The organism is Actinomadura vinacea, from assembly GCF_039532545.1.
GTDB classification, from domain to species: Bacteria; Actinomycetota; Actinomycetes; order Streptosporangiales; family Streptosporangiaceae; genus Spirillospora; species Spirillospora vinacea.
In genome coordinates this window covers 399,592-791,521 of the sequence record NZ_BAAARW010000011.1, presented here as the reverse complement: position 1 = coordinate 791,521, position 391,930 = coordinate 399,592, and the positions used below count along the sequence as shown (strand labels likewise).

Below are 391,930 nucleotides of genomic sequence, written 5' to 3'. Positions count from 1 at the left end.
CAGCGACCCGCCGGGCAGCCCGGCGACCAGGTCGCGGGCCAGCCGCGGCTCGACGCCGACGCGGGCCAGGGCGCGCCCGCGCTCGGTGACCCGGCCGCCGGCGCCGTCCGGCTCGACCGCGCCGAGGGCCCGCAGGACGGTGCGGGCGGCGCGCAGGGCGGCCTCGGGCGGCGGGTCGAGCAGTGCCAGCCCGCGCCCGTCGGGGTCGCCCCAGCAGGCGATCCGCAACGCGAACGCGGACAGGTCGGCCAGTTCGATCTCGGGCCTGGGACGGGCGGGAAGCCGTTCGTGCTCGGCCTGCGTCCAGCAGCGGTACACCGTCCCGGGCGCCTCCCGTCCGGCCCTCCCTGCCCGCTGGGCGGCGGTCGCGAGCGAGGCCCGCACGGTGGTCAGGGAGCCCAGGCCGCGGGCGTGGTCGGTGCGCGGCTCGCGGGCCAGCCCCGAGTCGACCACGACCCGCACGCCCGGCACGGTCAGGCTGGACTCGGCGACCGAGGTGGCCAGCACGACCCGGCGCCGCTCCCCCGGCGCGAGCACGGCGTCCTGCACGGCGGCGGGCGCCTGCCCGTGCACCTGGAGGACCTCCGCGGCGACCTCGCGCAGCGCCCCGGCGACGCGAGCGATCTCGCCGACTCCGGGCAGGAAGCACAGCACGTCGCCGTCGCGTTCGGCCAGGGCGCGGCGCACCGTCGCGGCGACGTGCGCGAGCATGGCCGGGTCGACGCGCATGCCGTGCGGCGGCGGCAGCGGACGCTCCGGCGGCGCCCAGACGACCTCGACCGGATGCGCGGCCGCCGCGGTCTCGACCACGGGCGCGGGCGCGGCCTCCCCGCCGGCCAGGAGGCGGGCCCACGGCGCGGTGTCGGCGGTCGCGGAGGCGGCGATCAGCCGCAGGTCGGGACGGAGCGCGGCGCGCACGTCGAGCAGGAACGCCAGGGCGGTGTCGGCGTCCAGATGGCGCTCGTGGCACTCGTCCAGGATCACCGTCCCGGCGTCGGCCAGTTCCGGCTCGCGCTGCAGCCGCTGGAGCAGCACGCCGGTGGTGACCACCTCGATCAGCGCGCCGGGACGGTGCTCGCCGCGCACGCTCAGGCCGACCGAGCGGCCGACGCGCTCGTCCAGGAGCCAGGCCATGCGCCGGGCGGCGGCGCGGGCGGCCAGGCGGCGCGGCTCCACCACGATCACCTTGCCGGTCGCGGTGCCCGCGCCCGGTTCGGCGAGCCCGGCGAGCGCCAGCGGGACGAAGGTGGTCTTGCCGGTGCCGGGCGGGGCCGCCAGCACGGCCGTGCCGCGCTCGTCCAGTGCCGCCAGGAGGGCGGGGACGGCGGCGCGCACGGGCAGGCCCGCGCTCCGGCGGGACGGCGCGGCGGACGGCTCGGGGGCGGCCGGCCGGTGCCGCGGGGGGCCGTTCGGCCGGGGCGTCCGGGCGGAGGCGTCCATCCCACCAGTGTGGCCGCCGCGCGGGACCGCCCGGACCGTCCTCACATCCGGTCCGCCGCATGTGAGAAATGCCACGGCCCGATTTCCCCGTGAGCCTTGCGGTGATAGTTGCACCGCGTATTTCGCCATTCTCGCCGAACGTTCTAAAGCGCACTTCAGCATGGTTCGGAGAAGCTCCGGCGAGTCCAGGATGCGGCAATACCTCTTTCTTGGGTGGTTGCCTTTCCGGTGGACTTCCCTCACCCGGGGTCGCGTGCCGGAAAGTGGTATCTACATAATCGGCAGCGTTGGCGGTTTGTTCGGTCCGTGCGCAGGAGGTCGGGATGTTCGGCAGCTCCATCTATCTCAGAGGCAGGGACGCCTTCACGGGCGGCTCCCCGCAGGCGGTCTATGAGGAGCTGTGGCAACGCGGCCGCAAGGGCAGGCTCCGCACCCGGGCAATTCTCGCGGTACTGACGCTGTTGTCGTGCGGTGCCCTGGTCAACCCCGTTTTCGGAGTCGTCATGGCACTGGTCGTGGCGGCAGCCGACGCCTACTTCCACTGGCACGTCTACAACGCAAGCAAGGTGTGGCGGCGCGGGCTGCGCGGCGAGGAGCGGATGGGCCGGTTCCTGCGCCACACGCTGGAGCGCCGCGGCCACCGCGTCCTGCACAACCGGACGGTGCCCGGCCACGGGACCGTCGACCAGCTGATCGTCGGGCCCGGCGGGCTGTGGCTGGTGCACAACGACGCCTGGCATCCCGAGACCGAGATCGGCGAGCACGGCGGGACGCTGTTCATCGACGGCCGCACCAAGTCGCAGATGGTGCGCGGGCTCGCCGAGATCTCCGCCATCGCCGGCGGGCTGATCGCCGAGCGCGCGGAGATCGAGGTGAAGGTGGTGCCGGTGCTGGTGGTGCACGGCGGGAAGGTGAAGAAGGCCCCGTTCCGGGCCGACGCCATCGTCTTCGCCCCGCCGCTGAAGATGATCCGCTGGATCCTGCGCAACCCGGTGGCCGACCTGTCCCCCGAGGACGTGGAGGCCGTCACGCGCGCCGCCGTGCACGCCCTGCCGATCGGCGGCAAGACGATGACCGCGGCCTGAGCCGCACAGACCACCGATCGAACGAGGAGGGCACGACGCCTTGAGAGGAGGGCGCATAAGGAGAGGGAGCTTCCTCCAGCGGGGACGCCCATCAACATTCAGCGCGACCCCTAAGAAAGGGTGTCCCCGCCGGAGGCGGCACACGCGCCCGCCTCGTCCGCTCGCTCCTGGTCAGACCTTCGCGGACGAAGCCGTGCGTTGCAACCAGTACAACCCCACTATCGGCAGCACCAGAGGGATAAACCCGTAGCCGCGCCCGTACACCGACCAGACCGTCGCGTCAGGGAAGGCCCCGGGATCGGCCAGGCTCAGCGTCCCGACGATCAGGACGCCCGCCAGCTCGATCGACAGCGCGGCGAACGCGACCCGCCGCGAGGTCCGCCCGCCCAGCGCCAGCGCGACCGTGGCCAGCACGTACACGACCGCGGCGAACGCCGACAGCGCGTAGGCGAAGGGCGCCTCGGAGAACCGGGTGGCGATCTGCACGCCTGCCCGGGCCCCGGCCGCCAGCGCGAAGATCGCGTACACCGCGACCAGCAGCCGCCCGGGTCCGCTCCGCGTCGCCGCTGCCCCGGCCGCCGTGCCGGAGGGGTCAGGCAACGGTGCCCTCCCAGATCTGGTTCATGCGGACGATCATCACGGCGACCGACAGGCCCGCCACCACGATCACCGCGGGCCCCCAGCGGGTGCGCTCCAGCAGGCCCCAGCCGGCGCCCGCGGCGGGGATCAGCAGCACGCCGAGCAGGTAGCCGACGAACGTGGCCGAGTCGGCCGGGCCGCCGTCGCCCGACAGCTTGGCGAAGCCGGTCACGGCCTGGGCGATCAGCAGCGCTTCCAGGACGCCCAGGACGCCCAGATGCCACCAGTCCATCGGGCGGTCCCGCCACGCGCTGACCAAGGCGTGCAGGGCGGCCAGCAACGACACCACGATGATCACGTTGGCCAGGACGCTCGTCATAGGACCCCGAGACTACTACCGCCTGTAGAGCACGGCGTTCCGGCCCGCGCGGACGGGCATTCTGGACCTACGACCGCCGCGGGCATGGGATCATGGCTCGCGTGAACGCGCTCCAGTGGCTGACCCTCGTCCGGCACGGTGAGAGCACCGGCAACCTGGCCTACCTGGCGGTGCAGGGCACCGACGCGGAGGAGACCGGGATCGTCGAGCGCGACGCCGACATCCCCCTCACCGAGACCGGCCGCGAGCAGGCGGCGGCGCTGGGCCGCTGGCTGGCGGGGCTGCCCGCCGACGAGCGTCCCACCCGCGTGGTGTCCTCCCCCTACACGCGCGCGGTCGACACCGCGCGGATCGCCCTCGCCCAGGCCCCCTACGACGTCGAGATCCGGGTGGACGAGCGGCTGCGCGACCGCGAGATGGGCATGATGGAGGGCCTCACCTGGGTCGGGATCCAGCGGCGCCACCCCGAGGAGGCCGCCCGCATGACCCGCCTCGGCAAGTTCTACTACCGCCCGCCCGGCGGCGAGTCGTGGGCCGATCTGGCGCTGCGGCTGCGCAGCCTGTACCGCGACCTGGAGCAGGAGGCGGCGGGCGAGCGGGTGCTGGTGACGACGCACGACGCGATCGTGGTGACGACCCGGTACCTGGTGGAGGGCCTGTCCGAGCGGGAGGTGATGGAGATCGAGAAGACGCCTATCGCCAACTGTGCGGTGACCCGCTGGCGGCGCGGCGAGGGCCGGCTGCAGGCGGTGTCGTACAACGACTGCACCCACCTGGCCGGCGCGGGCGTCGGCACCGCCTGAGCGCGCGGGCCGTCCGGAAGGTCGGGCCGGTCCTGGCCGACGGGTCCGCCGGGGCCGTCCCGGGAACGCGGGGACGGCGGCGCGGCCGGTTCACCTGAGCCGTCCCGTCACGCAACGCCGCACTTCAGCCGCCATGTGCCTGCCGCCTCGGGCGATCCGCCGAACGGAACGGGCGGCTGACCGGTTCCGGCCGAAGGAGCCCCGGCATCCCGGATGAAAACCGGCGGATGCCCCGGAGCGTCGGTCAGCAGTCCCACCGGCCGGCAGGTATTAGTGGGGGTTGAGCGTAATGGGGGCGTTTCAGGGGGGAGAGCTGGGGCTTGTTGTGCTTGACTTGCCAACGTGTGCGTCCGGCCGAACGTCCGGACGAGTACACCGCACGGCGTGCGCGGCTGATCCTGCACCATGGCCTGTGCGTCTGCACGGGTCAGGGCGCGTCCGCGGGAGAGCGCTGGACGACCGGCCGGGCCCAACCGCAGCCCGACCCGTTCGGGCGTGACGGCACGAACTGAGCCGTCACACGCCGGCACAGGCCGGCCGGTAGGGACATGCGCCGCACGGGCGCGCCGGGACGCCGTCGGAACCGGCGCGAACCGCGCGGCCGACACGCGTCGTGGCCGATATCACGACCACCGCCGGTCGCCACTGCGAGCTCGGCGTTCACCGGAAGAACGCTCCGCCGACATGCGCCGTCCCGCTGCAGTTCGCCTAAAGTTTAAATTGGAGTCCATTTCGTCCCTCTCAGCCCTCGAGGAGCCTTCATGACCGTGTTCTCGGGCCTCGTCCGCCGCGCCGCCCAGGAGGCGGAGCGCCGACTGCGCGCCGGCGTCGACCTGCTCGCCGCGCTCACCGAGGACCCCGGACGCACGGCCGATTCCGAGCACGCGGCCCAAGAGGCGAGGATCCGGCGGCTGGAGGAGGCCCTGGCGGGCCAGGACCGCGAGCTCACCGCGCTGCGCACCGACCTGGACTCGCTGATCACCCAGCTCAACGACCGGCTGCTGCCCCGGATCGACGAGCGGATGGACGACACCGAACGCGACCTCACCGCGCTGGCCACCGGGATGATCAGGGCCGGCCGGGAGTCCGCCGCGACCCGCGGCGGACTGGAGGCGATCGAGAACCGGGTGGCCGACCTGCGCGGCCGCCTGGTCCGGATGGAGCAGCGCGCCGGGCTGTGGCGCGATCTGCAGGCCACCATGGCCCGGCTCGGCGACGACGTCGACGCGCTGCGCACCCGGCTGAGCGTCCGTCCCGCCGCCGCGCCGGTCGGCGACCGGCTCGCCGAGCCCGCCGCCCAGTCGCTCAACGGCACCGACGCCCACCCCCAGGCCTCCTGACCTCCGGGCGGCCCCGAGGCTGCGCGACAATGAGGGCATGACGCAGCAGACTTCGGGCACGCCCGGATCCGACCGCGTGGTCGTCGTCGCCGGCGCCGGCGGACCGACCGGGCAGGCGGTCGTCCGGGCCCTCGCGGCCGGCGGCGCACGGGTCGTCACCGCCGACCGGACGGCCCACGAATGGGACGACGAGAGGGTCACCCCCACCGTCGTCGACCTGCTCGACCGCGCCGGGACTGAGGCGTGGGCCGAACGGGTCGTCGCCGAGCACGGCCGGGTGGACGGGCTGATCCACCTCGTCGGCGGCTGGCGCGGCGGCAAGTCGTTCGGCGACACCGACCTGGCCGACTGGGACTTCCTGCACGACCTCCTCATCCGGACCCTGCAGCACACCACGCTGGCCTTCCACGAGCGGCTGCGCTCCGCCCCCGGCGGCGGCCGCGTCGCCATCGTGTCCCAGCACGCGGCGCGGCACCCCACCCAAGGGGTGGCGGCCTACGCGGCGGCCAAGGCGGCGTCGGAGACCTGGGTCCTGGCACTGGCCGACTCCTTCGCGGGCACCGAGTCCGCCGCGACCGTCCTGGTCGTCCACGCACTGCTGAACGACGCGATGCGCGCGCAGAACCCCGGCGCGGCGTTCGACGGGTTCACGCACGTCGACGATCTCGCCGAAGTCATCGCCGGCCTGTGGGACCGGCCCGCCGCCGAGCTGAACGGAACACGCCTTGACCTCTCCCCCTGACCCCGCGACGTCCTCCGCCGCCCCGGCCTCGGCGCCGTTCCGGGGCTTCGCCAGCGACAACCACGCGGGCGTCCACCCCGAGATCCTCGCCGCGCTCGCCGCCGCCAACGTGGGCCACCAGCCCGCCTACGGCGACGACGTCCACACCGCGCGGCTGCGCGAGGTAATGCGGCGCCACTTCGGCGAGCAGGCTGACACCTACCCGGTGTTCAACGGGACGGGCGCGAACGTGGTCGGCCTCCAGGCGATGGCCGAGCCGTGGAGTTCGGTCCTGTGCACCGAGTCGTCCCACATCCACGTGGACGAGTGCGGCGCCGCCGAGCGCGTCGCCGGGCTCAAGCTGATCCCGATTCCGACGCCCGACGGGCGGCTGACCCCCGAACTGGTCGACCGGCACGCATGGGGCTGGGGCGACCCGCACCACGCCCAGCCCCGGATCGTGTCCATCACCCAGAGCACCGAAATGGGCACCCTCTACACGCCCGAGGAGGTCGCGGCGCTCGCGGCGTTCGCGCACGAGCGCGGAATGCTGCTGCACATGGACGGCGCCCGCGTCTCCAACGCCGCCGCCGCGCTGGACGTCCCGCCGCGGGCGTTCACCACCGACGCCGGGGTGGACGTGCTGTCGTACGGGGGCACCAAGAACGGCCTCATGGTCGGCGAGGCCGTCGTCGTGCTCGACCCGGGCGCGGTGCGCGGCATCGAGTTCCTGCGCAAGATGGGGATGCAGCTGTCGTCCAAGATGCGTTTCCTGTCCGCGCAGTTGGTCGCGCTACTGGAGGGCGACCTGTGGCTGCGCAACGCCGCGCACGCCAACGCGATGGCCCAGCATCTGGCCTCCGCGGTGCGCGCCGTACCAGGCGTGCGCATCACCCAGCCGGTACAGGCGAACGCCGTGTTCGCGGTCATTCCCCGGGAGGTGGCCGACCGGCTGCGCAAGCGCTACGCGTTCTCGACCTGGAACGAGCGGACCGGCGAGGTCCGCTGGATGTGCGCCTTCGACACCACCGAGGACGACATCGCCGTCTTCGCCCGCGCCCTGGCCGAGGAAATGAGCGGCTGACAGCGGTTGGCGGGAAGCCGGCGGGGCACCTTGGTGCCCATGGGAGGTGTCCATGGGAACGGTCAGCGTGCGCTACATCGTGGACGACGTCGGCCTCGCCGCCGAGTTCTACCGTGACCGGCTGGGATTCGAGATGGAGTTCCAGGCGGGATCCGGGTTCGCCATGCTGTCGCGGGGCGATCTGCGGCTGCTGCTGAGCCCGGTGTCGGGGCCGGGCGGCGCGTCCCAGCCCATGCCGGACGGGCGGCGTCCCGAACCGGGCGGCTGGAACCGCTTCCAGATCGAGGTCGCGGACATGGACCGCGCCGCCGCCGAGATGCGCGAGGCAGGCGTGCGGCTCCGCAGCGAGGTGATCGAGGGTGCGGGCGGCAAGCAGCTGCTGATCGAGGACCCGGCGGGCAATCCGGTGGAGCTGTTCGAGCCGGTCCCGCGCGGCTGAGGGCGGTCCGGCGCGCCTGAGGGCGGTCCGAGCGAGCGCTCGTGCGGGCACCGCGTTATCGTGAGACCGAACTCGATTCGGTACGAGGAGGCGGGCCTGATGGCCAATCGCACGTTCGTCGTCGGTGTCGGCATGACCAAGTTCGAGAAGCCGGGCTCCCGCGAATGGGACTACCCCGACATGGCCAAGGAGGCCGTCGGCAAGGCCCTGGAGGACGCGGGAGTCGCCTACGAGCGGGTGGAACAGGCGTACGCGGGCTCGGCCTACGGGGCGATGGGCCAGCGCGCCCTCTACGAGATCGGCATGACCGGCATCCCCGTGATGACCGTCTCCAACGCCTGCGCCACCGGGTCCAGCGCACTGTTCATGGCCCGGCAGGCGATCCGCGGCGGGCTCGCCGACTGCGTGCTGGCCTTCGGTATGGAGAAGATGGAGAAGGGCTCGCTCGGCACGGGCATGGGCAAGTCCAAGGTCTCCATCATCGACCACCACCTCAACTCCATGGTGGCCGGACGGCCGTGGGAGATGGACAAGGCGCCGATGCCGCAGATGTTCGGCAACGCCGGCCGCGAGCACATGGAGAAGTACGGCTCCACCCCCGACCACTACGCGTGGATCGGCTGGAAGAACCACAAGCACTCGGCGCAAAACCCCTACGCCCAGTTCCAGGACGAATACTCACTGGACGACGTCAAGAACGCCAAGATGATCTACGACCCGCTCACCAAGCTGCAGTGCTCCCCGACCTCCGACGGCGCGGGGGCCGCGATCGTGGCGAGCGAGCGGTTCGTGGACGAACACCAGCTGTGGGACCAGGCCGTCGAGATCGCCGGCCACTACATCGCCACCGACACCCCCGACAGCTTCGCCGACCACTCCTCCATCCGGGTCGTGGGCTTCGGCTGCTCGCAGCGCGCCGCCCGCAAGGCGATGGACGAGGCGCAGATCGGGATCGACGACGTCGACGTCATCGAGCTGCACGACTGCTTCTCCGCCAACGAACTGATCACCTACGAGGCGCTCGGCATGGCGGAGGTCGGCGAGGGCCACAAACTCGTCGACGACGAGGCCACCACCTACGGCGGCCGATGGGTCGTCAACCCGTCCGGCGGCCTCATCTCCAAGGGCCACCCGCTCGGCGCCACCGGCCTCGCCCAGTGCGCCGAGCTGACCTGGCAGCTGCGCGGCCAGGCGGGCGGGCGGCAGGTCGACAACGCCCGCGTCGCACTCCAGCACAACATCGGCCTGGGCAGCGCCTGCGCCGTCGCCGTCTACAAGCCCGCCTCCTGACACCGGACCGGTTCCCGGGAGGACACCACGACTCCCGGGGACCGGACATTAGACAAATATTGCCTCTTGTCTCATCATGAAGGCCGCGGCGTTCAGGAGGTGCGATGTCCGGACCCACCACTCCCCTCGGCCCCGGCTCCCTGCTGTGGTCCTACGCCGCCGACATGCGGTCCCTCCTCCCCGGCGCGGCCGCCGGGCTCATGCAGCTCATGCACCCCGGCATCGGCGCGGGCGTCTCCCAGCACTCGGCCTTCTTCGACGCCCCCTTCGATCGCATCTACCGGTCCGTCCCCCAGATCTGGGCCACCATCCTGGCCCCCGACGGCGAGCAGCGCGCCCACGGCATCCGCGACCTGCACCGCGCCATCGGCGGCGTCGACGAGCACCGCCGCCGCTACCACGCCCTCGAACCGGAGACCTACTGGTGGGCGCACGCCACCTTCACCTGGGAGATCTTCAAGGCCGCCGAGCTGTTCCACCCCCGCACCCTCACCGCCGAGGACCGCGAGCGGCTCTACGCCGAGACCGTCACCTGGTATTCCCGCTACGGCGTCAGCATGCGCCCCGTACCGGCCGACCACGCCTCGTTCCAGTCCAAGTTCTGGCACGTCTGCGCCAAGCGCCTCGAACTCACCCCCGCCGCCGCGCGCGCCCTCGACATCGCCAGATACGGCTCCGAGACCGTCTCCCTCATGCCGGTCGGCGGCGCCCGCCTCGAACGCGCCGGCCGCCTCGTGGCCGAACGCCCCCTGCGCCTGCTCACCTTCGGCTGCCTGCCCTCCATCGTCCGCGAGCGCTTCGACATCCCCTGGAGCCCCGCCGACCAGGTCCGCTTCTCCGCCCTCGCCCTTGCCCACCGGCAGGGCTACCGCGTCGTCCCGACCCGTCTCAACCACTGGACGCTGCGCAGCACCCTCCGCTACATCGGATCCCAAACCCGATCCCAGCGCTACCAGCCCGCCGCCTGAGACGAGGCGGGGCGCCCGCCGTTGTTCGCCTCAGATGTATCGGCCGGTCGCATACCCTTCAGACAAGCAACCGACAACTGAAGGTGTGGAGACGATCGCTGCCGGCGCCGAACGCGCGGCACCCGCCGGTGACGCCGCGAACATCACGACCGACACCCCCGCCGCGTCTCCCGACCAGACGCCCCGAACCCGGCTCGCCACCCGCCTGCGAGCCCTCCGCCCAGCCGCCGAACACAAGCGCGCACCGAACACGGCAGCCACCAACCGGCGTTGGGCATTGCATCTCGCGCTGAGCGCGGGCGTGGCGCTCGGGCTCCTCGCGGCCCTGTTCGCGGTCTACGGCGATGACCCGTGGCGCTCCATGGCGACCGCCTTCCACGACGTCCGGTGGGAGTTCGTGCCCGCCCTGGGCGTCCTGTCGATCCTGCACTACGTCCTGGCCGCCATCGCGCTGCGCGGCGCCGCCGGGCACCGGCTTCCGCTGTACGAGACGACGCTGACGCAGTTCACCGCGGCCGCCGCCAACCGCGTAACGCCGAGCGGGCTCGGAGCGGTGGCCGTCAACACGCGCTACCTGATGTGCCGGGGCATGCCTCTCGGCAAGGCCGCCGTGACCGTCGCCTCGCTCCAGGTGGCCGGAGCACCCGCCGATCTCATCCTGCTGATCATCGTGCTCCTGATCGCCCAGGACTCGCGCATGCTGGAGACGGTGGCCGAGCAGGCAGTCAAGATCGTCGACCTCCTGCCGCCCGCCCCGGCCCTGATCGCCGCGGTCCTGCTGCTGCCCGTCGCCGTGCTGCTGATCCGCCGGGCGCTGCGCTCCCCCGCCGTCGGCCAGGCGCTGACCGGCATGACCGACCTGTGCCGCCGCCCCGGCGACCTCGCTCTCACGCTGACCGCCTCCGCCGCCACCACGCTGGTCCTCGGCCTGGCCTTCGCGATCAGCGTCCTGGCCGTCCCCGGCACCGCCACATCGGACGACGTCCTGCCCCTACTGGCCGCCTACCTCGTGGGCGCCGCCGCCGGCGCGGCGCTGCCCGCGCCCGGCGGGCTCGGCTCCACCGAGGCCGCGCTGGTCGGCGCGCTCGCCGCCGTCGGCATCGGCGCCGGTACGGCATTGCAGGCCGTGCTGCTCTTCCGCGCCATCACCTACTGGGCGCCGGTACCGGTCGGGCTGCTCACCTGGCGCACACTGCGCCACCGGGTCAGTCCCGTACCGACCGCTCCAGAAGGGACTGGAACTCCCCGCTGATCGACACGGCGAGGGCGTCGTCCCGCTCCTCGACCGCGCCCGCCAGCCGCAGCTCCCCGTCCCGCCACCAGTAGACGTTCGGGCTGATCGAGCGCGGCCCCTCCCGGTGCCCCGCCCATGCCAGCCGGATCATCAGGTTCATCGCGCCCGGCACATCATCGCCGTGCACCGGCGCGGCATGCACCACCCCCTGCGCCGGCACGGCGATCAGCGCACCGTGCGTTCCGGTGACCGGGTAGTCGCCCGCCCACAGCGCATGCGCCGTGACGTAAGCGGTCTCACCGCCGAGCGAGCACAGCCGCACACCGTCGAAGTCGTCGTCTTCCACCTCCAACGGGCCGTCCGCCCGCACGTTGTCGCGCGCGACGCGGAACAGCTCGTCCCGTCCGGTCTCCCACTCCGCCGCCGTGTCGGTACTCACGATCAACAGCGAAGTGGGCTTGTCGATGACCAGGACCTCCACCAGGCCCGGCGCCACCGACCGCTGGACGACCTCCATCCCGGCCTGGAAGTCGTCGGCGTACAGCCGCATCCGCAACAGCGGCCGCACCAGCGCGAAGTCGTTCAGATCCAGAGAATCGTCGATGTCGACCTCGGTCGTGGTGATCAGCGTGCCCACGAAATCGGAGACGATCGCCGGCCACTGGTCCTCCGGCTCCTGCGCCACCCACTGCCGCAGGTTGGTGAGGTACATCCGGACCGGCTCCGTGAACCCGGGACGCCGCAGTTCGAGCTCGTCGCCGTCGACCACCGTGAACTCGTACCCGTGGTGCTCGACCACAGCGCACACCAGCCCGAGGACCGGATCCTGCGCACCGACGTCCCCGTCACCAGTCCCGCCATCAGCGGAGTCGCGTCCACCAAACCATTTCATGCCGCTCTCCGCCCTCAACGCCCCGTCGAACGCCCTCAGCCTAGGGCAGGCCTCCGACACCGCACGATCACGAAAATGGCGACCACACCCACGCTCTAATGCAGTGAGGCCGAGGATCGGCTCAGGCTCACCGACCGGGCCGCACTGATTCATCCTTGCGCCCAATGCTCCAGGCATTGAGCCAGAGCAGTGCGAGCTTCCGCCACCCGGTACGCGCGGGCCGAAATGGGCCCGCCGCCGGGTGGCCCAACTGCAGTCCGCCACGGTCACCGCGCTAGGCGAGCGGGCACCACGCGCCTAACCACAGCCGCTTCTGGGCAGAGACCGTCCGCGTGCCCCACCCCTTACCCCCCCACCCAGCGCCGCGGCGAGGCCCGGAGCCAGGCCGCAGCACGCCCGCCTGCTCCGCCCAGCTACGGCCGGCGGCGGGGCGCCGCTCGCCCGCCCAGCGCCTTTACAATGTAGATCAATAACAGACGACCGTGCGGGCAATGCCCGCCCGGAACGCCTCGGTCCCCGACGAAGGCGGCCTGCCCGCCGCACCTGACGACAGTGACCATTGACAGCGGGCAAGCAACCTGCCGTCCTGGGGTGCAGCGGCCGTCGTCACGCGAACCCGGCCGCCCGAGGGGCCAGACCGCCTGGGGCTCATTCCTGCACCAGGGCCAAATCTGCATGACCATCGGACGCCACCTCGTCCACCACACCCTCTACGAGGAATACGTCGCCGCCCTTGCAGCTACGGGTGCCCGGGGGCGGCGCGGGCGTCCTGGGGCCGCGCGCGGACACGGGCCCCGCCCGAGACGGGCGACCGCGTCGACCTACGACGCAAGGCGCCCACCTCCGGGCCGGTCTTCTGCCGAACGGGTCTTGTAGTAGGCAATCGTGACGATGGCCAGAAGTGGAGCCCAGGCGAACAGTGGCGCGTAGCAGAGCGCCACCAGGTTCCCCGCAAGCCCGGTCGGCATTTGAGCGCCTTGGTCATCGCCTATGAGGACAAGGCCTCGATCGACCCAGCTGAAGATGCCGTTCAGAACGACGTAGGCGCACAACCCGAAGAGGGCGACGCTCCCTGCCGTGGCGGGAATTACAGCCGCGAGTGTCGGGACTGGCCTTCCCCCAAGGAACGGAACCCATCGTGGGACGACCCGTCCCCACGGCTGGACCAGCCCCAAGGTGAGCAAGGCCAGCCCCATAGAGATGATGCTGAGCGATGGGACGTAAAGCCGTTCACCCCATGTCACCCCGAGTGGCGCGGCTTCGTGCTCGTCGAAAAGCCCGACCACCAGAGCGAGCCGCCACAAGACCGAGGGCAGCACGCACAGCGGCACGGCATATGCCGCCCAGACGATCCAGCGAGGCTGAGACGGAGCAGGGCTGAGAATGTTCATCACGGTTTCCTCCCTCTTGTGCACCGCTAGCCTTCGCCAAACCCAGCCGAGCCGACCTCCCCCCAGAGAGCCGTCCACATCCCCCAATGGGACGAACCCACCGGCGCGGCACGAGAGCGGCACTTTGCGCTCCCCGCACCGCTTGCAGCGCCCGTCGGCGGTCAGCCCCGCTGCCAGTTGAGAGGCGCGCAACATGCCAGGCGGGTCGGCTCTGCGTCAGCGAATCGCGCGACATGCCGCTGCGCCGTCCGACGAGCGCCGGGTTCACCTTTACCGTGATGGCCAGGGACTAACGGGGATGTAGCCGCGCGGTTCGGCCGCCGTGGCCGAGCACGCGTGCTCCGCCTGCTGGCGCCGGCCACGGCGTTCAGCGCCGCGGTCAGCGCGACGGCGTCCCCGGGCGGCCGCTAGGCGCGCGATCGCGGTGGCCTTCCATTCACACGGAGTTGCGATGGAATCGCGTGATGCGGGTGGCTATGCGATCCATGGTCTTGTCGTCCGGATCCCAGCCCCGGTTGAGGAGAGCCGTCAGGAGGGCTTTCAGGTAGGGGGCGGGGCACGGGAGGAAGTCCCGGGTGACGGGTATGATCTCCCAGCCCTTCTCGCGGGCGAGCCAGCGGCGGCGGCCTTCGTCTCTGGCCCGGGCGTGGGGGCCTGTGTAGTGCTGTTCATCGTCGTACTCCATGCCAACGCGGAACTTCTCGTAGCCGAGATCGATATAGAAGAGGTCGCCTCGCGGGCCCATTACGGGGACTTGCGTCCGAGGCTTCGGAAAACCGGTGTCGACGAGAATGAAGCGGGTCCGGCTTTCACCAGGGGATGCCGCGCCCGGGTCGCCTAGACGCAGGGTTTCGCGCAAGCGTGAGCAATTGGGAAGCCCTTTGAGGTCTTGGGCCATGCCCCTGAGGACCGCTGGTTCGACGCCTGCGCGCAGGAATTGGTCGAGTGCCGCCACCGCCTCCATCCGGGGAAGCCAGCGTGCGCAGTCGAGCGCCGTCCGCGGCAGTGACGTCAGCCGTAAGCCCGACTCCTCGACGATGTGGGACGGCGGTAATTCCTCCTCGCCGGTCATGTCGACCTCGTGATGCGACTCGTACGGGTCGGGCGGTAGGACGTCGAGGCCCCAGATCCACGCGGCGGCACGGCGCGCCACGATCCTGGGCGGATGGAGCCGGCCGATCAGGGCGGCGCGGGTGGCCGTGGTCGTCTCCAAGTCGTACGGAAGCGGGCCGGTCGTCGCGCCGGCGAGCCGCCAGCGGATGCTTCTCGTCTTCATGCCGTCGATGCTGGCGAGCGCTGCCGGATGATCGGAAGTGCTTCCGAAAACTGTGGATAACCGGGAGCCCATGAGGATGATCATGGATCACTACCGGTTGTGCCCGAGTCGGCCTACGTGGCGCCATCCGCGGTCCTGTGCGGTGCGGTGGTGTTGGGCGAGCGGGCCTTCCGGCTGCCCGGGCGTGCCTCGACCGACTGCGATTCGCCTCAGCGTTGCACGAGCGCCCATTCCCCTATGCGCCTTATGAGGTCCGGGGTCACGGAGACCTCTGCGTGCCCGAAGCCAGGCTCAATCCATAGTTCGCGAGGATCGCGCGCCGCGTCGTACAGCTGATGGGCGTGTTCCAACGGAAGGAACGGGTCGGCGTCGCCATGCACCACCAGGAGCGGTGTAGGGGCGATCCTGGAGACGACCACATGCGGTGCCTCCGGTTCGGGATTCCAACCGTTCGCGGCAACGCGCGTCCCCCGGGCCAGGCGCACCGCCAGACGACCCACCCGGCGTTCGATGACCCAATGGATGCGTCGCATGGGAACCGTGTCGCGGTAGTACCAACGTGCGGGTGCGCTCACCGATATGACGGCGTCTATACCTCCGTACAGGGCGGCATGACGCACGGCTACCGCACCGCCCAAAGAGAACCCCGCGACGGCGACGCGTCCGTATCCGCGTCGACGGGCCGTGGCCACGGCGGCCTCGATGTCGAGAACCTCCCGATCGCCCACCGTCGAACGGCCCCCGGACCGGCCATGGCCGCGAAGATCGAGGCCGATCACGCCCCCGTGGACGTTCAGGACGGAGGCGATCCGGCGAAGCGGAGGCTGCCGCCATGAACAGGTGAACCCATGCACCAGCACGACGCACAGAGCCCGGTTCCCAGGGCTGTGACCGGCGTCGATGCGAACGGCGTCGCGGGTGAAGAGGGTCAGCGGCTCGGGCTCTCTCACAACCTCATCATGACCAATCTTCTAAAATATCCGGATCGGGGTCTCCCACCTCCACGAACCCAAGCCTTCCTCAGGCCGGCCCGCCCGGCCAGGGATGGTCGCTTGTGTCCAACGAAGACCGTGTCGGCCCCGCCAAGGACACGCCCGAACGCTTATCAGCAGGCCGGCCACCACCGCCGGCATCGCATCTCTCCACGATGGCTGACCCGCCCCCTGGGCGACCGTCGGACACGAAGGGCCATCGCGCTCAAGCAAGGAAAACGTCGGAGATATCCCCAACTCGACGTTGATCGTCACACACACGAAGCGATCGATTACTGTAAGTGATCAAAAGAAACTCCGCTCCCGCCCGTCGGAGAAGCGGGGCGCCGAGCGATGGAGGGATATGGGACAGCCGAGACAGGGCGTGGAACCCGACCCGGGCCCGGCGCTACTCGCTCTCTACGACGAGGCGCTGCCCGAGGTCTATGGGTACCTGCTGTCCCGATGCGGGCGACGGGCTCTGGCGGAGGACCTCACCGCGGAAACGTTCCTCGCCGCGGTCGAGGCCGTCCGCAAGGAGTCCCCACCGGAGTTGTCCGCGTCATGGCTGGTAGGAGTGGCCCGGCACAAGCTGGCCGACCACTGGCGTCGTGCGGCGCGCGAGGAACGCGGCTTGCGGGCCGTCGACGCGGGCCGGACCGACACCGACGACCCCTGGGAGGAACGCCTGGACGCGCTGTTGGCCCGCGACGTGCTCGCCACGCTCGGCCCGCACCATCAGGCGGCGTTGACCCTGCGCTATCTGGACGGGCTCCCGGTGCCGCAGGTCGCCGATCATCTGGGCCGCACCCTGCACGCCACCGAGGCGCTGCTGGTCCGGGCGCGGGCCGCGTTCCGGCGCGCCTACGCAGAACGCTGCCATGGAGAGGAGGGCCGTGATGACTGACCCGCTGAAGGCCCTCCGCACGCCGATCACCCCCGCCGACCCCGATCCGATCTTCGCCGCCCGGCTGCGCGAGCGCCTGCGCCGCGCGCTGCTGGGCCCGACGGGCACCACCACGGGAGACAGCATGTCGTTCACGAGCACGGGCACCTCGTCGGCGCCCACATCAGCGGCCGACCAGACCGAGGCCGAGGCACGGGTGCACTCGCTCACCCCTTATCTCTGCGTCGACGACGGCCCGCGCGCGCTCGAATGGTACGCACGCGTCTTCGACGCCCGACCGCGCCGCGAGCCGGTGATGATGGAGGACGGCCGGGTCGGGCATGCCGAGCTGGCCATCGGCGACTCGGTGCTGATGCTGGCCGACGAATGGCCCGAACTGGAACTGCTGGGCCCCAAGACGCGCGGCGGCCCCAGCCAGTCGATCTATCTCACCGTGCCCGATGTCGACACGGTCGTCGGCCGCGCCGTGGCGGAGGGCGCGGAGCTCACCCGGCCGGTCGCCGACCAGCCCTACGGACGCAACGGCGTGATCATCGACCCGTTCGGCCACCGCTGGATGATCAACTCACCGCCGGCGCCCCCGACCGGTCCCCGGCACGGCGACATCGCCTATGCCTCGCTCCGGCTCCCGGAGGTCGATCAGGCCACCGCCTTCTACGGCTCCGTGCTGGAATGGCACTTCGCCACCGAAAGCACCGACCAGGGCCGCCAGCGCCAGGTCGAAGGCCTCCCCCACCAGCGCATCGGGCTTTGGGGCGGCCAAGACCACCGCACCCTCTTCCTCTGCTTCGCGGTCGACGATGTGCACCAGGCGGTCGAACGCATCCGCTCGGCCGGCGGTGAGGCGGAGGAACCGCACGAGGCACCGTACGGGCAGGTCTCCATGTGCACCGACGACCAGGGGATGATCTTCGCCGTCTACGAAGACCCCGACAAGGCCCCGGCCGCCTCCGCCCGTCCCCCCGTCCCGCCGCTGCGCGCCTCCGCGGGCGAGATCTCCTATGTGACGCTTGAGGTGCCCGACTCCGCCCGCGCCCGCGCTTTCTTCGGCACGGTGCTCGACTGGCGCTTCATCCCGGGGCGGGTCCCGGACGGCTGGTCGGTCCAGATCGACCAGGGCGAAGTGCACCCCATGACAGGCATGCACGGCGGCCACGACCGCCCGACCGTCGTTCCCGTCTACGCCGTCGACGACATCGACGCCGCGGTCTCCCGCGTCCGCGCCGCCGGAGGCACCGCCTCCGACCCGGAACGCCGCCCCTACGGCACCCTCGCTGAATGCGTCGACAACCAGGGGAGCCGCTTCTACCTGGGCGGCGATTAACCCGCCACCCGCCTTGGGTCGACCCCGCCGGTTACCTTCTTCATACGACCGTGGGGGTGCTCCGGCAGGTCCTGACCAGTGTCACGGTACGGCCGACAGAGTCGGTGCAAGCACCGAGCGGTTGCCGTACACGGAGACGGGGTTGCCGGACGCCTACGGGCAGGCGCTGCGGCACATGCACGACGTTGGGGAGCCGCTGCGGTCGTGAGCCGCCGATGCTTGATCGATCATGCCTGAAGGTCACACGATTCACCGTCTGGCAGCCGAACATCAGCTGTGGACGGTCGAAGCCGCCTTCTAAGGCGGACTGCTTGACTTGCAGGTTCCGCCCACCGCGGCCAAAGTCGCCGCGTCGTCAGGCGCGGGCCATCGGCCGTCCGAGCCGCGCCCGTCGCGGTCAAGGACGCCAAGGGCGACCTGTTCGGCGGCCCCCTGGTCATGGCGGGCACCGATCTGGCCCGCCCGCCTTCGCCCTCGCCCTCGCCCTCGCCCTCGCTCAACTGGGACCTGATGCGGGCGGAGGGAATCCGCTTCTTGTACGCGGGGGTGATCCTGCGCAAGTTCAGGCAAAGCCGCCGACTGTACAAACTGTCGGAAGCGTGACGGTCAGGGCGCCGGCAGACCATGATGCTGCCTGTGCCGTGTCCGCGGCCGCGTCCAAAGGGGATCGACATGACCGATGATCTGATCGCGACCCGTCGTGCACTCCATGGAGTCGCCGAGAACGTGCTCGCCGGTGCGCAGTACCGGCAGAGCGGCACCATCCGGCTGGTCATCACTCCCGGAGGCTTCGGCACGATCAGTGACCCGGCCTTGCGCATCGCGGGCACCGAGCTGATCGCGGGCGAACGGGCGATACCCGTGAACGGAACCACGTGCGGAGGACTCGGCACCACCACCGATATCGAAGCGGGCGCACCCCAGGGCCTTTACGAGGAGGGCAGCGGCGTCCAACTCGACGACGTCCTCAGCGTCGACGCAGGAGCGGCCGCCTACCTGGAAGAATGCTTCGAACGAGGCGACGCCGCCCTGCGGCGATTCGCCCCCGACCTCACGCCCGTCCTATGGCCCGAACACTTCGACCTGGGCATCACATTGGATGAGGTCAACTACGGGGTGTCCCCTGGCGATGGCTATCTCGATGAACCTTATGCCTACGCGGGTCCCTGGCGGCAACGCTCCGGCTCGTTCTGGAACACCCCGTTCGGTGCCGCCCGTCCGCTCCGGGATCTTTCCGGGCCGAACTCGATTCATGACTTCCTCACTGAGGCCCGCGTCCGCGCCGCCTCCGCCCCTTTAATCAATCCCTGAATCGTTAGCGATCAGCACCACGGAAAGAAAAACCCTATCAACTGGGTTCGATCAGATGAACATCGGCACTATTCGCAGGGCAGCCGACGAACTACCAGAACGGCGAGCTTGATTATTCGTTGCGGCGGCTCATCCTGGAGGCGCTCGCCGCCCGTTCCGAACAGACGCTCATCGATACAGAACTGCTGTGTGCGCGGCGCGCTTACCCGGCGTGGACGGACAGATACCCCGACGATGCCAGGCCCATGACACTGGTCGAGGAGGCCTTCACAGACGGCGACCGCAGCCAGACCAAGCGTCGGCTGGGAAGTTTTCTCACCACGCTCGACAATTCCTCGTTCCACGAGGGCACGAGACGCGCCCTCGGACACCCGATCCGGCGACGGACGACACCGCCCCCGCACCACCAGAGCGATGGCGCAGGACATCGGACCGTCCAGGCCGACCGTGGTCTCCGAGGATGTGAGGAAACCCGCCGTCCCGTCACGGAGCGTGCACACGATGCACGTGCCCGGACAGGGAACACAAAGAACGCGGGCGACCAGCGCATCCAAAACCGTTCGGGATACGCGCCGTGCCGGGCAGCGGGTCCAACACCCCCTCCTGATGACTGATCAGGAACGGTTTGGCTGATAGCGTGCGGTTCGAGCGTGTCATGGAGCGAAGTCCGGTGTGATTCCGGCGCTGTCCCGCAACTGTGATGGTCCTCCCCCGATGGGCTGAGCCAGGTCGCCTCCGCGTCGCGCCGACGTTCATCGACCTCGCGGAAGGGCGATCCGTCCCCTGTGGCGGCGGCTCCTGCCTTCCCGTAGCCATGGAGGCCCCCTTGAGATCCGTACGTGCCCTGGGCGCGGCCCTGATGATCGTGATCGCGGCGGGCTGCGGCTCCGGCGACAAGGGCTCGCAGGAGGCGGCGGGCGCGGTGACCGTTCAGGCGGCCAACGGGGCCGTGACGATCCCGGCCACGCCCAAGCGGATCGTTTCGCTGTCCCCCACCCACACCGAGACGCTGTTCGCGCTGGGGGCGGGTGAGCAGGTGGTCGCGGTCGACGAGTACTCCAACCATCCGGCGAACGCGCCCAAGACCAAGCTGTCGGGGTTCAAGCCCAACGCCGAGGCGATCATCGCGCACAAGCCCGACCTGGTGGTGCTGTCGGACGACATGAACGGCATCGTCAAGGCGCTGGAGAAGGTGAAGGTGCCGGTGCTGCTGGAGCCGTCGGCCACGAAGCTGGACGAGGCGTACGACGAGATCATGGACCTCGGTGCCGCCACCGGCCGCAGCGAGCAGGCCCGGAGGCTCACCGGCGACATGCGCGCCCGGATCCAGCGGACGGTCGCGGCCTCGTCCAAGGGCAAGGGGCTCTCCTACTACCACGAGCTGGACAACCAGCTGCACACGGTGACGTCCCAGACGTTCATCGGCCAGGTCTACGGGCTGTTCGGGCTGCAGAACATCGCCGACAAGGCGGAGAAGGCCGCGGGCGGATACCCGCAGTTGTCGCGTGAGTACCTCGTCAAGAGCGACCCTGACCTGGTCTTCCTGGGCGACACCAAGTGCTGCGGGCAGAACGCCGCGGCCGTGGCGAAGCGTCCGGGCTGGGAGGACCTCACCGCGGTGAAGAAGGGCGGTGTCATCGAGCTCGACGACGACATCGCGTCCCGCTGGGGGCCGCGGCTCCCCGAGTTCGTGCAGTCGATCGGTGCGGCCGTGCAGAAGGCGCCGGCGGCGCAGTGACCGACCCGGTGCCGGCGCGGTTGCGGCCTGTGCCGTTGGGGGTGGCGGTCGTTCTGCTCCTGGGCACGCTGACGGCCGGGCTGCTGGTCGGCGCGGCCGAGCTGCCGGCGGACGGGGTCCTCAGGGCGGTGCTGGACCGGTTGCCGTTCGTGGCGGTCGACTCCGGGCTCAGCGTCGTGGAGCAGAACGTGCTGTTCGAGCTGCGTCTCCCCCGGGTGCTGATGGCGGCGCTGGTCGGCGGGCTGCTGGCGCTGGCCGGGGCCGGTTACCAGGGTGTCTTCCGCAATCCGCTCGCGGACCCGTACCTGCTCGGCGCGGCCGCGGGGGCCGGGGTGGGCGCGACGCTCGTCATCGTGGTGACGCCCGCGGACCCGGTGTACAGCGTGCCGGTGGCGGCGTTCGCCGGGGCGGTCGGCGGGGTCTTCCTCGCGTACGCGCTGGGCAGCATGGCGGGCTCCGGCGCGGCGACGCTGGTGCTTGCGGGCGTCGCGGTGTCCAGCTTCCTCGCCGCCGTGCAGACCTTCCTGCAGCAGGCGCGGGCGCAGGAGCTGCAGCGCATCTACTCGTGGATCCTGGGCGGTGTGGGAACGGCCGACTGGCGGCAGCTCGCCATGGTCGCGCCGTACGCGCTGGTCTCGGGCGTGGTGCTGCTCCTGCACGGCAGGCTGCTGGACGTGCTGGGCGTGGGCGACGAGGAGGCGTCCTCGCTGGGTTTGTCGGCCTCGCGGGTCCGGCTGGTGGTGCTAATCGCCGCGTCGCTGGCGACGGCGTGCGCGGTGGCGGTCAGCGGCCTGATCGGTTTCGTCGGGATCGTGGTGCCGCACGTCGTGCGGAGGCTGGCGGGCGGCTCGTACCGGATCGTGCTGCCGCTGTCGCTGCTGGGCGGGGCCGCGTTCCTCGGCCTGGCGGACCTGGTCGCGCGGAGCGTGGTGGCGCCGGGCGAGCTGCCGCTCGGCGTGGTGACGGCCTTCGTGGGCGGCCCGTTCTTCGTCGTCGTGCTGCGCGCCACCCGCAGGGAGGTCGGGACGTGACGATCGCGGTACGCGACCTGAGTGTGACGCTGGGCGGGCGGAAGGTTCTGGACGGCGTTTCGCTGGACGCGCGGCCAGGGTCCTGGACGGCGGTGATCGGGCCGAACGGGGCGGGCAAGTCCACGCTGCTGCGCGCCGTCCTGGGTTTGCGTCCGGGCCTCGGACGGATCACGGTCGCGGGGACGGATCCGCGCGCCCTGAGGCCGCGGCGGCGGGCGCGGCTGGTGGCCTACGCCCCGCAGAATCCCGCGCTGCCCGCGGGGATGCGGGTGTTCGACTACACGCTGCTGGGCCGTTCGCCGTACATCCCGCATCTGGGCCGGGAGGGCGCCGGTGACCGGGCGATCGCCCGCGATGTCCTGGAGCGGCTGGATCTGGGCGGGCTGGCGGCGCGGCCGCTGGAGGAGCTGTCGGGCGGGGAGCGGCAGCGGGTGGTGCTGGCCCGCGCGCTCGCCCAGCAGACCTCGGTGCTACTGCTGGACGAGCCCACGACCGCGCTGGACATCGGGCACCAGCAGCAGGTTCTGGAGCTGATCGACCGGTTGCGGCTCGCGGACGGGCTGACGGTGGTGACGACGATTCACGATCTGACCCTGGCCGGGCAGTACGCCGACCGGCTGGTGCTGTTGTCGGCCGGACGGGTGGCGGCGGCCGGTCCGCCCTCGCGGGTGCTCACGCGGGAGATCGTGGCGGCGCATTTCGATGCCCGCGTCCAGGTTTCCGCGGGGGCCGACGGCCGGCCGGTCCTTTCCCCGGAGCGTCCATGAGACTTCGGACGGTGTGGCGTGCGGAGGACGGCGCCAGGCTCGCGTCCACCGTCTGGCATGCGGGGCCGGGCATGCGCATGATCTCCTCCGCGCTGGTCGGCGGTGGGGTCGGGCCGGGCGGCTGGGTCCTGAACGCCCAGGTGCCTGGGGAGTACTCGCGGCTGGACCCGGTGGAGCACCTGCGTGAGCTGGCCGCTTCGCTCGGGCTTCGCGGGCCGGGTGTCGGCATGCTCACGGCGGCGGCGGTGGACCGGACGATGCGCGCGTCCGACAAGGGCGTGAACGCGTGCGCCACCGTCGGTCTCCGCGTTCCCACCTGGGCCGCCGCCCCTGCCGGTGCGAGCGACCCGGAGCTGGCCCCGGTCGACGACGCGGCGCAGGTCTTCCCTCGGCCCGGGACGGTCAACATCCTGGTGGAGGTCCCGGCCGCGTTGTCAGACGCCGCACTGGTCAACGCGGTGATGACGGCCACTGAGGCCAAGACCCAGGCGCTCCTGGAAGCGGGCTACTCCTGTACCGGCACCGCCTCGGACGCCATCTGCGTCGCCGCGCCGATCCCCGTGACCGAAGCCGAGCCGTTCGCGGGTCCTCGTTCGACGTGGGGTGCGCGCATCGCGCGGGCCGTGCACTCCGCCGTGTACGCGGGTGCCGTCGACTACACCGGGTTTCTCCAGGACCGCTAGACGGCGTGGCGCGGCCGCCGCGTCACCCCGGTGCGACGCGGCGGCCGCTAGGGCCAGTGCTGTGGAAGAGAGACCACCTCCTCTACGTCGATTCAGCCGGCATGCGGTAGCCGCACGCCGTTCAGCGGGTGCAGCCCTGTTGGAGGCTCCTGGTCGACCGGCATTCGGGTGCCGTTGCGCGGGGTGTTCATCTGCTGGGTGAGGGCGTCCACGCGACGGCGTGCGCGTTCGGCCTCGGCACGGGCGGCGTCGCGTTCCTCGGTGAGGGCCGAGACGGCGGCGCGCAGTTCTTCGGCGGTGCGGGACAGTTGCCAGTTCTGCTGTTCGACCTCGTAGAGGCGGGCCTGCATCTGGTCGCGTTCGGCGACGGCGTGCCCGCGTTTGGCCTCGGCCTCCCGTATGGTGGCGCGCAGGTCTTCGGACGCGCGGAGCGCGGCGTCGGCCTCGACGCGCTGCCCCTCCACGATGGTCTCCGACTCCGACAGCCGGCCGTGCAGGCTGACCAGTTCGGACCGTGCGTTCTCCAGGGCGGCCAGGAGTTCGCTTTCGCGCGAGCGGACGTGGTCGCGTTCGGCTTCGGCGGCGAGCCGTGCCGCGGCGGCCTCGTTGCCGTCCTCCTTCGCCTGGGCGGCCTCCGCGCGGGCCGCGTCCCGGTCGGTGACGGCCTGTTCCGCTTCGGTGCGCGCCGCCGTCGCCTCGCGTTCGGCGGCGTCGGCGCGGTAGCGGGCCTGGTTCGCTTCGCGCCAGGCCTTCTCGGCTTGGCGTTGTGAGACTTCGCGTTCCTCTTGGGCGTGGGCGATCTGCGTGGCGGCTTCCGCGCGCACGAGGGCGGCCTGGCGTTCGACGCCGGCGACGCTCAGTTCGGAGGCCAGGGAGCCGGCGAGCCGTCCCGCCATGGACTCCATCCGGTCGACCATCTCCCAGACCCAGGCGACCTGGCCGGTGAGCGTGGAGGTGTCGAGGGTGTCGAGGGTGCGTTCGCGGCGGCGCAGCCCCTCTTCGGCGCACGCGCCGTCGTTGTCCTGGCAGTAGCGGAGCGGACGGGCGCCGCCCTCGGGCTGGGGGACGGGGCGCCCGCAGGACAGGCAGGGCCAGAACCCGACGGTTTCCTCTGATCGCGAAGGTGCCAGGTCGGCGATCGCCGGAACGGTCTCGTGGGGGCGTTGGATCGGCAGGTCGGTGGCGGTCACGCGTGGTTTCTCGATCTCCGGGCCCAGGGCGGGCAGGTCGCGGTGGGTCGGGTCCGGGTCCCCGGACGGCCTTGCGTCGCCGGCCGTCGCCGGCGGCGCCGTGGACGGGGACGACGGCGTGGGCGTGGGTCTGGGCAGCGGCAGGGTCGTCGCCGATGCCGAAGCGGGCGATGGAGAAGAGGCGGGTGAGGGCGGGGCGGCGGGTGAGGGACCGGTCCGCGCGGCGGCCGCCGGGCGGCTGGCATGCCGGGCCGATGTCGCCACCTCGCCGCGGGCGGTCCGGCCGGTGAGCGCGTCATCGCCGAGTGGAGCGACCTTCTGGTCCTTCATGTGCCGTTGTACGCAGGCGTGTCGCGAATCGTTCGACGCATCCCGAAGCGAATTTGCCACTCGCTTCCCGACTCGCCGACCAGGGCCGGGCCGTTATCCGCTCCCGCTCTGTTCTCGCAGGTAGGCGCGGGGCTCAAGGAGGCGGTGGGGTTGCGCGTAGGGCGGCTCGTGCCATGGTTCGCAGGAGTCCGGCCATGGCCTCGCGGTCCAGGTCGCTGGCGCTGTGCGGGGTGGAGTTGAGCAGGCCGAAGCAGGCGTGGACGGCCGCGCGCGTGCGCGGCAACGGGTCGCCGGGCCGCAGCCGGCGCAGCACGCCGACCCACTCCTCTACGTATGCCCGCTGCAACCGCCGGACCTGGTGGCGCTGTGTCTCGGGCACGTTGTCCAACTCGCGGCCGTGCACGGTGATCAGGGCCGGGTTGTCGAGCGCGAACGCGATGTGCCATTGGATGAGGGAGTCCAGGGCCTGGTCGGGGTCCGGGGCGGCGGCGCGGCGGACGCCCTCGTCCAGGAGTCTCCGGCTGATGTCCAGGAGCATCTCCGCCAGCACCGCCTCCTTGCCCCGGAAGTGCCGGTAGAGGGCCGGGCCCGTGAGGCCGACGGCGCGTCCGAGATCGCCGATCGACACGCCGTGGAAGCCGCGCCGCGCGAACAGCTCGGCGGCGGCGCCGAGGATCTCCGCCCGCCGCGGATTCGCCGGTGCGGGCGGGTCGCCGGTGGCCTGGGTCATGGCCACAGTCTAGACTGGCGTTGTTAATGATGGTTAACATCTCCTTTGTTAATGAGCATTAACTTGGGTGGGCAAGGGGCGGACGATGAGCGGACCACCGGAGCTGGGCACCCGCGCCGATCCCGGCGGCGAGGCGTTCAAGGGCAACGCCGCGCACAACGAGGCGCTGGCCGCTGAGTTGCGCAAGCACCTCGGCCGGGCCGGCGAGGGCGGGCCGCCGCGGTCCCGTGAGCGGCACGTCGCACGCGGCAAGCTGCTCCCCCGCGACCGCGTGGACGCCCTGCTCGACCCGGGATCGCCGTTCCTGGAACTGGCGCCGCTCGCGGCGCACGGGATGTACGACGACGAGGCCCCGGGCGCCGGGATCATCACCGGGATCGGCCGGATCGCGGGCCGCGAGTGCGTCGTGGTCGCCAACGACGCGACCGTCAAGGGCGGCACCTACTACCCGATGACGGTGAAGAAGCACCTGCGCGCGCAGGAGGTGGCCCTGCACAACCGGCTGCCGTGCGTGTACCTGGTGGATTCCGGCGGCGCGTTCCTGCCCCGCCAGGACGAGGTCTTCCCCGACCGGGAGCACTTCGGGCGCATCTTCTACAACCAGGCCACGATGTCGCGCGCGGGCATCCCCCAGATCGCGGCGGTGCTGGGCTCGTGCACGGCGGGCGGCGCCTACGTCCCGGCGATGAGCGACGAGGCCGTGATCGTCCGCGGCCAGGGCACCATCTTCCTGGGCGGGCCGCCGCTGGTGAAGGCGGCCACCGGCGAGGTCGTCTCGGCCGAGGAGCTCGGCGGCGGCGAGCTGCACTCGCGCACCTCGGGCGTCACCGACCACCTGGCCGAGAACGACGCGCACGCGCTGGCGATCGTCCGCGACATCGTGGGCACGCTCGGGCCGCGCGAGCCGCGCCCCTGGGACGTCGCCGCCCCCGCGGAGCCCGCCCGCGATCCGGGCGAGCTGTACGGCGTCGTCCCGCCCGACCCGCGCACCCCCTACGACGTGCGCGAGGTGATCGCCCGGATCGTGGACGGCAGCCGGTTCCAGGAGTTCAAGAAGGAGTACGGGACGACGCTGGTCACCGGGTTCGCCCGGATCCACGGCCACCCGGTCGGGATCGTCGCCAACAACGGGATCCTGTTCGGCGAGTCGGCGCTGAAGGGCGCGCACTTCATCGAGCTGTGCGACCGGCGCTCGACCCCGCTGGTGTTCCTGCAGAACATCACCGGTTTCATGGTCGGCCGCGAGTACGAGGCGGGCGGGATCGCCAAGAACGGCGCCAAGATGGTCACGGCGGTGTCGTGCGCGCGCGTCCCGAAGTTCACGGTGGTGATCGGCGGGTCGTTCGGCGCGGGGAACTACGCGATGTGCGGCCGGGCGTACGCGCCCCGGTTCCTGTGGATGTGGCCGAACGCGCGGATCTCGGTCATGGGCGGCGAGCAGGCCGCGAGCGTGCTGGCCACGGTCCGCCGCGACCAGCTCGGGGACGAGTGGACCGCGGCCGCCGAGGAGGAGTTCAAGGCCCCGATCCGCGACCGGTACGAGCGGCAGGGCAACCCGTACTACTCCACCGCCCGGCTCTGGGACGACGGCGTCATCGACCCGCGCGACACCCGCCGGGTGCTCGGCCTGGGCCTGTCGGCGGCCGCGAACGCGCCGCTGGAGCCGGTCGGCTACGGCGTCTTCCGGATGTGAGCGGCGGGTCCGACGATGTGGAGATCCTGATGATGTTCGACAGCGTCCTGGTGGCCAACCGGGGGGAGATCGCCGTCCGCGTGTTCCGGACGCTCCGCCGGCTCGGGATCGGCTCGGTGGCCGTGCACACCGCGGCCGACGCCGGGGCCCCGCACGTACGGGACGCCGACGAGGCGGTGCTGGTCCCGTCCTACCTGGACATCGACGCGATCATCGGGGCCGCGCGCGGCGCCGGGGCGCGGGCGATCCACCCGGGGTACGGGTTCCTGGCCGAGAACGCCGCGTTCGCGCGGGCCTGCGCGGACGCCGGGATCGTGTTCGTCGGCCCGCCTGCCGGCGCGATCGAGACGATGGGCGACAAGATCCGGGCCAAGCGGACGGTCGCCGAAGCGGGCGTCCCGGTGGTGCCCGGCCGCGACGAGCCCGGCCTGTCGGACACCGAGCTGGCCGGGGCCGCCGTCGCGATCGGGTTTCCCGTGCTGCTCAAGCCGTCCGCGGGCGGCGGCGGCAAGGGCATGCGGCTGGTGCGCGAGGAGGCCGGGCTGGCCGACGCGATCGCGGCCGCCCGCCGCGAGGCGGTCGCCTCGTTCGGCGACGGCACGCTGCTGGCCGAGCGGTTCGTCGAGAACCCCCGGCACATCGAGATCCAGGTGTTCGCCGACGCGCACGGCGGCGCGGTCCACCTGGGCGAGCGCGAGTGCAGCCTGCAGCGCCGGCACCAGAAGATCGTCGAGGAGGCGCCGTCGCCGCTGCTGGACGCCGCGACCCGGGCGCGCATGGGCGCCGCGGCGGTCGCGGCGGCCCGCGCGGTCGGCTACACCGGCGCCGGGACGGTCGAGTACATCGTCTCCGCCGACCGTCCGGGCGAGTACTTCTTCATGGAGATGAACACCCGGCTCCAGGTCGAGCACCCGGTCACCGAGCTGGTCACGGGCCTGGACCTGGTCGAGCTCCAGCTGCGCGTCGCGGCCGGGGAGCCGCTGCCGTTCGCGCAGGACGACGTCGCGCTGCGCGGGCACGCGGTCGAGGCCCGCGTCTACGCCGAGGAGCCGTCCCGCGGATTCCTGCCGACCGGCGGGCGGGTGCTGGCGCTGGACGAGCCGTCCGGCGAACACGTCCGCGTCGACTCGGGCCTGGCCGCGGGCACCGAGGTCGGCGGCTCGTACGATCCCATGCTGGCCAAGGTGATCGCCTGGGGCGCGGATCGCGCCGAGGCGCTGCACCGGCTCGACCGGGCGCTGGGCTCGTACACGCTGCTGGGCGTCCCGACCAACGTCCCGTTCCTGCGCGAGCTGCTGCGGCACCCCGACGTGGCCGCGGGACGCCTGGACACCGGTCTGGTCGAGCGGTCCCTGGACGGGCTCGCCGCCGCGCCGCCGGTCCCGCCCGAGGCGCTCGCCGCCGCCGCGCTCGAGCGGATGCTCGCGCTGGAGACCGGTGACCCCGACCCCTGGGCCGTCCCGGACGGCTGGCGTCCCGGCGCCCCCGCCTGGACCACGTGGATCATCACGCCGGCCGGCGGCGGCCCCGTCGAGGTCCGGGTCCAGGGCCGCGCGCACGACGCGCTCGTGGCCGTCGGCGGCGCCGGTCCGGTACCCGCGTCGCTGCGCGCCGACGGGCCGTCGTCGCTGGTCCTGACCTACGGCGGGCGGACGGTCGCGTTCGCGGCGGCCCGCGCGGACGCCACCCTGTGGCTGGGACGGGGCGGGCGGGCCTGGGCGCTGGCCGAGCACGTCCGGGCCGAGAGCGGCGCCGCCGACGCCGCCGCCGGGGACGGCGTGCTGCGCAGCCCCATGCCGGGTACGGTCCTGGCGGTCAAGGCGGCCGAGGGCGACCAGGTCGCCGAGGGCCAGGCCCTCGTCGTGGTCGAGGCGATGAAGATGGAGCACACCGTCACCGCGCCGGTCGCGGGCGTGGTCGTACGGTTGCCGGCCCGTCCGGGCGCCCAGGTCGCCCTGGACGCCGTGCTGGCCGTCATCGAGAGCCCTGTGGTCGAGAATAAGGAGGCGTGAGGCGATGCGGGTAACGCTGGACGGGCTCCCGGAGCGGGTGACGATCTACGAGGTCGGGCCGCGCGACGGGCTGCAGAACGAGAAGACGGTCGTCCCGGTCGCCGACAAGGCCGAGTTCGTCGGGCGGCTGGCCGAGGCCGGGCTGGAGACCATCGAGACCACCAGCTTCGTCCACCCCAAGTGGGTCCCGCAGCTCGCCGACGCCGAGGAGCTGCTCGCCGCGCTGCCCGGCCCGGCGGCGTCGCCCCGCCCGGTGCTCGTCCCGAACGAGCGCGGGCTCGACCGGGCGCTCGCCCACGGCGTCACCGAGATCGCGGTCTTCGGCAGCGCCACCGAGTCGTTCGCCCGCCGCAACCTCAACCGGACGATCGAGGAGTCCCTCGCGATGTTCGCGCCGGTCGTCGAGCGGGCGCGGGCGGAGGGGCTGTGGGTGCGCGCGTACGTGTCCATGGCCTGCGGCGACCCGTGGGAGGGCGAGGTCCCGATCGAGCAGGTCGTCTCGGTCGCCGGGCGGATGATGGACATGGGCTGCTCCCAGCTGAGCCTCGGCGACACCATCGGCGTCGGCACCCCCGGCCAGGTCACGGCCCTGATCGAAGCGATGGTCGAGGCCGGGATCGGCGCCGACCGGCTCGCCGTCCACTTCCACGACACCTACGGCCAGGCCCTGGCCAACACCCTGGCCGCGCTGCGCGCCGGGGTCACGGTCGTGGACGCCTCGGCGGGCGGGATCGGCGGCTGCCCGTACGCCGAGAGCGCCACCGGGAACCTCGCCACCGAGGACCTGGTGTGGATGCTGCACGGGCTCGGCATCGAGACGGGCGTCGACCTCGACCGGCTCGCCGAGACCAGCCGCTGGATGGCCGGCCGGCTGGGCCGCCCCAGCCCGTCCCGGGTCGTCCAGGCCCTGAACCCGAAGGAGTCAGAATGATCGACTTCACGCTCACCGACGAGCAGGAGGAACTGCGGCGCACCGTGGAACGGTTCGCCCGCGAGAGCGTCGCCCCGGTCATCGGTGACCTGTACGAGCGGGGCGAGTTCCCCTACGAGATCGTCGCCGCGATGGGGAAGATGGGCCTGTTCGGCCTGCCGTTCCCCGAGGAGCACGGCGGCATGGGCGGCGACTACTTCGCGCTCTGCCTGGCCCTGGAGGAGCTGGCCCGCGTCGACTCCTCCGTCGCGATCACGCTGGAGGCCGGGGTGTCGCTGGGCGCGATGCCGATCCACCGGTTCGGCTCGGAGGCGCAGAAGGCCGAGTGGCTGCCGCGGCTGACCTCGGGCGAGCGGCTGGCGGCGTTCGGGCTGACCGAACCGGGCGGCGGCTCGGACGTGCCCGGCGGCATGCGCACCACCGCGCGGCTGGACGGCGACCACTGGGTCGTCAACGGGACCAAGTCGTTCATCACCAACTCCGGCACCGACATCACCGCGTTCGTCACCGTCACGGCGCTGACCGGCGAGGGCGAGATCTCCACCGTCATCGTCCCGAACGGAACCCCGGGCTTCACCGTCGGGAAGAAGTACTCCAAGGTCGGCTGGTCGGCGTCCGACACCCGCGAGCTGTCGTTCGACGACGTGCGCGTCCCCGCGGGGAACCTCGTGGGCGAGCGCGGCCGCGGCTACGCCCAGTTCCTGCGCATCCTGGACGAGGGCCGCATCGCGATCGCCGCGCTGTCGGTGGGCCTGGCCCAGGGCTGCGTGGACGAGTGCCTGCGCTACGTCCGCGAGCGCGTGGCGTTCGGCAAGGAGATCGGCCGCTACCAGGCCATCCAGTTCAAGATCGCCGACATGGAGCTGCGCACCCACACCGCCCGCCTGGCCTACTACGCGGCCGCGTCCCGGCTCCTGGCCGGGCAGCCGTTCAAGAAGGAGGCGGCCATCGCCAAGCTCGCCGCCTCCAACGCCGCCATGGACAACGCCCGGGAGGCCACGCAGATCTTCGGCGGCTACGGTTTCATGAACGAGTACCCCGTCGGCCGCTTCTACCGGGACGCCAAGATCCTGGAGGTGGGTGAGGGCACCTCGGAGGTCCAGCGCATGCTCATCGCCCGCGCCCTCGGCCTCCCCCCGTCCTGACGCGGCCACGGTTCACCCCGGCGCCCGGTTGCGGCCATACTGGGGGGCCGTTCGGGAATCGGGGGTGCCGTGTCCGACCTCTCCGACGCGGCCCTGCTCGCCGACGACATGGACGCCGTGAAGCCGGCGCGGCGGCTCCGCGCGACCCTGCCCGCGCGCCAGGCCGGGACTCAGCTCGGCGAGGCCGGCTCCCGGCTGTACGAGGTGACGCTGGACGAGTGCTGCGGCTGCCTGGCGCGCATCATCGTGCATCTGCCCGAGTTCGAGCCGCGGGCGGCCGCGGAGACGCTGGGCCGGCTCACCGGGCTCGCCGACCAGGTCGCGGCCGTGCTCGTCCGCCTGCCCGCGCGGTCGCTCACCGCGCCGGAGGGCCGGTCCGACGACGCCGAGTTCACCCGCCGGTACCTGGCCTCCCTCAGCGAGAACCTCGACAGCCTGGAGTTCTTCGGCGTCCGGTTCGAACGGTTCACCCGCCCCCAGACCACGCTCAGCGTCGCCTATATCAACGTGAACGCGTCCGCGGAGGGCGGCCCCCCGGGCCGAGCCGGGGCCCGCGCCGATCGCCGACTGGCGCGGCGAGCGCCGCGCGGGCGGGGCCGTCCGGGTGGAGGCCGCGCTCGGCGGCCACCGGCTGACGCTCGTGCGCGGGGAGGCCGGCGGCGGCAAGAGCACGCTGCTGCGCTGGCTCGCCGTCACGGCCGCGCGGCGCGTTCACCGGCGAGCTGGCGAACTGGAACGGATGCGTCCCGTTCCTGGTCAAGCTGCGCAGCCACGCGGGCGGTGCGCTGCCCCGCCCCGAGGAGTACCTGGACGACACGGCCCCGCACCTCGCCGGGCTGATGCCCCGCGGCTGGGTCCACGGGCGGCTCATGTCCGGGCGGGCGCTGCTCCTGGTCGACGGGGTCGACGAGGTCACCGCGTCGCAGCGGCAGGCCGTGCGGCAGTGGGTGCGCGGACTGGCCGGTGAGTTCCCCGGCATCCGCGTCGTGGTCACCTCGCGGCCCGCGGCGGCGGCCGCCGACTGGCTGCGCGCGGAGGGATTCGCGACCTCGTTCCTGGAGCAGCTCGGCCCCGCCGACCTGAACGATTGTGAGAAGGTGGCCGATCTCGGCCCGCTGGCTGCGGCACCGCAGCTGCGGGAGCTCATGCTCCTGAACATGTCGCGGGAGGTCGACCTGTCACCGCTCGCCGGAAACCGGAGGCTGACCGTCACCGTCTCGCCCGGCCAGGAGGTGATCAACGGCGAGGCGTTCGGACGTCGGCTACGGTCCCCCGGATGGCGAGACGCCGTGGGGTAGCGGTGTTGGGTGGGTCACATCGCAGGGCTCTGCGATGATTTCTGGGGGCATGTGCGGTCTGTCCTCGTGACCCGGCCAGGTGGGCCGGGGGGAGGGTCTCGGATGCGTCACAGCCGCTTGACCTCCATCTAGCTGGAGGTTCGAGGGTGATTGCGGGAACAGGGCCGTTTTGTCGGACCCCGGTGGAATACTCCCTGGGCCCTGCAAGTTAAATGGTTGGCAAAAGTGTCAGTCACTGCAGTATTTTGCTGCGACACCCCCCAGCCCTCTCGACCCCCTCAACGCTGCCCGCACGCCCGCGTGCCTTGAAGATTGGACTGCAAGTTGACCGCTTCCGCGTCTCGCAAGGCGTCGGACGACCCCGGCCCCAAGGCCGGGGACCCAGGCGGAGGGCTTGACCGCGGCGTGTTCGCGGTCGCGATGGTCGTCGTCCTCGGCGCGATCATGGCCATCCTGGACGTCACCGTCGTCAACGTCGCGCTCAAGCACCTCTCCGAGGACTTCGAAGCGCCACTGAGCACCATCCAGTGGGTGGCCACCGGCTACACGCTCGCGCTGGCCACGGTGATCCCGGTGACCGGCTGGGCGTCGGCCCGGTTCGGCACCAAGCGCCTCTACATGATCTCGATCGCGCTGTTCGTGGCGGGCTCGGCACTGGCCGGGCTGGCCTGGAACGCCGAGTCGCTGATCGCCTTCCGGGTCCTGCAGGGCCTGGGCGGCGGCATGATCATGCCGGCCGGCATGACGATCCTGACCCAGGCCGCCGGGCCGCAGCGGGTCGGCCAGGTGATGAGCGTGGTCGGCATCCCGATGCTGCTCGGCCCGATCGCCGGCCCGATCCTGGGCGGCTGGCTGGTCGACGACGTCTCCTGGCGCTGGATCTTCTACATCAACGTGCCGATCGGCGCGCTCGCCCTCGTCCTGTCGGCCCGGATCCTCAAGCGCGACGAGGCCAAGCCGACCGAGCGGCTGGACTTCCTCGGCCTGATACTGCTGTCCCCCGGCCTGGCAGGCCTGCTGTACGGCCTGGCCACGGGCGCCGAGAAGTCCGACTTCGCCCGTACCGACGTGCTGATCACCGCGGTCGGCGGCGCGGTGCTGGTGCTCGCGTTCGGCGTGCACGCGCTGCGCCGCTCCAACACCAACCCGCTGATCGACCTGCGGCTCTTCCGTCGCCGCTCGGTCGCCGCCGCCTCGGGCACCCTGGTGCTGTTCGCGTGCTCGTTCTTCGGCGCGATGCTGATCCTGCCGCTGTACTACCAGACGGTGCGCGGTGAGACCGCGTTCGCCTCCGGCCTGCTGCTGGCGCCGCAGGGCATCGGCGCGATGCTCACGATGCCGATCGGCGGCCGGCTCACCGACAAGCTGGGCCCCGGCAAGGTGGTCCTGGTCGGCCTCGCGGTCGTGGTGGCGGGCGTGGCGGGCTTCGCCACGCAGCTGACCGTGGACGCCTCGTACTGGTACCTGGGCATCGCCCTGTTCGTGATGGGGCTCGGCATGGGCATGACCATGATGCCCACCATGTCTGCGGCCATGCAGACGCTGCAGCACGACGAGGTCCCCCGGGCCAGCACCTCGCTGAACATCATCCAGCAGGTCGCGGCCTCGATCGGCACCGCGTTCATCGCCGTCCTGCTGACCGCCCAGATGCGCGACCGGGGGCTGGAGAGCAGCGGCATGGGCGGTGAGGCGCCGGCGGCCGGGCAGGTCCCGCCGGAGATCCTGCAGCAGATCATGACCAAGATGGCCGACGCGTTCCAGACGACCTACTGGTTCTCGCTGGGGCTGCTGGTGTTCGCCTTCCTCCCGGCCCTGCTGCTGCCGCGCCGCAAGCCGGCGGTGCCCGACGCCGACACCGTGCCGGCCGAAAAGCCCATGGTCATGCACTAGACCCTGGTGCCGCGTCACCCGACGCCCCGTCCTGGAGTGCCCGGGACGGGGCGTTTCCCGTCCCGCGGCCTCAGGCGGTCGGCGTGCTCTGCTGCCCTTTCCAGTAGTCGTCGCGCAGCAGGCGCTTGTAGAGCTTGCCGGTGGGATGCCGGGGCAGCTCGTCCCGGAAGTCGACGGAGCGCGGGCACTTGTAGTGGGCGAGGTGCTCGCGCGTGTAGGCGATCAGCTCGGCCGCCAGCTCCGGACCGGCCCGGTCCGGGTCCTGGGGCTGGACGACGGCCTTGACCGCTTCGCCCATCTCGGCGTCCGGCACCCCGAACACGGCCACGTCGGCGACCTCCGGGTGGACCGCCAGGACGTTCTCGGCCTCCTGCGGGTAGATGTTCACCCCGCCACTGATGATCATGTAGGAGCGGCGGTCGGTGAGGTAGACGAAGCCGTCCTCGTCCACGTAGCCGACGTCGCCCAGCGTGCTCCAGCCGTGCCCCCAGGGGTCGTGGGACGCCTTGGTCTTGGCTTCGTCCCCGTGGTACTCGAAGGCGGGCCCCTCGCTGAAGTAGAGCGTCCCGGGCGTTCCGGGCGGGACCTGGTTCCCGTCCTCGTCGCATACGTGCACCTTGGCGAGCAGGGGGCGTCCCACCGTGCCCTTGTGGGCGAGCCAGTCCTCGGAGTTGGTGTAGACGAAGCAGTTGCCCTCGGTGCCGGCGTAGTACTCGTGCAGGACCGGGCCCCACCAGTCGATCATCTGCTCCTTCACCGGGACGGGGCAGGGCGCGGCGGCGTGCACGGCATAGCGCAGCGTCGACAGGTCGTACTTGGCGCGGGTCTCCTCGGGGAGCTTGAGCATGCGGATGAACATGGTCGGCACCCACTGGCTGTGGGTGACGCCGTACTTCTCGATCGCCGCCAGCGCACCCTCTGGGTCGAACTTCTCCATCACCACGACGGTGGCGCCGAATCGCTGGAACGTCAGGCAGTAGCGCAGCGGAGCCGCGTGGTAGAGCGGCGCGGGTGACAGGTAGACCGAGTCGCCGTCGGCTTGGAAGAGCAGCGATATCAGGTGGAAAAGCGGTCCCGCCTGCCCCATGGGCGCGCGGGAGAGCTCCGGCTTGATGCCCTTGGGGCGGCCCGTGGTGCCCGAGGAGTAGAGCATGTCCACGCCCTCGCACTCGTTCTCGATGGGGGTCGCGGGATGCTTGGCGACCTCGTCCTCGTAGGGGAGGAAGCCGGGCGCGGTGCCGTCCAGCATCAGGCGCAGCCGGACGCCGGGGGTCTCGTCGGTGATGGCGGTGGCGGTGCCGGCGAGCGCGTGGCCGGTGATGAAGGCCTTGGCCTCGCAGTTGTCGACGATGTAGGCGAGTTCGTCGGCCTGGAGGCGGGAGCTGATGGCCGTGTAGTAGAGCCCGGACCGCTGGGCCGCCCACGCGATGGCCAGATACAGCGGATGGTTCTCCAGCATGAAGGCGATGTGGTCGCCGGGGCGCAGCCCCTCCGCGTGCAGGAGTCGGGCGAGCCGGTTGGACTCCTCGTTCAGCTCTCCGTAGGTGATGACCCGCCCGGAGCCCGCCATGATCACGGCGGGCTTGCCGGGGGTCCGTTCAGCGATCTGCCCCAGATGCATGAAACCGCACGCTACTGGGCGGAACGCCGATATGGAACGACATTCGGTTCACTGGTGGTCCGGCGGTTCAGACGAGCATGTGATCGAAATCACCGTCCTTGGCTCCGCCGACGAAAGCCTCGACCTCCTCCCGCGTGTAGATCAGGACCGGCCCGTCCGGGTACCGGGAGTTGCGCACGGCGATCTCCCCGGTGGGGAGCTCCGCCATCTCGACGCAGTTCCCGCTCGGGTTGCTCCGGCGGCTCTTCTGCCAGGCGAGTTGGACCCGCCCGACGTCCGACAGCTCGGCGCCGTCCATCTTCTGCCCCCTTTAGGCGTCCTCGCCTCCCCGAAGGGAGGTCGCGATCTCGCCCCACCCCAACGTCATGGTACGAGATGCACGTGCATTCGTTCTTGCATTCGTTCATGCAGACGGTCTTGCATCTGCACGACATGGGGAGCAAGATAGCGAACGCTCGCCCCTTACCGACCCGCACGCCTCTGGGGTTTGACAATGATCGTTGACCAGGCAGACGACGTGGCGGTCCCGACCGTCCCGAACGGGCACCGGCGCCCGCGCCACCACCAGGCGGACCACCCGGCCCGGCCGGGCGCCCGCATACCGTCGGCGGCGCGTCCGGGACCGTCCGCGCACGCCGCGGCGCCCGGCCTCGCCGGGCTCTGGCCCGCCCCGGCCGACGGCGCGCCGCGCACCGCGCGGCGGGTGCTCCCGGCCGAGAACACAGCGCCGAAGGAGGCCCGCTCGTTCACCCTGGCCACGCTGCGCGAATGGGGCCTGGACGCCCTCGCCGACGACGCGCTCGTCGCCGTCTCCGAGCTGGTGACCAACGCGCTGCAGCACGGCCTGCGCGGGCTGCCCAGGCCGCTTCCCTCGGGCCCGATCCAGCTGGTGCTGCTCGGCCATCCGCGGCGCCTGGTCGTGGCCGTGACCGACCCCGGGACGCGGCCGCCGGAGCTCATCGCGGCCGAGCCGGGCCGGTTCGGCGAGGGAGGCCGCGGTCTGCTGGTCGTGGGCGCCGTCAGCGGCGCCTGGGGCTGGGCGCCGCTGACCACCGGAGGCAAGGCCGTCTGGACGGCCTTCGACCTGCGGGATGCCCCGCACGCCGGCTGAGAACGGCCTCGCGGCCAACCGAGGGGCGCACCGAAAGCACGCTGAAGAGCTTGCCAAGCCACCGAGGATGCCCTCGGGCGCACCAGGAGTGTTGGGCGTAGCGGCGCCAGGCCATCAGGCGGCGTGAGCGAGCGCGCGGGACGGACGAACGCGACCGGGGAGGCGGCTCCGGCGACCCGGGGACCCCTGTCTGGGGCGGCCGCAAATGGCGTCTTTGGGACGATCCGAGACCGCCCTGAACGGCGTGCAGGGCGGTCTCAATACGGTGGCGCCGGGGTTAGCCCATTGCCGCGCCCAGGTGCTCCGGGTGCTGCTCCGGGTGGTGCTGCGACTGCTCCAGGGCGCTGAGGAAGTCGCGGGCCCACCGGTCCACGTCGTGCTCGATGACCCGCTTGCGCATGGCCCGCATCCGGCGCGCCTGCTCGGCGGGCTCGGCGTTCAGCGCGACCCGCAGCGTGTCCTTGAGGCCGTCGATGTCGTACGGGTTCACTTGGTACGCGCGGCGCAGCTCGGACGCCGCCCCGGCGAACTCGCTCAGCACCAGCGTGCCGCGCAGGTCCGAGCGGCAGGCCACGTACTCCTTGGCGACCAGGTTCATGCCGTCCCGCAGCGGCGTCACCACCATGACGTCGGCGGCGAGGTAGAGCGCGACCAGTTCGTCCCGGGCGTAGGAGGTGTGCATGTAGTGCACCACCGGGAAGCCGATCTCGCCGTACTCGCCGTTGATCCGGCCGACCTGCTGCTCGATCTGGTCGCGGAGCAGCTGGTACTGCTCGACGCGCTCCCGGCTCGGCGTGGCGATCTGCACGAACACCGCCTGGCCCGGCTTGAGGTGCCCGTCGCCGAACAGCTCGCCGAAAGCCTCCAGCCGCTGCGTGATGCCCTTGGTGTAGTCGAGCCGGTCCACGCCCAGCAGGATGGTGGCGTCCCCCAGGTCGGTGCGGATCTCTTCGGCCCGCTCACGCACCGAGGGACGCGCGATGAGGTCGTTCAGCTCGCCGACGTCGACTGAGATGGGGAACGCTCGGGCCCGCACGACGCGGTCGTCCCAGTAGACGTCCTGCTTGTTGTAGCGCGCATCGAGGAGCCGGCGGCACAATCGCACGAAGTTGGACGCCGCGCCCGGCAGCTGGAAGCCGACCAGGTCGGCGCCAAGCAGCCCCTCAAGGATCTGCCGCCGCCACGGGAGCTGCCAGAACAGCTCCAGCGGCGGGAACGGAATGTGCAGGAAGAACCCGATCCGCAGGTCGGGGCGGAGCTTGCGCAGCATCGCCGGGACGAGCTGGAGCTGGTAGTCCTGCACCCAGACGATGGCGCCCTCCGCGGCGACCTCGGAGGCCGCCTTCGCGAACCGGTCGTTGACCCGCACGTAGGCGTCCCACATCTCGCGGCTGTACACCGGGGGCGCGACCACGTCGTGGTAGAGCGGCCACAGGGTGGCGTTGGAGAAGCCTTCGTAGTAGTGCTCGACGTCCTCGGCGGACTGCATGACGGGCACCAGCCTCATCCCGTCGGTCTCGAACGGCTCGAGGACCTCGTCGGGCGCCCCGTGCCATCCGACCCAGGTGCCCTCTCTGCGCCGCATCACCGGTGCGATCGCGCTGACCAGGCCGCCGGGGCTGCGCCGCCAGGCGGCACCGGCTCCGGTCCCCGTGCCCGGCACCCGGTCGACCGGCAGCCGGTTGGCCACCACCACGAACTCACTGACGTTCGACACGAGCGACCAGCCTCCCGGAGAGCGTTACGATCACCATGCCCAGAATCAACCTTGTTAGGCCATTGTGTCAGGGTGACGCTAATCCGTCGCGGCCAGGTTGGGGCCGCCGGGCCGCGGCTCGTCTCCCCGCGGCGGGGCGATGCTCCCCCCGCAGGTCGGCGGCGGGTCTCAGGAAGCATGCGGGACGACCAGCGCCCAGGATTTGATCGAACCGTGCCCTTCCCAGGGGAGGTGATCGGCGATGTGCCCGAACGCCTCGCTGCTGTCGCCGTTCAGCAGCGTGACCTCGGTGATGCGGCCGCCGGGCATGTTGGCGCAGTAGACGTAGGCCCACACCGGCCGCTCGGGGATGGCGTGCCCGGTGAACAGTTCCTGGACCAGGGCCGTGACCGGCGGCCGCTCGGCGGCGACGCGCCGCACCCCCTCGGCCAGCCCGCCGAAGTCGCGGATCGCCAGTGGCCCGCAGAAGACGTCCGCGGTGCGATCGCCGCTGGTGATCATGAACGTATGGGCGCGCCGCGCCAGATCGCCGCCGGGCAGCGCCATCGCCGCGAAGACCGGGAACACGTTGTGCAGCCAGCCGTCGAGGGCGTCGGCGACGGGATGGCGCTCGCCGGTCGCGAGGCCGACGGCCTGGTCCCACGCGAACGGCTCGCCCCAGGACGGGTGGCCGACCCCGATCGGGATCCTGACGATCTTCCCGTGCGGCTCGGGGGCGGGCGTGTCCACGGCGACCCGCAGCCCGCTCTCGGGGAGGTGGACCACCGCGCCCTCGACGTGGGCCCGCAGCGCGTGCCCCTCGGTGAACAGGCGGGCGAGGAACGCCGCCACCTCCGCCGCGTCGATGTCCATGCCGGTGTCCTCGTTGACGCCCATACGGTCTCCTTCGCGGGATTCGCTCCATGGGATCCGCCGTTTCGGCGACCGCCCACCGTAGTGGGACGGAACGGGCCGGTCACCTGATTTCGATCACCCGTGGTGAGCCGCGGTGGACGGTCCGGAACGCGGCCGGGACCGGCCCGTCGACCCGAGTCAAGACCTCGGGTAAGGACGGCGCGGCAACGCCGGACGAGGGCTCCAACGCGGGGCGGCGATCCGGCGGGACGGACCGGGCCGATGACAGCGGCCTTGACAGGAGCGGCGACCAGGGGGTCGCTTCCGGCCTCCCGCCGCGGACGCCACGGGCCTCCGTGATTTCGGTCAGGCTCGCGCATCCGAGGCCGACCGCCGATGACGCCACTTGAACGGCGCTGACCTGCACATCCAACAGCTTCTTCGATTCGGTCACCACAAAATAGGGATCAAAGCGTCGAACTTTCGGCCGGCATGTGTGCGTCGAGCATTCGTGGGCAGAGGCCGCTTCCACCTGGACGCGAGCCGCCCGAGGCCGAGGGCGCGAAGATCCACGTCACCGGCTTCCACCAGATGGCAGGACGGGAGGGGGAGGTCCACCGCCCGGCGGGCCGACCGGCGACCGTTCCACACACCCGGGTTTCGGTCATGATCATTGTTGGATTACATCCCGCCCGCACAGCGGAAAAGTGAGAAAAGTGGTGGTGCGGATGGGATTAGGCGGGTCGAACCGGTTTTGGGCGCCTTTCGGTTCCGTTCACGGATGGAGGTGGCGGTGCGCGGGCTCGTCCGCCGGAATCGAGTCGGCGAGGACGCGGGCGAGGGCCTGGACCAAGGCGTTGCGCCGCGCCTCGCGAGAGGTCGCCCCCACCCCAGGGAAGTATGCGCCCGTCGGAAGATGGGTGACACCGACCGAAGACGGCGCATCCGGCGAGCGCGTGCAGTAGAAGTCGATGCGCCAGTCCGCCGCGGCCCCTGGGAGCGTCACCCCCTCATCGGCGTGCGGCCGGACGGTCACCCGCGCGGTGCGAGCCCCCGGCCGCCCCTTCAGGAGAGGGACACCGTCCAGTGAACGGACACCGTCCATGGGACGGACGCCGTTCTCGGACTTGAGGACGGCCCACGCACCGGGCCCTCCCTCCCCGGCGTGGATCGCGAGCGCCGCCCGGCGGCGGGCACCGGGCTCGCCGTCGGCGCCGGGTTCACCGTCCAGGGGCTCGGCCCGCCAGCCCTCCGGACGCCGCGCGGCCACGTCCCGGTAGTGGCACCAGAGCGGGCGGAGATCCGCCGGCTCCGCCTCGATGGTCAGGACGACGTCGTGGGCGTCGTACCGATCCCACTCCACCGGCCCGACCGCCGGCCCGACCGCCGGCCCGGACGTCGGCCCGGACGTCGGCCCGGACTCCAGCGCTGCCTCCAGGAGCTCCTCCAGGACGAGCAGGCTGCGCCGGATGCGGCGCGCGAGCCGGTGGTCGCGGAGCACGGCGGGGTCGGTGAGCCGTTCCTCCAGGCGCGCGTGCTCGGCGAACGCCGCTTCAGCCGCCGCCTCGTCCATCCGTCCATGAAAACACGCGAGCCCCCGGCGCACCGGGGGCTCACGAAGGCGGGAGGCGAGTGGGTCAGGCGTGCGCGTGGTCGCGGCCGGAGCGTTCGCGGGAGGCTTCGCCGCGGCTGAACAGCGCGCCGTCCAGGCCGATCCGGCCGCCGCCGACGCAGAGGAGCAGGAATGCGGTGGCGGCCAGGATCAGCACGAACTCGTAGCCGCCTTTGTCGACGAACAGGCCCTTGTCCATGTGCACGAACCAGAACGCGCCGAGCATGTCGAGCAGCAGCAGCAGCGCGGCGACGGGCACCAGCAGTCCGATCACCAGGGCGATGCCGCCGACCAGTTCCACCCAGATGGCGTAGTGGGCGGCCAGGCCGGGCAGCGGGATGTCCATGGCCTCGAAGCCCTTGGCGACACCGGCGTGCCCGGTCTCGTTCAGCTTCTGCCAGCCGTGCGCGATGAAGATCACGCCGAGCGCGACGCGGCCGACCAGCAGGCCCACGTCGGACAGGTAAGGGATGCGGGGTGCGGGGAGCATGGGTCCTCCAGTGCGGCTTGTCTTCCTCTGTTGTCCGTGTTCATCCGGACATGCAGAGTTGCTTGAGCGTTCAACTCTTTGTCCCGACCGTATCAGCAGTTAGTTCAAATCCAAACCAACTACACTCGACGCATGGATGACGACGGCCCCCTCGGCCCTCGGGAGCTACGCGCCTGGCTCGCCTTCCTGGAGGCCGCCCATCTGGTCGAGCACGAGGTCCAGCGCCAGCTCAAACGCGACGGCGGGCTGTCCCACGCCGACTTCGAGGTGCTGCTCAAGCTGCGCACGGCCGACGGCCGCCGGCTGCGCATGTCCGATCTGGCCCGGCAGGCGATGATCTCCAAGAGCCGGCTCAGCTACCAGATCACCCAGCTGGAACGGGCCGGACTGGTGCGCCGCACCGCCTGCGACGGCGACCGGCGCTCGGTGTGGGCGGAGCTGACCGGCGCGGGCGCCGAGGCGCTCGCCCGGGTGCGGCCCGGCCACCGCAGGGTCGTCCGCGACAACCTCATCACCCAGCTCTCCCCCGAGGAGCTCGACACCCTCGGCGACGCCCTGGGCCGCGTCGCCGAGCGCCTCCGGGACGCGTGACCGCCCCCGGGCCCGTCGTCCCCGCCATGGGCGACTTCGGCGGGACGATGCGGCGGACACCCCGCGAGGTGGTCCGTCCCGCGTCCGCGCGCGAGGTCGCCGCCGTGCTCGCGCGCGCCGGCGGGACGATCCCGGTGGTCCCGCGCGGCTGCGGCCACTCCACCGACGGCCGCTCCCTGACCGGCGGCATCTCGCTCGACATGCGCGCCCTGGCCGCGATCCGCCCCGTGCGCGACGCTCCTGTGCACGGGGGCCGTGTGCTGGTGGAGGCCGGGGCCACCTGGCGCGAGGTCCTGGAGGCCACGCTGCCGCACGGGCTGACGCCGCCCGTCCTCACCGACCACCTCGACATGACCGTCGGCGGCACGCTCGCGGCCGGCGGGGTGGGCGGCACCTCGCACGTCCACGGCCTCCAGACCGCCGCCGTGCTCGAACTGGAGGTCGCCACGGCGGACGGCGCGCTCCTCCGCTGCTCGCCGTCGCGTGACCGGGAGCTGTTCGACGCCGTGCGGGGAGGCGCCGGACGGCACGGGATCATCACCGGGGCCGCGCTGCGGCTCGTCCCGGCGCCGCGCCGCGTCCTGTCGTGCAAGATCCCGTGCCGCGACGCCGCCGAACTGCTGCGCGTGCAGACCGGTACGCGGGCCGACCACGTCTCCGGGCAGGCCAGGCCCTCCGAGGACGGGTGGCGCTACGAGGCGAAGGCCGTCCTGTACGACGCCGACGCCCCGCCCCCGGGGCCGGCCTGCACGGAGGTCGAGGAGCTCGGCTACCTGGACTTCGCCGACCGGATGCGCCCCGACGTCGAGGAGCTGATCGCGCTCGGCGAGTGGGCGCGGCCGCATCCCTGGGCGATGGCGTTCCTCCCCGGCCGCGCGGCCGCCGCCTTCATCGAGCGCACGCTCGCCGCCATGGGCCGCGCCGAGCTGGGGCTGAGCGGGGTCGTGCTGATCAAGGCGCTGACCGGCGTCGACGGCATCGCCGACCCCGTCCTGTTCGGCCTGCTCCGAACCGCCTCACCCGGATGCGCCCCAGTGGGGGCGATGCTCGCCGCCAACCGGGACTTCCACGCCGGGGCCCGAGCGGCGGGCGGCCGCCCGTACCCGCCGGCCGGCGCCCCCGGACGGCCACCGAACACCGGTCAGCCGCTCGCCACCGAGTGCGTCGACTGGTAGGCCAGCCGCCGGTCCGCGCCCTCGGTGATCATGCCGAGCACGTCGTCCAGTGCCAGGAACGCCTGCCAGGGCGCCTCCCCGGAGGCCACCGCGAGCCGGTCGACGACCAGCTGCTCCAAGCCGCGGACGCGTTTGCCCTTCCACACCTGGTCGGCCAGGCTGACCAGCAGGTCGTCGATGCCGATGCCGTCCTCGTTCCAGGCCGCGTGGGTACGGGCGAAGCGGGCGAACCGCTCCTCCACCCCGTAGGAGAGCAGCAACTCGTAACCCGCGGGCTCGTGCTGGGCGCCCGGCCCGGACAGCTCGGCCGGGTGCAGCGCCTTCCCGATGTCGTGGGTGGCGGCGCCGAACGCGACCGCGGCCGCGTCGGCGCCCGCCGCCGGATAGCGCTCGTCGATCCAGGACACCAGGTCGCAGGCCACGTCGTGGACGGCGCGCAGGTGGGCGGCCAGGCGGGGCGGTGCCGCCACGGCCTCCAGCAGCACCGTGACCGGCTCGGGGAGCGCGCGGAAGCCCGGCTCGTCCAGGGCCCGGCGGAGCCCTGCGTCGGCCGTCACCGCGGCCCGCCGAGGGTGAGCGCCAGCACCTCGGCGCCGGGCAGGTCGGCGAGCGCCTTGCCCGGCACGAGCAGCTTGGACCGGCGGACGCCGCTGCCGATCACCACCTCGGGCACCGCGGTGACCGCCTCGTCCACCAGGACCGGCCATTCCGGCGGCAGCCCCAGCGGGGTGATGCCGCCGTACTCCATCGAGGTCAGGGACGTCGCGTCAGCCATCGGCGCGAACGACACCTTGCGCGCGCCCAGATGCCTGCGCACCACGCCGTTCACGTCGGCCCGGTCGGTGGCCAGGACCATGCAGGCGGCGTAGGAGACCTCACCGCCCCGCTTGGCCGCGACCACCACGCAGTTGGCGCTGGTCTCCAGCGGCATCCCGTACCGCTCGCAGAACGCGGCGGTGTCGGCCAGCTCCGGGTCGATCTCGGCGACCCGCGCCTCGGGCCGTGCGCCGATCGCCGCCGCCACCGGCGCGGCCAGCAGACCGGTCCGCTCCGCCGCCGGGCCCCAGATCAGGCTCTCCACCATCGGCACCTCCCCAATCCATGACACTCTGCCATCTTTGCGGCGGCCGTGCGCGCCGCCGCACAGGTCACAGACGGCCGACGGCGGTCTGCATCCCGGCGGTCAGAGTCCTTCGAAAGTGTAAAAGCCCGGCCTCGGGTAGGGGTTGTGACGAACAGGCACGGCCACCAGCGAACGAAAGAGGAGTTGAGAAGGATGCGACGCATCGCCGCCGCCCTTCAAGCCATCATCGGCACCATCATCAACATCATCACCCTGCCCTTCCGCGTGCTGTCCCACTTGATCGGCGGCGGCGCCAGGGCGGGTCGGCGTACCCCCCGCAAGAGGCACCGCACGGCCGCCTGACCGCGCGGCGGGCGCCCTTGATGCAACGTCCCGAGGCCGGACTCAAGCCGGGCCGGCCTCGGGGCGGCCACTTTCGAGACCTCCCGCCGCTACTCGGCGGGGGCCGGGCGGGGCGCCGTGCGGGCCGCCTCGCCCGGCGCGCGGGTGAGCAGCGGCAGCGCCATCGCGGCCAGCGCCAGCACCCCGATCGTGGTGAACGCGGTCGTGTAGTCGTCCCCGGTGATCAGCCAGGCGGTCAGCAGCGGCCCGACGACCCCGCCCGCGCTCCAGGCGACGATCATCAGCCCGTAGATCGCGCCGGCGTTGCGCAGCCCGAAGAAGTCGCCCGCGGTGGCCGGCATGGTGCCGAACCCGCCGCCGTAGCAGAGGTAGATGACCGCGGCGAGCAGCGCGAAGAGCGCGGCCATGGACGCGTGCGGCAGGACCAGGAAGCACAGGCCCTGCAGTCCCAGCATGGCCAGGAACGCCGTCATCCGGCCCGTATGGGTCGACAGCCAGCCCCAGAAGACCCGTCCGCCGCCGTTGAACAGGCCCATGATGCCGGTGAGCGTGGACGCGGCCGCGGCGCTGTAGCCGGCCACGTCCTCGGCGGCCGAGGCCATCACGGAGATCAGCGCGATGCCGGCGGTGACGTTGAGGCACAGGATGCCCGTCAGCAGGTACCACTGGCGGGTGCGCAGGGCCTCGGCCTGGGTGAAGTCGCGTCCGCTCTCGACGACCCGCCCGGTCGTGGCGGGCCGCCAGCCGGGCACGGTGTAGCCAGCCGGCGGATTCCGGAAGAACGAGGCCCCGGCCAGTGCCATCACCAGGTAGGCCAGCCCGAGCCACAGGAACGAGCGGGTCGGGACCTGCTCGTAGCGGTCCACCAGGGCCTGCGCGACGGGTGAGGTCAGCACCGCGCCGAACCCGAAACCGCCGACCGCGATTCCGGTGATGAGGCCGCGCTTGTCTGGGAACCACTTCTGCAGCATCGCGATCGGGACGATGTAGCCCAGCCCGAGCCCGAAGCCGGCGATCACGCCGTAGCCCAGCACCAGGAGCCACAGGTCGCCCGCGTCGGAGGCGGCCCCGGCCAGCAGGATGCCCAGCGAGTACACCACCCCGCCGGTCAGCGCGACCACCCGCGGGCCGCGGGCGTCCTGGACGCGCCCGCCGAGATAGGTGCCCAAGAAGATCATCGCGATGGTGACGGAGAACGGCAGCGCGGCCTCGGCCTTGGACAGGTCGAAGGCGTTCCCATCCTTCTGCAGCGCCTTGGAGAAGACGCTCCAGGCGTACACGGCGCCCAGCGCGAGCTGCAGCAGCACGGCGGCGCCGGCCAGCGCCCAGCGGCCGCGGGTGGGATCGGTGGAGGCGGCGGGGGGCTCGGGGGTTGTCATGGCAGGCTCCTCTCGGGACCCCCCGATGACGGATGGACGCTCGGCGGCGGCGCCGATCAGCCGCGCGCTATCACCACCTCGGCGCCCTTGTAGTCGGGGATGCCGGCCTGCGGGGAGCGGCGGGTGCGGTCCAGCAGGACCTCGCCTTCGGGCCAGTGCACCTGCAGGTTGCCGGGGGCGATGGGGGCGCGCAGCACCCGGCCGCGCATCTCCCCCGCCGGGTTGCTCAGCACGACCGGGTCGCCGTCGGCCAGGCCCTCGCGGTCGGCGTCGGCGGGGTTCATCAGGACGGCGTCGCGCAGGGCGCCGCTGAGGGAGTCCTTGCGCTCGTGGACCATGCTGTTGAACTGCTTGCCGCGCCGCGTCGCCACCGTGTACGAGCCGTCGGAGCGGTGCAGCGGGGGCGGGCTGACCGCGCTGAAGCGGGCCTTCCCGTCCGGAGTGGGGAACGTCCAGCCCGCGCACAGGTGCGGCCCGCCGTACTGGAACTGGTCGCCGAACGCGGCCAGGTGCTGGATGCCGTCGTAGGAGGGCACGGCGCGGGCGATGTCGGCGCGGATCTGCGGCGTCCCCTCGTACCGCACCTTGTCGGCGATCTCGGGACGGGCCCGCGCCGCAAGCTCGGTGAAGATCTGCCATTCCGGCCGGGCGCCCGCGATCCGCGGCCCCTCGATCTCGGGGCTGAAGATGACGCGGCGCTCGGTGGAGGTCTCGGTGACGCCGCCGGCCATCTCGTACCGCGTCTGGGCGGGCAGCAGCAGCACGGTGTCGGCGGGGTCGACGAGCATCTGGCCGGAGAGGCAGATGTCGATGTGCACGCGCAGCCCGACGCGGGACAGCGCGGCGCGGGTGTAGGCGGGGTCGGGCAGCACCTCCAGGAAGTTGCCGCCGGAGCTGACCAGGACGTCCAGGTCGCCGTCGTGCGCCGCGTCGATCATCTCGGGCGCGGTCCGCCCCTTGGCCGTGGGGACCTCGAAGCCCCACAGCTCGGAGAAGTGCGCGGCGTCGCCGAACGGGCGGCCGCCGGGCAGCCTCGTCGCGTACGCGCCCATCTCGGCGCCGCCCTGCACTCCCGAGTGGCCCCGGATCGGCATCAGCCCGCAGCCCTCGCGGCCCACGAAGCCCCTGGACAGGCCGAGGTTCACGATCGCGCGGACGTTGTCCTCGCCGAACTCGTGCTGGGTGATCCCCATGCTCCACACGAACACCGCGCGGCGCGCCTGCCCGATCATCTTGGCCAGCCGCAGCATCTCCGCCGAATTCAGCCCGCAGCCGGTCTCCAGCTCGTCCCACGACAGCTCGGCCAGCAGGTCGCGGGTCTCCTCGAATCCGGTGGTGTGGCCGGCGATGAACGACTCGTCGGCCCAGCCCCGCTCCACCAGGTGCTTGAGCACGCCGGTCAGGAACGCCACGTCGCCGCCCGTGTGGATCTGGAAGAACGCATCGGCGATCTTGGTGCCGAACACGGCGCTCTCCACGTTCGAGGGCACCCAGTACTTCTCCATGCCCGGCTCGCGGTAGGGGTTGACCACCGCGACCCGCGTGCCGGCCTTCTTGGCGTGGTACAGGTACTTCATCGCGACCGGCTGGTTGTTGGCCACGTTCGAGCCGATGAAGACGATCAGGTCGGTGCCGAACCAGTCCGTGTACGAGCAGGTCGTGGCCGCCACCCCGAGCGTCTCCTTCAGCACGACCGTGCTCGGCGAGTGGCAGATCCGGGCCGCGTTGTCGATCGAGTTGGACCCCAGCGCCCGCACCGCCTTCTGCGCGGCGAAGTAGTTCTCGTTGGGCTCGCCGCGGCTGGTCATGTACACGCCGAAGCGGGCGGGCGCCGCCTCGCGCAGCGCGTCCCCGGCCAGGTCGAGCGCCTCGTCCCAGCCGATCCGGCGGAACCCGGCCTCGCCGCGGCGGCGGACCATCGGGTGCGGGATGCGGCCGAGGTCGCGCAGCTCCGCGCTGCTCTTGCGGGACAGCCCGGCCACGTCGGCGAGCAGGGCGGGGTCGAGGGCGGGCATGGTGTTGAGCCGCAGCAGCCGCAGCCGGACGTTGCACAGGTGGACCTCGTCGATCGTCCAGTCGCGCATGCCCTTGGTGCCGAGCGCGCAGCCGTCGCAGGTGCCCTCTTTGAGGATCCGCCACGCGTACCGCAGCTGGTCGCGGTTCTCCTTGAACGCGTGCCATATCTCGGCATAGTTGTTGGGACGGTTCTCGCCGATCCCGAACGGCTTCAGGCTCGCCCAGTTCTTCGGGTCGATGAGCTTCTCACGCCTCGCCATGGTGGCCTCCGCGCTCGCCGGTACGCCCCCGCCGCCAGTCCTCACCGTGACATGAATCACTGATCGCGGCAATCCCGAATTTCCGCCCAGCGAAACGAAACTTACGGAAACGGCACTTACGGAACGGCGACCGCGGTAGCCGGTCTCAGGAGCCGAGGTAGCGGAGCACGGCCAGCACCCTGCGGCTGTAGCCGGTGACGTGCGACAGGTCCAGCTTGTCGAAGATCGCGTTGACGTGCTTCTCGACCGCGCTCTGCGAGATGTGCAGCTGCCCGGCGATCGCCGCGTTGGTACGGCCCTGCGCCATGTGCCCGAGCACGTCCCGCTCCCGGGGCGTCAGGCGGCTCAGCAGATCGGCGTGCGAGCTGCGCATCAGCAGCTGCCGGACCACCTCCGGGTCGAACGCGGCGCCGCCCGCCCCGACCCGGTCCAGCGCGTCCAGGAACTCGTCGACCTGCGCCACCCGGTCCTTCAGCAGGTAGCCCACCCCGGTGGTGTCGGCGGTGATCAGCTCGGTGGCGTAGCGCTTCTCCACGTACTGCGACAGCACCAGCACCCCGATCCCCGGGCGGCGGCGCCGGATCTCCAGCGCCGCGCGCAGCCCCTCGTCGGTGTGCGTGGGCGGCATCCGCACGTCCACGACCACCACGTCCGGCGGCGCGGCGCCGTCGAACACCGCCGCCTGCAGCGCCTCGGCGTCGCCGACCGCCGCCGCGACCTCGTGGCCCTCCTCGGCCAGCAGCCGGATCAGGCCCTCCCGCAGCAGCGTGGAGTCCTCGGCCAGGATCACCCGCACGGCAGCTCCGCCCCGATCACCGTCGGCCCGCCCGGCGGGCTGTCCACCCGGAACGTGCCGTCCAGGGCGGCGACCCGCCGGGCCAGCCCGGCCAGGCCGCCGCCGCCGGGATCGGCGCCGCCGCGGCCGTCGTCCTCGATGCGCACGCCGATCATTCTGCCCGGTTCGGCGCCGGCCCCGGTGGTCCCGGTGGTCCCGGTGGTCTCGGTGACCCGCACCGCGACCCGGGTGGCCCCCGAGTGCTTGGCCGCGTTCGTCACGGCCTCGCAGACCACGAAGTACGCGGCGGTCTCCACCGCGTGCGGGGCCCGCCCGGCCGGCTCGTACTCGATCGCCACGGGCAGCGCCGACCGCTCCGCGACCGTCTCCAGGGCCGCCCGCAGGCCCTCGCCGTCCAGCGCGGCCGGGTAGACCCGCCAGGCGACCTCCCGCAGGTCCTCCAGCGCCCGCCGCGACTCCTCGTGCGCCTGCCGCAGCAGCTCCCGGGACCGCTCCTCGTCGCCGGCGCGCCGCGCCCGGCCGATCAGCATGCCCAGCGCCACCAGGCGCTGCTGGACGCCGTCGTGCAGATCCCGCTCGATGCGGCGGCGCTCGTCGTCCACCGCGACCACGACCTCGGCCCGGGACTCCGCCAGCTGCGCGATCCGGCGCTCGTACTCGGCCAGCGGGCTCGGCCCCAGGCACCGGCGCGCCACCTTCCGCTCCAGCGCCACCACTCCCACCAGTCCCTGCACCGCGACGAAGAGCAGGATCGTGCCGACGACGGCGGTGTAGAGCACGATCCACGACTTGGGCGGGATGCCGTCCATGTACTCGCCGGTGATCCACCAGCCGACCACGAGCCCGGTCCCGGCGGCGGCCCCGTACACGATGAGGAACAGGATCGCGCCGCCGAGCAGCCCCAGCGGCACCCGAAGCACCATGTAGGCCAGCGCGCGCAGCGGACCGGACTCCGCCGCCTCGTGATGGCCGAAGAACACCGCCAGCCTCCTGCGCTCCCACCGCGCGCCCGCCAGCGCGCCCGCCGCGACCACGTCCGGGACGGCCCGGCGGCCCCGCGAGAACGCGAACGCGTAAGCCATGAACAGCGCCGCCAGCGCGAGCAGCACCAGCTCGACGCACGCGGACACCGCGCCCAGGGTCAGCCCCACAGGCGCCCTCAACAGGCGCATGACCAGGCCACGGCGCGCTCCCGGCACCGCGGCCCGCCCGGGGTCGTCAACCGATCCGATCACTTTCGTTGTTTCGCGTCCCGTACTGGCCGTAGCCCTGCTGGTGGGGCTGACCGTACCCCTGCCCGGGCTGCCCGCCATATCCCTGCGGGGGCTGCTGGCCGTATCCCTGCGGGGGCTGCTGGCCGTGTCCCTGCTGCGGCTGCTGCTGCCCGCCGTAGGCCTGCTGGTGACCGTGCTGGTGCGGATTCGCATAGTGCTGGTGGACGTCGGGCAGCGGGTCGACGCGGGTGTCCTGCGTGCCGGCGGAGTCCTGGGCACCGGCCCCGGCCTTCCGGCGCGACTTCACGACGCGCAGGGCGACGAACGCCAGCGCCGCCACCGCCGCCACCGCGAGGACGATCTTGGAGTAGACCCCGACGTACTCCTCGACCTTGTGCCACTGGTCGCCGAGCCCGTACCCGGCCATCACGAACGCGGTGTTCCAGATCGCGCTGCCCAGCGTGGTGAACAGCAGGAAGACGGGCAGCGGCATCCGCTCGACGCCCGCCGGCACCGAGATCAGGCTGCGGAAGATCGGGATCATCCGGCCGAAGAACACCGCCTTGGTGCCGTGCCGGTTGAACCAGGCCTCGGTCTTGTCCAGGTCCTCCAGCTTGACCAGCGGCAGCCGGTCCACGATCCGGCGGATCCGGTCGCGGCCGATGCCCGCGCCGATCCCGTACAGCGCCAGCGCGCCGATCACCGAGCCGAGCGTGGTGCACACCAGCGCGGCGACCAGGTTCATCTTGCCCTGAGCCGCGGTGAACCCGGCCAGCGGCAGGATCACCTCGCTGGGCAGCGGGGGGAAGATGTTCTCCAGGGCGATCGCCAGGCCGGCGCCGAGCGCGCCGAGCTTTTCCATGAGATCGGTCGCCCAGCCCGCGATGCCGCCGGCGGGTGCTTCCCCGCCGGTGGCCGCGGCGGCCGCCGTGATAGTCGTCGAGATCATGCCCATACGCTATGAACGGGCGGGACCGTTCACCATGGAGCCGACCGCCTATGTGACATGAGACACGCCACACCGCGAACCTGCGGAAAACCACACCCTCGCGGCGAAGAGCCTGTATGGGCCGGGCTTCGGCGGGCGGTCAGGTGGCGGCGGGCGCCGTGCGGTCGCGGGCGGCGAGGTAGGCGCCGCGCTCGCGCTCGTCCTCGAACTCCAGGACGGTCACGGTCAGCGGCCCCTCCCCCGGCGCGGCCGGGACGACGAGCAGGCACGGCGTCCCGGCGCGCTCGGCCAGGTAGGTGATGCGGTCCGGGGCGCGCTCGTACGACCGGGCGCCGGGGAAGCGCGCCAGGACGTGGTGGTCGTACGGGAAGGTCTGCTCGCGCATGCGGGCCCTCCGGGGGTGCGGGCGGTCCTCGAGAGGTACGGGAGGCGGGCCCTCATTTCCTCACGGAGGTGTGACGCGCCCGTGTCACCCCGATGACGCGTCGCCGAACGACGGGGCACCACGCCGCGCCATCGGGTCGCCCTCGGGCGGGACCTGCGGGGTGGCGGCGTCGCCGTCGGTCACCGGGAGCCAGAGCACGAACGTGCTGCCGACGTCGGGGGTCGAGAACAGCCGGACGTGGCCGCCGTGCGCCTCCACGATGTGCCGGACGATCGCCAGCCCCAGCCCGGTGCGCCGCTCCCGGGAGCGGCGCGCCTCCGAGCCGCGCCAGAAGCGGTCGAACACCCGGTCCTGCTCGTCCGGGCCGATGCCGGGCCCGGCGTCCTTGACCGCGACCCACTGCCAGCCGCCGGACCGGTCGGCCGCCACGATGATCGTGGAACCGGGCGGGGCCAGCCGCACCGCGTTGGACAGCAGGTTGCCGACGGCGCGGCGCAGCGCGTCGTGGTCGCCGATGAGGGTGAGGCCGCGGCGCAGGTCGCGGTCGACGGCCAGCCGGCGGGAGGCGGCCAGCGAGTCGAACTCCTCGGCCGCCTCGCGCGCCACCACCGCCAGGTCGACGTCGGTGTCGTGGAAGGCGGGCGCCGACCGGCGGGCGGTGGCCAGCAGGTCCTCCACCAGCCTGGTCATCCGGGTGGTGGCGCGGTCGACGACCTGGACGGCGCGGCGCCGGTCGGCGTCCTCGGCGTCCGGCGCGGTCAGCACGGTGTCCAGATTGGCCCGGATGATGGCCAGCGGGCTGCGCAGCTCGTGCGAGGCGTCGTCGATGAGCTGCCGCTGCGCGCCGAACGCCTCGTCGAGCCGGTCCAGCATGGAGTCGATGGTGTCGGCGAGGTAGCGCAGCTCGTCCTTGGGACCGGTCAGCCGGATCCGCCGGGACAGGTCGGTGGCCTGGATCTCCTCGGCGGCGCGGGCGATCGCGCGGACCGGTTTGAGCGCCCGTCCCGACAGCACCCAGCCGATGCCGAGGCTGGCGACGAACAGCCCGCCCAGCATCAGCAGCGAGTAGTGCTGAAGGGCCTGCTGCGTCTCGTAGTTGACCGCCCGCTCCACCTGCTGGACCTTGACGACCTCCACCTCGGCGTACTTGGTGAGGGTGCCCGGGTAGTACTTGCCGGCACGCATCGTGCTGGTGATCGGCTCGGCGTCGGTGCTGGCCGCGACCGCGGCGTAGATGCCGCCCAGCACCAGCGCGGTCAGGACGAACAGCAGGGTGGAGTACATCACCGTCAGCCGGAACCGGATCGAGTGCATGAAGCCGGGCGGACGCAGGCGCAGTCGGGGACGCATGATCAGTCGGTCATCTCTCGTGCTCGCTCGGCGGCGGGTTCGGCGCCCGGGTCGCGGAGCCGGTAGCCCTGCCGCACGACGGTCTCGATCAGCTGCTCCTCGGTCTCCACGGTCAGCTTGCGGCGCAGCGTCCCGATGGTGACCCGGACGGTGTTGGTGAACGGGTCGGCGTGCTCGTCCCAGACGTGCTCCAGCAGGTCCTCCGACGACACCACCTGCCCGGGACGGCTCATCAGGTAGCGCAGCACCGCGAACTCCTTGGGCGTCAGCTGCAGCCGCCGCCCGCCGCGGAACGCCTCGTGCCGCCCGGTGTCCAGGTTCAGCTCGCCGACCTGCCACACCGCCGACGCGGCCGGGCCGGTGTCGCGGCGCAGCAGGGCGCGGACCCGGGCCAGCAGCTCCGGGAACGCGAACGGCTTGACCAGGTAGTCGTCGGCGCCCAGGTCGAGGCCGTGCACCCGGTCGGCCAGCCGGTCCCGGGCGGTGAGCATCAGGACGCGCAGCCCGGGGTCGCTCTCCCCGTCCAGCTCCCCCTGCCGGAGGGAACGGCACAGGTCGAAGCCGTCGCCGTCCGGCAGGTTGAGGTCGAGGATCATCAGGTCGTAGGAGGCCGCGTAGAGCTTCTCCGACGCCTGCGCGACGTCGTAGGCGACGTCGACGGCGTAGTCGGCGCGGACCAGCCCGTACCGGAGCGCCTCGGCGAGGTCCTCCTCGTCCTCGACCACGAGAACCCTCATCTGCCCGAAACCTCCCTTATCGCCCTGGGGCATCCTCTCAGCTCAGCGGATGATGCGCTGGGCTCCGTCCACCGCCCGGTCCACCGGGATCGCGAACCCGATCCCGATCGACCCGCCACCGCCGCCCCGGCTCAGCGTGGCGATCGCGGTGTTGACCCCGATCACCTCGCCGCGCGCGTTCACCAGCGGGCCGCCGGAGTTGCCCGGGTTGATGGAGGCGTCGGTCTGGAGCGCGGTGCGGCGCCCGCCGTCGCCCAGCCGCACCTCCCGGTCCAGCGCGCTGACCATCCCGCCGGTCACCGTCCCGGCCAGGCCGAGCGGCGAGCCCAGCGCCATCACCGGGTCGCCGACCCGCACGTCCGCCGAGCGGCCGAAGACCAGCGGGGACGGGCTGTCGGACGGGCTGATCGACAGCACCGCCAGATCCTGGTCGGGGAGCGCGCCCAGCACCCTGGCCGTGAGCCGGCGCCGGTCCGACAGGACGACGCCGACCTCGGCCGCGCCCTCCACGACGTGCGCGTTGGTGAGGATGTGCCCGGCCCGGTCGATGACGAAGCCGGACCCGCCGCCGCGTCCCGAACCGGTCCGCACCTCGACGGACACCACGCTCGGCTGCACCCGCGCCGCGACGTCGCTGAGGTCTCCCGGGCCGTTGGCGGGGCCCGCGGTCGACTGCGCGAGCGGCGCCGCGGCCCGGTCGCCGGTCGCCCACCCGGCGGCCGCGCCCGCGGCGCCACCGACCAGCGCCGCCGTCAGCACCGCGGCGACCAGGAGACGCGCGCCCCGTCCGCCGCCGGCCGCCGCCGGGAGGACAGGTGCCGCCCACGAGGCCGGCGGCACCTGGCCCGACGACCAGCCCTGGGGCGGCGGCGCGGGCGCGAAGTCCGGCCCGCGCGGCTCCCCCAGGCCATATCTCTCATCGGTGTTCTGACTCATCGGACTCCTTCAACGCCCTAGGGAAGCCGCGAGAACCACAGCAGCGACGCCCCGGCGGTCGCGCAGGCCAGCATCAGCCCGGCCGCGATGAACCACCCCCACACCTCGCGGCGCTCGGTGCGGTACCCGACACTGCTGCCGATGTCCTCGTAGACCTGGCGCAACTCGGTGCCGGACGCCGCCTCGTAGAAGCGCCCGCCGGTCCCCTGGGCGAGCTGCTCCAGCGCGGGCCCGTCCACCGGGACCGGCACCGCGACCCCGTTCTGGTAGAAGACGCCTTCCGCCGTCCCGTAGGCGATGGTCGAAACGGGGATCCGCGCACGGCCGGCCCGCTCGGCCGCCTCCTGAGGGCTGCGGCCCGCCGTGTTGGTGCCGTCCGACAGCAGCACGACCCGTCCCGGCGGGGCGTCCTCGCCGTACTGCGCGCCGAACGCGGAGACGGCCTCCAGCGAGGCGATCACGCCCTCGCCGATCGCGGTCCGCGGGCCCAGCGTCAGCCGGTCGAGCCCGGCCCGCATGGCCGCCCGGTCGGTGGTCGGCGGGACGGTCACGGCGGCCGTCCCGGAGAAGGCGACCAGCCCCACGTTGAACCGGGCCGGCAGCCGGTCCAGGAACGCCGCGGCCGCCCGCTTGGCCGCGGTGAGCCGGTCGGGCCGGACGTCGGTGGCCTCCATCGAATGGGACACGTCCACCGCCACCATGATCGTGGCCTGCTCGCGCGGCACCCGCACATCGGCGGCCGGCCGCGCGAACCCGGTGACGAACAGCCCCATCATCAGCAGGAACGCCGCCGCGGGAACATGCCGCCGCCAGCCAGGCGTGACCGGGGCGACCTTCTCCAGGAGCGCCAGGTTGGTGAACCGGACGGCGTACCGCCCGCGCCGCACCTGCACGGCCACGTACAGGCCGACCAGGACCAGCAGCGCGATCAGCAGCAGCAACCTGCCAGGCGCGAGAAAGTTCATGACGCTCCCCCGCCCGGGCCCGGCGCCGCCGCGGTCGCGCGGCGCCGGGCCAGGACGTGCCGCACGATGTCGCGGATCCAGTCGCGGTCGGTCCGCAGCCGCAGATGGGCCGCGCCCGCCCGGCGCAGCGCGGCCGCGATCTCCGCGCGCTGCTCCGCTGCCGCCTCCGCGTACCGGCTCCGCAGCCTCGGGTTCGCGGTGGAGAGGTCGCGCCGCCGGCCCGACTCCGGATCGACGACCGACAGCAGCCCCACGTCCGGCAGGGTCAGCTCTCGCGGGTCGACGATCTCGACCGCCAGCAGCTGGTGGCGGTGCCCCAGCAGGCCGAGCCGGCGCTGCCACGACTCCACCGGTTCCAGGAAGTCGGAGACGACCACGGCCAGCCCGCGCCGCCGCGACGTGGTGCGCAGCATCAGCTCGGCGGCCGGGCCCAGTGTCGGGCGCCCCGCACCGCCCGGAGCGGACCGCGGCACGCCGAGCAGGGTGCGCAGCAGCGCCAGCAGGTGCGGCCGCCCCGACCGGGCGGGCAGGTGCCGCGGCCCGTCCCCGTGCACGATCTGGGCCCCGATCCGGTTGCCGGTCCGCTCGGTGAGGAACGCGATCGCGGCGACCGCGCACACCGCCAGGTCCCGCTTCTCCACCCGCCCGGTGCCGAAGTCCATGCTCGCGGTCGCGTCGACCAGCGCCCAGGTCTCCAGCTCCCGGTCGGCCGTCCGGTCGCGGACGTGCGGCACCGTCGTGCGGGCGGTGAGGTTCCAGTCCATGGTCCGCACGTCGTCCCCGGCCCGGTACTCGCGCCCCTCGGCCGCCTCGGTGCCCGGGCCCGGCAGCAGGCCGAGATGATCACCTTGCAGCAGCCCGTCCAGGCGCCGCGTGATGACCAGCTCCAACCGCTTGAGCGCCTGCTCCGGCGCGAGCTCCCGCAGGTCGAGAGAGGACTGCGCCAGGTTCATGCCGCCTCTCCCGCGTCCAGGGCGCCGGGGGCGTCCTCGGCCTCGGGGACGTCCTGGCTGGGGGCGATCCGCGGCGCCGGGACGGCCGACACGACCCGGGCGACGATCGTCCGGGCGTCGACGCCGTCGGCCAGCGCGTCGAACGACAGCACCAGCCGGTGCGCCATGACGTCCAGCGCCAGGTCGCGCACGTCCCCGGGCAGCACGTAGTCGCGGCCGCGCAGCAGCGCCAGCGCGCGGGCCGCGGCGACCAGCCCGAGGGTGGCCCGCGGGCCCGCCCCGTAGGAGATCAGCCGCGCGACCTCGTCCACCCCGTGGGAGATCGGGTCGCGGGTGGCCGCCACCAGGCGCACCGCGTACCGCGCGACCTCGTCGTGCACGAACACCAGCTCCGCGGCCCGCCGCAGCCGGGCCAGCGGCTCGGGGTCCAGCACCTGGGCGGGCGCGGGCGGGTCCACGCTCATCCGGTAGAGCACCGCCAGCTCCTGCGCCTCCGTCGGATACCCGACCTCGATCTTCAGCAGGAAGCGGTCGCGCTGCGCCTCCGGGAGCCGGTAGACGCCCTCGGACTCGATCGGGTTCTGCGTGGCCAGCACCAGGAACGGCGCAGGCACCGGGAAGGTGCGGCCGCCGATGCTGACCTGCCGTTCCGCCATCACCTCCAGCAGCGCCGACTGCACCTTGGCGGGCGCCCGGTTGATCTCGTCGGCCAGCACCACGTTGGCCATCACCGGGCCGAGCTCGATGTCGAACGCCTCGGCGGAGGGCCGGTAGACGCGGGTCCCGACGATGTCCGAGGGCACCAGGTCGGGGGTGAACTGCACGCGGCTGAACGTGCCGCCGGCCACGGTGGCCAGCGTCTCGGCGGCGAGGGTCTTGGCGACCCCCGGCACGCCCTCCAGCAGGCAGTGGCCCCCGGCCAGGACCGCGACCAGCATCCGCTCGATCATGTGGTCCTGGCCGACGATGATCCTCTTCATCTCGAAGAGGGCCCGCTCGGCGAGCGCGCTCTCGGCGACCCCGGACACCGTCATCGGCCGTCGGCCGCCTGCGCGGGCTCGGGCGAGGAGGTCTTCTCGGGGCAGTCCTCGCGGGGCGTGCCCGCGTTCCAGGCGGTGCCCGTCGTGCCGGCCGCCTCGTCGTGGCCGCTGACGATCCGCAGCTCGGGCTGGGCACCGGGATCGGCCAGCGCCGCGCCGCCCATGCCGAGCGCCGCCGCCCCGGCGGCCCCCGCCACCAGGATCCCGATCTTGGTACGTCCGCTGAGAGCCATGCTCGTTCCCTCCGTGATCCGTGCCTGCCGTCCCGGCCTTCCGGGGCGGCTGGGCACGATCACAACAGTCGAGGGCGAAAGCGGACTTAAGGACGGGCGCGGATCAGGGCTCGGGGTGAAGGGGCGTCTGGACGAGCCGCGCGCCGCCGTTCCCGTCCAGGAGGTGCCCGCGCCCAGGCGGGAAGGGCCCTTGGGGTGAGTGCCGTGCCAGCCTTTGCGCCAACGGCCCGGCGAGCGTTCCGTTTTCCTTCCCCGGCAGGAGCAGGCAGGGCGTGCCCCTCTTCAGCAGCGGCGCGACGATCTCGTCCCGGAGGCCGCTCGACGGGCTGGACACGCCGCTCAGGGCCCGCGCGACGACGAGGTGCAGGCCGATCTCGCGCCCATGCGGCAGGAGTTCGATCAACGGCCGCATGTCGTCGCGGCGCGCGGCGACCGTCTCGTAGTCGTCCACGACCAGGAACAGCTCGGCGCCCGTCCACTCCTCCGCCCGGCCCGGCCCGGGCAGCCGGCGGCGCATCGCGGTGCGAATGTCGTTCACCAGCGAGGCCGCCGCCGAGGCGGACGCGGCGAAGCCGATCTGGTGCTCGGTGCCGGCGACCTCCACCAGCGAGCGGGCGAAGTCGATGAACACCACGCGGGCCCGCTCGGGCGCGTGCCGGGCGGTGATCCCGGCGATGACGTGGCGGAGCAGGTTCGACTTGCCCGCTCCGGCGGCGCCGAGGACCAGGAGGTGCTGGTGCTCGGCGAAGTCGGCGTGGACGGTCGACAGGAGCCCGTCCTCGACGCCGATGGGGATCCGGTCCGGCCCCGTCTCGGCCGGGCCGGGGAGGGCGGAGGACGGCAGCCGCTCCGGCAGTGCGCGGACCGGGGGCGGGGTCGGGCCCGTCCACGCCTTGGCGATGTCGGCGGCCAGCCGCCCGAGATCGGGCCGGGCGGTGAGGAAGTGGAACCCGTCGCTGGTCAGGCCGCGGCCGGGGGACCCGTGGGGGACGTTCACCGCGCGCTTGGTGCCGAACTGCGACGCCGACGGGTCGGCGAGCCGCAGTTCCAGCTTGGTCCCGAACGCCTCGCGGGCCGCGGCGCCGAAGTCGTTCCAGGCGCCGGCGGCCGCGATCACGTGGACGCGGTACGGCAGGCCGCGCGCGGCGAGCTCGGCGACCGGGTCCTCGACCTCGGGGAATCGCCCGCGGAGCGCGCCCCAGTCGTCCACCACCAGGAAGACGTGCGCGCCGTCCTTGCCCGCCGCGGGCTCGCGTTCCCGGCGTCGGAGGATCGCGGTGACCTGCGCGACCGTGCGCCGGACGCGGTCCGGATCGGGGCCGGTGACGGCTCCGACGTGCGGCAGCCCGTCCAGCGCCGCCAGTCCGGCACCGTCCGCCGCCTCCGCCGCGGCGAGGTCGAGGCAGTAGAACCAGGCTTCTTCGGGGGTGTGGGTGAGCGCCAGGGACGCCACGAGCGTCCGGACGGCCGCGGTCTTGCCGCTGCCGGGCCCGCCGACGACCGCGACGTGCCCCGCCTCGCCCGACAGGTCCAGCCAGTACGGGTCGCGCCCGTGGTAGAAGGGCCTGTCGACGATCCCCGCGACGGCGCGCAGGCCGCCCCGGTGCTCCCACCCGGCCGTGGTGTGCCCGTGCTCCTCGGTGGTCGACAGGGGCGGCAGCAGCTCGTCCAGGCCCGGCGCCTCCTGCAGCGGCGGGCTCCAGATCCGGAACGCGGGCGTGCCGCCGCGCTCGGCCAGCCGCCGCACGGCCGCGTCGCGGACGCCGGAGGCGTAGGCGGCTCTGAACGGGACGGCCGGCTCGGTCCCCCACCTGAAGAAACCGTGGCCGGGGACGTCGGGCAGCTCGTGGGCGTCCGGGACGCCGAGCACCGTGCGCGACTCGGCTTCGGAGAAGGTCCGCAGGACGGCCGCGTAGCCGACGTGCCGGTGCAGGGCGCGCAGCCGCTTGTCCTCGAAGCGCCGCGACGCGACCAGCAGGTGCAGGCCCAGGTCCTTGCCGAGCCGTGCGATCAGCTGGAACAGGTGGCCGAAGTCGGGCTTGAGCGCCAGCAGCCCGGAGATCTCGTCGACGGCGATGAGCAGCGGCGGCAGGGCCGCCAGGCCGGTCCCCTCGGCGCGGTTCCCATCGTACTCGCCGACGGAGGCCAGTTCGCCCGCCGCGCGCAGCGCCTGCTGGCGCCGCACCAGCTCGCCGGACAGCGCCTCGTACACGCGGTCGGCGCGCGCCGGCTCGCCCACCAGGTCCGGCACGTGCGCCGAGACGTGCGGGAGCGGGTCCATCCCGGCGAAGGTCGCGCCGCCCTCGGACTCCAGCAGGACGAGGTTGAGCTCGTCCGGGGTGTGGGTCAGCGCCAGGCCGAGCACGATCGAGCGCAGCAGTTCCGACTTCCCGGACCCGGCGGCGCCGAGGATCAGGCCGTGCGGGCCGTGGCCGCCGTCCTTGATGTCGAGCTCGACCGGACGGTCCTCGGCGTCCAGGCCGATCGGCAGCCGCAGCGGCTCGCGGTCCGCCGCCGCCGGCTCGTCCGGTCGCTCCGGGTCCGGGATGCCCGGCAGGCTGGTCAGCGCGACCGGCCCCTCCGCCAGAGCGCGGGCCCGCCGGGCGGCGCGCAGGTCGGCCCGGAGGTCCTGGTTCTCGGCCTCGAGCCGCTCGATCTCGGCGGCCTGCCGGCGGACCTCCTCCCGCAGCTCCGCGCGCAACTCCTCCCGCAGCTCTTCCCTCAGCTCTTCCCTCAGCTCGGCGCGCAGCCGGTCGCGGTCGCGGGCGCCGTCGCCGGTCGTCTTGAGCCCGGTCCAGGGGGCGTCGAGCAGCACGGCCGTGTCCTCGACGGTGACGCAGAGATCGCCGGCTGCGGGCACGTGCCGGGCTCCGTCCAGGTCCAGGGTCGGCTCCTCCAGGTCCAGGACGGTGCGGGCGGCGATCCAGGGCGCCGTCCGGGCCTGCGCGACCCCGCAGGCCCGAAGGAACGCCAGCAGTCCCGGTTCGGCGGGGAGCCGGCGGCCGGTGAGCATGGCCGTGATCTCCTCTTCGGCCAGCCCGCTGCCCGTGGCCAGCTCGCGCAGCGAGCGTCCGGCGCGATGCCGCAGCTCCAGCAGCAGCGCCCCCAGCTCGGGTCCGGTGGCGACCGACGCCAGGGCCGCCTCCAGGTCGTCGGTGCGCGGCCGCACCGCCTTCTCGTTCATGCCAGGTCCCCCCAGCCTTCGGACTCCGGAGCACCGCCCGGAGCCTCCCGTTCACGCACCGCCAGCGTAGAGGTCGGGGCGATCATGGACATCCCGTTCAGACCGGAAGGAGAGACCAATCCCACATCGACCCCGGACACTCAGGGGCAAATGGGACTATCGAGGTCGAACGGGGCGGATGCGGCGCCCCGCTCGGCGCCGCGGCGGCGGGACGGGGGTTTCGGACACCCGTCGTGTCCGGATCCTGAGGAAGATTCTTTTGTGATCGACTTTTCCGTAAAGAGCCTTTCTTGTAGCGTGCGCAGCGTTTTGTGAAGTGAATTCATGATCGGACACACTCGCAGCAAGATCATGAAAGGACGCCACGATGGCCACGGCGACAGGCTTGGCCGCGTCCGTGCTGTTGGGCCTGCTCATGCTGCTGGCCACGGCACGGCGCGAACCGGGCCGCTCCCCCACGCCGGCGATCACTCCCGCCGCCGCTCCCGCCGATCACCCCGAGTCGCTGACCGCGGTGCTCGAGCCGGACTCCGAGGAGTACCTGGCCTGGCTGGCCGACCACCACTGGCCCGCCGACGAGTACCTCGACCTCGAACTGGAGTGGCGCAACGAGCTCGCCGCGACCGAGCTCCCGGACCCGTTCGAGCTCACCGTGCCGTACGAGACGCCGCAGTGCCCGCAGTGCCGGCTGCACCGCGAGGACGTCTGGCCGTGCCCGCAGTGCGGGCGGCTGCTGCACTCCTCGTGCGGCCACGGCATGCGGCGCCGACGCTTGGCGCACCCGTACCGGACGCAGGCCACCAATCCGGAGGCGGTCATCGCCGAATGGATCTGCACGGGCTGCATGTCGGTCGTGGGGCTCGACGTCGACCACGGCGACGAGGCCGACGACGACCTCCGCCGCTGAGGACCCCGGCCGGGGCCGTCCTACACGTCCAGAAAAGTAAAGAATTCCCCATACACTTGCATATTTCGGCCGTCTCTTGGCAAACTTCACTATGTCCTAAATTAGGACGCTGTGGAGGTAGTACCCGATGTCCGCCCGATCCTCGATCCCCGCCGACCCCCAGAGGTCCGCCCGTTCCCGGCGGCCCTGCCCGCACCGGCAGCCCTGCCCCGCCCCCGACGGCCTCGACCGCGAGGCCGCCCGCATCGTGGCCAGCCACCCCGAGCAGGGCTGGAGCCTCCTGTGCAACGGCGTCGTGCTCTTCGAGGACACCGGCGAACTGCTGCCCGACGGACGGGTCGTCGCTCCGCACCGCCCCCTCCGGCACGCCCTCCCCGCCCCCGTTCCGGCGTAGACCGCCGCCTCGCCTTCGCCCAGCGCGCAGAGACCGCGCGACGAGGCCGCGCCCCGGAACGGCGGCGGGGCAGGGTGCAGACCCCCTCGCCCTGGCACCCCGCTCTTGGACCCGCCGGGCTTCGCGGGCCAAGGCGCCAGCCAGGAAGGCTCTCAACGCCTCGCGAGACCGTTCCAGGCCGTCCGGTCATCGCGTGACGGAGACCGGCAGCCCCTCGGCGATGTTGAGCACGACACGTTCGCCCAAGGGCCGGGCCAGGGTGACCGGCTCGCGCCGGACCGTGCCGGCGGGCGCGCAGGCGACCGCCGCGACCGCGTGGAAGCGGTCGTCCGCGGCCAGGGCCGCGTCGGTGTCATCGGCGGCGACGGCCCGTTCGAAGTCGTCGTTGGCCTTGCGCATGCGCTCGAGGTCCGCCGGCGCCATGAGGGGCACGGCGGGGCCGACCCGCTGCCGGTCGCCAGAGCCGCTCCGCTACCGGGCGGCCTCAGCCAGCGTGCGCTTGGCCAGGCGGCCTTCCTGCATCACCAGCACCACGTTCGCCGGGTCGCCGAGCACATCGATGTCGGCGAGCGGATCGCCGTCGCACACCACGAGGTCGGCGGTCTTGCCCGGTTCGATGGTGCCGAGGGTCTCGTCCAGCCCCATCAGCTGAGCGGCGTTCAGCGTCCCGGTCCGGATCGCTTCCAGCGGCGAGAGACCCAGGTTCACCATATGGCCGAGCTCGCGGAGGTTCTGGGCGTGCGGCACGGCCCCCGCGTCGGTGCCGAGCGCGACCTTCACCCCGCGCCGGACCGCCTCGCCCAGCCGCTCCACCGCGGCTTCGGCCATCCGCATCTTCTTCTCGTAGGCCGCGGCCGTGAAGCGTTCCCGCCCGACGTGGAAGGTCGACAGCGTGGGAACCACGAACGCGCCCTTCTCCAGCATGAGGTCGATGCCCTCATCGTCGATGAGATAGCCGTGTTCGATGCTGGAGACGCCGCCGCGCAGGGCGTTCTTGATGCCCTGCGCACCATGCGCGTGCGCGGCGACCGGCCGGCCGCGATGCCGCCGGGTCTCGTCCACGACCGCCGCGATCTCCTCGACCGTCAGGCCCTCGTCCTCGGGCTGGTCGCTCGGGCTGTTCACGCCGCCCGTCGCGCAGATCTTGATGACGTCGGCGCCGTCGCGCATCAGCCGCCTCGTCGCCAGCCGGACCTGGACGGGGTCGTCCGCCAGTTCGCTGAACGGCTCTGGAAGGGCCGCCGACGGGTCGAAGCCGCTCGGCAGGCTGAAGTCGGCGTGTCCGCCGGTGTGACTCATCAGCCTCACCGCGACGTGCAGCCGGGGCCCTTCGATCAGGCCCTGCGCCACCGCGTCCCGGTAGCCGGCGTCGATGCCGCCGAGGTCGCGCGCCGTGGTGATGCCGGCATGCAATGTTTCGCGCATGCGCCGTGCCCGCTCGAATATGGTGACCGTCGGCCGGTTGGTCAGCAGCCTCCCGGTGAAATCGGCGTTGCTGTCCATGAGGAAATGCACATGGCAGTCGAAGAATCCGGGCAGCAGCGTACGTCCGCCGAGATCGATGACCGTCGCGGCGTCGATCCGCGGCCTCGAGCCCTCCGGCCCCACATAGGTGAACCTGCCGTCCTCCACCGCCACGGCCACCGACTCGACGGGCGCGGCGCCGGTTCCGTCGATCAGACGGGCGCCGGTGAACACGGTCGGGCCCGGCGATCGCCGTGCGCGGTTCTCAGTCATTTCGTGACCGCCGCCCGGTCCGCGGTGTGCGCGTGCATCCCCTGACCTCCCGGTTGGGTTCCGTGCTGTGAGCACGGCCAACTCTGCCCAGCCGGAAGCGGGTGACCAAGCGGCCGGTCTCGCTCAGCGGACTCCGCTCACCCTGAGTTCCGGGCCTCGTGAAGCGGCTCGCGGATGCGGGCAGTAAGTGTACGCTTGCGCCGTGCCCATGGCCCGATCGCGCCCCATGCCCCGGCGACCCCGGCGGTTCAGGTGATGACGTGGCGGTCGTAACCGAGCCGCGCGAGCTCCTCGTACGCCGCCCAGGCCGCCTCCGGCACGGGCATCGGGACCTGGAAGCCGCGCTCGGCGTACACCACCATGCGCTGCAGGTCGCCGACCATGAGTTCGAGGAACCGGTGCGCGTCCGCCTCCAGGTGGGCGTCGTAGGACACCTCGGGCGCGGAGGTGAGCCACTCGGCCTCGGGCCACCGGCGCAGCGCCGCGGCCAGGGAGCGCCTGGTCATGTACGGCTTCGCGACGAGGATCCCGCGCTCGACCGGCACCCCGCGTTCGGCGAGCAGGGTGCGCGTGGCGGTGATGTTCTCGCCCGTGTTGGCCGCCGTCTCCTCCAGCAGCAGCGCGTCGCCGGGCACGCCGTGCTCCCGCGCGACCCGCGCGAACGCCCGCGCCTCGGTCTCCGCCCATCCCGACGTGACCTTGCCCCTGCCGCCGGAGACGACGACCAGCGGCGCCCAGCCCTCGTGCCACAACCGCGCGGCCTGCACCGCGACCCGCAGGTCATGGCAGCCCATGGCCACGATGACCGCGCTCGGCGCCAATGGCGTCACGAACACCAGGTGGTCCCAAATGAGGCGCCCCAGCTCCCGCACCTCCGGCCAAGGCCGAGAAAACTTCACGGCATCACTCTCCCCCACGTGCGGCATGTCGTTGCCCATCCGACACGTCCGGCTAGTAGCTTTCAGCTACTTTGGTCCTTACGAAAGGCTCTTGCGGAAAGGACAGCGTGGTGTGATCGCGGCCCTCGTTCTCGCCTCCCTGGCCGGCCTGCTCGCTCTGAGCATGCCGCGCATGCTCGGTCGCGCCCGCCGGGCGGCCCGGCCGCATCCGGTCGTGCCCGAACCCGCCGCCGCGCCGTCCACGCCGGCGGACCCGGGCACCTACCCGGAGTCACTGACCGCCGAACTGGACCCCTGGGACGAGGAGTACCTCGCCTTCCTCGCCGACATGCTGTGGCCGGACGACGAATACCTCGACATGGAGCACACCATCGACTACGACGGTGACGGCGAGACAGGCCCCGGCAAGTGCCACTGACGCCCCTATCCTCTTCATGTGGATTGGGTGGAACGGGTCCTGCGCATACGCCAGCACACCCGCCGCGGTGAACGCGCACCGCACAAGCCCCTGCTCCTCCTGCTGGCACTGGCCCGCTTCCAGCAGGATGGCGGCCGCCCCATCCCCTTCTCCGCCGCCGAGCAGCCGCTGCGCCGGCTCCTCGATGAGTTCGGACCGCCTCGCAGTACCAGCCCGGCCTACCCGTTCCACCACCTCACCAACGACGACGCGATCTGGGTCGTCGACACCATGGACGGCCCCGGCAGCCCGGGACCCGTCCTCGGCAGGCTGCGCACGCCAGGCGTCCAAGGCCGGTTCCACCCCGAGCTGGCAGAGGCGCTCACCGCCGACCCCTCACTCGTCGCGCAACTGGCCCGCGCACTGCTGGAGGCCAATTTCGAGCCGTCACTCCACGACGACATCTGCCAGGAGATCGGCCTGGAACTCGACGGGATCGGCCTGCCCGCGCGCACGGAACGGCTCCTCCCGCCCCGGGACCCGGCCTTCCGTCTGCAGGTCCTGGAAGCGTACGAATTCTGCTGCGCCTTCTGCGGCTACGAAGGCTGGCTGAACGGGACCGCGGTGGGGCTGGACGCGGCCCATTTGCAATGGAGGTCCTACGGCGGCCCGGACAGCATGGGCAACGGCCTGTGCCTGTGCTCCCTGCACCACCGCCTCCTGGACCGCGGCGTACTGGGAATGGCGCGGGACCACACGATCGCCGTCTCCCGCAAGTTCGTCGGGCGCACTCCCTCTGCCGTCACGCAGGTGAAGGACCTCTCAGGCCGTCCCGTACGGGAACCCCAGTCCGGCCTGCCGACTCCTGAGCCGGACCACGTCGACTGGCACACGGCCCAGGTCTTCCGCTCCCCCGCCCGCGCCGCCGCCTGACACCGGACTCATTCGGCAGGTTCCACCAGCTCGTTCAAGATGAGGAGCAGCTCGGAGGCCGTCACCGCGTCCAGGTCACCGAAACGCGCGTGCGAGGATCCGCTGATCCGGACGGCGGTGAGCTTCTGATGTTCCTCGCTCTGGCCCGGCCCCCAGACGTAGATGCCGGGGCTGATCTCGACGACGACCGTGCGGCCTTCGGGAAGCTCCCGGTTGAGCGCATACTGCACGCCCCCGTCCTCCGCGGCGGCGCGCACCCATCCCCGCCGCTCCAGCCCCAGCACCTTGCCCAGCGAGGAGTCCAGACCCTTGAACCGAGCCAGTTCCGCCTCTGCACGCTCCTGCGCGGTGAACGCCAGGACGGGGCGGCCGAGCTGCGAGAACGGCTGCATGATCTCGTAGTCGGCGAACGTCTCGGCCCAGCCGGCCAGGTCCTCGCCCAGATGGACGGGATGCGCGATGCCCACAAGCCCCGCCTCCGGCAGTGTCAGGACGTCGTCGTTCACGTCGGCCAAGGTGCGGTCTTCAGCGACGCGGAACGCGGTGCGCTTCACTCCGTCCTCGTGCACCCAGACCAGGCGCCGCACGATGTGCCACAGAAGGGGATGCCCGACCAGGAGCTCCCGGAAGTCGGCGGGCTCCCAGCGGCGCCGCTCCGTCATGGCCCGCTCCATGCGCCGGATCTGGTCACCGGCGAGGGCGCGGACGTCCTTCTTCAACCCGCCGAACCTCTGGTGGGCGGCGGGCGCCAGCTCGGCATCGTCCTTCACCCCCGGCTTGGGCAGGCTCTTGCGCGCCTTCCCCTGCTCGTCGATCACCGTCGGGCGGAGCTGCTCGTCGAACCCCACTGTGAAGCGGCGCGGCCCGTAGTCCAGCGTCATGCTGCCCTCGGCGTCCAGGCCGAAGTCGGGCACCAGCCGGTCGGCGAGCTGGTCCGGCGTGAGCCCGCGCTCCTGCGCCACCTGGTCGAGCAGCCTGCGCGCCTTCTTCTTGATGCTCTTCGCCTTGGCCTTCTCCGCGACGGCATGCAGCTGCATCATCGCGACCTCGGAGCCCATCGCGGCGAGCACGTCCAGCGCGTTCAGCGGAAGCTTGGTCCCGTCCGACCAGGTCGCGGACCGGACCATCGCGCCGATCCGCCGCGCCGTCTCGTCGTCACCGGTCCAGCGGAGCTGCGACAGCGGCCAGCCTTTGGCTGCCACTTCGCCGGAGGACCGCCAGCGGTCGAACAGGGCCCAGCCGAAGGCGGCCAGCGACCCCGGATCGCACGCCTCCAGCGCGGTCCTGAAGTTCGCCGCCGGTGCGCGGCGCGGCCCCGTCTTGGCCAGCGCGGCGAACAGGCGCCAGGTCGCCTCCGCCGGGACGGCCCGCGCCCGGCCCCGGAGCAGCAGCTGCGGCAGCATCGCGGGAGCCGCCCAGACCGGCGGCGGCTCCGACCGTCCAGAGACCAGGGCCTTGGGGAGGTCGCCCGCGGCGGCCTCCTCCACCTTCCTCCCTCGCATCTCCTCCAGGGTCGAACGGACATGCGCGGGCAGTTCCTCCGCATCCAACTCGGGCCAGGCCCGCAGATGCTCGTCCAGCAGGGAGAGCACCAGCCGCTTCGAATCGCCGTCCGCCCTCGATGCCAGCATGCGCAGCGCACGCCTCGGGAAGCGCTCCATCATCGCCACCAGGGCAGGCCGGACGTCGCCCCGGTCGAGCCGATCGGCCACCATCCGGAACGCCCCCTCGGTGGGAAGCGCACTGAGCACGTCGAGGAAACTTTTCCGAATCCTGACGTCGGATTCCTCGTCGAGGGCCCTCGCCACCCGAGAGGCGATGGCCGGGCCGACGCCCTCGACCACCGTGGCGAGCATGCCCGGCAGGAAGTCGAACTCCGGCTGGTAGGGCTCGTACACGCCCAGGTAGCCGAGCCGCTTGGCCTGCTCGGTGGACGTGATCGAGCACCAGAGCAGCCTTCGCACGTGCAACGACAGGTCGCACTCGGCAAGGCATTCATCGACCCAGTCCTGCCGCGTCGGCACGAGGTAGGACACCACGGCCTTCTGCGTCGAATTCCGTCGGAACTCGGCGAGCCGTTCCACGGCCTCCGCGTAGTCACTCTCGTCCGCCACGGCCAGCAGGGCCCGCATCCGCCGTCCGGCCGACCCCACGGCCCAGTACGCGTCGCCGTACTCCAAATCGCCGTCCCGTATCACGTAGGACTGGCCGTTTGGCGCGTCCCGGACGAGAACCTGGTCGGCCTCCGCGCAGGCGCACGCGGCGAAGGCGAGGCCATGCTCTGCGATCCAGGCATCGATCCACGGCTGGTGCGACAGCTCTTTCCTAACGCAGACCTCCAGCTTGGCGACCACCGCCGCTCCCAGCGGGTCGGCATCGCCCCGCAGGTACGCCCGCGCGGCCTCGACGAACCTCTGGGCCCACCCCTGCCGGCTCCCCAGCGCCTTCTCGATGGCCGGCAGGGCCGCTTCCAAACGCTCGCGCACCCCCTCCCGCGCGGACGGGTCGAGCACGGCCTCGGGCACCGGAGGCAGCCCGCCGCGGCGGGGATGCATCTCCTCCCGCCATGCCTCGGGGATCAGCAGGGTGCTCTCATCGGGAAGTCGACCGCTCATGCCGGCTCACCGTAGAGGACCCGACCGACAAGCTGTATGAGGCCAGGACGTTGGTTACGCCTGCGCGTAGTCGCCAGGCCGGCGGTTGGCCCCCTGCTGCACCGTGGGGGCGGTGGTAGTTGTAGTGGATGTTCCAGACGCCGAGGGCGTCGCGGCGTTGTTCTTCGGAGAGCCAGCTGCGGGCATAGAGGAACTCTTCGGCGATGATCCGGTTGTAGCGTTCCACCTTCCCGTTGTGGCGAGGCGTGTACGGCGTGATGCGCTGGTGACGCGCGCCGAGTACGGCCCGGGCGAATGCGTCGGCGCGGTAGCAGGCGCCGTTGTCCGTGACGATGCGTTCGATGTGGGAGATGCCGTGGGCCGCGAACCAGGCTCTCGCCCGGTGCAGGAACCCGATGGCGGTGGCAGCCTTCTCGTCGGGCAGTGCTTCGGTGTAGGCAAGTCGGCTGAAGCCGTCGACGGCGGAGTGGAGGTAGACGTAGCCACCGCGTGCGCCCTTGTTCTTGCGCCGCTCGACGGTCTTGGCCTGGTGGCTTCCGCGTCCGTGGACTCGCCAGCCACCGCCGTCTGGGATCCGGCCGACCTTCTTCACGTCGGTGTGGACCATGTGCCCGGGCCGGCGAGCGGTGATCTTCCGCGGTTCCCGGTTCGTGTCGCCGTTGGGATCGATGAACCGGCGCCGGTTCAGGCCGAGGGCGAGCAGATGCCGCGACACGGTACGGCGGCTGAGCGAGATCCCCTCGGCCTGGAACTCGAATGCGATCCGGGACGCTGACCACTTCTCGGCTCGGCGGAGTGCCTCGATCCTGGCCACAACGTCAGAGCCCGTTGCCGTCGGCTGGCGTCGGAGTGTTGAGGAACGGTCCAGCAGACCGAGTTCACCGTGCCGTCGGTAGCGGTTGACCCATTTCGACGCGCACGCGCGGGAGATGCCCATCTCGGCCGCCACGTGGGCGATCGGGCGGTGTTGGCAACGCTGTACGAGTCGCAGCCGTCCTTCAGGGGACAGCGGAGCATTGCGGTGAAGCACGGGCGTTCCTAACGCCAGGGATCGAGGGCGAGCTTGCCCTGGGTCTGGCCCGCTTCGAGTTGCTGCAGCAGCATCGCCCCCTCAGCCAGAGGATGAACCTGGGGGGTGCCGGGCGGGTACACGTCGTTGGCGATGAGGGCCTCGATCTCGACGAGCAACGACTGGTAGATAGAGGGGGCTGCGACCGCCAGCGCACCGATGTGCAGACCCTTGACTTGGACTTGGTGGGTGAAGACCAGGTCGTGTGTGGTCAGGGTGGCGTCGCCGGAAGCGGCGCCGAAGACGACGATGCGTCCGGTGAAGGGTTTGGTGACGGACAGGCTGGTCTTGAACGTGGCCTGTCCCACTGATTCCAGGACCAGGTCGACACCGCCGGTCAGGCGGGTGATCTCCTCAGCCAGATCGGGGCGTCGGCTGTCCAGGACCTCGTCGGCGCCGAGGGCTTTGACGGTGTCGTGCTTTGCTGGTGACGCTGTGGCGATCACGTGCGCACCGTAGTGACGGGCGAGGCGAACGGCAGCCTGCCCCACGCCTCCGGCGGCGGCATGGACGAGCACGACCTCACCCGCCTTGATCTCGCCCAACGGCTTCAGCGCTGCCAGGGCTGTGGCCCAGTTCAACACCATGCCGAGGGCGGCGGCATCGCTCCAGCCGGACGGCACCGGAAGCACACCCGCAGCCGGCATCGTCATGTACTGCGCGAAGGCCCCCGGGCCAGCTCCGACGACGTGAGTGCCGAGCGGCAGCGGACTCTCGACATCCGGGCCGACACCCACGATCTCACCGGCGGCCTCGAAGCCCGCGACAAAAGGGGCCTGAGGGCCTCCCCCGTATGTCCCACGGGTCTGCATGACATCAGCGAAGTTGACCCCGGCAGCGCCCACGCGGACCAGGTAGTCACCGGGCCCCGGGCTGGGGCGACGCTGATCGGTCGTGAGGATCAGTTCCTGCGGTCCCCGGTGCGACCGCTGGACCAGTACTCGTATCGTCTGCTCAGCGGTGTTCTTCTGCTCGTTGAGCTCCATGCAGCGAACGTAGAAGTCTGACACTTACGTCAAGGTCAAGCGGCGGTCAGAGATCAGTACGGCGGGCCTCGCGCAGGTAGGTGTCGAGTGCCGCCTGCTGATCGCTGAGAACGGCGATGCGAGCAGCGAGCCGATCGCGATAGCTCTGCACCTCGTGCAGGAACTCCGCGCACCCCGCGTCGGTGCCGGCATCGGCGCCGCCAGTGAGGCGGGGCAGGAGCTCCTTGATCAACCGGACAGGCAGCCCGGACTCCAGCAATGTGCGGATGACGTGCACCCGGTCGATCGTGGACTGGCAGTAGTCACGGAACCCATTGCTGAAACGGCCGGGGACGATCAAGCCCTCGTCCTCGTAGTGCCGCAACGATCTCGCACTCACACCGCTGACCCTGGAAGCCTCACTGATCTTCATACCCGGAGGCAACGCTGGAGAGCACCGCGATCTTCCGGCGCTCACTTACGCCGAGTTGAATACCTGCTCAGGCGTCAACAACCTCATGTCCCGCAACAACAAGCCGTCCACGGACCTCACCGAAGCGACACAGTCGGCGCCGAGGGCCGCGACGGACGACCCGCGGCCGACCACCTGTGCCCGCAGCCTTTCTCCAGGTCAGGACGGAACGGACCAGAAAGCCATTCTGCCGATTCAGACACTGCGCCGGGCCACTTGAAGCCGCCCCTTATACCAGCGCATCGGCCGCCACCGGAAAAGCAGCACCACCGCACCCCCCATTCCAATTCTTCACACGCGTTCTCACCCATCAGCAAGGCCGAAATCGGCGATCTTCCCCCAGTTCGGCGCCACTTGACGCGCCCCCAACAAAGGCTACCGTCGAAACTCGATGCCATTTTGAATTTCACCCCAACGGCTTGCGGAGGACCTTTGATGAATGGCCCCACAGTCCAACCGTCTCCCTTCCCGCTAGAGCGGGCCAACGCCTTCGACCCGCCGCCCGCGCTCGCCGCCTTGCGGGAAGGACCTCCCTCCCGGGTGTCCCTGCCCGACGGCACCGAGCACTGGCTGGTATCACGCCATGCCGACGTCCGCGCGGCCCTCGCCGATCCGCGCCTCAGCGCCGACGACACCCATCCCGCCTTCCCCAGGCTGTTCCCGCTGCCTCCTGCCAAGGGCGCGCTGTCGTTCCTGCGCATGGACGATCCCGAGCACGGGCGGCTGCGGCGCATGCTGGCCGCCGAGTTCACCGTCCGGCGCACCAACCTGCTCCGCCCCGGCATCACCGCCTCCGTCGCCGCCCTGCTCGACGACATGGCGGCCGGCCCGCCACCGGCGGACCTGGTCCAGCGCTTCGCCCTTCCGCTCCCCTCGCTGGTGATCTGCCGGCTGCTCGGCGTGCCGTACGCCGACCACGGCTTCTTCCAGTCCCGCAGCGTCGCCACGCTCTCGCTCGCCCTCAGCGACGAGGAGACGGCGGCGGCCTTCGGCGAACTGGCCGGCTATCTCGACCGGCTGGTCGCCGACAAGGAGCGCGCACCGTCCGACGACCTGCTGGGACGCGCGGCGGCACGGGTGTGCGACGGTGAACTCGGGCACGACGAGCTGGTCTCGATGGCCCGGCTGCTGCTGATCGCCGGACACGAGACCACCGCGAACATGATCGGTCTCGGGACGCTCGCCCTGCTACGCCATCCCGCCCAGCTCGCTCTGCTGCGCGACGACCCCGCACTGATCCCGCAAGCGGTAGAGGAGCTGCTGCGCTACCTGACCGTCGTGCAGCGCGGCACCGCCAGGGTCACGGCCGCACCCGTCCGGCTCGGCGGCGTGACGATCCCCGCCGACCAGGGCGTCATCATCGCGCTGCACGCGGCCGACCGCGATCCCGGCCACTTCCCCGATCCCGACAGCCTCGCCCTGCACCGTTCCGCCCGGCAGCACGTCGCGTTCGGGTTCGGCATGCACCAGTGCATCGGGCAGACCCTCGCCCGCGTGGAAATGGAGATCGCGTTCGCCAGGCTGCTGGACCGCTTCCCAGGGCTGGCCCTGGCCTGCGACCCCGCCGAACTGCGGTTCCGCGACTCGGTCGTGTTCGGAGTCCAGAGCCTCCCGGTCACATGGTGACCCCGGCGCTGGTGGCCGACCGCGCCGCCTGCCGCGGAGCGGGCCAGTGCGCGTTCAACGCACCCGAACTCTTCGACCAGGACGAAGAGGAAGGGCTGGTGGTCGTCCTTCAGCCCTTCCCCTCCGCCGAGCAGCTCACAACAGCACGGACGGCCGTCGACTCCTGCCCCAACCGCGCCATCGCCCTGACTAGCGCTGCGCCGCCAGCGACCGGCGCGCGGCCGAGTTCACCGCGGGCAGGTAGCCGTTGGCGTGCCCCCTCGCGGTCGGGTGATAGGAGTCCGAGATCGGATAGGTCACCGAGTTGAGCCAGCCGTCTCCAGAGCACAGCTCGTGCCCGGAGAACTCGTCCCGCACGTCGGAGAACACGAACCCGGCCCGCGCGACCGCCTTGTTGATCGAGGTGTTCAGCGTGTCGGCGGCCCGGTTGAGCACGGTCCGCTTGGTCTGGTTGAGGCCGACGCACCCGGCGCTGTTCTGTAGGTAGAGGCGCGGATACCCGAGCACGACCACGCGCGCGGACGGGGCCTTGGAGCGGATCGAGTCATAGAGGGAGTCGAGCCGTCCGGGCAGCATGTTCTCCATGTACGACTCGGCGTTCTTCACCGCGGCCTCGCAGTTGGCCGTGGACTGGAGCACGCACGTCTCCATCACCTTCGCGAACCCGGCGTCGTTGCCGCCCACCGTCATGGTCACGAACGTCGTCGTCGAGCTCAGCGAGCCCAGCTGCCCGCTGGCCACGCTCGCGGTCGTGGCGCCCGAGCAGGCCGCGAACTTGAAGGACTCGGGCGACTTGGCCGCCGCCCACAGCTTCGGATAGGCGTTGGCGCTGCGGTAGCAGGTGCCCGCGCCCGGATCGTAGGCCCCCGCGCCCGTCCCCGAGGAGTAGGAGTCCCCGAGCGCGACGTAGTGGGTGCCGGCCGCGGACGCCGACCCGGCGGCCACAAAGGAACAGACAGTGAACATTGCGGTACCGAGAGTAATTGCGCCGAGGCGGGAGGCATGCATTCGGTGCTCCGTTGGCTGGGGACGGGTAGGGGGTAGCGAGATGTCTCGCACCGCTTATACCCCGCGCTTGTTTTAATGAAGCCTCGACTTGATCACCCATTTTCGTCAAACTTCGCCATTGAAATCCCTTTTCCCAACCCCCATCTGATCAGCTCAGAACCCGTAAGGCAGGACACGTTGAACGGACGACTCATCCACATCGGCCAGGTCATACTCGACCTCGTCATGCGCGTCCCAGCGCTCCCCACCTCTGGGCACGACGTCCTGGCCACCACTACGGACCTGACCCCCGGCGGCGGCATCAACGTGATGGCGGCGGCCGCCCGTTCAGGCGCGGACGTCCTCTACGCGGGCACCCACGGCACAGGCCCGTTCGGCGACCGAGTCCGAGCAGCGCTCCAAGCCGAAGGAATCGCAACAGCCCAACCACCCACTGACGAGTCAGGCACGGGCATATGCGTGGCCCTCATAGAAGAAAACGGCGAACGCACCTTCGTCACCGGCACCGGCGCAGGAGGCCGGCTCCACCTCGACAACGTCCAGGTCAACGAGACCGACCTCATCTACGTCACCGGCTACACCCTCCTGGACCCCGCCAACCAACTCGCCCTGCAAACCTGGCTGGCCGCGCTCCCACCCGTACAAGTCCTTCTGGACCCAGGCCCCTTGGCCGCCGACCTCCCCCTGGACGACCTCCTGAAATACGTCACGATCCTGAGCTGCAATACGACCGAGGCCAAAGCCCTGCACCTTCCCACCACAGCCACGGTCATCATCAGAACTGGCGCCTCAGGCTGCACCATCACCCACGCCGGCCGAACCCGCCACATCCCCGGTTACCCCGTCACCCCGGTGGACACCAACGGCGCCGGGGACACCCACTGCGGAGTCCTGGCCGCCGAACTACTCCGCGGCACCGACCTGGAAACAGCGGCCCGCCGAGCCAACGCCGCAGCCGCCCTCTCCGTCCTCCATCAAGGCCCGGCCACAGCCCCCACCCGCCAGCAGATCACCGACTTCCTGGCGGCCCCCTAACCTGGCGGGATGGAAGACATCGGCGAGTTGGCCGCACAACTCCGGGAGTTCGCGGCCGAAAGGGACTGGGAGCAGTTCCACACCCCCAAGAACCTGGCGATGGCCCTGGCCGGCGAAGTAGGCGAACTCGTCGCCGAGTTCCAGTGGCTGACCCCAGAGCAGTCCCGCACGGTCGCAACCGACCCCGAAGCAAGCCCCCGTATCCGCGGCGAACTAGCCGACGTCTTCCTCTACCTGACCAGACTCGCCGACCTCCTGGACGTAGACCTACTCCAAGCCGCAGACGACAAGCTCCAGGAGAACAGCAAGCGCTACACCCCAGAGACCTACCGAGGCTCCTCCCGCAAGGCCCCACCCCTGGCCTGATTCAAGTAGCCGCCGGGTCACACCATGATCACCGCAAGCCAACGATCTTTGACCTTTCGCCACAAGCCGCACGTCACCGCTTTACAGAGCACCGGGGGCCATCCGCACAACCGGCACTCTCCATGCACTGCCCTTGCCGCCCCCTGCCCCCGATGTAAAGATCTCCGCACAGCCGATGAACGGAAGCGGGTGGCCTCATGACGAGACCGTGGGAAGCCGACCACAACGCCGAGTTCCAGCGCCGCCTCGGCAAGACGGCCGCCGAAGTGGGAGACAGCCGGACCACGCAGGACTGCCCCGAGATCTGGGAGCTCGACAACGGCGATATCGCCGTCATCGGCCGTGACGCCACCACCGCCTACGCGGACCGCCTCCCACCCGGCGTGCGCATCGGCTCCGACGAGCGACTAGTGATCATCTCCGGCCGCATGCTCTCCGCCGCCAAACCAGACATCCGCGACGCTTGACCGCCTCGACCAGGCCGCGTACCACCAGACCTTCGCCCTGCAGGCCGAGGTCCCAAGCGGCATGATCTGAAAGCCCGAACACGCCGAGACCTTGCGCAAGCCCGGCGACACCAGCTGGGAGGCGTTCGCGTCCGGCAACTGGGCGCGGACCCCACACCTGCCGAAGACCGACCGCGACCCGATCCGCAGGGCACTTGGGCGGGACAGATTCCGAGTACGTGACCTTCGCTCACCATGGCCAGAGGCGGGCGCGGCGGGCCAGAGGAATGACCACCACTGCGGCGGCGGTTCCAGCGGCAAGGAGGGGCCTCTGCCAGCGGGGACCCCGGGATCGCGGTTCCGGTCCCTGTCCCGCAGACGGGGCTGGGGCGCGGTTGTACTCCTCTTCGAGGATCAGGTGGAAGCGGCGGGCGCGTCTGGTGTCGGAGGTTCTGATCCGGACGTCGCGGGCGGCCTCCCAGAAGGCGCGCCCGGGACTGCCGCTGAACAGCTCCCGTGAGATCGCGCGCAGGCGGGTCTCGCCCATGGCCTTGGTCTCGAACGACATCTGCCACTCGGAAAGGATCATGTTGATGTACATGAGCTGGCGGCGGGCTTTGCGGTCCTCGTCTTCGGGGACCGGGCCCCATGCCTCGTCCAGAGCGGGGTCGTCCATGGCCATCTTGAGCAGGTCGGCGATCGCCGAGCGCCGGGCCTCTCCGCGGACGATCCGCGTTTCGCGTGCCTGGAAGATGAGGATGCCCGCGATCCCGAGGAGGGCAAGAACGGCCAAGGCGTCCCGCCCGGCGGGGCGGGCGATGAACCCTTCGCCGAACTCTTCCATGATCAGCGGCACAGGACGAGGAATCGCGTACGCCGTGAACGCATCGGAGGCGTCCTTGCCGGGATGGTGGGTCGCTCGCACCGCTGACTGCGCCGCACCGCATGCCATCGCGGCGGTCATCGCCCAGGGCACGCGGGCCTGGGCGTGAGTGATCGCGCGGCTCATTCCGTCCACTCCCCCGCGAAGGTCACGACGACCTTCCGGCCGTGCTCGTTGCCATGCCAGCCCCAGCTCGCGGCGACGAAAGCGATGGTGAGCAGCCCTCGTCCGCACTCGTCCAGATCATGGGTCTCCGGGGTGGCCGGTTCGCTCGGGCCGCCCTGGTCTGCGACCGAGATCACGACGCCGCCGCAGCCACGAAGGATTTCGACGGTGAACACGCCGCCGTCCTGGCCGGATTTGGTATGCCGGAGCGCGTTCCCGACCAGTTCACCCGCCGCCAGCAGGACGTCGTCGAGATAGGGACAGCCGTCCAGCAGGCAGCCGACAAAGCCGCGGGCCGCACGGGCCTGGTCGGCACGGCCGGGAAAGGTCCGCCGCCAGTACAGCGGCACCGCGGGCTCGACCGCGGGAAGGAGCGCCAGGGACATCGGACACCTCGGGTCTTGTTCACCTTGCGGAGCACTCGGGGACGCACTCCGTCACCACCACATCGTCACAAGACGTGGCCACTCGAACACGTTGAATCAGCACACCACCCATTCCAGCCAACAATCAGCACACCCACGCCGCGCACAGCTGCACTTCGGGCGTCCAATCCCACACATGAGGCGTTCGCACACCCGAAATCCGCACGTGCGGATTTCAGGAGGTCATCGCTGAAGTGCGCATACCTCGATAGCGTGACCCGATCCGGCCAATCGATTGCCAGTTCGAATTCGCCGACGCGAACCTGGACCGGCACACACAGTGATGCCACCGTCACAGCTCCACCGAGACGCGAGGAGAACGGTCATGCCGAGCCCCTACGTCCGCCGCCGCCGGCTCGCAGCCGAACTCCGCAAGATCCGCGAGCACCGCAACATGACCACCGACGAGCTGGGCCGGCTCGTCTACCAGTCCCGTACGAAGATCACACGGCTGGAGAACGGCCAGGTCCGGCCCGACCTCGCCGAGATCATGAAGATGCTGGAGATTCTCGGTGTGGAGGGCAGCCAGTACAAGAGGATCGTCCGGCTGGCCCGCGACGCTGCGGAGAAGGGCTGGTGGGATCGCTACGGCAATCCCATGGGCCCTCGCCAGAAGCTCTACGCCGACCTTGAGTCCGGTGCCGACACGATCCGCAGCTTCAACCAGACGGCGATGCCCGCGGTCCTGCAGAGTCCCGAGTTCATCATGGCGCTGGTCGAGCTCGACCGCTGCCAAGGGCCACTCGGCTACCGGCCCGAGCGCATGGCCGAGGCACGTGCGCACCGCCAGCGCTGTCTGCTTCGAGAGAACGGCCCCTCGTACGAGACCGTCCTGGACGAGTGCATCATCCACCGGCTGGCCGTTCCCGCCGAGGCCATGGCAGCCCAGCTCCGCCACCTGATCTCGGTGGTCACGTCCGAGGAGCGGATCACCGTACGGGTGCTGCCCCACAACGCGGCCATTCCCGGGGGCTTCCTCCCAAAATCGTCGTTCTACCTGTTCACATTCCCCGAGCGAGCCGATCCGCCGATGGCGGTGCTCGACACCGTCACCACGGACCTGGTCCTCACCCAGAAAGGCGAGGTGGCACAGTACGTCGAGATGTTCAAACGCCTCCGGAAGGCGGCGCTCAGCCCCAAGGACAGTCTCACCTTTCTCCACCGGGTAGCCGACGGTCTCACCGAAGAGGCAGGATCGGGAGCATGACGAAGCAGTACGCCCGCTGGCGCAAGTCCCGCCATAGCGAACCGAACGGCGAATGCGTCGAGGTCGCCCAGGCCACGAACGGCACTGTGGGCGTGCGTGATTCCACGCTCGACGACCGGAGCCCCATCCTTGCTCTCTCTCCCGCTCAATGGACGACGCTCCTCGACCGCCTTCGCAGCAGCATCTGACAGCTGATCGTCTTGGCGCACGGCCAGGGCCTGGCGTCGACATCGCTGTGGCCGTGAACTGACGCCCGGAGTCTCCCTCCCGCTCTTCCCACCCGCATGAGCGAGACAAGCACGGCCACTGATGCGCCCGGCCTGCTCTCCTCCCCGGTACCGAATCGAGAGCAGGACGGGCGCCGCTCAGCCGCTACAGGCCGTCGGTGTTGGGAACACCGGGGGGCCGGCGCACTGGCCGCCGGCGTCCCTGACGCCGCCGAAGTTCGCCGAACCCTAGGCGGGTGGAAATCGCCGGCACGTTCGCGATCAGGGCGTCACATCGGCGGAGGCCGGTGCGGCATCGTGCTGGCCGTTCCACATGTGCTCGATGAGCAACGCCCCTGGAGAGATGCCGGGCGAGACGCGTAAAGCAAGCACCTTCGTTGACTGATCCAGAATGTCCGGATGACCGATAGCCTTTACCGGAGTGTTGCGGCCCGACGGGCTTCCGCCGACCGGCTCTTCGGTCGGCGCTGGACATGCCCCCATACCGCACGAGGTCTTCGTGCTGCCTGGGGGTAGGTCTGTTGACGGTCTTCCGTCGTACCGCCGCAGGGCGGCTCCCAGTTCCTCCACCAGTTGCAGTGAGTCGCAGAAGACGAGGCGTTTCTCTCCTCGGTGCAATGCCGCGATGACGGTGGCGGCGTTGGGGCCATCTGTACTTGTCGTACGCGTAGCCACCGAGCGAGTTCCTACCACGCCTGCTACTTCAGCGGGTCTGAAGTTGCCTCAAGACTTTAGGCAGGGTGATCGGCGTGTGGCTCGCCGGGTATTCCACGTGTCTCGTCCGGGCAAGGTCGATCTTCATGGCCACAGGTTGCCACGAGCCCTCGTCGATTCGCCCGCTGAGGCGATCCGCTTCAACAACGGCCTGCACCAACTGCTCGCTCGTGAGAGGGATGGCGGCCACATACACCTTGCCCACGTGACGGCAGAGCGCCGAGCAGTCGTTGAAGGTCCCCAGTGGTTCACCGGCCACTGCCGCCAGGTCCTCAAATCGCCATCCCAGCGGGCCTGCCATCGCATTGAGTTGCTGGAGGGTCTGGTAACGCCCCTTCGGCATGCCGTGGATCGTGCCCCTGGACAGCCCGGCGAACGGCATCTCCCGCATGCCGAAGCCGCGGTTGCGCATGAGCCCGTCGAGGATGCCCGCGAATCCGCCCACGGGCGGCGGCGCGGCTTTTGAACCAGAGACCACGCAGCGATCGCAGCAACAAGCCCTGTGAGGGCCGCGGGTCAGGATCCGTATTGCTTTGCTACGCCGTTGAGCAGGTGCTCCAGGGTTACGTAGTTGGGCGGGTCGACCACGTCGATGAGGTTGGACGAGACGCGCACCTTGCTTTCCGTGGCGACCTGGGTGAACTGCTGCGGGTCGCGGGCGCGGAAGCCGTGTCGGGCTGCGAGACGCTGCAGAGTGGGGTCGTCGGACAGCAAGCGGCCGACTCGGTCGCCTGAGGCGTTGAGCGGGACGAGTGTGTGCTTGGAGAGCACGGTGGGCGAGGGGTACATCATCACCATGCCGGGCTTGATCTTCCCGGCCACGGCGGCACCGACGTACTGGGCCTCGTAGATGAGTGCGAGCGGCGTCTTGCCCATGCCCAACGACAGGTAGTCCTGGAAGGGGCCTTCGGTGGTGTTGGCCGTGTAGCCCTGGTCTAGGAAGAGCCGGGACAGGACGGGCAGCACCTTGCGTTCGGCGGCGATGCCCTGGACGACGGAATCGCCGTTGGCGACGTAGCCGGTGATGGCCAGGTACATGGCGGCGGAGTTGGACGTGCGCGGGTCCGTGGTGGAGACCAGGATGTTCTTGCGCACTTTGTAGGCGGTGTTGCCCTCGAGCTCGTCCCACCGGGTGCGGTTGGAGACCAGTTCGAGGTAGCGGCCGACGTCGAAGGTCCAGGTGGCACCGCGTTTGGCGACGCCCTCCTTGGCCAGCAGGTCGGCGATCGGCTGGAACGTGGCGATCGCCATGGGCGAGGAGAACGGGGTGTACTCGGCGTTGATGCCGCGCTGCCGCTGGATCCGGTCGGCCGCCGGGGCGCTGGACGGGAAGGCGAAGTCGTACTTGTCGAGGTCGACGGAGGTGGCGAGCTGCCGGGAGCCGGCCGGTTCGACCTTGACCTCGACGCCCTGCCGCGCGAGCGCGTCGCGTACCTGGGGGTCGTTGAAGAACGTCTGCTTCTCCGAGCCGACCACGCCGCGCACGACGGTGAGCTTGGCCGGGGCGTCCTCCTGCCCGGAGACGTAAACGACCACCGCGGTGGCCGCGACACCGACCGCGGTCAGCGCCGCGATGAGCGTCATGGCCGTCTTCCGCGATATGCGGATCCGCTGCGGCGAGGGCGCATCCGAAAGGTGTTGCGCGTTCGTCTCGGTCGGCGGAGCCGTTTCCGGCTCGGATTTGTTCCCCGAATTTTCCGCCGCGTTCACCTGGCTTTCCTCGGGAGCCACGGGCTGCGGCTCGGCGAGTTCCTGCCGGACGATGCCCTCGACGAAGATGGGAACGAAATCCCGGATGCGATGCCCGTCGAATCTGGCCTGCGCGGTCGCGACGAGGTCCGCGACGTCGGGCCGGGAGTCGGCGTAGTCCGCCGTGAGCCGTTCGATGACCTGCTGAATCGCCTGCTCTTCGCGCAGCGGGCCGACACGCATCAGTGCCTCCTGGTCGGGGTGACCGACAATGCCGTGCCGATCCGGGTTTTACCAACCCTTCACCGGAAGTTCATTATCGGTCATACAACTCGTGCCGAAAGCGCGGAATTTCGCCCGTTCACGATCATCTGCGCGTGCCAACCATACAAGGCATCCCGCAAATCAAGAACCGCTCCGTCATATCTGCGAAGCGGTGCGTGAGCCAAGACGATTCCGCCTCGTACCGCGGCGGCGGTACGAGGCGGAGGGCGGGTCATTCGTATTCGGTGCCGCCCTTGCGGGTGAGGTAGGCGGGCGAGATGAACTTGGCGATCGCGCGGCCGACCGTCACCTGGCTGTAGCGTTCGACGGCGGAACGGACGACCAGGCCCTCGCGCAGGTGCTCGGACGAGCCGGACACCGTCTCCTTGCCGCTGGCCAGGTCCATCAGGGCCGCCTCGTCGTACGGCCCCTCATAAAGCCGGGGAACGGCAGGGAGTTCGACCTTCGCGAGGACGTCCGCCAGCTCGCCGGAGTTCAGCCAGCGCACGGGGCCCTCCGCGGTCGCGATCGCCACGTCGAACACCGCGTAGCCGACCTGCTCGCCCGCGGCGTTGGCGCCGTAGGCCAGGTCCTGGACGCCGCGTCCGAACACCTCGCCGAACACCCCGACGCGCTCGACCTCGAAGATGTCGGCGATCCGGCGAGCGGCTTCCGCGACGCCGTGCGATTCGATCGCGCGCCAGTAGAGGTTCTTCGGGTTGTGCGCCAGCGCGAGCCGCTTGGCGCCGAACCCTTTGGACGACACGAACGCCTCTCCCCCGACCAGCGAGAACAGGCACGCCGAGCCGTGGATCTTCTCCGTGGCGACCACCGGTTCGCCCGCCTCGAACATGGACGGGTACCGCTTGATGTCCTCGATCTCGATCCACGGGAGCAGGTCCGCGGCGGACACGACCTCACCTGCCATGTGCACCGGGATCGGCGGCACCCACTTGGTGACGCCCAACTCCTCGGCGAAGTCGCGGTCCTGCGCGTTCGCCTCCGCGAGATCCACCCCGCTCACGGCCTGGGGCAGGCACACGATCCCCTGGGACAGCTCGCCGCGCAGCCTTACCGCCTTGACGCGGTTCTTCTGGGAACCTGCCAGCTTCCCGGTCAGGCCCAGCTCGGCGATCAGCTCGTCCGGCAAGAGGGAGCCTTCCGGGATGTAGAGGGCCCAATCGCCGGTCTGGAACTGCCCCTTGGCCACCACCGCCCGGTAGAGCCCGACCTGGGCCAGTTCCAGTGCGTCGGCGTTATCGTGCGGGTGGATCGTGAGCCGCTCGGCCGTCACGCGCAGCGTCGACATGACCGTCCTTTCCGTAAGTTTCCGGCAAGCGTCGCAACGCCCCCGCACGTTCGGCAACGCATTATTCGCCGCACGGGGCCGCGGGTAAGCGGGGATCTCGAGCCGCCGGGGGATTCGGTCGAGGTGCTCGATGGCGTCGTCGGCCTGGCGTGTGCGGGAGGACGTGGCGAAGGCGCGACCCGATCAACCCATCACCGTGCTTCGTCAACGTAAGTGGCGGGCGCCGCACAGACGAAGTTCGGGGGCTCGACGGCAGTCCCGCTCCTGTGCCCGACTGGCATCGGAGTCATACCCTCAAGCAATGACCACGTATCGCAATCGGATAATTACTCACAGTGACATCTGCTGCTAGTGTCCGGTCCAACGGAAACGGAGAGATATATGCCCGACCGGACACGACGGGCCCGGTTACCGTCATTGACCGGCCTGCGGTTCGTCTTGGCCGGAATTGTACTGGCGTGCCACACGCTGGGATTTGTCGACGGCAGCCTACGCGATGCCGCAGTAATGACCTTTCCGATAGCCGCCACAGCCGTCAGCGGCTTCTTCATCCTGTCGGGCTTCGTACTCACCTGGACCCATACCGTCGGAGACCGGGCTCGTTCCTTCTGGCGCCGCCGATTCTGGCGTATATTTCCCAACCACGCACTCTCGTGGACGGCCGCCGTCGTGCTCTTCAGCGTCGCCGCGCCGCCCCCGCAACTCAGTTCGTTTGGCGAACCCCCGTTCTACGCCGCGTTCCTGGGTTTGTTCATGGTGCAGGACTGGATTGCCCGCCTTGAGGTGAACACCGCCTACAACGGACCCGCCTGGTCGCTGTCCTGCGAGGCGTTCTTCTACGCGATGTTCCCGCTGCTGATCAGCGCCGTCCGGAGAGTCCCGCGCAGGCGGCTACGGTACCTCTGGGCAGCCCTGGCCATCGCCGCCCTGGGGTTGCCGCTGGTCGCGATGACCATTCCCGGGCCCCCGCCTGCCATCGAGGAATTCCCGGTCAACCAGAACAGCCTGTGGTTCGGCTACGTCTTCCCGCCGGTCCGGCTCGTGGAGTTCGCTCTGGGCATCGTCACTGCGCGCCTGCTCCAGACCGGACGGTGGCCACGGCTGCCCCGCCTGGCAATCATCGCTTCGCTCGCCCTTGCGATAGGCCTGCTGGGCATACTGCCTCTGCAGTACGCCCTGGGAGCGGCCACCGCTGTCCCGATGACCCTGATCGTCGCAGGCCTCGCCCTGGCCGATGTCCAGGGCCGCTCTGGCCAGTTGGCGCGACCTCTTCTGGTGCGGCTGGGAGAAGCATCGTATGCCCTTTACATTTGCCACTTCCCGCTCCTGCTGGCCTTGAGCAGCGTGATCGGACCGCAGCGCTCTGACGCCTTGTGGGTGAACGCCACCCTCGCCGTCGCCTTCACGCTGCTCGCGCAGGCGGTGGCACTGGCGGTCCACCGATATTACGAGCAGCCACTCACAACCGCCTGGTCACGCCGACGGCCACCCTCTCTGACCACGCACCGGGACCAGGGAACAGAGGCCCCCGGCACGTCCACGGCCAGGGAAGCGCCCTAGGCCGCCCCCGAAGGCAACTGGCTGCAACCTGCGCCCGAGACTTGAGCGCGTGTGGGAACCCACTGATCTTGCGAAGCGCGGCGGCCAGCGTGAATGCAATACCTGAAAGCAGCGCAGGACGCCCGCCGGCCCCTGAATCCTGGTCTGGCAGAGGCCGGCAGCGCCTGGTCGGGCTGTCTTCGTCCAACGCCGAGTTGCGGGCCCGGTGCGGGTCAGGCGGCGAGGATCTGGTCGGCGGTTTTCACTACGTGGTCTACGAAGCCGTACGTCCGGGCCTCGTCGGCGGTGTAGTAGCGGTCGCGGTCGGAGTCGGCCTCGATGCGTTCTACCGGCTGGCCGGTGTGGTGGGCGATGCGTGTCTGGATGAGGTGTTTGACCGAGCGCATGTGTTCGGCCTGGATTCGGATGTCCGAGGCGGTTCCGGCGATGCCGCCGGACGGCTGGTGCATGAGGATGCTGGCGTGCGGCAGCGCGTAGCGCTTGCCCTGTGTCCCCGCACACAGCAGGAACTGGCCCATCGACGCGGTGAAGCCCATGGAAAGGGTGGCGACGTCGTTCGGGATGAACTGCATGATGTCGTAGATGGCCAGGCCGGCGGTGACGGAGCCGCCGGGTGAGTTGATGTAGAGGTGGATGTCGCGCTCCCGGTCCTCGGCGGAGAGCAGGAGCATTTCGGCGCAGATCCGGTTGGCGATGTCGTCGTCGACCTGCTGGCCCAGGACGATGACACGGTGCCGCAGGAGCCGCTGGAAAACCTCTTCGCGCAGCTGGGGCGGGGCCTCGGTGGTACCGGACGAGGGTTCGCTGAGCATCTGGAGCGTCATGGCGTCAGATAACCGCTGCTCGCGAGGTGACGTCCAACAACCGATGCGGCGAGATTGACAACAGGGAGTTGTTAATCCAGGGTTGGGGCATGGATCCCGATCTCCAGGGGATGCGCGCGTTCGTCATCGTGGCCGAGGAACTCCATTTCGGACGGGCCGCCGCCCGCCTGCTGCTCACCCAGCAGGCGCTGTCCAAACGTGTTCGCCGACTGGAGAACTCCCTGGCCACGCCCCTGTTCGCACGGACGACCCGCAAGGTGGAGCTGACCGCGGCAGGGCACCGTCTGCTGCCGCTGGCCAGGGACGCGGTCGCCGCGTTCGACACCGCCGTCGCCGCCGTGCGTCCGCAAACCCCCACGGCCTTGCGGGTGGACGTGTTCGCTGAGCGCTTCACGCCGCTGGCGCTGCTGCGCGAGATCGCCGATCGCGAGCCCGATCTGGGGGTGGAGCCGAGCATGCGGCAGGGGCTGGCGAACGCGCTGCCCGCCGTCCTGAACGGCGAGCTGGACGCGGCGTTCGGCCGGGTGAACGATGCCGCGCGGCCGTGGCCGGCCGAGCTGGCCCACCGGCCGGTGTCGGTGGTGGCGTTGTACGCGTTCGCGTTCGAGGGGCATGCGCTCGCCGACCGTCCCGCGTTGCGGATCGCCGATCTGAAAGAGGCGGGGATCGCGATGCCCGATCCGGGCGGGGCCGACGAGTGGCGCGCCTATCTGGCCCGGCTCAGCGAGGGCCTCGGCGTGCCGGTGCGGTACGGGGAGGTCGCGGTGGGCGTCCGGGATTCGGCACGGCAGTTGCAGCGGGAACGCCATGGCGTCGCTGTGGGAGAGAAGGACATCGATCTCCCCCACTACCCGCGGCTGCGGCAGATCCCGATCGTCGAGCCGACGCCGCTGCACGTGTGGTCGATCGTCTGGCATCGGGAGAACCGCGATCCGCGACTGGCCAGGCTCCTCCGGGCGCTTCCTCGGCCAGAGGCGCCGCCGGTGGGGACCTGGCTGCCGGACGAGGACCGCGCCGCCCTCAACCGGCGAGCGGGCGGGCCGGCGTGACCACCTGGCGGTGGACGATCACGTCGAACCACTGGGCGAGGGTGCTGTGGCTGAGCCGGAAGCAGGAATAGCGCCTCCGGGCTGTCCGGGGCCTATCAGCGCAGGTCGGAAGTTAGGGTTCGGGCGTGGTTGAGGGGCTTTATGAGGTGTTCGGGCGTGTGCCGCGGCCGGGGCGGGTTGAGGGGTGTTCGCACTGTGTGGCGCCGGACGAGGATCGGGTGCTGCTCGGACGGCCGGTGCGTGAACTGGAGCCGGAGGTGCTCGCCCGGTACGCGGCCAAGGCGCTGAGCACGTGGGGTGGTGTCGCGGAGTTCCGCTACTTCCTGCCCCGGTTGCTGGAATGCGCGGCGGCCGATGCGTTCGTCTACCCGGATCCGCCGGTGGTGTTCGGCAAGCTTGCGAAGGCCGGTTGGACGGAGTGGGACGCGGAGGAGCGCGGGGCCATCGAAGTGTTCCTGAGCGAGTGGTGGGACAGGACGCTTGAGCGGTTTCCCTCGCGGCCTGCGGTCGGGACGGTGCTGTGCAGCCTGGGGTGCACGGGGATCGGGGTCGGGTCGTTCCTGGAGCGGTGGGAGCGGCTGGCGTCGGATGAGGCGATCCGGCATCTACACGAGTTTGTTCTGCACGAGGTCGGGTGGGGACCCCAACCGCGGTTGGTGGACGCGTACTGGGGGCGGGACGGCCGGGAGGTCGTCGGATGGCTTACCGGAGGGCGTGCCGTGGCGGCTGTGGAGGCGGCCTTCGCGCGGGAGGATCGCGAGTATGTGCTGCGCCTGCTGGACGAGGTGCACACGACGCTTGATCGATAATGCGTCGGGTGGAGAGGAACAACGAGATCTGCTCGATCGAGGTCGGGCGCGGCACGCTGCGGCTGACGTCCATCGAGATGCGGATGACGTACGGCGGGTGGATTGAAGGTCTGCCCACGGCCCGGACCAACGACGCCATGCTCGAGAGGGCGGCGAAGCGGGCGGGCGAGCGGTTCGGGCGGCCCGTGTACGTGGTTCCGCCGGAACGGTCCACCGATGACGACTCCAGTTGGCGGTTCCGTGGACAGCCCGCGGAGTTCGTGCCCGCGGTGGAGTGCATGGGGCTGTTCGAAGGGCCGCCGACGCCTCGGGCGGAGGGCGACTGGTGGACCACCATGCTCGCGGTCGTGTGGTACCAGAGGGCGACCGACAGGGTTATCCACCCGGACGCGGTGGCGCGGATGCACGACCTGCCGTGGGACGAGCTGGCTCAGGACTTCACGTTCGACGACTGGTAGGCATACGGGAGAATCGGGGCCATGCGGTTCGGCGTTCTTGGACCGGTCGAGGTGCGCCTCGACGGTCGGGTCATCGTGGTGGGCGGGCCCCGGGTGCGGGCGCTGCTGGCGATGCTCCTTCTGGACGCGGGCAACATCGTCGGCACGGAACGGCTGATCGACGGCCTGTACGGGGAGGATCCGCCGGCCGGCGCGGCCAACGCGCTCCAATCGCAGGTCTCGCGGCTGCGGCGGGGCCTGGGCGGCGCGGACCTGGTGGAGGGGCACGCGGCCGGTTACCGGCTGGCGGTGCCGCGCGAGGACGTCGACGTCCATAGGTTCGAGCGGCTCGTCCAGAAGGGCGACTTGCGGGAGGCGCTGAGGTTGTGGCGCGGTCCGGCGCTGGCCGATGTCGCGGCGCCCTTCGCGGCGGGCCAGGCGGCGCGGCTGGAGGAGCTGCGGGCGGGGGCCGTCGAGGACTGGGCCGATGCGGAGATCGCCGCGGGCGAGGGCCCGGTGCGGGAGCTGCGCGAGCTCGTCGCGGCGCATCCGCTCAGGGAACGCGCGCGCGGCCTGCTGATGCGGGCGCTGCACGGCGCCGGGCGGCAGGCCGAGGCGCTCGGCGTCTACGAGGAGACGCGCCGGCTGCTGGCCGACGAGCTGGGCGCCGACCCGTCCGCCGAGCTGGCGGAGATCCACCTGGCGATCCTGCGCGGCGACCCCGGTCCGGCGCGGCCCACCGGTGCCCTCCCGGCGCAGCTCACCAGCTTCGTCGGGCGTGAGGACGAGCTGAAGCTGGTCGGCGGGATGCTCGCCGAGGGGCGGCTGGTGACGCTCCTCGGGCCGGGCGGCGCGGGCAAGACGCGGCTGGCGCTGGAGGCGGCGGCGCGCGAGGAGGGCGAGGTCTGCTTCGTCGACCTGTCCCAGGTGGGCGACGCGGCCGAGGTGCCGAAGGCCGTGCTCGGCGCGCTGGGCGTGCGGGAGTCGGCGATGCTGCCGGGCGGGCCTCAGCCGGAGGCCATGGAACGGCTGGTCACCGCGCTGGACGGGCGGCGGGTGCTGATCGTCCTGGACAACTGCGAGCACGTGATCGAGGCGGCGGCACGGCTGGCGCACCGGCTGCTGACGGCGCTGCCGGGGCTGCGCGTGCTGGCGACCAGCCGGGAGGCGCTGGGGATCACCGGTGAGTCGCTGCGCCCGCTGCCGCCGCTCGGGCTGCCGCCCGAGGGCGCCGGGGCGGTGGAGGCGGCCGGCTATCCGGCGGTGCGGCTGTTCGCCGACCGGGCGGCGGCGGTGCGGCCCGGTTTCGCGGTCGTCCCGGGGAACGCCGCCGCGGTCGTGCACATCTGCGCGGCGCTCGACGGCCTGCCGCTGGCGGTCGAGCTGGCCGCGGCGCGGCTGCGGGCGCTGCCGGTGGAGGAGGTGGCGCGGCGCCTGGACGACCGGTTCCGGCTGCTGTCGCGCGGCGACCGGTCGGCGGCGCCCCGGCACCAGACGCTGCGCGCGGTCGTGGAGTGGAGCTGGGACCTCCTGGACGACGCGGAGCGGACGCTGGCGCGGCGGCTGACCGTCTTCGCCGGCGGCGCGACGCTGGAGGCGGCCGAACTGGTCTGCGCCATGGACGCCGACGTGGACGAGCTGCTGGCCGGGCTGGTGGAGAAGTCGCTGCTCCAGACCGACGGCACCCGCTACCGCATGCTCAGCACGGTACGGGCGTTCTGCACCGAGCGGCTGGCCGAGGCGGGCGAGCAGGACCGCTTCACCAGAGCGCACGCCGCGTACTTCCTCAGCCTCGCGCGCAGCGCCGACACCATGCTGCGCGGCGCCGAGCAGCTGGAATGGCTGGCCCGGCTGGCGGCCGAGCACGCCAACCTGCACGCGGCGCTGCGCGCGTCCATGCACACCGACCCGGTGACCGCGCTGCGCCTGGTCGCCGCACTGTCGTGGTACTGGTGGCTGCGCGGCCGCGTCGAGGGCGGGCCGCTGTCGATCGAGCTGCTGGACGTCCTCGGCCTCGAACCGCCGGAAGGCTGCGACGAGGAGTACATCCACTGCGTCACCAACGCCCTGTCCGCCGGGGCGTCGGGGCCTCGCGCGGTGGCCGCGCTGGATCTGGCGACCGAGAAGATGGCCTCGCTGCAATGGCAGGTCGAGTACCCGCCCACCCTGGTCCTGTGGGGCCTCACCGCCGGGCCGACGCGCACCGACATCGACACGCACTTGCTCCAGACCGGCCGGGACGCCTGGTCCAGGGCGCTGCTCAGCATGAGCGACGGCTTCCTGGCGCAGTTCCGCGGCGACATGGACGAGGCCGACGCGTGCAGCAGGCGGGCGCTGGAGGGTTTCCGGGCGGTGGGCGACCGGTGGGGCATGGCCAACGCCCTGGACCCGCTCTCGCAGATCGCCTTCCATCGCGGCGACCGGGGCCGGGCGATGGAACTGCTGGACGAGGCGCTGGAACTCGTCGGCGAGCTGGGCGCGCTGGAGGAGCAGGCCGACCTGCTGTGCCGCCGCGCCGACATCCTCCTCCATGGCCGGGAGCCGGACGCCGCCCGTGCCGATCTGGAGCGCGCCGCCGAGCTGGCCCGCCGCGCCGGCGCCCTGGACAAGGTGGCCGCCGCCAACCACGGCCTCGGCGAACTGGCCCGGCAGGACGGCGACCTGCGGGAGGCACGGCGGCTGTACGACGAGGCGCTGGCCGGATCGCACGCCGAGCGGTTCATCGCGGCGGCGACGCGGGCGGCGGTGTTCGTCGGGCTCGGCTGGATCGCGCACGCCGAGGGGGACGCGGCCGGGGCCGGGGCGTGGATGCGGCGGGCGCTGGGGCTGACGTTCGACCATCCGGTGTTCATGTACCGGGCGAAGGCGGTCGTGGGCTTGGCGGGGGTCGCGCGGCTGGAGGGGGACGCGGAGCGGGCCGCGCTGCTGCTCGGGGCGACGGAGGCGATGCGCGGCGCGTCCGTCGCGGGCGATCCCGATTTCGTCCAGGTGGAGGCCGGGGTGCGGGCGGCGCTGGGGGACGCGGCGTACGAGGCGGCGCGGGCGCGCGGTGTGGCGCTGACGCCTGAGCGGGCGATGGAGACGGCGCTCGCTTCCTGAACTCTCGCTGCTGACCGGCGTCCGCCCGGTTCGTCAGCGGACGGTGCGCGGACGGTCAGCGCGGTCTCCGACAGTGGCGGCATGAACACCCTCACTCCCCCGGCCGGTCCGCCGGCCGTTTACTCCGCGTCGCGGAAATGGGGCACGTTCGGGATCTGCCTGCTGCTGATCCTGGTGCCCAATATCGACCTGACCGCGCTGAACCAGGCCATCCCGCACCTGACCGCCGACCTGCGGCCGTCGGCCACCCAGATCCTGTGGATCGCGGACGCCTACGGTTTCGCCCTCGCCGGGCTGCTGATCACGATGGGCGGGGTCGGCGACCGGATCGGGCACAAGCGGCTGCTGCTGATCGGCACCGCGCTGTTCGGCGCGACGTCGGCGCTGACCGCCTACGCGAGCAGCGCCGAGATGCTCATCGCGGCGCGGTTCCTGCTGGGCCTGGCCGGCGCGACCCTGATGCCGTCGGCGCTGTCGCTGATCCGCCGGGTCTTCACCGACCCCAAGGAGCGGACGATGGCGGTCGGGATGTTCGCCGGGATCGGCGGCCTGGCGGTCGGGCTGGGACCGGTGGTCGGCGGCGCGCTGCTGGACCACTTCTGGTGGGGCTCGGTGTTCCTCATCAACGTGCCGATCATGGCGGCGGTGCTGGTCGCCGGGTCGGCGGTGCTGCCCGAGACCCGGATGCCGAACCCCGGCCGGCTGGACCTGCTCAGCGTCCCGCTGTCGATCGCCGGCGTGCTCGGCGTGGTGTACGCGATCAAGGAGGTCGCGGCCGGCGAGGGCGCGAGCGCCGCGGTACCGGCCGCGGCGCTGGGCGGGCTGCTGGCGCTGGCGGCGTTCGTGCTGCGGCAGGTCCGCCTGGACGACCCCCTGATCGATGTGCGGCTGTTCGGCCGGATCGCGTTCTCCGGCTCGGTGGCCACCAACATGTTCGCGATGTTCGCGCTGGTCGCCCAGTCGCTGATCTTCTCGCTGTACTTCCAGCTGGTGCTGGGCTGGTCGCCGCTGGAGTCCGGGCTGGCCGGGCTGCCCGGCGCGCTGGGCGCGATGGTCGGCGGCGCGGCACTGGCCCCGCCGCTGATCGGCGCGCTGGGCCGGGCCCGCGTGGTGGCCGCCGGGCTGGCCCTGGGCGCGGTGGCGTTCGCGCTTCTCTCGCAGGTCGGAACGGACAGCGGCTACCTGTCGCTGGTGGGGCCGATGGCGATGTCGGGCCTGGGCATCGGCATGGTGATGACCGTCACCGCCGACACGGTGCTGGCGACGGTGCCGCGGGAGCGGTCCGGCGCGGCGTCCGCGATCTCCGAGACCGGCATGGAGCTGGGCGGCTCGCTGGGCATGGCGGTGCTGGGCAGCATCCTGAACGCGGTCTACCGCAACAGCATCGAGCTGCCCCCAGGGCTGCCCCCAGAGGTCGGCCACGCAGCGCGCGACTCGTTGAGCGGTGCGGCCGAAGCCGCCGCCGCGCTGCCGACGCAACTGGGGCGGCAGGTCGTCGCGAGGGCCGGTGAGGCGTTCGTGGACGGCGTGCACGTCGCGCTGCTGTGCAGCGCCGGGCTGGCGGCCTGCGTGGCGGTGTTCGCCCTGGTCGCGCTGCGCCGGGTGCCCAAGGTGATCCCCGAGCATGTGGAGCCGGGGCTGCCCGGGGAGGGGGTCCCCGCCGGTCACGGCCAGGAGCGGCCCTTGTAAAAAGTGATATCACTTTGCTAATTTGGTGCCATACACAAGGAGGATGCGATGAACGATCCCGCCGCCATGGCACCGACCCCCGAAGAGACCCGCGCGGAGTCACCCGCACAGGCCGCCGCGGCCGTGCCCGAGATGCCGCGTCCCGAGGTCGAGGAGCGAGCCGCCCGCGACAGGGGCGGCTGGCCCATGCTCGGGCTGGCCCTGCTGCTGCTCGTGCTCGGCGCGGCGGCCATCCTGGGCGGCATCGCCGCCGGGGGCGCCGGCCTGGCCGCCGGCATCGCGGTCGGCGTGCTGCTGGTCATCGCCGGGCTGGTGATCAGCATCGGGCTCACCCCGGTCGCGCCCGGCGAGGCCCGGGTGCTGCAGCTGCTCGGCCGCTACACCGGCACCGTCCGCACCGACGGGCTGCGCTGGGTCAACCCGATCACCGAGCGGAAGCGGATCTCCACCCGGATCCGCAACCACGAGACCGGCCTGGCCAAGGTCAACGACCTGGACGGCAACCCGATCGAGATCTCCGCCGTCGTCGTCTGGCAGGTCGAGGACACCGCCCGCGCGGAGTTCGCGGTCGACGACTTCGTGGAGTTCGTGGCCTTCCAGACCGAGGCCGCGGTCCGGCACATCGCCGGCAGCTTCCCCTACGACTCGCACGAGCGGCTCTCGCTGCGCGACAACGCCGACGAGATCACCGGCAAGCTGTCGGCGGAGCTGGCGCTGCGGGTCGCCTCCGCGGGGGTGGCGATCATCGAGTCGCGGATCACCCGGCTGGCCTACGCCCCCGAGATCGCCCAGGCCATGCTGCGCCGCCAGCAGGCCGGCGCGGTCGTCGCGGCCCGGCAGCGGATCGTCGAGGGCGCGGTCGGCATGGTCCAGCTGGCCCTGGACCGGCTCGACGAGCAGAACGTCGTCGACCTGGACGAGGAGCGCAAGGCCACCATGGTCAGCAACCTGCTGGTGGTGCTGTGCGCCGACCGGGACGCCCAGCCGGTGGTCAACACCGGATCCCTCTACCAGTGACCAGTGGCTTCCGAGCGTAAGAAGATCCTGCTGCGGCTCGACCCCGCCGTCCACGACGCGCTGGCCCGTTGGGCGGGGGACGAGCTGCGCAGCACCAACGCCCAGATCGAGTTCCTGCTCCGCCAGGCCCTCTCCGACGCCGGGCGGATGCCCCGCTCCGCCGGGCGGATGCGCAGGCCAGGCAGGCCGTCCCGGTCCCGGGACGACACCGGCGACCAGCTCCCCGGAGACCCGGTCTCCGGGGCGGACCAGAATTCCCGGTCCCCGCACCGCGGGGAATCCACGAACGAGGACGATGATTAGGTCATGGTCGATGTACCCGAGTCCCTTCCGGCCAGGATGTTCCTGCTGGCCTACGACCTGAACAAGAAGCGCATGGCGGTGTCGGGCAGCCGCCTGGGCTACGTGCTGCGCGCCGCCGCCCTCACCGAGCTGTACCTGGACGGGCGGCTCATCGAGGAACGGCGCAAGCCCAAGGCCGACACTCCCGGCGACGACCCGTACGGGCTGGTCGCGCAGATCTCCTCGTCCCGGCCGCGCTCCTGGCAGTACTGGGTGCGCAAGGACAGCCGGGCCATGGTGCGGACCGTCCGAGCGGAACTGGCCGACGGCGGGTGGATCCGGGTGCGGCGCCGGCGGGTGCTGGGGGTGTTCCCTTCCCACCAGGTCACGGTGAGGGATCCGCGGGTGGTCAAGACGCTGTGGGGCGGGGCGTCCTCGGCGCTGCGAGGCCGTCCGGTCGCGCACGTCAACAGCTACGACGCGGCCGCGGTCGCGCTGGCGGCGGCGGGCGAGCTGAAGACCGTCCTGCCCCGCGCGGACCGGCGGCGGCACAAGCGGCGCATCGCCGAGCTGACCGCGCGGTCGGGCCCGGCCGCGCCGGCGGTGCGCAAGGTGATCCAGGCCAACAACGAGGCGGCCGCCGCGGCCGGCTGAGCCGCGGCGGCCGTCCTGGCGGTCGCCCCCCTGGACGGCACCGAGTTCCGGGGGATGGTACGGGTCTGGTGGATAATGCCGGATAAGTGGCATTTTCCTGATGCAGTGATCCCGTACGGAGGGGCGCGACCGGTGCGGCGAGGCAGGCGGGGCGGCGAAGCGGAGGCGCCCCGACCGGGCTCCCGCACGGGCGACGGAGAGGCGCGGGCACCGGTCCGGAACCCCTGGCGGGTGCTGTCGGCGGTGAGCTTCGGCACCGTCCTGCTGGTCGTCAACGTCAGCACGCTCAACATCGCGCTCCCGGTGGTGGTCCGGCACTTCGACGCCGGCGCCTCCGCGGCCGGTTGGATGCTCCTGTCGTTCATGCTCGCCCAGACCGCGCTGCTGGTGGTGTTCGGGCGGATGGCCGACGTCTTCGGCCGGCGCGGCACCTACCTCTGCGGACTCGCCGCGTTCACGCTGGCCGGCCTGCTCGCCGGCTTCGCACCGAACGTGCAGGTCCTGATCGCGATGCGGGTACTGCAGGGTGTGAGCGGCGCGGTCCTGCTGGCCAACGGGACGGCGATCATCGCCTGGGCGTTCGGCCCGGCCCGGCTCAGCCAGGGCCTGGGGGTCTACATAGGCGTGCTGGGCGCCGCGCCGCTGCTGGGGCCGTCCATCGGCGGCTACCTCGCCGAGACGGCGGGCTGGCAGTGGGTGTTCTGGTTCAACGTCCCGCTCGGCGCCCTGGCGCTGGCCTGGGGGTTCCGGTCGCTCCCCCGGATACCGCGCGGAGTGCGCGAGCCGATCGACGTGCTCGGCGCGGTACTGCTGGCGGGCTGGCTGGGCGCGCTGGTGATCGCGCTGTCGGAGGCGGGATCGCGCGGCTGGAAAGGCCCGGCGACGTTCGCCGGCATCGCCGTCTGCGCGCTGGTCCTGCCGCTGTTCGCGGTCCGGCAGCGCCGCGTCCGGCACCCGCTGATCGACCTGGCGCTGTTCTCCGACCGCGGCTTCACGGTGGGCTCGCTCGCCGCGCTGTTCAACACCCTCGCCCGGTTCGGGACGCTGCTGCTGCTGGCGCTGTTCCTCCAGGCGGTCAGCGGCATGACGCCCGCGCAGGCGGGCATCGCCGTGCTGCCCGGCCCGCTGGCGGGCATGATCGCCGCCCCGATCGGGGGATTCCTGGGCCGCCGGGTGCCGGACCGCACGCTGGCCGTGGCCGGTTCCCTGATCACCTCCACCGGGCTGGCGGTGACGCTGCCGCTGCTGTCGGGGAACACCCCGTACTGGCTGCTCGCGCTGTGCCTGGCGCTGGTGTCGATCGGCAGCGGCGTGTTCGCCACCGGCAACACCGCCGCGATCCTGTCGGCCGTCCCCGCCGAGCGGCTCGGCATCGCCAACGGCCTGCGGATGACGCTGCAGAACGTCGGGAACGTGCTCAGCGCCGCACTGTGCCTGGGGCTGGCCGCCTCCGCGCTCGCCAGGGACGACCGCCACCTGCTGTACCAGGGCGCGGCGGCCGAACTCTCGCGCGACTCCCTGGGCGACCTGGTCACCGGTTACCAGCGGGCGTTCGCGCTGCTGCTGGCCGCCTCGCTGATCTGCACCCTGGCCTCCCTGTCCAATCGGCTGTCACGCGGACCGGCCCGGGACGGTGACGTCGCGCTCCCCGATTCGCCCGAAGGCGCGGGCAGGGCACCGGGAGGAAAATCGAGTGCCGCCGAGAATGGCGCACTCTAAGGTGTCCGGATGACCACGATCTTCGAACACGTCCGGGCGCATATCCCGGAGAAAGGCATTGGACTTTCCAACGGCGGCGAAACGCTGCCCGATGACGCCGAGACCGACGGCATGTGGGCCCCGGGCGCCCATGACGGCGTGCTGACCCACCATTGGGGCGGCGACGCCGACCCCGACGAGGTTCAGCGGCTGACCGCGGCACTCGTCGAGGCCGCCGCCGACGGCGCGGACGAGGAGGAGCGCTACCAGGCCCTTTACGCGGTCGCCCAGAAGACGACCGTCGTCAGCCTCGTCGACAAGGTGCTGACCGGGGTACGCTCGTCCGGCGTCGATCCGGAGCGCTGCCACCGGCTCGCCCACCGGCTGGCGACGCAGGGGCGGCACCGCGAGCCGGTCAAGCTGGGCATCGCGCTGCTCGGCCTGTTCGACGCCCGGCTCCACCGCGACGAGCTGATGGTCCTCGGCCGGCACGACGAGTTCACGCTGTTCGCGGCCGTGGCACTGAAGTGCCGCGGGGACGACGACGAGCCCGGCGCCGAGTCCGACCTGTGGGAGCTGGGCCGGAAGGTGCACGGGTGGGGACGGGTCCACATCGTCGAGCGCCTCGACGGGACGTCGGATCCGCGGATCCGGGAATGGATCCTGCGCGAGGGGTTCCGCAACGGCGTGATGGATTCCTACCTCGCCGGGATCGCGGCGGAGACCGGAGGCCTGGCCGACGCGCTGTCCGACGCGCCCGATGACGAGCTGCTGAACGCGGCCGGCGACATTCTCAGCGCGCTGTGCGAGGAGGGCGGCCCGGTCGCGGGAATGCCGGCGTACGCCGACGGCGAGCGCGCGACCGCGCTTTTCCTCGACCACATGTCCACCCGGGCGGGCGAGCTGCGGCATTTCCTGGCCGTCGAGGATGTGCGCGCCTACGCGGAGCGGGAATGGCCGCCCCTGGGTGCGCGCTGCGCCGAGATCATGGACCGCCCGCTGTGGGCCGACCTGGCCCGCCGATCGCTGGCCTCGCCGGACAAGGAGGAGTTCCACAGGGCCTCCAGGGTCTGCGGGGCGCTGGGCATCCCGACTTTGCGGGCGCGCCTGGACCGGCTGCGCACCGGTGATCCGCTCGACTCCTCCGCCTGGTTCCGCGCCGCGGGCGAGGCCGGGCCGGACGGCATCGACGAGGTGCTCGCCCTTGCGGTGGAACTGCTGCCGCTGGACGAGATCGCCACCGGCCCGGCCGACGAGATGGGCCTGGGCCCGGGGTTCAGGCCGCACGGCTGCCTCGACATGCTGCTTCAGGATCTCGGGAAGTGGCCCGGCCGGGGCGTGCCGCTGGTGCTGGCCGGTCTGGCGAGCCCCGTCGTCCGCAACCGCAACCTCGCCGTCCGGGTGCTCCACGAGTGGGGCCTGGACGCCTGGCCGGACGGGATCGAGGCCGCGGTGAACGAGGCCATCGACCGCGAGCCCGACGACGCCGTGCGCGAACGCCTCCGCGCCGTCCTGGACGGCCGCCCGGTCGACTGACGCGAGCGGCCGGTCCGGTCGTGGCCGGTCAGGGTCACTCGACGACGAGCTCGACCGGGATGTTGCCGCGGGTCGCGTTGGAGTAGGGGCAGACCTGGTGGGCCTGCTCGACCAGCGTGCGCCCGGTCTCCCCGGCGAGCTCGTCGGGCAGTTCGACCCGCAGCACCACGCTGAGCCCGAATCCGGCCTTCAGGTCGCCGCCGATGCCGACCTCGGCGGTGACCGACACGTCCTTGACGTCCTGCTTGCCGGCGCGGGCGACGGCGGCCAGCGCGCTGGCGAAGCAGGCCGCGTACCCGGCGGCGAACAGCTGCTCGGGGTTGGTGCCCTCGCCGCTGCCGCCCATCTCGCGCGGCGGCGCGAGGGGCAGGTCGAGCCGCCCGTCCGAGCTGACCGCGCGCCCGTCCCTGCCGTTGGCCGTGGCCACCGCCGTGTAGTGCACCGTGCCCTCTGCCGCCGTGCTCGCCATGCCGACCTCCTCGATGACCGGTGGGCCGGTCCCGGCCCACCCAAATCAAGATAGCACAACTTAATTGCGTGCAATCTAAACGCCGTTTTCCTCCTGAGGCAGGCGGTTTGACGCTCGTCTCAAGGGCACGACCACTTACAGGGGGCAGCGTTCTAACGGAGACGATGTGGAGATCAATCTCGACCTTCGGTTCCCGCGGGACGCGGCGAGCGTCCCGGCGATCCGCCGGATGCTGGACGCGTCCCTGGACGTGCTAGGAGTCGAGGAGCCGATCCGCGGCGACATCCGGCTGATGCTGACCGAGGCGTGCGGCAACGTCATCAAGCACGCCCGCGCCGGGGACGCGTACACGGTGCATGTGCTGATCATGGACGAGCACTGCGTCATCAAGGTCATCGACCACGGCCGGGGCTTTGACCCGGCACGCCTCACGGTGACCCACCCGGCGCTCCCCGACCCCGCGGCCGAGCAGGGCCGCGGCATGATGATCATGCAGACGCTGGCCGACCAGGTCCGGCTGCACTCCCACCCCGAGCACGGCGCGCTGGTCGCGTTGGAGAAGAGGCTGCACTACGGAGGGGACACGCTGGGACGGCGCCTGGCCGACGCCGCGCGGGCGAACGGCGCGGCGGACGGCGCGGCGGACGGCTGCGAGCTGCGGCTCACGGCCGCGGCGGCCCCGGAACTCCAGGAGTTCGCCACCCGGCTGTTCGACCTGGCCAGGCGGGGCCGGACCGAGCAGCTCGCCGCCTACGTCGAGACGGGCGTCCCCGCCGACCTCAGCAACGACAGGGGCGACACCCTGCTGATGCTGGCCGCCTACAACGGCCACGCCGAGACCGTGCGCGCCCTGGCGGCGCGCGGCGCCGACCCCGAGCGGGAGAACGACCGCGGCCAGCGCCCGCTGGCCGGCGCCGTCTTCAAGAAGGAGCCCGAGATCGTCCGGGCCCTCCTGGAAGCCGGCGCCGACCCGACGGCCGGGGAGCCGTCCGCCTACGACACCGCCCGGATGGTCGGCCACGCCGGCTTCATCGACTGGTTCGACGAGCGGGCCGCACCGTCGGCCTGAGCTTCAGGTCAGTGATCGAGCGCGGCCAGGTCGGTGGGCTGGCCGTTGTACCCCTTGGGCAGCACGACCCGGCGGGCCGGCAGCGGGATCTCGATGCCCTCGAGCTGGAACCGCCGGTGCAGCCGCTTGACGAACTCGTGCTTGATCCGGAACTGCTCGCCGAACTCGCTGATCCGAAGGATCACGGTGAAGTTGATCGCCGAATCGGCGAAGGTGTGGAACCGGACCAGGGTCTCGTGCTCCTTCACCGCGCCCTCGATCTCGGTCATCACCTCGGTGCCGATCTCGACGACGACCTTCTCCACGTGGTCCAGGTCGCTGCCGTAGGCCACCTTCGCCTGGATCAGCAGCGACATGTCCTGCGCGGGACGGTGGTAATTGGTCAGGATCGTGTCGGAGAAGCGCTGGTTCGGGATCACCTCGACGTTGTCGGACAGCGTGCGGATCGAGGTGTTGCGCCAGTTGATGTCGACGACGTACCCCTCCTGGCCGCTGCTGAGCTTGATGTAGTCCCCCGGCTCGATGGTCTTGGACGCCAGCACGTGCACGCCCGCGAACAGGTTGGCCAGCGTGTCCTGCAGGGCCAGCGCGACCGCCAGGCCGCCGACGCCCAGGGCGCCCAGCAGCGGGGTGATCGACACCCCCAGGCTCTGCAGCATCACCAGGAAGCCGACGCCCAGCACCACCACCCGGGTGATGTTGGCGAAGATCGTCACGTTGGCGGCCACGCCCTGCCGGGCCAGCGCGATCGAGCTGACGATGCCGGCGATCATCCGAGCGCAGGCCAGCGAGACGATGATGATCGTCACAGCGCTCAGCACCTTGCTGGTGCCCGAGAGCGTGCCCGGCTTGAGGTCCAGGACGTTGGCCGCGATCCAGGCGCCGCCGAGCAGGGCCAGCGGCACCGCCAGGTCGTGCAGCAGCCGGGCTGCCAGATCGTCCCAGGCCCAGCGGCTGTCGACCGCCCGCTTGTTCAACCGTCCCGACAGGATGCGCAGGACGATCGCGACGGCAAGCGCCACCACCAGCACCACGGCGGCGGCGATGATGCGGCCCCAGTCCAGCGACTCAGGCATGACGTGAATCTCTCCCTCCGGGCGTTGGCCTGCTCCGGCCAACCACACCGTTTTCCGGCAGTACGCGGCATAAATACGCTCTGCGTTACTGGTCCCGATTTCGCCCGATCGTAGTGAAACTCTGCGGCGCCGGGGGCGTTCTCACAGACCCTGCCCACTGTCGGTAAGGCCACACTGTGAGTGACACAAGCGCAGGTCACAGGATGTGAGTGAAACATCACCGGTACTCTGCGTGCGAAATGTGGCGCGTGCCTCCCTGTTGAGGGCGTGGAACGGCACGGATCGCCGATTACGCTTGATCGAGTGGTAGGTCTGAGTCTCATGCGCCGCCTGGGGACCACGGCGCTCGGGCTTCCGAACGGTCCCCACCGGGTGACGGTGCGGCGCGATCTGGAAGTGCCGGCCGCCGACGGGATCACCCTGCTCGCCGATCACTACGCCCCGGCGGACGTGGAGCGCCCGCCGACCGTGCTGGTCCGCTCCCCCTACGGCAGGCGCGGCCCGTTCGGGCTGATGTGCGGCCAGGCGTTCGCCTCGCACGGCTTCCAGGCCGTGGTGCAGAGCGTGCGCGGCGGCTTCGGCTCCGGCGGCGTGTTCGAGCCGCTGGACGAGAGCGAGGACGGCCTGGCCACGATCGCCTGGCTGAAGGAGCAGCCCTGGTTCGGCGGCACGTTCGCCATGCACGGCCCCAGCTACCTCGGCTACGTGCAGTGGGCCGTCGCCGACCAGGCCGGCCCCGAACTGAAGGCGCTGTCGATGCAGGTGACGGCCTCCCAGTTCCGGGACGCCATCAACGTCGGCGGCACCTTCGCGCTGGAGTCCACGCTGATCTGGGTCGACGTCACCTCCCGGATGAAGCACCCGCTGTCGGGCATCACCACCGGGCTCATGTCGCCGCGCCGGGCCCGCCGGGCGGCGCTGTCGGGCCGCCCGCTGGCCGAACTGGACGTCCTGGCCACCGGCGAGCAGCAGCGGTTCTTCCAGGACCTGCTGGTCAACGGGCCCGACACCACGTTCTGGGACAAGCGCGACTTCAGCCCCACGGTGTCGGAGGTGGCGGCGCCGGTGAACATGACCGGCGGCTGGTACGACATCTTCCTGCCCTGGCAGCTCAAGGACTACGCGGCACTGCGTGCGGGCGGCCACCGCCCGTACCTCACCATCGGCCCCTGGTTCCACGCCGACCAGCGGATGATGCGCGGGTCGATCCGGGAGTCGATGGACTGGTTCCGCGCCCACCTCCTGGACGACCCGAGCGGACTGCGCGAGGAGCCCGTCCGGGTGTTCGTCACCGGGGCCGACCAGTGGCGCGAGTTCCCGGACTGGCCCGTCCCCGGCATGCGGGAGCGGCGCTGGCACCTCCAGCCGGACGGCGGGCTCGGCCACGACCGGGCGCCGGAGTCCGAGCCCGACCGCTACCGGTACGACCCCGACCACCCGACACCGTTCCTGGGCGGGCCGACGCTGCTCGGCGACAACCACCCGGTCACCGACCAGCGCCGGCTGGAACGCCGCCGTGACGTCCTGACCTACACCTCCGACGTCCTGGACGACGACCTGGAGATCATCGGCCCGGTCACCGCCGAGCTGTTCATCCGGTCCGACCGGGAGCACACCGACTTCGTCGTGCGGCTGTGCGACGTCGGCCCGGACGAGGAGTCCCTCAACCTGTGCGAGGGCATGCGGCGGCTGGTCCCCGGCACGCCCGAAGCCGACGACGAGGGCGTGCGGCGCGTCGCCCTGGAACTGTGGCCGGCCGGCCACCGGTTCCAGGCCGGGCACCGGATCCGCGTGCAGGTGTGCAGCGGCGCCTACCCGCGGGTGGCGCGCAACCCCGGCACGGGCGAGCCGATCGGCACCGCGTCCCGGATGCTCACCGCCGACCAGGAGATCTTCCACGAGCCCGGCCGCCCGTCGGCGATCGTGCTCCCTGAGGTGCCCTGTGTTTAATGCAATCCCGGCCCAGGGATACTCGCCTGGCGGCTCGCCCCCCTGACCGTGCTTGGTGCGAGCGCGGCATCGCTTCGCGATCTGGCCGGTAAGGCTTGCCTCCGGCATCGCCACACCGGCCAGGTAGCGCGCTCGCGCGGTGCTTGAGGGCGCTTCGAGACAGACCTGGCTAGGTGTTGTCGCTCTTCGGGGCGCGGGCGCGTAGCGCGGCCAGGGCGCGGTCGGCGTGCACGTTCATCCGGATCTCGCTTTTCACGACCTCCAGGACGCGGCGGTCGGTGTCGATCACGAACGTCTTCCGCTTCGTCGGCGCCAGCGCTACGCCCCGCTTCACACCGAACCGGGCCCGCACCGTGCCGTCGGGGTCCGACAGCAGCGGATAGCCGAACCCGTGCTTGTCGGCGAACTCCTTCTGCTTGGCCACCTCGTCGCCGCTGATCCCGACCGGGTGCGCGCCGGCCTCGGCCAGCTCGGCGGCCAGATCGCGGAAGTGGCAGGCCTCGGCGGTGCAGCCGGGCGTCAGCGCGGCGGGATAGAAGAAGAGGACGACCGGGCCGTCCTCGAGAAGCCCGCCGAGGGTGCGGAGGCGTCCCGTCTCGTCCGGCAGCTCGAAGTCCTCGACCACGTCGCCGATGTTCATGGAACCGAACGTACAGCAGCGCCGCGCGCGGCGGCAGGGGCGATCTCGCGCGGGTCAGCGGAGCAGCGCCGCGATCTGCTCCGCCGACCAGGCGCGGGCCGCGCCGGGGCGGGCGCCGAGATACGCGGCGGCGCGCTCGGCCGTCCAGCCGTGCGCCTCGCGCAGCCCGTTGCCGAGCATGGTGAGGTACGGGGCGGTCGGCGCGTTCAGCTCGGCGCGGTCGGCGCCGTCCGGCGAGGTGAAGGTCAGCATCGGGTGCCCGTCGCGCTCCCCGACCTTGATGACGGTCTCGTACCGTCCCGGGCCGAGCGTCTGGCGGCCGGTCCGCAACGCCTCCGAAAGGTCGGGATCCTCCCCCACGTCGCGGCGCATCTCCTGCGACACCACATCGCAGAACTGCCGGCGCGTGAGGAGATAGGCGCGGGCGGCGGCCCGTCCCGGCAGCTCCGGATCATAGAACGCCATCCCGCCGCCCCAGGTGAGGGAGGTCAGCGCGAAGAAGATGCCCCCGGGCAAGGTGACCGCCCGCGTGTCCCTGGCCGGGCTCGTGTCGCGGCACCCGGTGTAGGTGCGCGCACCGCCCTCGGGACGCCCGCCCGACAGATAACAAGAGAAACGTTCCTGGAAGAGATTGGAGCCGTAAGCCACATACCAGACCGCCGCTTCCCCGCTCATGACGCTCCGGTTTACCGGATCTTCCGAAGGATGCCCCGGCCTTCAGGCAAGGGAGGAATCCGGTCTCCCGCGGAGCCGGGCGGGGAAACAGCGATCGTCGTCAGGCGATCGGTCGTCTGAGATGAGTCCGCCGTGTGCCTGGTCATGGTGATGCCCCTTCTTCATGGTTGTCCGATGTGGTCGTGTGCGGGTCGGGTCACCGATGGATTGCGCGGAGTGACGGACGAATGTCGGTGGTGGACCGAAAGGCCGCCAACCTGGCCCGCTACCAGCGCCGGATGGCCCGCTGCCAGAGAGGCTCCGCCAACCGGCGCAAGGCCAAGAACAAGGTCGCCCGCGCCCACCGCAAGGTCCGCAACGCCAGGCAGGACTTCCTGCACAAGACCACCACCAGCCTGGTCGCCTCCGCCGACCTGATCGCGATCGAAGACCTCAACGTCAAGGGCATGGTCCGCAACCGGCGCCTGGCCAGGAGCATCTCCGACTGCGGGTGGGGCGAGTTCCGCCGACAGTTGGAGTACAAGTGCGAGCGGGCCGGACGCACCCTGGTGGTGATCGACCGCTGGTGCCCTTCGTCCAAGACGTGCTCGGCCTGCGGGCACCTGCTCGAACAGCTGAGTCTGAACATCCGGGTGTGGACGTGCCCGGGCTGCCGCACCCGGCACGACCGGGACCACAACGCGGCCAAGAACATCCTTGCGGCTGGTCGAGCCGCAGCCAGGGGCCACATCCCCGGTGATGCCTGTGGAGCCGGTGTAAGACGGCAAGGGACCCTCCTCCCGCAACTGGCCGTGAAACAGGAAACCCCACCCGCAAGGGCGGGACTCCCCCTCCTTTAGAGAGGGGAGGAAGTCAAGAACCGGGCTGATCGCTCCAAGGACGGTGTGGCGCACTCCCGCGACCGTATGGCGGCGGTCACGTTCCCCCTTGTCACGCCCTTATTTCAAGAGTCGTACGTTTCACCGGCGGTCCGTCGGAAACACTAAAGATCGAGCGGGTGTCTACGACGCAGATACCTCCAGGTTTCACCTGTGCTAAACCCGGAGGTTCTCGTCATGCATCGTTCGTTGAGCATCGCCCTGGTGTCCGCCTCCGACCTCGACGGCGAACACGTCCAGGCCATCCACACCCGCGAGCTCGCCCGCGCGCTCGCCCGCCCGGCCTCCGATGCCGCCCAAGGCCACCGGGTCACCGTGTACGCACGCCGCCACGACGCCGCGGCGCGCACCCGCACCAGGCTCGGCCCCGGCGCCGTCCTGCAGCTGATCGACGCAGGCCCGGCCCGCCCGCTCAACGACGACGAACTGCTGAAACACGTCCGCGACCTCGCCCAGGGGCTGCGCGAGCGCTGGACCGGCCCCGGCCGTCCCGACCTGGTGCACGCGCACGGCTGGATCGGCGGCCTGGCCGCCTGCGCCGTCGCCCGCGAACTGGACATCCCCTTCGTGGCCAGCCCGCACGGGCTGGGCGCCACCGAACGGCAGGCCGGACGCAAGGTGCACCCCGCCCGCGCACGGCTGGAGAAGGCCATCGGCCGGGAGGCCGACACCGTCGTCACCGCCTGCGGCGACGAGGCCGCCACACTCGTCCGGATGGGCGTCCCCCGCAGGAAGATCACGATCGTGCCCTACGGCGTGGACGGCGAGCAGTTCACCCAGGTCGGCCCCGCCATGCCGCACGGCGACCGGCACCGCCTCGTCACCGTCTGCCAGGACCTGGAAGACGGCGGCGTGGCCACCGCCATCCGCGCCCTGCTGCACGTCCCCGGCGCCGAACTCACCGTCGCCGGCGGCCCCGAGCGCGAGGACCTGGAGAACGACGCCGCCGTTCACCGGCTGATGATGCTGGCCAAGGAGCTGCACGTCGCGGACCGGGTGCTCTTCCTGGGCCGGGTGCCGCGCAAGTCGCTGCCCCGGCTGCTGCGCACCGCCAGCCTGGCGCTGTGCCTGGCCCCGCACCAGCCCTCGCCGCTGGTCCCGCTGGAGGCCATGGCCTGCGGCGTCCCGGTCGTCGCCTCCCGCAGCGGCGGGAACGCCGACAGCGTGCTGGACGGCATCACCGGCCTGCACGTCCCCGCCGACCGGCCCGTGCTCATCGGCCGCGCCATCCGGGACCTGCTGGCGGAGGAGACCACCCTGCACGGGTACGCCATCGCCGCCGCCGACCGCGCGCACTCCCGGTTCACCTGGGACCGGATAGCCGCCGAGACCCTCCGCGCCTACTCCCGGGCCCTGCCCCCCGAGCCCGAGCCCGAGCCCGAACCGGCGCCCGTCCCCGAGACGGTCGCCGCGCACAAGGCGGAGCCCGCCCTCGTCCACTGAACCGCCGCGCCGCACGGGCCCCCGGACCCCCCGATCCCCACCCCGGTCCGGGGGCCCGCGCATGCCCGCGCCTCGCTCCCGGGATGGGATACTCCGTGGCATGGGAGGAGGCGAACGAGCCCCCGCGCTGATCGGCCGCACCACCGAACTCACCGCGCTCACCGGGGCGCTGGACCGGGCCGCGGCGGGCACCGCCGGAGCCGTACTGGTCAGCGGCGACGCCGGAGTCGGCAAGTCGCACCTGGTCGGGGCGCTCACCCGCACCGCCCGCGACCGCGGCTGCACCGTCCTGGTCGGCCAGTGCGCCGAACTCGGCGAGAGCATGCCCTACCTGCCGCTGTCGGACGCGCTCTGGGGCGGATCCGACGACCCCGCGCTGCGCGCCGCCCTCGACGCCCGCCCCGCGCTGCGCCGGCTGCTGCCCGACGGCGACGGCGACGGCGTCCCGGCCGGCGACCTCGGCCAGCAACGGCTGTTCGGCGCCGTCCTCGGCCTGCTCGGCGAGCTGGGCCGCGACCGGCCCGTCCTGCTCGTCCTGGAAGACCTGCACTGGGCCGACCGCTCCACCCGGCACCTGCTCACCTTCCTCAGCCGCGTCCTGGAACGCGAACGGGTCTGCCTGATCGGCACCTACCGCTCCGACGACCTCCACCGGCGGCACCCGCTGCGCCCCGTCGTCGCCGAACTCCTGCGGCTGCCCGAGGTCACCGCCGTCGAACTGCCCCCGTTCGGACGCAACGAGACCGCCGCCTACCTCGCCGCGATCGACACCGACGGCGCCCCGCCCACCGCCGAGGAGATCAACCGGGTGCACCTGCGCTCGGAGGGCAACCCGTTCTACGCCGCCGAGCTCTACGCCGCCGCCCGCGACGGCGAGGAACTGCCCGCCGGACTCGCCGACCTCCTCCTCGCCCGCGTCGAACGGCTCTCCGAGGACGCCGCCCGCGTCGTGCGGGCCGCCTCCGTCGCCGGCCACCGCGTCGACGACGAGCTCGTCCGCCGGGTCTCCGGGCTCGACGAGGCCGCCGCCGGCGAGGCGCTGCGCGAGATCGTCTCGCACCGGCTGCTGATCCCCGACGGCGCCCAGGGGTACACCTTCCGGCACGCGCTGCTCCGCGAGGCCGTGTACGCCGACCTGCTCCCCGGCGAACGGACCCGGCTGCACGCCGGCTACGCCGCCCTCCTCCCGGCCGAGCCCGCCGCCGAACTCGCCCACCACAGCCTCGCCGCCCACGACCTGCCCACCGCGTTCGCCGCGTCCGTCCGGGCCGGCCGCGAAGCCGAACGCATGGGCGCCCCCGACGAGGCCCACGAGCACTACGGCCGCGCGCTGTCGCTCTGGCACACCGTCCCCGATCCGGAGCAGGCCGCCGGAACCGACCGCCTCCACATCGAGCTGGCCGCCGTCCGCTCGTCCGGCCGGTCCGGCGAGCCGCGCCGCGCCGTCTCCCGGCTGCGCCGCCTCATCGAGGAGCACGACCCGTCCGATGTGCGGATGGGCGTGCTGCTGCGCGAACACCTCGCCTACTACCTCGGCGACAGCGACCAGCACGAGGAGTCGACGGCCGTCTCCCTCGAGGCCATCGCCATGCTGCCCGCCGACCCGCCCACCCGCGAACGCGCCTCCGCCCTCGCCACCTACGCCCGCACCATGCTGTACTGGGAGCGGGACCCGACTCTGCTCGCCGTCGCCGAGGAGGCCGTCGCCGCGGCCCGCGCCTCCGGCTCGCCCGACGCCGAGGCCAGCGGCCTGGTCAGCCTGGGCATCTACCGCGAATCACGGGAACCCGACCCCGGGGTCCGCGCCCTGTTCACGCGCGCCCGCGACCTCGCCTTCGACGCGGGCAACTACCAGGTGGGGCTGCGCGCCGCCTTCCATCTCGCCCGCTCGATCTTCGACCGCGGCGACCTGGCCGCCGCCACGAACGCCGCCGACGACGCCGTCCGCTTCACCCTCGCCAACGGCCTCGACTGGAGCACCTACGGCGCCACGCTGCGCTGCCTGCAGTTCCTCGTCCACTACACCGCCGGCGACTGGGACGAGGCCGGACGGATCGCCGCCGGCTTCCCGATCCAGGTCGTCCGGCCCGCCGAGGCGCAAGTCTCCGCCTACGCCCTCTTCCTCGAGATCGCGCAGGGTGAGGACATCACCGAACGCCTCCGCTGGCTCGCACCCGTCTGGGCGGACGACGACTTCATCGCCTACGTCGGACGCGGCCTGGCCGCCGAACACGCCGCCTGGCAGGGCGACACCGGCACGGCCCTCGACCACACCGCGGCCATCCTGTCCACCCACCCGCCGTACGAACCCGCCCTCATCAGGATCGCCGCCACAGCCCTGTGGGCCCAGGCCGACCGCGCCGTACGCGCCCGCGCCGCCGGCGACCCCGAAGCCGCCGAGACCGCCGCCGAGACCGCCGACGTGCTCCTCGAACGCGCCCGCGCCGCCGCGTCCATGACCCCCGACGGCCGCCCCCGCGCCTGGCTCGGCCTCGAAGGCCACGCCTGGCTCGCCCGCGCCGAAGCCGAACGGGCCCGCGCGCACGGCGAGAACTCCCCCGACCTGTGGCGCAAGACCGTCGAAGCCTTCTCCTACGGCTTCACCTACGAGGTGGCCCGCTCCCGCTGGCGCCTGGCCGAATCCCTAGCCGAACAGGGCTCCCGCGAGGAAGCCGTGGACGAATGGCGCAAGGCCCTGAAGGAGGCCGAGTCCCTGGGCGCCGCGCCTCTCGTCCAGGCATTGAACGACCTGGGCAGCCGCGCCCGCCTTCTGTCGTCCCAGCAACCCGCGTCCACGACCGGCGGTGGCCTGACCGCCCGCGAACGCGAAGTGCTCGCACTGGTGGCCGAGGGCCGCAACAACAAGGAGATAGCGGCGGCCCTCTTCATCAGCCCGAAGACGGCGAGCGTCCACGTCTCCAACATCCTGGCGAAACTGGACGTGACAAGCCGCACCCAAGCAGCCGCCAAGGCCCACACCGAGGGCCTGCTCAAGGATTGACCCCCGCTCACCACCTGTGCGCTTGGATGACATCTGTGATCGCAGCGTCCAGTTCGTCGCCGAACGCAACAGATCCAGAGCGTCCCTGACCTCGGCGTTTCTAGAGAGCGTCGTTGAAACGTTCGAGCCGAGCGGGTCGGCGCGCCACAGCCCGCCGCCAGGGGCATAACCATCCCAGTACCGGCGCGTCAGGCCCAGCAGCCACATAACGGCGACTTCAAGCCTCGCCCTCAAGACAGCCGCCCTTGCGGACCGCATCTCTGATCTTGGCCTTGAGCCTCTGCCGCTTCAGCTCTTCGTCGAGTACCTCGAAGTAGGCCGCGGCAACAATCGTCGTGTGGGCGGCCGCTAACAGCCGGTGCCGCTCGTAGCCGCCGGTCCCCCGCAAGCGGTCGGACGCGCCGTCCAGCAGCTTGCGGACCAGCGAGGTGGCCTCGTTCTTCTGGTCCACCCACCCCCACAGCGCGGCGACCCCCGCCAGCGGGGCCAGTGCGCTCGCGCCGCTGAGCGCCGCCACTCCGGCGGCCGCGCCGCTGCCGAGGATGATGCCGCCGAGCAACTTGTCGAGCTTTTCGAGCCGAGGCCGGTCATGATGACCGAGGATTTGAAGAGCCCTTGATAGGTAAGGGCGGGATCACGCCGCACGCCACCGTCTCCCCGTAGCCGATTCCCCCTAAAAGACTAGAGATGTTCGATTGGTAGCGAAGGCCGGTTACAGCAGGCCGCGGCCTGGGATCAGGGGGAGGTCTTTGGCGGTCAGCAGGCCCGGCGGGGCCTGCACCACCGCTGGGACGGCGTTGACCAGGCGCATCGCGGTGGCCTTCAGGCCGGCGGTGTTGTGGTCGCCGTCGCTGCCGAGGAGCTGGAGGTCGAGGGTGTAGTCGGGTTCGCCGCGCACCTCTACGCGGTAGCAGCCGGCGCCGGCGGGCTGGGGCCAGGTGGGCGCCAGGTCGTCGCGGAGGCGGGTGACGTGTTCCAGGACGATGACCGGCTTTCCGGCACGGAGGCCGCGGAGCTCGAAGCGGAGCGCGGCGGCGGTGCCCTTCTCGATGGTGCCGGAGGCGACCTCGAAGGTCTCCGGGGCGGGCAGGCGGCGGTGCCATTCGCCGATCTCGTCGAGTTCGACGGCGAGGGCGTCGGCGATCTGGCGGACGACGCTGCCCCAGGCCATGGTGAGGACGCCGGGCTGGAGGAGCATGGGGATCTCGTCCAGGGGGCGGCCGAAGCCCATGATGTCGAACAGCACGGTGCGCTGGTCGTAGGTGGCGTAGTTCAGGATCTCGGCGCAGCGGACCTCGTCGATGCGTTCGCTGATGCCGGTGAGGGCGAGGGGCAGGACGTCGTTGGCGAAGCCGGGGTCGATCCCGTTGACGAAGAGGGACGCGCCGCCTTCCGCGGCGGCCTCGCGGACGGGGCCGGACATCTCCGGGGGTACGACTCCGTCCGGGAACTGGAGGAAGACCGGGCTGCTGGAGACGACGTTGGCGCCGGTGCGGAGGATGCGGCACAGGTCGTCGACGGCCTCCATGACGCGGACGTCGGCCATGGCCGTGTAGACGACGCAGTCGGGGCGCAGGGCGAGGAGCGCGTCCGCGTCGCCGGTGGCGGTCACGTTCAGGGGGCGGTCGAGGCCCGCCAGGTCGCCGGCGTCCCGGCCGGCCTTGGCGGGGTTGGAGACCCAGACGCCGGCGAGTTCGAGGTCGGGGTGGGCGTCGATGCCGATCAGGGCGTTGCGGCCCACGTTGCCCGTGCTCCACTGGACGACGCGATAGGTCACCGAGGTCTCCTACAGGTCGGGCAGGCCGAGGTCGAGGTTGGGGGTGTCGATGCCGCCGTCGACCTGGAGGATCGTGCCGGTGACGTAGGCGGCGGCCGGGGCGGCGAGGAAGAGCGCGGCGGCTGCTATGTCGTCGGGGTCGCCGATGCGGCCGAGGGGCGTGTTGGACTCCATCTCGGTGCGCATCCGGTCGTCGGCCATCACGATGTCGAGCGCGGAGGTGGCGACCGAGCCGACCGCGATGGCGTTGACCCGGATCTTCGGGGCGAGGTCGAGGGCGGCCAGGCGGGTGTAGTGGGCGAGGGCGGCCTTGGCGCTGCCGTAGGCGAGGTAGCCGCGGCCGGCGACGCGTCCCATGACCGAGGAGATGTTGACGACCGAGCCGCCGTGCTCCAGCAGGTGCGGGACGGCGGCGCGGGTCAGCGCGTGCGCGGTGCTCACATTGAACTGGAACGCGTTCTCGAGGTGTCGCGGTTCGGTGTCGGTGAACGCGCGCGGCAGGGCGCCGCCCATGTTGTTGACGACGATGTCGAGCCGGCCGAAGGCGGCCGCGGCGCGGTCGGCGAGCGCCGCGCAGGCGGCGGGGTCGCTGAGGTCGGCGGGGACGGCCAGTGCCCGCCGCCCGGCCGCCTCGATCTCCGCGGCGACCTTGCGTAGCTGGTCCTCGGTGCGGGACGAGACGAGGACGTCGGCGCCCGCCTGGGCGAGCGCGACGGCGCAGGCGGCACCGATGCCGCGGCCCGCCCCGGTCACGATCGCGGTCCTGCCGGGCAGCCGGAAGCGTTCCATGATCACCGGCGCTCACCTCCGGCCGCCAGCGTAACCAGAACTAGAACGTGTTTCAATAATGCCTAGGACAGGAAGTCGAAGGGCTGCCCGGCGCCCGCCTCGCGCGCGGCGCGTCTCACTTCTCCGGCGGCCGGAGCGTCACCACGAAAGCGAACGCGACGATGGCGTTGGCGTACACCATGGCGACCATCGCCGCGCCCCGCCCCTCGTCGGCGACCATCAGCAGTGCGATCAGCGGGAGCGCCAGCACCGAGGGTATGAGCGCGCCCGCGAGGATCGGGTGGCGGGCCAGGACGCGGCCCGTGCGGGGGCGGTCGGCGGCCGCCACGTAGCCGGTCACGCCCACCACGGCCACGATCAGCACGACGATGCCGGACCCCAGGAAGCTCATCGGCCGTCACCCGCCCGGTGCCGGCGGCGCAGCAGCACGATCCCGGTGACGCCGAGCGCCAGGAACAGGATCTCGGCGGCGATCTGGGCTTCCGGGACGTCCAGCCATACCCCCATCATGAGCGCGGTCAGGACGGCGACCACGACCTGCGCGACGGTCGCGGCGAGGAACAGTCCCGCCGACATCGGCTCGGGGGCGGCGTCCCGTCTGGCCCGCGGGGTCCCGGGGTTCCGGCGGGCGCCGGGCGGCATGGGCGCGGTGGAGGCGTTCCCGAACCGCGCGGCGGCGGGCGGCAGCGGTATCTCCGGGCGGGTGGCCGCCGCCCGCGCGGGCGGGCGCGGGGCCGGGGCGCCGCCGTGCAGCTCGGTGAGGGCCTCCGCCATCGTCGGGCGGCGGCCGGGCGCCTTGTCGAGGCACGCGGCCAGCAGGTCGCGCCGGTGCGCCGGCAGCGCCGACAGGTCGGGCTCGACATTGAGGATCCGGTGCAGGACGGCCGGGATGCCGTCGGTGCCGAACACCGGCCCGCCCGTCGCGGCGAAGGTGAGCGTGACCGCCCAGGAGAACACGTCCGAGGCCGCGCCGACCTCGTCCCCCGCCACCTGCTCGGGCGACATGTACGCGGGCGTGCCGAGGATTCCGCTGGTCACCGTGGTGGTCGCGGCCAGCGCCCGGGCGACGCCGAAGTCGATCACCCGGGGGCCGTCGGGGGCCAGCAGCACGTTGGTCGGCTTGAAGTCGCGGTGCACGATCCCGGCGCGGTGGATGCCGTTGAGCGCGGCCGCGGTGCCGATGGCCAGCCGTTCCACGCTGCCCGGATCGCGCGGCCCGGTACGGCGGACCAGGTCGTGCAGCGACTCGCCCTCGATGAACTCGCTGACGATGTAGGGCCGGTCGCCCTCGACGTCGGCGTCGAGAATGCGGGCGGTGCAGTACGGATCGACCTCGCGGGCCAGCGAGCTCTCCCGCAGGAACAGCCGCCGGGCCTTGGCGTCGTCGGACAGCCGGGCGTGCAGGACCTTGACCGCGACCTTCCGTCCGGAGTCGTCCGCGCCGAGGTAGACCGCACCCTGCCCGCCCTCGCCCAGCAGCTCCAGGAGCCGGTACGGGCCCAGTTCCCGAGGGTCGTCGGCGCGCAGGGCCGTGGTCGTCGCCATCCGGCGATGATAGGTGATCATGCGGGGCGGCGCGGGCACTGTCCGTCAAACCGGACACTTCCGGGGACGGTCGCCGCGGACGCCCCTATCGGATCCCGGTGTACGGCGGGTTGACAGGCGGCGGACATCGCACTTTCCCGCGCGGTCAGGCGATCTCTCCCACCCATTTTGCCAACGGATGCCGCAATCTTAGGCACATTTACGGCTTTCGCCGATAAATACGAATCTTCGATCATGTGCGGTGACCTCCGGCGCGTCAACAGGGGCGCGCCCAACCCCCACTGGAGGCTCAGTGAGACACCGTCATGCCCGCATCCGCGGCACCGCGGTCATCGGCGCGGCCTCGGGACTGGTGGCGACCGCGCTGGTCGCAGTCCCGTCCGCGCAGGCCGTGGCCGGCTCCCCGGCCGGGTCAGCGGTACCGCCAACCCCCTCCCCGCAGGCGAGCACCGCCAAGCTCGCCCGCTCCCTCGCGGGGACGCTCGGCGCGCGCAGCGCCGGAGCGTACATCGACAAGGCCACCGGCAAGCTGGTGGTCACCGTGACCGACGCCGGCGCCGCGCAGACCGTGCGCGCCGCCGGCGCACAGCCGCGGACGGTCCAGCGCAGCGACGCGGACCTCAAGAAGGTCATGGCCGCGCTCAAGCGCGACGCGACCGTGCCCGGCACGGCCTGGGCCGTGGACCCCGCCGCCAACCAGGTGGTGCTGTCCATGGACTCGTCCGTCACCGGGAGCAGGCTGCAGAAGGTGCAGGCCGCGGCGCAGGAACACGGCGCCGCGGTCCGCACCAAGAAGGTCGCGGGCACGTTCCGCACCTTCACCGCCGGCGGCGAGGCCATCTACGCCGGGGGCGGGCGCTGCTCGCTCGGGTTCAACGTCAAGAAGGGCGGCGAGTCGTTCTTCCTGACCGCGGGCCACTGCACCGAGATCGGCGGGGCCTGGTTCTCCGACCAGGCCAACACCCAGAAGCTGGGCGACACCGACGGCAGCAGCTTCCCCGGAAACGACTACGGCATCGTCAAGTACACCGGCACGCCGGCCGACTCGCGGGGCACGGTGTCGCTGTACGGCGGCACGCAGGACATCACCGGCGCGGGCGAGGCGACGGTCGGCCAGAACGTCACCCGCAGCGGCAGCACCACCCAGGTCCACGAGGGCGAGGTGACGGCGCTCGACCAGACGGTGAACTACGCCGAGGGCACCGTCAGCGGCCTGATCGAGACCACGGTGTGCGCCGAGCCGGGCGACAGCGGCGGCTCGCTGTTCGCCGGGTCGACCGCGCTGGGGCTGACCTCGGGCGGCAGCGGCAACTGCACCGCCGGAGGGACGACGTTCTTCCAGCCGGTGGGCGAGGCCCTCAGCGCCTACGGGGTCGAGATCTACTGATCCCCGGGTGAGAGAAGAGTGATCTCCGTCGGCCCCTGACAGACCGACCAGCCGTGCCAGCGCTTCGGAGTCAGGGGCCGACGGGCACCTCCAGTGTCCGCAGCACCTCGGCGATCACCTCCGACTGCCGCGGCACCAGGTAGAAGTGGTCACCGGGCAGGACCTCCACCTTGAACGGCTCCGCGCCGGTCACCGCGCGCCACCCGGCCACGTGGTCGGGGTCGACGCGCGAGTCTGCGTCGCCCAGCAGCGCGGTCACCGGCACGTCCAGGCGCGGCTCGGGCCGGTGGACGTAATTCTCGATGAGCGCGAAGTCGTTGCGCACGTACGGCAGCACCAGCTCGCGCAGTTCCTCGTCCTGGAGCACCTTGGCGTCGGTGCCGCCCAGTTCCCCCAGCGCCGCGACCACGCCGTCGTCGTCGCGTTCGGAGATCCGCTCGTCGCCGCGGTCGTGCGGCGGGCGGGCGCCGGAGACGAACAGGTGCACCGGCGGCGTGCCGCGCTCCTGCAGCAGCCGGGCGACCTCGTACGCCAGCACCGCGCCCATGCTGTGCCCGAACAGCGCGGCGGGACGGTCCGTCAGCGGCGCCACCGCCGCCGCGATCAGCCGCGCCAGCTGGTGCGCGTCGGCGACCAGCGGATCGGACATCCGGTCGGCGCGGCCCGGGTACTGCACGGTGTGCACCTCGACGGCCGGTCCGGTCTCCCGTGCCCAGGTGCGGTAGAAGACCGCGGACCCGCCCGCGTGCGGCAGGCAGATCAGCCGCAGCGACGCCCACGGGCGCGGCTCCACGCAGCGCAACCAGGTCACGGAATCAGCCCCTCCTGCTCGGTCCGCCGATCGAGCGTACACGTCTCGTCCCAGCTCAAACGGCACGGCTGATCTCCGCCGAAACGGGCATGTCGCCTATATGGAAGAGAAACGCGGTGACGTGCAGGAACTCAGCGACTTCGAGCTGCAGGTCTACGAGACGGTCGCGGAGATCGACAAGGACGGCGACGCCGCCGACATCGGCACGCTGACCCGCCTGATCGAGCGGCCGGAAGAGGAGATCTGGGCGGCCCTGAGCCACCTGGTCTCCGCCAACCACCTGCACTCCACACCCGCGGGCTTCGTCCTGGGCCCGCACGACTGGGCGCCCTAGCGGTGGTGATCGTCAAGCGAACCCGTCAAGCGAATTCGGAGGTGTCCAGTTCGAACGCGAACGGCTCCGGCAGCTCCAGGGCCTTGCCGAACGGCACCCACACGGCCTGGTGGTAGTCGTCCCCCTCGGGATCGCTGAACAGGGTCACCTGCTTCTCGTCCCGATCCACCAGCAGGAAGTAGGGGACGCGGGCACGCGCGTAGCAGTGCCGCTTGGCCTGCCGGTCCAGCTCGGGCCTGGAGGAGGTCACCTCGACCACCAGCAGCACCCCGTCGGCGGGCATCCACGGCTCGGCCCCCCGATAGAGGTCCAGTTCCCTGGGAGCGAAGGTCGCATCGGGAATCACCCGCGCCTTCGGGCACTTGCCGCCACTGGGAGTGATCAAGCCCTTGTGCCCGGAGAAGGAGAACCGGATGTCGGCCTTGGTGAAGACCTGTTCGGCGATCAGCGAGATCGCGTCCTCATGGTCGCCGCCGGGGGTGGGGTCACGACGATCTCTCCATCGATCAGCTCGGCTCGGAAGCCCTCGGGGGTGCGGAGGTCGAGGAAGCCTTCGAGGAGGATCTCTTCCTGCGTCTTCGGTTCAAGAGCCATCGCGGACATGCTCTGCTCCCTTCCTCGTCGCTGACGAGGATAGCAACAGAGTGCCACCTTTCGAATACTGATCGTGATCGTCGCACATGGCGAATCTGGCCAGTTCCAGCCTAGGGGAGTGGGCGCGGCCCGCGCGGGAGCCGTGCGGCGAGCACTATCTAGCAAGCATCTGCTTGGCTAGGCTGGGGGCATGGAGCTCGGGGTGACGGAGGAGCAGGAGGAGCTGCGGGCCGCGCTGCGGCGGTTCTTCACAGACAGGTCGCCCTCGGCCGAGGTACGGCGGCTGATGGCGACCCCCGAGGGATACGACCCGGCGGTGTGGGCTCAGATGGCCGGGCAGCTCGGCCTCCAGGCGCTGGCGATCCCCGAGGAGTACGGGGGCGCGGGCTTCGGCATGCGCGAGACGGCGATCGTGATGGAGGAGATGGGCCGCGCGCTGGTATGCGCGCCCTTCCTGTCCAGCGCCGTGCTGGCCCCGGCCGCGCTGCTGGCCTGCGGTGCCGAGGAGGTCAAGCGCGAGGCGCTGCCCGGCATCGCGGACGGCTCCACGCCGGCGACGCTCGCCTGGATGGACGGCGACGACTGGGCACCGGAGTCGATCTCCATGGCGGCCCGCCGCGTCGGCGAAGGGTGGGTCCTGGACGGGACCAAGTCCTACGTCCTCGACGGCCATGTCGCGGACCTGGTGCTCGTCGCGGCCCGGGTCGGGGGCGAGACCGCGCTGTTCGCCGTGGACGGAGCCGCGCCCGGCCTCACCAGGACGCCCCTGACCACGCTCGACCAGACCCGGCGGCTGGCCCGGCTCGGATTCGACGGGACGCCCGCCCGCCTGCTCGAACGGGACGCGGGGCCCGTCCTGGAGCGGGCGCTGGACCTGGCCGCGGTCGCCCTGGCCGCCGAGCAGCTCGGCGGCGCGCAGCGGACGCTGGAGATGACCGTCGAGTACGCCAAGGTGCGGCACCAGTTCGGCCGTCCGATCGGCGGCTTCCAGGCGGTCAAGCACCGGTGCGCGGACATGTTCGTGCTGGTCGAGTCGGCGCGTTCGACGGTGCTCCAAGCGGCCGCGGTCGCCGACCTGCGACCGGCCGAGCTGCCCGCCGCCGCCGCGCTCGCCAAGGCGTACTGCTCGGACGCCTTCTTCCACGTCGCCGCCGAGACCATCCAGCTCCACGGCGGCATCGGGTTCACCTGGGAGCATGACGCGCACCTGTACTTCAAGCGCGCCAAGTCGTCCCAGGAGCTCTTCGGCCCGCCCGCCCGGCACCGCGAACGGCTGGCCGGGCTGGTCGGAATCTGATCGACCTGCCCGACAATGGTCGAATGCGGACTTCACTTGCGAGCGGAAGCATGTTCGGGCTGGCCTACGGCGACGCGCTGGGCGCCCCCACCGAGTTCCTCGACATGCGCCGGATCCGGAAGCGCTACGGCGACGCCGGCCCCCGCGAGCTGACCGGCACCCCGGCGCTGGTCACCGACGACACCCAGATGGGCATCGCGGTCGCGCTCGGGCTGCTGGACGCCCTGGAGAACCCCCCGTTCACCCCCGACCTGATCACGCCGATGTGGCGGCGCCGGTTCGTCGACTGGCTGATCAGCCCCGACAACACCCGCGCCCCCGGAGGCACCTGCATCAGGGCGTGCCGGGGCCTCCAGGACGGGCGGCACTGGCTCGACGCCACCCAGCACAACTCCAAGGGATGCGGCGCCAACATGCGCGTCACGCCCGTCGGCCTGGTCCCCGGCTTCACCGACGAGACCCGCGCGGGCGCGGCACAGCTCCAGGCCGCCATGACGCACGGCCACCCCACCGGGCTGGCGGCGAGCGAACTGACCGCGTTCACCGTGTGGTGGCTGCGCCAGGGCATGGCCCCCGCCGACCTGCCCGCCGCGCTGCGCGACCACGCCAACACCCAGCGCGTCACCTACCACGAGCGGTGGCTGTCCGATCTGTGGACGCGTTGGGGCGCCAAAACCCCCGAGGACTTCATCTCCTACGGCTGGGACGAATGCCTGGGCGTCCTCGACCGCCTGGACGCGGCCATGGCCCGTCCCGACCGGAGCGCCGACCCGTGCGAGGCCACCGGCGGCGGCTGGGTCGCGGAGGAGGCGTTCGGGACCGGGCTGCTGTGCTTCCTGCTGTTCCCCGACGACCCCGTCTCGGCGATCTCGCGCGGCGCCGCCAGCTCCGGCGACTCCGACTCGATCGCATGCCTGGCGGGCGCCTTCGCGGGCGCGCACCTGGGCATGGCCGCCTGGCCCGCCGAGTGGGCGAACCGGATCGAGTACGCCGGCACCCTCGCCCGGATCGGCCGTGCCTGGGACTGATCCCTACGGCGCCGGCCCGGACGCCGACGCCGACCAGCCGGTCCATCGATCGATCGTGATCGCGATGACCGGCCCTTCGGGCGGGCGCCGCCGGTACTGCTCGTAACGGCCGGCCAGCAGGGCGATCGGCTCGGCCATCCGCGCGGGATCGTCCAGGACGGCGGCATGGCCGTCGACCCGGACCCACCACAGCCGCTCCCAGTCGTCCTCGTAATGGTCGGCCAGCACCGACACTCGGGGGTTGGCGCGGACGTTGGCCAGCCGTTTGAGGTCCCGGGTGCGCTTCGGCTTGTGGTCCACGGCGGTGTACACCGTGCCCCTGCTCACCGCGAACGTGACCACGACCAGATGCGGGCGGCCGTGCTCGTCGGCGGTCGCGAGCCGCACCACCGGGACCGTCGTCAGCCTGCGCAACGCTTCGTCGGGAGTCAGCCGTGGCACCTCAGCAGCCTGTCACGCCCGCGCCCGTCAGGCGAGGGCCCGCGCCATCCGGCCGCTACCCGCGCGGGTGGTCGGGCGGCGTCAGCCCGCGCTCGACGACCTGCCGCAACTCCTCGTCGGTGAGAACGCGCGGCTCACCGATCATGCGGGCGCGCACGTAAACGCCGCACAGCCACTCCAGGAGCCGGGCGTTCTCGTACGCCTCCTCCAGATCACCGCCGAGGGTGACGCCACCGTGGTTGGCCATCAGCGCCGCGTGCATGGCACCCCACTCGCCGCCCTCCAGTGCCGCGCGCACGTTGGCGGCCAGCTCCGGCGTCCCGTACGTCGCGTACTCGGCCACCTTCACCACACCGCCGAGCGCCAGCGTGTTGTAGTGGATCGGCGGCAACTCCGACATCGTCGTCGCCACCACGGCCCCGTAGGTCGAATGGGTGTGGACGATCGCCGCGGCACCCGACACCTCGTAGATCGCCAGATGCATCGGCGTCTCCGACGAGGGCGCCCGCTCCCCCTCGACCACCTTCCCGTCCAGGTCGAGAACCGGGCAGTCCGCCGGCTCCATCCGATCCAGCATCATGCCGCCGGGCGTGACCGCGACCAGGTCACCGGCCCGCGCGCTGATGTTCCCGCTGGCCCCGGTCACCAGGCCGCTCTCGGCCATCCGCCGCCCGATCCCGCACAGGGCGGCCCGCTCGTCCGCTAGCAACATGAACGGATCAAATCACAGGCGCGGGGCGCGGAATCAGTCCGCGGCCAGGTAGGGCTCCCTCAGCAGGCGCTTGTAGAGCTTGCCGGTGGGGGTTCTCGGCATTTCGGTGACGTAGTCGACGGTGCGCGGGGCCTTGTACCCGGCCAGGGACGCCCGGACGTGGGCGATGAGCTCCTCGGTCAGCCCGCTGGACGGGGTGAAGCCGTCGGACAGTTCCACGGCGGCCTTGACCTGCTCGCCGAACTCCTCGTCGGGGATCCCGAAGACGGCCACGTCGCGGACGGCGGGATGGGTGATGAGGACGCCCTCGATCTCGGCCGGGTAGATGTTGACCCCGCCGCTGATGATCATGTCGATGGCGCGGTCGGAGAGGAAAAGGTAGCCCTCCTCGTCCATGCGGCCGATGTCGCCGGTGGTGAACAGGCCGTCGGGGCGGTGCACCGAGCGGGTCTTCTCCTCGTCGCCCCAGTACTCGACGTCGTCGCCGCTGGTGTAGCGGAACCAGATCTGGCCGTTCTCGCCGGGCGCGGCGGGCTCGCCGTCGCCGGTGAGGACGTGCACCTCGGTGATCGGCAGCGGGCGGCCCACGCTGCCGGGCCGCTCCAGCCATTCGGACGCGGTGATCACGGTGTTGACGGAGGCCTCGGTGGAGCCGTAGTACTCGTGCACGATCGGACCGAACCAGTCGATCATCTGGCGTTTGACGGCGGGCGGGCAGGGCGCGGCGCCGTGCCAGACGACGGCCAGGCTGCCGCCGTCGAAGGCGCCGCGGGCGGCCTCGTCCAGCCGGAGCATCCGCACGAACTGGGTGGGGACGAGGTGGATGTTGGTGATCGCGTGCTCGTCGATGAGCCGGAGCGTCTCGGCGGCGTCGAAGGCCCGGCGCATCACCACCGAGCGGCCGCGGAGCAGGAAGACGTAGGACCACAGCCACTGCGCGGAGTGGTAGACGGGGCCGACCAGGAGCGACCGGCCGGCCTCGGGGATCCGGAGGATCCCGGCGAGCAGGTCGCCGATCAGGATCGCGGTCTCGATGGGCGCGCCGGCGCGCACCAGCTTGCGGCTGACGCCCTTGGGCCTGCCGGTGGTCCCGGAGGTGTAGTTCATCGGGTAGCCCAGGACCTGGTCGGCGGGCTCCCCGTCGGGGCCGGCGGCCAGGAACCTCTCGTACGGGGTGAAGCCTTCGACGTCGCCGCCGATCGCGACGCGGGCCAGCAGGTCGAGCCCGTCGGCGGCCTCGCGGGCGACGCCGCCGAAGGGCTCCTCGGAGAACAGCGCCCGGGCGCCCGCGTCCTGGAGGATGTAGCGCAGCTCGTCGGCCGTCCAGTGCCAGTTGACCAGGACGTAGCGCAGGCCGATGTGCCCGGCGGCGCACATCAGCTCGAAGTGCTCGCAGCGGTTGCCGCAATGGATCGCGATCGCGTCGCCGCTGCCCAGCCCCAGGTCGCGCAGGGCGCCGGCGAGGCGGTCGGTGCGCTCGTTCAGCTCCCGCCAGGTGCGGCTTCCCCGTTCGTCGGTCAGGGCCGGTTCGTCCGGGCGTGCCTGCGCGTACGGGCGGAGCAGCTCGGCCATCGTGACCTCCTGGCGTGCGGAAGTATTAGAACGGGACTCTAAAACTCCCAGGCAGGAAAGGCCAGATGTCGCGGAAAGTCATCCTAGGAGCTCATGAAGGCCCATAGAAGAGCGGAATGGCCCCCGGCGCGACCGCGCCGCCACACCGAGGGCCATGTCCGATAACGTAGACGCTCGCGACGTCTAGCCGGTTTCACCCTCGTTACGAGCTACGTACCAGATCTTCCGTCCTGGGCCCCCCGCCCCGGACGCCCAGCACCGCCTCGGCCGCGCCGACCAGCTGGGCCAGCCGGAAGACCTCGGAGCGGTGGAACGGCGGCGCGCCCGTGCGGGCCACCACCAGCACCGGCCCGGCGCCCCAGGGCGTCGCGATCGGGCAGATCGCGTACTGGGTGCCGTCCGGCGCGGTGAACCCGCGCGCCCGCACCGGCTCCAGATCCGGAAGCTCCACCCCGGCCAGCCCGCCCAGGCTCGCGTGCACCAGCGCCGCCCCCTCGGCCAGCCCCGCCCAGTCGGCGCTCAGCAGCGCGGGAACGGCGTCCGCCAGCGTCACCGCGCCCCGTTCCGGATCGGCGGCGAGCTGGCCGATCAGGGCGGCGTCCGGAAACGCCCCCTGCGGCTCGGCCGTGGGCCAGATCCCGACGATCTCCACCCCGGGGACGGACGCCAGCCCGTCGCAGAGCCGGTCGATCCCCGCACCGGACGGCCAGACGACGGTGAAGTCGTCCAACGCCCGGCCGTTGTCGCGCTCCAGGACCGCCATCTGGGCCACATCCGCCCCAGCCGCGCCCAGAATCCGTGCGACCTTGCCCAGCGAGCCGGGCCTGTCCGGCAATCTGATACGAATCCGCAGCAACATGGGCACCTCCTGTCATTCGACGGTGCCTCCCACGGTGCGGTACCGCCGTTTCCTTCGTGTTACCCCGGCATGTCGGCGTTAAGAAGCCGGACCCCACCGGAACCGGGCCGGACCAAAAGGCGCCGTAATTGTGACGGGACGGCGAGGTCGCGGGACTATCCTCGCCAGGTGCGGGCCGTTAAGGTAACTGCACGTGTCGAGCTCCCTGGATCACCGAGTCAGTGAGGGGTCCGGCCCCGCCGAACCGGCCTCGCGGCCCGCATCGGACGAGGCCGCATCGGACGAGGACGGCAGCATCGCGTCCCGAACCGTCGCCGAGGCCGCCGCCAAGCCCGCCGAAGCCGAACCCGCGGACCCCGACCCCGCGGAGCCCGAGCCCGCGGAGGCCCCGCACGAGAAGATCATCGAGGCCCTGGCCGCGCTGACCGACCAGCTGAGACGGGAGCAGGACCGCGCCGCCCACCGCGAGACGATCATCGACCGGCTGCACGAGGAGAACCAGGGCCTGCGCTACGGCGAGCTGCAGTCGGCGTTCGAGCCCGTCCGGGCCGCCCTCTACCGCCTGCACGACCTGACCCGGCGCGAGGCCGCCCGCTGGGCCGCGCCCGACCCGCCGGGCCCCGCGCAGGCCGCCGCGCTGCTCGCGGCGGTGGCCGACGAGGTCGCCGACGCCCTCGGCCGTACCGGCGTGGAGCGTTTCACCGTCGAGCCGGGCGCGCCCTACGATCCGGCCCGGCACCGCCCCGTGGCGGCCGAGCAGGTCGCCGACCCGGCCGCTGCCGGCACCGTGGTCGCGGTCCGCTCCGACGGGTTCGAACGCGACGGGCGGGTCGTGCGCAAGGCCGAGGTCACCGTCGGCCAGGCGACCGGCACGGCCGAACCGTTCCCCCCGTCCGGGTCAAGTGGCCTGCGCGAGAACGGACGAGGCGAGACCATGTGACCCGGGCCGTACGCCTGAGACCCCGCTGAGCCCATGAGCCGGCGATCGGGAGACGACTCCCCGCCGCCACCGATATCAGGAAGGGAGCGAGCGCGAGCAACCGCCACGGCCGAGCGCCGGGGCGCCGCGCGACTCTGATGGCCGTCTACGGGATCGACCTGGGAACCACGTACTCGTGCATCGCCTCCATCGACGAAGTGGGACGGCCCGCGGTCCTGCGCAACCTGGAGGGCACCGACACCACGCCGTCGGTGGTGTACTTCGAGAGCGGCGACAACGTCGTCGTCGGCGCCACCGCCAAGGACACCGCCGTGCTCGTGCCCGACCAGGTGGTGAGCCTGATCAAGCGGGACATGGGCCGGGACGTGACGCGCAACATCGGCGGGTTCGACTACACGCCCGAGGAGCTGTCGGCGTTCATCCTGCTGAAGCTGGCGACCGACGCGCGCACCACCGACGGCGAGGAGGCCCGCGACGTGGTGGTGACGGTGCCGGCCTACTTCGGCGCGGCCGAGCGCGACGCCACCCGCAAGGCGGGCCGGATCGCCGGGCTGAACGTCATCGACATCGTCTCCGAGCCGATCGCCGCCGCGATCACCTACGGCGTGCTGAACCCCGAGGGCGACCGCACGATCCTGGTGTACGACCTGGGCGGCGGCACGTTCGACACCACCGTGATCACGCTGCGCCGCGGGCACATCGAGGTGGTGTGCACCGACGGCGACCACGAGCTGGGCGGCGCCGACTGGGACGCCCGCCTGGTGGAGCACCTGGCCGAGCGGTTCCGCACCGAGCACCCCGACGCGAGCGACCCGCTCGACGACAAGCAGACCGAGCAGCAGCTGCGCCGGGACGCCGAGGACGCCAAGAAGGCCCTCACCACCCGTACCGCGCACACGGTCCGGGTGATGCACGACGGCCGGGTCGCGGCGGTCGAGGTGACCCGGGAGAAGCTGGAGGAGCTGACCCGGGACCTGCTGGACCGCACCATCGAGATCACCGGCCGGACGCTGACCACGGCCGCCGACAAGGGCGTGCAGGACTACGACGACCTGGTCCTGGTGGGCGGCTCCACGAAGATGCCGGTCGTGGCGGCGCGGCTGGAGACCGAGCTGGGCCTGCGGCCCCGGCTGCAGGACCCCGACCTGGCCGTCGCCAAGGGCGCGGCGCTGTACGCGTTCGAGGAGACCTACCGGCGGCTGCTGGCGTCCGGCGACGAGGACCGGGCCGAGCAGATGGCCGGGCGCGCCGGGTTGACGGCCGACCAGCAGAAGCAGATCGCGGCCCGGCAGATCCGGACGGTCGCCTCGCACGCGTTCGGGATCGTGGTGGTCGACCGCGAGTCGGGCGCCGAGCACGTCGCGCACCTGGTGCACGCCAACGACGAGCTGCCCGCGGCCTGCACCGAGGACTTCTTCACCGTCTACGACGACCAGACCTCGGCCGACATCCGGGTGATGGAGCAGGCGGGCAGCGTGGAGTCGACCGAGCTGATCGACAACACCGAGATCGCCACCGGCGACATCCGCGTCCCGGCGGGCAAGAAGGCCGGCTGGCCGATCGAGGTGACCTTCGCGCTCGACTCGTCCGGGCTGCTCAACGTCACCGCCATGGAGAAGGAGACCGGGGAGCGGCTGGAGCTGAAGGTCGACGTCGGCGGCATGTCGGAGGAGGAGGTCGAGCAGTCCCGCCGCGCCCTGTCCAGGGTCCAGGTCAGCTGACCGGCGGCCGACGAGCCGATGAGCATCGACGACGCGCGGTACCAGCGGGAGGTGCTGGAGCCTGCGCGGGCCGCCGGTGACCAGCCGCCGGAGGATCTGCGGGTTCGGTACGCGCTGCCCGATCCGCTGACCTCGGCCGCGGTGGCGGCGCGGGTGAAGGAGGTCCGGCAGTGCTGGCGGCGGGCCCGGGGGCAGCTGAAGTACCGGAAGCTGATCGACCGGCTGGAGGCCGAGCACCGGGAGCTGGCGCCGCTGTTCGCGGCGGCCGAGCGGGGTGATCTGGGGCCGCTGGCCGGACGGCTGGCGGGCGGCCGGGAGCGGACCCGGGAGCGGCGGGCGCAGGCGCGGGCGCGGCTGGCCGACGCGGCCGGGATGCTGCGCGCGGTGGCCCCGGCCGAGGTGGAGGGGATCGCGCGGACGTCGGGGGTGTCGCGGGCGGAGCTGGAGGAGCTGGCCGCCGCGGACCGGATCGAGGTGCGCGAGCCGGATCCGCTGCCGGCGGCCGCGCCGTACGCGGCGTACCGGAAGGTGCGCGAGTCGCTGGAGGTGCTGGGCCGGCGCCATCTGGCGGACTTCGTGTTCGGCGGGCGGTTGAAGGGCCCGATCCGGGTGCTGCACGGGTTCGCGGCGCCGGGTCCGGGCGGGCGGCCGCTGCGGCTGGACGCGGCGGCGGTGGCGGCGACCGCGGCCGAGTGGGCGCGGCGCGGCCGCGACACCAGCACCACGCACGCCGACACGGTGCTGGCGGCGCTGCGGTCGGGAGCCGACCTGGCCGAGCTGGTCCGGTACGACCTGGTCGACCGGCTGCGGGAGCGGGTGCGGCAGCGGGCGTCGGAGCGTGCGCTGCTGCGGTACGCGCTGGAGGAGCTGGGCGTCGAGCGCGACGACGCGCACCGGCTGGTGTTCGCGGTGCTGCGGGAGACGGGCCCGGGGGGCGGCACGGCGGGGCGGCTGCGGGTGCTGCTGGACGCGGGCGAGGTGTACGCGGCGGCGGAGCTGGCCGAGGCCGCGCGGATCCCGGCGGCGGAGCTGGCCGAGGCCGCGCGGATCCCGGCGCCGGGTCCGGGCGAGGACGCCGACGAGGCGCGCACGCTGGCGGCCGAGGCCCGGCACCGGGTCGACACCGCGGTGCGGTTGCGCGAGCACGCCCAGGCCGAGGCCGATCCCGACCGGGCGTGGCTGCTGCTGGCCGACGCGGTGCGGCTGGTGCCCGACCTGCCCGGCGCGCCGGAGCACCAGCGGCGGCTGCCGCCGCGTCCGGTGCCGTCGCTGCGCGCCGAGGCGGAGGACGGCTCGGGTGTGCCGGTGCGGCTGTCGTGGGAGCCGTCGCCGTCCACGGCGGGCGAGGTGACCTACCGGGTCGTCCGGCGGAAGGGCCGCCCGCCGGGCGGCGTCGCCGACGGCGATCCGGTCGAGGGGCGGCGGGACGACCGGCCGCCGGTGAACGTCCCGCTGTTCTACGCGGTGTTCGCCTGCCGGGGCGACGCGGCGGCGGCGCCCGCGCAGGCCGGTCCGGTGCTCGTCCGGCCGGAGCCGCGCGAGGTGGAGCTGGTGCCCGGCGACGGCGTGGTCACGGGACGGTGGCGGTGCCCGGCCGAGGCGGTGCGGGTGGAGGTGGTCCGCGACGGGCGCGCGATCCCCGCCGGGCGGGAGGGCTTCCAGGACCGCGTCCCGAACGGCACGACGCACCACTACCGGGTCTCGGCGGTCTACGCCGACGGCGACGGCGGCGAGGCCGCCACGCCCGGGGTGCGCGCGGCGGTGACGCCGAGCGCGCCGCCCGAGCCGGTGTTCGAGCTGTCCGCCGAGCCCGACCCGTCCGATCCGGGGCTGCTGCGGGTGCGGTTCGAGCGGCCGCGGCACGGCGTCCCGGAGCTGGTGCTGCTGGACCGGTCGCCGCCGTGGCCGCGCAGCGCGCTCGTCCGCCTGGAGGAGGTACGGGAGGCGAGCCGGCGGCTGGCGGGCGTCCCGTCCGCGGGCGGCCTGACGGTGCGGCCCGGCGCGGGCGGGTGGCTGCTGGCGGTGACGGTGGCCGAGGGCATGGCGGCGGTCGGGGCCTGCCACCGGCACGTCCACCTGCCGCCGCCGCGCCGGCTGGTCGCCGAGCGGCGCGGCGGGTACGTGCACGTGGGGTTCGACTGGCCGCCGGACGTGACCGAGGTGGAGCTGGCCTGGCGGGTCCGCGCGGGGCGGCCGGACAACGGCGCGGCGCACGCCGGTCCGCTGGAGCGGGAGGTCGTCACGCGGGCCGCGTACGACACCCAGGGCGGTATCCGGGTGCGGGCGCCGGAGGAACTGCCGGTGGAGCTGTCGGTGGCGGCGGCGGGCACGGTCGGCGGGGCGCTGGTCACCGGCCCGCCGGTGACGGCCGAGGTGGCCGCGCGCGTCCTGGTCGGCTACGACCTGGAGCGCGGCGGGCCGCCGTGGCGGCGGTCGCTGACGATCCGGCTCACGTGCGCGCGGCCGCTGCGGATCCGGCGGCTGGTGCTGGTACGGCGGGACGGGCGGGTGATGCCGCACCGGGCGTCCGACGGCGAGGTGGTCGCCGACTGGGAGCACGTGCCGGTGCCCGGCGAGCTGTCGGTGACGCTGCCGAAGCCGGGGGATTCCGCCTCCGGGGGGTGTTGGCTGCGGTGCTTCGCCGAGGATGATGTCATCGAACTGCGCGATCCGCCGGTTCGCCGTCTCCAGGTCGCGAGGTGAGGCCGCAGTGTCGCTGGCGTCTCGGGTGCCGCTCCCCGGTGTGCGCGCCCGGCAGGGGCTGACGTGCCCCTACTGTTTCGCGGTGGTGGCGCCGCAACGGATCCCGTACCGGTGCAGGGGGCGCGCCGGCCGGCGCAAGGGCTGCGACCCGGTCCTCGACCAGCCGCTGGCCGACTACCTGGGGTCGACGGCGGGCGCGTCGCTGCCGCCGGTGTTCGCGCCGCCGGGACGTAGAGGCGCCGCCGGAAGGGCGGACTGTCCCGACTGCGGCCAGCCGACCGGCAACCGGGTCTGCCCGGAGTGCCACAATCCGCTGCCGCCCGCCTACGTCGACTCTCCGGGACGGATCGTCGCGCTGGTCGGCGCGAAGAACGCGGGCAAGAGCACCTATATCGCGGTGCTGCTGCACGAGCTGATGAACCGGGTCGGCACCGAGCTGGACGCCTCGCTGGTGGCCTGCGACGACCGGACGATCGAGCGGTACAAGCGCGACTTCGCGCGGCCGCTGCTGGAGGAGCGGCGGCTGCTGGCGACGACCGCGAGCGCCGCGACCGGCCCGCGCGAGCCGCTGGTCTACCTGCTGACCCGCACCCGCCGCCCACGGTTCGCCCAGGGTCGGTTCGGGGGACGGCTGGCGCGGGCGCGCAACGACTCGCTCGCGCTGGTGCTGTTCGACACCGCGGGCGAGGACCTGCGCAGCCGCGAGGTGCGCGACCTGCACCTGCGCTACCTGGAGGCGGCGGACGCGATCATCTTCCTGGTCGATCCGCTGGAGCTGCCGGGCGCCCGGTCCGCGCTGGTGGAGGCGGGGCCGCGTCCCCGGTCGCCGGGGGAGGACCCCGACAGCGAGCCGATCAACATCATCGCCCGGGTCACCGAGGCGCTCCGGCAGCGGCACGGCGCCCGTCCGGGCGACCGGCTGCCGGTGCCGGTCGCGGTGGCGCTGACGAAGATCGACGTGCTGCGCGCGGCGCTGACCCGGCAGTCGGCGCTGCACCGCTCGCGCGGCGGCGCCGGCGTCCTGGACCTGGACGACAGGGAGGCGGTGGACGCGCAGGTCAGGTCGCTGCTGTACGAGTGGGAGGCGGGCCAGCTCGACACGTACCTGGGGCAGCAGTACGACGAGCACGCGCTGTTCGGGATCTCGGCGCTGGGCGGCGTGCCCGAGGACGGCCGGGTGGGGGCGGGCGGCGTGCGGCCCTACCGGGCGGAGGATCCGCTGCTGTGGCTGCTGTACCGGTTCGGGATGCTCGACGGGGTCCGTCCCGGCGACGGGGACAGGCCCGGCGATCCCGGCGGCGAGCCGTCCCCGCTGCAGGGGATGTGAGGGGGCGTGGCCTGGCAGCTCCACTACACCTCGGCGCGGCGGGGTCCGACGGGACGGGCCGGGTTCCAGTTCGTCGCCGAGACGCCGGGGCTCCCTGAGGGGGCCCGAGCGGGGGTGACGCCGTACCTGTCGTACCGTCCGCCGCCGGGGGCGCCGCTGTCCCCCGACGACGCCGAGCTGGACCGTTTCCCCGTGGCGATGCTGTACGACCGGGTGGCGGGACGTCCGCTGCTGTTGCGCTGCCGCTATCTGGGCCGCGATTACAGCGGCCGGTACGGCAACTTCTTCGCGCACGCGGTGGTGGCGGAGGAGGAAGAGCTGGAGGGGCTGCGCCCGGCCGAGCTGTGGCGCGCGCCCTTGTGGACGGACCGTCCGGTCGACGGCGACGCGGCGGGCGTCTCGTTGCCGGCTCTGGACGAACTCTCTCCGGGCGCGGACTCCGATCCCGAGTCGCTCGCCGAGTGGCTGGCGGCACACGGCGCGGCCGGCGGGGACGGGGACGGGGCCTACGCGCTCCTCGCCCGGTTGATGGACGCCGTGGTCGACGTGCTCGCGCAGGGCCACGGACGGGTCGTGCTGGTCGGCGGTGAGGTGGAGCCGATCGCGCGGTGGATCGCGGTGGTGTCGTACTCGCTGCCGGTCGCGGCGGCGGCGCGGATGTCGTTCGTGACCTACAGCGCCGACCCCGACGGCGCGGCGCAGCGGCTCGTCGGCACGACACCGGACGTGTGGGCGTCGGCGCAGCGCAACGCCGGCCACGCCTTCCATGTCGGCGGCGTCCCAGGGGCCCCGCCGGCGCGGCCGGCCGGCGCGGCGAGCCGCTTCGCGCGTACGGTCGCCGCCTGCTGGCGCGATTTCGACTTCGCCGGGCTGGACGCGCTCGGCGAGCTGGGCGAACTCGCCCCGCCCGGCGCGCGCGCCGCTCCCGAGGTGCTCGACCAGGCGGCCGCGCTGCTGTCGCTGTGCCGGGGCGACCGAACGGTGACGCCGGAGGAGGAGGCGGCGGTCGCCGGGCTGCTGGCGCGGCGCGACGGCGAGATCCCCGACTGGGTGTGGCGCGATCTGGCGCGGGGCACTGCCGAGCTGGGGCTCGACCTCGCCCTGACCGTCCACGGCCGGACCGGCTCCGCCGAGCCTGCCGGGGCGCCCGGGGACGCCGAGCACGCCAAGGACGCCGAGGACCCCGCTCCCGGGCCCGCGATCACGACGGCGCTGGCCGGGGCGCTGGCGGAGGCGCCCGATCTGTCCGAGGTCGCGCGGATCGTGGCGGCGGCGTCCAAGGCGGGGGTGGAGGTCGGCGCGGACGAGGCGCGCACGGCGGCGGAGAGGTGCGCGCGGAGCGGGGCCGCCGACCTGCCCGCCGCGCTCCCCCGCGTCCCCGCCGGGCTGCGCGGGCCGCTGCTGGACGGCGTCCTGGCCGGGCTGGCGGGGGGCGGACGGGAGGCGCGGCGCGCGGTGCTGACCGGCGCCGCCTGCGATCTGCTGTACGGGGACCTCGACCGGCTCCGGGACGTCCCGGAGATCGCCATGTCGGTGCTGGTGTCGGTCGGCGGGCGGCGCCCGGAGCTCAGGGTGGCCGTCACCGGCGAACTGCTGGGGCTGGCCGCGGCGTCGCCGGAGGCGGCCGGGAGCACCGACCGCGCGCTCGACCGGGTGTGGCGGACGCCGCCGTCGCCCGACGACTGCCTCGCGCTGCTGGAGGCCCACGCGGACGCGTTCACGGCGTACGAGGTCCTCGCCGGGCTCCCCGCCCGCGCGTTCGCCCGCCTCGCCCACGACGACGGCGGCGCGCCCGGTGACCGCGAGGGAGCCCGCGCAGAGATGCTGTCGGCGCCCGCGACGCTGCGGCTGGCGGCCCGCGTGCGGGCGACGCTCCCGGAGGGCACCGGGCCGGCCCGCGCCGCCGCCGCCATCCAGGCTTACACCGGCGCCGTCACGGCCGAGCGCCCCGAGCCCGCCGCGGACGCGCTGGTCAGCCTTACCGAATCGGGCGCCCCGGCTCGCCTGTCCGAAGACCTGTTCTCCGCCGCCGCGCGCCGGCTCACCAGGCGCGGCCCCGGGTTCCGGGCGGCGCTGCTGGCCGGCCTGGACGGCCCGGGGCGGTCCCGGCTGGGCGCGCTGTGGACCGCCGCCCTGCCCGGGCGCGCCCGCTCCGGCCGCGCCCCCGTGCGCGGCGCGGAGATCGCCGAGCGCAACGAGCTGATCGAGGTGGTGCTGCGGCTGCGGCGGCGCGGCGTCGCCGAGCCCGCGCTGGAGACCTGGGCGCGGTCGGCGGCCGGACGCTGGCTGGCGGCGCGGCAGCTGGACACGCACTTCGCCGGCGACCGCGAACTGCGCACCGCGCTCAAAGAACTCGTCGCCGAGGCGCGCGGGCGGGGGGACTGAACGGTGCACCCGGTTTTCCTGCTGCTGCTCGGCGCCGCCTGGATAGGCACCATGTGGCTCGGCTTCGCGGTGGTGTTCCCCGTGCTGTTCCCCGCCACGCTGGTCGTGGCGGGGGTCGCGACACTGGGTCTGTACTACCTGCACGCCTGCCGCACCCTTGGGCCGTCCACGGTGAAGGGGCCCTCGCCCGTAGCGGAGCCGGAGATCTCCTACCGGCACTACCTCCTGGCCCAGGTCTGGTGGGACTGGTGGGCCATCGCCCGCACCGTCGTCCCCCGCGTTTGGACGACCGCGTCCGGCACTGTCGTGACCCTGACCAAGACCATGATGGGCGGCCCGTGGGGGTTCTTCGCCCTGCCCATATGGCTGGCCCTATGCGCCGGCATCGCGGCCGCCGCGCTGCCCGCCGCCGCCATAGGCGTGGCGCTCACCGTCCTTTACGGGCTGGTCGCCGCCGTAGGACTGGCCGTATGGCTGGTGTGCGTACTCGTCCTGGCCGCAGTGGAACGCCTCTTCATGGCCTACGCGCGGATCCTGCAGACCTGCCCGCACCCCTTCTGCTACGAGAAGATCGCCCTGCCGGTGTACGAGTGCCCCGGATGCGGGGCTCGGCATCCCCGGCTCACCCCCGGCCCGGCAGGGGCGTTCCGGCATGTGTGCCGCTGCGGGGCCCGCCTTCCCACGACGGTGTTCCTGGGGCGTTTCCGGTTGGGCGCGTACTGCCCGCACTGCAACGGACGCCTGCCGGAACGGATCGGCCGTGTACGAGTCGAGCCCCTCCCCTTCGTGGGCGGGCCCGCCGCCGGGAAGACCACGTTCATGGTGCTCGGCATCCGGGCCCTGCACGCGCGCGCGCAGGCGCTCAACGGGCGGCTGGCCTTCGTCGAGCGACGGCACGCCCAGGCGTACGCAGGCGCCATCGAGGAATTCCAGCACGGGGGCCGTCCCGCCAAGACCGGGCCGGAGCTGCCACTGGCCACCATGGTCGACATCGACCTGCCTGGCCGCGCCCGCAGGATCCTCTACCTGTTCGACCCGGCCGGGGAGCACTACACCGGCGCCACCGAGGTCGAGTCGCTGCGCTACCTCGACCACGGCGAGGCCCTGCTGTTCGTCGTCGACCCGTTCGCGCTGCCGCAGGTCCGCCGCGCCCTGACCGCCGATGAGCGGGAGCACGTGGACCGCTCGGCGGCCTCCTCCGACGAGGATCCCGCCGACACGCTGCAGCGCGTCCTGAACGAGCTGCGCTCCCGCCCCGACCGGGGCCGGCAGAAGCGGGTCGCGGTGATCGTCACCAAGGCCGACCTGCTGGCCGCGACCGAGATCGGCCGCGTCCCGGGCCGTCCGGCGGGCGCCCCGGCCGGCGACGCCGCGCTCGCCGGGGACGAGGCGCTGCGCGCCTGGCTCGACCATGCCGGCCTGGGCAACACCGTCCGCGCCCTCGACCAGGTCGCGGGCGAGGTCCGCTACTTCGGCTCGGGCCTGGACACCGACCCGGGCGACGTGGCCGATCTGCTGGGCTGGGTTTCGGGACTGCCCGTCGGCGAGCGGGAGCCTGCCCCCGCCCCGGACGCCGCCCCTCCCGGCGCGGCACTGCCCGGCACGGCCCCGCTGCGCGCGCCCTGGCCGGTGCGGGGCCGCGACGCCACCCGGGTCCCCGCCGGGTACCAGGCGGGCCGCTGGTCCGTCCTGGCCGGGCTGTCGGTGCTCACCGCCGCCACCCTGACCGGCGCGATCGTGGCCGCCGCCGAACGCTTCCCGCCCCCCTACTGGGATCCGTTCCAGATCCCGTTCTGAGGTCGGGCCCTCAGCGGCGTGCGACGCCGGCGAACAGGAACGTCCCGGCCGGGTCCACCGCCCGCGCCGCCTCGTCCGGCCGCCACTCGGGCGCGTAGACCAGGCCCGGCTCCTCCAGCTCGAAGCCTTCGAACAGCGCCTCGATCTCCGGGCGGGAGCGCAGCGCGATCGACGCCGACGACGCGTCGTACACGCTCTTGGCCGTCCCGGCGGCCTCCGGGCGGTTGCCCTCGCTGGTCACATGGCTGATCACCAGCGCGCTGCCGGGCGCCATCGCCGCGCGCAACCGCCGCACGACGCCCGCCGGGTCCTGCGCGTCGGCCACGAAGTGCAGCACCGCCAGCAGCAGCACCGCCACCGGCCGGTCCAGGTCGATCAGGCCGCGCAGCTCAGGGTCGGCCAGGAGCGCCTCAGGCTCGCGCACATCGCCCCGGACGACGGTCACGCCCGGCGCGGAGCCCAGCAGCGCCCGCCCGTGCGCCACCACCACGGGGTCGATGTCGGAGTAGACGACCCGGGCGTCCGGGGCGGCCTCCTGCGCGACCTCGTGAACGTTCGCCTGCGTCGGCAGCCCCGCGCCGATGTCGATGAACTGGCGGATCCCCGACTCCGCCAGCCGCCGCACCGCGCGCCGCAGGAACGCCCGGTTCTCCCGGACCGTCACGGCGGTCTCCGGCGCCGCGGCCAATAACCGCTCGGCGGCGTCGCGGTCGGCGGCGTAGTGGTCCTTGCCGCCGAGCAGGTAGTCGTAGATGCGGGCCACGTTGGCCACGCCGACGTCGATGCCTCCGGGCCCGGCGTATTCGTCCGTCACCGTCGGACCACCACCGGAAGCTCGACCGGGCGGTGGATGACCGCCTCACCGACCCACGGGACGGCCGTGGCAGGGCCCGCCAGGCTCAGCCCCGGCAGCCGGGTCGCCAGCGCGCCGAACGCCTCCTGCAGCTCCATCCGGGCCAGGTTGGCGCCCAGGCAGTAGTGCGGGCCGTGGCCGAAGCTGAGATGGTGGCGGCGCGCGCCCTCCAGGGAACCGTCCGGGGCCCGCTCCCCGGCGAAGCGCGCCACGTCGAACCGCTCGGGCTCGGGGAAGACCTCCGGGTCCAGGTTGCCCGCCGGAAGCATCAGGAAGACCGCCTCGCCCGCCTCGACGGCGCCGCCGCTCAGCTCCACCCGCTCGGTCATCCGGCGCAGCACCCCGTAGCCGCCGGGCCCGTCGTAGCGCAGGATCTCCTCGACCGCCGCCGGGACGAGCTCCGGGTCGGCGGCCAGCGCCGCCCACCGCTCGGGGTGGCTCAGCAGCCGCAGCGCGCCCCTGGAGATCTGGCTGGCGGTGGTCTCGTGCCCGGCCAGGATGAGCCCCAGCACCAGGGCGACGAGCTCGTCCTCGCTCAGCCGGTCGTCCTCGTCGCGGGCCCGCACCAGCACGTCGATCAGGTCCTCGGGGGCGTCGCCGGGACGCCCCCGGTGCGCCGCGACCAGCTCCGCCGCGTACCCGGCGAACTCCATCGCGGCGGCCATCCGGTCCTCGCCCGAGGCGTCCGCGGTGGACAGGAACACCTCCGTCCAGTGCCGGAACCGCGGCTGGTCCTCCACCGGCACGCCCATCAGCTCGCAGATGACCAGGCTGGGCAGCGGGAACGCGAACGCCTCCACCAGGTCGACCGGGCCGGGCGCGGCGGCGACGCCGTCGATCAGCCCCGCGGTGATCTCGTGGACCCGGGGCCGCCAGCCCTCGATCTGCCGGGGCGTGAACGTGCCCGACAGGATCCGGCGCAGCCGGGTGTGCTCGGGCGGGTCCATGTTGAGGATGGAGGTGGGGTTGTCCTCCAGGCTCATCCCCTTGGTCAGCCTCGGGGCGCCCTCGTACCGCAGGTCGCGGCTGGCCGCCGAGTGCGCCAGCACGGTGCGGAGGTCCTCGTGCCGGACGACGGCCCTGATCCGGTCGCCGCTGGGCAGCGTGACCGGGGCCAGCGGCGCCGTCGCGAGCCGCGCGGCGAACCGCGGGGACGGCGGCCCCAGCTCGCCCGGGGGCAGCTCCGGCCACGCCCAGCCGAGCCGGTCCGCGGTCTCTGACTTCGGGGGCATGCGCGTTCCTTCCGCCTTCGATCCGGCAAGATCCTATGGCGATCACCATGCCCATGATCACGTCCCGGGCGGACGGCGCCCGCCCGGAATTGGCCACTTGAGGACGCGTTTCCGGCACGTCCCGCAGCGGACCGAACCCGGTGACGCTCCGCTAATCAGATTCTTGGAGTGACGTACAACACTCTTTGGCAAGGCACATAACGGACCGTAATCCGGTTGCAGCCTTATAGCCCGGAGCGGAGCACGTTCCGGACCGGCCCCGTGAGCGCGACAGAGAGGCGACCTCCCATGGCGACCGGCGAGACCCCGTACCCGGCCCTGGACGAGGCGGCCGGAGACCTCCTGTTCCGGGAGGCCCGCACCGCCAACACCTTCGCCGACCAGCCGGTGAACGAGGAGCAGGTCCGGGCGATCTACGAGCTGGTCAAGTGGGGGCCCACCGCGATGAACAGCCAGCCGCTGCGGCTGGTGCTGGTGCGCTCCGCGCAGGCCCGCGAGCGGCTCGTCCCGCTGATGTCGGAGGGCAACCGGGCCAAGACCGCCACCGCGCCGCTGACGCTGATCGTCACCGCGGACGCCGACTTCCACGAGCACATGCCGACCACGTTCCCGCACAAGCCGGACGCGCGCGAGTCGCTGGCCGGGCATCCGGGGCGGGAGCGGATCGCGCGCTTCAACGCCAGCATCCAGCTCGGCTACCTGATCATCGGCATCCGGGCGATCGGGCTGGCCGCCGGGCCGATGGCCGGATTCGACGCGGATGCCGTCAAGAAGGAGTTCCTCGGCGACACCAACCAGGAGCCGGTGGCCGTGGTCAACATCGGCCGGCCGGGGCCGGACGCGTGGGTCGGGCGCAACCCGCGCCTGGAGTTCGACCAGGTCGTCACCACGGTCTGACCGGCCCGCCACGCCCTCCCGAAAGGTTGCGTCACAGGACTGACCGGCCGTACGGTCGTGAGGTGATCGTCAGAATCGGCTACATGCCCGCTCCCGCCGCACCCGACCGGGACGATCTCACCGCCCTGGTCCTCGGGCTGGAACGCGAGGGGTTCGACTCGCTGTGGGTCTCCGAGCGGCCCACCGGGCCCGCCGGCGACCCCGTCGTCGCGCTCACCTACGCCGCGGCGCTGACCCGCCGGATCAAGCTCGGCCCCGCCGTGATGGCGCTGCCCGGCCGCCCGCCCGCGCTGGTCGCGCAGGAGCTGGCCTCCCTCGACCTGCTCTCGGGCGGCCGGCTGCTGCCCGCCTTCGGGCTCGGCGTCCGCGGCACCGCCGAGCAGCAGGCGTTCGGCGTCCGGCGCGATCAGCGCGCGGCGATGCTGGAGGAGGCGCTGCCGCTGCTGCGCCGGTTCTGGTCCGAGGACGAGGTCACCCACCACGGCGCCTTCTACGACTACGACGGCCTCCGGCTCACCCCCAAGCCCGCCCGGCACGGCTTCGACGTGTGGCTGGGCGGCGCCTCCGACGCCGAGCTGCGCCGCACCGGACGGCTCGCTGACGGCTGGCTGGCCTCCTTCACCACCCCCGCCGAGGCCGAGCGCGGCCGGCTGCTCGTCCAGCGGACCGCCGGCGAGCACGGCCGCGAGATCGAGGAGGAGCACTTCGGCGCGGTCGTCCCGTACCGCCGCGGGCCGGTCACCCCCGACCTGGCCCGGCGGCTTTCGGGCGCCGCCCGCCGCGTGCACGGCCCGGCCGAACCCGACGACGTCGCCCCCGACCTGGACCACCTGGAACGCCACCTCAAGCGGCTCATGTCGGCCGGGCTGTCGAAGTTCGTCGTCTTCCCGCTGGCCCCGGTGGACGACTGGGACGGCGAACTCGCCGACGTCCGCGACACCGTCCTGCACCTGCAGACCCGCAAGCCCTAGGTCTGAGCCGGAGTCCGTTCCCGCCATGTTCCCGTCCACCTTCGTTGACGCCCGCCGCGGCCCGGTCTTGGCTTGCGAGAAACCGACCGGTCGGGATGGCCGGGGATCTTGGAGGAGGCCCACCCGATGCCCTCAGTCGAGACCGCCCGCGGGCCTGTCGACGTCGCCGCCCTCGGCCGGACGCTCATGCACGAGCACGTCTTCGTGCTGTCCCCCGAGCACGTCGACAACTACGGCGCCGGCGCCTGGTGGAACGAGGAGGAGCGGGTCGCCGACGCGGTCGGGAAGCTGGCGGCGCTGGTCGAGCGGGGCGTCACCGCCATCGCCGACCCGACCGTCTGGGGGCTGGGCCGCTACATCCCGCGGATCCGGCGGATCGCCGAGCTGGTCCCCGACCTCCACATCATCGTCGCCACCGGGCTCTACACCTACAACGAGCTGCCGTTCCAGCTGCAGCACCGCGGCCCCGGCACGCTGCTCGGCGGGCCCGACCCGTTGGTGGGCGACTTCGTCCGCGATCTGACCTCGGGGATCGGCGACACCGGCGTGCGGGCCGCCTTCCTCAAGTGCGCCGTGGACGCCCCCGGCCTGGTCCCCGGCGTGGAGCGGGTGCTGCGCGCCGTCGCCGCCGCGCACCGCGAGACCGGCGCGCCGATCACCGTCCACACCGAGGCCACGACCCGGTCGGGACGGCCCGTCGTCGAGCTGCTCGGGAAGGAGGGCGTGGACCTGGGCAAGGTCGTCATCGGCCACGCCGGGGACAGCAACGACCTGGACTACCTCAAGGAGCTGGCCGACACCGGCGCGATCCTGGGCATGGACCGCTTCGGCCTGGACCCCTACAACTCCACCGCCGAGCGCGTCGGCACCGTGGCCGCCCTCTGCGCGCAGGGCTACGCGGACCGAATGGTCCTCAGCCACGATGCCAGCTGCTACATCGACTGGTTCGGCCCCGACCCCGAGAGCCTGCGCGGCATGGCCCCGAACTGGCACTTCCGCCACATCAGCGACGACGTCCTCCCGGCGCTGCGCGCGCTGGGCGTCCCCGAGGCCCAGCTCGACCAGATGCTCGTCGAGAACCCCGGACGCTACTTCTCCTAGCGCGCGGGCCGGCGGGTGGCGGCCTGGCGGATGGCGTGTTCGGGGCGGTGCGCGGTCGTGCCGCCGTCGACGACGATGGTCTGGCCGGTGATGCAGCGGGCCTCCGCGGAGGCCAGGAACGCGACCAGGGCGGCGACGTCCTCGGGCTCGCAGGCGTCGGGGAGGAGCCGCTCGGCGGCCTTCTCGGCCAGGCGGTCCGGGGTCATCGCGCGCCGGGCGGCCGCGGTGAGGACGAGGGCGGGCGCGACGGCGTTGCAGCGGATCCCGCGCGCGCCGTACATCGTGGCGACGTAGCGGGTGAACGAGATGAGCGCCGCCTTGGCCGCCCCGTAGGCGGCGTGGTCGGTGTCGCCGACGAGGGCCGAGACCGAGGTGGTGTTGACGACGGACGCGCCCGCGCCCATGTGCGGGATCGCGTACTTGACGCACAGCATCGCGCCGCGCAGGTCGACGGCCATGGTGCGGTCCCAGACCTCGACGTCCATCTCGGTCAGGTCGAGGTCGCGGCCGTAGACGTCGCGGGACAGGACGGCGGCGTTGTTGTGCAGGACGTCCAGGCGGCCGTGCGCCGAGACGGCCGCGCCGACCATGGCGCGGACCTCGTCCTCGGCGCTGACGTCGACGGTGGCGGCGCGGGCGGTGCCGCCGTCCTTGACGATGAGCGCGGCGGTCTCCGCGGCGGTGTCGGGGTCGATGTCGGTGGCGGTGACGGCGGCGCCCTCGGCGGCCAGGCGGCGGGCGCAGGCGCGGCCGATGCCGGAGCCGGCTCCGGTGACCAGGGCGGCCCGGCCGGCGAACCTCATCGTTCGTCCCATTCGACGGGCAGGGTCTGCAGCCCGCGGCCGACCATGCTCTTGCGGTAGGCGGGCGCGGCGCCGGGCGCCGGCCGGAGGGAGGGCAGGCGGGTGGTGAGCCGCTCGAAGGCGATCTCCATCTTGAGGCGGCTCAGCGCGGCGCCGACGCAGTGGTGGACGCCGTAGCCGAAGACCATGTGGTCGCGGGCGTTGGGACGGCGGATGTCGAAGCGCTCGGGGTCGGCGAAGACGGTCTCGTCGTGCCCGGCGGAGTCGGCGTGCAGGAGGAGCTGGGTCCCGGCCGGGATCGCGGTGCCGTGCAGGGTCACCTCGCGGGTGGTGGTGCGGAAGCTGCCGAGGCTGGCGCCGTCGATGCGCAGGCTCTCCTCGATCATGCCGGGGATCAGCGACCGGTCGGCGACGATCTCCGCCCAGACGTGCCGCTCGCGCAGCAGCCGGTGGACGGCGTTGGACAGCCCGTTGGGGACGGTGTCGTTGCCGCCGAGCAGCAGCGCGCTGATCGTCTCGACCACCTCGCGGTGCGACAGGTCGGTGCCGATCAGCTCGGCCATGAGGGAGGCGAAGTCCTCGCGCGGCTCGGCGCGGCGCTCGGTGACCAGGCGGTCGACGTAGTCGAGGTACTTGAGGAAGTCCTGGGCCAGTTCGCGCTGGCGCTCGGGCGGCTGCGGCGACAGGAACAGCTGGAACCAGGACGTCACCCAGTGCTTGACGCGTTCCTCGTCCTCCGGGGGAACCCCGATGAAGACGGCGGCGAGGCGGGCGGAGGGCAGGTGGGCGATCTCGGCGGTGAAGTCGGCCCGGCCCTCGGGGACGACCGCGTCCAGGACGGCGTCGACCTTGGCGCGGAACTCGTCGCCGAGGCGGGCGACGGCGCGGGGCGTGAACGCGCGGGAGATGGCCCGCCGCATCCGGGTGTGCTTGGGCGGGTCGACGTTGGCGGCGAAGTCGTCCAGGAAGGAGCGGTGCTCGCCCAGGGTCTCCTTGACCTCGTCGGTGAGGGTGCGGGAGATGGTGAGGGAGCCGACGCTGGAGTAGGTCTCGTGGTCCCGGTAGGCGGCGCGGACGTCGTGGTAGCGGGTGAGCACCCACATGCCGAGGTGGTCGCTCCAGAAGACCGGGCGGTCGTGGCGGAGGCGCCGCAGGAACGGGTAGGGGTTCGCGACGTGCCAGTCGGAGGTGACGTCGAAATCCGTAGCTGTTTCGGGGCTGGTCAAGGACGGCCTCCAGAGAGGATCTCGCGGGGGTTGGCGACGAGCATCCGGTGGATCTGCTCCTCGGTCACGCCCGCGGCGCGCAGGGCGGGCAGCACGTCCCGGGAGATGTGCAGCAGGTGGTAGTTCGGGTGCCGCCGCTTGACGACCTCCGGGTCGAAGCGGTCGTTGAAGCAGTACGAGTCGTGCGAGAGGACCATCCGGCCCGCGTGGCCCCGCTCGCACATGGCGGCGACGGTGGCGACGCGGTCCTCGAACGAGGTGAACTCGATGCCGAAGCGGTCCATGCCGATGTAGGAGCCGCCCGCGACGAGCTCCTCGAGGTAGGCCAGGTCGGTGGAGTCGCCGGCGTGCCCGATGACGACGCGGGACAGGTCGACGTCCTCCTCGGCGAGGAGCTTCTGCTGGTCGAGGCCGTTGCGGGTGGCGGACTCGCTGTGCGTGGTGATCGGCACGCCGGTCTCGCGGTGCGCCCGCGCGACGGCGCGGATGACCCGTTCGACGCCCGGGGTGATGCCCTGGCGGCCGGTGGCGCACTTGAGCATGCCCGCCTTGACGCCCGTGCGGCCGATGCCCTCGGTGATGTCGCGGACGAAGAACTCGGCGAGCCGGTCCGGGCCGCCGAACAGCGTTCCGGGGCCGCGGTTGCCGAAGTACGGCGGGAGCGCGTCGTAGGTGTAGAGGCCGGTGGCGGCGACGATGTCGACCGTCGTGAGCTCGGCGACGCGCTGGACGGCCGGGACGTACCGGCCCAGCCCGATCACGGTGAGGTCGACGATGGTGTCGATCCCGGCGGCCTTGAGGTCGTCCAGCTTGGCGGCGGCCTCGCGGGCGCGCTCCTCCGGGTCCCAGCCTTCGGGGATGTCGGGCCAGTTCCACAGGATCTCCGGGCTGAGGCCGAAGACGTGCTCGTGCATGAGCGTGGCGCCGGGGTCGGCGACGGGCCCGCGGAAGGTCTCGATCATGAGGTCGGCACCACCGGGAACATCGGATGGTCGAACGGCTCGTTGACCGTCAGCCCGAGGCCGTCGGTCTGCCCGTAGGGCGCGCCGGTGTAGAGGGCGGCGGCGTCGAAGTAGGTCGCGGTGAACGACAGCCGGGGCCGGTCGCGGCCGTTGGCGGGGGCACCGTGGACGACCAGGCTGCTGTGCACGGTGGCGTCGCCCGCCGCGAGGTCGAGCGGCTCGGACAGTTCCAGGTCCGCCAGCCAGGGGTGCTGGCTGAGCGCGTCGTCGCCCGCGCGGACGAAGCTGCGGCCGAGCGGCCCGTGCAGGTGGGAGCGTTCGTAGAAGCGCAGCGCGCCCATGTCGGCGGGCACCTCGTCGAGGGCGAGCCAGACGGTCAGCATCGCCGACCGGTCCATCGGCATCCAGGGGAAGTCCTGGTGGAAGACGGTGGCGCCGTGCCCGTCCCGGCCCGCGGGTTCCTTGATCAGGAGGTTGGTGACCTGGAGGCGCACCGCCTGGACGCCGCCCAGCAGCCGGGTGACGTTGCGGGCCAGCGCCGGGGCCGTGGCCAGGGCGCCGAAGGACTCCTCGTGCCGGGCGATGTCGCGGTCCTGGCCGAACGCCTGGTCGACGAAGTTGTTGCGGAACGCGCCGTGCCGGGCCGCGAGCCGTTCGAGGGCGCGCTCGCGCAGCCCGGCGACGAAGCCCGCGTCGACCAGCCCGGGGAGCCTGGCCCAGCCGCGTTCGCGGAAGTGGGTTATCTCCGCGCCGGTCACCTCGCGTACGGGAGCCTGCAGAACCGGTACACCCATGGACGGACGGTAACGCCATCCGGGCATGTCGAGCAAGCGCTTGGTATCGCTCGTCGAGGTGCCGGGCACCCGCTCCGGGATGCGACAGTGGGGGACGAACTCGAGCGCGGAGGTTGGGTGAGATGAGCCGGAAGGCCCCACGCGAGGACGTCGACGACAGCGGCCTCGAGGTGACGAAGCCGAAGGACTGGGCGGCCGGAGTCCCCGGCGTCACGGCGGCGCTGCGGCAGTCCTACGACCAGATGGGCGCCGCCCGCACCGCGCTGGCGCTGGCGCGGGTCAACCAGAAGCAGGGCTTCGACTGCCCCGGCTGCGCCTGGCCGGAGGGCGACAAGCGGCACCTCGCCGAGTTCTGCGAGAACGGCGCCAAGGCCGTCGCCGAGGAGGCCACCACCCGGCGGATCACCCGGGAGTTCTTCGCCCGCCACCCGGTCGCCGAGCTGGCGGAGCGCAGCGACCACTGGCTGGGGCAGCAGGGCCGGCTGACCGAGCCGATGATCAAGCGCGCCGGGTCCGGGCACTACGAGCCGGTCTCCTGGGACGAGGCGCTCGGCCTGCTCGCCACCGAGCTGAACGCCCTCGGCTCCCCCGACGAGGCGCTCTTCTACACCTCCGGCCGCACCAGCAACGAGGCCGCGTTCGCCTACCAGCTCTTCGTGCGCTCGTTCGGCACCAACAACCTGCCCGACTGCAGCAACATGTGCCACGAGTCGTCCGGCTCGGCGCTCAACGAGACGATCGGGATCGGCAAGGGCTCGGTGCTCCTGGACGACCTCCCCCAGGCCGACCTGATCTTCGTCGTCGGGCAGAACCCCGGCACCAACCACCCCCGCATGCTGTCGGCGCTGGAGGAGGCCAAGAAGGCCGGGGCGCGGATCGTGGCGGTCAACCCGCTGCCGGAGGCGGGGCTGATGCGGTTCAAGAACCCGCAGCGCCCGTCCGGCGTCGCGGGCCGCGGCACCCCGCTCGCCGACCGGTTCCTGCAGATCCGGCTGAACGGCGACCTGGCCCTCTTCCAGGCCCTCAACCGGCTGCTCGTGGAGAAGGACGCGGTCGACCACGCCTTCCTCGACGAGCACACCGCGGGCTACGAGGCGTTCGAGCGGCACCTGACGGCCCTCGACTGGGAGGACGTCCTGGAGGCCACCGGGCTGACCAGGGCCGACATCGACGCCGTGCTCGGCGACGTGCTGGACGCCGAGCGGATCGTGGTGTGCTGGGCGATGGGCCTCACCCAGCACCGCAACGCCGTCCCGACCATCCGCGAGGTCGTCAACTTCCTGCTGCTGCGCGGCAACATCGGCCGTCCCGGCGCGGGCGTGTGCCCCGTCCGCGGGCACTCCAACGTGCAGGGCGACCGGACGATGGGCATCTTCGAGCGCCCGGCCGCCGCGTTCCTGGACGCCCTGGCCGCCGAGTTCTCCTTCGACCCGCCGCGCGAGCACGGCCTCGACACCGTCGGCGCGATCCGCGCGATGCGCGACGGCGAGGCGAAGGTGTTCCTCGGCATGGGCGGCAACTTCGTCCGGGCCACGCCCGACTCGGCCGTGACCGAGGCGGCGATGCGGAGCTGCCGGCTGACCGCGCACGTGTCGACGAAGCTGAACCGCTCGCACGCGGTGACCGGCGAGCAGGCGCTGATCCTGCCGGCGCTGGGCCGCACCGAACGCGACGAGCAGGCCGCCGGGCCGCAGTTCGTGTCGGTCGAGGACTCGATGGGCATGGTGCACGCCTCGCGCGGACGGCTCGCCCCGGCCTCGCCCGAGCTGCTGTCGGAGGTGTCGATCGTCTGCCGCCTCGCCCGTGCGACGCTGCCCGGCTCGGGCGTCGACTGGGCCGCGATGGAGCGCGACTACGACGTGATCCGCGACCACGTGTCCCGGGTGGTGCCCGGCTTCGAGCGCTACAACGAGCGGATCCGCGAGCCCGCCGGGTTCACGCTGCCGCACGCGCCGCGCGACGAGCGCCGCTTCCCCACCGCGACCGGCAAGGCCAACCTGACCGTGAACGGGCTGGAGGTGCTGCGGGTCCCCGAGGGGCGGCTGCTGCTCCAGACCGTCCGCAGCCACGACCAGTACAACACCACCGTCTACGGCATGGACGACCGGTACCGGGGCGTCAAGGCCGGCCGCCGCGTCGTCTTCGTCAACCCCGGCGACCTCGGCGCGCTGGGCCTGGCCGACGGCGCCACGGTCGACCTGGTGTCGGAGTGGTCCGACGGCGTCGAGCGCCGCGCGCCCGCCTTCCGGGTCGTGGCCTACCCTACGGCGCGGGGCTGCGCCGCGGCCTACTTCCCCGAGACCAACGTGCTGGTCCCCCTCGACAGCACGGCCGACATCAGCAACACCCCGACCTCCAAGTCGATCGTCGTCCGGCTCGAACCGGCCGAGATCGGGATCGGCGCCTGACCGCTCGTCCGCGGGGCGCGCGCTGCTCTAGGCTCGGTCCATGACAGCGTCCCAGCCACCGGATCTGCCCGGCCGCGCGGACTCCTCCCCGAGCCCGCCGGAACTGCGGGCGTCCGACGCCGACCGCGACCGGGTCGCGGACGTGCTGCGCGATGCCGCGGGCGAGGGCAGGCTGACCCTGGAGGAGCTCGACGAGCGGCTGAGCGCGGTGTACTCGGCCAAGACCTACGCCGAGCTGGAGCCGATCACCCGCGACCTGCCGCTGCCCGCGGACCCCGCTCCCGCGCCGGCCCCCGCGTACCGGGCGGCCGGGTCCGCCGCCGAGGCGCCGAGCTGGAAGACCGGCGTGGCGATCATGGCCGAGTTCCAGCGCAAGGGCCTGTGGACGGTCCCGGAGACCTTCACCGCGTTCGCGTTCTGGGGCGGCGGCAAGATCGACCTGCGGGAGGCCCGGTTCGCCTCCGGCGAGGTGCGGATCCGGGTCTTCGCGATCATGGGCGGGATCGAAGTGATCGCGCCCGACGACCTGACCGTGCACGTCACCGGCATCGGCGTCATGGGCGGCTTCAACCACCGTGCCAGCGGCCCCGGCGTGCCCGGGTCGCCCCGCGTCACCGTCTCCGGCCTGTCCTTCTGGGGCGGGGTCAACGTCAAGCGCAAGGCCCGCCGCGAGGAGAAGAGGCTGCGCAAGGAGCAGCGCAGGCGCGGCGAACTCGATCAGGGCGAGTCCGGCTAGGGGGCCGGGGCGAGCTTGCTGCCGGGATAGGGGCTGAGCAGGGTCTCCCGCCACGGCCCGTCCAGGAACCGGCGGGCCTGCTTGCGCCAGCCCACCAGGCGGTGGTCCGGCTCGGCCTCGTCGTCCAGGCCGAGCGCCGCGTCCCGTGCGCGCTGGAGACCCAGGTGCGCGTCGATGTCGGTGCCCCACAGGGTGACGGCCTCGGTGTCGCAGAACTGGACCTCGTACGAGCCGACCAGGCGGTGGCCGTGGTCGGCCAGGATCGGCGCGCGCTCCTCCCGGACGGCGTCCAGGTAGTCCAGCGCCGCCCCCGGGCGCACCTGTGCGCTCTCGAAGAGGTAGAGCGGCGCGGCGTACCCCTCGGCGAGCAGGTCGGCAACGGCGGGCGAGCCCGGCGCGGCGCCGAGCGGGCGGGAGAACGCGCCGTGCCGCAGATCGTCGATGTCGGACAGGAAGAGGTTCTTCTGCACGTCGTCGTAGATCTCCAGCATCTGCCGCCAGCCGCCGTCCCAGCCGCCGTGGCAGTCCCAGAGCGTCACCACCTTGAACTGCGGGTGGCCGGTGATACCGACCGCGTAGAACGCGCCGACCAGGTCGATCTCCCGGGAGCGGATCGACATGCCCGCGGTGAGCCCGTGCGCGCCGGCCTCCAGCCGGTCGTCCTCGCGCTTGTACTCGGTGAGCCAGCGCAGGTACTCCAGAGGCCTGCGCGAGTTCATCGGGTGGAACTCGACCTCTTCGAGCAGGTAGATACCGCGGCGCATGAAGCCTCCCAGACCCGACCCAAGCAGTTGCTTGGTCGGGACCCTAGCCGCCGCGCCCCTCCGTCACAAGAGCGGCGGGCGGCGGTCCCGCCACGGGTGGGCCCGCTCGTACGCCAGGCAGGCGTTCAGCACCAGCGCGTCGGCGTGCCGCGGCCCGACCACCTGCAGCCCGACCGGCAGCCCCTCGGCGGTGAAACCGCAGGGCACGCTGGCCGCCGGCTGCTGGGTCATGTTGAACGGGTAGGTGAACGGCGTCCAGCCCGTCCAGCGGCTCTTCCCGGCGCCGGCCCCGGCGGCCGGCGCCACCCGCTCGGCGTCGAACGCCGCGATCGGCATGGTCGGCGTGAGCAGCAGGTCGTACCGCTCGTGGAAGCGGCCCATGATCCGGCCCAGCTCCATCCGCCGCGCGGTCGCGTCGAGGTAGTCGCTCGCCGAGTAGCCGGCGCCGATGTCGCACACCTCGCGCAGGCCCGGGTCGAGCGCGGCGCGCTCCGCCTCGGTCAGATGCTGGACCACCTTCGCCGCGCCCGCGAACCACAGCACCTCGAACTCCGCGACCGGATCGGCGAAGCCGGGATCGACCCGCTCGACCTTGGCGCCCAGCGCGGCGAACGCCTCGACCGCCGCCTCCACCGGAGCGGCGACCTCGGGATCGACCGACGCGAACCCCAGCGTCGGGCTATAGCCGACGACCAGGCCGTCCAGGCCGCCGGTGAGGGGCGAGAACGGCGCGTGCGGCGGCGCCAGGGCCGACCAGTCGCGGCTGTCGAACCCGCAGATGACGTCCATCAGCAGCGCCGCGTCCTCGACCGTCCGGGTCATCGGGCCGACGTGCGCCAGCGTGCCGAACGGGCTGGCCGGGAAGTGCGGCACCCGGCCGTAGGTGGGCTTGAGCGCGAAGGTCCCGGTGAAGGAGGCCGGGATCCGCACCGACCCGCCGCCGTCGGTGCCCAGCGCCAGCGGCGCCATCCCGGCCGCCACGGCCGCCGCCGCGCCGCCGCTGGAGCCGCCCGGCGTGCGGGACGGGTCCCACGGGTTGCGGGTGATCCCGGTGAGCGGGGAGTCGGTCACGCCCTTCCACGCGAACTCCGGCGTGGTGGTCTTGCCGGCCGGGACCGCGCCGTGCTCGTACAGCCGGGCGACCGAGGGCGCGTCGTCGGGCCACGCCTGCTCGGGACTTATCGAACGGGATCCGCGCAGCGTCGGCCGGTCCCGGGTGAGCAGCACGTCCTTGATCGACACGGGCACCCCGTCGAGCAGCCCGGCCGGCTCGCCGCGCCGCCACCGCTCCGCCGACGCCCGCGCCGCCCCCAGCGTCCATTCGGGGTCGACCAGGCAGAACGCGTTCAGCTCCGGATCGACCCGCGCGATCCGGGCCAGCACGGCCTCGGCGGCCTCGACCGGGGACAGCGCCCCGGTGCGGTAGGCGGCCAGCAGCTCGGTCGCGGTCAGCTCCGCCGGGTCCGCGGACTCGGTGCCGGTCATCGATTCCCCCAGGGGTCGCAGCGGTGGAAAGGTGAGACGGGAGGTCAGGACGACGCGGCCGGGGCGCCCGAGCCGACGTAGCCCAGGCGCTTGTCGACGACGTTGCGCAGCGGCCGGCCGTCGACGCGCCGGTCGAGGTTGTCGGCGAAGAGGCGGACCAGCTCCTCGCGCCAGCCGACGATGTCGCCCGACATGTGCGGGGAGACGATCACGTTGGGCAGGTCCCAGAGCGGGGACGGGGACGGCAGCGGCTCGTCCACGAAGACGTCCAGCGCGGCGCCCGCGATCTCACCCGTGCGCAGCGCCGCGACCAGGTCGTCCTCCACCACCAGCGGGCCCCGGCCGATGTTGATCAACCGGGCGGACGGGCGCATCCGGGCCAGCGCGGCCCGGTCGATCATGCCCCGGGTGCGGTCGGTGAGCGGCGCGGCCAGCACCACGTAGTCGGCCTCGGCCACCGCTTCGTGCAGCCGGTCGTCGGGCAGCACCTCGCCGAGGTCGGGATCGCCCGACCGGGCGGTGCGGCCCACCCCGCTCACCCGCAGGCCCGCCGCCGCCAGCGCGCGGCCGATGGCGCGGCCGATCGGGCCGGTGCCGACCACCACCGCGCGGCGGTCCGCGATCGGCTCGGTCTCGCGGTGCCGCCACTCCCCCTCGGCCTGGAGCCGCAGCGTGGTGTGCAGGTCCTTGGCGAAGCAGAGCACCAGGCCGAGCACGTATTCTGCGATGGGGCGGTCGAACACCCCGCGCGAGTTGGTGACGATGGTGTCACCCTCGACCAGGGCGGGGAACAGCAGCCGATCGACCCCCGCGCTGGCGATGTGGACCCAGGGCGGGGCGTCCGCGGCGGCCGCCGGCCAGGCGTCGGCGACCGCCTCGGTCAGGAAGTCGTAGACGAACAGCACGTCGGCGCCCGGCAGCGCGTCCGCGAGCTCCGCCTCGCGCACGTAGAGGACGTTGGCGGCGCGCTCGACCGGGGCCATGCCCGGCGGCGGGACGTTCCCCTGGAGCACCACGACCCGTGGCGGCCCGGAGGCTAGTGGCTGGGTGGGCTCCATCGGCTCACTCTCTGGGGTCGATCAATTAACCAGAACGCAACAGGTGGAAGGCATTGACACGCTAGGAAGCGTTCGTAGGATTGTCAACAATCAGCGTGGGGCATCAAGACACCGGGTGGACCCACCCGGTCCCGCGCTGATCGTGCTGCAAGACCGTCGCAACCGTTCCACAGGCCAGGGCGGATCCCAAGGCGCTCTAATCAGAAGAGTCCTCTCGGGTGAGCGACGGCGTCGCCCACCCCTGTGCCCGGGGAGGCCGGCATGCCCAAGCTCATGACCATCACGCTCGAGCACCGCGGTGTCTCCTGCGTCGCCGAGTTGCTCGAGAAAGACGCCCCCAGGACGTGCGAGGCGGTCTGGCAGTCGCTCAGCGAGGGCCCCCTCGGGGGCGAGGCCTACCACGCCAAGTACGCCCGCAACGAGGTCTACACGATGGTCGAGCAGTTCGCCGCCGAAGAGGTGGGCCTGGAGAACCCGACCGTGACACCGATCCCGGGCGACGTGGTCTACTTCTCCTTCCCCGGCGGCATGCTCGATCGCGCCTTCAAGGAAGAGAAGGGCATCCACGGCCTGCCCGGCGTGATCGACCTGGCCATCTTCTACGGCCGCAACAACCTGCTGCTCAACGGCGACGTGGGCTGGGTGCCCGGCAACGTCTACGCCACCATCGTCGACGGGCTCGACCGCATGGCCGAGGCCTGCAACGACGTGTGGCGCTCGGGCGGCGTCGGCGAACGCCTGGTATACGCCCGGCACGGTGGCTGAGCGGCGGCGGGGATGACATTCGACCCCCAGCTCATCGTCGGGCCCGAACTGACCGCGCAGACCGGCATCGGCGTGGTGGCCCCGTTCGACTTCGCGCTCGACCGGGAGCTGTGGCGCTGGACGCCCGACGAGGTGTCGCTGTTCATGACCCGGCTGCCGTACGTCCCGGTGCCGGTCACGGTGGAGATGGCCTCCGCCCTGTCGGACCACTCGATCGTCCGCCAGGCCACCCGCGACGTGCTGGCGCCCGAGCCGCTGGCGGTCGCCTACGCCTGCACGTCCGGCAGCTTCATCCGGGGCGCGGAGGGCGAGCGCGAGCTGACCCAGACGATGCTGGGCGCCGGCGCACCGGCCGCCACGACCAGTTCGGGCGCCTTGGTGGAGGCGCTGCAGACGCTGGAGATGAACCGGATCGCGGTGGTGACGCCGTACATCGACAGCGTCACCGACCGGCTGGTGTCCTTCCTGGGCTCGCACGGCGTCGGCGTGGTGTCGTCGGTCGGGATGGGCCTGCTCAACCACATCTGGAAGGTCGGCTACGGCGAGGTCGTCACCGCGGTCTCGGCGGTCGACCGGCCGGAGGCCGAGGCGGTCTTCATCAGCTGCACCAACGTGCCGACCTACGACATCATCGCGCCGCTGGAGCGGATGATCGGCAAGCCGGTGCTCACCGCCAACCAGGTGACGATGTGGTCGGCGCTGCGCGCGATGGGCTGCCAGGCGGCCGGCGACGGGCAGTGGCTGGTGCAGAGCACCCGCGCCACCGCCGCCTGACCCGGCACCTGAGACGGCCCCTGGCACGGTGGCCGGGCCGTCCCCTCAGCGCGTCGCGGGGAGGGGGCGGCGCGGCCGGTGCCCGCACCGTCCAGGCCGGTGGTGGCCACGACCAGGACTCATTCGTGCGGGCAAAAGATCAGAAATGTTAGGATTGTCAACAATCTGAATCCGCACCCGGATTCGGAGCGGAGGACGGATGGCACCGAAGGCGCCCACGATCGGATTCCTCTACCCCGGCTACTCGGCCGAGGACGACTATCCGGTCATCGAACGGATGCTCGGCGACGTGCGCCTGCCGGTCGTGCACACGCTCATGCGCGAGGACGCCCACCGCGTCGACGCCCTGCTGGACGTGGGCGGCGCCGACGTGCTGACCGACGGCGCCCGCGAGCTGGCCGGGCTGGAGGTGCGGGCCGCGGTCTGGGCCTGCACCAGCGGCAGCTTCGTCTTCGGCTGGGACGGCGCCGCCGAGCAGGTCGACGGCGTCCGGGAGGCCGCGGGCGCGCCCGCCTCGAGCACCTCCTTCGCCTTCGTCAACGCGGCCCGCCACCTCGGCCTGCGCCGGGTGGCGGTCGCGGCCACCTACCCGGCCGACGTGGCCGAGCAGTTCGTGGCCTTCCTGGGCCACGCCGGCATCGAGGTGGTCTCGCTGTCGTGCCGCGGCATCATCACCGCCGCCGAGGTCGGCACGCTGGGCCGTGACGAGGTGCTGGAGTTCGTCGCGGCCAACGACCACCCCGAGGCCGAGGCCGTGCTCGTGCCCGACACCGCGCTCCACACCGTCGCCTGGCTGGACGACCTGGAGGAACGCCTGGGCAAGCCCGTCCTCACCGCCAACCAGGTGAGCGTCTGGGAGGGCCTGCGGCTGGCGGCGGCGAGCGGCGACGGCGCCGCGGGCGCGCTGCGGCCCCGTCCGGGCCTGGGCAGGCTGTTCGCCACCGGGCTCGACCCGGCGGCCGCGTCGTCCGCCGAGCCGGCGGTGCCGGGTGCGCACCATCGCACGAGATGAGAGAGGGGCCCTGCGTATGGGCCGGTTGGGTGAGCTTGAACCCGTCCCCCGCAAGTCCACCGTCGAGATCGTCTACGACGAGCTGCGCACTGCGATCCTGTACGGCCACCTGGAGCCGGGCGAGCAGCTCGGCGAGGCGGAGCTGGCCGGCCGGCTGGGCATCAGCCGCGGCCCGCTGCGCGAGGCCATGCAGCGCCTGGTCCAGGAGGGGCTGCTGCACAGCGAGCCACATCGCGGGCTCTTCGTGATCACGTTGGACCAGGGGGATGTCGAGGACGTCTATCTGGCCCGGCTGGCCATCGAGCGCGCCGCGTGCACCCTGGTGATGGACCGCAACCGCGGCGAGGCGGTGGCGCGGCTCACCGAGGCGCTGGAGCACCTGGTGGAGGCCGCCCGGGAGCGCGACCGGGTGAAGATGAGCGACGCCGACCAGGCGTTCCACGAGGTGCTGGTGAGCGCCTCGGGCAGCCCGCGGCTGGAGCGGATGGCGCAGACGCTGCTGGTGGAGACGCGGATGTGCCTGAACGCGCTGCAGGGCACCTACCCCGAGCCGGAGGAGCTGGTCGAGGAGCACCGGCGGCTGGTCGACGCCATCTCCGACGGCGAGGAGGAACGGCTGCTGCGCCTCATCGAGGACCACATGACCGACTCCATCGACCGCCTGCGCTCCTGACCTAGTGGAGGGGCGACCCTCCACTCTTTTCAGTGTGGACCGGCCAACGGAAAAAGCGGTTGTGTGGCTGGACAAGCGCGGGCTTCGCGTGCTGCCATGACATGGATGTAGATTGTCGACAATCCTACTGGGAGGATCGGATGGCTCAGCTGTCTCCCGTGCTCAAGCAGGCCACCCCCGTGCTGGCGGAGCGCGGCGAGGGCGTGTACCTCTACGACGAGGCGGGGCGCCGCCATCTCGACTTCACCGCGGGGATCGGCGTCACCAGCACCGGGCACTGCCACCCGAAGGTCGTCGCGGCCGCCCAGGAGCAGGTCGGCACGCTCATCCACGGCCAGTACACGACCGTGATGCACAAGCCGCTGCTGCGCCTGACCGAACGGCTCGGCGAGGTGCTCCCCGAGGGCGTCGACTCGCTGTTCTACATGAACAGCGGCAGTGAGGCCGTGGAGGCGGCGGTCCGGCTGGCCCGGCATGTCACCGGCCGGCAGAACATCATCGTCTTCCAGGGCGGCTTCCACGGCCGCACCATGGGCGCCGCCGCGCTCACCACCGCGGGCACCAAGTTCCGCGCCGGGCTCGGCCCGCTGATGCCGGGCGTGGTCGTGGCGCCGTTCCCGCAGGCCTACCGGTACGGCTGGGACGAGGAGGAGGCCACCGCGTTCGCGCTGCGCGAGCTCGACTATGTCCTGGCCACCTCGGGCGCGCCGCAGGACACCGCCGCGTTCATGGTCGAGCCGGTGCTCGGCGAGGGCGGCTACATCCCGGCGCCGCCCGCGTTCCTCGAGGGGCTTCGGGAGCGCGCGGACCGGCACGGCATCCTGCTGATCGCGGACGAGGTGCAGACCGGGTTCGGCCGCACCGGCCGATTCTGGGGCCACCAGCACGCCGACGTGCGGCCCGACGTCGTCATCACCGCCAAGGGTCTGGCCAGCGGCTTCCCGCTGTCGGCGATCGCGGCGCCGGCCCGGCTCATGGAGAAGGCCTGGCCGGGCTCGCAGGGCGGCACGTACGGCGGCAACGCGGTGGCCTGCGCCGCCGCCCTGGCCACCCTCGACGTCATCCAGGAGGAGGGCCTGGTGGAGAACGCGGCCGAGATGGGCGCGCGCCTCCAGGACGGTCTCCGCAAGGTCGCCGCCGACCATCCCGGGATCGGCGACGTGCGCGGCCTGGGCCTGATGCAGGCCAGCGAGTTCACCGCGCCCGGCGGCGGGCCCGACACCGCCGCCGCGCAGCGTGCGCACAAGGCCGCCGTCGACCGCGGCCTGCTGCTGCTGACCTGCGGCGCCCACGGCAACGTGGTCCGTTTCATCCCGCCGCTGGTGGTCGACGCCGGCCAGGTGGACGACGCCCTGGCCCTCTGGCGCGAGGCCGTCGCCGCCGGCTGACCGGGCCGGACCGGGGCCCCCTCCGTTCCCCGCGCGGGAGATCAGGACGGGGGTCCCGGGATGCCGTGCCGGGCGGCGAGGGCCTTGAGGCGCGGGCCGAGCAGCGAGGTGGCGGTGGCCGCGGCGGCGGCGCCGAGGACGATCGCCCAGGCCGCCGGGCCGAGCGGGGTGCTGCCGAAGAACTCGCTGACGACCGGTGTCTCGATCACCGCGGCCAGCGCCAGCAGCGAGGCGGCGCAGGTGGCCAGGACGGCCGGGCTGCGCCACCCGGTCTGCAGCGTCTGCGCGAGCTGGGTGATGACCAGCGCGGCCAGGCCCATCGTGCCGGCCCGCCGGGACCGTCCGGTGAAGCGGCCGATCTGCCAGGCCAGCACGGCGCCGAGCGCGGTCACCACGCCGCGCGCCACGATCGCGTCGTGCATGGGGTCGCCCAGGACGCCTCGCCGGGGCGGGCGCGCGGTCGTCTCGGCACCGGCCGGATCGCCGTCGCCGTCGGGCGGGGCGAGCGCGACGGCGAGCGCGGGCATCATGTCGGTGAGCATGTTGACCAGCAGCAGCTGGCGGGTGGTGAGCGGGGCGCGGCCGCCCACCGCGGTGCCGTAGAGGGTGAAGGCCACCTCCCCGGCATTGCCGCCGACCAGGATCGACACGGCGTTGCGCACGCTCTGCCACAGCGCGCGGCCCTCCAGCAGCGCGGCGACGATGCCGGGCAGGTCGCCGCCGCGCAGGATCAGGTCCGCCGCCGACGGCGCGGCCCGCGAGTCGCCGGTGGACAGGCCGATGCCCACGTCCGCCAGCCGGATCGCGGCGGCGTCGTTGGCGCCGTCGCCGGTCATCGCCACCACCCGGCCGGCCCGCCGCAGCGCCTGCACGATGCGGACCTTGTGCTCGGGCGTGACGCGGGCGAACACCGAGGTCGCCGCGATCCGCGCGGTGCGCTCGCGGTCGCTGAGCCGGTCCAGCTCGGCGCCGGTCAGGGTGCGGTCCGGACGCGGCACGCCCAGCCGGGCGGCCACCGCCCGGGCGGTCTCGGGATGGTCGCCGGTGATCATGACCACCCGGATCCCGGCGGCGGTGAGCGTGCCGATCGCCTCGGCGGCGGCCGGACGGGGCGGATCGGCGATCCCGAGGAAGCCGATGAGCAGCAGGTCGGCGGTCTCGGCCGGCTTCTCGACCTCGTGCAGGTCGGCGGGCCTGGCCTCGGCGACCGCCAGCACCCGCAGGCCGCGGCCGGCCAGCCGGCGGACCAGCCGCTCGACCGCGGCGCGGCGCGCGGCGGTGAGCGGCACCGAGCCGACCGCAGCGCCAGGCGCGGCGCCGGCCGCGGCGCCGCGTCCCGTCGCGATCCGGTGGCAGCGCGGCAGCACGACCTCCGGGGCGCCCTTCACCGCCACGTACGGCTCACCGGCTTCGCGGCCGGTGGCGGCCGCGAAGCCGCGGCTGGGTTCGAACGGCGTCTCGTGCAGCAGCTCCCAGTCGCGGTCCCGGTCCTCGCCGAGGCGGGCCGCGGCGGCGTCCAGGACGGCCCGGTCGGTCGCGTGCGGCACGCCCCCCGCGGCCGTGCCGTCCGGGCAGGCGCGGGCGGCCGCGGTGAGGACGCGGCGGCTCACCGCGCCGCCCGCGGCGGCGTCGCGGAGCGGTCCGCTGATCGTGGTGACCCGAAGCCGGCCCTCGGTCAGCGTGCCGGTCTTGTCGAAGCACAGGACGTCGGCGCGGCCGAGCGTGCCGAGCGTCCGGGACGAGCGCACCAGCACCCCGCGGCGGGACAGCCGGCGGGCGGCGGCCAGCTGCGCGACGGTCGCCACCAGCGTGAGCCCCTCCGGCACGGCCGCCACCGCGACCGCGACGCCGGAGGAGATCGCCTGCCGGGCGGAGGCCCCGCGCAGCAGGCCGAGCGCGCTGACCACGCCGCCGCTGAGCGCGGTGACCGGCAGCGAGGTACGGGTCAGCTCGTTGAGCTGGGCCTGCACGCCGGTGGGCGCGGCGGCGCGGCCGGCCAGCGCGGAGGCTCGGCCCGCCTGCGTGGCCTCGCCGGTGGCGACCACGACCGCGTACCCGCGGCCGGTCAGCACGGTGCTCTCCTCGTACAGCATGCAGGAGCGCTCGGCCAAGTCGGCGCCCGGGACGGCGGCGACCGACTTGGACACCGGCAGCGACTCCCCGGTGAGGCTGGCCTCGTCGACCTCCAGGCCCTCGGTCTCCAGCAGGCGGGCGTCGGCGGGCACCACCTCGGAGGGGCCGACCGCGATGACGTCGCCGATCCGCAGCTCGCCGGCCGGGACGCTGTCGTGGGCGGCCCAGCCGTTCAGCCCGAACGTCCAGGCGCGCGGCCCGCCGCGGGTGCGCACCCGCCGGGCCGGGGCGCGCTGGCCGAGCAGCAGGCCGCGCAGCGCGTGCTCGGCGCGGGCCCGCTGCACACCGCTGATCAGCGCGTTCCCGGCCATCACGCCGCCGACCAGCGCGGCGTCGATGCCGGAGCCGACGACGGCGGACGCGGCGGCGCCCAGCACCAGGACGGGCGTCAGCGGGTCGCTCAACTCGTGCCGCACCGCCACCGCGACCTCGACGAGCGCCTTGACGGACCGGGCCGACCGGAGCGGGTGCGGGAGGCGGTCGGCGGGGACGGTCTCCGCGGCCGTGGCCGCGCGCAGGCGCAGCGCCTGCTCGGCGGCGTCGACCGGGTCCAGCGCGTGCCACTGGACGCGCGGCAGCGGCCGCGGCGCGGGCCGGGCCGCCAGCCGCCGGGCGGCGACCAGGCCGCCCAGCGCCGCGATCAGCGCCGCGCTGTGCACGGGGGCCAGGTTGAGCGGCGACCTGGTGCGGCGCTCGGTCAGCACCAGCAGCGCGCCCAGGGTGGAGCCGCCCACCGCGAGCCGGACGGCGCGCCGGCCGGCGTCCCGGGCGGCGCCGATGGCGACCGCGAGCCGCCAGAGCTGTTCCAGGCCGCCCGTGCAGAGCAGGTCGGCGCCCCAGCAGACCGGCGCGCCGCCGGCGGCCGTGACGCCGACGGCCACGTCGGCGGCGAGCGCGGCCTCCTGGTCGGAGGCGGTGACGACCAGCACGCCCTCGCCGTCGCGTTGCAGCGCCCGGACGTGCTCGTACAGCGGCGTGGACGGGTCCAGCGCGTCGTCGGCCAGGGGCAGCAGCTCGGCGGTGGAGACGTTCTCGGTGAGCAGGACGCGGGCGCCGCTGTCGCGCACGGCGGCCAGGACGCTCTCGGCGAGCGGGTCGAGGCGGCGGCCCACGACGACCTCCCCCAGCGCGCGGCCGTCGGGCTCCAGCACGTGCAGCCGGAGCCCCAGCGGATGCCCGGGCGCCCGGTCGGCGGCGAGGGAGGCGCGGCGCAGCCGCCGGCCGTCGGGGTCGGGCACGCCCAGCAGGTCGGGATCGAGGGTCAGCAGCCGGCTCGCGGCCCGCCACGCCTCCGGGCCGGACGCGGAGACGATCTCCGGTTCGGTGCCGCACAGCGCGGCCGAGTCGACGGCCACGGCGGTCACCCGGTCGAGCCTGCGGTAGGCGCCGCCGTCCAGCGGGAGGACCCCGCGGCGGGCCAGCTCGCGGCCGAGCATGGCGGCGAACGCCCCGCGGCCCACCCGGGCCGCCCGCGGCACCATCGCCAGCAGCAGGTCGGCGGCGGAACCGGGGCCCCGTCCCAAGGCGAGCATGCCGGCCGCGCCCGCCAGCGCCGCGATCGCGGCGCGGTCGGCGCCGGTCTCCACGGGGCCGGGCGGCAGGGGGCGGGGCCGTCCGGCGCGGCGCGCGGCTTGGTCGGGCGGCTCGGCCGTGTGCAGGTCGGCCGCCCAGCGGCGCCAGGCCGCCCGCCGGGCGTTCATCTCGGCCAGCTGGACGCCGTGGCGCAGGGCGTCCACGCTGAGCGCGGACGCCTCCTGGGTCAGCCCGTGCAGCACGGCGGTCGAGACGGCGAGCAGCAGGTCGACGGTGTGCCGGCCGAGTCGGGCCTCCAGTTCGTGCCGCAGCCGCGGGTGGTTGTCCACCCACACCAGGACGACCCGGGTCGCGCGCGGCAGCCGGGGCAGTCTGGCGGCGCGGGCGGCGACCGCCACGGCGGCCGCGGCGCAATCGGAGGCCAGCGCGATCGCCTGCGCGGTGACCGGGGCCGTGTCCCCGGGATGCCCGTCGACGGCGAAGGTCTCGTCGGAGACCCGGTGCCGGTCCTCCACTGCGGCGATGGCGGCGACGATCCCGTCCAGGGTGACGGCGTCCTCGTCGAAGGAGCAGAGGATCTCGCCGGTGACCGCGTTGACCTCGGCCCAGTCGACGCCTTCGAGTCTGCGCACCGCCTCCGCCGCCGCCTCGCGCAGGTCGGCGTGGACACGGGTGCGGGCGATGGGGCGGCCGCGCAGCTCGATATAGGCGCGCCCCTCGCGCGACCAGACCCGGCGGTGGGTGCGCGCGCCGATCAGGTCGGTGAGCTCGGTGCGCGCCGCCAGCTCGCCGAGCCGGTCCGGGACGGGCACCCGGGACAGCCCGGCGCCCGCCAGCCCGGCCGCGCGGGACGCGGCGCCGGCGGCCAGTCCGGCCGCCTCGGTGGCGGCACCGAGCGTCAGCCCGGCCACTCCCGCTGCCAGGCCGACGGTACCGGAGGCCGTGCGGGGCACCCAGCGCACCGCCGGTCGGAGCAGTCCCACCATTCGTCGGCCCGTACCCCTGGCGGTGGTGGCGACACCGCCGGTGCGCGGAATTTACCGATGGGCGGGAAAGCCCCCGCCGGGGCCGGGGAGGGTCAGCCCGGGAAAGGTCAGCTCTGCACGACGGCGCCGCTGTCCAGTAGCCCGTCCACGTCGTCGAAGCCGAGGTCGGTGAGCACGTCGCGGCTCTGGCCGCCGGGCAGGGCGGGCACCCCGTCGGTCCGGGCGGCCGTGCGGGAGAACCGCGGCGCCGGGGCGGGCTGGTGCTTGCCGTCGTGCTCCAGGAAGACGTCCCGCTCGGTGTTGTACGGGTGCTCGGCGGCCTCCTTCAGCGACAGCACGGGCGCCACGCAGGCGTCGCTGGGCAGGAAGACCTTGGCCCATTCGTCGCGGGTCCGGGTCTTGAACGCGGCGGCGAACCGCTCCCGCATCTCGGGCCAGCGCTCCCGGTCGTGCTGCCCGGGCAGGGCGGCCTCGCCGTCCCGGTCTTCGAGGCCGAGCAGCCGGACGAACTCGGCGTAGAACTGCGGCTCGATCGCGCCGACCGCCATGTGCCCGCCGTCGGCCGTCTCGTAGACGTCGTACCAGGGCGCGCCGGTGTCGAGCATGTTGACGCCGCGCCGGTCCTGCCAGAGGCCGCCGGCCAGCATCCCGTGGATGAAGGTGGACAGGTGCGCGGTGCCGTCGACGATGGCGGCGTCCACGACCTGGCCCTGCCCGCTGGTCTTGGACTCCAGCAGCGCCGACAGCACGCCGACGACCAGGTACATGCTGCCGCCGGCGAAGTCGCCCAGCAGGTTGAGCGGCACCTGCGGCGGGCCGCCGTCCCGGCCGATGGCGTGCAGCGCGCCGGTGACGGCGATGTAGCCGATGTCGTGCCCGGCGCTGCGCGCCAGCGCGCCCTGCTGGCCCCAGCCGGTCATGCGGCCGTACACGAGCCGGGGGTTTCGGGCCAGGCAGTCGTCGGGGCCGATGCCGAGCCGCTCGGTCACGCCGGGGCGGAAGCCCTCCAGCAGGACGTCGGACTTCTCCGCCAGGCGCAGCACGACCTCCCTGCCGCGCTCGCTCTTGAGGTCGACGGCGATCGAGCGCTTGCCGCGGTTGCTGAAGTCGGCGCCGCCGGACGCGGCGCCGGGCCGCACGGCGGACGGGCGGTCGACCCGGATCACGTCGGCGCCCAGGTCGGCCAGCAGCATCGCGGCGAACGGCCCCGGTCCGATCCCGGCCAGCTCGATCACCCGTACTCCGGACAGCGGTCCCTTGCCCATGCCAGACCCCTTTCACCGAGCCTCAAGCCCCGGCTGAATCCTATTCGGTGGCCCCCTCAGTGTGCACGACCGGCGTAAGCGAACGCTGACCGGCCCGCCGGTCGGGAGCCCGGGGCTCAGGACGGCGGGCGGGCGGTGAGCGTGACGGGTCCGGACGGGCGGCGCTTGGGACCCGATGGGGTGGCGTGCAGGAGCCTCGAATTGACCGCGCTCGTCACGAACGGGCCTTTCGCCTGCGGTTCGAGCCCGCGCGCCGACGCGGCGAGGTAGTGCCATTCGCCCTGGGCGGATCGCCGCCAGGCACCGGCGACCGGCCGCCGCGTGTCGCACGCGCCGGTGCCGTACGCGCCCTTCCTGTCCAGCAGGACGGACTGCCCGGACGCCGGGCCGCCGCCTCCGGCGAGGGTCATGCCGGTGCAGACCCACTGCGCCCGTCCGCCGCCCCGGGGCAGCGTGCCCGACCAGAACTCCCACGCCATCGCCTCGGCGATGGGCCGCGCCTCCTGGGGCGTCAGGCACGCGACCCGCTCCCAGACGCCCAGCGCCGCCCCCTTCAGCCGCGCGGGCGTGGCGGGCTTCGCGGGGGCGCGCTTCTTCCCCGGCTTACCCGGCGCGGGGACGGTGTGCTCGGGCGAACGGTGCACGAGCACGGCAGGACGAGCGCCGCCGAACTCCCCCACGGTCCGGGTGTCGCCGTCGCTCGTCAGGTGGAGGAGCGGGCCTCGTCCACACCGTGAGCGGGGCCGCACGGGCTCGGTCAAGCCCTCGCGCACGGCCATCTCGGCCCCGGTGAGCGTCTCGGCGCCGTCCCACGGGGCGAGCAGGTAGCGGCCGTCGCCGGCGGCGATCGGGGCGGACGGGTCGGTGCCGGCGGTGGAAACGGCGAGGCGGCCGTCGGCGCCGGTGAAGCGCCCGACCCGGTCGCCGTGGCGCAGGAGCGCGACCGGCCGCCCGTCGACGCGGCCCGCGAAGAGCAGCTGGGGGTCGCCGCCCGGGGCGACGCGCCCGGCCTTCGCCGCCGCGGCCCAGGCCCTCGACGCGCGTGCCGTGAACGCCCGGTCTCCGGCGAGGTCGCCGCGCGCGGGCCAGACGTCCAGGCTGCGCGGGGCCCGCCGCCAGGCGTCCGGGGCGGCGGAGACCAGGGGCGGGTTCTGCGCGTCCGCCGAGGACGTGCCGCCCGGGAACCGGCCGGCGCCGCCGGTCTCGCTGACCACCAGCGCACCGGCCAGGACCGCCGTCAGGGCCACCGCGACACCGATCGGGATCGGCGTCCGGCCGCGGGCGGGACGCGGCCGGGGCGGGGCGAACGGGTCGCCGCCGCCCTTGGACGATCCGGCGCGCGGCCCGGCCGCACGGCGCGGGGTACCGGGCGGAAGGGCATTCTGCTCGGGCACCGCGGCCCGCTCGGCCGCCGCGCCCCGTCCACCCGTTCGCCGGGACGCCTTCCGGGCCGCCTCCCGCGCCCTCTCCTCGGCCGCCTCGATCACCAGCCAGGGGTCGCGCACCCGCAGCGCCACGAGCTGGTCGCGCACCGCGAACCGGGGCAGTTCCGCCACGTACAGCAGCACGTAGGCGACCCGGATCCGCGGCTCCAGCGTCGAGAGCATGGCGGTGAGGGACGGGTCGGGCAGCCGGGCCGGCATGGACCGCAGCCAGGGCCGCAGGCCGATCTGCCAGCGGCGGCGCGGGCGCATGGCATGGCGCAGCACGCGGGTGCGGCGCCACGCCCGGCCCCGGTGGCGGCCGAGCCCGAATCCGAGGGCGTGCCCTCCGGCGCGGTCGACGATCCGGCGGGCCAAAGCCAGCCGGTAGGTCCGTTTTCCCTTGCCCGGAAGGATGAAATACGCCAACCGGACGAGTTCCCGGTATTCCGCGTCCATTCTCGCGCCCGGCCTGGTCCCCGGTCTGGTCCCCGGTCTGGTCCCTGGTCTGGTCCCTGGTCTGCCGCCCGGCTTCTTCTTCCCCTCGTGCCGCATCGCGTCCGCTCCCCCGATCGCACCGGCTATGCGGACCAGAGATTAGACATCCTCGCGGCCACCCGACCGCGAATTGCGGGAACGATTAAGCGAGCCGGGCGTTATTTCCCGCTATGGGTGACGCGTTCGATGAACGCGTCATGGAATCCCATGAGAATGCGCTCATTACGGCGTTGCCGAAATGGAATCCGGACGTCGGCGGCCTTGGGCGATTCGCCCGTACTACCCTGGTGCCTTCCAGCCGACCCGGCGCGCCGCCGCCTCACCGCGAAGGATCCCGCCCAGCCATGACCGAGGACGTCCCCGGCTACCGGGTGCTCGAACAGGTCGGCGAGGGCGGCTTCAGCGCCGTCTACCGCGCCCGCCAGGAACGGCTGGACCGGACGGTGGCGCTCAAGGTGCTGTTGATCAGCGCCGTCGACGACGGCGCGATGCGCCGCTTCCAGCGCGAATGCAAGATCACCGGACGGCTGTCGGGGCACCCCCACGTGGTGACCGTGCTGGACACCGGCACCACCCGCTCGGGCCGCCCGTACATCACGATGGAGTACTTCGAGCACGGCGCGCTCAGCGACCGGCTCGCCCGCGAGGGGCCGCTCCCGGTGGGCGAGGTGCTGCGCATCGGCGTCAAACTGGCCGGCGCGCTGGCCGCCACGCACGAGACCGACGTGCTGCACCGCGACGTCAAGCCGCAGAACATCCTGGTCTCCCGGTACGGCGAGCCCGCGCTGGCCGACTTCGGCATCGCCCGGCTGGTCGACTCCTTCGACCCCTCGCACACCCAGGCGTTCACGCCGCACCACGCCGCCCCGGAGGTGCTGGAGGGGAAGGCGCCCGGGGTCGGCTCCGACCTCTACTCCCTCGGCTCGACGCTCTACCAGCTGCTGGCCGGGCGGCCGGCGTTCAAAGGCCCGCGCGGGGAGGGCATCGCACCGCTGATGCTGCGGATCCTGCACGAGCGGCCCCCGCCGATCGAGCGGCCGGACGTCCCGGCGCCGGTGGCGGAGGTCATCGGCCGCGCGATGGCCAAGACGCCCGAGCACCGCTTCTCCGACGCCGTGGAGTTCGCTCAGGCGCTGCAGCGGTTGCAGGGCGAGCTGGGCCTGCCCGTCACCGACCTGGCGTACAGCGGGGTCGGGACGGGCGCCGCGCCGCCGTCCCCGGCCGAGGCGCAGGAGGCGTCCACGCATCCGCGTCCCCCGGCCGTGCCTGACTGGGCGCCGACGATGCCCCGGGAGGCCCCGTCCGCCTTCGAATCAGACGCGCCCGCCACGCCCGGCGCGCCTGAAGCACCGGCCGCGCTGCCCGCGGCCCAAGCCCCGCTCTCGCCGTGGCACCAGGCCGCGGCCGCCCGGCCACAGCAGCCCCTCGCCGTGCAGGAGACCGCTACTCAGGCGCCGAACGGCCGGCCGCCGGTGCCGCCGCAGGACGCGCGAAGCCTGCCGCCTCCACGCCCCGAAACCGGCGGCGGGAGCACCGCCGGAAGCGGCGACGGCCCGCGCCGCGGCCTGGTCGTCGCGGCCGCCGTCGCGCTCGTCGGAGGCGTGACGCTCGGCATCGGCGCCCTCGCCCTCCGCGGCGGCTCCTCCGACGCCGCGCGGAACGGCCGGACGGCGGGCGATCAAGCCCCGCCGTCCGCCGGGACGCCCGCCCAAGGGCAGCAGGGCGGGCAGGACCTGCAGCCGATCCCGGCCGCCCAGTTCCGGGCCACCCGGCCCCGCGACGTAACCGCCAGGGGCATCGGCGGCCGGGCCGTCCTGACCTGGACCGTGCCGCCGGCCGCCCGCCAGTTGCCGATCATCGTGCAGACGCTGCCCGCCGGGAGCACCGCCACCGTGTCCGCCGGGAAGGGCGCGCGGTCGGCCACCGTCACCGGCCTCGATCCCAAGACCGGCTACTGCTTCCGGGTCGGCGCGCTGCTGCGGCTCAACCAGGGCGCGCCGGCGACGATGTCGTGGTCCAAGCCGCCGGCCTGCATCCGCGACGCGCGCGTGCGGAACTGACGGCGCCGGCCCGGGTCACCCGCCCGGCGGCGGGTCGGAGGCCTCGGCGGCCCGCTCGTGCAGGCGTTCCCTGATCTCCTCGGGGGTATAGGCACGGCGGCGCCGCTCCGCCCGGGCGATCACCACCCCGGTCGCGGCGACACCGACGAATCCGGCCACTCCCAGCACCTTCCACCACCGCATCCACCTAGGGTAGCGATCATGCCCGGCACGAGCATCGGCCTCGACGAGGCCGTCGACCTGACCCGCACCGGCGACGTGTGGCTGTTCCGCGGCCGCACCCCGGCCGACCGGGCGATCCAGATGACCACCAACAGCCCGGTCAACCACGTCGGCATGGCGATCGTCGTCGACGACCTGCCCCCGCTGATGTGGCACGCCGAGCTCGGCAGGTCGCTGCGCGACATGTGGACGGGCGGCCACCACCGCGGCGCGCAGCTGCACGACCTGCGCGAGGCCGTGATCGTCTGGGGCAACCGGTACGGCCAGCGGGCCTGGCTGCGGCAGCTTGACCCTCCGCCGACCCGGGAGATGGAGAACGCGGCGCTGAAGTCGGTGGCCCGGCTGGACGGCACCCCGTTCCCGTCCACGTCCCGGCTCGCCTCGCGCTGGCTGCGCGGCCGGGTCCCGTTCCGCCGCCCGGCCGAACGCGACATGAACCTGGAGACGGCGTTCTGCGCGGAGATCGTGGCCGTGGCGTACCAGGCGATGGGCCTGCTGCCGGGCGGGCGCCGGCCCAACTGGTACGACCCGGGCCGGTTCTGGAGCGGCGACGACCTCGACCTGGAGACGGGCGCCCGGCTGGGGGGCGAGATCAGCGTCGTCGTCCCGCCGAACCGGCACTGACTGACCGGCACTGACTCACCGGCACTGACTGACCGGCACTGAGCGCCAAGTTCCGGCCAAGGGGGCTTCGAGGCCGGACAAGCCGCCGGAACGGGCCGGGAACGCGGGTAGGGGCGTGGCATGAGCGACGCACTACCGGCCCTGCCCCTGGAGGCTTGGGAACCGACCAAGAACACCCTGCACCTGTGGACGCAGATCGTCGGGAAGATCCAGCTCGCCTCCGCCCCGCCGTGCAACCACTGGTGGCACGTCACCATGCGGGTGGACGAGCATGGCTACCGCACCGGGCTGATGGCGCACGACGGCGTCGACTTCACGATCTCGTTCGACCTGACCGGGCACCGCCTGGTGGTCCGTACCGAGAACCGCGAGGAGGCGCTGCCACTGCGCGACGGGCTGTCGGTGGCCGTGTTCTACCGGGACCTGTTCGCGCTGCTGCGTGAGCTGGGCGTGCACGTCACGATCAGGGCGCGGCCGTACGGGGTGCCCATGACGACGCCGTTCGCCGACGACACCGAGCACGCCGCCTACGACCGGGCCCGGGCCGAGGACTTCCACCGGATACTGGAGTGGGCGGACGAGGTGTTCCGGGAGTTCCGCGGCTGGTTCGCCGGAAAGGCCTCCGCGCCCCAGTTGTTCTGGCACAGCTTCGACCTGGCCACCGCCCGCTACTCCGGCCGTCCCGCGCCCGAGTTCGAGGGCGACGACCCGGTCGCCCGGGAGGCCTACAGCCGCGAGGTCATCAGCTTCGGCTGGTGGCCCGGCGACGCCTCCGCCCCGGCTCCCGCGTTCTACTCCTACGCCCATCCCGAGCCGGCGGAGCTCACCCGCCGGCCGCTGCGGCCCCGGGCCGCGCGCTGGACCTCGATGGGGCCGGAGGGAGGGACGCACCAGGCGCGGCTCGCCTGGGACGTCGTCAGGGAGTCCGCCGATCCGCGCGGCATGCTGCTGGAGTTCCTGCAGAGCGCGTACGAGGCCGGGGCCGTCACCGCGAACTGGCCCTACGAGGAGCTCGAGTCGAACTGGTGCCCCGAGCAGGGCCGCGTGCGGTCCGTTCACATGGCCTGACGTCAGGGCCGGTCTCGGCGGAGCGTGCGGGGGTGCAGGCGGCGTCGCAGGCGGCGGAGCCTGCCCGCCTTGGCGGTGACGAGCCGTCCCAGCCGGTCGGTGTGCTCCCATGCTTGGTCGGCGGCGTGCGGCCCGGGCGGCGCCGGGGCGAAGCGGGTGTGGTTGACCAGGTCGGCGAGCGGGCGCAGGTGGTCCAGCGCCGTCTCGCCCAGATGGCCCGCGCCGAAATGGGCGACCTCGTGAGCCGTGAGGGTGCGGGCCGTGGCCAGCCCCACGTCGCCGAGGTGCTCCAGGGCCTGGCGCCATGCTCCTGCAATACGCGCGGCGGGCGGGCCGGTGCGACGGCGGCGTCTGCGCAGGACCGGCGCCAGGAGGACGGCGAGCAGGTAGGCGATGGCGAGAGGCCCCGCGATTGACACCGCGTACACCCACCACGGCAGGGGCGGGTCTGCGGCCGCAGGGGGTGCGGGGGGCGGGGTCTGCGGGGTCTTGTCCGGGCCGCCGCCGCGCTGCTGGGAAGCTGCGTTCCGCTGGATCTGCTCGAGTTTCTGCTGGGTCTCCCCTGCCGCGACCGCGTCGGAGTCCTTGGACTGGTCGGAACGCTGCGGAGTGGGGTTGAACGGCACCCAACCGAGCTTGTCGAACTTCACCTCTGGCCAGACCATCACGTCCCCTGCGCGCATGTCCCGCGCGTTGCCGGCGGGCCGCCCACCGCTGAAGCCCACCATGATGCGCGTGGGCAGGCCGAGCGTACGGGCGAGAACGGCATAGGTGGCCGCGAAATGCTCCGGGGTGCCGCGGCGCCCCTCGGACAGGAAGTAGTCGAGCTGCCGGTAGCTGTGCCCTGGCGGGGCGGTCACGTCGTACCGCGCGTAGGACTTCAGGCGGACGGCCAACATCGCCGCCTGCTGGACGGGCGAAACCGCACCGGCCGTCGCGTTCTGTGCGAATCGGCGGAACTCCTCCAGCTGGACGGGCGGCTTCGTCGCCCCCGGCCCCCACGGGAGCCGCATCGCCTCGCGCGCCTCCGCGTCCTGGGCGACGCCCGCGTCGGCCAGGTCGCCGGCCCGCCACTCCCGCACCTCGGACGCGACGCGATAGGACTGCCCGGGACGCAGCAGCGCCGCGGCGGCCAGGGATCCGCTGTCCGGGTCGACGACGACGCCGAGCCCGTCCACCCGGCGGGGCCGGTCGGCGGCGGGCACCCAGACGCCGGGCAGGTCCCGGATCGTGATCCGCTGCGCGGACGTCCGAAGGCTTCCGCCCGCAGCGTCCGGCGCGGCGGGCACCCGGCTGCCGGTCGGGACGAACCGGGCGGTGGACGACCAGGCCACGCCGTCGAACCGGGACAGCACCGCCAGCCGGACGTTCTCCCGCCGGGACGCCTCCACCCTGAACAGCACCTGGTCGGGAGCGAGCAGCCAGCCGCCGACCCGGTCGAGCGGGCTGACCCCGTCGCGCTGCTGCGGCGGAGGCGCCCGCACCTGCTCGCGCGGGTTGTACGGCTCGGCGCCCACCGGCACGTACGGCCCGGCAGCGAACGCCACCGCGCCCAGGACCGCGGCGAGCGGGACGCCTGCCAGCAGCGGACGCCACGCGGCCTCCTCCGAGCGGACCAGGACCAGGACCGCGATCAGCACCACGGTCGCGGCGGCGAGCCCGAGGTTGCCGCCCGGGCCGTCCACGCCCAGCAGCAGCGCGGCACCGAACGCGGCGAGCGGCGGCAGGCACGGCGCGGCGCGCAGCGACGTCCGCAGGGCCAGCTCGGCGGACCCGAACGCGGCCAGCCAGACCAGCACGTGCACCAGCACCAGGAGCTCCGGCTCGGCGGGCGCGGGCAGGAGCGTCGTCAGGATCGACTTCCACGAGCCCAGCACGCCCTCCCGCAGGGCCCGCGGCAGCGTGCCGTCCGACAGCGCGGGCCGCAGCACGGTGACGGCGACCGTACCGGTCCAGGCCACTACGGTCAGCACCAGCGAGATCCACAGCGGCCACGGCCGGCCTGCCCGGCGCGGACCCGACAGCAGGCCGGCCAGGACCGTCGGCGCCACCGCCGCGACCGCGGCGACCGGCAGGACCGGGCGCAGGCCGAACACCCGGTGGAAGGCCAGGCCCGCCACCGCCGCCAGCGACGCGGTCACGACCAGCGACAGGTACCGCCTGATCACCGGCCCGCCCGCCCCTGCCGGTTCCAGGCGGCCGCCAGGCCGTCCAGGTCGCCGAAGTCCAGCAGCCGGACGCCCGGCGGCGCGGACGCGGGCCCGTCCGGGCGCACCCGCAGCACCACGACCCGGTCGAACCTGCCGCGCACCGCCGCGATCCGGTCCAGCTCGGCGGCGCCGGGCGTCACCACGACCAGCGATCCGCCGGCCCGCACCCGGCGCACCACGTCGACCGTCGAATGCGGGCCCGCCGCCGGCGCCACGGCGGTGAGCCCGTCGAGCAGCGCCTCAGTGCCCTCCGGCCCGCCCCGCGTCTCGGCGACCGGGCCGTTCCCGGTGAGGACGCGCACGGGGAAGTTCGCCGCCGCGGCGCCCACCGCGACCGACGCCGCCGCGTCCACCGCCAGCTCGAAATCGTCCGGGTCGGCCCATGCCTCCGGACGGGCCTCCAGCACGACCGTCGTGGTGGGCAGGCTGGCGTCCACGAGCCTGCGGACCATGAGCGTGCCGGTGCGCGCCGACGACTTCCAATGGATATGCCGCATCTCGTCGCCGGCGACGTACTCGCGCAGCGCGTGGAACGTGGCGGTGCCCGCCGGTGACTTCTCGCTGGTCGGGCCTTCCAAGTGGTACGCGCGCCCGGACGGGAGCAGCCCCAAGGGCACCGTCTTGGGACGGACGAGAAGCGTCTGCGTCGAACCGTACTCGCGTACGCGACGGGCCAGTTGGAGCGGGTCGGCCCGTGCGAGTCGCAGCGGCCCCACCGGGATCTCGCCGCGGCGGTCGGTCGGCAGGCGATAGGTGACCGTCCGCTTGCCACGCGGACGGAGCCTCGGCACTTCCACCGCCACGGCGGTCGAACCCGCCGCGTCATGGGCGACCAGGCCGCGCACCGCCGCACGGCCCGCGTTCGTCACGTGCAGCACCCCGACGGCGGGCTCGCCCCGCTCCACCTTCAACGGCGCGATCTCCCGGGCGACCTCCAGCCTGGGACGCGGCAGCGTCCACAGCACCGCGCCCGCCACCGCCGGCAACCCGGCGGAGGCCAGCATCGCCGGCTCCGGATAACCCAGCCACCAGCCCGCCGCGTACAGCAGCACCGACACGGCGCCCGTCCCCCAGCCCAGCGGGGTCAGCATGATCAGGGCACCCCGGCGGCAGGCGCGGCCTGCGGCGTCGGGACGCCCGCCAGCACCTCGCCCACCACGTCCCCGCCCGTCCGGCCGCGCAGCTCCGCCTCCGGCGTGACGATCAGCCGGTGCGCGATGACCGGCACCGCCAGCGCCTTCACGTCCTCGGGCACCAGGAACGACCGGCCCGCAGCCGCGGCCCGCACCCGGGCGGCGCGCAGCAGCGCCAGGCTCGCCCGCGGGCTCGCGCCCAGCCGGAGCTCCGGATGCTCACGGGTCGCCGCGACCAGCCGCACCACGTAGTCGTACAGCGGCGGCGCGACATGCAGCCGCTCGGCGAACTCCACCATCCGCGCCACGTCCTCGCGGGCCGCCACCGGCCCCATCTGGTCCAGCGTCGCCCCGGTCGGCGCCCCCGCCAGCACCGCCACCTCGGAACCGTGGTCGGGGTAGCCCATCGAGATCCGCATCAGGAACCGGTCGAGCTGCGCCTCCGGCAGCGGGTACGTGCCGTCCATGTCCACCGGGTTCTGCGTCGCGATCACCATGAACGGGCGCGGCACCGGATGCGGCGCGCCCTCCACCGTGACCCGGCGCTCCTCCATGACCTCCAGCAGCGCCGACTGCGTCTTCGGCGAGCCCCGGTTGATCTCGTCGGCCACCACCAGGTTCGCGAAGATCGGGCCGGGGTGGAACTCGAACGCGTTGCCGCCCTGGTTGAAGATCGACACCCCGGTGATGTCGCTGGGCAGCAGGTCGGGGGTGAACTGGATCCGGGTCCACTCGGCGTCCACCGACACCGAGATCGCCCGCGCCAGGGTCGTCTTGCCCACGCCGGGCACGTCCTCGACCAGCAGGTGCCCCTCGCTGAGCAGGCAGATCAGCGCCAGCTCCACCTTCTCGCGCTTGCCCCGGACGACCTGCTCGATGGCGCCCGCCAGCGTCCCGAACAGCTGCGCGAACCGCGCCGCCACCGCGTCCGCGTCCGCCGTCCCCGCGTGCGGCCCCGGCTGCGCCGCCGCCTGGTTCTCCGTCATCGCTCAGTTCTCGCACTCGTAGAGGGGCAGGTTCGGGAAGGATCCGGTGCGCGGGGTCTCCATCAGCCCTTCGTGGAGGTAGCCGATGCCGCCGTTCCACTCGATCCGGTTCCAGACGTTGCTGCTGTAGTTCGTCTCGGACTCGGTGTAGTCGCCGCCGCGGACCTGGCAGATGACCGTCAGGGACCGGTACTCGCCCTGGGGGATCCTGCCGATGTTGGTGTTGCCTTCCTGCCGTGGCGCGGGCCGGATCAGGGTGTTGGTCTGGTTGTTGTTGGCGTTCTTGTACTGGCGCCTGGGATAGGCCAGGTCGACCGTGGTGGTCCGGGCGGGGGCGGTGCCGGCGCCGTTCTGCGCGGTGAGGCGGAACTGGTGCTTCTCGTCGTTGCGCAGGCCCACGACCGTGTGCGGGCTCTTCACCGGGACGGGAGCGCCGCCGTCCACGCTCAGCAGGTAGGTGACGCCGGCGCCGGAACCGTCCCAGGTGAGCACGGCGCTCTTGTTGCGCGGCGCACCGGAGAAGTTCGCGGGCGCAACGGGCGTGGTGCAGGGGCGGACCGGAGCGGTCGCCAGGGACGTCTTCTGGGCGTTCCTGCCGTTGCTGTCCTTGTACTGGACGGCGACGGAGAAGCTGTAGGTCTTGCCGCAACCGCCTCCGGTGACGGTGAACTGGTACGGGCCGCCGGCGCCGACGCGGGACGGCCGCACCTGGAGCCCGGCCGTGTCGCCCTTGAGCGCGTACCCGGTGGGCCTGCCGCCCGCGGAGGGCCGGAAGGTCACGCGCATCCCGCCGTTGAAGGGATCGACGCGGACGTTCTGCGGCGCGGAAGGGGTGCCGTCGCGGGGCGGCGGGGCCGGGACGGGGTCGTTCCCGCCGCGTCCGGCGCCATTGTCGGCGCCCCTGCCGCCACCGCCCGCGCCGGCCTGGGTCGGGATGGGGCGGCGCTGCCCGCCGGGCACCTTGTCGTCGTACTTCTGGATCCGCTTGACCAGGCCGCCGGAGTCGACGGCGAAGGCGAGCGCGCCGCCCGGATCGTTCGCCCACAGGAACCCGTCGCGGACGACGACCTCGATACCGCCGCCCGGGCGGGTGACCTGCATGGGGCGCTCCCAATCGCCGGTGCCGGTGTTGAAGACCAGTAGGCGCCCGGTGGAGCGGTCGGGAAGGTAGACGCGCGGGCCGAGCATGTTCGGCGGTTCGAACCGGTGGCCCGGCAGCCGCAGCGCGATCGGGCTGACCTGGCCGACCTGGGTGTTCAGCAGGAACAGCGCGCCGCCGGTGCCGAGCATGGGGACGACGTGGCCGTCGGTGACCGCCGGGACCCGCACCCCGCCCGTCCGGACGGCCTGGGTGACGGTCGGCGGCAGGGCGGCCTTCCGGGTGCCCTCGCTCCGGACGATCGAGGCGGTGGCGGCGCTGCTGTTGATCGCGACCGGTGTCCCGGCGGCGATGGTGAGGGCGAGCCGGTCGCCCGCCTTGCCGACCGCGACCGGCTGCCCCTGGCGCCCGCCCTGGAAGGGGACGAGCTGCCCGGTCTGCGGCACCGGGACCCACAGGTTTCCGGCGGCGTCCATCCCGGCCTGGCCCAGCGGCGGGGTCAGCGCGACCGGCTGCCCGACCGCGGCGAGCCGGACGGGGTCGATCCGCTGGACGGTGCCCTTCGCGGGGTCGACGGAGTACGCGCCGCCCTGCCCGACGAGCACCTGGAGCCCGACGCCGCCGAGCACGCGGCTCTGCTCGACCTTCAGCTGGGAGGGGTCGATGCGGCTGACGACGCCGGTGGTCTCGTCGACGAGCAGGACCGTGGTGCCGTCCTGGACGACCTTGATCCGGTGGCCGCGCATCTGCGGGATCATCGGGGCCTTGCCGTCCACCTTGCCGGCGGGGCCGTTGGCATGCACGACCACGCCCTTGGCGGTCGCGGTGAGCCATGCCCCTACGTCGGCCAGCTTGTACCGGGAGCCGGCGATGCCCACTCCGTACACGAGCGCGCTCACGCAGAGCACGCCCACCAGGCCGACCGCGATCTGCCCGGTGACCCGGTCCCGCCGCAGGAGCCGGCGCAGGACCGGCGGCCGCTGTGAGGATCGATCCCCGCTCAACCCCCGTCACCCTTCCGTCGCACCGGGCGCCTGACCGGCGCGAAAGCACACTAATGTGCTCGAACACCAAAGATAACGGCACCCCCTCCACCCGCACCGCGGAACAGCGAGACCGCCACCCCTCGACGGACCTGGAAAACGGGCCGAAAGTGACGCACTTCACATGATCAGCCACGTACCGTGCGGATCTGAACGCGAACGTTATGCCGGACGTCCTAACCTGAGGCAGCGCGGCGCCGGAACGCGCGGGCTAGGGACGACACGAGGTGGACGTGGACACGGTAAGCATCGCCGACATGTGGGACCGATTGACGGGGACGCAGCCGGATCCGCCGTGGTGGCTGGTCATCCTGGTCGCCCTGGTCGCGCTCGGGGCCGTCCTGCACGGCCCGACCTGGCGGGTGGCGCGCAACGCGGTCACGATCGCGCACGAGGGCGGGCACGCGCTGATCGCCCTGGTCACCGGGCGCAAGCTGGACGGCATCAAGCTGCACTCCGACACCTCGGGCGTCACCGTGTCGCGGGGCAAGCCGCACGGGCCGGGGATGGTCTTCACCGCGCTGGCGGGCTACCTCGCGCCGCCGCTGCTGGGGCTGCTGTTCGCGGCGCTGCTGGCGGGCGGGCGGATCACGCTGATGCTGTGGTTCTCGCTGGCGCTGCTGGCCGTGATGCTGCTGAAGATCCGGAACTTCTACGGGCTGTTCTCCATCGCCGTCACCGCGGCGATCATCTTCGGGGTGTCCTGGTTCGGCGGGGCCAAGACGCAGGCGGGCTTCGCCTACCTGGCCGCGTTCTTCCTGCTGTTCGCGGCGGCGCGGCCGGTGGTGGAGCTGCAGCGGATGCGGGCCCGGCACATGGCGCCGAGCTCGGACGCCGACCAGCTGGCGCATCTCACCGGCGTTCCGGGCCTGGCCTGGGTGAGCCTGTTCGGGGTCGTGGCGCTGGGGGCGCTGCTGACCGGCGGCCTGATGCTCACCCCCGACTCGGGGTCGCTCCCGGACGTCCCGCGCCCGCCCGGCCTCTCGGGATGATCGACGGGCCGGGCATCGACGGGCCGGATGCGGTCAGGGCCCTGCCCTGTTCGCGCGAACCGGCCCACGATGGTTCATGGCCCAGAAGGAGCACAAGAAGCTCGACCGCGCCAAATACCACCGCAAGCGCAAAGCCCGTCTGCGCCGTTCGCGGCACCGCTCCCGGCCCACGGCGGGAAAGGGCACCGGGAAGGGCACCTGACGCGGCCGTTAGCAGGCGAATGTCCGACACCGCCGATAGTTTCGACATGTGAGCGATCGGTGGGATCGGGAGCAGGTGCTCGGGCTGGCGCCCGACGCGGCGGCGGCCAAGGCGGCGGGCGGCGTCTCCAAACCGGCCAAATGGAGCGGCACGGGGTGTGACGACGAGGCCGTCTGGGGCGAGTGCGAGGGCAGCGGCAAGACCGCATACCGGGCGTCGGTCAATCTGACCGAGCCGGCGTTCCGGTGCTCGTGCCCGAGCCGCAAGTTCCCCTGCAAGCACGCCCTGGGGCTGCTGTTGCTGTGGGGCGAGGGCACGGTCGGGGGCGGCGCGCGTCCGGCCTGGGTCGCCGAGTGGCTCGAGGAGCGGGCGGCGCGGGCGGAGAAGGCGCAGGCCCGCAAGGAGAGCGCGGCCGCCAAGGTCAAGGACCCCAAGACGGCCGAGCGGCGCGAGCAGCGGGTCGACGGCGGCGTCGCCGAGCTCGACCAGTGGCTGCGCGACCAGGTGGCGCACGGCCTGGCGCAGGCCGAGAAGGCCCCCTACAGGCTGTGGGACGAGGCCGCCCGGCGGCTCGTCGACGCGCAGGCGGGGGCGCTGGCCGGGCAGGTCAGGGGGCTGGCGGCGATCCCGCGGCAGCCGGGCTGGCCGGACCGGCTGCTGGAGGAGTACGCGCTGCTCCGCCTGCTCGTGCGGGCGCACCAGCGGCGCGCCGAGCTGCCGGAGGCGCTTGGCGAGACGGTCCGTTCCCGCGTCGGGTTCACCGTGCCGCAGGAGGACGTCGCCCGCGACGGCGAGCGGGTCCGCGACCTGTGGTGCGTGACCGGGTCGCGCGACGTCGCCCAGGAGCAGCTCACCACCAGGCGGGTGTGGCTGCGCGGGCGGCGGACGGGGCGGCCGGCGCTGGTGCTGTCGTTCGCGGCGCCCGGACGCCCGCTGGACGCCTCTCTCGTCGTCGGCACGGAGATCGACGCCGAGCTGGCCTTCTACCCCGGGGCGCAGCCGCTTCGGGCGCTGGTGGTCGAACGGCACGGCGCGGCGGCCCCCGCGGTGCCGGAGGGGATGCCCGTCGGTGGTTTCCTGGAGGAGTACGCCGCCGCGCTGGAGCGCGATCCGTGGCTCGACCGCTGGCCCGCCGTGCTGGCCGGCGTCCGGCTCGCCCGCACCGCCGGCGAGCTCCAGGTGGTCGACGGCGCGGGCGACGCGCTGCCGCTGCCGGCGTCCGATCCGTGGCGGCTCCTGGCGGTGTCGGGCGGCCGCCCGGTGACCTTCGCCGGGGAGTGGTCGCAGCGGGGGCTGCGCCCGCTGGCCGCCTGGGACGAGGACGAGGGGGTCGTGATCCTTTGAACGCCTGGAGCGAGCACGTGAGCGCGGCGCTGCTGGGCACCGAGCGCCGCCCGCCGCCGCCCCTCCCCGGAACCACGGAGCCCGGCGCCGGGGGCGGCGCGGCGGGGCGGCTCCTCGACCAGGCGGCCGTCCTGGCCGTCCGGAGGCGGGCCGGGAGAAGGCCGTCGGCTGGCGCCGAGCCGATCGCCCCGGCGCCGCTGGAGGACGCCCCGGTCGTGCCGCCCGCCGCGGCCCGGCGGCTGGCCCGGATCCTGGCCGGCGAGCAGGTCCGGGTGCTGCCCGAATGGCTGGAGGCCGCCGCCGACCACGGCCGCCGGGTCCCGTCCCGGCTGCTGCCCGAGCTGCTGGAGAAGGGCCGCGGCGACCGGGTGCTGCGGCCGGCGATCGCGCGGGCGGCCGGGCGGCGCGGCGTCTGGCTGGCCCTGCAGAACACCGACTGGGCCTACCTGGTCGGCTCGGGCGACGACCCGGGCGGCGACGCCGAGGTGTGGGAGACCGGTACCCGGCAGCAGCGGATCGCCCACCTGACCCGGTTGCGCGGCACCGACCCGGCCGCGGCGCGGGAGGTGCTGCGCGGGACGTGGTCGAGCGAGCCCGCCCCCGACCGGGCCGCCTACCTGGGCACCTTCGAGCACGGGCTGTCGGCGGGCGACGAGGAGTTCCTGGAGGCCGCCCTGGAAGACCGCGGCAAGGACGTCCGGCAGCTGGCGTCGGACCTGCTGTCCCGGCTGCCCGACTCGGCCTACGGGCGGCGGATGGCCGTGCGCGCCCTGCGCTGCCTGCGGCCCGAGACCCGGCCCGGCGGCGGCCGGACCGGCCCGCGGACCTGGATCATGGTCGAGCCGCCCCGCGCCCACGACGAGGAGCTGGCCAGGGACGGCGTGCCGTTCCATCCGACCGGCTCGTTCGCGCCCGGGCGGCCGGCCGGCGGCCCGGTCGGCACCCGCGCGGCCTGGCTCCGCGAGATCCTCGCCCGCACCCCGCTGTCCACCTGGACCGAGCTGCTCGGGCTGCCGCCGATGGAGATCGTCTGCCTGCCGGTGGGCTCCGCCGCCGACCCCGACGGGCGCGGCGCCCGCGACCTGCACATCGGGTGGGCCCGCGCCGCGCTGCGGCAGCGGGACGTCGGGTGGGCCAGGGCGCTGCTCAAGGGCGGCGTGGTCGTCGACGAGCCGCAGGCCCTGGCCGACCTGCTGGCGGTGCTTCCCGAGGAGGAGCGCGACACCGCCACCGCCGACCTGATCCGCTGGGTCGACGGGCAGCCCGACCTGCTGCGCGTGCTGGAACGCGTCCCCGGCCCGTGGACGGGCGCGCTCGCCGACGCCGTCGTCACCACGATCACGGTCGCCGCCGAGCATTCCTCGCGCCGGCACGAGCACACCCTCACCCAGCTGTGCCGGCTGGCCGACCAGCGGCTCACGCCCGGCGCGGCGCCGCGCCTGGAGGCGCTGGCGGCCGGTTCGGCGGCCGGGCCCGAGTCGGCGGCGCTCGCCGAGCTGATCGACACCCTGCGCTTCCGCCACGACATGCTGAAGGAGCTTTCCCCGTGACGACCCCTTCCTCGCCCGGGACGTCCGCGTCCGAGACCGTCCTGCGCCCGCACGCCGAGCAGCAGTACGCCGGCGAGCTGGCCCGCCTGGCCGAGCACGACGACCGGCCGCGCCCGCCCGGCTGGCGGCTGTCCCCGTGGTCCGTCACCACCTACCTCATGGGCGGGGACCTGCCCGACGGCTCGACGATCTCCCCGAAGTACGTGGGCCCGCGCCGCCTGATCGAGGTCGCGGTGGCGACGCTGGCGACCGACCGGGCGCTGCTGCTGCTCGGCGTGCCCGGCACGGCCAAGACCTGGGTGTCGGAGCATCTGGCGGCCGCGGTCAGCGGCGACTCCACGCTGCTGGTGCAGGGCACCGCGGGCACCGCCGAGGAGGCCATCCGGTACGGGTGGAACTACGCCCGCCTGCTGGCCGAGGGCCCGTCCGAGCAGGCGCTGGTGGAGAGCCCCCTGATGCGGGCGATGCGGCTGGGGTCGGTGGCGCGGATCGAGGAGCTGACCCGGATGCCCAGTGATGTGCAGGACACCCTGATCACCGTTCTGTCGGAGAAGACGCTGCCGGTGCCGGAGCTGAACACCGAGGTCCAGGCGGTCAAGGGCTTCACCGTGATCGCCACCGCCAACGACCGCGACCGGGGCGTCAACGAGCTGTCCAGCGCGCTGCGCCGGCGCTTCAACACGGTGGTGCTGCCGCTGCCGGAGTCGGCCGACGACGAGGTGGCGATCGTCTCCCGCCGGGTCGACCAGATCGGCACGGCGCTGGAGCTGCCGGAGACCCCGGCCGGGCTGGAGGAGATCCGCCGGGTGGTCACCGTGTTCCGGGAGCTGCGCGGCGGCGTCACCGGCGACGGCCGCACCAAGCTCAAGTCGCCCAGCGGCACGCTCAGCACCGCCGAGGCGATCTCGGTGATCACCAGCGGGCTGGCGCTGGCGGCGCACTTCGGCGACGGGGTGCTGCGGGCCGCCGACGTGGCCGGCGGCATCGTCGGCGCGGTCGTCCAGGACCCGGTGTCCGACCGGGTGGTGTGGCAGGAGTACCTGGAGACGGTGGTGCGCGAGCGCCCCGAGTGGCGCGACTTCTACCGCGCCTGCCGGGAGGTGTCGTGACGCCGGTCCCCGGGACGGACCGCGGCGAGGGCGCGCGGGTCGAGATCTACGGGATCCGCCACCACGGGCCCGGCTCGGCGCGGGCCGTGCGCGGGGCGCTGGAGGAGTTCAAGCCGGACGCGGTGCTGATCGAGGGCCCGCCCGAGGCCGACGCGATCGTCGATCTGGCCGGGGACGCCGGCATGGTCCCGCCGGTCGCGCTGCTCGCCTACACCTCCGGACGCCCCGCCGCCCCGGCCGGGGCCGGGGCCTCCGGGGAGGAGGCGTCCGCCGAGGGGGCCGTGCCGGCCGGGGCGCGGGAGCGGCAGGCGGCGTTCTGGCCGTTCGCGGAGTTCAGCCCTGAGTGGCAGGCGATCCGCTACGCCCTGGAGGTCGGCGTCCCGGTCCGCTTCTGCGACCTGCCCGCCGCGCACCAGCTCGCCGAGCCGGAGGAGGACGAGCCTCAGGAGGGCGAACCTTCTGAGGACGAGGCGGAGGACGAGGCGGAGGACGAGCCGGCGGACGAGCCGGCGGGACGGCCCCGCGACGGGACCGCCGATGATCATTCCGCGGAGCGGGAGATCCGGATGGATCCGCTCGGCTGGCTGGCCAGGGCCGCCGGGTACGACGACGCCGAACGCTGGTGGGACGACGTCGTCGAGCACCGCCACGACGGGCCGTCGCCGTTCCCCGCGATCGCCGAGGCCATGGCCGAGCTGCGCGACCAGATCGCCGCGCTGCCCGCGGCGGCCCTGTCCGGGCTGCCGCCCGGCTACCTGCGCCGCGAGGAGCGGCGCGAGGCGCACATGCGGCGCACCCTGCGCCGGACGCTCAAGGACGGGCATGAGCGGGTCGCGGTGGTCTGCGGCGCCTGGCACGTCCCGGCGCTCCGGCGGAAGGTCCCCGCGACGCGCGACGACCAGACGCTGCGCGGCCTGCCCAAGGCGAAGATCGAGATCACCTGGGTGCCGTGGACGCACGGGCGGCTGGCCGGCGCCTCGGGCTACGGCGCGGGCGTGCGGTCCCCCGGCTGGTACCACCACCTGTTCACGGCCCCTGACCGTCCCATCGAGCGGTGGCTGACCCAGGCCGCGCGCGTCCTGCGCGAGGAGGACCTGCACGTCTCCTCGGCGCACGTGATCGAGGCGGTCCGGCTCGCCGACGCCCTGGCCGCGCTGCGCGGGCGCCCGCTGGCCGGGCTGGAGGAGACCACCGAGGCCACCCGGGCGGTGCTGTGCGAGGGCGCCGATCTTCCGGTGGAGCTGATCCAGCGGAAGATGGTGGTCGGCGAGCGGCTGGGCTCGGTCCCCGAGAAAACCCCGATGGTGCCGCTGAAGCGCGATCTGCGCGCCCAGCGGAGCCGGCTGCGGCTGGCGGAGTCGGCGCTGGAGAAGAAGCAGGACCTCGACCTGCGCAGGCCGATCGACCTCGACCGCAGCAGGCTGCTGCACCGGCTGCGGCTGCTGGACATCGACTGGGGCGTCCCGCAGGAGGGCGGCGGCCGGTCCAAGGGCACCTTCCGCGAGTCCTGGACGCTCATGTGGCGGCCGGAGTTCGACGTCGAGCTGATCGAGGCGAGCGCGTGGGGCACCACCGTGCTCGGCGCCGCCACCGCCCGGGCCGAGGCCATGGCGGCGAACGCCGCGACGCTGGCCGACCTGACCTCGGTCGCCGAACGGTGCCTGCTCGCCGACCTGGGCGCCGCGCTGCCGGCGGTGATGCGCGCCCTGGCCGACCGGGCCGCCCTCGACTCCGACGTGGCGCACCTGATGGCGGCCCTGCCCGCGCTGGTCCGGGCGCTGCGTTACGGAGACGTGCGCGGCACCCCGGTCGGCCCGCTGCGCACCGTCGTCGACGGCCTGGTCGTGCGCGTGTGCGTCGGTCTGCCGCCCGCCGTCTCGGGTCTGGACGACGACGCCGCCCGCGAGCTGCTCGGCCATGTCGACGCGGTGCACGGCGCGCTGGCGCTGCTCGACGACGCCGGCCACCTGGAGCGGTGGCGGCGGACGCTGGCGGGCGTCATCGACCGCCAGGACCTGCACGGCCTGCTTGAGGGGCGGCTGAGCCGGCTGCTGCTGGACGCCGGGCGGCTGCCCGACGTCGCCGAACGGATGGCCCGCTCGGTGTCGGTCGGCGCCGCCCCCGAGCGGGCCGCCGCCTGGGTCGAGGGGTTCCTGTCGGGCGGCGGGCTGATCCTCGTCCACGACGACGGCCTGCTCCGCCTCGTCGACGAGTGGATCACGGGCCTGCCGGGCGAGTCGTTCACCGACGTGCTGCCGCTGCTGCGCCGTACCTTCGGCGGTTACGCGGCCGCCGAGCGCCGCTCGATCGGCGAGCGGGTCCGCCATCTGGACGCGCCCGCCGCGCCGCGGGCCGGCGCCGGCGGCGACGATCTCGACCCCGCCCGCGCCGGCCGCGCCGCGGCGGCCGCCCTGCGGATCCTCGGCTGGAAGGCGCCGGTATGAGATCTCCCTCAGCTCACGCCCAGCGGTCTCCTAGGAGGAGCAGATGAACGCCCGCACGGACCGCTCGAGCACAGACGGCCCCGCGTACGAGGACGAGCGGCTCAAGCGCTGGCGGCTGGTCCTCGGCGGCGAGGGCGGCGCCGAGGGCACCGGCGTGCGGCTGTCCGGCGATGAGGCGCGGATGGACGGCGCGCTGGAGAAACTTTACGGCGCCGGCGCCGACGGCACGTCCCGGTCGGGGCGGCGCAGCGGCGGCCTGGGCGATTCGGCCCCGACCGTGGCGCGGTGGCTCGGCGACATCCGCGCCTACTTCCCGTCCACGGTCGTCCAGGTGATGCAGAAGGACGCGATCGAGCGGCTCGACCTCACCCGGCTCCTCATGGAGCCGGAGATGCTGGACGCCGTTGAGCCCGACGTCCACCTGGTCGGCACGCTGCTGTCCCTCAACCGGGTGATGCCCGACCGTGCGCGCGAATCGGCCCGCGCGGTGGTCCGCAAGGTCGTCCAGGAGCTGGAGAAGCGGCTGGCCCAGCGCACGCGCTCGGCGATCGGCGGCGCCTTGGACCGGTCGGCCCGCGTCCTGCGCCCCCGCCGCCTGGCCGACGTGGACTGGGACCGGACGATCCGCGCCAACCTGCGCCACTACCTGCCCGAGCACGGCACCCTCGTCCCGGAGCGGCTGATCGGGTACGGGCGCCGGCAGCAGGCGGTCAAGCGGGATGTGGTGCTGTGCATCGACCAGAGCGGATCGATGGCGGCCTCGGTGGTGTACGCCGGCGTGTTCGGCGCCGTGCTGGCCTCGATGCGGTCGCTGCGCACCTCGCTGGTGGTGTTCGACACCGCCGTGGTCGACCTCACCGAACAGCTGCACGACCCGGTGGAGCTGCTGTTCGGCACCCAGCTCGGCGGCGGCACCGACATCAACCGCGCCATCGCCTACGCGCAGGGGCTGATCAGCCGTCCCGACGACACGATCCTCGTGCTGATCAGCGATCTGTTCGAGGGCGGGGTGCGGGCGGAGATGCTGCAGCGCGTCGCCGCGATGACCGCCGCCGGGGTACAGGTGATCGTGCTGCTGGCGCTGTCGGACGAGGGCGCGCCCGCCTACGACCACGACAGCGCCGCGGCCCTGGCGGCGCTGGGCGTCCCGGCGTTCGCGTGCACGCCGGACGCCTTTCCCGACCTGATGGCGGCCGCGGTCGAGCGCCGCGACATCAAGGAATGGTCCGAGCGCAACCTCTGACCGGCCGTATCGGCGGCGGTGATCAGCGCGATCTCAGCCCCTTCATGAGGAAGATCACCACCAGGCCCGTCAGCATGGCGTAGCCGACCAGCACGGACGGCTTGGCGATCACCACGCCGCCCCAGCTCAAGGCGACCCACACCGAGGCCCGCGCGACCCGCATGGCCAGCACCGTCCAGGCCGCCGCGCGGCTGCCCCGGACGGCCAGCACCACGCCCACCAGCGTGACGATCGCCAGCAGCGTGAAGAAGGCTGTGATCAGCGGGAACAGCTCCGTGTTGGGCCGCTGGCTCAGCTGGGGGTAGGCCACCTGGCCGGCCAGGGTGAACACGTCGACCCCCGCCAGCAGCGTGGCCAGCAGGAGCCCGATGACCACCGACGGGCTGCGCGGGAGCCTCCGGAGCGGCCGTTCCCCTCGGGGCTCGCGGCGCTTCCGCTCGGCCTTGCCCCGCTTGCCTTCGGGCCGGACGTCCGGGTATGCGGCGCCAGGGTGTCCGGCGCCTGGACGCCCGGCGAAGGGGGGTGGCGCATCGCGCCCGGTGGGCGCGGGGGGCGGCGGACCGGCGGGCGGCAGCTCAGGGCCGGGCCCGGCGCGTTCCCGGCCGTCCCTCGCGGCGGCGTCCCGATCCGGCGCCCCCGGCGGCGCGGCGGCCTCCCGGGTGTCCTCAGCCTCCCGCTCCTCCGTTTCCGCGGTCTCGTGCCATTCGGTCGACCGCCTGGCGGGCGGCGGGCGCCCCGTCCCGAGGTCCCTGCCCTCCCACGGAGAGGTGGTTCGACCCGACACGCCCGACACGCCCGGCGGGCCGGATATCGGACGGTCTTCTTCAGTTTCGGATGGGTTCGCTCGCTGGCGCGGGGGGACGACCCGGGTGATGGGGTGCGAGCTCGAACGCTCGCCCAGGAGCCGGAGAAGGGCCGACTCGGCCGAGGGACGGGCCGTGGGGTCCTTCTGGAAGCAGTCGGCCGCCACCGCACCGATCTGCTCCGGCAGCATCGAGATATCGGGGGTGTCATGCATGATCCGGTACATCACCGCCGGCAGGGGGCCGCCGGCGAACGGATCGCGTCCGGTCGCCGCGAACAGCAGGGTGGCGGCCCAGGCGAACAGGTCGGCGGCGGGACCGATCTCGGCGCCGGCGAACTGCTCGGGGGCCATGTAGGCCGGGGTGCCCACGATCTGGCTGGTGACCGTGGCGTCGGGGTCAAGGGCGCGCGCGATGCCGAAGTCGATCACGCGCGGCCCGTCCGGGCCCATGAGGACGTTCTGCGGCTTGAAGTCGCGGTGCACGATGCCCGCGCGGTGGATCGCGGTCAGCGCGGTGACCGAGCTGATCGCCAGCCGGTCGAGGTCGGCGCCGGTGCGCGGGCCGCGCTCGTGCACCAGCTCGCGCAGCGACGGGCCGGGGACGTACTCGCTGACGATGTAGGGCTGGTCGCCCGCCATGTCGGCCTCGAGCATCTGCGCGGTGCAGAAGCCGGCCACCCGCTGGAGCAGGGACAGCTCGCGCACGAACCGGGCGCGGGAGCTCGCGTCGGCGAGCACCCGGGCATGGAGCAGTTTGATGGCGACCTGGCCGGTGCCGGACAGGGAGCGGCCGAGATAGACCACCCCCTGGCCGCCGGTGCCGAGCCGGGCGAGGATCTCGTAGTCACCCAGCCGAACCGGATCGGCCGCGGTAAGCGGAAGCGTCATGGCCTGTCACCCCCCGGTTGCGAAAATACGCACATTTGACCAGGCACAAATCGCGCCGCCGTGGCATCAAAGAGTATAGGTTCGGCGGGCCACGGGCGGGAGACGGAGATGCCAGAGATCAATTTTAGAATTCATGCACGGGCGGCGGTTCCCGTGCTGCTGTTGACGACCTTCGTCGCGGGAGGCTGCGCGGAGCAGGCGGAAGCGATCACAAGGCTGACGGTGGGATCACCGGGGCCCGATCCGTACACGCTGGTGTCCAACACGGACCAGCAGAAGATCAAGACCATCCCGCGCAGCGGCGGCGCCAAGAAGGGCGACACGCCCGGCCTGTACGGCGGCACGCGCCGGTCGGCGTCCTGCGATCCGGCGAAACTGGTGGCGTTCCTGCAGGCCAACCCGGATAAGGCGCGGGCGTGGGCGAGCGTGCGCAAGATCGCGGTCGGGGCCATCCCGCAGTATGTGCAGCGGCTGACGCCGGTGCTGCTCCGGGCCGACACGCTGGTGACCAACCACGGTTTCAAGAACGGGAAGTCGACCGGCATGCCGGCGGTGCTCCAGGCCGGAATGGGGGTGCTTGTGGACCAATACGGCCAACCGGTCGTGAAGTGCAATTGCGGCAATCCACTCAGCGCTCCGGAAAAGAAGATCTCCACGGGCAAGGCGAAGTACAAGGGCGCCTCATGGCCGGGTTTCAGCGCGGGCAATGTCACCAAGATCCGCGTCAGCGCGGCGGTGTCGTCCTTCGTGCTGGTGAACCCGGACGGGACCATGGGGTTCGTGCGGCCGGTCGCCACGGTGGGGAACGCCGACGGGCCGCCGGCGGCGGTACCCTCGACGGAGTCGCCGGCGCCGCCATCGGGCGGTCCGGGCACCCCGGGTCCCGGGACCTCGCCGGGCGAGACGCCGGGATCGCCCGGGTCGCCGGGTCCGGGATCTCCGCCGCCGAACGAGGGCGGCACGCCCGGGCCGGGGCCGAGCGGCGAGCAGCCCGGCGGCGGCCAGCCCGGCGAGCAACCCGGCGGCGAGCAGCCGGGGGAGCAGCCGGGTGAGCAGCCGGGAAACCAACCGGGGGGTGAGCCCGGGAACGGGCGGGAGCAACCGCCACCGGAGCAACCGCCACCGGAACAGCAGCAGCCGGAGCCGAACCAACCCGAGCCGAACCAGCCTGAACCCGGCCAGCCCGAGCCCGACCAACCGGCCCCTGACCAGCCGGCCCCCGACCAGCCGGGGCCGCAGCAGCCGGGGCCCGGCTCGTCCTGAGCGGCAACGTAGGCTAAATTCGCATATATGAGCAGTGCTTCAGATGTCGAGGTCACCGAGCCCGCGACCGCGCCGGACGCGTGCGCGGTCCGGGTCGTCGACCCCGCGAAGGTGGCCATGGTGACCGCCACCATGCCGGACGGCGACGTGATCGCCGACCTGGCGCAGGTGTTCGGCCTGCTGTCGGACCCCGGGCGGCTGCGCGTCATCACGGCGCTGCTCGAAGGCGGCGAGATGTGCGTGTGCGACATCGCGGCGGCGTGCGGGCACAGCGAGTCGGCGGTCTCCCACTCGCTGCGCCTGCTGCGCGCCAACCGGGTGGTGCGGGTCCGGCGGTCCGGCCGCCGCGCCTACTACCGGCTGGACGACTCGCACGTGCGGATGCTCCTCGATCTCGCCCTGGCCCACATCGGCCACCGGGAGGAGACCGGATGACAGGCGGCGGCCCGCACTCGCGCGAACCGGGCCACGGGCACGGGCACGGGCACGGCCACGGGCACGGGCACGGCCACGGGCACGGGCACGGGCACGCGGTCTCCCCCGACGCCGACCGGCGCTACCTGGCGGCCGCGCTCGCGCTGATCCTCGCGTTCATGACCGGCGAGGTGGTCATCGGGCTGATGGCGCGCTCACTGGCGCTGATCTCCGACGCCGCGCACATGATGACCGACGCGTTCGCGATCGCGCTGGCGCTGATCGCGATGCGGATCGCGGCGCGCCCGCCGCGCGGCGGCTACACCTACGGGCTGCGCCGCGCCGAGATCCTGTCGGCGCAGCTGAACGGGCTGACGCTGATCCTGCTGGCGGCGTACTTCGTCTACGAGGGCGTCCAGCGGCTGCTCCACCCGCCGGAGGTGGCCGGGCAGCTGGTCTTCTTCACCTCGCTGGCCGGGATCGCGGTGAACGTGGCCGCGACCTGGCTGATCGGCCGCGCCGACCGGCGCAGCCTGAACGTCGAGGGCGCGTTCCAGCACATCCTCAACGACCTGTACGCGTTCATCTCCACGGCGATCGCCGGGCTGGTGGTCTGGACAACCGGGTTCGCGCGGGCGGACGCGATCGCCTCGCTGCTGGTGGCGGCGCTCATGGTCAAGGCCGGGTACGGGCTGCTGCGGGACGCGGGCCGGGTGCTGATGGAGGCGGCACCGGCCGGGCTGGACCCGGGCGAGCTGGGCACCCGGCTGGCCGAGCGGCCCTGCGTCGAGGAGGTGCACGACCTGCACGTGTGGGAGGTCAGCTCGGGCTACCCGGCGCTGTCGGCGCACGTGCTGGTGGAGCCGGCGGGCGACTGCCACGCGGTGCGGCGCGACCTGCAGGAGCTGCTGCGGTCGCGGTACGGGATCACGCACACCACCCTGGAAGTGGATCACATCGACGAGGACTTCCACTGCGAGGACCCGCACGGCCCCCGCCATGTGGGCGGCGGGAGCGCGGAGCCGCACGAGCACGCCGGCGACAGCCGCTGCGGGCACTGAGGCGCGCTGGCCCTCAGCTCAGCGGGGGCGAGAGGTCGAGCAGCTTGGCCGGGTTGTCCCAGCAGACGGCGCGCAGCCAGTCGTCGCCCAGGTCCAGGCGGGCGAGGGCCTCGAGCTGGTGGGCGTACTCGTAGGGGATGTTGGGGAAGTCGGTGCCGAGCAGGACCCTGCCCTCCAGGCCCAGTTCGCGCAGGCGCGGGAGCAGCCCGGGCGGGAAGACGCCCAGTCCGGCGAAGAAGTCGGTGAACGCCATCGTGGTGTCGAAGTGGACGCGCTCGTACCGCTCGGCGAGCGCGAAGAAGCCCTCGAACTCGGGGGCGCCCAGATGCGCGATGATCGCGGTGAGGCGGGGGTGGCGGGCCAGCACCTCGCCGAACGGCCCCGGCCCGGTGAACCCGTTGGCGACCGGCCCGGACCCGGCGTGCACGACGACCGGGACCCCGGCGTCGGCGAGCAGTCCCCAGACCGGGTCCAGCTCGGACGCGCGCGGGTCGAACCCGCCGACCTGCAGATGCACCTTGAAGATCTTCGTACCGGCGTCGACGGCGCGGCCGACGTACTCGGCGGCCTCGCGCTCGGCGTAGAGCGTGGCGGTGGGCACGCAGTCGGGGACGCGGGCGGCGAACCCGGCCGTCCACTCGTTCAGGGACTCGGCCATGCCGGGCCTGTGCGGGTAGGCCAGCGAGGTGAACGCGCGGACGCCCAGCCCGCGCAGATGGGCGATCCGCTCCTCCTCCGGGACCTTGTAGCGGATCGGCCACTCGTGCCCGACCAGCGGCCCGGCCGAGCCGAAGTACTCCCAGACGCGTGACATCAGCCGGGGCGGCATGAAGTGGACGTGGACGTCGATGAGCCCGGGCAGGCCGAGCGCCCGCCAGAACGCGGGCACCTGGCCGTCGGCCCCCGGACCGGGAACAGAACGAGATTCAGTCACCTGCCGGAACCTATCCCTTCGAGCGTTCCAGGTACGCCGCCGCTCCATCACCATATAAACAAGCAAGCGACCGCTCAAGTAATCTCGGCCAGCAGGATCGGCAGCGCGGCGTGCAGCTCCCTGCCCCAGTACGGCCAGCGATGGGTGCCCTGGTAGAAGTGCGTCGAGGCGGGGATGCCCAGCGTCTTCAGCTTGCCCGCCAGCTCCAGCCCGACCCGGTGCGCCAGCGCCTCCAGGATGTCCGGACCCGGCCCCGGCCAGGGCCGCGGGTCGTAGGGGCCGGGCATGCCGTCGCCCGAGCTGATGTAGAGGCGCACCCCGGCGAGCCGGTCGGCCAGGTCGTACGGGTTGTGCTGCCGCCACACCACCCGCTGCTCGTCCGGGTCGCCCCACAGGTCGGTCCAGTGGGACGGGCCGCCGCCGATCGCCACACCCAGTTCGATCACGTCGGCGACGTCCAGCCCCCGCTCGTCGAGGTGCAGCGTGTTGACGGCCCCGCTGAACGAGGCGGCGGCCCGGAACAGCCCGCGGTGCCGTGCCGCGTACGCCAGCGCGCCCGTGCCGCCCATTCCGACACCGGCAATGGCGCGCGCCGTTCCCGCTCCGTAACCGCGTTCCAGGATCTGCCGCAGTTCGGTCAGATGGAACGTCTCCCACATCGGCGGCCCCCCGCCGCCGCGATTCCACCAGTCGGAATAATTGCCGGTGCGGCCGCCCTCCGGCATGACGACGATGACGCCGTGCCCGCCGGCGAGGCGTTCCAGCGCGGTGTTGGCCGTCCAGGAGGTGTGGTCGCCGTCACCGCCGCAGCCGTGCAGCAGCCACAGCGTCGGCCAGCGCCGCCCGGCCGCCACCGCCGCCCGCGACCAGCCCGCCGGCAGGAGCAGCCGGACGTGCGCGACGCCCGCCAGGGCGGGCGAGCGGACGGTCAGGTCGAGCAGCCGCGGGCCGGCCGGGCGCTCGCCCAGCACGGTGGCGCCGTCGCCCGCACCGGGCGCGGCCGGCGGCGCCGGACCGTCCGGCGCGATGGACGCCAAAAGCCCCGCCATTCCGGCAATAAATCCCACCCCGAACAGACCGCGCCGCAACATATCCACGCCCCGGACATTCGACCGCCGCCATTACCGGGAATATCCCCAAGTTCGGCGCCCGTTCAACGCACGGTAACGGGAAAATAAAATACCTGGGCCGCGGGCGCCGGTGCGCCGCCCGGTAGGGTGTGCCCGGACGCTGGAGGGAGACGACCGGTCGAGATGCGGAGCAAGGATGAACTGCAGTCCGCGATCCGGGAGGCGGGGCGCGCGGTCCTGGTGGTCAACGCCCTCTCCCGCCGGGGCCGCCGGATGTACGGCACCGCCCGCGACCTGCTGAAAGCGGCCGGGCTGGAGTTCGTCGAGGTCTTCCCGGTGACCGACCCCGAGCGGCTGGGCGGGCTGTTCGAGGACGCGCTGGCCCTGGAGCCCGATCTGGTCGTGGTCGGCGGCGGCGACGGCACCGTCGCCGAGGCGGTCGGCCATCTGGCGCACCGCGACGTCGCGCTGGGCGTGCTCCCGCTCGGCACCACCAACAACTTCGCGCGCAGCCTGGAACTCCCGCTCGATCTCGCGGGCGCCGTCGAGGTGCTGCGGAACGGGAAGGTCGCCGACGTCGACGTCGGCTGGTTCGAGGGCACCACCCATGGCGCTCCCGATGACCCCGCCGGGGCCGGCGCGGGCCCGTCCAAGCACATCTTCGCCAACATGGTCAGCCTGGGCCTGTCGGTGCACGTGGCCGAGCACGTGCCGCACGAGCTCAAGCGGATCATGGGCCGCGCCGCGTACGCGGTGACCGCGGCCCGGCTGCTGCCCCGGCACGAGGCGTTCGACGCCACCATCCGGATCGGCGACCAGACCTACCGGATGGCCACCCACCAGCTCAACGTGGCCAACGGCGCGCACCACAGCGGCCGGCGGATCGCCCGCGACGCCAGCCCCGACGACCGGCTGCTGGCCGTCTACCGGCTGGGCGACCGGCGGCGGCTCCAGCTGGCCTCGGCCACCGCCCGGCACGTGCTCACCGGCCCGTGGCGCTCGCTGACCGAGGACGCCTTCATCACCACCGACCACGTCCACATCGAGACCGATCCGCCGCTGGACGTGGACGTGGACGGCGAGATCAGGGGCCGTACCCCGGTGACCATCCGGCTGCTCGGAAACGCCCTGCGCGTGCTCGTCCCAGGGTCCTTCGTCGATACCTGAGCCGCGCCCGCGGAAGGGCGTTCACGCGGGCCGGGACGGGGCAGCATAGCGGCATGAACGCCGAGATCCTGCGGGGCCTGGACCCCTTCGACATCCTCGACGCCGAGGCCGCCCGGCTCGACGCCTACTTCGCCTCGCTCACCGGGCCCGACTGGGATCACGCCTCACGCTGCGAGGGCTGGTCGGTGCGCGACGTGCTGGCCCACCTGGCCGGCGAGGAGCTCTACAACCACGCCTGCCTGGACGACGATCTGGAGGGCATGTTCGCGATACTGGAGAAGGAGGGGATCGACGAGCTGAGCGCTTTCAACGACTGGTGCGTCCAGCGGCGGCGCGGCCTTCCGGTCGGCGAAGTGCTGGCCGAGTGGCGGGAGAAGAACGGCGACACCCGCCGCCGGATGCGCGATCTGGGCGGGACCGCCACCATCGCCACCATGGCCGGGCCGTACCCGGTGGGCGCGCAGACCTTCCACTACGCCTCGGAGTACGCCACGCACGCCGACGACGTGAACGTGCCGGTCGAGCCGGGCGAGGAGCCGAACCGCACGTCCTGGCGGGCGCACGTCGGGATCTTCGTGCTGGACGAGCAGGACGCGCCCGTCCGGGTGGAGGAGATCGCGGGCGGTTTCCGGGTGGAGCTGGACGGCCGGTCGGCCGAGCTGTCGTCGGCCGACTTCGTGGACGCCACCACCGGGCGGCTGGGCCGCGACCACACGCTGGACCCCGAGCTGCGCAGCGCCCTGGTCTGCCTGGCCTGAAGTCAGGCTGTGTTTCAAAGTCCCGGCCTACGGCGCTCGCCTGGCGGCTCGCCCCTCCCCGGGCCTTGGCGAGCGCGACATCGCTTCGCCATCTGGCCGGTGACGCTCGCCTTCGGCATCGCCTCACCGGCCAGGTAGCGCGCTCGTGCGGTACCTGAGGCCACTTCGAGTCAGGCCCTAGCCTTCGGTGGGCCCAGGCGCGGGCGCCGGGCGCGGCGGTTCGGCCTCGCCCGCCATCACGTACGCGCCGTCCCGGAGCCGTTCGACGAGCCCGCGCGTCCACGCGGCGGCGGTGTCGGCCGAGTGGACCCACCAGCCGAGCAGCTCCTGCAGATGGTCGAACCCCGGCCGTTCACCGCCGGCCGACTCCCCGGCCTCCAGGTGCGGGACCACCGAGGCGCGCCACTCGGCCAGGCCCTCCAGCCGCCGTTCGAACAGCGCGATCGCCTCGTCGCGGGGCAGCTCGGTGAGGAAGCCGAGCGCGGCCGACAGCAGCTCGGGACGGGGCACGTTCACCTCGACGATGGCGGCGCGCAGCAGCCGGAAGAACTCCGCCTCGCCCGGTTCGGTGATCTCGTAGTCGGTGCGGGGCGGACCGGCGTCGCCCTCGGCGACCTCGTACACGCGCAGCAGCCCCTCCTTGGCCAGCTGCTTGAGCGCGTGGTAGATCGACCCGGGGTTGACGTTGGCCCACTCGTCCGAGCCCCACGACAGCAGCTCGCGGCGCACCTCGTAGCCGTGCGCCCGGCCGAAACCGCGCACCCCGCCGAGCACCAGCAACCGCGTCGCCGACATCGTCTCCCCCGCCCGTGGTCCACCGTCGAGGTCAGGCTATTCCGTCGCGAGCCTCCCGAGTGCGGACAGGTCTTCCGCGGTAAGGCGGAGGGCGGCGGCCGCCATGTTCTCCTCAAGGTGGGCCGGGGACGAGGTGCCCGGGATCGCCAGCATGGCCGGGGACAGCGAGAGCAGGGCGGCCAGCAGCACCTGCGGCACCGTCGCGCCGTGCCGTTCGGCGATCTCCTTCAGGCGCGGGTCGTCCGGGATGCCGAATCCGCCCAGCGGAAAGTACGGCGCGTAGGCGATGCCGTCGCGCTCGCACAGGTCGAGCAGTTCGGTGTCCCGCGGCTTGGTCACGTCGAACCAGTTCTGCACCGCGGCGACCGGCGCGATGGCGCGGGCCTCGGCGACGTGCCCGGCCGTGACGTGGCTGACCCCGAGGTGCCGGATGAGGCCCTCCTCGCGCAGCCCGGCCAGCACCTCGAACCGTTCGGCGAGGGACTCCTCGTCCGAGGGCGGTTCCAGCCCGCCGATCCGCAGGTAGACCAGGTCGAGCCGGTCCAGGCCCAGCTCGGTCAGGTTGCGCTCCACCTCCGCGCGCAGCTCGCCCGGCCCCATCTGCCCGGTCGGGACGGTGTCGCCGGGCCCCTTCCGCGGCCCGACCTTGGTGGCGATCACCAGGTGCTCCGGGTACGGCGACAGCGCCTCCCGGATCATGTCGTTGGCGGCCAGGTCCCCGAGGTCGTAGAAGGCCGCGGTGTCGATGTGGTCGACGCCCAGCTCCACCGCGCGGCGCAGCACGGCCAGGCCGGTGCCGCGGTCGCCGGCGGGGCCGCCCACCTGGCTCGCCGGCAGCCGCATCGCGCCGAACCCCATGCGGGAGATCCGCAGGTCCCCGCCCAGTTCCCAGTGCATGTCGATCGTTTCGCTCATGGCGTCCACCCTGCCGCGGTCCGGCCCGGAGCGGCGCGGCTGGCAGTTTGCTGCCAAGTTTGACCGCGTCGCCCGGCACCGCGCAGACTGGACGGCGATGAGCCCCGACCAGGACCGCAACGTGACCCTGCGCGGCGAGGCGGAATTGGCCGCGCGTGCCGGGCATCTGTTCGGGAACGCACACGAGGAGTTCGTCTGCGCGGCCGTCGACCCCAACACCTGGGCGGCCCCGGACGTCCGCGACCAGATCCTCGCCTCCCGCTGGAAACCGCCGCCCGGCCTGCGTGTCTGCAAGCTCTACAACCCCGCGGCGCTGGCCGACGAGGAGTCCGAGCGGCGGCTGCTGACCATGGCGGGACGCGGCGTGGAGATCCGGATCTGCCCCACCCGACTGCCCCAGGAGACGATCGTCATCGACCGGCGGATCGCGGTCCTGGCCGGGCCGGCGCCCGTCCAGGGGCCGCGGATGTACACGGTGGTGCGCTCGCCCGAGGTGGTGGCGGGCGTGCGGTCGCTGTACTGGGCGACCTGGGAGTCCTCGATCACGCTGGCCGAGTACCGGCGGGGCCGCCCGCCCGCGCTGAGCGACCAGAGCCGGGAGATCCTGCGGCTGCTCGGCGAGGGGTTCAAGGACGAGACGGCCGCCCGGCGGCTCAGCCTGTCGCTGCGCACCTACCGCCGCCGCGTCGCCGAGATCCTCACCCTGCTCGACGCCGATTCCCGCTTCCAGGCGGGCCGGCGCGCGCACGAGCTGGGCCTGCTCAACTGACCGGCCGGCTCAGCCGCCGACGAGCGGGACGAGCCTGATGAAGACCAGGTCGGGGTCGCCGGCAAGGTCGACGACCTCGTCGAGGTCCTCCACCTGGCGGTCGCCGACCAGCATGAAGAAGCCGTTGGACAGGAACGCCCGTTCGGCGATGCCGGCCTGCCGCTCCCAGTCGAGCCGGCGCGGCTCGCGCAGCCGGTAGCCGTTCAGGTCGGCCTCGGCGTCCTCGGGCTGGACCAGTCCGTGGAAGCGGGAGACGGGCCGCGCGTTGTGCCGGGCGACCTCCTCCCGGACGCGCAGCCGGATCAGCTCGCGCACGGTCAGGGCGGCGGGCAGGTCACCGACCTGGAAGGAGGCCAGCGCCTTCCCGGTCGCGGTCTCGTCCCGGAAGGTCACGGCGGTCATGGGACTCCTCGTCGAAGCTGGGCCAGGATGCTCTGGTCGGTGATGGCGGTGTCGGCGGCGAGCAGGAACGCCTTGCTGAGGATCAGCGCGAGCCGCTCGTCCTCGAACGGCAGGAACACCTTGCCCGTGCCGCCCGCGTCCTTGCCGCGCGCGGGGACGACGCACAGGTAGGAGTCGTCGGGCTCCATGAGGATGTTGCCGCTGCCCAGGTGGATCTTGTACGTGCGCAGGTCGCCGCGCACCCGCAGGAAGCGGCCGTCCAGGTCGCACCGGTCGGCGATCTTGGTGCGGGGCAGGATCCGGGCCAGCGCGTCCCGGCGCACCTCCGCGCTCGCCGTCAGAGCGCCGAAGCCGGCCGCCCGCCAGTACGCCAGATGGCGGTCCTCGCCGCCGTCGGCCCAATCGGGATCGGCGGCGATCGAAGTGACGCCGATGAAGAGGTCCACGTCGCGCATGGCCTCGCTGAACACCACGGCGGGCACCTCGGCCAGCGGCACCGTGCGCCGGCCGGCGTCGTCCCGTCGCGCCAGCCGCACCTGGTCGGTGGAGGCCAGCTCGCGGTCGTCGACCGCGTCGCCGTGCAGGTACGAGTGGAAGAAGGTCGCCTGCCACTCCCCCGACGCCAACGTCCGGTACGCGCCGTCGTCGTCGCCGCCGTCCCAGGGCCCCAGCAGCCGGCTCTTCCAGCCGCGCGCCCTGAACAGCGCGAACAGCCGCCGGTAGTGGACGATGTGGGCGGCGAAGCGGTTGGAGTAGACGCCGGTCTCCTCCTCGGCCGGGGTGAGCAGGTAGATCTCCCGGAACGCCTGCTTGAACGGCTGCCTGATCCGCCGCTCGGTCACCAGGTCGCGCCAGGCCCGCACCTCCTCGGGCGTGGACCGGATGGGGTGCCAGAGCCGGACGGGAGCGTCGTCGCCGGGCACCGGTACCGGGCTGCCCGCCGCGTCGACCAGCGCGCCCGGCACGGAGCCGTCGGGAAGGGCGGGCCGCCACTCGCCCGGCGCCGTCTCGACCTCCCAGATCAGGCGGCCGATCGCCGTCGCGGCCACCGGGTGGGCGGCGAGGCCGTCGCGCCACTGGCCGTACGGCATCGCGCTTTCGCCCGCGAAGCCGCCCTCCAGTGCGCGGGCCAGCGTGGTGAGGTGCGCGCGGACCCGTTTCACCAGGTCGCGCTGGTCTTTGACGGCGGCGGCGTGGTCGCGGCGCACGGCCGCGGGCACCGACTTCAGCGGCTTGCCGCCCGGGCCGCGCCAGCTCAGCTCGGCGTCCTCGGCGACGGTGATCACGGCCTCGTGCTCGCCGAGCGGGGTGCGGAGCGTGCCGTCGGCGGCGAAGCCGAGGTCCGGCAGCCGCAGCGCCACCTCGGTGCGTTCGGCGAGCGCCGCGTCGATCCTCTTCAGCATCTTGTCGAGCTGCTTGGGGACGCCGCCGTGCCGCGTGATCGCGCGGACGGTGCGCAGCGAGGCGGCCAGCTCGGGAGTGGGAAGGTCCTGGGCGGCGCGGGCCAGTTCGTACAGCAGCGCCTGCGAGGGGAGCGTCTTGGCGGCGGTCGGCGCGACCGCGACTCCGCGCAGGATCCGGTCGAGCAGGTCGGGCAGCCAGGGCTCGTCGCGTGCGAGGGCGACCCGGGCGGCGCGGCCGAGCGTCCCGGCCTCGGTGGCGTCGAACGCCTTGTCGGCCGCGTAGGGGATCTTGCCCGTCTGGACGGCGTCGACCCGCTCCCCGGCCCGCTCCAGCAGGAGCCGCGCGAACCCGGCGTAGCCCTGGTCGGCGCACCGCTCCCAAGCGTCCGGGAGCGGCGCGAGCGGGTCCCATTCGCGATCGCGGCCGGCCTCGGTGAGGAGGGCGTATCCGGTGACGTCCCACCCCGCCACCAGCCGCAGCTCCTCCCGCGCGATCGGGCCGCACCGGCCCGCCATCGCGGCCATGGCCTCGGCGTGCAGGTCGGGGCCGGCCAGCGCGGCAAGGCCGAGCACCGGGAACGACGGGCCGCGCCCCTCCCCCTTCAGCGCCTCACGGACGAGACCGCGGGCCGCCCCGGAGGCCTTCGCGGGCCACGGGCCGGTGCAGCGCAGCAGGACCCCCAGCGCCGCGCCCAGATCGCGCGCGTGCCACGCGCCCGGGGTCGCGGCCAGGTGCGAGAAGAACCGCTCGCACGCCTCCGGACTGAACCTCACCTGACGTTCCCTGGTCATGCCGTGGAGCAGGGACTGGGGCGAGAAGTCGTCGCCGAGGTCCCCGGCGGGCAGGGCGGTCACCGGTTCCCCTTGATCTGCCGCAGGATGCCCTCGTCGGTGATCGATCCGTCGGCGGCCAGCAGGAACGCCTTGCTCAGGATCAGCGCCAGCCGCTCGTCCTCGAACGGCAGGAACACCTTGCCCGGCGCCGCGCGCCGCGCCGCGACGATGCACAGGTAGGAGTCGTCCGGCTCCATCTGGACGTTGCCGCTGCCCAGGTGGATCTTGTAGGTGCGCAGGTCGCCGCGCACCTCCAGGTGGCGGCCGCGCACAGAGCAGCGGTCGGCGATCCGGGTCCGGGGGACGATCCGCGCCAGCGCGTCCCGGCGCACCTCCGCGCTCGCGGTCAGGTCGCCGAACGCCGTCCGCCGCCAGTACGCCAGGTGCGGGTCCTCGCCGCGGTCGGCCCACTCCGGATCGGCGGCGATCGAGGTGACCCCGACGAACAGGTCGATGTCGCGCATCGCCTCGCTGAACACGGCGGCGGGCACGTCGGAGAGCGCGGCCTCGTCCCAGCGGCCGCCGTTCCTGCGCTCGAACCGCACCTGGTCGGTCGCGGCGTACGCGGGGGCGCCGTCGAAGTCCTCCTCGGCGGGCTCGTGGTAGAAGGAGGCCCGCCACTCCCCCTCCGCGAACAGCCCCTCGGCGTGCCCGCTGTCGCCGCCGGTGTGGCGCCCGAGGTAGTTGGACTGCCAGCCGCGCTCCTTGAACAACGCGAACATCTGCCCGTACCGGACGATGTGGGCGGCGAAGCGGTCGGAGTAGCCGCCGGTCTCCTCCTCGGCCGGGGTGAGCAGGTAGATCTCCCGGAACGCCTGCTTGAACGGCTGCACCATCTCGTTCTCGTCGACGAACGTCCGCCAGGCCCGCACCTGCGGCGCCGTCGCGCGGATCGGGTGCCACAGGCGCACCCGCGCGCCCGGTTCCGGCCGGGTCAGCGCGTTGCCGTCGACGGTCACCAGGACGTCGTCGGCCGGTGTCGCCGCGCGCCACACCCCGTCGCGGCCCTCGAACTCCCAGATGAGCCCGCGGGTGACGACGCCGGTGATCGGGTGGTCGCGGTAGTGGCGGCACCATTCGCCGTAGGCCCAGCCGCGGCCCCCCGACAGCAGCCCTTCGACGCGGGCGCGCTCGTTGGCGAGCGTGCGCCGCACCTCCTTGGCCAGCGTCTTGATCTCCTTGACCGCGGCGTCGTCCTTGAGCGCGGCCGGGACGGTCCGCAGCGGCCGGCCCTCGGAGCCGGTGAAGGAGGTCCGCACGGTGCGCGGGTCTTCGACGGCCAGCACCGCCTGGAAGCCGCCGACCTCCCGCATGACCGAGCCGTCGCGGCCGAGGCCGTGCCCGGGGACGCCGCGTTCCAGGAGCTGGGCGGGCGTGATCCCCTGCAGCGCGGCGGCGGCCTGGATCGCGGCCTGCACCTGCTTGCGCGCGCCCGGGTAGTGCAGCTCCTTCTCCAGGGTGCGCAGCGCGTCGAGGGCGGCCGGGTCGCCGAACGCGCCCAGCGCGTTGATCGCCGCGTTGGCGAGCGCGGCGTCCCAGACCGGCTCCTGGGTGACGCAGCCCGCGCGCCGCACGATCGTGACCAGCTCCCCGAGCGCCGCCGCGGCGCCGGTCAGCGCCGCCGCCCACACGTAGCCGCGCGCGGTCACGTCGCCGACCAGCACGGACGCGGTGCCCCGGCTCGGACGATCGGAGCGCGGCGCGGACAGGTCGGTGCGGGCGTACCCGCGGACGGTGGCCAGCACGTGCGCGCGGACCGCCGGGTCGAGCACCAGCTCGCGGGTGCGCTCGCGCCACCGGCTGCCCGGACGCGGACCCTGCAACTTGACCAGATGCGTGTCAAGGGCGTGCTCGTCCAGGACGTGCTCGTCTCGCTCGTCGGGGGCGTGCGTGTCGTTCGGCATGCGGAAGATCTTGACATGTGCCAGCGACATAACCGGTGCTCTTCGCCATCCGGATGAACCGCACTGGCCAACCGATCGGTCGGCACCTACCCTCGGGGGTCACAACAGAACGAGGTCCGGGACGGACGGGATGAGCGCTCCGCACGACGTTGTGATCATCGGCGCCGGGTTCGGCGGCATCGGGATGGCGATCCGGCTGATCCAGGCGGGCTTCGAGGACGTGGTCCTGCTGGAGCGGGCCGGCGACCTGGGCGGCACCTGGCGCGACAACACCTACCCCGGCGCGGCCTGCGACATTCCCTCCCACCTGTACTCCTTCTCGTTCGAGCGCAAGACCGACTGGAGCCGGCGCTTCCCGCCCCAGCACGAGATCCTCGACTACCTGCGGCACTGCGCCCGCAAGTACGGCGTGCTGCCGCGCATCCGGTTCGGCACCGAGGTCACCGAGGCGCGCTTCGACGAGGACGAGGGCCGCTGGCGGATCGCCACCGGCCGCGGCGACACGCTCTCGGCGCGGATCCTCGTCTCGGCGTGCGGCCAGCTCAACCGTCCCGTGCTGCCGCCCGTCCCGGGCCGGGAGAGCTTCGCGGGCGCCTCCTTCCACTCCGCCCGCTGGGACCACGGCACCGACCTGGACGGCAAGCGGATCGCCGTGATCGGCACCGGTGCCAGCGCGATCCAGATCGTGCCGGAGCTCGCCGGGCGGGCCGCGCGGCTCACGGTGTTCCAGCGGTCCGCGCCGTACGTCATCGACAAGCCCGACCGGCCGTACCGCGGCTGGGAGAAGGCCCTGCTGAGAACGGTCCCCGGCCTGCACGGGCTGAGCCGCGCCCGGCTCTACGCGCAGTTCGAGGCGCGCGCCCTCGGCTTCATCAAGTACCCCAGGCTGATGGACCTGGTGGCGCGCCGCTTCCGCGCCAACCTGCGCGGGCACATCGACGACCCCGCGCTGCGCGAGCGGCTGACCCCCGGCTACCCGATGGGCTGCAAGCGCATCCTCCTCTCCGGCGACTACTACCCGGCGCTCACCGAGCCGCATGTCGACCTGGTCACCGACCCGATCGACCGGATCACCCCGGGCGGCGTCCGCACCGCCGGGGGCCGCGAGCACCAGGCCGACGTGCTCGTCTACGCGACCGGCTTCGCGGCCACCGACTTCCTCGCCCCGATGAAGATCACGGGACGGGACGGGCGGGAGCTGAACGAGGAGTGGCGGGACGGCGCCGTCGCCCATCTGGGCATCACCGTCAGCGGCTTTCCCAACCTGTTCCTGCTGTACGGGCCGTACACCAACCTCGGCCACAACTCGATCATCTACATGCTGGAGTCGCAGTTCCGGTACGTCACCGGCTGCCTGCGGGCGATGCGCGACGCCGGGCTGGCCTGGATCGACGTGCGCCCCGACGCGCAGGACGCGTTCGGCCGCGAGATGCGCGAGCGGCTGCGCTCCACGGTGTGGGCCGCGGGCTGCGAGAGCTGGTACATGACCGCCGACGGCGAGATCGTCAACAACTGGCCGGGATTCACCTTCGCCTACCGCCGCGCCACCCGCCGCCCCGACCCGCGCCACTTCCAAGCCCGTATTTCCTAGTCCCGGCCCACGGCGCTCGCCTAGCGGGCTGTGTTTTTTGCAATCCCGGCTCAGGATGCTCGCCTGGCGGCTCGCCCCCTGACCGTGCTTGGGCGAGCGCGACATCGCTTCGCGATCTGGGCGGTGAGGCTCGCCTCCGGCATCGCCTCACCGGCCAGGTAGCGCACTCGCGCGGCACCTGAGGCCACGTCGAGGCCGGTCCTAGGATTCGAGGTATGCCGACCGCTCTCATCACCGGGGCCACCGCGGGCATCGGCGCCGCCTTCGCCCACCGCCTGGCCTCCGACGGATTCGACCTGGTGCTGCTCGCCCGCGACGCCGATCGCCTGGACGGCACCGCGGGCGAGTTGCGCGACGCCTACGCCGTCCGCACCGAGACCCTCGTCGCGGACCTGGCCACCGAGGAGGGCATCGGCGCCGCCGAGGAACGCTGCCGCGCGGGGGTCGACCTGCTGGTGAACAACGCCGGGTTCGGCAGAAAGGGGACCTTCCTGGACGTCCCCGTCACCGACGAGGCCGCCAGGCTGAAGGTGCACTGCGAGGCCGTGCTGCGCCTCACCCACGCCGCACTGCCCGGGATGCTGGAGCGCCGCCGGGGCGCGGTCGTCAACGTCTCTTCGGTGGCGGCGTTCGCTACACCCGGTACCTATGGCGCGTCCAAGGCGTGGGTGGTGTCGTTCAGCCAGGGCGTGGCGCGGGACATCGCCGGACGGCCGGGCGGCGACCGGGTGCGGGTGATGGCGCTGTGCCCGGGCCTGGTCCGTACCGAGTTCCACGAGCGGGCCGGGCTGGACGTCTCGGAGGTCCCCGGCTTCATGTGGCTAGACCGGGGCGAGGTCGTCGACGCCGCTCTGCGCGACCTGCGCCGCGGCGTCCAGGTCAGTGTGCCGGGCGCGCTGTACAAGGCGATCGCGGGCCTCGCCCGCGTCGTGCCCCGGGACTGGGTGGGACGCATGGCGTCCAATGCCCGCCGCCGCTACGGCCCCTCCGACTGACCCTTCGGCGGGAATCCCGGAGCACAGTGATGCGCCCTTGTCACACGGCGTGAGAACAGGGCATGGTGTCTGGGCGTCGGTGTGGGGGCGCGCCGGCATGGCAAACAAGACCCGTGCCGTCCCGCTGAAAGGCTCCCAATGGGTCATGACCTGGGCAACGCCGCCCTTGCCCTGCTTTCCACCAGCGCCTACTACATGGCCTTCCTGGTGTTCCGGATCGCGGCGGGGCGAATGCCGCCGCTGCGCGGCAGCCGCCCGTTCCACGCCGCCTGGCACATGCTGAAGGATCCGGTGTGGTTCGCCGGCGGGCTGATCCTCTTCCTGGGGCTGGCCTACCAGGTGGTGGCGTTCAACGCAATGCCGCTCGCGGTGGCGCAGCCGATCTTCGCGATCAGCCTGGTGTTCCTGGTGGCGTACTCCGTCTGGATCCTGGGCGAGCGGCTCAACGGCCGGGAGTGGTTCAGCGTGGCGCTGTTCCTCGTCGCGACCATCCTGATCGGGCTGTCGGCCGGCTCGGAGGGGCCGCTGCGGGCCGACAACAGCCTGCTGGGAACGCTCCGGTCGCCGTGGCCGATGCTCGCCGTGATGGCGCCCGCGCTGCTCGTCGCCGCGCTGGTGTGGCTGGTCGGGGACCGGCGGGCGGGCGGCCGGCACGCCCGCAAGCTGGCCGGCGTCGCCTACGGCATCGGCGCCGGCGCGTGCGCCGGGCTGGCCGAGGCGGGCATCCGCGGCATCGCGCTGGTGTACGAGGACACCGGCGACGTCCTGCGCGTGCTGGGCTCGCCCCACCCGTACCTGACGCTGGTCATGGCCGCGATCGCGCTGATCCAGCTCCAGGTGGCGCTGCAGCGCTGCCGGATCGCGATCGTGGCGACGGTGCTGACCGTGATCGGCCGGGCCTACCTGGTGCTGAGCAGCATCGTGCTGTTCGGCGAGGACTGGCCGCGGGACACCGGCCCGTTCGTGCTGCGGGCCGGGGGGCTGACGCTGACGCTGGTCGCGCTGGCGAGCTTCCCGCGGTACGAGCAGCGCGGCACCGAGAATGCCGAGAAGGCCGCCGACGTGCGGAGCGCCACCGCCCCCGTCCAGTGACCCGGCCCGCCCTCTGGGCCGTAGGGCCTGATTTTCACGCCTGGAGGGCATCCTGTCAGGACATCTGAGACTGTCTCAAGGTGGCCTCAGGTGCCGCGCGAGAGCGCTACCTGGCCGGTGGGGCAAAGCCGAAGGCAAGCCTCGCCGGCCAGATCGCGAAGCGATGTCGCGCTCGCCCCAGGCTCGGTCAGGGTGCGAGCCTCTAGGCGAGTGCCCTGGGCCGGGACTGAAATAAACACAGGGAGCGGACGCATGCGGGTGCTGCTGACGGGCGCGGCGGGCTATGTCGGGTACGCGGTGGGGCGGCGCCTCCTCGCGGCGGGGCACGAGGTCACCGGCCTGGTCCGGGGCGCCGACCGGGCGCTGCCGCCGGGCGTGCGGCCGATCATCGGGGATCTGCTCGACCCGATCGGGCTCGACGCGGTCCTGGACGAGCCGTACGACGCCGTCTGCCACCTGGCCGCGCTGACCCGGGTGCGCGAGTCGTTCGCCGAGCCGCTGCGCTTCTTCGCCGCCAACGTGCAGGGCACCGTCAACCTCCTGGCGGCGCTGCCCGCGACGACCACCCGCGTCGTGTACGGGTCCACCGCCGCCGTGTACGGCGCCCCGGACCGGCAGCCGATCCCCGAGGCGCAGGCGCCCGCCCCGACCAGCCCGTACGGCGCGTCCAAGCTGGCCGCCGAGCAGGTGGTCCGCTTCCATGCCCGCGCCACCGGGCACGGCGCCGTGGTGCTGCGCACCTTCAACGTGGCGGGCTCGGTGGACGGCCGGCCCGACCCCGACCGGACCCGGCTGATCCCCAACGCGCTGGCGGTGGCCGCCGGGACGGCCCCGCGCCTGGAGATCAACGGCTCCGGCGCGGCGGTCCGCGAGTACCTGCACGTGGACGATCTCGCCGCCGCGCACGTCCGGGCGCTGGAGGGCGTGCGGCCCGGCGACGACCGGGTCTACAACGTCGGCAGCGGCGCGGGCGCCTCCGTGCTGGAGGTGATCACGGCGGTGGAGGAGGTCACCGGGCGGGCCGTGCCGACCGTGGAGCGGCCGCCGCAGCCGGAGCCGCCGCTGCTGGTCTGCGACGCCCGCGCGGTGCGCCGCGATCTGGGCTGGCGGCCGGAGCGGTCCGCGCTGAAGCAGATCATCGCGGACGCGTGGGCCGCCCTACCCTCCGGAGGCGGATAAAATCCCAGCGTGCCCGAGCCCAAGTTCGAAGTCCAGATGCTCCACGACCGCGTCATGATCAAGGTCGAGAAGGAGGCCGGCGAGCGCCGCAGCACCGGCGGCATCGTCATCCCCGCCACGGTGGAGCAGTCCAACCGCCTGGTCTGGGGCGAGGTGTGCGGAGTCGGCACGCACGCGCGGACCGTCAAGGTCGGCGACCGCGTGCTGTTCCACCCCGAGGACCGGTTCGAGGTGGAGATCCAGGGCGAGAACTACCTGGTCATGCGCGAGCGCGACCTGCACGCCATCGCCAACGAGCGACCCGAGCACGGCACCGGCCTATACCTCTGAACAAAATTCATGTGCGGCGCGTACTGAAAAAGTCGCGCTCCGATGCCAAGATGTGATGATCCCGTGGCCGGTGGACCAGGTAAGGATCATGACAGCGCGCGACCCCCACGGCCTCAACGGCCCTGCCAGCTCCCGCATCTACGACTTCTCGATCGGCGGCAAGGACAACTACACCCCCGATCGCGAGGCCGCGCTGGAGGCCTTCGAGACCTTCCCCGCGGCCCGGCTGCTGCCCCGTGAGAACCGCAAGTTCATGCGGCGCGCGGTGCGGTACCTCCTGGATGCGGGCATCCGCCAGTTCATCGACGTCGGCTGCGGCCTGCCGGGCAAGGGCAACGTGCACGAGGTCGTCCACGGGACCGATCCCGCCGCCACCGTCGTCTACGTCGACTACGACCCCGTCGCCGTGGTGCACTACCAGGCGCAGCTGCACACGCTGTCCAACGCCGCCGCGGTGCGCGCCGACGCCCGCGACCCGGACGGCATCCTCAAGCATCCCGAGGTCACCGCGCTGATCGACTTCGACCGTCCGGTCGGGGTGCTGATGATCAGCCTGCTCTGCCATCTGCGCGACGAGGACGACCCCGAGGCCACCGTCCGCTCCTTCCGCGAGGCCATGGCACCGGGCAGCCACCTGGCGCTGAGCACCCTCACCGACGAGAACCTCACCGCGGCGGAACGCACCACGAGCGCCGACCTGATCCGGCGGGTCGGGTTCGCCCTCGAATTCCGCTGCCGGGACCGCATCGCCGGTTTCCTCGACGGGTTCGAACCGGCCGAGCCCGGCCTGGTGTACGCGCCCGAGTGGCGGCCGGACCGCCCGTACGACGAGCCGACCGGCTGGCTGCTGGCCGCCGTCGCCCGCAAGCCCTAGCTCAGACGACGACCGCGGCCGTCGACCCCGCCCTGGCCTTGGTGACGCGCAGTTGCGCTGGGATGCGGGTGCGCAGCTCGGCGACATGGCTGACCACGCCGACCGCGCGGCCGCCGTCGCGCAGGCCGTCCAGGACGTCCATCACCTCGTCGAGGGTCTCCTCGTCGAGCGTGCCGAAGCCCTCGTCCACGAACAGCGTGTTGATCTCGGTGCCGCCGGCCTCGGCGGTGACCACGTCGGCCAGGCCGAGCGCCAGCGCCAGCGAGGTGATGAACGACTCGCCGCCGGACAGGGTGACCGGATCGCGGTGGCGGCCCGTCCAGCCGTCGATGACCAGCAGGCCGAGGCCGCCCGCTCCCCTGGTGCGGTCGCCGGCGGACTTGTCGGTGGTGTGCTTGAGCGCGTACCGGCCCGCGGACATCCGGTCGAGGCGCTCGTTGGCGGCCGCGACGACCTGCTCCAGCCGGGCGGCCAGCACGTACGCCGACAGCGACATGCCGAGCCGGTTGGCGGCCGACTTCCCGGACGCGAGCCCGGCGAGCCGTTCGGCGACCCGGTGCCGTTCGGCCGCGGGACGCCACGCCCGCACGGCGGCGGCCAGCTCGGCGCGCAGCTCGGCGAGGCGGTCGCAGCGGCGGCGGGCCTGCGCGGCGGCGGTGCCGACCGCCTCCCGCGCGGACTCGGCCAGCTCCACCGCCGCCTCCAGGCCGGGCAGGCCGGGCGCGGGCGCGCCCGCCGCGGCCTTGACCGCCGGGTCGTCGAGGGCCGAGCGGATCGCGGCCTCCTCGTCGTCGAAGCGGCGGACCTGGTCGCGCAGGACGGCCTGGTCCTCGTCGTCCAGCGCGGCGGCCGCGGCGTCGTCGGGATCGCGGAAACCCTCGTTGGCGGACGCGGCCCTGGCCTCGGCGCGGGCCGCGGACAGCTCCCCGGCCGCGCGGTCGGCGTCCTGCAGCGCCCGCACCGCCTCGGCGAGCGCGTCGGCCTCGCCGCGCAGCCGCCGCATGCGGGCCTCCAGGGACGGGTCGTCGCCGCGCGCCGCGGCCAGCTCGGCGCGCAGCCGATCCTGCTCGTCGGCCAGCTCACCGGCGCGGACGCGGTTGGCGGTGAGCGCCTGGACGAGCTCGCCGCGCCGCTCGCGGGCCTGCTCCAGCTCCCGCTCGGCGCGGTGCAGCGCGGCCTCCAGCCGTTCGGCCTCCGCCGCTGCGGCTCCGGCGGCCGCCAGGGCGCGCTCGGCGTCCGCCAGCTCGGCGGCGAGCTCGCCGGCGCCCGTCTCCCCGACGTCCTCCAGCGTCGCGTCGCGTTCGGCGCGCAGCGACTCGACCGCCGCGGACGCGTCCTCGCGGCGCGCCTGCGCCTGCTCGTAGTCCTTCTCGGCGGCCGCCTCGTCCTCCTCGCCGATCTCGCCGCCGGGCGCGGCGGCGGGACGGGGATGCTCGGTCGAGCCGCAGACCGCGCAGGGCTCGCCGGGGCGCAGGTCGTCGGCCAGTGTCGCGGCCATGCCGTCCAGCCGCGCCTGCCGCAGCCCCTGGAACCGGTCGCGGGCCGCTTGGGCCGCGTCGACGGCCGCGCGCTGCTCGTCCTCGGCCCGGCCGAGTTTGGCGAGGACCTGGTCGCGCCGCTGGGCGAGGCCGAACCGGCGGCGGGCGTCGTCGACGGCGGCCTTGGCTCCGGGACGCGCCGCGGCGGCGAGCCGTGCGGCCTCGTAGGCGGACCGCTGCTCCTCGACCATCGCCGGAAGCTCGTCGACAGCGGCGGCGGCGCGCGCCTCCTCCGGCTCCAGGCGCTCGAGCTCTTCGGCCAGGCGGTGGTGCTCGGCGGTGACCTCGGTGAGCCGTGCGGCGGCGGCGCGCTTGCCGTCGAGCGCGGCGATGTCGTCGCGGCGCGCCCGCTCGGCCTTGGCCAGGACGTCCTCGGCGGCGCTCGGCCCGACCAGCGCGCCCACCCGGGACCGGGCCACGCCGGCGCGGTCGTGGGCGCTCTTGGCGTGGTGCGTCCGGTCGGTGAGGTTGCGGATCACCGGCAGCACCCGGTCGGCCCGCGCGGCGGCGTCGAGCCGCGCGGTGAGCCGGGAGCGTTCGGCGGCGCTCTCCTGGAGGATCTCGCGGCGGCGCAGCGCGTCGGCGTGGCGGCGATTGGCCTCGGCGAGCGCGCGGCCCTCGTCGTAGGCGGCGCGGGCCGCGTCCACCTCGCCGGCGACCCGGCCCAGCAGTTCCTCGGCCGAGTCGCGCACGGCCTGATGCTGGCCCGCCAGCTCCGCCGCCCACGCGGGAAGCGCCTCGACGTCGTCGAACGGCTCGGGGTCCGGTTCCACGGGCTCGCCCCGGCGCGGCCGCGGCACCGGGCCCGGCACCGACACGGCCGTGCGCGGCGGCGGGGCGCCGGTCGTCTCCGCGACCCGGTCCGCGATCGACTCCGCCGCGGCGCGCAACGCCGCGGCGTCGCGGCCGGTGGCGGCGCGGCGGTCGGCCAGCCACTTCTCGACCTGGGTGTAGACCTCGGCGGCGAACAGCCGCTCCAGCACCTTGCGGCGCTCCTCCGCGCCCGCGCGCAGAAAGCTCGCGAACTCGCCCTGCGGCAGCATCGCCACCTGGCAGAACTGCGCGGCCGTCATGCCGAGCAACTGCCCGATCTGGTCGCCGGCCTCGTCCAGCCGCGTCGACAGGCCCGCCCACCCGCCGTGCTCGAACTCCTCCAGGAGGACCTTCGCCTTCTCCTGCGTGGTGCCGGAACCGCGCAGCTTGGGACGGTCCCACGCGGGCGAGCGGGACACCCGCAGCCGGCGCCCCCGGATCGTGACCTCCAGCACCACCCGCGGCGCCGACCCGGCCGCCGCGTGGTCGCTGCGCAGCCCCTTGGCCGCGTTCCGCGCCCCGGGGACCTGGCCGTACAGCGCGAAGCAGACAGCGTCGAGCACGCTGGTCTTGCCCGCCCCCGTCTGCCCCTGGATGAGGAACAGGCCGGCGTCCGACAGCGCGTCGAAGTCGATCTCCTCGGTTCCCGCGAAGGGCCCGAACGCGGTGACCTCCAGCCGGTGCAACCTCAAGCGTCCTCCTCGTGGGGGGCGACCCCCCACACCCCCCGGCAAGAACCGGCGAGCATTCCTTCGCTTCGCTCAGTCATGCTCGCGCATCCTTCCGTCTGCAGCTTTCGAATGCCTCGTGCAGCAGCTCGCGCTCGGCCCCGCTGGGCGCCTCCTCGCCCATCTCGGCCACGAAGTCGCCCGCGATGTCGAGCTCGGAGCGCTCCTTGACCCGTTCCGACCAGGTTCGCGCGGCCTCCTCGGCGCCGCCCTCGGGCTCGAAGCCGAGCACCAGGGCGTGCGGGAAGCGGCGGCGCAGGCGCTCCATCGCCGACGACGGGCGGCGCGGGTCGGTGAGCGTGATCTGCAGCCAGCGGTCCTCGTAGGCCTCGTACCGCGGATCGGACAGCAGGTCTTCGATCCTGCCGCGGACGCGGGCCACCCGGCGCGGCACCGGCGCCTCCACGAACCGCGACCGCACCGCCGCGCCGTCCGCGCCGCCCCGCTCCAGCTCGATCAGCCACGAGCCCTTGACGTGCCGTTCCTCGGAGAACGAGTAGGCCAGCGGGGACCCGGAGTAACGCACCCGGTCGGTCATCCGCTGCCGGCCGTGCAGGTGGCCGAGGGCCACGTAGTCGACGCCGTCGAACACGCCCGCGGGGACGTGCGCGGCGCCGCCGACCGAGATGTCGCGCTCGCTGTCGCTCGCTTCGCCCCCGGTGACGAACGCGTGCGCCATCACCACCGAGTGCAGGCCGGGCCGCTCCTCGATCCCCGCCCGGACGCGGCGCATCGCCTCGGTCATCGCGGCGGCGTGGCTGCGCTCCTTCAGGGCCCAGTCGGTGCGGACGAGCTCGGGCTCCAGGTAGGGGATGCCGTACACGGCGGCGTCGCCGACGACCACCGGCTCGCCCACGCGCGCCGGGTCCGTGCGGATGTGCACGCCGGAGCCGTCCATCAGCGCGGAGCCGAAGCCGAGCCGCTGGACGGAGTCGTGGTTGCCCGCGATCAGCACGACGCGGGTCAGCTCCTTCAACCGGACCAGCGTCTCGTCGCACAGCCGGACGGCGTCCACCGCGGGCAGCGCGCGGTCGTAGACGTCGCCGGAGATCAGCACGCAGTCGACCCGCTCCGCTCGTACGGTCTCGACCAGGTGGTCGACGAAGTCGGCCTGTGCGCCGAGGAGGCCCTCGCGGTGAAACGATCTGCCGAAATGCCAGTCGGAGGTATGGAGGAGTCGCATGTCGCAGACACCATAGGCATCACCTCCGACACATCCGGCGCAGAAACGCCGTGCTTCCCCGAACCTGGCCGAACCCGTCCACCGGCCGCGCGCATAGGGTGGCGGATGTGAGCGAGCGCCCCCATGTGCTGTTGAGCTGCGCGATGTCGGTCGACGGATACATCGACGACGCGAGTCCCGACCGGTTGCGGCTGTCCAGCCCGGCCGACTTCGACCGGGTCGACGGGGTCCGCGCGGCCTGCGACGCCATCCTGGTCGGCGCCGGCACGATCCGCAACGACGACCCCAAGCTGCTGATCCGCTCCCCCGTCCGGCGGGAGCGCCGGGTGGAGCGCGGCCTGCCCCCGGACCTGACCAAGGTGACGGTGACCGCGGGCGGCGACCTGGACCCCGACGCGCGGTTCTTCACCACCGGCGAGTCGCCCAAGGTCGTGTACGCCCCGCCCGCCGCCGTCCCCGCACTGGCCGAAAGGCTCGGCGACCGCGCCGAGGTGATCGGCGCGGGCGACCCGGTGGACTTCGCGGCGCTGCTGGCCGACCTGGCGGCCCGCGGCGTGCGGCGGCTGATGGTGGAGGGCGGCGGCGAGATCCACACCCGCTTCCTCACCGCGGGCCTGGCCGACGAGCTGCAGCTGGTGGTCGCGCCGTTCCTCATCGGCGACCCGTCGGCGCCGCGTTTCGCCGGGCCCGGGGTGTTCCCGCAGTCGCCGGAGCGCCCGATGCGGCTGGCCGAGGCGACCCGCATCGGCGACCTGGTGCTACTGCGCTACCTGCTCGGCGGTGCGAACCGTGGATGACCTCCGCATGCTGCCGGCCACCCAGACCGGCGACCTGGTGCCACCGCGGCCGTGCCACCTACTCGGCGGTGCGAACCGTGGATGACCTTCCCGGCGGTGCGGGCGGTGGATGACCTGCGGTGGCTGCGGCTGGCGTGCGATTTGGCGCGCCGCTGCCCGCCGTCCCGGACCGCGTTCTCGGTGGGCGCGGTCGTCGTCGACGCCCGCGGCGCGGAGATCGCCCGCGGGTTCTCCCGCGCGGACGACCCGCACGACCACGCGGAGGAGGCCGCGCTGGCGGCGCTCGCCCGGCGGCACGGCGGGGCCGCCGCGGCGGACCTTCCGGCGCTGCCGGGCACCGGCCTGGCCGGCGCGACGATCTACACCTCGCTGGAGCCGTGCGGCGAGCGCTCCTCGCGCCCGCTGCCGTGCGGCGACCTGATCGCCGCGGCGGGGGTCGGCCGGGTGGTGTTCGCCTGGCGGGAGCCGCCGCTGTTCGTCCGCGACCCGGGCGGCGGGACGGACCGGCTGCGGGCGCACGGCGTCGAGGTCGTGGAGCTGCCCGAACTCGCCGACCGTGCCCGCGCCCCGAACGCGCACCTGCTCGGTCAGCCGTAGTCGGGCTCGGCGTGGGGCGGGCCCTTCAGCTCGTGGAAGCCCTGGACGGCGGAGACCAGCAGCGTGCCGTCCCAGAGCAGCCCGGCCTCCTCGCCGCGCGGGACGCGGGAGACGATCGGGCCGAAGAAGGCCGTCCGCGCCCCGTCCTGCCCGGTCGCCTCGATGATCGGGGTGCCGACGTGCTCGCCGACCTTGGCGATGCCCGCGGCGTGCGAGGCGCGCACGGCGCCGTCCCAGTCCGCCGTCTCGGCGGCCTCCGCCAGGTCGTCGGGCAGGCCCGCCTCGCCGAGGGCGTCCGGGACGGTCCGCGGGTCCCAGTCGCCGCCGCCCTCGTGGACGCGGCCGCCGAACGCGGTGTAGAAGCGGCCGAGGGCCTCCTGGCCGTGCTGTTCGGCGATGGCCGCGCAGATCCGCACGGGCAGCCACAGGTAGCCCTCGGGATCGCCTTCCGGGTCGTCGTCGCGGTGCTCGTTCAGCACCGACAGGCTCAGCACGTGCCAGCGGACCTCGAACCCGCGCACCCGCGCGGCCTCCAGAAGCCAACGCGAGGTGATCCAGGTGTACGGGCAGGAGGGATCGAACCAGATGTCGGCGTGGAGGGCTCGTCGCATCGGCCCATGGTCGCATTCCCGGATGAGACGGGAGTCTCGCCCGCTCTTGCCAATCCCCGGGGGCGGCATGCGATGCTGGACCCCGGCACACCAAGCAAGCATTCGGTCAATCTCTCCCATTCCGCGCGGAGGTACGGCAGCATGCGCGAGCACGATCGGCTGTTCATCGGCGGCCAGTGGACCGCCCCGGCCGGGACCGGCACGATCAACGTCCTCTCGCCGCACACCGAGGAGATCGTCGGCACCGTCCCGGACGGCCTCCCCGCCGACATCGACGCGGCCGTCGCCGCCGCCCGGCGGGCCTTCGACCACGGTCCCTGGCCCCGCATGGCCCCGGCCGAGCGCGCCGAGATCCTCGGCCGGCTGTCGGCCATCTACGCCGAACGCCAGCAGGGCATGGCCGACCTGGTCACCGAGGAGATGGGCTCGCCCATCCTGTTCTCCATCTTCGGCCAGGCCGCCCTGCCCCAGATGGTGCTGCAGTACTACGTCGACCTGGCCGCCACCTTCACCTGGGACGAGGAACGCGCCGGCATGCTCGGCCCGGTCACCGTCACCCGCGAACCGGTCGGCGTCGTCGCCGCCATCTACCCCTGGAACGTCCCCCAGTTCACGCTGATGATGAAGCTGGCCCCCGCGCTGATCGCGGGGTGCACGGTGGTCGCCAAGCCCTCCCCCGAGGCGCCGCTGGACGCCTACCTGCTGGCCGAGTGGATCCAGGAGGCCGGGCTGCCCGACGGGGTGGTCAACTTCGTCCCCGCGGGCCGCGAGACCGGCGCCTACCTGGTCGAGCACCCCGGCGTCGACAAGGTCGCCTTCACCGGGTCGACGACGGCCGGCCGGCAGATCGGCGCCGCCTGCGGGCAGCGGCTGCGCCCGGTCACCCTGGAACTGGGCGGCAAGTCCGCCGCGGTCATCCTGGAGGACGCCGACCTGGCCGCCACCGTCGAGGGCCTGAAGATGGCCTCGCTGATGAACAACGGCGAGGCGTGCGCCGCCCAGACCCGCATCCTGGCGCCGCGCTCCCGCTACGACGAGGTCGCCGACGCCCTGGCCGGCATGGTCTCCGCCCTCAACGTCGGCGACCCCGCCGACTACGGCACCGAGATCGGCCCGATGGCCGCCCGCCGGCAGCAGGACCGCGTCGAGGGCTACATCCGCATCGGCCAGGACGAGGGCGCCAAGATCATCACCGGCGGCCTGTCCCGTCCGCTCGACCGCGGCTGGTACGTCGCCCCCACCGTCTTCGGCGACGTGTCCAACGACATGCGGATCGCCCGCGAGGAGATCTTCGGTCCCGTCCTGGCGCTGATCCCCTACGACGACGAGGACGACGCCGTCCGCATCGCCAACGACAGCGACTACGGCCTGGGCGGCTCGGTCTGGACCGCCGACACCGACCACGGCGTCGACGTCGCCCGCCGGATCCGCACCGGAAGCTGCGGCGTCAACCTCTACGTCCTCGACCCCAACACGCCGTTCGGCGGCTACAAGGACAGCGGGCTGGGACGCGAACTCGGCCCCGAGGGCCTGTCCCCCTACCTGGAGCACAAAACCATCCCCCGCCCCGCGCAGGGGTAGCCCGGCAAGCCGATTCCACCTTGGGGCGCGGGTGGCCGTACCGTAGTGCGCCGTGTCGACCACCTCAGAGAACGCGGGCAGCGGAGCCGGCGCCCCCAGCCTCGACGACGTGCTGGTGGGCGAGGCCGTGCTCGGGGTCTACCGGCAGATGTTCGCGGCACTCGCCCGGGACAGCGGCGCCGTCGTCGACGATCCCGAGCTGGTGGACGTCGCCGAGACGCTGCTGGCGGCGTTCGCCGACGCGGGCGAGGAGGGGCTGAGCCGCGAGCAGATGCGGTACGTGTGCCGCCGCTACCCGACCGAGGTCTTCGAGAACCGGCTGCGCGTCCTCAAGGGGCTGGGCGCGGTCCGCGAGGTGTTCCCCAAGCCGAACCAGCTGCGCTACCGGGCCTCGTTCACCAGCGTGGTCGGGCTGATGTTCGTCCGGCGGATGATGCTGGACGGCGGGCAGAGCGAGATGCACCGGCTGCTGGCGCTGGAGCAGCTGAACGTGGCCGACCCGCGGATGACGGCTCGGCAGGCGCGGGCCGGGGCGGAGGGCCTGGCGCGCGCGTTCCGGCTGTGGAGCGTGGAGCTGCTCACTCTGACCAACGGGACGATCGAGGAGCTGCGGGAGCAGGCGCCCAAGCTGTGGGGCACCGAGGAGATCCTGCAGCGGGCCGAGCGGCTGCACGGGGCGATCCTGCGCCGCTGGCCGGAGCTGGACCGGGCGTGCACCGATCTGCGCGCGGCCATCTACGCCTACGGCGACGCATCGCGGCGGGCGGCGGCGCGGCTGTCGGAATCGGCGGGCACCACGCGCAACCTGACGCTGCTGCCGCCGGAGACGTGGCGGACGTTCGCGCGGACGGCGTCCCGCGAGGAGCTGGCGGGGATCCTGGACGGTTTCGTGTTCGACGCGGCCGCGCCGTGGCATGAGCCGGCGGCCGTGGTCACGGCGGTCGAGGACGGGCCGCGCACCACGCCGCCGCGCCCGGCGCCGCCGCGTCCCTCCCTGCCGGACCCGGGCCTGTCGGACGACACCGGCGGCGACGCGACCGCCGTCGAGCGGCTGCGCGGGGTGGCCGAGCAGGTGCTGCGCGGCCGGGACAGCGTCGCCGTCGAGGACGTCCTCGGGCAGGACTGGGGGGCGGCGCGGCGGCTGCTGGCCGACCTGTCGTCGGTGCACCTGCACCCGGAGCTGCCGTACCGGCTGGTGTGGTCGGACGGTCTGGACGCCCGTCCCGACGGCGCCCCGACGTGGGTCACGCCGGGCGTGTTCGAGAGGACGGCCCCGTGAGCGAGGACGGGATCGATCCGGAGGCGCTGGCGCGGGCGCGGGCGCGCGTGGTGGGGCTCGTCCCGATCCCGGTGTCGGAACCGCTGCCGGGCGGGATGCCGGCCGCGTCGGACGGGGAGCACGCGTGGCCGCTGCCGTCCTGGCCCGATGGGGCGACCCCGGCGGTGCTGGAGGAGTACGAGGTCGCGCCGGTGCCGCTGGACCGTACCGGGCAGGCGCGGCGGGTGCTGGCGGCGGCACTGCGCTGCTGCTGGACGCGCCCGGACGACGCCCCGTGGCCGGGCGGCACGGCGGCGGTCGCGGCGGTGCTGGAGGTGTACGCGGGGATGTCGCGCGGCGATCCGGAGCTGGCGCGCCGCTGGGCGACCGGTGAGCTGCGCCGCCTGGCCGACACCGGCTGGCTGCTGCTGGACGAGGAGGCGGGGACGGTGCGTCCGGGCCCGCGGGTGGCGCTGTGGCGCGAGGAGACGCTGGGCACGCTCCGCGATCTGCTGCGCCGCCTCCCGCAGCCGCCCGCCGCCGAGGAACCGGAGGGGGCCGGATGAGCGACGGGACGAGCGGCGGGATGTTCGAGCCGCTGCTGCGCTCGTACGACGAGAAGCGGCGGGCGGAGCTGGTGGCGGCCTACATGGCGGTCGAGCACGCGGCCGAGCCGGTGCCCGAGGTGCGGTTCGTGGCGCTGCGCGAGCCGGCGCTGCGCCGGACGTTGGAGGAGATGCTGCGGCTGAGCGGCCGGACGCTGGTGCGTCCGGGCGGCGCGGCGCGCTGGATCTCCGGGTACCGCGACGACGTCGCGGCCGTGCTGGGCGCCGATCCGGACTGCGCGCCGGCGGTCGAGGACCGGGCTGCGCTGGTGCTGGTGCTGATCCACAGCGTGGCGATCCCGCGCGCGGCGGGGCTGCTGGAGGAGGACTCCTGGACGTCGCCGTACCCGGCCCCGGTCGAGGAGCTGCGGCGGCGGTCGCAGCTGCCGGTCGGTGAGCTGGAGGCGTCGCTGCGGCGGCTGCGCACGGCCGGGCTGGTGGCGCAGGTGAAGGGCGGCGGCGAGGAGTCGGGCGGTTTCGTGCCGGGGGCGCAGTTCCACCGGCTCACGCCCGCGGCGCGCCGCCGGTTGCAGGAGGAGCTGATCCTGGCGGCCGGGCCGGGCTCGCCGCTGGCCGCGGCGATCCGCGCCCGCCGCCGCGGGCGGGGCGCGTCATGACCGAGCGGAGCGAGGGAATGAGCGCGGCTCTTGCCGGGGGGAGTACGGGGGGTCGTCCCCCGCGAAGGGAAGAAGGGGGCATTGCATGACGGCCGTTCTGGAGCCGGAGCCGCTGCTGACCGGGCCCGCGCCCGCGCGGCCGGGCGGCGGGGAGGACATCGTCGGCGACCGCACGCTGGTGGCGGTGCAGGCGGTGAACATCTCCCGGCTGTCGACGCATCCGGTGCCGACCGTGCCGGGCACGCTCATCGTCGTCGCCGGCCAGGGGCCCAAGGACTCGAACGGGGCGGGCAAGTCGTCGTTCATCGCCGCGATCACGGCGCTGCTGGGCGACGAGCAGTGGCGGTTCGCGTCGGGCGCGCGGGCGGTGGCGGAGCTGCTGTTCAACGCCGAGCTGGCGGCGCAGGGCGACAGCAAGTGGGCCAGCGCCGAGCACGGCTACATCGTGGGCGTGTTCGACCACGCCGACCACCCCGGGGACGGCGAGCGCGATCCGCTGACGGTGTGGCTGCGGGTGAACGCGGACGCGCCCCACCTGGAGATCCGGTGGCGGCAGGGCGTCCATCTGGCCGCGGCGCCGTCGGAGGCCGGGCGGGTGGCGCTGGCCGACCGGCTGTGGGCGGGGCTGCCGCGCAGCGCGGGCCGCCGCGACCTGGTCGCCAAGGACCTGACCCGGGTGCTGTACGGCGGGCAGGTGCGGTGCGTGTCGTTCCTGTCGACGTCGGTGCGGTCGAAGGTGGCCACCAACCTGCTGTCGCAGCCGCTGAACGAGATCTCCCCGGAGCGGATCTTCAGCGCGATCGCGGCGCTGACCGGGCTGGACCGGGAGCTGGAGGCCGAGCGGACGTCCCGGGCGGAGGAGCACCGGGAGCGGGCCCGGGCGGCGGAGGCGACCGAGCGGCTGGCCGGGTGGGAGCGCGAGGCGGCGGCGCTGCTGAAGACGTTCGACCGGCGCGACCGGGCGCGGGAGGCGGTGGCGGCGGCGCTGCGGTTCTGGCGGACGCGGCAGGCCCGGCTGCTGGTGGACGCCGCGGCGGCCGACGCCGGGCACGCCGCCGGGCAGGAGCGGCTGCGGCAGGAGAACGAGGAGATCGTCGCGGCCGTCAAGGCGGCCGAGAAGGAGATCGAGCAGCTCACCGGCGGCGCGCTGGAGGAGCAGCTTGGCGAGGCGGGCGCGGCGCTGGCCGACCTCAAGGGCCAGGCCGACACGCTCGGCGCGGACAAGGCGGTGGCCCGGAACCGGCTGGAGGAGCTGCGCCGCCAGGTGTCGGCGCTGGAGGAGCGGCTGCGCGAGGCCGACGGCCGGGACGCGGAGGCGGCGGGCCGCGAGCTGGCCGAGGCGGAGGCGCGCCGCGACGAGGCGCAGCAGGCGTTCGGGATGGCCAAGGGCGCGGTGTCCCGGGCAGAGCGGGCGGTGGCCGAGGCCGAGGCGGGCGAGAGCAGCGCCCCGGCGCAGATCCGCGCGCTCGCCGGGGCGGGGATCGCGGCGGTCGGGCTGCTGGACGCGGTGGAGCTGGACGGGACGGTGCGGGACCGCTGGGAGGCGGCGCTGTGGCCGTACCGGGAGGCGGTGGTGGTCGGGGCCGGCGATCTGGACGCGGCGGCCGGGGCGCTGGGCGGGCTGCCCGGCTCGATGATCGTCCCGGCGGACGCCGGGCTCGGCCCCGAGCCGGACGGCGCGGCGGAGGCCGTGGACGGCCACCCCGAGGGGGTGCGGTGCGTCCTGCCGCTGACCCGTTTCTTCGCCGCGCTCGCCGGCGACGACGGTGGCGGCACCGGCGTGGTGATCGTCGGCGGTTTCGCCGAGCCGGTCACCGGGCGGGTGGCGCGGGTGCAGGCGGCCCGTGCCGGGCTGGAGGCCGCGCGGGAGGCGCTCGGTGAGGCCCGGCAGCGGGCCGAGGACGCCGCGGCCGACGTGGCGCTGGCCGCCCGGCGGTCGACCGCGGCGCGCGCGGCGGCGGAGCTGGAGGCCGTCCGGGAGCGGATGGTGGAGCTGCGCGAGCGGCTGGAGGAGCTGGCGGGCAGCGAGTCCCGGCTCGGCCCGCGCCTGGGCTCGGCCGAGCAGACCCTGCGCAGGTTGCAGGCCAAGGCCGACACCCGTGCGCTGGAGGTGGACCGGCTGCGCGGGCGGCGGGAGGCGCACGAGCGCGAACGCGACCTGGTCCGCTCCAAGTCCGCGGAGCTGGCCGACCGGCGCGCCGCGCTCGGCCTGGCCGATCTGGAGAAGGACTGGGGCGGCTCGCGGGAGGGCGCGGCCGAGTGGCTGGCGGCGCTGGACTCCGACGAGGCCACCTGGACGCCGGACGAGTGGTGGCACAGCGCGGAGAAGCAGCTGTCGGAGGCGCTGCGGCACGTGTTCCCCGACGGGCCGTCCGACGAGGACATGCCGGAGGAGGTCCGGTTCCTGCTGCGCGAGCGGACCGACGGGGAGGGCCGCCGCACCGAGCGCGAGCGGTCCACGTTCCCGCGCCTGGTGAAGGCCCTGGAGAGCTACCTGCGGCAGCAGGAGGACTACGAGCGGCACCAGCGGCGCCAGATCGAGGTGCAGCTCTCGGGCCGCCGCACCGACCTGGAGAAGGCGCAGAAGGGCGCCGTGGACGCGGCGGGCGCGGCCGAGGCGCACCGCGCCGCCCTGACCGCCGCGATCCGGGCCCGGCTGCAGCGGGTGTCGGAGGAGTTCGAGAAGCTGGACACTGCCTACGGCGGGTACGGCGCGACGCTGGAGTTCCCGACGCCCGAGCCGCCCGGCGACCCCGAGCAGGAGTGGCGCTGGAAGGTCACGCCGAAGTGGCGCCGCTCGGACGGGCAGCGCTACGTGCCGTACAACCGGCGGGCCAACACCGCGCTGATGGACGAGAAGGCGGTCAAGCTGGTGTGCGCGGCGGCCCTGGCCAGCTCGGGCGGCGGCCGGCTCTGCCTGGTCCTGGACGAGCTGGGCCGCAACCTGGGCAAGGAGCACCGCAAGGAGGCCGTCGCGCTGTTCCGCAAGATCGGCGAGACGCACGGCATCACGGTGATCGGGGCGCTGCAGGACGACATGGAGCCGTACGCGATCGACGCCTGCGGCCAGTACGTGAAGCTGCGCCGGTCGTCGGACACGATGCCCTACAACGAGCCGCCGGTCGTGGTCGGTTACGACGAGCACGAGGCGCGGGTGCGGATGCTGGCCGCCCAGATCACCGCCGCCCGCGCCGCCGCCGAGCCGGAGGACAATTCAGATGAATCCTGACGGCTGATCCGGCAGGATGGCGCGTCATGCACGCCGATGAACTCCTCGCCGAGGTCGAGCAGCTCGCCTACTCGGCCCGCTGCCGCCACCTGGCCGACCTGCGCCGCCTGGCGGGTTCGGCGGAGCTGCGCGAGCTCCTGGACGAGCTGGGCGGGCGCGGCCACTACGAGCGGTCGCTGTCGCTGTTCGTCGCCTCCGCCGTGCGGGACGAGGCGTCCGTCGAGCACATCGGCCGGATGATGCGCGATCCGGCGACCGATCTGGCGTTCGCGGCGATCGCGTGGGCGGCGCGGCTGGGCGCCCCCTACGAGCCGTTCGAGGAACTGCTCCGGGACGCCCCTTCGGCGCGGCGCTCGGCGGTGTACGAGGCGATCCGGCGGCGCCGCCGCGCCGACCTGGCCGAGCGGCTCATCGACGGCGTGGCCGAGCTGTGGGGGAAGGCCGAGGCCGCGTCGCTGCTGCCGGCCTGCGGGGAACGGGCCGTGCGGGACCGGCTGGACGATCTCGCGCAGGCCGTCCCGAACTGGAACTCGCTCGGCGCCGCGCACCCGGACGTGATGCTCGACTTCGCCGCGCGCCGGCTGGAGGAGACGCCCGACAACCTGCGCGGCTTCTGGTGGAGCTGGCACGGGCCGGGCGTGGTGGCTGCGATCCCGCACGACCCGGGCCGCGTGCTCGCGCTGCTGGAGCGCCACTGGCGCGCCGAGCCGATGCCGTACCCGGTGGTGCGCCGGCTCGGCGAGCTGCTCCAGGCGGATCCGGCGCGCACGCAGCGGCTGCTGCTCGCCGAGGAGCACCGGCCCCACCTGCCCGGCCTGCTGTGGGCCCGCGCGGTGCGCGAGCGGATCATCCGCCTCGACGGCCTGGACGAGGCGGCGTTCGCCCGCGCGGTCCGGGAGGACACCCGCGTCCTGGCGGCGCTGCTGAAGGCGGCTCCGCCGTCCGGCCGCGACGCGCTGTTCACGGCCGCGATGGAGGGCGTCGACCTGTCCACCGCCGAGCTCGGCCCGGAGCTCATGGAGGTCCTCCCGCACGCCGCACGCGCCCGGGAGGCCCGCCGGACGCTGGGCCTGCGCCAGGTGGCCGAGGAGCCCCGCAAGGTCTGGGAGACGACCGCGTACCTGCCGTACGACGAGGCGCTCCCCGTGCTGGGCGAGCTGACCCGCAGGTGGGACCCCGACGAGCGCGCGATCGGCTACCGGCTGCTGGTCCTGTGCGCGGGCCGCAGCCGCTCCCCCGGGGTGCTGACCCGCCTGCTCGACCAGGACCTCGGACGGCTCCGCAACGAGCAGGACCCGGTCCGGGTGAAAGCCCTCACCGCGCTCGCCGCGATGCCCGTCTCGATGCTGCGGGCCGAGCACGTCCCCGCGTTCACCCGGCTCACCGGTGACGCTCTCGCCGCCCGGGACTCCTCGTACGGGACCCGCCACCAGCTCACCCAGCTGGCCGTCGTGCTGTGCAGGCAGGGCGCCGCCGACGCCGGCACCGAACTGCTGGAGCTGGCGTTCGACATCCTGCGCAGGGTCGTCGGCCACGAGGGCACCCTGTACCTCGGACGCCTCGACCACGGCCTGCCCGCAGGCCGGGAACGGGCGATCGGCCGGGCGCTGGCCGCCCATCTGGACAGCGCGGGCGACCGGGACGACCACCGGCTCGTGCTCGCCCTCGCACGCGCCCTGCGCGACCGGGCGGCGGGCGTGCCGGAGATCCAGGACGGCCTGGAACGGGCCCTGGACGCCCGCGACGACCGCGTGATCAAGGAGGCGATCACGCTGTGGCTGATGGCGCCGCGCGCCCGCGCCGAACGCGTCGGCCGCGTCGTGGCCAAGGACCCGTCCGCCGTCACCATCCCGGCCGTGTTCGGCGCGATCGCCCGCGACCGTTCCGACCTGCTGCACGTCGCGCTGTCCGACGAGGCCCCGCCCGGCCGCTGGCGGCATCCCGCCGTCCGGTACGTGCCCCTGGCGGACCCGGCCCTGACCCGCCGCTGGACAGGCCGCCAGCAGGCTGAGTACCGGACGCTGCTGCACCGCGTCGCCAGCGACCCCAAGACCCCGTCCCATGACCGCGGCAAGGCCGTCGCCCTCGCGGCGCGGGTGCCCGGGGCGACGCCCGACGACCTGCGCCGCTACTACGACCCCGAGCTGCGCGAATACTTCGACGAGCAGGACGCCCACCTGGCGCGGAAGGCCCTCACCTCCGCGGTGTGGCTGGCCTCGCCCGGCGAGGTGCTGCCCGAGCTGCTCGACCTGGCCTCCTCCGACGACGCGCACGTGGCGATGTACGCCGCGAGCCGCGCCACCCGGTTCGTCGCGCCGTCCACGCTCACCGCCGTGCTGGCCCCGGTCCTCACCGACGGCAAGATCACCGCACGGAAGGAGGCGCTGCGGATCCTGCTGCGCAACCGGGTGCCGGACGCGATGGCCGTGGTCGCCGCCGCCTGGGACGACCCCGGCCAGCACCGCGACGTGCGGTCGGCGATCGCCTCCGCCGCCCGCGACCGGCTCGACGACCCGCGGGCTCAGCGCATCCTGGACGAGGCCGCCCGCGGCCCGCGCGATCTGGCCCGCCAGATCCTCGGCACGCTGCCCTTCATGGTCGAGCCGGAGCACCGCCCGCGCTACGCCCGGCTGGTGCTGAGCGTCGCCCGGTCCGAGGACCCGGAGGCGGCGCGGCTCGCGATCCCCAGGCTGCCCCCGTGGGCGTCGTACGCCCCCGAGATCCCTGCACTGCTGGCCGAGCACGTCACCGGCCTGGCCGGGACGGCGACCTGGCAGGCCGCCCTGTCCAGCCTTCTCGACTGCGCCCGGTCCGGCCACGGCGTGGCGGAGCTGGCGGCGGCAGTGGACGACCTGGCCGCCGCCCCCGCGCTGCCCGACGCCGACGCCGAACGCGACCTGCCCGCCGCGCAGCGCCTCGCCTCTTTGACCGCCCAGGTCAGGGTCGGCTACGGCCGCGACCCGGCCCGCAACGAGCCCATCGTGCAAGCCCTGGCCGGTCGGCTACCCGAACCGCTGGCCTCCGAGCTGCACGCCGCCATGCTCTCCTGGGACGTCCCCGGCACCGAGGCCGCCCTGGACGCCCTCGCCGCCCGTCCCATCGGCGGCGTCTTCGCGATCGCCCGGGTCGCCGACGCGCTCGCGTTCGGCCGCCACGCGCAGGACCTCGGCGACGGGCACGCCTACTGGCACCTCGGCGCCTACGTCCCCGTACCCGAGGCGGTGCTCCCGCACGTCGCCCGGATGGCGTCCGGCGACGACCTGGCCCCGGGCCTGTTCGCCTGCGCCCTCACCAGGTTCCACGGGGCGCGGTCGGGCTGGCCCGAGGAGTGGCGCGCGGTGCTGCGCCGCCTGCGCGCTCACCCGCACCCGGACGTCGCGTACAACGCCCGCACGATCCTCACCGCCGACGAGTGAACCGCCGCCCCGCTGGCGTGGGGTCCAGGCGGTAACGCGGCACGAGGCGTGCGTAGCGTGAACGCTCGAACACAGGGACGAAAACGTGCTGGATAGTGCCTGGTCAACGGACATTCGCCCCGGGCACAGACATCGCCGCGTTCTGCCCGCGCGACCCCGTGAAGTACACCGTCGCCAAGCCCGTTTCCGTCCAGAAACAGGCCCAGGTCTCAATCGGCGGGCGCCCGGCCCAATACAAGGAATGGCGCATGGAGTGCTACGGCGGCCCCGCCGGAACCGAGAAATCGGGCGTCTACTTCACCCAACGCCTCTGGTACCTCGCCGCGCGGAAACTCATCATTGTGGACGAGTTCGATACGCCGAACCTCAGCGCCATTCTCGACCAGGCCAAGTGGTCCTGACCTCCAGGAGGAACCGGTGACCGACTGGCAGGTGCGCGGCTTCCGGGAGGTGCGGGAACTCGGCCGGGGCGGCCAGGGCAGAGTCGTCCTGGCCCGGCACGCCAAAGCCGGCACCCCTGTCGCCATCAAGTACCTCCCCGCCGAGGCCGGCCCCGGCAGCAGGGCACGTTTCCGCCACGAATCCCAAATGCTCGGCCGCGTCACCAACCCCCACGTGGCCCGCCTCTACCGGCTGGTGGAGAACGAGCACGGCATCGCGATCGTGATGGAGGCGGTCAACGGTGTCCCCCTCACCGACGTCCTCCGCCACCACGAAACCCTCGAACCTGAGGCCGCGCTGACCGTCCTGAAAGGCTCGCTGCTCGGCCTAGCGGCCGCACACAACGCCGGCGTCGTCCACCGCGACTACAAACCGGCCAACGTCATCGTCCCGTCCGACGGTCGCAGCAAGCTCATCGACTTCGGCGTAGCCGTATGGTCCGGCGAAGGCAGCTTGGCCGGGACCCCCTACTACATGGCCCCCGAACAATGGCGCGGTGACCCGGCGTCCCCCGCCACCGACGTCTACGCCGCGACCTGCGTCTTCTTCGAGTGCATCACGGGCCACCGCCCCTACCCGCCCGGCGACCGAGCCGCGATCAGAGCCGGGCACCTGTCGGCCCCCGTCCCCGTCGAGGACGTCCCCGAGAAGCTGCGGAGTCTCGTCGCCAAGGGCATGGCCAAGGACCCGGCCGAGCGTCCCGAGAGCGCGAAGGCGTTCGTGGCGGAACTGGAGGACATAGCCCGCGACACGTACGGGCCGGAGTGGGAGACCCGCGGCGTCCGCGCCCTCGCCGGAGGGGTCATCGCCCTGGCCGCGCTGTTCCCGCTGACGGCCGCCGGGCTGGCGTCGACCGGGGGCGCCGCGACCGCGACGGCGGGCACAACCGGCGTACTGTCCGCACTGGGCACCAAGGCCGGCGTCGCGGTGGCGGGCACCGCCGTCGCGACCGCCACCGTGGGCGGCGGCGTCGGCGTCTACCAGGCCGTCCGGCCCGAACCAGTGGAACGCCCCATGGCCGCCACCGCAAGCCCGACCCCGCCGGGCAAGCGACTGGACCTCGGCGACTTCTCGATCATCGCCCCCATGTCCTGGCGCATCGAACGCGAGGGCGGGCGCCTGCCCGGCCACTGGATCCGGCTGCCCGGCAGATGCACGCCCGCCACCGAGTACAGGGCCAAGCTCTGCCCGCAGGTCCAGGTGCTCGGCAAACAGTGGATCGACCCGCCCGTGGACGCACGCATCGAGAGCTATCAGCCCGCTTACGCGTGGCATCCGGGAACCGACCCGTCCCACGACTGCCCTCCCCGGCCCAGCATCGGGGCCGCGAGGGGCGTCCGCCTGCTGAAGGAGAGCGTGGTCAAGGTCGGCGACCGCACCGCCGAGTACCGCGAATGGCGGATGGAATGCAATGACTTCAGCCCGCGCGGAAGCAACGTCTTCTTCGTCCAGCGCCTGTGGTACCTGCCGCAGTCGAAGATTCTCATCGTCGACGAGTGGAACGCCCCGGGCCTGGCGCAGATCCTCGCCCGCGCCAAGTGGACCTGACGCTCGCTAGAGCGTGCCCTCCTCCAGGGCGCGCTCCAGGTCCGCGTCGACGCAGTCGAGCCGGACCTCGGCCTCCGCCGACACCTGTTTGACCGCGCCCTCGATCTGCGCCTCGAACTGCGGCTCCCAGAGCCGGACACGGGAGATGCTCACCGGCCACTCGTTCCGCCCCGTCACCTTGAACTCTCCGTCGGACTCGTGCAGCGCTAGCTCGACTTCCCGGTCGAGGCCCTCACCGCTCAGCACCTCCCCAACGGCCCGCTGCACCTCCTCGGCCTGCTCGCGGGAGACAAGTCCATTGACGTCTAGTTTGATGCGAATGTTCACCGACATGGCGCCCACCCTAAAGCATCGAGCGATCACCATGGGTATGCGATGAAATCGCCCCGCCGCGAGAAGGTGAGGGACGTCAGGGCTTGAGGCGCGGGCATGGTCACGATGGACATCCCGGCCTGGTCGGAGGTTTCCGGTGAACCCTTGTGTGCCGGTCCAATGTCGCAAAGGATTGCCCCGTGAGCGCGGAGAGCCGAGCACAGAGAGCCGATGTAAAGGTCCAACTCAAGGCTGTGCGGGTGCTGGCCGACATGCTGTCCCGGGACCTGCCACCCGCCAACTGGACCGTGTACCCCCTTAAGCCGCCGCACCTCTACGGACAGGTCGTGCATTCAGGCGCCGAGACACCGAACGGCATCAGCGCCGCCCACGACGAGATCGAGCAGTGGGCCAGGTTCCTCGGCGTGGACGTGGTAGCGCAGCCCCACACGCCTTACGAGACCATCCATCTCATGGCCGAAGGCGTCTACGAGGGCGTCGAAGTCGATGTGGCCGCCATCATTCCCGATGACGGCGGCGCCTGGCGGGAACGCCTCGGAAGATGACGCGCCGACGTCCTCCCCACCGAATGGGAGAGCGATGGAACCGGCCCGCCGCGAGAAGGGTGTCCGGTCTTCCTCATGTCGACCCCTGACCACGGGCCCGGCGGCCTCACCCGTCCCCATTAGGCTCCGCGACCCCGCGGTGCCGTGCTCATCTGGGTGGTCCGCGCGGCCAGCATCACGAGCCGGTCTTGACCCAGCCGAACCCCAACGCCGGGCAGCGGCAACCCCGCCCCGGCCCGCTAACGCCACTGACCGTTCAATTGCCGCCCAAGCTCCGGCGCGGATCTGGGGCCCATCCGGCGGGCAAGTGGACGAGGCGAACGTAGCGGGCACACAGGGAGATAGGGGAATGATGGCGAACGCGCAGCCTCGTAAGTCACCGCGCTCACTCTGAAGCGCGCCGGCCTTCATGATAAGGTGGACGCGACAATGGGGAAAAATCGATTCTTCCTGAAGGAGAACATGTCCCGGCAGGTTTTGTCGACCGCGCTTCTCGTGGGGCTCAGCCTGCTGGCACCCGGCCCAGCCGAGGCAGACCAAAGCGGAGCTAACACCCATAATCAAAGTTCCGGGACACCGGCGACCGCCCTGCCCAGCGGATGGTTCCACCTCCAGGGCACCGTGAAGGACCCGATCGCCCCCTTCGCCCTACGTGCGTTGGACGTGCAGTGGCAACCGGACGGCAGGATCAACGGATTCGTCCGGGTAAACGGAACCATCTTTCCGAAAGATTCACAGCTATGGCGGAGGTCGTTCCCGGCCTCCGGCCGCATCGGTGAGATCAAACTGAAGAACAAAGTGATCGCGCAGTGCATTTCGAAGAACACCACGCTCCGGACGTGCTCCGATCCGAGCACGACTTGGGTCAGCATCCCGCAAGGGGGCAACAAGGTGGTCATCCGCAGCGACTTCGGGTCGAGGAATGAATGGTGCCTGGCCAAGGGCACGAGGGGAAACTTGGAATCCCTCCGCAACGAGGACTGCACCGACCATCGTTACACGCCGCAGATGATCTGGGAGGCCCGCCCGGAACGCTGAGCGGTGGTATCGGGGGCCGATAGCGGCGCCGGGTCCCGTCATGACGGCTCGCCGGTGAGGCCGTGGTGACGCACCGCACCAGCGGCGGCGCGCCGACCATCAGGTCTCAGGTGGAACGCGGCCTCCAGGCCACCGCCAGTGACTCGTGCGGCTGATCTCATCGAGGTCGCGTTACCTAAACTTCTCTATCACGCCCTTAATAAGGTAGCTTAGGGAGTGATGGACGACAGGATGTGCTCCAGGCATCCGCTGCGTGTCCAGGTCGTCCACGAAGGGGAACGGCAGCGCATGAAGATCGCGATTCTGGGACGGGAGGCCGACGGTGGCTGACATGGTGCAGGAACGGGCCGGGGTCCCGGTACTGGTGTGCGACCCGGACGGTCCGCTGATCGCCACCATGGACGACGCGCTGGACCTGATCGGCTCGACCTACCAGGGCGCCGAGGTGGTGGCCTTGCCCGCGGCCCGCCTGGACGAACGGTTCTTCTCGCTGGGCACCCGTTTCGCGGGCGAGCTCATGCAGAAGTTCGTCAACTACCGGCTGAAGCTCGCGGTCGTCGGCGACGTCTCCTCATACCTGGCGGCCAGTTCCGCTTTGCGCGCACTCGTCCGCGAGTCGAACAGGTCCGACCACGTGTGGTTCGTTCCGGATCTCGACGCGCTCGACGCGCGGCTGGCGGTGCAGGCGCCATGACCGTGATCTACTAGTCCGAGGCCGGTGGACGCGAGCTCCTCGACCACTACCGGCAGGTGCTGGACACCTGGCCGGTTCCCGCCGAACACGTACGCGTGCCGACTCGCCAGGGCGAGACCTTCGTCCTGGCCTCCGGCCCACAGGACGCGCCGCCCCTGATGCTGCTGCACGGCTCGGGCGCGAACACGTCGATGTGGCGAGGAGATGTCGCCACCTGGTCTCGGCACTTCCGCACGTATGCCGTCGACCTCGTCGGCGAGCCCGGTCTGAGCGCGCCCTCGCGCCCCGCCCTGGACTCCGACGCCGTGTCACTCTGGCTGGACGACGTCCTGGAAGGACTCGGGACCGCCAATGCCGCGTTCGTCGCCACCTCCCTCGGCGGCTGGACGGCCCTGGACTACGCCATCCGCCGTCCGGAACGAGTGACCCGCCTGGCCCTGATGTGCCCCGGCGGCGTGGGACGGCAGAAGGTCGGCTGGATCTTCAAGGCCCTGCTGACCCGCCCGTTCCGACGCGGCGGACTGCGCGAATCGGCGATGGCGGTCGCAGGCCTGGACGGGGAGAGGCACCGGCAGGCGCTCGACGCCGTCGTCCTGACGTTCACGCACTTCAACCCGTGCAGGGAGAAACTCCCGGTGTTCTCCGACGAGGCGTTGCGCGGCCTCACCATGCCCGTACTCGTCATCGTCGGCGGCCGGGACGCCATGTTCGACTCCCGCCAGACCGCGCGACGCGTCCGTGAGTGCATCCCGCACTCGACCGTGAACCTGCTCCCCGAGGTCGGTCACGCCATCTTCGACCAGTCCGAGCCGATCTCCGAGTTCCTCCGGGCCTGACGAAACCTCGGCCACCGACGCCAACGGCCGGGCCTCGCCGAACTCGGGCAGCGGCCGGAGCTGCCCGAGATCAGCATGAAGGAGCGCGACATCGCCAGAACGCCCGGCGGGTTTCGCCGGCATGGCCTCACGCGATGACGGGGGACTTCTTGATGTCATCCACACCCTTTACACCGGGGTCCCACGGTGTAGTGGCTCGATGTCGTGTTGAGGAGCGGTCCGGCTGCGTTGGCGGACGAGTGCCAGGGCGAGGAGGGCCGACGCGTAGCCGCAGAGGACGCCCAGCCCGGCCCACCAGGGCAGCGGGAAGTAGCCGCCCGAGGGCGCGTAGAGGGCGGTCACGTGCGGATACTCGCGAACGGTCTGCTGGACGGCGAAGGCCGCGGCTGGGGTGAGGCGCAGCAGCCACCGGGCGACCTCGTCGGGGAAGAGCGGCAGGGCCCCGAGGATGTAGGGAAGAACGACCACCGAGACCGCGATGGGGACCGCCGCCCTCGCACGCCGCGCGAGCGCGCCGAGGGCGAACGCGAGAACGGCGGCGCCGGCGAGCAACGCGGCGACGCCGACGACCACTCTGAGTTCGGTGAGCGCGGGGACGGCGGCGACGCTGAGGCCGCGGGATCGGGAGATCGCCGGGGTGGCGCGCACGACGACTCCCGCGGCGACCAGTCCGGCGGCGAAGGCGGTCCCGCCGATCAGAATGGACCTCGCCGCCAGGCCTCGGCCGCCGGTCGTCCCGAACCGGACGGCGACCACGAGCAGGATGACCGATCCGATGGGAAGGCCGATGAGGGTGCTGCTCATGCTGTGGCCTCCCCCGCCGCCCCCCTTGGCGAGCGGCCCGATGTCCCCGCTTCCGGTGACCGTGAACGTCCCGTTCGACTTGACGAGTCCGGGCGCTCGGTGCAAGCGCTCCCAGTCGGTACTGCCCATTTCCCCGATGGGGCGGCTGCTCCAGTCGGCGGCCGGAGCGCCGTCGAGGGAGATGTTGTCGAAGGTGCCGGTGGCCTGCGTGAAGCGCGATTCAGGCAGGCTCGCCCCGAGGGCCGTGCGCACAAGGGTCAGGTCGCCCGGAGACGCGGCGAACAACCCGACTTGTACGGTGGCGGGAAGGCCGGGAAGGCGCGCGGTGCCGACCCTCGTCCAGTGCTCGCCGTCGGCCGACTCGCTGCCGGTGATGGTGTCGCCGGAACGGGTCAGGCGCAGCCAGCGTGGTGCCCTCGCGGGGCTGCCCGCCGCATCGTGGACGTAGTCGTGCTGCATCCGGACGCCGTGGTTTCCGGTGACCATGAGCGCCGCGTACGAGGACCCCTGGGTGAGGCCGTCCTTGATGATGATGCCGGCCTTCGCCCACGGCACCAGGCCCTCGACGATCTCGTCATGGTCGGGCGGCGGGTAGGTGATGATGCCCTTCATCGAGGTCAGGCGCACGGTGATGGCGCCTTGCTCGCCGAGCGGCCGGTGGACGAAGGAGAAGTCGTCGTTCACCGCCTGCCCGTCCGGCCCCACGGGATCGGTGGGGCAGGGCACCTCCACGGTCCCCGCGCTACAGGTGCCGACGCGATGGGCGAAGGCGAAGAGGACGCCGAGCAGGATGACGGTCAGCGGCACGGCGGCCATGGCGATCAGCCGGCCGCGGGTGCGGAACCCGGCCCACTCGTGGCGTACCGAGCCCGTCGAAGGCCCGGCGGTGGTCTTGTCGGTCGCTTGCATGCGACCGGTTCTAGACGGCCCGTCATAACGTGGCCCCAACGACCGCCGTTATGCCGCTGTTAGGCGCCGTCCGGCATTCTCGGAGACGGCACGCGAGGGAGAAGAATGAGCATGAGGGCACGCCTGGCGCTGCGAGGCCGGACGGTCAGGCTGCGTTTCACCGTCCTGTACGCCGCCATGTTCCTCGCGTCCGGGCTGCTCCTGCTGGCCCTCACCAACCTGCTGGTCGGAGGGAACTCCACCCGGGTCACGGTCCCCGCACAGCCCGTCGCCGGACAGGGGGCCGACCTCGCGGCCGCGCGGCAGCGCATCGCCGACCTGGAGACGCGGCTGTCGGAGACTCAGGAGTCGGGCTCGAAGCGGCTCCTGACGGGCTCGCTCGTCGCGCTGGCCGTGATGGCGGCGGTCTCGATCCCGCTGGGCGGCGCCGCCTCCGGCCGGGTGCTCCGGCCACTGCGGACGATCACCGCCGCGACCCGCCGGATCACCGCCGAGAACCTGCACGAACGGCTCGCCGTGGCGGGCCCCGCCGACGAGGTCAAGGACCTCGCCGACACCATCGACGGGCTGCTGGAACGCCTGGAGGCGTCCTTCGCCGCCCAGCGCCGGTTCGTCGCCAACGCCTCCCACGAACTGCGCACACCCCTGGCCACCATGCGGGCCTCGGTGGACGTGGCCCTGGCCAAACCGGAGCCGGCCCCGCCCGCGACGGTCGCGCTGGCCGACCGGCTGCGCACCGAACTCGACCGGGTGGACGGCCTCCTGGAGGGGTTGCTCGTCCTCGCCCAGGCGCAGCACGGCGCGCTCGCCGACCGCGAACCCGTCCCGCTCGGCGACCTGGTCTCCAAGGCGCTGGTCGCCCGCACCGCCGGCGTCGCGGCCAAGAACCTGACCGTGGACGACGGTGGCCTGCGAGACACGGCATGGACACGCGGCAGCCGGACGCTCCTGTCCCGGATGGCCGACAACCTGATCGACAACGCCGTCGTCCACAACCGCGACGGAGGCCGGATCCGGGTCTCGGCCACAGCCGATGACGCGATCGTCCGGCTGGTCGTGGAGACGGGCGGCCCGGTCCTGGATCCGCGGCAGGTCGCCCGGCTCGGCCGCCCGTTCCAGCGGCTCGCGGCCGACCGTACCGGCTCGGGAACCGGCTCGGGCCTCGGACTGTCCATCGTCGAGGCGATCGCCGACGCCCATGGCGGCCGCCTGGACCTGTGCGGTCCGTCCGAAGGCGGCCTGCGCGCCACCGTCTCGCTGCCGAGGGAGCCCGCGCCCGAAGGCGGCACGGCGTGAGAATCCTGGTGGTCGAGGACGCGATCGCGCTCGCCGACGTCGTCGCCGAAGGGCTGCGAGACCAGGGCATGGCCGTCGACATCGCCCACGACGGGCTGACCGCCGCCGCCAAGCTCGACCTCGTCGGCTACGACGTGGTCGTGCTCGACCGGGACCTGCCCGGCGTCCACGGCGACACCCTCTGCCAGATGATCACCGAGCGCGACGACCGCGCCATGGTCCTCATGCTCACGGCGGCGGGCTCGCCGGGCGACCGGGTGACGGGCCTGACGCTCGGGGCCGACGACTACCTCGCCAAGCCGTTCCACTTCCCGGAACTGGTGCTGCGCGTCCGCGCACTGGCCCGCCGCCGCCCCTCCGCCCGCGCACGGACACTGCGTGCGGGCGGCGTGGAACTCGATCCCGTGCGGCGCCTGGCGACCCGCGACGGACGGCGGCTCAACCTCTCCGTCAAGGAGTTCGCGGTTCTGGAGGCGCTGCTGCGGGCCGGCCCGGCCTTCCTCAGTGCCGAGGACCTCCTCGACCAGGTCTGGGACGAGAACGCCGACCCGTTCACCAACACGGTCCCGGTCACCGTCGGACGGCTGCGCCGCAAGCTGGGCGGCCCGCCGATCATCACCACCACGCCGGGCGTCGGATACCGCATCACCGATCCCGCAGAGCAGCCCTGACGTCTCGTCAGCCGGTCAGGGCGACGTCCACGTGCGAGCAGCCCTGGCGCGCCGCGAGCGGCCAGGGGGCGAAGGTGCCCGTGGGCAGTTCCACGAACATGCGGTGCCGGTATGCGATGACGCTGGTGGCCGGAGTGTCCAGCAGGCGGGCCAGCACGTATGCGGCGGACAGGCTGGTGACGTCGCGGATGGTGCCCAACGGCAGCAGGGAGCGGGTTTCGGCGATCGCCTCGTGTTCGCCTGCCCGCAGGACGACGCGGGTCCCGGGTGAGACCCCGTGCGCGGCGATCGCCAGGGCGATGTTGTCAAGGTCGTCGGAGCCGACGGCGGCCAGGGCCCGGGCCTGATGGAGGTGCAGTTTCTCCAGGGTGGCCCGGTCGCCGCCGTGGCCGGTCAGCACGGGTATGCCCAGGGTCCGGGCGAGGCGGACGTTGGGGGCGTCGGGGTCCCGCTCCACGCCGACGACGGGTATGCCCAGGCGCCGCAGCTCGCCGCACAGGCGCAGCCCGACCTGGCCGATGCCGACGACGATCACGTGGCCGGAGCGGGGAAGCGTGCGGGGCCCGATCAGCCCGACCAGTCTGGGGCCGAGCATGCGCTCGATGATGCCGGCGGTGAACATGGCGCTGAAGACGATCGTGCTGAGCATGGCCGCGCTGGCCAGCACCGGGTACGCGGTGGAGTGGGCGGGAGCGGCCGCCGGGCCGACCGTGGCCACGACGCGGGCGGCATCGAACAGTGCCTGGGCCGGGTGGTGTCCGTGAGCGAGCAGCCAGGCCAGGTCGCCGATGAAGACGGTGAGCATGCCCAGCAGGCCCGTGAGCATGATCCGCGTTCCCGCGTCGTGTGGACGCAACTGTCCCGCCAGCCGACCGAACCGCGACCGCCATCCGATCGGTTCCGGATTCCACGGCTGGGTGCGTGAGGGTTCCCCGTCGAGGACCCGGATGGCATGCGTGAGCCCGTCCTTTCGCTGCAGGGCGACGATGGCGGCGTCGACGCACGGCCCGGCCAGGGCCGGAGCCGCCAGATCGGCCGGGGAGGTCACATGGCATTGGGGCAGCAGGCGCAGCAGTTCGTCGGCCACCGTCCGGTCGAAGATGGTCACAGTGATCGGGACATGGGCGGACATGTGGGCGACGGCCAGCGCGTAGCGCAGCGCCGCGACATCGTCGTGCAGCAGGACGGCCACGGCATCGGGCGTGGGCGTCATCGCCTCGCGCAGCTCGTCGTCGCGGGGTTCGGTCAGGTGCTGGACGGAGTGCGAGCCCTCCCGCAGGGACGCGCACACCCGGCGTGCCAGGTTGGTTTCGCCGATGATGACGAACGAACGGTCACCGGGCGGGGCAGCGGTGTCGATCATGGTGTCGGTTCAGTCCCTCGTCATGCCGCAGTCGTCGGAGCGATACGGGTCGCACCTCGGACACCGCGGGTCGCCGCAGGTGATGCAGTGGGTCAGTTCCTGTCCGCAGTGACACGTGGGGGCCGGTGATTTCGACGGTGCGGTCATGGCGTTTCGGCTTCCTCGTTGAGCATGGCCTGGACCCGGGAGCGGGCGCTGAGCAGTGACTGGCAGGTCGCGCCGCCGCATCGGGGTCGCGCTGTTGGGCGGCATCGACCAGCGAGGTGGAACCACAGGGATGAGTCCGGTTCATGGTCGGCCGAGCAGGAGGCACACGTCGTATTCCTGCAGGGTGACCCCTTCGACCACTGCGCCTTTGTGGGGGCTCGCGGTCAGCCAGTCCGTTGTCTGCCAGACGGCGGACAGCCTCGCGTGCGGGCATGGCGCCGTTGGTGATCGACTGATGCAGTATGGCGTAGACCTGGCCGGTCGGCGGAAACGGTCGCACGGACTGTGACGACTCGCATATCAGGTGGTCCTGGGCAGGTCGCGGCCAAGTGCGAACCGCGGATGCGCCGAGCCGACCCTTCGACGGGTGGCGAAATAAGCGGGTCCTAGGCTGCGGCGGGTGAACAACTCATTTACCTACGGCCCGGTCATACCGGGCCCCGCACGCGCGTGACGCCGGGTGAGGCGCTCGCGGTGCTGGGGGCCGGCCTGGGAGCGGGGGCGATCAACGCCGCGGTCGGCTCCGGGACGCTGATCAGCTTCCCGGTGCTGCTGGCGACCGGCATGCCGCCCGTCACGGCCACCGTCTCCAACGCGCTCGGGCTCGTCCCCGGCTCCATCAGCGCCGCCATCGGCTACCGGAGGGAACTGGCCGGGCAGGGACGGCGCCTCCTGAGGCTCGGCGCCGGAGCCCTGCTCGGCGGCGTCGCCGGGGCGGCGCTGCTGCTGGCCCTGCCCGCCTCGGTCTTCGAGATGATCGTGCCGGTGCTGGTGGGCCTCGCACTGGTCCTGGTCGTCCTCCAGCCCTGGATCAGCAAGCGGCTCCGGGACCGCCGCGAACGGAACGGGAAGGCCGCCCGTCCCGACGGGGGCCCGCTGCTCGCCCCCGGGCTGGCGCTGGCCAGCGTCTACGGCGGCTACTTCTCCGCTGCCCAGGGGATCATCTACATGGCGCTGATGGGCATCCTCCTCGACGAGGACATGCGGCGCCTCAACGCGATCAAGAATGTGCTCGTCGCCGTCGTGAACTCCGTCGCCGCCGCCTTCTTCCTGTTCGCCGCCGAGTTCGACTGGACGGCCGTCGCGCTCCTGGCGGTCGGCTCGGCCGTCGGCGCCCAGGCCGGGGCCGCGGCCGGCCGCCGTCTCAGCCCCGCCGGCCTGCGGGCGCTCATCGTGGCGGTCGGCACCACGTCCATCGTGCAGCTCGTTCTCCGCTGACACGGGCGGCGCCTTCCAGTGGAAGGCGCCGCCCCAGAGTCAGTCCGGAGTGATGCCCAGGCGCTCGGCCTCCTCGGTCAGCTCGGCGGCCTGGAGTTCGTGCGCCAGCTGCTCCAGTTCGGCGCCGCCTGCCATGAGGGCGGTCAGTTCGTCCTGGGTGATTTCTTGTTTGGTCTGGTAGGCGATGCCGCGGCCGCGCTGGAGGACGAGGAACCGGTCCCCCACCGGGTAGGCGTGATGGGGGTTGTGGGTGATGAAGATGACGCCCAGCCCGCGTTCGCGGGCCTGGACGATGTAGCGCAGGACGACCCCCGCCTGCTTGACGCCCAGCGCGGCCGTGGGCTCGTCCAGGACGAGGACCTTGGCCCCGAAGTACACCGCGCGGGCGATCGCGACGCACTGCCGCTCGCCGCCCGAGAGGGTGCCGATGGGCTGGTCGACGTCGCGCAGGTCGATGCCCATCTCCAGGAGCTGGTCCTTGGTCGTGCGGCGCATGAACTCGATGTCCAGGCGGCCGAAGCCCTTGCGCTTCTCCGATCCCAGGAAGAAGTTCCGCCAGACGGGCATGAGCGGGACGACGGCCAGGTCCTGGTAGACGGTGGCGATGCCCCGGTCGAGGGCCTGGCGGGGCGAGTCGAACGAGACCGCCTCGCCCTCGACGTGGTAGGTCCCGGAGTCGTGCCGGTGCAACCCGGCGACGATCTTGATGAGGGTGGACTTGCCCGCGCCGTTGTCGCCGAGCACGCAGGTCACCTCGCCCGCGGCGACCTCCAGGGACACCTCGCGGAGGGCGATGACGTTGCCGTGGTTCTTGCCGACGCCGTCGAGGCGCACCAGCGGATGCTCCGTCACCTGGACGCCTCCACCCTGCGCCGGACGATCAGGTTGACCACCGTCGCGATCAGCAGCATCGCGCCGAGGAAGAACTTGAACCAGTCGGGGTTCCACTCGGCGTACACGATGCCCTTGTTGGTCATGCCGAAGATGAACGCGCCGATCGCGGCGCCGATGGCCGAGCCGTAGCCGCCGGTCAGCAGGCAGCCGCCGATCACCGCGCAGATGATGAAGTAGAACTCGTTGCCCACGCCCTCGCCCGACTGCACGGAGGCGAACGCGAACAGCAGGTGCATCCCGGAGACCCAGGCGCAGAACGCGACGCCCATGAACAGGCCGATCTTGGTCCGGTCGACCGGGACGCCGACCGCGCGGGCGCTGGCCGCGGCACCGCCCGCCGCGAAGATCCAGTTGCCGGTGCGGGTGCGCAGCAGCAGCCAGGTCGCCGCCGCGACCAGCACGATCCACCAGAACACGGTGATGTTGACGTTGACCCCGGCGATGTCGACGTCGGAGGCGAACACCGCGCGGGCGGAGGAGAAGCCGTCCATGTCGCGGATGGAGTCGGTCGCGACGTTGCCGGTGACGGCCTTGGTCACGCCGAGGTTGGCGCCGGCCAGCATGAAGAACGTGGCCAGCGTGATGATGAAGCTGGGCAGGCCCGTCCTGACGTAGAGGACGCCGTTCAGCAGCCCCAGTGCCAGCGTCAGGACGAGCGAGATCACCACCCCGACCCAGACGTTCAGCGTGAGCTGGTAGGCGACCAGGGACGCGATCAGCGCCGAGGTCGTCACCATCACCCCGGCGGACAGGTCGAACTCGCCGCCGATCATCAGCAGCGAGACCCCCACCGCCATGATCCCGAACGTCGAGCCGGCGTACAGCACCGTCGACAACGAACCGGCCCGCAGGAACGCGTCCGCGACGACCGAGAAGAACGCGAACACCGCGACCGCGCCCAGCAGCGCCCCCAGTTCGGGACGGCCCAGCAGCCGGCGCAGCGGCGACCGCCGGGCCAGCCGCTCGTCGGCCGCGACCGGCGGCCGGGCCACGGCCTGGCTCACCGCGTGCCCCGGTTGGCGAACTGGTCGATCGTCGCGGCGGTGTCCTTGGTGACGATCGCCGGCCCGGTCAGCACCGGGCGGCCGCCGCCGATGACGTTGCCGTTGTTCTTCAGCAGCCACAGCTCGTCGACCGCCCCGTACCCCTGCAGGTAGGGCTGCTGGTCGACGGCGAACTGGATGGTCCCGCCCTTGAGCGAGGCGACCAGGTCCTTGTTCATGTCGAAGGTGGCGACCTTGGCCTTGCTGTAGGTCTCCTTCACCGAGTCGACCGCGGTCGCCGCGAACGGCGCGCCGAGGGTGAGGATCCCGTCGATCTCCTTGTCGGTCTGGAGCTTGGCGGTGATGGACGACTTCACCTGCGGCATGTTGGTGCCCGGGACGAACAGGTTCTGCAGCTCCCCGCCGAAGGTCTTCTTGGCCCCCGCGCAGCGGTCCTCCAGGCCCACGTTCCCCTGCTCGTGGATGACGCACAGCGCCCGCTTCGCACCGATCCTGGCGAGCTCGCGCCCGGCGGCCTCGCCCGCGATGCTCTCGTCCTGGCCGAAGTGCGCGACGGCCCCGAACTTGGCGGACACGTCGGCGCCGGAGTTGATGGACACCACCGGGATCTTGGCCGCGGTGGCGCGCGCGACCACGTCCTTGAGCGCGTCCGGCTTGGCGAAGGTGACGATGATCCCGTCCACCTTCTTGTCGATGGCGGCCTGGACGAGCTGGGCCTGCTTGCCGCCGTCCGGATCGGCCGAGTAGAGGAACTCGACGTTGCTCTTGGCGGCGGCGGCCTTGGCGCCCTTCTGGACGATGTCCCAGAACGTGTCGCCGGGCCCCGAGTGGGTGACCATCGCGACGGTCATCCGCTCGGTCTTGGCGCCCCCGGCGCCCGCGCTCTCCTCCGCCTTCTTACCGCCCGAACCGCTGCACGCGCTCACGGCCAGCACCCCGGTGACCCCCAGGGCCAGCAGGCGCCTGGGGGTGCGCTTCCTCGTGCGGGTCATCGCAGCACTCCGTTCTCCCCGAGAAGGATCTGAGATGAACCGAGTATTTATCAGAAGTGGCTTACAGGGGGACCTGTCATGCCGCGACCTCCGCCAGATACGTCAGGCAGGCGCGGACGTCCTCGTACGGGCCGGACGCGGCATCGGGCTCCGCGGCGAGGACGGCGTCCTGCTCCATGACGTACCAGCCGTCGTAGCCGGAGTCCTCCAAGGCACGGATGACGCCGGAGATGTCGATGTCCCCTTGGCCGAGGGGACGGTACAAGCCGGTGCCCACGGCGTCGGTGTAGGAGACCTCGCCTTCGCGCACGCGATCGGCCAGGGCGACGTCGACGTCCTTCAGGTGGACGTGCGAGATGCGCGGCGCGGCGAAGCGGGCCAGCAGCAGCGGATCGGTGCCGCCGACGAGGAGATGCCCGGTGTCCAGGCACAGCGGGACGCTGCACCCGCCCAGGACGCGCTCTACGTCCGCGCGGCTCTCCACGACCGTCCCGACATGGGGGTGCAGGGCGACCGAGCGGCCGCGGTCGCCGGCGCGGCGCGTGATGCCGTCCAGGTTGGCCAGCAGCGCCTGCCAGGCCCTGGTGTCGAGGCGGGGCCGCCGGTCGTAGCCGTCGAGCCCGGTGGCGGCGGCCAGGATCAGGGTCGCGCGGCCGTCCATCCCGTCGATGGCCCGCTCGATCTCCGGCAGCGGGTCGTACGCGGGATCGTGCAGGACGGCCGGGACGAACGCGCCGACGAGCTCCAGGTCGTGCTCGGCCAGGAGGAGGTCCCGCTCGCCGGGGTCGGCGGGCAGGAACCCGGCCGGGCCGAGCTCGGTGGCGGTGAGCCCGAGGTCGCGCATCTCGCTCAGAACCCGCCGCGGAGAGAGCTGATGGCCCCACCCGGGGACCTCGCACACTCCCCAAGAGATGGGTGCGCCTGCCAGTTTCATCGCCGTACCTCCTCTGGATGGACTACCCGGCGCTCGCGCCGGGAGATCTCGCACGCCTCGGCGAGGTAGAAGGCTTCCAGGGCCTCCTCGGGAGGGCACGGGTTGGCGCGCCGCCCGGCGACCAGGTCGACGAAGGCCCGCAGCTCGGCGTCGTACGCGGCGGCGAACCGTTCGAGGAAGCCTCCGTAGGCGGGCGTGCGCGCGGGACGCCCCGCGGGACGCTCCGGCAGGGGTGTGACGGGCGTGCGGTCGTCGAGCCCCGCGACGAGGCTGTCCTTGGAGCCGAACAGTTCCAGCCGCACGTCGTATCCGGCGGCGTTGTAGCGGGTGGCGCCGACCACGCCGAGGGTGCCGTCGTCGAGGCCGAGCAGCGCCGCGCCGGTGTCGACGTCGCCGTGCTCGCGGAAGACCACGTCGCCCTTGTTGGAGCCCGCGGCCATCACCCAGGCCACGTCCTGTCCGGTGACGTGGCGGATGGAGTCGAGGTCGTGGATCACGCAGTCGCGGAAGAGGCCGCCGGAGGCGGGGATGTATCCCGGGGGCGGCGGGGCGGGGTCGAAGCTGCACGACCGTACGGTGTGCAGCCAGCCGAGCCGCCCGGCTAAGACGGCCTCGCGGGCGGCGACGTAGCCGGCGTCGAAGCGGCGCTGGAAGCCGACCTGCACCGGGACGTGGGCGAGGTATGCCGCCCGGACCATTTGGAACGTTCCATCAATGTCCGGGGCAAGAGGCTTCTCGCAGAACACGGGTAGCCGCGCCCGCACGCCCAGCTCCACCAGCGCGGCGTGCGCGTCCGTCGCCGCCGCCACGACCAGCCCGTCCAGGCCCGCCTTGAACAGTTCCGGCACCGCGCCGACCGCGCACACCTCCGCCCTGTGACCGCCCGCTCCGTGACTCACTCCGTGGCCCACTCCGGGGCCACCCGCCCTGCGCCCGTCCAAGCTTTGAACGCCCGAGCCCGGCCCGTCCGAGCAACGCGCGTTCAGGCGGGCGGCCAGTTCTCTCGCCCGGCTCGGGTCGGCGTCGGCCACGACCAGGGCCTCGACCTCGGGCAACTCGCAAAGTGCGGCGGCGTGGCGCGCTCCGATGCGCCCCGCGCCGGCCAGTCCGATCCTCATCGATCCTCCCGGTCGGCCTCTCCTGGAGACCTCTCCGTCGGCGCCCGGACGCCGGGCCCCGCTCGGGGGCGCCGGGGGCGCTCCGTCCGGGGCATGGCGACCGGATGAACACCGAGTGTGCTGGAGCGTTCCATGCACGTCAACGGTGTCACCTGGCATCCTCGCCGTTAGGACGTGTCCGCAATGGGCCCCTTCCTCGGCCGCGCCTGTTCCCCCGGGACGTGACCAAGCGCTAGTTTGTGAGCATGCGGGTCTTCCTCACCGGCGCGTCCGGCTTCGTCGGCTCCCACACCGCGCGCTCCCTGGTGGCCGCCGGGCACCGGCCGCGCGCCCTGGTCCGCGACCCCGGCAAGGCCGCCAAGGTGCTGGCCCGGCTCGGCGTCGCCGCCGGGGACGTCGAGCTCCACCCCGGCGACATGCTCGACCCCGGCGCCGTCGGCGAGGCGCTCGACGGCTGCGACGCCGCCGTCCACGCCGCCGCGGCGATCGGCATCGGGCACCCCGGGGACCCCGAGAACGACCTGGTCCGGGTCAACCTGGCCGGCACCCGCAACGTGGTCGGCGGCGCCGTCGCCCGCGGCCTGGAGCGGGTGGTCCACGTGTCGACGGTCGCGGTGTTCGTCCCGCCGCACGGCCCGCGCATCACCACCGGCGGCCCGCTCGCCGCGCCGCGCACCGGCTACGGCCGCTCCAAGGTCGCCGCCGAACGCTACGTGCGCGACCTCCAGGACGAGGGCGCGCCCGTCACCATCGTCTACCCCGGCGGCGTGTGCGGGCCGGACCAGCCCGTCCTGGACGCGCTCATGGAAGGGCTCGCGGCGGCGCTCGACCAGGCCTGGCCGCTGCCCCCGGGCGGCGTCTCGGTCATCGACGTGCGCGACCTGGCCGAGGCCCTCGCCCGCGCGGTCACCACGCCCGCCCCCGACCGGCTCCTGCTCGGCGGCCACTTCCTCACCTGGCCGCAGTACGCCGACCTGTGCGACCGCGCGACCGGGCTGAAGTGCCGCCGCTTCCGCGTCCCGGCGGGCGTGGTGCTCGGGGCGGGCTCGCTGCTGGACGCCGCCAAACGCGTCCGGCACTTCGACTACCCGCTCACCCGCGACGCCGCCGAGTTCATGGTCAAGCTGGTGCCGACCGACGACGCCCCCGCCCTCGACGCGCTCTCGCTGACCCTGCGCCCGGTCGAGGAGACGGTCGAGGACTCGCTGCGCTGGCTGGCCGAGGCCGGGCACCTGCGCAGGGCCGGCCGGCTGGCGCCCACTCGAACCCCGTCCGCCGGAACCACCGCCGCCACGAAGGAGCCGACCATGCCGACACTGACCAAGCGCTATCTGGGACCGGTCTTCCAGAGGATCTCGAGCGCACGCTGGTTCTCCAAGGTCGGCCCGAAGATCGTGCCGCCGCTGGACCGCGCCCTGCACAAGGCCAGCGGTGGCCGCTTCCTCCTCGGGCAGTCGCTGGTCCCGAGCCTGGTGCTGACCACCACCGGCGCCGTCAGCGGACGGCCGCGGCAGGCCCCGCTGGCCTGCATGCCCGAGCCGGACGGATCCTGGATCATCGTCGGCTCCAACTTCGGCCGCGAGAAGCACCCCGCCTGGACCGGCAACCTCCTCAAGCACCCCGAGGCCGAGATCAGCTTCCGCGGCCGCACCGTCAAGGTCACCGCCGCGCTGCTGGACGACGCCGAGCGCGCCGAGGCGTGGCCCCGGCTGATGCGCGTATGGCCCGTCTACGACAGCTACGTGGAGCGCACCGAACGCGAACTGCGCGTCTTCCGCCTCACGCCGGTCCCATGATCTTGCGGGACAGCAGCCGTCCGACGAGCGCGTAGGCGAGTACCACGCCGAGCACGTTCAGGATCACGTCGTCGATGTCGAAGGCCCGGCCTATCACCAGCAGACCCTGCGCCGTCTCGATGGCCAGCGACAGCAGCGCCGCCACCAGGGCCAGCCGCACCGGGCCGCGCAGCCGCGCCGACAGCATCGGCAGCAGCACGCCGAGCGGGGCCAGCAGGATCAGGTTGCCGCCGACCTGCGGCAGCGCGTCCCGGACCGGCTGCTCGAAGTAGAAGCGCAGCGAACGCCCGGGATCGGTGTTGCCGCCCGCCTGCCCGTTGTCCTCCACCGGGCTCAGGGTGAGACGGAAGGCGTAGTAGAAGAACGCCGCCAGTGCCGCGAGCGCCACCAGCAGGGCGACCGCCCTGAGCAGCAGCACGTACCAGGGTGGACGTCCGCCGCCGCTTCGTTCGGACTTGCCCGCGACCTTGCGGTCGGACTTGCCCGCGACCTTGCGGTCGGGTTTGCTCCGGCTCTTAGGAGCCGGCTGCGGCATCCCGATCTTCTTGGCCCACGATCCCGCCACCGCCCGCACCTCCACGTCCCGAAGCGCTTTCGACGACCGTGCATGTCCCCGCTTCGGCCGCGACTATGCAAAGGGACGGTCAAGTTCGAACCAAGCGCTAGACCACCCAGACCGTCGAGACAGGCCCGTCTAGCCCCCGGCCTGCGGGCCGGCGAAGAGCGGGTCGGAGCGGTAGAGGTCGGCGGCCTCGATGTCGCCGATCTCCTCGCACAGCCGGGCCAGCTCCCCCATCGTGTGCGTCACCCGGACCGTGACGCCCAGCCGCCGCCAGACCGCCAGCGCCTTCAGGTGCGCGTCGATGGCGGCGTGGTGGTCGCCGTCCGAACGGCTGAGCGCGGCCAGGATGTCCAGCGCGGCGGCCTCGTCCCAGGGATGCGGCGAACGCGCCAGCGTCTCGCGGGCCAGCTCCTCGGCCTCCCGATGCCGTCCGGCGGCCGCCAGCAGCGCGCCGATCTCGCCGATGACCGAGCCCGTCTCGAAGTCCTCCCCGAGGCCGACCAGGATCGTCAGCCCCCGCGCCAGGCAGGCCGCGGCGTCCGCCATCCGGCCCTGCTTGAGGTAGGCCAGCGAGCAGTTCTTCAGCATCCACAGCTCCGCGATCGGCGCGCCGCACGCCTCGAACGCCTGCCGGGCCTCCTCGAACAGCGGCAGGTAGCCGCCGTGCTCGCCGTCCTCGCGGCGGCGGAGGGAGAGGGTGAACAGGGCGCGGCCCCTGCCGAGCGGATCCGGGATGGACCGGGACGGGACGGTCCTGCGCTCCATCGGCGGATGCGGAAGCGACTGGTAGGTGGTCATGGCGCGCTCGGCGTACTGGAGCCCCGCGCCGAGCTCCAGCCTGCTCCCCTCCGCGTCGACGAGGAGCCCGAGCATGCACGCCATGCCGCGCCGGTCGTCCTGCCGCTCGGCGACGCGCAGCCCCTCGTGCAGCATCGCGACCCACTCGTCGTACCGGCCGCGCATGTCGAAGTAGGTGGCCAGGCACTGCGCGAGCGGCCAGGCCGGGTGACCGGCCTCCCCGGCCAGGCGGGTCTGGGCGATGAGGTGCAGCCGTTCCTCGTCGAACCAGACGAGCGGGTCGGCGCGGGCCGCGGCGCGCGCGTGTTCGGGCGCCCGCCAGACCGGGCCGGGGGACGGGTCGAGGCCGTACCAGTGCGGCAGCGCGCCGTCCGCGGCCGTCGCCATGTCGTGCCAGGCGCCCAGCAGCCTGCGCACCGCGGCGCGGCGGCCGCCGGCGTCGTCCCGCGCGGCGAGCTCCCCGGCCAGCAGGTGGATCAGGTCGTGGACGCGGTAGCGCGGCCCGGTGACGCCCCGTCCGGCGGGCTCGACCAGGTGCACGTCGACCAGGTCGTTCAGCAGCCGGTCGGCGGTCTCCGCGCGGCCGCCCAGCAGCGCGGCGGGCACCCACGAGGGGAACTCGGTGTCCTTCAGCAGGCCCAGGCTCCGGAACAGCCGCCGGTGGTCGTCGGTGAGCGCGTCGTAGGTGTCCTGGAAGCTGGCCCGCACACCGAGGTCGCCGTGCTGCAGCCAGTCGAGCCGGTCGCGGTGCGAGGCCAGGCGCCGCGCCAGGTCGGCCACCGTCCAGCCGGGGCGCGCGGACAGCCGGGCGGCCGCGATCCGGACGGCCAGCGGCAGCCCGCCGCACAGCCGCACGATCTGGTCGATCTCCCTTTCCTCGGCGTCGCCGGACGGCCGGTCGCCCCGGCCCGCGATCGAGCGGAACAGCGCCGCGCCCGCGTCCCGGGGCAGCCCCTCCAGGGGGACGACGCGCAGCCCGCCCGCGCCGCCGGCGCCCGACAGCCGCCTCCGGCTGGTCATCAGCACCGCGCAGCGCGGCTCGGCGGGCAGCAGCGGCTCCAGGTCCGTCGCGTCGGTCACATCGTCCAGCACGATCAGCACGCGGCGGGTCGCCAGCAGCTCGCGGAAGAGGGCGGCGCGCTCGTCCAGCCCGGACGGCACCCCGGCAGGGGGGACGCCCAGAGCGTGCAGGAACCCGGCGAGCACCTCGGCCGGGCCGCCGGGGCGGTCGCGGAGCCGGGCGTACAGCTGCCCGTCGCCGTAAGCCGCGCGGTGCGCGTGCGCCAGCCGCAGCACGAACGCCGTCTTGCCGATCCCGCCCGGACCGGTGACGGCCACGCACACGGGCGCGGTGCGGGACGGGTCGCCCAGGACGCCCGACAGCTCGCCGAGAAGATCCTCGCGTCCGACATGGCCGGGCACGTCGGCCGGGAGCTGGCGCGGCACGAGGTAGGGCCGGCCCCGCACCGCCTCCGCCTCGTCGGGGCCCTGAACCCCGGTGAGGATCGCGCGATGCAGCTGCTGCAGTCCGGTGGACGGCTCGATGCCCAGCTCGTCCACCATGCGTTCACGCAGGTCGCGGAATACGGTGAGCGCCTCGGCGGGACGCCCGGCACGGGCCAGCACGGTCATCAGCTGGCCGCGGCAGCGCTCCCGCAGCGGATGGTCGCCGATGAGCGCGCGCAGTTCGACGTCCAGGCCCTCATGGCGGCCGAGGGCGATGTCGGCGTCGATCCGGTCCTCGACGGCGGCCAGCCGCAGCTCGTCCCAGTCGGCCGCGCGCCGAACCGAAGGGGACGTCAGATCGGCGCAGACAGGGCCGCGCCATCGGGCCAGCGCGGTGCGCAGCAGTGCGGCCGCCGGCCCCGGCTCCCCCGCCGCCAGCCGTTCGCGGGCCCGCCGGACCTCGTCGCGGAAGTTCTCCAGGTCCAGCTGGCCCGCGGAGATCCGTAACCGGTAGCCGGGCGGACGCGTCTCGATCGGCGCGGAGGAGCGGTCGCCGTCCGCGCCCAGGGTCCTGCGCAGCCGCGACACCATGCCCTGTAACTGCACCCGCCACGAATTCGGTGGATCGCCCTCCCAGAGGGCCTCCACCAGGCGGTCCACCGACACCACCCGGTCCCGTTCCAGCAGGAGCAGGGCCAGGACGGTGCGTACCTGCGGGCCGCCCACATCGAGCGGGCTGCCCGCCCGCTCGGCCGACATCGGCCCGAGCACGCGAAAGTAGAGCCCACCGCTCATATGGCCGCAACTCTAGGCGATCATCCGCACGCCCGAGTACGAAGACCACATTCGGTCGACCCTCACTGTTCCAAGCGCCCCGGGTGAACGGGGCTTGAGCGCTCCCCCGTCCACCCTGGACGCTTTCGGCGCGGGCCTTCCGCCCGACTCCCGCGCCGTCGGGCGGCCCGCCGCACCCGGGGCATCCGCAGGCCAGCACCCCATACCTGCAGGACCCACATCATGCCCGCCCCCGAAGGGACACTTCACGGACCACCCTGTGCGCAGAGCATTCCGCACGCCGCTAAGAATCCACTAAAAAGGGCGAAACGCCCGTGCTGCACCACAGCACGGGCGTCTCACCCGGTCACACCGCGACCGCGGTGGTGGCAGGCTCCAGGGCCAGCTCCAGAACCTCCCGGACGTCGCTGACCGCGAAGACCGTCATGTTCTCCAGCACCTCGGCCGGGACGTCCTCCAGGTCCGGCTCGTTGCGCTTGGGCACGATCGCGGTCGTGATGCCCAGCCTGCTCGCCGCCAGCAGCTTCTGCTTCAGCCCGCCGATCGGCAGCACCCGCCCGGTCAGCGAGACCTCACCGGTCATCGCCACGTCCGAACGGACCGGCCGGCCCGACAGCAGCGAGGCCAGCGCCGCCGTCATCGTGATGCCCGCGCTCGGGCCGTCCTTGGGGATCGCGCCGGCGGGCACGTGGACGTGCACGCCGCGGTCCTTCAGGTCGCCGACCGGCAGCTCCAGCTCCGCCCCGCGCGAGCGCAGGTAGCTGAGCGCGATCCGGGCCGACTCCTTCATGACGTCGCCGAGCTGGCCGGTGAGCGTCACCCCGGTGTCGCCGGTCTCCTTGTCCGCCAGCGACGCCTCGATGTAGAGGACGTCGCCGCCCGCGCCGGTGACCGCCAGCCCGGTCGCCACGCCCGGCACGCCGGTCCGCCGCTCCGACCTGCTCAGCTCGACCTCCGGCGTGAACCGGGGCCGTCCCAGGTAGTCCTTCAGCTCCGCGGCACCGACCGCGACGGGCAGTTCCGCCTTTTCCAGCGCCACGTTCGCGGCGACCTTGCGCAGCACCCGGGCGATCGAGCGGTCCAGCGACCGCACCCCCGCCTCCCGGGTGTACTCCGCCGCCAGCAGCCGCAGCGCGTCGTCGCCGAAGTCCACCTCCGCGGCCTCCAGCCCCGCCTTCTCCAGCTGCCGCGGCAGCAGGTGGTCGCGGGCGATGGTGACCTTCTCGTCCTCGGTGTAGCCGTCCAGCTGCACCAGCTCCATCCGGTCCAGCAGCGGGCCGGGGATCGCCTCCACCACGTTCGCGGTGGCCAGGAACAGCACGTCGCTCAGGTCGAGCTCGACCTCCAGGTAGTGGTCCCGGAAGGTGTGGTTCTGCTCGGGGTCCAGGACCTCCAGCAGCGCCGCGGTCGGGTCGCCCCGGTAGTCGGCGCCGACCTTGTCGACCTCGTCCAGCAGCACGACCGGGTTCATCGAGCCCGCCTCGCGGATCGCCCGGACGATGCGTCCCGGCAGCGCGCCGACGTAGGTGCGCCGGTGGCCGCGGATCTCCGCCTCGTCCCGGACGCCGCCGAGCGCGACCCGGACGAACGTGCGGCCCATCGCCCGCGCGACCGACTCGCCCAGCGAGGTCTTGCCGACCCCGGGCGGCCCGGTCAACGCCAGCACGGCGCCGCTGCGCCGCCCGCCGACGACGCCCAAACCCCGGTCCGCGCGGCGCTTGCGCACGGCCAGGTACTCGATGATGCGCTCCTTGACGTCGTCCAGGCCCGCGTGGTCGGCGTCCAGGATCTCCCGGGCGCCCGCGATGTCGTAGGCGTCCTCGGTGCGCTCGTTCCACGGGATGTCCAGGACGGTGTCCAGCCAGGTGCGGATCCAGCCGCCCTCCGGGGAGGCGTCGGACGAGCGCTCCAGCTTGTCGACCTCCTTGAGCGCCGCCTCCCGCACCTTCTCGGGCAGGTTCGCCGCCTCGATCCGGGCGCGGTAGTCGTCCTCCTCGTCGGCCGGGTCGCCGTTCAGCTCGGCCAGCTCCTTGCGGATGGCCTCCTGCTGCTGCCGCAGCAGGAACTCGCGCTGGGTCTTCTCCATGCCCTCCTGGACGTCCTTGCGGATCGTCTCCGCCACGTCCAGCTCGGCCAGGTGGTCGCGGGCCCAGCCGACCACCAGGGTGAGCCGCTCGACCGTGTCGGGGGTCTCCAGCAGCTCGATCTTCTGCTCGTCGGTCAGGTACGGGGCGTACCCGGCGTTGTCGGCCAGCGCGGACGGGTCGTCGATGGCCTGCACCACGTCCACGACCTGCCAGGCGCCGCGCTTCTGCAGGATCGCGCTGACCAGGCCCTTGTACTCCTTGGCCAGCTCCTGGGCGCGGCCGGTGGCCGGCGGGACCTCGATCCGGGTGCCCTCCACCCACAGCGCCGCGCCCGGCCCGGTGGTGCCGGTGCCGATCCGCACCCGCTCCACGCCGCGCACGACCGCGCCCGGCTCGCCACCGGGCAGCCGCCCCTCCTGCTCCACGACGCCCAGCGTGCCGACCGCCGCGTACTGCCCGTTGAGCCTGGGCACCAGCAGCACCCGCGGCTTGACGGCCGACCTGATCCCCGGGCCCTTGGTCTGGGCCGCCGCCCGGGCCGCCTCGATGGCGGCGCGCACCTCGTTCTCCGACAGCTCGAGGGGCACGACCATGCCCGGCAGAACGGCCCCGTCGTCCAGGGGCAGGACCGGCAGCGTCAGGGTCTCGCTCATGCTCTCAGCTCCAAGTCTGTAGCGGTGTGACCCCACCTCGGGGGGTTGAGTCATACTCACTCAAGAAAACGGAGCACGATTTTGTTTCCGCAGCAACGTTCGCTCTCAGCGATCACCGCGCACCCTGTCCCGTCCGGGCGAACCCGGCCCGGCGCGACGCGACGAAGTGAGCTGCCCGGGCTCACCGCCGCCTGGCCGCCGAGGCCGGCCTGGACGACACCCACGAGCGGGGGCCCTGCCTTGCCGCACCTCAGTGGCCTTTCCGACCTGCTGAGCGCCCAGCGCCGACATGGTCGGCTGGTGCGTATCCACGGCCACAGCCGCTGGTGGCACCGGGACCAGAGTCGGATACGAGTTTTGGCTGGAGCGCGCGACTATTAGAATCCACGCGTGCCTCAAGAGCCATCCTCCGAGACCGTCCGCCGGGCAGTCACTCGCGGCCGCGGAGCCCGTTTTGATGTGCCCGAGGGGAAAGCGTCAGCCATCGCGAGGAAACTCAATCAGCGGCTCGTCGGGGAGGACGTTCATGTGATCGTTCCTGGGCCCGCGACGATCACAGCGCTACAGTTGGTCAGCGCGGAAGATGCGCGACGCACGCGCCCCGAGCTGGAAACCCTTCTCGCTGACTTCCGTGGCCTGGCACACACTCTCATCAAGCAGTTCAACCAGGGCACGCTCGACGAGGAGGTCTGGTGGGCGTTTGAGCACGGCGAGCACTGCTGTTTCGAGAACCTCGAAACCGGCTTGATCGTCGAGGCCCACACCGATTTCCCCGATACGGTCGACCCGTACTTCCTCTTGCGCTTCGCCGAGACTACAGGCCGCTACCCCGACGTCCTCAGCGCCTGCGTCCACGGTTTCCACGACATGTGCCGCCTGCTTGAAATGGCGGGAGTCTCATGAACAGCGCGGCCCGCGTGCGCACGTAGGCGTGGCGACGGACTTCGGCCGCCTGAAGTCCGATGACACGAGATCAGCCTATGAGCGGGTCTTGGACGTTGCGACAGATCTCCGGTTCCGGGGGATGGGGAGGTACGAGGGTGAGTTTCCGGCTGGCGGCGTACGCCGTGTGCATCGAGGACGGGCGCGTGCTGCTCGCCCGTCACGTGCCATCCAAGGGCGAGTCCAACTGGACGCTCCCGGGCGGCAGGGTCGAGCACGCGGAGGATCCGTTCGACGCGGTGATTCGGGAGGTCGCTGAGGAGACCGGCTGCGACGCGGTGGCCGAACGCCTGCTGGGCGTGGACTCAAGGGTCATCCCCGCGGCTGAGCGCGCCATCCCCGGCGGACCCGAGCACCAGAATGTCGGCATCTTCTACCAGGTCCGCATCACTGGCGGCCGACTCCGGCCTGAGCCGAACGGCGAAACCGCTGAGCCGACCTGGACTCCGATCCCCGAGGTCGCTCGCCTGCGCCGGTCATCGCTGGTCGACGTCGGCATCGCCCTGGCGCAGACCCTCCCGGCCACCGGCCACGTCGCTCCGGTCCCGGTCGGCGGCTTGATCCAGCACTGAGGTCACCTACGACATCAGCCCCTACCGATTCGAGATCCAACACCGTCACATCTTCCAACTGGAGCTCACCGAGCCCACCCCGAAGCGATGGGCCGGCCAAGAGGTCCTGCTCGACGCCTGCCGGGCTGCTGTCAGATGCCTTTGGCATGCTTCCCTCGTGATCGACCTGACCGACGAGTTCCTTCAGCCCAGACCAGGAACCATCTGCCACTGGCCGGCCGGCCTTGACCATCCGGTCGCCGGCACCTGGACCATCACGATCCCGCTCGAGCCCTTCTCCGCGGACGACGAATACGAGCCCGCCACCTTCCGTCCCGGCACCGGCGGGCCCGAACTCGTCACGACGGATATCTCACTCGACTTCATCAAACTGCCGGCCGCCGAACTGGCCACGCTGAGCCGGCGCACCTTCACCTTCCCGGTCAACCCAGAGGACGGCTACATCGACGGCTCGATCTATCTCGTCGCCGCCCACTGCCCAGTCGATGTCACCCGCATCGAGTTCGGCCAAGCCGCCCCGGGCCACATCACCGCCACCCTCCACGCCTACTTCGACTTCGACGCGGCGGGCGGCATCGACATCCACAACCGCACGGCCGACCTGAAGACCATCCTGCGCTTCGAACTGGGCCGGCCCGTCAGCTCCGGAAGCCCCTGAGTCCGCCGAAATCGTGTTGCGGATCGACTCACGCCGTGACAACGTGCGGATGGCGCTGTCAACCCGACTCGGGAGGTTGATCAATGGCTGCCAAGGTTCTCGGCAAGGCCCCGGCCACCGCTTCGGCCGCAGCGCGCGCCACGGCCTGACGGGCCGACGTTCCATCTCGCGCCTGCATTCCTGAGGTCGAAGCGATCCCGGCGCAGGGAAGCCCCTGCGCTCTTGCCCACGTGAAGCCTGTGCGCTTCACGGCTTCGAATCTCAAGGAGCTTCAGTGTCTTCGTACGCTTCCTTCGAGCCGCTCACCGGCGCCGAAGGTCAGCCCACTCCCGTCCTTCGCCACGGCGACACCGTGCTGCGCCCGGCCATGCCCTGGACGGCCAGCGTCCAAGCCCTGCTCAACCACCTGCAAGAGGTCGGCTTCACCGGCAGTCCCCGTGTCGTCGGGGACGGCTGCGACGACCAGGGTCGCGAAGTCGTCACCTACATCGAGGGCGGCTTCGTGCACCCGCACGCTTGGACCGACGAAGGGGTCTGGCGCGCCGGCCGGCTGCTGCGCGACCTGCACGACGCCACCGCCACCTTCCGGCCGCCGCCCGAAGCGGTCTGGCAGCCGTGGCCGTTCCACAGCGACGCACCCGATGCGATCATCAGCCATCGCGACACCGGCCCCTGGCACACCGTCGCACGCGACGGCCTGCCGGTCGCCTACATCGACTGGACCAGCGCCGGACCGACCGATCGCCTCGACGACATCGCGGGCGCCGCATGGTGGAACGCACAACTGCACGACGACGACGTCGCCGAACGCCAGAACCTGCCCGACGCTGCCTCCCGCGCGGGGCAGCTCAGGCGTTTCCTGGACGGCTACGGCCTGGCCGTCGAGGACCGCCGCGACTTCGTCACCAGAATGATCGAATACGCCATCCGCGACTGCGCCGGCGCCGCCGTCAAGGCGCGGGTCACCCCGGAATCGACCGACACCGCTCCACTGTGGGCGCTGGCCTGGCAGGCGCGGTCCGCGGCATGGATGCTCCGCCATCGCCCGCTCCTCCAACGGGCCATCAGTACCTGAGGCGACCGCGGCGTCCCACCCCTTCGATGACTCGTGGTGGAATGCGGGTGTGTGCCGCGTGGCCGTTCGGGTGGGGTGTGGTGGTCCTGAGATTCTTTCGTCGGCGTGGTTCGGGTCCGATCCAGACGGCTCCTCCCGATGTCAGTCCGCCACTCCCGCGGTCGCCGGCCGACCTGGCCGTGCTGAGCGCGCGTCAGCGGGTCGAGGAGTGGCGGCGGGCGGCCCAGCTGGACGCCCGGGCACTTCCCGGTCTGGGTGCCGCCCTGAACGAGCTGGGCGTCGCACTGTCGGTGGTCAGGGACGAAAGCGGGGCGCTCGAACCGACCCGTGAGGCGGCCGGTATCTATCGGCGCCTTGCCGAGGAGGATCCCGCCGCATTCCGGCCCGCCCTGGCCATTGCCCTGTCCAACCTGGGGCTCCGGTTGTCGAAGACCGGGAACGAACGGGCCGCGCTGGAGCCCGCCCGCGAAGCGGTGGCCATCCTGCGGAGCCTGGCCGAGGAGGATTCCGCGGCCCACCTCCCCGCCCTGGCGTCCACTCTGAACAGGTTCGGTACCCGTCTGGTGGACGCCGGGGACGACCGCGCCGGTTTCGAGACCATCCGTGAGGCGATCGGCATCCGGCGGCGGCTGGCGGACCAGGATCCCGCCGCACATCTCCCCGAACTGGCCGTCATGCTGAACGCCCTGGGTGCCAGGGACGACGAAGCGCTCGCGGCCTCCCGGGAGGCGGTCGACATCCGGCGGCGGCTGGCCGAGACACAACCGCTGACCCACCTCCCCGGCCTTGCCATGAGCCTGGCCAATCTCGGGGTGCGCCTGTCGCGGGCCGGTGACACGGCCGCCGCGGTGCGGGCCACCCGGGAGGCGATCGACATCTACCGGCGGGCGCCCTTCACGATCCCGTTCCGCACTGATCTCGCCGTCGCCCTCAACGATCTCGGGCTCCGCCTGGCGGAGGACGGGGACCGGGGCGGGGCGGTGGACGCCGCCGCAGAGTCGGTGGGCATTCTGCGAGACCTGTATTCGAAGGATCCCGACGTCCATCTGCCGCTTCTCGCGCTCGCTCTCCACAATCTCGGCAGGCGGCTGTCGGAGCTCGGGCAGGAGCAGGAGGCGTTGCGGTCGGCCCGGGAAGCGGTCGACATCCGGCGGCGCCTGGCCGAGTCCGGGACGGCCCGGCACCTTTCCGACCTGGCACGTTCCCTGTGGTCGGCCGCCTCGATCGGCGCCGCCCACGGGATCGACCTCGATGCCTCGCTGGACGCGGCGGACGAGGCCATCTCGATCTACCGGGCACTTCCCGGGCAGGGCGCGGGGGAACTCGGCGACGACCTGGCCGAAGCGGAACGGACCCGCACCCGGATCGCCGAGCGGCTCGGCCCGGCGGGCACCCCGACACCGCGGGGATCCGGGGGCCGGCGATCGGACGGTTCCAGAACGCCGGCGGAATGACCCGCCCGATGCTGGAGCAGATCGTCGGCACCCAGCCGGCCCTGGCCGGCCTCCCCGTGCCGGCCAACATCGACGTGGGCAGTGTCCGGTGATCGCCCAGGGGTGAGACCAAAGCCGGCCGGTGCGGTCATGTAGCATCGGCACATGCATTCCTGATCTTGCCCGTCCCCGCGTCCGAGGCCTCCGCCCGGCGGGGAAGCGTCCCGGCAGATCAGGATCCTGATGCTCACCGCTGCTCGCTCTCCGCCCGGACGCCGGCCGGCCGCATTCGTCCGATCGACGCCGAGCATCCAAGGAGAGCAGACATGATCGATCCCCGCCTGGCCGGGCAGAACGTCCTGGTCACCGGAGGCGCCGGAGGCATCGGCGCGGCGATCAGCCGCGCGTTCGCCGCTCAGGGCGCACGCGTGGCGATCCACCACCTCGCCCAGAACCCCGCCGCGCCCGCCGATGCCGAATGGGCGCACATCACGCCCGAGGCCGACGTCGCCGAGAAGCTGGCGCGGGAACTGGGCAACGGATCCTTCGCGATCAGCGCGGACCTGTCCGAACCCGACGCCGCCCACCGGCTCGCCGAAACGGTCGCGCACCGGGCCGGGCCGATCAACGTCCTGGTCAACAACGCGGCCCACTGCGAGCTCCCCGACAGCATCGACACCCTCACCCATGGGTCGCTGGAACGGCACTACCGGGTCAACGCCATCGCACCGGCGCTGCTGACCACCGAAGTGGTCCGCCTGCGCCGCGGCGAGGACCCGCTGTGCGTCGTCAACATCTCCACCGACGCCGCACGGGCGTTTCCCGGCCAGACCGGCTACGGGACCTCCAAGGGCGCGCTCGAGGCGTTCACCCGGTCCAGCGCCCTGGACCTAGCGGCCCGGGGCATCCGGGTGAACGCCGTCGCCCCGGGCCCGGTACAGACCGGCTGGATGGACGAGGACCTCCTCGCCCAGGTCACGGAGATCGTGCCGATGGGCCGAGCCGGCGAGCCCGGCGACATCGCCGACGCCGTGGTGTACCTGGCCTCCCACCAAGCCCGCTGGATCACCGGCCAGGTCCTGCAGGTCGCCGGCGGGCACGCACTGTGACCCGACCGCGCACACGATCGCATGGGGAACGCGTGTAGTGCTGCCACGGGCCTCGGACGGCGAGCGAGCGCAGGGGAGGGAAAGCGCGGAGGGGGATCGGGTGATCAAGAGGGAGATGTCCTCTTGGAGAAGGAGCTCCTTTGAGAAGAACCCTCCGTCTGGCGGCTGCCGGCTTAATGGCCACCGCCGCTCTCGGCGTGGCACCCCCGGCCGGCGCCGATCCCCCCGGTCGTTCGGCGGCGCCGCTGCCGGCCGGGAAGTCGTGGACCGTCACACTCGTCACCGGTGACGTGGTCCGGGTCCGCACGAACGCCGGCAAGGTCCCCACGGTGTCCGTCACGCCCGGTGAGGGGCGCCGGAGCACGGCTTTCGGCACCTCCGTCCGGCCCGACGGAAGCATCCGGGTCATCCCCGCCGACATGGCCCCGCGGATCGGGAAGATGCTGGATCCCGCGCTGTTCGACGTCACCGGGCTGATCAAGCAGGGGTACGACGACTCTCGGACCAAAGAGGTGCCGCTGATCGTGCAGCGGGAGCCGGGCGCTCCCTCGACGCTGGGCGGCACCCTGCGGGAGGGGCGCCGGCTTCCCAGCCTCGGCGCCGTGGCGGCCCGGCAGCCCAAACGCCAGGCGCACCGCTTCGGCGCGGCGCTGAAGCAGCGGTCTCCGGGCGTCCGCAGGGTCTGGCTGGACCGCCGGATCCGGGCGAGCGCCATCACCGCCGCCAAGGCCGCGACGCTGGACCGCAATCTCACCCAGGTCGGCGCGCCGTCCGCGTGGAACGCGGGCTACACCGGTGCGGGCGTCAAGGTCGCGGTCCTCGACACCGGGGCCGACCCGGAGCACCCCGATTTGAAGGGCCGGATCGCCGAGAGCCAGGACTTCTCGGACACCGGGTCCACCGTCGACCGGTTCGGCCACGGCACGCACGTGGCCGCCACGGTCGCCGGAACCGGGCAGGGCTCCGGCGGTGAACGAAAGGGCGTGGCGCCCGATGCGTCGCTGCTGGTCGGCAAGGTCCTCGACGACGAGGGCTTCGGCACCGACTCGATGGTCATCGCCGGCATGGAGTGGGCCGCGCCCCGCGCCAGGGTGGTCAACATGAGCCTGGGCGGCTTTGATCCCTCCGACGGGAAGGACCCGCTGTCCACCGCCCTCGACCGGCTCACCGAGCAGCACGGCACGCTGTTCGTGACGGCCTCGGGCAACGATGGGATGCTCGCCGGGGTCCCCGCTCCGGCCGCCGCGGGTTCCGCGCTCACGGTCGGCGCGGTGGACGGCCAGGACAGGCTCGCGGACTTCTCCAACCGGGGTCCGCGAAGCGGCGGGCATCCCGTCGCCAAGCCGGAGATCGTGGCGCCGGGGGTGGACGTGGTCGCCGCCCGCGCCGCAGGCACGTCGATGGGCCGTCCGATCGACTCCCGCTACACGGCGGCCAGCGGCACCTCGATGGCCACCCCGCACGTGGCCGGGGCCGCCGCGCTGGTCGCGCAGCGGCATCCGAGCTGGAAGTCCGCCGATCTCAAAGCCGCGCTGACCGGCGCGGCCGCCCCCGCGGCGGGCGGCGACGTCTTCGAACGCGGCGCCGGCCGGCTGGACGCGGGCGCCGCCGCCACCGCACCCGTCACCGCCGGGCAGAGCATCATCGACCTGGGCAGCACCGCGTTCGGGAGCACTGAGCCGCTCGCCGGCGAGGTGAGCTGGACCGGGCGGACGGGCACGCGGCTGGACCTGTCGGTGCGGGTCACCGACCGGCAGGGCCGCGACGCGTCCGGCGCAGCGCGGCTGGACGCCTCGTCCGCGCAGGTACCCGCCGGCGGCACCGCCAAGGCGGGCCTGCGGATCGACCCGGCGAAGCTCCCGCGGCGCGGCGGCTACGGCGTCGAGGTGCTGGCCCGCGGCGGGGGCACGGTCGTGCGGACCCAGCTGACGTTCCACGCCGCACCCCGCACGCACACGCTGACGGTCAAGTCGACCCCGCCGCCGGGCGCCGAGGCGTTCACCGCGGACGCCGACGTGATCAACACCGATGACATAGCGGAGCTGCTGACCCAGATCGAGGTTCCGGGGACCACGACGATCCAGGTGCCGGAGGGCCGCTACAGCGTGATGGGGAACGTCTACGCCGACGGCACGGTCGCCATCGCGGGCGACCCCGACGTCGTGGTGGACCGCGACATGACGGTGACGCTGGACGCCGGCCGGGCGCGGCAGGTCGATGCGCGCGTCCAGGACCGGCAGACCACGACCGAGACGGTCAACGCCGCGTACTCCTACCAGATACGGCAGGGCTTCATCCTTTACGAGGCCTTCGCCGGGACCCCGGACGCAAAGGTGTACGTGCAGCCCACCGAGAACGTCACCACCGGTACTTCCAAGGCGTATTCCGGGGTCCGGCTGTCCGCCCCCGGCGAGGTGTACGACCTGGTGCGCGAGTTCGGTGACCGGTTCCCCGAGGACCCGACGTACACCGTGACGCCCGCCGAACGGAACAGGCTGGCCCGCGTGGACCAGCGGTTCGCCGCGGTCGACGGGGACACCGCCCGGCAAATGTCCCACCGGCGCAAGAGCCACCATGAGAGCGGTCTCTACCTGCTCGATGCAGGCGGTCAGGTGAAGCCCGGCACCACGCGGACCGACTACCTGTCGCCCGGTGCGCTGTGGACCGAGGTCTCCTCACCCGGCATGGTCGAATACATGGCCGAGCAGTTGCCGTTCCGCAGGGTCGAGGCCGGGGGGCGGGAGGCCTTCACGTGGGGGCGGCAGCCGGTCCGGCCGGGGCCGTACTCGCGCAACCCGAACTCCTCGCTGAGCGATTGCGAGCCCGTGCAGTCCACCCGGACGCGCGGATCGCTGCAGGCGAAGCTGGTGCCGTTCCAGGCCCGGGTCGACGGGTTCGACTGCGGATTCTTCGAGGAGGCGCCGGCGCAGCGGCTCGCCCTCTACGCCGATGACCGCAAGGTCGGGGAGAACGCCTCGTCGTTCGGCCGCTTCGACGTCCCGGCCGGGAAGGCGCGGTACCGGCTGGAGTACGACGTGGACGCGTCGAAGATGCTGCCGGTGTCGACCCGGACGTCCACGGCCTGGACGTTCACCTCCCAGGCCCCGGCGGGCCACGCGTCGGAGCTGCTGCCGCTGCTGCTCGTCGACTACGACCTGCCGCTGGATCTGGGTAACCAGCCGGCGGGCAAGGAGGCGGTCTTCACCGTCGACCGGTACGCCGGGTCGTCGCGGGTGACGTCGTTCAAGCTGTGGACGTCCGCCGACGACGGCGCGACGTGGACCGCGGTCAACGCCCGTTCGCTGGGCGGCGGCCGTTATGCCGCCGCGCTGCCCGCCTCCGGGAGCGTGTCGCTGCGCGTCGCGGCGTCCGACGACGGGGGAAGCGGTATCGACCAGCGCATCATCCGCGCCTACCGAGTCCGCTGACATCTGCCTACGGCGCTCGCCTGGCGGCTCGCCCCTAATCGGGCCTTGGCGAGCGCGACATCGCTTCGCGAACTGGCCGGTGAAGCTCGCCTCCGGCATCGCCTCACCGGCCAGGTAGCGCGCTCGCGTGGTACCTGGGGGCCACTTCGCCCAGGCCACGGCCCGCCCTGTCTAGGCTGGTGGCCATGGCCGGCGGATGGACGGACGCGGACGTCGAGCGGCTGCGCGAGCGGCTGGAGGAGCTGGTCGCCGGGCTGCCCGGTGTGACCGGCGAGGAATCGTTCGGGCACGTCTCCTTCATGCTGGGACGGCGGCGGCTCGCGTGGCTGCTGGTCGACCATCACGGCGACGGGCGGCTCGCGCTGTGCGTGAAGGCGCCGCCCGGCGAGCTGGAGACGCTGCTCGCCGCCGACCCCCAGCGCTACTTCACCCCGGCCTACGTCAGAAAATGGGTGGGCGTGGAGCTGTACGACGTCGAGCCCGACTGGGCGGAGATCGGCGCTCTGCTGGAGCAGGCCTGGCGCATGCTCGCGAGCAAGCGCGCCCTCGCCGCCTACGACGCCGAGCACTCCTGAGCCCGGACGAGGCCGCGGCGCGATATGCGGCCTGGATCCACGCGTTCCGCCATGTCTCGGGCGTCCGGTCTTTACCTCAGGCTTTTCTTCGTTGACCTGGGTTTACGCCGACATGAAGCATGGGTACTTAACGCAACGAGATCGTGACACAGGGTGAGGGAAATCTCCAGGGCCGGCAAAGGCCCCGGGTCCCGAACCCGCGGGCCAGGGGAGGGTCGGATGCGGCGGACGGCAGAGCGGAGCCCGGCCGCCGACCCCGGCATCCCTCTCGATGGCCGGTCCGGACGGCCGAGGACGTTCCGGGCCCGTCGCGTCGCCGTCGGCACCGCCCCCCTTTCGCCTTGGTGCCGGCGGCGACCGCGGCGTGCTCGGACACACCTCGGGTTCTCGGCCGTCTCGGCCCGGCGCCCGCCACTTCGCGGCCGTGGCCCACGGGACCCGGTGCCGTACGCCCCCGCGGCAGCGGGATCCACCTCGCCGGGCCGGCGGCATCGTCGAGCCGTGCCGCCGGCCCGGCCTTCCCCTGCTCCCGACCCGTGCCCGAGAAAGCGAGGTGAGCGACGAACGCAGACACCCTGTGAGCCGTGAGGAAGACCGGGCGGCCCGGACCAGACCCGACCCCCGTCCCAGGCCGCCCCAGCAGCAGGACCGCTGCACAATGCCCGGCCCGTGGTGGTGCCCCACCCCACGGGCCGCGGCATTGCGGCGCTGTCGGACGCCCCGGGACGGCTCTCAGGCCCGGTGCGAGGCGGCGCCGTCCGTGGCGCCGGAGGGCCGCTTCTGGCGGGAGGCCAGTTCGGCGCGGGCGTCGGCGACGATGCGGCGCTCGATGAAGAACGCGAGGAACGGGATCAGCCCCGCCGACACCATCAGCACCATCTGCTTCAGCGGCCAGGCCGCCTTGCGGAACAGGTCGAAGGCGACGCCCAGGTAGACGATGTAGAGCGCACCGTGGATCGGGGAGATGATCGCCGATGGGGTGCCGTTGCCGCCGATGTAGCGGACCGGCATGCCCACGAAGACCACCAGCAGCAGCATCACGCCGACGACGATGGCCATGACGCGGTACCGGTTGATGGCCGCTTCCACAGATCACCTCTCTGAGCAGTATGGGAGAGCAGGATGGGGCCGGGACTCCGGCGCCCGGCGGTTCAGTCGCGCCGGTGGGTCTCGGAGTTGAGCCGGGCGAGATAGCGGTTGTAGGCCGCCAGCTGCGGGTCCTCTTCCTCCTGCTGCCGGATGATGATCCGCTTGACCTCGGCCTCGGCGGGCTCCTCGATGACCTTGGGCGCCTTGCCGGCCGGATCGTCGCCGAGCTCGTCCCGCATCATCTTGATCCACATCACGATCACGAAGATCGCGAAGATCGGCCATTCGAAGGTGTAGGCCCAGCTGCGGTCGTTGCCCGACTGCGCGCGGTCGAACTGCCACCACCCGAAGCCGAGGAAGGCGACGAACAGGGTGATCGCCAGCGCATGCAGCCCGAGCCAGCCCGGGGTGAGGAACCTTCGCACACCACCGAGACTACCGCCGGTCCCCGCGGACCCGCGCCCGACCCCGGTCCGCCGAGGTTCGCCGCTTTCGCCCCGAACTGTCGGCGCCGGGTCCTAGGTTCACGGCATGGCGAGCAGCACGGTCACGGGCCCGGCCCAGGGCTACACGTATTCGCGTCCTTCGGAACTGGCCGGGGATCTCCTCGGCCTGTCCACCTCCGGCGGCACGACCGCCGCCGGACCCCGGGAGCATCCGCGCTTCTTCAGCGGGCTGCTGACCCGCGCCGCGCCGGCCGCGGCGGCCCTGCTGGCCGTGGCGGACGTGGCGCAGACCCGCTACCACCAGCCGCGGCCCACCTCGTTCCGCGATCCCGTGGTGACCTGCAACGGCGACCGGTTGCGGATGGAGTCGTTCTCGGCGTGCTGCGGCGTGTACGCGCGGCTGGACGTCCTGCAGCCCGCGCTGGACGGGGAGGTGCACGAGCGCGGCACCACCAACGTCGACGTCAACGGCCCGCTGCGGGAGGCGCTGGCCCGGGTGGGCGGGGACGATCCGCTGCACCTGGCGGTCGGCGCCGACGAGCTCGCGGTCACCACGCTGGACGGCGCGGTGGTGGAGAAGAAGGTGCCGCTCCCGGAGCGCTGGCTGCGCGGCTTCGCCGAGGTCCAGGTGATCACCTCGGGTTTCGATCCGCGCGCCGAGCTGCCCGGCCCGGAGGCGGTCCGGTTCCTGCGCGGGCTGCGGACCGGGCAGGCGGGCGTGCTCTGGGCGGTGCCCGCCGGGCGGGGCCTGCGGATCACCTCGCGTCCGGGGCCCGGTGCGGTGTGCCTGGCCGGCCCGGGGCGGCTCCGGACGATGCTGCCGCTGCTGCGCTTCGCCCGCGCCCTGCGCGCGTACGGCCCGGCGGTGACCGCACGGAGCGGGCCGGTGGCCTCGGTGTGGGAGCTGGAGCTGCCCGGCATGCGGTACGTGCTGGCGCTGTCCCCCGAGACGCACCGCGGGTTCTCCGGCGAGGGCGCCGTGCTGGACGCGCTCGCCACCGACGAGGCCGCCGACGATGCCGAGCTGCTGGGGGCGCTGCTGTCGTTCGAGCCGCGGGTCGAGCCGGATCTGCTGGCCGAGCGGGCGGGCATCGACCCCGGCCGGGCGCGCGCCGCGCTGACCCAGCTGGGCACGGCGGGACGGGTCGGCTACGACACGGCGGAGGCGGGCTTCTTCCATCGCGAGCTGCCGTACGACCCCGAGCGAGTGACCGCGATGAACCCGCGCCTGCGCGACGCCCGCGCACTCGCCGAGCAGGGCCGGGTCACGCTGGACGCGCAGGACGCGGCGGCGGTCGAGACGGACGGCGGCTCGTACCGCGTCCGGTTCGGCGGCGACGGCGCGTCCTGCACCTGCCGCTGGTGGACGGATCACCGCGGCGGCCGGGGCCCGTGCAAACACGTGCTCGCCGCCCGGATCGTGCGCGGGGAGGCCGTCCGATGACCATGCCCAGGGTGGACGCGCTGCATAAGGCGATCAAGGCGGGCGATGCCCGGCTCGTCGCGGAGCTGGTGGCGGGTCTCGCGGACGAGGAGCGGCGCCGGGCCGCCCAGGAGCTGCCCGGCCTGCTGAGTGATCTCCGGGAGGCCGACCAGTCGTGGATGTGGCGCGCCTCGGCGACCAAGTCGGCGCTGCTGGTGGCCGGTGCGGGCTGCGTCTCGGGCCCGGCGGCGGCCGCGCAGTGGCTGGGCCGTGCGGATCTGCGGCCGAGAGACGCCTTCGGCTTCGACGTGCGCGGCCACGTGGCGCTGGTCGTCCAGGCGACCGGGGATCGCCCGGCCGGGTGGCGGGCCGAGGTGGGGCGGCGCCTCGCCGGGCGGCTGCGCGTCACCGACCAGATGGGCTGGGGCGGGGACGAGGCCGCCTGGTGGACCTGTGCGCTCCTGCTCCGCTCCGCCGGGGCGCCCCCGCCCGCGGACGACGCGTTCGCGGTGGGCTTTGTGCGCTGGACGAGCCCGGCCGACCTGGCGGACCACCCGTTCACCGACGCCCTGATCCAGCGGATCTTCGAGGTGGAGGCCATCGGCCGGGAGATCGTCAGGTTCGCCGAAGGCCGGCACTGGAGGGACGCCCTGATCGCACGGGTCGAGCGCGGCGAGCTGGGACGCGAGGCGCTGCTGGACGGCTGCCTCCGCCGGTTCCTGCGCGGTGGCGCCCAGGGCGATCTGCGGTGGTACGCCGCCCTGCACGACCGGCTGGCACCCGATCTCGGCGAGGCGACCGCCCGGCTCCGCGACTACCTGCGGCTGCTGCCCACGGCGCCCGTCCCGGTCGCCGAGATCGCGCTGCGCGAGGTGCGCCGGGTCGACGACGCCGGGGGCCTGGACGGTGCCGCGTACGCCGAGGCCGCGGCGGCGCTGATGTTTCGTCCGGAGCGGAAGCTGGTGCGGGCCGCGCTGCCCTGGCTTGCCGAGAGCGCCGGGCGCGGTGGCGATGGGGCCCGGGTGGACTCGGTCCTCTCCGCGCTGGCGGTCGCGTTCGGTCACGAGGCGGCCGCCGTCCGGGAACGCGCCGTCGGCATCGCCGTCAAGCACGGAGCCGAGGCGGGCGAGCGGGTCCGGCGGGAGGTGCGGGACGCCGCCGCGGCGCTGCCGCATGATCTTCGCGAGCGGATCGCGGCGGTCTTCGGCGAGGTCGAGGCCCCGGCCGCCGAGCCGGCCGCGCTCCCCCTGATGCCACCGCCCGCAGCGTTCCCCGGGCCGATCGGGTCGGCCGCGGAGCTGGCCGAGGAGATCGCCGCCCTGCTGCGCGCCGAACCGTCCTGGACCGATGTCGAACGGTTCACGGCCGGGATCGTCGATCTGGCCCATCGCGACGCGGAGGCCGCCCGAACCGCCCTGAAAGGCATCCTCCAGGACGGCCGGACGGCCTGGTACATGGCGGACGACTTCGACCGGTTCGTGTACTCGCCGCACGCCTGGCCGGTACTGGTGGCCCGCTCGTTCCTGGTGCCGAAGTGGCGGCCGGAGCCCACGAGCCCGCTGCGTTTCGACGGCCACCGGACGCCCAGGCCGTACGACCCCCCGATGGGCCTGTTGCTGATCCGGCGGATGCGTGAGATCGCCGCGATGGTCGGGCGGACGCCGCTCTTGCTGGCGACCTCCACGTCGACCAACGGCCATCTGGACCCGGAGGAGCTGGTCGCCCGCGTGGAACGGCTCGAGGCGGCAGGGCTGGAGCCCGGCCCCCTCGACCTCGCCCAGGCCCTGCTGCGGCTCCCCCGCGACGCCGCCCTGTCCGGCCGCGCGCGACGGCTGGGGTCTCCGGCGGGGAAGGCACTGGTGTCGTGGCTGGAGGCCGGCGGCCTCCCCGACCCGGTCGTCGAACTCGCCGTGGCCCGGCTCCCCGAGGACCCGGGCCTGCCTCCGGCCGCTCTCATGGGCCTCGTGCGGCCGAGCGGCGACGTCCCGGACGACCTCGCCCCGCTCTCCCACCATCCCGGCGACAACCCGTTCTGGCGGCGGACTCCGGAGAAGTACTTCTCGCTCGGCCACTTCTTCAGCCCCGTCCGCTGGTGGCCCGCCATGGCGCCGTCCCACACCGAGCTCGTGGCGGCGCACATGCTGCCGCGGCTGGCGCCGGCGCTGGAGTTCCCTTCCGAGCAGGGGGCGGCGCTGCTGGGCCTGGCGGAGTCCGACGGGCCGACCGGCGTCGCGACGGGGGCCGCGCTCGCCTACGGCCTGGGCGTCGAGCCCGTGCGGGAGCGGGCCGGGGCCGTCGACGCGCTGCTGCACATGGCGGCGCGCGGCCGGCTGCCCGCCGCCGAGGTGGGCACGGCCGCGGGGACGCTGGCCGGGCACCGGGCGATCAAGCTGAACCGGGTGGTCGCCGCGCTCGGCGAGGCCGCCGCGGGCGGAGCGCAGGCCGCGGTGTGGACGGCGGTCGAGGCCGCCCTCCCGGCGGCCCTCGCCGCCCACGCGGACAAGCCGGTGCCGGGCATGGCCGATCTGCTGGCGCTGGGCGTCCGGACGGCCGAGGTGGCCGGGGCGCGGGGCCGGGTGCCGGACGAGCTGGCGGCGGCCGCCGGGCGCGGCGGCTCCAGCCGGACGGTCAAGGAGGCCGTCCGGCTCCGCGATCTGCTCACCCGCGGGTGATCGCGCAATGATACCCCCTTGCCGTATAGTGATCGGGCCTTTCATGAATAATCACGACATTCACTGCTGAACCAGGGGGCTCTATGACGGCGCCGGACACCACCGCGAAACGGGCCCCCTCCGACCCGCACCCCGCGCAGCGCCGGATCCTGGCCGTGCTCACCGCGTCCCAGGTGCTCGGCGGCATCGGCGTCGCCACCGGTGTCGCGATCAGCACCCTGGCCGCCTCGACCCTGTCGGGGTCGGAGGCGATCGGCGGGCTGGCGCAGACCAGCGCGGTCGCGGGCGCCGGGGTGCTGGCCGTCCCGATGGCGCGGGCCGCCGCCCGGCGCGGCCGCCGCGCCGCGCTGGCGATCGGCTACGGCGCCGCCACCGCCGGCGCGGTGATCGCCACGACCGCCACCGCGCTCGGCAGCTGGCCGCTGCTGATGGCCGGGCTGTTCCTGGCGGGCGGCGCCACCGCGGGCGGGCTGGCCGCCCGGTACGCGGCCACCGACCTGTCCGCCCCCGGCCGCACCGCCCGCGACCTGTCGATCGTCGTCTGGGCCACCACCATCGGCTCGGTCGCGGGCCCCAACCTGGCCGACCCCGCCGACCGGATCGGCCGCGAACTGGGACTGGCCGCCTGGGCGGGCCCCTACGCGCTGGCGGCGATCGCGTTCGGCCTGACCTTGGCCGGACTCGCGGCACTGCTGCGCCCCGACCCGCTGCACGCCGCGGACCGGCCGGGGAAAGCGGGCCCCACGCGCCCCGGCGGCGGCTGGGACGTGCTGCGCACCGTCCCGCTCGCCCGCCTCGCCGTCGCCGCGATCGTGGTCAGCCACACCGTGATGGTCTCGATCATGGTGATGACCCCGGTCCACCTCGACCACGGGAATGCCGGCCTCACCGTGGTCGGTGTCGTGATCAGCCTGCACATCGCGGGCATGTACGCGCTGTCCCCGCTGCCCGGCTGGCTGGCCGACCGGTTCGGGCGGATCCCGGTCCTGCTCGGCGGGATGGCCCTCCTCGCCGCCGCGGCGGCACTGGCCGCGGTGTCGGCCCCGCACCATGTCACCCGGCTGGCGATCGCGCTCGTCCTGCTGGGACTAGGCTGGTCGTTCGGGCTCGTGGGCGGCTCGGCACTGCTGACCGATTCGGTCCCGGCCGAGCGGCGGCCCGCCGTCCAGGGCCTGTCGGACCTGCTGATGAACGGCGGCGCGGCCGTCGGCGGGCTGGCCGCCGGCGCGATCGTCACCACCCTGTCGTACGGTGCTCTCGCAACCGTCGCGATGGCACTGGTGTTCCCCATGACGGTGGCGCTCGTCCTTACCAAGCGAGGCTGACATGACAACCCAGACCCAGACCAGGACGCTGGCGTTCGGCGCGGTCGACACCGCCCTCGGACGGCTGGCGGTCGGCGCGACCGAGGCCGGCGTCGCCTGGCTGTCCTTCCGCGACTCCCCCGGCACCCGCGCCCGCGCGGCCACCCGCGCCGGGCTGCCGGTGGTCGACGACCCCGCCCGGACGGCCACCGCGCTCGAACAGCTGGCGGCCTACTTCACCGGCGAGCCGCACGCCTTCACCCTGCCCGTCGACTGGCACCTCACCTCGCCGCTCCAGCGGCAGGTGCTGGCGACGCTGTACGAGTCGGTGCCCTACGGCAAGGTCGTCACCTACGGCGAGCTGGGCGAGCGCAGCGGCGCCGGCGTCCCGGCACAGGCCATCGGGCAGGTCATGGGCGGCAACCCGATACCGGTCATCGTCCCGTGCCACCGGGTCGTCGCGTCCAACGGCCTCGGCGGCTACAGCGGCGGCTCGGGCGTCGAGGTGAAGCGCTGGCTGCTCACCCTCGAAGGGTCACTTCCGGCCACTCTCGACTGGGACCCGGGCGTCGGCCCCTGACGAACGTAGAATGAACCGGTGCCCAGAATCAGCGAGCCCACGGTCGCCGAGCATCGGGCGCGCCAGCTGCGCACCCTGCTGGACGCCGCTCGCGCGCTGGTCGCCGAGGAGGGCATCGAGGCGCTGTCACTGTCCGCGCTGGCCCGCCGGGTAGGGCTTTCCCGCCCCGGCCTGTACGAGTACTTCCGCTCCCGGGACGACCTGGTCGCCGCGATCGTCGAGGAGGAGCTGCCACGCTGGGCGTCCCTGGTCGAGGGCTCCCTGAACGCCTCGGACGACCTCCCCACCAAGATCGAGTCGTACGTCCGCACCCAGCTCGAGGTGATGACCGACGGGCGGCACGCCGCGGCCGTGGCGCTGGTCGAGCACGCGCTGGCCGAGCCCGCGCGGGAGCGGATCCGCGACGGCCACGCGCAGCTGCTGCGGCCCCTGGTCGTCGCGCTGGCCGCAGACGGAGTGCCCGAACCGGAGCTGCGGGCCGAACTCGTGCAGGGGATCGTCGACGCGGCCGCCAAGCTGGCGCAGCGCCGCGCCGGCGCCCCGGCCGCGATCGTGGACGCCGCCGTCGCGCAGGCCGTCTACGGCCTGGCCTGACCGGAAACCTCGTAGCGGACTCCGGTCAGCGACTCGGACACCTCCCAGAGCCGGGCGCCCAGCTCCGCGTCCTTGGCCTTCGACCGCGTGAGCACCTCGGTCGGGGCACCCCGGTACTGCAGCAGCCGCGGCCCGTAACAGGCGCCCGCCGCGGCGCCGGGCGCGGTCGCCGCGTACAGGGTCGGCAGTGCCCCCGCGGCGGCCGGCTGCCCGACGATCACGTTGCCCGCCCTGGTGACGCGTTCCATGACCTTGCTGCCCGCCATCCGCGGACCGGTCTCCTGCAGATTGGTGGAGGCGTACCCGGGATGGGCCGCCAGGCTCGCGACCTCCGGGACCCGCCGTCCCAGCTCCGCGGTGAAGACCAGGTTGGCGAACTTGGACTGCGCGTACGCCGTCCACTTCTCGTAGCGGCGCTCGCCCTGCAGATCGTCGAAGCGGATCCGGCCCACCCAGGCGAACCCGCTGGTCACGGTGACCACGCGCGGTGAGTCGGCGGCGCGCAGCGCGGGCAGCAGCAGCCCGGTGAGCGCGAAGTGCCCGAGATGGTTGGTGCCGAACTGCATCTCGAACCCGTCGGCGGTGGTCCGCCTGGGCAATGCCATGACCCCGGCGTTGTTGACCAGCACGTCGAGCGGCCGGTCCCGCTCACGGCCGGCGAACTCCCGCACCGAAGCCAGGTCGGCCAGGTCGAGCGCGGCCAGTTCCAGCCTCGCGTCCAGCACCGCCGCCTTGATCCGATCGAAGGCCGCCTGCCCGCGCTCGGCACTACGGCACGCAAGCACCACCTCGGCCCCGTGCCGGGCCAGCTCCAGCGCGGTGTGGAACCCGATCCCGCTGTTGGCCCCGGTAACGACCGCCCGCCGCCCGCCCAGATCCGGAATATCCGCCGCCGACCACCGCCCCATACCAAGCCTCCCTATCTTCTGGGGTCTCTGTCTATCTGGGGGGCGACCCCCCCAGACCCCCACGCAAGGGGCGCCCACCCCCTTCGCTCGCTGGCGCTCGCTCCGGGGGTACCCGCCCCTTGGCAGGGGACTCCGCCCCCCGCACCCCCCGGCAGGGGGACGCCCCCTGCACCCCCGAGCCCTTCAGCACCAGACTTCATCCAACTCTTCAATGGGCCTTGAACCAATACCGCCCGGGAAGTTTTTCGGGGGTGTGGGGGCGGAGCCCCTGCCGGGGGGCGTGGGGGGCTGGCCCCCACCGGGGTGGGTGGACCCGTAGGGAGCGCTAGCGACCGGAGGGGCCGCACGCACCGCCTGGGGGTCCGGGGGGTGGCCCCCCGGGCAGACACAGCTACTTACTTCGCGGGTAGACGTTCCTCGATGGCGGTGGTGATCTCTGCGGACTCGGGGTCGCTCTTGGGGGAGAATCTGGCGGCGACCGTGCCGTCGGGGGCGACGAGGAACTTCTCGAAATTCCAGCGGATGTCGCCGGTGTGCCCTTCGGCGTCGGGGGTGCCGACCAGGGCGTCGTAGAGGGGGTGCCGGCCCTCGCCGTTGACCTCGATCTTCTCGGTGAGGGGGAAGGTGACGCCGTAGGTGGTGGAGCAGAACTCGGCGATCTCCTCGGGGGTGCCCGGTTCCTGTCCCATGAACTGGTTGCACGGGACGCCGAGGACGGTGAAGCCCTGCTCGGCGTAGCGTTCCTGCAGCCGTTCGAGGCCGCTGTACTGGGGCGTCAGGCCGCATTTGGAGGCGACGTTGACGATCAGTACGGTCGTGCCCCGGTACTGCGCGAGGTCGGCGGACCCGCCGCGCAGACCCGCGATCTCCACATCGTAGACAGACATGCGCCTGATCCTAGGGCCTGCCTTGAAGTGGCCTCAGGTACCGCGCGAGCGCGCTACCTGGCCGGTGGGGCGACGCCGGAGGCGAGCCTCACCGGCCAGATCGCGAAGCGATGTCGCGCTCGCCGAGGCCCGGTCAGGGGCGAGCCGCCAGGCGAGCCCCGTAGGCCGGGACTTAGAGACAGAGCGCGCTCACCCGCCGCCGAGGTCCACGCCGTTCACGAACGCGGCAAGCTGGTTCCCCGCCGTGCCGAGCTGCGAGAAGGCGTTGTTGACCATGTCGGCCGCCTCCCCTGGTGAGCTGAGCAGGTAGAAGATCAAGAAGACGATGCCAACACGCTGGAGGTTCTTCTTGTTCATGCCAAACGCCGTCCCTTAGTTGCGCAGCCGACACACTGACCCGATTCAATTGTGCCCAGCTACTTCTGCCCGCAAAGCGATATTTTACTGTGACGGCGGGGCCAGCGGTCGATCCCCCCGCGCGATGGGACCGGTGTTTCGCGCCCCTCACGCAGAGCAGCCCCGCACCCACGCAGGGTACGGGGCCGGTGGACCGCGCGTCAGGGAATGGCGCTCACGAACTGCGACATGGACTCGGCGGCGCCGCCGAGCCCGCCCAGCGTGCTGTTCACCAGGCTGGCGGCACCCTCGGGCCGGCTGATCACGTACCACACCGCGAAGGCGATCGCGGCCAGCTTCACGTGCTTCTTGTTCACGTTCCCCTACTCTCCGAGTCCACTTGCCTACAGAGAGTAGTTCCCCGTCTACCCGGAACGGAGATCAAGAGTGGGTAAAGAACGCCGGCCGCTCAGTGTGCTCAGGGTTCCGGGGGCGCGTCGGCCTGGGCGAGGTAGCCGATGTAGAGCGGCCGGAGCGCGTCGGCCATCTCGCCCTCGCCCGCGTGCGTGAACTCCTCCAGGAGCGACAGGCCGTGCAGGAGGTCGAACTTGGCCCGGTCGAGGTTGCCGAGTGAAGCGGCCGCGGCCGGGATGGCGCGCAGCAGTTCCCACAGGAAGCCGACGTCACGGCGCTCGCGGGCGCGGGCCAGCGCCAGGCCGTGCAGTTCCTTGGACGACAGGTTCTCCAGCCGCGCGGCGGCGTCGGGGGTCACATCGGACATGAACCGACTCTAACCGCGCGGCCGGACTCTAATCGCCCCCGGCGCCGCCGGGGCTACTTCTGGGTGGCGTCCTGCGGGATCTTCTGGTCGTTCCGCAGCGCCTCGAACAGGGCTCCGGACTTGCGCTTGTCCCAGGTGATGTAGGCGCCCACCGACGGCGAGGAGCCGTTGCCGCCGATCGGGACCGCGGTGGTGATGCCGTCGCCGCCGCTGACGCCCTTCATCGCCCACATCATGCGGACCAGGTCGTACAGGTGGTCGTCCTCGTCCACGAGGAAGTTGCTGGTGGCGTTGAGGGCCAGCGGGATGCCGCGGGCCGGGTTGAACATCACGCCGGGGCTGGTGGACTTCTTCATGAGCGCGCCGAAGAACTGCCGCTGGCGCTCGACCCGGTCGAGGTCGGCGCGGGCCGAGGCGCGGGTGCGGACGTAGCCGAGCGCCTGGGCGCCGTCGAGGGTCTGGCAGCCCGCCGGGAGGTTCAGCCCGGCCTTGGGGTCGCGCATCCGCTCCTTGAGGCACATCTCGACGCCGCCGACGGAGTCCACAACGCCGACGAACCCGCCGAAGCCGATCTCGGCGTAGTGGTCGATCCGCACGCGGGTGGCCTGCTCGACCGTCTTCACCAGCAGCTTGGGGCCGCCGAAGGCGAACGCGGCGTTGAGCTTGTTGCTCCCGCGGCCGGGGATGGGCACGTAGGAGTCGCGCGGCAGGCTGACCAGCGAGGTGCCGCCCGCGCCGTAGTGCAGCAGCATCATGGAGTCGGTGCGGCGGCCCTCGGCCTTGCCGGTGGCCATCCGCTTGCGGTCGGCGGCCGACAGGCCCTCGCGGCTGTCGGACCCGACGATCAGCCAGTTGGTCCCCGGCGTGTCGGCGATCCGTCCGGCCTGGTCGAGCACCGGCTCGCGCTTGAGCCGCGAGTCGAGGTAGAAGTACCCGCCGACGCTCGCGACCAGGACCAGTACCAGCAGCACGGCGAAGACGCGCGGCCAGCGCCTCCGGCGGCGCGGCATATCGTCGTAGAGGTCCCGTCCGCCGTACGGGTCGGCCGGGTGCGTGGCCGCGTAGCCGGCGTACTGGTCTCCGCCATAGCCGCCACCGTACGGATCGCGCTCGTCCGCGTACTCGGCCGGCCCTGCGGGCCTGTTGCGTGCCATCCCGCGCTCCTCCCCTCCTGGCCAGGCGTCGGTCATGCCGTAGACCCTAGGGCACTCCCACCACCGGACGCCTCCCTCAGCCGCATGATTGTCCACTGCTCCAAATCAATACGGCTTGTGACATATGAAGCTGACCCCGTCCTACTGACGGTGCACACTGCCCGTGGGTGGTACGTGCGGGCGGAGGGCGGCGGATGGGTTCTCGGCGACATTTCTCACTCCGTGGACGTGTTCGCAGGCTCACCGGCCTCCTGAGCCCCTTTCGCCTCTGGCGTCCCAATACGCCGGAAGAGGGACCCGGCACGGCGCTGCCCGATCTGGCGGAGCACACGTGGACGGCCCGCACCGGGGAGCTGGCCGGGACCAGCATGCGGACGATGGCGCGGCGGCTGCCGTCGGTGATCGGGCGCTCGACCCGGCTGGCCTGGCGGGCGAGCCCGGCCGACACCGCGATCGCCATCGTGTGCAACCTGGTCGCGGGGGTCTTCACCGCGTTCGGGCTGCTGGCGACGACCGGGGTGCTGACGGCGCTGTTCAGTTCGGAGCCGACGCCCGACCGGGTGCGGGCGGCGCTGCCGTCGCTGGCGCTGGTGGCGGCGGCGACCACGTTGCGCGCCGCGCTGCAGGCGGCGGCCGGGTGGGCGCAGTCCCGGCTCGATCCGCAGGTGGAGCGGCTCGTCGAGCTGCGGCTGTACGAGGCGACCACGGCGGTGGAGCTGGCCGCCCTCGACGACTCCGACTTCCTGGACGACCTCAAGCGCGCGCAGGGCCGCGGCATGCTGTCGGCGCCCCGGGTCGTGGAGAACGCGGTGGACGTCCTGACCGGTGCGGTCGGCCTGGTGGCGGCGGCCGGGACGCTGGGCGTGCTGCACCCCTTCCTGCTGCCGCTGCTGCTCCTCACCGCGCTGCCGGAGGGGTGGGCGTCGATCCGGGCGGCGCGGTTGGGGTACCTCACCGAGCTCGCCTTGGTGGGCGTGGCACGGCGGAAGTGGATCCTGTCGGATCTGATGACCGACCGGCGGCACGCGGCCGAGGTCCGCTCGTTCACCATGCGGGGCTTCCTGCTCGGCGAGTACGACCGGTTCGCGTCCTACCAGCGCGGGGTGGAGCTGGACCTGGCCCGGCGGCAGACGGTCGCGCGGGTGTTCGGCGACATGCTCCAGGGCCTGGCGACGGCGGGTGTCTACGTCGTGCTCGGGCTGATGCTGTGGAAGGGCGCGGTGCCGCTGGCGGTGGCGGGGACGGCGGTGCTGGCCATCCGCACCGGGCAGACCTCGCTGGCCAGCCTGGTGTTCGCGGTCAACCGCTGCTACGAGGAGGGCCTGTACTTCCGCGACTACCTGGAGTTCTGCGCCGAGGCGGAGCGGCGGATCCCCGAGCGGGCCCGTCCCGCCGCCGAGACCGGCCCCGAGACCGGCACCGAGACCGGCACCGGGCTGCCGGCGGACTTCGGCCTGATCACCGTCGAGAACGTGACCTTCACCTATCCCGGCGCGCGGACGCCCTCGCTGAACGGGGTCTCGCTGGAGATCGCGCGGGGCGAGGTGGTGGCGCTGGTCGGCGAGAACGGGTCCGGGAAGAGCACCCTGGCCAAGATCCTCGCCGGGCTGTACGACCCGGAGGGCGGCGAGGTCCGCTGGGACGGGGTCCCGCTGCGCGCCGTGCCGCCCGAGCACGTGTGGCGGCACATCGCGGTGATCGCGCAGGAGTACACGCACTGGCCGATGACCGCGCGGCAGAACATCACCATGGGCCGGGCGGCCGGCGAGGAGGAGCTGCTGGCGGCGGCGCGGGCGGCGGGCGCCGACGAGGTGGTGGACCACCTCGCGCGCGGCTACGACACGCTGCTGGACCGCCGGTTCGAGGGCGGCGCCGAGCTGTCGGGCGGCCAGTGGCAGCGGCTGGCGGTGGCGCGCGGCTTCTTCCGGGACGCGCCGCTGCTGATCTGCGACGAGCCGACCGCGGCGCTGGACGCGCGGGCCGAGCACCATCTGTTCGAGCGGATCCGCACGCACGCCGACGGCCGCACCGTGCTGCTGATCACGCACCGGCTGGCCAGCGTCCGGCACGCCGACCGGATCTACGTGCTGGAGCAGGGCAAGGTGATCGAGGAGGGCGACCACGCGCGGCTGATGGCGCTGGACGGCCTGTACGCCGAGCTGTACCGGCTGCAGGCCGCCGCCTACCGGGCGCCCAGCGATCAGATGTAGGGGCCGGTGGGCAGGTCCAGGTCGCGCCTGACGGGCTCGATCGGGACGTCCTCGGGACGCAGCAGCCGCACCTCGGCATGGTCCACGGGCGCGCCGGACCGCTCGCCCGACGCCCCGTCCCCGGCGGTGATCCGCTGCGCCTGCCGGGCGATCGCCTTCTCCAGGACGTTGCGCACCAGCCGCGCGTTGCCGAACGAGGCGCCGCGCTGCTCGGCGGCCAGCCTGCGGCGCAGCGCCGCCAGCGTGCCGTCGGCCAGCGCGAAACCGGCCTCGGCCGCCATCGCCTCGAAGATGGTGGCCAGCTCGTCGTCGCTGTAGTCGGGGAACCGCAGCGCCTTGGGGAAGCGGGACTCCAGCCCCGGGTTGAACTTCAGGAACCGCTCCATCTCGGCCTCGTACCCGGCGACGATCACCACCAGGTCGGAGCGGTGCTCCTCCATCAGCTTCAGCAGCTCGGCGACCGCCTCGTGGCCGAAGTCGCGCCGGTCGCCGCCGCCCGCGCTCAGCGCGTACGCCTCGTCGACGAACAGCACCCCGCCCAGCGCCCGGTCGATCGCGGACCGCACCCGGTGCGCGGTCTGCCCGATGAACTCCGCCACCAGGTCGGCCCGGGTGACCTCGACCAGATGCCCGGACGACAGCAGGCCCAGCTGGGCGTACACGGCGGCGATCAGCCGGGCCACGGTGGTCTTGGCGGTGCCCGGATTGCCCATGAACACCATGTGCCGGGCCGGGAACCCCAGCGGCACCCCCGCCTCCCGGCGCCGCTCCTCCATCCGCGCCTCGGCGACCAGCGCGCTGATCTCCCGCTTGATCTCGTCCAGGCCGATCAGCCGCTCCACCTCCGCGAGGGGGTCGCCGGGCACCGCGTCGCGGCCGGGGGCCAGGGTGTCGGGCACGTCCTCGAAGAGGATCTCGTGCAGCGACTCGGTCTCGTCCACGACGCCGTCGGCCAGGACGCGCCGGCCCTGGTTGGCCACCGCCCGGTCCAGCAGGCCGTTCATGGTGCGGGCGTTGCCGAAGCCGCGGTCGCGGGGCGCGGCCCGCACCAGCGCGGCCACCCGGTCCAGGACGCCGCCGGCCAGCGCGAACCCGGACGCGGCCGCCTTCGCCTGGAACACCTCGACGAGCTCGTCCTCGGTGAGGTCGGGGAAGCGGACGGTGCGGGGAAAGTAGGCGGCCAGCTCCTCGTGCGACTTCAGCAGCCCGTTCAGCTCGGCCTCGGGGCCGGTCAGCACCACCACCAGGTCGCTCGGGTGCGCCTGCACCGCGCCGAGCAGCACGTCCACGATCTCGCGGCCGCGGGCCGCCTCCGCCGAGGCGAAGGCGTGCGCGTCCCGGACCAGCAGGACGCCGCCGACCGCGCGCTCCACCGCCCGGCGCACCTTCATCGCACTCTCGCTGCTGTACTCGCCGAGCAGGTCGGCCCGGTCGACCTCGAACAGGTGGCCGGTGGACAGCACGCCCAGGTCGGCGTACACGGTGCCGAGGATCTGCGCGACCTTGCTCTTGCCGGTGCCCGGGTTGCCGGTGAAGACCAGGTGGCGGGGCCGGGCGGCGACCGCCATGCCCGCCTCCTCGCGCAGCCGCGCCGCGCGGGCCTCGGCGACCAGCGCCTCCACCTCGCGCTTGACCGGCTCGATCCCGGCCATCGCGGCCAGCTCGGCGAGCGGGTCGTGCACCGCGCCGCCGCCGCTGATCAGGCGCTGCGGCAGGTCGGCGGCGGTGACCTCCGGGTCGGACCCGGCGGCGCGGGCCCGCGCGGCGGTCACCGCCTGGCCGGCCAGATGCTCGGCCAGCCGGGCGCCGCGCAGGTTCAGCAGCGGCGGGGTGCGGGTGATCAGCACCCCGGCGGTCGCGGCGACCGCCCGGGTCACCGGGACGCCGCGCGCGGCGACGGCTCGGCGGAACAGCTCGGCGTACTCCTGCTCGCCGAACTCGCGGGTCCGGGTCACCTCGAAGGACCGCACCAGCGCAGGGTTGGCGTCGAACAGCCGCCGGTCGCCGCCGGGACGGCACAGCGCGACCACGTCCAGGCCGGGCGAGCGCGCCATCAGGCGGCGCAGCTCCTCCAGGGCGGCGGCGCCGCAGCGCTCGTAGCCGACCAGCCGCTCCAGGTCGTCGACGACCAGCAGCAGCCGTCCCTCGACGCACTCGCGGACCCTGGCCTGCAGCCACAGCACGGCGTCGCTGACGCCGAGGGAGGCGAACACCTGGTCGGAGATCCACAGCGCCTCGCGGACGATCCCGCGCTGGGCGAGCAGCCGTTCCAGGATCTCGGCGGCGGTGCCCTTGCCGGTGCCCTCGGAGCCGGTGACCAGCAGGCGGGCGGGCCGCTCCCCCGCCACCCGCGCGGCGAAGGCGTCCCGCAGGGCCCGGGTCAGCTCGGGCTGCCCGACCAGCAGCCCGGACAGGACGTCCTCGCGGTCCTCCCGCTCCGCCCGTTCGGCCGGGCGGTCGGCGGTCCCTTCCGGCTCGGCCTCGGTACCGGCCTCGGTACCGGCCTCGGTACCGGCCTCGGTACCGGCTGCCGGCAGGGACGCCTTGTTCAGCATCCGGCCGAGGGGGTTGGCGATCGGACGGTGGTCGAACAGCCGCCGCAGATCGTGCTGGAAGGCCCGGACCGGCACCCGGCAGCGCGGGCTGGTGGCCGACTCGGGCAGCCCCTGCACGGCGCCGGTGACGCGCACCGCCATGTCCAGCCAGGCGCGGCACGCGTCCGCCTCCCCCGCGACCAGGCCGCGCGCGAGCCACGCCCTGGTCTCCTGCTGCCATGCCTCGGCGGCGAACCCGGACCGCAGCGCCCGCAGCCGGTCCGCCAGGTTCTCGTAGCGGGCGGTGCCGAGCGCGACCGCCAGCTCGGCCGGGACGGCCGTCACCTCGGCGGCCAGCAGGATCCGCGCCAGCGCGGTCTCCAGCGTGCGGTCCTCCCCGACGGCGCCCGCGAGTCGTTCGTGGGCGGCGTCCAGCCCGGAGCACACCCAGCCCAGATAGCCGAGCGGGCCGGCCAGTTCGGGCAGCACGGCCAGCGTCTCGTCCGGAAGGTCGGCGTTCCAGGCCGTCTCCAGCCGCTCCTGCGGCACCGTCATCGCCTGCTCGCGCAGGACGGGGTCGTCCAGGCGCCGGTCGAACACCTCCATCAACGCGGCCCGCCGCCGCTCCAGCGGCTCCAGGCCCTCGAAGACGTCCAGGCCGGCGCGGGCCAGCCCGTACATGACGTTGCGGCGCTCGGGGTCGTCGCCCGCGGGCTCGGGCAGCCACAGGCCCGGCGGACGCCAGCGGCCGCCCTGGGTGAACCAGGCCAGCGGGTCGCGCACCGCGGGCTCGGGCGTCGCCAGGAACTCCCCGAGCAGTTCGTAGTCGACGTCGCCGCGGGAGCCGCCGCGCAGCGCCGACGCCCCCAAGAGGAACGTCAGCAGCGACCACTGCTCGGCCCCCGCCGCCGAGGTGCCGGGTCCGTAGAACTCGCTGAGCTGCCGGGTGAGCACGACCGCGCGCGGGTCGCGGTTGAACTCCAGCGCCCGCTCGCGCATCTCCTCGTACAGGCCGTCGGGCACCCGCCATGGACCGTGCGCGTACACGTCCAGGACGGGCTCGTCGGTCAGCAGCAGTTCGAGGTGTTCCGGCAACCGTGGGGCGCTCAACGTGGCTGGGCCCTTTCCTGCGGGTTCGTGAAGGGTTTCCTGTGCGATTCCTGCGGGGTCGTGCCTGCGGGGCCTGTCGGACGTGCGAATTTCACGTCTGGCATGCACCCTACGGCTCTGCACGACCGCGCACACCTTCCACCGCACCGTGCGCGACGGGTTGGCATACGGGTTCCGCTCAGGGATAGTTGTCACATGGAAAGCATCCGGTCTCCCCGCTCCGGATGCGCCGATGGGAGAGGAAGTCGCCCATGCGCCTCCTGGACGTGACCGCCCGCCCGCAGGACGGCCGCACCGTCGTGCGCCTGTGCGGCGAACTCGACATCGCCAACGGTGACGATCTGCGGGAACGGCTGGCGGCGGCGCGCCGCTCGTACGGCGACCAGCTGATCCTCGACCTGGCCGACCTGCGGTTCATGGACTCGCACGGGTTGTCGATCATCGTCGACTGCTACAAGGAGGTCTCCGGGAACGGCGGCAGCCTGGTGCTGGCCGCGCCCCGTCCGATGATCCGCCGCACCCTGGAGATCACCGGCCTGCACCGCCGGATCACCGTCCGGCCGTCGCTGGACGAGGCGCTCGCCGCCCGTCCGGACGGCGCGCCCCCCGCCGCCGACGCCCCGCCGCCCGCCGTCGCGGAAGCCAGGCGCCGCTCGTCCTGACCCGCCCCGCTCAGAGCGGCGAGGGCGTCGGGCGATCGGGCCGCGCCCGTCGCCCGACGAACGGCCCGTGGCGCGCCGCCCGGTCCACGGCAGCGGGTAGGCCCTGGCCCACTCGACGGAGCCCCGGGCGCCGAAGCCCGGTGAAGATCACCGCCCCGGACCGGACGCCGCCGCCCTGCCGGGCGGCGGCGTGGCGCGTCAGGTCCAGGTGGGTGAGGAGGTGCCGAGGGGGCCGCCGGCCGAGGCGGGCGGACCCGCCTGCGCCCTGGGCGCCACCGCCCCCGAGGAGTGCAGCCCGATCGCGTGCTTCACCAGCGTGATCAGCACCTGCTTGGTGGACTCCCGGCTGCGCGCGTCGCACTGCAGGATCGGCACGTGCGCGCTGATCGACAGCGCCTCCCGGATGTCCTCGGCGCCGAAGGGGAAATCGCCGTGGAAGCCGTTCACCCCGACCACGAACGGCAGCCCGAGCTCCTCGAAGTAGTCCACCGCGGCGAAGCAGTCCTCCAGCCGCCGGGTGTCGACCAGCACCACCGCGCCGATCGCGCCCTTCACCAGGTCGTCCCACATGAACCAGAACCGGTGCTGGCCCGGCGTGCCGAACAGGTAGAGGATCAGCTCCGAGTCGAGCGAGACCCGGCCGAAGTCCATCGCGACCGTGGTGGTCGTCTTGTCCGGCACCGCCGACAGGTCGTCCACGTCGGCGCTGGCCGCGGTCATCACCGCCTCGGTGGTGAGCGGCATGATCTCCGATACCGACCCGACGAAGGTCGTCTTGCCCACGCCGAAGCCGCCGCCCACGACGATCTTCACCGAGGTCAGCTCGGCATCCCCGCCCGGCCCGGCCGGTGGCGGGGCCTGATCAGAGGTTCCGAAGGCCACTGAGCACCCTTTCTAGAAGGCGGACGTCCGGCTGCGCGCCGGCAGGACGCGACTGGTGCAACCGCAGCAGTCCTTCAAGGCACATGTCGGCGATCAGCACCCGGGACACCCCCAGCGGCATCCGCAGCAGCGCGGAGACCTCCGCCACGGAACGGGCGGACCGGCACAGGTCCATGATCGCCCGGTATTCCGGGGTCAGCTGCGCCACGTCCCGCGGTGGGTACGGGGCCGCGGTGACCAGCGTCTCCACCGCCAGGTCGTACCGCGGCCTGGTGCGCCCACCGGTGACGGCGTACGGGCGCACCAGGGAGCTGGTGCCGGGCTCCTCCTGCTGCGGCCGCCCCCGGCGCCGGCCGGGGTCACCCGCCCAGTTCGGCGGGCCGCCCGGACCGGGTCCCCACGGATTGCCTCGATCCATCTCGCCGACCTCCGTCAAAATCCATCAAGATCAGTAACGGGCCGGCCCGGTGCCCATCTCCGGTGCGGCCGGTCCCCCGTAGGGCGAATGCCGCCCCGGCTGCTGGCCCGGATGCTCGCCGTTGCGCAGCGCGGGCGTCAGCACCCTGCCGACCCGCTCCACCAGCAGCGTCATCTCGTAGGCCACCAGCCCCAGGTCGCAGTCCGAGGCGGCCAGCACCGCGAACACCGAACCGTTGGCGATGGACATCACGAACAGCAGCCCGCGATTCATCTCCACGACGGTCTGGTTCACGCCGCCCGCGTCGAAGATCTTGGCCGCGCCCTGAGTGAGGCTCATCAGCCCGGAGGCGATGGCCGAGAGCTGGTCGGCACGCTCGGGCGGGAAGCCGGCCGAGTAGGCCATCGGCAACCCGTCGGAGGACACCACGACCGCGTGCGCCACCTTCGGCACCCGGTCGGCGAAATTGGTCACCAGCCAGTTGAGATCCTGCCCGCTCACCGGGCGCCTCCGTTCTCACCCTCGCTCTGCGAGGGATTCTCCCCTGTGTTGGCCGAACCTGGTCCTTCGCCCTGCCCGCCGGGCCCGTCGGCCCCGCGTGTCTCGGTGCGCCCGCGCCGCACACCGCGCTGGAGGCTGGCGAACCTGTTCCGCACGGTGTCGGCCGACTGGGCCGGCACCTGCGGTTCGGGACGCCCGCCCTGCCCGGCGGCCTGCGGTTGCTGCGCGGGTTGCGCGGGCTGCCCGCCCGCGGGCCGCTGGGACGTCACCGCCCCGGGCACCCGGTTCCGGCCGGGCACCCGCTTGGGCAGTCCGGCCGCGGTGCGCTTGCCGGCCACCGGTTCCTGGGCCGCCTCGGCGGCCTTGAACCCGGCGTCGGCTGGAGATTCCCAACCTCTCACGGGATCCTCGCTCGGTGTCTGATCGGTCCGGCGCTGGAACCACTCCGACTGCATCGCGTCGAAGATCGGCGAACGCTCCGGCACCCCCGGTGCGGCGGGCCGCTCCGGTTCATGCCCCGCGTCCTGCCCAGGATCATGCCCGGTGTCGCGCGTCGGCGCGTGCCCGGGGGCGGCGGAAGCGTGCTCGCCGGGCCCGGAGGTTCCCCAGTCGGGCGTCCCGTTCTCGGGGGTGACCGGAATCGGCCCGGTCTCCCACGGCACGCGCGGCAGCGGTCCCGTCTCCGGGACGGCCGGCTGGGCCTCGGGCACCACCGGCAGCGGGCCGGTCCGCCGCGGGTCGCCCGGCACGGGACCGGACTCGCCGCCCTGCCGGGGCGGTTCGCCGCCGGACGGGCCCCCACCGCGCGGGTGCTGGGCGCCCGGCTGCCGGACGGGAAGCCCGGGGCCGACCGGCCCCTGCGGCCCGGTGCCCATCCCCTGATCGGGCGGCGGCGCGATCCCCATCGGGCCGGTGCCGGAGACGGGCGGATGCGGTCCTGTCGAGCCCTGCATCGGCGGCGGCCCGGTCGTGTTGGGCGCGTTGCCGTGGGGGGCGTCGCCATAGGGGCCGTTGACGTACTGCGCGTTGTCGAACTGGTCGAACTGGCCGTTGTCGTACGGCGCGTTCTCGTACGGAGGGCGGGCCTCGTACCGCGGGCCGCCGGGCGACCGGCCCCGCGGTGGGGCGTCGAACCGGGAGCCGTCGAACGGCGGGCCGTCCATGGCGGGCTCGTCGAAGCCGGGGCCGTCGAAGGGACGGCCGTCGTGCACCGGCTGCGGGCCGGTGTTGCCGAACGCGGGCTGCCGCGGGCCGGGACGGCGCGGGTCGTCGCCGATCACCGGCTGCGGACCGGTGCCGCCGATGGCCCGCTGGCGCGGCATCCCGATCCCGTACTCGCCGGAGCCGTCGTTCTGCCGGAACTGGCCACCGGTGCCGGGCGCCGCGCCCGACGGGGCGGCCAGCGCGGCGAACTCGCCGTTGCGGCCGGCGCCCTCGTCCAGGGCACCGAACCCGCGCGAGCCCACGCCGGTCTCGTTCTGGCTGATGACCATCTCGGGCAGCACCACGAAGGCGGTGAGCCCGCCGCCCTGTGCGGCGCGCAGCTCCACCCGGATGCCGTGCCGGACCGCCAGGCGGCCGACCACGAACAGGCCCATGCGGCGGGCCGCGGAGAAGTCGATGACGGGCGGGTTGGCCAGCCGCCAGTTCGCCTGCTCCAACTCGTCCGGCTTCATGCCCACGCCGTTGTCGGTGATCTGGAGCATGGCCCCGCCGCCGCTGAGCAGCTGGCCGGATACGGTCACCCGGGTGTGCTCGGCGGAGAACACCGTGGCGTTCTCCACCAGCTCGGCCAGCAGGTGCACCAGGTCGTTGACGACCGGGCCGGCGACGGGCATGTCGCCGTGCACCCGCAGCGCCACCCGCTCGTACTGCTCCACCTCCGACAGCGAGGCGCGCACCACGTCGATCAGCGGGACCGAGCGGTTCCACCGGCGCACCTGGTCCTGGCCGCCGAGGACCAGCAGGTTCTCGCAGTTGCGGCGCATGCGGGTGGCCAGGTGGTCCAGGCGGAACAGGTTGGCCAGCTGGTCCTCGTCGCGCTCGCTCTGCTCCAGTTCCTCGATCAGCTGCAGCTGGCGCTCGATGAGCGACTGGCTGCGCCGCGACAGGTTGACGAACATCGCGTTGATGTTGCCGCGCAGCACCGCCTCGTCGGCGGCCAGCCGGACCGCCTCCCGGTGCACCTCGTCGAACGCCCGGGCGACCTGGCCGATCTCGTCGGCGGAGTCGACGTCGATCGGCTCGACCTCGATGCCGTCGGCGGCGGCCTGCGGATCGCGCAGCCGGTCGACCAGGCCGGGCAACCGGGTGCCGGCGACCTCCAGCGCGCCCTCCTGCAGCCTGCGCAGCGGACGCACCATCGACCGGGCCACCGCGACGACGACGAACAGGACGACGGCCAGCAGCAGGGCCAGCAGCACGGCGTCGCGGGCGGTGGCGAACACGGCGTCCGAGCGGAGCTCTTCGAGGCGGCGGCCGATGTCGGCGCGCTTCTGCGTCTCCACCTGCCGCATCCGGTCGATCCGGACGGTGGAGTCGCTCACCCAGTCGCGGGCCTGGGCTGCGCCCATCGGCCGGACGCTCATCTGGGTCGAGCGACCCGCCAGGATCAGCACCCGGGCCCTGGTGTACTCGGCCTGGTCCAGCTCGGGGCCGGTGACGCGGTCGTCGAACAGGCGCAGCTCGGCGAGCGTGGCCGAGGCCCGGAACTCGGCGAGGTTGCTGGTCAGGTCCGAACGCGCGTCCTGGACGCCCTGCATGGTCCGCGGCTCGAACCGCCCTTCCCACATGGCCGCGGCGATCAGCACGCGTTCCCGGGACGCGGCGTCCTTGGCGCGCGACAGCGACACCAGCGTCAGCAGGCTGCGGGAGGTGTCGGGGTCGGAGGAGTCGTAGGCGGCGACGACCAGGTGGGCCAGGATGTCGTCATTGAACTCGGTGTACTTGTCGACGATCGGCTCGGGCCCCAGCCGTCCGGCCGCCGACCGCAGCGCCGACAGCGACCGCACCCGGTTGTCGACGTTGGCCAGTCCCAGCCGCAACTGCGCTCCGGTGACGTCGGCATCGGCGACCGCCCTCCGGTACTCCCGGGCCGCCACGTCCACCGCGGTCTGGCGCTGCCGCAGGGTCCCTTCGTCCACGGCGGGCGCGCCACCCGCGGCGCGCTCGGCCATGGCGTCGCGTTCGTTCTCCAGCGCCTGCGACAGCGCGCTCAGGTGGATGCCGATAGTGGCCAGGTCGCTGCTACGCCGGTACTCGTTCGCGTTCTCGACGGAGGTCAGGACCCGTCCGCCGGCCAGCACGGCCGCCACGATGGTCGGAATCGCGATGACGGCGACCAGTCGTGTGGTCACACGCCAGTTCCGCAGCCACCCGCCGGATCCCCGCACTCGGGGGGGCTCCTTGCCGGTTGTGGGCGCTGCCCGGGGGGACTGCGGGACCGCCTGGGTCCCTTCCGCTGTGCGCACTGCCCTCTGCTACCTCTCCATAACGACCGCTCGCGCCCCGAACGCAGTTCTGCAACTTTGCACTCCAGGGGTCACTCCGGGCGAACGCGGAACATCACAACACAGAGCTACCATCACAGCCAACCCGAATGATCACACAGTTCATAACTTGCGCCGAATGATAAGCCTGTGTCACAGATTGCTCATAGTTGTTCACGTTTGTGCATGTAAAGCGGCATCCTACGGGTACCTCCCGTACCTGTGCGCTACGATCGCCGCTCGTTGAAAGATCCTTTTCGTCGACTTCCCCCGCATCACGGAGCGTTACCTCATGCATGCACTCCACCGTCGTAACGTTCTCGCCGGAGCCCTCGCCCTTACCATGGCCGCGTCAGCGGCCGCCTGCGGCGGTTCCGACGAGTCGAAGGGCGCCAACGGCCTCGAGGAATCCGAGATCACCGTCGGCACGATGCTGGTGGGCGACACCGCCCCGTTGCAGCTGGCCATCAGCCGCGGCCTGTTCAAGGCCGAGGGCCTGACGGTCAAGACCCAGGTGATCCAAGGTGGCCAGGAGGCCATTCCCCGCCTGAAGGGCGGCACGCTCGACATCTCCGTCGGCAACTACGTGTCATTCTTCGCCGCCTCGACCACGGGCGCGCTCAAGGTGAAAATCGTGGCCGAGGCGTCGCAGAGCGCTCCTAAGAGCCACACACTGCTGGTCGCCAAGGACTCCAAGATCCGCACACTCGCCGATCTGAAGGACAAGAAGATCGCCGTCAACACCAAGCGCAACGTGGCGACGATGCTGGTGCGCTCGGCCGCCAAGCCTGCGGGCGTGGAGCTGGACGAGAACAAGAACTTCATCGAGACCCCGCCGCCCGGCATGGAGGCGGCCCTCAAGTCCGGCAGCGTCGACGCGGTCCAGGCCATCGAGCCGTTCGGCACGCAGATCCAGCAGAAGCTGGGCGCCCGGATGCTGGCCGACCTGTCCAGCGGTGCCACCGCCGACTTCCCGATCTCGGGCTACGCCACCACCGAGGACTTCGCCGCCAAGAACCCCAAGACCGTCGCGGCCTTCCAGCGGGCCATGGTCAAGGCGCAGGGTCTGGCCGCCGACCGCAAGGTGGTTCAGGACATCCTGCCCAAGTACGCGCGCGGCATCGACGCGAACGTCGCCGCCACGATGGTCCTCACCGGCTACCCCACCTCGCTCAACGCCACCCGCCTGCAGCGCGTGGCCAACGTGATGCAGCAGTTCGGGATCGTCGACAAGCCCATCGACGTCAAGCCGCTGATCGCCGCCTCGCCGGCGGCGTCGGGATGATCGGCGCCCGACGCGTCGGGCTCGGCGCCGCGGGCGTGCTCGGGGCGATCCTCGTCGTGGAGGCGGTCAACCGGCTCGGCCTGCTCGACGAGGACGCCCTGCCCGCCGCGACGACCGTGCTGGCGGAGGCGGGACGGCTGGCGGTCGACGGCGACTTCCTCGTCGACGTCGGCGACACCGTGCGCGCCTGGGCCGGCGGGCTGCTGCTCGCGGTGGCGGTCGCGGTGCCCCTCGGCCTCCTGCTCGGCTCGGTGCCGCTGCTGGGCGCGGCTTCCCGGGGCCTGGTCGAGATGTGCCGTCCCATCCCGTCGGTCGCGCTGATCCCGCTCGTGCTGATCATGTTCTCCTCGGTCACCCAGCAGAAGATGGCGCTGATCTTCTACGCCTCGCTGTGGCCCATCCTGATCAACACCCTGTACGCGCTGCGGGACGTGGACCCGGTCGCCAAGGAGAGCCTGCGCGCGTTCGGGTTCGGCGAGGGCGCGGTGCTGTGGCGGGTTTCGCTGCCCAGCGCCGCCCCGTTCATCGCCACCGGCGTGCGCATCGCCGCCTCGGTCGGCCTGGTGGTCGTCATCAGCGCCGAACTGCTGGCCGGCGGCGGCGAGGGCGTGGGCGCCTTCCTGTCGGAGAGCCAGTCCGGCGGCGGCGACACCGGCCTCATGCTCGCCGGCGCCTGCTGGGCAGGGGCGCTGGGCCTGGCGGCCAACGCGGGCCTGGTCGGGCTGGAACGGGTCGCCTTCCGCTGGAACACCGCCCGCGTGGAGGGGGTCGCATGACCACGCCGGTGAAAGAGAAACAGGAGACAAAGGAGAAAGGGCGCTCCCCACGCTCCTCCGGCGCGCCGATACGGCTGCTGCGAGGGGGCTCGGAGCGGCTCTGGCTGATCGTGCTCGTGTTGATCGGCTGGGAGATCGGCACCCGGGTGGCGGAGGAGGAGTACTTCCCGCCTCCGTCGAAGATCGTCTCGTCTCTGCACGAGATCTGGTTCTCCGGCCCGGCCTCCCGGCTGTTCCTCACCGACAAGGCGGTGGACGACTTCTCCACCAGCCTGGGCCACCTGTTCGCCGGCTGGCTCGTCGCCTGCGCGGTCGGCGTCGTGCTGGGCGTGGCGATCGGCCGCTCCCGGACACTGAACGACCTGCTGGACCCGGTGCTGCAGTTCCTGCGCGCCGTCCCGCCGCCCACGCTGCTGCCGTTCTTCATCATGGTGTTCCAGCTGGGCGCCACCATGCAGATCGTCACGATCGCGTTCAGCGTGGTGTGGCCGGTGCTGCTCAACAGCGCCGACGGGGCGCGCACCGTGGAGGCCCTGCAGCTGGAGACCGCGAAGGTGTTCGGCCTTTCGCGGTACCGGCGCCTGGTGACGGTGATCCTGCCCGCCGCGGGCCCGAAGATCATCGCGGGGGTGCGGGTCAGCCTGGGCTTCGCGCTGATCCTCATGGTCCTGTCTGAGCTGGTGGGCAGCACCGCGGGCATCGGCGCCCAGCTGATCGGCGCGCAGCGCGACTTCGACCTGCCCGCCATGTGGGCCGGGATCGTCATGCTCGGCGTCCTGGGCCTGCTGTTCAACGGGGCGTTCGTGCTGCTGGAGCGGCGCCTGCTCGGCTGGCACAGTGGAGCCCGCAGGTTGGCCAACTGATCGATCTCCGGGAAGGTGAGACCGTCCCCCTCGCGGGGACGGTCTCACGTCCCATTAAGAACTAAGGATTGACCTCGTGCTGGAGATAACGGCCCTCAGCCACACCTATCCCGACGGACACGTCGCCATCCGCGGCATGGATCTGGCCGTCGGCGACGGCGAGCTGGTGAGCGTCGTCGGCCCGTCCGGGTGCGGCAAGTCCACGCTGCTGCGCTGCATCGCCGGGCTGATCCCCCCGAGCGGCGGGCAGGTCCTCCTGGACGGCGACCCGGTCCGCGGAGTGCCCGACGGTCTGGCCGTGGTGTTCCAGGACTACAGCCGCTCGCTGTTCCCCTGGCTGACGGTGCGCGACAACGTGGCGCTGCCGCTGCGCCGTCGCGGCATGTCCAAGGCGGACCGGCGGGCGGCGGCGACGGAGGCGCTGGAGTCCGTGGGGCTGGCGGACGCCGGCCGCAAGTACCCATGGCAGCTGTCGGGCGGCATGCAGCAGCGGGTGTCGATCGCCCGTGCGCTGGCCTACAAGCCGACGCTGCTGCTGATGGACGAGCCGTTCGGCTCGGTGGACGCCCAGACCCGCGAGGATCTGGAGGACCTGGTCCTGCAGGTGCACCGCGCGGAGAAGATGACGATCCTGCTGGTCACGCACGACATCGACGAGAGCGTCTACGTCGGCGACCGGGTGGTCGTGCTGGGCCCGTCCCCCACCGGGGTGCTCGCCGACGTGCCGGTCGCGCTGCCGTCCGTGCGCGACCAGATCGAGACGCGGGCGATGCCGGAGTTCATCCGCACGCGTGCCACCGTTGGCCGTCTGGTCCGCGGCGACCGCAGCGCCCTGGAGAAGATGGACACCAAGAACACGGACATGGCCGGCCTCCGGGGGGCGTACAAGGACGCCTAGTCCTTGCTCGCTTTCCCCCGGACTTCGCCGGACGACAGGAACGTCAAGGAAGGGCAACACGTGCGCGTACTCATCGTCGGAGCCGGCATCGGCGGTCTCAGCGCGGCGCTCAGCCTGCACGAGGCCGGAATCGAGACGCAGATCGTGGAAGCGGCCACGCGGCTGGACCCGATCGGCGTCGGTATCAACCTGCTGCCGCACGCCGTGCGCGAGCTGACCGAACTGGGGCTGGGCGACGAACTGGCCGCCACCGCCATTCCGGCCGCCGAGATGGCCCACTTCACCCGGCACGGCGACCCGATCTGGGCCGAACCGCGGGGCATCGCGCAGGGGTACCGCTGGCCGCAGTACTCGATCCACCGCGGCGAGCTGCAGACGATCCTGCTCAAGGCCGTCCAGGCCCGGCTCGGCGCGAGTGCCGTCCGCACCGGGACCGCGTTCGAATCCTTCGAGCAGGACGGTTCGGGCGTGCGGGCACGGCTGCGGGACGCGGCGACCGGCACCTTCGAGACCGTCCACTGCGACGTGCTGATCGGGGCGGACGGAATCCGCTCGGCCGTGCGGGCGCAGCTGCACCCCGGCGAGCCCGGTCCGCTGTGGAACGGGGTGCGCCTGTGGCGCGGCCTCACCGAGGGCGATCCGTTCCTGTCCGGCCGCACCGTCGCGGTGGCGGGCAGCAACACCGCCGCCAAGCTGGTCGTCTACTCGATCTCCCCGGAGGCCGAGCAGCGCGGGCGGGCGCTCCTCAACTGGTCCGCCGAGGTGAAGATCGTCGACGACGGGATCACCCAGGCGCCCGACGTGGACACCCGGGCCGGGCGTCTGGAGGACTTCCTGCCGCACTTCGCCGACTGGCGGTTCGACTGGCTGGACGTGCCCGCGATGCTGGCCTCGACCGAGCGGATCCTGGAGCACTCGATGGTGGACCGGGACCCGCTGCCGTTCTGGACCCAGGGCCGGGTCACCCTGCTCGGCGACTCCGCCCACCCCATGTACCCGATCGGATCCAACGGCGGCTCGCAGGCGGTGCTGGACGCCCGGGTGCTGGCGTTCGAGTTGTCCCACGCCGCCGCCCCCGAGGACGGGCTGGCCTCCTACGACAAGGCGCGCCGTGAAACGGTCAACTCGATCGTGCTGGCCTGCCGCGACATGCCGGCCGACCGCGTGCTGCACACCGTGCACGAACGCGCCCCGGAGGGCTACGAGCGCATCGAGGACGTGCTCTCCGCCGAGGAGTTGGCCACCATCAGCGGCGCCTACCGGCAGACCTCGCTCTCCGACATTGCGACGCTCAACGAACGCCCGTCCCTGACCGTCCGCTCCTGAGTCCCCGCACCAGGACGCCGCCCGGCGGCCGGCCCGGCATGCGCAGGGCCGGGCGCCGAGGACGCGTGTTCGGATCGTTCTCATTTGGCGTCGCCGTAGCACTCGACGACGGCGACCTCCATCGGGAACACGACCGGTGTGCGGCCGAAAAGCAGCCGGCCGGCCTCATCCGCGGAGGCGTGGATCGCGGACTCGACCTCACCGGCCAGCCCCGTGGGGGCGTGCACGATGACCTCGTCGTGCTGGAAGAAGACCAGCCGCGGCGGGCCCAGCTCGGCCAGCCTGTTCCGCAGCGTGGCCAGCAGGACCAGGGCCCAGTCGGCTGCGGTGGCCTGGACGACGAAGTTGCGGGTGAAGCGGCCCCGGCCGCGCAGCGCCTGGGCCGCGGTGACCTGGCGGGAGCGTCCCTCGTCCGGCGAGGGGCCGGGGCCGCCTTCGACGCCTCCCTCGGGGCCGTCCGCCGCGTCGCCCCCAGGGCCGCCCTCGGGGCCGCCTTCAGAGGTCAGCCGCCGCCATCCGGCTGAGGGGGGCGGGCAGGTGCGGCCCAGCCGCGACCGTACGAGCCCGCCCCGCTCCCCCGCCCGCGCCGCCGCCTCGACGTACTCCAGCGCCTGCGGGAACCGGCTCTTCAGGACGGCGAGGAGCTGCACCGCCTCGCCGGTGCCGCCGCCGTACATCGCCGACAGCAGCGCGATCTTGGCCTTGTCGCGGGCGGTCGTCCCGCCGGACGCGGTGCCGCCGAACGCCACCGCCAGCGCCGCGTACAGGTCGCCCTCGGCGGCGGCCGCGGCGAACGCCCGGTCTCCGGCCAGCGCGGCCAGCACCCGCGGTTCGAGCTGCGCGGCGTCGGCGACGATCAGCGACCAGCCCGGATCGGCGACGGCGGCCCGGCGCAGCACCCGCGGGATCTGCAGCGCGCCGCCGCCGTTGGTGGCCCACCGCCCGGACACCACCCCGCCGACCACGTACTCGGGACGGAACCGGCCGCCGTGCACCCAGGTGTCGGCCCAGGCCCAGCCGTGCGCGGTGTGCAGCCGAGACAGCTCCTTGTACTCCAGCAGCAGCGGCACCGCCGGATGGTCGACGCGCTTGAGCACGTGCGCGCGGGTGGAGGTGACGGGCAGCCCCACCGCGGCGAACGCCTTCATGATCTGCGCGGGCGAGTCGGGGTTGACCGGCGCGCGCAGCCCGAACGCGGCGTTGACGCGGTCGGCGAGGGCCTGGAGCCGGCGCGGCCGCATGCCGCCGGACGGCCGCGGCCCCAGCAGGCCGGTGAGCAGCTCGTCCTGGCGTTCGGCCGACCAGGGCAGCCCCTCGTGGCTCATCTCGGCCGCGACCAGCGCGCCCGCCGACTCCGCGGCCGCCAGCAACCCGAACCCGGGCAGCCCGGCGATCCGCCGCCGCTGCTCGGCGTGCACGCCGACGACCATCCCGAGCTCGTCCTCCGCGGCCCGCTCGGCCGGAGCACGGTCACTCGAAGCACGGTCACTCGGAGCACGGTCACTCGGAGCACGGTCACTCGGAGCACGGTCACTCGAGGCACCGGCACTCGACGGGACGGCGACGACCGCGAGGGCCGTGTCCGGGCCGGGCGTCAGGGACTCGGGGTCGAACAGCGACGTCTGCGGAGGCATCTCCTGCGGTGGCGGCGGGTCGTCCGGAACGGGGGTGCCGTTGAGACGGGCCCAGGCCGCCCGAACGGAGCGCGGCTCGCCGTACCGGCCGGCGTGCCCGAGCAGCAGGCTCTCGACAAGCTCGAGATCGTGGCAGCGCGCGACCCGTGCGCCGGCTTTCAGCAGACGCGGGTAGAGCCGGGCGGTGGCGGGCCAGACCCAGCGCGGCGCGTCGGCGCGTTCGCGGGCCTCGATGGCGGCCACCAGGTCGGGGACGGTCTCGGGAGGGCCGGCGGGCAGACCGTCGTCGGCGAGGCGCTGAAGCGCGCCTCCCCCGTCCGGCCCGGCGGCCACCGCGATCCTCACCCGCTCATTCTGTCCCGGGGCACCGACAGAATCGGGGCGGCGCCGTCCGGGAACGCCGAACCCCTCCGTGCCCCCGGGGGGCGCGGAGGGGTTCCGGCGCGGTCGGTGACCGGTTCAGGCGGCCAGGGAGACCTGCTGACCGGGGGCGACGTCGCCGTACCGGTCCACGACCTTGTTGAGCTGGAGCTGGTAGTACAGCATCCCGAAGCCGAAGATGCCGAGCAGAAAGCCCATGCCGCCGCTGCACGAGGGCTGCAGGCCCGCGGCGCGCTGGGCCTGCGCGATCCGGTCGCCCATCTTCACGAACACGATGAGGGGCCAGATGCCCAGCGTGATGCCGCCGAAGATCACCGAGAGCAGCGCGTTGGTGGCGGCGTCGCCGGTGCGGCGGTCGTAGGCGAACAGCTCGGCGTGGGTCTTGTAGAACCACACCAGCGGGTAGATGCCGAAGGTGATGATGGGCAGGCCCAGCCAAACGCCCACCGGGTTACGCCGCTTCATGTTGTAACCGCCACCGGCGGCGGCGGGGGCATGCTGCTGCGCGTGCACCGGCGCCTGCTGGCCCTGGTGCGGCTGCTGGCCCTGGTACTGCTGCTGGTACGGCTGCTGCGCACCCTGTTGCGGGTAGCTCATCCTGTGTTCTCCCCTGAGGGGCGTGGCCCCGGTACGGCCAGGCACCCGAGTTCCGTGGTCTGAGACAATGACGCCCGACTGTACGACAGAGAAACCGTTCGCACCGCAACAACCGACAAAATTTCATGTAATCGTGCGAGATTTTCCGGTTTAACCAGACGTGACGGGCTAGCGCAGCGGAACCGTCACCTCGTCCTCGCACGGCGGCCGCAGCTCCTGGTCGCCGCAACCGGTGGCCGCGTAACAGCGGATGCGCAGCTCAGCCCCGGTGACGTCCACCCGCAGGAAACTCTTGAAGAACGGCGGACGGTCCCAGTCGGCCATCTCCGAGCGGAAGCGCTGCGGCACCTTCCGCACCGGCAGCCGCGCCATTCCGGGACGCCGCCGCTCGCCCCGCGGCACGCCGAGCAGTGCGGCGACGAAACGCGCGCGCCGCGACGGCACGCCCTCCGCGGACCGCGCCGGAAGGGACGGCGCGGCGGTCTTCGGCCCGGCGGGCATCCCCTCGCCTCCCGACGACGGCGACGGGTCCTCGCCGCCGTACCCGCGCCCGGGCTCGATCCCGAGCCGGTACCGGATCACCTCGGTCGCTTCCTGCGGGGTCAGCTCGAACAGCTTCGGGAGCCGCAGCACCCGGCCGTACAGCTTGCTGTACCGCGACAGCGAGTCGCCCCGCAGCGGGTAGCAGCGGAAGTCCGCCTCGCCGGTCACCCGCACGCGCGGGATGGTGTGCGTGGCGTGCATGAACGCGCCGCCGCCGCCCGACACCAGGTACTGCACCGTGCGGTCGCCGACACGTACCGGGTAGCGCTGGTAGTTGTGGATGTCGCCGCCGATCGCCGCGACGTAGTTGTGCGCCGGGTCCTTGACGATGGCGTCGACCGTGCCGCCGCCCTCGATCCTCCCGGGGCGGAGGCTGTCGTCCACGTACAGCGGCTTGCCGGTGATGAGCAGCTTGGGCTTGGGGCCGGCGGACACCTCGCGCAGCCACGCGCCTTGGTCGCGGTCCAGGCCGCCGGTGATGCCGGTGTCGATGCCCACGATCCGCAGCGCGGGGGTGTCGATCATCCAGTACGGGCCGGGCTGGACGGCGCGCTGCCCGGGCGCGCCCCGGTAGCGTTCCCGGGCCGCGGCGAGCGCCTTCTCGTCCACCGGACCGGGACGCCGCCACAGCAGCCGCGCCACGGCGCCGAGCGGGCCGCGCCACGGGTCGGGCTCGCACTCCATGTCGAGGTCGCAGAACACGCGCAGGAAGCCGCGCAGCCCGTCGTACCAGTCGTGGTTGCCCGGCACCGCGTAGATCGGCCCCGGGTAGTCCTTGTACGGGCGGAAGAACTTCTCCGGGTAGTCGGCGGCCTCGCCGCTGGGGTAGATGACGTCGCTGGCGATGACCATGAAGTCGGTGTCGGCGCCCACCTGCAGGGCCGGCGGGACGACCGCGTACTGCGACCGGTCCCCCTCCCCGGTGTCGCCGAGCAGCAGGAACGAGAACGACTCGTCCCTACGGTGCATCGTGAACCCGGCGCGCGTGCCCCGCTCGGCGAGCGCCGCGACGCAGCGGCGGCGGATGCCGTTGGACGGGTCGCCGAAGAGCTTGGCGATGACGTCGTTGCGGGAGCGCCACAGCACCACGGGGTGGCGCCAGGAGAAACCGGAGACGCGCTCGGGCATCAGCTCCTGGAAGCTGCCGCGCGTCCGGCACTCCCACCCTGCGCCGGCCTCCGAGACACGCGAGTTGTCGGGCACGCTTTCGGGGGCGACCGCGTCCTCCGCGCGCACAAGCGACCTCCGGGGGGTAGAGGGGGCAAGGCAAATTTATGCGCCGGGGTGATCTACACGTCAAGCGGATCCGGGACACCTGTCGCGGTCGCCAAGCCCTTGTCGCTCACGCGCGGCGGCGCCGTCCCCGTCGAGGGACGGCGCCGCGAGGCGCTTCAGGTTCGGCCGGGCCGGTTCCGCCGGGTCAGTGCGCGCCGGTTCCGGTGAGGGCCCGCACCTCCAGTTCGGCGAACTTCTCGTCGGTCTTCTCCTTGGACAGGACCGTGCCGAGATAGGCGCACAGGAACCCGAGCGGGATCGAGATCAGCCCCGGGTTCTGCATCGGGAACGGCGCCACGATCGTCTCGCTGAACAGCGCGTCCGGATTGCCCTTCGGCAGGGTGTCGGACTTGCCGCCCCAGGCGATGGAGCTGCACATCACCAGCGCCACCGCCGAGATCAGCCCGCCGTAGATGCCGGCCACCGCGCCCGCGGTGTTGAACCGCTTCCAGAACAGCGAGAACAGCAGCGTCGGCAGGTTGGCCGAGGCGGCGACCGCGAACGCCAGCGCCACCAGGAACGCCACGTTCAGCCCGCGCGCGAAGATGGACAGCACGATCGCGACGGCGCCGATGGCCAGCGCGGCGATCCGCGCCATCCGGACCTCGTCGCGCTCGGTGGCCTTGCCTCGCTTGAACACGTTGGCGAACAGGTCGTGCGCGAACGAGGACGAGGAGGCCAGGGTGAGCCCGGCGACCACGGCCAGGATGGTGGCGAACGCGACCGCCGCGATGATCGCCAGGAAGATCGCGCCGCCGGTGGAGCCGGCCCCGCCGCCCAGTTCCTGGGCCACCTGCACCGCCGCGGTGTTGCCGCCCTTGTCCTGCTTCGCGACGGCTGCGCTGCCGACCAGCGCCGCGGCGCCGAACCCGATGACCAGCGTCATCAGGTAGAAGGTGCCGATGATGCCGATCGCCCAGTTCACCGAGGCACGGGCCGCCTTGGAGTTGGGCACGGTGTAGAAGCGGATCAGGATGTGCGGCAGCCCGGCGGTGCCCAGCACCAGCGCCAGGCCCAGCGACAGCAGGTCGAGCTTGGACCACATGTCGGTGGCGCCGTACTTCAGGCCCGGCTCCAGGAACGCCTGCCCCTTTCCGCTCTTGTCGGCGGCGGCGCCCAGCAGCTCCGAGAGGTTGAAGCCGTACTTGGCCAGCACCCACACGGTCATGACCGCGGCGCCGCTCATCAGCAGCACGGCCTTGACGATCTGCACCCAGGTGGTGCCCTTCATCCCGCCGACCGTGACGTAGAAGATCATCAGCGCCCCGACCGCCACGATCGTCCAGATCTTGGCGGCCTCGCCCTCGGCGCCGAGCAGCAGCGCGACCAGCGCGCCCGCGCCGACCATCTGGGCCAGCAGGTAGAAGATCGACACCACGATGGTGGAGATGCCGGCGGCGGCGCGCACCGGCCGCTGCCGCATTCGGAACGCCAGCACGTCGGCCATCGTGAACCGGCCGGAGTTCCGCAGCAGCTCGGCGACCAGCAGCAGCGCCACCAGCCAGGCGACCAGGAACCCGATCGAGTACAGGAACCCGTCGTAGCCGGACAGCGCGAACATGCCGGCGATGCCCAGGAACGATGCGGCCGACATGTAGTCGCCGCCGATCGCCAGGCCGTTCTGGACGGCGGAGAACTGCCGGCCGCCGGCGTAGAAGTCGGCGGCGGTGCGGGTCTGCCGGCTGGCCCAGATGGTGATCCAGAGGGTCAGCGCCACGAACAGCCCGAACAGGACCAGCGAGATCGTGCGGTGCTCGTTCTCTGCGGGCGCCGCGAGCACCCCGGACGGGGCCGCCGACAGCGGCCCGGCGAGCAGTGGGGTCACTTCTTCTCCTCCTCGCGGCCGTCGCCGGCCTCGGTCCCGTCCGCGGCTCCGTCGCCGGCCGGGTCCTCCTTCGCGGCGTCCGCGGCGTCGTCGGGCGCCGGGGCCGGCTCGGGCACCAGGGCCGCGGCCGCGGGCCCGTCGCCGGGCGCCGCGACCTGGGCGGCCAGCGGCTCCAGCTTGCGGCGCGCGTGCCGCTCGTACGCCCAGGCGATGAGGAAGGTGGAGAGGAACTGGAGGAGCCCGAACACCAGCGCCACGTTGATGTTGCCGACGACCTTGGTGCCCATGAAGTCGCGCGCGTACGCCGACAGCACCACGTACAGCAGGTACCAGATGAGGAACGCCGCGGTCATCGGGAAGACGAAGCGGCGGAAGGTGGACTTGAGCCGCTGGAACTCGGGGCTCTGGTTCATCTGGGCGAAGGCCGCGTCGTCAAGCCCGCCGGCGCCGGCGGACCCCGGCGTCGCGGGCTCTGGAGAGTCCGATTTCACACATACCTCCGGCTAAGGTCACGCCGCCACGCCACCGCGCACGGTGAGGGAGCGGCGGCACCGGCATGGCCGATGGGCCGCTATTCGACCAAGAAGTTGGTTGGCGCCAATAGAGGAGGAGACCCGTCCGATGCGGGCTCGATGCCGGAACGAGACCTCGCCCTCACGAAGAGTAGGGCCCTCACGGAGGGTAGGCGAGACGGCGCCGCGGCGCAGCCGGTTCGGCGACTCGGCCCGTGCTCACCGGTGGGCCGCCCGGCGGGCTACTCGACGTAGAAGGCGCGCGGATCGTCGGTGGGGACGATCTCCCGGCCGAGCGGCAGCAGCGACACCGGGATCAGCTTGAAGTTGGCGATCCCGAACGGGATGCCGATGATCGTGATGCACAGCACGATGCCGGTCATCAGGTGGCCCAGCGCCAGCCACCAGCCTGCGACGACCACCCAGATGGCGTTGCCGAGGCAGGAGCCGGCCCCGGCGTCGCGGCGGCGGACGACCGTGTTCCCGAAGGGCCAGAGCGCGAAGAGCGCGATGCGGAACGAGGCGATGCCGAACGGGATGGTGATGATCAGGATGCAGCAGACGATCCCGGCGACGACGTAGCCGACCGCCAGCCAGAACCCCGACAGGACCAGCCAGATGATGTTCAGCAGGGTGCGCATCGGACCACTCTACGTGCATGGGCCGGGCATGTGATGAGCGCCGACGCCAACCCCCGGAGGCGCCGGCGCCACCACGTAAGGGTGTCTGCGCGCATCATGAGTCCCCCCAGAACGGCGAGCTGTCGCCTTCTCATGATGTCCGCGCAGACGACCCGTAGGTCCCGATAGCGGGACACAAACAACGCTATCCGGACGTCCGTAATGCCTGCGTAAATCGGGCCAATGAGCAGGCCAAGGTTCCGGCACGCCCTCGCCAGGCGTCAGGGTGCGAGCACACGCAGCGCGCCCGGCAGAACGCGGGCGGTGACCGGAAGCCTCCCGGGCAGTTCACCGTCCGCCCCGTACGGCAGCGTACGCCCCGGCTCGGCCAGCTCGATCCTGACCTCCTTGCCGCGCACGACCTCGACCTGGGGGCGGCGCACGTGCGTCCCGCGCTCCAGCTCGCGCATCACGGCGAAGAACAGCGGGCGGGGCGCGTCCTTGATGATCACCACGTCCAGGAGGCCGTCGTCCACCCGCGCCGCGGGGGCGATGCGGCGCCCGAACCCGTAGAAGCCGGAGTTGGCGGCGACGACCGTGTAGCCGCGCCGTTCGAGCACCTCGCCGTCCACGGTCACCCGGTAGTCGGCGGGACGCCAGGCCAGCACGGCCCGCAGTGCGCCGATGTAGTACGCGGCCGAGCCGCGCAGCAGCCGGGCCCTGTTGGCGTTGCCGTTGGCGACGGCGTCCACGCCCGCGTACACGCTCCCGAGCACGGGAATGCCGCCGGCGTCGATGACGTCCACCTCGCGCGGCTTCCTCTCCAGCAGCAGGGAGGCCAGTTCGGCGGTGCCGGAGGGGACGCCGAGCTGGCGTGCGAAGTCGTTGCCGCGCCCGGCCGGGACGATCCCGAAGACCGCGCCGGTGCCGGCCAGGGCGCCGCCGACGCGGCCGACCATGCCGTCGCCGCCGACGCCCAGCACGACGTGCCCGCGCTTGGCGGCGCTGCGGGCCAGCGTCGCGGCATGCTCCAGCCCGCGGCTGTACTCGACGAGGATCTCCGCGCCGGCCCCGCGCAGCGCGCGGGCCAGCGGGACCAGCGAGGCCGCGGCGGCCGGTCCCCCGGCCGCCGGGTTGACGACCGCGGTGAAGACGCGGGGGGCGGACGGCATCGCGATCACTCCTGGCCGAAGGGGGCGGTGAGGACGCCCGGGTTGAGGATGCCGTGCGGATCGACCCGGCGCTTGACCGCCCGCACGATCTCCGCGCCGAGCGGCCCGATCTCGCGGGCGTACCAGTCGCGGTGGTCGGTGCCGACCCCGTGGTGGTGGCTGATGGTGCCGCCCGCGGCGATGATCGCGTCGTTGGCGGCGTGCTTGGCGCGCTCCCAGTGCGCCACCGCGTCCGCGCCCCGCGCCGAGACCACGGTGAAGTAGAGCGAGGCGCCCGCGGGGTAGACGTGCGAGATATGGCACATGACCAGCGGTGGCGTGCCCGATCCGGCGAGTTCGCGGATGAGCGTCTCCCGCACGGCCGCGTACAGGCCCGGGACGCCGGACCAGAACGTGGCGGTCTCCAGCGTCTCGGCGAAGGCCCCGGCGTCCAGGAGCGCGTCGCGCAGGTAAGGGGCGTTGAAGCGGCCGTGCTCCCACTTCTCGCCCGGCCCTGAGCCAAGGGGCTCGCCGCCCTGGGCACGCAGCACGGCGTGGGCTTCGTCCCGGCGCGCGGCGATCTCGTCGGACGTCCCCTCGAAGCCCAGCACGGCCAGGCAGCTCGGCGAGCCGGACGAGAGCGCGGCCACGCCGATGGAGGCGGGGTCGGCCACGCCGATCGCGGTCTCGGCCTCGTCGGACAGCCGCAGCACGGTGGGCAGCGGGCCGTCCTGGGCGAGCCGCCGCAGCGCCGCCGCGCCGGTGTCGAATGAGGGGAAGCGCCATCCCTCGTACGCCGCGCCCTCGGGGACGGGCCGCACCCGCACCGCGACCGAGGTGATCACGCCGAACGCGCCCTCCGAGCCGAGCACTAACTGCCGCAGGTCCGGCCCGGCGGCGGACCTGGGGGCGCGGCCCAGGTCGAGGGTGCCCTCGGGGGTGGCGACGGTGAGGCCGGTGACCATCTCGTCGAAGCGCCCGTACCCGGCGGACGCCTGCCCGCTGGAGCGCGCGGCGGCGAACCCGCCGATGGTGGCCCACTCGTAGGACTGCGGGAAGTGCCCGAGCGTGAAGCCGCGCTCGCGCAGCAGTTCCTCGGCGCGCGGCGCGCGCAGGCCGGGCTGGAGCACGGCCGTGCGGGAGACGGGGTCGAGGGAGGTCAGCGCGTCCATCCGGCGCAGGTCGAGGGCGACGAAGGCGTGCCCGCCCTGCGGGGCGAGCCCGCCGACGACCGAGGTGCCGCCGCCGAACGGCACGACCGCGACGCGGTGCTCGGCGCACGCCCTGAGCACGGCCAGCACCTCGTCATGGGAACCGGGCAGGACGACCGCGTCCGGGGCGTCGGACACGTCCCCCGACCGGACGCGCAGCAGGTCGGGCGTCGACTTGCCGCGCGTGTGCCGGACCCGGGCCTCGGCGTCCGTGCGCACGTGGCCCGCGCCGCCGACCGCGGCGGCGAGCGCGCCGGGAAGGCCGTCGGGGAGCCGGGGGGCGGGCACCTTGATCTCTTCCAGGGCGACGGGCGGCTCCTGCGCGGGCCGCACGCCGAGCAGCTCGCGCAGCAGGCCGAGCGCCGCGTCCGGTAACGGAGCGGCCCTGCCCGGGTCGCCCCAGCCGTGCCACAGCATGTCCCGGTTCTCCATGGCTTACACTGTGACATATGACGTCAGAACGTCACAAGGCGATCGAGGCAGCGCCCGGGACGTCGCCGCCGGGCGGCGCGAGCAAGCGGGACGCCGTTCTGGACGCCGCCCGCGACTGCGTCCTGGCCGTCGGGGTGCGCCGCACGACGCTGACCGACATCGCCCGGCGCGCCGGGGTCTCCCGGATGACGCTGTACCGGAGCTGGCCCGACGTGCGCAGCCTGGTGAGCGACCTGATGACCCGGGAGTTCCTGGCCGTCGCGATCGAAGCGCAGCCGCCCGACGACGCCGGGCCGGTCCGCCCGCGGATGGTGGCGGGCCTGGTCGCGGGCGCACGCGCGTTCCGCGCCCATCCGCTGCTCCGCAAGATCGTCGAGGTGGACCCCGAGCTGCTGCTGCCCTACGTGCTCGAGCGCTGCGGCACCAGCCAGCGGGGCTTCCTGGAGATGTTCGAGCGAACGCTGCGGGCCGGGCACGCGGACGGCACGATCCGCGCCGGCCACCCCGGCCGGCAGGCCCGCGCGCTGCTGCTGGTCGTCCAGTCGTTCGTGCTGTCGGCGCGCACCATGACCGACGGCGCCGACCCGGAACTGGACGACGCCGCGTTCGACGCCGAGCTGGCGCACATCCTGGAGAGGACCCTGGCCCCGTGACCGGCTCCGTGCCCGGTGACCCGGTGCCGTCCGCGCAGCCCGGGCGGTCCTCCCTGAACGCCGGGCGCCGCGCCCGCGAGCTGGCCGCGCTGCCCGGCGAGGTCGTCGACGTGCTGGTCGTCGGGCTCGGCGCGACCGGCGCCGGGGCGGCCCTGGACGCGGCCTCGCGCGGCCTGACGGTCGCCGCGATCGACGCGCACGACCTGGCCTTCGGCACCTCCCGGTGGAGTTCCAAGCTGATCCACGGCGGGCTGCGCTACCTGGCCTCCGGCCAGGTCGACGTGGCGTACGAGAGCGCCGTGGAACGCGGCGTGCTGATGCGGCGCACCGCCCCGCACCTGGTGCGCGCGCTGCCGTTCGTCATGCCGCTGACCTCGCTGGTCCCGCGGCGGCAGGCGGCGCTGGCGCGGGCCGCCCTGACCGCAGGGGACGCGCTGCGGGCGGCGGCCCGCACCCCGCGCGAGGTGCTGCCCCGCCCGCGCGGCCTGTCGGCGGTGGAGACGCTCCGGGCCGCGCCCCCGCTGCGCCCGCACGGGCTGCGCGGCGGGCTGCTGTCGTGGGACGGGCAGCTCGCCGACGACGCCAGGCTGGTCACCGCGATCGCCCGTACCGCCGCCGCGCACGGCGCCCGGATCCTCACCCGCTGCCGGGCGCTCTCGGTGACCGGGGACGGCGCGCTGGTCCGGGACGAGTGGACCGGCGAGACGATCCCGGTGCGGGCCCGCTCGGTGATCAACGCGGCCGGGGTGTGGGCCGGCGGGCTGGTGGACGGGGTGCGGCTGCGCCCGTCCCGGGGCACGCACCTGGTCGTGCGGGCGGAGGCCCTGCGCGGGCTGACGGCGGGGATGCAGGTGCCGGTGCCCGGCTCGCGGTCCCGCTTCCTGCTGGTGCTGCCGCAGGACGACGGCCGGGTCCACGTGGGCCTGACCGACGAGCCCGCCGACGGCCCGGTCCCGGACGTGCCCGAGCCGGCCGAGGAGGAGATCGGGTTCCTGCTGGACGTGCTCGGCTCCGTCCTGGAGGTCCCGATCCGCCGCGCGGACGTGGCCGGGGCGTACGCGGGCCTGCGCCCGCTGCTCGACGACGGGCGCGGCGCGACCGCCGACGTCTCCCGCCGGCACCGGGTCCTGACCGCGCCGGACGGGGTGGTCACGGTCGTCGGCGGCAAGCTGACCACGTACCGGCGGATGGCCCAGGACGCAGTCGACGCGGCGCTGGCGGCGGGCCGGATCGGCGGCGGCCGGGCGGGCGCGGGACGGGCGGGCCGCACCGCGCGGATCCCGCTCGTGGGCGCCGCGCCGCCGGACCGCCTGGCCGCGCTGGACGCCCCGGCGCGGCTCGTCCGCCGGTACGGGACGGAGGCGCCGCTGCTGGCCGCGCTCGCCCGGGAGTCGGCGGGCGGCCTGGAGCCCGTGGTGCCGGGGCTGCCGGTCCTGGGCGTGGAGCTGGCGTGGGCGGTGCGGCACGAGGGAGCCCTCGACGTGGCCGACCTCCTCGACCGGCGGACCCGGATCGGCCTGGTCGGGGCCGATCGCGACGCCGCGGTCCCCGCCGCGGAGGCGGCGCTCGGAGCGTACCGGGCCTCCCTGTGATCTCAGGGCGGCTGTGACCTCAGGGAAAGGTCACCGCCCCTCGCGTCCATGAAGCTATGACGCGTGTCACGTGGTTAACCCCGCCGAGAATGGGTTAGGTTACCCTAACCTAAGGAAAATTCATGATCGCCGGGGGTGCGGGACCGTCCCCCCGCAAGGAGGCCGCGTGACGCGCCGGATCGGCTGCGACCACTGCCCGGGTAGCCACTCGGGCGCACGGCCGTGCCTGGCCAGCGCGACGGCGAAGGCACGGAGCTGGCTGCTGATCGAGCATCCCGGCCCCTGGCCCGAGCGCATCGAGAACCTCACCGGCCCCGCCCCGATCGTGGACGCCCTCCATGCCGCGCTGGCCGCCGGCGTCCGCCCGCAGCTCATCCGCAGGCCCGGACGGCGCCGCCGCACCCCGCCCCTGCACGTCTACACGGGCCACTCCGCCGACGACGACGCCTGGCTGGAGGGCCGCGAGCTGGCCGACCCGGCCGAGCTGGCCGGGCTCGACCTGGCCGCGGTCGCGGCCGGCCGCCGTCCCGGGTTCGGCGACCCGGTGACCGACCCGGTCCTGCTGGTGTGCACGCACGGGCGCCGCAACGCCTGCTGCGCCCGGACCGGGGCCCCGCTCGCCCGGCACCTCGCATCGCGTTTCGGGGCCTCTGTATGGGAAACGACCCATGTGGGTGGTGACCGCTACGCGGCGAATCTCGTATGCCTGCCACACGCGCTCTACTACGGCGACCTTGGCCCGGACGAGGCCACGGCAGCGGTCGAGGCGTATCTGAAAGGCCAGGTCGCACCGCTGCGGCTGCGCGGCAGGGCGGGGCGGCCCGAGCCGGTCCAGGCCGCCGAGCACTTCGTCCGCGAGCATTCGGGGATCTTCGAGATCGGTGGCGTGACGGTGGAATCGGTCACCGGGACATCGCAGTACGAGGCCGTGGTCCGGGCCCGCCGGAACCGTTACCGGGTGATCTTCGATAGCGTCGCCCAGGCCGATCCGTGCGGCTCGGAGTGCCGGGAGAACCTGGAAACCTACATTGTTAGGGACATCACCCTTCTCAACGAAGCGGCCCTCGTGTAATCTCTTCAAGGCCCCATTCGAGGGTCTCCCTGTCGCACGGCCCCTCAGTTACCCGGTGAACCGGGCGAGGGGAACAGAGCGGCAACTCTAGACGTTGGACCTTTCGGCGCTTCTGACGCATGTCTTCGGAGCACGTCGAGCGTCCATGTCCGAAATTGCTCAGCAAACCAATCAAGGTGGGTGTTCCATGGCTCAGGTACGTCGGCAGGCAAACCTCCCTCGTCCCAGCTGGGGCTGGCAGGACGCCGCGGCGTGCCGGGGGGAAGACCTCGTGCTCTTCTTCGGCCCCGACGGCGAGCGTCAGCCAGAGCGCGAGATTCGCGAGCGCAAGGCCAAGCAGATCTGCATGGGCTGCCCGGTCCGCTCGGAGTGCCTGGACTACGCGGTGTCCCGGCCCGAGAAGTACGGCACCTGGGGCGGCCTCAACGAAGACGAGCGCGCCTCTGAGCGCCGTCGCCGGATGCGCCGCGCGAACGCCGCCTGACCACCGGGATCGCCCCCGGCGGTCGGCCTCCGGCACGCGCGACAGGGCCGCCCCTCGCGGCCCCGTCCCGCCACCGGCGGCCCCGGCTCCCCTCGTGCACCCCGGCACGCCACCGGAAACGTTACGGCCCCGCCAAGCGGGGCCGTTTGCGTTGCCCGGGCCAAGTGGCCCGGGCAACGCAAACAGCCCGGCCGTTCATCACATGTGCGTCACATGTGCGGCACACCGCCGACCGTAATGGCGGATGAAAAACTTTTACAGATACCGCATGCGGGATGAGCGTGCGGCCCTTTTCACAAATTCGCGGTGAACCATTCCGCGCTCAGCCGGGCCACCTCCTCCAGGGTCCCGGGCTCCTCGAACAGATGTCCGGCCCCCGGCACGACGACCAGCCGGTGCCCGGCGCTCTGGTCCATGCGGTCCAGGGCGCGCTCGTTCAGCGACAGCACCTCGAGGTCACGGCCGCCGATCAGGAGGAGGGTCGGCGCCCGCACCTCCTTCAGAGCCCCGGCGGCCAGGTCGGGCCGCCCGCCACGCGACACCACGGCGCCGACGTGGCCGGGCACCGCCGCGGCGGCGACCAGCGCGGCGGCGGCGCCCGTGCTGGCGCCGAACAGGCCGGTAGGCCCGCGCCCCCGCTCCCGTACCCACGCCACCACCTGGCCGAGCCGCCCGGCCAGCAGCGGCACGTCGAACCGCAGCCGGGCCGTCCGCCGGTCCTCGAGCTCCTCCTCCGCGGTCAGCAGATCGAACAGCAGGGTGCCGAAGCCCGCCTCGTTGAGCGCCGCCGCCACCATGCGGTTGCGCGGGCTGTGCCGCCCGCTGCCGCTGCCGTGCGCGAAGACGATCAGGCCCCGGGCGCCCGGCGGCTCGGCCAGATCGCCCTCCAGGCGGACGGTGCCGACGGGCAGGAGCACGCCGGTCATGGCTCCCGCCCCCGCACCGCCGCGCCGGGCGCCGCGCCCTCCCGCTCGGCCGCGGCGCGCTCCAGCAGGCCGACGACATCGGCGTCCGACAGCTGCTCGAACCGCTGGTACCACTGCCCGACCGCCCGGAACGACCACGGTGCGGCGAGCACGGCCACCTCGTCGGCCTCCCGCTCCATCGCCCGGACGGTCTCGGCGGCGCCCACCGGCACCGCGAGCACCAGCCGGGACGGGCGCCACCGCCGCACGGCGCGCAGCGCGGCCCGCGCGGTGCCCCCGGTCGCGAGCCCGTCGTCCACGACGACCACGGGCCGTCCGGCCAGGGCGGGCAGCGGGCGCCCGCCGCGGTAGACGCGCACCCGGCGCTCCAGTTCGGCGCGTTCGGCCTCCACGGTGACGGCCAGGTCGCCCTCGTCCAGTTCGAGCCGGGCGAGCAGATCGTGGTCGAAGACGGGCTCGCCGCCCTCGGCGATCGCGCCCACGCCCAGCTCGGGCTGGCGCGGATAGCCGATCTTGCGGGTGACCAGCACCTCCAGCGGGACCGGGCGGTCCGGGGCCGACAGCCGCCGGGCGATCTCGTACCCGACCGGGACGCCGCCCCGCGGCAGCGCCAGGATGACCGCCGCGTCCAGGTCCAGCGGCACCAGCCACTCGGCCAGGACGCGGCCCGCCTCCGCGCGGTCGGTGAACGGAAGCCGGACGGGCGGGCGGTCACGTGCAGCCCCAGGACCCGATGCGGCCCCACCCGATGTGGACTTACGCTCCGGGGTCATGCGCGCGGTCCTGTTCCAGCGCATCGGCGTCACCCCCTTCTGGTGACGCGGCAGAACACCTAAAACGCCTATTTGTGCTCTACCCACTCACACCGAAGCACGCCCGCCGGGAGCGCCCCTATCCGCCGCGGCGCGGGGGCGTCAGCGGGTGGCGCCGGCCAGCCAGCGCAGGGGGTTGTCGCGCAGGACGCGGCGGAGCGTGGCCTCGTCGGCCCCGGCGGCGCGCAGCGCGGGCACGAAGGTGTCGAACAGGAACCCGAACCCGTGGCCCCCGTACCGGGAGATCTGCGTCATCCGCGCGATTCCGGTGCTCAGCAGCAGCCGGTCGGCGTGCCCGCCGTCCAGGAACTCCAGCACGTTGCGGACCCGGGTGGCCAGCGCCTCGGGGTCGCCCGCGGCCAGGCCGAGGGAGCCGAACGAGACGTACGCCCCGGACTCGGCGATCTTGCGGTGCGCGGCGGGCTCGTCCACCAGGTCCTGCTGGCCGACCGCGACCCGGTGCGGGGCCAGCCCGGCACCGGTGAGGATCTCCAGCTGGGCCAGCCCGGAACGGCCGTGCGTGGCCACCGACAGCCCGGAGTACCGGGCGGCGTGGGCGGCGGCGCGCAGGCAGCGCTCCTCGACCTCGGTGGGCCTCTCGCCCCAGGTGCCGATCTCGCCGATCACGCCGGGCAGCGCGTTGGTGCCGTCCAGGCCGAAGCCGATCTCGGCCAGCAGCCGCTCGGCCAGCGCGTCGGCATCGGCGGCGCGGACGAAGGCGGGGTGGAACGGCTCGGCGAAGAAGCCCGTCCCGGTGACCACGGCGACCCGCGAGCCCGCGGCGATCCGGGCCAGCGCGGCGGCGTTGCGGCCCATCCCGGTGCAGGTCAGGTCCACCACGAGGCCGAGGTCGTGCGCCTCGCGCAGCCCGGCCAGCTCGTGCGTGACCGGCTTCTCCTCGTCCAGCCAGCGGCGCGGGTCGGAGTCCAGCAGCGCGGGACGGGCGGGCCAGCGCAGATCGAGCTGCAGATGCTCGTGGGGCAGCACCGGGCCGGTGACGGCGGAGATCGGGATCGTTCCGGTCACGGTGCGCAGCCGCCCGTGCTCCTCGCGGGGGGTCATATCAGGCGAGGCTACGACATATTTGGCCTTTTCAGGACTGGATGCGGGGGACTTTTTACCTTTCCCCGGGGTCAGACCCGCCGCCGGCATCAGCCGCCGCGGCCGACCCGGGGTCGGACCCGGCGGCCTCGCGGAGGGCCCGCGCCCGGGCGGTTCCCGCGCTGGGCCAGCGGGAGTCGATCTCCGCGTTCAGCGCGGCGCCGATCAGCACCGCCAGCGCCGCCACGTACAGCCACGCCAGCACGGCGATCGAGGCGGCCAGCGACCCGTACACCGACACCCCGGCCAGCGAGCCGGCCAGGTAGAGCCGCAGGGTGAAGCTGCCCAGGATCCAGATCAGCAGCGCCACCACCGCGCCCGGCACCTCGCGCCACCAGGACGTCCGCACCGGCACGCTCATGTGGTACAGCATCGCCAGGAACAGGATCGACAGCGTCACCACCACCGGCCAGTACAGCACCGGCAGGAACCCGGCGCTCTCCGGCAGCGCCTGCCGCACCAGCGCCGGCCCCGCCACCAGCAGCGGGATCACCACGAGCATGACCAGCAGCCCGAGCAGGTACAGCGCGAACGCGCGCAACCGGGTCCGGATCACCCCGCGCAGCCCGGACAGCCCGTAGGCGATGGTGATGGTGTCCACATAGACGTTGGTGGCCCGCGAACCGGCCCACAGCGAGATCAGGAAGCTCACCGACACGATGTCCGGACTGCCGCCGCGGATCACGTCGTCGATCAGCGGGACGACCACCGAGTCCACCGCCGGGCCGGTCAGCACGGTCTGCGCCCGCTCGATCACCCAGCCGCGGACCTCCCCCACAGTGCCGGGGCCGATGGCGCCGCGGAAGTGCCCCATCGTCCCGATCAGCCCGATCACCAGCGGCGGCGTCGAGAGCAGCGCGAAGAACGCCGCCTCCGCCGCCAGCCCCGTCACCCGGTGGCGGAACGCCGCCACGGCGGTGCCGCGGACCAGCTCCCAGCCGATCCGCCCCGCGGCGCGCAGCCGGGCGCGCAACCGTATGGCGCGCAGCGGCGCGCCCAGCCCTACCGCCCGCAGCCCTACCGCCCGCAGCGGGGCGCGCAGCCGGGCGGACCGCCCGTCCCTGGATTCCGCGACGGCCTCCTCTGCCCGGGGGCCGGCGGCGCCGGTGGTCTCCGAACCCGTGGTCACATCGATAACCGTAGAGTGTCATCCGCCCGGCACCTGCGCGATCGCCCATTCCCGCCGTCGCGCGCATCGCCGAACGTCGGTGACAATGGACAGGTGATCTGCCAGGCGTGCCGCGACCACCACCACGGGGAGTGCCGTGGCGGATCGTGGTGCGACTGCCAGCACCAGGCCACCCCCGCCACGCGGGACGGCCCGCCGGGGCCGCCGCCCGATCCCGGCGCCGAAGGCGGGCCCCGCGACGGCGAAGGCGCCGCCGGGCGGTCGGAGCCTCCGGTGAACTGGAAGCGGCAGGGCTGAGGGCCGGTGAAGATGACCCTTCTCACCTGTCCGCATGCCGGACGCAACTGGACAGCCCGCGAGACGGCGTGTCAGAGTTCGGATATGACTGCTGCGGATCCGTTGCTGGTAATGCGCCGGCACGTGGACTTCCTGCGCGTCCGCAGCGCGATCTGTCTGTGACGCCCCGACCACGCCTCGCTGTATTCCACCGGCGCGTGGTGCATCGGCGTCACCTCTGAAACGACCCTGCTCAGTGTCGAGCCGGCTGTTCGCGATGCCGGTGCGCTACGCGTCCCACCACACCAGATGGATGAGGATCGCGCCGTGCCACCTGCGACCAAGCGCAAGAGAGGCGAGGGCCAGTGGGCCCTCGGCTACCGGGAACCGCTCAACAAGAACGAAGAGAACAAGAAGAACGACGACGGCCTCAACGTCCGCCGCCGCATCATCGACATCTACTCCAAGGCCGGGTTCGACTCCATCGACCCCGCCGACCTGCGCGGCCGGTTCCGCTGGTACGGCCTCTACACGCAGCGCAAGCCGGGCATCGACGGCGGCAAGACCGCGATCCTGGAGGACGAGGAGCTCGACGACCGCTACTTCATGATGCGGGTGCGCATCGACGGCGGGCAGCTCTCCGGCCCGCAGCTGCGCGCGATCGCCGACATCGCGACCCGGTACGCGCGCGGCACCGCCGACATCACCGACCGGCAGAACGTGCAGTTCCACTGGATCGCGATCGAGGACGTCCCGGCGATCTGGGAGCGGCTGGAGTCGGTCGGGCTGTCCACCATGGAGGCGTGCGGCGACACCCCGCGCGTCATCATGGGCTGCCCGCTGGCCGGGATCGCCGAGGACGAGGTGCTCGACGCCACCCCGCAGGTCCGGGAGATCCACGACCGCTACATCGGCTCGCCGGAGTTCTCCAACCTGCCGCGCAAGTTCAAGACCGCGCTGTCGGGCTGCACCGCGCACTGCACCGTCCACGAGATCAACGACGTGGCGTTCGTGGGCACGGTGAACGAGGCCGGCGAGCCCGGCTACCAGGCGTTCGTCGGCGGCGGGCTGTCCACCAACCCGATGTTCGCCAAGAGCCTGGGCGTGTTCGTCAAGCCCGAGCAGGCGCACGAGGTCTGGAAGGGCATCGTGTCGGTCTTCCGGGACTACGGGTACCGGCGGCTCCGGCACCGCGCCCGGATCAAGTTCCTGGTGAACGACTGGGGCGCCGCGAAGTTCCGCGAGGTACTGGAGAAGGAGTACCTCGGGTACGGGCTGCCCGACGGCCCCGAGCCCGCCGCCCCGCTCCCCCGCCGCGACCACGTGGGGATCAGCCGGCAGAAGGACGGGAACTACTACGTCGGCTTCGCGCCGAAGGTCGGCCGGGTGAACGGCCCGCTGCTCGGCGTCATCGCCGATCTGGCCGAGCGCTACGGATCGGGCCGGGTGGCCACCACGGTCGAGCAGAAGATGGTGATCCTCGACGTGCCCGAGGAGAACACCGAACCGCTGGCCGCCGCGCTGGCCGAGCACGACCTGCAGGTCCGCCCGTCGACGTTCCGCCGCCAGACGATGGCGTGCACCGGCATCGAGTACTGCAAGCTGGCGATCGTCGAGACCAAGCAGCGCGCGATGGACCTGATCGACGAGCTGGAGAAGCGGCTGCCCGGCTTCGACCAGCCGCTGACCATCAACGTCAACGGCTGCCCGAACGCCTGCGCCCGCATCCAGGTCGCCGACATCGGCCTCAAGGGCCAGCTGGTCGTGGACGAGAACGGCGACCAGGTGGAGGGCTTCCAGATCCATCTGGGCGGCCAGGTGGGCGCGACGTTCGGCAAGAAGGTCCGCGGCCTGAAGACCACCTCGGCCGGGCTGACCGACTACGTCGAGCGGGTCGTGCGCAACTACGACGAGCAGCGCCAGGACGGCGAGACCTTCGCCGCCTGGGTGCAGCGCGCCGACGACGCCGACCTCAAGTAACACCGCCACCGAAAGACACGGGAGTCATGGAATGAGCGAACGTGCCGCGCCGTTCTACTGCCCGTACTGCGGCGAGGAGAACCTCGAGCCGCGCGAGTACCCCGCCTCCGGCGACGACGCCGGGGGCCCGTCCAAGCCCAAGCCAGAGGGAGCGGCGTGGTTCTGCCGTGACTGCGTCCGTTCCTTCGCGTTGAAGTTCCTCGGTGTTGGAGCGCCCCAAACACACAAGGAGAACCTTCGGTGACGCTGCTGGAGACCGACAGACCGACCCTTGATCTCGAAGACATCGTCGAGTCCGCCTCGGCCGCCCTGGAGGGCGCCTCCACGCTGGAGGTCATCCGCTGGGCCGCGGCCACCTTCGGCGACCGGATCTGCCTGACCTCCTCGATGTCGGACGCGGCGCTGATCCATCTGGTGTCCAAGGTCAAGCCCGGGATCGACGTGCTGTTCGTCGACACCGGCTACCACTTCGCCGAGACCATCGGCACCAGGGACGCGGTCGAGGCCGTGTACCCGGTGAACGTGATCAATGTGACGCCGTCCCGCACGGTCGAGGAGCAGGAGGCCGCGCTCGGCCCCCGGCTGCACGGCCGCAACCCCGACCTGTGCTGCCACCTGCGGAAGGTGGAGCCGCTGGGCCGGGCGCTGGAGGGCTACATGGCCTGGTTCAGCGGGATCCGCCGGGACGAGACCGCCAGCCGCCGCGGCCGCAAGGTCGTCGAGTGGGACCGCAAGCGCGGGATGGTCAAGGTCAACCCGATCCTGGACTGGACGCAGGAGGACATGGACAACTACATGTCCGACAACGGCGTCATCGTGAACCCGCTGCACTACGACGGCTACCCCTCGATCGGCTGCGCGCCGTGCACGCGTCCCGTCGCCCCGGGCGAGGACCCGCGCAGCGGACGCTGGGCCGGGATGGGCAAGACCGAATGCGGCATCCACCTGTGACGGAGCCGGTCTCCTGGGGCGCGGCCCCGCCGATGGTCGCGGTGGCGCACGGGAGCAAGGACCCGCGCGCCGCCGCCACGGTGGAGGAGCTGCTGTCGGCGGTGCGGGCGCGGCGGCCGGACGTGCCCGTGCGCACCTCGTTCCTGGACCACGCGCCGCCCGCGCCAGCCCGGGTGCTGGACGGCCTCGCCGCGCGCGGCGCGGGTGAGGCGGTCGTGCTCCCGCTGCTGCTGACCGCCGCGTACCACAGCAAGACCGACATTCCCGGCGTGCTTTCGCGGGTCGGGCGGCGGCACCCGCTGCTCGGGCTGCGCACGGCCGCGACGCTGGGCCCGCACCCGCTGCTGGTGGACGCGCTGGAGCGGCGGCTGGCCGAGGCGGGCGTGCGGGTCGGCGACCCGGACACGGCGGTGGTGCTGGTGTCGGCGGGGTCGAGCGACGCGTCCGCGAACGCCACCATCTGGAGGATGGCCCGGGAGTGGCGGGCGCGGGGCTGGCGGGACGTCGTCCCGGCGTTCGCGTCCGCGGCCAGGCCGACCCCGGCCGAGGCCGTCGAGGCGTTGCACGGCGCGGGCGCGCCGCGCGTCGTCGTCGCCTCGTACTTCCTGGCCGAGGGCTACTTCGCCGACAAGGTCCGGACCGAGGCGCTGGCGGCCGGGGCGGCCGCGGTGTCGCCGGTGCTGGGCGCCGCGCCGGAGCTGGCCGAGCTGGTGCTGCTGCGCTACACCGAGGCGCTGGCGGCCCGCGGCACGGCCGCCGCCGTGTGACCGGCGCCGTGTGACCCGTGCGCGGCGGATCAGTCGCGGCGGGTCTTGCGCTCCTCCCACCAGGACGCCAAAGCCCGCCGCACGGGGGCGTGGTGCTCGTCGTCGACGATCTTCAGATCGCCCATGACGACCTGCGCCCGGACCCGGACCAGCGGGACCCGCTCGCCCGCCCGCGCCTCCCGGACCCGCACGCTGCGGTCGCCCATGACGCAGTAGCCGGTCATCTCGATCGTCACGCCGTCCGGAACGATCACCTTCACATCGCCCATCACGGCGGTGGCGACCACGCTGACCTCGCCGCTGGGCACCTGGGCGCCGCGCAGGTCCAGGACGATGTCGCCCATCACCGACAGTGCCTCGAGCTCCTGCTCGACGCGGCCGAGAATGCGTTCCTTGCAGTCCCCCATGATCGCGGTGAAGCGCCGTTTCACCTGCGTCGGAGCGGGCTCGGCCCCCGGCGCGCCCATGCCGGGCAGGTCGGCGGTGACGTTCTCCAGATCGCCGCGGGTGACGGCCAGGTAGGCCGCCTCGGTGCGCTCGGCCAGTTCCTCGAAGGTCAGCCGGCCCTCCACCGACGCCACCCGCAGCCCCTCGACGACGGCCTCGCGCTCGGCGTCGGAGGCGCGCACCGAGCCGCCGCCCGCGTCGCCGCCCAGGGGGGAGGTGTGCTGGGGGTGGGGCGGGACCTGCGACCGGCGCTCGGACGGCCGCCGGCCCTGCGGCGGGGTGGGCTGACTCATGATTCAAAAAGTATGCCCTCAGGGCCCTCAAGCAATCCGCCGCGCGAACGAGATCACTCCGGACCCAAAGGATGACCCTCCACAGAGATGCCCGTTTCCGCCGCTTTCGTCGGGGGTCCAGTTTGGAGGCCCAGTCAAGGACGGCTCTGGCGCCAAGGCGCCGCCCCCTCCGGCGAGAAGGGGGCGGCACCGTGGTCATGAGGTCCGGTCAAGGGCTCGGCACGCTCAGCCGCGTGAGCGCCAGGTCCGAGCCCGCCGACGCCGGTGGACACGGCGTCCCGGAGCCGGGGCAGGTCCCGGACGTCCGCCTGCCGGGCCGAGTCGACGCGTTCCTCGAACGCCGTCCCCCCGAGTACAACCGCCCCCAGGGCGCCGGGGAGCACACCGCCGACGGCCGCTGAACCCCGCTCCTCCCCACGCCGGCCGGCCGATTTCGCGCTGTACCCGGTCGTGGGCATGCGCGACATCAGCGACGCCGTCGGCATCCTGCCGGGCAGTCTCTACGTGCACATCCGCAGCAAGGAAGAGGTGCTGCTGCGGATCGTCGAGCGCGGCATCCAGAACTACCTGAACAGCATCGAGACGGCGGTGGGCGCGGAGGCCCCGGCAGGTGAGCGGCTGCGCGCCGCGATCATCGCGCACATGCGGGTCCTCTCGGCCCCCCCGCAGACGCGGGTGGCGTTCCACCAGTGGACGTACCTGGGCCCGGAGAACCAGAAGCGCGTGGTCAAGCTGCGCCGGCGGTACGAGGAGCTGTTCTCCGGCATCATCACGGACGGCATCGAGAACAAGGAGTTCCGCGAGGTCCGCAACGTGCGGGTCTCCGTCCTGGCCCTCATCGGCATGCTCAACTCGGCGACCGAGTGGTACTCCCCCGTCGGCGGCCTCACCGCGGACGAGGTCGGCGACCTCATCGCCGACAACGCCCTGACCGGCCTGCACTCCTAGGGCGTGTCTTATGGGTCTTGTTCGTCGTGAGCGGGGAACACGAGCCTGACGCGGGGTTCCCCCGGGGTCCACGGTGACATCGCTGACGCTGAAACAAACAACTGATTGTTTTTATCCGTGCCGAGGGAGGCAAACCCTGTCAAGACCCACTCCGGCGGATGCGCTACGCGATGGTCACGGTCACCGCGGCGTCCCTGTCCTGAGGATGATCTCGCTTCCCTCGCGCGGGGGAAGCGATCGCCGGAGGTTCCTCCCCCGGCGGGTCCCTCGCCGTCGATGGCTCCGGGAGGCTCGCCTGCGTTGAGATCGGTCGGCGCGGGGAGTGCGGGTTCGGATGAGGCGAGGGACGGCAGGGCTTTTGGATGCGGCGGGTGGACGGGTGGGCTGGGGCACGTTGCGCAGGCTCGCGGGGTACGCCGCGGCGCTCAGCATGGCGCTCTATCTGGTCGTCAAGGTCGTCTGGGTAGCGGCGGCGCTGCTCGGGGACGGTCCGGACGGCTTCGGCACCGCCGGCTGGGTGGTACTGAACTCCGTCACGATCGCGATGGCGGCGACCGGGGTCGCGCTCGGGCTGGCGCTGGCCCAGCGATGGGGACGCCGGCTGCCCGCCGTGCCGGTGCTCTTCTTTTCCTGGGTGGGCGCGGGCCTGCTGGTGCCGATGCTTCCGTACACGGTGATCAGGGGTGTCCTCGACGCGCTCGGGACCGGCCCGGGTGGCGGCGGGGACGACGGTTCCGGTTCGGCTCCGACCTGGGAGACGGTCCTCATCACCATCGGCTTCGCCGGGATGGCGGTGGGCTTGGCGGTGGCTCTGCCGATCTACCTGAGGGAGCGATGGCCGCGGGCGTTCACCGGCCGGGTCGGGGACGCCCAGGTTCGCTCATCGCCGCTGGTCACGGCGGCGATGGCCGCGGCGGTCGGGCTGGGCCTGCTCTGGTCGTACTGGGCGCTGGGCGGGGCCCTGGGGCTCGACCCGGCCCATCGCGATCAATTGGATCTCAACGGGCGGCTGATGAACGCCGGTTCCGGACTGTGGGCCCTGCTCGGCGCCTGGAGCGTCCGGGTGCTCACCCGCCGCCGGCCCGCCGGGCTCCGGTCGTGGATCCCGATGGCGCTGGCCTTCGGGGCGTCGGGCTCGCTGTTCGCGTGGGCCGGCTGGAAACTGCCGGTGGTGCTCCTCCGGCCCGGGGGCTTCGTGACCGCCGAGTATCCGGTGGTCGCGGCCGGTCAGCACGCCCTGAGCGTCGCCGTGGGCCTGGCGCTCATGGCCGCCATGCTGCGGGCCGTCCCGGAGCGCGAACTCGCGAAAACCCCATGACATTCGCCGATGATTTACGCGATCATGCCAGGTAGGGGGGTACGAGAGGAGCCGGAACGTGTCCGAGCAGATCCCTTTTTGGATGGATTCCGTCGGTCGAGGCTGGCATCCGCTACTGCGGCGCCTGCACGAGCAACTGATCGCCGTCAACCCTGACTACCAGGTCCGGCAGCTCAAGGAGAAGTGGGGGATGCTGCGGATCTACCTCGCCACCGGTCTGCAGCGCGGGGACTTCATCGAGACCGGCCGGCTGCCCGACGAGCAGGAGTCGCAGCGGATGGCGAGGGAGGACGACGAGGCGCGGCGGCTCGTGCGGGCCGCCGAGGAGGAGTCGGGGAGGATCTGCGAGTCCTGCGGCGAACCCGGCGAGGCGCGGAAGGAGCGCTGGATCAAGACCCTCTGCGACGACTGCCACACCGCCCGCCAGGCTCGTTGCGGCCGTCCGGGTTCATGACCGCTCGAGCCTGTGGTGGACGAGCCAGGCCCGGTCGGGCTCGTCGTCGCCGCTCGGCCAGGACGCGACGAGATCACTGATCAGGTCGCGGTGCGCGTCGATCAGGTGGTCCTTGGCGAGGCCGAGCGCGCCTTCCACCTGGATGGGCAGGACGCTGGAACGGGCCGCGCGCACGAGCACGGCGGTGACGCCCGGCCCTGGCACGTCGAACAGCGCGATGACGGCGAGCTCGCGGTCGTCCATGTCGGCCGAAGGGTCGAAGATGATCTCCTCCAGGGCGGCGACGACCCGGTCGTCCGGCATGTCCCAGCGGTCGAGGAAGTCCTGCGCCGCACGGAGCGCGCGCTCGCGGACCAGTGGTGGCGCGTCACGGCGCCGGAGCACGGTGGCGAGCAGTTCGGCGTCCGCGGGCTCAGCGAGCTGCGCGAGGACGTCGAGCGCACTGGCATGGTCGGCTCCGGCTCCGCTCTCCGGGGCGGTCTGCTCCGATGACGGCGGCTGCGTCAGGACGTGGCGGGCGACGGCGCGGAGATCGGCGTGGAAGACCTCGGTGTCCATACCGAAGCGGATCAGGCCGTCGGTGTCGCAGAAGTGGTCGAACGCGATGCCGACCGCCACGACGCGTCCGCTGTGCAGCATCGTCCGGAACGCGGCCCGGTGGGCTCGTTCGCTGGTAGGGGCGCGCATCTCGCCGTGGGCTCGCCGCAGCCGCGGGCTGTCGAGTTCGGCCCCTGCCCAGTAGGTGCTGTGCGGGCCGGGCTCGAAGGCCCAGCGAACTTCGGTCCCAGGGCCGCGGCGTTCTTCCTCCGTCCAGGACGCGTTGAGTCGTTCGAGCAGGTCGCGGTGGGCGTAGAAGCGCCTGCCGATCGACAGCGCCCACGCCGCCTCCTGTTGGAAGAGGCTGTCGTCCTCGCCGGTCGCGCGCACCAGCAGCTCGGTCACCTCGTCGCCGGGCGCGTTGCGCAGCGCGCCCAGCGCCTCGCGCCGGTCATCGATGTCCAGCGACCGGTCGAACGCCATCTCGCCGATCAACGCGACCAGCCGGGCTTCAGGGGTATCGGAATTCCACAGGACGGTGCCCGCCGTGCCCAGGGCGTTGAACAGCAGATCGCCGTCGGGGCGCCGCCGCAGCACGGCGAGGACGGCCTCGGCGTCTTCGGGGCCCGCGTCGTTCTTGAGGGCGAGCAGTGCGCTGGCGTGGTCGGCGCCTTCGAAGGCGATGTCGTCGCCGGGCCGGGGCGGGCGGCGCAGCATCTCGCGCGCCGTCGCCAGGACCTCCTCCAGGAAGGGCTCGAACGGATTGGCCTCGCCGAACCGGCTGGTGGCCACGGCACGGTCGAAGAAGTCCAGTGCGGTCCCGCGGGCGGCGATGTCGTCGCTGCGCAGCAGCACCAGGAACGCCCGCTGGAACTCGTCGTGGGTCGTCGCGACGTTGGTGGCCTCGAACGCGGCCTGCAGTTCGGCCTCGTCGAAGTCGCAGTCCCAGTACCAGCTCTGGAATTCCCGCAGGAACGTGATCATGAACATCGCGAGGATCAGACCATCCGGCACTCTCCGCCCGCCATTCCATTTTCCGCCCGCTCCGGGACGGCTCACCCACGCGGGTGAGTGACTCGCGGGCCGCTTTCGGGTGGGCTGGCCAGGAGAGGAGGTGGGCCGATGAACCTGGACGTGCTTCCGCTCGCCATCACGATGATGGCGGGTCCGCAGATCATCTCGGCCGTGGTGCTGGTGACGGCACGGCGGCCGGTGCTGGTGTCGCTGGCGTTCCTGCTCGGGATACTGGCGGCGATACTGGTCGGGCTGACGGTCGCGCGGCTGCTCGCGCACCTCCTGGGCGGGGTGGTCTCCCTCTCGGACAAGGGCGGCACCAAGGGGCTGGTCGTCCAGCTGGTGCTGGTGGCGCTGCTCGCCGCGCTGGCGGTGAAGAACTACCTGGGACGGGCCACGGCCGAACCGCCGCGCTGGCTGTCCGGGCTGGTCACGGCCGAGCCGCGGCGGGCCTTGGCGCTCGGGGCGCTGCTGGTCCTGCTGATGCCGACCGACATCATCGTGATGCTGAACGTCGGGGTGTCGCTGGAGCGGAGCAAGGCGGGGCTGGTGGAGGCGGCCCCGTTCATCGCCGTCACGCTGCTGATCGCCGCGCTGCCGCTGCTGGCGTTCCTGATCTTCCGGCGGCGCGCGGAGACGGCGATGCCCGCGGTGCGCGACTGGCTGAACTCGCACAGCTGGCTGATCAACATCGCGGTCTGCTGCCTGTTCGCGGTGCTCGTCCTGACCTGACCGGCGTCAGCCCGCGCGGACCGGCCGGTACTCCGGACGCCACATGGCCTCGCGCACCTGCCGCTCCGGATCCTCCAGCTCCGCGCGGGCCAGGCCCTCGTCGGCCGCGCACCCGGCCACTCGCGCCGCCACCGCCGCGGAGATCTCGCGCAGGTCGTCGACCATGGGCAGCAGGGACGCACCCGGCACGGAGACGTCCACCAGCCCCGCGACGGCCTCGGCCGCGACCCGCAGCATGCCGTCGCTGATCCGGCGCGCCCGCGACGCGATCGCGCCCAGGCCCAGCCCCGGGAACAGCAGCGCGTTGTTCGCCTGCCCGATCTCGTGGATGTCGCCGCCGTGGACGACCGGATCGGCCGGGACGCCGGTGGCGACCAGGGCGCGGCCGTCCGTCCACCGCAGCAGGTCGGACGGCGTCGCCTCCATCCGCTCGGTCGGATTGGAGATCGGGAAGATGACGGGACGCTCCACGGCGGCGGCCATCGTCCGCACGATCGGCTCGGTGAACGCGCCGCGCACGGTCGAGGCGCCGACCAGCAAAGTCGGCCCGACCCGCGCGACGGTCTCTGCCAGCGTGACGCGCCCCTCGCCGTCCCTGGCCCAGCCGGCGACCTCGGCCGACGGCCGGGCGTAGCGGACCTGGAAGTCGCGCAGGCCGCGGGTGGCGTCGGTGAGCAGGCCCTGCCTGTCGACCGCCCAGATCCGGCGGGTCGCGGTCCCGCCGTCCAGGCCGTCGCGGACCATCGCCTCGCGCAGCTGGTCGGCGATCCCGACGCCCGCCGTCCCGGCGCCGAACACCACGATCCGCTGGTCGCGCAGCGGCGTCCCGGTGACCTTCACCGCCGACAGCACCGCGGCGAGCACGATCGCGCCCGTGCCCTGCATGTCGTCGTTGAACGTGCAGAGCCGTTCGGCGTACCGCTCCAGGATCCGGCGGGCGTTGGACGGCCCGAAGTCCTCCCAGTGCAGCAGCGCCGCCGGGTACCGGCGGGTGGCCGCCGTGACGTAGGCGTCGATGAACTCGTCGTAGCGTTCGCCGCGCACCCGCCCGTGCCGGTTGCCCACGTAGGCCGGATCGTTGAGCAGCTCGGCGTTGTCGGTCCCCACGTCCAGGGCCACCGGGACGGCCCGCGCCGGGTCGACGCCCGCGGCGGCGGTGTAGACGGCCAGCTTCCCCGCCGCGATGCCCGCGCCGCCGCCCACGCCCCAGTCGCCGATGCCCAGGATCTGCTCGGCGTCGGAGGCCACGATCAGGTCGACCTCGTCCGGCCCTCTGCCCAGGTTGTCGAACGCGCGGCCGATGCCGTTCATGTCGTCGACGCTCAGGAAGACGCCGCGCGGGCGCCGGTACACGTGGCTGTAGGACCTGATCGCCTCGCCGACCGTCGGGTCGTACACGATCGGCAGGATCTCCCGCAGGTGCTCGGAGAGCAGCCGGTAGAAGAGCGTCTCGTTGCGGTCGCGCAGCGCCGCCAGGTAGACGTTCTTGAGCAGGTCGGTCGGCTGCGCCCGGTACTGGGAGTACACCCGGCGGGTCTGCTCCTCGATCGTCTCGACGACCGGCGGGACGAGCCCGTCCAGACCGAGCCGCGCCCGCTCCTCCGGCGTGAACGCGGTGCCCTTGTTCAGCAGCGGGTCGTGCAGGACCGCCAGCCCCCGCGCCGTGGTGACATGTTCGTTCCCCATCGCCCGCCCCCCGCTCGGCATCCGGCGACAGGACGACTTCCCCGATCCGCCCTGGAAATACCCAGGGCACGGCCGGCCGACCAAATGTTTAGCCGCGATCAACTGGGCTTAAGCTGAAAATCATGTCCGACGGCCGCCCCGCGTGCTCCTGCATCATCTGCCACGACCACGGTGATCGTGACAGCCTGGACAACTTCCAGCTCCGCACGATCGTGCACGTCACGCAGTACGGGTGGAGCGTCGTGCTGATCCCCGCCAACGACATCGGACCCGGCTGGGCGTACACCATCGGGCTGTGGCACAGCCACCGGTCCCCCGAGCTGGCGATGTTCGGCGGTGACGTCTACGAGATGGAGGAGATCCTGAACACCCTCGGCAGGACCGCGGCCGAGGGGGGCGTGCCCGCGGACGGGGAACGGCGCGACGACGTCGTCCGGGGCCGGCCCGCCGCGTTCCGGACCGTGGACCCCCGCTGGTACGAGGGCGCGTTCGGCGGCGCGATGGCGTTCTACCGCCGGCCTCCCCTGCCCTTCCTCCAAGCGGTGTGGCCCGACGAGAACGGGCTCTACCCGTGGCAGCCCGGGACCGAACTGCCCTTTCGCCGCTCCCAGCCCTGGCTGTGGCTCAACCCCCGGCAGCACCCCGAAGGCGCGTGGACGCTCCGTCTGGACGCCCGGAACCTGTGAGCACGGGCCGGGCATAGGGTCGCCTGATGCCCGAGCCGATCACCGAGACCGTCGAGACGCCCCGGCTGCGGCTCGAACCGCTGGCCGTCCACCACGCCGAGGAGATGGCGGACGTGCTCGGCGACCCCCGGCTGCACCGCTACATCGGCGGCGCGCCCCTCCCCCTCGGCGAGCTGCGGGCCCGGTACGAGCACCTGGTCGCGGGCCCCTCGCCCTTCCACCAGGAGCAGTGGCTCAACTGGATCGTGCGGCGCCGCCGGGACGGCCGGGCCGTCGGCACCGTCCAGGCCACGGTGACCCCGGGCCAGGACGGGCCGTGCGCGTCGGTCGCCTGGGTGATCGGCATGCCCTACCAGGGGTTCGGGTTCGCGTCCGAGGCCGCCCGCGCCCTCGTGGACTGGCTGGGCGGGCGCGGCGTGCGACGCGTCGTCGCCAACGTGCACCCGGCCAACCTCGCCTCCGCCGCCGTCGCCCGCCGCGCCGGGCTGCGTCCCACCGGCGGGCGGGCCGGCGACGAGGTGGTCTGGAGCGACGGCGGGGACCCCTGAGCCCCGCGTGCCCAAAGTTTTTCGGTCCGGAGGCGGCGCTACCCGCCCGGCCGCTCGTACCTCCGGGTAGCCGGTTCCTCACGGCGTTCCGCTCAGGAGAGGAGTCCGCCCATGGCGTCCCGAGCCGAAGAAGTTCCGCGCTCCCCGCGAGGGCTCCACCCGACCGTACTGGGCGCCGTCGTCCTGCCCGGCGTCGAGCCCGCGGTCGCCCAGGTGCGCCGGTACGCGCGGGCGCTGCTAGGCTCCGGTTTCCCGGAACTGTACGAGCTCACCGTCGTGGCGAGTGAGCTTTTCACCAACGCCGTGCGGCATTCCCGCCCGGGGAGTCGCGCCGGAGGGGACACGGCCGGGCCTGTCACGGTCACCTTCCTCGCCGATGAGGACCACCTCCGGCTGGAGATAGCCGACCAGGGGGGAGCCGGTTCACCGCGACTCCGCGAGCCCGACGACAATGGCGAGAGCGGGCGCGGCCTGCACGTGGTCGAGGCGCTGTGCCTGGCCTGGGGATCCGAGCGGCGCGGCCGCCTCACGGTGGTGTGGGCCGAGTTCGCCCTCCACCCGCCCGCCTGAGCCGGGCCGTCCCCGGGGGAACGATCGGGTAAGGAACAATCGGAAGCCGGGGGCGACCCGTGCCGCGACGAGCCGAGAGGTGAACCGATGCAGGAGGTGTGGCCCGGCGATGCCTACCCCCTGGGCGCCACCTGGGACGGAACCGGGACCAACTTCGCGTTGTTCTCGGAGGTGGCCGAGCGGGTGCAGCTGTGCCTGTTCGACGCCGACGGGCGGGAGGAGCGCCACGACCTGCCCGAGGTCGACGGGTTCGTGTGGCACGGCTACCTGCCCGGCGTCGGCCCGGGGCAGCGGTACGGCTACCGGGTGCACGGTCCGTACGACCCGCGCGAGGGCCACCGCTGCAACCCGTCCAAGCTGCTGATCGACCCGTACACCAAGGCGGTCGAGGACGTCGCGCCGGGCGAGCTGATCAGATGGCACGAGTCGCTGTTCTCCTACCGGTTCGCCGACCCGGACGCGCTCAACACCGACGACAGCGCCCCGTACATGCCGAAGAACGTGGTGATCAACCCGTTCTTCGACTGGGGCGACGACCGGCCGCCGCGGGTGCCCTACCACGAGAGCCTGATCTACGAGGCCCACGTCAAGGGACTGACGAAGCTGCATCCCGGCATCCCCGCCGAGCAGCGCGGCACGTACGCGGCGCTGGCCCACCCGGTGATGATCGACCATCTCACCGACCTCGGGGTGACGGCGGTCGAGCTGATGCCGGTGCACCAGCACGTCCCCGAGCACGCGCTCGTGGCGCGCGGCCTGACGAACTACTGGGGCTACAACACCCTGGGCTTCCTGGCGCCGCACAACGCCTACGCCTCGTCCGGGCAGGGCGGCGAGCAGGTGCCGGAGTTCAAGGCGATGGTGCGGGCGCTGCACGAGGCGGGCATCGAGGTGATCCTCGACGTGGTCTACAACCACACCGCCGAGGGCGACCACCTGGGGCCGACGCTGTCGTTCCGGGGGATCGACAACGCCTCGTACTACCGGCTGCGCGACGACGACAGGCGCTACCACCTCGACTACACCGGCTGCGGCAACTCGCTGAACGTCCGCAGCCCGCACGCGCTCCAGCTGATCATGGACTCGCTGCGGTACTGGGTCCTGGAGATGCACGTCGACGGGTTCCGCTTCGACCTGGCCTCCGCGCTGGCACGGGAGCTGCACGACGTCGACCGGCTGGCCGCCTTCTTCGACCTGGTGCAGCAGGACCCGGTGGTGTCGCAGGTGAAGCTGATCGCCGAGCCCTGGGACGTCGGCGAGGGCGGCTACCAGGTCGGCAACTTCCCCCCGCTGTGGACGGAATGGAACGGCAAGTACCGCGACACCGTCCGCGACTACTGGCGCGGCAAGCCGGCGACGCTGCCGGAGTTCGCGTCCCGGCTCACCGGCTCCAGCGACCTGTACGCGGGCAGCGCGCGCCGCCCGTTCGCGTCCATCAACTTCGTGACCTGCCACGACGGGTTCACGCTGCACGACCTGGTCTCCTACGACGACAAGCACAACGAGGCCAACGACGAGGGCAACCGGGACGGCACCGACGACAACCGGTCCTGGAACTGCGGGCACGAGGGCCCCACCGACGACGCCGGGATCCGCACGCTGCGGGCCCGGCAGCGCCGCAACTTCCTGGCGACGCTGTTCCTGTCCCAGGGAGTGCCGATGCTGTCGCACGGCGACGAGTTCGGCCGCACGCAACGCGGCAACAACAACGCCTACTGCCAGGACAACGAGCTGGCCTGGGTGCGGTGGGATCCCGGCGCCGACGCGGCCGGCGACCTGGAGTTCGTCCGGATCCTGTCGCGGCTGCGGCGGGACCATCCGATCTTCCGCCGCCGCCGCTTCTTCACCGGCGGCGCGGCCGGCGCGGAACCGGCCGACATCGCGTGGCTCACCCCGGCCGGCGAGCCGATGACCGACCACGACTGGCACGCGGGGTTCGCCAAGTCGCTGGGGGTCTTCCTCAACGGCGACGCGATCAGCGAGCCCGACCGGCGCGGCCGGCCGATCGAGGACGACTCGTTCCTGCTGCTGTTCAACGCCCATTCCGAGCCGGTGGAGTTCGTCCTGCCCGGCCCCGAGTACGGGGAGCGATGGGAGTTCACCCTCGACACCGCCGATCCGCGCGCGGTCGGCGAGCGCGCGCGGGTCAAGGCACGCGACCAGGTGACCGTGGCGAGCCGCTCCCTAACCGCTCTGCGCCGCACGCTCTAGCGGGCACAGCTAGCGGCCGCTCACCTGGATCGCGGTCAGGAAGACCAGCACGAACGTGGCGACCGCGAGCACGCCGTGCACCAGGACGGCCGCGGCCGGGAACGGCTGCTCAGTGTCCTTGGCATGCCGCCCGCCCTGACCCACCAGCCAGCGCGTGAACAGGACGAACCCCTGCATGATGACCACCACCAGCGCGGTGAAGGCCGCCCACGCGAACCCGGCCCGTTCCGTCGCCAGGTAGGCCACCCAGACCGCCAGCCCGATCACGGCCGCCAGCGGATGCCCCACCACGACCAGGACCGGGAAGCGCGTCACCTTCGTCGTCTGCTCCAGCAGCCCCCCGCGCGCGAGCCAGACGGCCATCAGGTACGTTCCCGCGAGCGCGGCGACGATCCACGCGCCGAGCGCAGCGAACTCCACCCCCGGCTCCCTTCGGTGCGGTTCTTCCTCCCGTGGCCGTAGTGTCCCGCCAGCCGTCCTCCGACATGACGGAAACGTGGGGATCGCAGCACAGAACGTTGTGACTCCTCCCCCCGGATGAATCCGAGGGGCTTCTCCTGTCGATGGCTCAGGCCACGTCGGGAAGGACCAGCCCGGCCCTGATAGCGACGTTCAGCGCGCCCACGCGGTCGGCGTGGTCGGTGTATCCGCAGTGGGCGCAGCAGAACTTGTCTTGTGTGGGGCGGTTCTCCGCGCTGGCATGCCCGCACAGTTGGCGGGGGCAGGTGCGGGATGTATTGCGGGGGTCCACGGGTATCAGCTTGCGACCGGCGCTCTCAGCCTTGTGCGCGAGGATACCCAGGAACACCCCCCAACCCACGTCGTGGATGCTGTTGTTCAGCCCGGCCTTGGCCGCTGCTCCGTTGGGCAGGAAACCGCCGAGGGTCTCGGGGTCGGGCCTGGGTTTGGGTGCGCGGGCCATGTTCGCGATACTCAACCGCTCGTGTGCGATCACGTCATAGGTGCGGACCATCGCCAGCGCGGTCTTGTGCGCGTGATCCCGCCGCCGGCGTCGTACCTTGCGGTGCAGGGCGGCGACCTTCTCCACCGCGCGGCGGTGCTTGGCGGTGCGTTGCTCCCGCTTGCGCCTGGGGAACGCCTTGAGTGCGCGTTGTGCCTCGGCGAGGGAATCGGCGGTGCGCTTGCCGTGCCTGGGGTTGGGCTGGTGCTCACCCTGGGAGGTGGTGAGGAAGTGGGTTATGCCCATGTCGATGCCGGTCACCGCGCCGGTGGCGGGCAGCGGTTCGGCCGGGACATCGTTACACGAGAGGATGACGTACCACCGCCGGCCCTCGCGCTTCACACTGACGGTCTTGACCCGGCCCCGCACGGGGCGATGCTGGTGCACGCGGACGTGCCCGACACCTTGGAGACGGACGCGGATGACGGGGTCATGCGGGGTGGAGTCCCACCGGCAGCCGTCGCCGTCCTTGGGGAACTCCACCGTGTCGAACCAGTTCACCCCCGGAACCTGGGATATCCGGGCTTGTCCCCGGCCTTGACCCGGCGGAAGAACGCGGCGAATGCCTTGTCCAGGCGGCGCAGGGTGGCCTGCTGGCTGGAGAACGACCAGCGGCCCTGACGGTCGGGGTCGAACGCCCGGATGTCTTTGAGCTGGGCGGACTGCTGCCCGTACTTGATGCTCGTCTTGGAGGAGTGCCGGTAGGCGTCCCGCCGTTCTTGTAGCGGCCCCGTTATAGAGGGAGCAGTGATCGGCCAACATCTCGCCCAGGGCCTGGGCCTGGCGGACGGTGGGGCGCAGGAGGAACTTATACGCGCGGTGCACGCTCGCCCCCTGTTCCTTCTGCTTCTTGGTCCAGGGGCGTTCCCACTGGGTGTTGATGTACTTCTCGATCGTGTCCGCGCTGACCGCGCCGACCGAGGCGACGAAGAACGACGATGACCACAGCGTGGGCATCCGCGATTTCAGATGCGGGAACTCCTGGCGGAGTACGCGGGAGGTGAAGCCCTTGAACTGGTTCGCCTGAACTGGTTCGCCACGTAGGAGGCGGATGCCTTCGGCCCGTGCTTGACGAACAGGGGACCTTCCGTGTCACAGCCACAACGATCAGTAGTATACATATGGTGCACATCTAGTGACTGCGGGTATCCGCCACTCAACGTCAACAGTGCAGATCCGCGCGAAAGGTCGAGGTCAGAGCAGGCGATTCCCCCACGCCTAAAGGCGCGGGTCCTCTCGCCCACAAACTCAATGGAGACGCGGGTGGTGGTGCCGGACCCGCGGAAGGCGGCCCGGTAGCTTGGCGCCCATGCTGATGCGACGGCTGTCCCCCGACGAGAGCCCGGCCGACCCGGCGGAGGCCTACGCCTACCCGCCGCGGCCCGACCGCCCGTGGGTGCGGGCGAACATGATCGCCAGCGTGGACGGGGCCGCGACCCTGGAGGGCCGCAGCGGCGGCCTGGGCGGCGCGGCCGACCGCAGCCTGTTCTCCCTGCTGCGCGGGCTCGCCGACGCGATCATCGTGGGCGCCGGGACGGTCCGCGCCGAAGGCTACGGCCCGCCGAGGCCGGGCCCGGAGTGGGGCTCGCTGCGCGCGGGACGGTCCGCCACACCCGCGCTGGTGATCGTCTCCCGGACCCTGGACCTGGACTTCGACGCCCCGGTCTTCACCGCGGCCGCGCCGGACGCGGCGACCGTCGTGCTGACCGCGCAAGCCGCCGACCCGAACCGGCTGGCCGCCGCACGCGAGCGCGCCGAGGTGATCGTGGCGGGCGCGGAGCGCGTCGACTTCCCCGCCGCGTTCGCCCGGCTGGCCGGACAGGGCCGCACCCGGCTGCTGTGCGAGGGCGGCCCGCGCGTGCTGGCCCAGGTCGCGGCGGCGGGGGCGCTGGACGAGCTGTGCCTCACGCTGAGCCCCGTACTGGGCGGGGGCGGCGCGCCGCGCGTGCTGAACGGCGCGCCGCTGCCCGTACCGTCCGAACTGGGCCTGGCGCACGTCCTCCAGGCCCCGGACGACGAGGGCTTCCTCTTCCTCCGCTACGTGCGCAAGCGGTAGCGCAGGAACAGCACGCCTTCGTCCAGGTAGATCGCGGCCGGGTCGAGCGGGACCTCGGCGGGCAGCCGGGCGAGGATACGGGTGTGCCGGGCGCCGCCGAGGAGGGCCGGGGCGATGTTGAGACACAGCTCGTCCACCAGGCCCTCCGCGATCAGCGCCGTGGCCAGCGCGGGACCGCCCTCGCACAGCAGCCGCGGATGCCGCTCCCGCAGCGCCCGGACCGCGCCGCGAAGATCGATCTCCTCCTCCCCCGCCGTCACGACCCGTACCGGGCCCGGGACCTCCGCCCGCTCGGCGGCGGCCCGGGAGGTGACCACGACGGTCGGGGTCTCGGCCGCGGTGAACAGCGGCAGCGACCAGTCCAGCTCCAGCGACCCGCTCACCACGACGATCGGCGCGGGCGGGCCGCCGCGCCGCTCCCGCAGGTCGGGACGGAGCCGCGCGGGTCCGAGCCGTCCGGTGCGGACGGTGCCCGCGCCCACCAGGATGGCGTCGGCCAGCGCCCGCAGCGTCCGGAAGACCCGGAAGTCGGCGGCGCCGCCGAGCCCGTCGGTCCAGCCCTCGGCGTCGGTCACCGAACCGTCCGCGCTCATCACCATGCCCAGCCGCAGCCCGGGGGCGTCGGCGTAGGCCTCGTACGGGTCGGTGTCGGCGGCGGGCTCGGGCAGCAGGCGGCGCATAGCCGCAGGTTAGCGGCCCCGATGGCGCGCGATGTCGGTGGCAGGGAGCAAGATGGGACCCATGGACCTGCCGATCAGCCTGCCGCTGTCGCCGATGCTGGCCAAAGCGGTCAAGACCATGCCCAAGGGCGACCTGCTGTACGAGCCGAAGTGGGACGGATTCCGCTGCATCGTCTTCCGCGACGGCGACGAGGTGGAGCTGTCCAGCCGCGGCGAGCGCCCGCTGACCCGCTACTTTCCCGAGCTGGTCGAGGCGGTGAAGCGGGAGCTGCCCGAGCGGTGCGTGGTCGACGGCGAGATCGTGCTGCGGCAGGGCACGCGGCTCGACTTCGACCGGCTCCAGCAGCGCATCCATCCGGCGGCGTCCCGGGTCAAGCTGCTCTCGGAGCAGACGCCCGCCTCGTTCGTGGCCTTCGACCTGCTGGCCGTGGGCGACGAGTCGCTGCTGGAGGTGCCGCTGGGCGAACGGCGGCGGCGCCTCGTCGAGACACTGGCCGGGGCGGCGGCGCCGATCCACGTGACCCCCGCCTCCGACTCCTACGAGCTGGCGCTGCGCTGGTTCGAGGAGTTCGAGGGCGCCGGGCTCGACGGCGTGGTCGCCAAGCCGCTCGACATCGGCTACGCGCCCGACAAGCGGGTGCTGTTCAAGGTCAAGCACGAGCGCACGGCCGACTGCGTCATCGCGGGCTTCCGGTGGCACAAGTCCGGGCCGATCGTGGGCTCCCTGCTGCTCGGTCTCAACAACGCCGAGGGCCACCTCCAGCATGTCGGGGTGGCCGCCTCGTTCACCATGAAGCGCCGGGCCGAGCTGGTCGAGGAGCTCAAGCCCTACCGGATGGACGACTACACCGGCCATCCGTGGGAAGCCTGGGCGCGGCAGGCCGACCCGGCCGCCAGCGGCGACCGGATGCCGGGCGCCGTCTCCCGCTGGACCGGCAAGAAAGACCTGACCTGGGTGGCGCTGCGGCCCGAACTGGTGGCCGAGGTCGCCTACGAGGGCATGGAAGGCGACCGGATCCGGCACACGGCCCGATTCCGCCGCTGGCGTCCGGACCGCACCCCCGAGTCATGCACCTACGACCAGCTAGAGGTGCCCGTCGCCTACGACCTGGACGCAATTCTCTGATTGCGTGCGCGAGCTGCACTCGTCGCTGGCGCTCCTCGCTTGTCGCGCTCGCGGCGAGCGCTGCATCGCTCCGCGATCTGCGAGATTCTCGCCTCCGGCTTCGATCTCGCAGGCCTCCGGACGCGCTCGCAACGCTTGAGCTCCCTGCGCGGAAAGGGCGGGCCACTGTGCACGAGCTGCGTTCTCGCCCCCGTGTTTCCGTCTTGAGGGTCTACCAACGTGCTCGCCGCATCCGAGATCCGTGCGCGGAGCGGGTCGCACTGGAATGGGCCTGTGTGAGTGTTATGGACGCCTGGTCTTGTTCCTGTCAGTTCTCTCGGATCAGGTCCTTCTGTGGCCTGGCAGACTGCGCCGTGTGAAGGCTGCGCTACGCTCGCCTGGAATCAAGCGCCCCCACTCGCCCAGGAGTTCCGGACGTGAGCACGCAGCCCCTCGGGCCCCAGGATCCGCGCAGAATCGGGCCGTACAAGCTGCTGGCCAGGTTGGGCGCGGGCGGCATGGGGGCGGTGTTCCTGGGTCGGTCGGCGGGCGGCCGCACGGTCGCGATCAAGCTGGTGCACGCTGAGTTGTCGTGCGACCCCGAGTTCCGCCGCCGGTTCCGGCACGAGGTGCAGTCGGCCCGGGAGGTGGGCGGGGAGTTCACCGCCCGGGTCCTGGACGCCGACACCGAGGCCGAGACCCCGTGGCTGGCCACGGCCTACATCGCCGGTCCCACGCTGCACGAGGTGGTCGACGACGGGTACGGCCCGCTTCCGGAGCGGTCGCTGCGCCCGCTGGCGGCCGGGCTGGGCGGTGCGTTGCGTGCTGTGCACGACCGCGGGCTGGTGCACCGCGACCTCAAGCCCTCCAACGTGCTGCTCACCCTGGACGGCCCGCGGGTGATCGACTTCGGGATCGCGCGGGCGGTGGACTCCAGCATCGCCACCCGCACCGGGGCGGTCATCGGGACGCCCGCCTTCATGTCGCCCGAGCAGGTCCGGGGCGAGCGGGTGACATCGGCCGGGGACGTGTTCTCGCTGGGATCCGTCCTGGCATTCGCGGCGACGGGACGACTTCCGTTCGCGACCGAGAACGGCGGTCTGCACTCGCTGATGATGAGGATCGTCCAGGCCGAGCCCGACCTTGACGGCCTGGACGGGCCGCTGCTGGAGCTGGTCGAGGCGTGCCTGGCCAAGGACGCGGGGGCGCGGCCGTCCCCGGAGGAGATCATCGAGCGGGCGGGGTCCGCCGACGACGGGGGGCCCTGGCTGCCGGCGGAGGTGGTGGCCGGGCTGGGCCGGCACGCGGTCGCGCTACTCGACCTTGAGGATCCCGACGGCGCCGCGGACGAGCGGCCGTCGCCGCCTCCCCCGCCGGTCTTCGGTCCGGCGGCGCCCGCCCCGCCGCCCGCCCCGGCACCACCCGGAATGGGCCCCGGGGGAACCGCGCCAATAGGCGCTTCCCCGTCCACTCGGCCACCCGCGCCGTGGCCCGGTGTGCCGCCGCAGGCGGGCGGGGCCCCTTCCCGGGGCGTGGCGATCGCGCTGGTGGCGATGGGGACGCTCTTGGTGGTCGCCATGGTCTCCGTGGCCGTTATCGTGGCCACCGACCGGGACGAGAAGGCCGACGCCACGCCACCTCTTGTACAGGCTCCTCGGCCCGCCTCCGCGGGCACTCCCTCGAGGACGGGCGAGGATGTCCCCCCGGAGTTCATCGGCACGTGGGTGGGCACCATCAGCGGATCCCAGACCCGGCGCATGGTCATCCGGCAGGGGCGGGAGGGCAGCGATGTCGTCACCACCAGGACGACCAGCGGCCAGGTCGAGTGCGAGGGCGTGGGCCGGCTGGTCTCGGCCACCGAACGGACGCTCGTACTCAGCACCCGGGTGACCAGCAGCGTCCCGGCGGGCCGGTGCGTGGCCGTCGGCCGGCAGACGCTCACGCTGACCGGCGACGACACCGCCAGCTTCCAGGGCGGCGGCAACACGGGCACCCTCCGGAAGAGCTGAGGCCGGCCGTCCCGCGCGGACGGCCGGCCCGATCAGATCGCGGTCAGGGGCGCTTGGTCTCGTTCTCGACGGTCTCGCGGATCAGGTCCTCCTGCGACCGGGCGGCCTTGGTGGAGACGAGCGGCCGCAGGTAGGCCTGCTGCACGCCCGGCACCCGGTCCTCGATGACGAAGGTGGCCTTGGTCGAGGCCTGGGCGCCGGCGGTGCGGACGTTGGGCAGCGTCTTGAAGTCCGACCGCATCTCATCCTTGCCCATCCTGCTGATCACGTAGCCGCGCTGGTTGTTGTAGAAGCGCAGATGCGGGTTGATCTTGAGGAACGGGTGGTCGGCGGGGTTCGAGTCGGCGCCGTCGCCGCCGGTGCTGATGGAGGTGCACACCAGCTCGGCGCCGATCGTCTTGGAGGCGGGGTCGTCGAAGTTCGCCTTGAGGTCGCTGGCCCAGTGCGCGTGCACGTCGCCGGTGAGCACGACGGGGTTGCGGACCTTGGCGTCCACCCAGCCCTTGGTGATCCGGTCGCGGGAGGCCACGTAGCCGTCCCAGGAGTCCATGCTGGTGACCTTGAGCGGGCCGGCATTGTTGTCGCGCTGGGCGAAGAAGACCTGCTGGCCGAGGACGTCCCAGCGGGCGGTGGAGCGGCGGAACCCGTCGATCAGCCACTTCTCCTGGGCGTCGCCGGTGATGGAGCGCGCCGGGTCGACGGCGGCGGGGCAGTCCTTGTAGCCGTCGCCGCAGCCCTGGTCGTCGCGGTACTGGCGGGTGTCGAGCATGTGGAAGTTGGCCAGCCTGCCCCAGCGGACCCGGCGGTAGAGCTGCATCTGCGGGCCGTGCGGCACCGAGCTGCGGCGCAGCGGCATGTTCTCGTAGTACGCCTGGAACGCGGCGGCGCGGCGCGCGCGGAAGGCGGCGGGGTCGGGGGTGTCGGAGTTCGCCTCGGGGATCTCGGCGGCCCAGTTGTTCTCGGTCTCGTGGTCGTCCCAGACGACCAGCCAGGGCGCGGCCTGGTGCGCGGCCTGCAGGTCGAGGTCGGACTTGTACTGGGCGTGCCGCTGCCGGTAGCCGGCGAGCGTGACGGTCTCGGGCCCCTCGTGGTCGCGGAAGTTGCCGCCGGGGATGTTGTAGCTGCCCTTCTTGTACTCGTACTGGTAGTCGCCCAAGTGCAGGATCAGGTCGGGGTGCTCTTCGGCGAGCCGCCGGTACGAGGTGAACAGGCCGTGCTCGTACTGGGAGCACGACACGAACGCCATCATCAGGTCCGGGCCGAAGGAGTCGGGGCTGGGCGCTGTGAGGGCGCGGCCGACCGGGGAGACGTGGCTGCCGACGCGGAAGCGGTACCAGTAGTCGCGGCCGGGGCGCAGACCGTTCAGCTCGACGTGGACGCTGTGCGCGGCCTCGGGGCGGGCGTTGGCGGTGCCGCGGCGCTCGATCCGGCTGAACCGCTCGTCGGCGGCGACCTCCCAGCTCACCTGGAATGCCTTGGCGGGCATGCCGCCGAGACCGTCCTCGGCCAGCGGGTCGAGCGCCAGCCGGGTCCACAGGACGAAACCGTCGTGGTCGGGGTCGCCGGATGCGACGCCCAGGGTGAACGGGTCGGTGGTGAGGTCGCCGGGGGCGCGTCCCGCGGCCCCGGCGGCACCGGCGGGGAGCACGGCCGCGGCCGTGCCGGCCACCAGACCGGTGGTGACGAGGAACGACCTGCGGTTGAGCGGATGCGGAACGTCGGCCATGGCGATGGGACCTTTCGGGGGTTCGGTCTTGATCGCCGGACAGCCTCACCGCGCACGATGACCGGAGCGTTCCGTCGAGATGACTCCCGCTCCAACAAATCCACTCATTTGCCCACAGTGACGGACACTCCACCAGACAGCGGACAAAGAAAAATCCCGGCCGACGCGAAAGCGCGGACCGGGACGGACATAAGGATGATAGGCTGCCGCTTGCAAATTGGGCGCAAACAACCTCAACCCTACGACTGGGAGACTACCCGACGCATGCGAGCCCGTCAAGTCAAGCCCGTTCCGGAAAAGATTTCCGCTGACGACGCGCGCGAGGCCGCGACGCGCACCGAGCAGAGGTACGTCGATCGCGTGTACACCCGGCTCGACACCGAGCGCGAGAAGGCCGCCGCCGAACTGCGCGGGGGCCCCGGCCCCGGGGGCGGCTCCGGCTTCCAGGCCCAGGTGGAGCGGGAGGTGACCACCACCGAGGCGTCCCGCCGGCTGGCCCGCCTCTCCGCGGTCGACCGCGCCCTGTGCTTCGGCCGCATCGACCACCGCCCCGAGGACGGCGCCCCGGGCGACACCTTCTACATCGGCAGGATCGGGCTGCGCGACGAGGACCGCGAGCCGCTCCTCATCGACTGGCGCGCCACGGCGGCCCGCCCGTTCTACACCGCCACCCCCGGCTCGCCGGGCACGCTCGCCCGCCGCCGCCATCTGCACCTGCGCGAGCGCACCGTCGTCGGGCTCGACGACGAGGTGTTCGACCTCGACGGCCTCACCGAGGACGACCGCGGCAGCATCGTCGGCGAGGCCGCGCTGCTGGCGACGCTGCGCCGCGGCCGCACCGGCCGGATGACCGACGTGGTGGCCACCATCCAGGAGGAGCAGGACCAGGTCATCCGGTCGGGGCTGCAGGGCGTGCTGGTCGTGCAGGGCGGCCCCGGCACCGGCAAGACGGTCGCCGCGCTGCACCGCGCCGCCTACCTCCTCTACACCCACCGGGACGTGCTCGAACGGCGCGGCGTCCTGGTCGTGGGGCCGAACGCGACGTTCCTGCGCTACATCGCGCAGGTCCTCCCCGGGCTCGGCGAGACCGACGTGGCCCTGGCGACCGTCGGCGAGCTGTACCCGGGCGTCCGCGCCGCCGCCGCCGAGCCGCCCGCCGTCGCCGTGCTGAAGGGCGACCTGCGCATGGCGGACCTGGTCGAGGCCGCCGTCCGGGACCGGCAGCGCGTCCCCGACGGGGACCTGGAGGTCGCGGCCGACGACATGACGCTGCGGGTCGCGCACGAGGCCTGCGTCCAGGCCCGTGACCGGGCCCGCGCGCTGCGCGTCCCGCACAACATCCAGCGCCGCCGCTACGTCCACGAGCTGCTCGACGCGCTCGCGCTGAACCGGGCCGAGCAGTACGACAAGCTCGTCGACGAGCCGCTGGAGGAGATCCTGACCTCGGGCGGCGTGCCCGACTGGCTCCAGGAGCTGATCGACGAGGCCGACGACGATCCGCTCCTGGACGAGGCCGACCTGCGCGTGGCCAAGGAGGCGCTCTGGCAGGACCCGGCCGTCCGCCGGACGCTGGACGCCCTGTGGCCCGAGCTCACCCCGCAACGGCTGATCGCCGGCCTGTTCTCCGACGCCGGCGCGCTGGAGCGGGTCGGCGCCGGGGCGGGCCTGTCCACCGCCGAGTGCCGGCTGCTGCACCGTCCCGCCGGGTCGTCCTGGACCACCTCCGACGTGCCGCTGCTCGACGAGGCCGCCGAATGGCTGGGCCAGGACGACACCGCGGACCGGATCCGGGCCCGCAGGGCGGCCGCCGAGCGCGCCGAGGAGGAAAGCTACGCCCGCGGCGTCCTGGAGCTGACCGGCCTGGCCGACGAGGAGCTGGTCGACGCCGCCGAACTGGCCGGGCGCAACCGCGATGACGGCCCGCAGGGCACCACCGCCGAACGGGCGATGGCCGACCGGCAGTGGGCGTACGGCCACGTGATCGTGGACGAGGCGCAGGAGCTCTCCGAGATGGCCTGGCGGACGATCATGCGCCGGGTCCCGACCCGCTCGCTGACCGTGGTCGGCGACATCGCGCAGACCGGCAGCCCGGCCGGCGCCCGCTCGTGGGGGCAGATGCTGGACCGGTACGTCCCGGGCCGCTGGCGGGAGCAGCGGCTGATGGTCAACTACCGCACCCCGGCCGCGATCATGCGGGTGGCGGCGGACGTGCTGGCCGCGGTCGCGCCCGAGCAGGTGCCGCCGGAGCCGGTGCGCGACGACGGCCCGCCGCCGTTCACCGCCCGCATCGGCCGGGCGGCGCTGCCGGACCGGCTGCCCGCGCTGGTCCGCGCCGAGCTGGCCGGGATCGGCGGCGGCGCCGGCGAGGGCCGGCTGGCGCTGATCACCTCCGCGGGCCGTCATCCCGCCGTGTGCGGCGCGCTGCCCGGCACCCCGGCGGGCGCCACCCCCGACGCGCTGGACGCCCCGGTCGTGGTGCTGACCTGCGAGGAGGCCAAGGGCCTGGAGTTCGACTCGGTGATCGTGGTGGATCCGGCCGGCATCGTCGCCGAGTCCCCGCGCGGCGGCCAGGACCTGTACGTCGCCATCACCCGCGCCACCCGCCGCCTCACCGTCGTCCATGACGACGACCTGCCCGCCGTCCTCTCCGCCCTGGCCCCGACCGGCTGACCCGGGCCGGCGGGACGGCGGAGGCGGCGGGCTCCGCCGTCCCGGGACGGCGGCTTCCCCCCGGCGGATCACCAAGCGTACGCTTGCTTCAATATTCTCCGGGAAGGGACGGCGATGACACGGGAGTACTCCAACCTGATCGGCGGCGAGCTCCGGCCCGCCGCGGGCGGCCGCACGCTCGACTCGGTCGACCCGGCCACCGGCGAGGTCTGGGCGAGGATCCCGCGCGGCGGCGCCGAGGACGCCGCCGCCGCGGTGGCCGCGGCACGCGCCGCGTTCCCCGCGTGGTCCGGCCTGCCCGCCCCGGCCCGCGCCCACCACCTGCGCAAGGTCGCCGGCGTCTTCGCCGAGCACGCCAAGGAGCTGGCCGAGCTGGAGACCCGCGACAACGGGCGCATCATCAGCGAGACCGCCAAGCGCGACCTGCCCGGCATGACCCACCTGTGGACGAACGCCGCCGCCGAATGCGCCGCCGCCGTCGAGGGGAGGAGCGTCGACTTCGGGGCGTCCAGCATGGGCGTCACCCGGCGCGAACCGTACGGCGTCACGCTCGGCATCATCCCGTGGAACTCGCCGATCTCCACGCTGTCGGCCAAGGCCGCCTTCGCGCTCGCCGCCGGCAACACCGTCATCATCAAGCCCGCCGAGCAGGCCACCGCCTCCAGCCTCCGGGTCGGCGAGCTGCTGCGCGAGGTGCTGCCGCCGGGCGTGCTGAACATCGTGTCCGGCCTCGGCGAGGAGGTGGGCGATCCGCTCGTCCGGCACCGCGACGTCAACAAGATCAGCCTCACCGGCTCGGTCGAGACCGCCAGGATCATCACCCGCGCCTCGGCGGACTCCCTCAAGCCGCTCGCCCTCGAACTGGGCGGCAAGTCACCCAACATCGTGTTCGCCGACGCCGACCTCGACAAGGCCGCCCCCGGCGTCACCACCCAAGCGATCTTCACCGCCAACGCGGGCCAGATCTGCTACGGCGGCTCCCGCATCCTCGTCCAGCGCCCGATCCATGCCGAGCTGATCGAGCGGATGAGGACGATCGCCGCCGGGATCAGGCTCGGCGACCCGCTCTCCGCCGGCACCACCATGGGCCCGATCGTCTCCAAGGAGCAGTACGAGCGCGTCACGTCCTACCTCGAGATCGCGGCCAAGGAGGGCGCCGAGCTGGTCTTCGGCGGCCGCTTCGGCCCGGAGGCCGTCGCCGACCCGGGGTTCGCGGGCGGCTACTGGGTCGAGCCCACCCTCTTCGCCACCGAGGACAACTCGCTTCGCGTCTGCCAGGAGGAGATCTTCGGCCCGGTCGCCGTCGTCCTCCCGTTCGACACCGAGGAGGAGGCCGTGGCCATCGCCAACGACTCCTCCTACGGCCTGGCGGCCGGCGTCTGGACCCGCGACCTCGGCACCGCCCAGCGCATGTTCCGCAACCTGGAGACCGGGACGGTCTGGGTCAACACCTTCCGCAAGGTCATGTTCCCGCTGGAAGGCACCAAGGACAGCGGCTACGGCCACGACTCCGTCCTCGCCTACACCCGCGAGAAGGCCGGCATCTTCGAGTTCTGACCGTTCCGGGCCCGCGGGGTCGCCGCGCAAGGGCGACCTGCGACCAAAAGCGGCCAGAGTTACTGCTGTTTCGATATTTACCTGGCACCCAGGACGAGAAAGCCTGTGCCTCCGTAGAGATCATCACAACCTCCCGGAGGTGCGGGTTGCCCAGGAGATCCCTGCGTCGAACCCGGCAAGGCCCACAAGGCTCAGCAGCACGCGCGCTCGGCGCCGGCACGATCGCCGCGCTGACCGCCGTGGCGGTGATCGGGGCGGGCGGCGTCGCGCACGCCCGCGTCGCCGTGCCGAAGATCGTGGTGAAGGACGGCGTCACCCAGCCGGTCTTCTCCTACAAGGACGCGATCCGCGAGCACGTGTACGTCGAGTCGTCGGTCGACAGCGACCGCGACGGCAGGAAGGACCGGGTCAGGGTCGACATCGTGCGGCCCAGGGAGTCCGACCGCGGGCTCCGGGTCCCGGTGATCATGGACGCCAGCCCGTACTACGACAACTCCGGACGCGGCAACGAGGGCGAGCGCAAGGTCTACGACGCCGCCGGGAACCCGGCGAAGTTCCCGCTGTTCTACGACAACCACTTCGTGCCGCGCGGGTACGCCTTCCTGGCCGTCGACATGATCGGCACCACCAGGTCCGACGGCTGCCCGACCAGCGGCGGCGCACCCGACGTGCTGGGCGCCAAGGCCGTGGTGGACTGGCTGAACGGGCGGGCCAAGGCGTACCGGCCCGACGGCGGCGCGGTGCGGGCGTCCTGGAGCACCGGCCGCACCGGCATGATCGGCAAGTCCTACGACGGCACCCTCGCCAACGGCGTCGCCGCCACCGGGGTCAAGGGACTGGAGACCATCGTCCCGATCTCGGCGATCAGCAGCTGGTACGACTACAGCCGCATGAACGGCGTGAAGTACTGGACCGACGAGCAGCCCTGGCTGGCCGACTACGTCGACACCGACCCGCCCGAGAAGTGCGCCCCCGTGCGCACCGAGCTGGACCAGGGCGAGGACGACGCCACCGGCGACTACAACCGCTACTGGGCCGAGTCGAACTACCGGCGCGGCACGATCGGCGATGTCGGGAACGTGAAGGCCAGCGTCTTCGCCTTCCACGGCGCCAACGACCTCAACGTCAAGACCAACCACTTCTCGCTGTGGTGGCAGGGCCTGGCCAAGCGCGGCGTGACCCGCAAGGTGTGGATCTCCCAGCGCGGCCACGTCGACCCGTTCGACACCCGCCGCGAGCAGTGGATCGCGACGCTGCACAAGTGGTTCGACCACGAGCTGCAGAAGATCGGGAACGATGTGCTGCGGCAGCCGCGCGCCGACATCGAGGTCGGACCGGACCGGTGGATCACGCAGGCCGACTGGCCGTCGCCCGGCGCCCGCACGCTGACGCTGCGTCCCGGCGCGGACGGCTCGCTCGGCGCCAAGCCCGCCGCCGGGGGCACCACCGCGGCCTTCACCGACTCCGCGGGCCCGCAGGGCACGGGCTACCCCGAAGGCGACCTGGTCAGCGACCCGACCGCGGCCAAGCCGTACCGCCTCGCCTACGTGTCCGGGCCCGTCCCCGCCGACGCGCGCATCTCCGGCACCCCGGCCGCGCAGCTGAAGGTCAAGCTGGACAAGCCCACCGCCAACCTGACCGCCCTGCTCGTCGACTACGGCGAGGACACCCGCGTCGACTACCTCGGCCAGGGTGAGGGCATCGAGACGCTCACCACCGAGAGCTGCCACGGCGAGAGCACTCCCGCCGACGACGCCTGCTACAAGCAGACCCGCACCAAGACCACCGCGTCGCCGGTGAACGTGGTGGGCCGCGGCTGGCTCGACGCGCAGAACCGCTCCTCGCTCAGCGCCCCGACCCCGCTCACCCCGGGCAAGTACTACGGGGTGCGCTGGCAGACGCTCAGCCAGGACTACACGGTCAAGAAGGGCCACCGGCTGGCGCTTGTCGTGGCCGGCACCGACGCCGACTACACCACCGAGACGCCGACCGGCGCCCAGGTGACGGTGGACCTGGCGGGCAGCTCGGTCAGCGTCCCGGTCGTCCCCGCCGCCGGCGCGGACGTCTCGACGCTGGTGACCCCGCGGACCCGGGACGCCTGGCGCGGCCCGGTCAACGTGGTCCTGCCGAGGCAGCCCCGCAACCTGTTCTGACCTCTTCCGCAACCGAGCCGCCGGTCCCCGACCGGCGGCTCGGCCGTCCCGGACGTCACGCGTCCCGCCCGGCCCCGGCGATCGCACGCTCGCCCGCACGCGGCGATGGTCAGTCGTCGTCGCGTTTCTTGCTGGGCTGGACGCGTCTCGGCTCGCCGGGCATTTTCGGATAGTTGGGCGGGTAGGGCATATCGCCCAATCCGTGGTCGTTCTCGTCGCGTTGGGCCATTTCCAGGAGCGGTTCCAGGGAAAAGGCATGCTCGTCGATGGCGGCGTGCGGGTCGCCGACCTTGGCGAAGCGTTCGGGCATGGTCACGATCGTGAAGTCCTCGGGCGCCACATCGGCCAGCTCGTCCCAGGTCACCGGGGCGGAGACCGGGGCGTGCGGGGCCGGGCGGACGCTGTAGGCCGAGGCGATGGTGCGGTCGCGGGCGTTCTGGTTGAAATCGATGAAGATCTGCTCGCCGCGCTCCTCCTTCCACCATTTGGTGGTGACCAGTTCGGGGACGCGGCGTTCGATCTCACGGCCGAAGGCGAGCGCCGAGCGGCGCACTTCGGTGAACGTCCAGCGCGGCTCGATCCGCACGTAGATGTGCACGCCGCCCTTGCCCGAGGTCTTCACGAATCCGGTGTAGCCCAGCTCGCCCAGCAGGTCGCGGGCCGGGCCCAGCGCCACCCGGACGGCGTCGCCGAAATCGGTGCCGGGCTGCGGGTCGAGATCGATGCGCAGCTCGTCGGGGTGGTCGACGTCGGCGTCCCGGACCGGCCACGGGTGGAAGGTGAGCGTGCCGAGGTTGGCGGCCCAGGCGATCGCCGCGACCTCCGTCGGGCACACCTCGTCGGCCGAACGCCCGCTGGGGAAGTCGATGCGGGCCGAGCGCACCCAGTCGGGCGCGTTCTTGGGGATGCGCTTCTGGTAGAAGGCGTCGGCGCCGTGCGGGTTGTCGCGGGTGGCCAGCCGGGCCCCCTCGAAGACCCCGCCGGGCCAGCGCTCCAGCGTGGTGGGACGGTTGCGCGTGGCGCGCAGGATTCCGTCCCCGACGGCGATGAAGTACTCCACCAGCTGGCGCTTGGTGTAACCGTGCTGCGGAAAGTACACCTTGTCGGGGTTGGTCACCTTGACGAGCCGATCCCCGACCGGGATCTCGATGAACGGCGAGGCCATGACCGCACGTTAGCCCACGGGTCCGACAAGATCCGGGCACGCCCCCCGGCGTGCCCGCGGGCAGGCGGGACGCGTCCCGCGCGAGGTACCGTCGGAGGATGGCGAAGATCCAGAAGAGCGAGGCCGAATGGCGGGCCCAGCTCAGCCCCGAGGAGTACCAGGTGCTCCGCGAGGCGGGCACCGAGCGGCCGTTCACCGGTGAGTACACCAACACCAAGACCATCGGGGTCTACCGGTGCCGGGCCTGCGGCACCGAACTGTTCCGGTCGGAGACCAAGTTCGACTCGCACTGCGGCTGGCCGTCGTTCTACGAGCCGTCCAAGTCCGACGCGGTCGTGCTGCTGGAGGACCGCACGCTCGGCATGGTCCGCACCGAGGTGCGCTGCGCCACGTGCGACTCCCACCTGGGGCACGTGTTCGAGGGCGAGGGTTACGCCACCCCGACCGACAAGCGCTTCTGCATCAATTCGATCTCCCTCACGCTCGAACCGCTGGAGTAGCCCGGGCCGCCCCGCGGGGGCGGCGGGTGATCAGCGGGTCTCGCCGACCTCGCAGTCGTCCTTGTCGCTCTGCTTGTTCGCCAGGACGACGCTGCCGTTGTCCTCGCTCTTGCCGTGGACGAAGACGCGCGGCTCCTTGTCGCCGCCCCCGCGCAGGAACTCCGTCGTCCACTCGCAGAGGGAGACGGCGGGCTTGGAGTTCTCGTCGCCCTCCTCCAGGTCGGTGTAGACCCGCAGGAAGTCTCCGGTGCGCTGGACGTCCTTGACGTACTTGGAGACCTTCTTCTCCGGATCCTTGGTCTGGAGATAGGGCATGACGTCGACGGTCTCGTCCGGCCCGCCGGCGGGGTCGGTCGCCTGCGGCGACGCGGCGGCGGAGGGCCTGGCCTTCTGGGCCGCGACCGCCGCCTGCGGCCCCTTCTTCGCCTCCCCGGTGGCCGCGAAGCCCGCCGCGGCCGCCACCGCGATGAGCGCGACGGTGGCGGTGCCCGTGCCGGCCGCGACCAGCCTGCGCCTGCCTGATTTCGTGAGCGACGACCTGATCAGCCGGTTCCATCGAACACTGAACTCGGACGGCGGCTTGGAGTGCTTTCCACGGCCGTGCCTAGGTGAAGCGTTGGTCACGGCCAGTACTTTACTAACTTTTGGGTCATCGCAGCCCGCGACTCGCGGACTGCGACCCCTTCATCACGCCCCGGTGTCGGGCAGGCTCGCGTCAAGGCAGGCTTGCGATCAGCTCGGCCACCGCCCTGCGGCGCCCGGTGAAGAAGGGGATCTCCTCGCGGACGTGCCGGCGGGCCGTGGAGCCGCGCAGATGGCGCATCAGGTCGACGATGCGGTGCAGCTCGTCGGCCTCGAACGCCAGGATCCACTCGTAGTCGCCCAGCGCGAACGAGGAGACCGTGTTGGCCCGCACGTCCGGGTAGCCGCGGGCCATCTTGCCGTGCTCGGCGAGCATGCCGCGGCGCTCCTCGTCCGGCAGCAGGTACCACTCGTACGACCGCACGAACGGGTACACGCACACGTGCGCGCGAGGCTCCTCGTCGGCCAGGAACGCCGGGATGTGGCTCTTGTTGAACTCGGCGGGCCGGTGCAGTGCCATCTGCGACCACACGGGCTCGCTGGCGCGGCCCAGCGCGGTGCGGCGGAACCGGGAGTAGATCTCCTGGAGGTCCTCCGAAGTGGACGCGTGCCACCAGAACATGTAGTCGGCGTCGGCGCGCAGGCCCGCGACGTCGTAAAGACCGCGCGTTGTCACGTCCTTCTGCGCGGCCTGGTCGAGAAGGTCCTGCACCTCGCCGGCGTGCTGCTCCCCCACCTCGCCCGGGTTCTTCACCCGGAACACCGACCACATCGTGTAGCGGATGACCTGGTTAAGGTCGCGCGCCTTGGGCTTGCTCGCCTTGTCCGTGTCCGTCGCTGCCATCACTCAACTCCTCCAGATACTCCTGCACCCGGGTCGCCGCAGCGCGAGCGCTGGCGATGCAGGCCGGGATGCCCAATCCGTCGTACGCCGCGCCCGCCACGGCCAGCCCGGGTTGCTTCGCCACGGCGGCGCGGATGCGCGCCACCCGGTCGACGTGGCCCACGTTGTATTGCGGGAGGCCTCCGCCCCAGCGCGTGACCCGGCTGTCCACGGGGAGCTCCGAGACCCCGCACGTGGCGGCCAGTTCCGTCATGGCCACGGCCTTCAGCTCGTCGTCGCCGCGCTGGAGGGTGTGCTCCTCCCCGTACCGGCCGATGGAACATCGTACGGCGATGACCCCCGGTTCCCGGTCGCGCAGGTGCGGCCACTTGACGGAGCTGAAGGTGACGGCCTTGACCTCGCGTCCCTCGACCGACGGCACCAGGTAGCCGCTGCCGCGCGGGAGCCTTGGGAACGCGCTCGCGCGGTAGGCGAGGGTGACGATGGCCATGCTGGCGTAGTCGATGCGGGCCAGCTCGCGGGCGGCAGCCGGTACGTCCTCGGCGAGCAGCCGCGAGGCGGGCGCGGCGGGCACCGCCACCACGACGGCGTCCGCGTCCAGGGTCTCGGGTGCGCGCGCAGGGCCGAGGGTCAGCCTCCAGCCTTCGGAACGGCGCCGCAGCTCCCGCACCATCACGCTGGTACGGATGGTTCCGCCGGCCTCGGCGATGTCGTCGGAAACCAGCAGGGGCAGGCGTCCCAGACCGTCCGGCAGGGTGGCGAAGACGGGGCCGGCGGCGGCCGGGGCGGCCTCCCTCATCCCCCGGACCGCGCTGATCAGCGACCGGTGCGTGCGGGCGGCGGCGGCCACGGCCGGCAGCGTCGCCTCGAACGACAGCTCCTCGGCGCGTCCCGCGTACACCCCGCCCAGGAGGGGCTCCACCAGCCGGTCCACGACCTCGCGGCCCATGCGGGCGCCGATGAAGTCCGCCACCGAGACGTCGGCGCCGCGCGGCGTCTCCCGCAGGACGAGATCGAGCGGCACCCGGGCCAGCCCCGCCGGGGAGAGCACCTGGGAGGCCGCCAGCGCGCGCAGGTCGGACGGAACGCCCATGACCTGACCCGCGGGCAGCCTCCGCAGCGCCCCGTGGCTCAGGATCGCCGAGGACGTCGTGCCGGGATGCCGCAGCTCGTCCGACCGGCCCAGGTCGCGGACCAGGTCCAGGCCCTCGGGACGGCGCGCAAGCATGGCCTCGGCGCCCTCGTCCACCGGCAGCCCGCCGATCTCGCTCACCCGCAGCTTGCCGCCGATGCGCGGGGAGCCCTCCAGGACGGTCACGCGGGCCCCGCCGCGGGCGAGAAGCCGCGCCGCGGCGAGGCCCGCGATGCCCGCCCCGACGACCACGACATGGGAGCTGCTCATGCCCTCAACGATCCCAGATACCCGGCCCGCACCCGTCAACGCCCCCGCCCGGCGTGCCGGGCGTGACCCGGCCGCGCCCGCTTCGTGGCCGTTTCGCGACCCGCCCTCCGGAACGGTGATCCACGCCACACCGTCGAAGGGCCATGTGGACCGCGAGAACCGTCAAACAGGCCACGTGCGCGCTCATCGTCCTGCTGCTGGCAGGGACCCTCGCCGCCTGCAGCGGAGGAGGCGCGAACGACGCCTCCAGCCGGGCCGGACAACCGGCCCCGCTCCGGGCCGAGGGCGGGACCACCCGCGACTCCACCGGCGACCGCACCCCCGGCGGCGGCTCCGGCACCGGCGCCAGTGCCGGGGATCCCAAGAACCGGCAGGCCGCGCAGCAACCCCTGCCCTCCGGGCGCTCCGTCGTCTACACCGCCGACCTGCGGGTGCGCGTGAAGAACACCGACCAGGCCGCCGCCGGCGCCAAGCAGATGGCCGTCTCGGCTGGCGGGTACGTCGAGAACGAGTCGTCGGCCACCGCGCCCGCCGGCGCCACGCTGTCCCTGAAGATCCCCGCCGACCGGTTCGACGGCGTCCTGGACGGCCTCACCACCCGGCTCGGGAAGAAGCTGTCGCTGCGCCGGCAGGCCGAGGACGTGACCCGGGAGGTCGCCGACGTCGACAGCAGGGTGCGGTCGGCGGAGGCGGCGCTGGTCTCGTTCCGCAAGCTGCTGGACCGCGCGAACACCGTCGGCGAGGTGATCAACGTCGAGGAGGAGATCGCGCGCCGGCAGTCCGAACTGGAGGCGCTCCAGGCCCGGCAGAAGGCGCTGCAGCACAGCACGCGGTACGCCACCGTGTCGATCACGCTGGAGGAGCCCGCCGTCGCCACCGAGACGCCCGAGCGCGAGGGCGGCTTCATCGGCGGTCTCAAGAACGGCTGGCACGACTTCACCGCCTTCATGTCCGGGCTCGCGGAGGCCGTGGGCTGGCTGCTGCCCTTCCTGGTGACGGCCGCCGCGATCGGCTGGCCCGCGCTGATCGTCTGGCGCCGGACCAAGGACCGGCGGGCCGCGCAAGGCCCCCGGCCCGCACCCGCCCCGCACGCCCCGGACACCCCTGCTCCGGTCCCGGCGAGCGTCGCCGCGGAGCCGTCCGAGGCCGCGGAACCCGAGCCGGACGCCCGGAAACCGTCCGAGTAGGCCCCGGGAGAGGTCAGCCGGCGCTCGCCTCGTGGACCAGGTCCGCGAGGCGGGCCAGCACATCGGGGTCGGTGGACGGCAGCACGCCGTGCCCGAGATTGAACACATGGCCCTCGGCCGTACGGCCCCGCGCCAGCACGTCGCGCGCCCGGCGCTCCACGACCTCCCAGGGGGCGAACAGGAGCGCCGGGTCGAGGTTGCCCTGCAGCGCCTTCCCCGGCCCGACCCGCAGCGCCGCCTCGTCCAGCGGCACCCGCCAGTCGACGCCCACCACGTCGGCGCCCGCCTCGCCCATCAGCCCGAGCAGCTCGCCCGTACCGACGCCGAAGTGGATCCGCGGCACGCCCAGCGGCTCGATCTCGGCGAAGATCCGGCTCGTGTGCGGCAGCACCGCGGCCCGGTAGTCCTCCGGCGCGACCGCGCCCACCCAGGAGTCGAAGACCTGGACGGCGCTCGCCCCCGCCGCGACCTGCACCTTCAGGAAAGCGATCGTGATGTCGGCCAGCCGCTCCATCAGCTCGGCCCACAGCTCAGGCCGGCCGTACATCAGGGCCTTGGTGTGGTCGTGGTTCTTGGACGGGCCGCCCTCGATCAGGTACGAGGCGAGGGTGAACGGCCCGCCCGCGAAGCCGATCAGCGGGGTGCCGCCCAGCTCGTCCACCAGCCCGCGGACCGCCTCTGTGACGTACGGCACGTCGCCGGGCTCCAGCGGGCGCAGCCGGGCCGCGTCCGCCGCGTCCCGGATCGGGTCGGCGATCACCGGCCCGACGCCCGGCTCGATGTCCAGGTCGATGCCGATCGCGCGCAGCGGCACCATGATGTCGCTGAAGAAGATCGCCGCGTCCACCGCGTACCGCCGCACCGGCTGCATCGTGATCTCCACGATCAGGTCGGGCCGGGCGCACGCCTCCAGCATCGCCACGCCCTCGCGGGCCTTGAGGTACTCGGGCAGCGAGCGGCCGGCCTGGCGCATGAACCAGACGGGGGTGTGCGGAACCGGCTCCCGGCGGCACGCCTTCAGGAAGGCGCTCTCCCGGAGCCCGGGGGTGTCCTGCGGAACATCAGCGTCGACGGTCACCCCTCGATGGTCCCACGGCCGCGCCGGAGATCGGCACCGAGGTGAGCCGGGCGCCGCCGGGCGGGACGCCGTTGAAGTTCCGGACACGCCGAGCGAAGTCCCGCATTCTGTCACCCGCACGTGCGAACGTGATCCGTGTCATAGCCGAGGGAGGTCCCCCTTGTACTGTTCCACCTGCGGCGACGAGCGCGAATTCGAGCAGCCGCCCTGCCGGGACGGGCACGGTGCGGACTGTCCCGAGCGGGCCTGCACCGCGTGCGGCTCGGCCGTCCTGGTCGAGCCCCCGACACCCGGGCCGGCCCGGTCCGCCTCGCCGCGCGGGACGGGCCCGGGCGGGTCCGACGGCCCGCGCACTCCGGCATCCGACTTGCCCGGCCGCGGCCGGGCAGCGGCCCAGCGGGCCGTGGCCTGACCGGCCCGGCCCCCGAAACGAAACCACCTGTGCTGTGCCTGCATCCCCACCGACCACGCCCGTCACCAGTCCCCCCGGACCGGCGTCGCCGCAGCGTGCCCCCGGCACGTCCTGCGCGCACCGCCCGGCGGCGGCCCACACCCGTCCACCGGCCGGTACGGCCATGAGCCCGGCGGCCCCGACCCCGCCCCCCGGCTCGCCGGAGGAGCACGACGGCAACGGCGACGGCCCCCAGGTCCCCGCGCCGTTCCAACGCGCCGTCGAGACCCTGCAGTCGTTCCTGGAGGGCCCGCCGCTGCGGCCCGAGCTCGACCTGGAGGAGATGCCCGCCCCGCAGCGGCTGGCGCCGTACGCGGCCGCGATCTCCGGCAGCGTCTACCGCGACGACGACTCCGAGATCGCCATGGGCCGGCTGATCGTGCTGTACGACCCCGAGGGCCGCAGCGGCTGGACCGGCGGTTTCCGGATCGTGGCCTACATCCGGGCCGATCTGGAGCCGGAGATCGCCGCCGACGAGCTGATCGGCTCGGTCGCCTGGAGCTGGCTGCTGGAGGCCCTGGAACCGGCCGGGTACGCGGGCGAGTCCGGCACGATCACCCGCGCCGTCTCCGAGAGCTTCGGCGACAAGAGCGACGAGCCGTCCACCACCGAGTTGGAGCTGCGCGCCTCGTGGTCGCCCACCCGCGACGACCTGGCCGGGCACATCGCCGCCTGGTGCGAGGTGATGTGCACCACGGCCGGGCTGCCGCCCACCGGCGTCAGCCCGCTGCCGGACCATCCCGGCGGCGGGACCGGCTGAGCGACGTACGGTAGGGGGCGTGGGAAGCACAGCGTCCGAGACCGAGGCGACCGGCGCAGGCGCGAAAGCGCCCGGCCCGCAGGCCGTCCGGCCCGTATCAGCGTCCGAGGAGTCCGCCACGACAGCCCAGCCCACCGACCCCGGGGAGGCGCCGGAGCCCGGGGAACCCGCGCCGCAGAGACCCCGGGCCGAGGAGCCGCCCGCCCCGGTGCCGCTGCTGGAACCGCGCGAGGGCGTGCCGCCCGTGGTCGCCGACGCCGCGGATTTGGAACGTGTCATCGCCGCGTTCACCGCGGGCACCGGCCCGGTCGCGGTCGACGCCGAACGCGCCTCCGGCTACCGGTACGGCCAGCGCGCCTACCTGATCCAGCTGCGCCGCGCCGGGGCGGGCACGGCCCTGATCGACCCGATCGCCTGCCCCGACCTGACCCCCCTGGACGAGGCGCTGGCGGGCGCCGAGATGATCCTGCACGCCGCCAACCAGGACCTGCCGTGCCTGGCCGAGGTCGGCCTGGTGCCGCGGCGGCTGTTCGACACCGAACTGGCCGGCCGGCTGCTGGGCTACCCGCGGGTGGGGCTGGGCTCGATGGTGGAGAACATCCTCGGCTTCACGCTGGAGAAGGGCCATTCGGCGGCCGACTGGTCCACCCGCCCGCTGCCGGACGACTGGCTGCGGTACGCGGCCCTGGACGTCGAACTGCTGGTCGAACTGCGGGACGCGCTGGACGGCCTGCTGAAGGAGGCCGGCAAGCTGGAGTGGGCGCTGGAGGAGTTCGCGGCGATCCTGGCCACGCCGCCGCGCACGCCGCGTCCCGACCCCTGGCGCCGCACGTCCGGCATCCACCGGGTGCGCAACCGGCGGGCGCTGGCGGTGGTCCGGGAGGTGTGGGAGACCCGCGACCGGATCGCCCAGGAGCGCGACCTGTCCCCCGGCCGGGTGCTGCAGGACGCCGCGATCGTCGAGCTGGCCCTCAGCACCCCCAAGAACCCCGCCGAGCTGCAGGGCCTGGCGTCGCTGCGCGGCCGCGGCGCCCGTCGCCACCAGGCCGCCTGGCTCCGCGCGGTGTCACGCGCCCGTGGGCTGCCCGACGGCGCGCTGCCCCAGGCCAACCTGCCCGGTGACGGCCCGCCGCCCGCGCACCGCTGGCCGGAACGCGACCCGGAGGCCGCCAAGCGCCTCAACGCCGCGCGAACGGTGGTCGCCGCGCTCGCCGACGAGCACACGATGCCCAGCGAGAACCTCCTCCAGCCCGACTACGTGCGCCGTCTCGCCTGGACGCCCCCTGACGAGAGCACGTCCGAGGCGATCAGCGCGGCACTGCTCTCGTTGGGCGCCCGCGCCTGGCAGGTCGGCGTCGTCGCCACCCCCCTGGCCAAGGCGCTGCTCCGGCTGGAGAGCAAGGGCGACATCTGACGCCCTCGCACGCACAAGACGACGGCGCCCCAGGACATGACGTCCCGGGGCGCCGTCGTCTCACAGCCTCGCTCAGTAGGCGGTCTTACCGCCCATCGCAAGGGCGAGCTTGCGGTACGGCTCGGCCTCGGCCGGGCGGCTCTGGCGCTCCAGCGTTCGGGCCAGGGCCTCGTGCGCCCAGGCGTTGCACGGCTCGAGCTCCAGCAGCCGGCGGAAGGCCGACTCCGCGCGGGTGAGCTGCGCGGAATGGAAGTAGGAACGGGCGAGCAGCTCGATGACGGCGTGGTTGCCGGGCTGCGCGTCCGCCAGGGGCTCCAGGATCCGCGCCGCCTCGGCCGGGTCGCGCAGGTCGAAGTACAGGCGGGCCCTCTCGTAGGTCTCGTAGTGCCGCTGCATCGTCATGCCCCGCGCAACCACGGCCGTCGCCCGTCTATTCCGGGACCGTCACAGGTCGGGGAGCGGGTCGCGGGGCAGGCTGTCGCGGGCGAAGATCTCCGCGTCGGCGGCGTTCACGACCGGCACGTACTCGTCGTCGACCTCGAAGAACGCGCCCGCGAACTCGAAGGAGGCGCCGTCGCCGCTCTCCACCGGGCCGATCCGGGTGCCGCGCGGGTAGCTGCCCCACACGCTCCTGGGCCTGGACCTGCTGAGCGACCCGGTGGAGATCACGGCGATCCGCTCGTCGGTCACGACGAAGATGAAACCGGAGCCGCCCCCGTACGTCATCGCGGGGAAGATGTAGCGGATCTCCCCCTCGATGCCGAGGAATTCGCGGCACCGGTCGCGCAGCGGGCGTGGCACCGGCATGACGGCGGGAACCTCCACGGGACGAGCGGCGTCGACGTTCCCAATCATGCACCGGTTCCTCAGACCGTGGCCAGGGCCATGGTCGGCGACAGCCGCGCGGCCCGCATCGCCGGGTAGAGGCCCGCGACGGTGCCGATCGCCAGCGTCGCGGCCAGCGCCCCGCCCAGCGCCCACGGCGGCACGACCGGGGGCCAGCCGCGGTACAGCGCGAACGCGACCGTCACGCCCGCCCCTAGGACGACCCCGGCCGCGCCGCCCAGCGCCGACAGCAGCAGCGACTCGGCCAGGAACTGCACCCGCACCTGGCCGCGAGTGGCCCCGAGCGAGCGCCGCAGCCCGATCTCGCGGCGCCGCTCCAGCACCGAGATCACCATCGTGTTGGCCACGCCGACCCCGCCGACCAGCAGCGCGACCGCGCCCAGCCCGAGCAGCAGGTTGGTGAACGCCCCGGCCGCCGCGGCCTTGGCCTCCAGCGCGTCAGAGGGCCGGCTGACCTCCACCTCCTCGGGATTCTCCGGGCTGACGGTACGGGCGAGCACCGCCCGGACGTCCTCGACCGAGGCGTCGGTGGACCGCTCGTACAGGGTGGTGGGGTGGCCGTCGAAGCCCAGGTACGTCCGCGCGGCGTCCCAGCCGACGAGCGCCGACCGGTCCACCTCGGGCGCCAGCTCGGCGGTGCCGAGGACGCCGAGCACGGTGAACCAGCGGCCGCCGATCCACACCTGCCCGCCGGCCCGGTCGAAGCCGAGCCGCCGCGCCGCCTCCGCGCCCAGCACCACCCCGGGGTAGCGGCCGGTGCCGGCGTTCAGCCAGGTGCCGTGCCGCACGGTCACGTCCAGGGTCTTGAGCAGGTCGGTGGACGCGGCCTGCACGCCGATCCCGTGGGTGATCTCTTGCGGGATGCGGTCGGTGCGCCGGACCGACGCGTCGACCGTGCCGGTGGCGCCCACCGCGGTGACCGGCCCGATCCGGGCGACCATGCCCGGCGCGGTCTCGGGCAGCTGGGCCTCCTCGCCGAAGAGGGTGTCGCCGGGCTTGGCGGTCAGCAGGTTGGTGCCCAGCCGGTCCAGGCGCCGCAGCAGGTCCTCCTTGCTGGAGGAGGAGATCCCGATGACGGCGACCATGGTGGCGATCCCGATGGCGATGCCGAGCGCCGACAGCACGACCCGGGTGGGCCGGGCGCGCAGCCCGCTGAGCCCGACCCGCAGCACGTCCCGGGCACTCAGCCGGGCCGGTGCCAGGGCGGTCATCGGATCCCCGCCCCCTCGATCAGGCCGTCCCGGACCCGGACGCGGCGCGGCGCCCGCCCCGCCACGTCCAGATCATGGGTGATGATCGCGACGGTGGTGCCGGTGCCGTGCAGGTCGTCCAGCAGCTCCAGGACCTCGGCGCCGGAGGCGGTGTCCAGATTCCCGGTGGGCTCGTCGGCCAGCAGCAGGTCGGGTTCGCCCACGACGGCGCGGGCGACCGCGACCCGCTGCTGCTCGCCGCCCGACATCTGGTTCGGCCGGTGCCCGGTCCGGTGGCCGAGGCCGACCCGCTCCAGCGCCGCCCGCGCCCGCTCCCGGCGCTCGCGCAGGCCCGCGCCGCCGTACAGGATCCCGTCGGCCACGTTGTCGAGGGCGCTCACGCCCACGGCCAGGTGGAACTGCTGGAACACGAACCCGACGTGCCTGGCCCGCAACGCCGACAGTTCCCGGTCCGACAGCTCGGCGACCTCGTACCCGGCGATGCGGACGCTGCCCTCGCTGGGCCGGTCCAGCGTCCCGATCATGTGCAGCAGGGTGGACTTGCCCGAACCGGACGGGCCCACGATCGCGGTCATCTCGCCGCGCCCGATCACCAGGTCCACACCCCGCAGCGCCTCCACGCCGCCGGGGTAGCGCTTGGCGACCCCGGTCAGCTCCACGATCGGCGGTCGCTCACTCACCGGACGGCACCCCGACCTTCATGCCCTGGGCCAGCCCGGTCCCGCTGATCTCGACCCGGCCGCCGCCGAACATCCCGGTGGTGACGGGAACGACCCGCTTGGCCGCGCCCTCGACGACCTCCACGCCGAAACCGCCCTCGCGCAGCGCCAGCAGCGCCTCGATCGGCACCGACAGCACGTCCTCGCGCCGCTCGCTCTCCAGCTCCACGGTCACCGGCGCCTGGTCGAGCCGTCCGGCGTCCTTGTCGAGCGTGATCTCCACGTCGACCGTGGTCTTGGGGTTCTGCTCGGTCCCCGTGGACTCCGCGACCGTGCCCACGGACGCGATCCGCCCCGGCACGACCTTCCCGCCCGGCAGCTCCACCGACACCTTCGCGCCCTTGACCGCCATGTCCTGCTTGTCGGCCTCCAGATCCACATGAACGATCCGCCGCGTACTGGCCACCGTCAGAACCGCCTGCCCCGGACCGGCCTGCTTGCCCTCCGGCGTCTTCACCTCCTGCACGCGCACCGCACCGGGCAGGAACACGACCTGACCGGAATCGACCTTGCCCGTCACGTCCAGCCCCCGGTCGTCCTGCCACTCCCGGACAGCCGCGTCGGTGGCCCCGGTGAACTCCTTGTCAACGACCAGGTCGTCGTAACCGAGGGCCTTCAGATTGGCCTCCAAGGCCCTCACATCCGCCCCCTCCGAGCCGGACTGCAGCGCCCGGTACATCGGCGCGCCCCCGTACATCAGCGTGACGGGCTTGCCCTTCACCCGCACCAGGGGCTCTCCCCGCTCAATGGACGCCCCCTGACTCGGAGCCCACGTGACCACCCCCGAGGCCCCAGCCCAGACCGACTGCTCCTTGTCGTAGGTAAGGGTGCCCTCGACCTTCTCGGTGTCGACCAGGTCACCTCTGGTAACAGACGCCGTGGACAGCTTCACCCCGCCAGTGGCCTGCGCCTCACCACCGTCCCCGGCCAGGACGAACGCGGCGCCACTCCCCGCCACGGCGGTCACAGCCACGCCCACGACCAGCACACGCTTCACCGGCCCCTCCCCGGAAGGTGCTGACCGCACAACTCGCGAGCCTTCTCCAACTGCGCCCGGTCGACTTTCCCCATCGCACCCACAAGTCCGTCCCCACTGGGATCGGGGATGTCGATGCCGTTACTGCGCGCGCACTGCGCGAACTTGACCATCTGGTCCTTGACCTTGGGGTCGTTCAAATCCGGCAGCTTCCCGCTCGCCTCCAGGTAGGGACTGCACTTCTCCATCGCCGCCTGCAGCTTGCTCCGGTCGACCCCCTTCCTGATCTCCATCCGGAAGTTCCCGCCCCCCGGCTTGGGGTCGGGCACGTCGATGCCGTTCTGCCGCATGCACTGGGCGAACTTCAGCTGCGCGTCCTCAGGACTGAGCGACCGCGACGGCGAAGCCGACGCCTGTGCCGCCACGGCCTTCCCCGCACTCGCCACCCCGCTCCCCTGCTGCTCGCCCCCGCACCCCGAGACCCCGAACACCAACGGAACGGCCAGCCCCAGGACCCATACACGAATCCCCATGTCGTCCTCTCCACCGAAGGCACCACACCCCCGGCGGAAACCCATAAGACCCACCCCCGGGTTAAACCCGCATTAGCCACGCCCCCTCCGGGACGGTCGGACGAGGTCTGAGGAAGTCGCCAAGGAGCCCTCTCACCAGCCAAAACGTCCGGGGCAGTCGCGGCGAGTCGAATCAGATCGAGCCAAGTTGGCTCCCGTTTCTGGCTCCCGTGGCTCCCCGGCCAGAGAGGAGGCGATCACATGTCCCTCAAGATCACCGAAACCACGATGGCCGTCGTCCTGGACGGCAAGACCATCGCCACCGCCACCCGCACCCCCACCGGTTGGCAAGTCACCACATGGCCGACGCCCCTGGACCGCAACGGCGCAATCACGGCCCTGACACTCGCCGAACTCACCATCACCCATGGCAAGGACGACCCGTGTGTCATCGACCTTCGCGAGGAGCTGGCCGGTGGTTGACCGCCTCACCCGCATCACGACGGCTCTCGCCGTCGTCGCGGTCGCCGGTGTGGCCGCGATCATCTCGTACCGCCACGCGTACGAACTCGTCCGGTCCCACGGCGAGACGGGCACGACAGCCCGTCTCGTCCCGTTCACCGTGGACGGCCTCATCTGGGCAGCGTCCATGGTGATTCTGGACGCAAGCCGCCGCAAGCAACCCGCGCCAGCGTTGGCCAAGTGGAGCCTCTCCGTGGGCATCGTGGCCACAGTCGGCGCCAACGTGGCGCACGGCACGTCCTATGGCCACATAGGCGCCATAGTCAGCGCGTGGCCAGCACTCGCCCTGGTCGGCTCATTCGAACTCCTGATGACCCTCACCCGCAACGCAGCACGCGTCCCGGACGAGGAGCACACCAGAACGGAGCAGCCCGAGCCACCACACACCGAAGTGGAGCAACCCGCACCGGCATGAACCAGGAAGCCCCAGACACGCCCACCGGGCCGTGTCTGGGGCTTTCTCTTGCCCGCTACCCGAGCGGTGCCGCACTGGACCACACCCGCTCAAAGCTCTCCAGATACGTACTGGCCATGTCTCCGTCTTCGGCTCGGCGCAGGTGCAGCACCGGCGCATGGGACGCGGCTATGCCGTAAGCGTGCGGGTTGATCAGAAGATCGCCATCAGCCCGGTAGATCGAGTTGTAGAGCACCGTGTCATGGAGCCGGATCTCGACACCGTCCACCCCACACAGCGCCCGGTAGTGGACGAGAGCATTGCGGATCTTCGCCGCCATCGACTCGCCCACCCCCTCGTCACTCCCGCGCTCTGCGACGCACGTCCCGTCCGGGTCACCGAGCAGGATCCGCACACGGGCGCCCCCACGTGCTCTCTCAGCGAAAGCGCGCAGGATGCCCATGTCCTCAGCCAGGAAGAGACCCGCGTAGGCCAGGACGCCGATTTCCTCCCGCGCACCCTCGAACAGGCGTTGCCACACAGGACGAGGAACGGCCCACCGATGTGGGTAAGTCGCGAGGATCTCGACCACCGGCCTCTCAGCCCACTCACCGGCCTCAACGGCGTGCGGCCACAAGTCCGCCTCATCCACCCCCAGCAACTCAGCAACGCTTGCCCGATGACGCCGGTACGGCACCCGCCCGGCGACCCACCGCCGGACGGTCTTGGGATCCACGCCCAATCGTGACGCGATACCGGCTTCGGTGAGCTGAGCATCGGCGAGCGCACGCCGCAACAAGTCGTTCACCGGACCTCCCGGAGGGACAAGGTACGAACGACGCTAACAGAAGACGTCCCAAGACGTCCCTAGATGCCGATGGAGAGGTCCCAACCCGGACGCGAGGCTCAAGGCACACGGCGAAAGCCCACCAGGAACACCCGCTGAGGAGCCCATCATGTCCATCTACCGGCCCAGTAAGGCCGCCCTCCCCGAGACAGCGGCCGATCAGGCACTCGCCGATCTCCGCAGGGACTTCACCGGTCACCGCATCTGGCGTTCGTTGCGCCGCGACGGACGACTCGGGGACTGGGTCGCCAGCTTGCATGACCCCACGGCCGGAGTCGACCCCACGGTGATCCAATCGGATCCCACCAAACTGCGCGAGGCTCTCATGGCCGAAGCCGAACGGGCGAAGGCCAAGCGCACGGAGCACCGGTAATGACGCCGGAACGCCGTCCGCCCACCGGGGCGCGGTCGGCACCCATCCCCCCGGATGCACCGACCGCGCCCTTTCTGCCCGAGTGCTCGGGGCCGTGGCGAGCACACCGCTACCTCGACCGGCTTGCCCGAGCCATGCGCCGCTACGGCTGGACGGCCGAGCTCCGTTACGCCCAACAGCCCCCGATCCTCTTGCGCGTGTACTCGGAAGCAGTCCCGTGCATCGGCGAGAGCGTGAGCGTCCTCCAGGAGAACGGAGCTTGGTGGTACCGAGCCAGCTACGGTGTATGGCTCGCGCAATGCACCAACGTCCCGCTCGCCGCCCAGAGACTGAGCGTCCTGCTCACCCCGTGGGTATCAGCCGCACTCGGGGACGGCACCAAGTGACAGCCCGCCGCACGGCATGGGGGGCGTACGCCCAGATCACCGATGCGCTACGCCAACGCATCACCGAAGGCACCTACGCGCCAGGCTCACAGCTACCGGCCGAGGTCGCTCTGTGCGCCGAGTTCAGCGTCACGCGCAACACCGTGCGGCGGGCTCTGTCCACCCTGCAAGAAGAAGGCTTGATCAAAGTCCACACCGGCATAGGTCGCTTCGTTCACGCCCCGCCCGAGACACACCCCCAGTACGCACGCATCGCCGCAGACCTGCGACACCAGATCGAGAACCGCACCCTCACAGCCGGCGACCGCCTACCAAGCGAGGCGCGCATCTGCGAGCGCTACGGGGTTTCCCGCTTCACAGCCCGCCACGCGCTCAAGTCGCTAGAAGCCGCTGGCCTGGTGACCTGCGTCCACGGCAAAGGACGCTATGTCCGCCAAGACGTCCCCAGATGAGCCACAAGCGCCCGTGGATGTCCACCAGCGTCCCCGTAGCGTCGCACCCATGAAGAACTCAGCCGCTTGGGCCCGTGAACTCGCTCGCAAGAACCTAGAAGAGCCGCTCCCCCGTCGCTGGGCACACACCCAAGGCGTAGCCCGCCAGGCCCGCACGCTCGCCCCAATCCTCGACGACAACGCCGACCTCCTAGAGGCCGCCGCCTGGCTCCACGACATCGGTTACGCCCCCGACCTAGTCGCCACCGGCTTCCACCCCCTAGATGGCGCCCGCTACCTCCGAGACGTCCACCAAGCCGACGACCACCTGTGCCGCTTGGTCGCACACCACTCCTGCGCCCTAATAGAAGCTCGCGAACGCGGCCTTGCAAATGAGCTAACGAGAGAGTTCAGAACAGACGAGCCAAAACTGGCCAAGTCACTGGCCTACTGCGACATGACCACCAGCCCGGACGGTGACGAACTGTCCGTTGAGGAACGGCTATCAGAGATCATTTCTCGGTACGGAGACGGCCACCTCGTGACCCGATCGATCAATACCTCATCTCCGCACCTGATCGAAGCCGTGTATCGCGTGCAAGATGCATTGATTGCGCGCAACTTGGGCCATCTTGACGTAAATGATCTCTTGACGCCGGGCCGGTAGGCGGCAACTGGTCCACCCCGACCCAGTGCGGGTAGATCGGCCGACGTACTAAGCACTCAGGAGGACGTCCCCAGGGCGCACATCCAGGGCACACGGGCTCGCGATCACGTGTTAAACGGCGAGAAACGTTGATGACTAGAGAGCCCGGGTCAAGGGGAGGTGGCAGGAGCCCGTGCAGTGGCAGTGAGTGCCTGCGAAGAACCCGGCCTACAGGCCGGCGGCCGGAACTCGGCTGGCCAGGCGTCGGCGCCCGGTTTGAGGTCAGTGCGGGATCACCATGCAGAACATGCCGGGCTGCTCGACGAGCGGCACTAGGCCGCCACGGGGCCGGACTGATCACGTCCCTACCGCCAGCCGGTCCCCGACCTGCGAGGAAACCCCCATGGGACCTCGCGACAAACCGATGCAGACAGTTAGGTGCTGTCTGCCTGCCACACCAAGCTACAAGGCCTCGCCCCCATAAGTCCGGAACCATCCAGCTCGACGGCTACAACGGCTCTTGGTATGAGGCTCCAACCTCACCACCGCTTGGCCCCATGCTCCCGCGCGACGCGCGAATAGCAGTGGACGGGTGGCTCCGCGAGCAGATAGCCGCTTGTGGACAAACCACAGTGTTCACACGCCCAGGACAGTAGCAAATTCATCACGAGACATGTTAAGTAGCTGGAAAATCCTTCAAGCAAATCATCCATGGCACTATCGCTCGTGACACATCCAGGAGCAACGGATGTCGCATTGGGTGCGACCGCATTTCCGCGAAGGACGGCGGGTAAGAGGACACTGGAGGAGAAACCCCGGTGGCCAGTCCGGTGCCCCAAGGCCGACTGGAAGCGGGATTGTGATCGCTATCGCGGCCGTTGTCGCGGTGGCGAGCATAACGGGCATCGGTATTCTAGGGTCAAAAGCGAGCAAACCAACCCATTCCCAGTCAATCGAGGATAAACTGTCGAGAGAAGCTCGGGCGGGATTTAGACGAGCCGACGCTGCATTGAAAGCAGGTCAGCTTGAAACAGAGTTGTCAATGGATTTTGATACTGACTGCACAAGACATTCCGAAGGGAAAATACGTGATTATTTTCAATCGCATCCATGTAAGCGCATGGCACGGGCATACATTCAAATCGGCGACATCCACCGAGATCTGATACTTGTCGCTATCTCATGGGTGGAGATGCCTAGCGCCACCTCAGCCAAAGAATATATGCAGCTAGTCGACACCGATGCAGGTAACGTGATTGAACTCTCACGTGAGACCAAGCCATTCAAGAACATCACCTTTGAAGATCGAACCTACATATCTGGAATAAAGGAGATTTTCGTGTGGCATGTTGAAGTTAAGCCTACATTTTCGACAACGCCTGACTCTGTCATCAATGACATCCTCGCGAGATCTCGACAACAATAAGAATGACGCAGTGAAACCGCACGCGCCGCCGACTCGGCGCCTGGACCTCCGCCTCTGCTGATGCGCCGGCTACGGGTCCAGGCCAACGCCGGTCGGCAGGCGCGAAGAGCAGAACGTACCGGGCCGCTCGATGAGCGGCACCAGGCCGCACGGGGCCGAGCTGGTTGCGCACGTGCCGCTGGCCGGTTCCCGACTTGCGCGGGGACCCCGCGCGGGGCCTCACGACGGGCCGATGCGGGCAGGCAGGTGCGGCCCGTCCGCCGATCCAGGCTACGAGGCCCCGCCCCCACGCAAGTCCGGAACCGTCCAGCTAGTCAATTCAGCACCACTGCTTGCGCCCCATGGAACACTTTCGGTATTTTCGTGCTGCTCAAACGAAACCACACCGTTGGAAGGAGATTTGTGTGAGTGAATTCGAGGATAGAATACGTAAATGGCTTCAGGAGCAAGGCTACCCTCTAGAACTCCAAGTGGCAGAAATTCTTCGGACAGTCGCGACCGGATGGAGTCATTGGCGCAGCTACATAGATCCAAACACCGACAAGGAGCGTGAGATCGATATTATGGGATATTTTGATGATGAGCCACTCTCGGTTCACCTTGTATTCGAGTGTAAGCATTCCGGTGACAAGCCATGGATCCTATTTTCTACCGATCAAACATACACGGACCCGCAGAGCCTCCTTCGCGCCGTTCCTGCTACTATCGAAGCAAGGAAGATGTTGCGCCGAGGTTTCACCAGAATAATTAGGAAAAGTATTGAACTACTAAAGCCTCCTGAGCGTCTTGGCTTCAATCTCGTAAAAGCATACTCGGGCAACCAGGATGCCGCCTTCCACGCGGTGTATGGCGTAACAAATGCGGCCATTGGGAGCGCTCGACTCGAAGATGAAGATTTGGCTACCGGAAGTACGGCATTCATTCCCGTAACCGTAGTTGATGCCCCTCTATTTCAATGCTATCTGCCGCAGGGTAGTGAAGATCTAGTGATAGAACGCATAGAACACGGGTTGCTCATCAGGCATCTCGTTGACGGGGAATCTGTACTAATGCACATTGTCACAGTGAAGGAATTGCCCAACTTTCTCGATAGTATCAAAACAGATATCCGCAAGATTAATTCAGTCCTTTCTGGATTGTAATTGTGGAAAGTATCCGGCCTGCAGGCCGGGCCATCTTGATCGTCTCGCCTTCGAGTAACCAAGTGGATGACGACGGGTAGGATCTAGCATCGGACGATCACGGACGATGGTGGACTATCTGGCCAGGTCGGAACCGGAATCAGGCAACGTCCAGAAGTTGATCAGGATGCTTCACACCGAAGAGGTCACCGGCGAGGGCAGATGCTCCACTTGGTAGAGCCATTCGGGCACTCTGGTGTCAACGATTTCTTGACGTTGGATCAGTCGCCAATGACTGGGCCATCCTGCCCACCAGCTCAGGCGGGTCGGTCGTTATGCCGAGCGCTCAGGGATGCGTCGTCGGAACGGGCACATCGAGGGCACATGGGCTTGAGATCATGTACGAAACAACGAGAAGCGTCGAGGGTCAGCACGCCTGGTGAGAGGACATGTCGGTAAGAATCCACAGGTAGCTAATGGTGCCCGCGAAGAACCCGGCCTACAGGCCGCCTCGCCCCGGATCAGTGACCCGTGAGTGTCAACAGACGCCGGGTAACCACGTGAGCGGCGATCAGCCCCCGCACCTCTGAGTCTATGTTCGAGCCCTTCCTGCTGTCTCAAGCACGGGTCAGGAGACGATCTCCCAGTGGAGCACCCCGGCTCTGACCTGAGGACGGTAGTACCGGATATCGCGCGCCCGCTCGACTGCGTCGGCGATATCGGCGATCATCGCGGCGAGTGAAGGCCATAGCTCGGGGATGTTCACGTCGTCATGCCAGAACTCTCCGACCGCCCCCCGGGTGGGACGTCGGTCGACGAACAAGTTGTCACCGGTAATGCGTTCCGCGAAGGGGACCCACAGCGGATGCCAGAAGACGAACTCGGCGTCTGCGTCCGGATCCTCGTCGCCATCGTCGTTCGCACCGTGGATACCGGTGAGCATCTGATGGGTGTGCACGATGCCGTCCACCGAGAGCAGCGCGTGCCCGCCGGGCAGAAGGCAGGGTCCGCCACCACCCTCCCAGAACGAACCACTCCCCGGCGCGCAGGCACAGGTCCCGTCATGCAGGGATAACAGAGTCACCAGATCGGACGGGAAAGCCATGCCGATCCGTTCCTCGGCGGCCGCGATGTGCTTCGACTCGGCCGGCGCCCTCAAGGTGGCGTGAGTCACCGGGGCATGGTTGATCAGCCACGCCTCGAAACGCGCCCAAGACTCTTCGACGGGGGAAGTGACGCTCATGCATCGAAGGATGGCAGCAGCCACCGACAGATGTTCCGACTCACGGGACTTCCAGAGCGTTACGGCCAGAGATCCGTGGCTGCTCAGGTCAATGGACACCACGGTGACGCCAGAGAAGTGCGCCTCTACTTCCAAACCTGGGGACCAGGCGGGGACCACACGCCATACCCGTGGCCGAACGGGCACCTGATCAGCGAACTCCGAACACACGTTCGAGTCGTGCTCTGAGCTGCGAGAACCACTCCCCCCCACCGTCCTGGGGGTCAAGGGGGCGCGAGCTGTGACCGGTAGGTGCTAGGGTCGGCCGATCACAGCCGTTCAGGTGATGATCGGCTGTTGCCGGTTCTCCAGGTAGTGACCGATACGGAGACGCATTGAGCGGTCCATCTGTCGCTCTGTTGCCTGGTCCGCGGGTATCCAGCAGACCTCACGTGACTCGTCACTGGTTGTGGGGGCACCACCTGTGGGACGGGCTGTGAGCAGGATGGAAAACTCTTGGCGGACTTCGTCGTCGCTGGTGTAATGGATTACGTGTTTGGGGTCGCTGTAGATGCCTACAAGGCCGGTGATTTCTACGTCTATGCCGGTCTCTTCTTTGGTCTCGCGGACTGCGGCTTGAGAGACGGACTCGCCTAGGTCGATCGCACCGCCGGGTAGGGCCCAGTTGTCGTTGTCGGTGCGGCGGATCATGAGGATCTCGCCCTTATCGTTCTCGACTACGACATTGACGGAGGGGACGAGGCTGTTGGCCTTGGGAGCGTTGGGGTCGTCGTAGTAGTCGATCCTGCGGCCCATGAGTCAGTCCCCCGGTATCGGTGTGGCGCCTTCCCAGACGCGCTCGAAGCTTTCGAGGTAGATGTTGACCAGCTCGCCGCCGGCTATGCGGCGCAGGTGCCACACGGGCGCGTGAGGGGCTGTCACGCCGTAGACGTGCGTGTTGATGAGGAGCTGATCGTCTGCTCGGTAGATCGAGTTGTAGAGGACCGTCCGGTGAAAGCGGAACTCTACGCCGTCCTGCCTGCGGAGATTCTTGTAGAGGACGAGGGCGTTGCGGATCTTCGCCGACATAGCATCGTCTACGCCCTCGTCCGTGCCTCGTTCGGCTACCTGGGGGCTGTCCGGGTCGCCCAAGAGGATGCGCACGCGTACTCCGGCGCGGGCCTTCTCGGCGAAGGTGCGTTGAATGCTGGCGTCTTCGGAGAGGAAGAGTCCCGCATAGACCAGGACTCCGATCTCTTCCTCGGCTGTTGAGAACAGACGTCCCCATGCGTCCCTTGGCACGGATGAACGGTGCGGGTAGATGGTGACGAGTTCGCTTCCGGACACGGAGGTGACTTGTTCCGTGGTGAGTGCGTCGGGCCAGAGGAAGTTCTCATCGACGCTCAAGCGTGAAGCCACTGCGTAGCGGTGCCGCCGGTAGGGGGTGCGATCCTTGGTGATCCACCGTTCTACGGTCTTCTGGTCAACGCCGATTGACTCGGCGAGAGCTGCGATCGTCAAGCCCTGTTCGAGCAGCGTTGCGCGTAGGCGTTCGTTCGGCATGCACCCGTCCGGCTCCCGGGACGTCCTAGGACGCGGTCAACCCTATGAGGACGTCGTGAACACGTCCAGCCATGTAGTGATCTCGTCCCCCGGGTCAGGCGCACTCTCTTTCTCGTAAGCACACCGACCGCCCGAGCCGCCCCCGCCGGACACGGGCCTTACGAGAGGAGTGATCACACATGATCCTCGTCCTGGCCTCGCTCATCGCCATCTTCCTTGCCGGTTCCGTCTGCGGGATCTTCGCCATGCTGGTGATCGGCATCCACGCCGAAGAGCGTCGCGTCACCCGTGGCCGTGCCGCTTCCTCGCGGGCCGGCACCGCTTCCCGGCGGTTCCTCACCACGCAGACGTGCGATGACCTTCCGACTCGCCTCACGGCGGGACGGTGACCATGCGGATGCCTCGCACCATCACCGGCTACTCATGCGCGTGCGGCGCGCGGATCGAGCCAGGGAACCGGAAGTGCCGCAAGTGCCGCGCCCGCGCCCGATGGCTTCGGCGGGGGCGCGGCTCCCGGTTTCCGGACCTTTGGCTCTGAGGAGGCACCCGTGACCGTCTCCGTTCCCCTGGTGGTGATCCTCGGCGCCGTCGTGTGGTTGGCATGGCGCTACATGGGTCTGCGCGCCTGGCACATCGCGGTGTGCCTGCTGTTCGGGTTCTTCCTCGCGGCCACCAGTGCCGCGCCGGAAATCCGACGGCTGGTGACCTCTCTCGTCCAGCTCCTCAGCCAGCACTGACGTTCCCGACCGAAGGGAGGGATGCCCTAGTGCCCGATGTCCCTGAGTACGTCAAGATCGACATACAGGAGGTCCGTACCCGAAACCTCGCCGCACGCGAGATCGTGTCCGCCTTGTCCGACGCGATGCCCAGCACCTCGGATTTGTGGTTCCGCATCAACACCGCGCTTGCCGATTCTCCCAAGCTCACCTCGGAGATCAGGCGGCTTCTCGCCACGTTGGCCAAGGTGCGGCGTGATCACGCGAACCTGGTGGCCGCCGGCCGCGCCACCCTCCACGCCCATCACGACGCCGAGCCTGACGCGCTCTACTACCTACGCGATGAGCTGCGGGCTCAGGGGCACCTACCCCCGGATTCCTGGGGGCGCGCATGAGTCGTACACGTCAGATGCGGCGGCACGCCCGCAAGATGCGCCGCAACGGACTTCAGCCGATGGTCGTCATCAACGGCGATGAGCAGCTCCCCGAGCTTGCCGGGATCGTCTTGGGGCGCATGCTGTGGCGGTACCGGTCGGAACTCGCCCCGTTCTACGTCGCGGTCACGCTGGCTCTCGGCGGCACCGTCCTGCACACCACGAATCCGGGATGGTGGCCGTACCTTCTCGGCGTCGCCACGGTGGCCGCGTGGATGCTCGCGATGTTCGGGGACCGGTTCGGGCTCGCTCTGCGCAGTGAGCGTCTGTACGGTGCGACTGTCGCTGTAAGCGGCGGGGGTTGGCTCGCCGCCGTGACCGCCTTGGGCATCACATTCCGGCCGCTCCCTCAGATCCTCGTCTGTGGTGGGTTTGTGCTTGCCGTGCCCTGGTGGGTGCATCGGCGACGCCGCGCCAAGGTTCGTGTGGACCGACAGATAGCCGCGTGGCCCGAGATCGCGCAATCCATTGGGCTTGCTGGCTCCCGCGCACAGTCCGCCGTGGCGGACGTGTGGGGATGGCGCGCTCGGTTCGCGCTGGCCCGTGGGCAGACGATCGAGGACGTGATCGCGAAGGTCCCCGCGATCGAATCGGCACTCGGCACGTTCCGAGGAGCTGTCCGCGTCTTCCCAACTCGGGACAGCAAGGCCAATCGGTTCGAACTGCGGGTACTCAACACCGACCCACATGCCGATGCGCTCCCGTGGCCTGGATCGTCCGTCTCGTCTATCGCCGAGCCGATCGACCTGGGGCCGTTCGAGGACGCTACCGGCGCGCGTGTTCTGCTACTGCGTCGCCACGGGCTCATCGGGGGCGTGGCCGGCTCGGGCAAGAGCGGAGGCATCAACGTCCTGATGGGGAACCTCAGCGCGTGCCGAGACGTGGTCATCTGGGCCATCGATCTCAAGCGGGGCATGGAGCTTCAGCCGTGGGCATCGTGCATAGATCGTCTCGCGACGACGCCCGAGCAAGCCCGCGCGCTGTTGCGGGATGCCGTGACGGTTCTGGAGGCTCGGGCCGAGTGGCTCACGGCGCGGGGACGGCGCGTATGGGAGCCGACCCCGGAGTTTCCCGCGCTGGTGATCGTCGTTGACGAGTACGCCGAACTCGCCGAGGATGCGCCCGATGCGACTGGTGACACGGACTCGATCGCTCGGCGCGGACGGGCCGTTGCCGTGACTCTCGTTGCGGCAACTCAGCGACCGACGCAGAAGGCCATGGGGAAGGGTGCCGTCCGGTCGCAGATGGACGTTCGCGTGAGCTTCCGCGTCCGGGAACGTAAGGACGTCGATCTCATCCTTGGGCAAGGGATGCTCGCCGCGGGATGGCACGCCCACACGCTCAACGCGCCCGGTAAGTTCCTTCTCTCCGCGCCGGAGCATGACACGCCTCGTCGCGGGCGCGCGTACCTGCTCACCGACGAGGTTGTGAGCGAGACGGCTCATCGCCATGCCGCCGTGCGTCCAGCTCTGGACGAGGTCTCTCGGCTGGCGCTGGACGAGGCCCGTACGAGGCCCGTGGCCACGGTTTCGGAACCGTCCGCGCGGGTCGAGCCCTCCCGTGAGGAACGGGCCGAGAGCGTTCTGAGAGAGGCTCTGGACGGCGCGCCGGACGAGGGACTCCCGATCGCTCACCTTCTGATGATCACGGAGATGAGCCGGCCGACCCTCTACCGGCGGCTCAACGATCTCGTGAAGCGTGGCCGCGCCGTCCAGGTGGGGCGCGGTCGCTACAAGGCGTCCGATCACAACCCGTAATCGTCTCAACGTCTCGTCTCACGCGCGCGTCTGCACGTAAGGGGCGCAGAGACAAGCGTGAGACGAGACGGAGACGAACACCCACCGTAGTCAAGGAGATGATCGCCTACCCGCACCGTGAACGCCCTGGGTTCCCCGGGCGAGAGGAGGTGGTGACCACGCAGGCGTACACCGTCGAACAAGTGGCCGAGATCCTCAACATCGGCCGAGACAAGGTCTACTTCCTGATCCGCACCGGCCAACTCCGCAGCATCAAGATCGGCAAGCTGCGCCGCATCACTGACCGGCACATCGCCGAGTTCGTCACCTCCCTGGAAGACGCCGCCCGCTGATGTGGTGGGGGGGTCCGGCGCATGGCGCGAACGGACCTCCTTACACTAGGGACGTCTAGGGACGTCTTGAGTTATGGTCGGTGGTGACATCGACCAATGCGAGGAGGGATCCGTTGGCAAAGATCCTGGTCGGCAAGTACGAGGGGACGATCTACGAGGAGGGCAACGGATATACCGGCGCCCTCGAACTCGGGACGGGCCCGGACGGCAAGCGTAACCGGCTCAAGAGGAAGGGCAAGAACAAGACGCAGGTCAAGGACAAGCTCATCAAGGCGGTGGGTGAGCTTGAGAAGGGCATCAAGGAAGAGCGGAACTACACGGTCGAGAAGGCCGTGTACGCCCTCCTCGTCCATCTCGCGAAGCAGGGCAAGAGCGAGAAGACCATGGACACCTACCGTGGCCTCACCAAGAACCACATCGTTGCCAAGATCGGCAAGGTCAAGCTCACGAACCTGACGGCTGACACCGTTGAGACGTGGCTTGACGCGTGCGCCGAGAACATGGCCACACAGACGCTCAAGATCCTTCATGGTCTGCTCCGGCGGTCCATACGGCTCGCAGAGCGGCGCGGCAAGGTCGGGCGCAATGTGGCCGGCCTGGTGGACACCCCGCAGGGGCAACGGCCTACTCGGAGGTCACGGTCCCTGTCGTTGAAGCAAGCGACCAAGCTTCTCGGCACTGCGCAGGATCCACAGCATCGACTCGGCGCGTACGTCATCCTGGCGATCGTCTCGGGTCTGCGCACGGAGGAACTCCGGGCGCTCACCTGGGCCAATGTGGATCTCAAGAAGAAAGTCGTGTACGTCCTCCGCTCTGACAGGGACGGAGGAGACACGAAGACCAAGAAGAGCCGCCGAGGTATCGCCATGGCTGACATGGCCGTGGGCGCGCTCACGGCACTTCGCAAGCGGCAAGCCGCCGAGAAGCTTCAGGCGGGGGACGCGTGGCAGGGCAACAACCTCGTCTTCTGCAAGGAGGACGGGACGCCCTACACGGACGGCGACGTACTTCGGCGGTTCCAGAAGGTCACGGCGGCGGCCGGTCTCGGCTCCACCTGGGTGCCGCGCGAACTTCGGCACACGTTCGTATCCATCATGAGTGACCAGGGCGTTGCCCTGGAAAAGATCAGTGACCTGGTGGGACACACCAGCACGCACACCACGCAGGCCGTCTACCGGCATGAACTGCGGCCCGTGATCACCACGGGCGCCCAGAAGATGAACTCCATCTTCAAGGACAAGAAGAGCAAGTCAGCCTAGGAAATGGCTCCCGAATTGGCTCCCCTGAACTCGTCCAACGCGCTGAGCAGGCACGCAGCATGATTACCGGCTGTACCCGCATTAGCCCCGCCCCCTCGACCGCAACGCGGCGATCACAGCCCTGATGCTCGCCGAACGCGTTATCACCCACGGCGAGGACGACCCGTGCGTCATGGAGTGGCGAAGGGAGGTGGCGCGTGGTTGACCGCCTCACCCGGTTCACAACGGCTCTCGCCGTCCTCGGGGTAGCCGGCGTGGCCGCGATCATCTCGTACCACCACGCCTACGAACTCGTCCACTCCCACGGCGAGACGGACACTACGGCGCGCCTCGTCCACTTCACGGTGGACGGCCTCATCTGGGCAGCGTCGATGATGATCAAGTGACAGCCCGCCGCACGGCATGGGGCGCATACACCCAGATCACCGACGCGTCACGCTCACGGCTACCGGCCGAGGTCGCCCTGTGCGCCGAGTTCGGCGTAACTCGCAACACCGCGCGGCGGGCTCTGTCCACTCTGCAAGAGGAAGCCTTGATCAGAGTCCGGGCAGCAACCCTGACAATTGAGCTCTCTAGCGGCGGGCGACTCCCGCGTACATCCACCGGGTGCCCTCGCCTGGCTGGTCGGGCCGCCACTCCGGCACCCACACCACCCCGGGCTCCAGGAGGTCGAATCCCTCGAACAGGGCCGTGACCTCGTCTCGGGTTCGGCTGTGAATCTGCACGGTCGCGTTCCTCCAGGCTTTCACGACCTCGCCGCCGCTCTCCGGATGCCCCTCGACGGTGCTGTGCGACACGGCCAGCAGGCTGCCTGGGACGATGGCGTCGCGGAAGGCCGCGATGGTGTTCCGTGCCTCTTCGTCCTCGGCGAAGTGCAGGATCGCCAGCATGAGAACGGCCACCGGCCGGTCGAAGTCGATGAGCGCGCGAACTCGCGGGTTGCCGAGGATCTCCGCCGGCTTCCGGGCATCGGCCTGGATGACGACCGTTGTGTCGGAGGGAGGCAGCAGGGCCCGCGCATGCACCAGCACGATCGGGTCATTGTCGACATAGACCACCCGCGCGTCGGGGACGAGCGCCTGCGCGGCCTCGTGCACGTTGCCCTGTGTGGGCAGCCCGGTCCCGAGATCGATGAACTGGGTGATCCCTGACTCCACGGCGAACCGCACGGCCCGTCCGAGAAAGGCCCGGTTCTCCCGCGCCGCCCGCGGCACGTCCGGACCCGCGTCCGTCGCCACCTTCGCCGCTTCGCGGTCGACCGCGAAGTTGTCCTTGCCACCGAGGAAGACGTCGTAGATGCGGGCAGGGCTGGGAGTACCCACATCGATCCCGGGCGGTGCGTACTCCTCGTTTCTCTCCACCTTATGAGCATGCCCGATCGACGCCCCGCAGGGGGACAAATTGGACTACGTACCGACCGCCGCCCTTACCCACCGGCCGGCCGGCGGCGCGATCATCGCGCTGGAGGTCCTGGCCAGGCACGGTGACCGGCTGCTGAGCGCTGTGGTGCACGAGCCGCCGCCTATGGCAGGCCTTCTGCCCAGCAGCCCGGAACAGGGGCGAACCTGCTCGCCCGCAGCGCGGACACTGCTCGACGGCTTCGCCCGCCTCACCAGATGAGGACACAGATGCGTCATCGGTGCGGCCACTCTTCTCCGCACGGCTCAAGATCCACAGCACCGGCTCGGCGCGTCGAAGCGGGCCGGCCGGTGAATCGGTCGGCCCGCCTCGTGGAGGGTTCAGGCCTTGATCGGGACCGCCTCTCGGGCCGTTTTGCGGAGGGTCGGGTGGGTTTCTGGGCTGCGTAGGACGCACCAGAAGGTGATGAGGCCGGCGACCACCACGAAGCCCGCCACCAGCCAGGGCGAGTCACCGGCGGAGGCCAGGAGCGCGGCGGCGATCAGCGGGGTGAGGCCGCCTACCACGGCCGAGCCCTGGTAGGCGAGCGAGAGACCGGTGTAGCGGACGTTGCTGCCGAAGAGTTCGGTGAAGTAGGTGGCCTGCCCGGCGAACATGAGCGTGGGGCCGAAGATGTACATGGCGATCAGGGCGAGCCAGATCAGGGGTTCGGACTTGGAGTTCAGCATCATGAAGAACGGGTACGCGGTCACGACGATGAAGGCGGCGCCGGCCAGGTAGATGGGGCGGCGTCCGTAGCGGTCGGTCAGGGCGCCGAACAGGGGTGTCGCGAGGATGCCGAGGCCGGAGGCGACGAGCATGCCGTTCAGGGGGACGGATTTGGCCACCGCGAGCTGGGTCGAGACGTAGGAGATCGCGAAGGCGTTGCCGATGTTGGAGGAGACGGCCTCGCCGATTCGGGCGCCGAAGGTCATCGCGACCGTCCGGGGTTCGCGGAAGACGTCGATGAGGGGGCGGGCGGCCACGCTCTGCTCGCGCTTGAGCCGCTCGAACTCCGGCGTCTCCGCGACCTTGGAGCGGATGAACAGGCCGATCACGAGGAGGAGCGCGCTGATCAGGAACGGGATCCGCCAGCCCCAGCTGTAGAGCTGGTCGTCGGGAAGCCGGCTGACCAGCGCGAAGATGCCTGTGGCCAGCAGGATTCCGGCCGAGGCCGCCGCCTGGGGGATGGAGCCCCAGAAGCCCCGGCGGCCGGGCGGGGCGTGTTCGACGGTCATGAGCGCGGCGCCGCCGTACTCGCCGCCCAGGCCGAAGCCCTGGAACAGGCGGAGGACCACGAGCATGATCGGGGCCCAGACGCCGGCCTGCGCGTAGGTGGGGAGCAGACCGATCGCGAACGTGCAGGAGCCGACGATGCTCAGCGTGGCGATCAGCGTCTTCTTGCGCCCGACCCGGTCGCCGAAGTGGCCGAAGACGATGCCGCCGAGCGGGCGGGCCAGGAAGCCGACGCCGTAGGTGGCGAAGGCGCTGATGGTGGCCAGGGTCGGGTTGCCGCCGGGGAAGAAGAGCTTGCCCAGGACGAGCGCGGCGGCGGTACCGAAGACGAAGAAGTCGTACCACTCCATGAGTGCCCCGGAGAAGCTGCCGAGGGCGACCTTGCGCATCTGGGGCGCGCCGGCAGGGGGTGGCTGGTGGGACATGGGGTTCTCCTGAGTCAGGCGGCTGGGTCGGGCCAGCCGATCAGCACCTTGATCTGGTCGGGGTCGGTGGTCGCGGCGAACGCGTCGGCGGCGCGTCCGGACGGGAACTCGGCGGTGATCAGCCGTTCGGCGTCGGCGGGCGGGCCGGCCAGGACGGCGTCGATGTCCTCGCCCCGGTACAGGCCGGTGCCGCGGACGTCGATCTCCCAGCGCTGGAGGCGGGGCAGCGCGACCTCGGTCGCGTCGTGCGGGACGCCCACTACCACGATGGTCCCGCCCGGGGTCGTGGAGCGGGCGGCCGTGGCGAGGGTGGGGGCTGCGGCCACGCAGTCGAACGTGGTGTCCGCGTCGGGGGGTGTCTCGTCCGGGGACAGCACCCGGTCCGCGCCCAGGGCGGCCGCCAGGTCGCGCTTGGCCTGGACGGGTTCCACGAGGGTGATGGGACCGGCGCCGCGGGCCGCCAGGAGCACGGCCAGGCCGACCGGTCCACCGCCGATGATGAGGATCCGTCCGGGCTCGGCGGGTGCGCGGCTCACCGCGTGCCGGCCCACCGCCAGGGGTTCGGTCAGGGCCGCCAGGCGGGACGGGACGCCCGCCGGGACGCGGTGGCAGAAGCGGCCGGCCACGGTCACCCGGTCACGGGCGAGGCCGGGGAGCCCGAAGCCCAGGACCTTGGCGCTGGAGCAGAGGTTGGTGGCGCCGCGCAGGCAGGCGGGGCATTTCCCGCATGAGTGCAGTGGGTTGACCACGACCAGGTCGCCTGGGGCGCAGGAGGTGACCGCGTCGCCGGTGCTCAGGACGCGGGCGACGCACTCATGGCCCGTGATCACGGGGGGTGTGATGAAGGGGTGGACCTTGCGCAGGACGTGCACGTCGCTGCCGCAGATCCCGATGTGCACCGGGGCCAGCAGGACGTCGTGCGGGCCGGGGTCGGGGGGCGGTTTCAGGGGTTCCAGATGGACCGCGCCGTCGGCGCCCAGGACGATCTGGGTCATACGGTGATCACTCCCTTGAGGATCGCGGTGACGCCGCCGAGGGCGGCGATGGCGAGGACGGCCCGCCGGGCCCGTTCACGGCTGACGCGGTGCTCGAGCTTGTGGCCGAGCGCCACGCCGGCCAGCGCGCAGGCGGCGGCGATGGCGAGCGTCCGGTACGGCAGCTGGGGCCATCCCTTCGCGGCGATCGAGCCCGCGTTGACCAGGACGGTGTAGAGCTGCATCGAGGCCACGAAGGACTTGTGCTCCCAGCGGGTGGCGGCGGCGTAGAGGGTGATCGCGGGGCCGCCGATCCCGGCGGTGACGTTCATGAGGCCGGAGGCGGCGCCCGCGCCCGTCTCCCCGGCCCGGCCCTGGAGTGCCCTGGGGGCGTTGAAGCGGTGCAGGCCGTAGAGGGCGGTCAGGACGAGCACGCCTTCGGCGATCATCAGCGGAGCGCCTGGAACGTTCCGAGCGATCCACGCGCCGGCGGGCAGGACGAGCAGCGCCGGGACGGCCAGCCGGGCCACCCGGCGGAACTCCACCTCGCGCCACACCGTCGGCAGCACCACCATGCTGGACAGCAGGGACAGCAGGTTGACCAGCCGCACTCCCTCGACCGGGCCGAGCAGCAGGACCAGGAGCGGCCCCGCGACCAGCGCGAAGCCCACGCCGGTGACGCGCTGGGTGCCCGCTCCCACGAGCACGCCCAGCGAGACCGGCAGGAGCGTCGCCGCGGTCATGGTCACGACCGGCGACCCGCGATCGCCGTATCGACGATCTCGCACAGTTCGCGCAGCCGCGGCACGGCGTCGCGGCGCAGCGCACCGGTGATGTCGGACGCGCCGACGACCGTCCGCCAGACCGCGCGACCGGCCAGGAAGCCGGCGGCGCCCTCCTCGCAGGCCAGCCGGACCGCGCGGGGGAACAGCTCGTGCGGGACGCCGCTGGACAGCACCACCCAGGGGCTGCCGATGGCCTCGTTCAGGGCCGCGCAGCCGCGCCGCACGCCGGCCTCGTCGCCCTCGCCGTGCAGCGGGACCTCGGCCTTGTAGACGTCGGCGCCCAGCCCGCCCAGCTCGCGCGCGGCGGCCAGCACGCCGGCGTCCCATTCCGCGGCGGTGCGGGGGGTGCCGTCGCGCGATCCGCGCGACAGCGGCTCGATGATGCTGATCAGGCCGGCCGAGCGGCAGCGCCCGACGAACTCCTCGACCATGGCGATCCGGCCGGCCGGGTCCTCGTCCGGGCGCCACAGGACCAGCAGCTTCATGGCCTTGCCGCCCACGGCCGCGATCCGGGCCGGTTCCACCTCGGTATCGATCCGGACCTCGGCCACGAACTCCCGCTCGTCGGCGGTGAAGTGGTCGGCGGCGGCGATCAGCGAGCAGCCGGGGTCGATCACCCCGGCGGCCAGCACCGCGTCCAGCGCGAACTGGCGCTCCAGCAGGACGGCGGAGGCGTGCGGGGTGAGCTCGCGCACCGCGTCGATCTTGAACGCGGTGATCTGCTCGTCGGTCACCGGGCCGTCCTGGTGCCCGGCGAACATCGCGCGCAGCGCCTCGCGCTGGTCGACGGCGAGCATCGCGAACGCGCCCGAGGGCCGGGTGAGGGCGGACAGGTCGGGCGCGGTGCTGGATGGCGTGGTCACACTTCTCCTTGAAATCGGTCAGAACCCGCTGGTCAGCGGGCGAAGGGGAGGGCCGGGCGGTGGGCGGCCAGCGCCCGGGTCTCGGTGTCGCCGGGGATCCCGCCGCGCCCGTCGAGGCCCCGGCAGGACAGCGCGGCGGCCGCGTTGGCGTACGCGAGGGCCGCGGGGAGCGGAAGGTCGCGGGCGAGGGCGGCGACAAGGGCGCCGTGGAAGACGTCGCCGGCGCCGAGCGTGCTGCGGATCTCGACGCCGTGGTGCCCCTCGACACGGTGGACGCCCTCGTGGCCGGCGGCGTACGCGCCGTTCGGCCCGTCGGTGGCGACGACGTGCCTGGCGCCGTCGGCCCGGGCCGCGCGCATCAGTTCCACGACCGGCCGGTCGCCGTAGGCCTCGCGCAGCGCCGCCAGCGTCGGGACGAACACGTCGACCCCGCCGGGGCAGCGCTGGACGGCGAGGTTGCCCGCGTCGTAGCAGACCAGCGGGCGGGGCGCGGCCGCCGGGAGGCCGTCCAGCAGGGGTGCCACGGCGGGCAGGCCCAGGTGGTCGACGAGCAGGACGCGGGCCGACAGCACGGCGCGCGCCGCCGCGGAACCGGGGTCGATCCGCAGGCGGGGGCCGGGCTTGACGCAGATCGCGCGCGAGCCGCCCGGTCGGTCGACCAGGACGACGCAGCTTCCGGAGGTCTCCCCCGCGACGGTGCCGAGGTGGGAGGTGTCGACGTGCTCCGCCGCCAGGCCCTCGCGGATCAGCGCCGCGCGGTGGTCGTCGCCGACCGCCGCGACCAGCGCGGGGCGCGGGCCGTGCGCCGCGGCCAGGCGGGCGAAGGCGACCGACGCGGTGGCCGCCGGGCCGCCGCCCGACTCGACGATCTCCTCGGCGAGGATGCGCCCGTCGGGGGCCGGGAATCCGGGCAGCTGCGCCACCGTGTCCCAGGTGGCCACGCCGACGAACACCGCGCCGGCGCTGGACGTCCCGTCCGCTTCCACTCCCCGACCTCCGCTTTGTTTGTTTTCCAACATGAATTGCGAGGATGTTAACTAGCAGTGTGCGGAACGTCAATGGTCGCGTCGTTCGTTATGCCATCCCACCAACACGGATGGTAGATTTCGAACATCCATCGTCTCGGGAAGGGATGCAGTGGCCTCAGCACCGTTGCGATACGAAGGGGCGCCGGCCCGACGCCAGGCGATCGTCGAGCGGGTCCGGGCCGCCGGTTTCTGCTCCATCGCCGACCTCGCCGAGGAACTGGCGGTGTCCGACATGACCGTCCGCCGGGACGTGCGCCGGCTGGACGAGCTGGGCGCGGTCCGGGTCGTGCACGGCGGTGTCAGCCTCCCGCCCGACCAGGAGTTCAGCGCCCGGGAGCGCGCCAACCCCGGTTCCAAGGACCGCATCGGCGCCGCCGCCGCCGGGCTGGTCGCGCCCACCGACACCATCGCGGTGGACGCCGGGACGACGGCGCACGCGCTGGTCAACGCGCTGCCCGAGACGTTCACAGGCAGCGTCGTCACGCACTCGGTGCCGGTCATGCAGGCGCTGCTGAACGTGCCCGGCGCGCGCTGCGTCGGGCTCGGCGGCGATCTCTACGCGCCCAGCAGGGCGTTCGTCGGCCCGGCCACGGTCGAGGCGGCGGCGCGGCTGCGCGTGCGCTGGTGCTTCCTGGGCGCCGCTGCAGCCGACGACCGGGGCTGCTACGGCGTCTACGACCTCGAACGCCCCACCAAGCAGGCGCTGATGGACATCGCGGACCACATCGTGCTGCTCGTCGACGGCGGCAAGTTCCACAGCTCCGCCCCCGTCCTGCTGGCGCCGCTGCACCGGTTGCACGCCGTCGTCACCGACGCCGAGCCGCCACCGGAGGTGCGGGCGGCCCTGGACGAGCACGGCGTCCGGCTGCATCTGGCGGGGGCGGCATGACCGAGCGGAGCGAGGGCATGATCGCCGGTTTTGCCGGGGGGTGTGGGGGGTCGGCCCCCCACAAGGAGGCGGCATGACCCTCACCATCGACGAGGTCTCGGTACGGGTGCTGAGCGCACCGCTGAGCGAACGGGTCCCGATGTCGTTCTCGGCACTCACCGCCCGGCGATCGGTGCTGGTCACCCTGCGGTCGGGCGGCCTGTCCGGAACCGGGGAGAGCTGGGTCAACTACCCCGAGTGGGGCTGGCGCGAGCGCTTGGCGACACTGGACGGGCTGAGGCCGCTGGTGCTCGGCGCCGACGCGTCCGACCCCGCGAAACTGATGACCGGCCTGGCGTCGCGGCTGGGCGGGGTGGCGCGCCAGTGGGGCGCCCCGGGGCCGGTGTGGCAGGCGCTCAGCGGGATCGACATGGCCTGCTGGGATCTGCTGGGGCAGGCCCGGGGCCGCCCGGTCGCCGAGCTGCTCGCGGGCGGGCCGGTCGCCGTGGAGGGCGTGCCCGCCTACGGGAGCGGGGTCGGGCCGACCCGCGTCGCCGAGCTCACCGAACACGCCCTCGAGCTGGGGCTTCGCGCCGTGAAAATCAAGGTCGGGTTCGGCGAGGAGACCGACCTGGCGACCCTCCGGGACGTGCGCGCCGCCGCGTCCGGGCAGGACCTGGAGATCTTCGCCGACGCCAACCAGGCATGGGATCCCGGAACCGCGCGGCGCATGTGCGGGCTGCTCGCCGACCACGGCGTCTCGTGGTTCGAGGAGCCCCTCGACGGGGACCGGCTCGACGAGCTGACGGCACTCGCCGGGGACACCGGGAACCTGGACCTGGCGGGCGGCGAGAACGTCTACGGCGCCGCGGCGTACGAGGAACGGGTCGCCTCGCCCGCATTCGCCCACATCCAGCCCGACCCGTCCAAGACCGCCGGGATCAGCCTGAGCGACGCGGTCGGCCGGATGCCCGGCACGGCCCGGCTGAGCCCGCACTGCTACGGGGGCGCGCCGACGCTGGCCGCGTCCGTCCACCTGGTCGCCGCCGCCGAGCGGCCCGGCTGGGTGGAACTCGACCTGAGGGAGAACCCGCTCCGCACGAAGATTGCCGCCGCGCCCGTCCTCCTGGACGGAGGCCTTCTCAGAGTCCCCGACGGACCCGGGCTCGGCCTCGGCTACGACCGGACGGCGCTCGACCGCTACGCACACACCGAGGAGATCACGTGCTGACCACCGCCCCCCGCCCCGGAGCGCTGCTGCCCGAACCGGTGTCCGGCGCGTTTCCGCTGATGATCTTCGACCCCGCCGACGGGACCGCCGTCGGCGAGGTGGCCGGAGTCGGCGCCGACGCCGCCGCCCGTGCCGCGGCCGCGGCCGGCGCGGCGTTCCCCGGTTGGGCCGCCCGCACCGCCGCCGAACGCGCCGCGGCGCTCCGCGCGATCGCCGCCGGGCTGCGCGAGGCCGCCGCCGAGCTGGCGGCGCTGACCACGCGGGAGACCGGCAAGCGGCTCGAGGAATCGCACGCCGAGGTGGGCTTCTCCGCGGGCTTCTTCGAGTGGTTCGCCGAGGCCGCGCTCGCCGCCGAGGCCGGTGCGGAGGAGGCGCCGACCGCCCCGGGACGCGCCTTCCGGGTACGGCGCGTCCCGCTCGGCGTGGTCGCGGCGATCACCCCGTGGAACTTCCCGCTGTCGATCCCGGCCCGCAAGGTGGCCGCCGCGCTGGCCGCCGGGTGCACGGCCGTCCTCAAGCCCAGCGAGCTGACCCCGCTGTCGGCCGCGCGCATGGTCGAGATCTGCCAGCGCCATCTCCCCCCGGGCACGCTCACCATGGTGACCGGCGACCCGATCGGCCTCACCGCCGCCCTGACCGGTGATCCGCACGTGGCCGCGGTCAGTTTCACCGGCTCCACCCGGGTCGGCCGCATCGTCGCCGGCCAGTGCGCCGAGCGCTTCCTGCCCGCTGTCCTGGAACTCGGCGGGCGGGGACCGTTCGTGGTCGGCGCCGGAGCCGACGTGGACGAGGCCGTCGAGGCGCTGATGGTCGCCAAGTTCCGCAACAACGGCGCCTCCTGCATCGCCGCCAACAACGTCTTCGTCCACCGGAGCCACTACGACACGTTCCTGGAGCGGTTCACCGAGCGGGTCGCGGGGCTCAGAGTCGGGGACCCGCGCGACGGCTCGACCGACCTCGGGCCGGTCATCAGCGCCGCCGAGCGCGACCGGCTGGCGGGCCTGACAGCCGCCGCCGAGGCTCGGGGCGCCCGTATGTGGAACGGTCCGAGGCCCCCGGCGGAAGGCTGCTACGTCCGTCCCGCCGTGGTCGAGTGCCTGGCGGACGACCCGCTCTGGTCGGACGAGATCTTCGGACCGGTGGCCGCCGTCCGCCCCTTCACCGACGCGGACGCCCTCGTCCAGGAGATCAACGGCTGGGGCTACGGCCTGGGCGGCTACGTGTGCGACATGCCGGAGCGGGCCCGCGCCCTGGCCGGCCGGCTCCGCATCGGGATCGTCGGCGTCAACAACGGCGCGCCCAACAACCCGCGCGTCCCGTTCGGCGGCTTCGGCGACAGCGGCCAGGGCCGGGAGGGCGGCATGCCGGGCCTGCTGGAGTTCACCACCTACCAGACGATCTCCGAACCCGCCTGAGACATAAAGGGAACCGAAAGCCGGGCGCGAATCCGGTGGCCTGATCCCGCCATTTCTAGATCATGATGGGTCTGTCCCGGAGGCCGGAAACGCGCAATCTTGGGATCATGAGATCACGATGGGTTCTGGCCGCCTCGGCGGCGTTGACGATGGGCCTGCTGGTCCCCGCCGGCACCGCGCAGGCGGGCACGCACCACGGCTCCCCGTTCCCCGACAGGATCGCGCTGCCGGACGGTTTCCAGCCCGAAGGCATCGCGATCGGCCCGGGCCCGGTGGCCTACCTCGGGTCGCGGGTGGACGGGCGGATCTACCGGGCCGACCTGCGCACAGGCAAGGGCGGGGTGTTCAGCCCCGGCCCCGGGACGCCCTCGCTCGGGCTCAAGACCGGCGACGGGCTGCTGTACGTCGCGGGCGGCAGCGGCGGCGACGCCCGGGTGATCGACCAGCGCAGCGGGAAGGTGCTGAAGCGGTACGCGCTGAGCACCGTCCCGGCGTTCGTCAACGACGTGGTGCTGACCAGGGACGCGGCCTGGGCGACGGACTCGACCAACCCGGTGCTGTACCGGCTGCCGCGCGGCGTCCGCGGCAAGGCCCGGACGCTGCCGCTGAAGGGCGAGATCGCCTACGGGACGGGCGTCAACGCCAACGGGATCGTGCAGGCCCCCGACCGCAGGTCGCTGCTGATCGTCCAGTCCAACACCGGGAAGCTGTTCAAGGTCGATCCCAGGAGCGGTGACACCAAGGCCGTGGACCTGGGCGGCGAGTCGCTACCGAACGGCGACGGGATGCTGCTGAACGGCGACACTCTCTACGTCGTCCAGAACCGGCTGAACGCGGTGGCAGTGCTGAAGGTCGCGCGGGACGGCTCCAAGGCCCGCGTCGTGAAACGCATCAGCGACTCCAAGTTCGACGTCCCGGCAACGGTCGCCCCCTACAAGAACCGCCTCTACCTCCCGAACGCCCGCTTCACGACGACACCGACCCCCGAGACCCCCTACGACGTGGTGGCCGTCAAGCCCTAGCGGGCTTATCAGGGCTTAACCCCCTCTCGTGCATGCTGGCCCGGGGTTCGTCGGGGACCCCGGGAGGGGGGCCGGTGTGCGGGTGCTGATCGTCGAGGACGAGCGGGTCCTCGCGGACACGATCGCCGAGGGGCTGCGCGAGGAGGCCATCGCCGTCGACGTGGTGTACGACGGGGACGACGCCCTGGAGCGCGCCTCCTACACCGACTACGACGTGGTGGTGCTGGACCGGGACCTGCCGACCGTGCACGGCGACGACGTCTGCCGGGAGCTGGCCGGCCGGCATCCCGGCCGCATCCTCATGCTGACCGCGGCCGGGGACGTGACCGAGCGGGTGGACGGGCTGACGCTCGGCGCCGACGACTACCTGCCCAAGCCGTTCGTGTTCCACGAGCTGGTGGCGCGGGTGCGGGCGCTGGGGCGGCGGTCGGGACCGGCCGTGCCGCCGGTGCTGGAACGGGCGGGGATCCGCCTGGACCCGCACCGGCGCACGGTCGTCCGGGACGGCCGCGCGCTGCGGCTCACCAAGAAGGAGTTCACGGTGCTGGAGGAGCTCCTGCGCGCCGACGGCGGGGTGGTGAGCGCGGAGACGCTGCTGGACCGGGCGTGGGACGAGCACATCGACCCGTTCAGCAACATCGTGCGGGTCACCATGGCCACGCTGCGCAAGAAGCTCGGTGATCCAGCGGTGATCGAGACGGTGACCGGGTCGGGCTACCGGCTGGCGGAGGACGGGTCGCTGTGATGGCGCGGTTGAGCGTGCGGGCCCGGCTGACGCTGGTGTACGGCTCGCTGTTCCTGGTGTCGATCGCGGTGCTGGTCGGGGTGAGCTACGCGCTGACCGCGCGGGCGATCGAGCAGCGGTTCTCGGTGAACCCGCTGGGCAGATCGGGGTTCCGGCCGGCGCAGGTGGAGCAGTTGCTCACCGCCGCCGACCGGACGCGGGCGCTCACAGAGGCCAAGGCTCAGCTGAACCGGCAGCTGGCCGAGCAGAAGGCCGACGTACTGTCGCAGCTGCTGCAGACCTCGCTGCTCATGCTGCTGGTGTTCGGGGTGGTGGCGGTGCTGATCGGGTACGTGGTGGCGGGCCGGGTGCTGCGCCCGCTGCACACGGTGACGGCGACCGCGCGCCGGCTGTCGGAGAGCAACCTGCACGAGCGGATCGCGCTGGCCGGGCCGCAGGACGAGATCAAGGACCTGGCCGACACCTTCGACCGGATGCTGGACCGGCTGTGGCGGGCGTTCGACGCGCAGCGGCGGTTCGTCGCCAACGCCTCGCACGAGCTGCGCACCCCGCTGACGATCAACCGGACGGTGCTGGAGGTCGCGCTGGCCAGCCGGAAGAACCCGCCGGAGACCAAGGCGCTGGCCGACGTGCTGCTGGGCAACACGGCCCGGCACGAGCGGCTGATCGAGGGGCTGCTGCTGCTCGCCCGTTCGGAGCGGGAGCCGCAGGCGCGGGCGGCGACCCCGCTGCAGGACGTGGTCCGCAGCGCCCTGGACCAGCTGGACGAGCCGTCCGGGGAGATCGAGGTGGAGGCCCGGCTGGGCGCCGCGACGGTCGAGGGCGATCCGGTGCTGCTGGAGCGGTGCGCGGTGAACCTGCTGGAGAACGCGCTGAAGTACAACGTGGCGGGCGGCCGGGTGTGGGTGCGCACCGGCCGGCGGGACGGGATGGCGTTCCTGCACGTGGCCAACACGGGCAAGCCGGTCCCGTCGTACGAGGTGGACAAGATCTTCGAGCCGTTCCGGCGGCTGCGCGCCGACCGGGTCGGGTCCGCGGCCGGGGCGGGGCTGGGGTTGTCGATCGTGCGGGCGGTGGTGGAGGCGCACGGCGGCACGATCGAGACGGTGCCCCGTCCGGACGGCGGCCTGGCGATCACGGTGCGGCTTCCGGCGGCGGCCGATGTCACTGCGGTCCTGGTGCGGGCCCCGGTTCCGTAGCGACGTCGTCCGGGACGGGCGCGGCGGCGAGTTCCATGCCGGAACGCGGCGGTCGGGACGCCTGGGGCGACCAGCTGACCCGGCCTTCCGGTTCAGGCCCGCCGGGGACGAGCCAGCGGTGCACGACCTTGCCGGCGGCGTTGCGGGGCAGTTCGTCGATGAAGTGCACGTCGCGCGGCGCCGCGTAGCGGGCCACCTGGTCGCGGACGTGCGCGCGGACCGTGTCGGCGTCCAGCGCGGCGCCGGGACGCAGCACGACGAACGCGGCCAGGCACTGCCCCCAGGTGGGGTCGGGCACGCCGAGGACGGCGGCCTCGTGCACCTGCGGGAGCCGGGCCAGGGCGTCCTCGACGTCGCGCGGCACGATGTTCTCGCCGCCGGACACCACCATGCCGTCGCGGCGGCCGTCCACGAACAGCAGCCCGCGGTGGTCGATGTGGCCGAGGTCGCCGGTGGCCAGCAGCCCGTCGCGGACCTCCATGGGCTCGCCGCCGGTGTAGCCCTCGAACAGCAGCTCGTTGGCCACGAAGATCTGGCCCATGATGGAGCGGGCGACCGCGCGGCCGTCCTCGTCCAGGATCGCCAGCGAGGTGTTGCGCGGCGGCCGCCCGGCGGTGCGCGGGTCGGCGCGCAGGTCCTCGGGGGTGGCGATGGAGACCCAGGAGACCTCGGTGGAGCCGTAGACGTTGTAGAGCCGGTCGCCGAAGGCGTCCATGAAGCGGGTGGCCAGGTCGCCGGGCAGCGCGGCGCCGCTGAGCGCGGCGATCCGCAGCGAGGAGGTGTCGTACCGGTGCCGGACCTCCTCGGGCAGCGCCATGATCCGGTGCAGCATGACCGGGACGAGGAACACCGCGGTCTCCGGGTACGCGGCGAGGGAGCGCAGCGTCAGCTCGGGGTCGAAGCGGCGGCGCAGCACGACGGGGGCGCGCAGCGCCCAGGCCATCTGGAGGGCGGCGTATCCCCAGGTGTGGAACAGCGGCGCCTCGATGATCATCGTCTGCCGGGCGCGCAGCGGGATCCGGGAGGCCATCGAGGCCAGCGGCCGCAGCCCGGGGCGGGGCCGGCGGCGGGCGCCCTTGGGCCGTCCGGTGGTGCCCGAGCTGAGCACGATGGTGCGGCTCTGGATCTGCGGCGGCGCCGGCTCCGGCGCGGGCGCGGGCGCGGCGTGCACGATCTGGTCGATGGTCGGGCCCGCCCGGACGGGGCCGGACCCCGGGTCGGGCGCGCGGTCGGCCCACACCACGTTCCGGCGCAGCGCGACCGGCACGGTCGCCAGCAGCGGGGCGAACTCGGCGTCGGCGACGATGAGGTCGGTCCGCAGCTCGCCGAGCACGGCCCGCACCTGGCCGGCCCCGAACCCGGTGTTGATCAGGACGACCTCGACGCCGCGCTTGCCGCACGCGACCAGCGTCTCGACCATGCCGCGGTGGTTGCGGCACAGCACGGCCACGCGCGGGCGGGGGCCGTCCAGGGGGAGGCCGGCGGCGAGGCGGGTGCCGCGGTCGTCCAGTTCGGCGAAGGTGACCGTGCCGCGGTCGTCGATGACGGCGGGCCGGTCGGGGCCGCGGGCGGCCGCGGCGGCCACCAGCCCGGCGAGCGTGGTGCCCCACCGGCGCAGCACGCGCAACTGGCGGAGCAGGAGCAGCGGACGGCCGTGGAAGAGCACCCCGGAGCGCAGGCAGAGGGCGGTCACATCGCGTACGTGCCCGATCCGGCGACGCGCCCCCGGCCGATATGCGGGCCTCGCATGCACCACCGTGCCCTCCTCCGGTGATTTCCGGTCACGTTACCCACGGGTTTCGCGGCCGAACAAGGGCATGGTCTCCGTGCGGCCTGAAGCGGCCTGCGGCGGTCCGCGGCGGCCCGTGGCGGGGCGCGCCCGGTCAGTGGTTACTGACGGGTAGAATTTCTGGTTACTGACGAGTAGAGGAGGGACGACCCGTGCCTCGTACCGCACGTGACGTCGTGTTCGTCGACGGCGTCCGCACGCCGTTCGGCAAGGCGGGCCCCAAGGGCCTGTACGCGGAGACCCGCGCCGACGACCTGGTCGTCCGCGCGATCCGCGAGTTGATGCGCCGCAACCCGTCCCTCCCGCCCGAGCGGGTGGACGAGGTCGCGATCGCCGCCACCACCCAGACCGGCGACCAGGGCCTGACCATCGGCCGGTCCGCCGCGGTGCTGGCCGGGCTGCCCAAGACCGTCCCCGGCTACGCCATCGACCGGATGTGCGCGGGCGCGATGACCGCCGTGACCACATCCGGCGCGGGCATCTCCTTCGGCTCCTACGACGTCGTCATCGCCGGCGGCGTCGAGCACATGGGCCGGCACCCCATGGGCGAGGGCGTCGACCCCAATCCCCGCTTCCTGGCCGACAAGCTGGTCGACCCGTCCGCGCTGGTGATGGGGACCACCGCGGAGAACCTGCACGACCGGTTCCCGCAGATCACCAAGGAGCGCGCCGACGCCTACGCGGTGCGCAGCCAGGAGAAGGTCGCCGCCGCCTACGCCGCCGGAAGGATCCAGCCGGACCTGGTGCCGACCGCGATCCGCTCCGCGGAGAAGGGATGGGGCCTGGCCACCGAGGACGAGCCGCCCCGTCCCGGCACCACCATGGAGAGCCTGGCCGGGCTGAAGACCCCGTTCCGGGTCGCCGGGAACGTCACCGCGGGCAACGCCGCCGGGCTCAACGACGGCGCCACCGCCTGCCTGCTGGCCGCCGAGGACGTCGCCCGCGAACTGGGCCTCACGCCCCGGATGCGACTGATCGACTTCTCCTTCGCCGGGGTCGAGCCCGAGGTGATGGGCGTCGGCCCGGTGCCCGCCACCGAGCGGCTCCTCGCCCGCAACGCGCTGACCATGGACGACATCGGGCTGGTCGAGATCAACGAGGCTTTCGCCGTCCAGGTGCTGGCCTTCCTGGAGCACTTCAAGATCGCCGACAACGATCCGCGGGTGAACCCGTGGGGCGGCGCGATCGCGCTCGGCCACCCGCTGGCCTCCTCCGGCGTCCGGCTGATGAACCAGCTGGCCCGGCTGTTCGAGGAGCGCACCGACGTCCGGTACGGGCTGACCACCATGTGCGTCGGCATGGGCATGGGCGGCACCGTCCTCTGGGAGAACGCGAACTGGGAGGGCACCGAATGAGCAGCGTGGAGACGTGGCGCTCGCTGCTGGCGAGCGAGGACCGCAACGCCGACGAAGTCGTCACCCACGCCCGCGTGCGTGACGTGGAGCTGCCGCTCGGCGCCGGCCGGGCGGCGCTCATCACCCTCGACAACGGGCACGATCACACCAAGCCGAACACGTTCGGTCCGCGCGGCCTGCTGGCCCTCGACGAGGCCATCGACCAGGTGGCGAAGCGGGACGACATCGTCGCCGTCGGCGTGACCGGCAAGCCGTTCATCTTCGCGGTGGGGGCGGACCTCAAGGGCGTCTCCTCCCTGAACGACAAGGAGGAGGCCAGGCTCATCGGCAGGCTCGGGCACGACGTGTTCCGGCGCCTGGGCGAGCTGGACGTGCCCTCGTTCGCGTACGTGAACGGCGCGGCGATGGGCGGCGGCGTCGAGGTCGCGCTGCACTGCACGTACCGCACCGTCTCCGCGGGCGTCCCCGCGCTCGCGCTGCCCGAGACGTTCCTCGGGCTGGTGCCCGGGTGGGGCGGCACCTACCTGCTCCCCCGCCTGATCGGCGCGGAGCAGGCCCTCAAGGTCGTCATCGACAACCCGCTCGCGCAGAACCGGATGCTCAACGGCCGAGAGGCGTACGAGCTGGGCATCGCCGACGCGATCTTCGACTCGGCCGACTTCCTGGAGGAGTCCCTGGCCTGGACCGCCCGCGTGCTCAACGGCGACCTCAAGGTCGAGCGGCCCGCCGTCGACACCGGCAAGGCATGGGACGACGCGATCGCGCAGGCCCGCTGGACGGTCGAGGGCAGGCTGCACGGCGCCGCGCCGTCCTTCACCCGCGCGCTGGAACTGGTCGAAGCCGCCAAGGACCGCACCCGGGACGAGGGCTTCGCCGCCGAGGACGAGGCGCTGGGCGACCTCATCATGAGCGACGAGCTGCGCGCCGGCCTGTACGCCTTCGACCTCACCCAGAAGCGCGCCAAGCGGCCCGCCGGGGCGCCCGCCAAGGAGCTGGCCCGCCCGGTCACCAAGGTCGGCGTGGTCGGGGCGGGGCTGATGGCCTCGCAGCTGGCGCTGCTGTTCGCCCGCCGGCTGGAGGTCCCGGTCGTGCTGACCGACCTCGACCGGGACCGCCTGGACAAGGGCGTCGGCTACGCGCACGGCGAGATCGACAAGCTGCTGGGCAAGGGCCGGATCTCCGCGGACAAGGCCAACCGGCTCAAGGCGCTGATCACCGGGTCGCTGACCAAGGACGCCTTCGCCGACGCCGACTTCGTCATCGAGGCCGTGTTCGAGGAGATGTCGGTCAAGCAGAAGGTGTTCGCCGAACTGGAGGAGCACGTCTCCGCCGAGTGCGTGCTGGCGACCAACACCTCCTCGCTGTCGGTGACCGAGATGGCCTCCGGGCTGCGGCACCCCGAGCGGGTCGTGGGCTTCCACTTCTTCAACCCGGTCGCGGTGCTGCCGCTGCTGGAGATCGTGCGCGGCACCGGGACCGACGACGCGACCCTGGCCACCGCGTTCGCGACCGGCAAGGCGCTGAAGAAGTCGTGCGTGCTGGTCAAGGACGCGCCCGCGTTCGTGGTCAACCGGATCCTGCTGCGGCTGATGGCCGAGATCGTCCAGACGGTGGACGAGGGCACCCCGATCGAGGTGGCCGAGCGCGCCGCCGCGCCGCTGGGCCTGCCGATGCCGCCGTTCGTCCTGATGGGCCTGGTCGGCCCGGCGATCGCGCTGCACGTCAACGAGACGCTGCACGGCGCGTTCCCGGACAGGTTCCCGCTGTCGGCCAAGTTCGCCGCGTTCGTCAGGGCCGGGAAGGCGGGGGTGTACCGGCCCGACTTCACCCTCGACCCCGAGGCGGTGGCGATCTTCGCCGGCGGGACCTCGCCGTCCACCGAGGAGCAGGTCCTGGACCGGGCGCTGCGGGCGCTCGCCGAGGAGATCAAGATCATGCTGGACGAGGGCGTGGTCGCCGCCGCCCAGGACATCGACCTGTGCGTGATCCTGGGCGCCGGGTGGCCGTTCCACCTGGGCGGGATCACCCCGTACCTGGACCGGACCGGGATCGCCGAGAAGGTGAACGGCACCCGCTTCCTGGAGCCCGGGGCGGCCTCCCTACCCACCTGAACCGACCACCTGAACCGCCCACCTGACACGCACGGCCGGACGATCCCCGGAAGCCCCCTCACCCGAGGCGCTTCCGGGGATCGTCGCGCTTCGCGCAGGTCGGCCACCCCTCGCCACGAACCCCCACGGATTGGTTTCAGCCGGTCGCAATCGGTGATCATAGGCCCGTACCATCTCCCCCGCCGAGGAGGACGGCTTGAGTCTGTTCCGTACCAAGACCGTCGAGGAGTCGATCCGCGACACCGAGGCCGAGGCCCCCGAGCACCGATTGCGCCGCGAGCTGTCGGCCCTCGATCTGGTGGTGTTCGGCGTCGGCGTCATCATCGGCACCGGGATCTTCGTGCTGACCGGGCAGGTCGCCAAGGACAAGGCCGGGCCGGCGGTGGCGCTCTCGTTCGTCCTCGCCGCCGTGGTGTGCGGGCTGGCGGCGCTGTGCTACGCCGAGTTCTCCTCGACCGTCCCGGTGGCGGGGTCGGCCTACACCTTCTCCTACGCCACGCTGGGCGAGCTGCCCGCCTGGATCATCGGCTGGGACCTCATCCTGGAGCTGGCGCTGGCCGCCGCCGTGGTCGCGGTCGGCTGGTCGGGGTACGCGGTGTCGCTGCTGAACACCATGGGGATCAAGATGCCGGCGACGCTGGCCCATCCGCCGGGCGAGGCGGGCGGCGTCGTCAACGTGCCCGCCATCCTGCTGGTGCTGGCGGTCACCGCGGTACTGGTGCTGGGCGTGAAGATCTCCTCCCGGGTCAACGCCGTGGTCGTGGCGATCAAGGTGTCGGTCGTCATGCTGGTGATCGTGGCCGGGCTGTTCTTCGTCAAGGCCGACAACTACACCCCGTTCATCCCGCCGGCGAAGTCCACCGCCGAGGTCGAGGGCCTCAAGGCCCCGCTGATGCAGGTGCTGTTCGGCATCAGCCCGGTCAGCTACGGCTGGTTCGGCGTCTTCGCCGCCATCGCCGTCGTGTTCTTCGCCTACATCGGCTTCGACATCGTCGCCACCGCCGCCGAGGAGGCCCGCCGGCCGCAGCGCGACCTGCCGCTCGGCCTGATCGGCTCGCTGGTGATCACCGCGGTGCTGTACGCGGCGGTGTCCCTCGTGGTCGTCGGCATGCAGAACTACTCCCAGCTCAGCGTCGAGGCGCCGCTGGCCGACGCGTTCAAGGCGGTCGGCATGCCCGCCTTCGCCACGATCATCAGCATCGGGGCGGTCGCCGGGCTCACCACCGTGGTGCTGATCCTGCTGCTGGGGCAGAGCCGGGTGTTCTTCGCGATGAGCCGGGACGGGCTGCTCCCGGACTGGCTGTCGGCGGTGCACCCGCGGTTCGGCACCCCGTACCGCTCGACGATCCTGATGGGAGTGCTCGCGGCGGCGATGGCCGGGTTCATCCCGCTGGCCGCGCTGGCCGAGCTGGTCAACATCGGCACGCTGTTCGCGTTCCTGGTGGTGTCGATCGCGGTGGTGGTACTGCGCCGCACCCGTCCCGAACTGCACCGCGCCTTCCGCGCCCCGCTGGTGCCGCTGGTCCCGGCGCTGTCGGTGCTGGCCTGCCTGTTCGTGATGCTCAATCTGCCGCTGGAGACCTGGCTGCGGTTCCTGGCGTGGATGGTCATCGGCTTCCTGATCTACTTCGCGTACAGCCGCCGGCACAGCCATCTCGGCGCCGTCCACGCCGAACGGACCGGCTGACCGATGCGCCCGGACGGACCTCGGCCGGCCTCAGGAGCTGCGGATTCACACCCATTTCCGGGGTCGGCGTACCGTCCGCGCCGCCGGATGGGCACAATGGCGCGCATGGCAGCTCCCCTGCGCGTCGCAGTGATCGGCTCCGGGCCCGCGGGCCTGTACGCCGCCGAGGCCCTGGTCAAGCAGACCGACGGGGACGTCCGGGTGGACGTCTTCGACCGGCTGCCGACGCCGTACGGCCTGGTCAGATACGGTGTCGCTCCGGACCACAAGTCGATCAAGTCGATCGCCCGGTACCTGCAGAAGGTGCTGGAGAACCCTGCCGTCCGCTTCTTCGGCTGCGTGGAGCTGGGCCGCGACCTGACCCGCGCCGACCTGCTCGACTGCTACGACGCCGTGCTGTACTCCACCGGCGCCATGGTCGACCGGCACCTGGGCATCCCGGGCGAGGGGCTGCCGGGGAGCATCGCCGCCACCGACTTCGTCAACTGGTACTGCGGTCACCCGGACGCCGCCGACCACGTCTTCGACCTGACCGCCGAGGAGGTCGCGGTCATCGGGGTCGGCAACGTGGCCGTGGACGTGGTCCGGATCCTGGCCAAGACCGTCGACGAGTTGCGCGAGACCGACATTCCCGTGCATGTGCTGGAGGCGCTGGCCGCCAGCCGGGTCCGGCGCGTCCACATGATCGGTCGGCGCGGCCCGGCGCAGGCCAAGTTCACCACCAAGGAGCTGCGCGAGCTGGGCGAGCTGCCCGGCGTCGAGGTCCATGTGCGGCCCGACGACATGAAGCTGGACCCGGCCAGCGCGGAACTGGCCGAGTCCGACCGGCACGTGCGCGGCAACGTCAAGGTCCTCAACGGCTGGACCGGCGAGCCCGCGGGCACCGCCCCGCGCCGCATCGACGTGCGGTTCTGGCGGGCGCCGGTGGAGATCCTCGGCACCGAGCAGGTCGAGGGGCTGCGCGTGGAGCGGACCACGCTGGACGAGTCGGGCCGCGTCACCGGAACCGGCGAGTTCGAGACGCTGCCGGTCGGCCTGGTGCTGCGGTCGGTCGGCTACCAGAGCGTGCCGCTCGACGGCGTCCCGTTCGACGAGCGCGCCTACGTCGTCCCGAACGAGGGCGGCCGGATCACCGGCCCGGACGGTGCGCGGATCCCGCGCGAGTACGTGGCGGGCTGGATCAAGCGCGGGCCCACCGGGGTGGTCGGCACCAACAAGTCCGACGCCGCCGAGACCGTCCGCAACCTGCTGGAGGACGCCGACCCGGACGGTCCCCGGCCCGGCCGCTCGATCGAGGAGCTGCTGGAGTCGCGCGGGCTGCGCGTGGTCACCTACGCCGACTGGCTCAACCTCGACACGGCCGAGACCGAGCTGGCCCGCTCGCTCGGCCGCGGCGAACGGGTGAAGCTGGCCCGCTGGGAGGCCATGCGCTCGGCCTGCCACCCGGGCTGAGCGGTGCAGGCAGCCGTGGGCCGAGCGGTACGGCGCGGCCCGCCGCCGGTCCGCGTCGGTCCACGCGTCCGCCACCGGACCGGCTGTGTCCCTGGACGTCCCCGCCCGCGAACCAGGGCGTGTCTTATGGGTCTTGTCCGTCGAGTCGCGCGACAGAACGTAGATCCGTTAGACACGCCCTAGTGACGCAGACCTGACCGGAGCGCTACGGTGCGCGTGTGACCGGCGGTCCAGAGCTGTACGGATTCCCTCCTCCTGACAGGCTGCCCGATCTGCGGTGGCTCGGCCCCGACTACGTGTCCGTGCTCGTGTACGACCTGACCCGGGGCCTGATGCGCCAGGATCCGGGAACCCGCGTGATGGGCGTGCGCTGCGAGGGCGAGCCCGAGCTGCGGCCGACGGTCGACCCGTCCGGGGTCATCCGCGCGCACGACGCCGGCTTCCCGCTGCAGGTCTTCGTCCAGGACGGCGCAGGACGGCCCTGGCGATTGCGCGGCCGGTGGACCTACTCCGGCCGCGATCTGGGCACCGCCGCGGCCTCCATCACCCACCACTGGCGGCTGATCTCGGCGGACGGCGTCTGACCAGGGCCGCGTCCCGGGCCGTGCCCGATCAGGGCCGGTTCTTCTCGGCGTTGAGCTCCTCGCGCATGGCGTCGTTCACGGCGCCGCCCGGGCCCTCCTCCGGCGCCTGCGTCAGCAGCGGCAACAGCCACGACGTCAGCAGACCGGCCGCCCGGTCGAAATTGCCGTCCTTCTTGTTGTTGGCGTTGCCGTTGGCGTTGCCGTTGGCGTTGTCCCTGCCGTCGCCGTTGGCGTTGTCGGCGCGGTTGCCGTCGTCGTTGCGGTTGCCCTTGGAGATGACCTTGTTCTTGAGCTTGTTGCTGAGGTCGCTCAGGCCCCACAGGTCGCGGCCGCCGTCGGTCTGGCTGATCGAGACCGACGAGCCGCGCCGGATCCGGAGCACGCTCATCCCCGGCCCGGGCTTGAGCCGGACGCCGTGCAGCTCGAAGCGGACCTGCTCCCCGGCGATCTCCACCAGCGACCGGACCTTCTCGGTGCCGCCCCAGGTGATGGTCGAGTCCTCGCCCTCGAGGAAGGTGTCGTACATGACCGGCGGGAGCGCGGAGACCCTGCCGTGCCGCTTGGTCACGGTGTAGGTGCAGTTGGGCTGCAGGGTGATGGTGCCCCCGGCCTGGACGGCGCGGGCCAGCGCGTGCTCGTCCCCCTTGCCGTCCCGGCAGGGCACCGGACCGGCCTGGGCGGCCGGCGCCTGGGCGGCCGCCGGCTGCTGGGCCGGGGCCTGGACGGGCACCGACGACTGGTCCCGGATCTCGGTCGGCCCGTTCAGCTGAGTGCCCTCGGGCGCGTTCGCGGGCTTGTCCGCGGGCTTGTTCGCGGGCTTGTTCGCGGGCTTGTTCGCGGGCTTGTTCGCGGGCTTGTCATCGGAGTCCGCGAGCTCGTTCGCGATCTCCTTGCCGACGTCGTCGTCGGGCTCGTTCTCGAGCGTGTTGGCGGAGCCCTTGGCCGACTTGTCGGCGGGCGCCGCCTTCGGCGCCACCGGTGCCGGCGTCGGCGCCGCTGCCGCCGCCGTGGCGGGCAGCGCGGTCAGCGCGGTCAGCGCGGCCAGTATCGCCGCGGGCACCGCCGCCCGCCAGGCCGTCGCGTCTCCGCGCGCGAATGCGTTTCCGTGTCGCATGTTCTTCGTCCCCCGTCATACCGAAGAGTTGATCACTACGGTCAACTACACACAGTTACCAGAAGGCCACTACTTGAAACCGAATGGGACGCGGGTCATCCGAATGCCAACTTCACGTCTGGTGAGATTGAACAACGGATGGTGTTCAATCTCGCACGGAGGGTAATTGTCGCCTGGAAGCGCAGCGGGTCGCCGCCGAAGTCGTGATCGGACGCCGGCCCGTGACCAATCGGGGCCGCGGCGGGCAGAGATCACCACCGCGGCGAGAAAAAGGGAAAAACAGACATGAACAACCTGCAACGCCTCGCGATCGTCGGTTTCGCCGCCGCCGGCATGACCATGTTCGGGGCGGCCGCCATGGCCGACACCTACCACTCCCGCGAGGCGCAGTTCGCCGGCCCGAAGGGCGCCGCGTCGTTCGGTGTCACCTCCTTCGCCAGCAACGGCCACCACCACGAGCAGGGCCACGAGCAGGGCAAGGAGGGGAACAACCAGCGCCGCAGCGGCGATGAGGGCAAGGACAACAAGGGCGACAACGGCCACCAGAAGAACGGCGGCAAGGCCATCTACAAGAAGTTCGGAGCCGTCGCCGACAAGCACGGCGCCGCGTCCTGGAACCTCTTCAGCTACGCCGACTGACGCACCCGGATCGGGACGCGTTCCCGGCTCCAGGCCCCGCCCGCACCCGCGGGCGGGGCCGTTCCCGGCTCCGGATTCTTGAAGGGAATTCGATGAACAACCGCTCCGCGCGTCGCATGGCTCTGCCAAGCCTCGCCGCGTTCGGCCTCATCGCGGGCACGCCCACGATGACGTGGGCCGAGAACTCCGCCCCCGCCGCAGCGCACTCCTCGACCGAGGCGGTCGCGCGGCCCGCCGGGGCGGCACTGCACGTCCGCGACGTGAGCGTCGGCCGCGACGGGCGCACGTACTACACCGACTCCTACTACCTCGCGACCGCGCGCGGGGCCACCGTCCAGCAGACGCAGAGCGTCGCCGACCCGGCGGCGCCCGGGCAGCCTGCGGCCGGCGGATCAGGTCAGGCCGGAGCGAAGACCGCCCCGGGCCAGAAGCCCGACGCGGCCGGCCCGACGAGCGGGCAGCAAGCCCAGGCCGCGCCGGCCAAGCCCGCCGCTTCCGGCACGCCGGCCGGGCAGGCCGCACCCGCCCGGCAGGGCGCACCGGCAGGCAAGGGCGCGGCTCGCCCGGCGAGGGGGCACGCCGCGCCGAGCAAGCCCGTCAAGCGCCGCGTGCACAAGAAGACGCGCCGCGGGCCGGTCAAGCACGTGGGACGACGGGACTGGATGCGCATGCCGGCCGAGCCCGCGATGCCTCCGGAGCCGCGGATGCCCGCCCCGCCACCGATGCCGGCCGAGTTCCGCGGGGGCGCGTTCGGCCCCTGACCCGGCCGCCGGAGACACGGCCGGGCCGGTCGGACAGGGCCGGTCGGACTGACCCCGTCCGGACGGGCCGGCCGGACGGGGTCAGTCGGACGGTGCGGGCTCCCGGGCCTCGCTCGAGGTGGCCCGGGACACCGCCTCGATGATGTCGCGGGCCAGCTCCTGCGGGGTCAGCCCCAGATCGGCCAGGATCATGGCCCGCTTGGCGTGGTCGAGGAACTCCTGCGGGATCCCGAACGTGCGGACGGGCGTGTCCACGGCGGCGTCGCGCAGCAGCCGCGCCACCGCGTCGCCGACCGCGCCGACCCGGCCGTTGTCCTCCACCACCGCGACCATGCTGTGCTCGGCCGCGGCCGTCACCAGCGCCGGGTCGAGCGGCTTGACCCAGCGCGGGTCGACCACGGTGGCGCCGATGCCCTGGGCGGCGAGCCGCTCGCCGACCTCGACCGCCGGGGTGGCCATCGCGCCGGCCGCGACCACCAGCACCCGGGTGCCGTTGGCGCCGTCGTGCCGGGCCAGGACGTCCATGCCGCCGAGCGAGCCGACCGCCTCGATGTCGTCGGCGACCGGGCCCTTGGGGAAGCGCAGCGCGGTGGGGGCGTCGTCGACCGCGACCGCCTCGCGCAGCAGCTCGCGCACCCGCGCGCCGTCCCGCGGCACCGCGATCCGCATGCCCGGGACCAGCTGCAGGATCGACAGGTCCCACATGCCGTTGTGGCTGGGCCCGTCGTCGCCGGTGACACCGGCCCGGTCCAGGACGAACGTGACCGCCTGCCGGTGCAGCGCCACGTCCATCAGCACCTGGTCGAAGGCCCGGTTGAGGAACGTGGCGTAGATCGCCACCACCGGGTGCATGCCGCCCATCGCCAGCCCGGCCGCCGAGGTGACCGCGTGCTGCTCGGCGATGCCGACGTCGTAGATCCGGTCGGGGTAGGCGTCGGCGAACGCGGCCAGCCCCACCGGGTGCAGCATCGCCGCGGTGATCCCGACGATGTCGGGACGCTCGGCGCCGAGCTCGACCATCTCCTCGCTGAACACGTTCGTCCAGATCCGGCCCTTGGGCTTCTGCACGCCGGTCTCGCGGTCGTACGGCCCCGGCGAGTGGAACTGCTCCTCCTCGTCGTTCTCCGCGGGCGCGTAGCCGTGGCCCTTGCTGGTGATGCAGTGCACGATCACCGGGCCGCCGAAGTCGTGCGCCTTGCGCAGCGCGTGCTCGACGGCCTGCTCGTCGTGGCCGTCGATGGGCCCGACGTACTTGAGGCCGAGGTCCTCGAACATGGCCTGCGGCTGCAGGATGTCCTTGAGGCCCTTCTTGATGCCGTGCAGCGCCTCGTAGGCGACGTTGCCGACGACCGGGGCCCGCGGGACGGTCTTCTTGACCAGCTCCAGCGCGGTCTCGTAGGTGGAGGTGACGCGCAGGTCGGCCAGGTGGCTGGCCAGCCCGCCGATGGTCGGCGAGTAGGAGCGGCCGTTGTCGTTCACCACGATGATGACGCGGCGGTCCGCGCCCTCGGCGATGTTGTTGAGGGCCTCCCAGCACATCCCGCCGGTGAGCGCGCCGTCGCCGACCACGGGCACCACGACCCGGTCGCCCTCGCCGCGCAGCTCGAACGCCTTGGCCAGGCCGTCGGCGTACGACAGCGCGGTGGAGGCGTGCGAGTTCTCGATGATGTCGTGGTCGGACTCGGCCCGGCTCGGGTAGCCCGACAGGCCGCCGCGCTGCTTGAGCAGGCCGAAGTCGTGCCGGCCGGTGAGCAGCTTGTGGACGTAGGCCTGGTGTCCGGTGTCGAAAAGGATCTTGTCGCGCGGCGAGTCGAAGACCCGGTGCAGCGCGATGGTGAGCTCGACGACCCCCAGGTTGGGCCCCAGGTGACCGCCGGTCTTGGCCACGGCGTCCACGAGGAACTCCCGGATCTCCCCGGCGAGCCGCGGCACCTGCGTGGCGTCCAGTCGTTTGAGGTCCTCCGGACCCTTGATCGACTCCAGCAGAGACACGCGCGTCAACTCCTCCATCAGGGGCCCCACTGCCCCTGGTCGTCGGGCCGTTCCGAGTTTAGTCCCGCTTTGCCTTCGGCGAACCGGCGGCCGATTTCCCTCACGTTTCCCGCACAGAATCCTCACGCGCATGGAGGGGGCCCATGCGGTAGGAAGGGGGCATGGGTGTCGAAGAGATCGTGCTGCTCAATGAGGCCGGCGAAGCCGTCGGGTCGGCGCCCAAGGTGCCGAGCCACCACAGGGACACCCCCTACCACCTGGCTTTTTCATGCTTTCTGGTGGACACGGACGGCAAGGTCCTGATCACGCGGCGTGCGCTGGTCAAGCGGACCTTCCCAGGCGTGTGGACGGGCAGCTGCTGCGGCCACCCCGGCCCCGGCGAGGGGCTGCGCGCGGCGGTGCTGCGGCGGCTTCGCGACGAGCTGGGCGTCGCGGCCCGCGCGGTGGTACCGGTCCTGCCCGGCTTCCGCTACCGGGCCACCGCGGCCGACGGAACGGTGGAGAACGAGCGCTGCCCGGTCGTGCGCGCCGTCACCTCGGCCGCGGCGTCCGTCCGCCCCGACCCCAAGGAGGTCGAGGACGCGCAGTGGTGGACGTGGGAGGAATGCCTCGCGTTGGCCGAGCGCCCCGAGTCCTCCCCCTGGTTCCGGCTGCAGATCGCCGAGCTGGCCCCGCTCGGCGCGCCGCCGGACTGGCCGGACGCGGGCACCGGCGGCCTTCCGCCGGCCCTGGTTTGGTAACGGCTCGACCACGATCATCACCACCCGGCCGCCCCCGGGTAACCGCGAGATCACTTTTCTCCTGCGGCTGTTGACCCCTCCGACCGTCCGAGCAGACGCTTGTTCTTCTGGGTGACGAAGGGACGTGCGATGCGAGGACGGTGGAAGGCGTTCGCCGCCGTGGCCATCAGCGGCGTGCTGGCGCTGTCCGGCTGCGGCGGAGGCGACGACGGCGGAGGCGACACCTCCCAGGTGGAGGTGTTCTCCTGGTGGACCGGCCCGGGTGAGGCCGACGGACTGAAGGCGTTGCAGGCCGACTTCGAGAAGAAGAACCCGGGGACCAAGTTCAACAACGCGGCGATCGCCGGCGGCTCGGGCACCCAGGCGCAGGCCGTGCTGGCCAGCCGGCTGCAGAACCGCAAGCCGCCGGACTCCTTCCAGGGCCACGCCGGCGCCGAGCTGCTGGACTACATCAAGGCCGGGCAGATCGAGCCGCTCGACTCCTTCTATGAGGAGAACAACCTCAAGCAGGCCTACCCGCAGCAACTGCTGGAGCAGATCACCTACCAGGGCAAGATCTACTCGGTGCCGGTGAACATCCACCGCTCCAACGTCCTCTGGTACAACCCCAAGATCCTGGAGGACGCCGGGGTCTCCGGGCCGCCCAAGACGATCGCCGAGTTCATCACCGCGCTGAAGGCGGTCAAGGACAAGACCGGCAAGGTGCCGCTGTCGCTGGGCGCCCAGTGGACCGCCGACCACCTGCTGGAGAACGTCCTGCTGGGCGACCTGGGCACGGACGCCTACAACGCGCTGTGGAAGCCGGGCGGCGACTGGAGCACCCCCGCGGTCACCAAGGCGCTCACCGACTTCGCCGAGATCATGAAGTACACCACGGCGGAGGCGGCGTCCACCGACTGGCAGGGCGCGTCCAAGGCGGTCGTGGACGGCAAGGCCGCGTTCAACATCATGGGCGACTGGGCATACGGCTACTTCGTGAACCCCGCGCCCAACGGGCTCGGCAAGAAGCTGGACACCGACTTCAAGTACGCGCCGTCCCCGGGCACCGAGGGCACCTACATGTGGCTGTCGGACAGCTTCACCCTGCCGCGCAACGCCCCGCACCGCGGCGGCGCCCTGGCCTGGCTCAAGCAGGTCTCCAGCAAGGAGGGCCAGGACATCTTCAACCCGAAGAAGGGCTCCATCCCCGCGCGCAAGGACGCCGACAAGAGCCTCTACAAGGACTACCTCGAGTACGCCTTCAACGAATGGAACAAGCCCGGCGTCAAGCTCGCGGGCTCGTTCTGGCACGGCGTGTACGCCAACAAGAAGTGGCACACCGACATCGACCAGGCGGTCGGCCTCTTCCTGCAGAGCAAGAACGTGGGCACGCTGCAGCAGGCGCTGGTGACGGCGGCCAAGAGCAACGCGCAGTGACCCACCGGCCCGGCGGCGGCGCGGCGGTGCCGCGGTCGCCGGCCGCCGGGCCCGTCCCGCACCCGACCGATTGGAGAGCACCCGCGTGAGACGCCGGTGGACGCTGGGACGCGGCCGACGATGGCTCCCAGGACTCCTGCTGGTCTCGCCGTCGATCCTGGCGATCGGCCTGTTCGTGTACGGCCTGATCTTCTGGAACACGCGGGTCGCGGTGAGCGGCCGGCACGACGAGGTCACCCCGTACGGGTTCGACAAGGGCAAGAACTTCGTCGACCTGTGGGACGACCCGAGCTGGCCGCCCGCCGTCCGCCACGCTCTCCTGTTCACCGTGGTCTTCGTGGGCGGCGCGCTCCTGCTGGGCGCCTTCCTGGCGTTCCTCATGGAGAAGGGGATCCAGTGGGAGGCCGGGTTCCGCGCCGTCTACCTGTTCCCGATGGCGATCTCGTTCATCGCCAGCGGGGTGGTGTGGCGGTGGCTGATGAACCCCGCGCCGCCCGAACGCGCGGTCGGTCTCAACCAGCTCTTCAACAAGACCGGGCTGGACGCGCTGGCCAACAACTGGTGGCAGAACCCCGACTGGGGAATGGCGGCCATGGCACTCCCCGCGATCTGGCAGATGTCGGGATATGTCATGGCGCTCTATCTCGCCGGCTTCCGCGCCGTCCCGGACGATCTGCGCGAGGCCGCCCGGGTCGACGGCGCCTCCGAGTGGAAGGTCTACCGGTACGTGGTCTTTCCGCAGCTGCGCCCGGTGACGCTCTCCGCGCTGATCATTCTCGGCCATATCTCGCTGAAGGTGTTCGACCTGATCATGGCGATCGCGGGCAAGCAGATCATCACGTACGTGCCGGCCATCGCCACGTACGTGGAGGTGTTCGACTCGCACGACCCGGCCAACGGCGCCACCATCGCCACCTACCTGCTGCTCGCGGTGGCGGTGCTGGTGATCCCCTACCTGGTCTGGTCCGTCCGGGCGGAGCGCACCCGATGAGCGGCGGGGCCGTCAAGGAGGAAGGGCTGCGGGACCGCCCCCGGGGAGGGCCCGCCGTGAGCACGGCGAAGGCGCCCCGGGCCCGGCCCCCGCGGCTGCGCGACCCGCGCACGATGCGGATCATCCGGTTCGCCATCCTGATGGCGTTCCTGCTGGTCTTCCTGATGCCGGTGTACGTCCTCCTCGTCACCAGCTTCAAGCCGCTCCAGGAGGCCGATCCGAGCACCGCCTGGAACCTGCCGAGGGATTGGAGCACGCAGGGCTGGTCGTCGGCCTGGGAGACGCTGCGGCCGGGCCTGGAGAACAGCGTCAAGATCGCGGTCTCGGCGTCGCTGATCTCGGCCGTGCTGGGCTCGCTGAACGGCTACGTGCTGTCGAAATGGCGCTTCCCCGGCGCGGACGCGGTGTTCACGCTGTTCCTCTTCGGCATGTTCATCCCCTACCAGGCGGTGATGATCCCGCTGGCCGGGATGCTCACCGACATCGAACTGGTCGGCACCATTCGCGGGCTCGTCCTCACGCACGTGGTGTACGGCATCCCGATCTGCACGCTGATCTTCCGGAACTACTACGTCACGATCCCGGACGAGCTGATCGAGGCCGCCCGGGTGGACGGCGCCGGAATGCTGCGCACCTATTGGTCGATCGTCCTGCCGGTGTCCGGCCCGGCGTTCGCGGTGACGCTGATCTGGCAGTTCACCTCGGCGTGGAACGACTTCCTTTTCGCGGTCTTCCTCGGCGCGCCCGACAGCTGGCCGGTGACGGTGCTGCTCAACAACACCGCCGGTTCCGGGGCGGTGGCCGTCCAGTACAACCAGCAGATGGCCTCGGCGCTTCTGGCGTCGCTGCCCACCCTGCTGGTCTATCTCCTGCTCGGCCGCTTTTTCATGCGCGGGCTGATGGCAGGCGCCCTCAAGGGCTGATCAGCAGGAAAGGCGAAATTCACGTCAACCCCAGCGGCCACATAAGCGTCGTATAAAGGCCAGTGACAATGAACCCCGCCTGACCATAGGGAATGTCATGACCTTCAGACGACTGGCCGCGGTCGGCGCCGCCGGCGCCATCGGCCTGGGAGCTCTCGCCCTGACCGCAGGCCCCGCGTACGCGGCCCCAGAGCTCACGGTCACCCCCGAGGCGTTCAAGCCAGGCGACAGTCTCACGCTCAAAGTGACCGAGTGCGAAGAGGCCCCGAAGCCGGAGGGCGCGAATACCCTGTTCGCCGCGACGCCCATCTGGGTCGGAGGGGCCAGCGAAGGTTGGAAATCCACCACCGCGACCAAGAAGAACCTGACGCCCGGTACGAAGTACACCGCCAAGTTCACCTGCCCCTTCGACGGCGGCACGAGCAACCTCACTGTGTCGACGACGCCTCAGAAGGACGACGACAAGCCTCCCGTGCCGCCGAAGTTCGACTTCGGGTACGACGACGTGAAGCTGTCGACGCGCCGCGTCGTCCCCGGCGGCAAGACCACGTTCACGGTCACCTGCCCCGCGGCCGTCAGCATCACCAGCAACGGCTACACCAAGAACCCGCTGCCGGTGAAGAAGACCGGCAAGAACACCTGGACCGCGACGGGAACGCTCAAGTCGTCGCTGCCCGACCCCACGCTCGCCACCGTGACCTGCAAGGGCCACGGCTCGGTCAAGTACTCCACCAGCCCGGAGAAGGGCGACCTGACCCCGAAGAAGCCGTCGGGCAAGATCCCGAGCGGGCGGATCGACACCGGTGACGGCAGCACCGTGACCGGCGGCGACGGATCGGCCGTCCTGCTGGCGGGCGGCGGCGCCGTACTGGCGGCCGCGGGGCTGGGCATCGCGTCGCTGCGCCGCCGGACCGGGCAGGAGCGTTCCTGAGTTGCCCGAGCGCACGGCCACGCCCGCCGGCCGCCGCGTACTGGCCGCGGCGGCCGGCGTGCTGCTCTCCGGTCTTCTGCTGACCGCCTGCGGTGGCGGCGACGACGGCGTCGCGCCCCCGTCCTCGCCCGCGGCGGCCGGCTCCCCCTCGCCCTCCGCCGCGCGCACGGCGACCCGGGACGCGGCGCCGATGAGCGAGTCGCTGCCGGAGACGATCAAGATCGGCAAGATCGGCGTGTCGGCGCCGGTGTCCCAGATCGGGCTGCGGCCGGACGGGCGGATCGAGGAGCCGCCGCTGAGCCGTCCCAACCTGACCGGCTGGTACAAGGAGGGCGTCACGCCCGGCGAGGCCGGTCCGGCGGTGATCCTGGGCCATGTGGACGCCAACAAGAAGGCGGCCGTCTTCTACCGGCTCAAGGAGCTGAAGCCGGGCGACCTCATCCAGGTGGTTCGGCAGGACGGTTCCACCGCGACCTTCGCGGTGCAGCGCCTGCAGAGCGTCGACAAGAACGCCTTCCCGCACCAGAAGGTGTTCGGCGAGGAGATCGACTACTCCTCGCTGCGCCTGGTCACCTGCGGTGGCGCGTTCGACACCAGCACCGGCCACTACAAGAACAACCTGATCACCTATGCCAAGCTGGTCGAGGCGGCCTGACCTGCGGACGAGCCCGATACCGGGCCGCCGCGCCCCGCGGATCCGGCGCCGTTCCCCCTCCCCCATCCGGAGGGGGAACGGTTCCCGCCCGGCACGCCCGGGTTGCCGATCACGACAAATCGGGGAAAATCACTTTCTGTACCCGTTCACCGGCCCGGTCGAGCAGATCCGTCCGAAGCGGCAACGGGAACCTGTCCAGCACGAGAAGGAGACCCCGTGCAGGCGATCAGCATTCAGCAGCCGTGGGCGTTCGCCATCGCCCGTGGTGGCAGGGCGATCTCCAACCAGGCAGTGCCGACCGCCTACCGCGGCCCGCTCATCATCCACGCGTCCATGCGCGTCGACCTCAAGGCCTGCGACTCGCCGCTGGTCCGCGCCGCAGGCTGGGACCCGCGCGACCCGCTGGCCACCATCGGCGCCGCCATCGCCATGGCCGAGCTCGACGACGTCTGCTCCGCCGGTGCGCAGGGCGGCCCGTGCGACTGCGGCCCGTGGGCCGAGGCGGGGGCCCACCACTGGCAGCTGACCTCCGTGCGCGCCCTGCCCCGCCCGATCGTCGCCCTGGGCCGTCCAAGCCTGTGGGAACCCAGCCCCACCCTCATGGCCAAGGTCCAGACCATGCTCGCCCCCACATCTTCCAACCCCGCCTCCTGACCGCACTGGAGTGGCTACTCTGAGAGATCACGGCGCCCGGGGGTAACGTGGTCCCAACGTTGATCCGTCACGCCACCGATGGGAGCGGGCCATGAGCATTGCGCTGACGCATAACCATGGCGGATTCGGCCCGTACACGATCGAGGACCTGCACGCCCGAGAGGACGACGGCAAGGGCCTGGAGCTTGAGGATGGGTGGCTGATCGAGTTGTCTCCGAGCGCACCGCACAACTGGGCGGCGGAGAGGCTGCGCAAGTATCTCGAGGCCGCCGCCGAAGATGCCGGCGCGAAGGTCTTTGTCGCGGGCGGCGGCGACTGGGAGATCAGCACCCCTGCGGGCGTCCGCAAACCGGATGTCTTCATGGTGCCGATCGACGTGGCGCGCGCGGCGATCGTGGATCGCAGCCCGATCACGATCCCGGGAAGTGAACTCCTGCTGGTGGTGGAGGTCATCTCGCCGGGCAGCGGCAGCGAACGCAGCGACCGTGTGCGCAAGCTCCAGGAGTACGCGGGCGTCCGCATCCCCCAGTACTGGCTGGCTGAGTTCACGCCCCGACCCAAGATCCAGGTCCTGGTTTTGGACGACGGCGCGGGCACCTACCGTTCCCATGGGGTGATCTCGGAGGGTGCGCTGCTGGAGGCCGTCATCGAGGCGGACGAATCGATCAACGTTCGCTTCGACCCTTGCATCATGACCGAGTTCTGACGGGCGGCTGTCCCGCCTCAAGCC

General features: G+C 72.4%; 356 protein-coding genes and 3 pseudogenes (1 of these 359 cut by a window edge). 201 read left to right on the top strand and 158 right to left on the bottom strand.

The genetic code is table 11. The features are described 5' to 3' along the window. Positions 1 to 1,440: helicase-related protein (locus tag ABD340_RS15320; protein ID WP_344589602.1), on the bottom strand; the 1,440-nt coding region annotated here is incomplete at its 3' end. 323 nt (positions 1,441 to 1,763) lie between these two features. Here ABD340_RS15320 and ABD340_RS15315 point away from each other — a divergent pair. Continuing rightward, positions 1,764 to 2,525, top strand: a complete 762-nt coding sequence (locus ABD340_RS15315; RefSeq protein WP_344589601.1) for a nuclease-related domain-containing protein — start codon at positions 1,764 to 1,766, stop codon at positions 2,523 to 2,525. A gap of 171 nt (positions 2,526 to 2,696) precedes the next feature. Here ABD340_RS15315 and ABD340_RS15310 read toward each other — a convergent pair whose 3' ends face one another. Then, positions 2,697 to 3,125, bottom strand: coding sequence for a hypothetical protein (locus tag ABD340_RS15310; RefSeq protein ID WP_344589600.1), 429 nt, complete (start codon positions 3,123 to 3,125; stop codon positions 2,697 to 2,699). Further along, positions 3,118 to 3,483 carry a hypothetical protein gene (locus ABD340_RS15305; protein ID WP_344589599.1) on the bottom strand — a complete coding sequence of 122 codons (366 nt, stop codon included), beginning with the start codon at positions 3,481 to 3,483 and terminating at the stop codon, positions 3,118 to 3,120. The genes ABD340_RS15310 and ABD340_RS15305 overlap by 8 nt, the downstream gene beginning before the upstream one ends. A gap of 92 nt (positions 3,484 to 3,575) precedes the next feature. Between ABD340_RS15305 and ABD340_RS15300 the strand changes: the two genes are divergently transcribed. The 8 genes from ABD340_RS15300 to ABD340_RS15265 all read left to right on the top strand — a co-directional run bounded on the left by ABD340_RS15300 (position 3,576) and on the right by ABD340_RS15265 (position 11,380). Beyond that, a complete protein-coding gene (locus tag ABD340_RS15300) occupies positions 3,576 to 4,286 on the top strand; it encodes a histidine phosphatase family protein (RefSeq protein WP_344589598.1) in 711 nt (236 codons plus the stop codon). A gap of 761 nt (positions 4,287 to 5,047) precedes the next feature. After that, entirely contained in the window at positions 5,048 to 5,626 is a 579-nt protein-coding gene (locus ABD340_RS15295; RefSeq protein ID WP_344589597.1) for a hypothetical protein, read from the top strand. A 37-nt stretch (positions 5,627 to 5,663) separates the two neighbouring features. Beyond that, a complete protein-coding gene (locus tag ABD340_RS15290; protein ID WP_344589596.1) occupies positions 5,664 to 6,368 on the top strand; it encodes an SDR family NAD(P)-dependent oxidoreductase in 705 nt (234 codons plus the stop codon). Continuing rightward, complete coding sequence (locus ABD340_RS15285) at positions 6,352 to 7,431, top strand: threonine aldolase family protein (protein WP_344589595.1); 1,080 nt, start codon at positions 6,352 to 6,354, stop codon at positions 7,429 to 7,431. The genes ABD340_RS15290 and ABD340_RS15285 overlap by 17 nt, the downstream gene beginning before the upstream one ends. A gap of 52 nt (positions 7,432 to 7,483) precedes the next feature. Further along, positions 7,484 to 7,870 (top strand): VOC family protein, encoded by a 387-nt coding sequence (locus ABD340_RS15280; protein WP_344589594.1) that lies wholly within the window; start codon positions 7,484 to 7,486, stop codon positions 7,868 to 7,870. A gap of 99 nt (positions 7,871 to 7,969) precedes the next feature. Next, on the top strand, positions 7,970 to 9,160 hold the full coding sequence (locus ABD340_RS15275) for a thiolase C-terminal domain-containing protein (RefSeq protein ID WP_344589593.1): 1,191 nt from the start codon (positions 7,970 to 7,972) through the stop codon (positions 9,158 to 9,160). Between the two features lie 104 nt (positions 9,161 to 9,264). Beyond that, on the top strand, positions 9,265 to 10,128 hold the full coding sequence (locus ABD340_RS15270) for an oxygenase MpaB family protein (protein WP_344589592.1): 864 nt from the start codon (positions 9,265 to 9,267) through the stop codon (positions 10,126 to 10,128). An 85-nt stretch (positions 10,129 to 10,213) separates the two neighbouring features. Beyond that, positions 10,214 to 11,380, top strand: a complete 1,167-nt coding sequence (locus ABD340_RS15265) for a lysylphosphatidylglycerol synthase domain-containing protein (protein ID WP_344589591.1) — start codon at positions 10,214 to 10,216, stop codon at positions 11,378 to 11,380. Here the strand turns inward: ABD340_RS15265 and ABD340_RS15260 are convergent. Continuing rightward, positions 11,334 to 12,254, bottom strand: coding sequence for a DUF1444 domain-containing protein (locus ABD340_RS15260; protein WP_344589590.1), 921 nt, complete (start codon positions 12,252 to 12,254; stop codon positions 11,334 to 11,336). The two genes, ABD340_RS15265 and ABD340_RS15260, sit on opposite strands and share 47 nt — an antisense overlap. A gap of 675 nt (positions 12,255 to 12,929) precedes the next feature. On the opposite strand from ABD340_RS15260, the gene ABD340_RS15255 reads away from it, so the two are divergent. After that, on the top strand, positions 12,930 to 13,130 hold the full coding sequence (locus tag ABD340_RS15255; RefSeq protein WP_425547359.1) for a hypothetical protein: 201 nt from the start codon (positions 12,930 to 12,932) through the stop codon (positions 13,128 to 13,130). Here the strand turns inward: ABD340_RS15255 and ABD340_RS15250 are convergent. From ABD340_RS15250 to ABD340_RS15240, 3 genes are all read right to left on the bottom strand, one after another. Beyond that, a complete protein-coding gene (locus ABD340_RS15250) occupies positions 13,076 to 13,645 on the bottom strand; it encodes a hypothetical protein (RefSeq protein WP_344589589.1) in 570 nt (189 codons plus the stop codon). The genes ABD340_RS15255 and ABD340_RS15250 overlap by 55 nt on opposite strands. Before the next feature lie 436 nt (positions 13,646 to 14,081). Next, positions 14,082 to 15,005, bottom strand: coding sequence for a hypothetical protein (locus ABD340_RS15245; RefSeq protein ID WP_344589588.1), 924 nt, complete (start codon positions 15,003 to 15,005; stop codon positions 14,082 to 14,084). 125 nt (positions 15,006 to 15,130) lie between these two features. After that, positions 15,131 to 15,871, bottom strand: coding sequence for an alpha/beta hydrolase (locus ABD340_RS15240; RefSeq protein ID WP_344589587.1), 741 nt, complete (start codon positions 15,869 to 15,871; stop codon positions 15,131 to 15,133). A 385-nt stretch (positions 15,872 to 16,256) separates the two neighbouring features. Here ABD340_RS15240 and ABD340_RS15235 point away from each other — a divergent pair, with 385 nt between their 5' ends. From ABD340_RS15235 to ABD340_RS15205, 7 genes are all read left to right on the top strand, one after another. Further along, the gene (locus ABD340_RS15235; protein WP_344589586.1) at positions 16,257 to 16,799 is read left to right on the top strand and encodes an RNA polymerase sigma factor; all 543 of its coding nucleotides are present in this window, start codon (positions 16,257 to 16,259) and stop codon (positions 16,797 to 16,799) included. Continuing rightward, entirely contained in the window at positions 16,792 to 18,123 is a 1,332-nt protein-coding gene (locus ABD340_RS15230; RefSeq protein WP_344589585.1) for a VOC family protein, read from the top strand. The genes ABD340_RS15235 and ABD340_RS15230 overlap by 8 nt, the downstream gene beginning before the upstream one ends. A gap of 672 nt (positions 18,124 to 18,795) precedes the next feature. Next, on the top strand, positions 18,796 to 19,434 hold the full coding sequence (locus ABD340_RS15225) for a hypothetical protein (protein ID WP_344589584.1): 639 nt from the start codon (positions 18,796 to 18,798) through the stop codon (positions 19,432 to 19,434). A gap of 826 nt (positions 19,435 to 20,260) precedes the next feature. Then, complete coding sequence (locus ABD340_RS15220; protein WP_344589583.1) at positions 20,261 to 21,172, top strand: ABC transporter substrate-binding protein; 912 nt, start codon at positions 20,261 to 20,263, stop codon at positions 21,170 to 21,172. Further along, positions 21,169 to 22,203: a FecCD family ABC transporter permease gene (locus ABD340_RS15215; RefSeq protein ID WP_425547358.1), complete on the top strand. Its 1,035-nt coding sequence runs from the start codon at positions 21,169 to 21,171 to the stop codon at positions 22,201 to 22,203. Before ABD340_RS15220 ends, ABD340_RS15215 begins: the two co-directional genes overlap by 4 nt. Continuing rightward, positions 22,200 to 22,970 (top strand): ABC transporter ATP-binding protein, encoded by a 771-nt coding sequence (locus tag ABD340_RS15210; protein WP_344589582.1) that lies wholly within the window; start codon positions 22,200 to 22,202, stop codon positions 22,968 to 22,970. The genes ABD340_RS15215 and ABD340_RS15210 overlap by 4 nt, the downstream gene beginning before the upstream one ends. After that, the gene (locus ABD340_RS15205) at positions 22,967 to 23,653 is read left to right on the top strand and encodes an adenosylcobinamide amidohydrolase (RefSeq protein ID WP_344589581.1); all 687 of its coding nucleotides are present in this window, start codon (positions 22,967 to 22,969) and stop codon (positions 23,651 to 23,653) included. The genes ABD340_RS15210 and ABD340_RS15205 overlap by 4 nt, the downstream gene beginning before the upstream one ends. A 92-nt stretch (positions 23,654 to 23,745) precedes the next feature. Here ABD340_RS15205 and ABD340_RS15200 read toward each other — a convergent pair whose 3' ends face one another. Both ABD340_RS15200 and ABD340_RS15195 read right to left on the bottom strand, forming a co-directional pair. Beyond that, complete coding sequence (locus tag ABD340_RS15200) at positions 23,746 to 25,173, bottom strand: chromosome segregation ATPase (RefSeq protein WP_344589580.1); 1,428 nt, start codon at positions 25,171 to 25,173, stop codon at positions 23,746 to 23,748. A 133-nt stretch (positions 25,174 to 25,306) separates the two neighbouring features. Further along, positions 25,307 to 25,903 (bottom strand): SACE_7040 family transcriptional regulator, encoded by a 597-nt coding sequence (locus tag ABD340_RS15195; RefSeq protein WP_344589579.1) that lies wholly within the window; start codon positions 25,901 to 25,903, stop codon positions 25,307 to 25,309. Positions 25,904 to 25,988: 85 nt separating this feature from the next. Between ABD340_RS15195 and ABD340_RS15190 the strand changes: the two genes are divergently transcribed. The 7 genes from ABD340_RS15190 (at position 25,989) to ABD340_RS15160 (ending at position 34,872) form a co-directional block, all read left to right on the top strand. Next, on the top strand, positions 25,989 to 27,596 hold the full coding sequence (locus tag ABD340_RS15190) for a carboxyl transferase domain-containing protein (RefSeq protein ID WP_344589578.1): 1,608 nt from the start codon (positions 25,989 to 25,991) through the stop codon (positions 27,594 to 27,596). Between the two features lie 32 nt (positions 27,597 to 27,628). Then, positions 27,629 to 29,608, top strand: coding sequence for an ATP-binding protein (locus ABD340_RS15185; RefSeq protein ID WP_344589629.1), 1,980 nt, complete (start codon positions 27,629 to 27,631; stop codon positions 29,606 to 29,608). Between the two features lie 4 nt (positions 29,609 to 29,612). Next, positions 29,613 to 30,539 carry a hydroxymethylglutaryl-CoA lyase gene (locus tag ABD340_RS15180; protein WP_344589577.1) on the top strand — a complete coding sequence of 309 codons (927 nt, stop codon included), beginning with the start codon at positions 29,613 to 29,615 and terminating at the stop codon, positions 30,537 to 30,539. After that, positions 30,536 to 31,684 (top strand): acyl-CoA dehydrogenase family protein, encoded by a 1,149-nt coding sequence (locus ABD340_RS15175; protein ID WP_344589576.1) that lies wholly within the window; start codon positions 30,536 to 30,538, stop codon positions 31,682 to 31,684. Before ABD340_RS15180 ends, ABD340_RS15175 begins: the two co-directional genes overlap by 4 nt. Positions 31,685 to 31,753: 69 nt before the next feature. Next, a complete protein-coding gene (locus tag ABD340_RS15170) occupies positions 31,754 to 32,524 on the top strand; it encodes an NACHT N-terminal Helical domain 1-containing protein (RefSeq protein WP_344589575.1) in 771 nt (256 codons plus the stop codon). Beyond that, positions 32,407 to 32,982, top strand: coding sequence for an NACHT domain-containing protein (locus ABD340_RS15165; protein ID WP_344589628.1), 576 nt, complete (start codon positions 32,407 to 32,409; stop codon positions 32,980 to 32,982). Before ABD340_RS15170 ends, ABD340_RS15165 begins: the two co-directional genes overlap by 118 nt. 324 nt (positions 32,983 to 33,306) lie before the next feature. After that, entirely contained in the window at positions 33,307 to 34,872 is a 1,566-nt protein-coding gene (locus ABD340_RS15160; protein WP_344589574.1) for a DHA2 family efflux MFS transporter permease subunit, read from the top strand. 70 nt (positions 34,873 to 34,942) lie between these two features. Here the strand turns inward: ABD340_RS15160 and ABD340_RS15155 are convergent, their stop codons facing one another. After that, a complete protein-coding gene (locus ABD340_RS15155) occupies positions 34,943 to 36,493 on the bottom strand; it encodes an AMP-binding protein (RefSeq protein ID WP_344589573.1) in 1,551 nt (516 codons plus the stop codon). Between the two features lie 67 nt (positions 36,494 to 36,560). Further along, positions 36,561 to 36,791: a DUF397 domain-containing protein gene (locus ABD340_RS15150; RefSeq protein ID WP_344589572.1), complete on the bottom strand. Its 231-nt coding sequence runs from the start codon at positions 36,789 to 36,791 to the stop codon at positions 36,561 to 36,563. 195 nt (positions 36,792 to 36,986) lie between these two features. On the opposite strand from ABD340_RS15150, the gene ABD340_RS15145 reads away from it, so the two are divergent. Continuing rightward, complete coding sequence (locus ABD340_RS15145; protein ID WP_344589571.1) at positions 36,987 to 37,604, top strand: ATP-binding protein; 618 nt, start codon at positions 36,987 to 36,989, stop codon at positions 37,602 to 37,604. A gap of 277 nt (positions 37,605 to 37,881) precedes the next feature. On the opposite strand, the gene ABD340_RS15140 is transcribed toward ABD340_RS15145, so the two are convergent. The 4 genes from ABD340_RS15140 to ABD340_RS15125 all read right to left on the bottom strand — a co-directional run bounded on the left by ABD340_RS15140 (position 37,882) and on the right by ABD340_RS15125 (position 42,257). Further along, positions 37,882 to 39,321, bottom strand: a complete 1,440-nt coding sequence (locus tag ABD340_RS15140) for an alpha,alpha-trehalose-phosphate synthase (UDP-forming) (protein WP_344589570.1) — start codon at positions 39,319 to 39,321, stop codon at positions 37,882 to 37,884. A 168-nt stretch (positions 39,322 to 39,489) separates the two neighbouring features. Further along, entirely contained in the window at positions 39,490 to 40,197 is a 708-nt protein-coding gene (locus ABD340_RS15135; protein WP_344589569.1) for a DUF6348 family protein, read from the bottom strand. A 733-nt stretch (positions 40,198 to 40,930) separates the two neighbouring features. Beyond that, positions 40,931 to 41,728, bottom strand: coding sequence for a PCRF domain-containing protein (locus ABD340_RS15130; protein ID WP_344589568.1), 798 nt, complete (start codon positions 41,726 to 41,728; stop codon positions 40,931 to 40,933). A 64-nt stretch (positions 41,729 to 41,792) separates the two neighbouring features. Beyond that, complete coding sequence (locus ABD340_RS15125) at positions 41,793 to 42,257, bottom strand: DoxX family protein (RefSeq protein ID WP_344589567.1); 465 nt, start codon at positions 42,255 to 42,257, stop codon at positions 41,793 to 41,795. 132 nt (positions 42,258 to 42,389) lie between these two features. On the opposite strand from ABD340_RS15125, the gene ABD340_RS15120 reads away from it, so the two are divergent. Further along, the gene (locus ABD340_RS15120; protein WP_344589566.1) at positions 42,390 to 42,848 is read left to right on the top strand and encodes a MarR family winged helix-turn-helix transcriptional regulator; all 459 of its coding nucleotides are present in this window, start codon (positions 42,390 to 42,392) and stop codon (positions 42,846 to 42,848) included. Continuing rightward, entirely contained in the window at positions 42,845 to 44,023 is a 1,179-nt protein-coding gene (locus tag ABD340_RS15115) for an FAD-binding protein (protein WP_344589565.1), read from the top strand. The genes ABD340_RS15120 and ABD340_RS15115 overlap by 4 nt, the downstream gene beginning before the upstream one ends. Here ABD340_RS15115 and ABD340_RS15110 read toward each other — a convergent pair. Then, positions 43,990 to 44,580 (bottom strand): HD domain-containing protein, encoded by a 591-nt coding sequence (locus ABD340_RS15110; RefSeq protein ID WP_344589564.1) that lies wholly within the window; start codon positions 44,578 to 44,580, stop codon positions 43,990 to 43,992. The genes ABD340_RS15115 and ABD340_RS15110 overlap by 34 nt on opposite strands. Beyond that, positions 44,577 to 45,107, bottom strand: coding sequence for a YbaK/EbsC family protein (locus tag ABD340_RS15105; RefSeq protein ID WP_344589563.1), 531 nt, complete (start codon positions 45,105 to 45,107; stop codon positions 44,577 to 44,579). The genes ABD340_RS15110 and ABD340_RS15105 overlap by 4 nt, the downstream gene beginning before the upstream one ends. A gap of 192 nt (positions 45,108 to 45,299) precedes the next feature. Here ABD340_RS15105 and ABD340_RS15100 point away from each other — a divergent pair, with 192 nt between their 5' ends. After that, entirely contained in the window at positions 45,300 to 45,449 is a 150-nt protein-coding gene (locus ABD340_RS15100) for an LPFR motif small protein (RefSeq protein WP_344589562.1), read from the top strand. Between the two features lie 89 nt (positions 45,450 to 45,538). On the opposite strand, the gene ABD340_RS15095 is transcribed toward ABD340_RS15100, so the two are convergent. The 14 genes from ABD340_RS15095 to eccCb form a co-directional block, all read right to left on the bottom strand. Next, the gene (locus ABD340_RS15095) at positions 45,539 to 46,828 is read right to left on the bottom strand and encodes an L-lactate MFS transporter (protein WP_344589561.1); all 1,290 of its coding nucleotides are present in this window, start codon (positions 46,826 to 46,828) and stop codon (positions 45,539 to 45,541) included. Positions 46,829 to 46,884: 56 nt separating this feature from the next. Then, positions 46,885 to 49,104 carry an FdhF/YdeP family oxidoreductase gene (locus ABD340_RS15090; RefSeq protein WP_344589560.1) on the bottom strand — a complete coding sequence of 740 codons (2,220 nt, stop codon included), beginning with the start codon at positions 49,102 to 49,104 and terminating at the stop codon, positions 46,885 to 46,887. 145 nt (positions 49,105 to 49,249) lie between these two features. After that, positions 49,250 to 49,900: a LuxR C-terminal-related transcriptional regulator gene (locus ABD340_RS15085; RefSeq protein WP_344589559.1), complete on the bottom strand. Its 651-nt coding sequence runs from the start codon at positions 49,898 to 49,900 to the stop codon at positions 49,250 to 49,252. After that, the gene (locus ABD340_RS15080) at positions 49,891 to 51,072 is read right to left on the bottom strand and encodes a sensor histidine kinase (RefSeq protein ID WP_344589627.1); all 1,182 of its coding nucleotides are present in this window, start codon (positions 51,070 to 51,072) and stop codon (positions 49,891 to 49,893) included. Before ABD340_RS15080 ends, ABD340_RS15085 begins: the two co-directional genes overlap by 10 nt. Positions 51,073 to 51,118: 46 nt before the next feature. Further along, on the bottom strand, positions 51,119 to 52,063 hold the full coding sequence (locus ABD340_RS15075) for a DedA family protein (protein ID WP_344589558.1): 945 nt from the start codon (positions 52,061 to 52,063) through the stop codon (positions 51,119 to 51,121). A gap of 139 nt (positions 52,064 to 52,202) precedes the next feature. Then, positions 52,203 to 52,448 (bottom strand): hypothetical protein, encoded by a 246-nt coding sequence (locus ABD340_RS15070; RefSeq protein WP_344589557.1) that lies wholly within the window; start codon positions 52,446 to 52,448, stop codon positions 52,203 to 52,205. 84 nt (positions 52,449 to 52,532) lie between these two features. Beyond that, positions 52,533 to 53,798 (bottom strand): sensor histidine kinase, encoded by a 1,266-nt coding sequence (locus tag ABD340_RS15065; protein ID WP_344589556.1) that lies wholly within the window; start codon positions 53,796 to 53,798, stop codon positions 52,533 to 52,535. Positions 53,799 to 53,800: 2 nt separating this feature from the next. Beyond that, on the bottom strand, positions 53,801 to 54,535 hold the full coding sequence (locus tag ABD340_RS15060; RefSeq protein WP_344589555.1) for a response regulator transcription factor: 735 nt from the start codon (positions 54,533 to 54,535) through the stop codon (positions 53,801 to 53,803). Between the two features lie 42 nt (positions 54,536 to 54,577). After that, on the bottom strand, positions 54,578 to 55,471 hold the full coding sequence (locus ABD340_RS15055; protein ID WP_344589554.1) for a S1C family serine protease: 894 nt from the start codon (positions 55,469 to 55,471) through the stop codon (positions 54,578 to 54,580). Positions 55,472 to 55,488: 17 nt separating this feature from the next. Continuing rightward, positions 55,489 to 56,436, bottom strand: coding sequence for a VWA domain-containing protein (locus ABD340_RS15050; protein WP_344589553.1), 948 nt, complete (start codon positions 56,434 to 56,436; stop codon positions 55,489 to 55,491). Next, on the bottom strand, positions 56,433 to 57,389 hold the full coding sequence (locus tag ABD340_RS15045) for a DUF58 domain-containing protein (protein ID WP_344589552.1): 957 nt from the start codon (positions 57,387 to 57,389) through the stop codon (positions 56,433 to 56,435). Before ABD340_RS15045 ends, ABD340_RS15050 begins: the two co-directional genes overlap by 4 nt. Next, positions 57,386 to 58,423, bottom strand: coding sequence for an AAA family ATPase (locus tag ABD340_RS15040; protein WP_344589551.1), 1,038 nt, complete (start codon positions 58,421 to 58,423; stop codon positions 57,386 to 57,388). Before ABD340_RS15040 ends, ABD340_RS15045 begins: the two co-directional genes overlap by 4 nt. Next, positions 58,420 to 58,662 carry a hypothetical protein gene (locus ABD340_RS15035; protein WP_344589550.1) on the bottom strand — a complete coding sequence of 81 codons (243 nt, stop codon included), beginning with the start codon at positions 58,660 to 58,662 and terminating at the stop codon, positions 58,420 to 58,422. The genes ABD340_RS15040 and ABD340_RS15035 overlap by 4 nt, the downstream gene beginning before the upstream one ends. A 103-nt stretch (positions 58,663 to 58,765) precedes the next feature. Further along, positions 58,766 to 61,846, bottom strand: coding sequence for a type VII secretion protein EccCb (gene eccCb, locus ABD340_RS15030; RefSeq protein WP_344589549.1), 3,081 nt, complete (start codon positions 61,844 to 61,846; stop codon positions 58,766 to 58,768). Positions 61,847 to 62,213: 367 nt separating this feature from the next. Here eccCb and ABD340_RS15025 point away from each other — a divergent pair, with 367 nt between their 5' ends. Both ABD340_RS15025 and ABD340_RS15020 read left to right on the top strand, forming a co-directional pair. Then, the gene (locus tag ABD340_RS15025) at positions 62,214 to 62,753 is read left to right on the top strand and encodes a hypothetical protein (RefSeq protein ID WP_344589548.1); all 540 of its coding nucleotides are present in this window, start codon (positions 62,214 to 62,216) and stop codon (positions 62,751 to 62,753) included. A 145-nt stretch (positions 62,754 to 62,898) separates the two neighbouring features. Continuing rightward, positions 62,899 to 63,147 carry a DUF5999 family protein gene (locus ABD340_RS15020; protein WP_344589626.1) on the top strand — a complete coding sequence of 83 codons (249 nt, stop codon included), beginning with the start codon at positions 62,899 to 62,901 and terminating at the stop codon, positions 63,145 to 63,147. Between the two features lie 186 nt (positions 63,148 to 63,333). Here the strand turns inward: ABD340_RS15020 and ABD340_RS15015 are convergent, their stop codons facing one another. The 3 genes from ABD340_RS15015 to ABD340_RS15005 all read right to left on the bottom strand — a co-directional run bounded on the left by ABD340_RS15015 (position 63,334) and on the right by ABD340_RS15005 (position 65,783). Then, a complete protein-coding gene (locus tag ABD340_RS15015) occupies positions 63,334 to 63,570 on the bottom strand; it encodes a hypothetical protein (protein ID WP_344589547.1) in 237 nt (78 codons plus the stop codon). Between the two features lie 48 nt (positions 63,571 to 63,618). Beyond that, positions 63,619 to 64,884, bottom strand: coding sequence for an amidohydrolase family protein (locus ABD340_RS15010; protein ID WP_344589546.1), 1,266 nt, complete (start codon positions 64,882 to 64,884; stop codon positions 63,619 to 63,621). Between the two features lie 248 nt (positions 64,885 to 65,132). Further along, complete coding sequence (locus tag ABD340_RS15005; protein WP_344589545.1) at positions 65,133 to 65,783, bottom strand: YdcF family protein; 651 nt, start codon at positions 65,781 to 65,783, stop codon at positions 65,133 to 65,135. A 112-nt stretch (positions 65,784 to 65,895) separates the two neighbouring features. On the opposite strand from ABD340_RS15005, the gene ABD340_RS15000 reads away from it, so the two are divergent. Then, positions 65,896 to 66,201 carry a hypothetical protein gene (locus ABD340_RS15000; RefSeq protein WP_344589544.1) on the top strand — a complete coding sequence of 102 codons (306 nt, stop codon included), beginning with the start codon at positions 65,896 to 65,898 and terminating at the stop codon, positions 66,199 to 66,201. Positions 66,202 to 66,219: 18 nt separating this feature from the next. Further along, a complete protein-coding gene (locus ABD340_RS14995) occupies positions 66,220 to 67,113 on the top strand; it encodes a phosphorothioated DNA-binding restriction endonuclease (RefSeq protein ID WP_344589543.1) in 894 nt (297 codons plus the stop codon). A gap of 8 nt (positions 67,114 to 67,121) precedes the next feature. Here ABD340_RS14995 and ABD340_RS14990 read toward each other — a convergent pair whose 3' ends face one another. The 4 genes from ABD340_RS14990 to ABD340_RS14975 are packed head-to-tail and all read right to left on the bottom strand — an operon-like array spanning position 67,122 to position 72,195. Continuing rightward, positions 67,122 to 69,728: a DUF4132 domain-containing protein gene (locus ABD340_RS14990; protein WP_344589542.1), complete on the bottom strand. Its 2,607-nt coding sequence runs from the start codon at positions 69,726 to 69,728 to the stop codon at positions 67,122 to 67,124. Then, entirely contained in the window at positions 69,706 to 70,758 is a 1,053-nt protein-coding gene (locus ABD340_RS14985; protein WP_344589541.1) for an IS481 family transposase, read from the bottom strand. The genes ABD340_RS14990 and ABD340_RS14985 overlap by 23 nt, the downstream gene beginning before the upstream one ends. Positions 70,759 to 70,766: 8 nt before the next feature. Then, a complete protein-coding gene (locus ABD340_RS14980; protein ID WP_344589540.1) occupies positions 70,767 to 71,783 on the bottom strand; it encodes an NADPH:quinone oxidoreductase family protein in 1,017 nt (338 codons plus the stop codon). 46 nt (positions 71,784 to 71,829) lie between these two features. Then, positions 71,830 to 72,195 carry a MerR family transcriptional regulator gene (locus ABD340_RS14975; protein ID WP_344589539.1) on the bottom strand — a complete coding sequence of 122 codons (366 nt, stop codon included), beginning with the start codon at positions 72,193 to 72,195 and terminating at the stop codon, positions 71,830 to 71,832. 579 nt (positions 72,196 to 72,774) lie between these two features. Here ABD340_RS14975 and ABD340_RS14970 point away from each other — a divergent pair. Then, positions 72,775 to 73,860 carry a cytochrome P450 gene (locus ABD340_RS14970; protein WP_344589538.1) on the top strand — a complete coding sequence of 362 codons (1,086 nt, stop codon included), beginning with the start codon at positions 72,775 to 72,777 and terminating at the stop codon, positions 73,858 to 73,860. Then, a complete protein-coding gene (locus ABD340_RS14965; RefSeq protein WP_344589537.1) occupies positions 73,854 to 74,168 on the top strand; it encodes a ferredoxin in 315 nt (104 codons plus the stop codon). Before ABD340_RS14970 ends, ABD340_RS14965 begins: the two co-directional genes overlap by 7 nt. Here the strand turns inward: ABD340_RS14965 and ABD340_RS14960 are convergent. Continuing rightward, positions 74,050 to 74,826 carry an SGNH/GDSL hydrolase family protein gene (locus ABD340_RS14960; protein ID WP_344589536.1) on the bottom strand — a complete coding sequence of 259 codons (777 nt, stop codon included), beginning with the start codon at positions 74,824 to 74,826 and terminating at the stop codon, positions 74,050 to 74,052. The two genes, ABD340_RS14965 and ABD340_RS14960, sit on opposite strands and share 119 nt — an antisense overlap. A 219-nt stretch (positions 74,827 to 75,045) precedes the next feature. Between ABD340_RS14960 and ABD340_RS14955 the strand changes: the two genes are divergently transcribed. The 3 genes from ABD340_RS14955 (at position 75,046) to ABD340_RS14945 (ending at position 76,736) form a co-directional block, all read left to right on the top strand. Beyond that, complete coding sequence (locus tag ABD340_RS14955; RefSeq protein WP_344589535.1) at positions 75,046 to 75,903, top strand: PfkB family carbohydrate kinase; 858 nt, start codon at positions 75,046 to 75,048, stop codon at positions 75,901 to 75,903. Between the two features lie 9 nt (positions 75,904 to 75,912). Next, the gene (locus ABD340_RS14950; protein ID WP_344589534.1) at positions 75,913 to 76,269 is read left to right on the top strand and encodes a nucleotide pyrophosphohydrolase; all 357 of its coding nucleotides are present in this window, start codon (positions 75,913 to 75,915) and stop codon (positions 76,267 to 76,269) included. A 197-nt stretch (positions 76,270 to 76,466) separates the two neighbouring features. Further along, positions 76,467 to 76,736 carry a hypothetical protein gene (locus tag ABD340_RS14945; protein WP_344589533.1) on the top strand — a complete coding sequence of 90 codons (270 nt, stop codon included), beginning with the start codon at positions 76,467 to 76,469 and terminating at the stop codon, positions 76,734 to 76,736. 229 nt (positions 76,737 to 76,965) lie between these two features. Here ABD340_RS14945 and ABD340_RS14940 read toward each other — a convergent pair whose 3' ends face one another. Together ABD340_RS14940 and ABD340_RS14935 are read right to left on the bottom strand one after the other, a co-directional pair. Then, entirely contained in the window at positions 76,966 to 77,724 is a 759-nt protein-coding gene (locus tag ABD340_RS14940) for a DUF6082 family protein (RefSeq protein WP_344589532.1), read from the bottom strand. Then, a complete protein-coding gene (locus ABD340_RS14935; protein ID WP_344589531.1) occupies positions 77,721 to 78,149 on the bottom strand; it encodes an ATP-binding protein in 429 nt (142 codons plus the stop codon). The genes ABD340_RS14940 and ABD340_RS14935 overlap by 4 nt, the downstream gene beginning before the upstream one ends. A gap of 364 nt (positions 78,150 to 78,513) precedes the next feature. Here ABD340_RS14935 and ABD340_RS14930 point away from each other — a divergent pair, with 364 nt between their 5' ends. Then, entirely contained in the window at positions 78,514 to 79,395 is an 882-nt protein-coding gene (locus ABD340_RS14930) for a helix-turn-helix domain-containing protein (protein WP_344589530.1), read from the top strand. Continuing rightward, the gene (locus ABD340_RS14925; RefSeq protein WP_344589529.1) at positions 79,392 to 79,583 is read left to right on the top strand and encodes a DUF397 domain-containing protein; all 192 of its coding nucleotides are present in this window, start codon (positions 79,392 to 79,394) and stop codon (positions 79,581 to 79,583) included. Before ABD340_RS14930 ends, ABD340_RS14925 begins: the two co-directional genes overlap by 4 nt. Positions 79,584 to 80,325: 742 nt before the next feature. On the opposite strand, the gene ABD340_RS14920 is transcribed toward ABD340_RS14925, so the two are convergent. The 3 genes from ABD340_RS14920 to ABD340_RS14910 form a co-directional block, all read right to left on the bottom strand. Then, on the bottom strand, positions 80,326 to 80,814 hold the full coding sequence (locus tag ABD340_RS14920; protein WP_344589528.1) for a hypothetical protein: 489 nt from the start codon (positions 80,812 to 80,814) through the stop codon (positions 80,326 to 80,328). Between the two features lie 38 nt (positions 80,815 to 80,852). Beyond that, positions 80,853 to 82,268 (bottom strand): three-helix bundle dimerization domain-containing protein, encoded by a 1,416-nt coding sequence (locus tag ABD340_RS14915; protein ID WP_344589527.1) that lies wholly within the window; start codon positions 82,266 to 82,268, stop codon positions 80,853 to 80,855. 253 nt (positions 82,269 to 82,521) lie between these two features. Beyond that, positions 82,522 to 83,598 carry an RNA ligase (ATP) gene (locus tag ABD340_RS14910; protein ID WP_344589526.1) on the bottom strand — a complete coding sequence of 359 codons (1,077 nt, stop codon included), beginning with the start codon at positions 83,596 to 83,598 and terminating at the stop codon, positions 82,522 to 82,524. Positions 83,599 to 83,979: 381 nt separating this feature from the next. Here ABD340_RS14910 and ABD340_RS14905 point away from each other — a divergent pair, with 381 nt between their 5' ends. Beyond that, entirely contained in the window at positions 83,980 to 85,158 is a 1,179-nt protein-coding gene (locus ABD340_RS14905; RefSeq protein WP_344589525.1) for an acyltransferase family protein, read from the top strand. A gap of 212 nt (positions 85,159 to 85,370) precedes the next feature. Here the strand turns inward: ABD340_RS14905 and ABD340_RS14900 are convergent, their stop codons facing one another. Continuing rightward, positions 85,371 to 85,970, bottom strand: a complete 600-nt coding sequence (locus ABD340_RS14900) for an ATP-dependent Clp protease proteolytic subunit (RefSeq protein ID WP_344589524.1) — start codon at positions 85,968 to 85,970, stop codon at positions 85,371 to 85,373. Positions 85,971 to 86,071: 101 nt separating this feature from the next. Here ABD340_RS14900 and ABD340_RS14895 point away from each other — a divergent pair, with 101 nt between their 5' ends. The 10 genes from ABD340_RS14895 to ABD340_RS14850 all read left to right on the top strand — a co-directional run bounded on the left by ABD340_RS14895 (position 86,072) and on the right by ABD340_RS14850 (position 98,252). After that, a complete protein-coding gene (locus tag ABD340_RS14895; RefSeq protein WP_344589523.1) occupies positions 86,072 to 87,031 on the top strand; it encodes a LysR family transcriptional regulator in 960 nt (319 codons plus the stop codon). 197 nt (positions 87,032 to 87,228) lie between these two features. Then, on the top strand, positions 87,229 to 87,840 hold the full coding sequence (locus ABD340_RS14890) for a hypothetical protein (RefSeq protein ID WP_344589522.1): 612 nt from the start codon (positions 87,229 to 87,231) through the stop codon (positions 87,838 to 87,840). 8 nt (positions 87,841 to 87,848) lie between these two features. Next, positions 87,849 to 88,298 carry a hypothetical protein gene (locus tag ABD340_RS14885; RefSeq protein WP_344589521.1) on the top strand — a complete coding sequence of 150 codons (450 nt, stop codon included), beginning with the start codon at positions 87,849 to 87,851 and terminating at the stop codon, positions 88,296 to 88,298. Between the two features lie 21 nt (positions 88,299 to 88,319). Further along, complete coding sequence (locus tag ABD340_RS14880; RefSeq protein ID WP_344589520.1) at positions 88,320 to 91,376, top strand: AfsR/SARP family transcriptional regulator; 3,057 nt, start codon at positions 88,320 to 88,322, stop codon at positions 91,374 to 91,376. 81 nt (positions 91,377 to 91,457) lie between these two features. Continuing rightward, the gene (locus ABD340_RS14875; protein ID WP_344589519.1) at positions 91,458 to 93,065 is read left to right on the top strand and encodes an MFS transporter; all 1,608 of its coding nucleotides are present in this window, start codon (positions 91,458 to 91,460) and stop codon (positions 93,063 to 93,065) included. Positions 93,066 to 93,197: 132 nt separating this feature from the next. Then, positions 93,198 to 94,082 carry an SPFH domain-containing protein gene (locus ABD340_RS14870; protein WP_344589625.1) on the top strand — a complete coding sequence of 295 codons (885 nt, stop codon included), beginning with the start codon at positions 93,198 to 93,200 and terminating at the stop codon, positions 94,080 to 94,082. 3 nt (positions 94,083 to 94,085) lie between these two features. Then, positions 94,086 to 94,385: a type II toxin-antitoxin system antitoxin gene (locus ABD340_RS14865; protein WP_344589518.1), complete on the top strand. Its 300-nt coding sequence runs from the start codon at positions 94,086 to 94,088 to the stop codon at positions 94,383 to 94,385. A gap of 3 nt (positions 94,386 to 94,388) precedes the next feature. Then, positions 94,389 to 95,018, top strand: coding sequence for a GOLPH3/VPS74 family protein (locus ABD340_RS14860; RefSeq protein WP_344589517.1), 630 nt, complete (start codon positions 94,389 to 94,391; stop codon positions 95,016 to 95,018). Between the two features lie 132 nt (positions 95,019 to 95,150). Continuing rightward, positions 95,151 to 96,737 carry a DHA2 family efflux MFS transporter permease subunit gene (locus ABD340_RS14855; protein ID WP_344589516.1) on the top strand — a complete coding sequence of 529 codons (1,587 nt, stop codon included), beginning with the start codon at positions 95,151 to 95,153 and terminating at the stop codon, positions 96,735 to 96,737. A gap of 9 nt (positions 96,738 to 96,746) precedes the next feature. Then, positions 96,747 to 98,252, top strand: a complete 1,506-nt coding sequence (locus ABD340_RS14850; protein ID WP_344589515.1) for a hypothetical protein — start codon at positions 96,747 to 96,749, stop codon at positions 98,250 to 98,252. A gap of 34 nt (positions 98,253 to 98,286) precedes the next feature. On the opposite strand, the gene ABD340_RS14845 is transcribed toward ABD340_RS14850, so the two are convergent. Next, on the bottom strand, positions 98,287 to 98,721 hold the full coding sequence (locus ABD340_RS14845) for an Ohr family peroxiredoxin (RefSeq protein ID WP_344589514.1): 435 nt from the start codon (positions 98,719 to 98,721) through the stop codon (positions 98,287 to 98,289). 166 nt (positions 98,722 to 98,887) lie between these two features. Between ABD340_RS14845 and ABD340_RS47955 the strand changes: the two genes are divergently transcribed. Beyond that, positions 98,888 to 99,790 (top strand): ATP-binding protein, encoded by a 903-nt coding sequence (locus ABD340_RS47955; RefSeq protein ID WP_425547353.1) that lies wholly within the window; start codon positions 98,888 to 98,890, stop codon positions 99,788 to 99,790. Positions 99,791 to 99,798: 8 nt separating this feature from the next. Here ABD340_RS47955 and ABD340_RS14830 read toward each other — a convergent pair whose 3' ends face one another. Further along, the gene (locus ABD340_RS14830; protein WP_344589513.1) at positions 99,799 to 100,866 is read right to left on the bottom strand and encodes a mechanosensitive ion channel family protein; all 1,068 of its coding nucleotides are present in this window, start codon (positions 100,864 to 100,866) and stop codon (positions 99,799 to 99,801) included. Between the two features lie 303 nt (positions 100,867 to 101,169). Here ABD340_RS14830 and ABD340_RS14825 point away from each other — a divergent pair, with 303 nt between their 5' ends. Continuing rightward, positions 101,170 to 102,816 carry a CocE/NonD family hydrolase gene (locus tag ABD340_RS14825; protein ID WP_344589512.1) on the top strand — a complete coding sequence of 549 codons (1,647 nt, stop codon included), beginning with the start codon at positions 101,170 to 101,172 and terminating at the stop codon, positions 102,814 to 102,816. A 169-nt stretch (positions 102,817 to 102,985) separates the two neighbouring features. On the opposite strand, the gene ABD340_RS14820 is transcribed toward ABD340_RS14825, so the two are convergent. Beyond that, on the bottom strand, positions 102,986 to 103,456 hold the full coding sequence (locus tag ABD340_RS14820; protein ID WP_344589511.1) for a peroxiredoxin: 471 nt from the start codon (positions 103,454 to 103,456) through the stop codon (positions 102,986 to 102,988). 54 nt (positions 103,457 to 103,510) lie between these two features. Further along, complete coding sequence (locus ABD340_RS14815) at positions 103,511 to 104,131, bottom strand: histone deacetylase (protein WP_344589510.1); 621 nt, start codon at positions 104,129 to 104,131, stop codon at positions 103,511 to 103,513. A 233-nt stretch (positions 104,132 to 104,364) separates the two neighbouring features. Here ABD340_RS14815 and ABD340_RS14810 point away from each other — a divergent pair, with 233 nt between their 5' ends. From ABD340_RS14810 to ABD340_RS14800, 3 genes are all read left to right on the top strand, one after another. Continuing rightward, a complete protein-coding gene (locus tag ABD340_RS14810) occupies positions 104,365 to 104,970 on the top strand; it encodes an RNA-guided endonuclease TnpB family protein (RefSeq protein ID WP_344589509.1) in 606 nt (201 codons plus the stop codon). A gap of 216 nt (positions 104,971 to 105,186) precedes the next feature. Further along, positions 105,187 to 106,452: a glycosyltransferase gene (locus ABD340_RS14805; RefSeq protein WP_344589508.1), complete on the top strand. Its 1,266-nt coding sequence runs from the start codon at positions 105,187 to 105,189 to the stop codon at positions 106,450 to 106,452. 100 nt (positions 106,453 to 106,552) lie between these two features. Next, on the top strand, positions 106,553 to 109,453 hold the full coding sequence (locus tag ABD340_RS14800; RefSeq protein WP_344589507.1) for a helix-turn-helix transcriptional regulator: 2,901 nt from the start codon (positions 106,553 to 106,555) through the stop codon (positions 109,451 to 109,453). A 217-nt stretch (positions 109,454 to 109,670) separates the two neighbouring features. Here the strand turns inward: ABD340_RS14800 and ABD340_RS14795 are convergent. The 5 genes and pseudogenes from ABD340_RS14795 to ABD340_RS14775 form a co-directional block, all read right to left on the bottom strand. Then, positions 109,671 to 110,060, bottom strand: a pseudogene (locus tag ABD340_RS14795) (NACHT N-terminal helical domain 7-containing protein); the annotation flags it as partial. Positions 110,061 to 110,165: 105 nt separating this feature from the next. After that, positions 110,166 to 111,230: an NAD(P)H-dependent amine dehydrogenase family protein gene (locus tag ABD340_RS14790; protein ID WP_344589505.1), complete on the bottom strand. Its 1,065-nt coding sequence runs from the start codon at positions 111,228 to 111,230 to the stop codon at positions 110,166 to 110,168. Between the two features lie 9 nt (positions 111,231 to 111,239). Continuing rightward, positions 111,240 to 112,019, bottom strand: coding sequence for an SDR family oxidoreductase (locus ABD340_RS14785; protein WP_344589623.1), 780 nt, complete (start codon positions 112,017 to 112,019; stop codon positions 111,240 to 111,242). A 115-nt stretch (positions 112,020 to 112,134) separates the two neighbouring features. After that, entirely contained in the window at positions 112,135 to 112,410 is a 276-nt protein-coding gene (locus tag ABD340_RS14780) for a hypothetical protein (protein ID WP_344589504.1), read from the bottom strand. Further along, positions 112,407 to 113,564 carry a serine/threonine-protein kinase gene (locus ABD340_RS14775; RefSeq protein ID WP_344589503.1) on the bottom strand — a complete coding sequence of 386 codons (1,158 nt, stop codon included), beginning with the start codon at positions 113,562 to 113,564 and terminating at the stop codon, positions 112,407 to 112,409. Before ABD340_RS14775 ends, ABD340_RS14780 begins: the two co-directional genes overlap by 4 nt. Positions 113,565 to 113,856: 292 nt before the next feature. Here ABD340_RS14775 and ABD340_RS14770 point away from each other — a divergent pair, with 292 nt between their 5' ends. Next, positions 113,857 to 114,951, top strand: a complete 1,095-nt coding sequence (locus ABD340_RS14770) for a S1 family peptidase (RefSeq protein ID WP_344589502.1) — start codon at positions 113,857 to 113,859, stop codon at positions 114,949 to 114,951. 70 nt (positions 114,952 to 115,021) lie between these two features. On the opposite strand, the gene ABD340_RS14765 is transcribed toward ABD340_RS14770, so the two are convergent. Continuing rightward, entirely contained in the window at positions 115,022 to 115,762 is a 741-nt protein-coding gene (locus ABD340_RS14765; protein WP_344589501.1) for a thioesterase II family protein, read from the bottom strand. 100 nt (positions 115,763 to 115,862) lie between these two features. On the opposite strand from ABD340_RS14765, the gene ABD340_RS14760 reads away from it, so the two are divergent. After that, positions 115,863 to 116,096 carry a hypothetical protein gene (locus ABD340_RS14760; RefSeq protein ID WP_344589500.1) on the top strand — a complete coding sequence of 78 codons (234 nt, stop codon included), beginning with the start codon at positions 115,863 to 115,865 and terminating at the stop codon, positions 116,094 to 116,096. A gap of 25 nt (positions 116,097 to 116,121) precedes the next feature. Here the strand turns inward: ABD340_RS14760 and ABD340_RS14755 are convergent, their stop codons facing one another. Both ABD340_RS14755 and ABD340_RS14750 read right to left on the bottom strand, forming a co-directional pair. Further along, the gene (locus ABD340_RS14755) at positions 116,122 to 116,541 is read right to left on the bottom strand and encodes a Uma2 family endonuclease (protein ID WP_344589622.1); all 420 of its coding nucleotides are present in this window, start codon (positions 116,539 to 116,541) and stop codon (positions 116,122 to 116,124) included. Beyond that, the gene (locus tag ABD340_RS14750) at positions 116,541 to 116,690 is read right to left on the bottom strand and encodes a hypothetical protein (protein ID WP_344589499.1); all 150 of its coding nucleotides are present in this window, start codon (positions 116,688 to 116,690) and stop codon (positions 116,541 to 116,543) included. The genes ABD340_RS14755 and ABD340_RS14750 overlap by 1 nt, the downstream gene beginning before the upstream one ends. A gap of 190 nt (positions 116,691 to 116,880) precedes the next feature. On the opposite strand from ABD340_RS14750, the gene ABD340_RS14745 reads away from it, so the two are divergent. After that, on the top strand, positions 116,881 to 117,987 hold the full coding sequence (locus tag ABD340_RS14745; protein WP_344589498.1) for an acyl-CoA dehydrogenase family protein: 1,107 nt from the start codon (positions 116,881 to 116,883) through the stop codon (positions 117,985 to 117,987). Between the two features lie 23 nt (positions 117,988 to 118,010). Further along, positions 118,011 to 119,015, top strand: a complete 1,005-nt coding sequence (locus tag ABD340_RS14740; protein WP_344589497.1) for an ADP-ribosylglycohydrolase family protein — start codon at positions 118,011 to 118,013, stop codon at positions 119,013 to 119,015. A 3-nt stretch (positions 119,016 to 119,018) separates the two neighbouring features. Here ABD340_RS14740 and ABD340_RS14735 read toward each other — a convergent pair whose 3' ends face one another. From ABD340_RS14735 to ABD340_RS14720, 4 genes are all read right to left on the bottom strand, one after another. Then, positions 119,019 to 119,456: a TIGR03668 family PPOX class F420-dependent oxidoreductase gene (locus ABD340_RS14735; RefSeq protein WP_344589496.1), complete on the bottom strand. Its 438-nt coding sequence runs from the start codon at positions 119,454 to 119,456 to the stop codon at positions 119,019 to 119,021. 55 nt (positions 119,457 to 119,511) lie between these two features. After that, a complete protein-coding gene (locus ABD340_RS14730; protein WP_344589495.1) occupies positions 119,512 to 120,168 on the bottom strand; it encodes a class II aldolase/adducin family protein in 657 nt (218 codons plus the stop codon). Positions 120,169 to 120,201: 33 nt separating this feature from the next. Continuing rightward, a complete protein-coding gene (locus tag ABD340_RS14725; RefSeq protein WP_344589494.1) occupies positions 120,202 to 121,740 on the bottom strand; it encodes an AMP-binding protein in 1,539 nt (512 codons plus the stop codon). A 202-nt stretch (positions 121,741 to 121,942) separates the two neighbouring features. Continuing rightward, positions 121,943 to 122,599, bottom strand: a complete 657-nt coding sequence (locus ABD340_RS14720; protein WP_344589493.1) for an ACT domain-containing protein — start codon at positions 122,597 to 122,599, stop codon at positions 121,943 to 121,945. Between the two features lie 193 nt (positions 122,600 to 122,792). On the opposite strand from ABD340_RS14720, the gene ABD340_RS14715 reads away from it, so the two are divergent. The 6 genes from ABD340_RS14715 to ABD340_RS14690 all read left to right on the top strand — a co-directional run bounded on the left by ABD340_RS14715 (position 122,793) and on the right by ABD340_RS14690 (position 133,472). Further along, positions 122,793 to 123,539, top strand: coding sequence for a nucleotide exchange factor GrpE (locus ABD340_RS14715; protein ID WP_344589492.1), 747 nt, complete (start codon positions 122,793 to 122,795; stop codon positions 123,537 to 123,539). A gap of 137 nt (positions 123,540 to 123,676) precedes the next feature. Next, a complete protein-coding gene (locus tag ABD340_RS14710) occupies positions 123,677 to 125,260 on the top strand; it encodes an Hsp70 family protein (RefSeq protein ID WP_344589491.1) in 1,584 nt (527 codons plus the stop codon). 18 nt (positions 125,261 to 125,278) lie between these two features. Beyond that, positions 125,279 to 127,963, top strand: coding sequence for a SaeA-related protein (locus ABD340_RS14705; protein WP_344589490.1), 2,685 nt, complete (start codon positions 125,279 to 125,281; stop codon positions 127,961 to 127,963). A gap of 7 nt (positions 127,964 to 127,970) precedes the next feature. After that, positions 127,971 to 129,290 (top strand): TRAFAC clade GTPase domain-containing protein, encoded by a 1,320-nt coding sequence (locus ABD340_RS14700; protein ID WP_344589489.1) that lies wholly within the window; start codon positions 127,971 to 127,973, stop codon positions 129,288 to 129,290. 6 nt (positions 129,291 to 129,296) lie between these two features. Beyond that, positions 129,297 to 131,675, top strand: coding sequence for a GAP1-N2 domain-containing protein (locus ABD340_RS14695; RefSeq protein WP_344589488.1), 2,379 nt, complete (start codon positions 129,297 to 129,299; stop codon positions 131,673 to 131,675). Between the two features lie 3 nt (positions 131,676 to 131,678). Continuing rightward, entirely contained in the window at positions 131,679 to 133,472 is a 1,794-nt protein-coding gene (locus tag ABD340_RS14690; protein ID WP_344589487.1) for a TRAFAC clade GTPase domain-containing protein, read from the top strand. Between the two features lie 10 nt (positions 133,473 to 133,482). On the opposite strand, the gene ABD340_RS14685 is transcribed toward ABD340_RS14690, so the two are convergent. Next, a complete protein-coding gene (locus ABD340_RS14685; RefSeq protein WP_344589486.1) occupies positions 133,483 to 134,286 on the bottom strand; it encodes an SAM-dependent methyltransferase in 804 nt (267 codons plus the stop codon). Continuing rightward, a complete protein-coding gene (locus ABD340_RS14680; RefSeq protein WP_344589485.1) occupies positions 134,283 to 135,557 on the bottom strand; it encodes a cytochrome P450 in 1,275 nt (424 codons plus the stop codon). The genes ABD340_RS14685 and ABD340_RS14680 overlap by 4 nt, the downstream gene beginning before the upstream one ends. A gap of 288 nt (positions 135,558 to 135,845) precedes the next feature. On the opposite strand from ABD340_RS14680, the gene ABD340_RS14675 reads away from it, so the two are divergent. The 3 genes from ABD340_RS14675 (at position 135,846) to ABD340_RS14665 (ending at position 138,526) form a co-directional block, all read left to right on the top strand. Continuing rightward, entirely contained in the window at positions 135,846 to 136,454 is a 609-nt protein-coding gene (locus tag ABD340_RS14675; RefSeq protein ID WP_344589484.1) for a malonic semialdehyde reductase, read from the top strand. A 62-nt stretch (positions 136,455 to 136,516) separates the two neighbouring features. After that, a complete protein-coding gene (locus tag ABD340_RS14670; RefSeq protein ID WP_344589483.1) occupies positions 136,517 to 137,425 on the top strand; it encodes an LLM class flavin-dependent oxidoreductase in 909 nt (302 codons plus the stop codon). A 126-nt stretch (positions 137,426 to 137,551) separates the two neighbouring features. Next, a complete protein-coding gene (locus tag ABD340_RS14665) occupies positions 137,552 to 138,526 on the top strand; it encodes a phosphotriesterase family protein (protein WP_344589482.1) in 975 nt (324 codons plus the stop codon). Here ABD340_RS14665 and ABD340_RS14660 read toward each other — a convergent pair. The 4 genes from ABD340_RS14660 to ABD340_RS14645 are packed head-to-tail and all read right to left on the bottom strand — an operon-like array spanning position 138,523 to position 142,311. Further along, positions 138,523 to 139,329: an SDR family NAD(P)-dependent oxidoreductase gene (locus tag ABD340_RS14660; RefSeq protein ID WP_344589481.1), complete on the bottom strand. Its 807-nt coding sequence runs from the start codon at positions 139,327 to 139,329 to the stop codon at positions 138,523 to 138,525. The genes ABD340_RS14665 and ABD340_RS14660 overlap by 4 nt on opposite strands. Continuing rightward, positions 139,326 to 140,555, bottom strand: coding sequence for a cytochrome P450 (locus tag ABD340_RS14655; RefSeq protein ID WP_344589480.1), 1,230 nt, complete (start codon positions 140,553 to 140,555; stop codon positions 139,326 to 139,328). The genes ABD340_RS14660 and ABD340_RS14655 overlap by 4 nt, the downstream gene beginning before the upstream one ends. Beyond that, positions 140,552 to 141,517 (bottom strand): phosphotriesterase family protein, encoded by a 966-nt coding sequence (locus tag ABD340_RS14650; RefSeq protein WP_344589479.1) that lies wholly within the window; start codon positions 141,515 to 141,517, stop codon positions 140,552 to 140,554. The genes ABD340_RS14655 and ABD340_RS14650 overlap by 4 nt, the downstream gene beginning before the upstream one ends. Then, the gene (locus ABD340_RS14645; protein ID WP_344589478.1) at positions 141,514 to 142,311 is read right to left on the bottom strand and encodes a phytanoyl-CoA dioxygenase family protein; all 798 of its coding nucleotides are present in this window, start codon (positions 142,309 to 142,311) and stop codon (positions 141,514 to 141,516) included. Before ABD340_RS14645 ends, ABD340_RS14650 begins: the two co-directional genes overlap by 4 nt. A 122-nt stretch (positions 142,312 to 142,433) precedes the next feature. Between ABD340_RS14645 and ABD340_RS14640 the strand changes: the two genes are divergently transcribed. Together ABD340_RS14640 and ABD340_RS14635 are read left to right on the top strand one after the other, a co-directional pair. Next, complete coding sequence (locus tag ABD340_RS14640; RefSeq protein ID WP_344589477.1) at positions 142,434 to 144,719, top strand: FdhF/YdeP family oxidoreductase; 2,286 nt, start codon at positions 142,434 to 142,436, stop codon at positions 144,717 to 144,719. 40 nt (positions 144,720 to 144,759) lie between these two features. Next, positions 144,760 to 145,455: a DUF1707 SHOCT-like domain-containing protein gene (locus ABD340_RS14635; protein WP_344589476.1), complete on the top strand. Its 696-nt coding sequence runs from the start codon at positions 144,760 to 144,762 to the stop codon at positions 145,453 to 145,455. Here ABD340_RS14635 and ABD340_RS14630 read toward each other — a convergent pair. From ABD340_RS14630 to ABD340_RS14620, 3 genes are all read right to left on the bottom strand, one after another. Further along, positions 145,452 to 146,219 carry a hypothetical protein gene (locus ABD340_RS14630; protein WP_344589475.1) on the bottom strand — a complete coding sequence of 256 codons (768 nt, stop codon included), beginning with the start codon at positions 146,217 to 146,219 and terminating at the stop codon, positions 145,452 to 145,454. The genes ABD340_RS14635 and ABD340_RS14630 overlap by 4 nt on opposite strands. A 63-nt stretch (positions 146,220 to 146,282) precedes the next feature. Beyond that, positions 146,283 to 147,704, bottom strand: a complete 1,422-nt coding sequence (locus ABD340_RS14625; RefSeq protein WP_344589474.1) for an amidase — start codon at positions 147,702 to 147,704, stop codon at positions 146,283 to 146,285. A 44-nt stretch (positions 147,705 to 147,748) separates the two neighbouring features. Beyond that, a complete protein-coding gene (locus tag ABD340_RS14620; protein WP_344589473.1) occupies positions 147,749 to 148,762 on the bottom strand; it encodes a D-2-hydroxyacid dehydrogenase in 1,014 nt (337 codons plus the stop codon). Positions 148,763 to 149,035: 273 nt separating this feature from the next. Here ABD340_RS14620 and ABD340_RS14615 point away from each other — a divergent pair, with 273 nt between their 5' ends. From ABD340_RS14615 to ABD340_RS14595, 5 genes are all read left to right on the top strand, one after another. Further along, a complete protein-coding gene (locus tag ABD340_RS14615; protein WP_344589621.1) occupies positions 149,036 to 149,527 on the top strand; it encodes a DUF3830 family protein in 492 nt (163 codons plus the stop codon). A 12-nt stretch (positions 149,528 to 149,539) separates the two neighbouring features. Then, complete coding sequence (locus ABD340_RS14610) at positions 149,540 to 150,301, top strand: maleate cis-trans isomerase family protein (protein WP_344589472.1); 762 nt, start codon at positions 149,540 to 149,542, stop codon at positions 150,299 to 150,301. A gap of 199 nt (positions 150,302 to 150,500) precedes the next feature. Further along, positions 150,501 to 151,313, top strand: coding sequence for a maleate cis-trans isomerase family protein (locus tag ABD340_RS14605; RefSeq protein ID WP_344589471.1), 813 nt, complete (start codon positions 150,501 to 150,503; stop codon positions 151,311 to 151,313). Between the two features lie 16 nt (positions 151,314 to 151,329). Then, positions 151,330 to 151,986, top strand: coding sequence for a GntR family transcriptional regulator (locus ABD340_RS14600; protein ID WP_344589470.1), 657 nt, complete (start codon positions 151,330 to 151,332; stop codon positions 151,984 to 151,986). A 140-nt stretch (positions 151,987 to 152,126) separates the two neighbouring features. Beyond that, positions 152,127 to 153,374: an aspartate aminotransferase family protein gene (locus ABD340_RS14595; RefSeq protein WP_344589469.1), complete on the top strand. Its 1,248-nt coding sequence runs from the start codon at positions 152,127 to 152,129 to the stop codon at positions 153,372 to 153,374. Between the two features lie 41 nt (positions 153,375 to 153,415). Here ABD340_RS14595 and ABD340_RS14590 read toward each other — a convergent pair whose 3' ends face one another. The 3 genes from ABD340_RS14590 to ABD340_RS14580 form a co-directional block, all read right to left on the bottom strand. Further along, on the bottom strand, positions 153,416 to 158,026 hold the full coding sequence (locus tag ABD340_RS14590; protein WP_344589468.1) for an HAD-IC family P-type ATPase: 4,611 nt from the start codon (positions 158,024 to 158,026) through the stop codon (positions 153,416 to 153,418). Between the two features lie 107 nt (positions 158,027 to 158,133). Continuing rightward, positions 158,134 to 159,291 (bottom strand): CaiB/BaiF CoA transferase family protein, encoded by a 1,158-nt coding sequence (locus tag ABD340_RS14585; RefSeq protein WP_344589467.1) that lies wholly within the window; start codon positions 159,289 to 159,291, stop codon positions 158,134 to 158,136. Between the two features lie 116 nt (positions 159,292 to 159,407). Next, entirely contained in the window at positions 159,408 to 161,171 is a 1,764-nt protein-coding gene (locus ABD340_RS14580; protein ID WP_344589466.1) for a hypothetical protein, read from the bottom strand. 383 nt (positions 161,172 to 161,554) lie between these two features. Here ABD340_RS14580 and ABD340_RS14575 point away from each other — a divergent pair, with 383 nt between their 5' ends. Next, positions 161,555 to 163,270, top strand: a complete 1,716-nt coding sequence (locus tag ABD340_RS14575; RefSeq protein WP_344589465.1) for a protein kinase domain-containing protein — start codon at positions 161,555 to 161,557, stop codon at positions 163,268 to 163,270. Positions 163,271 to 163,285: 15 nt separating this feature from the next. Here the strand turns inward: ABD340_RS14575 and ABD340_RS14570 are convergent, their stop codons facing one another. After that, positions 163,286 to 163,453, bottom strand: coding sequence for a hypothetical protein (locus ABD340_RS14570; RefSeq protein WP_344589631.1), 168 nt, complete (start codon positions 163,451 to 163,453; stop codon positions 163,286 to 163,288). Between the two features lie 18 nt (positions 163,454 to 163,471). Between ABD340_RS14570 and ABD340_RS14565 the strand changes: the two genes are divergently transcribed. Together ABD340_RS14565 and ABD340_RS14560 are read left to right on the top strand one after the other, a co-directional pair. Further along, a complete protein-coding gene (locus ABD340_RS14565; RefSeq protein ID WP_344589464.1) occupies positions 163,472 to 164,116 on the top strand; it encodes a hypothetical protein in 645 nt (214 codons plus the stop codon). 120 nt (positions 164,117 to 164,236) lie between these two features. Further along, positions 164,237 to 165,184 carry a DUF5996 family protein gene (locus ABD340_RS14560; RefSeq protein WP_344589463.1) on the top strand — a complete coding sequence of 316 codons (948 nt, stop codon included), beginning with the start codon at positions 164,237 to 164,239 and terminating at the stop codon, positions 165,182 to 165,184. A gap of 2 nt (positions 165,185 to 165,186) precedes the next feature. Here ABD340_RS14560 and ABD340_RS14555 read toward each other — a convergent pair whose 3' ends face one another. Genes ABD340_RS14555 through ABD340_RS14540 form a run of 4 tightly spaced genes read right to left on the bottom strand, consistent with a single transcriptional unit; the run spans position 165,187 to position 171,616 of the window. Beyond that, a complete protein-coding gene (locus ABD340_RS14555) occupies positions 165,187 to 167,352 on the bottom strand; it encodes a transglutaminase TgpA family protein (RefSeq protein ID WP_344589462.1) in 2,166 nt (721 codons plus the stop codon). Further along, on the bottom strand, positions 167,349 to 168,485 hold the full coding sequence (locus ABD340_RS14550) for a DUF58 domain-containing protein (protein ID WP_344589461.1): 1,137 nt from the start codon (positions 168,483 to 168,485) through the stop codon (positions 167,349 to 167,351). Before ABD340_RS14550 ends, ABD340_RS14555 begins: the two co-directional genes overlap by 4 nt. Positions 168,486 to 168,487: 2 nt before the next feature. Further along, on the bottom strand, positions 168,488 to 169,513 hold the full coding sequence (locus tag ABD340_RS14545) for an AAA family ATPase (RefSeq protein ID WP_344589460.1): 1,026 nt from the start codon (positions 169,511 to 169,513) through the stop codon (positions 168,488 to 168,490). A 3-nt stretch (positions 169,514 to 169,516) separates the two neighbouring features. Then, positions 169,517 to 171,616, bottom strand: a complete 2,100-nt coding sequence (locus ABD340_RS14540) for a fibronectin type III domain-containing protein (protein ID WP_344589459.1) — start codon at positions 171,614 to 171,616, stop codon at positions 169,517 to 169,519. 296 nt (positions 171,617 to 171,912) lie between these two features. Between ABD340_RS14540 and ABD340_RS14535 the strand changes: the two genes are divergently transcribed. The 7 genes from ABD340_RS14535 (at position 171,913) to ABD340_RS14505 (ending at position 180,539) form a co-directional block, all read left to right on the top strand. Continuing rightward, complete coding sequence (locus ABD340_RS14535) at positions 171,913 to 172,647, top strand: M50 family metallopeptidase (RefSeq protein ID WP_344589620.1); 735 nt, start codon at positions 171,913 to 171,915, stop codon at positions 172,645 to 172,647. Positions 172,648 to 172,723: 76 nt separating this feature from the next. After that, positions 172,724 to 172,849: a hypothetical protein gene (locus ABD340_RS14530; protein WP_344589458.1), complete on the top strand. Its 126-nt coding sequence runs from the start codon at positions 172,724 to 172,726 to the stop codon at positions 172,847 to 172,849. 48 nt (positions 172,850 to 172,897) lie between these two features. Beyond that, entirely contained in the window at positions 172,898 to 174,193 is a 1,296-nt protein-coding gene (locus tag ABD340_RS14525) for an SWIM zinc finger family protein (protein ID WP_344589457.1), read from the top strand. A gap of 17 nt (positions 174,194 to 174,210) precedes the next feature. Next, entirely contained in the window at positions 174,211 to 175,743 is a 1,533-nt protein-coding gene (locus ABD340_RS14520; protein WP_344589456.1) for a DUF5691 domain-containing protein, read from the top strand. Next, the gene (locus tag ABD340_RS14515) at positions 175,740 to 176,852 is read left to right on the top strand and encodes an ATP-binding protein (RefSeq protein WP_344589455.1); all 1,113 of its coding nucleotides are present in this window, start codon (positions 175,740 to 175,742) and stop codon (positions 176,850 to 176,852) included. Before ABD340_RS14520 ends, ABD340_RS14515 begins: the two co-directional genes overlap by 4 nt. Then, positions 176,849 to 179,296 (top strand): DUF5682 family protein, encoded by a 2,448-nt coding sequence (locus ABD340_RS14510; RefSeq protein ID WP_344589454.1) that lies wholly within the window; start codon positions 176,849 to 176,851, stop codon positions 179,294 to 179,296. Before ABD340_RS14515 ends, ABD340_RS14510 begins: the two co-directional genes overlap by 4 nt. A gap of 43 nt (positions 179,297 to 179,339) precedes the next feature. Beyond that, positions 179,340 to 180,539: a VWA domain-containing protein gene (locus ABD340_RS14505; protein ID WP_344589453.1), complete on the top strand. Its 1,200-nt coding sequence runs from the start codon at positions 179,340 to 179,342 to the stop codon at positions 180,537 to 180,539. Between the two features lie 22 nt (positions 180,540 to 180,561). Here the strand turns inward: ABD340_RS14505 and ABD340_RS14500 are convergent, their stop codons facing one another. Beyond that, the gene (locus ABD340_RS14500; protein WP_344589452.1) at positions 180,562 to 182,232 is read right to left on the bottom strand and encodes a serine/threonine-protein kinase; all 1,671 of its coding nucleotides are present in this window, start codon (positions 182,230 to 182,232) and stop codon (positions 180,562 to 180,564) included. Positions 182,233 to 182,340: 108 nt separating this feature from the next. Here ABD340_RS14500 and ABD340_RS14495 point away from each other — a divergent pair, with 108 nt between their 5' ends. From ABD340_RS14495 to ABD340_RS14485, 3 genes are read left to right on the top strand one after another with little or no spacing between them, the layout of a single operon-like run. Further along, a complete protein-coding gene (locus ABD340_RS14495) occupies positions 182,341 to 183,495 on the top strand; it encodes a DUF6777 domain-containing protein (RefSeq protein ID WP_344589451.1) in 1,155 nt (384 codons plus the stop codon). A gap of 27 nt (positions 183,496 to 183,522) precedes the next feature. Next, positions 183,523 to 183,930 (top strand): ArsR/SmtB family transcription factor, encoded by a 408-nt coding sequence (locus ABD340_RS14490; protein ID WP_344589450.1) that lies wholly within the window; start codon positions 183,523 to 183,525, stop codon positions 183,928 to 183,930. Beyond that, positions 183,927 to 184,970 (top strand): cation diffusion facilitator family transporter, encoded by a 1,044-nt coding sequence (locus ABD340_RS14485; RefSeq protein ID WP_344589449.1) that lies wholly within the window; start codon positions 183,927 to 183,929, stop codon positions 184,968 to 184,970. Before ABD340_RS14490 ends, ABD340_RS14485 begins: the two co-directional genes overlap by 4 nt. A gap of 13 nt (positions 184,971 to 184,983) precedes the next feature. On the opposite strand, the gene ABD340_RS14480 is transcribed toward ABD340_RS14485, so the two are convergent. Both ABD340_RS14480 and ABD340_RS14475 read right to left on the bottom strand, forming a co-directional pair. Next, positions 184,984 to 185,904: an amidohydrolase family protein gene (locus ABD340_RS14480; protein WP_344589448.1), complete on the bottom strand. Its 921-nt coding sequence runs from the start codon at positions 185,902 to 185,904 to the stop codon at positions 184,984 to 184,986. A 74-nt stretch (positions 185,905 to 185,978) separates the two neighbouring features. Then, the gene (locus ABD340_RS14475; RefSeq protein ID WP_344589447.1) at positions 185,979 to 186,953 is read right to left on the bottom strand and encodes an alpha/beta hydrolase; all 975 of its coding nucleotides are present in this window, start codon (positions 186,951 to 186,953) and stop codon (positions 185,979 to 185,981) included. A 204-nt stretch (positions 186,954 to 187,157) separates the two neighbouring features. On the opposite strand from ABD340_RS14475, the gene ABD340_RS14470 reads away from it, so the two are divergent. Next, the gene (locus ABD340_RS14470) at positions 187,158 to 188,141 is read left to right on the top strand and encodes a diacylglycerol/lipid kinase family protein (protein WP_344589446.1); all 984 of its coding nucleotides are present in this window, start codon (positions 187,158 to 187,160) and stop codon (positions 188,139 to 188,141) included. A gap of 53 nt (positions 188,142 to 188,194) precedes the next feature. Continuing rightward, complete coding sequence (locus ABD340_RS14465) at positions 188,195 to 188,899, top strand: maleylpyruvate isomerase family mycothiol-dependent enzyme (RefSeq protein WP_344589445.1); 705 nt, start codon at positions 188,195 to 188,197, stop codon at positions 188,897 to 188,899. 177 nt (positions 188,900 to 189,076) lie between these two features. Here ABD340_RS14465 and ABD340_RS14460 read toward each other — a convergent pair whose 3' ends face one another. Next, positions 189,077 to 189,694 (bottom strand): PadR family transcriptional regulator, encoded by a 618-nt coding sequence (locus ABD340_RS14460; protein ID WP_344589444.1) that lies wholly within the window; start codon positions 189,692 to 189,694, stop codon positions 189,077 to 189,079. Positions 189,695 to 189,730: 36 nt separating this feature from the next. Beyond that, on the bottom strand, positions 189,731 to 190,609 hold the full coding sequence (locus ABD340_RS14455; RefSeq protein ID WP_344589443.1) for an oxidoreductase: 879 nt from the start codon (positions 190,607 to 190,609) through the stop codon (positions 189,731 to 189,733). Between ABD340_RS14455 and ABD340_RS14450 the strand changes: the two genes are divergently transcribed. Further along, positions 190,608 to 191,378, top strand: a complete 771-nt coding sequence (locus ABD340_RS14450; protein WP_344589442.1) for a helix-turn-helix transcriptional regulator — start codon at positions 190,608 to 190,610, stop codon at positions 191,376 to 191,378. The two genes, ABD340_RS14455 and ABD340_RS14450, sit on opposite strands and share 2 nt — an antisense overlap. Before the next feature lie 9 nt (positions 191,379 to 191,387). Here ABD340_RS14450 and ABD340_RS14445 read toward each other — a convergent pair whose 3' ends face one another. Genes ABD340_RS14445 through ABD340_RS14435 form a run of 3 tightly spaced genes read right to left on the bottom strand, consistent with a single transcriptional unit; the run spans position 191,388 to position 195,921 of the window. Then, positions 191,388 to 191,780 carry a hypothetical protein gene (locus ABD340_RS14445; protein ID WP_344589441.1) on the bottom strand — a complete coding sequence of 131 codons (393 nt, stop codon included), beginning with the start codon at positions 191,778 to 191,780 and terminating at the stop codon, positions 191,388 to 191,390. After that, a complete protein-coding gene (locus ABD340_RS14440) occupies positions 191,777 to 194,038 on the bottom strand; it encodes a DUF4132 domain-containing protein (RefSeq protein ID WP_344589440.1) in 2,262 nt (753 codons plus the stop codon). The genes ABD340_RS14445 and ABD340_RS14440 overlap by 4 nt, the downstream gene beginning before the upstream one ends. Further along, positions 194,035 to 195,921, bottom strand: coding sequence for a DUF4132 domain-containing protein (locus ABD340_RS14435; RefSeq protein WP_344589439.1), 1,887 nt, complete (start codon positions 195,919 to 195,921; stop codon positions 194,035 to 194,037). The genes ABD340_RS14440 and ABD340_RS14435 overlap by 4 nt, the downstream gene beginning before the upstream one ends. Positions 195,922 to 196,051: 130 nt before the next feature. Between ABD340_RS14435 and ABD340_RS14430 the strand changes: the two genes are divergently transcribed. The 6 genes from ABD340_RS14430 to ABD340_RS14405 all read left to right on the top strand — a co-directional run bounded on the left by ABD340_RS14430 (position 196,052) and on the right by ABD340_RS14405 (position 201,982). Continuing rightward, positions 196,052 to 197,512 (top strand): flavin-containing monooxygenase, encoded by a 1,461-nt coding sequence (locus ABD340_RS14430; RefSeq protein WP_344589438.1) that lies wholly within the window; start codon positions 196,052 to 196,054, stop codon positions 197,510 to 197,512. Positions 197,513 to 197,727: 215 nt separating this feature from the next. Then, positions 197,728 to 198,507 (top strand): SDR family NAD(P)-dependent oxidoreductase, encoded by a 780-nt coding sequence (locus tag ABD340_RS14425; RefSeq protein ID WP_344589437.1) that lies wholly within the window; start codon positions 197,728 to 197,730, stop codon positions 198,505 to 198,507. A 138-nt stretch (positions 198,508 to 198,645) separates the two neighbouring features. Next, the gene (locus ABD340_RS14420; protein WP_344589436.1) at positions 198,646 to 199,599 is read left to right on the top strand and encodes a DMT family transporter; all 954 of its coding nucleotides are present in this window, start codon (positions 198,646 to 198,648) and stop codon (positions 199,597 to 199,599) included. A gap of 252 nt (positions 199,600 to 199,851) precedes the next feature. Continuing rightward, positions 199,852 to 200,778, top strand: a complete 927-nt coding sequence (locus tag ABD340_RS14415; RefSeq protein ID WP_344589435.1) for an NAD-dependent epimerase/dehydratase family protein — start codon at positions 199,852 to 199,854, stop codon at positions 200,776 to 200,778. 9 nt (positions 200,779 to 200,787) lie between these two features. Then, positions 200,788 to 201,108 (top strand): GroES family chaperonin, encoded by a 321-nt coding sequence (locus ABD340_RS14410; RefSeq protein WP_344589434.1) that lies wholly within the window; start codon positions 200,788 to 200,790, stop codon positions 201,106 to 201,108. A gap of 88 nt (positions 201,109 to 201,196) precedes the next feature. Further along, a complete protein-coding gene (locus ABD340_RS14405) occupies positions 201,197 to 201,982 on the top strand; it encodes an SAM-dependent methyltransferase (RefSeq protein ID WP_344589433.1) in 786 nt (261 codons plus the stop codon). 1 nt (position 201,983) lies between these two features. Here the strand turns inward: ABD340_RS14405 and ABD340_RS14400 are convergent, their stop codons facing one another. Continuing rightward, entirely contained in the window at positions 201,984 to 205,025 is a 3,042-nt protein-coding gene (locus ABD340_RS14400) for an AAA family ATPase (RefSeq protein WP_344589432.1), read from the bottom strand. 73 nt (positions 205,026 to 205,098) lie between these two features. Beyond that, on the bottom strand, positions 205,099 to 206,244 hold the full coding sequence (locus tag ABD340_RS14395) for an exonuclease SbcCD subunit D (protein WP_344589431.1): 1,146 nt from the start codon (positions 206,242 to 206,244) through the stop codon (positions 205,099 to 205,101). Between the two features lie 107 nt (positions 206,245 to 206,351). Between ABD340_RS14395 and ABD340_RS14390 the strand changes: the two genes are divergently transcribed. Together ABD340_RS14390 and ABD340_RS14385 are read left to right on the top strand one after the other, a co-directional pair. Then, positions 206,352 to 207,041 carry a RibD family protein gene (locus ABD340_RS14390; protein ID WP_344589430.1) on the top strand — a complete coding sequence of 230 codons (690 nt, stop codon included), beginning with the start codon at positions 206,352 to 206,354 and terminating at the stop codon, positions 207,039 to 207,041. Positions 207,042 to 207,122: 81 nt separating this feature from the next. Then, the gene (locus ABD340_RS14385) at positions 207,123 to 207,638 is read left to right on the top strand and encodes a cytidine/deoxycytidylate deaminase family protein (protein ID WP_344589429.1); all 516 of its coding nucleotides are present in this window, start codon (positions 207,123 to 207,125) and stop codon (positions 207,636 to 207,638) included. Here the strand turns inward: ABD340_RS14385 and ABD340_RS14380 are convergent. Beyond that, the gene (locus ABD340_RS14380) at positions 207,629 to 208,249 is read right to left on the bottom strand and encodes a mycothiol-dependent nitroreductase Rv2466c family protein (protein ID WP_344589428.1); all 621 of its coding nucleotides are present in this window, start codon (positions 208,247 to 208,249) and stop codon (positions 207,629 to 207,631) included. The genes ABD340_RS14385 and ABD340_RS14380 overlap by 10 nt on opposite strands. A 141-nt stretch (positions 208,250 to 208,390) precedes the next feature. Here ABD340_RS14380 and ABD340_RS14375 point away from each other — a divergent pair, with 141 nt between their 5' ends. The 8 genes from ABD340_RS14375 to ABD340_RS14340 all read left to right on the top strand — a co-directional run bounded on the left by ABD340_RS14375 (position 208,391) and on the right by ABD340_RS14340 (position 220,944). Beyond that, positions 208,391 to 209,830, top strand: a complete 1,440-nt coding sequence (locus ABD340_RS14375; protein WP_344589427.1) for an aldehyde dehydrogenase — start codon at positions 208,391 to 208,393, stop codon at positions 209,828 to 209,830. Positions 209,831 to 209,882: 52 nt separating this feature from the next. After that, a complete protein-coding gene (locus tag ABD340_RS14370; protein ID WP_344589426.1) occupies positions 209,883 to 211,109 on the top strand; it encodes a hypothetical protein in 1,227 nt (408 codons plus the stop codon). After that, the gene (locus tag ABD340_RS14365; protein ID WP_344589425.1) at positions 211,106 to 211,654 is read left to right on the top strand and encodes a hypothetical protein; all 549 of its coding nucleotides are present in this window, start codon (positions 211,106 to 211,108) and stop codon (positions 211,652 to 211,654) included. Before ABD340_RS14370 ends, ABD340_RS14365 begins: the two co-directional genes overlap by 4 nt. Then, on the top strand, positions 211,651 to 212,310 hold the full coding sequence (locus ABD340_RS14360; protein ID WP_344589424.1) for a hypothetical protein: 660 nt from the start codon (positions 211,651 to 211,653) through the stop codon (positions 212,308 to 212,310). The genes ABD340_RS14365 and ABD340_RS14360 overlap by 4 nt, the downstream gene beginning before the upstream one ends. 85 nt (positions 212,311 to 212,395) lie before the next feature. Beyond that, positions 212,396 to 215,539 (top strand): coiled-coil domain-containing protein, encoded by a 3,144-nt coding sequence (locus ABD340_RS14355; RefSeq protein ID WP_344589423.1) that lies wholly within the window; start codon positions 212,396 to 212,398, stop codon positions 215,537 to 215,539. A gap of 26 nt (positions 215,540 to 215,565) precedes the next feature. Further along, positions 215,566 to 218,955, top strand: coding sequence for a hypothetical protein (locus ABD340_RS14350; RefSeq protein ID WP_344589422.1), 3,390 nt, complete (start codon positions 215,566 to 215,568; stop codon positions 218,953 to 218,955). Between the two features lie 158 nt (positions 218,956 to 219,113). Further along, entirely contained in the window at positions 219,114 to 219,356 is a 243-nt protein-coding gene (locus ABD340_RS14345) for a hypothetical protein (RefSeq protein WP_344589421.1), read from the top strand. A gap of 16 nt (positions 219,357 to 219,372) precedes the next feature. Continuing rightward, positions 219,373 to 220,944, top strand: a complete 1,572-nt coding sequence (locus tag ABD340_RS14340; protein WP_344589420.1) for a serine/threonine-protein kinase — start codon at positions 219,373 to 219,375, stop codon at positions 220,942 to 220,944. A gap of 6 nt (positions 220,945 to 220,950) precedes the next feature. Here the strand turns inward: ABD340_RS14340 and ABD340_RS14335 are convergent, their stop codons facing one another. Beyond that, the gene (locus ABD340_RS14335) at positions 220,951 to 221,277 is read right to left on the bottom strand and encodes a hypothetical protein (protein WP_344589419.1); all 327 of its coding nucleotides are present in this window, start codon (positions 221,275 to 221,277) and stop codon (positions 220,951 to 220,953) included. Positions 221,278 to 221,456: 179 nt separating this feature from the next. On the opposite strand from ABD340_RS14335, the gene ABD340_RS14330 reads away from it, so the two are divergent. From ABD340_RS14330 to ABD340_RS14315, 4 genes are all read left to right on the top strand, one after another. Continuing rightward, positions 221,457 to 221,822, top strand: a complete 366-nt coding sequence (locus tag ABD340_RS14330) for a hypothetical protein (protein WP_344589418.1) — start codon at positions 221,457 to 221,459, stop codon at positions 221,820 to 221,822. Between the two features lie 417 nt (positions 221,823 to 222,239). Beyond that, positions 222,240 to 222,860 carry a hypothetical protein gene (locus ABD340_RS14325; protein WP_344589417.1) on the top strand — a complete coding sequence of 207 codons (621 nt, stop codon included), beginning with the start codon at positions 222,240 to 222,242 and terminating at the stop codon, positions 222,858 to 222,860. 331 nt (positions 222,861 to 223,191) lie between these two features. Further along, positions 223,192 to 223,554 carry a DUF4180 domain-containing protein gene (locus ABD340_RS14320; RefSeq protein ID WP_344589619.1) on the top strand — a complete coding sequence of 121 codons (363 nt, stop codon included), beginning with the start codon at positions 223,192 to 223,194 and terminating at the stop codon, positions 223,552 to 223,554. 95 nt (positions 223,555 to 223,649) lie between these two features. Beyond that, positions 223,650 to 224,390, top strand: a complete 741-nt coding sequence (locus ABD340_RS14315) for an alpha/beta fold hydrolase (protein ID WP_344589416.1) — start codon at positions 223,650 to 223,652, stop codon at positions 224,388 to 224,390. A 168-nt stretch (positions 224,391 to 224,558) separates the two neighbouring features. On the opposite strand, the gene ABD340_RS14310 is transcribed toward ABD340_RS14315, so the two are convergent. Further along, positions 224,559 to 226,103: a DUF1349 domain-containing protein gene (locus ABD340_RS14310; protein WP_344589415.1), complete on the bottom strand. Its 1,545-nt coding sequence runs from the start codon at positions 226,101 to 226,103 to the stop codon at positions 224,559 to 224,561. A gap of 111 nt (positions 226,104 to 226,214) precedes the next feature. On the opposite strand from ABD340_RS14310, the gene ABD340_RS14305 reads away from it, so the two are divergent. Both ABD340_RS14305 and ABD340_RS14300 read left to right on the top strand, forming a co-directional pair. Beyond that, positions 226,215 to 227,399 carry a HAMP domain-containing sensor histidine kinase gene (locus tag ABD340_RS14305; RefSeq protein ID WP_344589414.1) on the top strand — a complete coding sequence of 395 codons (1,185 nt, stop codon included), beginning with the start codon at positions 226,215 to 226,217 and terminating at the stop codon, positions 227,397 to 227,399. After that, positions 227,396 to 228,070: a response regulator transcription factor gene (locus ABD340_RS14300; RefSeq protein ID WP_344589413.1), complete on the top strand. Its 675-nt coding sequence runs from the start codon at positions 227,396 to 227,398 to the stop codon at positions 228,068 to 228,070. Before ABD340_RS14305 ends, ABD340_RS14300 begins: the two co-directional genes overlap by 4 nt. Positions 228,071 to 228,077: 7 nt before the next feature. Here ABD340_RS14300 and ABD340_RS14295 read toward each other — a convergent pair whose 3' ends face one another. Further along, on the bottom strand, positions 228,078 to 229,433 hold the full coding sequence (locus tag ABD340_RS14295; protein WP_344589412.1) for a potassium channel family protein: 1,356 nt from the start codon (positions 229,431 to 229,433) through the stop codon (positions 228,078 to 228,080). A 657-nt stretch (positions 229,434 to 230,090) separates the two neighbouring features. Between ABD340_RS14295 and ABD340_RS14290 the strand changes: the two genes are divergently transcribed. Then, positions 230,091 to 230,858: a sulfite exporter TauE/SafE family protein gene (locus tag ABD340_RS14290; RefSeq protein ID WP_344589411.1), complete on the top strand. Its 768-nt coding sequence runs from the start codon at positions 230,091 to 230,093 to the stop codon at positions 230,856 to 230,858. 39 nt (positions 230,859 to 230,897) lie between these two features. Here the strand turns inward: ABD340_RS14290 and ABD340_RS14285 are convergent, their stop codons facing one another. The 5 genes from ABD340_RS14285 to ABD340_RS14265 all read right to left on the bottom strand — a co-directional run bounded on the left by ABD340_RS14285 (position 230,898) and on the right by ABD340_RS14265 (position 235,800). Beyond that, positions 230,898 to 231,710: an ATP-binding cassette domain-containing protein gene (locus ABD340_RS14285; protein WP_344589410.1), complete on the bottom strand. Its 813-nt coding sequence runs from the start codon at positions 231,708 to 231,710 to the stop codon at positions 230,898 to 230,900. Then, positions 231,707 to 232,756 (bottom strand): ABC transporter permease, encoded by a 1,050-nt coding sequence (locus tag ABD340_RS14280; RefSeq protein WP_344589409.1) that lies wholly within the window; start codon positions 232,754 to 232,756, stop codon positions 231,707 to 231,709. The genes ABD340_RS14285 and ABD340_RS14280 overlap by 4 nt, the downstream gene beginning before the upstream one ends. Next, positions 232,753 to 233,748: a sugar ABC transporter substrate-binding protein gene (locus ABD340_RS14275; protein WP_344589408.1), complete on the bottom strand. Its 996-nt coding sequence runs from the start codon at positions 233,746 to 233,748 to the stop codon at positions 232,753 to 232,755. Before ABD340_RS14275 ends, ABD340_RS14280 begins: the two co-directional genes overlap by 4 nt. 76 nt (positions 233,749 to 233,824) lie before the next feature. Further along, positions 233,825 to 234,682 carry a TIM barrel protein gene (locus ABD340_RS14270; RefSeq protein WP_344589407.1) on the bottom strand — a complete coding sequence of 286 codons (858 nt, stop codon included), beginning with the start codon at positions 234,680 to 234,682 and terminating at the stop codon, positions 233,825 to 233,827. Then, positions 234,679 to 235,800, bottom strand: coding sequence for a Gfo/Idh/MocA family protein (locus ABD340_RS14265; protein WP_344589406.1), 1,122 nt, complete (start codon positions 235,798 to 235,800; stop codon positions 234,679 to 234,681). The genes ABD340_RS14270 and ABD340_RS14265 overlap by 4 nt, the downstream gene beginning before the upstream one ends. Positions 235,801 to 236,045: 245 nt before the next feature. Here ABD340_RS14265 and ABD340_RS14260 point away from each other — a divergent pair, with 245 nt between their 5' ends. Continuing rightward, positions 236,046 to 237,596, top strand: a complete 1,551-nt coding sequence (locus tag ABD340_RS14260; protein ID WP_344589405.1) for a nitroreductase family deazaflavin-dependent oxidoreductase — start codon at positions 236,046 to 236,048, stop codon at positions 237,594 to 237,596. Here ABD340_RS14260 and ABD340_RS14255 read toward each other — a convergent pair. The 3 genes from ABD340_RS14255 to lon form a co-directional block, all read right to left on the bottom strand. Continuing rightward, positions 237,580 to 238,161 (bottom strand): VanZ family protein, encoded by a 582-nt coding sequence (locus tag ABD340_RS14255; protein WP_344589404.1) that lies wholly within the window; start codon positions 238,159 to 238,161, stop codon positions 237,580 to 237,582. The genes ABD340_RS14260 and ABD340_RS14255 overlap by 17 nt on opposite strands. 129 nt (positions 238,162 to 238,290) lie before the next feature. Then, positions 238,291 to 241,197 carry an AfsR/SARP family transcriptional regulator gene (locus tag ABD340_RS14250; protein WP_344589403.1) on the bottom strand — a complete coding sequence of 969 codons (2,907 nt, stop codon included), beginning with the start codon at positions 241,195 to 241,197 and terminating at the stop codon, positions 238,291 to 238,293. 346 nt (positions 241,198 to 241,543) lie between these two features. Beyond that, entirely contained in the window at positions 241,544 to 243,937 is a 2,394-nt protein-coding gene (gene lon, locus ABD340_RS14245) for an endopeptidase La (protein ID WP_344589402.1), read from the bottom strand. 390 nt (positions 243,938 to 244,327) lie between these two features. Between lon and ABD340_RS14240 the strand changes: the two genes are divergently transcribed. The 8 genes from ABD340_RS14240 to ABD340_RS14205 all read left to right on the top strand — a co-directional run bounded on the left by ABD340_RS14240 (position 244,328) and on the right by ABD340_RS14205 (position 253,729). After that, positions 244,328 to 244,840 (top strand): hypothetical protein, encoded by a 513-nt coding sequence (locus ABD340_RS14240; protein WP_344589401.1) that lies wholly within the window; start codon positions 244,328 to 244,330, stop codon positions 244,838 to 244,840. 137 nt (positions 244,841 to 244,977) lie between these two features. Then, entirely contained in the window at positions 244,978 to 245,451 is a 474-nt protein-coding gene (locus ABD340_RS14235; protein ID WP_344589400.1) for an NUDIX hydrolase, read from the top strand. A 157-nt stretch (positions 245,452 to 245,608) separates the two neighbouring features. Next, entirely contained in the window at positions 245,609 to 246,109 is a 501-nt protein-coding gene (locus ABD340_RS14230; RefSeq protein ID WP_344589399.1) for a hypothetical protein, read from the top strand. Positions 246,110 to 246,383: 274 nt separating this feature from the next. Further along, positions 246,384 to 247,184: an aminoglycoside phosphotransferase/kinase family protein gene (locus ABD340_RS14225; protein ID WP_344589398.1), complete on the top strand. Its 801-nt coding sequence runs from the start codon at positions 246,384 to 246,386 to the stop codon at positions 247,182 to 247,184. 179 nt (positions 247,185 to 247,363) lie between these two features. Then, positions 247,364 to 248,638 carry a tetratricopeptide repeat protein gene (locus ABD340_RS14220; RefSeq protein ID WP_344589397.1) on the top strand — a complete coding sequence of 425 codons (1,275 nt, stop codon included), beginning with the start codon at positions 247,364 to 247,366 and terminating at the stop codon, positions 248,636 to 248,638. A 305-nt stretch (positions 248,639 to 248,943) separates the two neighbouring features. Further along, on the top strand, positions 248,944 to 249,726 hold the full coding sequence (locus ABD340_RS14215) for an SDR family NAD(P)-dependent oxidoreductase (protein WP_344589396.1): 783 nt from the start codon (positions 248,944 to 248,946) through the stop codon (positions 249,724 to 249,726). Positions 249,727 to 249,866: 140 nt separating this feature from the next. Continuing rightward, positions 249,867 to 253,154 (top strand): S8 family peptidase, encoded by a 3,288-nt coding sequence (locus tag ABD340_RS14210; protein ID WP_344589395.1) that lies wholly within the window; start codon positions 249,867 to 249,869, stop codon positions 253,152 to 253,154. A gap of 185 nt (positions 253,155 to 253,339) precedes the next feature. Beyond that, positions 253,340 to 253,729: an MmcQ/YjbR family DNA-binding protein gene (locus ABD340_RS14205; protein WP_344589394.1), complete on the top strand. Its 390-nt coding sequence runs from the start codon at positions 253,340 to 253,342 to the stop codon at positions 253,727 to 253,729. Between the two features lie 732 nt (positions 253,730 to 254,461). On the opposite strand, the gene ABD340_RS14200 is transcribed toward ABD340_RS14205, so the two are convergent. Further along, positions 254,462 to 254,818: a DUF3817 domain-containing protein gene (locus tag ABD340_RS14200; RefSeq protein WP_344589393.1), complete on the bottom strand. Its 357-nt coding sequence runs from the start codon at positions 254,816 to 254,818 to the stop codon at positions 254,462 to 254,464. 62 nt (positions 254,819 to 254,880) lie between these two features. Continuing rightward, positions 254,881 to 255,243: a hypothetical protein gene (locus tag ABD340_RS14195; RefSeq protein ID WP_344589392.1), complete on the bottom strand. Its 363-nt coding sequence runs from the start codon at positions 255,241 to 255,243 to the stop codon at positions 254,881 to 254,883. Between the two features lie 106 nt (positions 255,244 to 255,349). Between ABD340_RS14195 and ABD340_RS14190 the strand changes: the two genes are divergently transcribed. The 5 genes from ABD340_RS14190 (at position 255,350) to ABD340_RS14170 (ending at position 261,837) form a co-directional block, all read left to right on the top strand. Continuing rightward, entirely contained in the window at positions 255,350 to 256,708 is a 1,359-nt protein-coding gene (locus ABD340_RS14190) for an SWIM zinc finger family protein (protein ID WP_344589391.1), read from the top strand. Beyond that, positions 256,705 to 259,359, top strand: coding sequence for a DUF6493 family protein (locus ABD340_RS14185; protein WP_344589390.1), 2,655 nt, complete (start codon positions 256,705 to 256,707; stop codon positions 259,357 to 259,359). Before ABD340_RS14190 ends, ABD340_RS14185 begins: the two co-directional genes overlap by 4 nt. An 83-nt stretch (positions 259,360 to 259,442) precedes the next feature. Then, on the top strand, positions 259,443 to 260,684 hold the full coding sequence (locus ABD340_RS14180) for an MFS transporter (RefSeq protein ID WP_344589389.1): 1,242 nt from the start codon (positions 259,443 to 259,445) through the stop codon (positions 260,682 to 260,684). A 1-nt stretch (position 260,685) separates the two neighbouring features. Further along, the gene (locus tag ABD340_RS14175; RefSeq protein ID WP_344589388.1) at positions 260,686 to 261,243 is read left to right on the top strand and encodes a methylated-DNA--[protein]-cysteine S-methyltransferase; all 558 of its coding nucleotides are present in this window, start codon (positions 260,686 to 260,688) and stop codon (positions 261,241 to 261,243) included. An 18-nt stretch (positions 261,244 to 261,261) separates the two neighbouring features. Beyond that, positions 261,262 to 261,837, top strand: a complete 576-nt coding sequence (locus ABD340_RS14170) for a TetR/AcrR family transcriptional regulator (protein ID WP_344589387.1) — start codon at positions 261,262 to 261,264, stop codon at positions 261,835 to 261,837. On the opposite strand, the gene ABD340_RS14165 is transcribed toward ABD340_RS14170, so the two are convergent. The 6 genes from ABD340_RS14165 to ABD340_RS14140 form a co-directional block, all read right to left on the bottom strand. Further along, positions 261,822 to 262,745 (bottom strand): oxidoreductase, encoded by a 924-nt coding sequence (locus ABD340_RS14165; protein ID WP_344589386.1) that lies wholly within the window; start codon positions 262,743 to 262,745, stop codon positions 261,822 to 261,824. The genes ABD340_RS14170 and ABD340_RS14165 overlap by 16 nt on opposite strands. Positions 262,746 to 263,140: 395 nt before the next feature. Beyond that, positions 263,141 to 263,632, bottom strand: a complete 492-nt coding sequence (locus tag ABD340_RS14160) for a glutathione peroxidase (protein ID WP_344589385.1) — start codon at positions 263,630 to 263,632, stop codon at positions 263,141 to 263,143. A 189-nt stretch (positions 263,633 to 263,821) separates the two neighbouring features. Then, on the bottom strand, positions 263,822 to 263,989 hold the full coding sequence (locus ABD340_RS14155; RefSeq protein WP_344589384.1) for a hypothetical protein: 168 nt from the start codon (positions 263,987 to 263,989) through the stop codon (positions 263,822 to 263,824). Positions 263,990 to 264,189: 200 nt separating this feature from the next. Next, a complete protein-coding gene (locus tag ABD340_RS14150; protein WP_344589383.1) occupies positions 264,190 to 264,345 on the bottom strand; it encodes a hypothetical protein in 156 nt (51 codons plus the stop codon). A gap of 101 nt (positions 264,346 to 264,446) precedes the next feature. Beyond that, the gene (locus tag ABD340_RS14145) at positions 264,447 to 264,749 is read right to left on the bottom strand and encodes a hypothetical protein (protein WP_344589382.1); all 303 of its coding nucleotides are present in this window, start codon (positions 264,747 to 264,749) and stop codon (positions 264,447 to 264,449) included. A 53-nt stretch (positions 264,750 to 264,802) separates the two neighbouring features. Next, positions 264,803 to 265,903: an LCP family protein gene (locus ABD340_RS14140; RefSeq protein ID WP_344589381.1), complete on the bottom strand. Its 1,101-nt coding sequence runs from the start codon at positions 265,901 to 265,903 to the stop codon at positions 264,803 to 264,805. A 194-nt stretch (positions 265,904 to 266,097) separates the two neighbouring features. On the opposite strand from ABD340_RS14140, the gene ABD340_RS14135 reads away from it, so the two are divergent. Then, positions 266,098 to 268,113, top strand: coding sequence for an ABC transporter ATP-binding protein (locus tag ABD340_RS14135; RefSeq protein ID WP_344589380.1), 2,016 nt, complete (start codon positions 266,098 to 266,100; stop codon positions 268,111 to 268,113). Here ABD340_RS14135 and ABD340_RS14130 read toward each other — a convergent pair. Continuing rightward, entirely contained in the window at positions 268,104 to 271,757 is a 3,654-nt protein-coding gene (locus tag ABD340_RS14130) for an AAA family ATPase (protein ID WP_344589379.1), read from the bottom strand. The genes ABD340_RS14135 and ABD340_RS14130 overlap by 10 nt on opposite strands. A 251-nt stretch (positions 271,758 to 272,008) precedes the next feature. Between ABD340_RS14130 and ABD340_RS14125 the strand changes: the two genes are divergently transcribed. Beyond that, the gene (locus tag ABD340_RS14125) at positions 272,009 to 272,419 is read left to right on the top strand and encodes an anti-sigma factor antagonist (protein WP_344589378.1); all 411 of its coding nucleotides are present in this window, start codon (positions 272,009 to 272,011) and stop codon (positions 272,417 to 272,419) included. 198 nt (positions 272,420 to 272,617) lie between these two features. On the opposite strand, the gene ABD340_RS14115 is transcribed toward ABD340_RS14125, so the two are convergent. The 4 genes from ABD340_RS14115 to ABD340_RS14100 are packed head-to-tail and all read right to left on the bottom strand — an operon-like array spanning position 272,618 to position 277,576. Further along, positions 272,618 to 273,241 (bottom strand): GTP-binding protein, encoded by a 624-nt coding sequence (locus tag ABD340_RS14115; RefSeq protein ID WP_344589618.1) that lies wholly within the window; start codon positions 273,239 to 273,241, stop codon positions 272,618 to 272,620. 40 nt (positions 273,242 to 273,281) lie between these two features. After that, on the bottom strand, positions 273,282 to 273,719 hold the full coding sequence (locus ABD340_RS14110; RefSeq protein WP_344589377.1) for a DUF742 domain-containing protein: 438 nt from the start codon (positions 273,717 to 273,719) through the stop codon (positions 273,282 to 273,284). Positions 273,720 to 273,749: 30 nt separating this feature from the next. Beyond that, a complete protein-coding gene (locus tag ABD340_RS14105) occupies positions 273,750 to 274,220 on the bottom strand; it encodes a roadblock/LC7 domain-containing protein (RefSeq protein ID WP_344589375.1) in 471 nt (156 codons plus the stop codon). Continuing rightward, positions 274,217 to 277,576, bottom strand: coding sequence for a nitrate- and nitrite sensing domain-containing protein (locus ABD340_RS14100; RefSeq protein ID WP_344589374.1), 3,360 nt, complete (start codon positions 277,574 to 277,576; stop codon positions 274,217 to 274,219). The genes ABD340_RS14105 and ABD340_RS14100 overlap by 4 nt, the downstream gene beginning before the upstream one ends. A 475-nt stretch (positions 277,577 to 278,051) precedes the next feature. Here ABD340_RS14100 and ABD340_RS14095 point away from each other — a divergent pair, with 475 nt between their 5' ends. The 5 genes from ABD340_RS14095 to ABD340_RS14075 all read left to right on the top strand — a co-directional run bounded on the left by ABD340_RS14095 (position 278,052) and on the right by ABD340_RS14075 (position 282,856). After that, entirely contained in the window at positions 278,052 to 278,993 is a 942-nt protein-coding gene (locus ABD340_RS14095; protein ID WP_344589373.1) for an ABC transporter substrate-binding protein, read from the top strand. Next, positions 278,990 to 279,769, top strand: coding sequence for an ABC transporter permease (locus ABD340_RS14090; protein ID WP_344589372.1), 780 nt, complete (start codon positions 278,990 to 278,992; stop codon positions 279,767 to 279,769). Before ABD340_RS14095 ends, ABD340_RS14090 begins: the two co-directional genes overlap by 4 nt. Further along, the gene (locus ABD340_RS14085) at positions 279,766 to 280,632 is read left to right on the top strand and encodes an ABC transporter permease (RefSeq protein ID WP_344589370.1); all 867 of its coding nucleotides are present in this window, start codon (positions 279,766 to 279,768) and stop codon (positions 280,630 to 280,632) included. The genes ABD340_RS14090 and ABD340_RS14085 overlap by 4 nt, the downstream gene beginning before the upstream one ends. A gap of 76 nt (positions 280,633 to 280,708) precedes the next feature. Then, a complete protein-coding gene (locus ABD340_RS14080) occupies positions 280,709 to 281,530 on the top strand; it encodes an ABC transporter ATP-binding protein (RefSeq protein ID WP_344589368.1) in 822 nt (273 codons plus the stop codon). Between the two features lie 60 nt (positions 281,531 to 281,590). Continuing rightward, positions 281,591 to 282,856, top strand: a complete 1,266-nt coding sequence (locus tag ABD340_RS14075) for a flavin-dependent oxidoreductase (protein WP_344589366.1) — start codon at positions 281,591 to 281,593, stop codon at positions 282,854 to 282,856. A gap of 80 nt (positions 282,857 to 282,936) precedes the next feature. On the opposite strand, the gene ABD340_RS14070 is transcribed toward ABD340_RS14075, so the two are convergent. The 8 genes from ABD340_RS14070 to ABD340_RS14035 form a co-directional block, all read right to left on the bottom strand. Continuing rightward, entirely contained in the window at positions 282,937 to 284,835 is a 1,899-nt protein-coding gene (locus ABD340_RS14070; RefSeq protein ID WP_425547345.1) for a bifunctional 3'-5' exonuclease/DNA polymerase, read from the bottom strand. 114 nt (positions 284,836 to 284,949) lie between these two features. After that, positions 284,950 to 285,468, bottom strand: a complete 519-nt coding sequence (locus ABD340_RS14065; protein WP_344589364.1) for a DUF4234 domain-containing protein — start codon at positions 285,466 to 285,468, stop codon at positions 284,950 to 284,952. Positions 285,469 to 285,636: 168 nt separating this feature from the next. Then, on the bottom strand, positions 285,637 to 287,247 hold the full coding sequence (locus ABD340_RS14060) for a metallophosphoesterase family protein (RefSeq protein ID WP_344589362.1): 1,611 nt from the start codon (positions 287,245 to 287,247) through the stop codon (positions 285,637 to 285,639). Between the two features lie 184 nt (positions 287,248 to 287,431). Then, the gene (locus tag ABD340_RS14055; protein ID WP_425547364.1) at positions 287,432 to 289,087 is read right to left on the bottom strand and encodes a solute symporter family protein; all 1,656 of its coding nucleotides are present in this window, start codon (positions 289,085 to 289,087) and stop codon (positions 287,432 to 287,434) included. A gap of 20 nt (positions 289,088 to 289,107) precedes the next feature. Beyond that, on the bottom strand, positions 289,108 to 289,602 hold the full coding sequence (locus tag ABD340_RS14050; RefSeq protein ID WP_344589360.1) for a DUF485 domain-containing protein: 495 nt from the start codon (positions 289,600 to 289,602) through the stop codon (positions 289,108 to 289,110). 263 nt (positions 289,603 to 289,865) lie between these two features. After that, entirely contained in the window at positions 289,866 to 290,264 is a 399-nt protein-coding gene (locus ABD340_RS14045; RefSeq protein WP_344589358.1) for a YccF domain-containing protein, read from the bottom strand. 260 nt (positions 290,265 to 290,524) lie between these two features. After that, positions 290,525 to 291,415: a diacylglycerol/lipid kinase family protein gene (locus ABD340_RS14040; RefSeq protein ID WP_344589356.1), complete on the bottom strand. Its 891-nt coding sequence runs from the start codon at positions 291,413 to 291,415 to the stop codon at positions 290,525 to 290,527. A gap of 5 nt (positions 291,416 to 291,420) precedes the next feature. Then, positions 291,421 to 293,037 (bottom strand): FAD-binding oxidoreductase, encoded by a 1,617-nt coding sequence (locus ABD340_RS14035; RefSeq protein WP_344589354.1) that lies wholly within the window; start codon positions 293,035 to 293,037, stop codon positions 291,421 to 291,423. Positions 293,038 to 293,054: 17 nt separating this feature from the next. Between ABD340_RS14035 and ABD340_RS14030 the strand changes: the two genes are divergently transcribed. The 4 genes from ABD340_RS14030 to ABD340_RS14015 all read left to right on the top strand — a co-directional run bounded on the left by ABD340_RS14030 (position 293,055) and on the right by ABD340_RS14015 (position 296,838). After that, complete coding sequence (locus ABD340_RS14030; protein WP_344589352.1) at positions 293,055 to 293,690, top strand: TetR/AcrR family transcriptional regulator; 636 nt, start codon at positions 293,055 to 293,057, stop codon at positions 293,688 to 293,690. After that, positions 293,687 to 295,282: a glycerol-3-phosphate dehydrogenase/oxidase gene (locus ABD340_RS14025; RefSeq protein WP_344589350.1), complete on the top strand. Its 1,596-nt coding sequence runs from the start codon at positions 293,687 to 293,689 to the stop codon at positions 295,280 to 295,282. The genes ABD340_RS14030 and ABD340_RS14025 overlap by 4 nt, the downstream gene beginning before the upstream one ends. A gap of 166 nt (positions 295,283 to 295,448) precedes the next feature. Then, positions 295,449 to 296,354, top strand: coding sequence for a ferredoxin family protein (locus ABD340_RS14020; protein WP_344589349.1), 906 nt, complete (start codon positions 295,449 to 295,451; stop codon positions 296,352 to 296,354). A 187-nt stretch (positions 296,355 to 296,541) separates the two neighbouring features. Continuing rightward, positions 296,542 to 296,838 carry a WhiB family transcriptional regulator gene (locus ABD340_RS14015; RefSeq protein WP_081640018.1) on the top strand — a complete coding sequence of 99 codons (297 nt, stop codon included), beginning with the start codon at positions 296,542 to 296,544 and terminating at the stop codon, positions 296,836 to 296,838. Between the two features lie 293 nt (positions 296,839 to 297,131). On the opposite strand, the gene ABD340_RS14010 is transcribed toward ABD340_RS14015, so the two are convergent. The 4 genes from ABD340_RS14010 to ABD340_RS13995 form a co-directional block, all read right to left on the bottom strand. Then, positions 297,132 to 297,764, bottom strand: coding sequence for a dienelactone hydrolase family protein (locus ABD340_RS14010; protein ID WP_344589348.1), 633 nt, complete (start codon positions 297,762 to 297,764; stop codon positions 297,132 to 297,134). Continuing rightward, a complete protein-coding gene (locus ABD340_RS14005) occupies positions 297,761 to 298,537 on the bottom strand; it encodes a phosphoribosyltransferase (RefSeq protein WP_344589347.1) in 777 nt (258 codons plus the stop codon). The genes ABD340_RS14010 and ABD340_RS14005 overlap by 4 nt, the downstream gene beginning before the upstream one ends. Before the next feature lie 141 nt (positions 298,538 to 298,678). Continuing rightward, positions 298,679 to 299,638, bottom strand: a complete 960-nt coding sequence (locus tag ABD340_RS14000) for a phosphotriesterase family protein (protein WP_344589346.1) — start codon at positions 299,636 to 299,638, stop codon at positions 298,679 to 298,681. A 55-nt stretch (positions 299,639 to 299,693) separates the two neighbouring features. Beyond that, positions 299,694 to 300,806 carry a YihY/virulence factor BrkB family protein gene (locus ABD340_RS13995; protein WP_344589345.1) on the bottom strand — a complete coding sequence of 371 codons (1,113 nt, stop codon included), beginning with the start codon at positions 300,804 to 300,806 and terminating at the stop codon, positions 299,694 to 299,696. 93 nt (positions 300,807 to 300,899) lie between these two features. Here ABD340_RS13995 and ABD340_RS13990 point away from each other — a divergent pair, with 93 nt between their 5' ends. The 5 genes from ABD340_RS13990 (at position 300,900) to ABD340_RS13970 (ending at position 304,780) form a co-directional block, all read left to right on the top strand. After that, a complete protein-coding gene (locus ABD340_RS13990; RefSeq protein ID WP_344589344.1) occupies positions 300,900 to 301,103 on the top strand; it encodes a hypothetical protein in 204 nt (67 codons plus the stop codon). Positions 301,104 to 301,409: 306 nt separating this feature from the next. Then, positions 301,410 to 303,062, top strand: a complete 1,653-nt coding sequence (locus tag ABD340_RS13985; protein ID WP_344589343.1) for a nitrite/sulfite reductase — start codon at positions 301,410 to 301,412, stop codon at positions 303,060 to 303,062. A 31-nt stretch (positions 303,063 to 303,093) separates the two neighbouring features. Then, complete coding sequence (locus ABD340_RS13980; protein ID WP_344589342.1) at positions 303,094 to 303,306, top strand: hypothetical protein; 213 nt, start codon at positions 303,094 to 303,096, stop codon at positions 303,304 to 303,306. Further along, on the top strand, positions 303,303 to 304,013 hold the full coding sequence (locus ABD340_RS13975; protein ID WP_344589341.1) for a phosphoadenylyl-sulfate reductase: 711 nt from the start codon (positions 303,303 to 303,305) through the stop codon (positions 304,011 to 304,013). The genes ABD340_RS13980 and ABD340_RS13975 overlap by 4 nt, the downstream gene beginning before the upstream one ends. Further along, positions 303,995 to 304,780, top strand: coding sequence for a sirohydrochlorin chelatase (locus ABD340_RS13970; protein ID WP_344589340.1), 786 nt, complete (start codon positions 303,995 to 303,997; stop codon positions 304,778 to 304,780). Before ABD340_RS13975 ends, ABD340_RS13970 begins: the two co-directional genes overlap by 19 nt. Positions 304,781 to 304,809: 29 nt before the next feature. Here ABD340_RS13970 and ABD340_RS13965 read toward each other — a convergent pair whose 3' ends face one another. Beyond that, a complete protein-coding gene (locus ABD340_RS13965; RefSeq protein WP_344589339.1) occupies positions 304,810 to 305,520 on the bottom strand; it encodes a DUF1707 SHOCT-like domain-containing protein in 711 nt (236 codons plus the stop codon). A gap of 233 nt (positions 305,521 to 305,753) precedes the next feature. On the opposite strand from ABD340_RS13965, the gene ABD340_RS13960 reads away from it, so the two are divergent. The 4 genes from ABD340_RS13960 to ABD340_RS13945 all read left to right on the top strand — a co-directional run bounded on the left by ABD340_RS13960 (position 305,754) and on the right by ABD340_RS13945 (position 308,240). Beyond that, a complete protein-coding gene (locus ABD340_RS13960) occupies positions 305,754 to 305,921 on the top strand; it encodes a hypothetical protein (protein ID WP_344589338.1) in 168 nt (55 codons plus the stop codon). A gap of 55 nt (positions 305,922 to 305,976) precedes the next feature. After that, entirely contained in the window at positions 305,977 to 306,468 is a 492-nt protein-coding gene (locus ABD340_RS13955; protein ID WP_344589337.1) for a TetR/AcrR family transcriptional regulator, read from the top strand. A 379-nt stretch (positions 306,469 to 306,847) separates the two neighbouring features. Next, a complete protein-coding gene (locus tag ABD340_RS13950; RefSeq protein ID WP_344589336.1) occupies positions 306,848 to 307,786 on the top strand; it encodes a hypothetical protein in 939 nt (312 codons plus the stop codon). Positions 307,787 to 307,868: 82 nt separating this feature from the next. Further along, positions 307,869 to 308,240, top strand: a complete 372-nt coding sequence (locus tag ABD340_RS13945) for a hypothetical protein (protein WP_344589334.1) — start codon at positions 307,869 to 307,871, stop codon at positions 308,238 to 308,240. On the opposite strand, the gene ABD340_RS13940 is transcribed toward ABD340_RS13945, so the two are convergent. Continuing rightward, the gene (locus tag ABD340_RS13940; RefSeq protein ID WP_344589333.1) at positions 308,235 to 309,767 is read right to left on the bottom strand and encodes a hypothetical protein; all 1,533 of its coding nucleotides are present in this window, start codon (positions 309,765 to 309,767) and stop codon (positions 308,235 to 308,237) included. The two genes, ABD340_RS13945 and ABD340_RS13940, sit on opposite strands and share 6 nt — an antisense overlap. A gap of 132 nt (positions 309,768 to 309,899) precedes the next feature. Between ABD340_RS13940 and ABD340_RS13935 the strand changes: the two genes are divergently transcribed. Beyond that, a complete protein-coding gene (locus ABD340_RS13935) occupies positions 309,900 to 310,523 on the top strand; it encodes a GAP family protein (protein ID WP_344589331.1) in 624 nt (207 codons plus the stop codon). A gap of 6 nt (positions 310,524 to 310,529) precedes the next feature. On the opposite strand, the gene ABD340_RS13930 is transcribed toward ABD340_RS13935, so the two are convergent. Beyond that, on the bottom strand, positions 310,530 to 312,209 hold the full coding sequence (locus ABD340_RS13930) for an NAD-dependent malic enzyme (protein WP_344589330.1): 1,680 nt from the start codon (positions 312,207 to 312,209) through the stop codon (positions 310,530 to 310,532). Positions 312,210 to 312,331: 122 nt separating this feature from the next. Here ABD340_RS13930 and ABD340_RS13925 point away from each other — a divergent pair, with 122 nt between their 5' ends. The 4 genes from ABD340_RS13925 (at position 312,332) to glgX (ending at position 316,224) form a co-directional block, all read left to right on the top strand. Beyond that, entirely contained in the window at positions 312,332 to 312,895 is a 564-nt protein-coding gene (locus tag ABD340_RS13925) for a DUF4262 domain-containing protein (RefSeq protein WP_344589329.1), read from the top strand. Between the two features lie 26 nt (positions 312,896 to 312,921). Beyond that, the gene (locus tag ABD340_RS13920) at positions 312,922 to 313,443 is read left to right on the top strand and encodes a GNAT family N-acetyltransferase (RefSeq protein WP_344589328.1); all 522 of its coding nucleotides are present in this window, start codon (positions 312,922 to 312,924) and stop codon (positions 313,441 to 313,443) included. A gap of 111 nt (positions 313,444 to 313,554) precedes the next feature. Further along, positions 313,555 to 314,013, top strand: coding sequence for an ATP-binding protein (locus tag ABD340_RS13915; RefSeq protein ID WP_344589327.1), 459 nt, complete (start codon positions 313,555 to 313,557; stop codon positions 314,011 to 314,013). Between the two features lie 87 nt (positions 314,014 to 314,100). Continuing rightward, positions 314,101 to 316,224, top strand: a complete 2,124-nt coding sequence (glgX, locus tag ABD340_RS13910) for a glycogen debranching protein GlgX (protein ID WP_344589326.1) — start codon at positions 314,101 to 314,103, stop codon at positions 316,222 to 316,224. A gap of 9 nt (positions 316,225 to 316,233) precedes the next feature. Here the strand turns inward: glgX and ABD340_RS13905 are convergent, their stop codons facing one another. The 3 genes and pseudogenes from ABD340_RS13905 to ABD340_RS13895 form a co-directional block, all read right to left on the bottom strand. Next, positions 316,234 to 316,644, bottom strand: coding sequence for a hypothetical protein (locus ABD340_RS13905; RefSeq protein WP_344589325.1), 411 nt, complete (start codon positions 316,642 to 316,644; stop codon positions 316,234 to 316,236). Positions 316,645 to 316,792: 148 nt separating this feature from the next. Continuing rightward, positions 316,793 to 317,686 (bottom strand): RNA-guided endonuclease InsQ/TnpB family protein, encoded by an 894-nt coding sequence (locus ABD340_RS13900; protein WP_344589324.1) that lies wholly within the window; start codon positions 317,684 to 317,686, stop codon positions 316,793 to 316,795. 410 nt (positions 317,687 to 318,096) lie between these two features. Next, a pseudogene (locus ABD340_RS13895) lies at positions 318,097 to 318,196 on the bottom strand (transposase); the annotation flags it as partial. Positions 318,197 to 318,494: 298 nt separating this feature from the next. Here ABD340_RS13895 and ABD340_RS13890 point away from each other — a divergent pair. After that, a complete protein-coding gene (locus tag ABD340_RS13890; protein WP_344589323.1) occupies positions 318,495 to 319,241 on the top strand; it encodes a pyrimidine reductase family protein in 747 nt (248 codons plus the stop codon). Here ABD340_RS13890 and ABD340_RS13885 read toward each other — a convergent pair. Next, entirely contained in the window at positions 319,223 to 319,921 is a 699-nt protein-coding gene (locus tag ABD340_RS13885; RefSeq protein WP_344589321.1) for a dihydrofolate reductase family protein, read from the bottom strand. The genes ABD340_RS13890 and ABD340_RS13885 overlap by 19 nt on opposite strands. Before the next feature lie 52 nt (positions 319,922 to 319,973). On the opposite strand from ABD340_RS13885, the gene ABD340_RS13880 reads away from it, so the two are divergent. Both ABD340_RS13880 and ABD340_RS13875 read left to right on the top strand, forming a co-directional pair. After that, on the top strand, positions 319,974 to 321,047 hold the full coding sequence (locus ABD340_RS13880; RefSeq protein ID WP_425547344.1) for an ATP-dependent DNA ligase: 1,074 nt from the start codon (positions 319,974 to 319,976) through the stop codon (positions 321,045 to 321,047). 416 nt (positions 321,048 to 321,463) lie between these two features. After that, entirely contained in the window at positions 321,464 to 323,035 is a 1,572-nt protein-coding gene (locus ABD340_RS13875) for a serine/threonine-protein kinase (protein ID WP_344589320.1), read from the top strand. Between the two features lie 43 nt (positions 323,036 to 323,078). On the opposite strand, the gene ABD340_RS13870 is transcribed toward ABD340_RS13875, so the two are convergent. Continuing rightward, complete coding sequence (locus ABD340_RS13870) at positions 323,079 to 324,761, bottom strand: alkaline phosphatase D family protein (RefSeq protein ID WP_344589319.1); 1,683 nt, start codon at positions 324,759 to 324,761, stop codon at positions 323,079 to 323,081. 264 nt (positions 324,762 to 325,025) lie between these two features. Here ABD340_RS13870 and ABD340_RS13865 point away from each other — a divergent pair, with 264 nt between their 5' ends. The 3 genes from ABD340_RS13865 (at position 325,026) to ABD340_RS13855 (ending at position 331,141) form a co-directional block, all read left to right on the top strand. Continuing rightward, the gene (locus ABD340_RS13865; protein ID WP_344589318.1) at positions 325,026 to 327,431 is read left to right on the top strand and encodes a HelD family protein; all 2,406 of its coding nucleotides are present in this window, start codon (positions 325,026 to 325,028) and stop codon (positions 327,429 to 327,431) included. Positions 327,432 to 327,545: 114 nt separating this feature from the next. Further along, positions 327,546 to 328,988 carry an aldehyde dehydrogenase family protein gene (locus ABD340_RS13860; RefSeq protein ID WP_344589317.1) on the top strand — a complete coding sequence of 481 codons (1,443 nt, stop codon included), beginning with the start codon at positions 327,546 to 327,548 and terminating at the stop codon, positions 328,986 to 328,988. A gap of 146 nt (positions 328,989 to 329,134) precedes the next feature. Continuing rightward, a complete protein-coding gene (locus ABD340_RS13855) occupies positions 329,135 to 331,141 on the top strand; it encodes a Xaa-Pro dipeptidyl-peptidase (RefSeq protein WP_344589316.1) in 2,007 nt (668 codons plus the stop codon). Positions 331,142 to 331,250: 109 nt separating this feature from the next. On the opposite strand, the gene ABD340_RS13850 is transcribed toward ABD340_RS13855, so the two are convergent. Further along, positions 331,251 to 332,306, bottom strand: coding sequence for a DNA polymerase domain-containing protein (locus tag ABD340_RS13850; RefSeq protein WP_344589315.1), 1,056 nt, complete (start codon positions 332,304 to 332,306; stop codon positions 331,251 to 331,253). Positions 332,307 to 332,404: 98 nt separating this feature from the next. On the opposite strand from ABD340_RS13850, the gene msrB reads away from it, so the two are divergent. Further along, positions 332,405 to 332,806, top strand: a complete 402-nt coding sequence (msrB, locus tag ABD340_RS13845; RefSeq protein ID WP_344589314.1) for a peptide-methionine (R)-S-oxide reductase MsrB — start codon at positions 332,405 to 332,407, stop codon at positions 332,804 to 332,806. A gap of 30 nt (positions 332,807 to 332,836) precedes the next feature. Here the strand turns inward: msrB and ABD340_RS13840 are convergent, their stop codons facing one another. The 3 genes from ABD340_RS13840 to hemG all read right to left on the bottom strand — a co-directional run bounded on the left by ABD340_RS13840 (position 332,837) and on the right by hemG (position 335,673). Beyond that, positions 332,837 to 333,430 (bottom strand): hypothetical protein, encoded by a 594-nt coding sequence (locus tag ABD340_RS13840; protein WP_344589313.1) that lies wholly within the window; start codon positions 333,428 to 333,430, stop codon positions 332,837 to 332,839. Between the two features lie 91 nt (positions 333,431 to 333,521). Beyond that, complete coding sequence (gene hemQ / locus ABD340_RS13835) at positions 333,522 to 334,232, bottom strand: hydrogen peroxide-dependent heme synthase (protein WP_344589312.1); 711 nt, start codon at positions 334,230 to 334,232, stop codon at positions 333,522 to 333,524. Continuing rightward, the gene (gene hemG / locus ABD340_RS13830) at positions 334,180 to 335,673 is read right to left on the bottom strand and encodes a protoporphyrinogen oxidase (protein WP_344589310.1); all 1,494 of its coding nucleotides are present in this window, start codon (positions 335,671 to 335,673) and stop codon (positions 334,180 to 334,182) included. Before hemG ends, hemQ begins: the two co-directional genes overlap by 53 nt. A gap of 104 nt (positions 335,674 to 335,777) precedes the next feature. Between hemG and ABD340_RS13825 the strand changes: the two genes are divergently transcribed. Beyond that, positions 335,778 to 336,821, top strand: coding sequence for a DUF4349 domain-containing protein (locus ABD340_RS13825; RefSeq protein ID WP_344589309.1), 1,044 nt, complete (start codon positions 335,778 to 335,780; stop codon positions 336,819 to 336,821). A 13-nt stretch (positions 336,822 to 336,834) separates the two neighbouring features. Here the strand turns inward: ABD340_RS13825 and hemE are convergent, their stop codons facing one another. Next, a complete protein-coding gene (hemE, locus tag ABD340_RS13820) occupies positions 336,835 to 337,899 on the bottom strand; it encodes a uroporphyrinogen decarboxylase (protein ID WP_344589308.1) in 1,065 nt (354 codons plus the stop codon). Positions 337,900 to 338,059: 160 nt separating this feature from the next. Here hemE and ABD340_RS13815 point away from each other — a divergent pair, with 160 nt between their 5' ends. From ABD340_RS13815 to ABD340_RS13805, 3 genes are all read left to right on the top strand, one after another. Further along, positions 338,060 to 338,311: a hypothetical protein gene (locus tag ABD340_RS13815; protein ID WP_344589307.1), complete on the top strand. Its 252-nt coding sequence runs from the start codon at positions 338,060 to 338,062 to the stop codon at positions 338,309 to 338,311. Between the two features lie 163 nt (positions 338,312 to 338,474). Then, positions 338,475 to 339,110, top strand: a complete 636-nt coding sequence (locus ABD340_RS13810) for a DUF3000 domain-containing protein (protein ID WP_344589305.1) — start codon at positions 338,475 to 338,477, stop codon at positions 339,108 to 339,110. 208 nt (positions 339,111 to 339,318) lie between these two features. Next, positions 339,319 to 340,524, top strand: a complete 1,206-nt coding sequence (locus ABD340_RS13805; RefSeq protein ID WP_344589614.1) for a ribonuclease D — start codon at positions 339,319 to 339,321, stop codon at positions 340,522 to 340,524. A gap of 72 nt (positions 340,525 to 340,596) precedes the next feature. On the opposite strand, the gene ABD340_RS13800 is transcribed toward ABD340_RS13805, so the two are convergent. The 6 genes from ABD340_RS13800 to ABD340_RS13775 are packed head-to-tail and all read right to left on the bottom strand — an operon-like array spanning position 340,597 to position 344,809. After that, the gene (locus ABD340_RS13800; RefSeq protein WP_425547343.1) at positions 340,597 to 340,926 is read right to left on the bottom strand and encodes a tetratricopeptide repeat protein; all 330 of its coding nucleotides are present in this window, start codon (positions 340,924 to 340,926) and stop codon (positions 340,597 to 340,599) included. Between the two features lie 42 nt (positions 340,927 to 340,968). Beyond that, positions 340,969 to 341,379 (bottom strand): hypothetical protein, encoded by a 411-nt coding sequence (locus ABD340_RS13795; protein WP_344589304.1) that lies wholly within the window; start codon positions 341,377 to 341,379, stop codon positions 340,969 to 340,971. A gap of 11 nt (positions 341,380 to 341,390) precedes the next feature. Continuing rightward, positions 341,391 to 342,581, bottom strand: coding sequence for an ABC transporter permease (locus ABD340_RS13790; protein ID WP_344589303.1), 1,191 nt, complete (start codon positions 342,579 to 342,581; stop codon positions 341,391 to 341,393). Next, a complete protein-coding gene (locus tag ABD340_RS13785; protein WP_344589302.1) occupies positions 342,578 to 343,261 on the bottom strand; it encodes an ABC transporter ATP-binding protein in 684 nt (227 codons plus the stop codon). Before ABD340_RS13785 ends, ABD340_RS13790 begins: the two co-directional genes overlap by 4 nt. Further along, complete coding sequence (locus tag ABD340_RS13780; RefSeq protein ID WP_344589301.1) at positions 343,254 to 344,297, bottom strand: peptidoglycan-binding protein; 1,044 nt, start codon at positions 344,295 to 344,297, stop codon at positions 343,254 to 343,256. The genes ABD340_RS13785 and ABD340_RS13780 overlap by 8 nt, the downstream gene beginning before the upstream one ends. Then, entirely contained in the window at positions 344,294 to 344,809 is a 516-nt protein-coding gene (locus ABD340_RS13775) for a hypothetical protein (RefSeq protein ID WP_344589300.1), read from the bottom strand. The genes ABD340_RS13780 and ABD340_RS13775 overlap by 4 nt, the downstream gene beginning before the upstream one ends. 240 nt (positions 344,810 to 345,049) lie before the next feature. Here ABD340_RS13775 and ABD340_RS13770 point away from each other — a divergent pair, with 240 nt between their 5' ends. Continuing rightward, complete coding sequence (locus ABD340_RS13770) at positions 345,050 to 345,271, top strand: hypothetical protein (RefSeq protein ID WP_344589299.1); 222 nt, start codon at positions 345,050 to 345,052, stop codon at positions 345,269 to 345,271. Beyond that, positions 345,264 to 345,725: a DUF2637 domain-containing protein gene (locus tag ABD340_RS13765; protein ID WP_344589298.1), complete on the top strand. Its 462-nt coding sequence runs from the start codon at positions 345,264 to 345,266 to the stop codon at positions 345,723 to 345,725. Before ABD340_RS13770 ends, ABD340_RS13765 begins: the two co-directional genes overlap by 8 nt. A 55-nt stretch (positions 345,726 to 345,780) precedes the next feature. Here the strand turns inward: ABD340_RS13765 and ABD340_RS13760 are convergent, their stop codons facing one another. Then, on the bottom strand, positions 345,781 to 346,512 hold the full coding sequence (locus tag ABD340_RS13760) for a helix-turn-helix domain-containing protein (RefSeq protein ID WP_344589296.1): 732 nt from the start codon (positions 346,510 to 346,512) through the stop codon (positions 345,781 to 345,783). A 148-nt stretch (positions 346,513 to 346,660) separates the two neighbouring features. Between ABD340_RS13760 and ABD340_RS13755 the strand changes: the two genes are divergently transcribed. The 5 genes from ABD340_RS13755 to ABD340_RS13735 all read left to right on the top strand — a co-directional run bounded on the left by ABD340_RS13755 (position 346,661) and on the right by ABD340_RS13735 (position 350,955). After that, positions 346,661 to 346,924: a hypothetical protein gene (locus tag ABD340_RS13755; RefSeq protein ID WP_344589295.1), complete on the top strand. Its 264-nt coding sequence runs from the start codon at positions 346,661 to 346,663 to the stop codon at positions 346,922 to 346,924. Positions 346,925 to 347,306: 382 nt separating this feature from the next. Then, positions 347,307 to 347,762, top strand: coding sequence for a GntR family transcriptional regulator (locus ABD340_RS13750; protein ID WP_344589294.1), 456 nt, complete (start codon positions 347,307 to 347,309; stop codon positions 347,760 to 347,762). Between the two features lie 49 nt (positions 347,763 to 347,811). Further along, positions 347,812 to 348,408: an HD domain-containing protein gene (locus tag ABD340_RS13745; protein WP_344589292.1), complete on the top strand. Its 597-nt coding sequence runs from the start codon at positions 347,812 to 347,814 to the stop codon at positions 348,406 to 348,408. Between the two features lie 838 nt (positions 348,409 to 349,246). Beyond that, positions 349,247 to 349,813 carry a hypothetical protein gene (locus ABD340_RS13740; RefSeq protein WP_344589291.1) on the top strand — a complete coding sequence of 189 codons (567 nt, stop codon included), beginning with the start codon at positions 349,247 to 349,249 and terminating at the stop codon, positions 349,811 to 349,813. Between the two features lie 404 nt (positions 349,814 to 350,217). Continuing rightward, positions 350,218 to 350,955, top strand: coding sequence for a hypothetical protein (locus tag ABD340_RS13735; protein ID WP_344589290.1), 738 nt, complete (start codon positions 350,218 to 350,220; stop codon positions 350,953 to 350,955). A gap of 607 nt (positions 350,956 to 351,562) precedes the next feature. Here the strand turns inward: ABD340_RS13735 and ABD340_RS13730 are convergent. The 3 genes from ABD340_RS13730 to ABD340_RS13720 all read right to left on the bottom strand — a co-directional run bounded on the left by ABD340_RS13730 (position 351,563) and on the right by ABD340_RS13720 (position 353,719). After that, positions 351,563 to 352,177, bottom strand: coding sequence for an SMI1/KNR4 family protein (locus ABD340_RS13730; RefSeq protein ID WP_344589289.1), 615 nt, complete (start codon positions 352,175 to 352,177; stop codon positions 351,563 to 351,565). A gap of 318 nt (positions 352,178 to 352,495) precedes the next feature. Then, positions 352,496 to 352,972 carry an NUDIX domain-containing protein gene (locus ABD340_RS13725; protein WP_344589288.1) on the bottom strand — a complete coding sequence of 159 codons (477 nt, stop codon included), beginning with the start codon at positions 352,970 to 352,972 and terminating at the stop codon, positions 352,496 to 352,498. A 3-nt stretch (positions 352,973 to 352,975) separates the two neighbouring features. Next, positions 352,976 to 353,719, bottom strand: coding sequence for a helix-turn-helix domain-containing protein (locus ABD340_RS13720; RefSeq protein WP_344589287.1), 744 nt, complete (start codon positions 353,717 to 353,719; stop codon positions 352,976 to 352,978). Positions 353,720 to 353,898: 179 nt separating this feature from the next. On the opposite strand from ABD340_RS13720, the gene ABD340_RS13715 reads away from it, so the two are divergent. From ABD340_RS13715 to ABD340_RS13680, 8 genes and pseudogenes are all read left to right on the top strand, one after another. Continuing rightward, a complete protein-coding gene (locus ABD340_RS13715) occupies positions 353,899 to 354,108 on the top strand; it encodes a hypothetical protein (RefSeq protein ID WP_344589286.1) in 210 nt (69 codons plus the stop codon). 159 nt (positions 354,109 to 354,267) lie between these two features. Then, positions 354,268 to 354,456, top strand: a complete 189-nt coding sequence (locus tag ABD340_RS13710) for a hypothetical protein (RefSeq protein WP_344589285.1) — start codon at positions 354,268 to 354,270, stop codon at positions 354,454 to 354,456. A 29-nt stretch (positions 354,457 to 354,485) separates the two neighbouring features. After that, the gene (locus ABD340_RS13705) at positions 354,486 to 354,830 is read left to right on the top strand and encodes a hypothetical protein (RefSeq protein ID WP_344589284.1); all 345 of its coding nucleotides are present in this window, start codon (positions 354,486 to 354,488) and stop codon (positions 354,828 to 354,830) included. 59 nt (positions 354,831 to 354,889) lie between these two features. After that, on the top strand, positions 354,890 to 356,626 hold the full coding sequence (locus ABD340_RS13700; protein WP_344589283.1) for an FtsK/SpoIIIE domain-containing protein: 1,737 nt from the start codon (positions 354,890 to 354,892) through the stop codon (positions 356,624 to 356,626). 152 nt (positions 356,627 to 356,778) lie between these two features. Further along, a complete protein-coding gene (locus tag ABD340_RS13695) occupies positions 356,779 to 356,958 on the top strand; it encodes a helix-turn-helix domain-containing protein (protein WP_344589282.1) in 180 nt (59 codons plus the stop codon). 113 nt (positions 356,959 to 357,071) lie between these two features. Continuing rightward, entirely contained in the window at positions 357,072 to 358,217 is a 1,146-nt protein-coding gene (locus tag ABD340_RS13690; protein ID WP_344589281.1) for a site-specific integrase, read from the top strand. Positions 358,218 to 358,414: 197 nt separating this feature from the next. Beyond that, the gene (locus tag ABD340_RS13685) at positions 358,415 to 358,603 is read left to right on the top strand and encodes a DUF2637 domain-containing protein (protein ID WP_344589279.1); all 189 of its coding nucleotides are present in this window, start codon (positions 358,415 to 358,417) and stop codon (positions 358,601 to 358,603) included. Beyond that, positions 358,600 to 358,752: pseudogene (locus tag ABD340_RS13680) on the top strand (GntR family transcriptional regulator); the annotation flags it as partial. The gene ABD340_RS13685 and the pseudogene ABD340_RS13680, both read left to right, overlap by 4 nt. Positions 358,753 to 358,789: 37 nt before the next feature. Here the strand turns inward: ABD340_RS13680 and ABD340_RS13675 are convergent. Beyond that, positions 358,790 to 359,578, bottom strand: a complete 789-nt coding sequence (locus ABD340_RS13675; RefSeq protein ID WP_344589277.1) for an SAM-dependent methyltransferase — start codon at positions 359,576 to 359,578, stop codon at positions 358,790 to 358,792. A gap of 40 nt (positions 359,579 to 359,618) precedes the next feature. On the opposite strand from ABD340_RS13675, the gene ABD340_RS13670 reads away from it, so the two are divergent. Further along, entirely contained in the window at positions 359,619 to 359,837 is a 219-nt protein-coding gene (locus tag ABD340_RS13670; protein WP_344589276.1) for a hypothetical protein, read from the top strand. A 119-nt stretch (positions 359,838 to 359,956) separates the two neighbouring features. Here the strand turns inward: ABD340_RS13670 and ABD340_RS13665 are convergent, their stop codons facing one another. The 5 genes from ABD340_RS13665 to ABD340_RS13645 are packed head-to-tail and all read right to left on the bottom strand — an operon-like array spanning position 359,957 to position 364,884. Further along, positions 359,957 to 361,276: an MFS transporter gene (locus tag ABD340_RS13665; protein WP_344589275.1), complete on the bottom strand. Its 1,320-nt coding sequence runs from the start codon at positions 361,274 to 361,276 to the stop codon at positions 359,957 to 359,959. Between the two features lie 14 nt (positions 361,277 to 361,290). Further along, the gene (locus ABD340_RS13660; protein WP_344589274.1) at positions 361,291 to 362,271 is read right to left on the bottom strand and encodes a zinc-dependent alcohol dehydrogenase; all 981 of its coding nucleotides are present in this window, start codon (positions 362,269 to 362,271) and stop codon (positions 361,291 to 361,293) included. Beyond that, entirely contained in the window at positions 362,268 to 362,993 is a 726-nt protein-coding gene (locus tag ABD340_RS13655; protein ID WP_344589272.1) for a TSUP family transporter, read from the bottom strand. Before ABD340_RS13655 ends, ABD340_RS13660 begins: the two co-directional genes overlap by 4 nt. A gap of 2 nt (positions 362,994 to 362,995) precedes the next feature. After that, positions 362,996 to 363,898: a hypothetical protein gene (locus ABD340_RS13650; RefSeq protein WP_344589271.1), complete on the bottom strand. Its 903-nt coding sequence runs from the start codon at positions 363,896 to 363,898 to the stop codon at positions 362,996 to 362,998. 32 nt (positions 363,899 to 363,930) lie between these two features. Further along, on the bottom strand, positions 363,931 to 364,884 hold the full coding sequence (locus ABD340_RS13645; protein ID WP_344589270.1) for a carbohydrate kinase family protein: 954 nt from the start codon (positions 364,882 to 364,884) through the stop codon (positions 363,931 to 363,933). A 166-nt stretch (positions 364,885 to 365,050) separates the two neighbouring features. Between ABD340_RS13645 and ABD340_RS13640 the strand changes: the two genes are divergently transcribed. The 6 genes from ABD340_RS13640 (at position 365,051) to ABD340_RS13615 (ending at position 371,406) form a co-directional block, all read left to right on the top strand. Next, the gene (locus ABD340_RS13640; RefSeq protein ID WP_344589269.1) at positions 365,051 to 365,815 is read left to right on the top strand and encodes a DeoR/GlpR family DNA-binding transcription regulator; all 765 of its coding nucleotides are present in this window, start codon (positions 365,051 to 365,053) and stop codon (positions 365,813 to 365,815) included. A gap of 73 nt (positions 365,816 to 365,888) precedes the next feature. Beyond that, positions 365,889 to 367,025 carry a mandelate racemase/muconate lactonizing enzyme family protein gene (locus ABD340_RS13635; RefSeq protein ID WP_344589268.1) on the top strand — a complete coding sequence of 379 codons (1,137 nt, stop codon included), beginning with the start codon at positions 365,889 to 365,891 and terminating at the stop codon, positions 367,023 to 367,025. Continuing rightward, on the top strand, positions 367,019 to 368,440 hold the full coding sequence (locus ABD340_RS13630; RefSeq protein ID WP_344589267.1) for an aldehyde dehydrogenase family protein: 1,422 nt from the start codon (positions 367,019 to 367,021) through the stop codon (positions 368,438 to 368,440). The genes ABD340_RS13635 and ABD340_RS13630 overlap by 7 nt, the downstream gene beginning before the upstream one ends. A gap of 107 nt (positions 368,441 to 368,547) precedes the next feature. Further along, a complete protein-coding gene (locus tag ABD340_RS13625) occupies positions 368,548 to 369,462 on the top strand; it encodes an NHL repeat-containing protein (RefSeq protein WP_344589266.1) in 915 nt (304 codons plus the stop codon). Positions 369,463 to 369,538: 76 nt separating this feature from the next. Next, positions 369,539 to 370,207 carry a response regulator transcription factor gene (locus ABD340_RS13620; RefSeq protein ID WP_344589265.1) on the top strand — a complete coding sequence of 223 codons (669 nt, stop codon included), beginning with the start codon at positions 369,539 to 369,541 and terminating at the stop codon, positions 370,205 to 370,207. Next, a complete protein-coding gene (locus ABD340_RS13615) occupies positions 370,207 to 371,406 on the top strand; it encodes a sensor histidine kinase (protein WP_344589264.1) in 1,200 nt (399 codons plus the stop codon). Before ABD340_RS13620 ends, ABD340_RS13615 begins: the two co-directional genes overlap by 1 nt. On the opposite strand, the gene ABD340_RS13610 is transcribed toward ABD340_RS13615, so the two are convergent. Further along, complete coding sequence (locus ABD340_RS13610) at positions 371,372 to 373,162, bottom strand: AMP-binding protein (protein WP_344589263.1); 1,791 nt, start codon at positions 373,160 to 373,162, stop codon at positions 371,372 to 371,374. The two genes, ABD340_RS13615 and ABD340_RS13610, sit on opposite strands and share 35 nt — an antisense overlap. Positions 373,163 to 373,347: 185 nt before the next feature. Between ABD340_RS13610 and ABD340_RS13605 the strand changes: the two genes are divergently transcribed. The 5 genes from ABD340_RS13605 (at position 373,348) to ABD340_RS13585 (ending at position 380,384) form a co-directional block, all read left to right on the top strand. Beyond that, complete coding sequence (locus ABD340_RS13605) at positions 373,348 to 374,550, top strand: thiolase family protein (protein ID WP_344589262.1); 1,203 nt, start codon at positions 373,348 to 373,350, stop codon at positions 374,548 to 374,550. After that, positions 374,547 to 376,661, top strand: a complete 2,115-nt coding sequence (locus tag ABD340_RS13600) for a 3-hydroxyacyl-CoA dehydrogenase NAD-binding domain-containing protein (protein WP_344589261.1) — start codon at positions 374,547 to 374,549, stop codon at positions 376,659 to 376,661. The genes ABD340_RS13605 and ABD340_RS13600 overlap by 4 nt, the downstream gene beginning before the upstream one ends. Before the next feature lie 196 nt (positions 376,662 to 376,857). After that, entirely contained in the window at positions 376,858 to 378,348 is a 1,491-nt protein-coding gene (locus tag ABD340_RS13595) for an amino acid permease (RefSeq protein WP_344589260.1), read from the top strand. Between the two features lie 105 nt (positions 378,349 to 378,453). Beyond that, the gene (locus ABD340_RS13590; RefSeq protein ID WP_344589258.1) at positions 378,454 to 379,800 is read left to right on the top strand and encodes an FAD-dependent oxidoreductase; all 1,347 of its coding nucleotides are present in this window, start codon (positions 378,454 to 378,456) and stop codon (positions 379,798 to 379,800) included. A gap of 218 nt (positions 379,801 to 380,018) precedes the next feature. After that, complete coding sequence (locus ABD340_RS13585; RefSeq protein WP_344589257.1) at positions 380,019 to 380,384, top strand: hypothetical protein; 366 nt, start codon at positions 380,019 to 380,021, stop codon at positions 380,382 to 380,384. 28 nt (positions 380,385 to 380,412) lie between these two features. Here the strand turns inward: ABD340_RS13585 and ABD340_RS13580 are convergent, their stop codons facing one another. Beyond that, positions 380,413 to 381,498, bottom strand: coding sequence for a hypothetical protein (locus tag ABD340_RS13580; protein ID WP_344589256.1), 1,086 nt, complete (start codon positions 381,496 to 381,498; stop codon positions 380,413 to 380,415). Positions 381,499 to 381,783: 285 nt separating this feature from the next. Here ABD340_RS13580 and ABD340_RS13575 point away from each other — a divergent pair, with 285 nt between their 5' ends. Together ABD340_RS13575 and ABD340_RS13570 are read left to right on the top strand one after the other, a co-directional pair. Next, positions 381,784 to 382,137 carry a hypothetical protein gene (locus ABD340_RS13575; protein ID WP_344589255.1) on the top strand — a complete coding sequence of 118 codons (354 nt, stop codon included), beginning with the start codon at positions 381,784 to 381,786 and terminating at the stop codon, positions 382,135 to 382,137. A 116-nt stretch (positions 382,138 to 382,253) separates the two neighbouring features. Next, positions 382,254 to 382,898 carry a hypothetical protein gene (locus tag ABD340_RS13570; protein ID WP_344589254.1) on the top strand — a complete coding sequence of 215 codons (645 nt, stop codon included), beginning with the start codon at positions 382,254 to 382,256 and terminating at the stop codon, positions 382,896 to 382,898. An 81-nt stretch (positions 382,899 to 382,979) separates the two neighbouring features. On the opposite strand, the gene dxs is transcribed toward ABD340_RS13570, so the two are convergent. Continuing rightward, on the bottom strand, positions 382,980 to 384,890 hold the full coding sequence (gene dxs, locus ABD340_RS13565; RefSeq protein ID WP_344589253.1) for a 1-deoxy-D-xylulose-5-phosphate synthase: 1,911 nt from the start codon (positions 384,888 to 384,890) through the stop codon (positions 382,980 to 382,982). A 161-nt stretch (positions 384,891 to 385,051) separates the two neighbouring features. Between dxs and idi the strand changes: the two genes are divergently transcribed. The 8 genes from idi (at position 385,052) to ABD340_RS13525 (ending at position 391,906) form a co-directional block, all read left to right on the top strand. Beyond that, complete coding sequence (gene idi, locus ABD340_RS13560; protein WP_344589251.1) at positions 385,052 to 385,630, top strand: isopentenyl-diphosphate Delta-isomerase; 579 nt, start codon at positions 385,052 to 385,054, stop codon at positions 385,628 to 385,630. A 129-nt stretch (positions 385,631 to 385,759) separates the two neighbouring features. Next, entirely contained in the window at positions 385,760 to 387,046 is a 1,287-nt protein-coding gene (locus tag ABD340_RS13555) for an ABC transporter substrate-binding protein (protein ID WP_344589249.1), read from the top strand. 85 nt (positions 387,047 to 387,131) lie between these two features. Beyond that, positions 387,132 to 388,037 carry a carbohydrate ABC transporter permease gene (locus ABD340_RS13550; RefSeq protein ID WP_344589248.1) on the top strand — a complete coding sequence of 302 codons (906 nt, stop codon included), beginning with the start codon at positions 387,132 to 387,134 and terminating at the stop codon, positions 388,035 to 388,037. 113 nt (positions 388,038 to 388,150) lie between these two features. Next, on the top strand, positions 388,151 to 388,960 hold the full coding sequence (locus tag ABD340_RS13545) for a carbohydrate ABC transporter permease (protein WP_344589612.1): 810 nt from the start codon (positions 388,151 to 388,153) through the stop codon (positions 388,958 to 388,960). A gap of 97 nt (positions 388,961 to 389,057) precedes the next feature. Beyond that, a complete protein-coding gene (locus tag ABD340_RS13540; RefSeq protein WP_344589247.1) occupies positions 389,058 to 389,891 on the top strand; it encodes a hypothetical protein in 834 nt (277 codons plus the stop codon). A gap of 1 nt (position 389,892) precedes the next feature. Then, positions 389,893 to 390,546, top strand: coding sequence for a class F sortase (locus ABD340_RS13535; RefSeq protein WP_344589245.1), 654 nt, complete (start codon positions 389,893 to 389,895; stop codon positions 390,544 to 390,546). A gap of 216 nt (positions 390,547 to 390,762) precedes the next feature. Beyond that, positions 390,763 to 391,200 carry an ASCH domain-containing protein gene (locus ABD340_RS13530; RefSeq protein ID WP_344589244.1) on the top strand — a complete coding sequence of 146 codons (438 nt, stop codon included), beginning with the start codon at positions 390,763 to 390,765 and terminating at the stop codon, positions 391,198 to 391,200. Between the two features lie 91 nt (positions 391,201 to 391,291). Beyond that, positions 391,292 to 391,906, top strand: coding sequence for a Uma2 family endonuclease (locus ABD340_RS13525; protein WP_344589243.1), 615 nt, complete (start codon positions 391,292 to 391,294; stop codon positions 391,904 to 391,906). 17 nt (positions 391,907 to 391,923) lie between these two features. Here the strand turns inward: ABD340_RS13525 and mug are convergent, their stop codons facing one another. Further along, positions 391,924 to 391,930, bottom strand: partial view of a G/U mismatch-specific DNA glycosylase gene (mug, locus tag ABD340_RS13520; protein WP_344589242.1) — the 3' portion only. Its footprint extends 545 nt past the window's final position; the window shows 7 of its 552 coding nt (coding positions 546-552); the start codon falls outside the window, past its right edge; the stop codon is at positions 391,924 to 391,926.

Excerpts from the sequence above, each read along its gene's own strand:
- ABD340_RS15315 (WP_344589601.1), top strand. The coding sequence starts at position 1,764 with ATGTTCGGCAGCTCCATCTATCTCAGAGGCAGGGACGCCTTCACGGGC.
- ABD340_RS15305 (WP_344589599.1), bottom strand. The coding sequence starts at position 3,483 with ATGACGAGCGTCCTGGCCAACGTGATCATCGTGGTGTCGTTGCTGGCC.
- ABD340_RS15300 (WP_344589598.1), top strand. The coding sequence starts at position 3,576 with ATGGCTCGCGTGAACGCGCTCCAGTGGCTGACCCTCGTCCGGCACGGT.
- ABD340_RS15295 (WP_344589597.1), top strand. The coding sequence starts at position 5,048 with ATGACCGTGTTCTCGGGCCTCGTCCGCCGCGCCGCCCAGGAGGCGGAG.
- ABD340_RS15290 (WP_344589596.1), top strand. The coding sequence starts at position 5,664 with ATGACGCAGCAGACTTCGGGCACGCCCGGATCCGACCGCGTGGTCGTC.
- ABD340_RS15280 (WP_344589594.1), top strand. The coding sequence starts at position 7,484 with ATGGGAACGGTCAGCGTGCGCTACATCGTGGACGACGTCGGCCTCGCC.
- ABD340_RS15275 (WP_344589593.1), top strand. The coding sequence starts at position 7,970 with ATGGCCAATCGCACGTTCGTCGTCGGTGTCGGCATGACCAAGTTCGAG.
- ABD340_RS15270 (WP_344589592.1), top strand. The coding sequence starts at position 9,265 with ATGTCCGGACCCACCACTCCCCTCGGCCCCGGCTCCCTGCTGTGGTCC.
- ABD340_RS15260 (WP_344589590.1), bottom strand. The coding sequence starts at position 12,254 with ATGAAATGGTTTGGTGGACGCGACTCCGCTGATGGCGGGACTGGTGAC.
- ABD340_RS15255 (WP_425547359.1), top strand. The coding sequence starts at position 12,930 with ATGACCATCGGACGCCACCTCGTCCACCACACCCTCTACGAGGAATAC.
- ABD340_RS15250 (WP_344589589.1), bottom strand. The coding sequence starts at position 13,645 with ATGAACATTCTCAGCCCTGCTCCGTCTCAGCCTCGCTGGATCGTCTGG.
- ABD340_RS15245 (WP_344589588.1), bottom strand. The coding sequence starts at position 15,005 with ATGATCATCCTCATGGGCTCCCGGTTATCCACAGTTTTCGGAAGCACT.
- ABD340_RS15235 (WP_344589586.1), top strand. The coding sequence starts at position 16,257 with ATGGGACAGCCGAGACAGGGCGTGGAACCCGACCCGGGCCCGGCGCTA.
- ABD340_RS15230 (WP_344589585.1), top strand. The coding sequence starts at position 16,792 with ATGACTGACCCGCTGAAGGCCCTCCGCACGCCGATCACCCCCGCCGAC.
- ABD340_RS15225 (WP_344589584.1), top strand. The coding sequence starts at position 18,796 with ATGACCGATGATCTGATCGCGACCCGTCGTGCACTCCATGGAGTCGCC.
- ABD340_RS15205 (WP_344589581.1), top strand. The coding sequence starts at position 22,967 with ATGAGACTTCGGACGGTGTGGCGTGCGGAGGACGGCGCCAGGCTCGCG.
- ABD340_RS15200 (WP_344589580.1), bottom strand. The coding sequence starts at position 25,173 with ATGAAGGACCAGAAGGTCGCTCCACTCGGCGATGACGCGCTCACCGGC.
- ABD340_RS15195 (WP_344589579.1), bottom strand. The coding sequence starts at position 25,903 with ATGACCCAGGCCACCGGCGACCCGCCCGCACCGGCGAATCCGCGGCGG.
- ABD340_RS15190 (WP_344589578.1), top strand. The coding sequence starts at position 25,989 with ATGAGCGGACCACCGGAGCTGGGCACCCGCGCCGATCCCGGCGGCGAG.
- ABD340_RS15185 (WP_344589629.1), top strand. The coding sequence starts at position 27,629 with ATGTTCGACAGCGTCCTGGTGGCCAACCGGGGGGAGATCGCCGTCCGC.
- ABD340_RS15180 (WP_344589577.1), top strand. The coding sequence starts at position 29,613 with ATGCGGGTAACGCTGGACGGGCTCCCGGAGCGGGTGACGATCTACGAG.
- ABD340_RS15175 (WP_344589576.1), top strand. The coding sequence starts at position 30,536 with ATGATCGACTTCACGCTCACCGACGAGCAGGAGGAACTGCGGCGCACC.
- ABD340_RS15155 (WP_344589573.1), bottom strand. The coding sequence starts at position 36,493 with ATGCATCTGGGGCAGATCGCTGAACGGACCCCCGGCAAGCCCGCCGTG.
- ABD340_RS15150 (WP_344589572.1), bottom strand. The coding sequence starts at position 36,791 with ATGGACGGCGCCGAGCTGTCGGACGTCGGGCGGGTCCAACTCGCCTGG.
- ABD340_RS15145 (WP_344589571.1), top strand. The coding sequence starts at position 36,987 with ATGATCGTTGACCAGGCAGACGACGTGGCGGTCCCGACCGTCCCGAAC.
- ABD340_RS15135 (WP_344589569.1), bottom strand. The coding sequence starts at position 40,197 with ATGGGCGTCAACGAGGACACCGGCATGGACATCGACGCGGCGGAGGTG.
- ABD340_RS15130 (WP_344589568.1), bottom strand. The coding sequence starts at position 41,728 with ATGGACGAGGCGGCGGCTGAAGCGGCGTTCGCCGAGCACGCGCGCCTG.
- ABD340_RS15125 (WP_344589567.1), bottom strand. The coding sequence starts at position 42,257 with ATGCTCCCCGCACCCCGCATCCCTTACCTGTCCGACGTGGGCCTGCTG.
- ABD340_RS15120 (WP_344589566.1), top strand. The coding sequence starts at position 42,390 with ATGGATGACGACGGCCCCCTCGGCCCTCGGGAGCTACGCGCCTGGCTC.
- ABD340_RS15105 (WP_344589563.1), bottom strand. The coding sequence starts at position 45,107 with ATGGTGGAGAGCCTGATCTGGGGCCCGGCGGCGGAGCGGACCGGTCTG.
- ABD340_RS15100 (WP_344589562.1), top strand. The coding sequence starts at position 45,300 with ATGCGACGCATCGCCGCCGCCCTTCAAGCCATCATCGGCACCATCATC.
- ABD340_RS15095 (WP_344589561.1), bottom strand. The coding sequence starts at position 46,828 with ATGACAACCCCCGAGCCCCCCGCCGCCTCCACCGATCCCACCCGCGGC.
- ABD340_RS15090 (WP_344589560.1), bottom strand. The coding sequence starts at position 49,104 with ATGGCGAGGCGTGAGAAGCTCATCGACCCGAAGAACTGGGCGAGCCTG.
- ABD340_RS15080 (WP_344589627.1), bottom strand. The coding sequence starts at position 51,072 with ATGCGCCTGTTGAGGGCGCCTGTGGGGCTGACCCTGGGCGCGGTGTCC.
- ABD340_RS15075 (WP_344589558.1), bottom strand. The coding sequence starts at position 52,063 with ATGATCTCGACGACTATCACGGCGGCCGCCGCGGCCACCGGCGGGGAA.
- ABD340_RS15070 (WP_344589557.1), bottom strand. The coding sequence starts at position 52,448 with ATGCGCGAGCAGACCTTCCCGTACGACCACCACGTCCTGGCGCGCTTC.
- ABD340_RS15065 (WP_344589556.1), bottom strand. The coding sequence starts at position 53,798 with ATGCGTCCCCGACTGCGCCTGCGTCCGCCCGGCTTCATGCACTCGATC.
- ABD340_RS15060 (WP_344589555.1), bottom strand. The coding sequence starts at position 54,535 with ATGAGGGTTCTCGTGGTCGAGGACGAGGAGGACCTCGCCGAGGCGCTC.
- ABD340_RS15055 (WP_344589554.1), bottom strand. The coding sequence starts at position 55,471 with ATGAGTCAGAACACCGATGAGAGATATGGCCTGGGGGAGCCGCGCGGG.
- ABD340_RS15050 (WP_344589553.1), bottom strand. The coding sequence starts at position 56,436 with ATGAACTTTCTCGCGCCTGGCAGGTTGCTGCTGCTGATCGCGCTGCTG.
- ABD340_RS15045 (WP_344589552.1), bottom strand. The coding sequence starts at position 57,389 with ATGAACCTGGCGCAGTCCTCTCTCGACCTGCGGGAGCTCGCGCCGGAG.
- ABD340_RS15040 (WP_344589551.1), bottom strand. The coding sequence starts at position 58,423 with ATGACGGTGTCCGGGGTCGCCGAGAGCGCGCTCGCCGAGCGGGCCCTC.
- ABD340_RS15035 (WP_344589550.1), bottom strand. The coding sequence starts at position 58,662 with ATGGCTCTCAGCGGACGTACCAAGATCGGGATCCTGGTGGCGGGGGCC.
- eccCb (WP_344589549.1), bottom strand. The coding sequence starts at position 61,846 with ATGAACGAGAAGGCGGTGCGGCCGCGCACCGACGACCTGGAGGCGGCC.
- ABD340_RS15025 (WP_344589548.1), top strand. The coding sequence starts at position 62,214 with ATGGCCACGGCGACAGGCTTGGCCGCGTCCGTGCTGTTGGGCCTGCTC.
- ABD340_RS15015 (WP_344589547.1), bottom strand. The coding sequence starts at position 63,570 with ATGGCGCCGGCGGACCTCGAGCGCATGCGCAAGGCCAACGACGACTTC.
- ABD340_RS15010 (WP_344589546.1), bottom strand. The coding sequence starts at position 64,884 with ATGACTGAGAACCGCGCACGGCGATCGCCGGGCCCGACCGTGTTCACC.
- ABD340_RS14990 (WP_344589542.1), bottom strand. The coding sequence starts at position 69,728 with ATGAGCGGTCGACTTCCCGATGAGAGCACCCTGCTGATCCCCGAGGCA.
- ABD340_RS14980 (WP_344589540.1), bottom strand. The coding sequence starts at position 71,783 with ATGGAGCTCAACGAGCAGAAGAACACCGCTGAGCAGACGATACGAGTA.
- ABD340_RS14975 (WP_344589539.1), bottom strand. The coding sequence starts at position 72,195 with ATGAAGATCAGTGAGGCTTCCAGGGTCAGCGGTGTGAGTGCGAGATCG.
- ABD340_RS14965 (WP_344589537.1), top strand. The coding sequence starts at position 73,854 with ATGGTGACCCCGGCGCTGGTGGCCGACCGCGCCGCCTGCCGCGGAGCG.
- ABD340_RS14960 (WP_344589536.1), bottom strand. The coding sequence starts at position 74,826 with ATGTTCACTGTCTGTTCCTTTGTGGCCGCCGGGTCGGCGTCCGCGGCC.
- ABD340_RS14950 (WP_344589534.1), top strand. The coding sequence starts at position 75,913 with ATGGAAGACATCGGCGAGTTGGCCGCACAACTCCGGGAGTTCGCGGCC.
- ABD340_RS14945 (WP_344589533.1), top strand. The coding sequence starts at position 76,467 with ATGACGAGACCGTGGGAAGCCGACCACAACGCCGAGTTCCAGCGCCGC.
- ABD340_RS14940 (WP_344589532.1), bottom strand. The coding sequence starts at position 77,724 with ATGAGCCGCGCGATCACTCACGCCCAGGCCCGCGTGCCCTGGGCGATG.
- ABD340_RS14935 (WP_344589531.1), bottom strand. The coding sequence starts at position 78,149 with ATGTCCCTGGCGCTCCTTCCCGCGGTCGAGCCCGCGGTGCCGCTGTAC.
- ABD340_RS14930 (WP_344589530.1), top strand. The coding sequence starts at position 78,514 with ATGCCGAGCCCCTACGTCCGCCGCCGCCGGCTCGCAGCCGAACTCCGC.
- ABD340_RS14925 (WP_344589529.1), top strand. The coding sequence starts at position 79,392 with ATGACGAAGCAGTACGCCCGCTGGCGCAAGTCCCGCCATAGCGAACCG.
- ABD340_RS14915 (WP_344589527.1), bottom strand. The coding sequence starts at position 82,268 with ATGCGTGTCGGCCCGCTGCGCGAAGAGCAGGCGATTCAGCAGGTCATC.
- ABD340_RS14910 (WP_344589526.1), bottom strand. The coding sequence starts at position 83,598 with ATGTCGACGCTGCGCGTGACGGCCGAGCGGCTCACGATCCACCCGCAC.
- ABD340_RS14905 (WP_344589525.1), top strand. The coding sequence starts at position 83,980 with ATGCCCGACCGGACACGACGGGCCCGGTTACCGTCATTGACCGGCCTG.
- ABD340_RS14900 (WP_344589524.1), bottom strand. The coding sequence starts at position 85,970 with ATGCTCAGCGAACCCTCGTCCGGTACCACCGAGGCCCCGCCCCAGCTG.
- ABD340_RS14895 (WP_344589523.1), top strand. The coding sequence starts at position 86,072 with ATGGATCCCGATCTCCAGGGGATGCGCGCGTTCGTCATCGTGGCCGAG.
- ABD340_RS14880 (WP_344589520.1), top strand. The coding sequence starts at position 88,320 with ATGCGGTTCGGCGTTCTTGGACCGGTCGAGGTGCGCCTCGACGGTCGG.
- ABD340_RS14875 (WP_344589519.1), top strand. The coding sequence starts at position 91,458 with ATGAACACCCTCACTCCCCCGGCCGGTCCGCCGGCCGTTTACTCCGCG.
- ABD340_RS14870 (WP_344589625.1), top strand. The coding sequence starts at position 93,198 with ATGCCGCGTCCCGAGGTCGAGGAGCGAGCCGCCCGCGACAGGGGCGGC.
- ABD340_RS14860 (WP_344589517.1), top strand. The coding sequence starts at position 94,389 with ATGGTCGATGTACCCGAGTCCCTTCCGGCCAGGATGTTCCTGCTGGCC.
- ABD340_RS14850 (WP_344589515.1), top strand. The coding sequence starts at position 96,747 with ATGACCACGATCTTCGAACACGTCCGGGCGCATATCCCGGAGAAAGGC.
- ABD340_RS14845 (WP_344589514.1), bottom strand. The coding sequence starts at position 98,721 with ATGGCGAGCACGGCGGCAGAGGGCACGGTGCACTACACGGCGGTGGCC.
- ABD340_RS14830 (WP_344589513.1), bottom strand. The coding sequence starts at position 100,866 with ATGCCTGAGTCGCTGGACTGGGGCCGCATCATCGCCGCCGCCGTGGTG.
- ABD340_RS14820 (WP_344589511.1), bottom strand. The coding sequence starts at position 103,456 with ATGAACATCGGCGACGTGGTCGAGGACTTCGAGCTGCCGGACGAGACG.
- ABD340_RS14815 (WP_344589510.1), bottom strand. The coding sequence starts at position 104,131 with ATGAGCGGGGAAGCGGCGGTCTGGTATGTGGCTTACGGCTCCAATCTC.
- ABD340_RS14805 (WP_344589508.1), top strand. The coding sequence starts at position 105,187 with ATGCATCGTTCGTTGAGCATCGCCCTGGTGTCCGCCTCCGACCTCGAC.
- ABD340_RS14800 (WP_344589507.1), top strand. The coding sequence starts at position 106,553 with ATGGGAGGAGGCGAACGAGCCCCCGCGCTGATCGGCCGCACCACCGAA.
- ABD340_RS14785 (WP_344589623.1), bottom strand. The coding sequence starts at position 112,019 with ATGGAACGCTTCCGGCTGCCCGGCAGGACCGCGATCGTGACCGGGGCG.
- ABD340_RS14780 (WP_344589504.1), bottom strand. The coding sequence starts at position 112,410 with ATGAGCTTCCTGGGGTCCGGCATCGTCGTGCTGATCGTGGCCGTGGTG.
- ABD340_RS14775 (WP_344589503.1), bottom strand. The coding sequence starts at position 113,564 with ATGGCGACGACCACGGCCCTGCGCGCCGACGACCCTCGGGAACTGGGC.
- ABD340_RS14760 (WP_344589500.1), top strand. The coding sequence starts at position 115,863 with ATGGAAGAGAAACGCGGTGACGTGCAGGAACTCAGCGACTTCGAGCTG.
- ABD340_RS14750 (WP_344589499.1), bottom strand. The coding sequence starts at position 116,690 with ATGGCTCTTGAACCGAAGACGCAGGAAGAGATCCTCCTCGAAGGCTTC.
- ABD340_RS14745 (WP_344589498.1), top strand. The coding sequence starts at position 116,881 with ATGGAGCTCGGGGTGACGGAGGAGCAGGAGGAGCTGCGGGCCGCGCTG.
- ABD340_RS14740 (WP_344589497.1), top strand. The coding sequence starts at position 118,011 with ATGCGGACTTCACTTGCGAGCGGAAGCATGTTCGGGCTGGCCTACGGC.
- ABD340_RS14730 (WP_344589495.1), bottom strand. The coding sequence starts at position 120,168 with ATGTTGCTAGCGGACGAGCGGGCCGCCCTGTGCGGGATCGGGCGGCGG.
- ABD340_RS14725 (WP_344589494.1), bottom strand. The coding sequence starts at position 121,740 with ATGGCCGAGCTGCTCCGCCCGTACGCGCAGGCACGCCCGGACGAACCG.
- ABD340_RS14720 (WP_344589493.1), bottom strand. The coding sequence starts at position 122,599 with ATGTTGCTGCGGATTCGTATCAGATTGCCGGACAGGCCCGGCTCGCTG.
- ABD340_RS14710 (WP_344589491.1), top strand. The coding sequence starts at position 123,677 with ATGGCCGTCTACGGGATCGACCTGGGAACCACGTACTCGTGCATCGCC.
- ABD340_RS14705 (WP_344589490.1), top strand. The coding sequence starts at position 125,279 with ATGAGCATCGACGACGCGCGGTACCAGCGGGAGGTGCTGGAGCCTGCG.
- ABD340_RS14680 (WP_344589485.1), bottom strand. The coding sequence starts at position 135,557 with ATGCCCCCGAAGTCAGAGACCGCGGACCGGCTCGGCTGGGCGTGGCCG.
- ABD340_RS14675 (WP_344589484.1), top strand. The coding sequence starts at position 135,846 with ATGGCGACCGGCGAGACCCCGTACCCGGCCCTGGACGAGGCGGCCGGA.
- ABD340_RS14665 (WP_344589482.1), top strand. The coding sequence starts at position 137,552 with ATGCCCTCAGTCGAGACCGCCCGCGGGCCTGTCGACGTCGCCGCCCTC.
- ABD340_RS14660 (WP_344589481.1), bottom strand. The coding sequence starts at position 139,329 with ATGAGGTTCGCCGGCCGGGCCGCCCTGGTCACCGGAGCCGGCTCCGGC.
- ABD340_RS14650 (WP_344589479.1), bottom strand. The coding sequence starts at position 141,517 with ATGATCGAGACCTTCCGCGGGCCCGTCGCCGACCCCGGCGCCACGCTC.
- ABD340_RS14645 (WP_344589478.1), bottom strand. The coding sequence starts at position 142,311 with ATGGGTGTACCGGTTCTGCAGGCTCCCGTACGCGAGGTGACCGGCGCG.
- ABD340_RS14640 (WP_344589477.1), top strand. The coding sequence starts at position 142,434 with ATGAGCCGGAAGGCCCCACGCGAGGACGTCGACGACAGCGGCCTCGAG.
- ABD340_RS14635 (WP_344589476.1), top strand. The coding sequence starts at position 144,760 with ATGACAGCGTCCCAGCCACCGGATCTGCCCGGCCGCGCGGACTCCTCC.
- ABD340_RS14630 (WP_344589475.1), bottom strand. The coding sequence starts at position 146,219 with ATGCGCCGCGGTATCTACCTGCTCGAAGAGGTCGAGTTCCACCCGATG.
- ABD340_RS14625 (WP_344589474.1), bottom strand. The coding sequence starts at position 147,704 with ATGACCGGCACCGAGTCCGCGGACCCGGCGGAGCTGACCGCGACCGAG.
- ABD340_RS14620 (WP_344589473.1), bottom strand. The coding sequence starts at position 148,762 with ATGGAGCCCACCCAGCCACTAGCCTCCGGGCCGCCACGGGTCGTGGTG.
- ABD340_RS14615 (WP_344589621.1), top strand. The coding sequence starts at position 149,036 with ATGACCATCACGCTCGAGCACCGCGGTGTCTCCTGCGTCGCCGAGTTG.
- ABD340_RS14610 (WP_344589472.1), top strand. The coding sequence starts at position 149,540 with ATGACATTCGACCCCCAGCTCATCGTCGGGCCCGAACTGACCGCGCAG.
- ABD340_RS14605 (WP_344589471.1), top strand. The coding sequence starts at position 150,501 with ATGGCACCGAAGGCGCCCACGATCGGATTCCTCTACCCCGGCTACTCG.
- ABD340_RS14600 (WP_344589470.1), top strand. The coding sequence starts at position 151,330 with ATGGGCCGGTTGGGTGAGCTTGAACCCGTCCCCCGCAAGTCCACCGTC.
- ABD340_RS14595 (WP_344589469.1), top strand. The coding sequence starts at position 152,127 with ATGGCTCAGCTGTCTCCCGTGCTCAAGCAGGCCACCCCCGTGCTGGCG.
- ABD340_RS14590 (WP_344589468.1), bottom strand. The coding sequence starts at position 158,026 with ATGGTGGGACTGCTCCGACCGGCGGTGCGCTGGGTGCCCCGCACGGCC.
- ABD340_RS14585 (WP_344589467.1), bottom strand. The coding sequence starts at position 159,291 with ATGGGCAAGGGACCGCTGTCCGGAGTACGGGTGATCGAGCTGGCCGGG.
- ABD340_RS14580 (WP_344589466.1), bottom strand. The coding sequence starts at position 161,171 with ATGGACGCGGAATACCGGGAACTCGTCCGGTTGGCGTATTTCATCCTT.
- ABD340_RS14575 (WP_344589465.1), top strand. The coding sequence starts at position 161,555 with ATGACCGAGGACGTCCCCGGCTACCGGGTGCTCGAACAGGTCGGCGAG.
- ABD340_RS14570 (WP_344589631.1), bottom strand. The coding sequence starts at position 163,453 with ATGCGGTGGTGGAAGGTGCTGGGAGTGGCCGGATTCGTCGGTGTCGCC.
- ABD340_RS14565 (WP_344589464.1), top strand. The coding sequence starts at position 163,472 with ATGCCCGGCACGAGCATCGGCCTCGACGAGGCCGTCGACCTGACCCGC.
- ABD340_RS14560 (WP_344589463.1), top strand. The coding sequence starts at position 164,237 with ATGAGCGACGCACTACCGGCCCTGCCCCTGGAGGCTTGGGAACCGACC.
- ABD340_RS14550 (WP_344589461.1), bottom strand. The coding sequence starts at position 168,485 with ATGCTGACCCCGCTGGGCTGGGGGACGGGCGCCGTGTCGGTGCTGCTG.
- ABD340_RS14545 (WP_344589460.1), bottom strand. The coding sequence starts at position 169,513 with ATGACGGAGAACCAGGCGGCGGCGCAGCCGGGGCCGCACGCGGGGACG.
- ABD340_RS14535 (WP_344589620.1), top strand. The coding sequence starts at position 171,913 with ATGTGGGACCGATTGACGGGGACGCAGCCGGATCCGCCGTGGTGGCTG.
- ABD340_RS14530 (WP_344589458.1), top strand. The coding sequence starts at position 172,724 with ATGGCCCAGAAGGAGCACAAGAAGCTCGACCGCGCCAAATACCACCGC.
- ABD340_RS14505 (WP_344589453.1), top strand. The coding sequence starts at position 179,340 with ATGAACGCCCGCACGGACCGCTCGAGCACAGACGGCCCCGCGTACGAG.
- ABD340_RS14500 (WP_344589452.1), bottom strand. The coding sequence starts at position 182,232 with ATGACGCTTCCGCTTACCGCGGCCGATCCGGTTCGGCTGGGTGACTAC.
- ABD340_RS14495 (WP_344589451.1), top strand. The coding sequence starts at position 182,341 with ATGCCAGAGATCAATTTTAGAATTCATGCACGGGCGGCGGTTCCCGTG.
- ABD340_RS14490 (WP_344589450.1), top strand. The coding sequence starts at position 183,523 with ATGAGCAGTGCTTCAGATGTCGAGGTCACCGAGCCCGCGACCGCGCCG.
- ABD340_RS14485 (WP_344589449.1), top strand. The coding sequence starts at position 183,927 with ATGACAGGCGGCGGCCCGCACTCGCGCGAACCGGGCCACGGGCACGGG.
- ABD340_RS14475 (WP_344589447.1), bottom strand. The coding sequence starts at position 186,953 with ATGGCGGGGCTTTTGGCGTCCATCGCGCCGGACGGTCCGGCGCCGCCG.
- ABD340_RS14470 (WP_344589446.1), top strand. The coding sequence starts at position 187,158 with ATGCGGAGCAAGGATGAACTGCAGTCCGCGATCCGGGAGGCGGGGCGC.
- ABD340_RS14465 (WP_344589445.1), top strand. The coding sequence starts at position 188,195 with ATGAACGCCGAGATCCTGCGGGGCCTGGACCCCTTCGACATCCTCGAC.
- ABD340_RS14460 (WP_344589444.1), bottom strand. The coding sequence starts at position 189,694 with ATGTCGGCGACGCGGTTGCTGGTGCTCGGCGGGGTGCGCGGTTTCGGC.
- ABD340_RS14450 (WP_344589442.1), top strand. The coding sequence starts at position 190,608 with ATGGCGTCCACCCTGCCGCGGTCCGGCCCGGAGCGGCGCGGCTGGCAG.
- ABD340_RS14455 (WP_344589443.1), bottom strand. The coding sequence starts at position 190,609 with ATGAGCGAAACGATCGACATGCACTGGGAACTGGGCGGGGACCTGCGG.
- ABD340_RS14445 (WP_344589441.1), bottom strand. The coding sequence starts at position 191,780 with ATGACCGCCGTGACCTTCCGGGACGAGACCGCGACCGGGAAGGCGCTG.
- ABD340_RS14435 (WP_344589439.1), bottom strand. The coding sequence starts at position 195,921 with ATGCCGAACGACACGCACGCCCCCGACGAGCGAGACGAGCACGTCCTG.
- ABD340_RS14430 (WP_344589438.1), top strand. The coding sequence starts at position 196,052 with ATGAGCGCTCCGCACGACGTTGTGATCATCGGCGCCGGGTTCGGCGGC.
- ABD340_RS14425 (WP_344589437.1), top strand. The coding sequence starts at position 197,728 with ATGCCGACCGCTCTCATCACCGGGGCCACCGCGGGCATCGGCGCCGCC.
- ABD340_RS14420 (WP_344589436.1), top strand. The coding sequence starts at position 198,646 with ATGGGTCATGACCTGGGCAACGCCGCCCTTGCCCTGCTTTCCACCAGC.
- ABD340_RS14415 (WP_344589435.1), top strand. The coding sequence starts at position 199,852 with ATGCGGGTGCTGCTGACGGGCGCGGCGGGCTATGTCGGGTACGCGGTG.
- ABD340_RS14405 (WP_344589433.1), top strand. The coding sequence starts at position 201,197 with ATGACAGCGCGCGACCCCCACGGCCTCAACGGCCCTGCCAGCTCCCGC.
- ABD340_RS14395 (WP_344589431.1), bottom strand. The coding sequence starts at position 206,244 with ATGCGACTCCTCCATACCTCCGACTGGCATTTCGGCAGATCGTTTCAC.
- ABD340_RS14385 (WP_344589429.1), top strand. The coding sequence starts at position 207,123 with ATGACCTTCCCGGCGGTGCGGGCGGTGGATGACCTGCGGTGGCTGCGG.
- ABD340_RS14380 (WP_344589428.1), bottom strand. The coding sequence starts at position 208,249 with ATGCGACGAGCCCTCCACGCCGACATCTGGTTCGATCCCTCCTGCCCG.
- ABD340_RS14375 (WP_344589427.1), top strand. The coding sequence starts at position 208,391 with ATGCGCGAGCACGATCGGCTGTTCATCGGCGGCCAGTGGACCGCCCCG.
- ABD340_RS14360 (WP_344589424.1), top strand. The coding sequence starts at position 211,651 with ATGAGCGACGGGACGAGCGGCGGGATGTTCGAGCCGCTGCTGCGCTCG.
- ABD340_RS14355 (WP_344589423.1), top strand. The coding sequence starts at position 212,396 with ATGACGGCCGTTCTGGAGCCGGAGCCGCTGCTGACCGGGCCCGCGCCC.
- ABD340_RS14350 (WP_344589422.1), top strand. The coding sequence starts at position 215,566 with ATGCACGCCGATGAACTCCTCGCCGAGGTCGAGCAGCTCGCCTACTCG.
- ABD340_RS14335 (WP_344589419.1), bottom strand. The coding sequence starts at position 221,277 with ATGTCGGTGAACATTCGCATCAAACTAGACGTCAATGGACTTGTCTCC.
- ABD340_RS14320 (WP_344589619.1), top strand. The coding sequence starts at position 223,192 with ATGGTGCAGGAACGGGCCGGGGTCCCGGTACTGGTGTGCGACCCGGAC.
- ABD340_RS14310 (WP_344589415.1), bottom strand. The coding sequence starts at position 226,103 with ATGCAAGCGACCGACAAGACCACCGCCGGGCCTTCGACGGGCTCGGTA.
- ABD340_RS14305 (WP_344589414.1), top strand. The coding sequence starts at position 226,215 with ATGAGGGCACGCCTGGCGCTGCGAGGCCGGACGGTCAGGCTGCGTTTC.
- ABD340_RS14295 (WP_344589412.1), bottom strand. The coding sequence starts at position 229,433 with ATGATCGACACCGCTGCCCCGCCCGGTGACCGTTCGTTCGTCATCATC.
- ABD340_RS14275 (WP_344589408.1), bottom strand. The coding sequence starts at position 233,748 with ATGACCCGCACGAGGAAGCGCACCCCCAGGCGCCTGCTGGCCCTGGGG.
- ABD340_RS14270 (WP_344589407.1), bottom strand. The coding sequence starts at position 234,682 with ATGAAACTGGCAGGCGCACCCATCTCTTGGGGAGTGTGCGAGGTCCCC.
- ABD340_RS14265 (WP_344589406.1), bottom strand. The coding sequence starts at position 235,800 with ATGAGGATCGGACTGGCCGGCGCGGGGCGCATCGGAGCGCGCCACGCC.
- ABD340_RS14260 (WP_344589405.1), top strand. The coding sequence starts at position 236,046 with ATGCGGGTCTTCCTCACCGGCGCGTCCGGCTTCGTCGGCTCCCACACC.
- ABD340_RS14250 (WP_344589403.1), bottom strand. The coding sequence starts at position 241,197 with ATGAGCGGTGGGCTCTACTTTCGCGTGCTCGGGCCGATGTCGGCCGAG.
- lon (WP_344589402.1), bottom strand. The coding sequence starts at position 243,937 with ATGAGCGAGACCCTGACGCTGCCGGTCCTGCCCCTGGACGACGGGGCC.
- ABD340_RS14215 (WP_344589396.1), top strand. The coding sequence starts at position 248,944 with ATGATCGATCCCCGCCTGGCCGGGCAGAACGTCCTGGTCACCGGAGGC.
- ABD340_RS14205 (WP_344589394.1), top strand. The coding sequence starts at position 253,340 with ATGGCCGGCGGATGGACGGACGCGGACGTCGAGCGGCTGCGCGAGCGG.
- ABD340_RS14190 (WP_344589391.1), top strand. The coding sequence starts at position 255,350 with ATGGCGAGCAGCACGGTCACGGGCCCGGCCCAGGGCTACACGTATTCG.
- ABD340_RS14185 (WP_344589390.1), top strand. The coding sequence starts at position 256,705 with ATGACCATGCCCAGGGTGGACGCGCTGCATAAGGCGATCAAGGCGGGC.
- ABD340_RS14180 (WP_344589389.1), top strand. The coding sequence starts at position 259,443 with ATGACGGCGCCGGACACCACCGCGAAACGGGCCCCCTCCGACCCGCAC.
- ABD340_RS14175 (WP_344589388.1), top strand. The coding sequence starts at position 260,686 with ATGACAACCCAGACCCAGACCAGGACGCTGGCGTTCGGCGCGGTCGAC.
- ABD340_RS14165 (WP_344589386.1), bottom strand. The coding sequence starts at position 262,745 with ATGGGGCGGTGGTCGGCGGCGGATATTCCGGATCTGGGCGGGCGGCGG.
- ABD340_RS14160 (WP_344589385.1), bottom strand. The coding sequence starts at position 263,632 with ATGTCTGTCTACGATGTGGAGATCGCGGGTCTGCGCGGCGGGTCCGCC.
- ABD340_RS14155 (WP_344589384.1), bottom strand. The coding sequence starts at position 263,989 with ATGAACAAGAAGAACCTCCAGCGTGTTGGCATCGTCTTCTTGATCTTC.
- ABD340_RS14145 (WP_344589382.1), bottom strand. The coding sequence starts at position 264,749 with ATGTCCGATGTGACCCCCGACGCCGCCGCGCGGCTGGAGAACCTGTCG.
- ABD340_RS14140 (WP_344589381.1), bottom strand. The coding sequence starts at position 265,903 with ATGGCACGCAACAGGCCCGCAGGGCCGGCCGAGTACGCGGACGAGCGC.
- ABD340_RS14135 (WP_344589380.1), top strand. The coding sequence starts at position 266,098 with ATGGGTTCTCGGCGACATTTCTCACTCCGTGGACGTGTTCGCAGGCTC.
- ABD340_RS14125 (WP_344589378.1), top strand. The coding sequence starts at position 272,009 with ATGCGCCTCCTGGACGTGACCGCCCGCCCGCAGGACGGCCGCACCGTC.
- ABD340_RS14110 (WP_344589377.1), bottom strand. The coding sequence starts at position 273,719 with ATGGATCGAGGCAATCCGTGGGGACCCGGTCCGGGCGGCCCGCCGAAC.
- ABD340_RS14095 (WP_344589373.1), top strand. The coding sequence starts at position 278,052 with ATGGCCGCGTCAGCGGCCGCCTGCGGCGGTTCCGACGAGTCGAAGGGC.
- ABD340_RS14090 (WP_344589372.1), top strand. The coding sequence starts at position 278,990 with ATGATCGGCGCCCGACGCGTCGGGCTCGGCGCCGCGGGCGTGCTCGGG.
- ABD340_RS14085 (WP_344589370.1), top strand. The coding sequence starts at position 279,766 with ATGACCACGCCGGTGAAAGAGAAACAGGAGACAAAGGAGAAAGGGCGC.
- ABD340_RS14065 (WP_344589364.1), bottom strand. The coding sequence starts at position 285,468 with ATGAGCTACCCGCAACAGGGTGCGCAGCAGCCGTACCAGCAGCAGTAC.
- ABD340_RS14045 (WP_344589358.1), bottom strand. The coding sequence starts at position 290,264 with ATGCGCACCCTGCTGAACATCATCTGGCTGGTCCTGTCGGGGTTCTGG.
- ABD340_RS14040 (WP_344589356.1), bottom strand. The coding sequence starts at position 291,415 with ATGCCGTCCGCCCCCCGCGTCTTCACCGCGGTCGTCAACCCGGCGGCC.
- ABD340_RS14035 (WP_344589354.1), bottom strand. The coding sequence starts at position 293,037 with ATGGAGAACCGGGACATGCTGTGGCACGGCTGGGGCGACCCGGGCAGG.
- ABD340_RS14030 (WP_344589352.1), top strand. The coding sequence starts at position 293,055 with ATGACGTCAGAACGTCACAAGGCGATCGAGGCAGCGCCCGGGACGTCG.
- ABD340_RS14015 (WP_081640018.1), top strand. The coding sequence starts at position 296,542 with ATGGCTCAGGTACGTCGGCAGGCAAACCTCCCTCGTCCCAGCTGGGGC.
- ABD340_RS14010 (WP_344589348.1), bottom strand. The coding sequence starts at position 297,764 with ATGACCGGCGTGCTCCTGCCCGTCGGCACCGTCCGCCTGGAGGGCGAT.
- ABD340_RS14005 (WP_344589347.1), bottom strand. The coding sequence starts at position 298,537 with ATGACCCCGGAGCGTAAGTCCACATCGGGTGGGGCCGCATCGGGTCCT.
- ABD340_RS14000 (WP_344589346.1), bottom strand. The coding sequence starts at position 299,638 with ATGACCCCCCGCGAGGAGCACGGGCGGCTGCGCACCGTGACCGGAACG.
- ABD340_RS13980 (WP_344589342.1), top strand. The coding sequence starts at position 303,094 with ATGAGCGAACGTGCCGCGCCGTTCTACTGCCCGTACTGCGGCGAGGAG.
- ABD340_RS13970 (WP_344589340.1), top strand. The coding sequence starts at position 303,995 with ATGCGGCATCCACCTGTGACGGAGCCGGTCTCCTGGGGCGCGGCCCCG.
- ABD340_RS13965 (WP_344589339.1), bottom strand. The coding sequence starts at position 305,520 with ATGAGTCAGCCCACCCCGCCGCAGGGCCGGCGGCCGTCCGAGCGCCGG.
- ABD340_RS13955 (WP_344589337.1), top strand. The coding sequence starts at position 305,977 with ATGCGCGACATCAGCGACGCCGTCGGCATCCTGCCGGGCAGTCTCTAC.
- ABD340_RS13945 (WP_344589334.1), top strand. The coding sequence starts at position 307,869 with ATGGATTCCGTCGGTCGAGGCTGGCATCCGCTACTGCGGCGCCTGCAC.
- ABD340_RS13940 (WP_344589333.1), bottom strand. The coding sequence starts at position 309,767 with ATGTTCATGATCACGTTCCTGCGGGAATTCCAGAGCTGGTACTGGGAC.
- ABD340_RS13935 (WP_344589331.1), top strand. The coding sequence starts at position 309,900 with ATGAACCTGGACGTGCTTCCGCTCGCCATCACGATGATGGCGGGTCCG.
- ABD340_RS13930 (WP_344589330.1), bottom strand. The coding sequence starts at position 312,209 with ATGGGGAACGAACATGTCACCACGGCGCGGGGGCTGGCGGTCCTGCAC.
- ABD340_RS13925 (WP_344589329.1), top strand. The coding sequence starts at position 312,332 with ATGTCCGACGGCCGCCCCGCGTGCTCCTGCATCATCTGCCACGACCAC.
- ABD340_RS13920 (WP_344589328.1), top strand. The coding sequence starts at position 312,922 with ATGCCCGAGCCGATCACCGAGACCGTCGAGACGCCCCGGCTGCGGCTC.
- ABD340_RS13915 (WP_344589327.1), top strand. The coding sequence starts at position 313,555 with ATGGCGTCCCGAGCCGAAGAAGTTCCGCGCTCCCCGCGAGGGCTCCAC.
- glgX (WP_344589326.1), top strand. The coding sequence starts at position 314,101 with ATGCAGGAGGTGTGGCCCGGCGATGCCTACCCCCTGGGCGCCACCTGG.
- ABD340_RS13890 (WP_344589323.1), top strand. The coding sequence starts at position 318,495 with ATGCTGATGCGACGGCTGTCCCCCGACGAGAGCCCGGCCGACCCGGCG.
- ABD340_RS13885 (WP_344589321.1), bottom strand. The coding sequence starts at position 319,921 with ATGCGCCGCCTGCTGCCCGAGCCCGCCGCCGACACCGACCCGTACGAG.
- ABD340_RS13880 (WP_425547344.1), top strand. The coding sequence starts at position 319,974 with ATGGGACCCATGGACCTGCCGATCAGCCTGCCGCTGTCGCCGATGCTG.
- ABD340_RS13870 (WP_344589319.1), bottom strand. The coding sequence starts at position 324,761 with ATGGCCGACGTTCCGCATCCGCTCAACCGCAGGTCGTTCCTCGTCACC.
- ABD340_RS13865 (WP_344589318.1), top strand. The coding sequence starts at position 325,026 with ATGCGAGCCCGTCAAGTCAAGCCCGTTCCGGAAAAGATTTCCGCTGAC.
- ABD340_RS13860 (WP_344589317.1), top strand. The coding sequence starts at position 327,546 with ATGACACGGGAGTACTCCAACCTGATCGGCGGCGAGCTCCGGCCCGCC.
- ABD340_RS13850 (WP_344589315.1), bottom strand. The coding sequence starts at position 332,306 with ATGGCCTCGCCGTTCATCGAGATCCCGGTCGGGGATCGGCTCGTCAAG.
- msrB (WP_344589314.1), top strand. The coding sequence starts at position 332,405 with ATGGCGAAGATCCAGAAGAGCGAGGCCGAATGGCGGGCCCAGCTCAGC.
- hemQ (WP_344589312.1), bottom strand. The coding sequence starts at position 334,232 with ATGGCAGCGACGGACACGGACAAGGCGAGCAAGCCCAAGGCGCGCGAC.
- ABD340_RS13825 (WP_344589309.1), top strand. The coding sequence starts at position 335,778 with ATGTGGACCGCGAGAACCGTCAAACAGGCCACGTGCGCGCTCATCGTC.
- ABD340_RS13810 (WP_344589305.1), top strand. The coding sequence starts at position 338,475 with ATGAGCCCGGCGGCCCCGACCCCGCCCCCCGGCTCGCCGGAGGAGCAC.
- ABD340_RS13800 (WP_425547343.1), bottom strand. The coding sequence starts at position 340,926 with ATGACGATGCAGCGGCACTACGAGACCTACGAGAGGGCCCGCCTGTAC.
- ABD340_RS13795 (WP_344589304.1), bottom strand. The coding sequence starts at position 341,379 with ATGATTGGGAACGTCGACGCCGCTCGTCCCGTGGAGGTTCCCGCCGTC.
- ABD340_RS13790 (WP_344589303.1), bottom strand. The coding sequence starts at position 342,581 with ATGACCGCCCTGGCACCGGCCCGGCTGAGTGCCCGGGACGTGCTGCGG.
- ABD340_RS13775 (WP_344589300.1), bottom strand. The coding sequence starts at position 344,809 with ATGGGGATTCGTGTATGGGTCCTGGGGCTGGCCGTTCCGTTGGTGTTC.
- ABD340_RS13770 (WP_344589299.1), top strand. The coding sequence starts at position 345,050 with ATGTCCCTCAAGATCACCGAAACCACGATGGCCGTCGTCCTGGACGGC.
- ABD340_RS13755 (WP_344589295.1), top strand. The coding sequence starts at position 346,661 with ATGTCCATCTACCGGCCCAGTAAGGCCGCCCTCCCCGAGACAGCGGCC.
- ABD340_RS13745 (WP_344589292.1), top strand. The coding sequence starts at position 347,812 with ATGAAGAACTCAGCCGCTTGGGCCCGTGAACTCGCTCGCAAGAACCTA.
- ABD340_RS13730 (WP_344589289.1), bottom strand. The coding sequence starts at position 352,177 with ATGAGCGTCACTTCCCCCGTCGAAGAGTCTTGGGCGCGTTTCGAGGCG.
- ABD340_RS13725 (WP_344589288.1), bottom strand. The coding sequence starts at position 352,972 with ATGGGCCGCAGGATCGACTACTACGACGACCCCAACGCTCCCAAGGCC.
- ABD340_RS13720 (WP_344589287.1), bottom strand. The coding sequence starts at position 353,719 with ATGCCGAACGAACGCCTACGCGCAACGCTGCTCGAACAGGGCTTGACG.
- ABD340_RS13715 (WP_344589286.1), top strand. The coding sequence starts at position 353,899 with ATGATCCTCGTCCTGGCCTCGCTCATCGCCATCTTCCTTGCCGGTTCC.
- ABD340_RS13700 (WP_344589283.1), top strand. The coding sequence starts at position 354,890 with ATGGTCGTCATCAACGGCGATGAGCAGCTCCCCGAGCTTGCCGGGATC.
- ABD340_RS13665 (WP_344589275.1), bottom strand. The coding sequence starts at position 361,276 with ATGTCCCACCAGCCACCCCCTGCCGGCGCGCCCCAGATGCGCAAGGTC.
- ABD340_RS13660 (WP_344589274.1), bottom strand. The coding sequence starts at position 362,271 with ATGACCCAGATCGTCCTGGGCGCCGACGGCGCGGTCCATCTGGAACCC.
- ABD340_RS13655 (WP_344589272.1), bottom strand. The coding sequence starts at position 362,993 with ATGACCGCGGCGACGCTCCTGCCGGTCTCGCTGGGCGTGCTCGTGGGA.
- ABD340_RS13635 (WP_344589268.1), top strand. The coding sequence starts at position 365,889 with ATGACCCTCACCATCGACGAGGTCTCGGTACGGGTGCTGAGCGCACCG.
- ABD340_RS13625 (WP_344589266.1), top strand. The coding sequence starts at position 368,548 with ATGAGATCACGATGGGTTCTGGCCGCCTCGGCGGCGTTGACGATGGGC.
- ABD340_RS13615 (WP_344589264.1), top strand. The coding sequence starts at position 370,207 with ATGGCGCGGTTGAGCGTGCGGGCCCGGCTGACGCTGGTGTACGGCTCG.
- ABD340_RS13600 (WP_344589261.1), top strand. The coding sequence starts at position 374,547 with ATGAGCAGCGTGGAGACGTGGCGCTCGCTGCTGGCGAGCGAGGACCGC.
- ABD340_RS13590 (WP_344589258.1), top strand. The coding sequence starts at position 378,454 with ATGGCAGCTCCCCTGCGCGTCGCAGTGATCGGCTCCGGGCCCGCGGGC.
- ABD340_RS13580 (WP_344589256.1), bottom strand. The coding sequence starts at position 381,498 with ATGCGACACGGAAACGCATTCGCGCGCGGAGACGCGACGGCCTGGCGG.
- ABD340_RS13575 (WP_344589255.1), top strand. The coding sequence starts at position 381,784 with ATGAACAACCTGCAACGCCTCGCGATCGTCGGTTTCGCCGCCGCCGGC.
- ABD340_RS13570 (WP_344589254.1), top strand. The coding sequence starts at position 382,254 with ATGGCTCTGCCAAGCCTCGCCGCGTTCGGCCTCATCGCGGGCACGCCC.
- idi (WP_344589251.1), top strand. The coding sequence starts at position 385,052 with ATGGGTGTCGAAGAGATCGTGCTGCTCAATGAGGCCGGCGAAGCCGTC.
- ABD340_RS13555 (WP_344589249.1), top strand. The coding sequence starts at position 385,760 with ATGCGAGGACGGTGGAAGGCGTTCGCCGCCGTGGCCATCAGCGGCGTG.
- ABD340_RS13545 (WP_344589612.1), top strand. The coding sequence starts at position 388,151 with ATGCGGATCATCCGGTTCGCCATCCTGATGGCGTTCCTGCTGGTCTTC.
- ABD340_RS13540 (WP_344589247.1), top strand. The coding sequence starts at position 389,058 with ATGACCTTCAGACGACTGGCCGCGGTCGGCGCCGCCGGCGCCATCGGC.
- ABD340_RS13525 (WP_344589243.1), top strand. The coding sequence starts at position 391,292 with ATGAGCATTGCGCTGACGCATAACCATGGCGGATTCGGCCCGTACACG.